The organism is Rhodococcus sp. 21391, assembly GCF_016772255.1.
Classification (GTDB): Bacteria; Actinomycetota; Actinomycetes; order Mycobacteriales; family Mycobacteriaceae; genus Rhodococcus_F; species Rhodococcus_F opacus.
Window position 1 is genome coordinate 6,541,134 of sequence record NZ_CP063781.1, and the last position, 461,373, is coordinate 7,002,506.

General features: G+C 67.4%; 413 protein-coding genes, 3 tRNA genes and 20 pseudogenes (2 of these 436 running past the window's edge). 223 read left to right on the forward strand and 213 right to left on the reverse strand.

Translation table 11 applies throughout. From position 1 onward, the window contains the following. A protein-coding gene (locus tag GO592_RS30275) for an amidohydrolase (RefSeq protein ID WP_007296220.1) crosses the window boundary here: on the reverse strand, nt 1–680 show its beginning. Its footprint begins 934 nt before the window's first position; 680 of the gene's 1,614 nt are visible here — the first part of the coding sequence; its start codon is at nt 678–680; the stop codon falls past the left edge of the window. A gap of 328 nt (nt 681–1,008) precedes the next feature. Here GO592_RS30275 and GO592_RS30280 point away from each other — a divergent pair, with 328 nt between their 5' ends. Genes GO592_RS30280 through GO592_RS30310 form a run of 7 tightly spaced genes read left to right on the forward strand, consistent with a single transcriptional unit; the run spans nt 1,009 to nt 6,891 of the window. Next, on the forward strand, nt 1,009–2,376 hold the full coding sequence (locus tag GO592_RS30280; protein WP_007296221.1) for an MFS transporter: 1,368 nt from the start codon (nt 1,009–1,011) through the stop codon (nt 2,374–2,376). 21 nt (nt 2,377–2,397) lie between these two features. After that, nucleotides 2,398–3,042 carry a GntR family transcriptional regulator gene (locus GO592_RS30285; RefSeq protein WP_007296222.1) on the forward strand — a complete coding sequence of 215 codons (645 nt, stop codon included), beginning with the start codon at nt 2,398–2,400 and terminating at the stop codon, nt 3,040–3,042. Between the two features lie 17 nt (nt 3,043–3,059). Next, nucleotides 3,060–3,872 (forward strand): carbon-nitrogen family hydrolase, encoded by an 813-nt coding sequence (locus GO592_RS30290; protein ID WP_007296223.1) that lies wholly within the window; start codon nt 3,060–3,062, stop codon nt 3,870–3,872. Continuing rightward, on the forward strand, nt 3,869–4,546 hold the full coding sequence (locus tag GO592_RS30295; protein ID WP_007296224.1) for a DUF2848 domain-containing protein: 678 nt from the start codon (nt 3,869–3,871) through the stop codon (nt 4,544–4,546). Before GO592_RS30290 ends, GO592_RS30295 begins: the two co-directional genes overlap by 4 nt. Before the next feature lies 1 nt (nt 4,547). Continuing rightward, a complete protein-coding gene (locus GO592_RS30300) occupies nt 4,548–6,005 on the forward strand; it encodes a pyrrole-2-carboxylate monooxygenase subunit (RefSeq protein WP_007296225.1) in 1,458 nt (485 codons plus the stop codon). 6 nt (nt 6,006–6,011) lie between these two features. Continuing rightward, nucleotides 6,012–6,359 carry a cupin domain-containing protein gene (locus tag GO592_RS30305; protein WP_007296226.1) on the forward strand — a complete coding sequence of 116 codons (348 nt, stop codon included), beginning with the start codon at nt 6,012–6,014 and terminating at the stop codon, nt 6,357–6,359. 7 nt (nt 6,360–6,366) lie between these two features. After that, nucleotides 6,367–6,891 (forward strand): flavin reductase family protein, encoded by a 525-nt coding sequence (locus GO592_RS30310; protein ID WP_039950640.1) that lies wholly within the window; start codon nt 6,367–6,369, stop codon nt 6,889–6,891. Between the two features lie 76 nt (nt 6,892–6,967). On the opposite strand, the gene GO592_RS30315 is transcribed toward GO592_RS30310, so the two are convergent. Then, nucleotides 6,968–7,987, reverse strand: coding sequence for a LacI family DNA-binding transcriptional regulator (locus GO592_RS30315; protein WP_039950641.1), 1,020 nt, complete (start codon nt 7,985–7,987; stop codon nt 6,968–6,970). Nucleotides 7,988–8,151: 164 nt separating this feature from the next. On the opposite strand from GO592_RS30315, the pseudogene GO592_RS30320 reads away from it, so the two are divergent. Then, nucleotides 8,152–9,397: pseudogene (locus GO592_RS30320) on the forward strand (purine-cytosine permease family protein). Between the two features lie 69 nt (nt 9,398–9,466). Here GO592_RS30320 and GO592_RS30325 read toward each other — a convergent pair. Next, nucleotides 9,467–10,609, reverse strand: a complete 1,143-nt coding sequence (locus tag GO592_RS30325; protein WP_039950643.1) for an RNA-guided endonuclease InsQ/TnpB family protein — start codon at nt 10,607–10,609, stop codon at nt 9,467–9,469. Between the two features lie 136 nt (nt 10,610–10,745). On the opposite strand from GO592_RS30325, the gene GO592_RS30330 reads away from it, so the two are divergent. Then, entirely contained in the window at nt 10,746–11,855 is a 1,110-nt protein-coding gene (locus tag GO592_RS30330; RefSeq protein WP_007296230.1) for a C45 family autoproteolytic acyltransferase/hydolase, read from the forward strand. A 67-nt stretch (nt 11,856–11,922) separates the two neighbouring features. On the opposite strand, the gene GO592_RS30335 is transcribed toward GO592_RS30330, so the two are convergent. The 4 genes from GO592_RS30335 to GO592_RS30350 all read right to left on the reverse strand — a co-directional run bounded on the left by GO592_RS30335 (nt 11,923) and on the right by GO592_RS30350 (nt 15,959). Then, nucleotides 11,923–12,573, reverse strand: a complete 651-nt coding sequence (locus GO592_RS30335; protein ID WP_005237856.1) for a GntR family transcriptional regulator — start codon at nt 12,571–12,573, stop codon at nt 11,923–11,925. Between the two features lie 116 nt (nt 12,574–12,689). After that, the gene (locus tag GO592_RS30340) at nt 12,690–13,682 is read right to left on the reverse strand and encodes a transketolase family protein (RefSeq protein WP_007296231.1); all 993 of its coding nucleotides are present in this window, start codon (nt 13,680–13,682) and stop codon (nt 12,690–12,692) included. 1 nt (nt 13,683) lies between these two features. Next, the gene (locus GO592_RS30345; protein ID WP_007296232.1) at nt 13,684–14,571 is read right to left on the reverse strand and encodes a transketolase; all 888 of its coding nucleotides are present in this window, start codon (nt 14,569–14,571) and stop codon (nt 13,684–13,686) included. Next, on the reverse strand, nt 14,568–15,959 hold the full coding sequence (locus tag GO592_RS30350) for an MFS transporter (protein WP_007296233.1): 1,392 nt from the start codon (nt 15,957–15,959) through the stop codon (nt 14,568–14,570). Before GO592_RS30350 ends, GO592_RS30345 begins: the two co-directional genes overlap by 4 nt. A gap of 237 nt (nt 15,960–16,196) precedes the next feature. Between GO592_RS30350 and GO592_RS30355 the strand changes: the two genes are divergently transcribed. The 4 genes from GO592_RS30355 to GO592_RS30370 all read left to right on the forward strand — a co-directional run bounded on the left by GO592_RS30355 (nt 16,197) and on the right by GO592_RS30370 (nt 19,142). Continuing rightward, complete coding sequence (locus tag GO592_RS30355; protein ID WP_007296234.1) at nt 16,197–16,970, forward strand: SDR family NAD(P)-dependent oxidoreductase; 774 nt, start codon at nt 16,197–16,199, stop codon at nt 16,968–16,970. Between the two features lie 18 nt (nt 16,971–16,988). Beyond that, nucleotides 16,989–17,318, forward strand: a complete 330-nt coding sequence (locus GO592_RS30360; protein WP_007296235.1) for a WhiB family transcriptional regulator — start codon at nt 16,989–16,991, stop codon at nt 17,316–17,318. A gap of 103 nt (nt 17,319–17,421) precedes the next feature. Further along, nucleotides 17,422–17,844 (forward strand): YciI family protein, encoded by a 423-nt coding sequence (locus GO592_RS30365; RefSeq protein WP_007296236.1) that lies wholly within the window; start codon nt 17,422–17,424, stop codon nt 17,842–17,844. After that, nucleotides 17,817–19,142 carry an RNA polymerase sigma factor gene (locus GO592_RS30370; protein WP_007296237.1) on the forward strand — a complete coding sequence of 442 codons (1,326 nt, stop codon included), beginning with the start codon at nt 17,817–17,819 and terminating at the stop codon, nt 19,140–19,142. Before GO592_RS30365 ends, GO592_RS30370 begins: the two co-directional genes overlap by 28 nt. Nucleotides 19,143–19,161: 19 nt before the next feature. Here the strand turns inward: GO592_RS30370 and GO592_RS30375 are convergent, their stop codons facing one another. From GO592_RS30375 to GO592_RS30390, 4 genes are all read right to left on the reverse strand, one after another. Continuing rightward, complete coding sequence (locus tag GO592_RS30375; RefSeq protein WP_007296238.1) at nt 19,162–20,355, reverse strand: serine hydrolase domain-containing protein; 1,194 nt, start codon at nt 20,353–20,355, stop codon at nt 19,162–19,164. A 210-nt stretch (nt 20,356–20,565) separates the two neighbouring features. Beyond that, the gene (locus tag GO592_RS30380) at nt 20,566–22,986 is read right to left on the reverse strand and encodes an ATP-binding cassette domain-containing protein (protein ID WP_007296239.1); all 2,421 of its coding nucleotides are present in this window, start codon (nt 22,984–22,986) and stop codon (nt 20,566–20,568) included. A 52-nt stretch (nt 22,987–23,038) separates the two neighbouring features. Further along, nucleotides 23,039–23,452 carry a VOC family protein gene (locus GO592_RS30385; protein ID WP_005260756.1) on the reverse strand — a complete coding sequence of 138 codons (414 nt, stop codon included), beginning with the start codon at nt 23,450–23,452 and terminating at the stop codon, nt 23,039–23,041. A 13-nt stretch (nt 23,453–23,465) separates the two neighbouring features. Next, on the reverse strand, nt 23,466–23,906 hold the full coding sequence (locus GO592_RS30390; protein WP_005260757.1) for a helix-turn-helix transcriptional regulator: 441 nt from the start codon (nt 23,904–23,906) through the stop codon (nt 23,466–23,468). A gap of 432 nt (nt 23,907–24,338) precedes the next feature. Here GO592_RS30390 and GO592_RS30395 point away from each other — a divergent pair, with 432 nt between their 5' ends. The 3 genes from GO592_RS30395 to GO592_RS30405 all read left to right on the forward strand — a co-directional run bounded on the left by GO592_RS30395 (nt 24,339) and on the right by GO592_RS30405 (nt 25,692). Next, a complete protein-coding gene (locus GO592_RS30395) occupies nt 24,339–25,040 on the forward strand; it encodes an RNA polymerase sigma factor (protein ID WP_007296240.1) in 702 nt (233 codons plus the stop codon). A gap of 3 nt (nt 25,041–25,043) precedes the next feature. Continuing rightward, nucleotides 25,044–25,268 (forward strand): anti-sigma factor family protein, encoded by a 225-nt coding sequence (locus GO592_RS30400; RefSeq protein WP_005260758.1) that lies wholly within the window; start codon nt 25,044–25,046, stop codon nt 25,266–25,268. A 118-nt stretch (nt 25,269–25,386) separates the two neighbouring features. Further along, a complete protein-coding gene (locus GO592_RS30405; RefSeq protein WP_007296241.1) occupies nt 25,387–25,692 on the forward strand; it encodes a hypothetical protein in 306 nt (101 codons plus the stop codon). Between the two features lie 180 nt (nt 25,693–25,872). Here GO592_RS30405 and GO592_RS30410 read toward each other — a convergent pair whose 3' ends face one another. The 5 genes from GO592_RS30410 to GO592_RS30430 are packed head-to-tail and all read right to left on the reverse strand — an operon-like array spanning nt 25,873 to nt 30,499. Next, nucleotides 25,873–27,060, reverse strand: a complete 1,188-nt coding sequence (locus GO592_RS30410) for a serine hydrolase domain-containing protein (RefSeq protein WP_007296242.1) — start codon at nt 27,058–27,060, stop codon at nt 25,873–25,875. A 49-nt stretch (nt 27,061–27,109) separates the two neighbouring features. Next, nucleotides 27,110–27,418: a DUF202 domain-containing protein gene (locus GO592_RS30415; protein WP_007296243.1), complete on the reverse strand. Its 309-nt coding sequence runs from the start codon at nt 27,416–27,418 to the stop codon at nt 27,110–27,112. Then, on the reverse strand, nt 27,415–27,753 hold the full coding sequence (locus GO592_RS30420; RefSeq protein WP_007296244.1) for a YidH family protein: 339 nt from the start codon (nt 27,751–27,753) through the stop codon (nt 27,415–27,417). Before GO592_RS30420 ends, GO592_RS30415 begins: the two co-directional genes overlap by 4 nt. After that, a complete protein-coding gene (locus GO592_RS30425) occupies nt 27,750–28,934 on the reverse strand; it encodes an acyl-CoA dehydrogenase family protein (protein WP_007296245.1) in 1,185 nt (394 codons plus the stop codon). Before GO592_RS30425 ends, GO592_RS30420 begins: the two co-directional genes overlap by 4 nt. A gap of 14 nt (nt 28,935–28,948) precedes the next feature. Continuing rightward, nucleotides 28,949–30,499, reverse strand: a complete 1,551-nt coding sequence (locus GO592_RS30430; protein WP_007296246.1) for an acyl-CoA synthetase — start codon at nt 30,497–30,499, stop codon at nt 28,949–28,951. Between the two features lie 119 nt (nt 30,500–30,618). On the opposite strand from GO592_RS30430, the gene GO592_RS30435 reads away from it, so the two are divergent. Continuing rightward, a complete protein-coding gene (locus GO592_RS30435) occupies nt 30,619–31,221 on the forward strand; it encodes a TetR/AcrR family transcriptional regulator (RefSeq protein ID WP_005566148.1) in 603 nt (200 codons plus the stop codon). Here GO592_RS30435 and GO592_RS30440 read toward each other — a convergent pair. After that, nucleotides 31,185–32,531 carry an MFS transporter gene (locus GO592_RS30440; RefSeq protein WP_007296247.1) on the reverse strand — a complete coding sequence of 449 codons (1,347 nt, stop codon included), beginning with the start codon at nt 32,529–32,531 and terminating at the stop codon, nt 31,185–31,187. The genes GO592_RS30435 and GO592_RS30440 overlap by 37 nt on opposite strands. A 321-nt stretch (nt 32,532–32,852) precedes the next feature. Between GO592_RS30440 and GO592_RS30445 the strand changes: the two genes are divergently transcribed. Further along, on the forward strand, nt 32,853–33,533 hold the full coding sequence (locus tag GO592_RS30445; protein WP_005260767.1) for a class I SAM-dependent methyltransferase: 681 nt from the start codon (nt 32,853–32,855) through the stop codon (nt 33,531–33,533). A 3-nt stretch (nt 33,534–33,536) separates the two neighbouring features. On the opposite strand, the gene GO592_RS30450 is transcribed toward GO592_RS30445, so the two are convergent. Continuing rightward, nucleotides 33,537–34,766 carry a cytochrome P450 gene (locus GO592_RS30450; RefSeq protein ID WP_202714997.1) on the reverse strand — a complete coding sequence of 410 codons (1,230 nt, stop codon included), beginning with the start codon at nt 34,764–34,766 and terminating at the stop codon, nt 33,537–33,539. 144 nt (nt 34,767–34,910) lie between these two features. Here GO592_RS30450 and GO592_RS30455 point away from each other — a divergent pair, with 144 nt between their 5' ends. Both GO592_RS30455 and GO592_RS30460 read left to right on the forward strand, forming a co-directional pair. Beyond that, nucleotides 34,911–35,687: a hypothetical protein gene (locus tag GO592_RS30455; protein ID WP_007296249.1), complete on the forward strand. Its 777-nt coding sequence runs from the start codon at nt 34,911–34,913 to the stop codon at nt 35,685–35,687. Between the two features lie 201 nt (nt 35,688–35,888). Beyond that, nucleotides 35,889–37,295: a guanine deaminase gene (locus GO592_RS30460; RefSeq protein ID WP_007296250.1), complete on the forward strand. Its 1,407-nt coding sequence runs from the start codon at nt 35,889–35,891 to the stop codon at nt 37,293–37,295. A gap of 54 nt (nt 37,296–37,349) precedes the next feature. Here the strand turns inward: GO592_RS30460 and GO592_RS30465 are convergent, their stop codons facing one another. The 4 genes from GO592_RS30465 to GO592_RS30480 form a co-directional block, all read right to left on the reverse strand. Next, complete coding sequence (locus GO592_RS30465) at nt 37,350–37,817, reverse strand: DUF4440 domain-containing protein (RefSeq protein ID WP_005260771.1); 468 nt, start codon at nt 37,815–37,817, stop codon at nt 37,350–37,352. An 86-nt stretch (nt 37,818–37,903) separates the two neighbouring features. Next, the gene (locus GO592_RS30470) at nt 37,904–39,067 is read right to left on the reverse strand and encodes a Gfo/Idh/MocA family protein (RefSeq protein WP_007296252.1); all 1,164 of its coding nucleotides are present in this window, start codon (nt 39,065–39,067) and stop codon (nt 37,904–37,906) included. Nucleotides 39,068–39,733: 666 nt separating this feature from the next. Beyond that, the gene (locus GO592_RS30475; protein ID WP_193385473.1) at nt 39,734–40,135 is read right to left on the reverse strand and encodes a LapA family protein; all 402 of its coding nucleotides are present in this window, start codon (nt 40,133–40,135) and stop codon (nt 39,734–39,736) included. 73 nt (nt 40,136–40,208) lie between these two features. Beyond that, nucleotides 40,209–40,997, reverse strand: a complete 789-nt coding sequence (locus tag GO592_RS30480; RefSeq protein WP_005566135.1) for a hypothetical protein — start codon at nt 40,995–40,997, stop codon at nt 40,209–40,211. A gap of 83 nt (nt 40,998–41,080) precedes the next feature. Between GO592_RS30480 and GO592_RS30485 the strand changes: the two genes are divergently transcribed. Beyond that, entirely contained in the window at nt 41,081–42,529 is a 1,449-nt protein-coding gene (locus GO592_RS30485) for a hypothetical protein (RefSeq protein WP_007296254.1), read from the forward strand. Beyond that, complete coding sequence (locus GO592_RS30490; RefSeq protein ID WP_007296255.1) at nt 42,529–43,551, forward strand: glutamate ABC transporter substrate-binding protein; 1,023 nt, start codon at nt 42,529–42,531, stop codon at nt 43,549–43,551. Before GO592_RS30485 ends, GO592_RS30490 begins: the two co-directional genes overlap by 1 nt. A gap of 652 nt (nt 43,552–44,203) precedes the next feature. Here the strand turns inward: GO592_RS30490 and GO592_RS30495 are convergent. The 4 genes from GO592_RS30495 to GO592_RS30510 all read right to left on the reverse strand — a co-directional run bounded on the left by GO592_RS30495 (nt 44,204) and on the right by GO592_RS30510 (nt 47,604). Continuing rightward, nucleotides 44,204–45,451, reverse strand: a complete 1,248-nt coding sequence (locus GO592_RS30495) for a cation:proton antiporter domain-containing protein (RefSeq protein ID WP_039950660.1) — start codon at nt 45,449–45,451, stop codon at nt 44,204–44,206. 152 nt (nt 45,452–45,603) lie between these two features. Beyond that, complete coding sequence (locus GO592_RS30500) at nt 45,604–46,032, reverse strand: DUF7144 family membrane protein (RefSeq protein ID WP_039950662.1); 429 nt, start codon at nt 46,030–46,032, stop codon at nt 45,604–45,606. A gap of 194 nt (nt 46,033–46,226) precedes the next feature. Then, on the reverse strand, nt 46,227–46,889 hold the full coding sequence (locus GO592_RS30505) for a TetR/AcrR family transcriptional regulator (RefSeq protein ID WP_007296258.1): 663 nt from the start codon (nt 46,887–46,889) through the stop codon (nt 46,227–46,229). Nucleotides 46,890–47,016: 127 nt separating this feature from the next. Further along, the gene (locus GO592_RS30510) at nt 47,017–47,604 is read right to left on the reverse strand and encodes a hypothetical protein (RefSeq protein WP_007296259.1); all 588 of its coding nucleotides are present in this window, start codon (nt 47,602–47,604) and stop codon (nt 47,017–47,019) included. A gap of 292 nt (nt 47,605–47,896) precedes the next feature. Between GO592_RS30510 and GO592_RS30515 the strand changes: the two genes are divergently transcribed. The 7 genes from GO592_RS30515 to GO592_RS30545 all read left to right on the forward strand — a co-directional run bounded on the left by GO592_RS30515 (nt 47,897) and on the right by GO592_RS30545 (nt 55,722). Next, the gene (locus GO592_RS30515; protein ID WP_007296260.1) at nt 47,897–49,030 is read left to right on the forward strand and encodes a VOC family protein; all 1,134 of its coding nucleotides are present in this window, start codon (nt 47,897–47,899) and stop codon (nt 49,028–49,030) included. Further along, nucleotides 49,027–49,965 (forward strand): fumarylacetoacetate hydrolase family protein, encoded by a 939-nt coding sequence (locus tag GO592_RS30520; RefSeq protein ID WP_007296261.1) that lies wholly within the window; start codon nt 49,027–49,029, stop codon nt 49,963–49,965. The genes GO592_RS30515 and GO592_RS30520 overlap by 4 nt, the downstream gene beginning before the upstream one ends. Then, nucleotides 49,962–51,851: an acyl-CoA synthetase gene (locus GO592_RS30525; protein WP_007296262.1), complete on the forward strand. Its 1,890-nt coding sequence runs from the start codon at nt 49,962–49,964 to the stop codon at nt 51,849–51,851. Before GO592_RS30520 ends, GO592_RS30525 begins: the two co-directional genes overlap by 4 nt. Beyond that, nucleotides 51,848–52,204, forward strand: a complete 357-nt coding sequence (locus GO592_RS30530; RefSeq protein WP_005567253.1) for a DoxX family protein — start codon at nt 51,848–51,850, stop codon at nt 52,202–52,204. The genes GO592_RS30525 and GO592_RS30530 overlap by 4 nt, the downstream gene beginning before the upstream one ends. Continuing rightward, nucleotides 52,201–53,742, forward strand: coding sequence for a bifunctional 3-(3-hydroxy-phenyl)propionate/3-hydroxycinnamic acid hydroxylase MhpA (mhpA, locus tag GO592_RS30535; protein WP_007296263.1), 1,542 nt, complete (start codon nt 52,201–52,203; stop codon nt 53,740–53,742). The genes GO592_RS30530 and mhpA (GO592_RS30535) overlap by 4 nt, the downstream gene beginning before the upstream one ends. A gap of 147 nt (nt 53,743–53,889) precedes the next feature. Further along, nucleotides 53,890–55,125, forward strand: coding sequence for a fatty acid desaturase family protein (locus GO592_RS30540; protein ID WP_007296264.1), 1,236 nt, complete (start codon nt 53,890–53,892; stop codon nt 55,123–55,125). A gap of 114 nt (nt 55,126–55,239) precedes the next feature. Then, nucleotides 55,240–55,722, forward strand: coding sequence for a carboxymuconolactone decarboxylase family protein (locus tag GO592_RS30545; protein WP_007296265.1), 483 nt, complete (start codon nt 55,240–55,242; stop codon nt 55,720–55,722). 12 nt (nt 55,723–55,734) lie between these two features. On the opposite strand, the gene GO592_RS30550 is transcribed toward GO592_RS30545, so the two are convergent. The 5 genes from GO592_RS30550 to GO592_RS30570 all read right to left on the reverse strand — a co-directional run bounded on the left by GO592_RS30550 (nt 55,735) and on the right by GO592_RS30570 (nt 61,957). Beyond that, the gene (locus GO592_RS30550; RefSeq protein ID WP_007296266.1) at nt 55,735–56,628 is read right to left on the reverse strand and encodes a LysR substrate-binding domain-containing protein; all 894 of its coding nucleotides are present in this window, start codon (nt 56,626–56,628) and stop codon (nt 55,735–55,737) included. 90 nt (nt 56,629–56,718) lie between these two features. Further along, nucleotides 56,719–57,990 carry a glucarate dehydratase family protein gene (locus GO592_RS30555; protein WP_007296267.1) on the reverse strand — a complete coding sequence of 424 codons (1,272 nt, stop codon included), beginning with the start codon at nt 57,988–57,990 and terminating at the stop codon, nt 56,719–56,721. Continuing rightward, nucleotides 57,990–58,925, reverse strand: coding sequence for a 5-dehydro-4-deoxyglucarate dehydratase (locus GO592_RS30560; protein WP_005567248.1), 936 nt, complete (start codon nt 58,923–58,925; stop codon nt 57,990–57,992). Before GO592_RS30560 ends, GO592_RS30555 begins: the two co-directional genes overlap by 1 nt. A gap of 25 nt (nt 58,926–58,950) precedes the next feature. Further along, complete coding sequence (locus tag GO592_RS30565; RefSeq protein ID WP_007296268.1) at nt 58,951–60,546, reverse strand: aldehyde dehydrogenase (NADP(+)); 1,596 nt, start codon at nt 60,544–60,546, stop codon at nt 58,951–58,953. 49 nt (nt 60,547–60,595) lie between these two features. Continuing rightward, nucleotides 60,596–61,957: an MFS transporter gene (locus GO592_RS30570; RefSeq protein ID WP_007296269.1), complete on the reverse strand. Its 1,362-nt coding sequence runs from the start codon at nt 61,955–61,957 to the stop codon at nt 60,596–60,598. Between the two features lie 188 nt (nt 61,958–62,145). On the opposite strand from GO592_RS30570, the gene GO592_RS30575 reads away from it, so the two are divergent. Next, nucleotides 62,146–62,733, forward strand: coding sequence for a GNAT family N-acetyltransferase (locus GO592_RS30575; RefSeq protein ID WP_007296270.1), 588 nt, complete (start codon nt 62,146–62,148; stop codon nt 62,731–62,733). Here the strand turns inward: GO592_RS30575 and GO592_RS30580 are convergent. Next, nucleotides 62,709–63,719, reverse strand: coding sequence for an AraC family transcriptional regulator (locus GO592_RS30580; protein ID WP_007296271.1), 1,011 nt, complete (start codon nt 63,717–63,719; stop codon nt 62,709–62,711). The genes GO592_RS30575 and GO592_RS30580 overlap by 25 nt on opposite strands. A 219-nt stretch (nt 63,720–63,938) precedes the next feature. On the opposite strand from GO592_RS30580, the gene GO592_RS30585 reads away from it, so the two are divergent. The 11 genes from GO592_RS30585 (at nt 63,939) to GO592_RS30635 (ending at nt 75,089) form a co-directional block, all read left to right on the forward strand. Then, nucleotides 63,939–64,913, forward strand: a complete 975-nt coding sequence (locus tag GO592_RS30585; RefSeq protein WP_007296272.1) for a quinone oxidoreductase family protein — start codon at nt 63,939–63,941, stop codon at nt 64,911–64,913. A 38-nt stretch (nt 64,914–64,951) separates the two neighbouring features. Beyond that, on the forward strand, nt 64,952–65,866 hold the full coding sequence (locus GO592_RS30590; protein ID WP_005567241.1) for a TauD/TfdA dioxygenase family protein: 915 nt from the start codon (nt 64,952–64,954) through the stop codon (nt 65,864–65,866). 49 nt (nt 65,867–65,915) lie between these two features. Further along, nucleotides 65,916–66,968, forward strand: coding sequence for a 3-keto-5-aminohexanoate cleavage protein (locus GO592_RS30595; protein WP_005567239.1), 1,053 nt, complete (start codon nt 65,916–65,918; stop codon nt 66,966–66,968). A gap of 120 nt (nt 66,969–67,088) precedes the next feature. Then, the gene (locus tag GO592_RS30600) at nt 67,089–68,420 is read left to right on the forward strand and encodes an MFS transporter (RefSeq protein WP_007296274.1); all 1,332 of its coding nucleotides are present in this window, start codon (nt 67,089–67,091) and stop codon (nt 68,418–68,420) included. Nucleotides 68,421–68,447: 27 nt separating this feature from the next. Continuing rightward, the gene (locus GO592_RS30605) at nt 68,448–69,056 is read left to right on the forward strand and encodes an RBBP9/YdeN family alpha/beta hydrolase (RefSeq protein WP_007296275.1); all 609 of its coding nucleotides are present in this window, start codon (nt 68,448–68,450) and stop codon (nt 69,054–69,056) included. After that, nucleotides 69,053–69,892: a CoA transferase subunit A gene (locus tag GO592_RS30610; RefSeq protein ID WP_007296276.1), complete on the forward strand. Its 840-nt coding sequence runs from the start codon at nt 69,053–69,055 to the stop codon at nt 69,890–69,892. Before GO592_RS30605 ends, GO592_RS30610 begins: the two co-directional genes overlap by 4 nt. Beyond that, complete coding sequence (locus GO592_RS30615; RefSeq protein WP_007296277.1) at nt 69,813–70,460, forward strand: CoA transferase subunit B; 648 nt, start codon at nt 69,813–69,815, stop codon at nt 70,458–70,460. Before GO592_RS30610 ends, GO592_RS30615 begins: the two co-directional genes overlap by 80 nt. A gap of 36 nt (nt 70,461–70,496) precedes the next feature. Next, on the forward strand, nt 70,497–72,068 hold the full coding sequence (locus tag GO592_RS30620) for a long-chain-fatty-acid--CoA ligase (RefSeq protein WP_007296278.1): 1,572 nt from the start codon (nt 70,497–70,499) through the stop codon (nt 72,066–72,068). Between the two features lie 16 nt (nt 72,069–72,084). Beyond that, a complete protein-coding gene (locus GO592_RS30625; protein ID WP_007296279.1) occupies nt 72,085–73,782 on the forward strand; it encodes a PHA/PHB synthase family protein in 1,698 nt (565 codons plus the stop codon). A 33-nt stretch (nt 73,783–73,815) separates the two neighbouring features. After that, nucleotides 73,816–74,262 (forward strand): MaoC family dehydratase, encoded by a 447-nt coding sequence (locus GO592_RS30630; RefSeq protein ID WP_005563138.1) that lies wholly within the window; start codon nt 73,816–73,818, stop codon nt 74,260–74,262. Then, entirely contained in the window at nt 74,259–75,089 is an 831-nt protein-coding gene (locus tag GO592_RS30635; protein WP_005257670.1) for an alpha/beta fold hydrolase, read from the forward strand. The genes GO592_RS30630 and GO592_RS30635 overlap by 4 nt, the downstream gene beginning before the upstream one ends. 21 nt (nt 75,090–75,110) lie before the next feature. Here GO592_RS30635 and GO592_RS30640 read toward each other — a convergent pair whose 3' ends face one another. From GO592_RS30640 to GO592_RS30655, 4 genes and pseudogenes are all read right to left on the reverse strand, one after another. After that, the gene (locus tag GO592_RS30640) at nt 75,111–76,826 is read right to left on the reverse strand and encodes an alpha/beta hydrolase (protein WP_039950655.1); all 1,716 of its coding nucleotides are present in this window, start codon (nt 76,824–76,826) and stop codon (nt 75,111–75,113) included. A gap of 129 nt (nt 76,827–76,955) precedes the next feature. Beyond that, entirely contained in the window at nt 76,956–77,333 is a 378-nt protein-coding gene (locus tag GO592_RS30645; protein WP_007296281.1) for an SHOCT domain-containing protein, read from the reverse strand. Between the two features lie 75 nt (nt 77,334–77,408). Beyond that, nucleotides 77,409–77,495, reverse strand: a pseudogene (locus GO592_RS46640) (DUF6325 family protein); the annotation flags it as partial. Between the two features lie 137 nt (nt 77,496–77,632). Then, a complete protein-coding gene (locus GO592_RS30655) occupies nt 77,633–77,887 on the reverse strand; it encodes a three-helix bundle dimerization domain-containing protein (RefSeq protein ID WP_007296283.1) in 255 nt (84 codons plus the stop codon). Nucleotides 77,888–78,075: 188 nt separating this feature from the next. On the opposite strand from GO592_RS30655, the gene GO592_RS30660 reads away from it, so the two are divergent. From GO592_RS30660 to GO592_RS30680, 5 genes are read left to right on the forward strand one after another with little or no spacing between them, the layout of a single operon-like run. Further along, a complete protein-coding gene (locus GO592_RS30660) occupies nt 78,076–78,474 on the forward strand; it encodes a DUF7144 family membrane protein (RefSeq protein WP_005257663.1) in 399 nt (132 codons plus the stop codon). Nucleotides 78,475–78,497: 23 nt separating this feature from the next. Further along, on the forward strand, nt 78,498–79,352 hold the full coding sequence (ppk2, locus tag GO592_RS30665; protein WP_007296284.1) for a polyphosphate kinase 2: 855 nt from the start codon (nt 78,498–78,500) through the stop codon (nt 79,350–79,352). A gap of 27 nt (nt 79,353–79,379) precedes the next feature. Continuing rightward, entirely contained in the window at nt 79,380–82,139 is a 2,760-nt protein-coding gene (locus GO592_RS30670) for a cation-translocating P-type ATPase (RefSeq protein WP_007296285.1), read from the forward strand. Nucleotides 82,140–82,149: 10 nt separating this feature from the next. Continuing rightward, entirely contained in the window at nt 82,150–83,865 is a 1,716-nt protein-coding gene (locus tag GO592_RS30675) for a SulP family inorganic anion transporter (RefSeq protein ID WP_007296286.1), read from the forward strand. Between the two features lie 26 nt (nt 83,866–83,891). Continuing rightward, on the forward strand, nt 83,892–84,158 hold the full coding sequence (locus tag GO592_RS30680) for a hypothetical protein (RefSeq protein ID WP_007296287.1): 267 nt from the start codon (nt 83,892–83,894) through the stop codon (nt 84,156–84,158). Here the strand turns inward: GO592_RS30680 and GO592_RS30685 are convergent. Then, the gene (locus GO592_RS30685) at nt 84,125–85,474 is read right to left on the reverse strand and encodes a diacylglycerol/lipid kinase family protein (RefSeq protein ID WP_039950657.1); all 1,350 of its coding nucleotides are present in this window, start codon (nt 85,472–85,474) and stop codon (nt 84,125–84,127) included. The genes GO592_RS30680 and GO592_RS30685 overlap by 34 nt on opposite strands. Nucleotides 85,475–85,607: 133 nt before the next feature. Beyond that, entirely contained in the window at nt 85,608–87,638 is a 2,031-nt protein-coding gene (locus GO592_RS30690) for a phage holin family protein (RefSeq protein ID WP_007296289.1), read from the reverse strand. Nucleotides 87,639–87,672: 34 nt separating this feature from the next. Between GO592_RS30690 and GO592_RS30695 the strand changes: the two genes are divergently transcribed. Together GO592_RS30695 and GO592_RS30700 are read left to right on the forward strand one after the other, a co-directional pair. Further along, nucleotides 87,673–88,455 (forward strand): MBL fold metallo-hydrolase, encoded by a 783-nt coding sequence (locus GO592_RS30695; protein WP_039950664.1) that lies wholly within the window; start codon nt 87,673–87,675, stop codon nt 88,453–88,455. Nucleotides 88,456–88,628: 173 nt separating this feature from the next. Then, a complete protein-coding gene (locus tag GO592_RS30700) occupies nt 88,629–89,186 on the forward strand; it encodes a potassium channel family protein (protein ID WP_007296291.1) in 558 nt (185 codons plus the stop codon). Nucleotides 89,187–89,225: 39 nt separating this feature from the next. On the opposite strand, the gene GO592_RS30705 is transcribed toward GO592_RS30700, so the two are convergent. After that, a complete protein-coding gene (locus tag GO592_RS30705; RefSeq protein ID WP_007296292.1) occupies nt 89,226–89,633 on the reverse strand; it encodes a DUF7144 family membrane protein in 408 nt (135 codons plus the stop codon). A 166-nt stretch (nt 89,634–89,799) separates the two neighbouring features. Between GO592_RS30705 and GO592_RS30710 the strand changes: the two genes are divergently transcribed. Beyond that, nucleotides 89,800–90,198 (forward strand): DUF7144 family membrane protein, encoded by a 399-nt coding sequence (locus GO592_RS30710; RefSeq protein ID WP_005257648.1) that lies wholly within the window; start codon nt 89,800–89,802, stop codon nt 90,196–90,198. A 6-nt stretch (nt 90,199–90,204) separates the two neighbouring features. Next, complete coding sequence (locus tag GO592_RS30715; protein ID WP_007296293.1) at nt 90,205–91,623, forward strand: hypothetical protein; 1,419 nt, start codon at nt 90,205–90,207, stop codon at nt 91,621–91,623. On the opposite strand, the gene GO592_RS30720 is transcribed toward GO592_RS30715, so the two are convergent. Further along, a complete protein-coding gene (locus GO592_RS30720) occupies nt 91,601–92,593 on the reverse strand; it encodes a GlxA family transcriptional regulator (RefSeq protein ID WP_007296294.1) in 993 nt (330 codons plus the stop codon). The genes GO592_RS30715 and GO592_RS30720 overlap by 23 nt on opposite strands. A gap of 71 nt (nt 92,594–92,664) precedes the next feature. On the opposite strand from GO592_RS30720, the gene GO592_RS30725 reads away from it, so the two are divergent. The 7 genes from GO592_RS30725 (at nt 92,665) to GO592_RS30755 (ending at nt 101,014) form a co-directional block, all read left to right on the forward strand. Continuing rightward, complete coding sequence (locus GO592_RS30725) at nt 92,665–93,984, forward strand: MFS transporter (protein ID WP_007296295.1); 1,320 nt, start codon at nt 92,665–92,667, stop codon at nt 93,982–93,984. A 50-nt stretch (nt 93,985–94,034) separates the two neighbouring features. Beyond that, nucleotides 94,035–95,885, forward strand: coding sequence for an AMP-dependent synthetase/ligase (locus tag GO592_RS30730; RefSeq protein ID WP_007296296.1), 1,851 nt, complete (start codon nt 94,035–94,037; stop codon nt 95,883–95,885). Between the two features lie 39 nt (nt 95,886–95,924). Continuing rightward, entirely contained in the window at nt 95,925–96,686 is a 762-nt protein-coding gene (locus GO592_RS30735) for a MerR family transcriptional regulator (RefSeq protein ID WP_005573056.1), read from the forward strand. 70 nt (nt 96,687–96,756) lie between these two features. Further along, a complete protein-coding gene (locus GO592_RS30740; RefSeq protein ID WP_005573055.1) occupies nt 96,757–97,146 on the forward strand; it encodes a DUF5313 family protein in 390 nt (129 codons plus the stop codon). A 168-nt stretch (nt 97,147–97,314) separates the two neighbouring features. Continuing rightward, entirely contained in the window at nt 97,315–98,937 is a 1,623-nt protein-coding gene (locus tag GO592_RS30745; RefSeq protein WP_172649577.1) for an acyl-CoA carboxylase subunit beta, read from the forward strand. Beyond that, complete coding sequence (locus GO592_RS30750) at nt 98,934–99,203, forward strand: acyl-CoA carboxylase epsilon subunit (protein WP_172649576.1); 270 nt, start codon at nt 98,934–98,936, stop codon at nt 99,201–99,203. Before GO592_RS30745 ends, GO592_RS30750 begins: the two co-directional genes overlap by 4 nt. A 26-nt stretch (nt 99,204–99,229) precedes the next feature. Continuing rightward, nucleotides 99,230–101,014: an acetyl/propionyl/methylcrotonyl-CoA carboxylase subunit alpha gene (locus GO592_RS30755; protein WP_202714998.1), complete on the forward strand. Its 1,785-nt coding sequence runs from the start codon at nt 99,230–99,232 to the stop codon at nt 101,012–101,014. Nucleotides 101,015–101,053: 39 nt separating this feature from the next. Here GO592_RS30755 and GO592_RS30760 read toward each other — a convergent pair whose 3' ends face one another. After that, nucleotides 101,054–101,959 (reverse strand): IclR family transcriptional regulator, encoded by a 906-nt coding sequence (locus tag GO592_RS30760; RefSeq protein ID WP_007301372.1) that lies wholly within the window; start codon nt 101,957–101,959, stop codon nt 101,054–101,056. Between the two features lie 115 nt (nt 101,960–102,074). Between GO592_RS30760 and GO592_RS30765 the strand changes: the two genes are divergently transcribed. Both GO592_RS30765 and GO592_RS30770 read left to right on the forward strand, forming a co-directional pair. Next, nucleotides 102,075–102,980 carry an oxygenase MpaB family protein gene (locus GO592_RS30765; protein ID WP_007301373.1) on the forward strand — a complete coding sequence of 302 codons (906 nt, stop codon included), beginning with the start codon at nt 102,075–102,077 and terminating at the stop codon, nt 102,978–102,980. A gap of 134 nt (nt 102,981–103,114) precedes the next feature. After that, nucleotides 103,115–103,519, forward strand: a complete 405-nt coding sequence (locus tag GO592_RS30770; protein ID WP_007301374.1) for a hypothetical protein — start codon at nt 103,115–103,117, stop codon at nt 103,517–103,519. Nucleotides 103,520–103,549: 30 nt separating this feature from the next. Here the strand turns inward: GO592_RS30770 and GO592_RS30775 are convergent, their stop codons facing one another. Both GO592_RS30775 and GO592_RS30780 read right to left on the reverse strand, forming a co-directional pair. Beyond that, entirely contained in the window at nt 103,550–104,227 is a 678-nt protein-coding gene (locus tag GO592_RS30775) for a TetR/AcrR family transcriptional regulator (protein ID WP_005263375.1), read from the reverse strand. A 36-nt stretch (nt 104,228–104,263) separates the two neighbouring features. Then, on the reverse strand, nt 104,264–105,109 hold the full coding sequence (locus tag GO592_RS30780) for an SDR family oxidoreductase (protein ID WP_007301375.1): 846 nt from the start codon (nt 105,107–105,109) through the stop codon (nt 104,264–104,266). Between the two features lie 41 nt (nt 105,110–105,150). Between GO592_RS30780 and rraA the strand changes: the two genes are divergently transcribed. From rraA to GO592_RS30800, 4 genes are all read left to right on the forward strand, one after another. Then, nucleotides 105,151–105,621, forward strand: a complete 471-nt coding sequence (rraA, locus tag GO592_RS30785; protein WP_005563989.1) for a ribonuclease E activity regulator RraA — start codon at nt 105,151–105,153, stop codon at nt 105,619–105,621. 288 nt (nt 105,622–105,909) lie between these two features. Further along, a complete protein-coding gene (locus GO592_RS44780; RefSeq protein ID WP_237720652.1) occupies nt 105,910–106,071 on the forward strand; it encodes a hypothetical protein in 162 nt (53 codons plus the stop codon). Continuing rightward, on the forward strand, nt 106,071–106,304 hold the full coding sequence (locus tag GO592_RS30795; protein WP_039953073.1) for a hypothetical protein: 234 nt from the start codon (nt 106,071–106,073) through the stop codon (nt 106,302–106,304). The genes GO592_RS44780 and GO592_RS30795 overlap by 1 nt, the downstream gene beginning before the upstream one ends. 21 nt (nt 106,305–106,325) lie before the next feature. Then, on the forward strand, nt 106,326–107,681 hold the full coding sequence (locus GO592_RS30800; RefSeq protein WP_007301378.1) for a dipeptidase: 1,356 nt from the start codon (nt 106,326–106,328) through the stop codon (nt 107,679–107,681). Here GO592_RS30800 and GO592_RS30805 read toward each other — a convergent pair. Continuing rightward, complete coding sequence (locus GO592_RS30805; protein WP_005263380.1) at nt 107,672–107,899, reverse strand: RNA-binding S4 domain-containing protein; 228 nt, start codon at nt 107,897–107,899, stop codon at nt 107,672–107,674. The two genes, GO592_RS30800 and GO592_RS30805, sit on opposite strands and share 10 nt — an antisense overlap. A gap of 110 nt (nt 107,900–108,009) precedes the next feature. Between GO592_RS30805 and lysX the strand changes: the two genes are divergently transcribed. From lysX to GO592_RS30825, 4 genes are read left to right on the forward strand one after another with little or no spacing between them, the layout of a single operon-like run. Beyond that, the gene (gene lysX, locus GO592_RS30810) at nt 108,010–111,354 is read left to right on the forward strand and encodes a bifunctional lysylphosphatidylglycerol synthetase/lysine--tRNA ligase LysX (RefSeq protein WP_007301379.1); all 3,345 of its coding nucleotides are present in this window, start codon (nt 108,010–108,012) and stop codon (nt 111,352–111,354) included. Next, on the forward strand, nt 111,351–112,031 hold the full coding sequence (locus GO592_RS30815; protein ID WP_007301380.1) for a DUF998 domain-containing protein: 681 nt from the start codon (nt 111,351–111,353) through the stop codon (nt 112,029–112,031). The genes lysX and GO592_RS30815 overlap by 4 nt, the downstream gene beginning before the upstream one ends. 14 nt (nt 112,032–112,045) lie before the next feature. Next, a complete protein-coding gene (locus tag GO592_RS30820; protein WP_007301381.1) occupies nt 112,046–112,864 on the forward strand; it encodes an alpha/beta fold hydrolase in 819 nt (272 codons plus the stop codon). A 5-nt stretch (nt 112,865–112,869) separates the two neighbouring features. Further along, nucleotides 112,870–113,469 (forward strand): histidine phosphatase family protein, encoded by a 600-nt coding sequence (locus tag GO592_RS30825; RefSeq protein WP_007301382.1) that lies wholly within the window; start codon nt 112,870–112,872, stop codon nt 113,467–113,469. On the opposite strand, the gene GO592_RS30830 is transcribed toward GO592_RS30825, so the two are convergent. Together GO592_RS30830 and GO592_RS30835 are read right to left on the reverse strand one after the other, a co-directional pair. Then, the gene (locus tag GO592_RS30830) at nt 113,447–114,271 is read right to left on the reverse strand and encodes an NAD(P)-dependent oxidoreductase (RefSeq protein WP_007301383.1); all 825 of its coding nucleotides are present in this window, start codon (nt 114,269–114,271) and stop codon (nt 113,447–113,449) included. The two genes, GO592_RS30825 and GO592_RS30830, sit on opposite strands and share 23 nt — an antisense overlap. After that, complete coding sequence (locus GO592_RS30835; protein ID WP_039953075.1) at nt 114,268–115,164, reverse strand: NAD(P)-dependent oxidoreductase; 897 nt, start codon at nt 115,162–115,164, stop codon at nt 114,268–114,270. Before GO592_RS30835 ends, GO592_RS30830 begins: the two co-directional genes overlap by 4 nt. 140 nt (nt 115,165–115,304) lie before the next feature. On the opposite strand from GO592_RS30835, the gene GO592_RS30840 reads away from it, so the two are divergent. Continuing rightward, the gene (locus GO592_RS30840; protein ID WP_007301385.1) at nt 115,305–115,682 is read left to right on the forward strand and encodes a winged helix-turn-helix transcriptional regulator; all 378 of its coding nucleotides are present in this window, start codon (nt 115,305–115,307) and stop codon (nt 115,680–115,682) included. Here GO592_RS30840 and GO592_RS30845 read toward each other — a convergent pair. After that, nucleotides 115,679–116,908 (reverse strand): Hsp70 family protein, encoded by a 1,230-nt coding sequence (locus GO592_RS30845; protein WP_202714999.1) that lies wholly within the window; start codon nt 116,906–116,908, stop codon nt 115,679–115,681. The two genes, GO592_RS30840 and GO592_RS30845, sit on opposite strands and share 4 nt — an antisense overlap. 71 nt (nt 116,909–116,979) lie before the next feature. Further along, on the reverse strand, nt 116,980–118,458 hold the full coding sequence (locus tag GO592_RS30850) for an Hsp70 family protein (RefSeq protein ID WP_193385513.1): 1,479 nt from the start codon (nt 118,456–118,458) through the stop codon (nt 116,980–116,982). A 462-nt stretch (nt 118,459–118,920) separates the two neighbouring features. Here GO592_RS30850 and GO592_RS46645 point away from each other — a divergent pair. Further along, nucleotides 118,921–119,492, forward strand: a pseudogene (locus GO592_RS46645) (dihydrofolate reductase family protein). Here the strand turns inward: GO592_RS46645 and GO592_RS30860 are convergent. The 3 genes from GO592_RS30860 to GO592_RS30870 form a co-directional block, all read right to left on the reverse strand. Next, on the reverse strand, nt 119,467–120,168 hold the full coding sequence (locus GO592_RS30860) for a dienelactone hydrolase family protein (protein WP_007301388.1): 702 nt from the start codon (nt 120,166–120,168) through the stop codon (nt 119,467–119,469). The pseudogene GO592_RS46645 and the gene GO592_RS30860 overlap by 26 nt on opposite strands. An 11-nt stretch (nt 120,169–120,179) precedes the next feature. Further along, nucleotides 120,180–120,473: a putative quinol monooxygenase gene (locus GO592_RS30865; protein ID WP_005249047.1), complete on the reverse strand. Its 294-nt coding sequence runs from the start codon at nt 120,471–120,473 to the stop codon at nt 120,180–120,182. Nucleotides 120,474–120,534: 61 nt separating this feature from the next. Continuing rightward, a complete protein-coding gene (locus tag GO592_RS30870; protein ID WP_005263402.1) occupies nt 120,535–121,032 on the reverse strand; it encodes a hypothetical protein in 498 nt (165 codons plus the stop codon). A 31-nt stretch (nt 121,033–121,063) separates the two neighbouring features. On the opposite strand from GO592_RS30870, the gene GO592_RS30875 reads away from it, so the two are divergent. Then, nucleotides 121,064–121,972 carry an SDR family NAD(P)-dependent oxidoreductase gene (locus GO592_RS30875; protein WP_007301389.1) on the forward strand — a complete coding sequence of 303 codons (909 nt, stop codon included), beginning with the start codon at nt 121,064–121,066 and terminating at the stop codon, nt 121,970–121,972. A 9-nt stretch (nt 121,973–121,981) separates the two neighbouring features. Here the strand turns inward: GO592_RS30875 and GO592_RS30880 are convergent, their stop codons facing one another. Both GO592_RS30880 and GO592_RS30885 read right to left on the reverse strand, forming a co-directional pair. Beyond that, on the reverse strand, nt 121,982–122,821 hold the full coding sequence (locus tag GO592_RS30880) for an SDR family oxidoreductase (protein WP_007301390.1): 840 nt from the start codon (nt 122,819–122,821) through the stop codon (nt 121,982–121,984). Between the two features lies 1 nt (nt 122,822). Next, the gene (locus GO592_RS30885) at nt 122,823–123,266 is read right to left on the reverse strand and encodes a hypothetical protein (protein ID WP_039953078.1); all 444 of its coding nucleotides are present in this window, start codon (nt 123,264–123,266) and stop codon (nt 122,823–122,825) included. 116 nt (nt 123,267–123,382) lie between these two features. Between GO592_RS30885 and GO592_RS30890 the strand changes: the two genes are divergently transcribed. Continuing rightward, a complete protein-coding gene (locus GO592_RS30890; protein WP_007301392.1) occupies nt 123,383–124,048 on the forward strand; it encodes a TetR/AcrR family transcriptional regulator in 666 nt (221 codons plus the stop codon). Between the two features lie 32 nt (nt 124,049–124,080). Here GO592_RS30890 and GO592_RS30895 read toward each other — a convergent pair whose 3' ends face one another. The 5 genes from GO592_RS30895 to GO592_RS30915 all read right to left on the reverse strand — a co-directional run bounded on the left by GO592_RS30895 (nt 124,081) and on the right by GO592_RS30915 (nt 132,576). Continuing rightward, complete coding sequence (locus tag GO592_RS30895; protein ID WP_005263407.1) at nt 124,081–124,530, reverse strand: acyl-CoA thioesterase; 450 nt, start codon at nt 124,528–124,530, stop codon at nt 124,081–124,083. A gap of 22 nt (nt 124,531–124,552) precedes the next feature. After that, nucleotides 124,553–125,467: a cutinase family protein gene (locus tag GO592_RS30900; protein ID WP_039953080.1), complete on the reverse strand. Its 915-nt coding sequence runs from the start codon at nt 125,465–125,467 to the stop codon at nt 124,553–124,555. 181 nt (nt 125,468–125,648) lie between these two features. Next, a complete protein-coding gene (locus tag GO592_RS30905) occupies nt 125,649–127,100 on the reverse strand; it encodes a glutamate synthase subunit beta (protein ID WP_007301395.1) in 1,452 nt (483 codons plus the stop codon). Beyond that, nucleotides 127,093–131,721, reverse strand: a complete 4,629-nt coding sequence (gltB, locus tag GO592_RS30910) for a glutamate synthase large subunit (protein WP_005263410.1) — start codon at nt 131,719–131,721, stop codon at nt 127,093–127,095. Before gltB ends, GO592_RS30905 begins: the two co-directional genes overlap by 8 nt. 306 nt (nt 131,722–132,027) lie before the next feature. Then, the gene (locus GO592_RS30915; protein WP_007301396.1) at nt 132,028–132,576 is read right to left on the reverse strand and encodes a TetR/AcrR family transcriptional regulator; all 549 of its coding nucleotides are present in this window, start codon (nt 132,574–132,576) and stop codon (nt 132,028–132,030) included. 54 nt (nt 132,577–132,630) lie between these two features. Here GO592_RS30915 and GO592_RS30920 point away from each other — a divergent pair, with 54 nt between their 5' ends. From GO592_RS30920 to GO592_RS30950, 9 genes are all read left to right on the forward strand, one after another. Beyond that, entirely contained in the window at nt 132,631–133,653 is a 1,023-nt protein-coding gene (locus tag GO592_RS30920) for an FAD-dependent oxidoreductase (protein ID WP_007301397.1), read from the forward strand. A gap of 300 nt (nt 133,654–133,953) precedes the next feature. After that, entirely contained in the window at nt 133,954–134,817 is an 864-nt protein-coding gene (locus tag GO592_RS30925) for a hypothetical protein (RefSeq protein WP_007301398.1), read from the forward strand. 71 nt (nt 134,818–134,888) lie between these two features. Further along, nucleotides 134,889–135,566 carry a hypothetical protein gene (locus GO592_RS30930; protein ID WP_007301399.1) on the forward strand — a complete coding sequence of 226 codons (678 nt, stop codon included), beginning with the start codon at nt 134,889–134,891 and terminating at the stop codon, nt 135,564–135,566. After that, the gene (locus tag GO592_RS30935) at nt 135,563–136,330 is read left to right on the forward strand and encodes a hypothetical protein (protein ID WP_007301400.1); all 768 of its coding nucleotides are present in this window, start codon (nt 135,563–135,565) and stop codon (nt 136,328–136,330) included. The genes GO592_RS30930 and GO592_RS30935 overlap by 4 nt, the downstream gene beginning before the upstream one ends. 59 nt (nt 136,331–136,389) lie before the next feature. Continuing rightward, nucleotides 136,390–136,767, forward strand: a complete 378-nt coding sequence (locus tag GO592_RS30940) for a hypothetical protein (protein ID WP_007301401.1) — start codon at nt 136,390–136,392, stop codon at nt 136,765–136,767. Beyond that, entirely contained in the window at nt 136,767–138,602 is a 1,836-nt protein-coding gene (locus GO592_RS44795) for a DUF6531 domain-containing protein (RefSeq protein WP_237720655.1), read from the forward strand. The genes GO592_RS30940 and GO592_RS44795 overlap by 1 nt, the downstream gene beginning before the upstream one ends. A 152-nt stretch (nt 138,603–138,754) precedes the next feature. Next, entirely contained in the window at nt 138,755–139,540 is a 786-nt protein-coding gene (locus GO592_RS45960) for an RHS repeat protein (RefSeq protein WP_039953082.1), read from the forward strand. Next, nucleotides 139,537–140,349, forward strand: a complete 813-nt coding sequence (locus GO592_RS45965) for an RHS repeat-associated core domain-containing protein (protein ID WP_007301402.1) — start codon at nt 139,537–139,539, stop codon at nt 140,347–140,349. Before GO592_RS45960 ends, GO592_RS45965 begins: the two co-directional genes overlap by 4 nt. Nucleotides 140,350–140,580: 231 nt before the next feature. Further along, nucleotides 140,581–140,934, forward strand: a complete 354-nt coding sequence (locus GO592_RS30950; protein WP_007301403.1) for a hypothetical protein — start codon at nt 140,581–140,583, stop codon at nt 140,932–140,934. 294 nt (nt 140,935–141,228) lie between these two features. Here the strand turns inward: GO592_RS30950 and GO592_RS30955 are convergent, their stop codons facing one another. Then, nucleotides 141,229–141,624, reverse strand: a complete 396-nt coding sequence (locus GO592_RS30955) for an SRPBCC family protein (RefSeq protein ID WP_007301404.1) — start codon at nt 141,622–141,624, stop codon at nt 141,229–141,231. 110 nt (nt 141,625–141,734) lie between these two features. On the opposite strand from GO592_RS30955, the gene GO592_RS30960 reads away from it, so the two are divergent. Next, nucleotides 141,735–142,130, forward strand: coding sequence for a VOC family protein (locus tag GO592_RS30960; RefSeq protein ID WP_007301405.1), 396 nt, complete (start codon nt 141,735–141,737; stop codon nt 142,128–142,130). On the opposite strand, the gene GO592_RS30965 is transcribed toward GO592_RS30960, so the two are convergent. From GO592_RS30965 to GO592_RS30985, 5 genes are all read right to left on the reverse strand, one after another. Beyond that, a complete protein-coding gene (locus tag GO592_RS30965) occupies nt 142,120–142,803 on the reverse strand; it encodes a helix-turn-helix domain-containing protein (RefSeq protein ID WP_007301406.1) in 684 nt (227 codons plus the stop codon). The genes GO592_RS30960 and GO592_RS30965 overlap by 11 nt on opposite strands. A gap of 40 nt (nt 142,804–142,843) precedes the next feature. Next, nucleotides 142,844–143,305, reverse strand: a complete 462-nt coding sequence (locus GO592_RS30970; RefSeq protein ID WP_005565380.1) for an RDD family protein — start codon at nt 143,303–143,305, stop codon at nt 142,844–142,846. Further along, nucleotides 143,302–143,955: a hypothetical protein gene (locus GO592_RS30975; RefSeq protein ID WP_007301407.1), complete on the reverse strand. Its 654-nt coding sequence runs from the start codon at nt 143,953–143,955 to the stop codon at nt 143,302–143,304. The genes GO592_RS30970 and GO592_RS30975 overlap by 4 nt, the downstream gene beginning before the upstream one ends. A gap of 54 nt (nt 143,956–144,009) precedes the next feature. Beyond that, on the reverse strand, nt 144,010–144,405 hold the full coding sequence (locus GO592_RS30980) for a DUF6292 family protein (protein WP_005263438.1): 396 nt from the start codon (nt 144,403–144,405) through the stop codon (nt 144,010–144,012). Nucleotides 144,406–144,686: 281 nt separating this feature from the next. After that, nucleotides 144,687–144,772: transfer RNA gene (locus GO592_RS30985), tRNA-Leu, on the reverse strand. Nucleotides 144,773–145,027: 255 nt separating this feature from the next. Between GO592_RS30985 and GO592_RS30990 the strand changes: the two genes are divergently transcribed. The 7 genes from GO592_RS30990 (at nt 145,028) to pknB (ending at nt 154,758) form a co-directional block, all read left to right on the forward strand. Next, nucleotides 145,028–146,332: a DUF3662 and FHA domain-containing protein gene (locus GO592_RS30990; RefSeq protein ID WP_005263441.1), complete on the forward strand. Its 1,305-nt coding sequence runs from the start codon at nt 145,028–145,030 to the stop codon at nt 146,330–146,332. Nucleotides 146,333–146,588: 256 nt separating this feature from the next. Then, nucleotides 146,589–147,053, forward strand: coding sequence for an FHA domain-containing protein FhaB/FipA (locus GO592_RS30995; protein ID WP_005249074.1), 465 nt, complete (start codon nt 146,589–146,591; stop codon nt 147,051–147,053). After that, nucleotides 147,050–148,519, forward strand: a complete 1,470-nt coding sequence (locus tag GO592_RS31000) for a PP2C family protein-serine/threonine phosphatase (protein ID WP_007301408.1) — start codon at nt 147,050–147,052, stop codon at nt 148,517–148,519. Before GO592_RS30995 ends, GO592_RS31000 begins: the two co-directional genes overlap by 4 nt. Further along, on the forward strand, nt 148,519–149,973 hold the full coding sequence (locus GO592_RS31005; RefSeq protein WP_005249076.1) for an FtsW/RodA/SpoVE family cell cycle protein: 1,455 nt from the start codon (nt 148,519–148,521) through the stop codon (nt 149,971–149,973). Before GO592_RS31000 ends, GO592_RS31005 begins: the two co-directional genes overlap by 1 nt. Continuing rightward, a complete protein-coding gene (locus GO592_RS31010; RefSeq protein WP_005263445.1) occupies nt 149,970–151,457 on the forward strand; it encodes a penicillin-binding transpeptidase domain-containing protein in 1,488 nt (495 codons plus the stop codon). Before GO592_RS31005 ends, GO592_RS31010 begins: the two co-directional genes overlap by 4 nt. Before the next feature lie 2 nt (nt 151,458–151,459). Further along, nucleotides 151,460–152,842: a protein kinase domain-containing protein gene (locus GO592_RS31015; protein WP_007301409.1), complete on the forward strand. Its 1,383-nt coding sequence runs from the start codon at nt 151,460–151,462 to the stop codon at nt 152,840–152,842. Continuing rightward, nucleotides 152,839–154,758 (forward strand): Stk1 family PASTA domain-containing Ser/Thr kinase, encoded by a 1,920-nt coding sequence (pknB, locus tag GO592_RS31020; RefSeq protein WP_007301410.1) that lies wholly within the window; start codon nt 152,839–152,841, stop codon nt 154,756–154,758. Before GO592_RS31015 ends, pknB begins: the two co-directional genes overlap by 4 nt. Nucleotides 154,759–154,818: 60 nt before the next feature. Here the strand turns inward: pknB and GO592_RS31025 are convergent, their stop codons facing one another. Together GO592_RS31025 and GO592_RS31030 are read right to left on the reverse strand one after the other, a co-directional pair. Then, nucleotides 154,819–155,472 (reverse strand): aminodeoxychorismate/anthranilate synthase component II, encoded by a 654-nt coding sequence (locus tag GO592_RS31025; RefSeq protein ID WP_005263451.1) that lies wholly within the window; start codon nt 155,470–155,472, stop codon nt 154,819–154,821. Between the two features lie 54 nt (nt 155,473–155,526). Further along, the gene (locus tag GO592_RS31030; protein ID WP_007301411.1) at nt 155,527–156,228 is read right to left on the reverse strand and encodes a DUF881 domain-containing protein; all 702 of its coding nucleotides are present in this window, start codon (nt 156,226–156,228) and stop codon (nt 155,527–155,529) included. A gap of 119 nt (nt 156,229–156,347) precedes the next feature. Here GO592_RS31030 and crgA point away from each other — a divergent pair, with 119 nt between their 5' ends. Together crgA and GO592_RS31040 are read left to right on the forward strand one after the other, a co-directional pair. Then, nucleotides 156,348–156,611 carry a cell division protein CrgA gene (gene crgA / locus GO592_RS31035; protein WP_007301412.1) on the forward strand — a complete coding sequence of 88 codons (264 nt, stop codon included), beginning with the start codon at nt 156,348–156,350 and terminating at the stop codon, nt 156,609–156,611. 67 nt (nt 156,612–156,678) lie between these two features. After that, nucleotides 156,679–157,137 (forward strand): PH domain-containing protein, encoded by a 459-nt coding sequence (locus tag GO592_RS31040; protein WP_007301413.1) that lies wholly within the window; start codon nt 156,679–156,681, stop codon nt 157,135–157,137. Here GO592_RS31040 and GO592_RS31045 read toward each other — a convergent pair. Both GO592_RS31045 and GO592_RS31050 read right to left on the reverse strand, forming a co-directional pair. Further along, nucleotides 157,131–158,048 carry a rhomboid family intramembrane serine protease gene (locus tag GO592_RS31045; protein ID WP_007301414.1) on the reverse strand — a complete coding sequence of 306 codons (918 nt, stop codon included), beginning with the start codon at nt 158,046–158,048 and terminating at the stop codon, nt 157,131–157,133. The genes GO592_RS31040 and GO592_RS31045 overlap by 7 nt on opposite strands. Nucleotides 158,049–158,061: 13 nt before the next feature. After that, the gene (locus GO592_RS31050; RefSeq protein WP_007301415.1) at nt 158,062–158,589 is read right to left on the reverse strand and encodes a peptidylprolyl isomerase; all 528 of its coding nucleotides are present in this window, start codon (nt 158,587–158,589) and stop codon (nt 158,062–158,064) included. A gap of 100 nt (nt 158,590–158,689) precedes the next feature. Between GO592_RS31050 and GO592_RS31055 the strand changes: the two genes are divergently transcribed. Then, entirely contained in the window at nt 158,690–159,250 is a 561-nt protein-coding gene (locus tag GO592_RS31055) for a hypothetical protein (protein ID WP_007301416.1), read from the forward strand. A gap of 160 nt (nt 159,251–159,410) precedes the next feature. Continuing rightward, nucleotides 159,411–159,875: a hypothetical protein gene (locus GO592_RS31060; protein ID WP_039953083.1), complete on the forward strand. Its 465-nt coding sequence runs from the start codon at nt 159,411–159,413 to the stop codon at nt 159,873–159,875. On the opposite strand, the gene GO592_RS31065 is transcribed toward GO592_RS31060, so the two are convergent. The 21 genes from GO592_RS31065 to dnaA form a co-directional block, all read right to left on the reverse strand. Beyond that, complete coding sequence (locus GO592_RS31065) at nt 159,865–160,836, reverse strand: helix-turn-helix domain-containing protein (protein WP_007301417.1); 972 nt, start codon at nt 160,834–160,836, stop codon at nt 159,865–159,867. The genes GO592_RS31060 and GO592_RS31065 overlap by 11 nt on opposite strands. 50 nt (nt 160,837–160,886) lie before the next feature. Next, the gene (locus GO592_RS31070) at nt 160,887–161,477 is read right to left on the reverse strand and encodes a chorismate mutase (RefSeq protein WP_007301418.1); all 591 of its coding nucleotides are present in this window, start codon (nt 161,475–161,477) and stop codon (nt 160,887–160,889) included. 19 nt (nt 161,478–161,496) lie between these two features. Further along, nucleotides 161,497–162,330, reverse strand: coding sequence for a siderophore-interacting protein (locus tag GO592_RS31075; RefSeq protein ID WP_007301419.1), 834 nt, complete (start codon nt 162,328–162,330; stop codon nt 161,497–161,499). 94 nt (nt 162,331–162,424) lie between these two features. Beyond that, nucleotides 162,425–162,497: transfer RNA gene (locus tag GO592_RS31080), tRNA-Ala, on the reverse strand. A 120-nt stretch (nt 162,498–162,617) separates the two neighbouring features. After that, nucleotides 162,618–162,691, reverse strand: a tRNA-Ile gene (locus GO592_RS31085). A 131-nt stretch (nt 162,692–162,822) separates the two neighbouring features. Beyond that, nucleotides 162,823–164,223 carry a DUF3566 domain-containing protein gene (locus GO592_RS31090; RefSeq protein WP_007301420.1) on the reverse strand — a complete coding sequence of 467 codons (1,401 nt, stop codon included), beginning with the start codon at nt 164,221–164,223 and terminating at the stop codon, nt 162,823–162,825. Then, on the reverse strand, nt 164,223–166,745 hold the full coding sequence (gene gyrA, locus GO592_RS31095) for a DNA gyrase subunit A (protein ID WP_005249092.1): 2,523 nt from the start codon (nt 166,743–166,745) through the stop codon (nt 164,223–164,225). Before gyrA ends, GO592_RS31090 begins: the two co-directional genes overlap by 1 nt. A gap of 151 nt (nt 166,746–166,896) precedes the next feature. Further along, nucleotides 166,897–167,739: an MHYT domain-containing protein gene (locus GO592_RS31100; protein ID WP_007301421.1), complete on the reverse strand. Its 843-nt coding sequence runs from the start codon at nt 167,737–167,739 to the stop codon at nt 166,897–166,899. A gap of 11 nt (nt 167,740–167,750) precedes the next feature. Next, nucleotides 167,751–168,302: a GTP-binding protein gene (locus GO592_RS31105; protein ID WP_005249094.1), complete on the reverse strand. Its 552-nt coding sequence runs from the start codon at nt 168,300–168,302 to the stop codon at nt 167,751–167,753. A 13-nt stretch (nt 168,303–168,315) separates the two neighbouring features. Then, nucleotides 168,316–168,690 (reverse strand): DUF742 domain-containing protein, encoded by a 375-nt coding sequence (locus tag GO592_RS31110; RefSeq protein WP_005249095.1) that lies wholly within the window; start codon nt 168,688–168,690, stop codon nt 168,316–168,318. A gap of 7 nt (nt 168,691–168,697) precedes the next feature. Beyond that, nucleotides 168,698–169,114, reverse strand: coding sequence for a roadblock/LC7 domain-containing protein (locus GO592_RS31115; RefSeq protein WP_005249096.1), 417 nt, complete (start codon nt 169,112–169,114; stop codon nt 168,698–168,700). Further along, on the reverse strand, nt 169,111–171,942 hold the full coding sequence (locus GO592_RS31120) for an ATP-binding protein (protein ID WP_007301422.1): 2,832 nt from the start codon (nt 171,940–171,942) through the stop codon (nt 169,111–169,113). Before GO592_RS31120 ends, GO592_RS31115 begins: the two co-directional genes overlap by 4 nt. A 424-nt stretch (nt 171,943–172,366) precedes the next feature. Further along, on the reverse strand, nt 172,367–174,409 hold the full coding sequence (gene gyrB / locus GO592_RS31125) for a DNA topoisomerase (ATP-hydrolyzing) subunit B (protein WP_007301423.1): 2,043 nt from the start codon (nt 174,407–174,409) through the stop codon (nt 172,367–172,369). 197 nt (nt 174,410–174,606) lie between these two features. Further along, nucleotides 174,607–175,545, reverse strand: a complete 939-nt coding sequence (locus GO592_RS31130) for an alpha/beta fold hydrolase (protein WP_007301424.1) — start codon at nt 175,543–175,545, stop codon at nt 174,607–174,609. Between the two features lie 46 nt (nt 175,546–175,591). Beyond that, on the reverse strand, nt 175,592–176,710 hold the full coding sequence (locus GO592_RS31135) for a PDR/VanB family oxidoreductase (protein ID WP_007301425.1): 1,119 nt from the start codon (nt 176,708–176,710) through the stop codon (nt 175,592–175,594). Next, nucleotides 176,707–177,615, reverse strand: coding sequence for a metal-dependent hydrolase (locus GO592_RS31140; RefSeq protein WP_007301426.1), 909 nt, complete (start codon nt 177,613–177,615; stop codon nt 176,707–176,709). Before GO592_RS31140 ends, GO592_RS31135 begins: the two co-directional genes overlap by 4 nt. 125 nt (nt 177,616–177,740) lie before the next feature. After that, on the reverse strand, nt 177,741–178,304 hold the full coding sequence (locus tag GO592_RS31145; RefSeq protein ID WP_005263477.1) for a DUF721 family protein: 564 nt from the start codon (nt 178,302–178,304) through the stop codon (nt 177,741–177,743). Beyond that, on the reverse strand, nt 178,294–179,526 hold the full coding sequence (gene recF / locus GO592_RS31150) for a DNA replication/repair protein RecF (RefSeq protein ID WP_007301427.1): 1,233 nt from the start codon (nt 179,524–179,526) through the stop codon (nt 178,294–178,296). Before recF ends, GO592_RS31145 begins: the two co-directional genes overlap by 11 nt. After that, nucleotides 179,527–180,498: a phosphogluconate dehydrogenase (NAD(+)-dependent, decarboxylating) gene (gene gnd, locus GO592_RS31155; protein WP_082325082.1), complete on the reverse strand. Its 972-nt coding sequence runs from the start codon at nt 180,496–180,498 to the stop codon at nt 179,527–179,529. A 2-nt stretch (nt 180,499–180,500) separates the two neighbouring features. Further along, nucleotides 180,501–181,685 (reverse strand): DNA polymerase III subunit beta, encoded by a 1,185-nt coding sequence (gene dnaN / locus GO592_RS31160; protein WP_005249107.1) that lies wholly within the window; start codon nt 181,683–181,685, stop codon nt 180,501–180,503. A 649-nt stretch (nt 181,686–182,334) separates the two neighbouring features. Continuing rightward, nucleotides 182,335–183,921: a chromosomal replication initiator protein DnaA gene (gene dnaA / locus GO592_RS31165; RefSeq protein ID WP_005263480.1), complete on the reverse strand. Its 1,587-nt coding sequence runs from the start codon at nt 183,919–183,921 to the stop codon at nt 182,335–182,337. A gap of 738 nt (nt 183,922–184,659) precedes the next feature. Here dnaA and rpmH point away from each other — a divergent pair. The 11 genes and pseudogenes from rpmH to GO592_RS31220 all read left to right on the forward strand — a co-directional run bounded on the left by rpmH (nt 184,660) and on the right by GO592_RS31220 (nt 194,645). Next, nucleotides 184,660–184,803 (forward strand): 50S ribosomal protein L34, encoded by a 144-nt coding sequence (gene rpmH, locus GO592_RS31170; RefSeq protein ID WP_005263481.1) that lies wholly within the window; start codon nt 184,660–184,662, stop codon nt 184,801–184,803. Nucleotides 184,804–184,830: 27 nt separating this feature from the next. After that, a complete protein-coding gene (gene rnpA, locus GO592_RS31175; RefSeq protein WP_007301428.1) occupies nt 184,831–185,208 on the forward strand; it encodes a ribonuclease P protein component in 378 nt (125 codons plus the stop codon). Further along, on the forward strand, nt 185,205–185,567 hold the full coding sequence (yidD, locus tag GO592_RS31180) for a membrane protein insertion efficiency factor YidD (protein WP_007301429.1): 363 nt from the start codon (nt 185,205–185,207) through the stop codon (nt 185,565–185,567). The genes rnpA and yidD overlap by 4 nt, the downstream gene beginning before the upstream one ends. A 4-nt stretch (nt 185,568–185,571) precedes the next feature. Next, nucleotides 185,572–186,684 carry a membrane protein insertase YidC gene (yidC, locus tag GO592_RS31185; RefSeq protein WP_007301430.1) on the forward strand — a complete coding sequence of 371 codons (1,113 nt, stop codon included), beginning with the start codon at nt 185,572–185,574 and terminating at the stop codon, nt 186,682–186,684. 19 nt (nt 186,685–186,703) lie between these two features. After that, nucleotides 186,704–187,258 carry a Jag family protein gene (locus tag GO592_RS31190; protein WP_037206810.1) on the forward strand — a complete coding sequence of 185 codons (555 nt, stop codon included), beginning with the start codon at nt 186,704–186,706 and terminating at the stop codon, nt 187,256–187,258. A 474-nt stretch (nt 187,259–187,732) separates the two neighbouring features. Continuing rightward, a pseudogene (locus GO592_RS31195) lies at nt 187,733–189,006 on the forward strand (IS256 family transposase). 852 nt (nt 189,007–189,858) lie between these two features. Then, a pseudogene (locus GO592_RS31200) lies at nt 189,859–190,262 on the forward strand (nuclear transport factor 2 family protein). A 682-nt stretch (nt 190,263–190,944) separates the two neighbouring features. Beyond that, nucleotides 190,945–191,628 carry a 16S rRNA (guanine(527)-N(7))-methyltransferase RsmG gene (gene rsmG / locus GO592_RS31205; RefSeq protein WP_005249117.1) on the forward strand — a complete coding sequence of 228 codons (684 nt, stop codon included), beginning with the start codon at nt 190,945–190,947 and terminating at the stop codon, nt 191,626–191,628. Between the two features lie 68 nt (nt 191,629–191,696). Beyond that, nucleotides 191,697–192,710, forward strand: a complete 1,014-nt coding sequence (locus GO592_RS31210) for a ParA family protein (RefSeq protein WP_005263491.1) — start codon at nt 191,697–191,699, stop codon at nt 192,708–192,710. Further along, on the forward strand, nt 192,707–193,789 hold the full coding sequence (locus tag GO592_RS31215; protein ID WP_007301431.1) for a ParB/RepB/Spo0J family partition protein: 1,083 nt from the start codon (nt 192,707–192,709) through the stop codon (nt 193,787–193,789). Before GO592_RS31210 ends, GO592_RS31215 begins: the two co-directional genes overlap by 4 nt. A 157-nt stretch (nt 193,790–193,946) precedes the next feature. Then, complete coding sequence (locus GO592_RS31220; protein WP_005249120.1) at nt 193,947–194,645, forward strand: hypothetical protein; 699 nt, start codon at nt 193,947–193,949, stop codon at nt 194,643–194,645. An 18-nt stretch (nt 194,646–194,663) separates the two neighbouring features. Here the strand turns inward: GO592_RS31220 and GO592_RS31225 are convergent, their stop codons facing one another. From GO592_RS31225 to GO592_RS31245, 5 genes are all read right to left on the reverse strand, one after another. Then, nucleotides 194,664–195,863, reverse strand: a complete 1,200-nt coding sequence (locus GO592_RS31225) for an N-acetylmuramoyl-L-alanine amidase (protein ID WP_007301432.1) — start codon at nt 195,861–195,863, stop codon at nt 194,664–194,666. A 165-nt stretch (nt 195,864–196,028) separates the two neighbouring features. Continuing rightward, the gene (gene trxA / locus GO592_RS31230) at nt 196,029–196,352 is read right to left on the reverse strand and encodes a thioredoxin (RefSeq protein WP_005249122.1); all 324 of its coding nucleotides are present in this window, start codon (nt 196,350–196,352) and stop codon (nt 196,029–196,031) included. Between the two features lie 46 nt (nt 196,353–196,398). Next, nucleotides 196,399–197,382: a thioredoxin-disulfide reductase gene (gene trxB, locus GO592_RS31235; protein ID WP_007301433.1), complete on the reverse strand. Its 984-nt coding sequence runs from the start codon at nt 197,380–197,382 to the stop codon at nt 196,399–196,401. A 111-nt stretch (nt 197,383–197,493) separates the two neighbouring features. Continuing rightward, a complete protein-coding gene (gene nox / locus GO592_RS31240) occupies nt 197,494–198,681 on the reverse strand; it encodes a 4,4'-dithiodibutanoate disulfide reductase (RefSeq protein ID WP_007301434.1) in 1,188 nt (395 codons plus the stop codon). 36 nt (nt 198,682–198,717) lie between these two features. Further along, nucleotides 198,718–199,689: an NAD-dependent epimerase/dehydratase family protein gene (locus GO592_RS31245; protein WP_007301435.1), complete on the reverse strand. Its 972-nt coding sequence runs from the start codon at nt 199,687–199,689 to the stop codon at nt 198,718–198,720. Between the two features lie 89 nt (nt 199,690–199,778). On the opposite strand from GO592_RS31245, the gene GO592_RS31250 reads away from it, so the two are divergent. Then, complete coding sequence (locus GO592_RS31250; RefSeq protein ID WP_007301436.1) at nt 199,779–200,351, forward strand: TetR/AcrR family transcriptional regulator; 573 nt, start codon at nt 199,779–199,781, stop codon at nt 200,349–200,351. Nucleotides 200,352–200,354: 3 nt separating this feature from the next. On the opposite strand, the gene GO592_RS31255 is transcribed toward GO592_RS31250, so the two are convergent. From GO592_RS31255 to GO592_RS31275, 5 genes are all read right to left on the reverse strand, one after another. Next, nucleotides 200,355–201,101 carry a hypothetical protein gene (locus GO592_RS31255; RefSeq protein ID WP_007301437.1) on the reverse strand — a complete coding sequence of 249 codons (747 nt, stop codon included), beginning with the start codon at nt 201,099–201,101 and terminating at the stop codon, nt 200,355–200,357. Between the two features lie 78 nt (nt 201,102–201,179). Beyond that, the gene (sigM, locus tag GO592_RS31260; protein ID WP_005263510.1) at nt 201,180–201,761 is read right to left on the reverse strand and encodes an RNA polymerase sigma factor SigM; all 582 of its coding nucleotides are present in this window, start codon (nt 201,759–201,761) and stop codon (nt 201,180–201,182) included. A 47-nt stretch (nt 201,762–201,808) separates the two neighbouring features. After that, a complete protein-coding gene (murJ, locus tag GO592_RS31265) occupies nt 201,809–205,804 on the reverse strand; it encodes a murein biosynthesis integral membrane protein MurJ (protein WP_007301438.1) in 3,996 nt (1,331 codons plus the stop codon). After that, nucleotides 205,801–208,191, reverse strand: a complete 2,391-nt coding sequence (locus GO592_RS31270) for a DUF6049 family protein (protein WP_039953085.1) — start codon at nt 208,189–208,191, stop codon at nt 205,801–205,803. Before GO592_RS31270 ends, murJ begins: the two co-directional genes overlap by 4 nt. 2 nt (nt 208,192–208,193) lie before the next feature. Continuing rightward, nucleotides 208,194–208,769: an NUDIX hydrolase gene (locus GO592_RS31275; RefSeq protein WP_005572816.1), complete on the reverse strand. Its 576-nt coding sequence runs from the start codon at nt 208,767–208,769 to the stop codon at nt 208,194–208,196. Nucleotides 208,770–208,918: 149 nt separating this feature from the next. Here GO592_RS31275 and GO592_RS31280 point away from each other — a divergent pair, with 149 nt between their 5' ends. The 6 genes from GO592_RS31280 (at nt 208,919) to GO592_RS31305 (ending at nt 217,941) form a co-directional block, all read left to right on the forward strand. After that, entirely contained in the window at nt 208,919–210,370 is a 1,452-nt protein-coding gene (locus GO592_RS31280; RefSeq protein ID WP_007301441.1) for a CCA tRNA nucleotidyltransferase, read from the forward strand. A 258-nt stretch (nt 210,371–210,628) separates the two neighbouring features. Further along, nucleotides 210,629–214,765, forward strand: a complete 4,137-nt coding sequence (locus GO592_RS31285) for a bifunctional nitrate reductase/sulfite reductase flavoprotein subunit alpha (protein WP_007301442.1) — start codon at nt 210,629–210,631, stop codon at nt 214,763–214,765. An 86-nt stretch (nt 214,766–214,851) separates the two neighbouring features. Beyond that, on the forward strand, nt 214,852–215,256 hold the full coding sequence (locus GO592_RS31290; protein WP_005263518.1) for a TOBE domain-containing protein: 405 nt from the start codon (nt 214,852–214,854) through the stop codon (nt 215,254–215,256). Then, on the forward strand, nt 215,253–216,062 hold the full coding sequence (gene modA, locus GO592_RS31295) for a molybdate ABC transporter substrate-binding protein (protein WP_007301443.1): 810 nt from the start codon (nt 215,253–215,255) through the stop codon (nt 216,060–216,062). The genes GO592_RS31290 and modA overlap by 4 nt, the downstream gene beginning before the upstream one ends. Further along, the gene (locus tag GO592_RS31300; RefSeq protein ID WP_005263520.1) at nt 216,059–216,865 is read left to right on the forward strand and encodes an ABC transporter permease; all 807 of its coding nucleotides are present in this window, start codon (nt 216,059–216,061) and stop codon (nt 216,863–216,865) included. The genes modA and GO592_RS31300 overlap by 4 nt, the downstream gene beginning before the upstream one ends. Further along, complete coding sequence (locus tag GO592_RS31305) at nt 216,862–217,941, forward strand: sulfate/molybdate ABC transporter ATP-binding protein (protein WP_007301444.1); 1,080 nt, start codon at nt 216,862–216,864, stop codon at nt 217,939–217,941. The genes GO592_RS31300 and GO592_RS31305 overlap by 4 nt, the downstream gene beginning before the upstream one ends. A 21-nt stretch (nt 217,942–217,962) precedes the next feature. On the opposite strand, the gene GO592_RS31310 is transcribed toward GO592_RS31305, so the two are convergent. Then, nucleotides 217,963–219,498: a DUF4185 domain-containing protein gene (locus tag GO592_RS31310; RefSeq protein ID WP_007301445.1), complete on the reverse strand. Its 1,536-nt coding sequence runs from the start codon at nt 219,496–219,498 to the stop codon at nt 217,963–217,965. A 214-nt stretch (nt 219,499–219,712) separates the two neighbouring features. On the opposite strand from GO592_RS31310, the gene GO592_RS46650 reads away from it, so the two are divergent. Continuing rightward, nucleotides 219,713–220,129, forward strand: a complete 417-nt coding sequence (locus GO592_RS46650; protein ID WP_007301446.1) for a hypothetical protein — start codon at nt 219,713–219,715, stop codon at nt 220,127–220,129. Further along, nucleotides 220,126–220,536, forward strand: a complete 411-nt coding sequence (locus tag GO592_RS31320; protein ID WP_005263525.1) for a PaaI family thioesterase — start codon at nt 220,126–220,128, stop codon at nt 220,534–220,536. Before GO592_RS46650 ends, GO592_RS31320 begins: the two co-directional genes overlap by 4 nt. Before the next feature lie 8 nt (nt 220,537–220,544). Here GO592_RS31320 and GO592_RS31325 read toward each other — a convergent pair whose 3' ends face one another. Together GO592_RS31325 and GO592_RS31330 are read right to left on the reverse strand one after the other, a co-directional pair. Beyond that, the gene (locus tag GO592_RS31325; protein ID WP_007301447.1) at nt 220,545–221,843 is read right to left on the reverse strand and encodes an MFS transporter; all 1,299 of its coding nucleotides are present in this window, start codon (nt 221,841–221,843) and stop codon (nt 220,545–220,547) included. Between the two features lie 10 nt (nt 221,844–221,853). Beyond that, nucleotides 221,854–222,795 (reverse strand): NAD-dependent epimerase/dehydratase family protein, encoded by a 942-nt coding sequence (locus tag GO592_RS31330; protein WP_007301448.1) that lies wholly within the window; start codon nt 222,793–222,795, stop codon nt 221,854–221,856. Nucleotides 222,796–222,938: 143 nt separating this feature from the next. Here GO592_RS31330 and GO592_RS31335 point away from each other — a divergent pair, with 143 nt between their 5' ends. From GO592_RS31335 to GO592_RS31345, 3 genes are all read left to right on the forward strand, one after another. Continuing rightward, nucleotides 222,939–223,634 (forward strand): TetR/AcrR family transcriptional regulator, encoded by a 696-nt coding sequence (locus tag GO592_RS31335; RefSeq protein WP_007301449.1) that lies wholly within the window; start codon nt 222,939–222,941, stop codon nt 223,632–223,634. A 67-nt stretch (nt 223,635–223,701) separates the two neighbouring features. Beyond that, nucleotides 223,702–224,307: a YqgE/AlgH family protein gene (locus GO592_RS31340; RefSeq protein ID WP_005249144.1), complete on the forward strand. Its 606-nt coding sequence runs from the start codon at nt 223,702–223,704 to the stop codon at nt 224,305–224,307. Between the two features lie 82 nt (nt 224,308–224,389). Next, nucleotides 224,390–224,566: a hypothetical protein gene (locus GO592_RS31345; protein ID WP_007301450.1), complete on the forward strand. Its 177-nt coding sequence runs from the start codon at nt 224,390–224,392 to the stop codon at nt 224,564–224,566. Here the strand turns inward: GO592_RS31345 and GO592_RS31350 are convergent. From GO592_RS31350 to GO592_RS31360, 3 genes are read right to left on the reverse strand one after another with little or no spacing between them, the layout of a single operon-like run. After that, the gene (locus GO592_RS31350) at nt 224,554–225,336 is read right to left on the reverse strand and encodes a Mut7-C RNAse domain-containing protein (RefSeq protein ID WP_007301451.1); all 783 of its coding nucleotides are present in this window, start codon (nt 225,334–225,336) and stop codon (nt 224,554–224,556) included. The two genes, GO592_RS31345 and GO592_RS31350, sit on opposite strands and share 13 nt — an antisense overlap. A gap of 9 nt (nt 225,337–225,345) precedes the next feature. Beyond that, entirely contained in the window at nt 225,346–226,338 is a 993-nt protein-coding gene (locus GO592_RS31355; protein WP_007301452.1) for a bile acid:sodium symporter family protein, read from the reverse strand. Further along, on the reverse strand, nt 226,335–227,618 hold the full coding sequence (locus GO592_RS31360; RefSeq protein WP_007301453.1) for an MFS transporter: 1,284 nt from the start codon (nt 227,616–227,618) through the stop codon (nt 226,335–226,337). The genes GO592_RS31355 and GO592_RS31360 overlap by 4 nt, the downstream gene beginning before the upstream one ends. A 68-nt stretch (nt 227,619–227,686) precedes the next feature. Between GO592_RS31360 and GO592_RS31365 the strand changes: the two genes are divergently transcribed. After that, the gene (locus tag GO592_RS31365) at nt 227,687–228,364 is read left to right on the forward strand and encodes a FadR/GntR family transcriptional regulator (RefSeq protein WP_005574062.1); all 678 of its coding nucleotides are present in this window, start codon (nt 227,687–227,689) and stop codon (nt 228,362–228,364) included. Nucleotides 228,365–228,396: 32 nt separating this feature from the next. Here GO592_RS31365 and GO592_RS31370 read toward each other — a convergent pair whose 3' ends face one another. Next, entirely contained in the window at nt 228,397–229,368 is a 972-nt protein-coding gene (locus tag GO592_RS31370) for a DUF1648 domain-containing protein (RefSeq protein ID WP_007301454.1), read from the reverse strand. A 22-nt stretch (nt 229,369–229,390) separates the two neighbouring features. Next, nucleotides 229,391–229,792, reverse strand: a complete 402-nt coding sequence (locus tag GO592_RS31375; protein ID WP_005249154.1) for an SdpI family protein — start codon at nt 229,790–229,792, stop codon at nt 229,391–229,393. Between the two features lie 115 nt (nt 229,793–229,907). Here GO592_RS31375 and leuS point away from each other — a divergent pair, with 115 nt between their 5' ends. From leuS to GO592_RS31395, 4 genes are all read left to right on the forward strand, one after another. After that, nucleotides 229,908–232,772 carry a leucine--tRNA ligase gene (gene leuS / locus GO592_RS31380; RefSeq protein WP_007301456.1) on the forward strand — a complete coding sequence of 955 codons (2,865 nt, stop codon included), beginning with the start codon at nt 229,908–229,910 and terminating at the stop codon, nt 232,770–232,772. Between the two features lie 65 nt (nt 232,773–232,837). Next, entirely contained in the window at nt 232,838–233,287 is a 450-nt protein-coding gene (locus GO592_RS31385) for a DUF5990 family protein (protein WP_007301457.1), read from the forward strand. A gap of 124 nt (nt 233,288–233,411) precedes the next feature. After that, a complete protein-coding gene (locus GO592_RS31390; protein ID WP_167332399.1) occupies nt 233,412–233,930 on the forward strand; it encodes a DUF5994 family protein in 519 nt (172 codons plus the stop codon). Then, the gene (locus GO592_RS31395) at nt 233,927–234,385 is read left to right on the forward strand and encodes a DUF5994 family protein (RefSeq protein ID WP_005262412.1); all 459 of its coding nucleotides are present in this window, start codon (nt 233,927–233,929) and stop codon (nt 234,383–234,385) included. Before GO592_RS31390 ends, GO592_RS31395 begins: the two co-directional genes overlap by 4 nt. A 3-nt stretch (nt 234,386–234,388) precedes the next feature. Here GO592_RS31395 and GO592_RS31400 read toward each other — a convergent pair whose 3' ends face one another. Further along, nucleotides 234,389–235,324 carry a DMT family transporter gene (locus GO592_RS31400; protein WP_007301459.1) on the reverse strand — a complete coding sequence of 312 codons (936 nt, stop codon included), beginning with the start codon at nt 235,322–235,324 and terminating at the stop codon, nt 234,389–234,391. A gap of 27 nt (nt 235,325–235,351) precedes the next feature. Beyond that, nucleotides 235,352–235,981 carry a TetR/AcrR family transcriptional regulator gene (locus tag GO592_RS31405; RefSeq protein WP_005249163.1) on the reverse strand — a complete coding sequence of 210 codons (630 nt, stop codon included), beginning with the start codon at nt 235,979–235,981 and terminating at the stop codon, nt 235,352–235,354. Between the two features lie 255 nt (nt 235,982–236,236). Between GO592_RS31405 and GO592_RS31410 the strand changes: the two genes are divergently transcribed. From GO592_RS31410 to GO592_RS31440, 7 genes are all read left to right on the forward strand, one after another. Beyond that, complete coding sequence (locus GO592_RS31410; RefSeq protein WP_007301460.1) at nt 236,237–237,070, forward strand: SDR family oxidoreductase; 834 nt, start codon at nt 236,237–236,239, stop codon at nt 237,068–237,070. Beyond that, complete coding sequence (locus GO592_RS31415) at nt 237,067–239,139, forward strand: acetate--CoA ligase family protein (RefSeq protein ID WP_007301461.1); 2,073 nt, start codon at nt 237,067–237,069, stop codon at nt 239,137–239,139. The genes GO592_RS31410 and GO592_RS31415 overlap by 4 nt, the downstream gene beginning before the upstream one ends. A gap of 20 nt (nt 239,140–239,159) precedes the next feature. Beyond that, on the forward strand, nt 239,160–240,359 hold the full coding sequence (locus GO592_RS31420) for an acyl-CoA dehydrogenase family protein (RefSeq protein ID WP_007301462.1): 1,200 nt from the start codon (nt 239,160–239,162) through the stop codon (nt 240,357–240,359). A 4-nt stretch (nt 240,360–240,363) separates the two neighbouring features. Further along, nucleotides 240,364–241,092 (forward strand): enoyl-CoA hydratase/isomerase family protein, encoded by a 729-nt coding sequence (locus GO592_RS31425; protein ID WP_007301463.1) that lies wholly within the window; start codon nt 240,364–240,366, stop codon nt 241,090–241,092. 74 nt (nt 241,093–241,166) lie between these two features. After that, on the forward strand, nt 241,167–242,576 hold the full coding sequence (locus GO592_RS31430) for an MFS transporter (RefSeq protein WP_007301464.1): 1,410 nt from the start codon (nt 241,167–241,169) through the stop codon (nt 242,574–242,576). Between the two features lie 161 nt (nt 242,577–242,737). Then, nucleotides 242,738–243,112 (forward strand): nuclear transport factor 2 family protein, encoded by a 375-nt coding sequence (locus GO592_RS31435; protein WP_005262400.1) that lies wholly within the window; start codon nt 242,738–242,740, stop codon nt 243,110–243,112. Nucleotides 243,113–243,181: 69 nt separating this feature from the next. Beyond that, nucleotides 243,182–244,267 carry a DUF6777 domain-containing protein gene (locus GO592_RS31440; RefSeq protein ID WP_202715000.1) on the forward strand — a complete coding sequence of 362 codons (1,086 nt, stop codon included), beginning with the start codon at nt 243,182–243,184 and terminating at the stop codon, nt 244,265–244,267. Here GO592_RS31440 and GO592_RS46655 read toward each other — a convergent pair. After that, nucleotides 244,216–245,037: a hypothetical protein gene (locus GO592_RS46655; RefSeq protein WP_443218435.1), complete on the reverse strand. Its 822-nt coding sequence runs from the start codon at nt 245,035–245,037 to the stop codon at nt 244,216–244,218. The genes GO592_RS31440 and GO592_RS46655 overlap by 52 nt on opposite strands. A 134-nt stretch (nt 245,038–245,171) precedes the next feature. Here GO592_RS46655 and GO592_RS31450 point away from each other — a divergent pair, with 134 nt between their 5' ends. After that, nucleotides 245,172–246,317, forward strand: a complete 1,146-nt coding sequence (locus GO592_RS31450; RefSeq protein ID WP_202715001.1) for a TIGR03364 family FAD-dependent oxidoreductase — start codon at nt 245,172–245,174, stop codon at nt 246,315–246,317. Between the two features lie 49 nt (nt 246,318–246,366). Further along, nucleotides 246,367–247,068 carry a phosphonatase-like hydrolase gene (locus GO592_RS31455; RefSeq protein WP_172652157.1) on the forward strand — a complete coding sequence of 234 codons (702 nt, stop codon included), beginning with the start codon at nt 246,367–246,369 and terminating at the stop codon, nt 247,066–247,068. Nucleotides 247,069–247,081: 13 nt separating this feature from the next. Here GO592_RS31455 and GO592_RS31460 read toward each other — a convergent pair whose 3' ends face one another. After that, on the reverse strand, nt 247,082–247,837 hold the full coding sequence (locus GO592_RS31460) for a GntR family transcriptional regulator (protein WP_120660062.1): 756 nt from the start codon (nt 247,835–247,837) through the stop codon (nt 247,082–247,084). A gap of 122 nt (nt 247,838–247,959) precedes the next feature. Here GO592_RS31460 and GO592_RS31465 point away from each other — a divergent pair, with 122 nt between their 5' ends. Next, nucleotides 247,960–248,985 carry an alpha/beta fold hydrolase gene (locus GO592_RS31465; RefSeq protein ID WP_202715002.1) on the forward strand — a complete coding sequence of 342 codons (1,026 nt, stop codon included), beginning with the start codon at nt 247,960–247,962 and terminating at the stop codon, nt 248,983–248,985. Here the strand turns inward: GO592_RS31465 and GO592_RS31470 are convergent. From GO592_RS31470 to GO592_RS31480, 3 genes are read right to left on the reverse strand one after another with little or no spacing between them, the layout of a single operon-like run. Next, nucleotides 248,903–249,232 (reverse strand): hypothetical protein, encoded by a 330-nt coding sequence (locus GO592_RS31470; RefSeq protein ID WP_237737164.1) that lies wholly within the window; start codon nt 249,230–249,232, stop codon nt 248,903–248,905. The genes GO592_RS31465 and GO592_RS31470 overlap by 83 nt on opposite strands. Next, nucleotides 249,229–250,062 (reverse strand): DUF692 domain-containing protein, encoded by an 834-nt coding sequence (locus GO592_RS31475; RefSeq protein ID WP_202715004.1) that lies wholly within the window; start codon nt 250,060–250,062, stop codon nt 249,229–249,231. The genes GO592_RS31470 and GO592_RS31475 overlap by 4 nt, the downstream gene beginning before the upstream one ends. Then, nucleotides 250,059–250,928 (reverse strand): TIGR04222 domain-containing membrane protein, encoded by an 870-nt coding sequence (locus tag GO592_RS31480; RefSeq protein WP_202715005.1) that lies wholly within the window; start codon nt 250,926–250,928, stop codon nt 250,059–250,061. Before GO592_RS31480 ends, GO592_RS31475 begins: the two co-directional genes overlap by 4 nt. 161 nt (nt 250,929–251,089) lie before the next feature. On the opposite strand from GO592_RS31480, the gene GO592_RS31485 reads away from it, so the two are divergent. Continuing rightward, nucleotides 251,090–251,740: a maleylpyruvate isomerase family mycothiol-dependent enzyme gene (locus tag GO592_RS31485; RefSeq protein WP_202715006.1), complete on the forward strand. Its 651-nt coding sequence runs from the start codon at nt 251,090–251,092 to the stop codon at nt 251,738–251,740. A 3-nt stretch (nt 251,741–251,743) separates the two neighbouring features. Here the strand turns inward: GO592_RS31485 and GO592_RS31490 are convergent, their stop codons facing one another. The 5 genes from GO592_RS31490 to GO592_RS31510 all read right to left on the reverse strand — a co-directional run bounded on the left by GO592_RS31490 (nt 251,744) and on the right by GO592_RS31510 (nt 254,627). After that, complete coding sequence (locus tag GO592_RS31490; protein WP_005249180.1) at nt 251,744–252,085, reverse strand: hypothetical protein; 342 nt, start codon at nt 252,083–252,085, stop codon at nt 251,744–251,746. 153 nt (nt 252,086–252,238) lie between these two features. Continuing rightward, a complete protein-coding gene (locus GO592_RS31495) occupies nt 252,239–252,907 on the reverse strand; it encodes an SDR family oxidoreductase (RefSeq protein ID WP_172652153.1) in 669 nt (222 codons plus the stop codon). A 55-nt stretch (nt 252,908–252,962) separates the two neighbouring features. Then, nucleotides 252,963–253,367, reverse strand: a complete 405-nt coding sequence (locus GO592_RS31500) for a TIGR03668 family PPOX class F420-dependent oxidoreductase (RefSeq protein ID WP_202715007.1) — start codon at nt 253,365–253,367, stop codon at nt 252,963–252,965. Next, complete coding sequence (locus GO592_RS31505; protein WP_064080315.1) at nt 253,367–253,948, reverse strand: hypothetical protein; 582 nt, start codon at nt 253,946–253,948, stop codon at nt 253,367–253,369. Before GO592_RS31505 ends, GO592_RS31500 begins: the two co-directional genes overlap by 1 nt. A 58-nt stretch (nt 253,949–254,006) precedes the next feature. Beyond that, nucleotides 254,007–254,627, reverse strand: a complete 621-nt coding sequence (locus GO592_RS31510) for a LysE/ArgO family amino acid transporter (protein WP_172652152.1) — start codon at nt 254,625–254,627, stop codon at nt 254,007–254,009. Nucleotides 254,628–254,699: 72 nt separating this feature from the next. Here GO592_RS31510 and GO592_RS31515 point away from each other — a divergent pair, with 72 nt between their 5' ends. Continuing rightward, on the forward strand, nt 254,700–255,575 hold the full coding sequence (locus GO592_RS31515) for a LysR family transcriptional regulator ArgP (RefSeq protein WP_202715008.1): 876 nt from the start codon (nt 254,700–254,702) through the stop codon (nt 255,573–255,575). A gap of 45 nt (nt 255,576–255,620) precedes the next feature. Next, nucleotides 255,621–256,619 (forward strand): PHP domain-containing protein, encoded by a 999-nt coding sequence (locus tag GO592_RS31520; protein WP_005262376.1) that lies wholly within the window; start codon nt 255,621–255,623, stop codon nt 256,617–256,619. A 56-nt stretch (nt 256,620–256,675) separates the two neighbouring features. On the opposite strand, the gene GO592_RS31525 is transcribed toward GO592_RS31520, so the two are convergent. Both GO592_RS31525 and GO592_RS31530 read right to left on the reverse strand, forming a co-directional pair. Continuing rightward, a complete protein-coding gene (locus tag GO592_RS31525) occupies nt 256,676–257,485 on the reverse strand; it encodes an MBL fold metallo-hydrolase (protein WP_202715009.1) in 810 nt (269 codons plus the stop codon). A 41-nt stretch (nt 257,486–257,526) separates the two neighbouring features. After that, complete coding sequence (locus tag GO592_RS31530) at nt 257,527–258,294, reverse strand: thiazole synthase (protein WP_172652150.1); 768 nt, start codon at nt 258,292–258,294, stop codon at nt 257,527–257,529. Nucleotides 258,295–258,506: 212 nt separating this feature from the next. On the opposite strand from GO592_RS31530, the gene GO592_RS31535 reads away from it, so the two are divergent. Next, the gene (locus GO592_RS31535; protein WP_005564647.1) at nt 258,507–258,722 is read left to right on the forward strand and encodes a hypothetical protein; all 216 of its coding nucleotides are present in this window, start codon (nt 258,507–258,509) and stop codon (nt 258,720–258,722) included. Nucleotides 258,723–258,736: 14 nt separating this feature from the next. Here GO592_RS31535 and GO592_RS31540 read toward each other — a convergent pair whose 3' ends face one another. The 4 genes from GO592_RS31540 to GO592_RS31555 form a co-directional block, all read right to left on the reverse strand. Continuing rightward, nucleotides 258,737–260,905 (reverse strand): serine/threonine-protein kinase, encoded by a 2,169-nt coding sequence (locus GO592_RS31540; RefSeq protein ID WP_172652385.1) that lies wholly within the window; start codon nt 260,903–260,905, stop codon nt 258,737–258,739. A 39-nt stretch (nt 260,906–260,944) separates the two neighbouring features. Then, complete coding sequence (locus GO592_RS31545; protein ID WP_202715010.1) at nt 260,945–261,955, reverse strand: glutamate ABC transporter substrate-binding protein; 1,011 nt, start codon at nt 261,953–261,955, stop codon at nt 260,945–260,947. Further along, nucleotides 261,955–263,301 carry a hypothetical protein gene (locus GO592_RS31550; RefSeq protein WP_172652148.1) on the reverse strand — a complete coding sequence of 449 codons (1,347 nt, stop codon included), beginning with the start codon at nt 263,299–263,301 and terminating at the stop codon, nt 261,955–261,957. The genes GO592_RS31545 and GO592_RS31550 overlap by 1 nt, the downstream gene beginning before the upstream one ends. Before the next feature lie 141 nt (nt 263,302–263,442). Continuing rightward, entirely contained in the window at nt 263,443–264,846 is a 1,404-nt protein-coding gene (locus tag GO592_RS31555; protein ID WP_237737246.1) for an amino acid permease, read from the reverse strand. Nucleotides 264,847–265,495: 649 nt separating this feature from the next. Between GO592_RS31555 and GO592_RS31560 the strand changes: the two genes are divergently transcribed. Next, nucleotides 265,496–267,043 (forward strand): amino acid permease, encoded by a 1,548-nt coding sequence (locus GO592_RS31560; RefSeq protein WP_005564656.1) that lies wholly within the window; start codon nt 265,496–265,498, stop codon nt 267,041–267,043. Then, nucleotides 267,040–267,930 (forward strand): pyridoxal 5'-phosphate synthase lyase subunit PdxS, encoded by an 891-nt coding sequence (pdxS, locus tag GO592_RS31565; RefSeq protein WP_081315467.1) that lies wholly within the window; start codon nt 267,040–267,042, stop codon nt 267,928–267,930. Before GO592_RS31560 ends, pdxS begins: the two co-directional genes overlap by 4 nt. Nucleotides 267,931–268,008: 78 nt before the next feature. Here the strand turns inward: pdxS and GO592_RS31570 are convergent, their stop codons facing one another. The 4 genes from GO592_RS31570 to GO592_RS31585 are packed head-to-tail and all read right to left on the reverse strand — an operon-like array spanning nt 268,009 to nt 272,264. Then, the gene (locus GO592_RS31570) at nt 268,009–268,692 is read right to left on the reverse strand and encodes a phosphonatase-like hydrolase (protein ID WP_007298657.1); all 684 of its coding nucleotides are present in this window, start codon (nt 268,690–268,692) and stop codon (nt 268,009–268,011) included. Nucleotides 268,693–268,734: 42 nt separating this feature from the next. Then, entirely contained in the window at nt 268,735–270,441 is a 1,707-nt protein-coding gene (locus GO592_RS31575) for a cobaltochelatase CobT-related protein (RefSeq protein ID WP_007298658.1), read from the reverse strand. A gap of 10 nt (nt 270,442–270,451) precedes the next feature. Next, nucleotides 270,452–271,420, reverse strand: coding sequence for an AAA family ATPase (locus GO592_RS31580; protein ID WP_039951914.1), 969 nt, complete (start codon nt 271,418–271,420; stop codon nt 270,452–270,454). A gap of 10 nt (nt 271,421–271,430) precedes the next feature. Continuing rightward, nucleotides 271,431–272,264: an IclR family transcriptional regulator gene (locus GO592_RS31585; protein ID WP_005265605.1), complete on the reverse strand. Its 834-nt coding sequence runs from the start codon at nt 272,262–272,264 to the stop codon at nt 271,431–271,433. Nucleotides 272,265–272,463: 199 nt separating this feature from the next. Here GO592_RS31585 and xsc point away from each other — a divergent pair, with 199 nt between their 5' ends. Beyond that, nucleotides 272,464–274,272 carry a sulfoacetaldehyde acetyltransferase gene (xsc, locus tag GO592_RS31590; protein WP_007298660.1) on the forward strand — a complete coding sequence of 603 codons (1,809 nt, stop codon included), beginning with the start codon at nt 272,464–272,466 and terminating at the stop codon, nt 274,270–274,272. Between the two features lie 162 nt (nt 274,273–274,434). Continuing rightward, nucleotides 274,435–275,190, forward strand: coding sequence for a sulfite exporter TauE/SafE family protein (locus GO592_RS31595; protein WP_007298661.1), 756 nt, complete (start codon nt 274,435–274,437; stop codon nt 275,188–275,190). Here GO592_RS31595 and GO592_RS31600 read toward each other — a convergent pair. After that, nucleotides 275,140–276,366: a PucR family transcriptional regulator gene (locus GO592_RS31600; RefSeq protein ID WP_007298662.1), complete on the reverse strand. Its 1,227-nt coding sequence runs from the start codon at nt 276,364–276,366 to the stop codon at nt 275,140–275,142. The two genes, GO592_RS31595 and GO592_RS31600, sit on opposite strands and share 51 nt — an antisense overlap. 179 nt (nt 276,367–276,545) lie before the next feature. On the opposite strand from GO592_RS31600, the gene GO592_RS31605 reads away from it, so the two are divergent. From GO592_RS31605 to GO592_RS31615, 3 genes are read left to right on the forward strand one after another with little or no spacing between them, the layout of a single operon-like run. Continuing rightward, complete coding sequence (locus GO592_RS31605) at nt 276,546–276,803, forward strand: DUF3311 domain-containing protein (protein ID WP_005561835.1); 258 nt, start codon at nt 276,546–276,548, stop codon at nt 276,801–276,803. Continuing rightward, the gene (locus GO592_RS31610) at nt 276,800–278,296 is read left to right on the forward strand and encodes a sodium:solute symporter family protein (RefSeq protein WP_007298663.1); all 1,497 of its coding nucleotides are present in this window, start codon (nt 276,800–276,802) and stop codon (nt 278,294–278,296) included. Before GO592_RS31605 ends, GO592_RS31610 begins: the two co-directional genes overlap by 4 nt. After that, a complete protein-coding gene (locus tag GO592_RS31615) occupies nt 278,296–279,900 on the forward strand; it encodes an amidohydrolase (protein ID WP_007298664.1) in 1,605 nt (534 codons plus the stop codon). Before GO592_RS31610 ends, GO592_RS31615 begins: the two co-directional genes overlap by 1 nt. A gap of 367 nt (nt 279,901–280,267) precedes the next feature. On the opposite strand, the gene GO592_RS31620 is transcribed toward GO592_RS31615, so the two are convergent. The 7 genes and pseudogenes from GO592_RS31620 to GO592_RS31645 all read right to left on the reverse strand — a co-directional run bounded on the left by GO592_RS31620 (nt 280,268) and on the right by GO592_RS31645 (nt 286,098). After that, nucleotides 280,268–280,684 (reverse strand): ATP-binding protein, encoded by a 417-nt coding sequence (locus tag GO592_RS31620; RefSeq protein ID WP_007298665.1) that lies wholly within the window; start codon nt 280,682–280,684, stop codon nt 280,268–280,270. After that, nucleotides 280,674–281,012, reverse strand: a complete 339-nt coding sequence (locus GO592_RS31625; RefSeq protein WP_007298666.1) for an STAS domain-containing protein — start codon at nt 281,010–281,012, stop codon at nt 280,674–280,676. Before GO592_RS31625 ends, GO592_RS31620 begins: the two co-directional genes overlap by 11 nt. Further along, a complete protein-coding gene (locus GO592_RS31630; protein ID WP_007298667.1) occupies nt 281,009–282,778 on the reverse strand; it encodes a glycosyltransferase family 2 protein in 1,770 nt (589 codons plus the stop codon). The genes GO592_RS31625 and GO592_RS31630 overlap by 4 nt, the downstream gene beginning before the upstream one ends. Nucleotides 282,779–283,158: 380 nt before the next feature. Beyond that, the gene (locus tag GO592_RS31635; RefSeq protein ID WP_237720492.1) at nt 283,159–283,761 is read right to left on the reverse strand and encodes a hypothetical protein; all 603 of its coding nucleotides are present in this window, start codon (nt 283,759–283,761) and stop codon (nt 283,159–283,161) included. Nucleotides 283,762–284,542: 781 nt separating this feature from the next. Continuing rightward, complete coding sequence (locus tag GO592_RS31640; RefSeq protein ID WP_007298670.1) at nt 284,543–284,947, reverse strand: J domain-containing protein; 405 nt, start codon at nt 284,945–284,947, stop codon at nt 284,543–284,545. Between the two features lie 350 nt (nt 284,948–285,297). After that, a pseudogene (locus GO592_RS44810) lies at nt 285,298–285,639 on the reverse strand (hypothetical protein); the annotation flags it as partial. 36 nt (nt 285,640–285,675) lie between these two features. Further along, a complete protein-coding gene (locus GO592_RS31645) occupies nt 285,676–286,098 on the reverse strand; it encodes an Hsp20/alpha crystallin family protein (RefSeq protein ID WP_007298672.1) in 423 nt (140 codons plus the stop codon). A 125-nt stretch (nt 286,099–286,223) separates the two neighbouring features. Between GO592_RS31645 and GO592_RS31650 the strand changes: the two genes are divergently transcribed. The 3 genes from GO592_RS31650 (at nt 286,224) to GO592_RS31660 (ending at nt 288,442) form a co-directional block, all read left to right on the forward strand. Further along, on the forward strand, nt 286,224–286,733 hold the full coding sequence (locus tag GO592_RS31650) for a MerR family transcriptional regulator (protein WP_172652140.1): 510 nt from the start codon (nt 286,224–286,226) through the stop codon (nt 286,731–286,733). A 406-nt stretch (nt 286,734–287,139) separates the two neighbouring features. Then, a complete protein-coding gene (locus GO592_RS31655) occupies nt 287,140–287,784 on the forward strand; it encodes a PAS and ANTAR domain-containing protein (protein ID WP_007298675.1) in 645 nt (214 codons plus the stop codon). A 94-nt stretch (nt 287,785–287,878) separates the two neighbouring features. Continuing rightward, a complete protein-coding gene (locus GO592_RS31660) occupies nt 287,879–288,442 on the forward strand; it encodes a dihydrofolate reductase family protein (RefSeq protein WP_007298676.1) in 564 nt (187 codons plus the stop codon). Between the two features lie 152 nt (nt 288,443–288,594). Here GO592_RS31660 and GO592_RS31665 read toward each other — a convergent pair whose 3' ends face one another. From GO592_RS31665 to GO592_RS31685, 5 genes are all read right to left on the reverse strand, one after another. After that, complete coding sequence (locus GO592_RS31665; RefSeq protein ID WP_007298677.1) at nt 288,595–289,692, reverse strand: hypothetical protein; 1,098 nt, start codon at nt 289,690–289,692, stop codon at nt 288,595–288,597. Between the two features lie 730 nt (nt 289,693–290,422). Beyond that, on the reverse strand, nt 290,423–291,622 hold the full coding sequence (locus tag GO592_RS31670; protein ID WP_007298678.1) for a low temperature requirement protein A: 1,200 nt from the start codon (nt 291,620–291,622) through the stop codon (nt 290,423–290,425). 286 nt (nt 291,623–291,908) lie between these two features. After that, entirely contained in the window at nt 291,909–292,322 is a 414-nt protein-coding gene (locus GO592_RS31675) for a GlcG/HbpS family heme-binding protein (protein WP_007298679.1), read from the reverse strand. Then, complete coding sequence (locus GO592_RS31680; protein ID WP_039951921.1) at nt 292,319–292,879, reverse strand: type 1 glutamine amidotransferase domain-containing protein; 561 nt, start codon at nt 292,877–292,879, stop codon at nt 292,319–292,321. The genes GO592_RS31675 and GO592_RS31680 overlap by 4 nt, the downstream gene beginning before the upstream one ends. A 27-nt stretch (nt 292,880–292,906) precedes the next feature. Beyond that, nucleotides 292,907–294,046, reverse strand: a complete 1,140-nt coding sequence (locus GO592_RS31685) for a glutathione-independent formaldehyde dehydrogenase (protein WP_172651930.1) — start codon at nt 294,044–294,046, stop codon at nt 292,907–292,909. 342 nt (nt 294,047–294,388) lie between these two features. Here GO592_RS31685 and GO592_RS31690 point away from each other — a divergent pair, with 342 nt between their 5' ends. Further along, entirely contained in the window at nt 294,389–294,685 is a 297-nt protein-coding gene (locus tag GO592_RS31690; RefSeq protein ID WP_172651931.1) for a putative quinol monooxygenase, read from the forward strand. A gap of 197 nt (nt 294,686–294,882) precedes the next feature. Here the strand turns inward: GO592_RS31690 and GO592_RS31695 are convergent, their stop codons facing one another. From GO592_RS31695 to ald, 4 genes are all read right to left on the reverse strand, one after another. Then, nucleotides 294,883–295,134: a hypothetical protein gene (locus tag GO592_RS31695; protein WP_007301197.1), complete on the reverse strand. Its 252-nt coding sequence runs from the start codon at nt 295,132–295,134 to the stop codon at nt 294,883–294,885. Between the two features lie 540 nt (nt 295,135–295,674). After that, nucleotides 295,675–296,757 (reverse strand): hypothetical protein, encoded by a 1,083-nt coding sequence (locus tag GO592_RS31700; RefSeq protein ID WP_007301198.1) that lies wholly within the window; start codon nt 296,755–296,757, stop codon nt 295,675–295,677. Between the two features lie 192 nt (nt 296,758–296,949). Next, a complete protein-coding gene (pdxR, locus tag GO592_RS31705; RefSeq protein ID WP_007301199.1) occupies nt 296,950–298,419 on the reverse strand; it encodes a MocR-like pyridoxine biosynthesis transcription factor PdxR in 1,470 nt (489 codons plus the stop codon). Between the two features lie 103 nt (nt 298,420–298,522). Further along, complete coding sequence (gene ald, locus GO592_RS31710; RefSeq protein ID WP_005254319.1) at nt 298,523–299,644, reverse strand: alanine dehydrogenase; 1,122 nt, start codon at nt 299,642–299,644, stop codon at nt 298,523–298,525. A 220-nt stretch (nt 299,645–299,864) separates the two neighbouring features. Here ald and GO592_RS31715 point away from each other — a divergent pair, with 220 nt between their 5' ends. From GO592_RS31715 to GO592_RS31725, 3 genes are all read left to right on the forward strand, one after another. Beyond that, nucleotides 299,865–301,235, forward strand: a complete 1,371-nt coding sequence (locus GO592_RS31715) for an aspartate aminotransferase family protein (protein WP_005254320.1) — start codon at nt 299,865–299,867, stop codon at nt 301,233–301,235. Between the two features lie 89 nt (nt 301,236–301,324). Further along, entirely contained in the window at nt 301,325–302,353 is a 1,029-nt protein-coding gene (locus GO592_RS31720; RefSeq protein ID WP_007301200.1) for a phosphotransacetylase, read from the forward strand. Nucleotides 302,354–302,402: 49 nt separating this feature from the next. Further along, nucleotides 302,403–303,134, forward strand: a complete 732-nt coding sequence (locus GO592_RS31725) for a sulfite exporter TauE/SafE family protein (RefSeq protein WP_005254322.1) — start codon at nt 302,403–302,405, stop codon at nt 303,132–303,134. 7 nt (nt 303,135–303,141) lie between these two features. Here the strand turns inward: GO592_RS31725 and GO592_RS31730 are convergent, their stop codons facing one another. Continuing rightward, a complete protein-coding gene (locus GO592_RS31730; protein WP_007301201.1) occupies nt 303,142–304,047 on the reverse strand; it encodes a LysR family transcriptional regulator in 906 nt (301 codons plus the stop codon). Nucleotides 304,048–304,148: 101 nt separating this feature from the next. On the opposite strand from GO592_RS31730, the gene GO592_RS31735 reads away from it, so the two are divergent. Then, nucleotides 304,149–305,201 carry a YeiH family protein gene (locus tag GO592_RS31735; protein ID WP_005561845.1) on the forward strand — a complete coding sequence of 351 codons (1,053 nt, stop codon included), beginning with the start codon at nt 304,149–304,151 and terminating at the stop codon, nt 305,199–305,201. Between the two features lie 136 nt (nt 305,202–305,337). On the opposite strand, the gene map is transcribed toward GO592_RS31735, so the two are convergent. Continuing rightward, complete coding sequence (gene map, locus GO592_RS31740) at nt 305,338–306,126, reverse strand: type I methionyl aminopeptidase (protein WP_007301202.1); 789 nt, start codon at nt 306,124–306,126, stop codon at nt 305,338–305,340. Between the two features lie 96 nt (nt 306,127–306,222). On the opposite strand from map, the gene GO592_RS31745 reads away from it, so the two are divergent. From GO592_RS31745 to GO592_RS31775, 7 genes are all read left to right on the forward strand, one after another. Continuing rightward, nucleotides 306,223–306,489 carry a helix-turn-helix domain-containing protein gene (locus tag GO592_RS31745; protein ID WP_005254325.1) on the forward strand — a complete coding sequence of 89 codons (267 nt, stop codon included), beginning with the start codon at nt 306,223–306,225 and terminating at the stop codon, nt 306,487–306,489. A gap of 111 nt (nt 306,490–306,600) precedes the next feature. Next, the gene (locus GO592_RS31750; protein WP_007301203.1) at nt 306,601–307,116 is read left to right on the forward strand and encodes a putative immunity protein; all 516 of its coding nucleotides are present in this window, start codon (nt 306,601–306,603) and stop codon (nt 307,114–307,116) included. Between the two features lie 125 nt (nt 307,117–307,241). Beyond that, nucleotides 307,242–307,583, forward strand: a complete 342-nt coding sequence (locus GO592_RS31755; RefSeq protein ID WP_007301204.1) for an ArsR/SmtB family transcription factor — start codon at nt 307,242–307,244, stop codon at nt 307,581–307,583. Nucleotides 307,584–307,586: 3 nt separating this feature from the next. After that, nucleotides 307,587–308,072 (forward strand): SRPBCC family protein, encoded by a 486-nt coding sequence (locus tag GO592_RS31760; RefSeq protein ID WP_172652131.1) that lies wholly within the window; start codon nt 307,587–307,589, stop codon nt 308,070–308,072. Nucleotides 308,073–308,278: 206 nt separating this feature from the next. Continuing rightward, nucleotides 308,279–308,854 (forward strand): dihydrofolate reductase family protein, encoded by a 576-nt coding sequence (locus GO592_RS31765; RefSeq protein ID WP_007301205.1) that lies wholly within the window; start codon nt 308,279–308,281, stop codon nt 308,852–308,854. A gap of 279 nt (nt 308,855–309,133) precedes the next feature. After that, complete coding sequence (locus tag GO592_RS31770; RefSeq protein ID WP_005249229.1) at nt 309,134–310,096, forward strand: MBL fold metallo-hydrolase; 963 nt, start codon at nt 309,134–309,136, stop codon at nt 310,094–310,096. 37 nt (nt 310,097–310,133) lie between these two features. Then, complete coding sequence (locus GO592_RS31775; protein ID WP_007301206.1) at nt 310,134–311,798, forward strand: FAD-dependent monooxygenase; 1,665 nt, start codon at nt 310,134–310,136, stop codon at nt 311,796–311,798. Here the strand turns inward: GO592_RS31775 and GO592_RS31780 are convergent. The 5 genes from GO592_RS31780 to GO592_RS31800 are packed head-to-tail and all read right to left on the reverse strand — an operon-like array spanning nt 311,740 to nt 317,603. Further along, a complete protein-coding gene (locus GO592_RS31780) occupies nt 311,740–313,827 on the reverse strand; it encodes a heavy metal translocating P-type ATPase (RefSeq protein WP_007301207.1) in 2,088 nt (695 codons plus the stop codon). The genes GO592_RS31775 and GO592_RS31780 overlap by 59 nt on opposite strands. A 36-nt stretch (nt 313,828–313,863) precedes the next feature. Next, nucleotides 313,864–314,184: a metal-sensitive transcriptional regulator gene (locus GO592_RS31785; RefSeq protein ID WP_007301208.1), complete on the reverse strand. Its 321-nt coding sequence runs from the start codon at nt 314,182–314,184 to the stop codon at nt 313,864–313,866. Continuing rightward, nucleotides 314,181–316,451, reverse strand: coding sequence for a heavy metal translocating P-type ATPase (locus tag GO592_RS31790; RefSeq protein WP_007301209.1), 2,271 nt, complete (start codon nt 316,449–316,451; stop codon nt 314,181–314,183). The genes GO592_RS31785 and GO592_RS31790 overlap by 4 nt, the downstream gene beginning before the upstream one ends. Continuing rightward, nucleotides 316,451–317,341, reverse strand: a complete 891-nt coding sequence (locus tag GO592_RS31795) for a hypothetical protein (protein WP_007301210.1) — start codon at nt 317,339–317,341, stop codon at nt 316,451–316,453. The genes GO592_RS31790 and GO592_RS31795 overlap by 1 nt, the downstream gene beginning before the upstream one ends. A gap of 55 nt (nt 317,342–317,396) precedes the next feature. Then, nucleotides 317,397–317,603 carry a heavy-metal-associated domain-containing protein gene (locus tag GO592_RS31800; RefSeq protein WP_005575029.1) on the reverse strand — a complete coding sequence of 69 codons (207 nt, stop codon included), beginning with the start codon at nt 317,601–317,603 and terminating at the stop codon, nt 317,397–317,399. 174 nt (nt 317,604–317,777) lie between these two features. Here GO592_RS31800 and GO592_RS31805 point away from each other — a divergent pair, with 174 nt between their 5' ends. From GO592_RS31805 to ggh, 3 genes and pseudogenes are all read left to right on the forward strand, one after another. Then, nucleotides 317,778–319,205, forward strand: a complete 1,428-nt coding sequence (locus GO592_RS31805; protein WP_007301211.1) for an amino acid permease — start codon at nt 317,778–317,780, stop codon at nt 319,203–319,205. After that, nucleotides 319,198–319,910, forward strand: a pseudogene (locus GO592_RS46660) (class I SAM-dependent methyltransferase). Before GO592_RS31805 ends, GO592_RS46660 begins: the two are co-directional and overlap by 8 nt. A 46-nt stretch (nt 319,911–319,956) precedes the next feature. Further along, complete coding sequence (gene ggh / locus GO592_RS31815) at nt 319,957–321,294, forward strand: glucosylglycerate hydrolase (protein ID WP_005249245.1); 1,338 nt, start codon at nt 319,957–319,959, stop codon at nt 321,292–321,294. Between the two features lie 59 nt (nt 321,295–321,353). Here ggh and GO592_RS31820 read toward each other — a convergent pair whose 3' ends face one another. From GO592_RS31820 to GO592_RS31835, 4 genes are all read right to left on the reverse strand, one after another. Continuing rightward, nucleotides 321,354–323,042, reverse strand: coding sequence for a flavin monoamine oxidase family protein (locus tag GO592_RS31820; RefSeq protein WP_007301212.1), 1,689 nt, complete (start codon nt 323,040–323,042; stop codon nt 321,354–321,356). Continuing rightward, nucleotides 323,039–323,839: a carbon-nitrogen hydrolase family protein gene (locus GO592_RS31825; RefSeq protein ID WP_007301213.1), complete on the reverse strand. Its 801-nt coding sequence runs from the start codon at nt 323,837–323,839 to the stop codon at nt 323,039–323,041. Before GO592_RS31825 ends, GO592_RS31820 begins: the two co-directional genes overlap by 4 nt. Then, entirely contained in the window at nt 323,836–325,293 is a 1,458-nt protein-coding gene (locus GO592_RS31830) for an amino acid permease (RefSeq protein WP_007301214.1), read from the reverse strand. Before GO592_RS31830 ends, GO592_RS31825 begins: the two co-directional genes overlap by 4 nt. A gap of 93 nt (nt 325,294–325,386) precedes the next feature. Beyond that, on the reverse strand, nt 325,387–326,007 hold the full coding sequence (locus tag GO592_RS31835; protein ID WP_007301215.1) for a helix-turn-helix domain-containing protein: 621 nt from the start codon (nt 326,005–326,007) through the stop codon (nt 325,387–325,389). A 108-nt stretch (nt 326,008–326,115) separates the two neighbouring features. Here GO592_RS31835 and speB point away from each other — a divergent pair, with 108 nt between their 5' ends. Both speB and GO592_RS31845 read left to right on the forward strand, forming a co-directional pair. Beyond that, the gene (speB, locus tag GO592_RS31840; RefSeq protein ID WP_007301216.1) at nt 326,116–327,126 is read left to right on the forward strand and encodes an agmatinase; all 1,011 of its coding nucleotides are present in this window, start codon (nt 326,116–326,118) and stop codon (nt 327,124–327,126) included. Between the two features lie 47 nt (nt 327,127–327,173). Beyond that, nucleotides 327,174–327,920, forward strand: coding sequence for a glycoside hydrolase family 25 protein (locus GO592_RS31845; protein ID WP_007301217.1), 747 nt, complete (start codon nt 327,174–327,176; stop codon nt 327,918–327,920). A gap of 15 nt (nt 327,921–327,935) precedes the next feature. On the opposite strand, the gene GO592_RS31850 is transcribed toward GO592_RS31845, so the two are convergent. The 4 genes and pseudogenes from GO592_RS31850 to GO592_RS31865 form a co-directional block, all read right to left on the reverse strand. After that, nucleotides 327,936–329,201: a hypothetical protein gene (locus GO592_RS31850; RefSeq protein ID WP_039953006.1), complete on the reverse strand. Its 1,266-nt coding sequence runs from the start codon at nt 329,199–329,201 to the stop codon at nt 327,936–327,938. A 113-nt stretch (nt 329,202–329,314) separates the two neighbouring features. Further along, nucleotides 329,315–330,267 (reverse strand): annotated as a pseudogene (locus tag GO592_RS46665) (bile acid:sodium symporter family protein). A 71-nt stretch (nt 330,268–330,338) separates the two neighbouring features. After that, nucleotides 330,339–330,990, reverse strand: a pseudogene (locus tag GO592_RS31860) (DUF1345 domain-containing protein). 31 nt (nt 330,991–331,021) lie between these two features. After that, entirely contained in the window at nt 331,022–331,294 is a 273-nt protein-coding gene (locus tag GO592_RS31865) for a peptidase (RefSeq protein WP_237720639.1), read from the reverse strand. A gap of 376 nt (nt 331,295–331,670) precedes the next feature. Here GO592_RS31865 and GO592_RS31870 point away from each other — a divergent pair, with 376 nt between their 5' ends. Both GO592_RS31870 and helR read left to right on the forward strand, forming a co-directional pair. Continuing rightward, complete coding sequence (locus GO592_RS31870; RefSeq protein ID WP_082325068.1) at nt 331,671–332,900, forward strand: glycosyltransferase; 1,230 nt, start codon at nt 331,671–331,673, stop codon at nt 332,898–332,900. Between the two features lie 4 nt (nt 332,901–332,904). Further along, nucleotides 332,905–335,049 (forward strand): RNA polymerase recycling motor ATPase HelR, encoded by a 2,145-nt coding sequence (gene helR, locus GO592_RS31875; RefSeq protein ID WP_007301223.1) that lies wholly within the window; start codon nt 332,905–332,907, stop codon nt 335,047–335,049. Between the two features lie 28 nt (nt 335,050–335,077). Here helR and pip read toward each other — a convergent pair. Continuing rightward, a pseudogene (gene pip / locus GO592_RS31880) lies at nt 335,078–336,042 on the reverse strand (prolyl aminopeptidase). A 123-nt stretch (nt 336,043–336,165) separates the two neighbouring features. On the opposite strand from pip, the pseudogene GO592_RS31885 reads away from it, so the two are divergent. After that, a pseudogene (locus GO592_RS31885) lies at nt 336,166–336,946 on the forward strand (DUF899 domain-containing protein). A 9-nt stretch (nt 336,947–336,955) separates the two neighbouring features. Here GO592_RS31885 and GO592_RS31890 read toward each other — a convergent pair. The 6 genes from GO592_RS31890 to GO592_RS31915 form a co-directional block, all read right to left on the reverse strand. Continuing rightward, on the reverse strand, nt 336,956–337,378 hold the full coding sequence (locus GO592_RS31890) for a hypothetical protein (protein ID WP_007301226.1): 423 nt from the start codon (nt 337,376–337,378) through the stop codon (nt 336,956–336,958). 93 nt (nt 337,379–337,471) lie between these two features. Next, complete coding sequence (gvpJ, locus tag GO592_RS31895; protein ID WP_005254360.1) at nt 337,472–337,840, reverse strand: gas vesicle protein GvpJ; 369 nt, start codon at nt 337,838–337,840, stop codon at nt 337,472–337,474. Further along, nucleotides 337,837–338,463, reverse strand: coding sequence for a hypothetical protein (locus GO592_RS31900; RefSeq protein ID WP_007301227.1), 627 nt, complete (start codon nt 338,461–338,463; stop codon nt 337,837–337,839). Before GO592_RS31900 ends, gvpJ begins: the two co-directional genes overlap by 4 nt. A 220-nt stretch (nt 338,464–338,683) precedes the next feature. Next, nucleotides 338,684–339,763 (reverse strand): HEAT repeat domain-containing protein, encoded by a 1,080-nt coding sequence (locus GO592_RS31905; protein WP_007301228.1) that lies wholly within the window; start codon nt 339,761–339,763, stop codon nt 338,684–338,686. 14 nt (nt 339,764–339,777) lie between these two features. Continuing rightward, nucleotides 339,778–340,443, reverse strand: a complete 666-nt coding sequence (locus tag GO592_RS31910; protein ID WP_007301229.1) for a HEAT repeat domain-containing protein — start codon at nt 340,441–340,443, stop codon at nt 339,778–339,780. 77 nt (nt 340,444–340,520) lie between these two features. Then, the gene (locus tag GO592_RS31915) at nt 340,521–341,006 is read right to left on the reverse strand and encodes a carboxymuconolactone decarboxylase family protein (protein ID WP_005254364.1); all 486 of its coding nucleotides are present in this window, start codon (nt 341,004–341,006) and stop codon (nt 340,521–340,523) included. Between the two features lie 206 nt (nt 341,007–341,212). Here GO592_RS31915 and GO592_RS31920 point away from each other — a divergent pair, with 206 nt between their 5' ends. Further along, nucleotides 341,213–342,148, forward strand: coding sequence for an RNA polymerase sigma-70 factor (locus GO592_RS31920; protein WP_007301230.1), 936 nt, complete (start codon nt 341,213–341,215; stop codon nt 342,146–342,148). Between the two features lie 43 nt (nt 342,149–342,191). Here GO592_RS31920 and GO592_RS31925 read toward each other — a convergent pair whose 3' ends face one another. Continuing rightward, a complete protein-coding gene (locus GO592_RS31925; RefSeq protein ID WP_237720642.1) occupies nt 342,192–342,479 on the reverse strand; it encodes a DUF2867 domain-containing protein in 288 nt (95 codons plus the stop codon). 46 nt (nt 342,480–342,525) lie between these two features. Here GO592_RS31925 and GO592_RS44840 point away from each other — a divergent pair, with 46 nt between their 5' ends. Continuing rightward, nucleotides 342,526–342,726 (forward strand): hypothetical protein, encoded by a 201-nt coding sequence (locus tag GO592_RS44840; RefSeq protein WP_237737166.1) that lies wholly within the window; start codon nt 342,526–342,528, stop codon nt 342,724–342,726. Next, the gene (locus GO592_RS31930) at nt 342,714–343,028 is read left to right on the forward strand and encodes a hypothetical protein (RefSeq protein WP_237720641.1); all 315 of its coding nucleotides are present in this window, start codon (nt 342,714–342,716) and stop codon (nt 343,026–343,028) included. Before GO592_RS44840 ends, GO592_RS31930 begins: the two co-directional genes overlap by 13 nt. A 17-nt stretch (nt 343,029–343,045) precedes the next feature. Here GO592_RS31930 and GO592_RS31935 read toward each other — a convergent pair whose 3' ends face one another. The 5 genes from GO592_RS31935 to mhpA (GO592_RS31955) all read right to left on the reverse strand — a co-directional run bounded on the left by GO592_RS31935 (nt 343,046) and on the right by mhpA (GO592_RS31955) (nt 348,486). After that, on the reverse strand, nt 343,046–343,708 hold the full coding sequence (locus tag GO592_RS31935) for a class I SAM-dependent methyltransferase (RefSeq protein WP_007301232.1): 663 nt from the start codon (nt 343,706–343,708) through the stop codon (nt 343,046–343,048). Nucleotides 343,709–343,776: 68 nt separating this feature from the next. After that, complete coding sequence (locus tag GO592_RS31940) at nt 343,777–344,688, reverse strand: dioxygenase family protein (protein ID WP_007301233.1); 912 nt, start codon at nt 344,686–344,688, stop codon at nt 343,777–343,779. A gap of 4 nt (nt 344,689–344,692) precedes the next feature. Further along, nucleotides 344,693–345,775 carry a maleylacetate reductase gene (locus tag GO592_RS31945; protein WP_007301234.1) on the reverse strand — a complete coding sequence of 361 codons (1,083 nt, stop codon included), beginning with the start codon at nt 345,773–345,775 and terminating at the stop codon, nt 344,693–344,695. Nucleotides 345,776–345,781: 6 nt separating this feature from the next. Further along, complete coding sequence (locus tag GO592_RS31950) at nt 345,782–346,885, reverse strand: alpha/beta hydrolase family protein (RefSeq protein ID WP_007301235.1); 1,104 nt, start codon at nt 346,883–346,885, stop codon at nt 345,782–345,784. Next, nucleotides 346,882–348,486, reverse strand: coding sequence for a bifunctional 3-(3-hydroxy-phenyl)propionate/3-hydroxycinnamic acid hydroxylase MhpA (gene mhpA, locus GO592_RS31955; protein ID WP_007301236.1), 1,605 nt, complete (start codon nt 348,484–348,486; stop codon nt 346,882–346,884). The genes GO592_RS31950 and mhpA (GO592_RS31955) overlap by 4 nt, the downstream gene beginning before the upstream one ends. A gap of 216 nt (nt 348,487–348,702) precedes the next feature. Here mhpA (GO592_RS31955) and GO592_RS31960 point away from each other — a divergent pair, with 216 nt between their 5' ends. Next, a complete protein-coding gene (locus tag GO592_RS31960) occupies nt 348,703–349,758 on the forward strand; it encodes a helix-turn-helix transcriptional regulator (protein WP_007301237.1) in 1,056 nt (351 codons plus the stop codon). A 194-nt stretch (nt 349,759–349,952) separates the two neighbouring features. On the opposite strand, the gene GO592_RS31965 is transcribed toward GO592_RS31960, so the two are convergent. Continuing rightward, nucleotides 349,953–350,372, reverse strand: coding sequence for a DUF2971 domain-containing protein (locus tag GO592_RS31965; protein WP_007301238.1), 420 nt, complete (start codon nt 350,370–350,372; stop codon nt 349,953–349,955). 633 nt (nt 350,373–351,005) lie between these two features. On the opposite strand from GO592_RS31965, the pseudogene GO592_RS31970 reads away from it, so the two are divergent. Continuing rightward, a pseudogene (locus GO592_RS31970) lies at nt 351,006–351,604 on the forward strand (maleylpyruvate isomerase N-terminal domain-containing protein). Between the two features lie 124 nt (nt 351,605–351,728). Here GO592_RS31970 and GO592_RS31975 read toward each other — a convergent pair. Beyond that, a pseudogene (locus tag GO592_RS31975) lies at nt 351,729–353,765 on the reverse strand (TerD family protein). Nucleotides 353,766–354,506: 741 nt separating this feature from the next. Here GO592_RS31975 and GO592_RS31980 point away from each other — a divergent pair. Further along, nucleotides 354,507–355,343, forward strand: coding sequence for a formate/nitrite transporter family protein (locus tag GO592_RS31980; RefSeq protein WP_007301240.1), 837 nt, complete (start codon nt 354,507–354,509; stop codon nt 355,341–355,343). Between the two features lie 362 nt (nt 355,344–355,705). Here GO592_RS31980 and GO592_RS31985 read toward each other — a convergent pair. Next, nucleotides 355,706–356,375, reverse strand: a pseudogene (locus tag GO592_RS31985) (TetR/AcrR family transcriptional regulator). 283 nt (nt 356,376–356,658) lie between these two features. Beyond that, a complete protein-coding gene (locus GO592_RS31990; protein ID WP_039953008.1) occupies nt 356,659–356,922 on the reverse strand; it encodes a hypothetical protein in 264 nt (87 codons plus the stop codon). Between the two features lie 790 nt (nt 356,923–357,712). Here GO592_RS31990 and GO592_RS31995 point away from each other — a divergent pair. Both GO592_RS31995 and GO592_RS32000 read left to right on the forward strand, forming a co-directional pair. Beyond that, nucleotides 357,713–358,993: pseudogene (locus GO592_RS31995) on the forward strand (ice-binding family protein). After that, complete coding sequence (locus GO592_RS32000; protein WP_202715011.1) at nt 358,990–359,697, forward strand: class F sortase; 708 nt, start codon at nt 358,990–358,992, stop codon at nt 359,695–359,697. Before GO592_RS31995 ends, GO592_RS32000 begins: the two are co-directional and overlap by 4 nt. A gap of 354 nt (nt 359,698–360,051) precedes the next feature. On the opposite strand, the pseudogene GO592_RS32005 reads toward GO592_RS32000, so the two are convergent. Further along, nucleotides 360,052–360,470, reverse strand: a pseudogene (locus GO592_RS32005) (hypothetical protein). Between the two features lie 163 nt (nt 360,471–360,633). On the opposite strand from GO592_RS32005, the pseudogene GO592_RS32010 reads away from it, so the two are divergent. Then, nucleotides 360,634–361,337, forward strand: a pseudogene (locus GO592_RS32010) (M24 family metallopeptidase). A 100-nt stretch (nt 361,338–361,437) separates the two neighbouring features. On the opposite strand, the gene GO592_RS32015 reads toward GO592_RS32010, so the two are convergent. From GO592_RS32015 to GO592_RS32025, 3 genes are all read right to left on the reverse strand, one after another. Further along, nucleotides 361,438–363,042, reverse strand: coding sequence for an MFS transporter (locus GO592_RS32015; protein WP_202715222.1), 1,605 nt, complete (start codon nt 363,040–363,042; stop codon nt 361,438–361,440). Nucleotides 363,043–363,344: 302 nt separating this feature from the next. Then, entirely contained in the window at nt 363,345–364,166 is an 822-nt protein-coding gene (locus tag GO592_RS32020; RefSeq protein ID WP_202715012.1) for a class II glutamine amidotransferase, read from the reverse strand. Between the two features lie 114 nt (nt 364,167–364,280). Next, the gene (locus tag GO592_RS32025) at nt 364,281–364,661 is read right to left on the reverse strand and encodes an SHOCT domain-containing protein (RefSeq protein ID WP_005256028.1); all 381 of its coding nucleotides are present in this window, start codon (nt 364,659–364,661) and stop codon (nt 364,281–364,283) included. Between the two features lie 286 nt (nt 364,662–364,947). Here GO592_RS32025 and proS point away from each other — a divergent pair, with 286 nt between their 5' ends. Further along, entirely contained in the window at nt 364,948–366,387 is a 1,440-nt protein-coding gene (proS, locus tag GO592_RS32030) for a proline--tRNA ligase (protein WP_202715013.1), read from the forward strand. Nucleotides 366,388–366,527: 140 nt separating this feature from the next. Beyond that, nucleotides 366,528–367,373, forward strand: a complete 846-nt coding sequence (locus GO592_RS32035; RefSeq protein ID WP_202715014.1) for a hypothetical protein — start codon at nt 366,528–366,530, stop codon at nt 367,371–367,373. A gap of 48 nt (nt 367,374–367,421) precedes the next feature. Here the strand turns inward: GO592_RS32035 and GO592_RS32040 are convergent. Beyond that, nucleotides 367,422–368,596: pseudogene (locus GO592_RS32040) on the reverse strand (MFS transporter). Nucleotides 368,597–368,738: 142 nt separating this feature from the next. On the opposite strand from GO592_RS32040, the gene GO592_RS32045 reads away from it, so the two are divergent. Continuing rightward, nucleotides 368,739–370,100 carry an amidase gene (locus GO592_RS32045; RefSeq protein ID WP_202715016.1) on the forward strand — a complete coding sequence of 454 codons (1,362 nt, stop codon included), beginning with the start codon at nt 368,739–368,741 and terminating at the stop codon, nt 370,098–370,100. 23 nt (nt 370,101–370,123) lie between these two features. Here GO592_RS32045 and GO592_RS32050 read toward each other — a convergent pair whose 3' ends face one another. After that, complete coding sequence (locus GO592_RS32050; RefSeq protein ID WP_202715017.1) at nt 370,124–371,311, reverse strand: CaiB/BaiF CoA transferase family protein; 1,188 nt, start codon at nt 371,309–371,311, stop codon at nt 370,124–370,126. Between the two features lie 183 nt (nt 371,312–371,494). Here GO592_RS32050 and GO592_RS32055 point away from each other — a divergent pair, with 183 nt between their 5' ends. From GO592_RS32055 to GO592_RS32100, 10 genes are all read left to right on the forward strand, one after another. Continuing rightward, on the forward strand, nt 371,495–372,598 hold the full coding sequence (locus tag GO592_RS32055) for an XdhC family protein (RefSeq protein WP_202715018.1): 1,104 nt from the start codon (nt 371,495–371,497) through the stop codon (nt 372,596–372,598). Nucleotides 372,599–372,689: 91 nt separating this feature from the next. Continuing rightward, the gene (locus GO592_RS32060) at nt 372,690–374,393 is read left to right on the forward strand and encodes a PucR family transcriptional regulator (RefSeq protein ID WP_202715019.1); all 1,704 of its coding nucleotides are present in this window, start codon (nt 372,690–372,692) and stop codon (nt 374,391–374,393) included. A gap of 164 nt (nt 374,394–374,557) precedes the next feature. Continuing rightward, nucleotides 374,558–375,985, forward strand: coding sequence for a uracil-xanthine permease family protein (locus GO592_RS32065; RefSeq protein ID WP_202715020.1), 1,428 nt, complete (start codon nt 374,558–374,560; stop codon nt 375,983–375,985). 76 nt (nt 375,986–376,061) lie between these two features. Further along, nucleotides 376,062–376,973, forward strand: coding sequence for an FAD binding domain-containing protein (locus tag GO592_RS32070; protein ID WP_202715021.1), 912 nt, complete (start codon nt 376,062–376,064; stop codon nt 376,971–376,973). A gap of 2 nt (nt 376,974–376,975) precedes the next feature. Continuing rightward, complete coding sequence (locus GO592_RS32075; RefSeq protein ID WP_037203495.1) at nt 376,976–377,620, forward strand: (2Fe-2S)-binding protein; 645 nt, start codon at nt 376,976–376,978, stop codon at nt 377,618–377,620. Next, nucleotides 377,617–380,115: an aerobic carbon-monoxide dehydrogenase large subunit gene (gene cutA, locus GO592_RS32080; protein ID WP_120660116.1), complete on the forward strand. Its 2,499-nt coding sequence runs from the start codon at nt 377,617–377,619 to the stop codon at nt 380,113–380,115. Before GO592_RS32075 ends, cutA begins: the two co-directional genes overlap by 4 nt. Then, nucleotides 380,112–380,768: an SRPBCC family protein gene (locus GO592_RS32085; protein ID WP_005256040.1), complete on the forward strand. Its 657-nt coding sequence runs from the start codon at nt 380,112–380,114 to the stop codon at nt 380,766–380,768. The genes cutA and GO592_RS32085 overlap by 4 nt, the downstream gene beginning before the upstream one ends. Nucleotides 380,769–380,949: 181 nt before the next feature. Beyond that, the gene (locus GO592_RS32090; protein WP_202715022.1) at nt 380,950–383,052 is read left to right on the forward strand and encodes a hydantoinase/oxoprolinase family protein; all 2,103 of its coding nucleotides are present in this window, start codon (nt 380,950–380,952) and stop codon (nt 383,050–383,052) included. Beyond that, a complete protein-coding gene (locus GO592_RS32095; protein ID WP_202715023.1) occupies nt 383,049–384,998 on the forward strand; it encodes a hydantoinase B/oxoprolinase family protein in 1,950 nt (649 codons plus the stop codon). Before GO592_RS32090 ends, GO592_RS32095 begins: the two co-directional genes overlap by 4 nt. 4 nt (nt 384,999–385,002) lie before the next feature. Continuing rightward, complete coding sequence (locus tag GO592_RS32100; RefSeq protein WP_202715024.1) at nt 385,003–385,815, forward strand: NmrA family NAD(P)-binding protein; 813 nt, start codon at nt 385,003–385,005, stop codon at nt 385,813–385,815. Between the two features lie 41 nt (nt 385,816–385,856). On the opposite strand, the gene GO592_RS32105 is transcribed toward GO592_RS32100, so the two are convergent. Further along, nucleotides 385,857–387,926, reverse strand: coding sequence for a PhoX family protein (locus GO592_RS32105; RefSeq protein WP_202715025.1), 2,070 nt, complete (start codon nt 387,924–387,926; stop codon nt 385,857–385,859). Between the two features lie 157 nt (nt 387,927–388,083). Between GO592_RS32105 and GO592_RS32110 the strand changes: the two genes are divergently transcribed. Both GO592_RS32110 and GO592_RS32115 read left to right on the forward strand, forming a co-directional pair. Then, entirely contained in the window at nt 388,084–389,100 is a 1,017-nt protein-coding gene (locus GO592_RS32110; RefSeq protein ID WP_172652098.1) for a PHP domain-containing protein, read from the forward strand. After that, nucleotides 389,097–389,918 (forward strand): alpha/beta hydrolase, encoded by an 822-nt coding sequence (locus tag GO592_RS32115; RefSeq protein ID WP_202715026.1) that lies wholly within the window; start codon nt 389,097–389,099, stop codon nt 389,916–389,918. The genes GO592_RS32110 and GO592_RS32115 overlap by 4 nt, the downstream gene beginning before the upstream one ends. Nucleotides 389,919–389,962: 44 nt before the next feature. Here the strand turns inward: GO592_RS32115 and GO592_RS32120 are convergent, their stop codons facing one another. The 3 genes and pseudogenes from GO592_RS32120 to GO592_RS32130 all read right to left on the reverse strand — a co-directional run bounded on the left by GO592_RS32120 (nt 389,963) and on the right by GO592_RS32130 (nt 392,806). Continuing rightward, on the reverse strand, nt 389,963–390,574 hold the full coding sequence (locus GO592_RS32120) for a LutC/YkgG family protein (RefSeq protein ID WP_005571240.1): 612 nt from the start codon (nt 390,572–390,574) through the stop codon (nt 389,963–389,965). Then, nucleotides 390,571–392,054: pseudogene (locus GO592_RS32125) on the reverse strand (LutB/LldF family L-lactate oxidation iron-sulfur protein). Before GO592_RS32125 ends, GO592_RS32120 begins: the two are co-directional and overlap by 4 nt. Beyond that, a complete protein-coding gene (locus tag GO592_RS32130; protein ID WP_172652095.1) occupies nt 392,051–392,806 on the reverse strand; it encodes a (Fe-S)-binding protein in 756 nt (251 codons plus the stop codon). Before GO592_RS32130 ends, GO592_RS32125 begins: the two are co-directional and overlap by 4 nt. A gap of 79 nt (nt 392,807–392,885) precedes the next feature. Here GO592_RS32130 and GO592_RS32135 point away from each other — a divergent pair, with 79 nt between their 5' ends. Then, entirely contained in the window at nt 392,886–393,569 is a 684-nt protein-coding gene (locus GO592_RS32135; protein WP_172652094.1) for a FadR/GntR family transcriptional regulator, read from the forward strand. Nucleotides 393,570–393,636: 67 nt separating this feature from the next. Here GO592_RS32135 and GO592_RS32140 read toward each other — a convergent pair whose 3' ends face one another. Continuing rightward, nucleotides 393,637–394,335, reverse strand: coding sequence for a GntR family transcriptional regulator (locus GO592_RS32140; RefSeq protein WP_172652093.1), 699 nt, complete (start codon nt 394,333–394,335; stop codon nt 393,637–393,639). Between the two features lie 168 nt (nt 394,336–394,503). On the opposite strand from GO592_RS32140, the gene GO592_RS32145 reads away from it, so the two are divergent. From GO592_RS32145 to GO592_RS32170, 6 genes are read left to right on the forward strand one after another with little or no spacing between them, the layout of a single operon-like run. Further along, nucleotides 394,504–395,772: an MFS transporter gene (locus GO592_RS32145; RefSeq protein ID WP_172652092.1), complete on the forward strand. Its 1,269-nt coding sequence runs from the start codon at nt 394,504–394,506 to the stop codon at nt 395,770–395,772. Beyond that, nucleotides 395,765–396,553, forward strand: a complete 789-nt coding sequence (locus GO592_RS32150; RefSeq protein WP_172652091.1) for a putative hydro-lyase — start codon at nt 395,765–395,767, stop codon at nt 396,551–396,553. Before GO592_RS32145 ends, GO592_RS32150 begins: the two co-directional genes overlap by 8 nt. Further along, nucleotides 396,543–397,298, forward strand: a complete 756-nt coding sequence (locus GO592_RS32155; RefSeq protein ID WP_172652090.1) for a LamB/YcsF family protein — start codon at nt 396,543–396,545, stop codon at nt 397,296–397,298. The genes GO592_RS32150 and GO592_RS32155 overlap by 11 nt, the downstream gene beginning before the upstream one ends. After that, a complete protein-coding gene (locus tag GO592_RS32160) occupies nt 397,295–397,945 on the forward strand; it encodes a 5-oxoprolinase subunit B family protein (protein ID WP_202715027.1) in 651 nt (216 codons plus the stop codon). The genes GO592_RS32155 and GO592_RS32160 overlap by 4 nt, the downstream gene beginning before the upstream one ends. Continuing rightward, nucleotides 397,942–398,805 carry a biotin-dependent carboxyltransferase family protein gene (locus GO592_RS32165; RefSeq protein WP_065492665.1) on the forward strand — a complete coding sequence of 288 codons (864 nt, stop codon included), beginning with the start codon at nt 397,942–397,944 and terminating at the stop codon, nt 398,803–398,805. The genes GO592_RS32160 and GO592_RS32165 overlap by 4 nt, the downstream gene beginning before the upstream one ends. 43 nt (nt 398,806–398,848) lie before the next feature. Then, nucleotides 398,849–402,241 carry an NAD-glutamate dehydrogenase domain-containing protein gene (locus GO592_RS32170; RefSeq protein ID WP_172652088.1) on the forward strand — a complete coding sequence of 1,131 codons (3,393 nt, stop codon included), beginning with the start codon at nt 398,849–398,851 and terminating at the stop codon, nt 402,239–402,241. Between the two features lie 52 nt (nt 402,242–402,293). Here GO592_RS32170 and GO592_RS32175 read toward each other — a convergent pair whose 3' ends face one another. The 3 genes from GO592_RS32175 to GO592_RS32185 form a co-directional block, all read right to left on the reverse strand. Continuing rightward, complete coding sequence (locus GO592_RS32175; protein WP_202715028.1) at nt 402,294–403,601, reverse strand: ISL3 family transposase; 1,308 nt, start codon at nt 403,599–403,601, stop codon at nt 402,294–402,296. Between the two features lie 141 nt (nt 403,602–403,742). Beyond that, nucleotides 403,743–404,468, reverse strand: coding sequence for an amino acid ABC transporter ATP-binding protein (locus GO592_RS32180; protein WP_005249317.1), 726 nt, complete (start codon nt 404,466–404,468; stop codon nt 403,743–403,745). 4 nt (nt 404,469–404,472) lie between these two features. Continuing rightward, nucleotides 404,473–406,284 (reverse strand): ABC transporter substrate-binding protein/permease, encoded by a 1,812-nt coding sequence (locus GO592_RS32185; RefSeq protein WP_202715029.1) that lies wholly within the window; start codon nt 406,282–406,284, stop codon nt 404,473–404,475. Nucleotides 406,285–406,418: 134 nt separating this feature from the next. Between GO592_RS32185 and GO592_RS32190 the strand changes: the two genes are divergently transcribed. From GO592_RS32190 to GO592_RS32200, 3 genes are read left to right on the forward strand one after another with little or no spacing between them, the layout of a single operon-like run. Further along, nucleotides 406,419–407,054: a TetR/AcrR family transcriptional regulator C-terminal domain-containing protein gene (locus GO592_RS32190; RefSeq protein ID WP_005570377.1), complete on the forward strand. Its 636-nt coding sequence runs from the start codon at nt 406,419–406,421 to the stop codon at nt 407,052–407,054. A 23-nt stretch (nt 407,055–407,077) separates the two neighbouring features. Next, entirely contained in the window at nt 407,078–408,583 is a 1,506-nt protein-coding gene (locus GO592_RS32195) for a class I adenylate-forming enzyme family protein (RefSeq protein WP_202715030.1), read from the forward strand. An 18-nt stretch (nt 408,584–408,601) separates the two neighbouring features. Beyond that, nucleotides 408,602–410,293 carry an acyl-CoA dehydrogenase family protein gene (locus GO592_RS32200; protein ID WP_202715031.1) on the forward strand — a complete coding sequence of 564 codons (1,692 nt, stop codon included), beginning with the start codon at nt 408,602–408,604 and terminating at the stop codon, nt 410,291–410,293. A gap of 68 nt (nt 410,294–410,361) precedes the next feature. Here GO592_RS32200 and GO592_RS32205 read toward each other — a convergent pair whose 3' ends face one another. The 4 genes from GO592_RS32205 to GO592_RS32220 all read right to left on the reverse strand — a co-directional run bounded on the left by GO592_RS32205 (nt 410,362) and on the right by GO592_RS32220 (nt 416,453). Then, nucleotides 410,362–411,675 (reverse strand): PucR family transcriptional regulator, encoded by a 1,314-nt coding sequence (locus GO592_RS32205; RefSeq protein WP_371737015.1) that lies wholly within the window; start codon nt 411,673–411,675, stop codon nt 410,362–410,364. Further along, on the reverse strand, nt 411,672–413,105 hold the full coding sequence (locus GO592_RS32210; RefSeq protein WP_202715032.1) for a phytoene desaturase family protein: 1,434 nt from the start codon (nt 413,103–413,105) through the stop codon (nt 411,672–411,674). The genes GO592_RS32205 and GO592_RS32210 overlap by 4 nt, the downstream gene beginning before the upstream one ends. Continuing rightward, complete coding sequence (locus tag GO592_RS32215; protein WP_202715033.1) at nt 413,102–414,922, reverse strand: DUF3556 domain-containing protein; 1,821 nt, start codon at nt 414,920–414,922, stop codon at nt 413,102–413,104. Before GO592_RS32215 ends, GO592_RS32210 begins: the two co-directional genes overlap by 4 nt. Nucleotides 414,923–414,986: 64 nt before the next feature. After that, nucleotides 414,987–416,453: a class I adenylate-forming enzyme family protein gene (locus GO592_RS32220; protein ID WP_172652082.1), complete on the reverse strand. Its 1,467-nt coding sequence runs from the start codon at nt 416,451–416,453 to the stop codon at nt 414,987–414,989. Nucleotides 416,454–416,708: 255 nt separating this feature from the next. On the opposite strand from GO592_RS32220, the gene GO592_RS32225 reads away from it, so the two are divergent. After that, nucleotides 416,709–417,923, forward strand: coding sequence for an acetyl-CoA C-acetyltransferase (locus GO592_RS32225; protein WP_172652081.1), 1,215 nt, complete (start codon nt 416,709–416,711; stop codon nt 417,921–417,923). 68 nt (nt 417,924–417,991) lie between these two features. Here the strand turns inward: GO592_RS32225 and GO592_RS32230 are convergent, their stop codons facing one another. Further along, nucleotides 417,992–418,786, reverse strand: coding sequence for an LLM class F420-dependent oxidoreductase (locus tag GO592_RS32230; protein WP_172652080.1), 795 nt, complete (start codon nt 418,784–418,786; stop codon nt 417,992–417,994). 237 nt (nt 418,787–419,023) lie between these two features. Between GO592_RS32230 and GO592_RS32235 the strand changes: the two genes are divergently transcribed. Further along, nucleotides 419,024–419,503, forward strand: a complete 480-nt coding sequence (locus tag GO592_RS32235; RefSeq protein ID WP_172652079.1) for a nitroreductase family deazaflavin-dependent oxidoreductase — start codon at nt 419,024–419,026, stop codon at nt 419,501–419,503. 6 nt (nt 419,504–419,509) lie between these two features. Here GO592_RS32235 and GO592_RS32240 read toward each other — a convergent pair whose 3' ends face one another. From GO592_RS32240 to GO592_RS32250, 3 genes are all read right to left on the reverse strand, one after another. Then, on the reverse strand, nt 419,510–420,034 hold the full coding sequence (locus tag GO592_RS32240) for a TIGR04338 family metallohydrolase (RefSeq protein WP_120660123.1): 525 nt from the start codon (nt 420,032–420,034) through the stop codon (nt 419,510–419,512). Next, nucleotides 420,031–420,849, reverse strand: coding sequence for a DUF2786 domain-containing protein (locus GO592_RS32245; RefSeq protein WP_202715034.1), 819 nt, complete (start codon nt 420,847–420,849; stop codon nt 420,031–420,033). Before GO592_RS32245 ends, GO592_RS32240 begins: the two co-directional genes overlap by 4 nt. Before the next feature lie 73 nt (nt 420,850–420,922). After that, on the reverse strand, nt 420,923–421,891 hold the full coding sequence (locus GO592_RS32250; RefSeq protein ID WP_202715035.1) for an ABC transporter substrate-binding protein: 969 nt from the start codon (nt 421,889–421,891) through the stop codon (nt 420,923–420,925). A gap of 70 nt (nt 421,892–421,961) precedes the next feature. Here GO592_RS32250 and GO592_RS32255 point away from each other — a divergent pair, with 70 nt between their 5' ends. From GO592_RS32255 to GO592_RS32285, 7 genes are all read left to right on the forward strand, one after another. Continuing rightward, nucleotides 421,962–422,873 (forward strand): sucrase ferredoxin, encoded by a 912-nt coding sequence (locus tag GO592_RS32255; protein WP_202715223.1) that lies wholly within the window; start codon nt 421,962–421,964, stop codon nt 422,871–422,873. Between the two features lie 335 nt (nt 422,874–423,208). Then, entirely contained in the window at nt 423,209–424,282 is a 1,074-nt protein-coding gene (locus GO592_RS32260; protein ID WP_005264449.1) for an ABC transporter ATP-binding protein, read from the forward strand. Between the two features lie 159 nt (nt 424,283–424,441). Continuing rightward, nucleotides 424,442–425,716 carry an ABC transporter substrate-binding protein gene (locus GO592_RS32265; RefSeq protein ID WP_005264448.1) on the forward strand — a complete coding sequence of 425 codons (1,275 nt, stop codon included), beginning with the start codon at nt 424,442–424,444 and terminating at the stop codon, nt 425,714–425,716. A 15-nt stretch (nt 425,717–425,731) separates the two neighbouring features. Further along, entirely contained in the window at nt 425,732–426,781 is a 1,050-nt protein-coding gene (locus tag GO592_RS32270) for a carbohydrate ABC transporter permease (protein WP_172652077.1), read from the forward strand. Then, nucleotides 426,778–427,671 carry a carbohydrate ABC transporter permease gene (locus tag GO592_RS32275; RefSeq protein WP_005249640.1) on the forward strand — a complete coding sequence of 298 codons (894 nt, stop codon included), beginning with the start codon at nt 426,778–426,780 and terminating at the stop codon, nt 427,669–427,671. The genes GO592_RS32270 and GO592_RS32275 overlap by 4 nt, the downstream gene beginning before the upstream one ends. 118 nt (nt 427,672–427,789) lie before the next feature. Then, entirely contained in the window at nt 427,790–427,981 is a 192-nt protein-coding gene (locus GO592_RS32280; RefSeq protein WP_202715036.1) for a hypothetical protein, read from the forward strand. A gap of 132 nt (nt 427,982–428,113) precedes the next feature. Next, nucleotides 428,114–430,333 (forward strand): transglycosylase domain-containing protein, encoded by a 2,220-nt coding sequence (locus GO592_RS32285; protein ID WP_172652075.1) that lies wholly within the window; start codon nt 428,114–428,116, stop codon nt 430,331–430,333. Here GO592_RS32285 and GO592_RS32290 read toward each other — a convergent pair. The 6 genes from GO592_RS32290 to GO592_RS32315 all read right to left on the reverse strand — a co-directional run bounded on the left by GO592_RS32290 (nt 430,330) and on the right by GO592_RS32315 (nt 436,114). Next, on the reverse strand, nt 430,330–431,580 hold the full coding sequence (locus GO592_RS32290; RefSeq protein WP_172652074.1) for a T3SS (YopN, CesT) and YbjN peptide-binding chaperone 1: 1,251 nt from the start codon (nt 431,578–431,580) through the stop codon (nt 430,330–430,332). The two genes, GO592_RS32285 and GO592_RS32290, sit on opposite strands and share 4 nt — an antisense overlap. A gap of 160 nt (nt 431,581–431,740) precedes the next feature. Further along, nucleotides 431,741–432,823 carry an inositol-3-phosphate synthase gene (locus GO592_RS32295; protein ID WP_005264442.1) on the reverse strand — a complete coding sequence of 361 codons (1,083 nt, stop codon included), beginning with the start codon at nt 432,821–432,823 and terminating at the stop codon, nt 431,741–431,743. Then, nucleotides 432,816–433,373 carry a PadR family transcriptional regulator gene (locus tag GO592_RS32300; RefSeq protein WP_005264441.1) on the reverse strand — a complete coding sequence of 186 codons (558 nt, stop codon included), beginning with the start codon at nt 433,371–433,373 and terminating at the stop codon, nt 432,816–432,818. Before GO592_RS32300 ends, GO592_RS32295 begins: the two co-directional genes overlap by 8 nt. Nucleotides 433,374–433,620: 247 nt before the next feature. Then, nucleotides 433,621–434,412, reverse strand: a complete 792-nt coding sequence (locus tag GO592_RS32305) for a DUF1707 SHOCT-like domain-containing protein (RefSeq protein ID WP_202715037.1) — start codon at nt 434,410–434,412, stop codon at nt 433,621–433,623. 7 nt (nt 434,413–434,419) lie between these two features. Then, a complete protein-coding gene (locus GO592_RS32310) occupies nt 434,420–435,244 on the reverse strand; it encodes a DUF1707 SHOCT-like domain-containing protein (RefSeq protein ID WP_202715038.1) in 825 nt (274 codons plus the stop codon). A gap of 15 nt (nt 435,245–435,259) precedes the next feature. After that, on the reverse strand, nt 435,260–436,114 hold the full coding sequence (locus GO592_RS32315) for a DUF1707 SHOCT-like domain-containing protein (RefSeq protein ID WP_202715039.1): 855 nt from the start codon (nt 436,112–436,114) through the stop codon (nt 435,260–435,262). 88 nt (nt 436,115–436,202) lie between these two features. Here GO592_RS32315 and GO592_RS32320 point away from each other — a divergent pair, with 88 nt between their 5' ends. The 3 genes from GO592_RS32320 (at nt 436,203) to GO592_RS32330 (ending at nt 440,946) form a co-directional block, all read left to right on the forward strand. Then, the gene (locus GO592_RS32320) at nt 436,203–436,634 is read left to right on the forward strand and encodes a DUF5318 domain-containing protein (RefSeq protein WP_172652070.1); all 432 of its coding nucleotides are present in this window, start codon (nt 436,203–436,205) and stop codon (nt 436,632–436,634) included. Between the two features lie 399 nt (nt 436,635–437,033). Further along, nucleotides 437,034–439,304 carry a transglycosylase domain-containing protein gene (locus GO592_RS32325; protein WP_202715040.1) on the forward strand — a complete coding sequence of 757 codons (2,271 nt, stop codon included), beginning with the start codon at nt 437,034–437,036 and terminating at the stop codon, nt 439,302–439,304. A 22-nt stretch (nt 439,305–439,326) separates the two neighbouring features. After that, the gene (locus GO592_RS32330) at nt 439,327–440,946 is read left to right on the forward strand and encodes a glycosyltransferase family 87 protein (protein ID WP_172652068.1); all 1,620 of its coding nucleotides are present in this window, start codon (nt 439,327–439,329) and stop codon (nt 440,944–440,946) included. Here the strand turns inward: GO592_RS32330 and GO592_RS32335 are convergent. Further along, the gene (locus GO592_RS32335) at nt 440,943–441,230 is read right to left on the reverse strand and encodes a CD225/dispanin family protein (protein WP_144288872.1); all 288 of its coding nucleotides are present in this window, start codon (nt 441,228–441,230) and stop codon (nt 440,943–440,945) included. The genes GO592_RS32330 and GO592_RS32335 overlap by 4 nt on opposite strands. A 111-nt stretch (nt 441,231–441,341) precedes the next feature. After that, entirely contained in the window at nt 441,342–443,636 is a 2,295-nt protein-coding gene (locus GO592_RS32340; protein ID WP_172652067.1) for an ATP-binding protein, read from the reverse strand. Between the two features lie 220 nt (nt 443,637–443,856). Here GO592_RS32340 and GO592_RS32345 point away from each other — a divergent pair, with 220 nt between their 5' ends. Both GO592_RS32345 and GO592_RS32350 read left to right on the forward strand, forming a co-directional pair. Further along, nucleotides 443,857–445,503, forward strand: a complete 1,647-nt coding sequence (locus GO592_RS32345) for a flavin-containing monooxygenase (protein WP_202715041.1) — start codon at nt 443,857–443,859, stop codon at nt 445,501–445,503. Nucleotides 445,504–445,533: 30 nt separating this feature from the next. Further along, nucleotides 445,534–446,478, forward strand: a complete 945-nt coding sequence (locus GO592_RS32350) for an alpha/beta hydrolase (RefSeq protein WP_065492646.1) — start codon at nt 445,534–445,536, stop codon at nt 446,476–446,478. Nucleotides 446,479–446,497: 19 nt separating this feature from the next. On the opposite strand, the gene GO592_RS32355 is transcribed toward GO592_RS32350, so the two are convergent. The 3 genes from GO592_RS32355 to GO592_RS32365 all read right to left on the reverse strand — a co-directional run bounded on the left by GO592_RS32355 (nt 446,498) and on the right by GO592_RS32365 (nt 448,723). After that, nucleotides 446,498–447,082: a GNAT family N-acetyltransferase gene (locus GO592_RS32355; protein ID WP_172652065.1), complete on the reverse strand. Its 585-nt coding sequence runs from the start codon at nt 447,080–447,082 to the stop codon at nt 446,498–446,500. Beyond that, complete coding sequence (locus tag GO592_RS32360; protein ID WP_172652064.1) at nt 447,079–448,440, reverse strand: glycosyltransferase family 87 protein; 1,362 nt, start codon at nt 448,438–448,440, stop codon at nt 447,079–447,081. Before GO592_RS32360 ends, GO592_RS32355 begins: the two co-directional genes overlap by 4 nt. A gap of 61 nt (nt 448,441–448,501) precedes the next feature. Then, nucleotides 448,502–448,723: a DUF2945 domain-containing protein gene (locus tag GO592_RS32365; RefSeq protein ID WP_157792784.1), complete on the reverse strand. Its 222-nt coding sequence runs from the start codon at nt 448,721–448,723 to the stop codon at nt 448,502–448,504. Nucleotides 448,724–448,884: 161 nt separating this feature from the next. Here GO592_RS32365 and rpsF point away from each other — a divergent pair, with 161 nt between their 5' ends. The 5 genes from rpsF to dnaB all read left to right on the forward strand — a co-directional run bounded on the left by rpsF (nt 448,885) and on the right by dnaB (nt 453,292). Next, nucleotides 448,885–449,172 carry a 30S ribosomal protein S6 gene (rpsF, locus tag GO592_RS32370; RefSeq protein ID WP_005249677.1) on the forward strand — a complete coding sequence of 96 codons (288 nt, stop codon included), beginning with the start codon at nt 448,885–448,887 and terminating at the stop codon, nt 449,170–449,172. A 65-nt stretch (nt 449,173–449,237) separates the two neighbouring features. After that, nucleotides 449,238–449,759, forward strand: coding sequence for a single-stranded DNA-binding protein (locus GO592_RS32375; RefSeq protein ID WP_005249678.1), 522 nt, complete (start codon nt 449,238–449,240; stop codon nt 449,757–449,759). A gap of 38 nt (nt 449,760–449,797) precedes the next feature. Beyond that, nucleotides 449,798–450,040: a 30S ribosomal protein S18 gene (rpsR, locus tag GO592_RS32380; protein WP_005249686.1), complete on the forward strand. Its 243-nt coding sequence runs from the start codon at nt 449,798–449,800 to the stop codon at nt 450,038–450,040. A gap of 17 nt (nt 450,041–450,057) precedes the next feature. After that, entirely contained in the window at nt 450,058–450,513 is a 456-nt protein-coding gene (rplI, locus tag GO592_RS32385) for a 50S ribosomal protein L9 (RefSeq protein ID WP_005249695.1), read from the forward strand. Between the two features lie 574 nt (nt 450,514–451,087). Continuing rightward, the gene (gene dnaB, locus GO592_RS32390) at nt 451,088–453,292 is read left to right on the forward strand and encodes a replicative DNA helicase (protein ID WP_202715042.1); all 2,205 of its coding nucleotides are present in this window, start codon (nt 451,088–451,090) and stop codon (nt 453,290–453,292) included. 152 nt (nt 453,293–453,444) lie between these two features. Here the strand turns inward: dnaB and GO592_RS46670 are convergent. Continuing rightward, a pseudogene (locus GO592_RS46670) lies at nt 453,445–454,532 on the reverse strand (IS110 family transposase). 1,311 nt (nt 454,533–455,843) lie between these two features. Between GO592_RS46670 and GO592_RS32400 the strand changes: the two are divergent. From GO592_RS32400 to GO592_RS45975, 5 genes are all read left to right on the forward strand, one after another. Further along, nucleotides 455,844–455,996 (forward strand): hypothetical protein, encoded by a 153-nt coding sequence (locus GO592_RS32400; RefSeq protein WP_172652061.1) that lies wholly within the window; start codon nt 455,844–455,846, stop codon nt 455,994–455,996. A gap of 363 nt (nt 455,997–456,359) precedes the next feature. Next, nucleotides 456,360–456,800, forward strand: a complete 441-nt coding sequence (locus GO592_RS32405) for a VOC family protein (protein ID WP_172652060.1) — start codon at nt 456,360–456,362, stop codon at nt 456,798–456,800. A 391-nt stretch (nt 456,801–457,191) separates the two neighbouring features. Then, a complete protein-coding gene (locus tag GO592_RS32410; RefSeq protein ID WP_237737168.1) occupies nt 457,192–457,779 on the forward strand; it encodes a nitroreductase/quinone reductase family protein in 588 nt (195 codons plus the stop codon). Between the two features lie 189 nt (nt 457,780–457,968). Next, complete coding sequence (locus GO592_RS32415) at nt 457,969–458,382, forward strand: zinc-binding dehydrogenase (protein ID WP_283236606.1); 414 nt, start codon at nt 457,969–457,971, stop codon at nt 458,380–458,382. Beyond that, nucleotides 458,286–458,534 (forward strand): zinc-binding dehydrogenase, encoded by a 249-nt coding sequence (locus GO592_RS45975; RefSeq protein WP_257226429.1) that lies wholly within the window; start codon nt 458,286–458,288, stop codon nt 458,532–458,534. Before GO592_RS32415 ends, GO592_RS45975 begins: the two co-directional genes overlap by 97 nt. Nucleotides 458,535–458,735: 201 nt before the next feature. Here the strand turns inward: GO592_RS45975 and GO592_RS32420 are convergent, their stop codons facing one another. Then, a complete protein-coding gene (locus tag GO592_RS32420; protein WP_172651615.1) occupies nt 458,736–459,959 on the reverse strand; it encodes an ISL3 family transposase in 1,224 nt (407 codons plus the stop codon). 189 nt (nt 459,960–460,148) lie between these two features. Here GO592_RS32420 and GO592_RS32425 point away from each other — a divergent pair, with 189 nt between their 5' ends. After that, on the forward strand, nt 460,149–461,373 hold the 5' portion of the coding sequence (locus GO592_RS32425; RefSeq protein ID WP_202715043.1) for an HNH endonuclease signature motif containing protein. 92 nt of this gene lie beyond the right edge of the window; the window shows 1,225 of its 1,317 coding nt (coding positions 1–1,225); its start codon is at nt 460,149–460,151; its stop codon lies off the right edge, out of view.

The following is a 461,373-nucleotide window of genomic DNA, read 5'->3' on the forward strand; positions in this document are numbered from 1 at the left end:
TCGGTCCACGCGTCCTGCACCCACGTGATGCCCGCGGCGGCCAGCATCTTCGACACCGTCGCCAGCGCATCGACCCGATCGTCGAGGGTCACCTCCGGCACCAGCGCGAGAACCGGATTGATCGCTCCCCATTCACGCAGGGTGCCGAGCAGCTCACCGTCGGCGGTCCGCACGATCTCTCCGCCTGCCGGATCCGGGGTGTCCCGGGTCAGTCCGGCACACCGCAGCGCCGCACTGTTGACCCACGCGGTGTGATGGTCCATCGTGCGCAGGACCACCGGCCGGTCCGGCACCACACTGTCGAGCCACCGGGCCTCGAAGCGCCCGCCCTCGGCGAGCGTCGGAGAAACCCCGTCGCCGAATACGCAACCGGCTCCGGGATTCTCGTCCGCCCACCGGCGCACCTCGCGCAGGACCTCGTCGACGCTGCCGCAGTCGCGGATCGAGGCGCCGCGCAGACCGAGCCCGCCCATCAGCGGGTGGACGTGCCCGTCGCCGAACGACGGCAACAACGCGCCCCCACGCAGGTCGATCAACTTGGTGCGGCTCGACTGCATGGCACGAGCCCGCTCCCCCAGCGCGACCACGCGCCCGCCGGCCACGGCGAGCGCGTCGGTGACAGGACTGTCGGGATGACCGGTGCGCACCGTGCCTCCGACGACGAGCAGTTCGGCGTCCACGGCACCTCCTTCAAATAATCGAATATGATTCGATTAAGCTAGGCCGCGCCCGGGCCTGCGTCAAGAGTTGCTTGGTCGCGGGGCGGAAACCCGGAGTTCAGCTGCCCCTCTTGCGAATCGTAGACCGGTCGTATACAACTGGTGCACAGCCTTTTCGTGATCGGCTTCACAGTCGGATGAAGGCAAGAAAAAGCGGGCTCGGCAGCTGTTGGAGCAGCCACCGAGCCCAGGCAGCACCATCTGCGCGACCGTTCGAGTCGCCTACTTGGAGGTAGGCGCAAGGACGTGCAGTTCGTCACGTAGCGACGATTCGACCTAGGAGTCGACTATGGCAACCGCCAACAACAAATCTATCAATCGCAGACCCCACACCAGTCTGCCCGTCATTGCAGGTTCGAGCCTCGCCGGTACCGCAGTCGAGTGGTACGACTTCTTCCTGTACGGAACAGCGGCGGCGCTGGTGTTCAACAAGCTGTTCTTCCCCACCGAAGATCCCCTGGTGGGCACCATGCTCGCGTTCGCCACCTACGCCGTCGGCTTCGTGGCGCGCCCCCTCGGCGCCGCGGTACTCGGGCACTACGGGGACGTCAAAGGCAGGCGGGCCACCCTGATCGCCAGCCTGATGCTGATGGGCGTGTCGACCTTCCTCATCGCCTTCCTGCCCACGTACGCGTCCATCGGCGTCGCCGCACCGTTGATCCTCGTGCTTCTGCGGCTGGTGCAGGGCTTCGCCCTCGGTGGCGAATGGGGTGGCGCAGTCCTGCTGGTCTCCGAACACGGCGATTCGAAGAGGCGGGCGTTCTGGTCCGCCTGGCCCAATCTCGGTCCGCCGCTGGGCAACCTGCTGGCGGCCGGGGTGCTGGCTGTCCTCGGCTCCACGCTGTCGGAAGACGCGTTCCTGTCCTGGGGATGGCGGATCGCCTTCGGGCTGTCTGCACTGCTGGTGATCATCGGTCTGGTGCTGCGGCTGTACGTCGCGGAGACCCCGCTTTTCGAGCAGTCCCGGGACACCGCGACCGCCGAGAAGAAGGGCATGCCGCTCGCCGCGGCCGTCCGGGGACACTGGCGCCAGATCCTCCTCGCGGCCTTCACCCGCTTCGGCGAGAACGCCGGCTTCTACATCTTCTCGCTGTTCGTCATCACCTACATCACCCAGATCCTCGAACTCGAGCGCAGCACCGGATTGAACGCCGTCATGATCGGCATGGTCGTCGCCCTGGTGACGATCCCGATGTTCGCCGTGCTCGCCGACCGGATCGGCCGGCGACCGATCTACATCGGCGCGTCCGCGGCCACCATCGTGTGGGCGTTCGTGTTCTTCGCTCTGCTGGACACGAAGAATCCGGCGGCGATCACCCTCGCGGTGGCGGTGGGACTGCTGATCTTCGCGGCCTACAGCGCCGTGATCGGCGCGTTCTTCTCCGAACTGTTTCCCACCGAGGTCCGGTACTCCGGAGTGTCGCTGGCCTACAACCTCGCGTCCGTCCTTGCCGGCTCGCTGGCCCCGATCATCGCGATCGCGCTCTACACCCGGTTCGGCACCGGATACGCCATCGGTGCCTATCTCGCAGCTATGGGAGTCATCTCCCTGATCGCCTCACTTCTCGCGCGGGAAACGCAGGCCGTGGATCTCGCGGCCGTGGGCGACGAGGCGATCTCCCGGACACTGGAAACGCCGGCGTCCGTCCACCACTGACTCTCCTCGAAGGGGCAAGCCATGACGACATCGAAGACCACCGGGGCAACGGCACCGGAGCTGGCCTACGAGTGGCTGAAGAACACCATCATCACCCTGCCCCGCGACGAGGAGATGTTTCTGTCCGAGGCGCAGGTCGCCGCGTCCTCCGGAATTTCCCGAACCCCGGTGCGCGAGGCGCTGTTACGCCTCGAGGCCGAAGGCTTCATCCGGCGCGTGCCCCACAAGGGCGCCTTCATTCCGGCGTTGTCCGACAGCGACGTCGAAGCCATCATGCAGGCCCGCCGGGTGGTCGAGGAATGGTCGGTCACCGAAGTGGCGCCCCAGCCGGGCCTGGTACCGGATCGGCTCCGGATTCTCCTGGACCTCCAGGAGAACGACACCGACCCGGTCGACTTCATCGCGCACGACCTCGAATTCCACACGGCCATCATCCGTGCGGCCGGCAACCCACTGATGAACAACTTCTACAGCTCACTGCGGGACCGTCAGATGCGGATGGGTATCCGCATCGTCATGGCCGATGAAACCCGCAAGAAGCAGGTTCTCGTCGAGCACCGCGCCATCGCCGACGCGATCGCGGCAGGTGATCCGCAGGCCGCGGTACAGGCGGTGCGGGAACACCTCGACACCACCCTGCGGTCCATGAAACGGCCGAACATCTAACGGCACGAAGGAAACCCATGAAGATAGCCCTGGCTCAACTGGCGAGCCCCGATTCCGAGACCCCCGCGCATCGACTCGAGCGCGTACGCAACCTCCTGACCGGGCTCGCCGAGCGCGTCGACCTGATCGTTCTGCCCGAGCTGTGGCGCGTCGGATACAACCACTTCGACGACTACTCGACAGCTGCGGAAACCCTCGGCGGCGGTACCGTTCAGGTTCTGGCAGCCGTCGCCGTCGAACGGCAGTGCTACATCCACGCCGGCAGCATCGTCGAACAGGGTGAAGAGGGCAGACTGCGCAACACGGCGGTCCTGATCGGCCCGGACGGACAGATCCACCACCACTACAGCAAAGTTCACGTGTTCGGATACGACTCCCTCGAAGCGCAGCTCCTGCAGCCGGGGACGCAGATCCACACCACCGACACGCCCTTCGGCCCGATCGCCGCCACCACCTGCTACGACCTGCGGTTCCCCGGATTGTGGACCGAATTGGTCGCCGCCGGAGCGCAACTCGTCATCGTGCCCGCCGCGTGGCCGAAGGCCCGCAAGGAGCACTGGCGGCTGCTGACCTCCGCCCGCGCCGTCGACAACCAGGTCTTCGTGATCGCGTGCAACGCCACCGGCACCCACAACTCCGTCGAACTCGGCGGGCACAGCCGGATCGTCGACCCGTGGGGGACGGTGATCGCCGAGGCGGATTCGTCCGAGGGCATCACCATCGCCGAGATCGACCCCGCCGTGGTCGACCGCACCCGCGCCGAGTTCCCCGTCCTGAGGGACCGGCTCGACGACTACAGCTTCCTCAACCGCAGAAGGGTCCTTTCATGACCGGCGCCACCACGGAGGTGCTCACCTTCGAAACCCTCGATTCCTCCGAGATCCTGCAATTCGGCGACGGCCGAACCCTGGTCGCCGGGTACACCGGCCGCGACGAAGCAGCGGTGCAACATCACATCGACGAGCTCGCCGCCATCGGAGTCGCACCGCCGGCACAGGTGCCGATGTTCTACCCCGTCGAGATCGCGACGATCACGACCGCGTCGCAGGCCCCCCTCACCGGCGCGCACACCTCCGGCGAGGTCGAGCCGGTGATCCTGCGGCACCGCGGGCGGTACTACCTCGGTGTCGGCTCCGATCACACCGACCGCCAACTCGAGACCGTCGACATCGGTGACTCGAAGCGGGCGTGCCCGAAGCCGGTAGGCCCGGCCGTCGTCGAGATCGCGGACTGGTCGTCGTTCGACTGGGACGCGTGCCGGGCCCGCTCGTGGGTCGACGGGGTCCTGTATCAGGACGGAACCCTGGCCAATCTCCGTACACCGCAAAACCTTCTGCAGATCTTCGCCGACCGGATCGGCGACACCGGCGAGGACCTGCTCTGCTTCGCAGGCACCCTGCCGCTGCTCGACGGCAAGTTCACCCCCGGTCACCGGTGGGACCTCGAACTCACCCTGCCCGACGGCCGAACCCTGACCCACTCCTACACCACCGAAGGACACTGACATGCGCACCGGAGCCGACTACCTGGCCTCCCTGAACGACGGGCGCGTAGTGCTCGTCGACGGGGAGAAGATCGACGACGTCACCACCCATCCGGCTTTCGCGCCAGTGACCCCGACGATTGCCGAGATGTTCGATCTGGCCGCGGACGAGGCCAACGGCATGCAGTACGTCGCACCCGAAACCGGGAACGCGGCCAATCGGGTGTTCTCGATTCCCCGGTCGCGGGAGGAGCTCGCGCAGCGGCGGGAGGCGATCGAGCGGTGGGCGAAGCACACGCACGGCTGGATCGGCCGTAGCCCCGACCATGTGGGGACGTTCCTCGCCGCGTTCGCGGCGCATCCCGAGGTGTTCGCAGCCGAGGGTGGGCACGACTTCGGGGCGAACGTGTCCGAGTTGTACCGGCGGCTGCTCGACGAGAACCTCTACGTCTCGTACGCGATCATCCCGCCACAGGTCTCACGCGCGACGACGGCGTCGGGCTGGGAGGGTGAGTACCTGCAGGCCGGCGTGGTCGAGGAAACCACCGAGGGTCTGGTCATCCGTGGTTCGCAGATGCTCGCCACCGGCGGGGCGATCGCCGACGAAATCTTCGTCTCGTGCATCAAGCCGCTCGGCCCGGACGACAAGGACTTCGCCGTCGGGTTCGTGGTCCCGACCAACGCCCCCGGTCTCAAGCAGTACGTGCGCCGCCCGTACATCCCGGCCGCGACGAGCTCGTTCGACTACCCCCTGACCTGCCGCTACGACGAGCCCGACTCGCTCCTCGTCTTCGACGACGTCCTCGTGCCGTGGGATCGAGTATTCGTCGACCGCGACACCACCGGCGTCCGCCGGCAGTTCTTCGAGACCGGGGCCCACGTTCTCGGCAACTGGCAGGCTCAGATCCGCTTCGCGACGAAGCTGGAATTCATTGCCGGCGTGGCGCGCCGGGTCACGCAGGTCAACGGGGTGGACAAGATCCCCAGCGTTCAGGAGAAGCTCGGCGAACTCGCCGCACTCGTCAGCGGAGTCCGTTCCGCGGTGCTGGCCGCCGAGTACACCGCCGAGCCGGATTCGGCCGGGATGTGGCTGCCGGGCAGGCAGGCGCTGTACGGGTCGATGGGCCTGCAGTCGGAAATCTACCCGCGGGTGATCGCGATCCTGCGCGACCTCGTCGGCGGCGGTGTGCTGCAACTCCCGTCGAGCGTCAAGGATCTCACCAGTCCGCTGACGTCCCGGGACATCGAGCACTACGTCCAGTCCCCCGGTGTGCCGTCCGAGGAGCGCGTCAAGCTCTTCAAGCTGGCCTGGGACATCATCGGATCCGAATTCGCCGGACGACACCAGCAGTACGAGATGTTCTACGCCGGTGCCCCTTTCGTGGTGAAGGGCGCATACACGTACCGCAACTACGACTACGACAGCGCCGTCGCGGCAGTGCAGCAGTTCACCGACGGCTACAAAGCGGAAAGCGAGTAAACCCTCATGGCCAAACCCGAATTCGAATTCTTCCCGGTCACCGACGTCGAGTGGACGGTATGTCCGGGTGACGATCCGAAGATCACCGAACGCATCCTCGCCAAGGACCCGGAAGGAAACGTCGCCACCCGGATCCTGCGCTACGAACCCGGCGCCGACTCGACACCGATGGGCGTGCAGAAACACGACTTCTGGGAGGAGGTCTACATCCTCGCGGGGTCGTTCACCGACCTGACCCTCGGCGAGACGTTCACCGCGGGAATGTACGCCTGCCGGCCGCCCGGCATGCCGCACGGCCCCTGGAGCACGGACGAGGGCGTCGTCACCTTCGAAGTCCGGTACCACAGTAAGTAGGCCCACGATGACCCTTCCGGCATTCCACGCCCCCACCCCGACGGACATGCGACGAAGCATGGGCCGGTTCACCACCGGCGTCGCCGTCGTCAGCGCCAACGACGGCGACGGCAGCCCCAGTGCCATGACGATCAGCTCCCTGACCTCGATCAGCCTGGACCCGGCGATCCTGCTCGTCTCGCTCACCCACGGCTCCCGCACCACCGAGGCCGTGGAAGCCGCGGGCTCGTTCGCCGTCTCCGTCCTCGGCTCCCGTCAGGAAGCTCTCGCCCGCCGCTTCGCCACACGGGGCGGCGCCCGATTCGACGACCTGCCCTGCGATCGCAGCCGCTCGGGTCTGCCGCTGATCAAAGATGCTCTGGCCCAGCTCGAATGCAGGGTCCACAGCGCCCACGACATCGGCGACCACCGCGTGTTCTACGGCGAAGTCACCGACATGCGCTGTCGGGAGGGCACCGGCCTGGTGTTCTACTCGGGGCGGTTCGGCGACTTCCACGACTTCGGTCACGACGAGGTTCCCTGGTTGTTCTGATCCGGCCGAACGTGCTCGCCGGCGCATCACCGACGGTGCGCCGGCGAGCACGTGCATTTCGCCGTCCTCGGCATGACTACCGGGTGGAGCCCCGCACGACGAGGCGTCCGTGGAGGTGTCCCGGGGGGACCGGCCGGTCAGAGTTGTCGAGGCGGTTGACCAGCAGTGTGACGGCTACGCGGGCAAGGTGTTCGGGCTTCAGGTCCACCGAGGTGATGGGGGGAACGGCGGATCGGGTGTGCTCCGAGTCGGAGCCGCCGACGATCTGCACGTCGCCGGGGACGTCGAATCCTCGTTCCCGGACCCGCGCGAGCACCCCCGCCGCGTGCCGGCCGGTGAGGCAGTACACCGCGTCGGGTGGATCGCTCCGGTCGAACAGTTCGTCCGCGGCGTCGCGTCCGCCGGCCTCACCCGTGGTCTCGGGCCGGATGGCGACCTGAGCGTCCTGACCGCGTGTCGCTGCCCACGCTCGGTAGGCGGCCTCGGCGCCCAGGTTCCACGAATTGGGATCGGTTCCGGCAACGAGAGCCACTCGCGTCGCCCCCGCGTCCTCGAGGTGCTGCAGCACTCGGTCGGTCATGAGTTCGGTGTCGGTGTCGAGCCAGGCGTCGTACGCGGCCCTCGCCGGATCCTTGCCGACGGACAGGAACGGCACACCCTCCCCGAGGAGCATCTCGATGAGGGGGTCGTTCGTGACGGGTTCCGTGATCAGGAACCCGTCGCAGGCGAGGGCGGCGGCCGGGGACTCGTCGCGCGTCGGATCGGATACCAGCATGAGGCCGTATCCGAAATCCATCGCGGCCAGGGCCGCCGAACCCGCGAACCGCAGGAAGTAGTCGACCCCCTCGGGGAGAGACGAATCCAGTGTCTCGAGTGGCCGGAGCACGAGGGCGAGCACGCCGAGACGGTTGCTCCGCAGGCTCCTCGCCACCACGTCCGGTCGGTAGCCGAGGGATTTTGCGGCCGAGCGGACACGCTCGCGCGTCGCGGTGGCGACGACGCCCTTGCCGCTGAACGTGTGCGACACCGTCGTGGTCGACACCCCCGCGTGCCGTGCCACGTCGGCGATGGTGGGCCGCGATCGCTTCTCCGTCACGCAGTCAGGCTACCAACAGCGCAACCTGCACCAAATCGATTTGTAAATTCGCTGTCACGCTTCTTGTCCAAATCGATTTGGTTCCGTACGGTGACCGAGGTCACGCCAGATCGGCGATTGCGCCCACCAGCCGCACATCCGTGCTCATCTATCCGGAGGACCCCATGGCATCGACAAAAGCAGACCCGCGCGCGGTGACGCCCGGCGAAACACCGCCGGCCGACCGCGCCGGGCGGGTGGAGACACACGGCATCGACTTCATCCCCGACAGCGAACGGCACGGCCGCGCCCGGGACCTGTTCGCGGTGTGGGCGGCGCCCAACGTGAGCTACCTGGCCCTGGTCGTCGGCGGCGCACTGATCCTGATGGGCCTGTCCTTCTGGCAGGCGCTGGCGGTGATCGTGGCCGGCAACCTGTTCTCGATCCTCACCGGAATCGTCGCCGCCAGCGGACCCGCGTCGGGCACGCCCAGCGAGGTGATCACGCGGGCGATCTTCGGCATCCGCGGCAACCGGGTGAACATTCTCGTGACCAGCTGGTTCATCAGCGTCTGCTACCTGGCGCTGAACTGGGCGGCCGCGTCGTACACGGCCTTCCGGCTCGTCGAACGGTTCGGGATCGACGCGACCACCCCCGTCAAGGTCGTCGTCATCCTGGCGATCGCCACCGTCACGCTGGCCATCGGCGTGTACGGGCACGCCACGATCGTGCGGCTCTACCAGCCGCTGGCCCTGGTGCTGACGTCGATCTTCGTGGTGATGGCCGGATACGTCCTCGGCAACGCCGACTGGGGCTACCAGCCGACGGAGGCACTCCACGGAATCGGACTGTGGGCGACGGTGGCCGCGGGTGTGTCGATCGTGGCGTCGGCCCCGCTGTCCTACACCAACAGCGCGGACTTCGCCCGCTTCGCCGGTGTCGGTCACCGCCTGGACGGCGCTCGGCGCGTTCGTCCCCAGCGTGTTGTTCACCGCGCTCGGCGCACTCGCCGGCACCGGACTCGACATGGCCGACCCGCAGATCGCACTCGAGGCCATCCTCCCCTCCTGGTTCACGCCGATCTTCCTGCTCGCCGTCATCGTCGGCACCATCGCCAACAACGCGATGACCGCATACAGTTCCGGGCTCGCGCTGCAATCGGTCGGGCTGCGCCTGCGACGCTCGCGCAGCGTCCTCCTCGACGGCTCGATGGGCGTCGCCATGACGCTGTACGCCCTGCTCGTCTCCAACTTCCTCGACACCGTCAGCAACATGATGCAGCTCGTCGTGACCGTGATGGGTCCCGTGATGGCCGTCTACGTCGCCGACGTCCTGTGGCGCCGCAACCGCTACGACGGCCTCGGGCTCGGCGACGAAACCAGCAGCAGCCCCTACTGGTACAGCGGTGGGTTGACGTCCTCTCGGCCGTGAACGACCGAGAATCCCCTCGAGACTCGCGTCCCGAGGTTCCTGTTTCACCGACAGTCGCCACCCCGCACGTTATGTGCGAGGTGGTCTCACACCGTCTCCGCAGGCTGCCACCGTCAGTCCGACGGCCAAAATGTTCCTTGCCGCGTTCACGTCGCGGTCGTGGACGACGCCGCATCGGCACGTCCACTCCCGCACGTTCAGCGGCATCGTCGACGCGATCGCCCCACACACCGAGCAGGTCTTCGACGACGGACAGAACCGATCGATCACCACCACCCGCCGCCCGTACCAGTCGGCCTTGTACTCGAGCATCGACCGGAACTCGGACCACCCCGCATCCGAGATCACCCGAGACAACGACCGATTCTTGACCATGTTCCGCACACTCAGATCCTCGATGGCGATCACTTGGTTTTCGCGCACCAGCCGAGTGGAGAGCTTGTGCAGATAATCGCGACGCCGATCGGCGATCCGACCATGAATCTTCGCGACCTTCAGTCGGGCCTTGGCCCGGTTCCGGGATCCCTTCTGCTTCTTGGCCAGCACCCGCTGCGCCTTCGCCAACCGCTCACGATCCGTGCGCTCATGACGCGGGTTTATGGTCTTCTCCCCCGTCGAGAGCGTGTAGAGGCTCGTAATCCCGGCGTCGAGCCCGACCACCCGATCGACCGGCTCGAGCTCGGTGATCGTGTCCTCGACGAGGATCGAAACATGGTACTGGCCACGAGCATTGCGCGACACCGTCACCTGCGACGGCACGGCCCCCTCCGGCAGCGGCCTCGACCACCGAATATCCAGGGGTTCGGACTGCTTGGCCAACCGGAGCTGTCCATCCCTGAAAATGAAGCAGTTCGAGTAGTAGGTCGCCGAATCCTTCGACCGCCCCTTCTTCTTGAACTGCGGGTAGCGGGACTGTTTGCGCCAGAACCTCTCGAACGCGCCCTGCAACTGCCGCAGCGATTCCTGCAACGGCCCCTTCGACGGCTCCGCCAACCACTCCGTCTCGGCATCCCGCTTCCATCCGGTGAGCATCTTCGAGGTATCCGCATAGGTCACCCGCCGCCGCTCCTGCGACCAGGCACGCGACCGCTCCGCCAACGCCCGGTTGTAGACATACCGGGTGCACCCGAACGTCCGAGCAAGCTGTTCCGCCTGCACCGCAGACGGATAGAAGCGAAACTTGAACGCCCGCTTCACCACCCTCCCCGCCATAACCCAGACACTAGCCACACAGTCCGACAAAACCAGATCGGCTATCCCGGACCTGAAGGACAGGGTTTGCGCCGAGAGACTCACGGATCAATTGCTCCACAGCTTTATTCACACAATCTGGATAACGAGGACGATCATGACCGAATCCACCACTGCCCGCCCTCACGTCTGCGTCGACGACACCCGGCCGCACGAACGCGGCATCGCCCGCGGCACGCAGCTGCGCACCGACCTGCCTGCGTCCGTGGAACTGTATCTGCGCCTGTTCGACACGGTCGGCGTCACCGAGTCCCGCACCCGCGACAGCGCGCACCGCCTCGCGGATGTCCTGGCGGCGTGGAGCCCCCGGTACCTCGAGGAGATCGAAGGCATCGCGGCCGGCGCCGGGCTCGAGCCCTGGCACGTGATGGCGCTCAACGGCCGGACGGAGATCCTGTCGCAGGCAACCGCGGCCCGTCCCGGCGAGTGCTCCACCATCGCCTACGCACCCGCGGATCGTCCGTCGGCGCCGTTCGGCGTCCAGACCTGGGACTGGCACGAGGAATTGGACCCGTACTGGCACACCCATCAGGTGCGCGGAACCCGCCACAGTTACGTGGGGCTGACCGAGCACGGCATCCTCGGCAAGATCGGCATGAACAGCGCGGGTCTCGGAATCTTCTTCAACATCCTCGGCCACCGCGACGACGCACCGGCCGGGGTGCCCGTGCACGTCCTGTCGGCGGCGGTCCTCGTTGAAGCCGGAACCGTCGACGAAGCCCTCGAACTGCTGCGCTCGGCACCGATCGCCACCTCGGGCGCATTGACCCTGCTCGACCCGGACACCGTCGCTTGTGCCGAGGTCAGCCCCGTCGGCGTCGCGACGCTCCGCCCGAGCGGCGGATTCCTGACGCACACCAACCACTTCCTCGACCCGGCCAACGCCGCCCGCGAGAAGACCGGTCTGTACGAGCCGGACTCGCAGGACCGCTACGGTCTGATCGCCTCACGGCAGCAGCGGTACGCCGAGCCGGCCGTCGCCGATCACCTCGTCGAGTACCTGTATTCCGATCCGGGGCAGCCCCAGCTGTGCTGCGTCCCCGCCCCGGACGCCGTCTTCGGTCAGCGCTGGGCCACCCTCGCGACAGTGCTGCTCGAACCCGGGCACCGCCGCGCCCGCATCCTCGCCGGCACACCGATCGACGCCCGCCGACGGGCATGGACCACACTCGACGCCACCGAGCCCGCGTGTGTCGTCGGCGGGTGACACGGCGGCCTGTCCCGGGCACGTGAGCGGCAAAGCGTGTGCCCGCACTCTTTCCCACTCACCTGGGTCAGGACACCAGATTCGCTGAGGCCCAGTCCATGTGCGTCTGAATCGCTTTGGCCGCTTCGTCGGCGTCGCCGGTTTCGATGGCGTCGACGATGGCGCTGTGGCGGCCGACGTCCATGTTGCCGACGGCGCGGTCGAGGCCGGCGAACATGATCGACATCCGGATCGATCCTTCGAGGGAGATCCACGAGTGCAGGAGTGTGTCGTTACCGGTCAGGGAGCACATGGTGCGGTGAAAGTTCAGGTCGGCCTCGATGCGGGCTTCGAGGACGGCGGTGTCCATGACGTCGAGGGCGGCGCGCAGTTCCGCGATGACGGTGGTGCGGTCGGCCAGGCCGGCGAGTTCCCGGACGGCCAGCGCCTCGAGTGCGGCGCGGACGGCGAAGATGTCGCGGATCTCCTTGGAATCGAGGTGCCGGACGTACAGCCGGCCCCGCGCGCCGGCGGAGATCAACCCCTCCTGCTGGAGTTGCCGCATCGCCTCGCGGAGCGTGCCGCGGCTGATCTGCAGCATCTCGGACAGTTCGGTCTCCACGAGCGGGCTGCTCGGCGCCAGCTCCCCGCTGGTGATCGCGACCCGCAGGGCGGCGACGGCTTGCTGACGGAGGCTGGTCTTCTCCAGCCCGAGCAGTGCGGCGGGTTGTCCGGCCATGGGTGCCTCCGTGGGGTCAGCGATCAACTGTCAACAGCGGTCTGTTGACAGCAATCTGTTGACAGCCATCGTACGGCCCGCGCCGCCCGGGCTGCGGCGTGGGCCGTACGCGCTGGTCATGCCAGTTCGCCCAGAACCTTGGCGACGATCCGGTCCGTGCTCAGGCCGTACCGCTCGTGCAGGGTGGGCAGGGCACCGGCGTCGAGGAACTGGTCGGGGAGAGCGATCGGCACGATCCGCTTGCCGAGCCCGGCCGTGACGACGGCGGCGGCCACCGTCTCGAAGAGACCGCCGATCACGGTGTGGTTCTCCAGGGTGACCACCAGGCGGTCGGTGTTCACCTCCGCGAGGACGGTCTCGGCGTCGAACGGTTTGATCGTCGGCGTGTGGACGACCGCGACGTCGACGTTGTGCGCGGCGAGTCGGTCGGCGGCCTGCAGCGCGCGCATCGTCATCAGGCCACTGGTGACGAACACGACGTCGTTGCCGCCGCGGAGCACCTTGGCCTTGCCGAGTTCGAACGTGTAGTCGTACTCGTCGAGCACGGTCGCGACCTTCCCCCGCAGCAGCCGCAGGTAGGTGGGACCGTCGGAGGCGGCGAGCTGCGGGACGGCCTGTTCGATGTCGATCGAGTCGCACGGGTCGACGATGGTGAGGTTGGGGATGCCCCGGAAGATGGCCATGTCCTCGGTGGCCTGATGGCTGGGCCCGTAGCCGGTGGTCAGTCCGGGGAGCCCACCGATGATGTTGACGTTGAGGTTCGGTTCGGCGATGTCGAGGCACAGGAAGTCGTAGGCGCGGCGCGCAGCGAACACCGAATACGTGGACGCGAACGGCACCAGGCCGGTCTCGGCCATCCCGGCGGCGGCTCCGAGCAGCAGCTGTTCGGCCATCCCCATCTGGAAGAACCGGTCGGGGAACTCCTGCGCGAAGATGTGCATGTCGGTGTACTTGGCGAGGTCGGCGGACAGGCCGACGATCTTGTCGTTCTCCCGGGCGGCCTTCACCAGGGCGTGTCCGAACGGTGCGGACGTCGTCTTCTGCCCCTCGTCGACGAACGACGCGATCATGGCCGACGTCTTGAGCTTGGGCTTGCTGGCGGTGGTCATGTCAGGCGTCCTTGTGGTCGAAGCCGGCGGTGAGCTGGTCGCGGCAGATCTGCCACTCGTGTTCGTCGATGCGCATGAAGTGCGCCTTCTCCCGGGTCTCGAGCAGGGGCACGCCCTTCCCGACGCGGGTGTCGCAGAGGATGATCGACGGCTTGCCGTCGGATTCGGCGGCGGCGTGGTCGAACGCGCGCACCAGTGCGGTGACGTCGTTGCCGTCGACGCGTTCGACGTGCCACCCGCAGGCCGCCCACTTGTCGTGCACGGGTTCGGTGCTCAGCACCGTCGAGGTCGCACCGTCGGCTTGGAGGGCGTTGATGTCGACCATCGCGGTGAGATTGCCGAGCCGGTGGTGATGGGCGCCCATGGCCGCCTCCCACGTCGAACCCTCGTCGAGTTCGCCGTCGGAGAGGAAGTTGAAGACACGGGCGGTGGAATGCTGGTGACGCAGCCCGAGTGCCATCCCGACCGCGATGGTGAGACCGTGGCCGAGGGAGCCGCCGGAAATTTCCATGCCGGGGGTGTACGTGGACATCGCCGACATCGGGAGCCGGGAGTCGTCGGAGCCGTAGGTTTCCAGTTCGCTGCGGGGGATGATTCCGGCCTCGGCGAGCGCGGCGTAGTGGCCGATGGCGTAGTGGCCGGTGGACAGAAGGAACCGGTCTCGGCCCTCCCATGCGGGATCGTCTGCGCGGTAACGTAGTTGGTCGGCGTAGACGGTGGCGAAGATGTCGGCGGCTCCGAGCGCCTGCCCGACGTATCCCTGGCCCTGTTCCTCACCCATGTCGAGGACGTTGTGCCGCATGCGGTAGGCGAACTGTTCGACGTTCGCGATGCGCGACGCGTCACTGGTCGTGTCTTCGGCCGCGGTGGTGGCGGTTGTGGTGGTCACAGGAGTTCCTTTTCCTTGCGGATCGTGGGCGTGGTGCCGGTGGACGTCGGCGCGTCGACGCTTTTGGAATCGGCGCGCGCCGCAGCCTCGGCGGCGAGGCGCCGTTCGGTGGGTCCCCAGGTCTCCCTGGTGATCAACGCCGCCCACAGTCCGATCAGGGCGTACGTGCTGAACAGCAGCGCCGGCCCCCACCAGCCGAAGGAGACGAACAGCAATGTGGTGACGAAGGGCGTGAAGCCGGAGACCATCGCCGAGATCTGATAGGCGAGGGACGCTCCCGAGGCGCGGCGTGAGGCGTCGAAGAGTTCGGGGAACCACGCACCCTGCGCTCCCGCCATCGAATTCTGGCAGACCGCGTAGGCGATCACGATGGTGGCGATGACCAGGATGAACAGGCCGGTGTTGACCAGAAGGAACATCGGGATTCCGAACAGTGCCGCGAAGGCGCAGGACGCGATGTAGAGGGGGCGTCGTCCGATACGGTCGGTGAGTCGGGCCCAGGCGACGGTGGCGAAGATGCCGATTGCGGACGCGATGCAGAGGGCGACAAGGGTTTCGGACTTCCCGGCGAGACCCTGGTTGTGCAGGTAGGAGATCATGTAGGTGATCGACACCGCGTAACCGGCCGTCTCGGCGACTCGAAGGCCGATGCCGCGCAGAATGTTTCGCCAGTCGTATTTGATGGATTCGAGTACCGGGGACTTGACGATGTCGCCCTCGTTCTTGACGTCCTCGAAGACTGGGGACTCGGGCACCTTCGACCTGATGACCAGGCCGACCATCACCAGGACGATGCTGGCGAGGAACGGCACCCGCCAGGCCCAGTCGCCGCCGAGGTGCACGCTGAACAGGAACACCAGATTCGCCAGCAGCAGTCCGACGGGGAAGCCGGCCTGCACGATGCCGGTGAACTTGCCCTTGGACTTCCAGGGGGCGTGCTCGTAGCTCATCAGGATCGCACCGCCCCACTCGGCGCCGAACGCGAGGCCCTGGACGACGCGGACGAGGACCAGCAGCACCGGCGCGATGAGCCCCACCTGCGAATAGGTGGGCAGCAGGCCGATCGCGAAGGTCGCGAGACCCATCGCGATCAGCGACGCCACCAGCACGGGCTTGCGGCCCAGCTTGTCTCCGAGATGTCCGCCGAGCACCCCGCCGAGCGGGCGCGCCGCAAAGCCGACACCCAGCGTCGCGAACGCGGCGAGTGTTCCGGTGACCGGGTCGGCGCCCGGGAAGAAGGCGGTACCGAAGTACAGCGCGGCGGCCGTGCCGAAGCCGATGAAGTCGTACGTCTCGATGACGGCACCCACCGAGGAGCCGATTGCTACGCGCTTCGCGTCCTTGGTGCCATGGACAGGACCTCGCATCCTGAGTGTTTCGGTACTCATGGGGACTCCTCTTCGAGCTGCCGGTTTCTACGATTGCCGCCGATTTGTTGACTGTCAACAGTGCGGTTCCAACAGTGTGATCCGAGCCACGTCGATATGTCAACCGTTACCCGCCGACGGTTGACTGTTAACAGTTGATCGGCTTACTGTGGTGGCAGTCACCTACCGCGCCGTCGACCTCCCTGTTCTCCACCGCATCGGACGGGACGCGCGATTCCAGCAACACGAGGAGCGATCATGTCGTCCATTCAGCGCACCGCCGTCATCACCGGCGCCACCTCCGAGCACGGGATCGGTCTCGCCACCGCCCGCCGCTACGCCGAAGAGGGCTGGGCGATCGTCGTTCTCGACCTCGACGGGGAGAAGTCCGCGAAGGTCGCCGCCGAGATCGGCAACGAGTTCGGGGTACCGGCCTTCGGTCACGACATCGACGTCGCCGACGAGAACTCGGTCCAGCGGGCGCACGACGGTGTCGCCGCCGAAGTCGCCGGCGGCAACCTCCCCGCTGTGGGTGCGCTCGCGAACATCGCCGGCATCACCTCGCCGGTGCCGTTCCTCGAGACCACGCTGGAACTGTGGAACAAGGTGATGGCGGTCAACGCCACCGGCACCTACCTCGTCACCCGCGCGTTCCTGCCGGCCATGATCGACAACGGCTGGGGGCGTGTGGTGAACATGTCGTCCGTTTCCGCCCAGCGGGGTGGCGGCGTCTTCGGCAAGGTGCCCTACTCGTCCGCCAAAGCCGCGGTTCTCGGTTTCACCAAGTCACTCGCACGGGAACTCGGTGACAGCGGAGTCACCGTCAACGCCGTCACCCCCGGTGCGGTCGACACCAGCATCCGCGTGGGCAGCACCGCCGAACAGGAAGCCGCACTCTGCCGCGACATCCCCCTCGGCCGGGTCGCGACCACCACCGAGGTCGCCGCCGTCATCACCTTCCTGTCCTCGCAGGACGCCGCGTACCTCACCGGCACCACCGTCGACATCAACGGCGGCAGCCACCTGCACTGAGTCGGTGCAGCCACCGCGGTGGACGGTACCCACCGTCCACCGCCCGAATCCCCGGGACACCCGATGATCGACCACACGACAATTCACGACCTACCCACCACCGCAGCCGAACGCTGGGGATGGCGGTACCGCGCCCACTGCCGCACCACCGAGCCCGCCGCCTTCTTCGCTCCGGACGGCGAACGACGCGGCGCCCGGATCCGGCGTGAACGACGCGCCAAACAGATCTGCAACGGGTGCGTCGTCGCCCGGCAATGCCGAGCACACGCAACCGAACACCGCGAAACCCACGGAATATGGGGCGGCACCACCGAAACCGACCGGCGCCGAGCCGGCCGGGCGCGATAGGTTCGAAAAAGATTTCGGCGAGTGTGTCGATCCATGTCACTCCCCGTTCGACCTGAGGATGAGAAGGTCCAAGAGGGACCCCGACATCCAAGGAGACGGAACCATGAAGTACATGCTGATCATGCGCGCCACCGACGAGACCTTCGCGGCGTCCCAGGACGTTGATTTCACCGAGATCATGGAAGCGATGGGCAAGTTCAACGACGAGATGATCCGCGCCGGCGTGCTGCTCGCGGCCGAGGGTCTGGACCCCGACCCCGAATCGGGTGTGGTGGTCGACTACTCCTCGGAAACACCTGTCGTGACCGACGGCCCCTACGGCGAGACGAAGGAGTTGTTCGGCGGCTTCTGGATGCTCAATGTCGCGTCGAAGGAGGAGGCTGTCGAGTGGGCCAAGCGTGCCCCGATGGCTGGTCCCGGTTCCAAAGCAGAGATCCGCCGGGTCGCGACGATCGACGAGTTCCCGCAGGACAACGTGTGGATCCAGAAGGAGCGGGCGTGGCGCGAAGCGACCGGTCAGCTCTGAGCGGATCGACGGGTGACGGCCACACCAACCGTGAGGCCGTCGCCGCCGTCTGGCGGATCGAGTCGGCACGGATCGTCGGTGCGCTCGCGCGGTACACCGGCGATTTCGCGCTGGCCGAGGACCTCGCCCAGGAGGCGCTGGCCGAGGCACTCGTGAGCTGGCCACGCGACGGTATCCCCCACAACCCCGCGGGATGGTTGCTCACCGTCGGCCGGCGCCGCGCGATCGACGCGTTCCGTCGGCGCTCCGCCCTCGACGAGAGGTACGCCGTCCTCGCTCACGACCTGAGCGAGGGCGGCGCCGTCTCGGGCAGCGGGCCCGCCGATCCGGCCCGGGGCACCGGGGACGTGCTGTGGGATCCGGACCAGATCGACGACGACATGCTGGCGTTGATGTTCATCTCCTGCCACCCCGTGCTGTCACGGGAGGCGAGGGTCGCGCTCACCCTGCGGGTGGTCGGCGGTCTGACGAGCGACGAGATCGCGAAGGTGTTCCTCGTGCCGACCGCGACCGTGCAGGCCCGGATCACCCGGGCGAAGAAGACCCTCGGGGCGGCCCGGGTGCCGTTCGAAGTGCCGCCCGCCGCTGAGCGGACCGGGCGACTCGGCTCGGTGCTCAGCGTGATCTACCTGATCTTCACCGAAGGGTCCTCGGCCAGCTCCGGTGACGATCTGATCCGCCTCGACCTCGCGAGCGAGGCGCAGCGCCTCGCTCGGGTGCTGGCTCGGCTGGTACCCGACGAGCCGGAGGTGCACGGTCTGCTGGCGCTGCTCGAACTGACCGCGGCGCGGTTCCCGGCGCGCACCGGGGCGGACGGCGAGCCGGTGCTGCTCGAGGACCAGGACCGCCGCCGCTGGGACCGCACCGCGATCCGCCGGGGACGCGCCGCCCTCGCCCGCGCGGAGCAGGTCGGCCGCGGGCTGGGCGCCTACGGCCTGCAGGCGGCGATCGCCGAATGTCATGCCGTCGCGCCGTCCGTCGACGCGACGAACTGGGAGCGGATCGTCCTCATCTACGAGGCACTCGGTCGGCTCGCGCCGTCACCGGTGATCGACCTCAACCGGGCGGTGGCGGTCTCCATGGCCCAGGGACCGGCCGCGGCGCTGCCGATCGTGGACGAGCTGGTGGCCGCCCAGGCGCTGTCGAATTCGCACCTGCTGCCGAGCGTTCGCGGCGAACTGCTCACCCGCCTGGGACGCACCGACGAGGCGCGCACCGAATTCGAGGCGGCCGTGCGGTTGTGCGGCAACGAACGCGAGCGGACGGTGCTGGGGCGTAAGCTCGCCGACCTCCGCTGACGAGCAACGACCGGTTGACCTAGACGGGTGAGGCAAGCGCGGCGTGACGGTACGCCGTCGTCTCGAAGTCCAGGTAGCCGCCGAACGACACGGGATCGGCGAACGGCAGGACCTGGGTGGCCCAGTACCCGGCGATTCCGTTGCGACGATCGATCCAGTAGTACGAGTTGGCGAGCCCGGCCCACCCGAGCGACCCCCGGGGCCGGCCGGTGGGTGCGTCCTCTTCGTTCACCATGAACGTGTACGCCCACGACTTACGCTGTCCGGGAAAGAATTCGGCGTCGTTGGTGAGGGCGGGTATCACGGCAGGCAGCATCCCGACCTCTTGTCCCTCGAGGCCGTTGCACACGGCGGCCTGCACGGTGTCGGCCCGCAGCACTCGGCCACCGGGGGCGTCTCCGTCGTTCAGCCACATCCGCAGGAACTTCAGGTAGTCGCCCACCGTGGAGTAGAGGCCGTGCCCGCCCATGTCGATCTCGGGAGCCTGCGGCAGCACCAGATCCAAGGGAGTGAGCCGGCCGTCCTCCTCCCGCTGGTGAATGGTCGCGCGCCGGGCCGCCATCGATCCGGTCAGGGTGAAAGCTGTGTCGTGCATGCCGAGGGGCGCGAACACCCGCTCGGCCATCACCTCGCCGAGCCGCTTGCCGCGGATCGCCTCGACCACCTGGCCGGCCCAGTCGATGTTCGTCCCGTACTGCCACTTCTCGCCCGGATCGAAGAGCAACGGCGTGGTCAGCGACGCCCGGGTCGCGGTGATCACGCCGGGCTGGTCGTGCTCCACACCCAACCGGTTGTAGGTCTCGTCGAAGAAGTCGTACCCGAACCCGGCGGTGTGCAACAACAGCATCCGCGTGGTGATGTCCCGCTTCGGCGCCCTCAGCACCGGATCGCCGTGGGCGTCGAATCCCTCGATGACCTGAATGTCACCGAGCTCCGGAACGTATTCGCGGGCCGGCGCGTCGAGGTCGAGCAGACCCTCCTCGGCGCATTGCAGCACAGTGGTCCCGGTGATCGCCTTCGTGGTGGAGAAGATCGCGAAGACGGTGTCGGCGGTCATCGGCTCGCGATCGGCCAGGGACCGCACCCCGGCGGAACCCTCGAACACCGTGCGGTCACGATCGGTCACCATCGCCACCACTCCGGGCACGCGCGGCGCATCATCCTCGGTCACGCTGTCGAGAACCTTGCCGAGCGCGGCGTTGAGATCGGACATCCCACTCTCCTGTCGTGTCTGTGGTCACTGATCGAACGTGACGTTATGACCGGGTGGCGGGTGGCGACGTCTCAGATCGGCACAGCACGTCTCGGTTCGGCACAATCCGGGTGGCGGGCGTCACAGTTGCGCTGCGACCAGGTGTGGCACCGAACGAGGAAACCCCCGGCTGCCGTGGCAACCGGGGGCCGACCTCGACGCTCGCCTCGATCAGGCGCCGACGTAGGCCGCGAGGTGCTCGCCGGTGAGGGTGGAGCGAGCGGACACCAGATCCTCCGGCCTGCCCTCGAACACGATCCGGCCGCCGTCGTGGCCGGCGCCCGGGCCGAGGTCGATGATCCAGTCGGCGTGCGCCATGACCGCCTGGTGATGTTCGATGACGATGACCGATTTACCGGAGTCGACGAGCCGGTCGAGCAGCCCCAGCAGCTGTTCGACGTCGGCGAGGTGCAGGCCGGTGGTCGGCTCGTCGAGGACGTAGGTGTCGCCCTTGTCGGCCATCGCGGTGGCCAGCTTGAGCCGCTGCCGTTCGCCGCCGGACAGCGTGGTCAGCGGCTGTCCGAGGCTGAGGTAGCCGAGCCCGACGTCAGCGAGCCGCTGCAGAATCTTATGTGCCGCCGGGATCCGTGCCTCGCCGGAACCGAAGAACTCCTCGGCCTCGGCCACCGGCATCGCGAGCACTTCGGCGATATTCCGGCCGCCCAGCGTGTACTCGAGCACCTCGGCCTGGAAGCGCTTCCCCTCGCACTCCTCGCACGGGGATTCGACGGTGGCCATCACGCCCAGGTCGGTGTAGATGACACCGGCGCCGTTGCACGTGGGGCAGGCACCCTCGGAATTGGAGCTGAAAAGTGCCGGCTTCACGCCGTTGGCCTTCGCGAACGCCTTGCGGATCGGCTCGAGCAATCCGGTGTAGGTCGCCGGGTTGCTTCGCCGGGAGCCTTTGATCGCGCCCTGGTCGATCGACACCACGCCGTCCCGCCCGGACACCGAACCGTGGATCAGCGAGCTCTTGCCCGAACCCGCCACACCGGTCACGACCACCAGCATGCCGAGTGGAATGTCGACGTCGACGCCGCGCAGGTTGTGGCTGTCTGCGCCTCGCACCTCGAGCGCGCCCGACGGTGTGCGCACCGACTGCTTCAGCGACGCGCGGTCGTCCAGGTGCCGCCCGGTGAGCGTGTCACTGGACCGCAGACCCTCGACGGTGCCCTCGAACACCACCTGGCCACCCTCGGTGCCGGCGCGCGGGCCGAGGTCGACGACGTGGTCGGCGATCGCGATCGCCTCCGGCTTGTGCTCCACGACCAGCACCGTGTTGCCCTTGTCGCGCAACTGCAGCAGCAGGCCGTTCATCCTCTGGATGTCGTGCGGGTGCAGGCCGATGGTCGGCTCGTCGAAGACGTAGGTGACGTCGGTGAGCGACGAACCGAGATGCCGGATCATCTTCGTGCGCTGCGCCTCTCCTCCGGACAGGGTGCCCGACGGCCGGTCGAGTGAGAGGTACCCCAACCCGATCTCCGTGAACGAGTCGAGGAGATGTTGCAGCCCGGTGAGCAGCGGCGCCACCGACGGTTCCTTCAGGTCCCGGACCCAGTCGGCGAGGTCGCTGATCTGCATCGTGCAGACGTCGGCGATGTTCTTCCCCTTGATCTTCGACGATCGCGCCCCCTCGCTGAGTCGGGTGCCGTCGCAGTCGGGGCAGGTGGCGAACGTGATCGCCCGCTCCACGAACGCGCGGATGTGCGGCTGCATGGCGTCGACGTCCTTGGCCAGGAACGACTTCTGGATCTTCGGGATCAGACCCTCGTACGTCACGTTGACGCCCTCGACCTTGATCTTGGTCGGCTCCTTGTAGAGCAGGTCCTGCAACTGCTTCTTGGTGAACTTCGCGATCGGCTTGTCCGGGTCGAAGTAGCCGCAGCCCCGGAAGATGCGGCCGTACCAGCCCTCCATGCTGTAGCCGGGGATCGTCAGCGCCCCCTCGTTCAGCGACTTGCTGTCGTCGTACAGCGCCGTCAGGTCGAAGTCGGTGACCGCGCCCCGGCCCTCGCATCGCGGACACATGCCGCCGGTGATGCTGAAGCTCCGCCGCTCCTTCGTCTGCTGGCCACCGCGCTCGATGGTGACCGCGCCCGCGCCGGAGATCGACGCGACATTGAAGGAGAACGCCTGGGGTGATCCGATGTGCGGCTTCCCGAGCCGGCTGAACAGGATGCGGAGCATCGCGTTGGCGTCGGTGGCGGTGCCGACGGTGGAGCGGGGGTTCGAGCCCATCCGCTCCTGGTCGACGATGATCGCCGTCGTCAGCCCGTCGAGAACGTCGACGTCGGGTCGCGCCAGTGACGGCATGAAGCCCTGCACGAAGGCGCTGTAGGTCTCGTTGATCATCCGCTGCGACTCCGCGGCGATCGTGGCGAACACCAGCGAGCTCTTGCCCGAGCCGGAGACACCGGTGAACACCGTCAGCCGGCGCTTCGGGAGCTCGACACTGATGTCCTTGAGGTTGTTCTCGCGCGCGCCGTGGACGCGGATGAGATCGTGACTGTCGGCAAGGTGCAGATCCGGCGACCCTGAATCTTCCCGTCGCTTCGCTCGCCCCGTCGTGCCCGCCTTCGTGGCCGTGCTCATCGTGTCTCCCTCTGTTGGGCGGAGCCGCCTTCGCGGTCTCCGTCGGCGTCGATCAGCGCAGTTCCTGGATGCGAACCATGTTGCCCGCGGGATCGCGGAAGGCGCAGTCACGGACTCCGTACGGCTGCTCGGTCGGCTCCTGGACGACCTCCGCGGAGTCGCTGGCCTGCAGTTTCTCGAAGACGCCGTCGAGATTCCTGGTGGCCAGGTTGATCGCTGCGTAGGTGCCCTTGGCCATCATCTCGGTGATGGTTCGGCGCTCGTCGTCGGTGATGCCGGGGTCGGCGGCCGGCGGATGCAGGACGATGGACGTGCCGGGCTGGTCGGCCGGGCCGACCGTGATCCAGCGCATCCCGTTGTAGCCGACGTCGTTGCGGACCTCGAAGCCGAGAGTGTCGCGATAGAAGGCCAACGCGGCGTCCGGGTCGTCCTGCGGGAGGTAGGTCTGGTGAATTGTGATGTCCATGGGATCACGATAATTACGAATCAGCGACCTGCGCTTCTCGATTCCTGATCGGTCTGGTGACCTGTTTCGCCACGCACGACGGAATGCCCGCCGTCGCGTCCGCCTCCTGGCGCCGGTAGGTGCTGGGCGGGACTCCGGTCAGCTCGGTGAACCGCGTGCTGAAGGTGCCCAGCGACGAGCAGCCGACCGCGAAGCAGACCTCGGTGACGCTGAGGTCGCCGCGACGCAGCAGCGCCATCGCCCGCTCGATGCGCCGCGTCATCAGGTACGAATACGGAGACTCGCCGTACGCGAGCCGGAACTGGCGGCTGAGGTGCCCGGCCGACATGTTCACGCCACGGGCGAGCGACTCGACGTCCAGCGGTTGCGCGTGCTCTCGATCGATCCGGTCACGGACTCGGCGCAGCAGCGCGAGGTCGCGTAGGCGCTGGTTCTCAGCGGTACTGCTCGTCACACACGAAATCGTGCCACGTCGCACCGGAGTTGCCTAGCGTTTCTCGTCGCACCCACGCTCCTCACGCCGGGTCGGGCGTTGCCCCTCGACAGTGGTCGACGAGCGAGACCTGTTCGTCCGGGGCCGGGAGCCCGTCCCGCTCCGCACCGTCCAGGTGGCGAGCTTCCACCGAACCCAGCTGCTCCCAATAATTCTCCGAACGCGCCAGCGGAGTTCGCCGAAAATCCATGCGTCGCCCTTCCTGGGTTGCCAGGTGCAGTCGTTGACCGGGGCACCCGGGCCGCCGCGACCGTTACCGCGTCGCCGCGGCCCGCCACCCCTCCGCATCGAGTCTTCCCCGCACCGCGAAGCCGAGACAGGGCCGTTCGGCCCTACCACCACGAGATCGGAAGCCGCCTGATCGACGGCTGCCGCCGAGATCAGTAATGTTGGATGGCGTCCGGCCGTCTCACGCGGCCACGCTTCCGGAACGCCTCGATCACCGAGGAGGAGCGGATGACCGAGATCGATACCTCGCACGAGCAGTGCCTCGTCGACGCCTTGCGTGCACGGGACGAGTCGGCATTCGCCGAACTGGTCGACCTGCACACACCGATGATGCTGCGCGTAGCGCGAGGGTACGTGGCCAGCGCCGAAGTCGCGGAGGACGTCGTACAGGAAACCTGGATCGCCGTGCTCCAGGGCATCGACCGATTCGAAGGCCGATCCACGCTCCGTACCTGGCTGTTCCGGATACTCGTCAACATCGCCAAGAAACGGGGAGTGCGGGACCGGCACGATGTCGACGCCGAACTGGCCGCCTACACGGGCAGCGCCTCCGTGGACCCGGCCCGGTTCCTGCCTGCATCCTCCCCGGAGGATCCACACCACTGGGCGACTCCGCCGACCAGCTGGCCGGAGACCCCCGAAGGGTCGGTCCTGGGTGCGGAGGTCCTCGACGTCGCCGGCCGCGAACTCGAGCACCTACCCGACCGCCAGCGGATCGTGGTCGTTCTGCGTGACGTCCTCGGCTACGACGCCGAGGAAGTGTCCGCGATGCTCTCGATCACCCCGGCGAACCAGCGGGTGCTGCTGCATCGGGGTCGCGCACACGTGCGCCAGGCCCTCGAGGACTATCTTGGAACGGGAGCGTGAGATATGGACTGCCAGGACCTCGTCGAACTCGTCACGGCCTACCTCGAGGATGACATGGATCCCGATGCCCGGGTCCGATTCGAAACCCATCTGGGCGAATGCCCGGGCTGCGCCACCTATCTCGAGCAGATCGAGCAGACGGTGCACACCCTCGGCGCGCTCCCGCCGGACGAGCTCGATCCGGCGTTGCGGGACCGCCTGCTCGCCGCGTTCCGCGACTGGCGCTAGCGGCGGAGAACTCACCGCAAAATAATGTCCGGCAGGGTGTAACGTTTCGCGCCCTGGCGGACACCATCCGAGTAGCCGTGAACGTCGGGTTCGCGGCACTCGGACAGGAATTCAGACCATGAACGCCACACATTCGCACCAAGACGACCGACGCACCCACCGCGGCTCGCTGCGGAAGCGGATCGCGACAGTGGTGGTGGCTGCAGCCGCACTCGGCGTCCTTCCCGTCGGCGTCGCGGGCGCGGTTGCCCCGGCCGCGGAACACCCGGTCGCCGCAGTGGCCGCCCCTGACACCGATCGCGACATCCCCGGCGGCAACGACGATCGGACCCGCGATCGGCAGCGCGACCAGCGTCAGGAACGCAGGGCCGAGAACATGCCCACCGATCAGGTCCCGATCATCTGGAACGTCATCCCGTCATAACGGCTGACGCTCTCCGACCACAGTCCAGATGTCATGCCGTGGAAGGGTACTCGGCAGAGTGCCCGTCCGAGGCCGTTGTCCGCCCAGAGTAATTGCGTCCGCCGCCCCGGCACGTCCGTCAGGTGCGCAATCCGTCAGCGGGAGTTGTCGAGGGCGTCGTGGCACGGGTGTTCGTTTACATCAGACACCCGCCATCGACAATTGCGTCCCGAGCCGGGTGAACACCTCCGGGAACGGTGGTGTCGCGACGCACGGGGAGATGATCTGCGATCCGAAATGTGCGACGACGAGGTCGAGTTCGCGGGAGACGAACAACCGCTGGCCGTGGATTCCACTCGCCATGAAGGAGTCGAACGGGTCGTTGAGGATCCACCAGTAGTCCCGGTAGCTCATCGTGGCAGGCGAATTCGCCGACGCTCGCGGCAACCGCACCTGAGCGGTCGCTCCGTCGGGGACGGTGCTGATCGCACGCACCACCGACGCTGGCACGATCTGGCGGTCGCCGAGAGCGCCGCCGCAGCGAAGCATCTCCCCCACCTTGGCGATGTCCCGGAGGGTGGCCGCGTAGCCTCCGCAGGCGGTTTCGACGCCGGCGGCGTCGAGGATGTACCGGGCGTCCTCGTCGGCACCGATCTTCGACCAGATCAACTCGCTCATCAGGTCCGAGACGGTCGCGCCGGTGACGCGGCTGATCAGCGCGCCCATCGCCTCGCAGCTTCCGTTCTCGTAGTGGAAGACCTCGCCGTACGGGCCGGTCGCGCGGGCCGTATTCAATCGGTCGAGCAGGGTGGTCGGGCCGTCGTATCCGTCGGGCCACATCCCGGGAGCCACGACTGCCCACCACCGGTGTGCCTCGACCTCACGATGGAACTTTCGTCCCCCGTAGGCCACCTGTGTCGTCATGTCGAGCAGATGACGAATAGTAGCGTCACCGAACGCCGTTCCCGCCAACTCGGGAACGTATGTGGAGACCTGATCGTCCCGCGTGAACAAGCCCTGGTCCTCGAGCATCCCGGCGAGCAGGCCGATGAACGCCTTGGCCATCGACGCAGTCAGGTGCAGGTCCTGACGACGGAGGCCGTGCAGGTACTGCTCGTAGACGACCGCGCCGCGGTGCAGCACGATCATCCCGTCCGAATGCGAGTCGACGAGGAACTGGTACAGCGTGCTCGCTCCCCCGCCTCCGGACTCGACGGCGAGCCGTGAGAGGTCCTGCAACTGCTCCGGCAGTTCCCGGCGCGGACCGTCGCCGCGCCACACTCGACGCGTGGGACCGGTCTCGCCGACGGCCGTCGCCTGCCGGCGGACTTGCACCGGGTCGGTGAATCCGAGCGTCCATTTCAGTTCTGCGAGTGGCAATTGCGACACAGCGGATCTCCTCTGTCGGATCGGGATACGTGCTGGGGAACATCGAGTTTCAGGCCGGTGCGGCAAGGGCGGCGCCTGCCGTCGCGAAAACGGCGAGGCTGACGACGGCGGGAATCAGGAGGCCGAGTGGGCGGGGGTCGTCGGTGCGCCGGCGGTATCGGCGGTGCCGCGTCACGGCACCCGCTCCCACCGCCGCGGCAGCGCCGCAGGCTCCGGCCACCGCAACGACGTGCGCGAGGTGCGGGTGCACGAGCGCGGAACGGACGACTGCGGCGAGGCACAGGCAGACCGCCGGTAGCGTGCGGCCCCACGCCAGCACCGTACGTTCGGCCTGCAGCCCCTGTGGCGGCGCGGTCACGTCACCGCCCAGACGACGCCGAACGCGGCAGCGAGACACACACCCGCGACCACGGCCGGGGCCAGACGCGATGCCGGTAGCGGCACGGCGCGGCGCATCGCGGACTGCACGGACCGCCACCGCAGCAGCGCACCGACCGCGACGATCGCGGCCAGCAGGATGCAGACCGCACCCAGTGTGTCGTGGAACGCGGATCCGCCTCGCGGCAGGTAGAACTGGCTGACCGCGACCCCGCCCGCCAGAAGAGCGAGCGCGGTACGGATCCAGGCCAGGAAGGTCCGCTCGTTGGCGAGCGTGAATCGGTAGTCGGGCTCCGTCTCCGTGTCGGCGCTCACGGGAGCAGAAGGAATCGGGCGATGCCGTTCTTCTGGATCTCGGAGGATCCGGTGAGGATCCGGAACATCCGCAGACGCTGGAACAGCGATTCCACCTCGCGGCCGCGGACGACACCCGATTTACCGTGGATCTGCACGGCGGCATCGGCGATCGCGAACGCCTTCTCCGCCACGAACAGCTTGCACATGAAGGCTTCGATCCGCGGCCGCTCGCCCCGGTCGAGCGCGGCGAGTGCGTCGTAGGTCATCGACCGAGCCGCGTAGTAGTCGGTTGCCATGTCCGCCAGCCGGTGCTGGATGCTCTGCAGCATGCCGAGCGGCGCGCCCTGCACCTGTCTGGTGCGGGCGTAGCCGACGGACAACTCCAGGGCTCGGCGTGCACCGCCCAGCGCCGTCGGGCAATGCAGGAGCCGGTTGACCGTGACGCGACCGAGCCCGATCTTCAGCCCCTGCCCCACCTCACCGAGCAACTGTTCCGGTCCGACATAGCAGTTGTCGAGAACGATGTCGGCCTCGATGTGCTGGCCCGACATCGGGGTCTCGCCCTGCTGCACCGTGCATCCCGGGGTGTCCAGGTCGACGAGGAACGCGGAGTAACGCGGGCCGCCGTCGCCGTCGTCTGCCATCTTCGCGATGAGGATGGAGAAGTCCGCGAACGGTCCGGCCGTGGAGAACACCTTGTGACCGGTCAGGCGCCACCCGTCGCCGTCCGGGGTGGCGGTGGTGAGCATGCCGCGCACGTCGGAGCCGGCGTCGTTCTCCGTGAGCGAGAAGCAGCACGCGCGCTCGCCGCGCGTGACGGGGAGCAGGTACTTCTCGATCTGGTACTCGGTGGCGTACTGGAAGATGCTGCCCACCCGCAGCGGTCCGCCCATGTCGCCGAGTACCGAGGTCGACAGCACCCGCGGTGACGCGCCCACTTCTTCCTTCAGGGCGGCGAGTTCGGTGAACGACAGTCCCGCGCCGCCGAGGTCCGCGGGCAGGCTGACACCGTAGAAGCCGAGGTCGCGGCTGCGTCGCCACACCGGCTCGAGCGTCTCGCGGGTGTACACGCTCCCGGAGGTGAGGCCGAGTTCGCGTTCGTAGTCGGCGAGTTCGCCGTCCAGGTAGTCACGCAGCCGTGCGACGAGGTCGTGCAGGCGAGGATTGTCGTCGTAAGTGGGGTTCAGGGTGAAGGTCATCGGAGGCTCCGCTTTCAGTTGACGTGGCGGGCGGCCTGCGCCCAGTAGCATTCGCGCACCGACTTGCGGTCGATCTTGCCGTTGCGGTTGACGGGGAGGCTGTCGACGAAGTCGATCGAACGCGGCTTCTTCATTCGCGCGAGGCGTTCGGCGCAGTGCTCGATCAGCTCGTCCTCGGTCACCGGGGTCCGCGTGACCACGACGGCTTTGACTGCCTCCCCCCACTTCTCGTCGGGAACACCGACGACGCACGCGCCGGACACGGCCGGGTGCTCGTACAGCGCTGCTTCCACCTCGCTGCAGTAGATGTTGAACCCGCCCGAGATGATCATGTCCTTCTTGCGGTCGACGATGAACAGATAACCGTCGTGACGGAAGTACCCGACATCCCCGGTGTGGACCCAGCCGTCGACGAACGTCTCCGCGCTCAGATCCGGCTCGTGCCAGTACTCGCGCACACAGTCGGGGCCGCGCGCGACGATCTCGCCGATCCCGCCTGCCGGCAGTTCGTTCCCTGCGTCGTCCACCACGCGAACCTCGGTGTCGAATACCGGTCGCCCGCACGACTTCAGCAGTTCCGGATCGGATTCGACGCCTCGCACGACGTCGTCGTAGGTGAGCACGGTGATGCCACTCGTCGTCTCCCCGAGACCGTATCCCTGCATGACGACGGGGCCGAACATCGCGACGGCGTCGCGTAGCCGTTGCGGTGAGACCGGGGCGCCGCCGACGCCGACGCACCGCAGGCTCGACAGGTCGACGTCGTTCGCGGCCGGATGGTCCATCAGCATGTTCAGCATCGTCGGAACGACGAAGGTGGTGGTGATGCGTTCCTTCTCGATGGTGCGCAGGAACAACTCGGTGTCGAAGGCAGGCAGGACGACGACCGCGCCGCCGCGGGCGAGCACGCCGAGCATCATCATTCCGGAGGCGTGGGTGATCGGTCCCGGGGCGAGATACCGGTCCGTGTCGGTGGGCGCGCCGGTCGGGCTCATCAAGCGTTTGCGCATGTTGGCGAGTCGGTTTCCGTACGTCTGCACGGCGGCCTTGAGTTTTCCGGTGGACCCGGACGTGTAGTTGAGGACGGCGGGCGCGTCTTCGGTGACGTCGACGGCGACGGGATCGCCGAGTCCGTCGGCGAGGAGGTCCGCGTGCCGGTCCGCGCCGGGTGCGCTGTTCCCGTAGTCGTAGACGGCGATGTCGAGGCCCAGATCCGCGACGACCTTCAACGCGACGTCGGCGTGCGCGGGGTCGACGAAGAGCGTCTTGACGTTCGCGTCACGCAGGACGTGGCCGAGTTCGTCGGCTCCCAGGCGCGCGTTGACGGGAACGCGCACGAATCCCGCCTTGCACACGGCCATCTCGGTCACGACGAGTTCTCCGCAGTTGCCGGCGAAAGTGGCCACCGCGTCGCCGATCCCGAGGCCGGTGCGCATCAGCGCGGAGGCGAGACGGTTGGTCGAGTCGTCGAGTTCCCGGTAGGTCAGGCGACTGTCGCCGCACACCACGGCCTCGCTGTCCGGCCGGAACTTCGCACTCCGGGTGAGGTAAGTACCGAGATTCATACAGTCTCCAAGATCGACGTGTTGATCGTTATTGGACATAGTGTCCAGCATCGGGCGCGATGTCAAGGGTGCACTATGCTGACGGGACTGCTGACGTGAGACGAAGGGCGGAAGTCACCGTGGCCACCGAAGACCGGCGTGTGCGACGCACCAAGCGGCTGCTGCGTGACGCACTCGTCTCGCTCGTGCTCGAACGGGGATATTCCGCAGTCACCGTGGAAGACGTCACCGAACGTGCCGACGTCGGCCGCGCGACGTTCTACACGCACTACACGGACAAGGACGAACTGCTCGGCCAGATCGTCGCCGACCTCGGCGAGGACCTGAAGGAGCGGTTGCGGCCCCTCGTGTCCGACTCCTCGGTGGGATTCACCGGCAAGCCGGTGCTCGAAATGTTCCGGCACGCCGCCGAGGAACGCGACGCCTACCGCGTCGTACTGCGCGGCGAGGGCGACGGGCGCGCACTGCGCCGATTCGTCGACGAACGGACTGCCCTTGCCGCCCAGATCTTCTCGGCCCGATCCGACGCGAACGGGGTCACACCCCGCATCGACATGGAAGTGCTGTCGCGGGCGTGGGTGGGCGAACAGGTGACGGTGCTGCAGTGGTGGCTCGAATCCGATCCACCACCGCTCACACCGGAAGCCGTCACCGAAATGTTGCTGGAGCTGTCGCTGCGCGGACGCTACTGGGCATCCGGCTTCGACGGCTCACCCTCGTAGGACGACGGCGCCACCGGAGAGTCGCGCACCGCGGCACTGTCTCGTGCGTACGGCCGGTACAGCAGGCCGGAGCACAACCCGTTGACGACGGTGAGCGCCACGGTCACGAGCAGGAGCGCTCCCTGCAACCCGATCGCTTCGCCCAGATAGCCGACCAGCAGCGCATATCCCGCGTATGCGAGCGCCTCCACCGTCGACACCGACACCGCGAAGGCCAGCGCCCGTTGTTCCGGGCGCACCACAGCCATGATCAGCGGACGGTTGACCACCGGCACCTGCCCTTGCAGGAACCCGACCACCGCGAAGATCGCGACGAAGAATCCGATCGACGACGTCGCCATCTGCAGCTCGACGAATACCGCTGCCGCGAAGGACAACTGACTGGCCTGCAGCATCATCACCCGTCCACTCGCGGGCCACCGGCGGTGCACGGCGTCGTTGAGGCGGCCGCCGACCACGGTTCCGAGCAGGTACCCGATCGCGAACGGCGTAGCGACGATCGCTGCGGTGGCCGTCGAGAATCCCCGCTCCTCCACCAGGAACACGATGCCGAAACTCATGATCACGTTCTGCCCCGAGAACAGCCGCTGCACCAGGATGTAACGGAACGTCTTGATGCGCAGCAGCTCCTGCACACCGGCGACGACGTTCTGCGCCTTCTCCTCCGCTTTCATCGCCGCGCCGCCGGCCCTGTGCTCGCCCGCGCCGGGCCGTGTGTCGTCGAGAAACACGACGACGAGAACACCGATCAGAATGCACATACAGCCGGAGAGGACGTAGCCGTACCGCCAGCCGTCGTCGAACCCCGACAGCTGACCGAACAGCGGGGCGCTCACGCCGGTGATGATGGCGACGCCGCCGTACAGCATCCCGGTGGCCCGGCCGCGCCGTCTGTCGTCGTAGAGATCGCCCATGATCTCGAGAGCGATGGGCCCCGCGCCCGCGAAGCCTGCAGCCGCGATGCCGTACAGGATGACGAACTGGGTGAAACTGCTCGACAGGCCCGCCAGGATCACCCACACACCCCAGAAGCCCGAGCACGTCGCAAGCACGGCCCGGCGCGAGAACCGTTTGGCGAGGAACACCCACGGAACCGCGGCGAAGATGCCCACCGCCTTGGACACCGCCACGATGACGCCGAGCGCCGACGCCGAGAGCCCCAACGCCTCCCGCATCAACGGGAACAACACCGTGGTGATGCTGTTCTCGGCGTTGTCCATCGCGGTCGAGGCCGTGAGCAGACCCAGGTTCTTCCCCCGGGTCCGCCTGCCGGCCGTCAGCGTGTGCGTGGTGGAGACGTCCAGTGCCATCTGCGTCCTCTCGACGAGTCACCCTGCGATGCGTGTGGTCCGGATCACAGGAGCCAATGCTGGCGACAGTATCTATAAATGGACGCTGTGTCTATATTTGGATTTTCGGAGCCCGGAATAGTGACGCGTTTTCCGGATTCACGCTCGCAGGAAAGGACTGCACCGGGACCGACCCCGTCATCACCCCTGATCAGCCTCCTCACGCACGCGGTGATCGTGCAAAACAGACCGCACACCCGTTAATCTCGAATCGAGAACGGGAAGTCGACCCGCACGGGTTCGAGGGCCGTGGGAACCGGGATATCAACGAGGAGCGCGACCATGCCGATGGCACCGTTCGACCCCATCACTGCGATCTACACGCCGGCTCACGCCTGGATGTACGAGACCATCGTGGCCCCGGCCGTCTACCGCTCACGCCACGTCATCGACGAGTACTTTCTGCCGCATCTCCCACCGAACGCCCGCATTCTGGACGTCGGATCGGGCGGGGCACTGTTCACGAACTACATCGCCGACCAGCGCCCCGACGTGCACATTCTCGGCCTCGATCTGTCGGAAGCCCAGATCAAGCGCGCCACCAAACGCATGCGTCACTACGGCCACCGGGTCCGGTTCGACGTCGGCGACGCCACGCGGCTCGACTTCCCCGACCAGACATTCGACGGTGTGATCAGCTACGGCTCCATCAAGCACTGGTCGTCGCGCGAGGCCGGACTCGCCGAGTGCGTGCGTGTCCTCAAACCTGGTGGCCCGCTGCTGATCACCGATGCGGACCGCAGCACGAGTTTCGAGGACGCCGAAAAGTTCGTCGAGAACTACAAGGCGCCGCGCGTCCTCGGCAGCATCAATCTCGCGATCTTCCACACCTGGATCGCCGGTCGCTCCATCAGTCTCGACGAGGCGCGTGATCTCGCGAGCCGACTCGATCTCGTCGACGAGCACGTCTCCCGCATCACCGAGATGCCACTCGTCATGATTTCCGGGCGTCGGCCTGCGTGAACCTCACCGTCCGTCACGTGTCCGGGCCGGCAGTGCGGCGATGCCGCTGATGAACGCGGAGAGCAGCAGCGCCGGTTCACCCACCGCGTGGAGTGCGGGGTGGGCGGTGAAGAGTTCTTCGAGCATGACGCGCAGCTCCAGCCGTGCGAGGTTCATACCCAGGCAGTGGTGAATGTCCTTCGCACCGAAACCGAGATGCTTGCCGGCGTTCGCCCGGGTGATGTCGAACCGGCCCGGACCGTCGAAGATGCGTTCGTCGTGGTTCGCGGACAGGTACCACATGACGACCTTGTCCCCCGCCGCGATGTGGGCGCCGCCGAGCTCGGTGTCGACGGTCGCGGTGCGCCGCATGTAGGGCACCGGGGAGGCGAAGCGGATCACCTCGTCGATCGTGTTGTCGATGTGGCCGGCGAAATCGGCGAGCAGCAATTCTCTCTGGTCGGGGTGCTCGGTGAGCAGATGCAGCGCCCAGGCCAACGCTTGCCGGGTGGTCTCGAAACCGGCCGTGACCAGCAGGATGACGAACGAACCGAACTCGGTCGGTGTGAGGGTCTCGCCGTCGACCACCGTCGACACCAGCCGGGACGTCAGATCCTCGCCGGGATCCGTCTTGCGTCTCTCACCCAGTTCGAGGGCGTACCCGTAGATCTGGCCCAGGCCGGCCGCGCCGCCGGGTGCGGTGACGAACTCCTGATCACCACCTCCGGCGATGACGTCGGCCGCCGCGGCCAGGATCATCGGCCGGTCGCTCTCCGGGATCCCCAGCAACTCGCAGATCACCTGCACCGGCAACCGGGTCGCAACGTCGGGAACGAAGTCGAACTCGGCATCTCGGGGAAGGCCCGCGGCGATCTGCGCAGCGTAGCCGCACACCCGCTCGGCGATGCCCCGCACCGACGCCGCGGTGAACGCCGATTGCACGATGCCGCGCAGACGCCGGTGCCGGGGGTCGTCCATGGCGATCATCGACATGGCGAACTCGAGGATCTCGGCCGGGACGTCGTCGATGGTGAAGCCCTTGGCCGAGGAGAAGACCTCCGGGTTCCGGCTGACCGCGACCACGTCGTCGTATCCGACGACCGACCAGAAGCCCGGACCGGCTGTTTCCGCGTGGAACTCGATCGGCGCTCGCTGACGAAGCTCCTCGAACATCGCGCGACGGCCCGCGAAACTGCGGTCCCAGAACGCGCGTGATGCGGGCGAGACGATTTTTTCGGACGCAGAACCCGTCACCGGTCCCCCTCGGTCGGTCGTATCGATACTGCGACCCTACTGGGGAAGCCGTGGTTACGCTGATGAGGCATCACCGCAGGTCAACAGCTATGATCATAGGATCACCCGGCGGTGCGCCGGAGATGAAACGGGGAGGATCGACCTGTGGCGTCGAGGGTTCGGCTCGGCAACCTGCGAGAGGTGCGCGATCATCCGTGGGGGATGACCGAGACCGGGTTTCGCGCCGACTTGACCCAGCCCGAAGCGTTCGCCAGAGGTCGTGGCCCGTTTCCCGGTGATGCCGACAGCGTCCGGTCCGAGCGTGAACTGTTCGTCACCGCGCCGGACGACGAGGTGCTCGCGGTGGCGACGATCACCGGGGTCCGCGAGTACGACGAACTCGTCGTCGACGGAGACCTGGTTGTCGATCACGAACGGGTGGGGACGCGGCTGCTGATACGAACCCCGGCCGAGAACGTCTTCTCCTGCGCGGACGAGGAATCGGCGTGGGCGGGCTCGATCGAGCGGGCGCGATGGGTCTACGTGCGGGCGCTGGTCGAGGTCGCAACGGTCAAGACGGCGTCCTACGACCGCAGGCTCGCGGGCGCAGATCCCGCCGCCGACCCCGAGGTGACCCTGGCGACTGCCAACGAGACGATGCAGGTGGTTCCGCGGTACGTGATGATCCACCGCAGCGGAAAGCTGCGTCTCGGCGGCCCGTACGCCGACACCGCGGACTGGGACGGCCACGTCGAACCCTGGACGGGTTACGGGTACGTCGACTGCCTGCGCCTCGACGACGTCCTGGGCACCAGCGGCGACCTCGACATCGACGTGCTCCGGCCGCTCACGTCGCGGGCCACCGCCGCGGAACTTCTCGAGTCATTGGGCTGGGACAAGGTCATCCGTCGATTCGTCGACGACCGCACACCCCCGCAGTAGCACCGAGCCGGCAGTGATTGCCGCGGGCGCTTGGCCTGTTCGGCCGCGACCCGGGTCTGATCGGTGGCATTGTGAGTACGGGCTGTTATCTCATCGTGGGTGCGGCACGGCCGCACAGGTGCTACTCGGCTGGGCTTCGTCCAGCCGCCGAAGTTCATTGCAGAAGGCATGATCCGTTACCACTCGACGGGAGTTCATCGCATGGCCACGCACACCCATCTCGGGCACATCTTCCATATCGCCGGCACACCGAAAGTGACCGAAGCCGCGGCCGCCCTGGTATCGATTCCCGACGGCGCCCTGGTGCTGGACGACGGCGGGCGAATCGTGTTCTGCGGTGACCGAGTCGAGATCCCGTCGGAATACGAGTCCGGCACCGTGCACGACCACAGGCCCGGCTTTCTGCTGCCTGGGTTCGTCGACACCCACGTCCACTTCCCGCAGACCTACGCCGGCGACTCCTACGGCGGCGGCCAGCTGCTGGAATGGCTGACCCTGTGCATGTTCCCGTCGGAGACGAAGTTCGCCGACCCGGAGTTCGCGCAGCAGGCGGCCGTCGAGTTCACCAACCGGCGCATCTCCGCGGGCACCACGGCCGCCATGGTGTTCGGGTCGGCGTTCCCACATGCGCAGGACGCGTTGTTCACCGAGACGCAGAAGGCCGGTTTGCGGATCGTCAGCGGCCGCGGAATTCAGACCGTCGGCGGCGAAACCGCTCAGCCGCTGATGACCTCCGAAGAGGACGCGATCCGGCTCACCCGCGAGGAGATCGAGAAATGGCACGGCGCCGACACCGGCGATGTCGCCACGGCGTTGCTGCACGTGGCAATCATCCCGCGGTTCTCGCTATCGGTGACCCCCGAGACCCTGAAGAATCTCGGAGAACTCTACGAAGAGGTCCGGGACCGCGGGGTGTACGTGCACTCGCACCTCAACGAGAACAATCGGCCCGGCACCGGCGAGGTCGACTCGACCAAAGAGACCTATCAGGTGAATTCATACCTGGACACGTACGACGGGAAGTTCCTGCCCGGCTCTGAAGTGGGCGGGAAGAGCCTGCTGGGCCGACGCACCATCCTCGCGCACTGCGTGCACTGTCAGGATGTCGAGCTCGAACGGATGGCCGAGACCGGCACGTCCGTCTCGCACTGCCCGATCTCGCAGCTGTTCCTGGGATCCGGAACGATGCCGTGGAAGCGCACCGTCGCGTCGGGCGTCAACATCTCGGTGGGAACCGATTTCGGCGGCGGCGACGAATGGCTGATTCCCCGGGTGCTCGGCGACGCGTTCAAGGTGCACATCACCGAGGCCGGTGACGACGGGGTGTCGATGCATCCGGCCGAGATGCTGTTCGTCGGCACCCTCGGCGGCGCCCGGGCACTGGACATGGAGAACCGGTTCGGCAATTTCGACGTGGGTAAGGAAGCCGACTTCGTCGTCGTCGACCCGTCCGGCACGCCTGCGCTCGACGGCCTGCTGCGCAACGCCGTTCGCGCCGCCGATCCCGATCTGGCCCGCGATCAGACCCTGTTCGCGTTGCTGATGGGGATACGCGACACGTCCATCTCCGAGGTCTACGTCGCAGGCCGAAAAGCCAAGGCGTCCTAGACGGGTGGTTCCCCGTGACCGCCGGACGACCTCACGGTCGACCGGCGGTCACGGCTAGGGGTTCACCGACGAATGGTGGTTGGCAATCAGCCACTTTCCGTCTTCGTACCGATAGACCCACGTCACCCTGGCCGCCACATCTTGACCGTTGGCGTTGATGACCCAGCGGCCCACGTTGTAGGCGAGGTTGCAATCCGAATACTTGAAACTTTCTTCCATGCGGGCGATGGGATCGGCCTTGATCAGGTTGACGAAATACTCCGTTATCTCCTCCGGAGTGTCGGCGATAGGCACCGACAGGGTCGGCAGCAGCACCGCATCCGGCCGGTACAACGCGGCGACCCTGCTCGCGTCACCGCTTTCCAGTGCGTCATTCCAACTCGTGAAGAGCGCATCCAGTTCACTGTCTGTCGCGCGCACGCAATTGTCCTCGGAGTCAGAGGAACTGACCGAGGAACAGGCGACCGCCGAAATTGCCAACGCGAGAATCGCAAAGCCCAAGCCGAACGGTGTGGTATTCATACCAACCTCCGCGGAGAAAGGCGCCTACGGGAATTGACCCGCTAACCGATAAAGCGTAACTCCGGGACCTGGCTCTGCGGATCGGATCAGCGCACGTCGACCCACGCACGGGATGCGACCGATGCCGTGATGGCGTCGAGAGTTTCGGCCGCGGCCACGGCGTCGGCGATCGTTGCGCCCCGAGGCTTTCCGTCGACGATCGAGGCGATGAAGTTGTTCCCCTCGATGACCTTGAGGTCGTCGTAGCTCATCGAGGACGCGGAACCCGGCTGGAAACGGGCATACGCTCCGGCGTCGGGGCCCACCCACACCGTGGTGATCGACTGGTCCTGGTATTTGCTCCCGAGGCTCGTTCCGAGTTCGTTCATCCGGCGGAAGTCCCAGTACACCGCACCCTTGGTGCCGTGGATTTCGAACCCGTAGTTGTTCTGCTCGCCGACGGCCACGCGACTCGCGTCCAGCGTTACCCGTCCGCCGGACGACAGGCGAACCAGCGCGCTGACGAAGTCGTCGTTCTCCACCGGCCCCAATTTGCCGCCCGTCGCGCGCGCATGTCCGCTGGTGGCACCCGTCGGGACAGCGCGCTGGGGGATGAAGATCGCGGTGTCGGCCACGACTGCGTCGATGTCGCCGAGCAGGTACCGGACCAGGTCGACACCGTGCGAGGCAAGGTCTCCCAGAACGCCCGACCCACCGCGCGCGTTCTCGTAGCGCCAGCTCAGCGCCCCGTCCGGATGCGCGGCGTAGTCGCTGAGGAAGCGGAATCGCGAGTGCGTGATGGTGCCCAGTTCGCCCGACGCGATGAGGTCGTGCGCCATCGCGACGGCGGGTGCGTTGCGGTAGTTGAATCCGACGGCCGACTGGACGCCCGCCTTCTCGACGGCGGCGGCAACTGCCTTCGCATCCTCGGATGACAGCCCGACCGGCTTCTCGATCCAGATGTGCTTGCCCGCCTTGGCCATCGCGACACCGATCTCGCGGTGTAGGAAGTTCGGTGCGGTGATGCTGACTGCGTCGATGTTCTGGTCGGAGGCGATGTCACGCCAGTCGGTCAGCGCTACGCCGAACCCGAATTGGGCGGCGGCCTCCTCGGCGCGGCCGGGTACCTCGTCGGCGACGGCGCCCAGACGGATCGGGGGCGCTTCCGGGAAGTGGTGGCGCTGACGGAGATACGCGTTCGTGTGCACTCGGCCCATCCAGCCGAATCCGGCGACGGCTACTGCGATTTCGGTGGGGTTGACGTTGGTCAAGATCGACTCCGGAACTGATCGGGCGGCGTGTGTCTCTACGACAGTGCTGCGCGCCGGGAGCGAAGTCAATCGTTTGTGCTGACAAAGCGGCTCTCGAGGTGATTTTGATGGCTTTCCGACCTACTCGAACCTCACACCACCCTGCGCGGAGGGGACCGCTGAAAGCCCGACCAGCGGTCCCCTGCCGTGAGCCGGTGACCCTCACCCGGATCAACCAGCGCATTTCCGTCAGCGGCTACGCACCCGCGCGTCGCACCAGTGCCGGTACGCCGGCGTCGACCCGAACCATCCACTGATCCAGCGACTCGAACATCTCGTCCCCCGACGGTCCACCGGGAACAGAGAGTTCATGCAACGCTTGGCCTTCCGAAGGAACAAGCGAAACCTGAGGCGGAACGTCCTCACCCGATGCCGGCCCGACGCCCCGTCCGCACTTCGCAGGACAGCGGCGAGAATGCTGCCCTGCCCAGCGGCGAGAAAAAGCCCGCTGAGGGGTTGTCGACCAAGACATTTCGGTGTCCTTTCGTCGAATCACGAATGCGATACAGGACCGACCGTATGAGGAGATTCGACAGTGGAACCGAGTAGTCGACTACTCGAAATCTCTCGGCCGAGGGCCTGACCGGTCGACGCATCGATCGATGCGAACACGGAAACGAGCAACGGTCAGGTGGTCAGTTTCCGTTGCCGGTTCGCTGCCCGCCGGATCTGAAGGATCCGGACACCGCCGACGAGCGCCATGATCACCGCGCCCGCGATGGCCGCGAACAGCAGAGTGACACCGAGCGGGACCGTGAACTCCCAGACGAACAGTTCCAGGACGACGCTGTCGAGGTTCTGCAGGATGAACACGAGAAGCAGGACCAGGACGAGGATGCCGATGACCAGACCAGTCCAGGTCGCCCCGGTACGGGTGTGCTTGATCCCCTTGCCTCTCGCCACGTCCGACGGCACCCCGGAACCCGCGTCGTGGGGACGCGGGTCGGAGGACTGCACCTCACCACCAGGCGGGTGTCCTGTCGGGAGACCGGATCCGGAGTTCGGTGTTTCGTCCGTTGGCGGCAACATGAGACCCGATTACCCAGGCCGTCACCCCACCAACCGGGTCGGGGCTGTTCCCTCGGGCGCGTCGGGTTGTCGATCATCGTGGTGTAATCGCCGGGGGCAGGTAACGGTCGATCAAATCCTGGATGGGATCTGGCGCCACCTGCGGCGGGGGTGACACCGGGTCCTGCGCGAAGGCACCGAGCACGTCGCTGGTGTGCTGTTCGGCGGTGCCGTACGTGTTGGCCGATACCGAGAAATCAGGCCCGAACGACGCAGAAGCGACAACACTGGGCCCGTAGTCCGACCAGCCCCATTTGGTTCCGGTCACCGACGGCAGCCGCCCGGTGCCCCAGTTCTGATGGGTTCCGTCGGCGGCGGCGGGGGCCGCGGTGGCCATCCACTCCAGAATCTGGCTGTCCGGATCGATGGTCTTCTTCGCCTCGAGAAACGTCACGGTGTCCGCGGTGCTGGTCACCGCGTCGCCCCAGAATCCGGATCCCCGGGTACTGGTGAGCCGATACTCGGCGGCGATCACATCGATCGACTGCGGGTACTTGGCGTACGCCTGCGAGGCGGCGTTGTCGTCGCTGTCACGGATCATCCGCTGCCCGAGCGCGAGCTCCTCGGGCGAGCCGTCGCCGTGCCGGAGCAGGTAGTCGGCTACATACAGTTTCACGATGGACAATCCCGGCCTGGCTTCCCCCTGATTCGCCGTCCCGATGCGGGTTCCGCTCGGGGTGTGCATGAACGACAGCGCGGTCCGCCCCGGCACCTCGTCGATCCTGTCGGGCGTCGGCGCCGAGTGAGCCGTCATTCCGGACGCGAACGCGACGAGCCCGGCTACCAACAGCGACAGCGCGGAGCGACACACCCACCTGTTCATACCGCGCGAGTACCCGGTTCCACCGGGCTCAGCCGTCCCGGTCACCGGAAATCTGGTTCCTACGGTGTCGGTGTCCCGAGTCGGTGCGCCGATCGGCACCGTCGGTGCACACTGAACTCAGCCCCGCGGCCCGGATCGGTGCTCTTACCGGAACCGCGGAGGCGGTGCAGGAGGACCGGATGTTCCACCGCGGCGAACACGCCGTCACCGACGCTCCCACGCTCGACGAGGACCTGCTCGTCGAGCCCGTCGCCCGCCGCCGCCCGTGGGTCGAATTCTTCGCGTCCACGCCCGGACGGCTGTCCATGCTGGGGATCGCGCTCATCGCCGCGGTCATCGCGGCGGGCGCGATCACCTCGGCCGCGGTCGGCGCGCGGCAACAGCGCGTCGAGACACTGCGCACCCACACCGAGCCCCTGGCAAACGCCGCCCAGGCCCTCTACAGCTCGCTGTCGATCGCCGATGCCGCCGCTATCACGTCCTTCATCTCCGGTGGCGGTGGTGTCGAGTCGTCTACCGGCGCGGAGCAGTTCACCCAGGCGATCGGGGACGCGTCGAACGCGCTGGTCACGGCGACCAACGGGGTGTCGTCGCAGGACGCCGAATCGCTGGCGCTGCTGTCGGACGTGGTGCGCGACCTCGCCGAGTACTTCAACCTCGTGGCCACGGCTCAGGCGAACGACCGGGCCGGCAACCCGGTCGGGGTGGCGTATCTGGCCGATGCGTCCGCGCTCATGCAGGACACCATCCTCCCGTTGGCGGAGCGACTCTACGTCCATCAGGCCGAGGCGGTCGCCGAGACCCAGACGCACACCGCCCAGCTGCCCGCGGCCGCCTTCACGGTGACGGCGGCCGCCCTCGTCGCCCTCGTTCTCGCCCAGCTGTACCTCATCTGGAAGAGCAAGCGCCGGTTCAACCCCGGCCTCGCTGTCGCCACCCTGCTGATGGCCGGGCTTCTGTTGTGGCTGATCGCCGGAAGCCTGGTGTCGACATCGGCGAGTGAACACGCGAGAACCGAAGGAACGCAACCCATCAACGCGGTTGCCCGCGCTCGCATCCTGGCGCAGCAGGCCCGCGCCGACGAAACTCTCGCCATCCTGCAACGCGGGTCCGACACCCAGTCGGAAGTCGACTACGCGCGGCACTCCCAGACCTTGTCCGACGAGCTCACCCGGCAGCTGGAGAGCTCGCATGGTCGCGCCGCCGAGCAACACCTCCGCGACGCCGTGACGGCTCGCGACGGCTGGCTGGCCGCGCACCGGGACATCGAGGGCGCCCTCGAGCGCGGTGACTACCCGACAGCTGCGGCGATCGCCGCCGGATCCGGCTCGGGCACATCGTCGACGCAGTTCGCCGCCCTGGACGAGTCCCTCAGGAACGCGATCGAGCGACTCGGCAACGACGAGGCCAGCGCGGTGACGGACGTCTACCGGTCGATGTCGGCACTGGCAGTCGGTAGCATGATTATTGGCGTGTCCTGCGGATTCGCCGTCGGCGGGGGAATTTGGCCGCGATTGAACGAGTACCACTGATGACACAGGTGAGGCTTTCGAGACCGGTGGCAAGACGGTGCGCCCGGCACCTCGTCGGCGTTCTTGCCGTCGCTGTCCTCGCCAGCTGCGCCGCACCCGACCCTCTCACCCCGCCCATCACGGGCACCTACACCGCACGACCGATGACGGAAGGCGCACAGATCATCCCGCCCACGAACAGTCCGCCGCCTGAACCGCCGCTCCCCGAGTCGTGCGGGTCGCTCGCGAGCCTGCGACCCGGCCCGCAGCCCCCGCCCGGGCAGATGCCGCCCGGGGGATCACTCGCCGAGATCGCGGGACGGGGCCGGTTGATCGTCGGCGTCGACCAGAACACCAATCTGTTCAGCTTCCGAGACCCGACCACGGGCACCCTGCAGGGGTTCGACATCGATGTGGCGAAGGAGATCGCTCGGGACATCTTCGGCGATCCGACCAAAATCGAGTTCCGGCTGCTCACCTCCGCCGGCCGGTTCTCCGCACTCGAGAACAATGACGTAGACGTCGTCGTCCATGGCTTTTCGATCACGTGTGAACGTGCACAACTCGTCGGCTTCTCCACCGAGTATGTCCGCGCCTTTCAACGCATTCTGGTCCCTCGGGGTTCCGACATCGCCGGACCGGCGGACCTGGCCGGAAAGCGGGTCTGCACCTTCATCGACACCACGTCGCTTGGCACCGTCCAACGGGTCGCGCCGGACGCCACGATCATCGCGGTCCCCGACTGGGACGACTGCCTGGTCACCATGCAGAAGAAGCAGGCCGACGCGACCAGCACCTCCGACTCGATCCTCGCCGGACTCGCTTCCCAGGACCGGAATCTTCAGATCGTGGGGCCACGGCTGGAGGCAGAAGAGCACTGGGCGATCGGTGTCAACAAGGGCAGGGAAGATCTGGTGCGGTTCGTCAACGGCACCCTCGACCGACTACGTGCAGACGGCACGTGGACGAGCATCTACGACCGGTGGCTAGCGGCCCCGCTCGGACCCGTCGCGGGCCCGCCCCCACCTACCTATCGTGATTGATGCGCATGAAACGTCGGGCGCCGCGACCGCGCTTATCCCTCGTCGAGGACGCCGCGAGCGAGGCAGTCTTCGAGTAGAAATGAAAATGCAGGCCGCCTCTGGTGCGTCAATATTCGCGATGAACGCACGCGAGGTCGCATGCGCATATCCGTGGCGGTCGAATTATTCTGCTTCACGATTCAACAGCACATTTCGGGTCAGCTGTTTCTACCGCTGGGTCACGATGTCGACTCTTCTCGCCCGCCTCTCCGACACGGGGGGTGCCACGGGTTGCGAGCTAGTGCACCCGAGTCCTCGCGACGGCGTGCAGCCGCGGTCGAAGCACATACCTACTGATCAGACCGGCGGCCCGGCTGCCCCCAGGCGAGCCGGGCCACCCCTGTCCCGAATTGCTCCGTCGGTCAGCCCAGGCCGATGCCGCCGCCGAAGGTGACACTCAGCCAATTCAGGAAAATTCACGGGGCTTCTCTTACTCCATTTATCGCGTTCGCGATCGCGGAACGTTTCACCAAACCCGAATGTTCTCACATGATGAAATTTAACAACCGTCCATATTGATCCGAATAATGGATCAATTCGTTCACGTGCATGGTGAGCAATCAGAGGGGCCGCTGGACTACAGGGGACACATCACGCGGCCGCGGTGCGGTAATCACCTTCGAGCGTCTGGGGCGGGTCGGTTCTCCGGGCGGGGGTGGGCCCGGGCCCAGGCGGCGTAGCGGGCGGCGAAGGGGGCGGCGGTGAGTCCGTGCGCCAGGACGGAGAGTGCGATCGTGATCACCGCGGTGGTCAGGAGTAATTCTTCGTGGGGTAGCTCGCCCGGTTCTTCGACGATGAGGATGGCGAAGACGATGGTGGCGAGGCCGCGGGGCCCGAACCAGCCCAGAAAGGCCAGGGTCGGGGCGCGTGGATGGGTGCCGACAAGGGACAGTGCGACGGGGATCATCCGGACGACGGTCAGGCTCACGACGGCGTACCCGAGCACGGCCCAGGAGAGACTCCCGAGTGCGGGACCGAGCAGCACGGCGCCGAAGACGATGAAGGTCACGGCGCTGAACAGGTCACCGGTCTCGTCGATCATGTGCCCGGCGTCGTCGTCGACGTCGGCGCGGCGCCGGAGTGCGCCGAAGGTCAGTCCGCCGACGAAGGCGGCGATGAATCCGGAACCACCCAGCGGCACGGCGGCGGTGTAGGCGAGCAGTGCTGCGGTCACCGGCACGGTGTGCGCCCACAGCGGGTCGAGGGCGTGGCGCCGACCGGCCGTCACCAGGACCGTGGCGGCGAGTACGCCTGCCACGACCCCGGCGACGACCCCGTATCCGATCTGCTCGGTGACCAGACGGGCGGCCGCACCATCGCCGATCGCGCCCGCTTCGGCTTGCGCGATCGCGAGCACGATCAGGAACAATGGCACACAGATACCGTCATTGAGGCCGCTTTCGACGTTCAAGCCCTGGCGTATCCGCATCGGCAGCACGGGGAGGGTGACCACGGCCTGACCGAGCGCGGCGTCGGTGGGGGCGAGGATCACCGCGAGCAGCAACGCCTCGGGCCAGGCGAGATCGCCGAGCACGATCGCGGCGGCACCGAATCCGGCCGCGATGGTCAGCGGCAGACCGATACCGAGAAGTCGCGCAGGTAAGGAAATCTCGGTGCGGAGTTCGGCCAGGTCGACGTGTGCAGCGTCGGAGAACAGCACCAACGCCAGGGTCACCTCGGCGAGCAGTTTGACGATCTCGGCGGTGGCGTGCACGTCGACCACGCCGGCCGCCTCCACGCCGAGCAGGAGCCCGGTGACGGTGAAGACGATCGGGGCGGTGATCGGCGTGCCCGCAACGCGCCGGGAGATCCCCGCGAAGCCGAGCAGGACCACGGCGATCGCGGGCAGCGCCCACGTCATGGCGGCCACGCCTCACACCCGGTCGATATCGCCGTGGCGCGAGGTCGTGTCGTGAGGCCGCAACCCTCGATTCGCATGATGAATCCCCTGTCCCATCGTCGTCCTCATAGGTTGCGGAAATGCCTGTCGCACTGTTCGTTGTCGCTAGCCGTTCATCTCGCCGGTCGATATGGCCGTGCGGCTCGGTCTCTGTCGGGGTGCCAGGTCGAGACGGCCCAGATCACCACGGCGTTGAGGGTGATGATCGTGATCGCCCACATGGGGTAGTAGGGCAACCAGAGGAAGTTGACGATGATCGAGATTGCGCAGATCACCATGGCGCCCCCTCGCGCCCAGGTGGCACCGGTGAACAGGGCGATTCCGGCGGCGGTGACGATCGCGCCGAGAACCAGGTGGGTCCACCCCCATGCGGTGAGGTCGAATTGGTAGGTGTAGTCGACTCCGGTGACGATTACCTCGTCCTTGGAGATCGCGGACAGGCCCTGGAGTAGCTCGAGGACACCGACGGTGACCAGCAGAACCGCCCCACCCATCGCGGACCCTTGCGCCACACCGCGTTTGACCACAGATTCCTCGGACATGACCGTTTCCCTTCCCGGGCAACGCGTGAAGTTTCCGGCGAACTCCATTGTCCTCCGGTCGGGCCGGTGATGGCGGCAATTCGCGGCAGATGTGGTCCCGCCGAGTTGTCTCCAGGACCGGGAGCACGGGGACGACGCCCAAGCGTGATGGATTCGAAGCACGGACCGCCGGATCTCCGGTCATCTCGGAACGTCTATGTAGCGGTTGCGCCTCGGGGTTGATCGTCGGTGTCGGGTAAGGGACGTCGGCAGATTTCGCGGGCTTCGTCGGCCGAGAGGCCGAACATGCGCAAGAGGTCCTCGGTGACCTGGTCGGTGTCCTCCGCGTCGTCACGTTCGGGGTGGTCGTGCAGCAGTTGACCGAGACAGAGTGCGGCCCCCGCTGTGATTGTCAGGGCCAGTTCGGGGTCGCGTACGTTGAACCGGCCCGCGCGGGCAGCTGCCTCGATGTCTCGACGAGCTCTCGGCGCCAGACCTTTGTCCGAGCTGACCAGACTCGGGCCGTCGCGGAGCAGTACTTTGCTCAGTTCGGGATTCCTGCGATGCAGGCGTCCGGTCAGACGGAAGCTCTGCGCAAAGATCTGGGCAGGGTCGTCCAGATCTGCGGTCAGTTCGTCGAGCACCGCGCCGTGGCGGTCGAGGGCCTCCTCCACTGCCGCATGGAAGAGCTCCTCCTTGGTCTGAAAGTGGTTGTAGAACGACCCCATTCCGACATCTGCGGCCTGGGTGATCTCGAGAATCGGGGCGGTCAGCTTCCCCGCCGCCATGAAGGACTGGGCTGCGCGTACGAGTGCGGCGCGGGTACGCGCCTTGCGCCGTTCCAGGCGGTTCGGTGCATCGGCGATCTGCTCGGTCATGCCTGCGTGCCCTTCTCCTGATCCGTCTGACCCTCCCCCCACACTACCCGCGCGTCATCAATATTGACGAATTCCTCAAATTCGGCAACTACTCCACTCCGCGAGCAGTCGCCACATACGGTCCAGCCTAATGGCCGAGGATCTTGATCCCGACCACAAGAACGCCCACACCGACCAAACCTGCGACAGTGAACAGCTGTTGCCACCAACGTAATTGGGCCATTCGCACGGCGAGTAGAGCAATTACGCCAAGTTCGACGACGAGGATCCACATCGCGATCCACATCGCTGTGGATGTGCTCAGTAGTCCGACGGCGGCTGCGACCAATGCCAACAGGGGCAAGACCGCGGCCTCCACGATCTGGCCGGAAGCCTGGAGCATCCGCAGCGCTGCCCGTCCGCGCGGAGCACGGTGGTACGCGCCGAGGTGTGCTACCCAGTCGGCCAGCAGGCTCGCTGCCCAGAGCCCGCCGGTTGCCACCGCGACATCGAGGACCCGCGCCCATGGGCTCGTCTCGGGAGCCGTATAGCGGACGAGGACGGCGAGCGTCGCCAAACACGTCATCGCGCCGTACACACGCTCCCGCAGGAGCGCGACGACATGCGCGACGGGAATCTCTTCCCGATTCGTCTCGCTGGCCCCCCCAGTCACTTCAGTCACCACGCGAATCGGTTGGAATCCGTCTTGTCCGAGCAACCTTTGCACCGATCCCATTCCAGCCATTCGTATCCCGTCGACAAACCGTCTGCCCGTAGCGGTCGAGGGCGTCCTCCACTACCGCGTGAAAGAGCTCCTCCTCGGCCCGGAAGTGGTTCGCGCCGTGCGCGGTTCCAGGCGCTTCGGTGGCTCGGGGACCTGCTCGATCATGCCTGCGCGCTCATCTCCTGATCCGCCTGCCTCGCCCCACCCTAGCGCCCGTCATCAATATTGACGAATTCCTCAAATACTCTTGACTGACGACATGGTCGTAAGTGACGATATCGTCATAAATCGAAGGGAGTGGTCAATGAGTGTCCACCATGACCCGCATACCGGTCTGCACAGTGAGCAGGGCGCCCTGGCGGGCGAACACCGGGGGCGGGCCGCCGAGCCGATCATCAAGGTGCATGACCTCGCGTGGCTGGAGTTCGAGAAGCCCGACCTCGAGCGGGCGGAGGCGTTCGCCCAAGCCTTCGGTTTTACGACGGCGCTCCGCACCGCACACGAACTGCAGTTGCGCGGTACAGACCCCGGCTCGCCCTGCGTGCTCATCCGCCGAGGCCCGCGGTCGCGGTTCGTCGGTCCAGCCTTCCGGGCAGCCGACTCGACCGACGTGCTGCGATTGGCGGACGCGGTCGGAGGTGCGGTCGTGCCCCTCCCCGAGAGCCTGGGCGGGATCACGGTCGATCTCACAGATCCCAGCGCTTTGGGAGTCCGCGTCGTGTCCGACACGTTTGAGTTGCCGGCGCTGTCCGATCAGGCCCCGCTCCCACTGAATTTCGGACACGACCGCGAGCGGGTGAACGCCCCTCAGCGGCCACCCCGCACGCCGGCCACCGTGCAACGGCTCGGTCACGTCGTGCTCCAGACGACGACGTACCTCGAAACACTCAACTGGTACCTCGAGCACCTCGGACTGATCGTCAGCGACTTCCTGTACTACCCCGGTCAACGGGCCCGGGGCCCGATCATGAGCTTCATCCGCTGCGACCGGGGCGCCACGCCCACCGACCATCACACGCTCGCGATGGTTCTCGGCCCGGCCAACCGCTATGTGCATTCGGCATATCAGGTCGCCGACCTCGACTGCCTCGCCGCTGGTGGCGAATACCTGCTCGACCGGGGCTACCGCCGGTCCTGGGGCATCGGCCGGCACATTCAGGGCAGCCAAATCTTCGACTACTGGCGAGATCCTGACGGATTCATGGTCGAGCACTTCAGCGACGGCGATCTTTTCGACAGCACACTCGACGCGGGCTGGGCACCGATGACCGCGTCCGGACTGGCCCAGTGGGGGCCGCCCGCCACCAAAGACTTCCTCGGATTGAACCCCGGTCGGGAATCACTCCAGGAATTGCGCGCCATTGTCAACGCGCTGCGCGCCGACAACGAATTCGACCTCCACCGCCTCCGCGGCCTTCTGAAAGTTGCCAGCTCATGACCATCTCCGTCCTCCGCACCGTCGACGCCTGGTGGGTCATCACACCCACGGGTGCCGCACGGGTAGACACCGAGGCCACCACCACCGCCCAACTGCTCGCCGACCGGCCGGCCGTCGAGGCAGCGGCGTCCAGCGAGGGCACCGTGGCCGTCGAGACTCTCTCGTTGCTCTCCCCGGTCACCGCCCCCTGCCGGGTGGTCGCACAGATGACGAACTTCGCATCTCACGTCGAGGACGCCGGGATGAACCCCGACACCATTCCGTTGACCTTCTTTCGAAAGTCCTCCGGGTCGATCAGCGGCCCCAATGACGACGTGATCCGTCCTGCCCATGTCCGACTGCTGGACTACGAGGTGGAGATCGGGCTCGTCCTCGCCCGCGACATCCCGGTCGGGACGGCGATCACGGCAGACACTCTCGCCGATTACGTTGCCGGGCTGGTCGTCACCAACGACATCTCCGCGCGCGACATTCAGCTTCCGAAAACGCAGTTCTACGAAGGCAAGTCATACCCGACGTTCACCCCGGTCGGCCCCGCCCTCGTCCTGCTGGACGGCGACGAGCTGAAGCGGTTCACCGACCTGCGCCTGCGGCTCTGGGTCAACGGTGAGCCGCGCCAGAACATGACTGTTGCCGACATGATCTACCAGCCGACCGAGACTCTGCAGGCGCTGACCCGGTTCCAACGCCTCGATGCCGGGGACTTACTGCTGACCGGAACACCGGTCGGGACGGCACTGAGCGCGCCACCGAAGCCGATCGCAATCCTCTCCTCCCTGCTGCCGCCGGCAGTCAAATGGAAGCTCTTCTTCGCGGGCCAGGCCAAGAACTCGAACTACCTGCAGGACGGCGACCTCATCGAAGCCACCGTCTTCACGGACGACGGGACCATCGACTTGGGGCGCCAGCGCACGGTGGTGAGGTACGCGCGATGACCACCGACCTGCTGTGGCCGCGTTACGCGGTTCCCACAGATCTGACGACGATCGAGGCCGTGCCGCTGCGAGATCGGGGGCTTCCGGAGTCCACCTATGCGTTGCTCACCCGAGCGGCCCGCATGTGGCCGGATCGCCTCGCGCTCACCGTCCTACCGGACGGTGCACGGTGGCGGGAGCCGTTGCAGCGTAGTTTCTCCGAACTACTCGACGATGTTCATCGTTACGCGAACCTGCTCCATCGTCTGGGCGTACGGCGCCGGGACGCGGTCGCCGTGATGGCGCCCAACTGCGCCGAGTTGATCCCCGCGACTCTCGCCGCACAGCTTGCCGGCATCGCTGCTCCCATCAACGCCGCGCAGTCGCAGCAGCACATCGCTGAATTGCTGCGCCGCTCAGGTGCCCGGGTACTCGTCGCGGCAGGACCGGAACTCGCGCCCGAGACATGGGAGGCCGCGCACCGGATTGCCGTGAGCGGGAAGGTCGACGCCGTGCTGGTCTTGCGGCCCACCGGCGCCACCGGCGCTCCTGCGGACCTGCCCGAGGTCGACGGAGTGCGGATCGGCTATCTCAGTGCGCTGGCGGCCGATATCGATTCCTCCGACTTCGTCGGTGATCCCCCCCGTGGGTTCGACGTGGCCGCACTGTTTCACACCGGTGGTACCACCGGTGTTCCGAAGCTGGCCGCCCACACCCACGACAACGAGGTCGCCGATGCCTGGATGCTGGCCGCGAACTCGTCGTGGGACTCGGACTCCGTCGTTTTCGCCGCCCTGCCGCTGTTCCATGTCAATGCCTTGATGGTCACGCTGCTGGCGCCGCTGTTCAAGGGCCAGGGTGTGGTGTGGGCCGGCCCGCTCGGCTATCGCGACTCGGACTTGTCCAGCGAATTCTGGAAGATCGTCGAGCACTACCGCATCGCGTCGATGAGCGCGGTGCCCACCGTATACGCGGCCCTCGCGCAGCGCCCGGTCGATGCCGACATCAGTAGTCTGCGATTCGCCATGGTGGGAGCATCGCCTCTACCGACCGCGCTCATCGAAAAGTTCCAGGACCACACGAGTGTGCCCCTCCTCGAAGGCTACGGACTGACGGAGGCAACCTGCGCGACTGCACGCAGCTTCACCGACGCGCCACGTCCTGGCTCGGTCGGGGTACGGATGCCCTATCAGCAGGTCAAAGTGGTACGCGTCCGCGAAGACGGCACCTGGGAAGACCTGCCCACCGGAGCGACCGGAGTGCTGGCGATCAGCGGTCCGACGGTGTTCGCCGGTTATGTTTCCGGCCACGACGAACACGGACCCGTTCTCGACGGCATGGGCAAACTGGTCGACGGCTGGCTCGACACCGGCGACCTGGCGCGCGTCGACAGCGACGGCTTCATCTACCTGGTCGGACGCGCGAAGGACGTTATCATCCGGGGCGGGCACAACATCGATCCAGCGGTCATCGAAGACGCTCTTCTGACCCATCCGCAGGTCACCGCAGTCAGCGCGGTGGGACGCCCCGATGCCCATGCCGGCGAAGTGCCCGTTGCCTACGTCACCGTTGTCGCTGACGCCGGTATCACCGCTCACGAGCTACAAGCCTGGGCGGGCGAGCGCGTCCCCGAACGGGCCGCGGCACCCAAGGCGGTCACCATCCTCCCCGCGTTGCCCGTCACGGCGGTAGGCAAGCTCTACAAGCTCGCACTGCGCGCCGACGCGACACGGCGCGAACTCGAGCATGCCCTCGCCGCCGTCGCAGGCATCGACAGCATCCATGCGTCCGTCGAGGACGGTTCGATTCTCGCCACTGTCGAGATAGATGGAACTGCCGGCGAACCGACGGTCAAGGCGATCCTGGACCGATACGCGATCAATTGGAAGGTCACGGTGCGCACATGACCACCGCATCACTAGTTCTGGCACTCTGCCTCGCAGTCTTCTACCTCCTGCTCGGCGTCGGCAAGATAGCGGCGACCTCGCCGATGCGGGAACGGGCAGCCCACGTCGGTATGCCCGTCAGCACGTATCGGGGTATCGGTGCGCTCGAGGTCGCCGGTGCCGTCGGTCTCGTGATCGGCGGACTCGTGCCGGCGCTCGGCGCCGCAGCCGGCATCGGGCTGCTGCTCCTGATGGTGGGCGCCGTCGTGACGCACGTACGGAACGGTGACGGATTGCGAGAGATGGCGCCCGCCATCGTCGTCGGCGTAGCTATCGTGGCCTACCTCGTAGTCCTGTTCGGATCGATCCGATGAGCGAACGGGTCGTCCCGGTCGTCATCGTCGGTGCCGGGCCTACCGGACTGACCGCCGCCACGCTGCTGGCCCAGTACGGTGTCGAGTGCCTGATACTCGAGCGCTGGGAGGGCGTCTATGCGCAGCCGCGGGCGGTCCACCTCGACGGTGAGATCCACCGGATCGTGGCGCACCTCGGGATCGCCGAAGAGTTCGCGACGATCTCCCGGCCGTGCCTCGGGTTGCGGCTTCTCGACCGGAACATGCGCGTTCTCACCGAGTTTCACCGAGACCCTGGCCCGGGCGTACACGGCTACCCCGAGGCCAACATGTTCGACCAGCCGCAGTTCGAGGAGATCCTGCGCGCCAACCTGAAACGGCACCCGAAGGCCTCCGTGCGCGGCAACGTAGCGGTCACCGGGCTGACCGACGACACGCCCGGCACCATTCGCGTCGACTTCACCGACCGAAGCACCGGTATGCAGGAATCGGTGCAGGCCAGATATGTCCTCGGCTGCGACGGCGCCAACAGTCTGGTCAGAGACCAGATTCAGGCAACGATGCGGGACCTGAAGTTCGACCAACGCTGGCTGGTTGTCGACGTCGCGACCACCGCCGACCTCGGCGAGTGGGAGGGCGCCCACCAGGTGTGCGACCCGGTGCGCGCGGCAACATACATGCGGATCGGAAACACTCGCTACCGCTGGGAGTTCCGGCTCGAGCCCGGCGAGACCGCCGACGACTATCGCGACATGGCTCGACTGCAACCCCTCATCTCGCCGTGGACACGGAACACGCCGGTCGAGGACCTGAAGCTTGTCCGCGTGGCCGAGTACACCTTTCGAGCCCAAATCGCGGACCGATGGCGCGACCGGCGCGTGTTCCTTCTCGGCGACGCCGCCCATCTCACACCGCCGTTCATCGGACAGGGGATGGGGGCTGGGATCCGCGACGCGATGAACCTCGCATGGAAACTTGCCGGCGTCCTCACCGGGGATCTGCCGGACAGCGCACTCGACACCTACGAGATCGAACGCAAACCCCACGCGCTCGCACTGATCCGGCGCGCCAAGCTCGTCGGGATGGCCATGACCGAAGGCGGCGAACTCGGTAACCTCATCCGTCGCATCGTCGTACCGCTACTGCACCGTATCCCGGGCCTCGGCGACAAGATCATGGACGGCGAGACCCCGGCCCTTCACCGCTCCACGCTGATAGAACGACCTCGACTACGCAGAAGCCGAGCGGGCCGCCTGATCCCGAATCCGGACCTCGGCCTGGGTCGCCGATTCGCCGAGGTCGTCGCAGGCCGGTTCGCGGTTGTCACCTCCCTCTCCCCGACCCCGACGCAACGCACCGACATCGAACAACGCGGCGGCACAGTCCTGCTGGCTCGACCCGGCACCGATCTGCACCACTGGCTACACCGCGCCCGCGCCCGCGCCGCCGTCATCCGGCCCGACGGCACCGTCCTGAGTAGCGGCAACGACCTGTCCTCCCTCTCCACCACCCTCCCCCGCTTCCACCCCGACCCCGTGCCAACGTTCCTCACCCAGTGACCCGCCCCGGCGGGCGCGAGCACGCGATATTTGCTCGTCCCGAGCACCATTCGACATCGAAAATCGCTGCGTACCAGTCGAAGTGATTCGCGTCATAAAATACTCGCCCGTAACCTACGGGACCGTAACTTACGGTACCGTAGGTGCATGGCGATATCGGACATCAACGAGTACGCGCACCTGACGGACGCCGACGTCGAGGCCATCGGCCGCGACCTGGATGCGATCCGTCGGGACATCGAGGAATCCCGCGGGGCACGCGACGCCCGGTACCTCCGCAACACCATCCGGCTACAACGCGGACTGGAACTCGGCGGCCGGGCGGTGCTCTTCGGCTCCCGCAAGCGTTCGCTGTGGGTGCTGGGCACCGGGATGCTCTCGTTGTCGAAGATCATCGAGAACATGGAACTCGGGCACAACGTGATGCACGGGCAGTGGGACTGGATGAACGACCCCGAAGTGCACTCCGCGAACTGGGAATGGGACAACGCCGATCCGTCGGCGCACTGGAAGATCACCCACAACTACGCGCACCACAAGTACACCAACGTCCTCGGCATGGACGACGACGTGGGATTCGGCCTGCTCCGCGTCACCCGTGACCAGCGCTGGAAGCCGTTCTACCTCGGCAACCTCGCCTACAATGCGATCCTCGCGGCGCTGTTCCAGTACGGCCTCGCCATCCAACTGCTCGAGCTCGGCAAAGTGACCCGGGGCCGGGACGACCGTGAACTCACCAGGAAGCGCGGCAAGGAAGTGCTCGCCAAGCTCGGCAGGCAGACACTCAAGGACTACGTCGTCTACCCGGCACTGACCGGCAAGGCATGGAAGTCCACGGCCAAGGCGAACGCGACCGCCAACCTCGTCCGCAACCTGTGGACCAACGCTGTGATCTTCTGCGGTCACTTCCCGGACGGCGCCGAGAAATTCACCAAGACGGACGTCGACAACGAGACGCACGCCCAGTGGTACCTGCGACAGATGCTCGGCTCCGCGAACATCTCGGGCGGCCCCGTCATGGACTTCATGACCGGCAACTTGAGCTATCAGATCGAGCACCACGTCTTCCCGGACCTGCCGTCCAACCGCTACCACGAGATCTCGATCCGCGTGAAGCAGCTGTGCGAGAAGTACGACCTGCCGTACACGACCGGCCCGCTCGCAGTGCAGTACTGGAAGTCGTGGCGCACCATCGCGAAGCTCTCGCTTCCCGACAAGTACCTCACGGACACCCGCGACGCAGCACCCGAAACCGCGTCCGAAGCCGGGTTCGGCGGTCCCCCCGCCACCGATCCGCTCACCGGCCGCCGTATCGGCCTGGCGACGACGATCGAGAAGAACCGCAAACGCGGTGTCGTCCGCCGAATCCTCGGAATGCGCTGACCAACTCCGGGGGCAATGTGCTGTATTCCGACATCCAACACCTGCCACTGAGTACTCACATAGAACACGTGTCAGATCTATCCCCCGCGACACCTGCCGCTGTAGCATTCGGGGATGAGTCGAGTAGGTAGCTACAGTGACGATGACGTGGCCGGTTGGCTGTCGATCTCACCCGAGCTGGGTGGTGCGCTCGGGGCATTCACGGACGCCGTGTATAACCGGAACCGGTTACCGTTACGGGTCCGGGAGATCGCGCGAATGGCCGTCGCGGAGGCGAACGAGTGTGCCGTGTGCCTCGGCACCCGCGACAGGAGTGGCACCGATGCGGGGATCGACGAGCACTTCTACGATCACGTTCTCGAGTGGGAGTCGTGGCCGGGGTACAGCGCCGAGGAGCGGACGGCGGCGGAGTTCGCCCACCGGTTCGCCACCGATCACACGGCGCTCCGCGACGACGAGGACTTCTGGGCGCGGTGCCACGAGCATTTCTCCGACGAGATCCTGACCGACCTGGCGCTGTCGTGCGCGTTGTGGCTGGGGACGGGCCGGGTGCTGCGGGTGCTCGACATCGGTCAGACGTGCAAGCTCACGCTCTGAGCGCTCCGATTCTCATTCCCACTCCCGTTGTGGGAGGACGTCCTCCATGAACCTGCGCAGCGCGGGATTCCGGTTGTCCGAACGCCAGGCGGCGTTCATCTGGACGGGTCGGTCGCGGACGGCGGAGACGGGGCGGAACACGACCCCTTCCGGGTGCATCGTCTGCGCGGATTCGGGGACGAGGGCCATGCCCAGCCCGGACCGGACGAGCACCAGCATGGTGTGCACCTGCGTGACGTACTGGACGTAGCGCGGGGAGGCACCGACGATCGTGAACGTGCTGATGAGCAGTTCGTGGAAGTACCGGGCATCGACGGGCGAATACATGACGACGGGCTGATCGTCGAAATCCTCCACCGCCAGCTGCTCGGCGTCGGCGAGGGGGTGATCGGCGGGCAGCGCGGCGACGAGGCGTTCGTGATGGATGGGGCGGGTGTCGATGCCGGGGCGGGTGAGGATGGGGCGGATCAGCCCGAGGTCCAGTTCACCGCTGATCAGGGATTCGATCTGCATGGATGTGACCATTTCCCGCAGAACGACTTTCACGTCCGGGAGCCGGTCGCGGGCCGCCTCGAGCAACCTCGGCAGCACCGCGTGCGCGGATGCGCCGGTGAACCCGACGACGACGGTGCCGAGGTCGCCGGCCGGGACGCGCCGCACCGTCAGGGCGGCACTCTCCGACAGACTCAGGATGCGCCGGGCATCGGGGAGGAACGCGGTGCCGGCGGCGGTGAGGGTGACGGATCGGCTGGTGCGGTCGATCAACTGCACGCCGAGTTCGCTTTCGAGCTGCTGGATCTGACGGCTCAGCGGCGGCTGCGTCATGTGCAGGCGCTCCGCGGCGCGACCGAAATGCAGTTCCTCCGCGACCGCGATGAAACACGACAGCCGCGCGAGGGAGAACATTCGATCCACTCCTTTGCCTCGGGGTGGACTCAATGTATCCCACCCGGAAGGCGCGGACCGAGACCGCGGTCGGCGCCTTCCGTGAGACAGCTACCAGCGAGGGCAGGTGTTCTCGAACGTCGGGTCCACCGACTTCATGTACCCGGTGTCGTCGCGGTCGCGCACCCCGCAGTCCAGGTACTGCTGGTGCAGGGCGGCGAGGGCGTCCTCGTCGATCTCGACACCGAGCCCCGGCGTCGTCGGCACCGGGACCGCGCCGTCGACGAACTTCAGCACACCGGGCTTGACGACGTCCTCGGTCTTCCACGGCCAGTGCGTGTCACACGCGTACGTGAGGTTCGGTGTGGCGCCGGCGAGATGCACCATCGCGGCGAGGCTGATGCCCAGGTGCGAGTTGGAGTGCATCGACAGGCCCAGGCCGAAGTTGTCGCAGATACCGGCGAGCAGCCGCGACCGCTGCAGGCCACCCCAGTAGTGGTGATCCGACAGCACGACCTGGACGGAATCCTTCCGCACGGCAGGCTCGAGCTGATCGAACGCGACGACGCACATGTTCGTGGCCAGCGGCATCTTCGCCTCACGTGCGACCTCGGCCATGCCGTCGAGGCCCGGCGTCGGGTCCTCGAGGTATTCGACGATGCCGTCGAGTTCCGACGCAACCCTGATCGCCGTGTCGACGGTCCACGCGGCGTTCGGGTCGAGACGCAGCGGCAGGTCGGGGAACGCGGCGCGCAGCGCCTTGATGCCGGCGATCTCCTCGTCCGGCGAGAACACGCCGCCCTTGACCTTGATGGCCTCGAAGCCGTACTCGCCGATCATCTTCTGCGTCTGACGGACCAGACCGTCGGGGTCGATCGCCTCGCCCCATTCGTCGGGTTGGGCGCCGGGATGCCCGGCCCACTTGTAGAACAGGTAGGCGCTGAACGGGACGGCGTCGCGTACCTTGCCGCCGAGCAGATCGGAGACCGGCCGGCCGAGGGCCTTGCCCTGCACGTCGAGGCACGCCACCTCGAACGGGGAGAACACGCGGTCGGTGGTACTGGCCGTGGTGATCATGCCCGCGACGCCGTCACCGCCCGTGACGGTCAGGGTGGCAATCTTCTCGTCGATCGTCGCGCGGATCGCGTTGAGCGCGAACACGTCCAGACCGACGATCGCTTCGGCGGCCGCCTCGAGCCGGAGGAGGTGGGCGGTGTCGGCGTACGTTTCACCGAGGCCGACGAGCCCGCCGTCCGTGTCGAGCTGAATGATCGCACGCAGCGCGTAGGGCTGGTGCACTCCGACGGTGTTGAGGAGCGGCGGGTCGACGAACGCGACGGGCGTGATCCGTGCGCCGGTGATCCGGATGGGTGCGGCAGTCATCAGACCGCCGCCTGCACGGCGAGTGCGTCGGCGAGAACGGCGCGCCCGGCTGCGGTGATCTGCGCGAGTTCCCGCAGGTGGGCCTCGCTCGTCGGGACGAGCGGCGGCCGCACCGACCCGGCGTCGATACCTTCCATCGCGACCCCCGACTTGATCAGCGACACCGCGTATCCGGGCACCTGGTCACGCAGGCGAACCAAGGGGTGGAAGAAGTCGCGGAGCAGCGCGTCGGTGAGTTCCTCGTTGCCGGATTCGAGCGCCTCGTAGAACCCGAGGGCGAGTTCGGGCGCGAACGCGAACGTCGCGGACGAGTACAGCGTGACACCGATCGCGCGGTACGCCTGCTGGGTGACCTCGGCGGTGGGCATGCCGTTGAAGAACAGGAACGGCTTGCCGGAGGGGGCGAGCGCGTCCTTCACCGCACGGACGATGCGGCCTACCTTGTCGAGATCACCGGTGCCGTCCTTGAACCCGACCACGGTCGGGAACTGCGCCACCTCCACGGCGGCCGCCTCGTCGAACCGGGCGTTGCCGCGGTTGTAGACGACGAGCGGGAGGTCGGTGGTGTCGGCGACCGCGCGGGTGTACTCCACCAGCCCGGCCTGCGGCATCGTCACCAGGTACGGCGGGAGCAGCAGGATACCGTCGGCTCCGTTGGCCTTCGCGCTGGCGGCGAACTCCTTGGCCTGCTGCACCGAGCCGCCGGCCCCGGCGAACACGGGGACGCGTCCGGCGACGACCTCGGTGGCCTTGGCGACGATCTTGCCGAACTCCTCCAGCCCGAGGGCGTGGAATTCGCCGGTGCCGCAGGCGATGAAGACACCTCCGGGGCCCGCGTCGACACCCTTGGCGACGTGCTCGGCGAGCCGGTCGTAGTCGACGTCGCCGGATGCGGTGAACGGGGTGACGGGGAAGAACAGGACGCCGTCGAGCATGGGGAACTCCTTCACGAAGGGAAAATCAGGCTTGGGTGAGTCGGCCGTCGATGCGACGCCACAACTGGTCGGGGTTGCCGTCGGCGATGGCGGCGGGGAGCAGCGAGCTCGGAACATCCTGGTAGGCAACGGGACGCAGGAACCGTTCGATCGCCAGCGAGCCGACGGACGTGGTGCGCGAGTCGGATGTCGCGGGGTGCGGGCCACCGTGCACCATCGCGTGGCCGACCTCGACCCCGGTGGGCCAGCCGTTGAACAGGATCCGGCCGGCCTTGAGCTCGAGGACGGGCAGCAGGCGTCCGGCCTCGTCGAGATCGGTGTCGTCGACGTGGACGGTCGCGGTCAGCTGGCCTTCCAGCTTCGCCGCCACGGCACGCACCTGCTCGGCGTCGCGGCACTTGACGATCAGGCTGGACGAGCCGAATACCTCCTGCTGCAACACCTCCGAGCTCAGGAAGGTGTCGGCGCCGGTGCTGAACAGCGCGGCACGGCACGAATTGGGTGCATCCGATTCGGTGCCGCGGGCCTCCACGGTGGCCTCGCCGGTGAGCGCTGCGACGCCGTCCGCGTAGCAGCCGGCGATGTTCGGGGTGAGCATCGGGGTGGGGGTGCTCCCGGCGACGGCGGCGCTCGCGGACTCGACGAACGAGGTGAGACCGGGGCCGTCGACGGCGATGACGAGTCCGGGGTTGGTGCAGAACTGTCCGGATCCGAGCGTCAGGGATGCGACGAACGCCCGACCGAGCTCGGCGCCGCGGGTGGCGAGTGCGTTCTCGAGCACGAACACCGGGTTGATCGAACTCATCTCCGCGTACACCGGGATGGGTTCCGGACGTGCGGCGGCAGCGGCGACCAGAGCGGTTCCACCGGAACGGGATCCGGTGAATCCGACGGCCTTGATGCGCGGGTCGGTGACGAGCGCGGTGCCGAGCCCGCGGCCCGAGCCGAACAGCAGGGAGAACGTGCCCGCGGGCATGCCGGTGCTCGCGGCGGCGTCGGCGATGGCGCGGCCGACGAGTTCGGAGGTGCCGGGGTGCGCGTCGTGAGCCTTCACGACGACGGGGCAGCCCGCCGCCAGCGCGGACGCCGTGTCTCCGCCGGCGACGGAGAAGGCGAGGGGGAAGTTGCTCGCGCCGAACACCGCGACGGGTCCGAGCGGCACCTTCCGCTGCCGGATGTCGGGACGGGGCAGGGGCGTCCGGTCGGGCATCGCGGGATCGATGCGGGCGCCGTTCCAGCCGCCGTCACGCAGGACGCCGGCGAACAGCCGCAGCTGTCCGGACGTGCGGCCCACCTCACCGGTGATGCGGCCCTGGGGAAGTCCGGATTCGGCGCACGCCCGGGCGATGAGCGTCTCGCCGAGGGCCTCGATGTTGTCGGCGATCGCCTCGAGGAACTGGGCGCGCTTCTCGCTGCTCGTGGCGCGGAACGGCGCGAACGCCTCGGCGGCGGCGGCGCAGGCGGCGTCGACGTCCCGTTCGTCACCGTGCGCGAAGCCGGGTTCCAGCCGGCCGTCGGTGGTGGGGTCGATGCCGTGGATCGTCGTGCCGGAACCCTGGACGGGCTTCCCTGCGATGATCATCTGTCCGGTCACGTCGGTCCGGTTCACCGTTGCTGTCATGATTCAAGTCCTCGGTTCTCGTCTGCGTTTCGTAGGTGCCGGTGAGAGGTCACTTGGCGGCCACGGTGGGCTCGTCGGCGCCCACCTCTGCCAGGTCGGCGACGTCGTCGATGTCTTCCTTGTCTCGCCGGAAGTAGGTCACCGCCGCGGCGGCGGCCAGGGCGAAGAGCGACAACACGACCAGGCCCATCGTCACCGTGCCGGTCTGCTCCTTGATCACTCCGAAGCCGAACGGGGCGACGAAGCCACCCAGGTTGCCCAGCGAGTTGATGATCGCGATCGCCGGTGCCAGCACCATCGGGTGGAGCGTGCGCTGCGGGATCGACCAGAAGAGCGGGCTCGCGCTCTTGAATCCCATCGTCGCGACGCACAGCAGCGGAAGCGCCAGCCAGGGCGTGACGAATGCGGCGGCCATCGTGCCGATACCGCCGATGAGCAGCGCGGCGACGAGGTAGGGCTTGTGCCGTCCGGTGCGGTCGGCGGAGCGGTTGGAGAAGTACATCGCGAAGATCGCGCAGATCCACGGCAGCGAGGAGAGCAGCCCGACGGTGACGTCGGTGGTGCCCGGGATGCGGCGGATGATCGACGGCAACCAGAACGTGTTGGCGTAGATCGCCATGGTGATCGCGAAGAAGATGCCGCAGCACACCAGGATCCGCGGCTGCAGGAGCAGCTTCCAGCGCGAGCCCGACTCGCCACGCTTCGCGGACGCCTCACTGCGCAGCACGTCTTCCTCGGCGATGACAGCCTGCAGGTCGTGCTTCTCCGCTCCGGTGAGCCACTTCGCGTCGTCGATCTTCGAGTCGAGCAGGCGGTAGGCGAAGCAACCGACGACCACCGACAGCAGTCCCTCCAGCGCGAACATCCACTGCCAGCCGTGATGCCCGCCGAGTCCGTCGAGGGACAGCAGCGGTCCGGACAGCGGTCCCGAGATGGCGGCCGCGATGGAGGACCCGGCGATGAACAGTGCCGTGGCGCGGCTGCGGTGGTTGTTCGGCAGCCAGCGGGTGAAGTAGAAGATGATGGCCGGGAAGAAGCCGGCCTCCGCGACACCGAGGAGGAACCGCAGGGCGTAGAACATCTCCGGGCCGTTGACGAACGCCATGGCCGCGGACACCAGGCCCCACGAGATCATGATGCGGGTGAGCCACACCTTGGCGCCGAATTTCTCCATGAGCACGTTCGACGGGAGTTCGAAGATCGCGTAGGCGATGAAGAAGACACCCGCACCGAAGCCGTACGCCGCAGCGCCGATGCCCACGTCCGCCTCGAGATGCGTCTGCGCGTAACCGATGTTGGATCTGTTGAGCTGGTTGCAGATGAGCATGACGATGAACAGCGGGACGACGCGACGGAAGATCTTGGAGACCGCGCTGTCGGCTGCCGGGGAAACGGCGAGGGGGAGGGTCATCGGTGACTCCTCTCTGTGCTGGCGCTGGTGGTGCGGGGAACGTTGGAGGACTCCGATCACGCCCGGCTACCAGGCGTGACCTGAGTCATAGGAATCACGCTAGAGGCATGTTCGATACATGTCCAAGTCAAAGATTCTCGTTATCGATGCCGAAGTTGAATCGACGTGGTTCCTGCTAGTTTCCTACCGTGAGCGCCGACGCAGTCACCTTCGAGTTCGTCCGCACGACCCGCGAATTCTTCCCTCAACTGCAACGATGGCTCCGCGAACCACACGTCGCGCGGTTCTGGAACCACGACACCGCAGACGCCGACATCGAGCGCGACTTCGGCGGCAGCATCGACGGCACCGAGCCCTGCGAGGACTTCCTCGTCCTGCGCGACGGCCTGCCGTTCGGGTTCATTCAGCGGTACCGGATCGCCGACTATCCCGAGGACCTCGCGCTCCTCGCCGCCCTCGTCGAGATCCCACCGGGAAGCATCTCCATCGACTACTACGTCGGCGACCCGCAGCACACCGGCCAGGGGCTGGGAACCGCGATGATCAGCGCGTTCGTCACCAAGTGCCGGGCCGACCTACCCGACGCCACCGCGATCGTCGTCCCCGTCGTCGTCCCCAACCGGGCGTCGTGGCGCGCGCTCGAGAAAGCCGGCTTCCGCCGCGTCGGCGAGGGCTACCTCCCACCGGACAACCCGATCGACGACGGCGCCCACTACATCAGCAGGCTCGATCTGGACGAGGGCCGGCCGATTCACCCGGTGTCGCCCGCACGCTGAGCGCGCCAGCGACTCGGGCTGCACCCGAACCGCCCACTGAACCAGCGGGAGAAGTTGCTCGGCGCCGAGAACGCCAGCACGTCCGCGATCTCGGTGAGACTCAGGCGGGGATTCGCGACCATCCGTTCGGCGAGTTCGACGCGGGTCGCGTCGAGGACGGTCGAGAACGTCTCCCCGCTCTCGGCGAGGCGGCGATGCACCGTTCGCCGGTCGACCCCCAGACTGCGAGCCACTTGCTCGACGGAACAGCGGCCCGTCGGCAACAGTAGTTCGATCAGCTCGCGGACCCGGCTCACGATCGTCACGTCGTCCGACGGCTCCCACGAGTCGAGGAGTTGCTGGGTGTAGCGACGGAGCAGTGGATCGGACATCTTGTTCGGCTCAGCCAGGTCGCCGGCGTCGATGACGATGCCCGCGAACTCGTGGTCGAAGTTCACCACCGGCCCGAACAGACGCCGGTGGGTAGCCGTGTCCGCGGGAGCCGGATGAGGGAAGCAGACGGCGAGCGGTTTCCAGCCGCCCCCGAGGAAGCCGCGCAGCAGCCGGTGCAGCACTCCGACCGCCAGTTCCACCGACTGCCGCGTCTCGGTTGCCTCTCCCACGTCCAGTTCGACGCGCAAGGTCGCGAGACCGTTCGACTCGGACATCCGCGTCTGCAACGCCTCGTTGTACGTGTGCGTGTACCGCGTGAGCACGCGCAGGGCGCTGCGGACGTCGGGTTCCTCGCGCACGACGAGGCTGAGAGGGCCGAGGTTGGAGAACTGCCGGCGCTCGGCGAGGCGCACCCCGAAGTCTTCGTGCCCGGACGCCTCCACCGACTGCTCGAGGAGGCGCGCGATCGCCGCGGCCGGGATCCATCGGTCCTGCAGTGCGAGGCCGGACGGATCGAGGCCGGCGGACCTCATCAACGGCACCGGATCGACACCGAGCGACCGGCACAGCTCGAGGTATCCGTTCAGCGACGCGTAGCGCGCAAGGGGTTTCATGCCACCTCCAATGCCCTGTCCCAAAATGATAGGCCGTCTGTCCCGTCAGGATAAGCAATCGACCGGATGCGCCCGTACTGTTAGGTGCATCACAGAAGCGGTCGGAGAGGTGATCCGCCACACCGGGTCACCCCCGCCCCGCCCCGCCCCGCCCCGCCCGACCGCGACCGGTCCGGCGGCGGCACCGCACCGCTCATCACATCGAAGAGGAGAAATACTGTGGCACAGGCTGTTCGGTTCTACGAGCACGGCGCTCCGGAAGTCATGAAGTGGGAGAACGTCGAGGTCGGGGAGCCCGGTCCCCACGGGGTCCGGATCCGGCACGAGGCCGTCGGACTGAACTTCGCCGACACCTACTTCCGCACCGGCCTGTACCCGGCCGAGTTGCCCGCGGGGATGGGAGTGGAGGCGGCCGGTGTCGTCGAGGAAGTCGGCTCCGGTGTGACCCACGTGCAGGTCGGTGACCGCGTCACCTACACGGGCAGCCCCCTCGGCGCCTACAGCACCGAACGCGTGATGCCGGCCGCACCGTTGATCCCGCTGCCCGAAGCGATCCGCTTCGACACCGCGGCCGCGATGACGATGCGCGGTCTGACCACGGCCTACCTGCTGCGGCGCATCCACCCGCTGAAGGCGGGCGACACCGTGCTCCTGCACGCGGCGGCCGGCGGCGTCGGCCTGATCTTCACGCAGTGGGCAAAGTTGCTGGGCATCAACGTGATCGGCACCGTGTCCACCGACGAGAAGGCCGCGATCGCCCGCGCCCACGGGTGTGAGCACGTGATCGTCTACACCCGGGAGAACGTCGCCGAGCGGGTTCGGGAAATCACCGACGGTGCCGGCGTCCCCGTCGTCTACGACAGCATCGGCGAGTCCACCTTCCAGACCTCGCTCGACTGCCTCGCCCGGCGCGGACTGCTGGTGTGCTTCGGAACCGCCTCCGGACCGATTCCTCCGATCAACGCGATGCAGTTGGCCGTCAAGGGTTCGCTGTTCGTCACCCGACCCGCGCTCGCCGACTACATCGCAGACCCGGCGGAGCGCGCCGAACTCGCCGGTGAACTCTTCGGGCACGTCGAGGCCGGCCGGATCCGGATCGAGATCAACCAGAGCTACGGGCTCGAGGACGCCGTCCAGGCACACCACGATCTCGAATCCGGCCGCAGCATCGGCTCCTCCGTGTTCCGACTCTGACAGCGCGCCACCACATTCACCCCGACGGAGACACCACCATGACCGACACCGCGCAACTGACCTACTCGCCCGAACCGCACACGATCCTCTCCCCTTCCGGATCCTTCCGATTCGCACCGCTCACCTGCTCGATCGGCGCCGAACTGTTCGACGTGAACCTCGGTGACGCCGCCCGCGACGACGCCCTGTTCGCCGAACTGCGGGAACTGCTGCTCGAGTACAAGGTTTTGTTCCTCCGCGACCAGGACATGTCCCGCGCCGAGCACGTGGCGCTGGCCGAGCGGTTCGGCCCGCTCGAGGACCACCCCGCCGTGGGGAGCGACCCCGACCACCCGGGGCTGGTGCAAATCTACAAGGACCTCGACAGCCCGGCCGAGCACTACGAGAACGCCTTTCACTGCGACGCCACCTGGCGGGAGAACCCGCCCATGGGCTGCGTGCTCCGCTGCGTGGAGACGCCCCCGATCGGCGGAGACACCATCTGGGTGAACATGGCCCTGGCCTACGAGAAGCTTCCCGAGCAGGTCAAGAAGCAGATCGACGGACTCCGCGCCCGGCACAGCATCGAGGCGTCGTTCGGTGCCGCGCAGCCGCCGGAACAGCGGCAGGCGCTGCACGAGAGGTTCCCCGACGCCGAGCACCCCGTGGTGCGCACGCACCCCGAGACCGGCGAAAAGATCCTGTTCGTCAACGCTTTCGCGACCCACTTCGTCAACTACCACACCCCCGAGCACATCCGGTACGGCATCGACTACGCGCCCGGCAGCAGCAACCTGCTCAACTACCTGATCAGCCAGGCGTCGATTCCCGAGTACCAGGTGCGGTGGCGCTGGACGAAGAACAGCGTCGCGATCTGGGACAACCGTTCCACCCAGCACTACGCGGTCCAGGACTACTGGCCCGCCGTCCGCAAGATGGAGCGCGCCGGCATCATCGGCGACCGGCCCTTCTGAATTACTCACTGCCCCTTTTCATCAGATCCGATTTCGAACGGAGAACACCATGCACTTCCACGACGACGCCCTCTTCCCCGAGGCCCAGGAGAAGCTGGTCATCACCTGTGCCCCGTACGGTCCCGAGTGGGAGCCGGACGACTTCCGCGAAGACCTGCCGCTGACGATGGACGAGCACGTCCAGAAGGCAGTGGACTGCTACGAGGCCGGCGCCACCGTCCTGCACATCCACGTCCGTGAGCTCGACGGCAAGGGCTCCAAGCGGCTCTCGAAGTTCAACGAGTTGCTCGCCGGACTGCGCCAGGCGGTGCCGGACATGATCCTGCAGGTCGGCGGATCGATCTCCTTCGCACCCGAAGGCGAAGGGGCGGATGCGAAGTGGCTCTCGGACGACACCCGGCACATGCTGGCCGACCTCGATCCCGCACCCGACCAGGTGACGATCGCGATCAACACCTCGCAGATGAACATCATGGAACTCATGACCGCCGACGACATCGCCGGCACCTCGATGGAGCGGCCCGAGCTCGCCGAGGCGTACCGGGAGATGACGGTCCCGGCAGGCCCGGCGTGGGTCGAGGAGCATCTGCGTCGCCTGCAGGCGGCCGGAATTCAGCCGCACTTCCAGCTGTCGAGCATCCCCCAGCTCGAGACCGTCGAGCGGCTCATCCGGCGCGGGATCTACACCGGTCCGCTCAACCTGACCTGGGTCGGCATCGGCGGCGGCTTCGACGGCCCCAACCCGTACAACATCATGAACTTCATCCAGCGAGTCCCGGACGGTGCCTGCCTGACCCTCGAGACCCTGATGCGCAGCGTGCTGCCGGTCAACGCGATGGCGATCGCGATGGGCCTGCACCCCCGTTGCGGTAACGAAGACACCATCTGGGGACGCAAGGGTGAGAAGATGACCTCCGTCCAGCAGGTCGAGCAGTTGGTCCGCGTCGCAGGTGAATTGGGTCGCGAGGTGGCCACCGGCAAGGAGGCCCGCGACATCTACCGGATCGGCCAGACCTACGCCGATGCCGACGAGACCCTCGCCAAGCTCGGCTACGCGCCCAACCGCCGTCCCGGACAGGTCGGCTTCACCCACCACGCCTGATTTTCGGCGCCGGGGGACTTGCATCACGCCGGGGAGAGAGCCGGACAGACCGCCGCTCACACGAGCACGGCCGGCTCTCTCCCCACCCCTTTATCACTCCTGACGGCCATAGGAGGCCTCATGGGACTGCCTGCCACCACCGCCCTGAACACCACCACCCCGAATACCGCCACCGGGAGCACCGCTCCGGCCTCTCGGTCCCGGTTCTATCCGTGGATCGTCTTCGCACTCACCTTCGGTCTGCTGCTGTCGGACTACATGTCCCGGCAGGTACTCAGTGCCGTCTTCCCGCTCCTCAAAACCGAATGGACGCTGACAGATTCCCAGCTGGCGTCGCTCAGCAGCGTCGTCGCGCTGATGGTCGGACTGCTGACCCTCCCGCTGTCGCTGCTCGCCGACCGGTGGGGTCGCGTGAAGAGCCTCGTCCTGATGGCCGTGCTCTGGAGCATCGCCACCCTGCTCTGTGCCGTGGCGAGCAGCTACGAGCAGATGCTCGGGGCCCGCTTCCTGGTCGGCGTGGGTGAAGCCGCCTACGGCAGCGTCGGCATCGCGGTGGTTCTCAGCGTGTTCGCCCCGCGAGTGCACTCCACGCTCAGCGGCGCCTTCATGGGCGGCGGATCGTTCGGGTCCGTGATCGGCGTCGCCCTCGGCGGCGTGATCGCCGTCAACCTCGGCTGGCGCTGGTCGTTCGCCGCGATGGCCGTCTTCGGGCTCATGCTCGTCGCCCTGTTCCGGGCTCTGGTCTCCGAACGCAAACTTGCTCAGCATGCGGCCGACGACGACCCGGCCGACGCACCCGGCCCCGCCGGATTCCGGGCGCCGATCTCGAGCCTGTTCACCACCCCCGCCGTCGTGTTCGCCTACATCGGTGGTGGTCTCCAGATGTTCACCGCAGGTGTGCTTCTGGCGTGGCTGCCGAGCTTCTTCAACCGGTCCTACGGTCTCGCCCTCGACAAGGCCGGTGCGATGGCCTCGATCTTCGTCCTCCTCGTCGGCAGCGGCATGGTGGTGTGCGGCATCATCACAGACCGCGTGAGCCGCAACGATCCCGCTCGGAAATGGACCACCGCGGTGGTCTTCGGAGTGATCTCCCTCGTCTTCCTCGGCGCCGGGTTCCAGTTGCCGACCGGCGCGCCCCAACTGGTCCTGATCGGTATCGGAGCCTTCTTCTCCGCCGGCTCGTCCGGCCCCATCGCCGCGATGGTCGCGAACCTCACCCACTCGTCGGTGCGCGCCTCGGCCTTTGGCACGCTCACCCTGGCCAACAACCTCCTCGGACTGGCACTGGGACCCTTCGTCGTCGGGGTGCTGGCCGACCGCTTCGGCCTGGTCACCGCCTTGCAGATCGCTCCCCTGATCTATGTCGTCGCGATCGTCGCCCTCGTCCTCGGCAAGCGCGCCTACCCGGCCGGACGCCGCAAGCTCGCCGCCCTCACCGCCGCACCCGCCTGATCCACCTCCGAAGAACTGGAGTCGACCGTGACCACCTCCACCTCCACCGCACCGACCGTGGTGATCGTGCCCGGACTGCGCGACCACGTCGCCGACCACTGGCAGACGTTGCTCGCCGAGAGACTCGACACCGTGCGGACGGTGCCGCCGCTCGAACAGGACAAGCTCAGCCTCGCGGCCCGGGTCGCCGCACTCGACGCCGTCGTCGCCGACATCGACGGTCCGGTCGTGCTGGTCGCTCACAGTGCGGGAGTGGCGATCACCGTTCACTGGGCCCAGCAGTCCACCCGCCCGGTCCAGGGCGCCCTGCTGGCCACCCCACCGGACCTCGAGGAACCACTACCCGCGGGGTATCCCACCCCCGAGGAACTCGAGCAGGGTGGCTGGGATCCCGTCCCCCGCCGCCGGCTGGCGTTCCCCAGCGTCGTCGCCGCCAGCACGAATGATCCGATGGCCCGATTCCGCCGGGTCGCCGGGATGGCCGAGTCGTGGGGCAGCAAGCTCGTCGACCTGGGTGCCGTCGGACACCTCAATCCCGCCGCCGGTTACGGGTACTGGCCGTACGCCGAGGAACTGCTCCGGGAACTGATCGAGAGCACGGTCGTTCCCGGGCTGGCGAACGCCGGTGGACGATGACGCGCAAGGTGTACGGTTCGGCAGCCGAAGCGGTCGCGGACATCCCGTCCGGTGCGTCGCTGGCGGTCGGCGGGTTCGGGTTGTGCGGAATCCCGGACGAGCTGATCGCCGCGATCGCCGCCGGTGACGCCACCGACCTGGAGGTGTTTTCCAACAACTGCGGCGTCGACGGTCACGGACTCGGCATCCTGCTCGCCCGCAGTCGGATTCGGCGCGTCACCGCGTCGTATGTCGGGGAGAACAAGGAATTCGCGCGCCAGTACCTGTCGGGTGAGCTCGAGGTCGAACTGACGCCGCAGGGAACCCTGGCCGAGAAGCTGCGTGCCGGCGGTGCGGGGATCCCCGCGTTCTTCACCCCTGCCGGGGTCGGAACGCCCGTGTCCGACGGCGGGCTGCCGTGGCGGTACGCCGCCGACGGATCGGTGGCCGTCGCGTCTCCGCCGAAGGAGGTCCGCGAGTTCGCAGGCCGCCAGTACGTGCTCGAGGAGTCGATCACCGCCGACTTCGCACTCGTCCACGCCCGCATCGGCGACGCCGAAGGCAACCTCGTCTTCGCCAAGGCCGCAGGCAACTTCAACCCGCTCGCCGCGATGGCCGGCCGCATCTGTATCGCACAGGTCGAGCAGCTCGTCGAGCCCGGGGTCCTCGACCCGGCGCGGGTGCACCTGCCGGGGATCTTCGTCGACCGGATCGTTCACACCGGGGCTCAGGACAAGCAGATCGAGAAGCGCACCGTCGCCGCGAGGAAGGACTTACATGACGACCATCGTCGAGACGATCGGCTGGACCCGCGAGGACATGGCGGCCCGTGCGGCCAGGGAACTGTCGCCGGGTGAGTACGTCAACCTCGGTATCGGGTTGCCCACGCTGATCCCGAACTTCCTTCCCGCGGGGTTCGACGTGACGCTGCACAGCGAGAACGGCATCCTCGGCACCGGCCCGTATCCGGACGAGGACGCGGTGGATGCGGATCTGATCAACGCCGGCAAGGAAACGGTCACCGTCAACGCGGGCGCGTCGTTCTTCGATTCGGCGCTCAGCTTCGGGATGATCCGCGGCGCCCACATCGACACCGCCGTCCTCGGGGGAATGCAGGTCTCCGCGGCCGGCGACCTCGCGAACTGGATGGTTCCGGGAAAGATGGTCAAGGGCATGGGCGGTGCGATGGACCTCGTGCACGGCGCCCGCAAAGTCATCGTGGTCATGGAGCACTGCGACAAGTCCGGAGCCCCGAAGATCGTCGAACGCTGCACCCTGCCTCTCACCGGACGCGGTGTCGTGCATCGGATCATCACCAACCTGGCCGTCGTCGACGTCACCGGCACCGGCCTCGTGTTGCGCGAGTGCGCGCCCGGGGTCACCGAAGACCTGGTGCGCGCCGCCACCGCAGCGGCGCTGTCGTAGCGCTCCTCCCACCCTCCCACCACGAGAAAGTCTCCCGTGCTCAACCTTTCCGTCCTTCTCGAAGACTCCGCCCGCCGATTCCCCGACCGTGACGCCTTGATTCTCGGCGACGCACGGATGACCTACGCCGACCTCGACACCCGGTCGAACCAGGTCGCGAACCTGCTGATGTCGTGCGGCATCGAACCCGGTGACAAGGTCGCGCTCTCCTGCCCCAACATCCCCCAGTTCCCCGTCGTCTACTACGGCATCCTCAAGGCCGGCGCCGTGGTCGTACCGCTCAACGTCCTCCTCAAGGACCGTGAGATCGCTTACCACCTCACCGATTCCGACGCCAAGGCGTACTTGTGCTACGACGGCACCCCCGACCTGCCGATGGGCGAGTACGGGCGCTCCGCGTTCACGCAGAGTCCCGACTGCCGCACCATGTTCCGCATCACCGCCGACCCGGACGCTCCCGCCACGATCGACGGCATCGGAACACTCGCGGACGCCGTCGCGGATCGCGACACCGAGGTCGAGACCGTGGTCCGCGAACCCGGGGACACCGCTGTCATCCTCTACACGAGCGGGACCACCGGAAAACCCAAGGGCGCCGAGCTCACCCACGCCAACATGGTGCTGAACGCGCTGACCGCCAATCGTCTCTTCGACAGCACACCGGCCACCCACGACCGGTACCTGGTGACCCTGCCGCTGTTCCACTCGTTCGGCCAGACCGTCACCCTCAACGCCGGAATCTCGGTCGGGGCGACCCTCGTGCTGCTGCCCCGGTTCGAGGCCGCCGCCGCACTCGATCTCATCGAACGGGAGAACATCACCGTCTTCGCCGGGGTGCCCACCATGTACTGGGGTCTGCTCGGCGCCCTCGACGAACACCCCGCCGACATCGACCGCATCGCCGGCAACATGCGACTCGCGATCTCCGGTGGCGCCGCGCTGCCGGTGGAGATCCTCACCCGGTTCGCCGACCGCTTCGGTGTGCAGATCCTCGAGGGATACGGACTGTCCGAGACGTCGCCGCTCGCGACGTTCAGCGATCCCGGCGGCGATCCACGGCCCGGCTCGATCGGTGTCCCCGTGTGGGGAATCGAGGCCCGGCTCGTCGACGAGGACTGGAACACCGTCACCGGCGCCGGTGACATCGGCGAGATCGCGTTGCGCGGCCACAACATCATGAAGGGCTACTACAACCGCCCGGACGCCACGGCAGAAGTGCTGCGGGACGGCTGGTTCCGGACCGGCGACCTCGCCCGCGTCGACGACGACGGCTTCTACTACATCGTCGACCGCGCCAAGGACCTGATCGTGCGCGGCGGATTCAACGTGTACCCCCGTGAGATCGAAGAAGTCCTCCTCGGCCACGATGCCATTTCTCTCGCCGCCGTCGTCGGCGTCCCCGACGACAGCCACGGCGAGGAGATCAAGGCGTACGTCATCCTCGAGCCCGGCGCACAGGTCACCGCGGACGATGTGATCGCCTGGGCCAAGCAGCAGATGGCGAGCTACAAGTACCCCCGCACCGTCGAATTCGTCACCACCCTTCCCATGACCGCCACCGGCAAGATCCTCAAACGCGAACTCGGCCGCGCCGCGGCCGCACTCTGATACCGAAAGCACAAGCGTGAGCGACACTCCCCTCCCCACCATCCCCGACGAGCTCACCGCTCCCCTCGACCTTCTCCTCACCAGCGGAACCCGCGGCGTGGCCGCCCGCATGCTCCCCGACAGCTCCTGGGGCCGTCTCGGGGTCGGCCTCGCCGGCCGGCCGGGTACCGTTGCCCGGCGCGGCGGCGCCCTCGTCCGCGAACTCGGCGCCATCGCCGTCGGCACCTCGGATCGAACTCCCGCGAAGTCGGACAAACGCTTCGGCGACGCCGCGTGGCAGCAGAATCCGGCCCTGCGCCGGGCGATGCAGGCGTATCTCGCGACGTCGCACACCGCTGCGGCCCTGCTCGACGACGCCGAACTCGACTGGCGTGACCACGAACGGATGCGGTTCGTCCTCGACAACCTCGTCGAAGGCCTGTCCCCCACCAACAATCCACTCCTCAGCCCGCTGGGCTGGAAGGCAATGGTGGACACGGGCGGCCTCAGTGCGGCACGCGGAGTCCGCGCGCTCGTCCGCGACATGCTGTCGAAACCTCGCGTGCCTGCCATGGTCGAACCCGACGCGTTCGCCGTCGGGGAGGACGTGGCTGCGACGAAGGGTGCCGTGGTCCTGCAGACCCGCACGTTCGAACTGATCCACTACACGCCGCAGACCGAACAAGTCCACGCCACACCACTGTTGATCGTCCCGCCCGTCATCAACAAGTACTACATTCTCGACATCGCACCGGGCCGCAGTCTTGTCGAGTACCTCCTGCAGCAGGGTCAGCAGGTCTTCGCGATCTCCTGGCGCAACCCCCACGCCCGGCACCGGGACTGGGATGCCGACACCTACGGCGCGGCGATCGTGGAGGCGCTCGATACGGTGCAGTGCATCGCCGGGACCGACAGCGCCCACGTCCTGGGCACCTGCTCGGGTGGGATTCTCGCGGCGATGGTCGCGGCACATCTCGCCGAGATCGGTGACGGCGACCGCATCGCCGGCCTCACCCTGGCCGTCACCGTCCTCGACCAGACCCAGGCCGGCACCGCGGCTGCCGTCATGAGCGAGCGCGCCGCCGCGGCCGCGATCCGCGACTCGGCCGCCAAGGGCTATCTCGACGGCCGCACCCTCGCCGAGATGTTCGCCTGGCTGCGTCCGACCGACCTGGTCTGGCGGTACTGGGTGAACAACTACGTGCAGGGCCGGGCTCCCGCCGCCTTCGACGTGCTGTTCTGGAACTCCGACACCACCCGCATGGCGGCGGCACTGCACCGCGATCTCGTCCTACTCGGACTGCGCAACGCGCTGACGACGCCGGGCGCGGCGACCATGCTCGGCTCACCCGTCGACCTGGCCACCGTGACCGCCGACGCGTACGTCGTCGGCGGCTCCGCCGACCACCTCTGCCCGTGGCAGTCCACCTACCGGAGCGCTCGTCTCCTCGGCAGCAAGGACTCCCGGTTCGTGCTGTCGTCGAACGGTCACATCGCCTCGCTCGTGAACCCCCCGGGCAATCCGCGAGCGTCCTTCCGATTCGGGCAGCCCGCCCCGGAGACTCCGGACGAGTGGCTGGCCGCAGCGGAGACCGCACCGGACTCGTGGTGGCCCGACTACGCCCGGTGGCTCGCCGAGCGCAGCGGACCCGACATCGACGCCCCCGGCGGCCTCGGCGCCCGGCAGTTCCCCCCGCTCGGGCCCGCCCCGGGCACCTACGTCCACCACAGCTGACCCGCTCGACACCACAGAGGGACATTCATACCCATGCATCTCACACAGCCCACCGAACTCCTCGGGCTCGTCGGACAGACCATCGGAACCACCGGCACGCTCAAAATTGCGCAGGATCAGGTGAATCTGTTCGCCGACGCGACCGGGGACCACCAGTGGATCCACACGGATCCCGAGCGCGCGGCCCGTGGCCCCTTCGGCGGCACCATCGCGCACGGCTATCTCACGCTGTCGCTGGCCCCGAGTGTCCTCGCCGAAGTTCTCACCGTCGACGGCGTGCACGCCGCCCTCAATTACGGCCTGAACAAGGTGCGGTTCCCGGCGCCCGTTCCCGTCGGTTCCGCGCTGCGCGTCACCGTGTCCGTGATCGCCGCTCAACGGAAACCGGCCGGCATCGAGGCAGTCTTCGGGTTGACCTACGAGATCGACGGCGGAACGCGTCCGGTGTGCATCGCGGACGTCGTGGTGCTCTACACGTGAGCGTGACCGAATTGTTCGGTGGGCGCGACCGGTTCGACGACAGGGTCGTTCCGGTCGGCGGTCGGCGGATCCGGGTGCGGATCCGCCGCGGGACCGGCGTGCCCCTGGTTCTGTGCAACGGCATCGGAGCCGGCCTGGAAGTGCTGGACCCGCTTGTCGCCGCAATGGATCCGACAGCGACGGTCATCAGTTTCGACGTGCCCGGCACCGGGGGTTCGCCGGCATCCCCGGTCCCGTACGGGATTCCCGCCCTCGCGTGCGGCCTGAGCCGCCTTCTCACCGAGATCGGGGTCGATGTCGTCGACATCCTCGGCTTGTCCTGGGGCGGAGCGCTGGCCCAGCAGTTCGCCCTCCAGAACCCTCGGCGCTGCCGGCGCGTCGTCCTCGTCGCCACCGGGACCGGGGCCCTGATGATTCCGGGCCACCCGCGTGTGCTCGCGAAGATGCTGACTCCGAGGCGGTTCACCGACACCGGCTATGCGGCTGCCATCGCCGGCGACCTGTACGGTGGCACGGCGCGCCTCGGCGGTGAAGCCGTCGCGCGAGTCTTCAGAAAACAGATGCACACGGGCTCCCGCATCGGATATCTCCATCAACTCCTCGCGGGAGCGATGTGGACGAGCCTGCCGGTACTTCCGCTCATCCGGCAGCCCACACTGATCGTCGCGGGCACCGACGACCCGATCATTCCCATCGCCAACGCCCACATCATGAACGCGCTTTTGCCACACGCGACCCTGCACCTGCACCTCGGCGGTCACCTCGACATCGTCACCAACGCAGCCGATCTCGCGCCCGCTGTCAGCTCCTTCCTCGCGGCGCCGTAGCCGTCGGCGCACGGGAGGAGGTCAGCCGTCCTCCCCCATCTCGGCGAGCGCCGTCCGCAGGCGATCGTTGTCTGCCGGGGTCCAGCCGTCGGGCGACAGGATTGCACTCCACGCGTCGGCGATGTCGACGACGTACGTGTGTCCGTGCCCGTCGGGAACACCCGTCGACACCGCCATGTCGGCCGCCACCTGAAGAAAAGTCACGAACGGGAACCACTGCGTGCTGTCGAGGACGTCGTAGCCACGGTCCTCCTTCAGCCAGTCGGGCTCGCTCAGCAGGAGTTCCGGTGACCACCAGACAATCGGGTCCGATGGGTGTTGGAGATAGACCATCCGTGGCCGTCCCCACGGGGCGTCGGGGCGTGGCAGGTCCTCCGGTGCGCGTGCTCCGAAGCGGACGGTCCCGCCCTGCTCGTAGATCGGCAGCCATTCGGGCGAACCCGGATCGCGGTTCGTGGTGACGTCGGTCCATATCTCGTTCGCGTTCGGCGGCCCCGTGAACAGCACACCGTCGGTACGGGCCTCGACATCGTCGACACTGCCGAATGCACTTTCGCCCCCGAAGGATCCGAGACTCTCTCCCATCACGACGAGTTTCGGACGAGTTTCCGGTGGCAATACCTTCCACTTGTCGTACACAGCGTCGAACAATGCCTCCCCGGCCTGGTGGGCGCGCTCCTTGTCCACCAGGAAGGACAGCCAACTCGGCAGATAGGAGTACTGCAATCCGACCATCGCCGTGTCGCCGTTGTACATGTACTCCAGCGATGAGGCGAGACTCTCGTTGATCCACCCCGTACCAGTGGTAGTGGCCACGCCCACCACCGCACGATCGAACCCGCCGGCGCGTTCGAGTTCGTCCGCTGCCAGCTGGGCGTTCCCGCGGATCGAATCACCGCCGCTAGCCAGCCCGGCGTACGTCCGGATCGGCTCCACCGCGGGCCGCCCACCATTGAACGCGGACAATTCTTCGACGGTCGGGCCACGCGACATGAAGGAACGTCCCTGCCGTCCCAGCGAATCCCACGTGACGAGCGAGTCCGGTCCGCCCGAACGCAGCGACGACGTCGGCGGCTCGTCACCGGCCTTGGTCTCCTGGTTGACAGCGGCGAACGAATTGTTCAGCCCCGACATGATCACGCGCACCGCGGCGCCGTTGACGAGTGCGAACAACAGCGCCACCACCAGTACGCCGATGGCCGTCGCCGAGATCCGCCGCGGCACCACCCGGCTGATCTTGCGTTCGACCCACCGCACCGCCCGCAGCAGCACCCGGGCCAGCGCCACCAACCCGACGTAGATCAGCACCGCCACGACCACCATGACGAGATAGCCGAACCACGGGAACGGTGCGGCGCTCATGATCCCCCGCAACTGCGACTGCCAATCCCAGAACCACACCAGTATCGCCACGGTTCCGACGATTCCGATCACCGATGCCACCCGGCGCACCACTGTCTTCACACGAGGCGACGCCTCCCGCTGCACGAGGTAGCGGACCAACTTGGAACCGAGGAATCCGATGGCGTAGCCGAGCGCCGCCGACACGCCGGTGACCAATCCCTGGAAGAAGGGACCGCGCGGCAGCAGTGTCGGCGTCAACGACAGCCACACGAACAGGACCGCGACCACCAGCCCCCCGAAGGCATAGCGGTCCGGAAGCCAGCGGCGATACCCGGGTGGCCGGGCGGGACCGGCTTCGCGCTCGGGTGCACCATCGATTACATCGTTCGGCACCTGGCAAGCGTAGCCGCCACGGAGTCGCTATCGACAGCAATCCGCAATCACACCAAGTCCGGTGAACACCGAAGCCCACCTGGGATGTTCGCATTCGGACGAGTCTGCCCGGCCGACCGCCGGCGGACGCTACGCCAGTGTCTTCGTCTTGATCGCCTGGAACTCGGCGTCGGTGATCGCACCGGAATCGAGCAGCGCCTTGGCATCCGTGATCTGCTGAGCCGGAGACTTTCCGGCAACGTCCCGGATGTAGGTGTCCTGCGCTTGCCTGTGTTGCTCGGCGGCGGCCATCGACCTCTTCGCCATGCTGTCGCCCCGGGCGATCACGTACACCAGTGCAGACAGGAAGGGAATGACGAACAGTAAGAGGATCCAGATCGCCTTCACCCACCCCGACGTCTCGCGGTCCCGGAACAGGTCGGAGATGATCGAGAACAACACGGACAAGTAGGCCGCGAAGGCGAAACAGACGAAGATGAACCAGAAGAACTCCCAGAAGCCTTCCATTTTCGACGCTCCGTCCACTCGGTGTTCCGGTCAGGGGCCAGGACTCTGGCCTGGCATGAGGTGCTCCTCGAAATCTCAACTAGTGGCGTCGAGCGTGTCGAGCGCGGCCAGAATTCCCTGGACGGGGATACGTCCCGAGGCCACGAGCTGTGCGCCCTCGCGCCACTCCACGACGAGATAGTCGATGGGGCCGAGTTCGTCGAAATCGGTGTCGTTCACTGCAGGACCTCTCTTCTGAAGACAGCAGCGACAGCCGCACACGGCGTCGCCCTAGCATTACCCAGCCCACGACGACACCGCTAGAGCACAATGTCACCAACGGCCGGCACCGTACTGTCGGCAAGCTCGCGTCGGGCCCCCTTCTCCACCAGGAGCGGGACGAAGTCCCGGATCCTGCAGTCTGTGAAGCGCTTGTGAACGGTGCGCACGGCGTGCTCGATGTCCACGGGTGAGACGGACGGGTACCGAGTCATCAGGCGCTCGATGACCTGCTCGACCTGAAGCAACTCGTCGTCACCGATCACCGACTCATCGTCGTCCCGCTGCGAAGCCATCGTCAAGACACGAAATGGCCTCTCGAGCAACTCGGTTCGGTGTCGAGACCGTGAATATTCATGACTCTGGGATCAATCCAGTATCCGGAGCACTACCCGGAAATACCGTTTCACAACTAATACCACGCGGAGACGGCGGACAATGGAGCTACCGGGCCGCCCGGCTCGCGGTAGAGAAAGGGACGGTCATGTCCGAGACAACGTCGGTCAAGCAGGGCGTCGCTGCAGGCACGTCGATCGGGGCGGCCATCATCATGGTGACCGTGGGCATCATCCAGTTCTGCCAGGGAATCGCCGCGGTCGCCGAGAACGAAGTATTCGTGGCAGGGGTGAACTACGTCTACAAGTTCGACCTGACCACGTGGGGCTGGATTCACATCGTGCTGGGTGTGCTCGTCGCAGCGGTCGGCCTCGCGCTGCTCACCGGTGCGGGATGGGCGCGGGTGTCCGCGATCGTGATCGCAGCAGTCTCCATACTCGCCAACTTCCTGTGGCTTCCGTACTACCCGTGGTGGTCGGTACTCATCATCGCGCTCGACGTCGTGGTGATCTGGGCCGTGTCGACCTGGAATCCGTCCCGGGTCTGAGCGTCGGCGGACGGGGTCGAACCGTGGGAAAGAAGGCGAAACACGACAGGTCCGGGCTCGACCTGCCCCGGCCGGACGGTGCCGAGCCCGCCGTGCCGATGAAGAACAAGATGAAGAACAAGGAGTACAGCCGCCTGCTCCGCCCACTTCACGGCGAACTCGTCGCATTACAGGAGTGGGTGAAATCGTCGGGCGCGAGAATCTGCATCGTGTTCGAGGGTCGCGACACCGCCGGGAAGGGCGGCGTCATCAAGGCGATCACCGAGCGGGTCAGTCCACGCGTGTTCCGTGTCGTCGCCCTGCCGGCCCCGACCGATCGCGAGAAGACGCAGATGTACGTGCAGCGGTACCTGCCTCATCTCCCGGCCGGCGGGGAGGTCGTCATCTTCGACCGCAGTTGGTACAACCGCGCGGGCGTCGAACGGGTGATGGGATTCTGCACCGAGGAGCAAGCGCAGCAGTTCCTCCAACTCGTCCCGGTGGTCGAACGCGCGATCGTCGACGCGGGCGTCATCCTGCTGAAGTACTGGCTGGAGGTGAGCGAGGACCAGCAGACGCTGCGCCTGCAGAGCCGGATCGACGATCCGCGGAAGATCTGGAAGCTGTCGGACCTGGACCTGAAGTCGTACACCCATTGGTACGACTACTCGCGGGCACGGGACGAAATGTTCCACTTCACCGACACCGGTTGGGCGCCCTGGTACGTCGCGGTCAACGACGACAAGAAACGCGGTCGGCTCAACATCATCAGCCATCTGCTGAGCCAGATCCCCTACGAACCCCTCGAACGCCCCGACATCACCTTGCCGGAGCGGCGGGGCCCGCACGGCTACGAGGCGCCGAGGCAACCACTGCACTGGATTCCCACCCCCTACTGAGGATCCGAGCCGAAAGGACGAGCGGTCATGGTCTCGACGGAACCCACGCAAGCGCAGACGGCCTGGCATGCCCAGGACGCCGACGCCGTCGTGTCCGCACTGGCCTCCGATCGGCAGGCGGGGCTGACGACCGGCGAAGTAGACGAACGTCGCCGACGGCACGGTCCGAACGAGATCGCCTCCGAGCCGCCGCCTTCGACGTGGTCGATCGCGTTGCTGCAGTTGAAGGACCCCATGAACCTGATGCTGGTCGCGGTGGCCGTGGTCAGCATCGTCATCGGCGAAATCCCGACGGCGATCGTGGTCGCGGTTCTCGTCGGGCTCAACATCGTGCTGGGCACACGGCAGGAAGTGAAGGCGCGCGCCAGCGTCGACGCACTGGCGAAGATGCAGACACCGCAGGCGCGGGTGGTCCGCGACGGCGCTCTGACCCAGCTCGACGCCACCGAGCTCGTGCCGGGCGACGTCGTGCAGCTCGAGGCGGGCGACATCGTCCCCGCGGACGGCCGCCTTCTCACGACGGCCACCTTGGAGACCCAGGAGGCGGCACTGACGGGTGAGAGTGCACCCGTCGCGAAGGACCCCCAGACGCTCGGCACCATCGACGTTTCTCTCGGCGACCGCAGCAACATGGGCTTCCAGAACACCTCGGTCACCCGCGGCACCGCCACCATGGTGGTCACGGAGACCGGCATGCACACCCAGATGGGTCAGATCGCGTCGATGCTCTCTGCGGTCGCGCCCAGCAAGTCTCCGCTGCAGCGCGAACTGGACTCGCTCACGAAAGTGCTCGGCGTCATCGCGTGGACTTCGGTGGCGATCATCGTGATCATCGGGGTGATTCGCGGACAGGACGTGACGACGCTGCTGCTGCTCGGCATTTCCATGGGGGTCTCCGCGATCCCGACCGGTCTGCCGACGTTCGTCCAGGCGATGCTGGCCTACGGCGCACGGCAGCTGGCCGACGCCAAAGCCATCGTGAAGAACCTCACGGACGTCGAGACGCTCGGCGCGACCAGCGTAATCAACTCGGACAAGACCGGCACGCTGACGATGAACCAGATGACCGTGCGGTCGCTGTACTTCCACTGCCGGTGGTACACCGTCGACGGTGAGGGCTACGCCAAGTCGGGGAAGATCACCCACGTCGCGGGCGAGGCGGTCCCGGATTTCACGCTGCTCGCGTACGGGTTGTGCCTCGACAGCGACGCCACGGTCTCCGGCACCGGAGAGGTCGTCGGCGACCCGACGGAGGCCGCGCTGGTGGTGCTCGCGGCGAAGATCGGTGTCGACGCCCCACTGACCCGGCGGACGTATCCGCGCGTCGCCGCCGTGCCGTTCGACTCCGCGTACAAGTTCATGGCGACGTTCCACCATCTCGAGGTCGATGGCAGAACCCAATTCGTGGAACTGGTCAAGGGCGGGCCCGACGTGGTCCTGGCGCGGTGCACGACCGCCTTCCGGCCGGGCAGGCAGGAGGTGCCGCTCGACGAGGTCCGGGAGGAACTGACGGCAGCGAACCGGACCATGTCCGAGAAGGGGCTTCGCGTGCTGGCCTTCGCGGTCCGCCGCCTCGACGGGCAGGAGGAGGCCGCGGTGGCCGACCCCATGTCCTACGTCGCGGACCTCACGTTCGTCGGCATGGTCGGGATCATCGACCCGCTTCGGCCGGAGGCGATCGAATCGGTGCGCACCGCCCACGAGGCGGGCATCGACGTCCGCATGATCACCGGCGACCACGCGATCACGGCATCCGCGATCGGCGCCGAACTCGGGCTCGGACCAGGCGCGATCGGTGGTGCGGAACTGCAGGCCATGACCGATGAGGAACTGTCGGCCGCACTCCCGCATCTGCACGTGTTCGGCCGCGTCACCCCCCAGGACAAACTGCGCCTGGCCGACATCATGCAGAAGAACGGCGCCGTCGTGGCGATGACCGGGGACGCCGTCAACGACGCGGCCGCACTGAAGAAGGCCGATATCGGCGTAGCCATGGGCTCGGGCAGCGAAGTCACCAAACAGGCGGGCAAGATGGTGCTCACCGACGACAATTTCGGGACCCTGATCACCGCGATCCGGTTGGGCCGCAACATCTACGACAAGATCGTGTCCTACATCCGGTACCAGATGTCGAAGCTGTTCTCGCTGGTGCTGCTATTTCTCGTCGCGAGCATTTTCGACATCAACGACGGGGTCGCGCTCACCCCGCTGATGGTGCTGTTCCAGCACTTCTTCATCACGCTGTTCCCGGTCGCCGTCATCATGCTCGACCCGCCTGCACCGGATCTGATGAACAAGCCGCCCCGCGACCCGCAGATGCCGATCGCCAACCGGAGGGCGTTGGTGCAGTGGCTGGCATACGGCGTCCTGCAGTTCGCCGTCACGCTCGCCGCGATGCTCCTCGCGCCGGGCGAGATGAGCACGACCGAGGCGAACGTTCCCATGACGACGGCGTTCGTGGTGCTGTCGTTCGGTTCCATCCTCGCCGGGCTCGTCATGCGACGCGACCCGGAATCCGGGCTCACCCCACCGATCCTCGGCGCACTGAAGATCCTCTCGATCCCGACCATCGTGACGGTGTTCGCGGTCGAGGCCGGGTTCCTCCAGGACCTCCTCATGACCACGTCGCTGACCGGCGGCCAGTGGCTCGCCTGCCTCGGGTGGTCACTGATCATCCCGATCGTCGTCGAAGCGGAGAAGGCGTTCCGGCGCCGGCGCCACCTCCACTCGGAGCCGCCCGCACCGATGACCGCCCCCGCCGCCGTCGACCCCCAGCGCGCACGCTGAGGACCGGGCCATGTCCTGGACAGGTAGCCTCGCGCAGCTGCCGGGCATCGCGACGGCGCGGGCGTACCACCGCGAATGGCTGCGCCCCGACATCACCGCCGGGCTCGTCCTCACCGCCCTGCTCATCCCCGCCGGGATGGGGTACGCGGAGGCCGCCGGGTTGCCCGCCTACGCCGGCCTCTACGCCACGATCATCCCGCTCCTCGCGTACGCCGTGGTGGGGCCGTCGAAAATCCTCGTGCTCGGCCCGGACTCGTCGCTCGCGCCGCTCATCGCCGCGGCGGTACTGCCTCTCGCCGTGGCCGACGACCCGGAGAGCGCGCTCGCGCTCGCCGGAATCCTCGGCGTCCTCGTCGGCCTCATTCTCCTCGTCGGCGGATTCCTGCATCTCGGCTTCGTGACCGAACTGCTGTCGAAGCCCATCCGGCTCGGCTATCTCAATGCGATCGCGCTCATCGTCGTCGTCGGCCAACTGCCCAAGCTGCTCGGATTCTCCGTCGACGCGTCCGGCCTCATCGGAGAGATCGGGGAGATCGGAAAGTCCGTGGTACAGGGCAACATCGACCCCGTCACCGCCGCAGTGGGCATCGGCTCCCTCGCCGTCATCATCGGGTTCCGCATTTGGGTACCCCGCATCCCCGGCGTCCTCGTGGCCGTGGTCGGCGCGATCATCCTGTCCGCCGCACTCGGACTCACCGACGACATCGGGATGGTCGGCGCCCTGCCCGCCGGCCTGCCGCTGCCGTCGTTCGGCGGTGTCGACTGGGGGGACGTGGGGAACCTCGTCGGCCCCGCGGCCGGTATCGCCCTGATCGCGTTCGCCGACACAGGGGTGCTGTCCCGCACGTTCGCCGCCCGGCACGGTGAAGACGTGAACGGCAGCACGGAGATGAAGGCGGTCGGCGTGGCCAACATCGCCGGTGGACTGTTCGGCGGGTTCCCCATCTCCGCCAGCGGGTCGCGCACCCCGGTGGCCGAACAGAGCGGCGCCCGCACCCAACTCGCCTGCGTCGTCGGAGCACTCGCCGTCCTGGTCTTCGTTCTCGTCGCCCCCGGGGTCACCACGTACCTCCCCGACGCGACACTCGGGGCCGTGGTGATCGTCGCCGCCACGGCGCTGGTCGATGTGAGTGGAATGATCCGGATGTGGCGCATGAGCACCGTGGAGTTCGGCCTCGCCGTCGCGGCATTCCTCGGGGTCGCTTTGGTGGGCGTGCTGCAGGGTATCCTCGTCGCGATCGGGCTGTCCTTCGTCGCGGTGGTCGCGCAGGCCTGGCAGCCGTACCGCACGGAACTCGTCCGGACGACCGACCGCCCCGGCTTCCATGACGTCGAACGCCACCCCGGCGGCCTCCGCATCCCCGGACTGGTGCTGGTGCGCTTCGACGCTCCCCTCTTCTTCGCCAACGGCGAGATCTTCGACGACTACGTGCGCTCGGTGGTGGCGACAGCGCCGAGCCCGGTCGAGTGGGTGATCGTGGCAGCCGAGCCGATCACCGGTCTCGACACCACCGCTGTCGACGAACTCGTCGACCTCGACACGTATCTCGAAGGGAAACAGATCCGGTTGGCGTTCGCGGAGATGAAGGGCCCGATCAAGGATCGGCTCATCCGGTTCGGGGTGGGCGACAGGTTCGACGCGACACACTTCTATCCCACCATCGACGCCGCCGTGGCCGCATTCCACAGTCGAGCCGATCACACCGCCGATCCGACCGACGACTGAACCGACCACAGGACGGGGCGCGGCGCATGGATTCCTTCTGGACGATCTTCTGGCTCGGTGCCATCGCCTTCGCGTTCCTGGCGTATCTCCTGCTGCTGTTCGCGATCAGCGCCGACCTGTTCCGCGACCAAGGGACCTCGGGGTGGATGAAGGCGTTCTGGGTGTGCTTCCTGCTCCTCGTTCCGTTCGTGTCGGCACTGATCTACGTGATCCTGAAGAGCGACGGCATTGCCGAACGATCGAGAACCAGCTCCCGAGTTCAGTCTCGGGGCGCCGACCCGGACGGGGGATGAGGTCGGAACGCCGTCCGCCACAGTCGAACCCAATCGAACGCCGGTGCAGCGGGACGCACCCCGGGCCTCGTCCTGGGCACCCGCACCCGCAAGGCGTCCGGTTCGATGGTGCACCGCACCGGAGTGCGGAGCAGGAGGGATTCGCCGTCGACTCCCACGGGGATCTCCGGTGTGTCGGCGTCTACGACCACCTCCATCGACGTTTCCTGCGTCAGGCCGCGCACGTTGGTGCGGCGCAGCAGACCGACCGCCTGCCGGGTGTTCGCCACCGACAGGGTGACCGCGCCGAGGACGCCGCGATCGAGACGGTCCCGGCGACTCAGACCCGCCAGATCACTGTTGCCGTAGGGATTGTTGCTCACCAGGACCGCCTGCGGTCCCTCCACGGCAGTCTCACCGATCCGCGCGACCAATCGAGGGCCGGCGTGCCCGGTGAGCAGATCGGGGAGCAGCGTCAGCACTGTCGCGGCCTTGTCGTCGCGGTATGCGGGACTGCGCACGATCTCGGCGTAGACCCCGAACGAGGCATTGTTGACGAATGTTCGACCGTTGATGGTGCCGAGGTCGACGCGCAGCTCGACACCGTCCCGGAGTGCGTCCAGCGATCGGGTCGGATCGGCGCGGTCGAGTCCGAGATCCATCGCGAAGTGGTTGCGGGTACCGGCACTGATCACGAGGAACGGCAGGTGGTGTTCGGCCGCGACCGCCGCTACGAGCGCCTGGGTCCCGTCTCCGCCCGCCACCCCCAGCAGATCGGCCCCTTTCGCGACCGCCTGCCGGGCCAGTGCGGTGACGTCGACGGTGGCCGGCCCTTCGAGCAGCACGACGTCGGCGCCCAACTCTTCGGCTCTGCGCTTCAGGTCGAATTTCGCGACCTTCCCGCCACCGGAATGCGGATTCATGATCAGGAACGGGTGCTGCGCGGGCGGGGCAACGTATTCGGGCATGGTCATCTCCGCACGTCTGCCACGCAAAGCGGCGCGGGCGCAGACGACGGCCAGCAGAGCGAGCACGTACGCGAGCAGCACCACCCACAGCAGGTGCGCGCGGATGAACAGCGTCAGCACGACGATCGGCGCGACGATCGCCACCCCCAGCGAGATCCACCTGAGCACCCCGCGCCGGGTGAGGAACCAGTACAACGCTGCCACCGTGACCACGACGCCACCGGCCCCCACGATGAGCAACGCCACGGTGCCGAGCAACCCGGCGAACAGCACGGGCACCGCCGCCGCACCGACGGCGAACACGAACGCCACACGGGCCCACCACCGCCGGCCACGGTCGCCGGTATCGGGGATGCCTGATCTGTTCACGTGACCTACCCCCTCGACGGCGGCGCGTACTTACTCACAACGGTCCGACTTCCCGTCGTAATTCCATCTTCCGCCGTGCCCGGAGGCGATCGCAGCACATTGCACGTCTTGGGCTGCGGGTCTTCGCCAGCCGTCAAGGGCCGGTGCCCGATAGGTCGCGTGCGCGCGGTCCCGCCGAAAGATCCCGCCAGCCGGCGAGCACCGTGTGCACGGCCTCGGCCCCGCGCAGCGGGTCGGGCGGTGCGGGCAGGTCGGCGGGGTAGATGAGAAACGGAGTACTCTGCGGTCCGCCCATTCCACCGTGCGACCCGACCTGCTCCTCGAACGCCGCGACCTCGTCGGTCTCGGGCCAGTACGCGCCACCGACCATGATGTCGGCAACGTTGTCGAAGGTGTCGGTGCGTCGCACCTTTGCCAGCGCGTCAGGGCCCATCACCGCGAGCGGGTTCTCGCCGGTGACCTCGCCGGTCGTCACGTCGACCTGGCCGCGGGGCCCGAAAACCACGGACCCGCCCGGGGCGGCAACGAGCAGGAAGCCGACCCCGGGATGCTCACGCAGCCCGGTGAGCAGCCCGGGATGGGCAGCCTCGATCGCATTTACATCGGCGCGGCCGGGCAGGTGCGGGAAGTAGACCAGACCGAGATTGCCGGAGCCGAGCACGATCGGCTCGCCCGCGGAGGCGTGCGCCTCCTCACCGGCCGTCGGCGAGTGCACGCTCGCTGCGGCGTAGCCGCGCCCCTCAGCCCCGGGCTGGTGGGAGACGCCGGATTCGCGCTCGTACCAGTGGCGCTTCACCGCGACCAGTTCGCGCTGTGCGGCGAGCCGGATGACCAACTGCCCCAAGGTTTCCCCGTACCGTTGCAGGAAGGTCGCACCCTGACTCTGCCCGTGATCGGACAGCACGACGACGCGGTAGGGCCGATCGGCCTGCTCCACCACGGCGAGCACCATCTCGACGACGTCGTCGAGTTTGGTCAGCACCGCAAGGGTCTCCGGCCGGGAAATGCCCGAGTGATGCGACACCTCGTCATAGCCGATCAGGTCGACGTAGACCACACTGCGTCCCTTGATCAGATCGCCGACCACCGCGGCGACGGCGACGTCGGTGGCGAGCACGGTCGCGAACGCCCGCACGAACGGATAGACCCCGCCCCGCGGCACCCGAGGCTGGATGTCCTTTCGCTTCTGCCGCAGTGACTGGCGTAATTCCCGTTGCAGTTCCGCGAACATCCGGATGAACGTGCGCAGCGCGCTCGCCGGGTCGGCGAAATAGTCGCTGTAGCCGGCACCGCCGCCGAGGCGGGCGCCGCGCATGCGACTGACGACGAGCACGTTGTCGTGCGCGCCGCCGGTGAACAGGTTGCCGCGGCTCGCACCGTCGCGCGCCAGCAGGCCGGGAATGTCCGTTCGTTCGAGTTCGCGCTGCTCGTTGTCGGCCGGGTTGCTGAACACCGAAATACGCTCGGTCGTCTTGTCGTACCAGCGAAACGCCGGCACGTTGTGGTTGGAACCGTGCAGCACGCCCAGCTGGGTCGCACCCGTCTGGCTGCTCCAGTCGGTGTGCCACTGCACCAGCCGGTGGGTCTCGCGCACCAACTTCGCCAGCCCGGGCGTCACGCCGTCGGCGATCGCACGACGCAGCACGTCGTAACCGAGGCCGTCGATCTGGATACACAAAAGCCCCGGGGTCGCGTCCACGAGGGCAGCGTTGCGACGCAACCGGAACCGCTGTCGACGCACCTGCATCAGTCGGTACGCGGTATCGGAGCGGGACGCGATCGCGCCCGACACCACGGAAGTGAACAGCGAGAGCAACGCCGCGAGGACGAATGCATCGCTCAGCTGGTCCACCGACGCGACCGGTACCAGGTACAGCGTCAACAGCATGATCAGTCCGCCGGCGAGGAATACCCCGACGAACAGCAGCACCGGGCCGATCCACGACATGAACCGCATGATCACCGGCCACAGCGCGGCGTTGAGCAGGCCGAACACCAACGCGAGCACCAGCGCGGCCGGGAGTGCCGGTAGCGGAGCGAAGCTCGACCGGTCCAGGGCGATGCCGCCGAGGATGCGGTCGAGCACGATGAGCGCGAGCGCCGACGACCCCCAGAGCACGAAGAACTCGACGAGGACCCGCACCACGCCGCCCACCGTGCGCATCGCACCGCCTTTCGTCATCTGGAATCGTAAGGGTGTGAGCGCAACGCCGTGGCCGGATGCCGCCGCAGCCGGTGTGCGCTGGCTCGGACATGCCAGCGCGCTGATCGTGGACCGCGGGACGGTCGTCCTGACCGATCCGGTGCTGACCGACCGCGTCGCGCACCTACGCCGCCGACGAGGCCCCGCGCCGACCGGACCGCACGTGCGTAACCCGGACGCCGTCCTGCTCTCGCACCTGCACGCCGACCATGCCCATCTGCCGTCGCTGCGGCTGCTCGATCCGGACGTTCCGATCGTGGCCCCGTGGCGGGCGGTCGACGGCCTGCCCGCGCTGCGCCAGTTCGCCGACCGCCTGGTGCTGCTGCGGCCCGGCGACGAGACGAGGATCGGCAAGGTCACCGTGCGCGCCGTGCCCGCCCGACACGACGGACGGCGCTGGCGGCGCGGCCCGGAGCTCGCGCCCGCGATCGGGTACGTCGTCGAGGGGGACCGGCGGACCTATTTTGCCGGTGACACCGACCTGTACCCGGATCTCGCCGACCACGTCGGCCCCGTGGACCTCGCGCTGCTACCCGTCGGGGGCTGGGGTCCGACACTCGGCAAGGGTCACCTCGACCCGTCTCGGGCCGCGGTCGTCGCGCGTCTGGTGGAGGCGGAACTGGCGGTGCCGATCCACTACGGCACGCTGTGGCCGGTCGGCCTCGACGCCGTGCGCCCCCGGCTGTTCTTCGGTCCGGGCGCCGAGTTCGTCCACCACGCCGAGCGGGCGGGTGTTGTTGCGGTGGAGTTGCATCCGGGTGACGAACTCGGCGTGTGAACTCGGTTGCCCTGAAACCCTGACGATCGACGAGTCTTTGCGCTCCGGAGTACAAAGACGGCCAATGTGCTCTGGTCGGCTCCGCGATCGGCGGAAACTGGAGGGTGGTGATCCGGCGGTCTCGACCTGGGATCCGAACGGATCAGAGCGCAGCCGACGACGAGAAACGGGCGGTGACGGTGGCCGAGGACGGTGTGCGAAGTCTCTCCCGACGTGCGCGGGTGCGTGTGCTGGTGCCGGCGGTGCTGCGCCCGGTGTGCGCCACGGTGGTGCTGGTGAGCGCATATTTCCTGCTGCCCTTCACCACGGTGGACAACCTGCGCACCGTATCCCTGGTGATCGGTGGTCTCGCTGTGGTCTGCGCGGTGTACGTCTGGCAGATCCGCAGGGTGCTGCGGGCCGAGTACCCGGTCGCGCAGGCCGTGGAGGCGTTGGCCGTCACCGTGGGGGTCTACCTCGTCGCCTACGCCACGACGTACTTTCTGCTCTCGTACTCGGGGCCGGACAACTTCAACGAAGCGCTGACCCGCCTCGACGCCCTCTATTTCACCTTGACGGTGTTCGCCACGGTCGGGTTCGGTGACATCGTGGCCTCCACGGAGGCCGCGCGGGCGGTGGTGTCGGCACAGATCATCGGCAATCTGATCCTCATCTCGTTGGGCATCCGTGTGCTGACGGCCTCGGTTCGCTGGCGGCGGAACCCCGGGATCGCCCGTGACTCGTCGGCGTAGTGACAACGGAACGCGAGCCGGCACTCTACGGGTTGCGACCTAGAGCCGCTCCTCGTAGCCCGGCCTCCATGTCGCGACAGCCCAGATCACGAACACGTCCAGCACGATCATCACGACCGACCACCACGGGTAGTGGGGCAGCCACAGGAAATTGGCGAGGATCGAGAGAGCACAAATCACCATGGCGCCGACACGGGCCCACGTCGCCCCGGTGAACAACATGACACCGACGGCCGCAACGATCACACCGAGCACCAGGTGAATCCAGCCCCATGCGGTCGTGTCGAACTGGTAAATGTACTCGGGGCCGGCGACGACGAGGTCGTCCTGCATGAGCGCCGAGATGCCCGAGAGCACATGGAGAATTCCGATAGTGAGCAAAACTATCGCCGCCACCATAGACGTCGCGGCCGCGACCCCCTGCTTGACCAACGACTCGTCGGTCATCGCGATCCCCCTTCCCAGACATACATTGGCCTGCAAATATTTTCCGTCGCCGCGTAGAGCGAGGTCAATACACGTACGTCCGGGCATCTTCCAGACAAAGGGCGAACCGACGGAGGATACTTACTTACGCCAGTTCATTTCGTACGGTGACGAAAGAGGAACGGTCATGTCCGATGAATCGCTGGTCAAGCAAGGTGTGGCAAAGGGAACGTCGATGGGCGGGGCGGTTCTTCTCGTCACCGTCGGCGTACTCGAGTTCTTCCAGGGGATCTCCGCGATAGCCAAGGACGATGTGATCGTCGTCGGCATCGAGTACACCTACCAATTCGATGTCACTACCTGGGGATGGATTCATCTCGTGCTCGGCGTGATCGTTGCGGCCGTCGGTGTCGCACTGTTCACCGGGGCGACCTGGGCACGTGTCGGCGCGATGGTGCTGTGCGCCTTGTCGATCTTCGTCAACTTCCTGTGGCTGCCCTACTACCCAGTGTGGGCGATCACGATCATCGCGCTGAACGCCGTCGTGATCTGGGCGGTCGCCACCTGGAACCCCGAAGTGATCTGATCCGCAATGGAAGACGGCACGAGTACCGGCCCACTCGACAAGGACGAACGCACCGAACTCCTCCGGTTGCGCGAAGAGGTGGCGACGCTGCGCGGACAGGCCGCGGGCGCCGCCGCCGGTGTTCCGACCGAACCGGTCGCCCGCCCACCCCGGAACGGACTGCGCTGGACGGCCGTCACGATTCTGCTGGTCCTGGTCGCCGTTCTCGCACTCGCGTCGGTCACCGCACGCTTCACGAGAAGTCAGATCCTCGACACCGACCGCTACGTGAGCACGGTCGCCCCCCTCGGCGCGAATCCGGCCCTCCAGGCGGACATCACGAACCAGATCACCGACGAGATCTTCACCCGAGTCGACGTCGAGGGGCTCACCAAGGACGCACTCGAGGCACTGACCGACGTCTCGAATCTCGCAGCGAACGCTCCCCGGCTGGACGCGGCCGTGGTCGGCCTCGCACCGGTGATCACCAGCCAGGCAAAGAACTTCGTCCACGACACCGTCAGCTCGCTCGTGCAGTCCCAACAGTTCGAGGACCTCTGGATCCAGGCGAACCGTTCGGCGCACAACGCGCTGGTGGCGGTGATGACCGGGAACTACGGTCTCAGCTCGGTGGAGGTCGACCAGAGCGGCACCGTCAGCATCTCTCTGGGCACCGTCATCGACAATGTGAAGGCCGCGCTGACCGAGCGAGGTTTCGCGTTCGCCGACAAGATCCCCGCGGTCGACAAACAATTCGTGCTGTTCCAGTCCCCCGAACTGGTGAAGGCGCAGCGCGCAGTCAATGCTCTCGACAAGGCGTCGGCCATCCTGCCGTGGCTGGGAATCGCCTGCGCCGCCGCCGCGGTCGCCGTCGCCCCCAGTGGCCGACGGCTGCGCGCGCTCTCCCTCGCCGGCCTCTCCATCGCCCTGGGAATGCTCGTCCTCGCGATCGGGATTCTCGTCGGACGCGCCATCTACCTCGACAGCGTCCCACCCGACATCCTGTCGCCCGACGCGGCGGCAGCGGTCATCGATACCGTCCTGGTACCGCTGCGGACGAGCCTGCGTGCGGTCGCCGTCCTCGGTCTGGTGATCGCGATCGGCGCCTTCCTCGTCGGCGGCTCGGCGTCCGCGACCGCCGTGCGTCGCGGCTATGGGCAGGCACTGGACTTCGCCCGCAAGTCCGGCGCCGCCCGACCGCCGAACGAGGTGGAACGGTGGGCGTACCAACTCCGAATTCCGCTGCGCTGCGCCATCATCGGCGTCGCGGCTCTGCTGCTGATGTTCTGGCGCTACCCCACCGGACTGGTCGTGTTGTGGATCGTGTTCGTTGCCCTCCTCGCGCTGGCGGCACTCGAACTGCTCATCCGCCCGGCCCGCACGGCCACCGCGCAGGACGACGGGACGAAGGAGGACTCGGGATCTACGCCGGTGCCTTCGTCTTGAGCGCCCGGACCCGAAACGTTCTGCGATACGCCGACGGTGGGACGCCGAGCACGGCGCCCATGTGCTGGCGCAGTGACACCGCCGTCCCGAAACCGACCTCGCGTGCGATGACGTCGACGGACAGGTCGGTGGTCTCGAGGAGTTGCCGCGCGCGGTCGACCCGGTGAGTGATCAGCCAGCGGTTCGGGGTGGTGCCGACCTCTTCACCGAACCGCCGCGTGAAAGTGCGGACACTCATGTTCGAGTGCGCGGCCATTCGGCTCAGCGTCAGTGACTCACCCAGCCGATCCAGCGCCCACTCCCGGGTGGCCGCGGTGGACTCGGCCGTGGTCTCCGGGATCGGCCGCTCGATGTACTGCGCCTGCCCGCCGTCGCGCCACGGTGGGACGACACATCGGCGCGCCACCTGATTGGCGACCTCGGAGCCGTGGTCGCGGCGCACGATGTGGAGGCAGAGGTCGAGTCCGGCCGCGACGCCTGCCGACGTGAGGATGTGCCCCTCGTCGACGAACAGCACGTCGGGATCGACGCGGACCTGCGGATAGGTGCGCTGGAAATGTTCGGCGTTGCGCCAGTGTGTGGTGGCACGCAGTCCGTCGAGGAGCCCCGCGGCGGCGAGGATGTAGGAGCCGGTGCAGATGGAGACGTAGCGCGTGCCGGGCCGAACGAAGGAGAGAGCCGCCTCCAGGTTCGGGGGCAGATGCCCGTCGTCGTAGGCCGGGCCGAGTTCGTAGGACGCGGGGATCACCACCGTGTCCGCCTCGGCCAGCAATTCGGGCCCGTGATCGACGGACACCGAGAAATCGGCGTCCGAACGCACGGGCCGTCCGTCGGCCGTGCAGGTCTGCACGTCGTACAGCGGGTTCCCGTCGGCGTCGTGCGCTCGGCCGAAGACCCGCGACGGAATGCCGAGTTCGAACGGGATCACACCGTCCAGGGCGAGCACGACCACCCGATGGCGTTCGACCATGGCCAGATTCTTTCGCATGTTGTCATTCTGGCAGCTTTCCCAGGGCAGGGCACACCCACCAGACTTGCCTGGTGACTTCCGAGATCGCGCCGCCCGGCCCGCCCGCGCCGCTCACCGACACGCGCCCGCCGCGCCTCCACTACGCCTGGCTGGTCGCCGCCGTCGCGTTCCTCGCCCTCGTGGGGGCCGCCAGCTTCAGGGCGGCGCCCTCGATCCTGATCGACCCCCTGCACGAGAACTTCGGCTGGTCGCGGGCGAGCATTTCCGCCGCGGTGTCCATCAACCTGGTGCTGTACGGGCTGACCTCGCCGTTCGCGGCGGCGCTCATGGAACGCTTCGGCATGCGGCGGGTGGTGACCGCGGCGCTGGTCTTGGTGTCCGCCGGCAGCGGACTGACCGTCTTCATGACCGCCACCTGGCAACTCGTGCTGCTGTGGGGCGTGCTCGTGGGGCTGGGTACCGGGTCGATGGCACTCGCCTTCGTGGCCACCGTCGTCGACCGCTGGTTCGTCGCCCGCCGCGGCCTCGTGACCGGCATCCTCACCGCGGGCAGCGCCGCCGGACAGTTGGTGTTCCTGCCGATTCTCGCAATGGTCGCCGAGCACTACAACTGGCAGACCGTGGCGCTGACGGTGTCGTTCGCGGCCCTCGCCGTCGTGCCGCTGGTCCTCGTATTCCTGCGCAACCGGCCGTCCGACGTCGGGACGGTGCCGTACGGCGCCGGACCCGACTACGTCGCGGCCCCACCCGCCCCGACCGGGCGCGGCGGCGCCGCGGGCCGGGCCGTGACGGTGCTGGTGTCGGCGGCGCGGACCCGGGTGTTCTGGCTGCTGGCCGGCACGTTCGCCATCTGCGGGGCGAGCACCAACGGACTCGTCGGAACCCACTTCGTCCCGGCCGCGCACGACCACGGCATGCCGGTGACGGCGGCGGCGAGCCTGCTGGCGGTGATCGGGATCTTCGACGTGATCGGCACCATCGCGTCGGGGTGGTTCACCGACCGGTTCGATTCACGCAAGCTCCTCGGCATCTACTACCTACTGCGCGGGATCTCGCTGATGCTGCTGCCGATCCTGTTCGCGAACACCGTGCACCCGCCGATGATCGCGTTCGTCATCTTCTACGGACTCGACTGGGTGGCGACCGTACCCCCGACGGTCGCACTGTGCCGCAGACACTTCGGCGGCGACGCACCCATCGTGTTCGGCTGGGTGCTGGCGTCGCACCAGATCGGCGCCGGCATCGTGGCGTTCCTCGCGGGACTGGTGCGCGACCAGTTCGGCGGCTACGACTCCGCGTTCTACGTCGCGGGCGGACTGTGCGCGATCGCCGCCGTCATGTCTCTGGCCATCGCCGCGAGACCCCGCACAATGGCGGCCGAGCACGGTTGACCTGCCCCGAAACCACTCCCCCGAGCGGTCCCGGTTCCTAAGATCGATACATGGCAGCTCAGCGCGCATCGGACGAGGTCATTGACCGCTCCAAAATCGAGAATCGGGCTCCGTCGGTAGCCGCATTGTTCGTGGATCGGGTGGCCCACTCACCCAACCGCGAAGCGTTCCGACACGTCGACGCGGCGGACCCGAAGAAGTGGTCCAGCGTCACCTGGTCCGAGGCGGGCGACCGTGTACGCAACCTCGCGGCCGGACTCATCGTCCTCGGCGTGCAGGCCGAGCAGCGGGTGGCGCTGGCTTCCGCCACCCGCTACGAGTGGGTGCTCGCCGACCTGGCCGTCATGTGCGCCGGCGCGGCCACCACCACGGTGTATCCCACCACCACCGCAGGCGACGTCGCCTACATCGTCGCCAACTCCGGCAGCCGCATCGTTTTCGCCGAGGACCACGCGCAGCTCGCCAAACTGCGCGAGGAGCGCAGCGAACTCGGTGCCGTCGAGAAGGTCGTCCTGATCGACGGCGACCCCGGAGACGACGACTGGGTGATCACGTTCGACCAGTTACACGACCTCGGCGAAGAACTGCTCGCCGAAACACCCGACGCCGTGCACGACCGGATCGAGGCGATCGGCCCCGACGACCTCGCCACCCTGATCTACACGTCCGGCACCACCGGCAGGCCGAAAGGTGTGCGGCTGTCGCACTCCGCATGGACGTACGTGGCGGCCGCCATCGACGCCACCGGCATCCTCGACGCCGACGACCTGCAATACCTCTGGCTCCCGCTGTCCCACGTGTTCGGGAAGGTCTTGCTCACCCTGCCCCTGCAGATCGGCTTCGCGACGGCGGTCGACGGGCGCGTCGACAAGATCGTCGAGAACCTCGCGGTGGTCAAACCGACGTTCATGGGCGCGGCACCCCGCATCTTCGAGAAAGCGCACGCGCGGATCGTCTCCACGGTGCGCGAGGAAGGTGGGGTGAAGGAGAAGATCTTCGACTGGGCCATCGGCGTCGGGCTGAGGGTGTCGAAGGCCAAGCAGGCGGGCAAGAGTCCGTCGCTACTCGACTCGGTCCAGCACGCCGTCGCGGATCGGCTGGTGTACAGCACGATTCGCGAACGGTTCGGTGGACGCCTGAAGTTCTTCATCTCCGGTTCCGCAGCACTCAATCGTGATGTCGCGCAATGGTTCGACGCCGTCGGCATCGTCGTCCTCGAAGGGTACGGACTGTCCGAGACCAGTGCCGCATCGTTCGTCAACCGCCCGTCGGCCTACCGGTTCGGTACCGTCGGCTGGGCCATCCCGGGCACCGAGACCAGGATCGGCGACGACGGCGAAATCCTCATCAAGGGTCCCGGCGTCATGAGCGGATACCACGAGAACCCCGAAGCCACGGCCGAAGCGCTCACCGATGACGGCTGGTTCCGCACCGGCGACATCGGCGAAATGGACGAGGACGGCTACCTACGGATCACCGACCGCAAGAAGGACATGTTCAAGACGTCCAACGGCAAATACGTCGCACCCTCCGCCGTGGCGGCCACGTTCAAGGGCATCTGCCCCTACGTCGGTGAACTCATCGTCGACGGCGAAGGGAAGTCGTACTGCGTCGCCCTGATCTCCCTCGACGCGGAATCGATCGGCGAATGGGCAGAGAATCACGGGCTGGGCGGCAAATCGTTCGCCGAGATCGCGAACGCCCAGGAAACCCGCAACCTGATCGGCGGTTACGTCGAAGAACTCAACGCCGGACTGAACCGGTGGGAGCAGATCAAGAAGTTCCGCATCCTCGACCGGGAACTCACCGTCGAGAACGGCGAGATCACACCGAGCATGAAACTCAAGCGCAAGGTCGTGATGACCAATTTCTCCGACGAACTCGAAGATCTCTACAACTGAGTTGACCCTCACGCGACGTAAGGCTGCACGGTAGAGGACGTGAGCGAGAAACACACGGTCGGCGTGGTCGCCAGGCTGGTCGGAGTGAGCGTGCGCACTCTGCACCACTACGACGAGATCGGCCTGGTCGCACCGTCCGACCGCACAACCGGCGGGTACCGCAGCTATTCGGACGCCGACGTGGAACGTCTGCACCGCGTGCTGACGTACCGCGAACTGGGCTTCCCCCTCGAGGAGATCGCAGCCCTCCTCGACGACCCGGACGTCGATGCCCTCGCGCATCTACGGCGACAGCACGCGTTGCTGAGCGAACGGATCGATCGCTTACACGATATGGCTGCTGCCGTGGAGAAGATGATGGAGGCGAAAAGCATGGGCATTCAGCTCACCCCCGAAGAGCAGAATGAAATCTTCGGCGACAACTGGCCGGGCGAGGAGTACGCCGCCGAGGCCGAAGAGCGCTGGGGCGACACCGACGCGTGGAAGCAGTCCCAGCAGCGGTCCGCGAAGATGAGCAAGGAAGACTGGAAGCGAATCAAGGCCGAGGGAGACGCATTCGAGGCGTCGCTCGCGCAAGCGATGGCCGACGGTGTCGAACCCGGGTCCGATCGGGCCAACGCACTCGCCGAGGAACACCGCGCCGGCATCGAACGGTTCTACGACTGCGATCACGCAATGCAGGTGAACCTCGCCGAGATGTACCTCGCCGACGACCGCTTTCGCCGGCACTACGACGACGTCGCCCCCGGTCTGGCGCAGTACGTCCGGGACGTCATCGTCGCGAATGCGGAGCAGCAGTAGCGGGAACGGAGCGAACTCGACCACGCACCGTCGTCGAGTTCGCTCCGTTTGTCAGCACTATCCTGAAACCATGTCCGATGCGCAGCGTCCCAGCCCCAGTCAGTACGTCGGGTATCTCTTCGGTCGCACGCTGCCCGATTCGATGCAGGACTGGGTCCGCAACGACCTCGTCGGGCCGGGAGCCTCGGTGCGGTACGTCCTCCGTTTCATGCTTCCCGTCGTCGCGGTGCTGGCGTTGTTCCTCCTCATCCCCGGTCCGATCTGGATTCCGCTGGCGATGATGGCCCTCCTGCTGCTCCCGCTGCTCTACTTTGCGGTCGCGCTGATGAACATCTACCGTCGCCACCGTCTGCTCAGTCACGGCCTCGATCCGGACCTCCTGGGCGCGAAGGCGCAGCGTCGCGCCGACCGCACGCGCGAGGACTACGAGCGCCGCCACGGCCGCACCGAGGACCAGTAGCAGCAGCGTGATGCATCACACTCTCGCTTCGAGGGTGACGCAGCGCACGTGAACGATCGATAAGTAATGCGTTAAAGTGGCGGCGTCCGAGTGGGTAATCCCACGAACCGCGTACCCCACAGGGTGCAGCGCTGGTTCCGACAGCCTCGACGGGAAGAGCAGTCATAGATGACAGTCACAGATTCGGCGGTCACGCCCGATATTCACACGACGGCGGGAAAGCTCGCCGACCTGCGTAATCGTCAGGCCGAGGCGCAGCACCCGAGCGGTGAAGCCGCGGTCGAGAAGGTCCACGCCAAGGGCAAGCTCACCGCCCGCGAACGCATCACCGCCCTGCTCGACGACGGCAGCTTCGTCGAACTCGACGCCCTCGCCCGGCACCGCTCGGTGAACTTCGGCCTCGCCGACAACCGCCCCGTCGGCGACGGCGTCGTCACCGGCTACGGCACCGTCGACGGCCGCGACGTCTGCGTGTTCTCCCAGGACGCCACCGTCTTCGGCGGCTCCCTCGGCGAAATCTACGGCGAAAAAATCGTCAAGGTCATGGACCTCGCCCTCAAAACCGGGCGCCCCCTGATCGGCATCAACGAAGGCGCCGGCGCCCGCATCCAGGAAGGCGTCGTCTCCCTCGGCCTCTACGGCGAAATCTTCCACCGCAACGTCCAGGCCTCCGGCGTCATCCCGCAGATCTCCCTGATCATGGGCCCCGCCGCCGGCGGCCACGTCTACTCCCCCGCCCTGACCGACTTCGTCGTCATGGTCGACCAGACCTCCCAGATGTTCGTCACCGGCCCCGACGTCATCAAAACCGTCACCGGCGAAGACGTCACCATGGAAGACCTGGGCGGGGCGCACACCCACATGGTCAAATCCGGCGTCGCCCACTACGTCGCCTCCGGCGAACAAGACGCCCTCGACTACGTCAAGGACCTGCTGTCCTACCTGCCCAGCAACAATCAGGCCGCGGCCCCCCGGATGCTGCCCACCGACCCGATCACCGGATCGATCGACGACTCCCTCACCGCCGAGGACCTCGAACTCGACACCCTCATCCCGGACTCGGCGAACCAGCCCTACGACATGCACGAGGTCATCCGCCGCATCCTCGACGACGACGAATTCCTCGAGGTCCAGGCCGAACGCGCCGGCAACATCGTCGTCGGCTTCGGCCGCGTCGACGGCCGCTCCGTCGGGATCGTCGCGAACCAGCCCACCGTGTTCGCCGGCTGCCTCGACATCGACGCCTCCGAAAAAGCCGCCCGCTTCGTGCGCACCTGCGACGCGTTCAACGTCCCCATCATCACCCTCGTCGACGTCCCCGGCTTCCTGCCCGGCACCGACCAGGAATACAACGGCATCATCCGCCGCGGCGCGAAACTCCTGTACGCCTACGGGGAGGCCACCGTCGGGAAGATCACCGTCATCACCCGCAAGGCCTACGGCGGCGCCTACGACGTGATGGGCTCCAAGCACATGGGCGCCGACGTCAACCTGGCCTGGCCCACCGCCCAGATCGCCGTCATGGGCGCCTCCGGCGCCGTCGGCTTCGTCTACCGCAAACGCCTCCTCGAAGCCGCCAAGAACGGCGACGACGTCGACGCGCTGCGCCTGAAACTGCAACAGGAATACGAGGACACCCTCGTCAACCCGTACGTCGCCGCCGAACGCGGCTACGTCGACGCCGTCATCCCCCCGTCCCACACCCGCGGACAGATCGTGGCCGCCCTGCGCCTGCTCGAACGCAAAATGGTCACCCTCCCGCCCAAGAAGCATGGGAACATCCCCCTATGACCGCGGCGGAATTGGTTGTCGACGAGGTGCTCGACGAGCTGGGCGCCGGCATCGCCGAAGAGCCGCCGGCGGCGCCGGCCGTGACGTTCACGGGCAACCCGAGCGACACGGACATCGCCGCGGTGCTGGCAGTGTTCGCTGCGATCGCCTCGTCCGGTTCCGCGGCGGAAGCGCCCGCGTTCGATAACGATTCGTGGGGCACTCCCGCCCTCATTCTGCGTCGGCAAGTAGCCGCCGCTGCCGTCCTGGTCAACGCAGGCTACTGAAACTGTAGAAAAGGGAAGACATTTCGATGAGTAGTGCACGTATTTCCAAGGTGCTCGTCGCGAACCGCGGTGAGATTGCAGTGCGGGTGATCCGGGCCGCAGCCGATGCCGGCCTGGCCAGCGTCGCCGTCTACGCCGAACCCGACGCCGACGCCCCGTTCGTGCGCCTGGCCGACGAAGCATTCGCCCTCGGCGGGCAGACCTCCGCCGAGTCCTACCTGGTGTTCGACAAAATCCTCGACGCCGCCCGCAAGTCCGGCGCCGACGCCATCCACCCCGGCTACGGCTTCCTCTCCGAAAACGCCGACTTCGCCCAGGCCGTGATCGACGCCGGCCTGATCTGGATCGGCCCCTCCCCGCAATCGATCCGCGACCTCGGCGACAAGGTCACCGCCCGGCACATCGCCGAAAAAGCCAAGGCCCCGATGGCCGCCGGCACCAAGGACCCGGTCCGCAACGCCGACGAGGTCGTCGCCTTCGCCAAGGAATACGGTGTCCCCGTCGCCATCAAGGCCGCGTTCGGCGGCGGCGGCCGCGGCATGAAGGTCGCCCACACCATCGAGGAAATCCCCGAACTGTTCGACTCCGCCACCCGCGAGGCCGTCGCCGCGTTCGGCCGCGGCGAATGCTTCGTCGAACAGTATCTGGACAAGGCCCGCCACGTCGAAGCCCAGGTCATCGCCGACCAGCACGGCAACGTCATCGTCGCCGGCACCCGCGACTGCTCCCTGCAACGCCGCTTCCAGAAACTCGTCGAGGAGGCCCCCGCCCCGTTCCTCACCGACGACCAACGCAACCGCATCCACACCTCCGCCAAGGCCATCTGCAAAGAGGCCGGCTACTACGGCGCCGGCACCGTCGAATACCTGGTCCAGGGCGACACCGTCTCCTTCCTCGAGGTCAACACCCGCCTGCAGGTCGAACACCCCGTCACCGAGGAAACCGCCGGCCTCGACCTGGTCCTGCAACAGTTCAAGATCGCCAACGGCGAACACCTCGACCTCACCGAGGACCCCACCCCCCGCGGGCACTCCTTCGAATTCCGCATCAACGGCGAGGACGCCGGCCGCGGCTTCCTGCCCGCCCCCGGCCCGGTCACCAAGTTCGTCCCGCCCACCGGCCCCGGCGTGCGGATGGACTCCGGCGTCGAAACCGGCAGCGTGATCGGCGGCCAGTTCGACTCCATGCTCGCCAAGCTCATCGTCACCGGCGCCACCCGCGACGAGGCCCTGGCCCGCGCCCGCCGCGCCCTCGCCGAATTCCAGGTCGAAGGACTGGCCACGGTCATCCCGTTCCACCGGGCCATCGTCTCCGACCCCGCCTTCATCGGCGACGGCACCACCTTCGACGTCTACACCAAGTGGATCGAAACCGAATGGGACAACCAGATCGAACCGTTCACCGGTAACCAGCCGATCGACGAGGACGAGTCCGGGCCCCGGCAGAACGTCGTCGTCGAGGTCGGCGGCCGCCGCGTCGAGGTGTCCCTGCCCGGACAGTTCACCCTCGGCACCGGCGGTGGCGGTGCCGCGGCCGGGGCGGTCCGCAAGAAGCCCAAGGCCCGCACCCGCGGCGGCGCCCACGGCGGCGCCGCCTCCGGTGACGCCGTCACCGCCCCCATGCAGGGCACCGTCGTCAAGGTCGCCGTCGAAGAAGGACAACAAGTCGCCGAGGGCGACCTCATCGCCGTCCTCGAGGCCATGAAAATGGAAAACCCCGTCAACGCCCACAAGGCCGGCACCGTCACCGGCCTCGCCGTCGAACCCGGCGCCGCCATCACCCAGGGCACCGTCCTCGCCGAACTGAAATAGCGTGTGAGTACTTGTCAACCGTCCGCGGTTGACAAGTACTCACGGGTGGCGGCCGTGCATGGCGGCCGTCACCCGCGCCGCGGCGTCGCGGACCAATTCACCGATCTCCGCCGTGCGCACACCCGACATCGGCCGGGACGCGTCGGCGACACACAGTACGACTGCGGGTTCACCGTCACGGTCGAATGCCGCGGCATTGATCGACAGCGGCTGGTAACTGCCCTCCGGGTCGATGTCACCGACCACGGCATCCGCCGACAACAGTGTGCGGGCCTCTCGCAGCGCGACGGTCGAGCGATGCCCGCCCACACCGCGACCGCGGAGTTCCGACACGGCATCCGCAAGCGAATGCTGTTGCTGCTCCATGCATTCCATCGCGTATCCGCGCTCCCGGACGAGCGCGAGGGCCGGCTCGTACGTCGCCCGCAGCACGTCCACCTCGACACCCAGATTCTGCCCGCCGAGGGCGTACCATTCCTCGCGCTGCTCCGGCGGATACCAGGCCGCGATCCCCGAACCGATGGGCGGCGCGAGCAGCACCTTGTCGCCGAGCCGCAGGCCCAGCGTTCCGCGGCGTCCCCCGACCGGTTGCACCACCTCGGCGACCACCACGTCGCTTCCCGATTGCACGAACGCGATGGACGCCATGTCCGACGCGTCGGCCAGTTCGTGCATCACCGACCGCGCGAGGTCGACGACGTCCGTGGCCGTCGTCGCTGCACGTCCGATGGGGATGAGCGCGGGACCGAGACGGTAGGTCTTGCGAGTGGGGTGCCGGATGAGCCAGCCGGCCTCGGTCAGGGCCACGACCATCGGGTAGCAGGTCGCCTTCGCAACACCCAGGTGCCGGGCGATGTCGGCGAGGCTGCGGGGCGTCTCCGGTTCGTCAGCGAGGAGTTCCGTCAGCATCACGATCCGGTCGGTCTGTGGTGAATTTCGCGCCATGTGTTTGCATAATGCCACTCTGGCGTCGCACTGTGAACGGCGTTACAGTCGAGTCGTCTGAACGATCGCTAAATCACGTGGACCTCCGTCACAGCCGCTGCAGGAAGTGAAACCCATGAAACGCTTCGATCTACGTCACCGGACCGACCGACTCGATCCCGAGACGCAGTACGAAGAGATCGCTCGCATTCTCGCCACGCAGGAATTTCCCTGGGACATCAACCAGGCCCTCAGCTTCGCGCTGTTCCGGACGTACGCCGTGCCGAGCATCGGGCGGTTGCTGTTCGAGACGGGTGAATTCACCGAACGCGTGCAGAAGCGCTACGACGACACCGGCCTGATCCTCGACGCCGTCCTCGAACACGGCCTCACCAGCGATCCCGGTCGCGCCGGGATCCGCCGGATGAACCAGATGCACGGCTCCTACGACATCTCCAACGACGACATGCGGTACGTGCTGTCGACGTTCGTGGTGACCCCGGTGCGTTGGATCGACGACTTCGGTTGGCGGAAACTCAGCCGCAACGAGATCGTCGGATCCACCAACTACTACCGTGCGCTCGGCAAGTACATGGGCATCAAGCAGATTCCCGAGACGTTCGAGGCGTTCGAGAGATTCCTCGACGACTACGAGCGTGAACACTTCCTCTTCGACGAGGGTGGCCGCGCCGTCGCCGACTCGACGCTCGCACTCCTCTGCACGTTCCCGCCGAACAACCTCGCGCCCGCCGCCCTGATCAAGCGCTTCTCCTGGGCGCTCATGGACGATCCGCTTCTCGACGCGTTCGCCTACCGTCGGCCGTCCCGCCTCGCGCGAACTCTGTCGCGGGCTGCATTGAAGGCCCGCGCCCGCCTCGTCCGGTTCTACCCCGTGCGCACGGAGCCCAAGTTCGCCCGCGACCTCCCCAACATCCGCAGCTACCCGACCGGGTACGAAGTGGAGAAACTGGGCACCTTCCCCAGAACCTGCCCCGTGCAGCACACCAACGGTACGGTCGCGCGGGAAAACACCGCATCCTGAACCGCTTTGGACGCCTGATCGACGGAATGCCGTGTGTTCGAACTATTCTCGGACACACGGCGAATGAGGGTGGGCAACTCCCGGTTCTGCCGTAACGTGGCTGCGCGTAGAGACCGTCGACAGGAAGGGATTTTGTGCACTTCTCGCGAGGGACCCTGACCATTGCCGCACTGGCCGGAGCGGCCTCACTCGCTCTGGCGCCCACAGCAACCGCCGCAACCACCTATCAGATCTCCGTCGTTCCGCCGCTCGGGACCGTCTACGCCAACAATCTGGTGACGCTCGGCGCGCTGGTCACGCCCACCCCGACCGGCACCGACGGATCCACTCCGGTCGAACTCGAGATCACCGAGCCCGACGGCGACGTGAACACGCGAACCATCCCACTCACCCTCGGTGCCGGGACGGCAGCGATCCGGACGCACGAGGCCGGCCGCTACACCGCCGTGTTCACCTACGCCCCACCGAACGGCACACCCGCCGAGAAGACGACGCAGTTCGACGCCGTCGCGTCACCGGGGCTGGGCCTGGGTAGCTGACCACCGGAACCTGCCGAGGCGCATCGCCGGTCAGACGCCGGCGGTGCGCCTCTTCTTCGGTTTGACGGGAGCCTCGGTGGATCCCACCGTCTTCATCGCGATCTCGACGTACTTGCGGGCCACCGCGTCCGGGGTCAGCTTGCCCTCGGCGTGATACCAGCGCGGAATCGACTGGCACATACCGAGAAGTGCCCGCGTCGTCTCCGCGGCATCCGACACGTCGAAGAGCTCCCTCTTCTTGCCTTCCTTGACGATCTCGAGGACCAGTTCCTCCACACCCTTGCGGACGGTGCGGTAACGCTGCCGGTTCTCCGGGCTCAGGTAGCGCACCTCGCTCTCGAGGGCCGCCAGACGGGATCGCATGGTCATCCGCAACACGATCGCCTCGATGACGTTCGCGAGTCGCTGCACCGGATCGTCGCCGCCGTCGGCGCTCGCGGCATGGGCGCGCTCGAGAACGTCGCTGGTGGAGAGTTCCAGGAGCGCCAGGAGAACGGCCTCCTTGTTCTCGTGGTGGTAATAGAGGGCGGGTACCGTGACACCGACTCGGCGGGCGATGTCGCGCACCGACGTGCCGTGGAAACCGTGTTCGTAGAACGCGTCGAGGGAGGCGCTGAGGATCGGCGTCAACTTCGTGGGTTCGAGCCGGCGCCAGTCCGCTGCGTTGCCGACCTCGGTGGGCGTCGCACCCTTGGATGAGCTGACCATCAAAGACCTATCTACCGCTCGCTATGCCAGGACGGGTCAAGTGTAGCTGTTCAGATAGTCGGCGAAGGTCTGCGGCGGCCGCCCGGTGAGCGCCTCGACGTCCCCCGTCACCACTGCCAACTCACCGGCCGCGATCGCTGCGTACGAGGTCACCCACCCTGCGACCTCGAAGTCCGGCGCCCCGAAGTGGGCGCGGGACGCGTACGCCTCATCCAGCGTCTCGTTCTCGAAACGCACCGAACGTCCGGTCACCCTCGTGATCGTCTCGGCGGCCTCCGTGAGGGTGAACGCCTCCGGCCCGGTCAGCCGGTAGGTGACACCGTCGTGGTCGCCGTTGCCGGTGGTGAGGACCGCCGTCACCGCATCGGCGACGTCGTCGGGCGCCACCGCGCTGACCCGGCCGTCCCCGGCGGGACCCCGGATGACGCCCTGATCGTCGGCCATCAGCGGGATCATCGACTGATACCAGCTGTCCTGCAGGAACGTGTACTTCAGCCCGCTCTCCCGGATGTGCTGCTCCGTGACGTAGTGGTCGCGGCCGAACGTGAACGTGCACTCGGGCGCCGCGCCGAGAAACGACAGGTAGACGATCCGCTCCACCCCGGCGGCACGGGCGGCGTCCACCACGGTGCGGTGCTCCTCACGGCGGGTGGCGCTCTCGTGACCCGAGACCAGGAACAGCAGCCGGACGCCGTCCAGCGCGGCGGTCATCGCCGGACCGTCGGCGTACGTGGCCACCGCGAACGCGGAGTCGAAATGCTCGGCCAGCGGCTCGAGCCGCTCGGCGTTCCGCCCGATCAGCCGGACCCCGGCGCCGCCGCCGAGCCGCTCGAGCACCTTGCCGCCGATCGACCCCGTGGCTCCTGTCACTGCAATGGTCATGGCCCGCATTCTCCCAGCGCCGGCCCTCTATCCTGACGCGTATGACTGAACCCGTGGCAACCGCTGACCTGGCAGACGAGATCGGACCCGACATCCGGAGCTGCGACACGCAGTTCATCCAGTTCGGCGGCCGTGAAGTGTTCTCCGGCCCCATCACCACCATCAAGTGCTTCCAGGACAACCTGCTGGTCAAGCAGACCCTCGGCGAGCCCGGCAACGGCGGCGTCCTGGTGGTCGACGGTGACGCCAGCATCCACACCGCCCTGGTCGGCGACATCATCGCCGGACGCGGCGTCGACAACGGCTGGGCAGGCGTAATCGTCAACGGTGCGGTCCGCGACTCGGCGATCCTGAAGACCCTCGACATCGGCGTCAAGGCGCTGGGCACCAATCCCCGCAAGAGCACCCAGACCGGCTCCGGTGAGAAGAACGTCCCGATCGAGATCGGCGGCGTCACGTTCAATCCCGGCGAGACCGTCTACAGCGATCAGGACGGCGTCGTCGTCCGCTGATCCGGCGAGAACCGAGCGGCGGTTCGGTATCTCTCGATGCCGAACCGCTGCGAGGCTCCGAGCGCCGACGCAATAATCCGGAGGATTCAGCGGTCGTTCGCACGACTCGCTCCTACGGAGGGCGAACTCGATGGCCGTGTACGGGCCGGCCTGCGTGTTCCTGTATGTCGTCCCCACCATCGCCAGTCTCGTGCTGATCGTCAACAACTTCCTGTCCTACTTCGGGCATGGATATGAACGCCGTGCGTCTCCAGCCTGTGGCGACCGGCGAGCGAATTCCCTCGCGCGATGTTCGTCGCCATGGGGCTGGCCCTCGGAATCTTCGCGTACTGGATTCTCTCCGCCATCACCACGCAGGTGTATCTCGTGGTGCACGGGCTGATGTTCCCGCTGCGCACACCGTCCTGGAAACAGGACCTGGCGGCCGACCCGCTCGCGGGGGAGGCGTGATGACCACATCCGGTCGTATGGGCCCCGACGACCAGTCCGTGAACACCGCCCCGGTCGACGACCTGCACAGGAGACCCGAAAACACCCACTGGATCCTGTATTCCGTCCTCGCCGCCGCGTTCGTCGGACTCCATCGTCGAAGTGAGCGACTGGTGATCGCCGTGCACTGCCCGGACAGGTCGGCGGAATTCGAGTCCGCCGTCGCCGATCCGAAACTCGTGGACGAGAATTAGGGGAACCCCGAGGAGGCGTTGATGTCCGACGAAATCCGTTCCACAGTAGCCGCGCTGATACCCACGGCGCGTGACGAACTCGCCGAACTGGTGGCCATGCGGTCGGTGGCCGATCCGCGGCAGTTCCCACCGGAGGAATGCGTTCGCGCCGCCGAGTGGGTCAGGGACGCCTTCATCGGAGCCGGGATCGGACATGTCGAACTGCTCGAGACGTCCGACGGTTCACACGCCGTCGTCGGACACCAGCCAGCGCCGGACGGGGCCCCGACGGTACTGCTCTACTGCCACTATGACGTTCAACCGCCCGGTGACGAGAAGCTCTGGCACACCGACCCCTTCACCCTCACCGAGCGGGACGGCCGCTGGTACGGGCGCGGCGCAGCCGACTGCAAGGGCAACATCGTCATGCACCTGCTGGCGCTGCGCGCACTCGGCACCCCGTTCCCCGTCGGCATCAGAATCGTCGCCGAAGGATCCGAGGAAATGGGCACCGGCGGGCTCGAGAACCTCGTCGAGGCCAGGCCCGAACTCTTCGACGCCGACATGATCCTCGTCGTCGACACCGGAAACGCCGCGGTCGGCAGCCCGACCGTCACCACAACGCTGCGCGGCATCGCGAACGTCGTGGTCCACGTCGAGACCCTGGCCGGGGAGGTGCATTCGGGCATGTTCGGCGGGCCCGCCCCCGACGCGCTGGCCGCCCTCGTCCAGATGCTCGCCACCCTGCGCGACGCGGACGGCAACACCGTCGTCGACGGGCTCGAGTCGGACCAGAAGTGGACGGGCGTCGACTATTCCGAGGCGCAGTTCCGCACCGACGCCGGCGTGCTCGACGGTGTGCGTCTCGCCGGTTCGAGTTCCGTCGCCGACGCCGTGTGGGCCCGGCCGGCCCTGACGATCCTCGGCATCGACTGCCCGCCGGTGGTCGGCTCGGCCGCCGCCATCCAGCCGCGCGCATCGGCCCGCCTCAACCTGCGGGTGCCACCCGGTATGGACCCGCAGAAGGCGCAGGATGCGCTCGCCGCGCACCTCGAGAACGCCGCCCCGTGGAATGCGCGGGTGACGGTGGAACGCGAAGCGGTGGGCTCCCCGTTCCGTGCGACCACCGACGGCCCCGGATACGCGGCCCTCGGCGCTGCGATGGAGGAGGCGTTCGGGAAGGAACTCGGAACCGTCGGGCAGGGCGGCTCCATCCCGCTGTGCAACGTCTTCTCCGCCGTCGTCCCGACAGCGGAGATCGCCCTGATCGGGGTGGAGGAACCGCGCTGCCTCATCCACGCCCCCAACGAAAGTGTGGATCCCGGCGAAATCGAGAATCTCGCCGTCGCCGAGGCGCTGTTCCTGCAGAGGTTCGCGACCGCCGACCGTCAGGACTGAGAACTCACCCGAGCCGTCATCCCACCGATCTCCACGACATCCCCGTCCCGCAACTGCCGCCCCCGCCGCACCTCGACCTCACCGTTCACCGACACGAGTCCGTCGGCGATCACTTCCTTCGCCTCCGCACCCGACTCGATGAGGTTGGCGAGCTTGAGGAATTGGCCGAGACGGATGGATTCGTCGCGGATCGGGACGGCGTCGTGGATGTCGGACATGCCTCTATCTTCCCTCTTGACCCAAATCGCGGCCCGACGGCTCACACTGAACACTGGAACACCTGTCTCCCGTGATCGGTACGTATCTCTCGCCGGGAAGGAAACGCTCGATGTCAGCTAGCACCGAGACACACCACGCGTCCGAGGCGGCCGTCCGCACCGCACCACGGCCCCGACCCGCACTCGGCTCGAAGAACGGGCGCCTGCACCAGGTTCCCCACATCGCGGGACTGATCCTGGGCGTCTTCTCGGTGCTCGTGTTCCTGTGGAGCATCTCGCCGGTACTGCGCTACTACGTGCACGTGCCGCGGGAATACGTCGACGCCTACTATTTCGACGCTCCGGACACCAGCCTGTCGTGGGCTCTGGTGGTCGCGCTGCTCGCGGCGGCGCTGGCGAGCCGCAAACGCATCGCCTGGTGGCTGCTGACGATCTATCTGGTTCTGATCCTGATCACCAACGTGATCGTGAGCATCACCGACCGGAACGTGAACGCGATGGTCGCCGCCGTGGTCCAGGTGGTGCTGATCGGCATTCTCATCGCGGCCCGGCCCGAGTTCTACACGCGGGTCCGGCGCGGGGCGGGCTGGAAAGCCCTCGGCGTGCTCATCGTCGGTCTCGCGATCGGCACCCTCGTGGGCTGGGCGCTCGTCGAACTCTTCCCCGGCACGCTGCCGCAGGGTGAACGTTTCCTGTGGGCGCTCAACCGCGTGACCGCCCTCGCCGCGGCCGACAACGAACAATTCAGTGGGCGCCCGCACGGATTCGTCAACACCCTCCTCGGCCTGTTCGGCGCAATGGCGCTGCTGGCCGCCGTCATCACCTTGTTCCGCGCCCAGCGCTCCCACAACGCGCTCACCGGCAACGACGAATCGGCGCTGCGCGGGCTGCTGCTGCAGTACGGCGCGGACGACTCCCTCGGCTACTTCGCCACCCGCCGCGACAAGGCCGTCGTGTTCGCGCCCAGCGGGAAGGCGGCCATCACCTACCGCGTCGAGCTCGGCGTGTGCCTGGCAAGTGGCGATCCGATCGGCGACCCGGAGGCGTGGCCCCACGCGATCGAGGAGTGGCAGGCACTCGCGTCCCAATACGGTTGGGCCACCGCCGTGATGGGCGCCAGCGAAACCGGCGCCACCGCCTACAACAAGGCCGGTCTCACCGTGCTCCAGCTCGGCGACGAAGCCATCCTCCGCACACGCGAATTCAACCTCAGCGGACGCGACATGCGGCAGGTCCGCCAAGCCGTCACCCGCGTCCGGCGTCAGGGCGTCACCGTCCGGATCCGCAGACACCGGGACGTCCCCGCGGAGGAGATGGCCGAAGCCATCCGGCTCGCGGACGCGTGGCGCGACACAGAGACCGAGCGCGGTTTCTCCATGGCCCTCGGCCGGCTGGGTGACCGCCTCGACGGCGACTGCCTGCTGGTGGAGGCGGTCGCCGAGGACGGCGAGATCGACGGCATCCTGTCGCTGGTGCCGTGGGGACCGACCGGTGTCTCGCTCGATCTGATGCGCCGCAAGCCGACCTCCCCCAACGGGGTGGTGGAGCTGATGGTGTCCGAACTGGCCACCACCTCGGACCAATTCGGCATCACCAAGGTGTCACTGAACTTCGCGGTGTTCCGCTCCGTCTTCGAGGAGGGCTCCCGCATCGGGGCCGGACCCATCCTGCGGATCTGGCGCTCGATCCTCGTCTTCTTCTCCCGCTGGTGGCAGCTCGAGGCGCTCTACCGCTCCAACGTGAAGTACCAGCCGGAATGGGTGCCGCGGTTCCTCTGCTTCGAGGACAACCGGGAATTGCTGCGCGTCGGATTCGCGTCGGCCGTCGCGGAAGGATTCGTGACCCTGCCCCGGTTCGGCCGCTCCGGAACCCGGGACGCCCTCGAGCACACCGGCACCCACGCCGCGGTCCCCGCCGCACTCGTCGCCGCCGAAGGACTGCACTCCGACGGCAGCGCACCCGGCGAAGGCGTCGCGCCGACCGCGACCGGACCTAAACGTCCCGAGCAGGTCCGCGTCCGGCTCGACAAACTGCCCGACCTCGCCGAACAGGGTACCGACCCCTACCCGGTCGCGTATCCGCCCACGCACACGGTGACCGAGGCCGTGGAGTCGCCGGAGGGAACGACGGTCCGAATCGCAGGACGCCTGCTCCGGATCCGCGACTACGGGGGCGTCGTGTTCGCGGTGGTCCGGGACTGGTCCGGCGACATCCAGATCCTCGTCGACGAGGCCCGGGTCGGCACCGATCGCATCCGGGCGTTCGCCGCCGAGTTCGACCTCGGTGACCTCGTCGAGGTCGCCGGCGTCATCGGATACAGCCGCCGCGGAGCGCTGTCGCTGCTCGCGAACGAGTGGCGCATGACCGGCAAGTGCCTGCACCCCCTGCCGGACAAGTGGAAGGGCCTGTCCGACCCGGAGACCCGCGTCCGGCAGCGGTACGTCGACCTCGCCATCAACTCCGATGCCCGCCGCCTGCTCGAGGCCCGCAGCGCCGTCGTGAAATCGCTGCGCGATTCGCTCGGCGGCCGCGGCTTCCTCGAGGTGGAGACCCCGATCCTGCAGCAGGTGCACGGCGGCGCCAACGCGGCCCCGTTCCTGACCCACATCAACGCCTACAACCTGGACCTGTACCTGCGGATCGCACCGGAGCTGTACCTCAAGCGGTTGTGCGTCGCAGGAATGGAGAAGGTGTTCGAGATCGGCCGCGTCTTCCGCAACGAGGGCGTTGATTTCAAACACAACCCGGAGTTCACGATCCTCGAGGCGTACGAGGCGCACAGCGACTACGAGAAGATGATGGTGCTGTCCCGGGAGCTCATCCAGACCGCGGCGACGGCGGCGTACGGACGCGAGATCATCATGCGGCCCGGCCCCGACGGCACGCTGGTGGAGGTCGACATCTCCGGCGAATGGCCCGTCAAGACGATGCACCAGGCGGTCGCCGAGAAGCTCGGCGTCGACGTCTCACCCGAGACGCCCCTCGCGGAACTGCAACGGCTGTGCGACGAGCACGAGATCCCGTACCAGTCCACCTGGGACGCCGGCGCCGTCGCGCAGGAGATGTACGAGCACCTGGTGGAGGACTACACCGAATTCCCCACCTTCTACACCAATTTCCCGACGTCGATGTCACCGCTCACCCGGCCGCACCCCACGATTCCGGGGGTCGCCGCGAAGTGGGACCTCGTCGCGTGGGGGATCGAACTCGGCACCGCGTACAGCGAACTCACCGACCCCGTGGATCAGCGGAACCGGCTCACCGAGCAGTCGATGCTCGCCGCCGGCGGTGACGAGGAGGCGATGGAACTCGACGAGGACTTCCTGCAGGCCCTCGAACACGCCATGCCCCCGACCGGTGGGCTCGGCATGGGCGTCGACCGGGTGGTCATGCTCATCACCGGCGGCAGCATCCGTGAAACCCTCGCGTTCCCCTTGGCCAAGCCGAGGCAATGACCTCCCGTGGCCGGGTCGCCGTCGCTGCGCTGCTGATCCTCGGCGCCGTCGGCTACGCGTCGTGGCTGCTCGAATTCGTCCTCGACACCGGAATCGATCCGCTACGGGGGTTCGCGAGCGAACTCGCCGCGGCGGACCAGCCGTACGGATTCTGGTTCCGCAGCGGCGACCTGCTGACCGGATGCTTCGTCGCCGTGGCCGGGGTACTGGGACTGTCGCGGTACTCGCAGGGCTGGATGACGGCGGTCGGGTGGATCGCGCTGATCGTGTTCGCGCTCGCGACCATCGCCGATTCGCGCCTGCCGATGAGTTGCGCGGCCACCAACGACCATGTCTGCGCTGCGCGTGAGGCCGCCGGACACCTGCCGCTCACCCACGACCTGCACGCCGTGACCAGCGCGTCCGCCTCGACGGGAGGCGTGGTGTCTTCCCTCGCGTTCCTGTTGGCCGCGTTCCGCTACCAGTGGCCGACCTGGTTGAAAGTTACCGGCGTGGCCGTGGCGACGGTGTTCGTCGGCGGCACGGTATGGACGCTGACAGCCGCGGGACTCCGCGGCGAACAGGACGCCTGGCTCGGACTCGGCCAGCGCGTCCAGCTGCTCGCCTTCTGCGGATGGCTGATCTTCGTGGCGCTCAGCGTGATTCACGTCACCCCGGAAAGGGCTGGTTCCACGTGAAACGTCCTGGGGAAATGGTCGCGGGAGTGCACGTGGTCGTGGACGGCGAGGGCCCACCCGTCGTCCTCTACGGCGGCCTGGGCGGGAACTGGTTCGACTGGGACGAGGTGGTCGAACTGCTGTCCGAGACCTGCCTCGTGGTGCGGATCGATCGTCCCGGGTACGGACTCAGTCCCCCGTCCGCCGAGCACCCGTCCGCCCGTGGCGAGGCGGCGAGAATCGCCGACGTTCTCGACGCGCTTTCCGTGACCACCCCCGCGGTGCTCGTCGGCCACTCGCTCGGCGGCATCTACGTCGAGGCCTTCGCCCGGCTGTACCCCGACCGAACCGGCGGCGTGATCCTGCTGGACGCCACCGTCACGGCCCACCCGCACCGCGTGATCCCGACCCGATGGCGTGTCACGATGGGCAGACGAGCGGCCCGAACGGCAAGCAGGGTGGGGCTGCAACGCCTCCTGGGCCCCACGGTCCGCCGGATCCTGAACCACTCGACACCCCCCGGCGGGATCGCGCCGGGCACCCGTCGATGGGTCGAGCGGATCTACCGCGAGCCCGCGTACCTCGAGTCCTCGATCGTCGAGAACGCGTCGTACCCGGCGCTGGCCCAGGAGCTGGCCGCGCTGCGCGAGACCACGGCGATGACGGCGGCCGTCGTCGTGGCCGCCGCCCACACCGGACGCCCGACGCCCTGGGGGTCGGCGTGGATCCGCATGCAGAGGCAGTTCGCGGAATTCCTCGGCGCCGCGTTCCGCGTCGTGCGTCCCGCGCACCACCACGCCATGATCGATCAGCCCGGCCAGATCGCGGCACTGGTGCGGGAGCTGGCAAGCTGATCGACGTGCAACTGCTACTGATCCGCCACGCGCTGCCCGCGCTCGTCACCGCGTCCGACGGGCGCGCGGACCCCGCACTGACCGAGGAAGGTCACGCCCAGGCCAAGCGGCTGCCTCCTGCGCTGGCCCCGTACCGCATCGCCCGGATCGTGAGCAGCCCGCAGCGCCGCGCACTCGAGACGGCGGCGCCGGTCGCCGAGGCCCTCAACCTTGCCGTCACCGAGTACGTCGGCCTCGCGGAGTACGACTACGACCTCGACCACTACATCCCGTTCCACGAGGCGGAGGCGCGGGCGCCGGAGGCCTTCGCCCGGATTCGGGCCGGCGAGTTCCCGAAGTCCGTCGACGCCGACGCGTTCCGCACGCGGGTGTTCGAGTCCCTCGGCCGCATCGTCGACGAGTCCGGCCACGAGGACACCGTCGCGGTATTCGCCCATGGCGGCGTCATCAACGTGTTCCTGCAGCAACTGCTCGGGCTCGACCGACCCCTCGTGTTCCCGATCGAGTACGTGTCCGTGACCCGGGTGCTCGTCTCCCGCAGCGGCGAGCGACGGGTGGCGTCGGTCAACGAGACCGGTCACGTCAGGGACATGCTGCGTCGATAGAACCCGCGAGAACCGCACGCACGGCGATCGGCAGAGCGGTCGGCACGCCCGCTTCGGCGCCCGCACGTGCGACCGTGTCGATTGCCGCCGCGGTGAATTCCGCGCTCTGCACCGGCTCGTACTGCGCGGGAGTGTCGATTCCGACCGCGAACTCCGCGAAGCTTCCGGTCATCGCCTGAAGGAACGGCGCCGCCATTGCGGCGAGTTCCCCGGCGGTGCCGCCGGCGCCGCGGACCATCGCGGCGCCCTGCTCGAACCCGGCGAACATGGCGTACATCGCGCCGAGCAGCGCGAGGTCGTACATCGCAGCAGCGCCGGCGTCGTCGCCGACGAATACCGCACGACCGAACAGTTCCAGCACCGGCCGATTCCTGTCGAACGCCTCCGCCGCGCCGCTGTAGAGCACGAACGCGTCGCCGCCCCCGATCATGTCGGGTACCGCCATGATGCCGCCGTCGACGTACTCCACTCGCGCCGCGCCGGCCCACCGCGACATCGCACGCGCCTGCTCGGGCGTGGTCGTCGTCAGGTTCACGAGCGTTCGTCCACGCAGGTCGCCGGCGACGGGCTCGATCAGCTCGCGCACCGTCTCGTCGTCGACCACACAGACGAGCACCAGCGGCGAGACCTGCACCGCCGCGGACACCGACTCGGCCGGATGCGCACCGGAGTTCGCCAGCGTGTCCGTTTTCTCGGGCGTGCGGTTCCAGACGGTGACCGTGCGCCCTGCTCGCAGCAGCGCGACCACAAGAGCCCGTCCCATGGCGCCGAGCCCGAGAACCGTGACGTCGGTGCCGGTCATGCGACACCCCGGGCGGACTGCGACGGCGCGACGATCGCCTCGTACACGCTGCCCGAACCGTGCCTGCCGAAACCCAGGTCGAGGGCACGCCGGTACAGCTCCCTGACCGCCGCCGGAAGTCGCGAATCGATTTGCGCGTCCTCGCTGGTGACTGTGATGTGATCGATTCCAGCGGCCATCATCGCAAGGCTCGCGCCGACGTCGGGGTACTCCCGTCGGTCGATCTCCTCGGCCGCGCCCTCGAGGAAGAACGGCATCTGCGCGAGCAGGTCGGAGGCATAGGGCAGGAACGTCCCTGCCTGCACCCCGGCAGATTTCATCAGTGCCGCCGCATGACTCGCGCCGACCAGCGTGGTCATGAACAGATCGAGCAGCGCCTGGTACCAGAGCAGGGCCAGACTCGGATCGGCGCCGACGTACTCCGGCCGCGCTAGGAGCCCGAGCGTGTCGGACCACCGGTCGAGCACCGCGCGCGGTCCGCTGTAGAACGCGTACGCCGTGTCGTCGCCGACCAGCGTGGCCGGAACCATGATGCCTCCGGTGAGGAACTCGGCGCCGTGCCGGGCGGCCCACGCGGCAGCACGCTCGGCCTCGCGGGGAGTGTCGGAGCTGAGGTTGACCAGGACCCTGCCTGCGAGCCGGTCGGCGGCGGGTTCGAGCAGGTCGTACATCGCCCGGTAGTGGGTGAGGCTGACGATCACCAGATCGGCGGCGTCGAGCGCGTCCTCCGCGCTGGTCGCGCGGCGGGCACCTGCCGCGACGACGGCGTCGGCGCGTGACGCGGTGCGGTTGAACACCGTGACCGGCACGGCGTGATCGAGGAGCGTTCCGGCCATGGCGCGGCCCATCGGCCCGAGCCCGACGACGGTGACGGAAGGCAGTTGTGCAGGCATGATTCGCTTTCGGAAGTCCGTGCCCGAGTGACCGGGCAACGCTGCGGAGCAACGCCTTCTCCAGTCTCAGCGCGCGCACTACACTCGACAAGTACCCACTTCAAAGTCAGGTACTTACCAAAAAGTCAGTGAGGAGCGTTATGCGCCGACAGCAACGTCCCTACTCCTGCGGAATCGATGCGGCGATCGACGTCATCGGCGGCAAATGGAAGGTGCTGATCCTGTGGGCCCTTCACACCGGTGAGCAGCGGTTCGGCGACCTCAAGCGCCTGGTACCCGGCATATCGGAGAAGATGCTGATCCAGCAATTGCGGGAACTCGAAGCCGACGCCATCGTGCATCGCGAGGTCTACCACCAGGTTCCGCCGAAGGTCGAATACTCGCTGACCGAACTCGGAGTCTCCCTCAACCGCTCCCTCGAACCGCTCGGCGCCTGGGGCGCCGAGCACATGGACCACATCGTGGCGGTCCGGGAGGTCGAGGCGAACGGGGACAGCCTCGACCCGTCGAGCCGCTAGAGGCCCGGAATCCGCGGCAGCGGAGGGAGCGGCGGGGGCGGCGGAAGTGTCGGCAGCTGAATCTGCGGCAGACCGGGAATGAGTGGGCGCGGGGCGGGGGCAGGCGCGGGAGCGGGCTCCGGCACGCTTGCCTCCTCCTCGGCCGGGCCCGGAACCGACACCGCGGCGGACGGCGGTGGCGTCGACACCGGTGCGGGTGCGGGAGACGGAGACATCTGCGCGTCACTCGGCTGAGTGGCGACCGGACGTGCGTCGCCGTTGGAGCTCTGCAGGTGGCTGCCGCCGACGCCGAGGCCGAGTCCGATCACGGCGACGACAGCCAGCGCACCGCCCGCCAGCGCGCCACCGCGGATCACCGGTTTGGCGAATCCCCCGGCGCCGATGCGGTGCGACGTGCCCGAGTGCTCCTGTGCCAGCAGCGCAGCGCCCTCCGCGGCCACCAGTTCCGGCTGCGCCGGCACGATCACCGGGAGCGCGAGCCACGACTCCATCAGAGACGCGACCAGCGGAATATGCGCGCCGCCCCCGATCAGAACCACCGCGTCGGCAGCCCGCCCGGACGATTCGATCACCTCGCGGGCCAGGCGCGCCGACGCCTCGACGTGGCGCACGATCAGCGAGTCGAGGATGTCCTGCGAGAGCAGGAGCAGGCCGCCGTCGCCGGGCACGCAGACCGCGGTGTTGGTGGACAGCTCTTCCTTGGCGCGGCGGCAACGGGCGTCGAGCGCCGACTCCGCGGCCGCATCGGCCGGTGGCGCAATGCGCTTCTCGTCGAGCTGGTGGTCGCGGATCAACCGGTCGACGACGTCGCCGCTGATCTCGTCGGTGCGAGCCGTCCCGAGCACCGTGCCGGTGAGTCGGTCGACCACGGTGACGGTGAGGCCGGAGCTGCCGAGGTCGTAGAACACGAGCGTCGAATGGTCGCCGAGCTGTCCCGACGCCTCGAGCTTGCGGAGCGCAGCCGCCACTTCCGGGACCAGCCGGCAGTCGATCGCGGCCTGCACGGCAGTGGCCTGCGCCTCGTCCCGGTACGCGACACCGAAGACCTGCACGTCGTCGGCGGCGCGCTCGGCCATCACCGTTCCGATGGCGTCGGCTACCACCACGTGCTCCGGGTGCTCGCTCGCGGCGTCCACCGGGAATGACCGGAAGACGGCCCCCTCGTCGTCCGGATACGCCACGCGCACAGCGCTGGCACCCACCGATACACCGAGAACTGAAACCATGGAACGACTATAACGGTTTGATCACGGAACGCGTGTCGGGGCCTCGCGGCCTCCACCTTCGTTATATGCGCTCAGAGTCCGGGTATCCGGGGAAACTCCGGCATCGGGAGCGGCGCGGGCGGCGGAATCGTCGGGAGCTGAAACTGCGGCAGACCTGGAACGAGCGGAGCGGGTTCCGGCGTGGTCGGCGGAGCCGACGACGCGTCGGACGGCACGACACCCTGTGCCTCGGGAGCCGCCGGCGCCCGAGTCGGGCTCTGCGTCTGCGGCTGCTGCTGCTGGTACGTGGTGCGCACCTCGGTCTGCGGCGGGATCACCGGCTGCTCGTCGACCACCGACGGGGCGGCTTCCGAAGGCGGGGCCACTTCCGCGGTCGTCGTGGGCTGCGGCGGTATCACTTGCCGCGCTGCCGGCGCCTGCGTGTTCGACTGCGTGGCGGCCGGTTGCGCGTCCTCCTCCGCACCCTGCAGGAGGTCGGTGCCGACGCCGAGTCCGAGACCCACCGCGGCGACCACGGCCACGACACCTCCGGCGAGGACGAGGCCACGACGCTTCCAGATCGGTGCCGACTGCGACTCGGGCTCCGGCTCCCTCTCGGATTCGAGCTCCAGCTCGGACTCGGGCTCGAACTCCGGCTCGGGCTCGAACTCCGGCTCGAACGGGTGGTCCGGCGCCACCGCCGCGACGAACTCGTCGGACGCCGGGCGCGCGAGCAGGGCCGCACCCTCCGCCGCCACCAGTTCCGGCTGCGCGGGGACGATCACCGGAAGGTCGAGCCAGGACTCCATCACCGATGTGACCAACGGAATATGTGCGCCACCGCCGATCAGCACGGCGGCGTCGGGGAGGCGTCCCGAGCGGCGAATGACCTCCCGGGTCAGGCGCGCCGACGTCTCGACCGGGCCGACGATGAGCGAATCGAAACTGTCCTGCGACAGGAGAAGAAGACCGCCCTCGCCCGGCATGCACACCGCGCCGTTGGTGGACAGCTGTTCCTTCGCATCGCGGCACCGCGCGGCGAGCGCGAGCGCGGATGCCGCGTCGGCGGGGTGCGCGAAGCGGTGCAGTTCGAGTTGATTGTCACAGATGAGCCTGTCGACGAGATCGCCGCTGATCTGGTCCGAACGCGCACTGCTCAGCACCATGCCGGTGTCCCGGTCGACGACGGTGACGGTGAGACCCGAACTGCCGAGGTCGTAGAACACGAGCGTCGAGTGGTCGCCGAGTTCTCCGGACATCTCGAGCATCTGGAGTGCGGCCGTCACCTCGGGGACCATCTGGAAGTTGCCGATCTGGAGCCGGGCCATCGCGGCCTGCACGGCACCGGCCTGCGCCTCGTCCTGGTACGCGACACCGATGGCCTGCACCTCGTCGGTCTCGTCGCGCTCGGCGAGCACCGTCCCGATGGACTCGGCGGCCAGTTCCTCCGGCCGTTCGAGTGTTGCGGTCACCGACCGCGATTGGAAGATCGGCGTTTCGAGAGTCACGGCGTCGTGGCACGCGAAGCGCACCGCGCTGGCGCCTACCGATACACCGAGAACTGAAGTCATGACGCAGACTATAACGGTTCGGTCACGGGTCTCGCGCATGAAGCAGACCGGACGGCACGTCAGGCGCTTTTCGGCCGTACCCCAGTGACGCACATCGGGTTCCCGTTCGTGACATCCACGTCGAAACCCGCGGAAACCAGAGCCCGCGTGGCGGTATCCGCAACACGCCGCGACTTGTCACGGTCATGTACGGACACCGCTCCGCCGTACACGAGGTGCAGGATTCCGCCCGGTCGGAGCGCCTCCCACAGGACGCGTATCTCAGCGGTCGCGTCACGCACCCAGAACACGTTGACGTTGACCGCAAACGCCTTGTCGAAGGAGGTCCTGATCGCAACGAAATCCGGCGAGGTCGGTGTTCCGGAGCACCACCGTCCCCGTCGAGACGTGGGCGTCGTTGCGCCGCGCCGCCCGCAGGCCTCACGGCATACCACCTATCCGAAGCGCCCCAGTAAGGACACCATGCGGGACCTCACCTACTTCGTCGGCATCACCATCGACGGCTTCATCGCCGGCCCGGACGGCGACATCGGTTTCTTCCCGATGCACGACGACATCCTCGGATTCGTGGCGCAGGAATACCCGGAGACGATTCCGACACACCTGCGGGAGAAGTTCGGCGTCGACGGCGCCAACAAGCAGTTCGACACCGTGATCCAGGGCCGCGCAACGTACGAGCCCGCCCTGGCTGTCGGCATCACGAGCCCGTACGCGCACCTGCGCAATACGTCGCTTCCCGCACTCTGACCGAAAGCCCCGATCCCGCCGTCGAGATCGTCGCCGACCCGCTCGAGAAGGTCCGGAAGCTCAAGGCCGAGGACAGCGCGCTGGGCGTCTTGGTGGCGGGCGGTGGCGAGCTCGCGGGCACCCTCCTGCCGGAGATCGACGAACTGGTCGTCAAGCACTATCCGGTGGTGGCCGGCCGCGGAACTCCGATGTTCGGCGGCGACTTTCGGCCCACCCACTTCGATGTCGTCCACCGGGAGGCCTACCCGAGCGGGGCCGCGGTCAGTCGGTTCCGGCGGCGCGTGTGACGTCGACGTGGGTGCCGAACCACTGCAGCGTTCGTGCCCAACCGTCCCGGGCGGCCTCCTCGTTGTACACGGCGGGACGGTCGTCGCAGTGGAAGCCGTGTTCGGCGTCTGCGTAGCGGACGATGTCGGTGTCCACCGGCGCGTGGGCGACCGCGGCGCGCAGCTCCTCGACTTCCTCGGTCGGAATCCCCTTGTCGCGGTCGCCGAACAGGCCGAGCCACGGCGTACTCAGCTGCCCGGCGACGTCGAGTTGCGATGGATACCCGAAGCGTCCGTTCGCGACGCCTCCGCCGTAGAAACTCACTGCGGCCCCCAGGTCGAGGCGCGTCGCCGTGTGGAACGCGACCGTTCCGCCCATGCAGAATCCGACGATCGCGGTGTTCCGCGGGTCGATCGAGGCCGCCGACAGGGCCGCGACGGCCCCGTCGACGTCCTCGTCGATGTGCGCGGCGGTGAGCTCACCGATCAACGACATCGCCGACTTCATGTCGTCGTACTCCAGCACCGGATCGCCGCTCCGGTGGAACAGGTGCGGCGCGACCGCGTGGTACCCGGCGGCGGCGAAACGGCGGCAGACGTCGACGATGTGCCCGGTGACGCCGAACGCCTCCTGGATGACGACGACACCGCCGCGGACGGGACCTTCAGGGGTGATGCTGGTGAGTGGTGTGGTCACGAACTACGACTCTAGGAAACCGGCTTCAGCGGGTGGATCGCCGGTGCCCCGGCGAGGTGCTCACCGAACGTCCCGAGCGCGGCCTGGAAGTGCGGCGACTTCATGTGCGCGTCGACCGCCTCCTGACCGGTCCACACCTCGACGGTGACGAAGGTTCCCGCGACCGCGGCTGATTCGAACACCTCGTACGAGATGCAGCCCTCTTCCTTGCGGCTCTCCGCGGCCAGCGCGGACAGTCCGTCGCGGACGGTGTCCTCGGAACCGGGCTTGGCAGGAATGGTCGCTACGACATGCAGATCGGACATCGACTCCCTTTCGTGAACGCCACCTCGTGTGGCCCGTCTCACGTAAGCACAGTTGGGTCGGCTAGGAAACCCGAAGTCGCGTCAAATAATCGGTGACCTTCGGTTCGTCCCAGCCGTGCGCTTCACGGAGACCGTCCGCGATGGTCGCGAGATAGGCGGGTGCCGGTGCGTTCCTGGCGACGACGTCGCCGCGGGCCCGGGTGGTGAACGTGCACATGGGAACATCGTGGCGGGCTCCGAGAGTGACCAGGCGGTCGTAGCAGGCGGGTTCCTGCGCGTGGATGTCCTCGAACTGCTCCTGTGTCACCAGGAATGCGCGGGCCGCGACGGTGCCGGGCGCGTCGGGGTCGTAGAACGCGCGGCCGCCGCCCCAGATCCGTGACTCTCCCGCGAAGAACACCGAGCCGGGTATCACCACCGGTACCGACTCGCGGGGGGCGCTCGCGTCACGGGCGCCCGTGTGCACGAGGTTGCCCCCCGCCGGGCAACCACCACGCAGGTAGCAGGTCAGACGCGTCGTCGCCATGTTCGATCCATAGCTGACGTACCAGATCAGCACACACACGACCGTACTCGGACAAGATGGTCACATGAGTCTTCTCGGCGAAGTAAGAGGCTGGCGCAGCGGTACTCGGAAGCATCACCGCCTGCGGGACCTCGACGGCACTCTCGTCGTCGTCACCGGTGGCGGCAGCGGGATCGGCCGCGAGACCGCGCTGGCGTTCGCGTCCGAAGGCGCTGTCGTGGTGGTCGCCGACCGCGACCTCGAATCCGCGCAGCTGACCTCCGATCTCATCAACTCCGCCCAGATGAAGGGCGGCGGTGCGGTGGCCATCTTCGGGGGCGGCTCCCACGCGTATCAGGTGGACGTCGCGGTGGAGGACGAGGTGCAACGCTTCGCGGAGAAGGTGCAGGCCGAGCACGGCACCCCCGACATCGTGGTCAACAACGCCGGAATCGGATATTCGGGCACGTTCACGAAGACCCCGCAGAAGGATTTCGAGCGGGTGATGGACGTGAACTTCTGGGGTGTCGTCTACGGCTCCCGCGCGTTCTCCCAGCAGATGATCGACCGCGGAACCGGTGGGCACATCGTCAACCTGTCGTCCGCCGCGGCTTTCACGCCGCAGAAGCGACTCACCGCGTACGCGACGAGCAAGGCCGCGGTTTTCATGCTGTCGGATTGTCTCCGTGCGGAATTGGTGAACCACGGCATCGGTGTCAGCGCCATCTGTCCCGGACTGGTCCACACCAACATCGTCAAGGCCACCGACTTCGCCGGCGCCACACCGGAGGAGCAGACGAAGATGCGGGACCGGGCCGACAAGCTCTACCGCAGACGCGGTTTCACCCCGGACCGGGTGGCGACGCAGATCGTGAGGGCCGTCAAGCACAACAAGGCCGTCGTCCCCGTCACGCCCGAGGCCAAGTTCGGGCGTGCGCTGAGCCGCCTGGCCCCGGGCGGCATGCGGCTCGGCGCACGCTTCGACCTCGGCTGATCCGAAACGTCAGGGGGTCGGTGCCTGCACCCGACCGGTGTAGGCGTCCATGCTGTGGTACACACCGAGCCGGTCGGCCAGACGGTCCCAGGCACGCACCGGCAGCACGGCTTTCGCCACCCGCGACAGATACAGCGACCGCGGCAGCATCAGCAGAGGCTTCCCCTGCTTCATCGCCCGCCACGACCGGGCCGTGACGTCCTCCGGGCTCAGGATCGGGGCGAACAGGGGGTTCTTCACACCGTCGAACATGCCGGTGGAGATGTAGCTCGGGCACACGGTGGTGACCTTGACGTGCCCGTGGCCGGCCTGGGCCAGTTCGAGTCGCAGCGAATCGCTCCAGCCCAGAGCAGCCCACTTCGACGCCGCGTACACGGCCATTCTCGGTGTCGCCACGGTCCCGGCGGCGGAGGCGATGTTCACGATGCGGCAGTCCCGGCCGCGGTCCTCGATCATGGCGGGCAGGAACTCGTTCGTGATGTACATCGGTGCGAGCGTGTTGACGTCCATCACGAATCTGGTGTCCGACTCGCGGTCGTGATCCCAGAAGTACTTGCCACGCACCACCCCGGCGTTGTTGACGAGCACGTCGGGACGACCGACCGCGTCCCGCACCTCGGCGGCCGCCGTGCGGACGGATTCGAGGTCGGCGACGTCGACGACGTGTGCGCTGACGGTGCACCCCGATTCGCGCAGTTCGTGCGCCGTGCGTTCGAGCGCGGCGGCGTCGATGTCCCACAACACCACCGTTCCGGCGTGATCGGCGGCGGCGAGCCGGGCGAACAGACGCCCCATCCCCATGGCCGCCCCGGTGATCAGGACCGTCTTGCCCGCTACCGAGAATCCCACGTCATGCTCTCCTGCGGTCGATACCGGCCGGGCCGGCCGGCTCGTGGTAAAGGGTTTCGATCCGATCCTTCAACGTGGCCTGTGCACGTCGCAGTGCCTGCCACACCACGGGTGCGGCGACACCGCCGAGCAGTTGTCCGGCCGGTCTGCCGGGAGAGTGGTAGCGGAAGGCGACGGTGAGCTCCGTTTCGTCCGGGCTGACCGCGTCGAACGTCCAGACCGATCCGTGCACGCCGTGATCGGCCTCGACGACGAGCCGGCGACCCGGGTCCGATTCGACGACCCGGGCGCGGGACGGCAGCGTGATCGCACCGGGCACGGTCGCCGGATCCGCAAGGTACTCGAAGGCCATCGCGGGCGGAACGACGATCACCGTGGTGCTGCGTAAGCCGATCATCGAACGCCCGGAACTGCGGGGGCCGGACAGGCAGAGCTGAATGGACAAGACGGATATCCCAACGTGTCGACGTCCGAGGCAGAAAATGTGTGGTACATCGATGTACCGCATACTGCCGACGGTATACGGAAACGCAGCGACAGGGAAGACTACGATTCGATTCGATGACGAAACCCCAGCAAGACGCCGGTGACGGGCGCGCTGCCCGGTGGCGCGGCCAACGCGAGAAGCGGCGCTCGGAGTTCGTCGAACGGGCACTCGTCGCCATCGACGCAGAAGGTCCCGACGTGTCGGTCGCGACGATGGCCGTCTACGCCGGGGTCGCGCGAACCCGCATCTACCGGCACTTCGACGACAGCACCGACCTCAAGAACGCCGTCGCCCGGCGGGTCGCGGCGATGATGCTCCTCGAATACGCCCCCGTGATCACCGTCGACGGCGCACCGCACGCCATCCTCACCCGCGCCGCCCGCACCCACCTCGACTGGGTCACCGAGCACGCCAACCTGTACCGCTACCTGATGTCGTTCTCCCCCGCGGCCGGAGAGGTGCGGCGGGCCATCAGCACCGCGGTCGCCGACATGCTCCACCCCTACCTGGATGCTCTCGGCGCGCCCGCCACCGCGACACCGCTGGCCAATGCGCTGATCGGGATGGTCGAGTCGGTGTCCGCGGAGTGGATCGATCGGCCGGGCGGCACCGACGTCGGCGCGCTGACCGAACAGCTGGCCGCGTGGGCGTGGGCGCTGGTCGACACCACGATGCGCAGCCGCGGCGCGGTCCTCGACCCGGACAGTCCCCTACCGGCCCCGGACGACCTCCGCACGTGAGTGGGAAAGCGTGCCGGAACACACATTCCCACTCACGTGCGGGACCAGCGGGTCAGGTACTCGCGCTCGGTGGCGGTGATGCGGCGTAGCCGCTGGGCATCCACGTCCGCGACGGCCATCTGAGTGGTGGCGGTGACGGCGGGCCGGTCGGTGATCGGGGTACGGGCGCCCCGGACCTCGTAGCCGATGGTGAAATCCACCGCCCGGTGCTTGGCGATCCACATGGTGATCCGCAGGGGACTGTCGGAGTGCCGCAACTGTCCCCGGTACTTCACGTGGATGTCGGCGATGAACGCGCTCGTGATGAGCGACGAATTCTCGCTGCCCTCGCTGAGCAGCCAGTCGATCCGGGCCTCTTCGAGCAACGTCACCATCCGCGCATGGTTGATGTGCTGAAAGGCGTCCATGTCGGACCACCGGACGGTCACGAAGGCGTCGTAGCCGACGACGGCGGCAGGGGTGTCAGTCACGTTGGACATCATCCCCTGCCGCCGTCGGCCGAACTCACGCGATGTCGCGCAACCAGTTCCTCAGCCACGTCGTGGCGGGCGTACCCGATCCGTCGACCGCGTACCTGGTGTAGTCCTGGTGAGCCTGCGACTTGTAGAACTGCTCCAGCTCGTCGATGCGCTTCTCGTTGGACTGCTCGTCCAGCTGAGCCATCAGGGCCGGCACACCGCCCACAGCGAGGATGTCGTTCCAGATCGCGAGCGCTTCCTGCTGGTAGCGCCCGAACAGCGTCGGCGTCGGATCCGACGTCTGCGCGAGGAATCCGGCGAGCCGCGTCACGAAGTCTTCCTTCGGCGTGGAGCAGTACAGGTCGCCGTACGCGCAGAAGGTGCGCGTGTTCTGGCTGACCCAGCCGAACCCGCCGATGCGGGGACCACCGGCGCCGCTGCCTGCGACGGCAGGGCCGACGAGCGCGTCGGTCGGCGACCGCCGCGGATCGGACACGAGTCCGACGGCCGCGATCTTGTCCGCGGGCACCACACCGAGGCCGGTGCCGATCTCCGCAGCGAGATCACCTGCGGCGTCGGCGCCCTGGCTGTAACCGATGATCGACAGCTTCGTGTCGGGGCACTGCTGCGACATCGACGACAGCATGCCCTTGGCATTGCTGACCGCCTGCGCCTTCGAGCGCCCGTACACCTCGGACTCCCACGGGAAGGCCGTGGCGGCGTACGTGACGTAGTCGGTGCGGATCGACGACGGCAGACCGTTCGTCACCGCGGACAGCAGACCCGGCGTGGGCCTGACGTTGTCCTTGGTGGACGTTTCCCACGTCCCCGGAATCGCGACCACGTACAGACTCGGGCAGGGGTCCGCGTTCGCCACTGCGCTCGTGCCCGCTACTCCCGATACCACCGGGATGGCTGCCGCAGCAGCCACTGCGGTCAGAAATGCGACAACCCGTTTCATTGCCATGGCCTCAACCTGTTCTCCCCTTCGCCGTCCTGCAGACGGGATGCTGCCAGGACAACGTGACCTAAAGATGCACGATCGGTAAATGAACGTTACCGACCGAACGTGACCCCCGCACGATAAACCGACACCCCGGTAGGAAAACCTACCGGGGTGCGGATTGTACGAGCAGTTACATCTACCGCTGCGGGGCGGTGGTGGTCTCGATCGGAGACGGCAGCGCCGACTCGCCCTCGAGGTACGCATCGACCGCGGCGGCCGCCGAGCGACCCTCGGCGATGGCCCACACGATCAGCGACTGACCGCGTCCCATGTCGCCGGCCACGAAGACGCCGTCGACGTTGGTGGCCCACTTCGCGGAGCGGGCGACGTTGCCGCGCTCGTTGAGGTCGACGCCGAGATCGGTGAGCAGGCCCGGCTTCTCGGGTCCGACGAAGCCCATCGCCAGCAGCACGAGGTCGGCCTCGAGCTCGAAGTCCGAACCCTCGACCTTCTCGAAACGACCCGACTTCATCTCGACCTCGTGGGCCTTCAGTGCGGTCACCTTGCCGTCGGCACCGACGAACCGTTCCGTGTTCACGGAGAAGAGGCGTTCGCCGCCCTCCTCGTGCGCGGACGCCACCCGGTACATCAGCGGGTACGTCGGCCACGGGGTGTGCTCGGCGCGGGTCTCGGGCGGTCTCGGCATGATCTCGAACTGGTGAACGCTCTCGGCGCCCTGACGGTGCGAGGTGCCCAGGCAGTCCGCGCCGGTGTCGCCGCCGCCGATGATGACGACCTTCTTGCCCTCCGCGGTGATGGTCGGCTTCTCCAGGTCGCCGAGCTGCACACGGTTGGCGATCGGCAGGAACTCCATCGCCTGATGGATGCCGTCCAGCTCGCGGCCGGGGATCGGCAAGTCGCGGGCCTCGGTGGCACCGCCGGCCAGGACCACGGCGTCGAACTGCGCGCGCAGTTCGTCCGCGGTGATGTCGACGCCGACGTTGACACCCGTCTTGAAGACGGTGCCCTCGGAGTTCATCTGATCGAGACGGCGGTCGATGTGCCGCTTCTCCATCTTGAACTCGGGGATGCCGTACCGGAGGAGCCCGCCGATGCGGTCGGCCCGCTCGAACACGGTGACCATGTGGCCTGCGCGCGTCAGCTGCTGCGCTGCAGCGAGACCCGCGGGACCGGAACCGACGACGGCGACCTTCTTGCCCGTCGACCGGGTCGGGTGCACCGGCTTGACCCAGCCCTCGTCGAAGGCGCGGTCGATGAGCTCGACCTCGACCTGCTTGATGGTGACGGGGTCCTGGTTGATGCCCAGGACGCACGACGCCTCACAGGGTGCGGGGCACAGCCGCCCGGTGAACTCCGGGAAGTTGTTGGTCGCGTGCAGACGCTCGATGCCGTCGTGCCACCGGTCCTTGTAGACCAGGTCGTTCCACTCGGGAATCAGGTTCCCCAGCGGACAGCCGTTGTGGCAGAACGGGATACCGCAGTCCATGCACCGGCTGGCCTGAGTCTTCAGGGTGTCCGGCGAGAACTCCTCGTAGACCTCGTTCCAGTCGAGCAGGCGCAACGGCACCGGCCGGCGAACCGGAAGTTCGCGTGACGTGTGCTTCAGGAAGCCGCTTGGATCACCCACGAGCTGCCTCCATCACTGCCTCGTCCACGTTCTTTCCATCCTTCTTCGCGGCCTCGATGGCCAAGAGCACCTTCTTGTAATCGCGGGGCATCACCTTCGCGAAATGATTGACCTGCTGCGACCAGTCGGACAGGATGCGCGCGGCAACCTCCGAGCCCGTCTCGTCGCGGTGACGCTCGATGGCGGACTTCAGCCAGGTGAAGTCGTCACCCGTCAGGTCCTCGAGATCCACCAGTTCCGTGTTGAGGTTGTCCTCGAACACCTTGTCCGGGTTGTAGACGTACGCAACGCCACCGGACATGCCGGCACCGAAGTTACGTCCCGTCGCACCGAGGATGACGACCTTTCCACCGGTCATGTACTCGCAGCCGTGGTCGCCGACTCCCTCGACCACCGCGGTGGCGCCGGAGTTACGGACCGCGAATCGCTCGCCCACAACACCGCGGAGCAGAGCCTCACCGCTCGTGGCACCGAACAGGATCACGTTGCCGCCGATGATGTTGTCCTCGGCGACGAAGCCGGGCGCGGTCTCCAGCGGCGGGCGCACGACGAGGCGTCCACCGGACAGGCCCTTGCCGACGAAGTCGTTGGCGTCGCCGTGCAGGCGCAGGGTCATGCCCTTGGGGACGAACGCACCGAAGCTGTTCCCGGCCGAACCGGTGAACGTGATGTCGATCGTGTTGTCCGGCAGGCCCTCGCCGCCGTACGCCTTCGTCACCTCGTGGCCGAGCATGGTGCCGACCGTGCGGTTGACGTTGGTGATCGGCGACTCGAACGTGACCTTCTGGCCCTTGTCGAGAGCGTTGCGGCTCTGAACGATCAGCTGCTGGTCGAGTGCCTTGTCGAGGCCGTGGTCCTGGGTGCCCGTGCAGTACAGGTCCTGGTCCATGAACGCCGACTCGGTCTCGTGCAGGATCGGCGACAGGTCGAGGTTGCCTGCCTTGCTGCCCTTCCAGTGCTCGAGCGCCTTCGTGGTGTCGAGGACGTCGACCTGGCCGACGGCCTCGTCGAGGGTGCGGAAGCCGAGCTCGGCGAGGAGTTCGCGCACCTCTTCGGCGATGAAGAGGAAGAAGTTCTCCACGAACTCCGGCTTGCCGTTGAACCGCTTGCGCAGAACGGGGTTCTGCGTGGCGACACCCACGGGGCAGGTGTCGAGGTGGCAGACCCGCATCATGATGCAGCCCGACACCACCAGCGGGGCGGTCGCGAAACCGAACTCCTCGCCACCGAGCAGCGCGGCGACCATGACGTCGCGGCCGGTCTTGAGCTGGCCGTCCACCTGCACGACGATGCGGTCGCGCAGACCGTTGAGCAGCAGCGTCTGCTGGGTCTCGGCGAGGCCGAGCTCCCACGGGGCGCCCGCGTGCTTCATCGACGTCAGCGGGGTGGCACCGGTGCCACCGTCGTGACCGGAGATCAGCACGACGTCCGCGTGTGCCTTGGACACACCGGCGGCGACGGTGCCGACACCGACCTCGGACACCAGCTTCACGTGGATCCGGGCCTGCGGGTTGGCGTTCTTCAGGTCGTGGATCAGCTGCGCGAGATCCTCGATCGAGTAGATGTCGTGGTGCGGCGGCGGCGAGATCAGCCCGACGCCGGGCGTGGAGTGCCGGACCTCGGCCACCCACGGGTACACCTTGTGCGCCGGCAGCTGGCCGCCCTCACCGGGCTTCGCTCCCTGCGCCATCTTGATCTGGATGTCGGTGCAGTTGGTCAGGTAGTGCGACGTGACACCGAAGCGTCCCGACGCGACCTGCTTGATCGCGGACCGCCGCCAGTCACCGTTCTCGTCCGGGGTGAAGCGGGCCGGGCTCTCGCCGCCCTCACCGGAGTTGGACCGGCCGCCGAGGCGGTTCATGGCGATGGCGAGGGTCTCGTGCGCCTCGGCGGAGATGGAGCCGTAGCTCATCGCACCCGTCGAGAAGCGCTTGACGATCTCGGTGGCGGGCTCGACCTCGTCCAGCGGGACGGGCTCGCGCACGCCCTTCTTGAACTCGAAGAGGCCGCGCAACGCCGCGAGGCGCTCGGACTGGTCGTCGACCAGCTTCGTGTACTCCTTGAACACCTCGTACTGCCCGGTGCGCGTGGAGTGCTGCAGCTTGAACACCGTGTCCGGGTTGAACAGGTGGTACTCGCCCTCACGACGCCACTGGTACTCGCCGCCCACCTCGAGCTCGCGGTGCGCGCGCTCCTCGGGACGGTCCAGGTACGCGTTGGAGTGCCGGACCGCGACGTCGGCGGCGATCTCGTCGAGACCGATGCCGCCGAGGCTGGACTGCAAGCCGGTGAAGTACTCGTCGACCAGTTCCTGCGACAGGCCGATGACCTGGAACAGCTGGGCGCCGGTGTAGGACGCCAGGGTGGAGATGCCCATCTTGGACATCACCTTGAGCACGCCCTTGCCCGCGGCCTTGATGTAGTTCTGGATGGCCTTGTCGAGGCTGACGCCCTGCAGTTCGTTGTTCTGCACCGCCTCGTCGACGGTCTCGAACGCCATGTACGGGTTGACCGCTGCCGCACCGAACCCGATGAGGAGCGCCATGTGGTGCACCTCGCGGGCGTCGCCGGCCTCGACGATGAGGCCGACCTTCGTGCGGGTCTTCTCGCGCACCAGGTGGTGGTGCACGGCCGACGTCAGCAGCAGCGACGGGATGGGCGCGTACGTCTCGTTCGACTCACGGTCGGACAGGACGACGAGGCGCGCACCGCCGGCGATGGCCTCCGACACCTGGTAGCGGACGTCGTCTAGGGCCTTGCGCAGACCCGCTCCGCCCTCGGCCACCGGGTACAGACCGCGGACGATGACGCTGCGGAAGTTCGGGAATTCACCGTCGTCGTTGACGTGAATGAGCTTCGACAGGTCGTCGTTGTGCAGGATCGGCTGCGGCAGGAAGATCTGCCGGCAGGACTCCGCGGTGGGGTGCAGCAAGTCGTGCTCGGGGCCGATGGTGCCGCCGAGGCTGGTGACGACCTCCTCGCGGATGGCGTCGAGCGGCGGGTTCGTGACCTGCGCGAACAGCTGCGAGAAGTAGTCGAACAGCATCCGCGACCGCGAGGACAGCACGGCGATCGGGGTGTCGGTACCCATGGAGCCGAGAGCCTCGGCGCCGGAGAGCGCCATCGGCTTGACGAGGAGGTTGACCTCTTCGTTGGTGTACCCGAACATCTGCTGACGCAGCACGACGCGCTCGTGCGACATGTAGGTGTACGGGCGGTCCGGCAGGTCGTCCATGTGGGTCAGACCCTGGTCGAGCCACTCCTGGTAGGGGTGCTCGGCGGCCAGTTCCGACTTGATCTCGTCGTCGCTGATGATGCGACCCTCGGCGGTGTCGACGAGGAACATGCGGCCGGGCTGCAGCCGGATCTTCTTCACGACGGTGGCGGGGTCGATCGGCAGGACGCCGACCTCGGAGGCCATGACGACGAGGCCGTCGTCGGTCACCCAGAGACGCGAGGGGCGCAGGCCGTTGCGGTCCAGGACGGCGCCGATGACGGTGCCGTCGGTGAAGCACACCGACGCCGGTCCGTCCCACGGCTCCATGAGCGACGAGTGGTACTGGTAGAACGCCCGGCGTGCGGGGTCCATGCTCTCGTGCCGCTCCCAGGCCTCCGGGATCATCATCAGCACGGCGTGCGGCAGGCTGCGGCCACCGAGGTGCAGCATCTCGAGCACCTCGTCGAACCGCGCGGTGTCGCTGGCGCCGTTCGTGCAGACCGGGAAGATCTTCTCCAGCTGGCTGCGCCGATCCTTGCCGGGCCCAACCTCTCCTGACCCACCGAAGATGTCGCTGTCGATGAGCGCCTCACGGGCACGCATCCAGTTCTCGTTGCCGGTGACGGTGTTGATCTCACCGTTGTGGGCCACGCGCCGGAACGGGTGGGCCAGCGGCCACGACGGGAAGGTGTTGGTCGAGAAGCGCGAGTGCACGAGGCCGAGGGCCGACTCGACGCGCTCGTCCTGCAGGTCCAGGTAGAAACCCTTGAGCTGCGGAGTGGTCAGCATGCCCTTGTAGACGAACGTCTGGCTCGACAGGCTCGGGAAGTACACGGTCTCGCGACCGGGGCCGTCCTTGCCGGCGCCTTCGCTGCCCAGCTCGTGCTCGGTGCGCTTACGGACCACGTAGGCGCGGCGCTCGAGGTCGAGTCCGGTGAGGGCGTCGTTCTCGCTGCCGATGAAGATCTGCCGGAACGTCGGCATGGCGTCGCGGGCCAGGGCGCCGAGCGACGAGTCGTCGGTCGCGACCTCACGCCAGCCGAGGACCTTCAGGCCCTCGCTCTCGACGATCTTCTCGACGGCGTCGGCTGCGCGCTGCGCGTCGGCCTTGCTCTGCGGCAGGAACGCGATGCCGGTGGCGTACGTGCCTTCCGCGGGCAGCGGGAAGTCGACCACGGCGCGGAAGAACTTGTCCGGGACCTGGAGGAGGATGCCGGCGCCGTCACCCGTGTTGGGTTCGGAGCCCGCGGCACCACGGTGCTCGAGGTTCACCAGCGCGGTGATCGCCTTCTCGACGATGTCCCTGCTGCGGCGGCCCTTCATGTCCACGACGAACGCGACACCACAGGAATCGTGCTCGTTCGACGGGTGATACAGCCCCTGGGGGCCTGGAAGTTGCTTCATACCTAGCCTTCGTATGCCAAAAGATGCACCGACGACCAGCAGCGCTGATGGCCATCAACTTGCAATGCAGGTGCCGTCACGACGTGATCGGCACCACCGATCGGCTATCGCCCTTTTGCAGCACGCTGGGTGTGGTCCTCGCACCGGGCGACGTGGCTTTTCGGTCGGGTCGGACTTTCGTGGGTCCAACGTGTAACGAAAACGATAATTCAGAACCCCCGACGAAACACAACTTAGGTTGGCCTATTTACCCTCTGAACTGGGCATTGTCGAGGGCGGACCTCGTCCGACTGCACTGAGTACATGTTAAGTGAGAGCGCCGAGCACCGCTGTAATTCCCGCAGTCGGATCGAAATCGAGATGCGGGACGGTGAGTTGATGAAGGATCACACCGTCCAGGTAGTCGGTGACCACCACTGCGTCGGAAGCCGGGTTCCTCGATCCCACGAGTTCCAGCATCTCCGCACCCCACTCTACGAGCGCGCGGCGCGCCGATCCGATCTTCGCGTCCAGTCCCGGCGTCACGGAGGCCTCGACGAAGAGTGCGTAGCGGGCACTCGTGCGCACGCGGTCCGGACCAGTGGAGAAGCTCACGAACGCAACCAGGGCCTCGACCAGGGCGTCCGTGCCGGCCGGCCGGAGTTGCGCGAACTTCTGCCAGTCCTCCCGGTCACGTTCGACGAGCCGTGTGACGATCCCCTCGAGCAGCGCGCCCCGGCTGCGGAAGTAGTTGGACGTGGACCCCTGGGGCATCCCGGCCAGCTCGTCGACGCCCCGGTGCGTGAGGGCCCGGACCCCTTTCGTGCCGAGAAGCGTGATGGCGGCGTCGAGCACCTGCTCCCGTTTGTCTGCCATACCCCGACACTACAACGGTAGTAAACCCACTACACCCGTAGTAGCGTGGTGGTCATGACCCACTCCGCAGCAGTCCTCGGCGGCGGCATCGGCGGACTCGCCGTCGCCCGCTACCTGTCCCGCGCCGGCTGGCACGTCGAGGTCTTCGAGCGTGCCGACACCCTGCCCACGTCGGGCACCGCGCTCGGCATGTGGCCACAGGCGCTCGACGCGCTGGACGCGATCGGCGCAGGTGACCGAGTGCGCACGCTGGGATCACCCCAGCACCGCGGTTCGCTCCTGCGCCCCGACGGATCCGTGATCGGCACCATCGACAACCGCGACCGCACCGCCTACCTGCTGTCGCGGCCCGCCCTCCTGGCCACACTGGCCGAGACCCTGCCCGACGGAATGATCTCGTTCGGCACACCGGCCCCGGCCGTCGACGCGCTGACGGACCACGACGTGGTGATCGGCGCGGACGGTCTGCGCAGCCCGACCCGCCGACAACTGTTCGGCGAGAAGTTCGAGCCGCGGTACACAGGAGCGACCGCCTGGCGCGGGTGGGTGCCCGGCCATCGCGACACCGTCAGCGAAACCTGGGATGCGGACGCGCTTTTCGGTATCACCCCGCGCGACGGTGATCTCGTCAACTGGTTCGCGTGCGTCCGCACCGGCGCCGGGCACCCCGGCGGCCTCGACTACCTCCGCTCGCGGTTCGGGAACTGGCACGCCGACGTCCGGGCAGTGCTGGATGCCGCCACCCCCGACGCGATGCTCCACCACGACCTGTACGAGTCCCCCGCGCTGCCGTCGTACGTGTCGGGCAACACGGCCCTGCTCGGCGACGCGGCCCACGCGATGGCACCGAACCTCGGCCGGGGCGCCTGCGAGGCCCTCGTCGACGCCGTCGCGCTCGGCCGATTCCTCACCGCCGACACCGACATTCACACCGCGCTACACCGTTACGACCGCACGCGGCGGCCCGCGACGCGGCGGCTCGTGCGTGGATCGCGCGTCATGTCCTCCCTCGCGATGACCGGCCGTCTCCGTCCGCTGCGCGATCTGACGGTGAAGCTGGCCGCGGGCCTGGCCTGACCGGAATGCGGGGGCGCGGGAACGCTTGCCCGTCTGGTACTTTGCCGCGGTAGGGGGACGAGAAAGAACCGGGGGCGGTCATGGGGGCGGTGGACGACGGCTGCGGCAGTGCGCCGGCAGCACGGACGTATCTCATCGGGGAAACAACACATCCACCTCGTCGGTGGAGGCATTCTGCTGTGCTCGCTTCCCTCTTTCGGTGCCTCTGAACTGCACCACTCTTGCGTTTGCTTCGTCAGCACCAGTCCGTTCGATCACCATGTCCGTTCGAATTCAGGAGTCAAAGACTTGAGAATCCGCATGCACGCTCTGGCAGCCGCGATTTCGGTGTCCGCCGCCACACTGCTCGGTGCCGCGACGGCACACGCCGCTCCGACCACCCCGCCGTCCACGTCGCAGCCGGGCGTCACCGACCCCCAGGATGCGGCGCCTACCACGTCGCAGCCCGGCGTGACGGACCCGACGACGCAACCCACCACGTCGCAGCCCGGCGTCACCGACCCGGCGGCTCCGGCCGCGACGACGCCCGCTCCCCCGCAGGCTCCGCTGGCGGTGCCGGGTGCCGAGACGGTTGTGCCCGCTGCTCCTGACCTGGCAGCGCCCACCGCCGAGGGAGTCGTCGACGAGAGAGTGGTCGACGAGGCACCGGCCGCCCAGCCGGCGACCGTGTGGATCGACCCCGACGACATGCCGAAGGCGCACCAGGCACCCGTCGCCCCCGCCCTTCCCGTGCCGAAGCCGGTGGTCGAGGTCAATGCGGCCGTCGACACACTGGTCGGCGCGGTGCCGGTTGCCGCCAACGGACGCCAGTACGGCAACCCCGAGGGATACGTCGGCACCATCGGCTGGCGCATCGGTGACGCCACCGGCACCGCGGGCATCGCCGTCGACCCGTCCTCGCCGACCGCGGCCACCGTCTCCGCGTTCTCGGCCGATTCCAACGCCGAGCACCCCACCAACTGGTCCGCGCCCGTCGACGTCACACCCGCCGCCGCCGCGATCGCGGATGCGGCCCACCGGTACCCGGCCTTCGGGGAACTGGTCCAGACGATCGCGTCCCTGCCCGCACCGCAACTGCCGCAGCTGCAGTCCACCGACTGCGGTCCGGCCACCACGACGATCGGCGGCGTGAACGTGCGCAGCCAGGCGACGCTGCACGTGTGATCCGATTCCCTCGCGTGGAGCCCGCCAGGGGGCGGCTCCGCGCGAGGGAATGAGGTGTGGAGGATTCAACTGTGACAGAACCGCCGAACAGGGCACCCCTCGACCGCTTCTCGCACTGGTTCCCGCCTTTCGCGTCGGCCTCGGCACCGCGGTCGACGGCCCCTGCCGCGGAAACCGAGCAGCAGCCCCCCGCTCCGACGTGGCTGGCCCCGGGCGACGAGCCCGATCCCACCCCACCTGTTCGCAGCGGTCGCGGCAAGCAGACACTCGCGGTCGCCGGAGCCGCGGCAGCGGTGATCGCCGGGATCGCCGGTGTGGTCGCCGTGTTCAACTCGACGTCCGGTGATGCGAGCGGAACCCCCGTCGCCGCTGCCGATTCGGGCTGGTGCGTCGAATCCCGCGACGGCTCGACGGTGACCGGCAACGGCCCGGGCGGGACCTCCGACGGCGTCGCCGCGATCCTGGGCTTCGACCACGCGTACTACGTCGCACGGAGCGGCGCGAAGGCTCGCGAGGTGGTCGCACCCGACGCGCCGGTGGGGTCCGCCGAGACCATCCAGGGCGGCATCGATTCGGTGCCCGAGGGCACCGAGCACTGCCTCGCCATCACCGAGACCGAACCCGGCCGCTACGCCGTGACGCTGTCGGAGCTGCGTCCGGACGGGTCGGCGAAGAAGTACGAGCAGGTCGTGACCACCGCGGACCGCGACGGTCGCACGTACATCACATCCATTGGAGACGCGAAGTGACCGACCAACTGCTGCAAGCACTTCCGGTGTCAACCCTCGTCCTCGGGGCGTGTGGAGGAGCCGGCGCCACCACGACGACGCTCGGGCTCGCCAACACCGCCGCAGCTCGCGGCGGCGCGGTCGTGGCCGTCGACGCGACACCCGCGGGCGGCGATGTCGCCGAACGCGGCGCCGACGCCGTGCTCTCCGTGAGCGGCCTCGAGCAACTGGTGGCCGCCGGCCCCGTCGCGGACGACGTGTTCGACGGGTACTTCTCCCGCGCGAGCGCCGGGACCCGCATCCTGAACCGCATCGGGAATCAGACCGCATCAGAACGTGAATTCCATACTGTCACAGGGTCACTCCGCGCTCGCGGTGTGAGTGCCGTTCACGACCTCGGTCACCGGTTGCGTGCCGCGTACCTCGCGCCGCTGCTGGCCCCTCCGTCGCCCATCGTCCTCGTCGTGCCGTGCCGGGCGGACGCGTTCAACCGTCTCCGCTCTGCGTTGCAGTCGATCGGTGACACGCTCGGCGAACCCGGGCTCGCCCGCACCGTCGTCACCGTGTCGAATCAGGACGCCACCGGCTGGCAGGTGGACGTCGACCTCCTCCGCGAGTACCTGGGCGGACAGGTGTGGGGCATCGAGACCATCCCCTACGATGAACATCTGGGCATGGGGATCGTCATCGAACACAGCAAGCTGGCACCGGAGACCCGGGCCGCGTACGAGCGGGTGTCCGCGGCAGCGTCGGCGGTAGCCGAAGGTCGGCCGGAACGGGTCTGAGCGGGGCGCCGTCCAGTACCCTCCCGGGCGGGGAGGACATTCGACATCAGGGGGCTGTCATGCGGGAATCCGTCGGCGACTGCAGCGCGTTGCTCGCCGAAATGGACGCGTTCCGTCAGGGTTTCGGCCAGCCGGCGCTGCTGACCGGCGCCCTCCGTTCGGCGCTGCGTCTCATTCCGCTGACCGGTGACGACCGGCTGCTGACCAGCACGTTCGGCGGACTGAATTGGGTGTGCGCCTTCACCAGCAAGCAGGAATACGCCCGGTATCTGCTCGCCCGCGACGAACAGGGCGGGCCGTGCCGCTTCCACACCGTGTTCGGGTGGCGGTTGCTCGACATCCTCGTCCCGTCAGTTCCCGGCCCGACCGGGGTCGTCATCGACGTCGCCGGTGCCACACCGATGGCCTTCCCGCCGGCAGTCGAGGAGGTGGCCTGATGGGTGACCACCTCGAAGTCGACCCGTCGGTGCTGATCCAGGCGGCGCAGGGCATCACGGCGATCACCGAATCACTGTCCGGGCTCGGGACCGGCGAAACGGCATCCGTGGGGCGCGGGTTCTCCCTCCTCGCCCTGTCGCCGATGGAAGCCGGGAAGCAGGAGGTCCAGACGAGTCTCGAGGAGTTCGCGGAACGGTGGTCCTGGGGCGTCCGTCATCTCGTGCAGTCGGCCAACGAGATCGCCCGCGTCCTCGATCTGGCTGCGGACAGCTACTACACCACCGAACAGGTCTACTCGGATGCGCTGAAAACGGTGTGGACCAACAGCGTCGGCAACCCCCACCTCAGCGGCGACGAGATCAGCGACCGCACGTGGGGCGAAACGCTCGCGGACAATCCGATCAACCAGACGCTCAACTCCTGGGGTCATACCGTCGAAGCCGCCCAGGCCCGCGCCGCCGACGCGGTGGCGCGATGGAAGCAGGCCGAGGCGGAGGAGAGGGCAACGAAGTCCGCCTACAACGCACTCACCGGTGAGCAACAGGCAGACCACCCACTCGTCGACACCTGGACCGCGATGCGCGAGGAGGCCCGCGAAATCCTGCGCGGCGCCCGAGCGGACCGCGACGGCGTCGCCGGCCAGGTCTCCGGTGCACTGACCAGCGCCACCGCGACAGCCCCCACGGAGCCGCCCTTCACCGAACGGTGGATGAACAACCTCACCGACGCCACCGACGGCGTGCACCTGGGCGTCGCCAACTTCTACTCCGGTCTGCTCACCGGACTCAGCGGAATCGTCCAGTTCGTCCGGCAGATCAACCCGACCGACACATACAACATGACGCATCCGGCCGAATACCAGGCCGGCCTGTCCAACCTCGCGACGGGAATCGTGGTCGCGGCCGCCGACCCCGGCACCATGGTCTCGACGATGGTCAGCGACATCCGGAAGAACCCACTCGAGTTCGCCGGAAGCCTCACCGGCGACGCAGTGCTCACCGCCGCCACCGGCGGTGCGGGCGCAGGAGTCGCAGGCGCTCGCACCGCGGTCCGCATGCTCGACACCGCCGGCGACCTCGGCAACGGTGCCCGACTCCTCGACGACGTCGCGGACGTCAGCCACATCCCGAAGTCCGACACCCCGCACGTCGACTCGCCCACTCCGCACGCGGACACGCATCCGACGAGCACCGACCCGGCACCGACTCCCGAACCGCGCAGTCCCGAACCTGCCCATCCCGGCCCCGCCGAGCATGCCGGTGCGGATTCGGGCGCGAACGACGCCGCTCACGACGCCGGCCCCGAAACCGATCGCACGAGCAACCAGAACTGCGAAGGCCGCGACCCCGTCGACGTCGCGACCGGTGAATTCCTGCTCCCCGAAACCGATCTGACACTTCCCGGTGTGCTGCCACTGGTGTTCGGCCGGCGGCATCGTTCCGGCTATCGGTTCGGTCGCTGGTTCGGTCCGAGCTGGTCGGCCACCGTGGACATGCGCGTGGTGGTCGAGGAACCGGGGGTGACGCTGCTCGCCGAAGACGGTGTCATGCTCACGTATCCGCACCCCGAGGTGGGGACGCCGGTGATGCCGGATTCCGGGCAGCGCTGGCCGCCGGCAGAACGGCACCGGCGGCATCCTCGACTCCGAGTTCGACTACCGCACCAACGCGGAGTCCATGGGCTCCGTCACCGTCGTCACCGACTCGACCGGCGCGGCGACGGTCCACGGTTTCGACTCCGACCTGCGGCTGCGGGACCTCGTCGACGCCGCAGGGTCACGCACCCACACCGACTACAACGCGCGGCGAGAACCGTTGCGAGTCGCCGGACCTGACGGCGCGACGACGAGCTACCTCTACACCGCCGACGGAGACGTCTGCCGGATCACCCGACCCGACGGACACGCCGTCGCCATCGACTACGCCGGCCCCCGCCAACCGGCGACGATCCACCATCCCGACGGCACGATGTCGCGGCAAGAATGGGATGAGCCGGGAAACCTCGTCGCCGTCGTCGATGCGGCCGGTGCACGCACCCGGTACGGGTTCGACGCGTCGGGAAGCCTCACCTCGATCACCGACGCGGCCGGGGGGTCGCACATTCGTCGAGTCCGACCGGGCCGGACTGCCGGCCGCCGTCACGGATGCGAACGGCGCCGTCACCCGCATCACCCGGGACGGGTTCGGCCGACCCACCACCGTCACCGATCCCACCGGGGAGTCCACCACCTACCGATGGTCGGCGGACGGTCAGCTCGTCGCGCGCACTCACCCCGACGGCGCTGTCGAGACCTGGGCGTACGACGGGGAGGGCAACCTCCTGGTCCACACGGACGCGGTCGGCGCCACCACCCTCTACGAGTACGGCGCGTTCGACCTCCTCGCCGCCCGCACCGATCCCGACGGCAGCACCACCACGTACGGCTGGGACACGGAGCGAAGACTGACCTCCGTCACCAGTTCGCTGGGCGCCACGTGGTCGTACCGATACGATGCGGTCGGCCGGCTCGCCGCGGAAACCGATTTCATCGGCGCCACAACTACTTACACGTACGACACCGCGGGTCGCATCGCATCGGTCACCCCGCCACCGGCATCACCCGCCGGCACACGTACGACATTCTCGGCAGCGTCACCGACGTTCGCGCCGACACCGGCGAACATCTCCACTACGAGCACGACCTCGCGGGACGCGTCACCACCGCCGTCTCCGGCACCCGCCAGTGGGAAGTCCATTCCCTCGAGTTCACGTACGGCCCGACCGGGCAGTTGATCAGCGAGACGGTCGACGACAACCCGGCGTTGCGGTTCGAATACGACGCGGTCGGTCGGCACACGACGAGGCACAGCCCCACCGGAAGCGATACGAGTTGGCAGTGGGATCCCACCGGGCATCTCCTCGGACTCACCACCGACCGCCACCACCTGGCCTTCGGCCACGACTCCGCCGGCCGATTGACCGACTGGCGCGTCGGAGAACTCGCCGTGCGACGAAACCACACCCCGCGCGGCCAGCTCGCCAACCAGGACGTGGTCGCCCATCCAGCGTCGACCCTGAATCTCGGACTCGAGCCGAGCGTCCAGCCCCGGGCGCTGAGACAGGACAGTTACGCATACCGGCCGGACGGATATCAGCGGGCCGTCGACACCGAGTTCTACGCCATCGTCACCGACCTCGTCGGAACACCCGTCGAACTCGTCGACCCCCGCACCGCCGACCGCGTCGCCGACGCCACCACCGACCTGTGGGGAAACACCACCTGGCACGGCGCCACCGACACACCCCTCCGCTTCCCCGGCCAATACCACGACCCGGAAACCGGACTCCACTACAACCCCGACACCGCCCGCTACCTCACCCAGGACCCGCTCGGACTCGCCCCCTCACCCAACCCGAACACCTACCCCCACAACCCCACCGGATGGACCGACCCACTCGGCCTGGTGCCGGCGGCGTGTGATGAGACAGCGCGCTCTGTCACTATCGACGACGGAAAGTACGACTACCTCTTCGGGCACGTGATTCAAACGCGCACAACGCCGACCGGTCAGCTCAGAACTTCGCACAATTGGCAAGAATAGGGATTCACGACACCCCCGGTGGCCGTGCGTTGCTGCAGGAACACTTTGAGAGCTCCGTAGCAACGGACGCCAATATTTCGAGATCGTTCTCGACAGAGTCCGGCGATTTCCAGCTCCGCGAGTCCCTTTTCGCTGGTCCTGGGGGATTCCTCAAGCTAGAGACCTCGTGGCAAGTGTCTCCGGAGGGGCTACGACTAGTGACCGCAATTCCAAGAGGAGGAGGATGAGTACGTGTACCACCAATTCGAAATACCCGCTCCTGACGAACTGGCGAGATTCCACCAGATAACGTCAGAGCCGTTGCCTGATACACCGGGCGGCTACATCCTCCGCGCATCAACTGATCGCAATGAAGATATCGAACTCGCCGTCGATCCTCTGGGCCGGTCCATCAGGCTCAGATTTTCGGTTCTCTCGCACCTTGCCTTCGACGTGTTCCGCGAAGGCGCAACCACACTCCGACTAGCCGAAACCGATGGTTCACTGGTCATTGCAATAGAATTCGAAGCCAGCGAGATTGCCGGGACCTTGAACATCAGCGTCGGCAGCACAATTAACGTCAAGGATTCGCTCCTGTTTCGCTAAGGACACCACCTGCCGCTCGAGACATCCGCACACGGTTTAGCTGTTTGCACCCGCAAGTGCGTCCGCATTTGGCTAATCGGTGTGCAAATGTGCGGGCAGGAGGGCTCAACCCAGGCATTGACATGGGCGGGTTTCCCCGGGGTAGCCAAGCGATTCACGGTGCAGATCTTCCGTCGACGCCGAGCGGCAATAGCTGAGCGCAGTCACGACATCCGCACACTTATTGGTCAGCTTCACACGCAATTGCATGCGCGTTTGACCAATCGGTATGCAAACGCGAGGTCCCGCACCTCCTCACGCCTCCAGCAACCCCTTCAACCTCTGTAGGTCGGCGTTGACGGCTGCTGCGTCCTCCGCGAATTCGTATCCGGTGACGCCGTCGCGTCGCCGGATGGTGAAGACGACTTCGCTGTGGTCGCCGTCGGGGATGACGCGCACGGGGTTGTAGACGGTGTCGCCGCTGGAAAGGGTGACGTCGTGGTCGAGGATGCCGTAGTCGTTGGCGGGTGCGAAGGTCACGGCGACCTGTCCCATCGGGGAGTCGGCGAGCCAGCGGTCGCCGTCCCGGGTGATGTTGGTGCTCAGGCCCGCCGCCCAGGCGGGGAGGTTGGCGGGGTCGCTCGCGTAGGCGTACACGTCGGCGGCGGTCCGAGCGATGAACACACTGATGTGGGTTGATTCGGTGGTCATGGCTCCCAGCATCCCCGCTACACGGCACAGGTGATTGAAGAAATCGGACTCCGGTGCTCATGTGCGAAACCTTCAATGCGGGTCCGCCTGAGGTCGTTAGCGTTCTCGGTATGACCGCAACATTCAGTGCCATCGAACTGGTCGTCCACGACCTACCCGCGTCGCTCGCGTTCTATCGGCGGCTCGGACTCGCCATTCCCGCCGACGCCGATCAGGCACCGCACGTCGAATTCGAGTTTCCCGGTGGTGTCCGCCTGCTGTGGGACACGGTCGAGACCATCCGCTCGTTCACACCCGACTGGACCGAACCGGCCGGCGGGCATCGCATCGGACTCGCCTTCGACTGCGGAACGGGCGCCGACGTCGACACGCTCTTCGACGAGTTCACGGGCGGCGGCTACACCGGTCGGAAGAAGCCGTGGGATGCACCGTGGGGCCAGCGTTACGCCACCGTCGACGATCCCGACGGCAACCCCGTCGACCTGTTCGCCGCGCTCACACCGTGACCAGCTGACCGAACGTGCGGCCGGTCAACTCGTGCGCCTCGCGGATCAGGTGGGCCTGATCGGCGAACCCCGCCATGCCGGCGGCCTGAGCTGCGGGAATGGACGAACCCGCCAGACCCAGCGCCGACTGCAACCGAAGGATCCGGGCCAGCATCTTCGGCCCGTAACCGAATTGCCGTCGGCACAGGCGGTGCAGTTGGCGCTCGCCGACACCGATCCGGTCCGCGACCTCACGGACGGACTTCTGCTGCTCCAGAAGTCGCGCGATAGCGGGGATCCTGCCGTCCGGCGGAGGCCCAAGGAGCCTGCGAGATCTCGCGAACTCCTCGAGCGCCCGGCCCGGATCGGCGTCGTCGGCGATCCTGCCCAGGAACTCCGTGGTGACGCGGTCTGTCAGCACCTCGGCGAGCGGCACCCGCAGATTGGTCAGCTCCTCCGCCGGCGTCCCCAGGAGATCCGGCAGAGTGCCTGGGGAACAACGTAATCCGACGTAACGGTCGCCGTCGCGGCTCCGGGTGAGATACGGCCGGGAGTCGGGGCCGGCCACGACGACGTCACCGTTCATCCAGATGAGGTCCATACAGCCGTCGGGCAGGATGGCCGCCTCACCCCCGGCTGCGGTCTTCTGCCACACCACAGCGCCGGGGAACACCGACCGCCGCTCCGTGTACATGACCCCATGCTAGGCAGCTGCTACGACACTCTGCATGGCGTCAGATCTCCGGCTCGCCGACATGCAGATCGGGCTCCCAGTCGTAGATGACGGCGGTCCGCAGCAGAATGTCCTGCAGTGACCGGCGGCGGCCGTCGACTGCCGCCCACAGCAATCCGAACCCGAACATCACGCACAGCACCGCCCGGAGAAGGGCCCGCAGCCAGCCGATCAGTTCACCGTTGCGGCTGACCACCCGCAGCCCCATCGTCACGGCACCGACGGTGCGGCCGCTCACCGACCAGCATGCCGTCAGGTACAGCACCGCCACGCCGATGAACAAGGTCGCGGAGAGCACGGCATTGGCATCGGGGAACGAGAACTCCTGCGGCGAGAACAGCAACCGCAGGAACAACACTCCGACATAGATGCCGCCCATCATGGCCAGGACGACCGCCAGGTCGATACCTGCGGCCAGTCCGCGGGTCACGATCCCGGCCGCACGATGCGCCGGCGTGCTCATGCATCGTCCGGTTCGTGCCCGCGCCCGAACCACTTGCCCACGAACCCGGCGACGGCGTCGTCGGCCTGCATGCCCTGGGTTCGCACGCCGCGAACCGCCTCGTTCGACATCGAGTCCGTCGACTCACGGATGATGCGCGGCAGGTCCACGCCCTCGATCACGGTGTCGGCCAGAACCACCAGGTCGACCCGCCCTATGACGGAGTCCACGTCGACGCGATCGACGATCGCATCCACGTCGATCCGTGCGGCGACGGCGTCGATATCCACTCGATCGAGGATCTGCGGGATGTCCACCCGGGCGGCGATGGCATCAACGTCCACCCGGTCGATGATCCGCTGGATGTCGATGCCCTCGGCGACGACGTCCAGGTCGACGTGATCACGCACGATCGCGGTGAGGTCAACCTCCTGAAGAGCGACCTGCACGATTCTCCGGAGTACCGCGTGCAGCAACCGATCCGCGAGTTCGTCCGCGCTGCGGAGTGTCTGGGTGCCGCGTTCCTCGAGGGTGACCAGCAGCGGATCGACGCCCGGCAGGAGTCGCGCCGTGTCGACGCCGAATCCGATCACACGTTGCAGCGCACCGCCGGCAGTCGCGGCGACGCCGGCCGCGAGGCGCAGCGGATCGGGGGCTTTCCTGCCGTCCATACTCGTAATCCAAGCCGGTCTACGCCGGAGATGCAGGGGTTCCCGGAATCTGAGTCACCCGCGGGGTGCGCCGGGGCCGTGCACGATACGTGGGGCGGGCTGTCCGGACGCCGGCCGAGGGGCCCAGTCGGCGAGTTCGGCGATCAACTCGGCGACCCGATCCGAGCAGTGCGCGGGATCCGGTGCCGGTCCCAACCCGAGTCCCTCGACCACCAGCACGTTCCCCTGGGTGAGTCCGTGTACCCCGAGCGACCACCCGAAGTGGCGGTTCCAGGCCAGAACGGCCTTCCGGCCGCGGTAGTAGGGGATCTCGCAGGACAGGGTCACGACCGCGTCGAAAGCGGGGGTGCACCACCAGTCGACCGACAGGGCGCCCACCGTCGTCGCGACGGAACCGACGTACTCACCGACATTCGCCGAGCTGGTGGCCCGGACCTGGCTGATGCTCATACACAACCCACTCTCGACGTTCGCAGAAACCCAGCGGAAAGAGCCGGACGGCAGGTTCACACTCGAGTCATTCGTCACGGACCGCCGAGAGGACGGGTTCGGGTCCGTGAGGGCCGGAGGTTCGCGACGAAGCTTCTACTCCATCGTCGGGCGGCGACGGGGCGCCCGGTAGCCACCCTGGGGTGGGGATACACCACCCCCCGCCCCTTGCGGGGAAAACACAAAGGCCACGAACTCGTGGAGTTCGTGGCCTCGATGTCGCGATTCCGGAGAATCGCTTGTGGTGGGCGAAGGGGGACTTGAACCCCCACGTCCCGAAGGACACTGGCACCTGAAGCCAGCGCGTCTGCCATTCCGCCACTCGCCCGAGCGACCCGGAAACATTAACACGAGGTCGCCAGAAATTACGATTCGTACAGGTCAGGACCCGAAAAGGCCACAAAAACACCCGTCCAGGCAAAGACCGATATCATGCAATGGCGTAGACCCGTGTCGTGGCCCGAGGCAATGACAGTACCGTGGGATACACGCACGGCTGTGCCGCGACACGGACATGTCTCGTCACAGCCACCGCGTACCGAGGACAGAAGGCCCGACTGCCAGGCACCGTGAGGAGGTTCCGATGGGGATAGTTCAACGTTTCGAGCGGAAGCTCCAGGGAGCCGTGGGTGACGCGTTCGCCCGGGTCTTCGGCGGCGGCGTGGTGCCACAGGAGGTGGAGGCCGCGCTTCAGCAGGAAGCCTCCGACCGAATCCAGCAGTTGGACGGTGGGCACCTGCTCGCGCCGAACAGCTATGTCATCGCCATCAACAACTCGGACCACGAAGAACTTGCCGCCGACAGAGACTTGACGGTCAAGGCCTTCGCCCGACACCTCGAAGACTTCATTCGCGACCAGGGCTGGCAGACGTATGGTCCCATTCATGTCGCGTTCGAACCGTCGCCTTCACTGCACACCGGGCAGTTCCGCACCCGGGGTTCGGTGGATCCGGATGCCGGCCGCCCAGGGGCGGCCACGCCGGGGCGACCCGAACCGCCAGGCGGTCCCGCACCGCGACCACAGGCACCGTTTGTACCCGTCACGTCGAATCCAGGAGCTGGCCCCATGACGCAGAACTCAGGCTACGACCCCAGCCGCGAACCAGCGGGCAACCGCAATCCCGATCCCCAGTACGCGCGCAACGGTCATGCCCATGCAGGTCAGGATCAGCGGTACCCGCAGGGCTACCAGAACGGTTACGACCGCGGCAGCTACCAGCAGGGCGGCTACGACCAGCAGCAGTACCCCGACGACCAGCGCGGCGGGTACCCCCAGGATGCGGCGTACGGCCAGGCGTACGACCAGGGCGCGCAGGCTCCCGGCTACGACCAGCCCGCGGACGCCGGCTACGACTACCAGCAGGGCGGCTACCAGCAGGGCTACGACCCGCAGGCGTACGACCAGCAGGCGGCTCCGGCCCGCTACCCGGACGGTTCCTACGCCGACGCCGGCTACCAGCAGCCGCAGGGCTACGACCAGGGTTACGACCGCGGCGGGTACCAGCAGGGCGGTTACGACCAGCAGGCGTACGACCAGCAGGGCTACGCCGACTACGACCAGGGCGGTTACGGCCAGCAGGCCTACGCGACCGACGGCCACACGTTCACGGCGACGCTGCAGCTCGAGGACGGCAGCGGACGCCACTTCCAGCTGCGTGAGGGCAACAACATCATCGGCCGCGGCCAGGAGGCACAGTTCCGCCTGCCCGACACCGGTGTGTCGCGCCGCCACATCGACATTCGCTGGGACGGACAGGTCGCGATGCTGTCCGACCTCGGCTCCACCAACGGAACCACCGTCAACGGTGCCCCCGTGCAGGATTGGCAGCTGGCCGACGGAGACATCATCCGGGCAGGTCATTCGGAGATCCTGGTCCGAATCCTCTGAGGCTCCACCGAATCAGGTCCCCCAGTAGACACCGCCGATACCCGATCCCGAACTCCCTCACCGAGACACAACCGAGACGGCTTCGATACTGGACCGACACCGCGTCGGAGCCCGTGTCGGACGTAACAGGGTGGGGACTCCGTATCGTTGTGGGCTGTCCGTATCCTGATCGCAGGGTGCGGGTTGCCCCTATGATGCTGCCAGAAAAAGACGCTGGAACCTCGAACGTTCCGGCCACAGAAGGAGGTGGACTGCCGTGCAAGGTCTGATTCTGCAACTCACACGAGCAGGGTTCCTGCTCCTGCTGTGGCTGTTCGTCTGGACCGTTCTGCGGGCGTTGCGCGGCGACATCTACGCCGGCTCCGGCGTCCGTGTGCCGCCCCGATATTCGCGCAGCGGCAATGTGCTGCCGTCGCTGGGAAAGACCAAGACGGCCAAGTATCTGGTGGTGACGCAGGGCGGCCTCGCCGGCACGCGCATCACCCTCGGCACCCAGCCCGTCCTCATCGGCCGGGCCGACGACTCCACCCTCGTTCTCACCGATGACTACGCCTCCACCCGCCACGCTCGGCTCTCCCCGCGAGGCGCCGACTGGTACGTCGAAGACCTCGGCTCGACCAACGGCACGTATCTGGATCGCGCCAAGGTCACCACATCTGTCCGCGTGCCGCTCGGTACCCCCGTACGGGTCGGCAAAACGGTAATCGAGTTGCGCCCGTGACCCTCGTACTCCGCTATGCCGCCCGCAGCGACCGTGGCCTTGTCCGTTCCAACAACGAAGATTCCGTGTACGCCGGGGCCCGCCTGCTGGCGCTCGCGGACGGCATGGGCGGGCACGCGGCCGGTGAGGTCGCGTCGCAGTTGATGATCGCGGCCCTCGCGCATCTCGACGACGACGAGCCTGGCGAAGACCTTCTCGGCAAGCTCGAGGCCGCCACCCGGGAGGGCAACGACTCCATCGCCGACCACGTCGAGGAGGACCCCGAACTCGACGGCATGGGCACCACGCTCACCGCAATCCTGTTCTCCGGCAACAAGCTCGGGCTCGTCCACATCGGTGACTCCCGCGCCTACCTGCTCCGCGACGACTCCCTCGCGCAGATCACCCGGGACGACACGTTCGTGCAGTCCCTCGTCGACGAGGGACGGATCACCGCCGAGCAGGCTCACACCCACCCGCAGCGGTCGCTCATCATGCGCGCCCTTACCGGCAACGAGATCGAGCCGACGCTGACGGTCCGCGAGGCGCGTGCGGGCGACCGCTACCTGCTGTGCTCCGACGGACTGTCGGACGTGGTCAGCGACGAGACCATCGAGAACACGATGCGGGAGGGCTCGCAGGACGAGTGCGCCGACCGGCTCATCGAACTCGCCCTGCGCAGCGGCGGCCCGGACAACGTGACGGTCGTCGTCGCGGACGTCATCGACCTCGACTACGGGCAGAGCCACCCCATCGTCGCCGGTGCCGCCTCCGCCGACGACGAAGAGGACACCCCGCCGCCCAACACGGCCGCGGGGCGTGCCGCCGCGATGCGTCCGCCGCGGGCCACCCCGAAGCGGGTCGTCCCGCAGGTCGAGGAACCGCCGACGAAGAAGAAGCGTCACCGCATGTGGTGGGCTGCACTCGCGCTCGGTCTGATCGTCGTGGTCGCCGTCGCTGCCTTCGTGGGGCGGGCTCTGGTCCGCAACAACTACTACGTCGGCGCCGACGGCGAACGCGTCACCGTGCTGCGCGGAGTCCCCGGCTCGGTGCTGGGTTACTCGCTGCAGGAAGCGAATCTCGTCGGCTGTGTCAGCGATGCCGGCGACCTGACGTTGATGTCGCCGACCGAATCGCCGAACGGGTGCACCATCCTCGAGGTCGACGACCTCCAGCCGTCCGCCCGCGAGCAGGTGCGTGCCGGGCTGCCCTCGGGCAAGCTCGACGACGTCCGCAACCAGATGACGCGGCTCGCCCAGAACGATCTGCTTCCGGTCTGCGAGTCGGAGTCGTCCACCACCACGACGACCACGCCGGCACCGACGCCGGCTCCCGTCCCGGAGACCACGCCGCCGCCCGCGCCTGCACCTGTTCCCCCGGCCGAGGTACCGCCCGCTCCGGGGCCGACCGCACCCCCGACTCCGACATCCACCCCGGCGCCGACCGTGACCCAGGTTCCCGGTCAGAACTGCAGGACGGCTAGCTGATGTCGGTCGCAAGTGCATCACCGGGGGCGCAGTTTCCCAGTCCACCCGGCGGGTTCGCGCCAGCCCCCGTCCAGTCGACGCGTCGGGGCACCGAGCTGATCCTGATCGGTTTCGCGATCCTGATCACGACTATCTCGCTGGTGCTGGTCGAGGCCAGCCAGGAACAGAGCATCACCTGGGATCTCGCCAAGTACGCCGCCGCCTATTCGGCGCTGTTCCTGATCGCGCATCTCGCGGTGCGCCGGTTCGCTCCGTACGCCGACCCGCTGATCCTGCCGATCGTCGCGCTGCTCAACGGCCTCGGACTGGTGCTGATCCACCGACTCGACCTCGCCGACGCACAGTCCGCCGCCTACTTCGGGTTGCCCGTGCCGTCGCCGGACGCCAACCAGCAGGTGCTGTGGACGACGCTGGCCATCGCCGGTTTCGTGGCGGTGCTGGTGCTGCTCAAGGACTACCGCCTCCTGGCCCGCTACAGCTACACGCTGGGCCTCGCCGGACTGGTGTTCCTCGCCATCCCGGCGATCCTGCCGTCCAGCTTCTCCGAGGTGAACGGCGCGAAGATCTGGATCCGCCTCCCCGGCTTCAGCATTCAGCCCGGCGAGTTCGCGAAGATCCTTCTGATCATCTTCTTCGCGTCGGTGCTGGTCGCGAAGCGCGACCTGTTCACCACCGCAGGCAAGCACGTGTTCGGCATCGACCTCCCCCGCGCCCGCGACCTCGGACCCATCCTGCTCGCATGGATGGTGTCGGTGGGTGTGCTCGTGCTGGAGAAGGACCTCGGCACGTCGCTGCTGCTGTTCAGCACCGTGCTCGTGATGCTGTACATCGCCACCGAGCGCGTCGGATGGCTGCTGATCGGCGCCGGACTGCTCGGTATCGGCTTCTTCTTCGCCTACCAGCTGTTCGGCCACGTCCGGGTCCGCGTCAGCACCTGGCTCGACCCGCTGGCCGACTACAACAACACCGGCTACCAGATCTCGCAGTCGCTGTTCGGGCTCGCGACCGGTGGCGTCGCCGGAACGGGACTCGGCAGCGGACGGCCCGCCCAGGTGCCGTTCGCGAAGACCGACTTCATCGTCGCCACGATCGGTGAGGAGCTCGGTCTCATCGGTCTCGCCGCCGTCCTGATGCTGTTCCTGATCCTCGTCATCCGCGGTCTGCGCACCGCGCTGGCCGTCCGGGACAGCTTCGGCAAGCTGCTCGCGGCCGGTTTGTCGTTCACGATCGCGGTGCAGGTGTTCGTGGTGGTCGGCGGCGTCACCAAGCTGATCCCCCTCACCGGGCTGACCACGCCGTTCATGTCGTACGGTGGGTCGTCGCTGCTCGCCAACTATCTCCTCCTCGCGATCCTGATCAAGATCTCCGACGCCGCCCGTGAGCCGGCCGTCCCGAAGAAGAAGGGCCCCGCACCCATCGCCGACGCCCCGACCGAGATGGTGCCGCGCTCATGAACACACCTCTGCGCCGCGTCGCGATCGCCGTCATGGTGATGGTGGTCGCCCTCCTCGCCAACGCCACCTACGTCCAGGTCATCAAGGCGGACAACCTGCGGGCCGATCCGCGGAACTCGCGCGTGCTTCTCGACGAGTACTCGCGTCAGCGCGGTCAGATCTCGGCGGCCGGCCAGGTGCTCGCGGCGTCCGTCCCGACCGACGACCGCTACAAGTACCTGCGCACCTACCCGCCCAACCCGGCGGCACCGTCCAGCCCCCTGGCCAACGCACCGGTCACCGGTTTCTACTCGATGCAATACGGCAGCACCGGTCTCGAGCGGACCGAGGACCCGGTCCTCAACGGTTCCGACAACCGGCTGTTCGGACGACGCTTCTTCGACCTCGTGTCCGGGCGCGACCCCCGCGGCGGCAACGTGGTGACCACCATCAACCCGGTCATGCAGCAGGTTGCGTACGACGAGCTGACGGCGAAGGGTTACACCGGTTCGGTCGTGGCGATCGAGCCGAGCACCGGACGCATCCTCACGATGGTCAGCACCCCGAGCTACGACCCCAACTCGCTCGCCAGTCATGACGGCACCGAGACCACCGCGGCGTGGGAGGCCCTGAACGCCGACCCGGAGAAGCCGCTGATCAACCGTGCGGTGTCGCAGACGTACCCGCCCGGTTCCACGTTCAAGGTGGTGGTGACCGCCGCCGCGCTCGCCGCCGGAACCACCCCCGACACCCAGCTGACCGCGGCCCCGCAGATCACCCTTCCCGGCACCTCCACGACGCTCGAGAACTACAACGGCTCCACGTGTGGCGGTGCCCCCACCGCGTCGTTGCGTGAGGCGTTCGCGCGGTCGTGCAACACGGCGTTCGTCGAACTCGGAGTCAAGACCGGCACCGACGCCGTCAGCGACCAGTCCAGCGCGCTCGGCATCGGTGGGCAGATGCCCGGCGTCCCGTTCCCCGTCGCGGACAGCACGATCGGATCGATCCCCGACGACGCCGCACTCGGCCAGAGCAGCATCGGCCAGCGAGACGTCGCGCTCACTCCGCTGCAGAACGCGATGATCGCGGCTACCGTCGCCAACGGTGGCGTGCGGATGCAACCGCAGTTGGTATCCGAATTGCAGGGCCCGGACCTGTCCAACCTCGCGACCACCAACCCGGTCTCCGAAGGCCAGGCGATGTCGTCCCAGGTGGCGGCCACCCTGACCGACCTGATGATCGGTTCCGAGAACAACACCAGCGGCGAAGGCAAGATCCCGGGCGTCCAGATCGCGTCCAAGACGGGCACCGCCGAGCACGGGACCGACCCTCGGAACACCCCGCCCCACGCCTGGTACATCGGATTCGCACCCGCCCAGAACCCGACCGTCGCCATCGCGGTCATCGTCGAGGACGGCGGAGATCGTGCACTGGCCGCAACCGGCGGCTCGGTGGCTGCACCTATCGGCCGTGCCGTCATCGCAGCCGGACTACAAGGGGGCTGATTGTGGCACTGAACAACGGCGCGCTGATCGCCAATCGATACCGCCTGATCCGGCTCATCGCCACGGGCGGAATGGGACAGGTCTGGGAAGCGACGGACAACCGGCTCAACCGTCGTGTCGCGGTGAAGGTGCTGAAGTCCGAGTTCTCGTCCGACCCGGAGTTCGTCGAACGATTCCGCTTCGAGGCGCGCACCACCGCGCAGCTGAACCATTCCGGCATCGCCGGGATCTACGACTACGGCGAGGTCCGCGACGCCACCGGCGATTCCACCGCCTACCTGGTGATGGAACTCGTCAACGGTGAGCCGCTCAACGCCGTCCTCTCGCGGGTGGGCCGTCTCGCGGTGCCGCACGCCCTGGACATGCTCGAGCAGACCGGCCGGGCGCTGCAGGTGGCGCACGACGCCGGCGTGGTGCACCGCGACGTGAAGCCCGGCAACATCCTGATCACCCCCACCGGCCAGGTGAAGATCACCGACTTCGGCATCGCGAAGGCCGTGGAGAACTCGCCGATCACGCGGACCGGCATGGTGATGGGCACCGCGCAGTACATCGCCCCCGAGCAGGCGCTCGGACAGGACGCGACCGCGGCGAGCGACGTGTACTCCCTCGGCATCGTCGGCTACGAGGCGCTGTCCGGACGTCGCCCGTTCGTCGGCGACGGCGCCATCACCGTCGCGATGAAGCACGTGCAGGAGGCGCCGGCACCGTTGCCGAGCGACCTGCCGCCCAACATCCGCGAACTCATCGACATCACGATCGCGAAGGATCCGAGCACCCGTTACGCCAGTGGCGGAGAGTTCGCCGACGCCGTCGCGGCGGTCCGGGCGGGCAGGCGTCCCCCGCCGCCCGGCGTGTCGGGTACCGGGGCGGCGCGGGTGCTGCCCCCGCCGATGACCGGTGCAACCCAGATGATGCCGCCCTCGCAGACCGCATACGCGGGACCGGTCACCGGGCAGGTGCCGCCGGACGACTCGAACGGTGACGGCAAGAAGGGCGGACTGACCAGCGGCCAGAAGGCCGTGGCCTGGGGTGCGGGTGGTCTGCTCCTGCTGGCGGCGATCATCGGGCTCGCGCTCGTCCTGTTCGACGGTGGTGACACGAAGGAACCGACGTCGCCGGCGATTACGTCGTCGCTGCGGACGATCACGACGACACCGCGGCCGACGACCACCACGACGACCGAGGAACAGACGTACACCACCGAGCCGACGTACACGACGACCACCACCCAGCCGTTCACGACGACCACCACCCAGCCGCCGACCACGACGACGACAGAGCCGACGACGACTACCACCACGACCACCACCGCACCCACGACGACGACCACGACGACCACGTCGGAGGAGTCAACTACTCCGACCCCACAAGGACTGCCATGACGACACCGCGCAACCTCTCCTCACGCTACGAGCTGGGTGAGATTCTCGGCTTCGGTGGCATGTCCGAGGTCCACCTCGCCCGCGACGTCCGGCTCAGCCGTGACGTCGCGATCAAGGTCCTGCGCGCCGACCTGGCCCGCGACCCCACGTTCTACCTGCGGTTCCGCCGCGAGGCGCAGAACGCGGCGGCGCTGAACCATCCGGCGATCGTGGCCGTCTACGACACCGGCGAGGCGGAAACCGAAGCGGGACCGCTGCCGTACATCGTGATGGAGTACGTCGACGGCGACACGTTGCGGGACATCGTGCGCAGCGAGGGCCCGATGGCACCGCGCCGGGCGATGGAAATCATCTCGGACGTGTGCGCGGCGCTCGACTTCAGCCACCGCAACGGCATCGTGCACCGCGACGTGAAACCCGCCAACGTGATGATCAACCGTGCGGGTGCGGTGAAGGTGATGGACTTCGGCATCGCGCGAGCGATCTCTGACGCGTCCAGCCCCATGACGCAGACGGCCGCCGTCATCGGCACCGCCCAGTACCTGTCGCCCGAGCAGGCCCGCGGCGAGCAGGTCGACGCCCGCTCCGACGTGTACTCCCTCGGGTGCGTGCTGTTCGAGATCCTCACCGGCGAACCCCCGTTCAAGGGTGACTCCCCGGTCGCGGTCGCGTACCAGCACGTGCGGGAGGACCCGCAGACCCCGTCCGCGGTCAACCCGGACATTCCGCGTGAGCTCGACTCGGTGATCCTCAAGGCGATGAGCAAGAACCCCGCCAACCGCTACCAGACCGCCGCGGACATGCGCAGCGACCTGGTCCGGGTGCTCGGCGGGCAGCGCCCCAGCGCGCCGATGGTCATGAGCGACGAGGACCGCACCACGATCCTCGGTGCCGTCGACACCGGTGCGGGGAACTACCGGCGCCAGCAGTCACCCACCCCGGCCACCGCGTCGAAGACGGACGGCGGCGAGCCCGACAAGAAGAAGAACCCGATGCGGGTGGCGCTGATGGCGCTGGGCGCCCTCATCGTCGTCGGCATCGTCGGCGCGTTCCTGTGGTCCGTGGGACCGGGTTCGAAGGCCGATCAGGTGACCATGCCGGACGTCACGAACCAGGCCGCGGACGACGCCGAGACAACACTGCAGAACCTCGGTTTCCGCGTCGCCCGGCAACAGAAACCGGACGCCGTCGTGGCGACCGGCAACGTCATCACCACCCGGCCCGTCGGCGGGGTGCAGGTGGACGAGGGCAGCACGATCACCCTCGAGGTGTCGTCCGGACCCGAACAGGTGAAGGTCCCGCGGCTCGCCGGCCTCACCCAGCAGGAAGCGCAGCAGGAGCTGAACGCGGTGGGTCTGCGGCTCGACACCGCCGTCGCCCGCGCACCGTCCGACGTGTCCGACGTCGACAAGGTGATCGAGCAGAACCCGTCCTCCGGGGCGAGCATCTCCCTCGACTCCGAGGTCGCCGTCACGCTGGGCACCGGGCCGGAGCAGATCCGCATCCCCGACGTGACCGGCCAGAAGGTCGAGGTCGCGCAGGCCAACATCGAGGGTGCCGGATTCAAGGTGCAGATCCAGAACATCGATTCCGGTGTGCCGAAGGGCCAGGTCGTCTCCACCGACCCCGTCGGCGGCTCCACCGCAGCGAAGGGCGACACCATCCAGATCCGGGTGTCGAACGGCAACAACATCGAGATGCCGGACCTGACCGGCAAGACGGTGTCGCAGGCGCTCGCCGAGCTGCGCAGCGCCGGCTGGAGTGGGTCGTCGAGTTCGATCAATCAGACGCAGACGTCCACCCTGGACCCGGAGATGGTCGGCAAGATCATCAGCCAGGAACAGCCGCCGGGATCGGAGATCACCAAGAACGGTGTCGTCTCGGTCAGTGTCGGCGCGCTGGGCATCCCGCGGTAGGCGGCTCCGCCGCCTGTGCGCCTTTCTGGTTGCGGTAGCTACCACAAAGGCGCACGGGCGCTAGGCGCCCAGCGCCTGCGCGACCTCGGTCTCGAGGGTGGCGACGAGGGATTCCTTCGGGGCTTCGCCGCAGACGGTGAGCCAATTTGCGAGCATGCGGTGCCCACCCTCGGTGAGCACGGACTCCGGGTGGAACTGGACGCCGTGGATCGGCAGTTCCCGGTGCCGCATCGCCATGACGATGCCGCTGTCGGTGTGGGCGGTGACCTCGAGTTCGTCCGGGATGGTGTCTTCCAGGACGGTCAGCGAGTGGTAGCGCGTGGCGGTGAACGGGTCGGGCAGACCCGCGAGAACGCCCTCGCCGGTGTGGTGGACGACGCTGGTCTTGCCGTGCAGGAGTTCGGGTGCCCGGTCGACGGTCGCGCCGAACGCGGCCCCGATCGCCTGGTGTCCGAGGCACACCCCGAGAAGCGGTGTCTCGGCGGCGGCGCATGCCGTGACCAGGTCCATCGTCGCGCCTGCCCGCTGCGGTGTGCCGGGGCCGGGGCTCAGCAGGATGCCGTCGAACTCGGCCGCGGCCGCCGCGACGGCATCGGGCCCGGTGAGGTTCGGGTCGTCGTTGCGCCAGACCACGGCCCGGGTTCCCAGCTGTCCGAGGTACTGGACCAGGTTGAACACGAAGCTGTCGTAGTTGTCGACGACGAGAATCCTCATGGAAGCAGGGTATTCTGCCCGCCTCGTGCGCTGCACGGCCGGGGACCGTTCAGGTCAGTGCCCCGCGTAACCGGGCACGGTGAGTTGGCCGGACGCCGCCTCCGAATAGCCGAGGCCGAACCGCGACGCGTATTGCTTGAACACCCGGATTCCGGGTTCGTTCGCGAGCGCCGCCTCCAGTCGCGTGGGGTCCCCGATCGCTGACATCACGTACGGCGGGCTGTAGGTGCGGCCGTGCAGCAGCAGGGTGTTGCCGATGCAGCGCGGCGCCGACGTGTTCACGATCCGCTGGTCCTGCATGCTGATCGCCTCGGCGCCACCCACCCACAGCGCGTTCAGCACGCTCTGGACGTCCTGCTGGTGGACGACGAGATCGTCCGGGGACGCATCGACGGGGTATTTGCCGTCCGCGTCGCGGGGGGCGTCGGTGAGGGTGACGGTGACGCCGGGACCGGTCATCGGCGTGAGTCCGGCATCCGTGGCGAGCGCCTTGGTGTCGGCGAGCGCCTGCGCGACACCGCTGTCGGACGCGGCGGCGTCCTGCTGCAGCGACTCGACCTGCGCCGCGAGCCGGTCGCGGGTCTCGGCCACCTGGTCGGTCTCGGACTGCGCGTTCCGCACGAGGTCGGACAGCCGGGTGGAATCGCCGGCGCGGATCTCGTTGCCGTGCGACACCTGACGGGTGGTGGCCACCAGCAGACCGGCCACGAGACACACCACCAGCACCGCGATCCGCCAGAAGATCGACCTGGTCACCGGTGTTTCCGTCCCCTCGTCCTCGCCGCGCGAATCGCGGCTACGTTAGCGTGTATACACGCAGGTATTTCCGAATCTACCTGCCCACATTCCCGTAGAGCCGCACGAACGAGGACGTCATGCCGAAGTCGAAGGTCCGAAAGAAGACCGATTACACGATCAACCCTGCGAGCCGCACCCCGGTGAAGGTGAAGGCCGGCCCCTCGAGCACCCTGTACGTCTCGGTGATGCTCGGGTTCATGCTGGTCGGGCTGGTGTGGCTGCTCGTCTACTACCTGGCCGCCGACCAGCTCGACTGGATGAACAACCTCGGTGCGTACAACTTCCTCATCGGATTCGGCTTCATGGTGGTCGGTCTGATCATGACGATGCGCTGGCGTTGACGATCACAATTACACCGATGTCATTCATCCCCAATGTGGACAACCCCTGTGGATAGCCGCAGGTCGAGTGCTGATGTCTGCTGACGAGGCGCCGTTGGAGTGGTCGACGCCCCTCGGCGCGGTGATAGCGCTCGCTGCGGGCGGAGTCGCGTTGGGGGTCGCGGGACTTGCCGTGTCGACCGAGCCGGCGGGCCGTGTTCTCGTGTGCGTCGCCGCCCTCGGGCTGCTGCTGACCGCCGCGTCGGCGCTCCGGCAACGCCCCCGTCTCGCCGTCGACAAGGAGGGCGGCGGGATCGTGGTGAACCGGCTGAGAGGCCGCCACAGGTATGCCCGCTCGGAGATCGACCGCGCGCGGCTCGTGCGCTACCCCCGGCTGGGTCGCCGGGTGCCGATGCTCGAGATCGACGTTCGCACCGAGGACGGCACCGAACGCCTCCTGATTTTCGGCCGCTGGGATCTCGGCACCAATCCGGAGGACGTGTTCGATGCCCTCGCGGTGCATCGTCTGGTGGGCCGGGGTCAGTAGCCGAAGCTCGCGCGGAGCTGCAGGGTGCGGACCGCGATGACGGCCAGTGGCACCAGCACCACGACGCCGAGGCAGATCCAGCCGACGGTGATTGCCTTCTCCCGGTTGTTCCCCGCACCCAGCAGCTGGGGTCCGTAGAGGATTCCCGCGGTGGCCGCGGCTCCGGCGACCAGGCCGCCGAGATGCCCCCACAGTGAGATGCCGGGGATCGTGATGCTGATGATCACGTTGACGGCGATCACCGAGATCACCGGTGCGGGGCTGCGTCGCAGCCGCAGGAGGATGACGGCCTGAGCGCCCATCAGTCCGAAGACGGCGCCCGACGCCCCCGCGGTGACCGCGCCGAGCTGGAACAGCATCACTGCGGCGGAACCGCCGAGCAGGGACACGAAGTACACGCAGGCGTAGCGGGCGCGGCCGAGGACCAGTTCGGTGTCGCGGCCGATCACCCACAGCGCGAACATGTTGACGGCCAGGTGAATGATGCCGAAGTGGAGGAATCCGCTGCCGAGCACGCGGACGATCTGCCCGTCCACGACAGCGGGTGGGAACAGCGCCCAGTCCGCGAAGAGCTTCGATCCCGCCTGGTTCTGCATGATGCTGCGGGACTGCGCCGCGGTGATCAGGAAGATGCCGACGTTCACGGCCATCAGGATGTACGTCACGAGCGGCACCGCACGCTGCGTGGTCACGGCGCCGGCGACGTTGCGAACCTGAGGGACATCACGCTGCCCGGCGGCCACACAGTCGACACACTGGTAACCGACGGCTGCTTCGCGCAGGCATTCGGGGCACGCGGGACGACCGCACCGATTGCACGACAGTGCAGTGGGCCGATCGGGGTGGCGGACGCACCGCGGCTGGGGCGGAGTGCCCTCGTTCGCGGCACCGCCCCAGCCGGGGTTGGTCATGTGCTGCGGTTCCCTACGCGATGGTGACGCTGTTGATCACGACCGGCTCGAGCGGACGGTCCGCGCGATCGGTGGCGGTGGTCGAGATGGCGTCGACGACCTTCTTCGATTCCTCGTCGACGACCTCACCGAAGATGGTGTGGCGACGGTTGAGGTGCGGGGTCGGGCCGGTGGTGATGAAGAACTGCGAACCGTTGGTTCCCGGGCCGGCATTCGCCATGGCCAGGATGTACGCGCGGTCGAACTGCAGTTCCGGGTGGAACTCGTCGCCGAATTTGTAGCCCGGGCCGCCGGCGCCGGTGCCCGTGGGGTCGCCGCCCTGGATCATGAATCCGTCGATGACGCGGTGGAAGATGGCGCCGTCATAGAACGGTCCGGAGTCGGTGCCACCGGCGTTGGTGGTGCTGTAGTCCTTCGAACCGTCGGCGAGGCCGACGAAGTTCTCGACGGTCTTGGGCGCGTGGTTGCCGAACAGCGCGATCTTGATGTCGCCGCGGTTGGTGTGGAGCGTTGCGGTTGCGGTCTGATTAGGTGAAGTCACACCACCATGTTGCCATTGTGGGGTTCCGTGTGGTTCCGCCGCGGTGACTCGAGTCCTTCGGATCGGTTCGTGCTCCCGGTTCTTGTGACAAAGTGGGGACATGACACGAGCGACGGAGTCCCTCACGAATCTGCTTCCGACCGAACGCGCCGAGACCCTGCAGGAGCAGGTCTCCGAACGAGTCGAGACCGCTCTGGCCCACGTCGAGGATTCGGCTTCCCGCGTCAAGGAATCCGAGGCTGTCGATCAGGCGCGGCGCTACGCAAGCTCGGCGGCACTCGCCACGGCTCGCGGTGCCGGCCAGCTCAGTCTGTTCCTCGGCCGTCAGGGTGCCTCGCTGGCCAAGAAGGGCTACGAACGCGCCCGGACCGTGCCGGTGAAGAAGGTCGCCCGGGATGTCGTTCGTCCCCTGACCTCGGCCGTGGCGCCGGTCGAGGAGAAGAAGTCGCGGAAGGACCGTCGCATCGCGATCATCGTCCTCGTGGGTGCCTCTGTGGCCGGGGGGGCGGTGTTCTTCAAGAGCCGCCGCCGCGAGCAGCCGCGGGTCGCGTCCGCTCCCCCGAACCTGCGCGACCTCGACAGCACGAACACGCAGGAGCCCACGCCGCCCACGGCGACGAAGCCCCTCACCGCAACTGACCCGTCACTCCCCGGCCAGTAGGGCGCGCGCTCGCTCGGTGTTGTCCGGCGCCAGCCGGGCGGCTGCAGGATCGGTCGGCACGGTCTCCGGCATCTGCGAATCCTTTCGTTTCACGGCTTGTACCAGGGGTATCCCGCAGGCAGATGCGCACCAGCGCGAGGATCCGTTCCGAGGAGCAGACATGACCGCCAGACGTATCGTCCACCGTATCGCCGCCGTCGCGTTTCCGATCGCCGCCACCGCGGCTGTGCTGACGGCCGGCCCCGCCGGCGCCGACCCGCCCCACCCGTTCGGCGGACCGGCTCTGACCATCGGATGTCCGAACCAGGGCAGCCTGATGTCGTTGACGGCGCTCACCGGACAGTCCGGGCCGGAGGCGTCACCGCCCATCGCCGACGGCGACATCCGCTTCGAGTCACGCCCCGCCGCACCACCGATTCCGGCAGCCGCGCAGGTCACCGTGGCCTGGGTCAACACCGACAGCGGACGGTCGGGGATCGTGAACCTCGGCGGCGTCTACCCCTTCCTGTACGCGACGGTGAACACCGGCGTCGGGAACGTGGTGGCGACGGCGTTCGGATCGATCAACTTCGGCAGTAGCCCGATCTGCCAGGCGAACCCGGCCATCGGCACGTTCATTGCCTGAGTTCGGCCGCGTTGCAGCCGAACCGGCGCCGATAGTCGGCCGGTGCGACGCCGACCACCCGGTTGAAGTGGTGACGTAGAAGCGCACCGGACCCGAATCCGCTGCGTCTCGAGATCGCCTCGAGACCGAGGTCGGTGCCCTCGAGTAGCTGCCGCGCGTAGAGGACCCGCTGCGTCGTCAGCCACTTCACGGGGGTGGTGCCCGTCTCGGCCGCGAACTTGCGTGCGAAGGTGCGCGTCGACATGGACGAGCGCGCCGCGAGCTCGTCGACCGTGTGCGGCAGCTCGAGATTCTCGCTCATCCACGCCATGGTCTCGCTCAGACTGTCCGACGTGCACGCGACCACCGGCTGTTCGATGAACTGCCGCTGTCCCCCGTCACGTTGCGGCGGCACGACCATCCTGCGGGCGATCGTGTTGGCGACGGTGGAACCGAGCTCCCGGCGGACCACGTGCAGGCAGGCGTCGATGCCTGCCGCGGTGCCCGCACTGGTGACGAGGTTGCCCTCGTCGACGAACAGGACGTCGGGGTCGACGGTTGCCGTCGGGAACCGGGTGGCCAGTTCGTCGACGTACTCCCAGTGGGTGGTGCACTTGCGCCCGTCCAGCAGTCCCGCCTCGCCGAGCAGGAATACACCCGAGCACAGGCTGAGGACGATGGCACCGGCATTCGCGGCCGCACGCACCGCGTCGAGCGCCTCCACCGGGAAGTCGGACTGCGCCCCCGGCGGCGGGACGACGACGAGATCTGCGTCGCGCAGGAAGTCCAGCCCGAAGTCGGCGGAGAGCGTCAGTCCCGGTGTGATCGACGCGAGCGGTTCGCCGGGACGGATCCCGCAGATCCGGAAGTCGAACGGCGGAACCCCGTGTTCGGTGCGGTCGATTCCGAACACTTCACAGACCACCCCGAACTCGAACATCGAGACACGGTCGAGGAGGAGCGTCGCGACCTTGGAGATCATGACCCCAGTCTAATTGGCGACATCTTGTCGGACCATGTCGGAACGGCCAGTCATTCGCGGACCGGCCCACAGATCGACACGAGCGCACGCGCCAGCGTGGCCTGATGCAGCGGGTCGAGGCGTTGTTCGGCCACCACCGCGACCGTGGCGTCGACGAGCGCGGGCACGCACCCCGGACCGGCGAGCACGGCCTCTTGTTCGCGCAGCTGCAGGAGTATGTCCGAGTTCTGGCGGTCGATCACCGGACGAACCTGTGTCAGGTCGGGCCGGACAATCGGCGCCGCACCGGGCGCGACGCTCCACCAGGCGAAGAGGGCCCGCTGCACCTCCTTGTTGGCCTCGATCTGGTCCCGGAAGACCTGCTGCACCCGCCCCGCGCTCAGGCCCTCGTCGGCGGCCTGCGTGGCGACCGCATTCAGAACCTGCGCGTCGCGCGCGGGATCGTCGATCGGTGACGGGGTGCCCCACTTGGCCGCCGCCACCGCGTCGGCCGTGGCGAGGCGCAGCGAGACCGCCCGGGCGATCGGTTCCAGTGGTCGGGTCTGCGCACCCGCGGGCGCGGTACCGCCTGCCGTCAGTAGCCCGAGCATCACCGCGGCGACGGCCGCGCGGCGGGCGAGTGCTGGCCGGACCGTGGTCATGGTGCGAGTGTAGGGCCGGTCAGTCGTCCAGCCCGGCGACTCCGCGTTTCCAGTACCCGGTGAACAGCGAATCCATCCGGTCCCGGCTCCACGCGCGCAGAGGCTTGATGTCGGTCGCCTCGCCTGCCGCGAACAGGAAGGAGCGGCCGTCGGGCAGATCGAGCGACTGCACCGTCGACGCCAGGGCGGACTCGCTGCCGTCGTGCACGAGCCACGTCACGTCCACGTTCTCGCGCACGGCCAGCGGGTAACCGTGCTCGATGTCGTCGTCGGTCTCGATCACGACGTGCGCCGAGACGTCGGCCGGGGATTCGTCGAGCCACCGCGCGACCGCCGGAAGCGCGGTGGAATCGACCGCGAAGACGTAGTGGTCGAAGTTGTGGGCGAATGTCTTCGCGCCGGGCGGTCCGGCGATGGTCACGTCGTCACCGATCGCGACCGTCCTTACCCAGGAGGACGCGAGCCCGCCCTCGTGCAGCACGAAGTCGAGGTCGAGTTCGCGGGCGTCGGCGTCGTAGCGGCGGACGGTGTATTTCCGCGTGGTCGGGAGCGGTCGCGGCCAGTCGAGCATCATCGCGTCGTTCACCACCGGGACGCGGCGGGTGCCGTCCGGATCGGGGAACACGATCTTGACGTGATCGTCGGCCTGGTAGGTGTGGAATCCGTCGAGGCCGGGGCCCCCGAGCGTCAGACGCACCATGCGGGGTGTGACGTACTCGCGTGCACGGACCGTGACCGTGCGGACTCCGATCGGGTATCCGATGCGTGCGGTTCCCTCACCGGTCCGGTGGTGGGATGCGACGCGGCCGCGCGGGTCGAGACGTTCACGGGCTCCGGGATCGAGGGCAGTCATGAAGTAAGGGTAACCTCACCCGTTTCTGGTCCACACAGCAGCGTGCCCCGGACTCTTCCGAATCCGGGGCACGCTACTTCTGTATTTGTCCTTGTGGAGCCTAGGAGATTCGAACTCCTGACATCTGCCTTGCAAAGGCAGCGCTCTACCAACTGAGCTAAGGCCCCGTTACCTCGTGCCACACCTCATTGCCGCGAAGCAACTTGGACAGTCCGATCGCCACCAGCACTCCGGCTCCCACAAACAGGAGGACCTTCATGCGAATGACCTTTCACCGGCACCAGGGGTGGGCCTAGGAGGACTTGAACCTCCGACCTCTTCGTTATCAGCGAAGCGCTCTAACCGCCTGAGCTATAGGCCCCTGAAGTCTGGAAACTCATCTCGCGCAGTTCCCTGAACCGAGTCGGAAGATTACCCCACCGGACCGGCAACTACCAAAACCGGTCCGGCGAGACGCTCTTTTCCCAGCTCAGCCCTCGTCGTTTTCCGCGTTCAGTCCCGGTCGGCGAGCGTCACTTCGACGCCCCCGACGAGGTCGGAACACAGGTTGTAGATGAAGGCGCCGATCGTCGCCAGTGCGGTGAACAACACCATGTTCGCGAGACCGATGACGGCGGCGTATCCGAAGACCTGCCCGGCCGTCACGAGCCCGTCAGAGCTCGACTCCGCGACGATATCGGTGAACGCGTTGTTCAGCCGGTCCCACACGCCCATCCCGTCCAGGACGACGTACAGCAGGCCGACGGCCACCATCCACACGAAGAACAGCGACACCGAAATGACGGACGAGATCTTCAGCGTCGACCACGGATCGATCTTGCGGACCTGCACCGTCGCCCGGAGAGCCTCGCCCTCCTCGACCCGCTGCGGGGCCACGGCGACCTTCGGCTGCTGACCCGCGGCCGCTGCCCCGGGCAACGGGTGCTTGGCCTCGGACAGGTCCGGCATGTCCTTGGGGAGCACGTCCCGGTTGATGTGCCGGGTGGGTCCGTCGATCGCGGACGCCTTCGCCTTCGCGGCCTCCCGCTGAGTCACGGCACCGGCCGCGGCGGCACCGGACACCGCGCCGACCGCTGCCGTGGCCGCGGTCGAGGACGGTGTGCGATCGGGCTGCTTGGGCGCGGGCTGACCCTTCGCCGGCGCCGACGGGTTCTGCGTGGGCGCCTTCTGGGTGGGCACGGCCTGGGTGGGAGCACCCGAGTTCTGCGTGCCCGGGGGGCGCTGACCCTGCGCGGGAGCGCCCTGGGGCTGTGTCTTCTGCGTCGGAGCGGTCTGCGGTTTCTGGACGTCCTGACCGGCGGGAGCCTTCGCTGCCGCGGCACCCGCCGCAGTGGCTGCGGTCGCACCGTTGGACGGGTTCGGCTGACCCTCCCGGCGCGGGGCACCGGCCCCACCCTGCACGGGCCGCTTCAGGTTGGTCTGCGGCTCACGCTGCATTCCCCGCTGCCACGGCGGAGCCTGATTTCCCCGGATGGACTCGGTGGGAGCACCGCCCGCGGGAGCCCGGTTGCCGGACGCCTGCTGCGGCGGGTCCTGATGCCCGGGAGCCTGCTGATTCGGAGCGTGACCCTGCTGCGACGGCGGCACGGGCCTGCCCTGCGGGGTCTGCGTGCGCGGACCCTGATGCTGGGGCGTCGACGGCGACCGGGCCGGATCGGCCGGAGCCTGCCGATCCGGTCGCCCGTCGGGAGCACCACCCGGCCGGGCAGCCGGCCCCGCCTGAGCGGGGCCACGACCGGCTGACGCCAGCGGCCCCTGCGGCGCGGAACCCTGCTGCGGGTTCGGTCGCGCCGACCCGTTCTGGGGAGTGCGGGAGGCCTGCTGCTCGGATGGCGCCTGATTGGCGGAACCCGGGTTCTGCCGGTCACTGCCTGGCTGGTTGGGAGTGCTCACTAGGACTCCTTAGCTCCTTTGCCGCTGCTCTCGGCGTTGTCGTCGGGTTCGTCCGGTTCGTCGGCATTGCGCGCGATCGCGAGCAGGGTGTCGCCTTCCCCGAGGTTCATCAAACGAACCCCCTTGGTCTGCCGACCGGCCTTGCGGACCTGCTTGGCGGCGGTGCGGATGACACCACCGCCCGACGTGATCGCGTAGAGCTCGTCGTCGTCGTTCACGATGAGCGCTCCGACCAGGGTGCCACGTTTCCGGTCGTACTGGATCGTGAGTACACCCTTTCCGCCGCGACCCTGGACCGGGTAGTCCTCCATGCCGGTGCGCTTCGAGTAGCCACCCGACGTCGCCACCAGCAGATAGGTGCCTTCGCGCACCACGTTCAGCGACAGCAGTTCGTCGTCACCGTTGAATCGCATGCCCTGGACGCCGGACGTGGCGCGGCCCATCGGTCGCAGCGCCTCGTCGGTGGCGGAGAAGCGGATCGACTGTCCCTGTGCGGAGACGAGCAGCAGGTCGTCGTCGGAGGAGCAGAGGACCGCGCCGACCAGTTCGTCCTCACCGCGCAGGTTGATGGCGACGATGCCGCCGCTGCGGTTCGAGTCGAAGTCGGTGAGCTTGGACTTCTTCACCAGACCGTTGCGTGTGGCGAGAACCAGGTAGGGGGCGTCCTCGTACGTCTTGATCTGGATGACGCTCTGGATGCGCTCGTCGGGCTGGAACGCGAGCAGATTGGCCACATGCTGCCCGCGGGCCGTGCGGCTCGCCTCCGGCAGCTCGTACGCCTTGGCCCGGTACACGCGGCCCTTCGTGGTGAAGAACAGCAGCCAGTCGTGCGTGGAGCTGACGAAGAAGTGCGAGACGATGTCGTCCTGCTTCAGCCCGGCGCCCTGCACACCCTTGCCGCCGCGCTTCTGCGAGCGGTACAGGTCGGTCTTGGTGCGCTTGGCGTAGCCGGTCTCGGTGATCGTGACGACGACGTCCTCGCGGGCGATCAGATCCTCGTCGGCCACGTCGCCGTCGGCCGCGATGATGCGGGTCCGGCGGTCGTCGCCGTGCTTGTCGACGATCTCCTTGAGCTCGTCACGGACGATCCGGCGCTGACGCTCGGGCTTCTCGAGGATGTCCTTGAGGTCGGCGATCTCCCGCTCGATCTCGGCGAGTTCGTCGATGATCTTCTGACGCTCGAGGGCGGCGAGGCGGCGCAGCTGCATCGCGAGGATCGCGTCGGCCTGGATCTCGTCGACGGTGAGGAGCTCGATCAGGCCTGCCCGCGCGATGTCGACGGTCTGCGACGCCCGGATCAGCGCGATGACCTCGTCGAGGGCGTCGAGCGCCTTCACCAGTCCGCGCAGGATGTGAGCGCGTTCCTCGGCCTTGCGGAGCAGGTACTCGGTGCGCCTGCGGATGACCTCGACCTGGTGGGCGACGTAGAGCCGGATCATCTGGTCGAGGCGCAGGGTGCGCGGCACGCCGTCGACGATGGACAGCATGTTGCAGCCGAAGCTGGTCTGCAGCTGGGTGTGCTTGTACAGGTTGTTGAGCACGACCTTCGCGACCGCGTCACGCTTGACGGTGACGACGATGCGCATACCCGCGCGGTCCGAGGACTCGTCGTGGATGTCGGAGATGCCGGCGATCTTCGCGTCGCGCACCTGCTCGGCGATCGACGTGATCAGGTTGTCCGGGTTCACCTGGTACGGCAGCTCGGTGATGACGATCGTGGTGCGCCCCTTGGCGTCCTCCTCGATCTCCACCACACCGCGCATGCGGACCGAACCGCGTCCGGTGGTGTAGGCGTCGTGGATGCCCTGGCCGCCGACGATCAGGCCGTGCGTCGGGAAGTCGGGTCCCTTCACGCGTTCCATGACCGCGGTGAGGGTGGACTCCTCGTCGGCTTCCCAGTTCTCGAGCGCCCAGTAGATGGCCTCGGCGACCTCCCGCAGGTTGTGCGGCGGGATGTTGGTGGCCATACCGACGGCGATGCCGCCGGAACCATTGATCAACAGGTTGGGGATACGGCTGGGGAGAACTGACGGTTCCTGTGTACGACCGTCGTAATTCGGGGTGAAATCGACCGTCTCGTGGTCGATCTCACGCAGCATTTCCATGGCCAGCGGAGTGAGCCGGCACTCGGTGTATCGCATCGCGGCGGCGCCGTCGTTGCCGCGGGAACCGAAGTTGCCCTGGCCGTCGACGAGCGGGTACCGCAGCGACCACGGCTGGGCCATGCGGACGAGCGTGTCGTAGATCGAGGCGTCGCCGTGGGGGTGGTAGTTACCCATCGTCTCGGCGACCGGTCGCGCAGACTTCACATAACCGCGATCGGGCCGGTAACCGTTGTCGTACATCGCGTACAGAACGCGGCGGTGCACCGGCTTGAGGCCGTCTCGCACGTCGGGCAGCGCACGACCCACGATCACGCTCATCGCGTAATCGATGTAGCTGCTCTGCATCTCCTGCTGAATGTCGACGGGCTCGATGCGGTCGTGCCCCGGTCCCTCCGGCGGCAACGTTGTGTCAGTCATGAGCTCCTTCTTCTACTCGGCTTGACGTCTCCTCGCGGACTCGCGGTCCTGCACGACGTCGCGCAACCACCCGAGTCTATAGGTGCAGGTCAGCTGTGAGGGTGAAGGACTCGGGTGCGCTCATGAATCGGTGCCGCCGGAGTCGTCCGATCTACTGGAGTTCGAGCTCCCGGCCCTGGGTTTCGGCGGCGAGGGATTCGGCGGCGAGCATGTCGGCCTCGAGTTCGAGCTCGGCGGCGACGCGGTCGGGCGCCATCAGCAGGGCGGTGATCGGGATCGTGACCACGAGCATGCCCAGCACGAAGACGGGGAACAGGATCGAGAACACCTCGAGTCCGTCCGGGCGCGCCACGGCCGGGTCGACGGTGGCGCTCAGCCCGAACACGCCGGTGTAGTGCATGGCCACCAGTCCGGCGGCTACGACCACCGACGCCACGAGTCGCAGCGTGCGGGACTCGAGGGCCGAGATCGACCACATGATTCCGGCGCCGACGACCAGGCCGATCACGGCCGACGCTGCCGTCAGCAGGATGTCGGAGTGCACGGAACCCTGGATCTCGAGGGAGGCGACGATCGCGAGGTCCATTCCGGTGAAGCCGACGCCGAGGAGCACCGCACCGCCGGCGAGACGGCCGATCTCCACCGACGCGCTCGGCAGCCGGTGTTTCGTCGGCGGCGGGCTGATGATCAGCAACGCCACCGCGGCGGCCGCGACGGGCACCACGAACGAGACCGCGATCCACAGGACGTCGTAGCGCACTACGCTGCCGTAGACCTCGAACCCGACCATCGCGATGTAGTGCGGCAGCCAGGCGCCGATGCCGCCGATGGACAGCGCACCCCAGGCCAGCCAGAGGTACCGCTGCCTCGGGTTCGGCGCGGTCACCGCCTTGCGGGCGCTGGCGATCCCGACGAAGACGCCGATGAACGCCGTGACCGCGGCGAGGGCGACGATCCACGTGCCCATGGAGAAGTGCTGCAAGTCGTCCGACATGTTTCGAATCCTCAGTACGCGGCCGTGTGAAGCTTGGTCAGTGCGTATTCGGTGATCGCGACCAGAGCGCGTTTCGCCGATTCCCGGTCACGCGCGTCGATCGGGATGATCGGCACGTCCTCGGAGATCGCGAGGGCCGCGCGGATGTCCTCGATGGGGTAGCGCGGGGCGTCGTCGAATTCGTTGATCGCGACGAGGAACGGCAGTTGCCGGGCCTCGAAGAAGTCGACGGCCGCGAAACTCTCGTCCAGCCGGCGGGTGTCGATCAGGACGATCGCACCGATCGCACCGCGGATCAGGTCGTCCCACATGAACCAGAACCGGTGCTGACCGGGGGTACCGAACAGGTACAGCACCAGGTCGTCGGCCAGGCTGATGCGACCGAAGTCCATGGCGACGGTGGTCGTGCCCTTCTGCGGTGTCGCAGCCAGGTTGTCGACGCCGTCGCTGGCGTTGGTCACGAGCGCCTCGGTGCGCAGCGGGACGATCTCGGAGACAGCCCCCACCAGCGTGGTCTTACCGACGCCGAACCCGCCGGCGATCACGATCTTGGTCGAGGTCACCCGATTGCGGGGATCAGATTTCGCGAAGTCCACTGAGGACCCTTTCGATGAGTTCACGACGTTCGGAGTCGGTCGAGTCTTCCTTCAGGGTGGCCAGGATCTGCAGATGACCGGCCTCGACCAGGTCGGCGACCAGGACGCGTGCCACTCCGAGGGGTACGCCCACCCGGGCGGCGATCTCGGCGACCGAAGGCGACTGCTGACACAACGCGACGATCGCGGCGTTGACGTCGTCGAGTTCCCACTGCCGGTCCACCGACTGCGGCAGTGCCTGAATCAACGCTTCGAGCGCGAGCTCGACCGCAGGCCGGGTCCGGCCCGACGTCAGCGAGTACGGGCGCACGATGTTCGGGCCCGGCTGCTCCGAGTGGTGGTCGTTCATGGGCATGGGCTGGTCAGAGACCCTGCGGGGTGCGGGCCGTGGCCTGCACCGATGCGCCGACGCGGTCGACCAGGATCGCCATCTCGTAGCCGACCTGTCCGATGTCGCACTCGGCGTCCGTGAGGGTCGCGAGGTGCGAGCCGTCGCCGACGCTCATGAGCAGCAGGTACCCGTGCTGCATTTCGACCACCGACTGCAGCACTCCGCCGCCTTCGAACAACCGGGACACACCGGCCGACAGGCTGGCCAGCCCCGAGGTGACCGCGGCCAGCTGCTCGGCCCGGTCGATCGGGAGATGGGCGCTGGCTGCCATCAGGAGACCGTCCGCCGACACGAGCACGGCGTGGGAGACACCGGGCACGTCACTGGCGAAGTTCGACACCAACCAGTCGAGCGGTCGCGTGACGTCGGATCCATGAGCGGTGTTCATCGGTCTCCTTCAATGCTGTTACGTTCCGCGAGCCTCGTGGCCCTGCCGTTTCGGACGCCCTGCTGGTGACGACTGAGATTGGCGCGAATTGTCTCAGGGTCACGCACCCGGCGCAGTGTCCCCGTATTGTGCGCGCCTTCGACCGTGCCGGGAACCAGTCGGTCGCCGGGACGCCGCTTCGGCAGTCCGATCTCCGGGTCGACCTCGACGGGAGTCTCGCTGATCCGTTCGGCGGCGGACCATCCGGCGTCGCCGGCGGAATGCCAGACGCCGGGTGCGCCCTCGGCGCCGGTCGGATCGGTCAGCCAGTCGGACACCATGTCGGAGAAGATCGGGGTACCGCCGCCGGGCCGGGGTGTGGCCTCGGCCGACGGCGGATCGATCCGCGACTGGAAGAACGACGCGGTCTTCGCCGAGTTGGTGCGGTAGCGGTGCCGGACCGGTGCCTGATCGTCGCCGTTCGACGACGTGGGCGCCGGCTGTTCCGAGGTCCGCGCCGCGATGCGGTTCTCGCTTCGTGGTGCGTGCGGTGCGTGCTGCGGCTGCGATTCCGCCGGTGCCGTCTCCGGGGTCGCCGCCTGCGGACGCCGCACGGGCAGCTTCGGCATCGCCCCGGATCCGCGGACGTTGACGGTGTCCTGGGACTGCGCGGCCGGGGCACCGGCCGACGATCCCGCGCCGGCCGCGATGCCACTGGCACCGGGCTGACGTCGGGGCAGGCTCGTGCCCGACGCCGTCGTCACCGCGCCCGCAGGTGCCGGGCTCGGCGGGGGCGTGGACGGGGTGCGGGTCGGCAGTCCGTTTCGGGTTGTCGGCTTCTGCTGTCCGTTGTCCGTGCGCGGTGCTGGGGCCGCGGGTGCCGGAATGGCGGTGCGGACCGGCGCCGCGGGAATCCTCCGCTGCGGTCCGGTGTCCTGCCGGGCAGCCTGCGACACGATCAGCGCATTCGGGATGTGGATGCTCACGGTCACACCCGGGTTGCGGGCGGTGTCGAACGTCGACCGCAGGCGCACGGTCAGGCCGTGACGCTTCGCGAGGCGGCTCACGACGAACAGACCCATGTGGCGGGCGGTCTCGGGACCGACCTCACCACCCGACGCCAGACGCTCGTTGACGGCGCGCATGTCGTCGGCCGGGATACCGATACCGCGGTCCGCGATCTCGAGCAGCACCCCGCCGTCCACGGCGCGAGCGAAGCTGAACGTCACCGAAGTGTCGGGCGGCGAGGCGCGCAGCGAGTTGTCGACGAGTTCGGCGAGCAGGTGCACGACGTCCGTGACGACGGTGCCGCTGAGCGCGCCTTCGGGGGTCGCACCCATCTGCACACGCTGGTAGTCCTCGACCTCGGAGATAGCGGCACGCAGCACGTCGCCGAGCGGGATCGGCGCCGCCTGCGAACGACGCACGCGGGTGCCGGCCAGAATCAGCAGGTTCTCACCGTTCCGGCGCATACGCGCCGCCAGGTGGTCGAGCCGGAACAAACTCTCGAGTCGCTTCGGATCCTTTTCCTCGAACTCGAGATTCTCGATCAGGCCGAGCTGCTGGTCGACGAGCGACTTGCTTCGGCGCGCGAGGGTTTCGAACATGTCGTTGATCTGCAGGCGCAGTTGCGCCTGCTCACCGGCGAGCTTGAGTGCCTGCCCGTGGATGTCGTCCACGGCGCGGGCGAGCTGGCCGATCTCCTCGGAGGAGTGCACGGCCACCGGCTCGAACGACAGTGCCCGCGGATCGTCACTGGCCTTGATCTGCTCGATCGCCTCCGGAAGGTCGCGGCGCGCGGCCTTCAGCGCGCCGTACCGCAGGCGGCGGATCGGACCGATCAGCGACCGCGACACGAGGAGCGCGAGGACGAGGGCGGCGAGCAGGGTTCCGAGGACGATCGCCGTGTCACGCAGCGCGGCGGACCGGGTCTCGGCCGCGCGGACCTGCACGGTGGACGCGATGTCGTTCGCCGCTTCGCTGGTCAGCTCCTGGTAGACGTCACGGCTCGCGATGAGCGAGGAGCGCAGCTGCAGGATGGGCAGCATTCCGCCGCGCGCCGCGTCCGCCAGGCCCTGGTCGATGAGGGCGTTGCGGTCGTTGATGTTGTTTCGCAGCGTCTCGAGACGGGCATCACCCTTGGGGTAGTACCGGTCGAGGACGTCGAGCAGGCTCGATTCGGCGCCGGCGGCCGCGACGACGGCCGAGGTGGGAATGTCGCCCGTGCGGGCCTTCTCCCGTCCGTCGGGACCGGCGTAGACGTCCTTCACGATCACGAGGCCCATGGCCTGTTCGAACAGACGACGCTGCGCCTGCCACGCGTTGGTCAGCTGGTAGCCCTTGTCGACGACTTCGCTGTCCTCGATGGGACGGACGATGTCGTCCACTTCGCGGATGAAGTCCGCGGCGAACGCGCGCTGGCGTTCCGCGAGCAGGTCGGTGGCGACGCCCGGGGAATCCATCAGATTCAGGAGGGCGCGGCCGTCCGAGACGGTCTGGTTGATGGAACTCGCGACGGCGGGATCCAGCTCGGGGTTCCGGGCCTCCTCGGACACGTCATTCATCAAGGATTCCGCGTCCTCGCGGTCCTGCTTGGTGAGGGTGCCCGAGGCGTAACCACTGGTCACGGTACCCATCGAGGCCTCGAGGGCCACGATGTCCGGTACGACGACGATCTGGTCGGCCGCCTCGGTGAAGTGGACGGCGTTACTCAGCTCGCCCTGCACACGGAGCCCGCCGAGCACCATGGCGACGGTGACGGGAACTGCGAGAACCGCGGTGACCTTCCACCGCAGGCCCCAACCCTCGATATCCCAGAACTTTGCCCGGGGCGGCGAATCGTCGCTCATCCCACGCTTCCTTTCCAACCACTCATAGCTTGTCGCTCTGTGCTCGTGACCGCGCCTGCGGCAGGACAGTCGTACCGGCCCGGACGACACGCGTCGACAGAGGAAAGTGATCGATCAGTTGCGCTGTGCGCAGCGCTGCCCGACGCACCGATTTCCGAATGTAACGAGTTCATCACATGCCCATGGGGAACGTTCTTACCACAGAAATTCCCCGATCCTTACTTCCAAGTAACATGCGCACCACCGATCCCAGACGTTGCCGTCGCGGGGGGATCAGCGGACCAGGCTACACAGAATCGCGGTTCACAGTCGAGGACGGATTTCCGCGTCACCCGGTCCCGCAACCGGCCCAGACGGGTGCAGCCACCGGGGTCTTCCGACCGCCGGTGGCTGCACGATATCCGTAATCTCTTGTGCCGGATACCTAGACGTCGAGGAAGCGGACGTCCTTGGCGTTACGGGTGATGAAGCTACGCCGGGCCTCGACGTCCTCACCCATGAGAACGCTGAACAGCTCGTCGGCTGCGGCCGCGTCGTCGAGCGTCACCAGACGCAGAACGCGCACCGTCGGATCCATTGTGGTCTCCCACAGTTCCTTGGCATTCATCTCGCCGAGACCCTTGTAACGCTGGATGCCGTCGTCCTTGTTGATCTTCTTGCCGGACTCGAGACCGGCCTTGACCAGGACGTCCCGCTCGCGGTCGGAGTATGCGAACTCCGGGTCGCTGCGCTGCCACTTCAGCTTGTACAGCGGGGGCTGTGCCAGGTAGACGTGACCGTGCTCGACGAGCGGGCGCATGAAGCGGAACAGCAGCGTGAGCAGCAGCGTTGCGATGTGCTGGCCGTCGACGTCGGCGTCGGCCATCAGCACGATCTTGTGGTACCGCAGCTTCGCGATGTCGAATTCGTCGTGGATGCCCGTGCCGAACGCAGTGATGATCGACTGGACTTCCGTGTTCTTCAGCACACGGTCGATGCGTGCCTTCTCGACGTTGATGATCTTTCCGCGCAGCGGCAGGATCGCCTGGTACATCGAGTCGCGGCCGGACTTGGCCGAGCCGCCTGCGGAGTCGCCCTCCACGATGTAGATCTCGGACTTGCTCGGATCGTTGGACCGGCAGTCGGCGAGCTTGCCCGGCAGACCGCCGAGGTCGGTCGCGCTCTTGCGGCGCACCAGTTCGCGGGCCTTGCGGGCGGCGACGCGGGCCTGCGCCGACGACACCGCTTTGTTCACGATGGTCTTCGCGTCGGCCGGGTTCGCCTCGAACCAGTGCGACAGGTGCTCGTTGCTCGCCTTCTGGACGAACGACCGGACCTCGGTGTTACCGAGCTTCGTCTTCGTCTGACCCTCGAACTGCGGTTCACCGACCTTCACGGAGATGATCGCCGCGAGGCCCTCACGGATGTCGTCACCGGTGAGCTTCGGGTCCTTCTCCTTGAGGAGCTTCTTGTCGAGCGCGTACTTGTTGACCGTCGCCGTCAGAGCGGAACGGAAGCCCTCTTCGTGGGTGCCGCCCTCGTGGGTGTTGATGGTGTTCGCGAACGTGTGGACCGACTCCGAGTAACCGGAGTTCCACTGCATCGCGATCTCGAGTTCGTGGCCGGTGCCCTTCGCGGTGAAACCGACGACGGAGTTGTGGATCGGCTGCTTCGTGCGGTTGATGTGCCGCACGTAGTCCTCGAGGCCGCCCGGGTAGTGGTAGACGCGGGTCTTCACCTTGTGCACGGCAGGCGCATCCGCCTCGGCGGACTCGTCCTCGGCGGTTTTCGGCGCGTCCGCGACCTGACTGACGACCTCTTCGGTGACCTCGGCGTCGCTGACGCGCTCGTCGGTGAGGGTGATCGTCAGGCCCTTGTTGAGGAAGGCCATCTCCTGGAGGCGGCGCGCGACCGTCTCGAAGCTGTAGACCGTGGTCTCGAAGATGTTCGGGTCGGCCCAGAACGTGACCGTGGTGCCCGTCTCCTTGGTGGCCTCGCCCTTGACGAGTTCACCCGGCTTCGAGTCGGTGTAGGTCTGGTTCCATTGGTAGCCGTCGCGCTTGATGTCGACGTCGAGCCTGGTGGACAGCGCGTTGACGACGGAGATACCGACACCGTGCAGACCGCCGGACACGGCGTAGGAGTCGGAGTCGAACTTGCCGCCGGCGTGGAGCTGGGTGAGGACGACCTCGACGGTGGGGACACCGGAGGCGTGCATCCCGACGGGGATGCCTCGACCGTCGTCGACGACCCGGACGCCACCGTCTTCGAGAAGGGTGATCTCGACCTTGCTGGCGTGGCCGGCCATGGCCTCGTCGACGGAGTTGTCGACGACTTCCCAGATCAAATGGTGGAGACCGCGTTCACCGGTGGAACCGATGTACATACCCGGTCGCTTACGAACGGCTTCGAGTCCCTCGAGGACGGTGATGGAAGAAGCGCCGTAGTCCTTGCTGGAGGTGCTTTTGTCTGACTTCTGGGCAGCCACGGGTGGGTAGCTCTCCTTCTCCGTCCAATGCCCGACGCAGGCGCCCACCGCCCTGGTCGGGCACGCGGGAGACGAGAATCGGGAATCTTGCCGCTAGTTACCTCGGCCATCTTACTGGTACGTCAGCGCCAGGAGCGTGCTATGACACCCCTGAGCGCCCCGTAGACGAATTTTCAGGGCGCCTCGGGAGTGAAAACCTAGGCCGATGCGCTCTCGGACGGGCCGTCCGAGAGATCCGCCCACTGCCGGTCCTCGACGTCCAGCACGAACTCCGCGGCGAGTTGCGCGATGTCCTCGGCGTGGGAGATCGGCGACCAGTGCCCGGCGTCGACCTCTCGGCGGCGCAGGTCGGGTGCCCATTTCTCGGTGTCCTCGTAGCCGACGGGCCGCACCGCCTTGTCGTTCTTGTTGAGGATCAGTTGGACGGGGACGTCGGTGTACCGCTCGCGCGGCCTCAGCAGACTCGTGCGGATGTTGGCGCGGTACAGCTTGAGACCGTTGACCATGTCGTTCGCCAGCGTCGGCGCCGGACGCACCAGCGTGGGATCGAGGCGGTCGAAGAACTTCAGGAACGTCGGCCAGTGCCGGGCGAACCAGAGCCGCAGCGGCAGCGTCGCCAGGCCCGGAATCTGGAACAGGACGGTGTAGCCCGACGCGACGGCCTGCGCGAGCGGCCCGCCGAAGCTGCGGTCCGAGATGCGGCGGCGCATCCACTTGCCGAGGTGATCGAGGTTGGGGCCCGAGACCGAGGTGAACGACGCGATCCGCGCGCGGGCTTCCGGTTCGCAGACCGCCTCCCATGCCTCCACCGATCCCCAGTCGTGGGCCATCACGTGCACCGGCCGGCCCGGGCTCACGGCATCGATCACCGCGAACAGGTCACCGGCCAGGGCGGGCAGCCGGTAGTCCTCGACCCGGGTGGGCACGGTGCTCCGGCCTGCGCCGCGGCTGTCGTAGCTGACCACCCGGAACCGCTCCGTCAGGAACGGCACCACCCGGCTCCACAGGTCGTGGGTGTCGGGCCAGCCGTGCACCAGCACGATCGTCTCGCCGTCGGGGTTGCCCTGCTCGAACACGGCGAGTTCGACGGAACCGTTGGTGATCCGCCGGGCGGTACCGGATGTGGATGGAGTCATGGTGGGTCCTCTGGTCGTCGTGCGGGTTCGGGTTTGACGGTGGGAACTACAGATCGAGAACGAGACGGCCCCGGTCGGCGCGGGACACGCAGATCAGCATCTCGTTCTCCTGCTCGGCGTCGGTGAGCCGCGTCTCGCGGTGATCCGGGGTGCCGGAGAGTACCTTCACCCTGCAGGTGCCACAGAAGCCCTGCTGGCACGAATATCCCACTCCGGGCATCGTCTTCTTGATCACCGTCAGTGCGGATTCGTCGGCGGGCACGGTGAGCACCTCACCCGTGCTGACGAGCTGCACTTCGAATTCGGTGCCGTCGAGCACCGGCGGCGCCCCGAACCGCTCGAAATGCAATGCGGTGGCCGGGCTTCCGGGGAACGCACGGCGCACCGACTCCAGCATCGGCGTCGGACCGCAGCAGTAGACGGCACCGCCCGGCGCGGCGCGGCACAGCAACTCCTCGGCGGTCGGCAGTCCGAACTCGTCGTCCGGACGGATGAAAACCCGTGACCGGTCGAACGTTTCGATCTCGTCGAGGAACGGCATCGACTCCCGTGACCGGCCGGAGTACACGAACTGCCAGTCCATTCCGAGTTCGCGCGCCGCCCGGACCATCGCGAGGATCGGCGTGATGCCGATGCCGCCTGCGACGAAGAGCGCGCTCCCTTCGCCGACGAAGGGAAACCCGTTGCGGGGGCCGCGAACCGTCACCGGGGCACCCGGTTCGAGCGCGTGCATCTCGAGGGAGCCGCCACCGCCGTCGGGGATCCGGCGAACGGCGACACTGTAACCCGTGCGGTCCGCCGGGTCCCCGCACAGCGAGTACTGACGTCGCAGCCCGGACGGCAGGTGAAAATCGAGATGCGAACCCGGCTGCCACGCAGGGAGTTCCGCGTCGTCCTCGGCTTCGAACCGCAACTGGACGACGTTCTCGTCCCGTGCGACGACATCACGCTGGGAGACAAACATTTTCATCGCCACGTCCGGGTTGTGACCGGCGACGCCCGGGTTGTACTCGTACGCGGTGAGAACACCGAGGTACTTGGCAGCGACGGCCTCGGTGATCCGCATCGCGCGGTCAGGGCGCGGTCGCCCCTTGATGTCCGGGGGAGCGTCGTAGCGGGGCAGGCCCTGCCCGGTGAGCACCTCCCGCACCTGCGACAGCTTCATCGCTCGGCCGCCTGAGCCGCCGGCGAGGACGCCAGGTACTTCACGGCCTGCGCCGTCGAACCCTCGTTGCTCGGGTGGTACGAACGCGTGAAGTACGTCGACATCCGCTTGCCGAGTTCCCGGGCCGTCGGGAGGGTGCCACGCTTGCCTGCCGCGAAGAAATCGGTCAGGTGCGGCTTGCGCCGGTGCGCCGACCACTGGGCGAGCTCCGGATCGTTGCGCATGAGGAAACGGGTGCCGCGCACCCACAGCCACACGATGACCGGGGTGACGATCACCTGGGTGCGGATCCGCCGGGACTCACGCTTGTCGAAGTACCGCATGACGTCGTAGGCCACGGAGCGGTGCTCCACCTCCTCGGCACCGTGCCAGCGCAGCAGGTCGAGCATCGTCGGATGCATGCCGGAGCGGTCGAGTCCCTCGGCGTTGAGTACCCAGTCGCCGAGGAACGCGGTGATGTGCTCGATGGCGGCGATGACCGCCAGCCGCTCGATCAGGTAGTTCTTCTCCCGCAGACCGGTCAGCGGTCGGGGTCCGAGGATCTTGGAGAAGGTCCATTCCATCTGCTCGGTGAAGGGCGTCGGGTCGAGACCCTTCTCCTTCAGGTGCGCCAGCACGCCGGTGTGGGCGTTGGCGTGCATCGCCTCCTGGCCGATGAACCCGACGACGTCGTCGCGGAGCCGCTCGTCCTCGATCAACGGAAGTGCCTCTTTGAACGTCTCGACGAACCACTCCTCACCAGCTGGCAGCAGAAGGTGCAGGACGTTGAGGACGTGCGTGCCGAACGGGTCGCCCGGGATCCAGTGCATGGGGAGGTTCGACCAGTCGAACTCCACGTTCCTGGCCTGCAACAGGATGTGGTCCGGTTCGGGGATAGCGTTCCGGGGTGCAGTCGGGGCGGACATCTCGTTACTCCTTCGTGCCGGCGGCTGCGCCACGACGAAGGCTTGTGGCGCAGTTCACTCGAAAACCTGGAGTAACTGTAACACCGGGTAATAGACAAAACCAGGAACCGAACGTCCGCTCCGGCCTATCCGTAGGTGTCCCGAGGGCCACGCCCCCGGATGTGCCGTTCGCCTTTTCGCCAGCTCGGAGCGGTCGGACCGGTGATTCGCAACGACTTCACGACGCCGTCGCCGACGGCCGCAGCAATCTTCGCGAGAATCTGCGACTGCATCATCCGAAGCTGCGTCGCCCAGGCCGTCGACTCCGCGGAGACGCTGAGAATCCCGTCCCGCAGCCCCGTCGGTTCGGCGTGCGCGGCGATGTCCTCACCGACCACCTGTACCCACCGACCGAGGACCGTCCCCTCCGACACCTTGGGCGACCAGCCGCGTTGTTTCGCGATCGCGTTGGTCAGCGCACCGAACGGCTGCGGGTCGCGGTCGTCCGGTCCGGGACCCGACCATCCGCGTCGACGCCGGGCGCGCAGGGCCCGGACACCGGTTCCGGATCGGCGGCCCTGCCCGACGGATTTTCCGCTGGCCTTCGCCGCGGCACGCGCCTCCTCCAGGGCACGGCGCGCGAGGTCGATTCCCTTCACCTCCGGTTCGGGGGCCGCAGCCGGTGCGGTGGGTTCGACGTCATCCGTCACGGCGGTCCTCCGTCTCTTCCACAATGTGCGATATTCGTCCACGATCGGTGTCGCGGGCCTCCACACCGAATCGGACGGCGTCGAGTTCCTCCGGAACATCTTCCGGCACGGCCGCCGTGATCAGCACCTGTTCCGCATCCAACGCGACCTTGGCGAGTGCGCGCCGTCGACGACGATCGAGTTCGGCGAACACGTCGTCGAGCATGAGGACGGGATCGCTGCCCTCCGAACGCAGCAGTGCGAATCCCGCCAACCGCAACGACAACGCGAACGACCACGATTCACCGTGACTCGCGAATCCCTTCGCCGGGGTGTCGCCGAGCTGCAATTCGAGATCGTCACGATGCGGGCCGACGAGACACACCCCCCGCTCGATCTCCTTGGAGCGCATCACGGACAGCTCCTGGAGAAACCGCTCCTCGAGAAACGCGATATCGCCCGCCTCGGGCGCTCGAGCCGGTTCGGTGAACTCCGGCGGCAACGAGGACCCCAGACTCGAGCGGTAACGGATGCTCGCGGGCCTCGACTCCGGCGCCAGCGATTGGTACGACTCGGCCAGGTGCGGCGCGAGATCGTGGACGAGGTGAAGCCTTCCGGCGAGCAGCTGCGCGCCGTGTGCAGCGAGATGTCCGTCCCAGACCTCCAGCGTGGCAAGGGCACTCGCGCCGTCCTCGCTCGGCTGGCCGCCGCCGCGCGACACCCGTCGCAACGCGCCGCCTGCCGTCTTGAGCAGCGCCGACCGCTGCCGCAGCACCCGGTCGTAATCGGCGCGCACCGCCGCCATCCGCGGGATACGGGACGTGAGGAGCTCGTCGAGGTAGCGTCGCCGATCACCCGGATCGCCGCGGACCAGCGACAGATCCTCCGGCGCGAACAGCACCGTCTGCAGAATCCCGAGAATCTCCCGCGGCCGCCGGGTTGGCGACTGGTTGATCCGCGCCCGGTTGGACTTGCCCTCGTTCAACTCGAGATCGACGGTCAGTTCCCGGCCGGTGTTGACGACCGTGGCCCCGGCGAATGCCTGACCGGTGCCCGTCCTGATCAGCGGGGCGTCCGAGCTGACCCGATGAGACGAGAGGGTCGACAGGTAGCCGAGCGCCTCGAGCACGTTCGTCTTGCCGTGACCGTTGGGTCCGACGAAGACGGTGCAGCCCGGACGCAGGGTGAGACCGAGGGCGTCCCAGGAACGGAAGTCTCTGAGCGAGAGTGCGCGAACGAACACCTACGTTCCAGAACCGGCTTCTGCCTCGCCTGCCGCCTTCTTCACGGCGTGACCACCGAACTGGTTGCGCAGCGCCGAGACGGCCTTCATCGCGGGGGAATCGTCCTGACGGGACGCGAACCGCGCGAACAACGCGGCCGAGATCACCGGCGCGGGCACCGCGTGGTCGATCGCCTCGAGCACCGTCCAGCGTCCCTCACCGGAATCGTCTGTGTAACCGGAGATCTCGGCGAAATCGGGATCCTCACCCAATGCCTTGACGAGCAGCTCCAGCAGCCACGACCGGACGACCGTGCCCTTGGTCCAGGCGCGCAGCACACCGTGGACGTCCGTGACGAGGTCTTCCGCCTCGAGCAGCTCGTAGCCCTCGGCGTACGCCTGCATCAGTCCGTATTCGATGCCGTTGTGGACCATCTTCGCGTAGTGGCCGGCGCCGACCGGGCCTGCGTGGACGAAGCCGTCCGCACGCTCACCCTCGGGACGGAGAGCGTCGAAGACCGGCAGCGCCCGCTCGACGTCCGCGTCCGATCCGCCGACCATCAGCCCGTAGCCGTTCTCGAGTCCCCACACCCCGCCGGACACACCGCAGTCGAGGTAGCCGATGCCACGGGAACCCAGCAGCTCGCCGTGGATTTTGTCGTCGGTGTATCTCGAGTTGCCGCCGTCGATCACCAGGTCGCCGGTCTCGAGCACCGACGACAGTTCGGTCACCGTGTCCTGGGTGATCTTCCCCGCCGGAACCATCACCCAGACGACTCGCGGAGACTCGAGTCGCTGAGCGAGCTCCGCCAGCGACGCCACATCCGTAACCTCGGGGCGGGGGTCGTAGCCGACCACCTCGTGCCCGTGCGCGCGCAACCGCTCGCGCATGTTGAATCCCATTTTTCCGAGCCCGACCAACCCGATCTGCATCGTGATCTCCGTCCACTCGTGAGATTTCTTTCGGCAGTACTGGTTTCGCTTCTGCGAAATCGTCAGCCCGGGAGACGCACCGGCATCAGCAGGTACGTGTACGCGCTCTCCGGCGCCGCGAAGTTGCCGGAATCGTCAGGTTCGATCTCGTCCTCGGTGGCCGGACGCAGCACCGCGGGGCGGCTGGGGGTCGTGAAACCGAACAGCACCTGCTCGCTGTGCAGCGAAGACAGTCCGTCGATCAGGTAGCCGGGGTTGAAGGCGATGGTGAGCGGCTCACCCTGGAACACCGCGTTCAAGCCTTCCTCGGCGCGACCTGCGTCGTCGCCACCGGCGGAGAGGAGCAGCCCCTCGGTGGAGAACTGCAGTCGGACCTGCGCGCCGCGCTCGGCGACGAGGGCCACACGCTTGATCGCCTCGACGAGCGGAGCGATCTCGACGGTGGCCAGCGCGGTGTGCTCGGACGGCAGCAGCTGCCGGAACTTCGGGAACTCGGCGTCCAGCAGGCGGGTGGTGGTGCGGCGGCCGTCGTTGACGATGCCGAGGAGACCGTCGTTGCCGACCGCGGATCCCGAACCGAGCGCCAGCTCGACCGGCGAAGTGGCATCTCCTGCAAGAGTTTTCGCCGACTCGGAGAGCGTCTTCGCGGGGATGAGGACGGCCGCGGTGGTGTCGGGGTTCGCCGGCGACCACTCGAGTTCGCGGACTGCGAGACGGAACCGGTCGGTGGCGGCGAGCACGATCGCGTTGCGTTCGATCTCGACCCGGATTCCGGTGAGCATCGGCAAGGTGTCGTCCTTGCCCGCCGCGACAGCCACCTGACTGATCGCTTCGGAGAAGACGTCGGCGGGAATCGAGCCGGTCTGCTGCGGCAACTGCGGAAGCTGGGGATAGTCCTCGACCGGCATGGTGGGCAGGGAGAACTTGGCGCTTCCGCACGTGATCAGCACGCGGGTGCCTTCGAGGGTCACGTCGACCGGCTTGTTGGGAAGCGACTTCGTGATGTCGGCGAGAAGCTTGCCGGAGACGAGGACCTGACCGGCGCTACCGACCTCGGCTGCCACCCTGACCTGGGCCGATACCTCGTAGTCGAATCCGGAAACCGTCAACCCTTGCTCGGTCGCGTCCAGGAGAACACCGCCGAGAACGGGGACAGGAGGCCGCGACGGCAGACTGCGAGCGACCCATGCCACTGAATCAGCGAATTCTTCCCGGGAGACACGAAACTTCAGGCTTCCAAGCTCCATCGCCGGGTTGTTCCTCTCGGTAGGCACGGTTGTTCGCCACGGTCGGCCCGTGACCACAGCACTGCAGTCTTTCACAGAGCGGCGATGCATAACCGTATGCCCTCGAGGACGAACTTGAAAGCGGAACGGTTGCGTCCTCGAGTCTCCGCCAGAGGCCTGTGAACCGAGGCTGTCCCCAACCCTGTTTTCAAAGAGGTTTTTAGAAGAATTAATGAGAAGTACTATTAGGTCCTGTGGAATCTGTGGACGAAGGCGTGTAGACGCTGGTCCGTCCGCGTCGCCGTATGGGGAATTCTCGAGGACAAACTCGAGGACCGATCCGGCACCCATGTGGACTACTCGAGGTTGTTCAAAGTTCTGCACGTTCTGTCCACAGAGATTCCACCTCATCCCCACACTTATCCACAGGTGTGCATGCTTTATCCCAGGTCCTGGCGTCGGCGTGTTGCACCGGCGTGTCGTGTCGCCGGGGGTTCGCGCGAGCCTCGAGTAGACCCTCGAGCGGTACCTCGAGGACCCGCTCGAGCCAACCCTCGAGGACCGGCTCGAGGAGCCCCTCGAGTTGCCCGTGGGACGGTGTTTCCCCCGAAACGGCCTGTGCCCCCGGCAGGCGAGCTACCAGGGGCACACGAGAGGGAGGTGTCGGTGACTACCTCTTGGAACGCTGCTTGATCCGGGCGGTCAGCTCCTGGACCTGGTCGTAGACCTTCCGACGCTCCGTCATCTCCTTGCGAATCTTCTTGTCCGCGTACATGACGGTGGTGTGGTCACGGCCGAACGTCTGCCCGATCTTCGGCAGGGACAGATCGGTGAGCTCACGGCACAGGTACATGGAGATCTGCCGGGCGGACGCCAGCGGACGCGCCTTGCCGGGGCCGCAGAGGTCGTCGATGGACATGTTGAAGTACTCCGCGGTGACCGCCATGATCGTCGCCGCATTGATCTCGAGACTCGACGAGTCCGGCATCAGGTCACGCAGCACCACCTCGGCGAGCGTGAGGTCCAGGGGTTGCCTGTTCAGGGACGCAAACGCCGTCACACGGATGAGGGCGCCCTCGAGTTCCCGGATGTTGCGTTCGATTCGGGAGGCGATCAACTCGAGGACGTCGTCGGGCACCTCGAGCCGGTCCATTCGGGCCTTCTTGCTGAGGATCGCGATGCGCGTCTCGAGTTCGGGCGGCTGAACGTCGGTGATCAGGCCCCATTCGAACCTGGTGCGCAGTCGTTCCTCGAGTGTTGCCAGCTGCTTCGGCGGCCGGTCAGACGAGACGACGATCTGCTTGTTCGCGTTGTGCAGGGTGTTGAAGGTGTGGAAGAACTCCTCCTGGATACCTTCCTTGCCCTCGATGAACTGGATGTCGTCCACCAGCAGCACGTCGGTCTCGCGGTAGCGGCGCTTGAACGCCACCTTGCGGTCGTCGCGGAGGCTGTTGATGAAGTCGTTGGTGAACTCTTCCGTGGAGACGTATTTCACCCGCATCCCGGGAAACAGCCGCTGGGCGTAGTGGCCGGCGGCGTGCAGGAGGTGCGTCTTACCGAGGCCGGACGCTCCCCACACGAACAACGGGTTGTACGCGCGCGCCGGCGCCTCGGCGATGGCGACGGCCGCCGCGTGGGCGAATCGGTTGGACGAGCCGATCACGAACGTGTCGAACGTGTACTTCGCGTTGAGGCTGTTACCCCCGGTCGCCGAGGGTGCCGGGCCCGAGGGCGGCTTCGTGAAGTACGACGGCCAGGATTCGTGGACGCTGGCGAGGGCCTCGCGGTCGTCGTCGACTTCCTCGAAGTCCGTCGTGTCCGAGTAGGGCTGATCCTCACCGGAGCCGAACCGGCGCCTGCGGAACGAACCGGAACTGGTGACGGAAGGCTCGAGGTGGCGAGGAGTGTGGATAGGTTCCGGCTCGGGCCGGTGGTCCCGGCTCGGAGGCTCGGATTCGGGTTCGTCGTCGACCGGGGCCGCGATACGCACACCGAGGCCTTCGACCTGCTCACCGAGATGCCGGCCGAGGGCGTGGAGGATCGGCTCACGGAGATCCCGCTCGATCGCCTCCTGCGCGAAGGGCGACGGTACGGACAGGAGCGCGAAGCCCTGTGCGAGCGTCAGCGGTTTGACGAGCGCCAACCACGCCTTCTGTCCCCTCGTCAACGGCGGCAGATCGCCGCCGGGCGAATCGGATGTGAGGTCTGCGACGACGTCGATCCAGATCCGTGCGAGCGCATTCGGATCGTCGTTCACGTGGTTCCTCCCCAGTGTGTTCGCGGACTCGGCGCCAGCGGTGCCGAGTCGAGTGTCGGTGCCGTCGTCGAGGTGGAATTGGGAGCTTCCCCGACCTGAGGATGGACCCCGTACGGACCTACGAATATGCCATCTGAACTGTGTTTCCACACAATTATCCACAGATGTGGACAAACCGCAGACGCCTCTCGTCGAGATGCCGTTGCATGGTGAGGAGTCCAGATTGAACGCACTGACCTGCGCTTATGCATGCGAAACCTGGATGAGCGGGTTCGAGGACCCGGGAAGGGAAGGGTGTCAATAACCCTCGTGGTGATCCGAAGCGGCACACCATCTGTGCCCTGTGGATGAATTGTGGTGAATATGCAGATGAGAACGCTGAAGTCGAGAGCTCGGCACTCGATCAGGGTTCATCGGCGAGACCATGCATAGACGCTAGCAACAGTGTCGGCAACCTCACAGCGGTTTGGCACATTGGAAGTTGGGGTGCAAGCATTTGTCGATCCTCGGCGTGTCGGTCAACCGATTCGCGGGGGAATCGCAGGTGAGCGAGTTTGACCTGACCGTGAGTGGTAAGTACTCTCGAACAGTCACCCTGTGGTGAGGTGGCGGTTTCGTGCTGGCTTGAGTCCAGTTTCGAAGGCGTTTCATCCCCACCTGTGGATGAACACCTGAGTTTTCGCCAATGTTAGATCCATGACGCCGGGAGGCGTCGATGAACTTCGAGGAGTGTTGACCGTGGCCAAGGGCAAGCGGACGTTCCAGCCGAACAACCGACGCCGCGCGCGCGTTCACGGCTTCCGTCTTCGTATGCGGACCCGTGCGGGTCGTGCAATCGTTTCGGCGCGTCGCCGTAAGGGCCGCGAATCTCTCACCGCCTGATCCCGACACTGGGTTCGGGAGCTCGGGGTGTTGCCTGAGCCGCACCGATTGCGTCGTCATTCAGATTTTTCGTTGACTGTGCGACGTGGTCGTCGGATGGGAAGACGCGACCTGGTTGTGCACGCATTCGACCGTGCGCAGGCAGATGAGCTGGTGAGTAGCGGCGGTCCGCGATTCGGACTGGTTGTGAGTAAGGCTGTCGGGCCGGCGGTGATTCGACATCGAGTCGCACGCCGGCTTCGTCATATCTGCATCGACCTCGTGGACGTGGTTCCACAGGGAACCGATGTAGTGATTCGGGCTCTTCCGGGAGCTGCGACTGCAAGTAGCCGGGACCTGGAGAAGCAACTCCGTGCAGGTCTCCTTCGATTGGACCTTCTTGCGCCTGTGAGTAACTCCGCATGAAAAGCGCACTCCACGAGTCGCGCGCCCACACGGCCGAGGCCACCTCCTCGGTCTCTTCCGCGTGGAAGTCGGTCCGTGCGTTACCGGCGCGCACTCTCGTATTCTTCATCGAGCTCTACCGGACGTATGTGTCGCCCCTGAGGATGCCGACCTGCCGGTTCATGCCGACCTGTAGCGAGTACGCGGTGGAATCCCTGCGTACCCACGGGGCTATCAAAGGCCTTTTCTTGACGGTGGTTCGGTTGGCGAAGTGTGCCCCCTGGCACCCTGGTGGGTGGGACCCGGTCCCTGCCCGTCACGACCGTCATGCGGGTGGCCGTTGCTGTCCGGCGAACGTGGACGAACAGAGGAGTACATAGAGCCGTGCTCGACTTCATTTACTATCCGGTGTCCGGGATCCTGTGGGTCTGGCACAAGGTTTTCGGTGCCATTCCCTTTCTGGGGCCGGACAGCGGTATCACGTGGGCGCTCTCTGTGGTGTTCCTCGTGTTCACGCTGCGTGCCGTGCTGTACAAGCCGTTCGTCAAGCAGGTTCGGACGACGCGCCAGATGCAGGAACTTCAGCCGCAGATCAAGGCCCTGCAGAAGAAGTACTCGGGTGACCGTCAGCGCCAGGCCACCGAGATGCAGAAGCTCCAGAAGGAGCACGGGTTCAACCCCATCATGGGCTGCCTCCCGGTGCTCGCGCAGGCGCCGGTCTTCATCGGCCTGTTTCACGTGCTTCGTTCGTTCAACCGCACCGGCACCGGTATCGGTCAGCTCGGCATGTCGGTCGAGGCCAACGCGAACACGCCGAACTACTTCTTCAGCGTCGAGGACGTGCAGTCCTTCCTGAGTGCCCGACTGTTCGGTGCTCCCATCTCGGCCTGGATCACCATGCCGAAAGCGCAGCTCGACGCGTTCGCTGCGTACGGTCCCATTCCCACGGTCTTGAACATTGCCGTCGTCGCGGTCCCGCTCATGGTGATAGCCAGCATCGCAACCCACTTCAACTCGCGTGCCTCCGTCGCGCGGCAGAGCCCCGAGGCCGCTGCCAACCCGCAGTCGGCGATCATGAACAAGCTTGCACTGTGGGTCTTCCCGCTCGGTGTGCTCGTCGGTGGTCCGTTCCTCCCCATCGCGATCCTCTTGTACTGGGTGAGTAACAACATCTGGACCTACGGTCAGCAGCACATCGTCTTCCGTCGAATCGACGCTGAAGAGGAAGAGAAGAAGCAAGCTGCCATCGCACGCCGGGCGGACAACGCTCCGAAGCCCGGTGCACGTCCGGATCTCACCAAGAAAAAGAAGAAGTCCGCGACCGCAACGGACGGCTCTTCCTCGGCGGACGAGCCGGAGATCGTCGAGGGTGTCGTCGAAGACAGCGCCTCCGATCAGGTGAGTGGTGATGGTTCAGCGACGGGTACGTCGAAGCCGAAGCCCGGTGCCCGCCCCCAGTCCAACCGCGGAAAGTCCCCCAAGCGCAAGCGGCGCTGATTCAGAAAAGAGAACGAGCATGGCTAGTGAGCCTGACATCGCAGTGGACGGAGATGAGACAGACGTGACTGCAACGACGCAGAACCCGGACACCGAGGTGGATTCCGATTCTGACGACTACCTGATCGAGGAAGGGGAAATCGCCGGCGATTACCTGGAGCAGCTGCTCGACGTACTCGACTTCGACGGCGATATCGACCTGGACGTCGAGGGCGACCGTGCTGTTGTCAGCATCGACGGTGGAGACGATCTCACCAAGTTGGTCGGACGCAAGGGTGAGGTGCTCGACGCACTCCAGGAACTGACTCGCCTCGCCGTGCAGCAGGCGACGGGCGAACGTAGTCGCCTGATGCTCGACATCGCCGGGTGGCGTGCCGGCCGTCGCACCGAATTGACCGAGCTGGGTTCCTCGGCTGCTCGCCGCGTACTCGAGAGCGGCGAACGCGAGGAGCTCGCTCCGATGACGCCGTTCGAGCGCAAGATCGTTCACGACGCAGTCGCGAAGGTCGATGGCGTTTCCAGCGAGAGCGAAGGCGCCGAGCCTTCACGTCGCGTGGTCGTCATCAAGGACTGATCCACACAAGCATCACCAAGGCGGGGCTCCCGGATTCATCTCCGGGAGCCCCGCCTCTTCTCTATCCGTATGTCGCTATCCGTCACTTTGGATTCGTCTCGTTTCACGTGAAACACGCACCCCTCCCCTCCCCCACCGAGGGGGCGGGTGTCCGCAGCGAGATTCGGATGCTTTCTCCGCTCACTGCGCTGTCTCAGGACTTCGTGGACAGTGTGTTGTCGACGAAGACGCGGACCGTGCCCGCTCGATCTCGGAGAGAGTTTGATGTTTCGCGCACGCCCGCCGGTGGTCGGCGACCAGGGTGTGCGGCGGGTGTTCGCGGCCGCAACGACGCTGCGAGTTCAATGGTTGCGTCCACGACGATGGTGTACGAGCCGGATCAGGACGTCACCGGCGTGTCGTAGCCGGAAAGTAGGCGGTCACCGCGTGATTCTTCGAGAGAGCTACCAGCTCGACTCGACGAAAGAGCACGCGATGACCACTGCCCACGATATCGACCTGTACCAATTCCTGACCGACCGCGTCACCGACGCCAGCCCAGACCTGCTGCGCAGCCTGCTGTCGACCTTCATCGACGCGCTCATGGGCGCCGAGGCTGACACCTTGTGCGGTGCCGGTTTCGGTGCACGCTCCGACGACCGCATCAACAGCCGGAACGGCTATCGGCACCGCGACTTCGACACCCGCGCCGGCACACTCGACATCGCGATCCCGAAGCTGCGGTCCGGCTCGTACTTCCCGGACTGGTTGCTGCAGCGCCGCAAGCGTGCCGAACGTGCCCTGACGTCGGTGGTGGCCACCTGCTACCTGCTCGGCGTCTCCACTCGCCGGATGGAGGAACTCGTCGACTCGTTGGGCATCACCAGCCTGGGGGTACCTCCCTGCACGAAGTGCTTGGGGGAGCCAAGTCGCAGGTCAGCGTCATGGCCAAGGACCTCGACACCCAGGTCGAAGCATTCCGCAGCCGACCCTTGGACGCCGGCCCGTACACCTTTGTCGCCGCCGACGCCCTCGTCCTCAAGGTCCGCGAGAACGGTCGGGTGGTCAACGTGCACGCCCTGGTCGCGGTCGGAGTGAACGCCGAGGGTTACCGGGAAATCCTGGGAATCGAGGTGACCTCCGCCGAGGACGGGGCCGGTTGGTTGGCGTTCTTCCGATCGCTGGTTACCCGCGGTCTGACCGGGGTGCGGTTGGTGACCTCCGACGCCCACGCCGGCCTCGTGTCGGCGATCGGCGCGACCTTGCCCGGGGCCGCCTGACAGAGGTGCCGGACGCATTATTCGACCAATCTCATGTCCCAGACCCCGAAGAATTCGTGGCCCTGGGTGCGTGCGCTCCTGCACTCCGTCTACGACCAACCGGACGCCGATTCTGTTCATGCTCAATATGATCGGGTGATCGACGCCTTGTCGGCGAAGCTGCCGAGGGTCGCCGATCATCTCGACGCCGCGCGGGCCGACCTCCTCGCCTTCACGGCCTTCCCGAAGCAGATCTGGCGGCAGATCTGGTCCAACAATCTCCAGGAGAGACTGAACAAGGATATCCGCCGAAGGACTGATGTCGTCGGGATCTTCCCCGATCGGACCGCGTTGATCCGGCTCGTCGGAGCCGTCCTCGCCGAGCAGCACGACGAGTGGATCGAAGGGCGCCGCTATCTCGGCCTCGACGTGCTCGCCCGTTCCCGCGGCGACCACACCACCACTACCGAACCACAGCAGGAGGTGACACCCGCGGAGCTAACCGCATAACCCCCGACGAAGAATCACGCGACCACCTCGTACACCACGCCCGGGACTTGACCAGTTCAATGCCCGGGGCACATCGCCGAGCGCCTTGAGGAGGGGCCACCAGTCCGCCAACAGGTCCACCACTCCGCGGGCACCAGCACCGCACACAACCCAGTGCGGGCATCCACAGTTCATGGTCAAGACTGGGAGCTTCGTTGTCGTTCGGATTTGGCCCTGGTTGATCGGGCGGGTGATCGGCGGGAACCGGAAATCACACGAACGATCCCCAGCGAGGGAGGTGGCGCATGAGGAAGGATTCGGCGGCAGGAAGAGCGGGCACAGTTCGGCGACGTGGATGCTGAGGATCCGGAGTGCGTGGTCCCAGCCGATCCGTTCGGCCATCACGGTTGCCGGCATCTCGAGATCTCAGTGCGACCTCGGCCGCTCACGCCGAGCGGACGGGTTCGCGGGGAAATCCCCATCGCTCATCTGATCGGCTTGATAGGCAACTGCTCGAGCCGGGATCGATGGATAGGGGTCAAAATTGGCATGCCGTACCCCGCTCAGTTTCAGCGCCCGCCTACATGTGAACCCGCCTACATGTGAATCCGTGGGCGCGCCTTGTGGGCGAACCGATCGACCAACTCCTCCTGCACCGTGCCGCCGGCGAGTGCGAGATCGTGGAGACGAGTACTGGATCCATCAAACCTCTGCTTCGCTCATCCGGCGATGGTCACCGGACACGATCCGAGAGTGTTCGCGAACTCCTGAGACATACGGCTCCGGGGTATTGGTTCCGCGATGAGTTTCGCCGCTTCTCGAAGTCCACATCATTGAAGCAACCGAACCAGTGCCGTCGATTGGGTGGAGTAAGTGATGACCGAGGACGAACGACAAATCCGGAATCTGATCGACCGTTGGGCCGAGGCTGTGCACAGCGGCGACATGGCTGGGGTGCTCGCGGACCACTCCGACGACATCGTGATGTTCGACCGCCACCGCCATATGAGGGTGCTCGCGGAATCGATGCGTATCGCGAGACGAGGCCGCCGTTCTTCGAATGGCAGTCGAAGGGTGCCCGCTTCGAGATGGTGGCCTTGGATGTGACAGCCGGCGAGGACGTCGCCTTCGCCCATGCACTCCTCCGCTGCGGTATGGAAGCGGAGCTCGCCGACAATCCGGAGAACCGGCTCCGCCTCACAGTGGGGTTGCGGAAGGAAAACGGGCGTTGGCTCGACGCTCACGAACACCACTCCTTTCCGGACACCACTGTCTGACGCATGGCGGATAGGGGGTCCGGGACCGTCGTTTTCACACCTTTTCGAAGCAATTTAGGTTGTAGTTTCACCCACCCAACCACACCCGGAAGTTTCGTCACTGTGATGATTGAGAAACCGGGATTCGTTGGGGTGGAGTTGCCGAGAGGTAGCGTCGAGTAGGCGTGGACGGCTGCTCTCAGTTGGAGAGGGCCCGACTCGATTGTCGTTCACCGAACCCCGCGTGCGTCCGCTTGGGAAGGTCGCGGGGTGACGCGCGAACTTGGCCAGTGTCCGCCGTCTGTTCCACGTGAAACACGAGTCATGAAACACGAGTCGGTTGTTCCACGTGAAACCGCCGCTCGGGGCTCGGTCTGGTTGTGTCGCGGCCGTGGACGGGGTCGTCTGTTCCACGTGAAACATGAGTGCCGCGATCTGCAGTCCCAAATCTGCGTAACCCTCTGGCGGCGGTGTGCGCGAGATCGACCGTCCGAGATGGTTCGCCGGCGAGGCGACGGCCGGATTCGCGGGATCGCCAGGGTGCATCACCGACAGAGACGACCGAACCCCTCCCCTCCCCCACCGGAAGGGGTGCGGCTCGACACTGCTCCGGCGTTGCGCGTCCGAGTTAAGGGACATAGTCGCGAGAGAGGGCGGATAATGAAGAAGCTGTGTTTGTTGATTTCGCGATATTCGCGGGAGGATGTTTCACGTGGAACCGAATGGTGGAGAGCCGGCCGAATGGGACGAACAAGCGGCGGCACGCCAGGTGTTCGGTGAACGATTCGATATTGCGGAGCGCTACTACAAGTCGTTGGCGACCGACGGTGTCGAGCGGGGGTTGATCGGACCGCGTGAGGTTCCGCGGCTCTGGGAACGTCACCTCCTCAACTGTGCCGTCGTTGGTGAACTGATCGCCGAGGGTGAGTCCGTCGTCGATGTCGGAAGCGGTGCCGGGTTGCCCGGTATCCCCCTCGCGATTGCCCGCCCCGATCTCCGGATCACGTTGGTGGAGCCGTTGCTGCGGCGGTCGGTGTACCTCGCCGAGTTCGTCGAGTCGAACGGCCTGGACGTGCTCGTGGTCCGGGGCCGCGCCGAGGAGTCGGGTGTGGTGAAGGAAGCCGGTGGTGCAGACGTCGTGACTTCCCGAGCTGTGGCACCGTTGGAGAAGTTGGCCAAGTGGTCGCTGCCGCTTATCCACGAGCATGGGAGAATGCTCGCGTTGAAAGGTTCGAGCGCCGCCGAAGAGATTTCCCGTGATCGCGCTTCCCTGACTCGGTTGGGTGCTGGGAAGCTGGATATCGTGGAATGCGGAGTGGGCCTGCTTCCTGTCCCCACCGTTGTCGTTCGGGCAGAACGTGTACCGAAACGCCGTCAGCGTCGATGACGATGTGCACGGTGACTAGGGAGTGAGTATGTCGAGTAACGAGCGATTCCCAATCGAAGGAGTAGTCAATGTCGGGTGGGCCTGAATCCGCCGTTTCACGTGAAACAGCTTCACGTGAAACCGACCATCAATCCGACCAGGCGACGAGCTCCGGGAACGGAGACGACGGATTCACGGCCCCCTACAACGGAATCTCCGTCGAGGAGACTCCGATCGGTGCGGCAGCGCACCGCGCAAGCCAGGTGCTGCACCCCCATTCGGTGACCCTGCCGAAGCCGCCCGAACGGCGGATCCTCACGATCGCCAACCAGAAGGGCGGCGTCGGCAAGACGACGAGTGCCGTCAACCTCGCATCTGCCCTCGCGGTTCAGGGACTCACCGTTCTGGTGATCGACCTGGACCCGCAGGGCAACGCCAGCACTGCGTTGGGCGTCGCCCACCACTCCGGTGTGCCGTCCAGCTATGAGCTTCTCCTCGGTGAGGTGACGGCCGCGGAAGCAATCCAGAAGAGCCCGCACAATGACCGGCTTTTCTGCATTCCTGCCACGATCGACCTCGCCGGTGCCGAGATCGAATTGGTGTCCATGGTCGCCCGCGAGGGGCGGCTGAAGGGCGCACTGTCGGAGAAGGCTCTCGGCGAGGTGGATGCCGACTTCATCCTGATCGACTGCCCGCCCTCGCTCGGACTGCTCACGGTGAACGCGATGGTCGCGGCCAAGGAAGTCCTGATTCCGATCCAGTGCGAGTACTACGCCCTCGAGGGTGTGGGACAGCTGCTGCGGAATATCGAACTGGTGCAGGCGCACCTCAACCCGGACCTCCACGTGTCGACGGTCCTTCTCACGATGTACGACGGGCGCACCAAGTTGGCGGACCAGGTGGCCGAAGAGGTTCGCACCCACTTCGGCGATGCGGTCCTCCGCGCCGTCATTCCCCGAAGCGTGAAGGTGTCCGAAGCCCCCGGGTACGGCATGACCGTGCTTGATTACGACCCCGGTTCGCGGGGCGCCATGAGTTACCTCGACGCGGGACGTGAACTCGCAGCACGCACCGCACACATCACGAAGCAGGAGCAGCGATGAGTCAGACGCGTAAGGGTGGACTTGGCCGTGGACTGGCTGCGCTCATTCCTACGGGACCGACCACGACGGGACCGGGGCTGGGCAACGCCGCCGCTGACGTCGTGATCGGGGCGGACCGGCGCAGCGTACTGACCGCTCCCGCACCGAACTCGTCGGACGCTGCGACCGACAAGAAGACTGCTCCCGCGTCCACGGGAAACAACGGAGACAGCAACGGCGCCGACGGCACCTCAGGGAACGGTGCTCAACCCCTCCCCTCCCCCACCGGAGCGGTGTACCGGGAGATCGCTCCCGACCTGATCGAGCGGAACCCCAAGCAGCCGCGTCAGGTGTTCGACGATGACGCCCTCGCCGAACTCGTCCACTCGATCCGCGAGTTCGGGCTGATGCAGCCGATCGTGGTCCGTCCACTCGACGACGGCAAGTTCCAGCTCGTCATGGGCGAGCGTCGGTGGCGTGCCAGCCAGGAGGCCGAGCTGGAGACGATCCCGGCGATCGTCCGCGAGACCGGCGACGACGCAATGCTCCGCGACGCGCTCCTGGAAAACATCCACCGCGTGCAGCTGAACCCGCTCGAAGAGGCGGCGGCGTATCAGCAGTTGCTCGAAGAGTTCGAGGTGACCCACGAGGAACTGGCGGCGAAGATCGGCCGCTCGCGTCCCGTCGTGACGAACATGATCCGACTGCTGAAGTTGCCGATCCCCGTGCAACGACGCGTCGCGGCGGGCGTGCTGTCCGCCGGTCACGCTCGCGCCCTGCTGTCACTCGAGGCAGGCGCCGACGCGCAAGAAGTGATGGCGGCCCGCATCGTCGCGGAGGGCATGTCTGTTCGCGCGACGGAGGAGGCGGTGACGCTCGCCAACCGCAGCGACGACCAGGCGGCCCAGCCCGCCCAGCGCCGTAAGCCGATCCAGATGCCGGGACTGCAGGACGTCGCAGAGCGGCTGTCGGATTCATTCGACACGAGGGTCACGGTCAGCCTCGGCAAGCGCAAGGGCAAGATTGTGGTCGAGTTCGGTTCGGTGGACGATCTTCAGAGGATCGTTGGGATGATGGAGGCACAAAAGGCCGATTCATGAGCGCCTGACAGAGGTAGAAGTACCCGCGGATGATCCATCACTGTGACAGTGGCCGCTGACGGACCGGGTCCAGCAGAACTATCGGGGGCGAAAAACGTTGAATACCAGAGGATGTCGAATGATCTGCGGTAGTGACATATGGAGGCTGAGCTAGCCAGTGTCGACTCACGTCACATCGCTCACTCTCGACGGCTTGGACAAGCTCTCCGCCCACGCTCGTCGCTGTGTCTTCTGGGAAATGGATCCGGCGGCCATCCACAGTTCGCGCGGGTTCTGCGACCAGGAGTTCGAGAAGGAAGCATGGCTCTCCATGGTCATGCTCGAATGGGGATCGTGCGGTCAGGTTGCCGTCATGGACGGGAAGCCGGTCGGCAGCGCCCTCTACGCTCCCCCGCGGACCGTGCCGCGCGCGCAGCTACTCCCGACCGCTCCGGTCGGTGCCGACGCCGTCCTCCTCACGAGCCTCCGGCTCGAGCCTGCCGGCGAAGAACAGAATCTGGGAACCACGTTGATCCAAGCCGTGGTGGCCGATCTGGTGCGCCGCGGTGTGCGTGCCCTCGAGGCGTTCGGTATCCGTAATACCGACGGAACCGGGCCGATCGACACACACGGGATGGCGTCAGCCACCGCGGCCCGCGAGTGCTCCCCCGAGGAGTGCATGATCCCGGCCGATTTCCTCGAGGACAACGGCTTCGAAATCGTCGCGCCCCATCACCGGTTCCCGCGCCTGCGGCTCGAGCTGAACCGGGATCACGGATGGAAGGAAGACGTGGAGGCCGCCCTGGAGCGTCTGATCCACACCGCGTCGGTGAGCATGGTCGACATCGGGGAGCGCACACCCGTCGGTGCGCACTGAGCGCTCGGGAACGAGAAGTCAGGAACGTTCGGAAGAAGACAGCTCTTCGGCGAGCAACTCGGCGAACGTGAACGTTCCGGTCGGCTGATCGTCCTGACCGAGCAGGTACAGACGCTTCACGGAGATGAGGATCGCTTCGGCGATGGCGTCGCGCGCCCGCGGGTTGGAGAGCACCGCGGCATCGAGGTCGTTGGTGAGGTACCCGAGGTCGATCTGCACGGTCGGCATGTTCGTCAGACGCAGCAGGTCCCAAGTGCGGCCGTGGGTCCGGCAGTCCTGCAAAGGCGTACGGGCCACGATCTCCCGCTGGATGAATCCGGTGAGAACCTGACCGATCATCGACGTCGAACCGTGCGAGTTGCCGAAGTGGAAGCTCGCGACACCGTTGGCGGCCGGGCTGGTGTTTCCATCGCAGCGCAACGAGATCATCAGGTCGGCGTCGAAGGCGTTCGACGTGGATGCGCGTTCGATGTCTGTGGGGTTCGCGTGGTGCGGGCGGGACAGGAACGTTTCCATGCCCGTCGCGGCCATGCGGCCCTCGAGGCGGCTGGCGAGGTCCCACAGGATGTCGGACTCCGAGATCGTGCCGTACGGGGACCGCACGATGGTGCCGTAGGTGTCGCCGCCGAGGCCCGGATCGATGACGATCCGCTTGCCGCTCAGCTGTGGTCCGGAGCTGCGAACCATTTCTTCTTCGCTCATCGCATGCGGTGAACCACCGGTGACGCGGGTGCCGAGCAACTCGAGCGACCGCAGGGTGGCCGGACCGCAGATGCCGTCGGCGGCGATCCCGATCTCCCGCTGGAACGAGGACAGCGAGTCGTGGGTCTGCGGGCCGAAGAAGCCGTCGACGCGTCCGACGTAGAAGCCGAGATCCTGCAGGCGGGTCTGCAGGGTGGCGACGTCGTCGCCGTAGAGCGGTGCGGACAGCTGGTAGATCAGCGTGCGCGCGCCCAGACGGTACGACGCCTCTTTCATGGACCGGTAGGTGGCAGGACCCACGATTCCGTCGACGAGAAGCCCACGCTGCTGCTGGAAGGCCCGTACGGCGCTGTCCAGGTGATGATCGAACACGGCGTCGGGAGCGATCCAGTGCGAACCGTTGGTGCCCTCGCGCCGGCTGTCGGCGACTCCGTTGTGCAGGAAACCGAGACCGGCCAGTGTGCCCCGAATCTCAGCGACGGCCGGACCATGGTCGCCGTGACGGAGTCGGTGCATGTTTCAGGGCCTCTCAGTCCGAATCAACGAGTACTTACGAGTCTCGGTACAAACAAGACGATCGATGTGTTCCGGTCGGTCTAGCTGATGCGACTGGAGCACATCGATCGATTGTCTCAGAGATTCCCACAAAATCGGGAATCGCGCCGGGTGTTCGGGTGTCGATCAGAGAACGTCGGCGAGCTCTTTCAGCAGCGCAGCCTTGCCCTTGGTGCCGACGATCGTGTTGATCGGCTTGCCGTCCTTGAACAGGATCAGCGTGGGGATCGACATGACCTGGAAGTCGCGGGCAGCGCCCGGGTTGGCGTCGATGTCGAGCTTCGCGATGGTCAGCTTGTCGCTGTGCTCACCGGCGATCTCCTCCAGGACGGGGGCGATCATCTTGCACGGGCCGCACCAGGTGGCCCAGAAGTCGACGAGGACGGGCTTGTCGCTGGAAATGACGTCCTGCTGGAACGAATCATCGGTGATGGTGACGGTATTCGACACGGGGGTTTCCCTTACTCGAGGTGGTCGGTGGGTGTTTGTGGTGAGCTCAGGCGTCGACCGGCGAGCCGGCGGCGGCGACGGTGTTGGCCGTGATGTCGCCGCGCTCTGCGAGCCAGCGCTCGGCATCCATGGCCGCTGAACATCCGGTGCCCGCGGCGGTGATCGCCTGCTGGTAGATGTGATCGACCAGGTCGCCGGCGGCGAAGACTCCGTCCACGGAGGTCGCGGTGGTCGGCGTCTTGACGATCACGTATCCGGCGTCGTCGAGGTCGACCTGTCCCTTGACGAGTTCGCTGCGCGGGTCGTGACCAATGGCGACGAACATGCCGGTCACGTCCAGCGTGGACGTCTCACCGGTGACGGTGTCGCGGATCACGAGGCCTGTGACGCTGTTCTCGCCCAGGACCTCGACGGGTGCCGCGTTGGTCACGAACCGGATCTTCGCGTTCGCCTTGGCGCGCTCGAGCATGATGCGGGACGCGCGGAACTCCTCGCGGCGGTGCACCACGGTGACGCTGCGGGCGAAGCGAGTGAGGAAGGTGGCCTCCTCCATGGCGGAGTCGCCGCCGCCGACCACGACGATGTCCTGATCCTTGAAGAAGAATCCGTCGCACGTGGCGCAGGCGCTGACGCCGCGGCCGAGCAACTTCTCTTCACCGGGAATCCCCAGGTAACGGGCTGCGGCGCCCATTGCCAGCACGACTGCGTGCGCCTGGTAGGTCTCGCCGTTCACGACGACCTTCTTGATCGGGCCGGTGAGGTCGAGTTCCTCGACGTCCTCGGTGCGGATGTCGGTGCCGAAGCGCTTGGCCTGCTCGCGCATCTGGTCCATCAGGTCGGGGCCCATGATTCCCTCACGGAATCCGGGGAAGTTCTCGACCTCGGTGGTGGTCATGAGGGCGCCACCGAACTGGGTCCCCTCGAACTGCAGCGGTTCGAGTTCCGCGCGCGCCGCGTAGACGGCAGCGGTGTATCCGGCAGGTCCCGAACCAACGATGATGAGTTCATGAACCGTCGATGGAGTGGTCATGCGGGCCTTCCAGTAGTGAGGGGTGCTCAGTCGTATGGATCAACACAAGACTAAAGGGTGTTGTTCCCCGACTGCAGGTGATACCGGTCGCTCCCCTCGCAGGCGCCCTGATCAGCGCAGAGTCTCCCGGATGACGCAGCGGGTGCCCGTGTAGATGGTGGGCATGCATTTGTTGCAGTGGATGCAGAGTCCCTCGGGCACGTGCCGGTCGCGGAACTTGTTGACGAGGTCCGGGTCGCGGAGAAGGGCGCGCGCCATCGCGACGAACTCGAACCCTTCGCCGAGTGCGTTCTCGATGGTGTCCAGCCTGTTGACGCCGCCGAGGAGGATCAGCGGCATCGACAGTGCCTCGCGGAACTGCCGGGCCATCGGGAGGAAGAAGGCTTCCTCGAACGGGTAGGTCGGAAAGATGCGCGGCCCGTAGACCTTCAGGCCCCAGCCCACCAGCTTGGGCTGTGAGGCAACGAATTCCGCCATCGGGACCTCGCCGCGGAAGAAGTACATCCCGTTGAGCAACGAGCTGCCGCCGGTGAGCTGCAGTGCGTCGAGGTGCCCGTCGGCTTCGAGCAGCTGCGCGATGCGGAGACTGTCGTCGAGCCACAGCCCTTTCGGGACACCGTCCGTCATGTTGAATTTGGCCGTGAGGGCCACCGAGTCGCCGGCGGCGTGGCGCACTCGCTCGATCACCCGCCGGGGGAACGCCGCCCGCCGCTCCAGGCTGCCCCCGTACTCGTCGGTGCGCTTGTTGAGGTTGGGACTCATGAACGAGCTGAGAAGGTAGTTGTGACCGAGGTGGACCTCGATTGCGTCGAATCCGGCCTCGACGGCATTGCGGGCCGCGTCCTCGAAGTCGCGGGTGACCTGGTCGAGTTCTTCCCGCGTGGCACCCTTCACCAGACCCATGGCGGGCGGGCTGAGCCGCGTGGACGGCGCGAGGGTCTTGGTGCGGTTGGACAGCGTGTTCGCGACGAGACCGGCATGACCGATCTGCGCCGCGGCCAACCCCCCTTCGGCGTGGACGGCGTCGGTGAGCCGGCGCAGATCGGGGACGTGGGCACGGTCGAGCACGAGGGTGTTCGCGTGGACGCGTCCGCCGGGTGAGACGGCGCAGTACGCGACGGTCGTCAGTGCGGCACCGCCGCGAGCGACCTCGGCGTGGAAGTCGACGAGCTGGTCGGTGACCCGGCCGCGCGGCATGACGCCCTCGAACGTGGCTGCCTTCACGATGCGGTTGTGCAGCGTCAGGGGTCCGAGGCGGGCCGGCTCCCAGATGCCGGGGTGTGGTGGTGGAACGGTCATGGTGGTCTGCCTTCGGGGATGGGGGTGTGAGGGCGTTCAGGAGAAGGTCGCGGCCAGCGCCGCGCGGGCGGGTCGCCACGTGAGCCCGAGCTCGTCGCGGGTTCGCGAGTCGTCGGTGGGGGTCGCGGAGGTGAGCAGCCAAGCGGCCTCGTAACTGAGCCCGGCGCTGAGGGGTGTGAACTTGCCGATCACGTCGGCGATCCGCCCGATCGTGCGAAAAGTGCTGCCCGACAGCGGGATGCGCCGGAGTCGACGGCCCGAGGAGTGTTCGAGGACGTCGATGAGCTGGTTGAACTCGACGAGTTCGCCGCCGCAGACGTATCGCCGGGGACCGCGGCCGGGGTGCATCGCGGCGGCGTGGACCGCGGCCACGTCGCGGACGTCGATCATCTGCATGCCGCCGTCGAATCGGGGCGCCACCCCGCCGCTGACGATCGCGCCCCATCCCTGTTCGGTGACGCCCTGTGTGGATCCGAGCCCGGGACCGATGACGCTCGTCGGGTAGGTGATGACCACGGGGGCGCCCGCGTCCTGGAGCGCGCGGGCGATGCGGTCGGCGGCGGCCTTGGTGCGGCCGTACGCGCTGCGGCCCGACGCCGTCGGACTGTCCGGTCCGATGACGGCGTCGGGCGATGGAAACAGGGCACTGAAACTTGCGACGTGGATGATGGGGTCGAGACCGAGGAACGTCGCCCGGGTGAGGATCGCGGCGGTGGCCTGCGTGTTGATCTCCCACATCAGTTGTTCGCGACGGTCGTCGGTGCCCACTACCCCGGCGGCGTGGAGGAGGGCGTCGCAGCCCTCGAGGAGGCGTCCGACGGCCTGGGTGTCGCGGATGTCGCCGACCACCTGCTCGATCCGCGCGGCATCGTTCCCCGCTGCCGCCAGCAGTGCGTCGGGAGATTCGGCGGGAAGCACCAGCAGTCGAACCGTGTGGCCGGCGGAGAGGAGCGCCAGCGTGGTGTGGGCGCCGACGTATCCGGTGCCGCCGGTGACCGCGATCTTCATGTGTCCGCCCTGTTCGAATTACGGTGCCACTGGACTCGTAATAGGTACGATATAGCGCGGAAGGCACTTCTGTCCCACAATTCGAACCAATGAATGCAACTGGAACGGGCCGCCCCCGCGACCCGCGGATCGACACCGACGTCCTCGCGGTCACCCGGGCGATGCTCGTGGAATCGGGCTGGGAACAACTCAGCATGCGGGCCATCGCGACCCGCTCCGGGGTGAGCAGGGCGTCCATCACCAGACGGTGGCCGTCGAAGGCACACCTCGTTCTCGACGCCATCCTCGGCGCGACACCCGACCTGACACCATTCGAGGGCACCGATCGCGAAGGCTGGGTCCGCTGGGTGGTGACCGGCAGCGCCGAATTGTTCTCACGACCGGAGGTGCGAGCGGCCACGCCGGGTCTGCTGGCCGCGATCCGGGACCACGACGATCTCCGCACCGCGCTCTGGCGGGGGTTCAGCGGGCCGAGTACTCAGCTGTTCGAGCGCGAGGAGGGCCCGGGTGAGTCCAGCACCGCGACGGCCGTACTCGTCCTCGCCGCCGGCGCCGCACTGTTCACGAGCCTGATCGCCGTCGAGGACGACACTCCGGAACTGCGCGCGAAGATCCTCGAGCTGCTCATGCCGGTCGCCCGTTCGGAGCGGGAAAAATCCTGAGAATCAACCGATCTCGGTGACAGCGATCGTCGCCGGATCTCCCGCGCCGCACTCGCTGCCCACCACCAGGGCCGTGATCTGCGGCGGACGCGGCGCAGCCACCAGCAGCAGTACCCCGGGAACACCGTCGAGGCGAACCTCACTGGACCCCAGAAGGGGGCGGGACGGTTCGATGCCGTTGGCGCGCAGGCATTCTGCGAGTTGCGCGGGATCCCCGAGTGGTCCGAGCTGCCGCGAACCGATCACGGTGAGGAGGCGTCCGGAATCGAGATCGGTACCCAGATCGAGAACGGCCGATGCCGGTGAGGTTTCGGAACTGGGCAGGGCAACGGCCGGCTCGGATTCCCGGCTGTCCGGCATGACGACCGCGACGGCCACCACGACCGCTGCCGCCGCCGCGAAGGTCCCCGCGGCCGCCGCAGCCCACTTCCGTCGCCGGGCGAGCGGCACCACGGTGGCCTCTGCAGGTGTGTCCCGTTCCGCAGCGAGAGCGCGGTTGATGCGGTCGGCGACGTCGGCGGGAATCGGGGTCGAGACCGAATGATCACGTCCGAGCGCGCCCAGCTGATCGGTGACCCGGTCGAGTGCGTCGATCACGGCCATGGCCTGCGGGTCGTTCCGGACGAGCGGCCACAGGCGATCGCTGACCGACTCCGGCAACACCCCGGCGTGGAGATCGGCCAGCAGGTCCTCGGAGTACGGCGGTGCGGGCAGCGCGGCATCGGACGGTTCGGGTTCACGGTCGGCCATGGCACCTCCTCGCCGGTTCATCGTGGTCCGGGACGTCAGGACAGTTTCCCGCTCCCACTAGGTTTTGACGCCCCGGAGTCATGATCGGTTCCCCTCCACCCGAAAATATTCGAGAGAGGCGGCCAGCTTCTTCCGGCCGCGGGCGCAGCGGCTCTTCACGGTGCCTTCCGGAACCCCGAGAAGCGCGGCCGCCTCACTCGTCGAACGGCCCTCGAGGTCGACGGCCACGATCGCGGTCCGCTGATCCGGCGGGAGCTGTGCCAGTGCGCGCTCGACCACCAGGCTGAGCTCCACCTCGGAAACGTAGTCGCGGGTATCGCGCGGTTCGTCGTCCTCGTCGGCGGACAGGGACACCGCAGGACGAGCCTTGTTCCGGCGGATGCGGTCGAGGCAGGCGTTGACCACGATCGTGTGCAGCCAGCTCCGGACCGCGGCGTCCCGGCGGAACGAGCCCGCGTTGCGGTGCGCGGACAGCAGCGCCTCCTGCAGGGCGTCCGCCGCGTCCTCGGTGGTGTAGCTGGTGCGTTTGGCGACGTGCCACAGATGGTCGTAGTGCCGTCCGAGCAGTGTCTCGAATGCGTGCCGATCGCCGGCGACGTGCGCAGCCAACAGGTCGACGTCCGAGGGCTCACCCTCGGAATCCCCCCGGAAGATTCGCACCGGCGGATGTTAGCTCAGTTCGCCGATCCGCGAGCACCGGGTGCCGACTACGTCGCGGCGTTGAAACCGATGTCGGCGATGGACGATTGGTTCTTGCCACCGGAATTACTCAGGCCAGTGATCCACACCAGGACGTTCTTGGTGGGTCCCTCCGACTTCACCGGGATATCGGTGACACCGTTGCCGAGGACCTTCGAGCCGAGCACCTGCGTCTGGTCGAGGGTCGGGTTCTCCGACGGGGCGCTGCGAATCTCGACGTTGGTGCCCGGTGTCGGCGAGTTGATCCACACGCTCGACAGTGTCGCCGGCTCGTCCAGCGTGACCATCAGGCCCACACCGTTCTTCAGCGCGGGGAACGGCTGGAAGTACGAGTCGGTGCTCCACACGGTGGACGTGTTGCCGTCGACCGCCAGCCGGGCGTTCGCGGCGGAGTCGGGGGTGCCCTGCGGCGAGAACACCGTCGCCCCCGAGGGGCTGACCGGTGCGACATTCGCCGCCGGGGCGGGCGCGGGGGCGGGCGACTCGGGGTTGGGCGGCGCCTCGGCCGACGTGGTGAGCCCGAAGTCCTGTTCGGTGAGCGGCGCGTCGGAACTACTGCCCGTGAGGAATGTCGCGAGCCAGAAGCCCAGCAGCGCCAGCACGATGATCGTGACGACCGCGAGGCCCACGAGCGCCGCGATCATCCGGTTGGACTTCTTCTTCTCCGCCTCCAGTGCTTCCGGGTCGGCGAGAGCGTGACCGGTCGTGCCGGGGCCCCGCTGCCCGAGCCGCAGCACGGGGATGAATTCGGTCTTGTCGTTGACGACGGACGCCTGGTCGAGAATGTGCTGCACGGTGGCCGCCGTGCGGATTCCCCCGTTCGGCTCGAGTGAGCGCAGCGCCACCGCGGAAATCTCGAACGGGACCTCAGGGCGAATCACCCGCGGTCCGATGGGCTGCCCGCTCGAGTCGCGGTCGGCCAGCCGCATACCGCCGACGGTGCCCGGACGGTGCGAACCCGACGGGTCCCCCGCGGGAGCGGACGGGTCGCCCAGCGGCCAGCGCGCGGTGATGAGGGCGTAGAGCATGGCCCCCAGTCCGCGCACGTCGGAACTCGAGTCGGAGTCGGCGAGCGTTGCCGGGAACGCCAGCACGGCATCGCCGTTGATGCTGATACGGACGCGGTCGGGGTGGTCGATGGACAGTGCCCCGCCGGCGCGGTGCGCGGTCTCGGCGGCCGCGGCGAGCGCGCGGATGGCACTGGCGGCGCCGATCGGAGACGGCTTGGTGTCGGCCATCTCCCGCAGCGAGCGGCCCGGGGTCCACTCGGCGACGACGATGCCGCCCGAGCTACCGCGGACCACGTCGAGCACACGGGCGAGTCCGGGCGAGTTGATCCGGCCCAGTCGCAGGGTGCGCGACAGAATGGCTTGCGGGCCTTCGGGACCGGCCGAGGTGGAGCGCTGTTCGGCATCCACGAACGTCAGAGCCACCTCGCGGTCGAGCTTGACGTCCAGCGCCTGCCAGAACTGCAGTCCCCGCGAACCGCCGTGCGGTGTCAGAAGGCGGTACCGACCGCCCGCGACGGACGCGCCGGGAATGAGCTTGGGGCCACGCGGAGTACGACGAGGACCTGCGCCGGGCTCACGTCCGGGTGCCGGTGTGATCGGGATCACGCCGGTGTCGTAACTGAGATCCCGTGCGGGGGCCGCGCCCATGTGACGTGTGTCTCTGGGCGATTCGCCTGCGTCGTCGGCGGGAGTCTTCGGCGCAGCCTTCGTCTGCGCATCCGCAGGATCGCCGGTCTCCTTGCTCTGCCCCGTTTTCGGAGTGTCTGCGGAGCCCGAGGACGTGCCCGCGTCCTTCTTCTGCGGTGCGTCGGTGACGGCCTGCTTGTCGGACTTCGCGGCGTCGGTGGAGACCGACTCGGACGAGATCCGGGTGGTCGGGGCGTCGACGCCGTTGGGGGCGGCGGCCGAATCGCGTTCGGACGCTTGCACCGTAGAACCTCCGGCTCTCTTGCTGCCGGCCACGTCGTCGTCGCTCACCCTCACTCCTTCATTCTCGAATGCCCAACTCCGACCAGTACCGGGCGGCGATCCGACCCGCTCGTGTCCAGGGTACGGGAGTCCACCGGGTCGTTCGATACCACGCGGCTGTCCCCCGAAGTCGTGCGGTGTGGCGCGGACCACGGGAATCAGTTCTGTTTCGGCCTCTGTGAGCGGGTCGGCCTCCGGTTCCGGTGCGGCGCCGCGACCGCGCAGGGCGCGAACCTTGCGGGCGACGGCGACGGTGATGGACACGATTTCGGGGATCTTCGCGAACCAGAGGATCACGAAGGTGACGACGAGCATGAGGACACCGCTGATCATGACCCGGACCATCGAGCCCGGACCGCCGAACAGACTGGTGAGGCGGTCGAGCCCGAGGAGGCGGTCGGCGCCGAGCATGACGAGCGCACCCGCCATCGACGCGAGCACCACCACCCACACCGTCTTGCCGACGTTCGCCATCTGCAGGTTGCCGAGACTGCGGTGCAGCAGCCAGCCCCCGACGAGCGCGCCGGTGATGTAGCCGAGGCCGTTGGCCACACCGAGCAGGATCACCACCTGGTCGTCGCTGGAGGCGATCATCGGGGTGAGCGCCGACAGCGCGATCTTCACCGTGGTGATGCCCAGGACGATCCACGTGGGGGTCCAGGCCTGCTCGCGGGCGTAGAACACGCGGAGCTGGATCAGCACCAGGGAATAGGGAATGAGCGTGAAGGCTGACCAGCTGACGGCCTGGCCGAGGCGTTCGGCGTCACCGGTCCCGAAGTTGCCGTACCCGTAGAGCGCCTGCCCGATCTCGGGGCCGGCGAACGTGAGGAACGTGATGATCGGGATGAGAGAGATCATCGTCAGCCGGGTGGCGACGGACAGGTCGTCGACCACGGCGGGGGTGTCGTCGGCGGCAGCGTTGCGGCTGAGTCGCGGCATGATCGCCGTCAGCACCGTCACGCCGAGCACGCCGTAGGGCAGCTGCAGCAGGAGCCACGCGTTGTTGTAGATCGCGGGACCCGACGCGTCCGCGTGTGACGAGATGCGGGTGGCGACGATCATGCCCGCCTGGCTGATCAGCACGTACAGGATGATCGCGACGGCCATGCCGCCGAACTGCTTGAGCCGGTCGTCGAGGCCCCACAGCGGTTTCAGCGAGATGCCCTCGCGCCGGATCGCAGGCACCAGGCTCATCGCCTGCACCACGACACCGAGCGTGACGCCCACACCGAGGACCAGCAGTTTCGGGTCGCTCATCCGCACCGGATCGAGGGTGATCTCCCCCGGTGTCGCGTAGTAGATCACCAGCACGGTGAGCATCACGACGTTGTTCAGCACCGGCGCCCAGGCACCGGGTTTGAACACCTGCCGGGTGTTGAGAATGGCCGTGAGCAGCGCCGACAGTCCGTAGAACAGGATCGCGGGCAGGAGGAGATAGGACAGAGCCGTGGTGAGGGACGTGTTCACCTTGCCGTCGGCCGACAGGAAGACATGCGTGGTGAGCACGGGCGCGGCCGCGGTCGCCAGCAACGCCGCAGTTCCGAGCAGCACGCACGTGGCGGTGAACAGGCGTCGCACGAACGCGGCACCCTGGTCCGGGTCCTCGCGTTCGGCGCGCACCAGGACGGGCACCACGATCGCGGTGAGCACCGCTCCCAGCACGAGCTCGGAGATCATGTTCGGGATCTGGCTGGCGACGGTGAACGAGCTGGCCACCGACCCACCCAGCAGCGTCAGGACGAGGAGCTGCTTGGCGAATCCGGTGATGCGGCTGACGAGCGTCGCCACCGCGATCGAACCGGTGGACGCCAGCAGTCGGGAGTTGCCCTGCTTCTGCGGCGCGGTCGACGGCCCGGGGTCCCGGACCGGAGGCGGCGAGGGGTCGACGCGGATGGCCGCGAACTGGACCGTCGGCGCCTCGTCCGGCCGGATTTCCCGAGCCCAGTGGTCCCGCTCCCACGGCGCGACCCGGGGATGGGAGCGATCGGGAAGCCTCTGGCCCCTACTGGGCAAGTTCCCGGTCATGAACGTTCGTACCCTTCGTCAGCTGGATCCGGCTGGCCGCGGAATCGATGCCACAGCCGGCGGCCGGCGAGGAACAGCAGCAGAGCACCCGCGCATGCTGTCAGTATCGCCAACGCCTGCCCGTACGCGTTGGACCGTACCGTCACGCTGGTCGGCTCTCCCAGTTGCTGTCCATCGGCGGTGGTCAGAGAGAATGTGACGACGAGCTTGCGGGAGTCGTTGGCTTCGGTGGGAACGGTGAGGGTGCGGCTGCCACGTGGGGGCAGTGTGGTGGGGCCGATGTCGGTGATGGTCATCCCCGACGGCGCGTCCACCTGGAGACGGACGGTGATTCCGACCGGCAGGTCGTTCCTGGCCACCAGCAGCAGCGGGCTCTGTTCCGACGCCAGCGTGTAGACACCGCCCGGCGACACGACGGTGACGGCCCCGAACAGGTCGTCCATGGTTTCGGCCACCTCGTCCGCGCGCGTGTCGGACGCCTCTTCCGCGGACCGTCGTTCGTCGTCGCGGCGATGCGCGAGGCTCATCGAGCGCAGCAGGTCCTCGCGCAGCGGTGCGGTGAAGCGTTCCGGGGTGAGCGGGGCCTGCGGGTCGTCGACCAGTGCCTTGTTCAGTGCCTCGATGCGGGGCGTCTGTGTGGCGGCGGCGTCGCGGATATGGGCGGGGACGCCGTCCTCGGCGGCCTGATCCGGGTACTCCAGCGTCGCGACCTCGGGTGATCCGGGCTGACGTCCCAGCAGCGTGGGCAACGGGCGGGGGGTCGCGAGCCCGGAGCGCATCAGCGAGGACACCGTGGACAGCAGCGTCTTCGCGTCCTCGGCGCCGGCCGTCCACAGCTGCGGCGGCACCGCCATCAGCGAGCGGGGGGTGCCTGCGGCGCGCGCGGCCTCGGGTTCGAGGGCAGACCACGACACCGCACCGAGTGCGTCCTGCAATCGGGCGGTCCGGGAATCGTCCGAGAGGTCGTACCGGGCGCGCTTCGGGGTGTACGAGGGGGTCTGCGGTGTCGTTCCCATGGCCGCGAGCGCCGTCCCGACGGACGGATCGAACAGCAGCGCGTCGACGCTTCCGGTGGCCGCAGGCGTCTCGGTTGCCGCCGGGGTCGTCTCCCCGTTCGCGGGCACGGGGGCGGGGGGCGGGGTCGCCTCGATGACGTGGGCGCTGTCGCGGGGTGTCGTCGTGTCGACGGAATTGGCGGCCACGAGCGTGGTGGTCGCCTCGTCTCTGCGCAGCATCTGCGCCGTCGCGTCGTCCAGCACGCCGGCGTCGCTCCACACGAAATTGCGCAGCGACGTGACACCCAGCACGTTGTCGACGATGTCCGCGGGGGCTTCGACGGCGGTTGCGGTGAGGTCCGGGTTCGCGACCTCGGTGATCGCGGACAGGTCGGCCTGCGCGAACGGAACCGACGTGGTGCACATGGACGCGGCCAGCGACCGGGCGCGGTCGAGCCACGCCGACGCGGCATCCTTACCGGTGCCTTCGTGCGCGGAACCGGTGGGATCGGACGGGTCGTCCACCACCAGATATCCGCGCGTCATGTTCTCGACGGTGATCAGCAGGTCGGGGTCGACGGCCAGGCACAGACTGTCCCGGAGGGTGTGGTCACGGTCGACGCTCTCCCGGGTGGCGAACTCCGCCGCGCCCAGCAGTTCGTCGAGCCGGCCGCCGTCCGCGAGCGACGTCGCGAGGTCGTCGTCGACGAGACGGACCGGTTCGGTGACGGAACCGGGCACCCCCGCCGCGAGCCTGGGCCGGTCGGCGAGCGGCCAGAGCATGGTGACGGCGACGGGACTGGAGATGTCCGGGGGCACGGCCGGAGTGCCGGGGACCCCGAACACGGGGAGCAGGAATCGGGCGTCGTCGAGGCGCGCGGCCCCGCCGTACTCGGGGGTGCCGTTCACGTTCACCATCAGCGGGTACACGCCGGGTTCGGTGATGTCGAGAGAGATGTCGGTGTCGGACCGTAGTGGCAGCGACAGCGTGAACTGCTTGCTCTGCCCCTCGTCGAGGCGGCCCGCGACCGTGTCGAACATGCCGACCGTGTCATACCGCGACTGATCGAGGATGAGGGACGTGCGGAGGCCCTCGCTGCTCGCGACGGCGGGGGCGCGCTGCAGTCGCACGCTGACGTCGCGGACCGTGCGGTCGCCGATGTTCTTCACCGAGCCCGTGACGGTGACGAACGGGTCGCTGGTGGTGGTGACCGTGGACGGTGTGACGTTGTCGATGTGCAGTTCGAGGAACTCGGGGTCCTCGTCGACCGTCTGGGTCCCGGCGCTCTCGGGCGGCACGGGGTCCTGGGCCGCCGCCACCACGGTGCTGGTGGGAGCCAGAACGACCGCGAGTGCGGTCAACGTCACGGCACCGACCCGACGCAAAGCCATCCTCATCCGGCGTCTGGCCCCTTCTGGAGCTTCAGGTCGGGGGCGGTCGGGGTGGTAGTCATCTTCGAGATCAAGTCACCGGCGATTTCTGCGAGTTTCCGTTCGTCTGCGTAGGCCAGGCGTGATCCCAGCTCGGCGAGCGGCACCCACGCTACCTCGGTGACTTCCACGTCTTCGTCCGACAGTTCCCCACCGAGGCATCTCAGCAGATAGTGGTGGACGGTCTTGTGGACCCGCCGGCCCTCGGTGACGAACCAGTAGTCGATGCTGCCGAGCGACGCGAGGACGGTGCCCTGGATGCCGGTCTCTTCCTCGACCTCACGCATCGCGGTCTGTTCGGCGGTCTCGCCCTGCTCGATGTGTCCCTTGGGCAGCGACCACAGCAGCCGCCCGCGTCGGTCGGTGCGTCCGATCAGCGCGGCGCACAGATTCTCCCGCGGTCCGCCGAGACCGTTGACGACGAGCCCGCCCGCCGAGGTTTCGCGAACCGTCCTCATGTGGGGTTTCGCGGGTTTGCCGACGGCGCCGCGCCGCCGCGAGTTGCGGCGACTCCTGTTCGCACGTTCGGCAGCAGACACCCCATCGATAGTAGTTGGCTTTGCCGTCTCCACCGGAACGCCGCACCCGAACCGAGACGCTTCGTGACAGACCTGTGGTGAACCGAACGGCGAGGTGACAGCGTGTATGCGTATCTCGCTATTTGCGCACCTCGGTAAGCTTCCTGGACGTGACTGCCCCTTCTCTCGACGACGAGCGCCGTACGCGACTGCTTGCCGGCGCCGCGGTGACGCTGCGCGAGCTGTCCGAAGTCCTGACGCCGCTCGGTGAGAGGTTCGCTGCCGCCGGTCACGAGTTGTACCTGGTGGGGGGTACTGTCCGGGACGCGATCCTGGGCCGCCTCGGCACCGACCTCGACTTCACCACCGACGCTCACCCGGAGCGGGTGCAGAAACTGCTGTCCGGCTGGGCCGACAACCAGTGGGACACGGGCATCGAGTTCGGGACGATCAGCGCCACCAAGGCGGGTCAGCAGGTCGAGATCACGACGTATCGGGCCGACGCCTACGACCGGGTGTCGCGCAATCCGGTCGTCCAGTTCGGGACGAAGCTCGAGGACGACCTGGTGCGGCGCGATTTCACGGTCAACGCGATGGCCGTGCGGATCGGTGCGGACGGCTCGCAGGACTTCGTCGACCCCCTGGGCGGCATGGACGCGCTGCTGGCCGGGGTGCTGGACACGCCGTCGGCGCCGGAGAACTCCTTCAACGACGACCCGCTGCGCATGTTGCGGGCCGCCCGGTTCGTGTCCCAGCTGGGATTCACCCTGCACGAGCGCGTGCATCAGGCCATCGTCGACATGGCGCCGCAGATCGAGCGGATCACGGCCGAACGCGTGCGGGCCGAACTCGACAAGCTGATCCTCGGCGAATTCCCGATCGACGGCATGAACGTGATGTGCGAGACGGGTCTCGCCGACTTCGTGCTGCCCGAGGTGCCGCAGATGAAGCTCGAGATCGACGAGCACCACCAGCACAAGGACGTGTACTGGCACTCGCTGACCGTGCTGAAGCAGGCCGTCGACCTCGAGGACGGCGACCTCGACCTGGTGTTGCGGTGGGCGGCGCTGCTGCACGACATCGGCAAACCGGACACGAAGCGCAACGAGCCGGGCGGCGGCGTGAGCTTCCACCACCACGAGGTGGTCGGCGCGAAGATGGTCCGCAAGCGGATGCGGGCGCTGAAGTATTCGAAGCAGATGGTCGACGACGTCTCGCAGCTGGTGTTCCTCCACCTGCGGTTCCACGGCTACGGCAAGGGGCAGTGGACCGATTCCGCCGTGCGCCGGTACGTGACGGATGCCGGCCCGCTGCTGCCGCGGCTGCACAAGCTGGTCCGCGCCGATTGCACCACCCGCAACAAGCGGCGGGCGGCCGCCCTGCAGGCGACGTACGACGACATCGAGGAGCGGATCGCCCGGCTCGCCGAGCAGGAAGACCTCGCACGGGTGCGCCCCGACCTCGACGGCAACGCGATCATGGAGTTGCTCGGCATTCCCGCAGGCCCCGACGTCGGGAGGGCCTGGAAGTACCTGAAGGAGCTCCGGCTCGATCGTGGTCCGCTCAGCCGCGACGAGGCCGAGGCCGAACTGCTGTCGTGGTGGGCCACGCAGCAGGGCTGACCGATCGCCGATCCGCTCGGGTCGACGTCGTCTTCTCCTTACTCCGCTTTCGGGCGGCCACGCAACCTGAAGTGACGACAGTCACATAATCTGGTGATTCTGCCGTGCCGACATCACCACCGTGCCCGCGCCCGGGTGCGAGAGACGTCACCGAACGCTCACGGGGGTTAATCCCGACGAAACACGGTTCACGGCAGCATTGATACAGGTCGTGAGCCGGGTGGACAGGCGGCGACCGTGCAGGTGAGGAGCTAGTCGATGCAGCAGCAGAAAGCCGGGACTTCCACAGTGAAGACCGCCTGCTCGTACTGCGGTGTCGGCTGCGGCATGGTGCTCGAGGTCGGGACCGATCCCGGGACCGGTGCGCGCCGCGTGCTCAAGGCGTCCGGCGACAAGGACCATCCCACCAACTTCGGGCGGCTGTGCACCAAGGGTGCGACGAGCGCCGAGATGCTGGTGGCCGGTGGCCGGATGGAAACGGGATACGTCCGCGACGAGCGCGGGGAGGCACCCACCTCGATCGACGTCGGCGCCGCCATCAGCGAGACCGCGCGCCGGCTGAAGGAACAACTCGACGAGCACGGACCGGACGCCCTGTCGTTCTACGTCTCCGGTCAGATGTCCATCGAGGCGCAATACCTGATCACCAAGCTCGCGAAGGGCTTCGTCGGCACCAACCAGATCGAGTCCAACTCGCGGCTGTGCATGGCCAGCGCCGGCACCGGCTACAAGCAGTCGCTGGGCGCGGACGGCCCGCCCGGCTCGTATCAGGACTTCGACTCGGCCGACGTGTTCTTCGTGATCGGCGCGAACATGGCGGATTGTCACCCGATCCTGTTCCTGCGGATGATGGACCGCGTCAAGGCCGGGGCCAAGCTGATCGTCGTCGATCCGCGTCGCAACGCGACCGCCGACAAGTCGAACCTGTTCATGCAGATCGCGCCGGGCACCGACCTCGCGCTGCTCAACGGTCTGCTGCACCTGCTCGTGAAGAACGGGCACACCGATCCCGAGTTCATCGCCGAGTTCACCGAGGGCTGGGAGGTGATCCCGGAGTTCCTCGAGGAGTACACCCCCGAGAAGGTCGCGGACATCACCGGCATCCCCGAATCCGACATCCGTCAGGCCGCCCAGTGGATCGGTGAGGCCGAGAACTGGATGAGCTGCTGGACGATGGGCCTCAACCAGAGCACCCACGGCACCTGGAACACCAACGCGATCTGCAACCTGCACCTGGCCACCGGTGCGATCTGCCGGCCGGGCAGCGGCCCGTTCTCCCTCACCGGTCAGCCCAACGCGATGGGTGGCCGCGAGATGGGGTACATGGGTCCCGGCCTGCCGGGGCAGCGGTCGGTGCTCGCCGCCGACGACCGGGCGTTCATCGAGGATCTGTGGGAGCTGCCGGAGGGCAGCATCCGCACGGAGGTCGGCACCGGAACCGTCGACATGTTCGAGCGGATGGTCGCGGGTGACATCAAGGCCTGCTGGATCATCTGCACCAATCCCGTTGCCACCGTGGCGAACCGGCGGACGGTGATCGAGGGTCTCGAGGCCGCCGAGCTCGTGATCACGCAGGACGTCTTCCTCGACACCGAGACCAACGGTTACGCCGACATCCTGCTGCCGGGGGCGCTGTGGGCGGAGTCGGATTCGGTGATGATCAACTCCGAGCGCAACCTCACCCTGTTGCAGCAGGCCGTCGATCCGGTCGGCCAGGCGCTGCCCGACTGGCAGATCATCGCGCGCGTCGCCTGCGAGATGGGATACGCGGACGCGTTCACCTACGACTCCTCGGAGGACGTGTTCGAGGAGATCAAACGCACCTGGAATCCGAAGACCGGTTACGACCTTCGCGGCATCTCCTACGACCGTCTGCGGGAGACGCCGGTGCAGTGGCCGAGCCCGCCCGGCAACCGCACCGACCGCAACCCCCTCCGCTACGTCAACGACGGCGTCAGCCAGAAGCTGCTGTCCGCTCCCGACGGTTCACTCCCCCGGCTCGCGTTCGCCACCGCGAGCGGCAAGGCCGCCTTCTTCCCGCGCCCGCACATGCTGCCCGCCGAGATGCCCGACGACGACTACCCGTTCGTCCTCAACACCGGTCGCCTGCAGCACCAGTGGCACACGATGACGAAGACGGGCAAGGTGGCGAAGCTCAACAAGCTGAACTCCGGCCCGTTCGTCGAGATCAATCCGGCTGATGCGCAGAAGCTTTCGATCGCCGAAGGCGACAAGGTGGAGGTGGCGTCCCGGCGCGGTCGCGCGGTGCTTCCCGCCGTCGTCAGCGACCGTGTCCTCCCCGGCGGGTGTTTCGCCCCGTTCCACTGGAACGATTCGTTCGGCGAGTACCTCAGCATCAACGCCGTCACCAACGACGCCGTCGATCCCACGTCCTTCCAGCCGGAGTTCAAGGCGTGCGCCGTCTCCCTGACCCGGGTGGCCCCGGTGGCGGCACCGGAGGTCCCGGAGTCCGGCGGGGCGCTCACCCTCGCGCAGGGTTCGCCCGCCGCGGAGATGAGCCGCATCCTGGGCCTAGACGACTCCGCCTCCCCCACTTTCGACGAACACGAACGCATGTACCTCGCCGGGCTGCTGTCGGGGCTGCAGTCCACCGAGATCCAGGGCGTTCCGGTTCTTCCGCGAAGCGCACCGATCTCCGGGTCCAAGCGCGTGTGGCTGGACGGTCTGATGGCGGGGCTGTTCTCCCGTTCCGACGTTCCGCAGAGTGCCGTGGTTCCGGACGCGAACACTGGATCGGTCCAGCACCCGGTGGTGGTGGTGTGGGCGTCGCAAACCGGCAACGCCGAGGAGTTCGCCGCCGAATGTGCCGAACAACTCGAAGCGGCGGGCCACGGCACCCGCCTGATGAGCATGGACGACTACGACGTCGCGGGTCTCGCCGACGTCCGCGACCTCCTGATCATCACCAGCACGTTCGGGGACGGCGACGCTCCCGACAACGGCAGCAGCTTCTGGTCCGCGCTCAGCAGCGACGAGGCCCCGAAGCTGTCGCAGACCCGGTATGCCGTGCTGGCTTTCGGCGATTCCAACTACGACGACTTCTGCGGGCACGGCAAGCGGATCGACGCCCGGCTGGAGCAGCTGGAGGCGAAGCGTCTCACCGAGCGGGTCGACTGCGAACCCGACTACGAGGAGCAGGCACGTCAGTGGCTGACCCAGGTCCAGAAGCTGGTCCGGGAGCGTGCGGCGGCCGACGGTGCGACCGTGGTGGCGTCCGCACCCGCGCCGGCCCGGCCCGCAGCGAAGAAGGCGGCGACGTTCACACGGAAGACGCCGTTGGTCACGCGATTGACGAAGAACATTCCGCTCAGCGCCGCCGGATCGTCGAAGGACGTGCGGCAGTTCGGTTTCGAAGCGAGCGATCCGGAGTTCTCCTACGAGGCGGGCGACGCTCTCGGTGTCTGGCCGACCAACAGCGACGCCGTTGTCGACGAGTGGCTGAAGGTCACCCGGTCGATCCCGGACACGCCTGTCACGTTGCCGGACCTGCCGGAGATGACGCTGCGCGAGGCGCTGCGCACGAAGCTCGAGATCACGAAGGTGACCCCCGAGCTGCTGCGGTTCGTGCAGAGCCGCACCCAGGACACCGAGCTGGCGCGGCTGCTCCGCCCGCAGAACAAGATCGCGCTCCAGCAGTGGCTGTGGGGACGGCAGTCGATGGACGTGCTGGCGGAGTACGGGGTCGACGCCGACGCGGACGAGTGGCTGAGCGTCCTCAAGCGCCTCCAGCCGCGGTTGTACTCGATCTCGTCGAGCCCCAAGGTCGACCCGGGTGAGGTGCAGTTGACCGTCTCCGCGGTGCGCTACAACCACGAGGGCAAGAACCGCGCCGGGGTCTGCTCGACGTTCCTCGCCGATCACTGCGACGAGGCCGACGTGCCGATCTTCGTGCAGAAGTCGGCGCACTTCCGTCCCCCGCAGGCTGCCGACGCACCGATGATCATGGTCGGTCCCGGCACCGGTATCGCTCCGTTCCGCGGATTCCTGCACGAACGCCGCGAATTGGGTCACACGGGTAAGAACTGGATGTTCTTCGGTGAGCAGCACGAGGCTACCGACTTCTACTACCGCGAGGAGATGGAAGCTATGCACCGCGACGGATTTCTCACCCACCTCGATGCGGCGTTCTCCCGGGACCAGCGGCAGAAAATCTATGTGCAGGACCGCATTCGCGAGCACGGCGCCAAGCTGTGGGGCTGGATGCAGGAGGGTGCGTCCCTGTACGTGTGCGGCGACGCGAGCCGCATGGCGAAGGACGTGGACGAGACGATCCGTGAGGTCGTCCGCACCCACGGGCGCCTGGACGAGGAAGACACCGAGCTGTACATGAAGCAGCTCGCGACCGACAAGCGATACGTGCGCGACGTGTACTGATCCGCATCTGCGGAAAGGTGCACTTGATCGGTCCGTATTTGCCGACATAGGATGTCGGTCATGACGCATGCGCGGACAATTCTCGGATGACGGGAATCCGGATACGACAAGCCGCAGAACTGCTCGGCGTCAGCGACGACACAGTCCGGCGGTGGATCGACAACGGCAGCCTCGCGGCGGAGAAGGACGAGTCGGGCCGCAAGGTCGTCGACGGCCCCGCACTCGCCGAGTTCGCGCGCGCCAACGCCTCGAAGTCGCCCGATCTGCTCGGATCGGAGTCCTCGGCACGTAACCGATTCACCGGCATCGTGACCGCGGTGGTGATGGACACGGTGATGGCCCAGGTCGAGATGCAGTGCGGGCCTTTCCGCGTCGTCTCCCTGATGAGCAGTGAAGCCGTGCGCGACCTCGGGCTCGAGCCCGGCAAGGTCGCGGTAGCCGTCGTCAAGTCGACCACGGTGATCGTCGAAACACCTGGAGAAGTTTCATGAAGTCGTCCTGGCGGCGGGCCACGACGGGGATTGCTGCGGCCGCACTCGGTCTCGGCCTTCTCACCGGCTGCGGTTCGAACGACGACGGCGGCGCTTCGGGTTCCGCCGAGGCGACGTCCGCGTCCGCAGCGGGTGGCGACATCACGGTGTTCGCCGCGGCGTCGCTGAAGAGTACGTTCACGGAACTCGGCCAGATGTACGAGACCGCGAACCCCGGATCCCACGTGGAGTTCAGCTTCGCGGGTTCCTCCGACCTCGCCGCTCAACTCGACCAGGGCGCCTCGGCCGACGTGTTCGCGTCCGCCGATACCACCAACATGACGAAGGTGGTCGACGCCGGGCTCGTCGAGGGCAGTCCCGTCGACTTCGCCACCAACACGCTGACCATCGTGACGGCACCCGGAAACCCCAAGGGCATCACGTCCTTCGCGGATCTGAACCGTGAGGGGACGCTGGTGGTCACGTGTGCCCCGCAGGTTCCGTGCGGTTCCGCGACGCAGAAGGTCGAGACCGCGTCGGGTGTCGACCTCAGCCCGGTCAGCGAGGAGTCGTCGGTGACGGATGTGCTGAACAAGGTGACAGCCGGTCAGGCCGACGCCGGCCTCGTGTATGTCACGGACGCGGCGAGCGCCGGCGACAAGATGACAGCCGTGGCATTCCCCGAGGCCGCGCAGGCAGTGAACACCTATCCCATTGCGATGCTGTCCGCTTCGAAGGCACCGGACGCGGCGCAGGGCTTCATCGACCTCGTCACGGGACCTGACGGTCAGGCTGTGCTCGCGAAGGCCGGATTCGCCCAGCCGTGATCCGGGCGGCGCGCGTCAGGGTCCCGTCCGGGCTTCCGGGCTGGATCTTCGTCCCGGCGGCACTGGGCGGACTGTTCGTCGTCCTGCCGCTGTTCGCGATGCTGGCGAGCGTCGACTGGTCGCGGTTCTTCCAGCTGGTCACGTCGGAATCCTCACTCGCGGCGCTGGAACTGAGCCTGCGGACCGCAGCGCTGAGCACCGTGCTGTGCGTCCTGCTGGGGGTTCCGATGGCGGCAGTGCTGTCGCGCAGCAGTTTTCGCGGACTGCACGTGCTGCGGTCGCTGGTGCTCCTGCCGCTGGTGCTTCCACCGGTGGTCGGGGGTATCGCCCTGCTGTACACGTTCGGCCGGAAGGGCCTGATCGGGCAGCACCTCGAGGTCGCGGGCATCCACATCGCGTTCACCACCACGGCCGTGGTGCTCGCGCAGACGTTCGTCGCGCTGCCGTTCCTCGTGGTGAGCCTCGAGGGTTCACTCCGGACCGCAGGCAGCCGGTACGAGCACGCCGCCGCGACACTCGGTGCGAGCCCCACCACCGTCTTCCGGCGGGTGACACTGCCGCTGGTGCTGCCCGGGCTGGTGTCGGGGGCGGTGTTGTCGTTCGCGCGGGCGCTCGGCGAGTTCGGGGCCACGCTGACATTCGCGGGCAGCCTGCAGGGTGTCACGCGAACGCTGCCGCTCGAAATCTACCTGCAGCGGGAGACCGACGCCGATGCGGCCGTGGCGTTGTCGCTGGTGCTGGTCGTGGTTGCGGTGCTCATCGTGGTGGGTTCGCGGGGCTGGGCGTCGAGGGCCGCGCTGTGACCGGCCTGAGCGTCGAGGCGCGGGTGGATGCGCGTGGCGTCGACGTGGGATTCGACCTCGGCGAGGGTGAGGTGCTGGCCGTCCTCGGACCGAACGGCGCCGGGAAATCGACGGCGCTCTCGGTGGTCGCCGGCCTGGTGCGCCCCGACGTCGGACGCGTCGAACTGAACGGTCGCGTGCTCACCGACACCACCCGGGGCGTCGCAGTGCCCCCGCACCGGCGCGGGGTCGCGCTGCTCGCACAGCAGGCGCTGTTGTTCCCGCATCTGACGGTGGCCGCCAACGTGGCGTTCGCCCCGCGCAGTGCCGGCCGGGGACGTCGGGAGGCGCGCGCGATCGCCGAGAAATGGCTGGACGCAGTGGATGCGACGCAGTTCGCCGACCGCCGACCGCACGAGCTGTCCGGGGGGCAGGCTCAGCGGGTCGCGGTGGCCCGGGCCCTCGCGGCCGAGCCCCAGGCCCTCCTGCTCGACGAACCCATGGCAGCCCTCGACGTGGCCGCGGCGCCCGCCCTGCGCGTACTGCTCCGGCGGGTGCTGCGGGAAGGGAACCGGACCGCGGTCGTGGTCACCCACGACATCCTCGACGCGCTGGCGCTGGCCGACCGCGTGATCGTCGTCGAGGGCGGTCAGGTGGTCGAATTCGGCTCCGTGCGAGACGTGCTGACGCGGCCCCGCAGCGCGTTCGCCGCGCGAATCGCCGGGCTCAACCTGGTTCCGGTGTTCGGGGCGCAGGACGGCTTCGAGACCGAGACCGGTGTTCGGCTGCACGGTCTGCCCGACGCGGATTTCGTGCCGGGCGCGCCGGCGGTCGCGGTGTTCGCTCCCCATTCGGTGGCCGTCCACCGACGCTCTCCGGAAGGCAGTCCGCGCAACGTCTTCCGGGTGTCCATCTCGGAGATCGAGGTGCGTGGGCCGACGGTCCGGGTGCGGGCCGCCGAAGCCGGAAGCCGGTTCGAACTCAGCGCCGACGTGACGGCGGCGTCCGTCGCGGAGCTCGATCTGGTGCCGGGCCTGGACGTGTTCTTCGTCGTCAAGGCCACCGAGGTCGCCCTCCATGCCGTGCGTACTTGTTAACCGCGGGCGGTTAATAAGTACTCACGGGTGCAGAGACGCGTGCATCAGGTAGACGTTGTAGCTGTCCCACTCGGAGATCGTGAAATACAGATCCTTGTCCGTCGACCACGGATGCATGAAGCCGCCGTAGGCCATCGGGTAGTCGGCCGTGTCGACGAGCGTCGCGCCGGCCGACCACGCACCCTGCGGGCTCGACGACCGCCGCAGGATGATCGAGCCGCCGACGGGTTCGAGGTAGCTCATCAACCAGGTGCCCGCGGTCGCGTCGTAGCGGACGGACAGTTCGCTGGCAACCCCACCGACGATGGGGGTCGCGAGGTGCTGGGACACCGGGGTCCACGTGCCGTCCGACCAGTACTGGTACGACGTGGTGTTGAGGACCTGATCGACCGGCACCCGGGCCAGGCCGATGGTGCCGATCCGCCCGTTGGGGGTGCCGAACATGTACACGTAGTCGCCCTGCGGCACCATCGCGGACACCTGGAATCGGGCGCCGAAGATGTTGTCCCACTTGGCGTGCTGGTCCTTGGTCCAGGTCTGCCCGTTGTCGTCGGAGTAGGCGATGCCGCCGTAGTTCGTGTACCACATGCCGGGGACCATGCTCCAGCGCTTCACCGACATGTAGCTGAGGTACTGACGGTCACCGATCGCGAACCCCGACGTGGGGATGGTGGTGGTCTCGAAGTTGTTGATGTGCCTGCTGTCGATGATCTCGGCGGCATGGCACCGGCTGTCTTGGACCATGCTGTCGATGGTCATGCCGTCCGACAGGTCGGTGTCGGTGCTGTGGCCGAGAACGTTGCTCCGCCAGTCCTCGCCGAACGCGCCGGGCGGAGCCCAGTCCTTGCCGAACGTGTCGCCGAACGCGACCGCGACCTCGCCCGGCTTCGTCTCCCAGGTGATGCCGAGGTCGGTGCCGTCGACCTGCCAGCGCTTGTCCGTGCGGTTTTCCGAACCGCGGCCCGTCAGTTGCGACACCAGCCGGACATCGCCGACCTCCGGCTTCGCCACGGGTGCGGTGAGGAAACCCCGTTCGGCCGGGTTGATCTGGACGGGCGGCGCCGGCTGCGGTTCGGGTCCGGGGCCGCCGGGAACGGGGATGGGAATGGTTTCGGGACGCGGATCGATGGAGATCTTCGGTATGGGCAGCGCACTCGAGCCGGACGAACCCGACGACCCCGCGGAGCCGGAAGAGCCTGCGGAACCGGAGGACCCGGGATCGGTCTCCGGTTCGTCGACCGGATCGGTGAGGTCGGGGCACGGGTCTGCGCATGGGTCGGCGGGAAGGTCCTGGGCGACACGCGTCTGGTCGGCGGTCGGTCCGGGGACCGGCACGGGCACGAAGTCGGGGTACGGGATCGGGATGCTCACGGCCGGGGGAATGGGCGGAAGCAGTGGGCCGCCGCCCGGACTCGGCGGTTCCTTCGCCGGGTTGAAACCGGTCTCGCCGCACGCGTTCACGGGCAGCCACGGAGTGGTTTCGGCCGAGGCGGGGGCAGCGGTGAAGCCGATCGTCGCGGCCACGACGGCGGCGACGCACAGCGGCACTCCGGCCACAGACCATGACTTCTCGACCACGGGACCCCTCCAGATCGGTGGTCGGAGTGATGGCGGACCGACCTGCACGTTCGAGTTGAAGATAACACCCGGCGACGGCATCCTCAGCGCACGAGCCCGGCCCGTCCGGTCACAGTGCGGTCTCACTGTCGCGAGGGAAACTTCTTCAGGTGCGGGTGGAACCGGATCCGATTCCGCTGCGTCATACCTTCATATGGATCCTCTCGAGTATTCGTTCGGAACCGGTGCCGACGCCCCGACGGCGTGGACGTCACCCGCCGATCTCGACCTGGGGTCGTCCGGCGGTGTCGACGCCGTGCGCTTGGATTTCGACGGTGACGGCCTTCTCGACGACGCGATGTGGGATTCGGACGGCGACGGCGTGGCCGATCGGTCGGTGCTCGACTACGACGCCGACGACGGGGCCCGCTATTTCACCGACCCGTCCGGCAACGGGACGTGGAATGTGGAGATGACGATGGCCGAGCCACCGGTGATCGCGGCGGTACACACGTGGCGCCCCGATCCGATGATCGGCGCCGCCGGGACCATTGACGTCAGGGCCGACGCCGGGCAAGGTGGGTTGGGATTTCAAACTAACCGAGTGTCCGATGAGGGGAACACACCATGACCGATCTGACGCGGGAGGCGGCGAGCGCCTTCGTCGCCGCTGCCGGCCTGGAACTCGACGAGGTGTCCGGGACGAAGGTCGTCGGCCACATCGACCTGTCCACCGACCACCACACACCCTGGGGCGTGGTGCATGGCGGCGTCTACACGACGGCGGTCGAATCGGCCGCGAGCATCGGCGCGAGTACCGCGGTCGCCGACCGTGGTGAGTTCGCGGTGGGCGTGCACAACGGCACCGACTTCCTGCGGGCCCGCACCGAGGGGCGGGTCGACGTGGTCGCGGTGCCCATCCAGCAGGGCCGGGTGCAGCAGTTGTGGTCGGTGGTGATCACCGCGACCGACACCGGGAAGGAGGTGGCTCGCGGTCAGGTCCGATTGCAGAACGTGCCCATGCCGGGGTCGAAATAGCCCGGTTCTCAGGCAGGTTCGCGCCGGGAGTTGAGCAGGATGCCGAGCAGTCCGAGGCCGTAGGCCGCGCCACCCGCGAGTACCAGTCCGAGTGATCGGCCGTCGGGGGCGATCACGAGGGAGGCCGCGGCGATCGACGCGATGAAGGCCACGTTGAACACCGTGTCCTGCAGCGCGAACACCTGTCCCCGGCGGTCGTCCTCGATCTCGATCTGCATCGCCGCGTCCCCGGTGAGTTTGATGGACTGCCCGGCGAATCCGAGGAGGAGCGCGCCGCACAGCAGCGACGCCTGCGTGAGGATCGCGACGAGCGTGCACTGCACGAGGAGGGCGAGAATCAGGCCGCCGACGATGGTGCGGGACCGTCCGACGCGCGGGATCAGGAACGGTGTCGAGATCGCCGCCAGCAGCATGCCCGCGGCGGTGGCGCCGACCGCGACACCGAACCCGGCCAGACCGCCGGGCAGGGCGCTGACGGTGGCGGTGTCGCGGAGCACCAGAACCATGATCAGCGTGTTGACACCGAAAACGATCCGGTGCGTGCCTATTCCGATCATCGCGGTCGTGACGCCCGGTGACCGCCACACCGCGACCGCTCCGGTGCGCAGTCCGGCGGCGACGGCGCGGACCGCCCCGTGTGCGGGCTTCTCGTCGGCGTGCGGACCGAGGAGCCGATGGTGGAAGCGCGACGCAGCGAACGCGGCCACCGCGGAACCGCAGGCGGCTGCCGCGACGGCGATTCCCGAGCCGCGGTCGCCGGCGCCCACGAGGGAGATGATGGCGACCGATGTCGCGGCTCCGAGTGCGGCGAGGACGGAGCCCGTGGTGGCGAGCACCGAATTGGTGGCCACGAGCCAGGACCGGTGCACCACTCGCGGCAGCGCCGCCGAGACTCCCGCGAGAACGAACCGGCTCACGCCGATGGCGGCGAGGGCGAGGAGGAGGAGCGCGGACTCACCGGTCCCGGTCTCCAGCAATACGGCCGTCACCAGAATCAGCAGTCCGCGCAGAACATTCGCCCACAGCAGCACGGCGCGGCGATCCCAGCGGTCGAGGAGCGCGCCCGCGTACGGTCCGATCACCGAGTACGGGAGCAGCAGTACCGCGAAACCGGCGGCGATCGTGACGGGATCCGTAGCGCGCTCCGGGTTGAACAGAATCGCGCCGCCGAGCGCGGTCTGGAACATGCCGTCGCCCAGCTGACTGGCGAATCGCACCGTCGCGAGACGGGCCAGCCCGGGCGACCGCCGGAGGGTGTACGCCGTTCTGCGCCACGCCTCGCGCCGGTCGCCGAGCTGTTTCGCCATTCACAGGAGCCTATCCGGCGGCCGCGACCGACCTGTCCTGCCACCACCGGACGGTCTCCTCGGCGGCCCGGTCCAGTGGCGTCGGGGTCAGTCCGAGCCGGGCCTCGCTCTCGGACGAGTCCATCACGAACGGCTCCTCGAACTGGTACAGCATCTCGGCCAGCTCGCGGCTGCCCTGGTGCACGAGCCCGCCGCCGCGGATCACCCAGCCGGGCAGGGTGCCCACCTTCGGGACGGGAACCCCGCCGGCCTTCGCGTAGGCCTCGACCATCTGCCGCTGGGTGACGGCCGGGACGGTCGGTGCGTGCAGCACCGAGTTCCACAGCGCACGGTCGTGGGCGGCGACGATCATCGCGGCCGCGAAGTCGGGAACGTACGTGAACGAGTGGGGCAGGTCGGCGGAACCGAGGACGCGCATTGTCTTGCCCGCGAGGACGACGGGCACCATGCGCTCGCCGGCGTGTGCGTTCAGCACCTGCGGTCCGAAGAAGTCGGACGCGACGACGCTCACGGTGGGGGTCGAGGACTCGGCGCGGGCCTTCAGCAGCCGGGTCCGGACGCCGCGCTTACCGGAGTCGGCCGACCGCGGGGTGTGCTCGGTCATCGGCTGCTGCGACGTGTCGTACGAGTAGAGGCTCTCGGGGAACACGACGACGGCGCCCACGTGGCCGGCGGCCTCGAGCACGGTCTGCTCGGCGGCGGGGAGTTCGCGCTCCCACGCGTCGGCGCTGTAGGCGGCGTGGATGCAGTGGTAGACGGCGACTGCTCCGTCGAATGCCTCACGCAGCGCGTGGGCGTCGGAGACGTCGACCTTCCGCCGCTCGATCAGGGGATGGTCCGGGCCGCTGCCCGAGCGGGTGAGGACCCGCACCTGCCGTCCCTGTTCGGCGAGCTGCAGGGCGACGGTCAAGCCGACGGGTCCCGCTCCGGTGACGATCTCGATGTTCGACATGTCCGCTCCTGCTGTGAGTCGATTTCGGCGATTCGAGAGCACTGCTCTCTGTCTGATTCGAGAATGCTCCCGTTCGACCGCATTGTCAAGAGCAATGCTCTCGTTTGTTGACACCGCTCTCGGAAATTGCCACGCTGAACCCCATGCCAGGAACACCACGAGAACGCGCCCGCGAGCAGACGCTGCAGGACATCACGAGGATCGGACGCGAACAGCTGGCCGCGGTCGGCGCCGCTGCCCTGTCGCTGCGGGCCGTCGCACGGGACCTCGGCGTCGTGTCGTCCGCCGTCTACCGGTACGTCAAGAGCCGCGACGAACTGCTGACGCTGCTCGTCGTCGACGGATACAACGAACTCGGCGACGCCGCGGAGGCGGCCGTGGCCTCCGCAGCCCAACCGCGGGAACAGTTCCTGGCGCTCGGCCGTGCGGTGCGCGAGTGGGCGCTGCGCGAGCCCGCCCGCTACGGATTGCTGTTCGGCAGCCCGGTTCCCGGCTACCACGCGCCCGGCGAGCAGACCACGACCCCGGGGACACGGGTGATCTACGCACTCGTCGGGATCTTCGACAACGCGTTCCGGGCGGGCAAGCTCGAGGCGGCCGCGGCGGCGCCCATCGACGACGAGCTCGCGGCAGACCTCGACCGCATCCGCGCCGAACTCGGACTCACCACCCCCGACCATCTGCTCGCCCGCGGCGTGCTGGTCTGGTCGGCGCTGTTCGGGGCTGTGAACTTCGAGGTGTTCGGGCAGTACGGCGCCGACACGTTCACCACACCGGGGGCACTGTTCGAGCACCACCTCGCGGTCCTGGCCGAGACGGCGGGGCTGCCGGCGGCGTAAAGCGGCGAACCGGACGCAGGTCGCGTCCTCCGTCACATCGCGTCCGCCGCGGTGGGATGATGTTCAGGTGGCGCACGCAGAAGAACCCGAAGATCGAACGGCGTCGACGGAACCGGTGGTCCGGCCCGGCAGCCTGTTGGTCTCGTCCACAGATCTCGTCGAACCCGCATTCCGTCGCACCGTGATCTATGTCATCGAGCACAACGACGCCGGCAGCCTCGGCGTGGTCATCAACCGTCCCAGCGAAACCGCGGTGCACGACGTGCTGCCACAGTGGGCGCCGCTCGCCGCGCGCCCGTCCGCGTTGTACGTCGGCGGTCCCGTCAAACGGGACGCCGCACTGTGCCTGGCGACACTGCGCACCGGCGCGCAGCCCGACGGTGTCGCGGGTCTGCGCCGGGTCCACGGCCGCGTGGTGATGGTGGATCTCGACTCCGACCCCGAGGTCATCGCCCCGCTGGTGGAGGGTGTCCGGATCTTCGCCGGCTACTCGGGATGGACGTACGGTCAGCTCGACTCGGAACTCCAGCGCGACGACTGGATCGTCATCTCGGCGCTCGCGTCGGACGTGGTCGCTCCCGCCCGGGTCGACGTGTGGGCGCAGGTGCTGCGCCGGCAGCCGCTCCCCCTCGCCCTGCTCGCCACCCACCCGATCGACGTCGAGCGCAACTAGACACACCCCGCGCACGTCCCTGGACTGTCGGGGACGGGTGGTATCAACAGAGGTGGGGAACGAAGTGAGGAGGACAGCACACGTGATCGACACCTGTCACGGAACATTGATCGTGCACACGCTCTACGGAGCAGAATGCACGGACGAGTCGTGCGTCGAGTTGTCCGAGGGCCGGCACGCACTGATCATCGACTGCGACGAATTCGGCGACTGCGTGTGCTCGGCGGAGTTCGCCGAGCAGCTGCGTCACGCATCCTGAGAACCCACCTCGAGCGTCACCCCGACCTCCGACAGGCGTCGGCGCAGCTTCGGAAGATGGCTGCCCGGCCAGTACAGCTGCGCACAGTCCCGGCACCGGCTGAACTCGTGTTCGTTGCCCGCGACGCCCGGTGGTGCCTCGGCGAGCGCCTCGGCACGGGGAACCGGCGCGAGAAGCCCGTTGCAGCGCGCGCACCGGGTGAACGGCGAGATCCGCGACCGAAGGTCGAAGCGGTCCAGCACTTCCCGCAACTGCCGGCGTGGGTCCGTTTCGTGCAGGAACGCGCCGTGGGTGAGCGCCGACCTCTTGAGTAGGCCGGTGTCCCGGGTCAGGACGATGCGATGCTCGGACAGGGAGATGTCCACCAGTTCCGGGTCGGCGAAGTCGTTGCGGTAACGGGTGTCGAAGCCCAGCAGGCGGAGGTAGCGGGCGAGGCGGCCGAGATGCACGTCGAGCACGAACGTCGGGTCCCGCAGCGGTCGGGGACGCAGTTTCGTGACTCCGGTCAGATCGAGTCGCTCGAACATCGGGTACACCGCGACGCGTTCGCCGCCGCGCAGCAGGTGGGCGAAATCGACGGACACCTCGTCGACGAGGATCAGATCCACCTCGGTGTGCGGGACGCCCAGCGCCTCGATCCGGTCCTTCACCGACGGGGTGCCGTCGAACTCGTGCTCGAAAGTGTGCTTGCGCCGCACCGGCGGCAGAAAGTCGTTCAGCTCCTCGTAGAAGCGGAATTCGCAGTGACGAAGTGGCTCGGGCATCGGCATTTCACGTCCTCATGCCACAGTACTGGCCGACTCCTCGCGGCTGCGCTTCGAATACTGCTGCGCGAGCGCGGCGCAGACGATCAGCTGGATCTGGTGGAAGATCATCAGCGGCAGCACGATCAGCCCCACCGGCTGTCCCACGAACAGGACCGAGGCCATCGGCAGACCCGTCGCGAGACTCTTCTTCGATCCGCAGAAGACGATGACGATCCGGTCGGGAACGGAGAATCCCAGCTTCCGGCCGGCCAGGGCCGTGACGGCGAGCACGACCGCGAGGACGACGCAGCACACCAGCACGACACCGATCACCTGCCAGACCGTCACGGTGTGCCAGATTCCCTCGTTCATGCTCGCGCTGAACGCCGAGAAGACCACGAGGAAGATCGAGCCGCGATCCACGATCCGGGTGGGCTCGGAGTGCTTCTGCAACCAGTCGATGACGAGCGGCCGGATCAGCTGGCCGACGAAGAACGGCAGGAGAAGCTGCAGCACGATGTCGAGGATCGACGAGAAATCGACGTGGGCGTCGCCGGTGGTGTTCATCAGCAGGATCACCAGCGCCGGTGTCACGAACACACCGATGAGATTGGAGAACGACGCGCTCACGATCGCCCCGGCCACGTTGCCCTTCGCGATGGACGTGAACGCGATCGACGACTGGACCGTCGACGGAACCAGGCACAGGTACAGGATGCCGGTGTACAGGTCCTCGCTGAGCACCCCCGGCACGAGGATGCGCAGCGCGAGCCCGATCAGCGGGAAGAGCACGAACGTCGCGGCGAACACGACCGAATGCAGCCGCCAGTGTTTCAGCCCCTTCAGCGCCTCCTGCGGCGACAGCCGCGCGCCGTACAGCAGGAACAGGATGCCGATCGCGATCCGGGTGGCCCAGTCGAGCACCGTCTGACCGGTCCCCGACACCGGGAACACGCTCCCCAGGATCGCCACGGCGACGATGCCGAGGACGAACCCGTCGAGGTGGAACCGGCTGAGAAATTTCACTGCGCCAAGGGTAGAGCGGCGTCGTCACGACCCTTCGTGCGGACGCTCAGCACCGCGAGGACGCCGCACAGGACGGCGCCGATGATCGCGAGTTCGATGATGGCCACGTGCATGCCCTGGACGGTGATGGCGATGCCCGCGCAGATGGACGGCACGGCGAGACCGACGTAGCCGACGGTGAAGAACGCGGCGAGCGTCCCGCCCTGGGCGTCGGGGGCGTGCTCCGCGGCGGCGGCACCCACGGCCCGCATCGCTCCGGCGAACGAGAGACCGTGTCCCACACCGACGATGACGGTCACGGCGCACAGCAGGGCGAGGGACGGCACGAAGTCGACGACGAGCAACCCGATCATGCCTGCGCCGACGGCGCCGATGCCCAGGGTTCGGCAGAGTACGGTTCCGAGCCGATTGGCCACGAGTTGCGCTGTCACCGAGCAGATCATGACCAGTGCGGCGGCACCGCCGGCGACCACGAGGTTGCTCACGCCGAGCAGGCCGATGATCCACGTCGGGACCACCGACTGGAACAGGCCGACGGCGCCCCACGCCAGCGCGACGCCGAGGGAGGACAGCCAGAACACCTGACGGATGGGTGCGGGGACGTGCGGGACCTGGAACACCTGGGTGGGTCGTGACTGCCCGCCGGTGGGTGCGGGGAGCAGCAGCACCATGATCAGCGCGGGCAGGAGTGCCAGCGCGAACAGCACGTACGGCAGGACCAGGGCGTGCGGCAGGTACTGCGCGACGGCCCCGCCGAACAGCGGGCCCAGCGACGCACCGAGCGCGGTGGTGAGGGTGGCGGCGAGACCCGCCCGGCGCAGGTTCCGGGCCGGTTCGTGCTCGATGAGGGCGGCGGACCCGGCGGCCGAGCACGCGCCGACGGCGATGCCCTGGGCGATTCGGCCGAAGAACAGCCAGAGGGTCGAGTCGGCGAACGCGAGGACCACGGCGCCCAGCGCGCTGAAGGAGATGGCGGCCAGCAACACGAAACGGCGTCCCAGGGCGTCGGACAGCGGGCCGAAGAACAGCAGCGAGGGAAGCAGTCCGGCGACGTAGACGGCGAAGATCAGCGTCTGGACCAGCGGGGTGAATCCGAACTCGTGGCGGTAGAGCGCGTACAGCGCCGTGGGGATGTTGGCACCGAGGAGCAGCACGACGAGGAGGTAGTTCAGGCCGTGGAAGTGGCGGCTGGTGGTGCGGGCGGTGACGATCGGGACGGTGTCGGCGTGAGCGGTTGACGTGGACGTGTGGGGTCGCCTCCTCAGGCTGTCCGAATACATGGGACGTCCTACGTAGTTTAGGCGGGCCGGTCGTCAGTCGCGAGCCGGCGAGGTGTGAGGATGAGTACATGGCAGTGGTTCGGCGCGAGTCCGCGTATCAGCAGTCCCTGGACTGGATGCGTGGCCGGATCGCCCAGGGCGACTGGACGGTGGGCGAGCGGATCCCGACGGAACCCGAGCTGATGACGCTGCTCGGGGTCGGGCGCAACACCGTGCGCGAGGCCATCAAGACCCTCACGTCGACGGGCATCCTCGAGATCCGGCGCGGGTCCGGGACGTTCGTGCGGGCCCGCACCGACATCGGCGGGCTGCTCGGGCGGCAGGTCGCGGTCGCCGAGATGCTGAACGTCTTCGAAGTCCGGCGAGCGCTCGAGACCGAGGCCGTCCGCCTGGCATGCGGTCGCCGCACGGACGACGATCTGCGGTCCCTGTCCGCGCTACTCGACGAGCGGCAGCGAACGACGGATCAGCCGTCCCGGTTCGCGGACGCCGACCTCGCGTTCCACCTCGGGGTCGTGGAGGCCGCGCACAATCCGGTGCTGTCCGACCTGTTCGCCGGCATCCTCGAACCCACCCGCGCCACGTACGACTTCACCGAGGGCGTCCACCCCCCGTCGCTGACCACCGACGACCATCGTGCCGTCGTCGACGCGATCGCCGCCCGCGACGAGGACGCCGCGGTCCGGGCCGCCCTCGGCTACCTCGACCGCGTGCTCGACGCGGTGCACCAGGCCTCCCGCCCGTGAGTGGTTGACGAGTCCCTGCACTCCCGGGCCACTCACGGGCGGCGGAGCCGCCTGTCGGCGAACGTGTTGAGCGCCCCGGCCATGTCCTCGGCCCGTGCGCTGGTGACGGTCAGCCGGTCGCCGCAAGCGGTCGTGACGATGACGGCGGGACCGGTCCTCGTCACGACGCCGTAGTTCCGTCGGCCCTTCACCTTGAGTCCCCAGCCGCCGAAGTCGTCGAACGGCTTGATCACGTCGACGCGGGCGCCCTCGATCTCGTCGACGTCGTACTGCAGGGCGGTCATGCCCATGTTCACCACCCGGATACCGGACGGATCGACGATCACCCGGAAGCGAAGCAGGCTCACGATCAGCAGCCCGACCGGCACGAACACCGCGAGGGGCCACCACCCGTCGACGAGCAGGCAGACGGCGACAGCGGGCGCGACACCGAGCAGCAGGAGCAACACCAGCGAGCCGACGGTGCCGAAACCGACCGTGTCCGCGACCGTCGCCGGGTCGTCGGCGCGCGGCAACCGGGGGTCGGGTGGACTCGTGGCGGACACCCGGGGCCGGTAGTCGCGCAGCAGGGCGGCGCCGAGCAGGCCGACGACCGCGCCGATCACGACGCCGAGGCCGAGCGACCACAACGGAAGTTCGGTATTCGAGACGTCAGTGACGTCGAGTTGGACGTAGAGCAGCACCACCTGCACCGTCAGGATCAGACCGACCACGGACAATCCGACGACGAGCATCGTGCGACGCATCATCAGCATCGCCTGGGCCAGGGTGGCGATCGCGGCGCATCCGCCACCGAACAGCACCGTCACCAGGGCAAACGTCCAGGCGCTGGACATCGGGGTGGCGAAGCCGTCGGGCGAGGTGGTGGTCCAGTGGGTGGCGATCTCCGCCGGGAGCCGCGGTTCCCAGACCTTCGTGAGGATCACCCCGCACAGGGCGGCGACCACCGGCAGCAGGAGACCGAACACTGCGCCTGCGGGGTCGACGACGCGCGAGGACTTCACCGGACGGGCCGTCGCCAGCCGGTCAGGACGGCTGGCAGGCGCCCTTCAGCGAGCACGCGCCGCAGGAACTGCCGCACCCGCCGGTGTCGGCAGCGGGCACCGCCGCGGCGGCACGGGCACCGAGCGATCCGCCCGTCGCCGCGGTGAGAGCGGCAGCCACGACGCTGACGAGGACGGCGCCGATTCCGAAGACTCCGCCGATCAGGATTCCGGCGATTCCGCCGATGACGAGGAGCCCGGCAGCGGCAAGCAGGGTGGGCCCTGCGACCTTGTTGGCCAGCGCGAACGTCTGATCGTCGCGCATCGTCTCGGGGGTGCGGACACCCGCCCACCGGTTGCGCGGGAGGCGCTCGGCGAGGCCTGCAACGGCGACACCGGAGACAGCGACGGCGAGCACGAACAGCACGACGGAGGCAATCAACACGTGACCAGGATACGGCGGACCCGGATGCGCAGGTGAGCCCGGGTGGGGTGAGGCTCTACCCTGGTTGACGGTATCCCCCTAATTCAGAATGTCAGCCAAGTAGATAGCGACCACAGTGACCGAGCACGTGCAGCCCGCCAACCCGTCCGACGCGACCCCGCAGCACCGCTACACCGCGGAACTCGCCGGCCAGATCGAGCAGCGCTGGCAGGACCGGTGGAGCGAGGAGGGCACGTTCAACGCGCCCAACCCGGTCGGTCCCCTCGCCGGCGACGTTCCCGCGGACAAGTTGTTCGTGCAGGACATGTTCCCGTACCCGTCGGGGACGGGTCTGCACGTGGGCCACCCGCTCGGCTACATCGCCACCGACGTGTTCGCCCGCTATCACCGCATGCAGGGCCACAACGTGCTGCACACCCTCGGCTACGACGCGTTCGGTCTGCCTGCCGAGCAGTACGCGGTGCAGACGGGCACGCACCCGCGGACCACCACCGAGGCCAACATCGGCAACATGAAGCGGCAGCTGCGCCGCCTCGGGCTCGGCCACGACGAACGCCGCACGTTCGCGACCACCGACACCGACTTTTACCACTGGACGCAGTGGATCTTCCTGCAGATCCACGACGCGTGGTTCGACAAGGAGGCGGGCAAGGCCCGGCGCATCTCGGAGCTCGAGGCCGAGTTCGTGTCGGGTGCGCGGTCGCTGGAGGACGGACGGGACTGGGCGTCGCTGTCCGTGTCCGAGAAGGAGGCGGTCCTCGACTCCTACCGCCTCGTCTACCACTCCGATTCGATGGTCAACTGGTGTCCCGGTCTGGGCACGGTGCTGGCGAACGAAGAGGTCACCGCGGACGGTCGCAGCGACCGTGGCAACTTCCCCGTGTTCCGTAAGCACCTGCAGCAGTGGATGATGCGCATCACCGCGTACTCGGACCGTCTGGTGGACGACCTGGAGTACCTGGACTGGCCCGAGAAGGTCAAGACCATGCAGCGCAACTGGATCGGGCGCTCGCACGGTGCGCAGGTGAAGTTCGCCGTCGGGGTCGAGCGGAGCGAGGGTGAATCCGCTGTCCACGACATCGAGGTGTTCACGACGCGTCCGGACACGCTGTTCGGCGCGACGTACGTGACGCTGGCGCCGGAGCACGAACTGGTGGACGACATCGTCGCGGCCGAGTGGCCCGAGGGTGTCGATTCGCGCTGGACGGGTGGTGCCGCGACTCCCGCTGAAGCGGTTGCGGCGTACCGGAAGTCGATCGCGTCGAAGTCGGATCTCGAGCGTCAGGAGTACAAGGAGAAGACGGGTGTCTTCCTCGGCACCTACGCCGTGAACCCGGTGAACGGGCACAACCTGCCGGTGTTCATCGCCGACTACGTCCTCACCGGCTACGGCACGGGCGCCATCATGGCCGTCCCGGGTCACGACCACCGCGACTACGAGTTCGCGACCGAGTTCGGCCTCGACATCGTCGAGGTGATCTCCGGCGGCGACCTCACCAAGGACGCGTACACCGGCGACGGCACCATCGTGAACTCCGATTTCCTGAACGGGATGAGCGTCGCCGACGCCAAGAAGGCGATCACCGACCGCCTGGAAGCGGACGGCACCGGCAAGGGCACCATCCAGTACAAGCTGCGCGACTGGCTGTTCGCGCGTCAGCGGTACTGGGGCGAGCCGTTCCCGATCGTGTACGACGCCGAGGGCAACGCGCACGCCCTGCCGGAATCGTCTCTGCCGGTGGAGCTCCCGGAGGTCGAGGACTACGCACCCGTGTCGTTCGATCCCGACGACGCGTCCTCGGAGCCCTCTCCCCCGCTGGCGAAGGCCGTCGACTGGGTCGACGTCGAACTCGACCTCGGTGACGGACTGCAGACGTACCGCCGCGATACCAACGTGATGCCGCAGTGGGCGGGCAGCTCGTGGTATCAGCTGCGGTACATCGACCCCACCAACCCGGACGTGTTCTGCGACAAGGAGAACGAACGGTACTGGACGGGTCCGCGGCCGGAGATCCACGGACCGAACGATCCCGGCGGCGTCGACCTGTACGTCGGTGGTGTCGAGCACGCGGTGCTGCACCTGCTGTACTCGCGGTTCTGGCACAAGGTGCTGTTCGACCTAGGCTATGTCAGCTCGAGTGAGCCGTACCGCCGGCTGTACAACCAGGGCTACATCCAGGCGTACGCGTACACCGACGCGCGTGGCGTGTACGTGCCCGCCGACGAGGTGGAGGAGAAGGACGGCAAGTTCTTCCACCAGGGCGTCGAGGTCAACCGCGAGTACGGGAAGATGGGCAAGAGCCTCAAGAATTCCGTGTCGCCGGACGAGATCTGCGAGGAGTACGGCGCCGACACGCTCCGCGTGTACGAGATGTCGATGGGCCCGCTGGACACGTCCCGTCCGTGGGCGACCAAGGACGTCGTGGGTGCGCAGCGCTTCCTGCAGCGCGCCTGGCGTGTGGTGGTCGACGAGGAGTCCGGTGCACTGCGCGTCACCGACGACGCCCCGACGGAGGACACGCTGCGCGCGCTGAACAAGGCGATCGCCGGTGTCAGCGAGGACTACACGGCCCTGCGGGACAACACGGCGGCGGCCAAGCTGATCGAGTACACCAACCACCTCACCAAGGCGTACCCCGGCGGTGCCCCCCGCTCGGTGGTGGAGCCGCTGGTGCTGATGCTGGCACCGCTGGCCCCGCACCTCGCGGAGGAACTGTGGTCGCGGCTCGGGCACGAGAAGTCCCTGGCCCACGGACCGTTCCCGGTGGCCGAGGAGAAGTGGCTGGTGGAAGACACCGTCGAGTACCCGATCCAGGTCAACGGCAAGGTCCGCAGCCGCGTGACCGTCGCCGCCGACGCCCCGCGCGAGGAGATCGAGAAGATCGCGCTGGCCGACGACAAGATCGTGGCGCTCCTCGACGGCCAGGATCCCCGCAAGGTGATCGTCGTCCCCGGCAAGATGGTCAACATAGTGCGCTGACGCGCCCGTGAGTACTTGTTAACCACGGGCGGTTGATAAGTACTCACGGGTGGTTTGATACATGGGTGCAACTCGTGATCGAGGCAACCGACCTTCCCGGATCGTCGTGCCCGCCGGGGGCCAATTTTCCCGGCTACGACAACATCCACGTGGCGGTGCAACGCCGTGGGGCCCATGCCGGCCTGCTCGGTCTGCATCCGGGAGACGCGACCACCGCGCGCTGGGTTCTCGACTGCACGGCGACCCCGACGCCGACGGGTCTCGACATCACCGGACCGTACGTGCAGGGCCGTCCGGGCGCGCGGTTCGTCTACCTGTCGTGGGGGGCGGTCGATGCCGACGGCGGATTCGACATGTTCCGCCGGACGAAGTTGATGTGGGACGCGGTGGATCCGGCGACTGCGGAGGCCGCGTCGGCTGCCGGTCGCATCACGGCGCGGCTCGGGCTCACCGACGCCCGCGGAAATCCGCTGTGCGCTGCGGTGCGTCCGCCGTCGATCGAGTGGTCGCTGTAGCCGATCGCCGTATCCCCTGCGCGTAGGGTGAGGGTATCGGCGGCACTTCGCATGCGAACGCCCAAGATCGCGTCGCCGCCGACAGAGATATCGGCTGCCTCGCGGCCGAGGCGGGAGCGTCGTCATGACGCTACAACAGGATCGCAACTTTCCGGGTCGTCTTCACGGTGCCCATACTCGTGGCGGCCCGGCGCAGTCGCCGCGCCTGCGGTTGAAGCCCGAAGCGCCCGGTGCGGGCACCGTGGACGGCGCCTGGTGGCCCCGGTCCCGCGACCTCACCGTGGAGATTCCGGATCTGGTTGCGCTGGTGGCAATTCGAGTGGGTGTCGTCGATCGGGTCGTGTACGACATCAAGGCCTGGCTTCCTGCTCCGCGCCGCATCATGGTTGCGGGGCGATCGGTGCATCTCGACGGCTACGAGTACCAGCCGATCAACACCCTGTACGTGAGCGGTGTGAAGCGGACGAGGCTGACGCTTCTGGTGGTGCCCCCCGAGGCCGATGCCCGCTATGCCGATTCGACGATGCACAGGGCGGCCAACCCCAACAGTGCCCTGACCGCCGACGAGCTGCTGATGTCGGGCATCAGGGGCATCAGGGATGGCTTCGACCGCACCTCGAGCGCGAAGGGACGTGAACGATGACGCACGACGAAAACATCACGCATTCCGGTCGTGGGCTGGGACTCTCTCGGCCGACGGCCGACGGTGGGCAGCCTTTCGACGCACCCACCCGGACCCCGAGACTGCTCCTGCGCGCTCGTGGCGAGGTCTCGGAGGGTGTCGACGGGGCGTGGTGGCCCCGGACCACCAACCTGACCACCGAATTGCACGACCTGATCAGCGCACTGACGGATCGAGTGGGAACGACCGAACGCGTCGCCTTCGACTGGAACTCGTTGAGCATCTCGCAACGCGGCATCGACCGGCAGGACGGAATCGAGGTGTCCGGCCCGGATCCGGACCAGCCGCCCGACATCATGCACGTCTTCGGTACCGACGGACGTCGGCTCGACATCCTGATCGTCGGACCCAACACGGACGCCGACAATGCTTTCGAGGCGATGCAGAGGGCGGTGGGTCTCGCTCCGGACCGATAGACGCTATCGGTTCTCGGACCCGTGCAGGGCCGGCGGCCGTTCGACGTGACGGGGACGTTTCTCCCGCATCCACGGCAGCGCTGCGGACGCGATCAGGACGATGACCATTCCCCCCCACTGCGGCGGGGACAGTTGCTCGCCCAGTAGAATCTGCGCGGCCAGCACCCCGACCACCGGCTCGAGCAGTCCGAGGAGGCTGACCGACGACGATCCGAGCGCTCGCACGGCGATGAAGGAGCAGCCGATCCCGATGGGCATCAGCAGGAGCCCCTGGAACAGGATGGACCCCCACCCGCTGGGTGCGAACGTCCAGGACTGTCCGTCGACGACGGCGATCGTGCCGGTGGCGATTCCGGCGCCGAGTGACGCCAGTCCGCCGGCGGCGAGGGGGCTGACCTGGTGTACCCATCGTTCCCCGACCACCAGATACAGGGCGTACCCGGCCGCGCTGAGGAGGGCGAGTATGGCCCCGTTCAGGGCGACGGTGGAGCTGCCCGCGCCGGCGACGAGTGCGATGCCGCCGGACATCGCGAGGGCCAGCACCAACTGACCGCGGTGGATCCTGTTCCGGGTGAGCACCCAGACCAGCGCCATCACGAACAGTGGGTAGATGTGGACGATCACGACCGCGATCTGGGCACCGGTAACGCGCACTGCCGCAAAGAAACACAGCAGCTGGATTCCGAACAGTGGGCCGCAGACGACGCACAGCCCGACAGCGGACTTCCAGGTCACGCCCGTCAGTCTTCCGGTCGACCAGGCCAGGAGTAGCAGGAGTGCGGCACCGACGAGGCTGCGGAGGCAGACGAGGACGGCCGGGGACACGCCACCGGCGTAGCCGATCGCGGCGAACGTCGGGGTGAGTCCGTAGGCGACCGCGGAGGCCGCACCGCATCCCCAGGCGACGGCACTGCGGCCGCGGGTGGTGCTAACGCCCATGGACTCGAACGCGCCGAGCGGTCTGCTTCACCATGTCCGCGGCGCGACGAGTTCGTCGTGAACGAACTGCACGAGAACCTCTTTCATGGCGGCGACGGTCATGTTCGGTGCGCCGGTGAGCACCTGGATGGCGGTCCCGTCGGTGAGCGCGGTCAGCCGCTGCGCGATGGTTTCCGGGTCGACGTCGGTGCGGAAGATCTCCTGGCGTTGTCCGCGCCGGACGATCTTGACGACGGTTTCGTGCCAGCGCGCGTAGTACGTGTTGTGGAAGGGGCGGAGTTCGGGTCGAAGCGTGGCCTCGGCCCAGAACTGCAGCCAGATGGACCACTCGTCGCGCAGCGGTCCGACGCGGGGCAACTGCATGTCGATCAGGCGGAGCAGTCGCTCGTGGGCGTTGTCGATCGCCTTGAGTTCGCGACTCTGCCGGTCGAACGCGTTGTCGATGGCGTGGCGGAGGGCCGCCGTGAGGACGTCGCTCTTGCCGGGGAAGTAGTAGTGCACCGCCCCGGTGCTGGTGCCGACGACCTGTGCGATGTCGGAGATGCGGACCGAGTGGTATCCGCGCTCGGCGATCAGCTGAGCCGCGGCATCGAGTATCGCCGTTCGGCGCGCGTCCTCGGTGAGTTGAGCGGTCACTGTCCCTCCTTCGATGGTCATCTGACTGATCCATCAAATCATACGCCTCAAACTGACGCATCAGTCAGACGATGCATCCTTTGAGGGAAGAGTGCCGAATCCCGACTTTCTCCTACATAACAGCAGCTCATACCGCCTGAAAGAGCAGAGGAAGCATCCGGACGGTGAGTCAGTTTCCGGAAAAAACCTTGACATCTGTGGGCTGCATCACGGTATAACTGATGCATCAGTCAGACCCTGGTGGTCGGAACGGTAGCGACGAGAGGCGAACGTTCGATGGAATGTGAGAACCCAGGCGGAGGCGCCGGGCAGGTGCTGCGCCCCGACGTCCATCGGGGGCGGGTGGCACTGATCACCGGTGGAGGCACCGGGATCGGACGCGCGATCGCACTGGACATGGCGAGGTGTGGAGCCGACGTCGTCATCAGCGGCCGCCGGTCCGAGCCCCTCGAGAAGACCGCAGCCGAGATCGAGGCGCTGGGTGCCCGTGTGCTCGCAGTGCCCGCAGACATTCGTGAAGAACAGCAGGTGACCGATCTGGTCGACCGCGCCCTCGACACGTTCGGCCGGATCGACATCCTGGTCAACAACGCGGGCGGCCAGTTCGCGGCGCCGGCCGAGGACATCACGAGCAAAGGATGGCGCGCCGTTCACCGCCTCGCCGTCGACGCCACCTGGGCGGTCACCCGGGAGGTCGCCGTTCGCGCGATGATTCCGCAGCGGTCGGGATGCATCTTCTTCATGGCGTTCTCCCCGCGTCGCGGAATCGCATCGATGGTCCATGCCACGTCGGCCCGCGCCGCCCTCGAGAACCTGGCTTCCGGACTGTCGCTGGAGTGGAGCCGGTACGGAATCCGGTCGATCTGCATCGCCCCCGGCACCATCGCGACGGAGGGCATGGAGGGCAACTACACCGAAGAGGCCCGGGCACAATGGACGTCCGCGGTGCCGCTCGGACGGCTGGGTACGGTCGAGGACGTTTCCGGAGTCGTCACGTTCCTTGCCTCCCCCGCAGGCAGTTACGTCACCGGGACCACTCTGGTGATCGACGGCGGCGCCGACGCCTGGGGTACTGGTCACCCCGCTCCGAAGGTCGAGGAGACGCGATGAGCGCGATCGTCGACCGCGACCTCACGGCGCTGTTCGATCCCCGGTCGGTCGCCGTCCTCGGTGCCAGCAACGACGAGACGAAGTACGGCAACTGGATCAGCGTCCAGGCTCTCCGCATGACGGGCAGCCGGTCGGTCCACCTCGTCAACCGGCGCGGCGAGCGCATCCTGGGACACCCCTCGCTCCGGAGCCTGTCGGAACTCGACGAACGAGTCGATCTCGTCGTCATCACCGTCCCGGCGCAGGGTTTCGAGGAGGCCGTGGACGACGCCCTCGCGGCAGGCGCCACCGCGATCGTCGGCGTCACCGCCGGTTTCGCCGAACTCGGTGCTGCCGGAAAGGCTGTGCAGGATCGGGTCGTGGAGCGGGTGCGGGCAGCCGGAGCCGTCCTCCTCGGGCCGAACTGCCTGGGTGTGCTGGATTCGAGCACGGCGCTGACGCTGGCCTCGAACCCGCTTCCCGCCGGCCGGGTCGCGCTGCTCTCCCAGAGCGGCAACATGGCACTCGAACTCAGCCAGTTCCTCGAGGCCCGCGGACACGGGTTCTCCCGGTTCGCCTCGCTCGGGAACCAGGCAGACCTCGGCGCCGCCGACCTCATCCGCTCCTGCGTCGTGCACGACGACACCGATCTCATCGCCGTGTACTGCGAGGACTTCGGTGACGGGCGGGCGTTCGTCGACGCCGCCGCCCAGGCGTCCCGGGCCGGGAAGCCGGTCCTGCTGCTGACGGTGGGTGGCAGCGAGGCATCCATCCGCGGGGCACAGTCGCACACGGGATCGCTGACGTCCGACAGCGCGGTCATCGACGCGGCCTGCCGGGCCGCCGGGGTGTACCGGGTGTCGAGTCCACGGCAGCTCGCGGACGTGGCGGCCACACTCCTCGGGTACGGACCTGCGGAGGTACGCCGGGTCGGCGTCATCGCGGACGGCGGCGGGCATGCGGGTGTCGCATCCGACGTCGTCGAGGCAGCCGGACTCGCGGTGCCGGAGTTCACCGCCGACATCAGCAGCGCACTGCGTGCCCTGTTGCCGCCGTCGGCCGGGGTGACGAATCCCGTCGACCTCGCCGGCGCCGGGGAACAGGACATCACCTCGTTCGTCTCGGTCCTCGACACCATCCTGCAGAGTCCGGCCGTCGACTCCGTCCTGCTCACCGGCTACTTCGGCGGCTACGGAAGTTACGGCGAGAAGCTCGCGCGAGCGGAGGTCGACACCGCCCGTGCGATGGCGGAGACGGCGCGCACCCACGGGAAGCCGGTCGTCGTGCACACGATGCATCCCGACAGCGCCGCGGCCCGGGTCCTGGCCGACAGCGGAGTCCCGGTCTTCCGGGCGGTCGAGGATGCCGCGGGTGCGCTCGGGGTCATCGCCGAAACCGCTGCGCCGCAGCATCCTGCGGGCGGGGAGAGCGAGCCGGCCGAGCCGGTCACCAGCGACGCCTACTGGGACGCCCGCGAACTCTTCCGCGGTGCGGGCGTCGAGTTCCCGGACGCGCAACTGGTGCGGACCTGCGCCGAAGCGGTGGCAGCGGCAGACAGCGTGGGATACCCCGTGGTTCTGAAGGCGATGGGGCTGCTGCACAAGTCCGACTCCGGTGGGGTCGCACTGGGTTTGGAAACCGCGCAGCAACTCACCGACGCGTTCACGCGTATGGACGGCTCGCTCGCCGCGCCCGCCTACTGCGTGGAGAGCATGGCCGACCTGAGTGCGGGAGTCGAACTCATCGTGGGCGTCCAGACCGACCCGCGATTCGGACCCGTGGCGATGGTGGGCCTCGGCGGCATCTTCACCGAGGTCCTCGCCGACGTCGCCTTCGCACTGGCGCCCGTCGATGCGGAGACCGCCCGTGGTCTGCTCGACAACCTGCGGGCGTCCGCTCTGCTCCGAGGGGTTCGCGGCAGGCCCCCGATCAACCTCGACGCGGCCGCGGACGCCATCGCCGCCGTCACGGCCGTGGCCACCGCGCACCCCGAGATCGCGGAACTCGAGATCAACCCGCTGTTCGTCACTCCGAAGGAAGCCCTCGGACTCGACGCACGCATCGTCCTCGACACATCGAACACCAACTGACACAAGGAAGTTCTGACACCATGGAATTCGCATACAACCCCCGCCTCGCCGACCTCAAGGAGCGCGCACGCGCCCTGACCGACACGATCATGCAATTCGAGGACGAGTGCGAAAGAAACAACGGAATTTCCGACGAATCCCACGCCACCATCAAAGCGGCCGTCCTCGCATCGGGACTCCAGGCGATCAACACCCCCGTCGAATACGGCGGTGCCGGACTGACGGTGCTCGAGCAGGCCGTCGTGCAGGACGAACTCGGCAAGCTCACCAACGCGCTGTGGGACACGGTGTGGCGGCCCGCGAACCCGCTGACCCATGCGACCCCCGAACAGCGGGAGCGCTACCTGATTCCCGGTGCCCGCGGCGACCGCCGCGACGCCGTCGCGATCTCCGAGGCCAATGCAGGCTCGGACTTCTCCGCGGCGAGCACCACCGCGACACCCGACGGCAACGGCGGGTACATCATCAACGGCGAGAAGTGGTTCGTGACGGTCGGTGACGTCGCCGACTACCTCATCGTGCTGGCCAACGTCGAACCCGAGCACGCCGCAACGATCTTCCTGATCGACGTCGACACCCCGGGTGTGAAGATCAAGCACATCCCCCGCTACACGCACACCTTCGTCTACGAGCACCCCGAGTTCACGTTCGAGAACGTGCGCGTCGGAGCGGAAGCCGTGCTCGGTGGCATCGGACAGGGCCACGACCTCACCCGCGACTGGTTCACTGAGGAGCGGCTGATGATCGGTGCACGCACGATCGGTGCCGCCGAGCGGGCGCTGACCCTGGCCGTCGACTGGGCGCGGGAGCGGGTGCAGGGCGGCGAGCCGCTGATCAACCGTCAGCTGATCCAGGGCATGATCGCCGACTCCGTTGTAGACATCACCACCAATCGGGCGCTCACCCACCAGGTGGCGTGGGAGTTCGACCAGGCCGACCCCAACGATGCCGACCTGCGAAAGACGCTGCACGCCAAGGCCGCAACCGTGAAGCTGGCCGCCTCCGAGGCGTCGAACCGGGTGGTGGACCGGGCCGTCCAGATCTTCGGTGGGCGCGGCTACATCCGCGACTACCCCGTCGAGCGGCTGTGGCGCGAACTGCGCGTCGACCGCATCTGGGAGGGCACGTCCGAGATCCAGCGCCTGGTCATCGCGAACGAGGCCAACAAGCGGGGTCTCGACAACCTGCTGTCCTTCCGCTATGAGGCCGGGGAGAAGTAGCACGATGCCGACCGAGAACGCCGGGACCGTCGATGTGCGCCGCGACGGCGACGTCGCCGTCGTCACCCTGAAGCGGGAACAGAAGCGGAACGCGTTGTCCACGCACATGGAAGCCGAACTGCTCGGCGCACTGGGGTCACCCGAGGTGAAGTCCAGTCGTGCGGTGGTCCTCACCGGGGGCGACTCGGTGTTCTCGGCCGGCGCGGACGTCACCGAACTGCGGGAGATGACCCCGGAGGCGATCGCCGAGTACTACCGCACGTCGGGTTCGGTGTACGAGGCGCTCGCGGCTCTCCCGCAACCCACCGTGTCCGCGATCACCGGCTACTGCCTCGGCGGCGGGCTCGAACTGGCTCTCGCCACCGACATTCGCGTCGCCGATCCGGCCGCGGTCTTCGGATTCCCGGAGATCGGAATCGGGATCCTCCCCAGTTCCGGTGGCGTCACCCGCATCACCCGGATCGTCGGGGCCGGCCGTGCCCGCGACCTCGTCCTGCGCGGGCGGCGCTTCGATCACACGGACGCCGAACGCTGGGGCGTCGTCAGTGAGATCGCCCCTCCCGCGGAGCACGTGAAGCAGGCGCTGAGCATCGCGCACGAACTCGCGGCGTATTCGCCGCTGGCGTTGAGCGTCACGAAGCAGGTGCTGGACGTCAGCGCCGACTCCCCACACCATGCCTCGCTGCTGCTCGAGCAGCTCGCCTACTCGGCCCTGAACAAGACAACCCCTTAGCGGTACCGGCCGAGTGCGGCCGACTCGACCGCCACCCCCAGGGTGACGGCACCAATCTACGTAGTGGAGACGACATGAGTTCCTTCGACGTGATGGACAGACCCGCCAAACGCGGGTTCCACACCAAGCTCCTGATCGCGTGCTGTGGCGGACCATTCCTGGACGGGTACGTCATGAGCATCATCGGCGTGGCCCTGCTCGGGGTGACCGAGCAACTTCACCCGACGACAGCCGAGGCAGGGTTGATCGGCGCGGCCTCGCTGATCGGTATCTTCTTCGGCGCCACCGTGTTCGGCTTCCTCACCGACCGGATCGGCCGGGAGAAGATGTACGCCCTCGACCTGGTGGTACTGGTCGTCGCGTGTGTTCTGTCGGTGTTCGTCCAGTTACCCTGGCAGCTCATCGTTCTGCGCTTCGTCATCGGCGCGGCCATCGGTGCCGACTACCCCATCGCCACCTCGCTGCTCACCGAGTTCACTCCCACCAAGAAGCGCGGCGCCATGGTCGGGATGTCGGCCGTCGCGTGGTCGGCGGGCGCGGTTGCCGCATACGTGGTCGGTGCGCTCGTGGTCGGCATCTCCGGCGGCAACGACCACTGGCGACTGCTCCTCGCGTCCAGTGCGGTTCTGGGTCTGATCGTGATCCTGGTGCGCCGCGGAATCCCGGAGTCGCCGCGCTGGCTCCTGAAGAACGGCCGCGTGGCCGACGCCGAGGCCGTGGTCGAGAAGATCTACGGGGAGAAACTCGACCTGAGCAAGGTCACGGTCGAGGACACGGCGGACAAGCCGAAGGCCGACATCCGGATCTACTTCCGGGGCCAGTACCTTGCCCGGCTGATCATGTGCAGCGCCTTGTATCTGGCGGTCGTCACCCCGCTCTACGCACTGCTGACCTTTCTGCCCACGATCCTGTCGGGCTTCTCGATCTCCGGCGACGGTTCCGCGGGGCTCATCGTCGAAACCGTCATCATCGGGCTCATCGTTGCCGGATCCATTCCCGCGCTGTTACTGGTCGAAAAGTGGGGCCGGCGTCCGATCGCCGTGATCCCGCTGGCCCTGATGGTGATTCCGCTGGCAGGGCTGTGGTTGTGGGCGGACGGGCCCCTCTGGTTCATCGTCGCCGCCTTCTGCGCGTACGCGTTCATCTCCGGCGGTCCGAGCATCCTGGTGTGGATCTACCCCAACGAACTCTTTCCCACCGAGTTCAGGGCGACTGCGGTGGGAATCGCCACCGCGGTGAGCCGGTTCGGTGCCGCGACGGGCACGTACCTGCTGCCGCTGAGTATCTCGGCGCTGGGAACCGGCACCACGATGCTCTTCGGTGCAGTGCTGACGGCGGTCGCGTTCGTGATCTGCTTCTTCATGTCTCCGGAGACGAAGGGGAAGTCGCTGGAAGAAGTGTCCTCCGTAATCGCTGCTCCGGCCATGGGGGCGAGCGCTCCCCGGTTGGAGAAGTTGGAGGAGGCCTCCGCGCCGCGAACCTGACGAATCGTTCCCGTCCGCCCCTGCCGACTTCCGCGACGTCGGCAGGGGCGGACCCCTGTGCAGACATGTCCCGCTGCCTGGGAGAAGGGGCTCCCCACCGCACCGGTGCTGCGTTACTCTCACCACTAGAACACGTTCTATCCGACTGAGGAGTTCGCATCATGGCACCGTCCGCAGAAGACATCCGCAAGACCGTCGAGAGGTACATCGAGGCGGTGGCCACCGGGACCGCCGACGACGTCGTCGCGCTGTACGCCGAGGGCGCCACCGTGGAGGATCCGGTGGGTACCGAGCCCCGGACCACGGTGGAATCGCTGCGGGAGTTCTACGGGGTGATCGAACCGCTGAAGCAGACCGGCGAGCTCCTGACGCTGAAGATCGCCGGCAACTCGGCCGCGTTCCACTTCTCCCTCGTCACCGACCTGGGTGAGCAGAAGCTCGAGATCGCGCCGATCGACGTGATGACGTTCGACGACGACGGCAAGATCACGTCCATGCGCGCCTTCTGGTCGCAGGAAGACATGATCACGAGCTGACCGACTGCCGGGGCCCGGCAACCACACCGCAATTCGGCCCGGCTGATCAGCGTCTGTGCTTACCATGGCGTGGTGGCCACCGACGTCGCCGGGCAGGCCGCACGGCGTGCCCGACGCAGAGCAGTCGTTCGAGCCGGTACGCGCCCCGGGCGCGCACCGCGTAGCTGGCTGGCGGTCGCCGGGGCCCTGACCGTCACGGTGCTCGTGGCGTGTTCCTCGGGTTCCGGGTCCAACCCCGATCCGGTCGACCTGGACCGGGCCACCGACAACGGGCAGCTTCCGTGGACGGAAGTGCTGCTTCCGCCGCAGACGCCGACGACGGTTCCGTTCGGTCCGCCGGGCACCGACCTGCCGAGCGAGCCCCGCCCTGCCGGGATCCGGGTGATCGGCGACCGTGCCGGCCTTTACGGCGGAAGTCCCGACAGGGTGCTCTGCGATCGGCAGCGTCTCGTCGACGACCTCGAGCAGGATCCGGCGAGGCTGCAGGCCTGGTCGAGTGTGTTCCAGGTCGACGACGTGCGGAACTACGTCCGGACCCTGACTCCAGTGCTGCTCCGTGCGGACACCCGTGTCACCAATCACGGCTTCGACGACGGGCATGCGAGCGCGTTCCAGTCCGTCCTCGAGGCGGGAACCATCGTGCTGATCGACGACCACGGCGTTCCCCGCGTCCGATGTGTGCGCGGAAGCCCACTGCTGTCCCCGGTGGTGAACGAGAACGCGGACGTGCAGGGTGATCCGTGGCCGGGTTTCCAGCAGGACAGGTTGTACGTCGTGCAGCCCTCCAACCTGGCGATGACCGAAGTGACCGTGGTGGATCTGATGACCGGTGGACTGTCGTCGGTGCCGATCGGTTCCGGCCCGCAGCAGCCGGCGGAGCGCCCGAATCCGGTGGCACCCGTGGAAGCCCAGGCGCCGGTGGCGGATTCGCCGCCTGCGGTGGTGCAGCAAGCCGCTCCCCGTCCCGCGCCGGCTCCCTCCCCGGAACCTGCGCCTCCGCCCGCTCCGGCTCCGCCCCCGCCACCTCCCCCGCCGCCCGCACCCGAACCGCCGGTGAATTACCCGCCTCCCCCCGCGCCGGCGCCCGCACCGCCGCAGCAGATTCAGGTCCAGATACCGGGTCTGCCACCCATCGTCATCCCCATCCCCAACTGAGGGCCGGTCGCGGAGTACTCGGCTACAGGGTGACGAGGGCGGTGTTGATCACGATCGCCTGGGTGAAGAGCGTCCAGTCGTTGATGATGTGCGCGCCCGACGAGACCCACAGATTCTTGGTGCGGATGTAGGCGAGTGTGAGGATCAGTCGGGCCCCGCCGATCACGATGAAGGCCTGAGCGAAGTTCCAGTCGTAGGTTGGTAGATGGGCGGCGCCGAACCACACCGCACTGAGCAGCCAGCAGGACGATCGCGGTCTTACGGGACAGCTTCGCCTTGGCGAACAGGAAGTACATCAACGCGAGGAACGGGACGATGGTGAAGACTTCTTCGCCGACCAACTGGATCCCGGTTCCGACGTAGAACGCGGCGGTGTCGAGCGCACCACCCTCGCCCGCACCGTCGACGGCCTTGTTGGACGCCACCCCGAACAGGGCCCGCACGATCAACGCCAGCACCGACGTGACAACGAGGTTGAGCACGGCGACGCCGATCATCGTGAGGACGTCCCGGCCGTGCACCTTCCGGAACAACGCTGTCCAGTGCTCGCGCGTCACCATCGCCAGCACGACGAGCGGGATACCGACGAACAGGATGCGCGGAATCAGCGCAACGAAGTTGTCGGTCTGCGGGAGGAGGACCAAGGCCGCGAAGCCGACTGCGACCGAGGCCCATGCCAGGGCCCACTTCCGCACCGACAGCGCGGTCGGCGTCCCGTTGTAGAAGCCCCTCTGCAGGTGGGTGGACTCAGGAGGAAATCGTCGCAGCAACCTCCGACCGCGACCACCTGACGCGCCCGTCGGGCGGCTCAACGGGCGGTTAACGAAGAAAACTTATATATACCTGTGGTGAATTTCAAGAACTTGTATTGACATGTTGAGGAGGTGGGGTCACAGTGGGATTCATGACAAATCAACGTCGCTACGACGTGGTGGTCGTCGGTGCCGGAATCGTCGGCCTCGCGCACGCGTATCACGCGCGCAATCGAGGCCTGTCCGTGGCGGTGATCGATCATGCCGACCGAGTGGCGGGCGCGTCCGTCCAGAACTTCGGCCACGCCTGCATCACCGCCCAGTCGGGCGTCGCCCGCGACTACGCCCGAGCGGGCCGGGAGCACTGGCTCGACCTTGCACGCAAGGCCGGGTTCTGGTCCGCCGAATCCGGAACATACTGCGTGGCAAGGCATGACGACGAGCTGGCCGTCATGACCGAGTTCGCGGACGTACGTGGACCGGCCGAAGTGGAACTGCTGTCCCGCGACCGGATCCTCGGCGCGTTACCCATCGTCGGCGAACGCGTCGTCGGGGGCATGTACATGGCCGACGACCTTCAGGTGAACCCGCGGGAAGCGACCCCCGCCATCGCGCAGTGGCTCGAAGCGTCGGGTGTCGACTTCTTCTGGCGAACCGCCGCAACCGGTTTCGGGACCGGAATCGTTCACACCTCGCGGGGCGATCTGCGCGCGGGGACGGTGTTCGTCACCGTCAATTACGACATCGACCGCCTGTTCCCGGAGCCGGCCGAGCGCGGCGGGCTCCTGCGGTGCCGGCTCCACATGATGCGCGCGAGGATGTCGCTGTCCGCACCGTTACCCGCGCCACTGTTCACGGGCTGGTCGCTCATGCGGTACAGCGGTTTCGAGAATCTTCCCGCGACCGCGGCGCTCGTGGCACGGCTCCGCGACGAGTACCCCGACTACGTCGACCTCGGCCTCCACCAGATGTACACACCACAGCCCGATGGATCGATCCTGCTGGGCGACACCCACATCCGCGAGATCTCGGCCGAGCCGTTCCAGTCGGAGAAGGGGTTCGAGGTGCTGATCCGTGAAGCCGCCGCCCTCTTCGGCGTCCCGGACGTCACCGTCACCGAACGCTGGCAGGGCGTGTACAGCTCGGCCCCCGATTCGGAATTCCTGATCGAGGAGCCGATCGACGGCGTGCACATCGTCACCGTGACCACCGGGATCGGCATGACCACCAGCATGGGCCTGGCGAAGGACCGCATCGACCACGTCTTCGGCCGCGAGACCGCGTCCGCTTTCGCGTAGCAGCACTATCCCGCAAGCACATTCACCGAACACCGAGAGGGACACGACAATGGGAACACATCACCGCGACATCAGCCTCGTCGTCTTCGACATGGCAGGCACCACCGTGGAGGACAGCGGGCTGGTCCAGCAGTCCTTCCTCGCCGCGGACGCGCATGCCGGACTGTCGAAGACGGAGGAGGACCGCCTGCGGATGCTCGACTACGTCTCCGACACCATGGGCCAGTCCAAGATCGTCGTCTTCCGCCATCTCAGCGGCGGAAACGAGGAGCAGGCGCAGGCCGCGAACAAGGAATTCGAACGCTGCTACTCGCAACTCGTCGACGACGGCCGGTGCAGCGCCGTCCCCGGCGCCGAGGAACTCTTCGGCTCGCTGCGTGAGCAGGGCATCAAGACGGCGCTCACCACCGGGTTCGCGCGCGAAACGCAGATGTCGATCATCCGCGCGCTCGGCTGGGAGGACGTCGCCGACGTCGTGTTGTGCCCCGGAGACGGCGTCCGCGGCCGCCCCTTCCCGGACCTGGCGCTGACCGCGTTGATGCGCACCGGAGCCCCGTCCGTGCAGTCCATGGTGGTGCTCGGCGACACCACCTCGGACGTCACCACCGGCCTCCGCGCCGGAGCACTCGCCTCCGTGGGCGTGCTCACCGGCGCCCACGACGCCACCCAGCTGGCCGGGGCCGGGGCCACCCACGTGCTCGACAGTGTCGCGGACCTGCCCGGTCTGCTCGCCGAACTGCGCAACGCCTGATGCCGGCGGCCGGCTAACTTCCGTTGCCGTCGTCCGACGGTAGGCGGGGGTCGATGGTGCGGGCGTTCACGATGCTGAAGGCGACGAGGTCGGGACGGTACCGATCGTCCGCGTACTCGAACGTGTCGCCGTTCTGATCCCGCGACGTCCGACGTTCCCGAAGCAACGGGCTGCCGGGGTCGATGCCGAGATTCTCGGCGTCGACCCCGGTCGCGGCGACGGCGTCGAGCACGTGCTCCATCGATTCGAAGCGGACGCCGCGCGAGGTGAGGTAGTCGGTGATCGATCCGGTGTCGATGTCGAACTCGAACAGCAGGGAGCCGACGCGCTCGGTGAACGTGCTCCGCTCGATCATCGTCGGTTCGCCGTCCAGCAGCCGGACGCGGAGCACCTCGACGACGAAGTCGTCCGTGGTCAATCCCAATGCGCCGGCGGCGGGTTCGGACACGCGGCGACGTGAGATCTCGAGCGTGTGGCTCCCCGCGGCGCGGCCGGTGCGACGCGCCCATTGGGAGAACGGTGTGAACGTGTCCAGGGTCTGCGTGATGTCGTGGCTTCGCACCACGGCCGGCTTCCCCTGGGACAGCAGGATCAGCCCCTCGTTCTTCAATGTCGCCAGCGCTTGGCGCACGGGACCGCGGGACACCTCGAACTCCGCGCACAGCATGCTCTCGCTGGGCAGCGACTCACCCACCGCGTACTGCCGCTGCATGATGCGCTGCCGGAGCTGGAGTGCGACGAACTCATGGCGGGAGCGTGCCTCCACCATTGCACATCACTCCACTTCCCCGGTCGGTCGACGATCGCCACTGCGAGTCAGGTGCATTCTAATGGCGTCGTCGCTACGCTACATTGCGAGAACACGTTCCAGCCGGTGGAGGGATGCGGAGAATGGCGTCGTCGACGGAGCGGATCGTCACGGTCGACGGATTCCGTTGGCAGATTACCGAACTGGGTGACGGCCCACCCGTCGTCCTGTGCCACGGATTCCCGGGCCTCGGCTACAGTTACCGACATCAGATGCGGGCCCTCGCGGCGTCCGGGTACCGCGCGATAGCCCCGGACATGCCCGGCTACGGCGGCACCGACGTGCCCCGCGACATAGACGACTACACGAACGAGCGGGTGTCGGACGCGCTGATCGGTCTTCTCGACAGTCTCGGTCACGAGCGTGCCGTGATCGTCGGCCACGACTTCGGCGCGCCGGTCGCATGGACCGTCGCACTGCGCCACCGCGCACGCGTGTCCGGGCTGGTGCTACTGGCCGTCCCCTACGCACCCGACCGGTTCCCGCTGCGACCGTCGGAGCTCTATGCGTCGATGGCGCGCAAGCACTTCCTGCACATCCACTACTTCCAGGAACCGGGTGTCGCCGACCGCGAACTCGACGCCGATCCCCGCGGATTCCTGCACCGGCTGTTCTACGCGTTGTCGGGCGCCTACCGCTATCTGGACATCTGGCAGCACCCCTCGGACGGCAACGGTTACCTGGACGTGTTGCCCGAAGCCCCACCCCTGCCTTGGTCGTGGCTGACGGAGGACGAGTTCGACCATTATGTGGAGGTCTTCACCCGGACGGGATTCACCGGCGGACTGAACTGGTACCGGGCGTACGACGCCAATTGGGAACGCTCCAGGAATCTCGCCGGAGCCGACATCGAGGTGCCGACGCTGTTCGTAGCCGGTGCGCACGATCCCGTCCTCACGATGAGTGGTGCGCAGGCCCTCGACCGGATGCGCGACACCGTCCCCGACTTGCGCGGACTCCATCTCGTCGAGGGCGCCGGGCACTTCGTCCAGCAGGAAAGACCAGAAGAAGTGAACGAGTTGCTGCTCACGTTCGTCGCGGGCCGACCAGGCGACGACGACGGCGACTCGGCTCGGGCAGGTGACCGATCGACTCGAGGTGCGCGGTGAACGCCTCCGCGTCCGCATGAGTGCTCCCCTTCGGCCTGCCCTCGGCCCAGTCGGCGAACAGCGCGAAGAATCGGTCGCCGACGGCTGCGCGGACGTGGGGAAGGTGAGCGCCCACTTCCCCGGACCGCTTGCGGAGCAGGGCCTTCGATGCGGTGTCGATCGCGTCGCGGTCGAATCCCTCCGGCAGCTCTCCCTCTGCGACGAGAGCCCGGACCAATGCCGCCTGCCGCCCCGCCAGCCCGGTCACGGCGGACTCCACACAGCGCTGCAGGTGACCCGGCCGAACCCGGCCGCATCCGCGATCGCATCCAACTCGGCGAACAACTCCCGGGCGGGCGGGTAGTTCCCGTCGCGCTCGAGCATCATCGCGGGAGCGCCCCCGGATGACCACTGCCGGACCAGATCCAGCACCTCGCCGGGCACCGGGTCGGTGTGGGTGTCGTGATACGTGCCGCCTCGTTCGGATCCCCCGGCGACGTGGCAGTACGCCACGCGTTCGAGGGGAAGCCGCCGGAGTTCCTCACCGGCGTGGCGGCCGCGGTTGCGGGCGTTCGCGTAGACGTTGGCGATGTCCAGCAGCAGGTAGACGCCGGTGCGTTCGACCAGTTCGGCCAGGAACTCACCCTCGGAGTATTCGTCGTCCGGCCAGTCGAACAGGGCCGCGATGTTCTCCACGGCCAGGGGTACCGGCAGGCACTCCTGCGTGCGCCGGACGTTGCGCACCAGCACGTTCGGGGCTTCCGCCGAGCGCGGCACCGGCAGCAGGTGCCCGGCGTCGAGACCGCCCGCCCGCACGAACGCGACGTGCTCACTGACGAGCGGCGCACCGAGGGCGTCGGCGCACCGAGCGAGATGGTCGATCCGGTGCTGCTCGACGCCGTCCGCGCCACCCAGCGACAGCGAGATGCCGTGCGGGACGAGGGGAACCCCCAGCGACCGCAGTTCGTCCGGAACGCCGACTCCACGCAGCGATTCGGCGATCACCTCGCAGAACCGCAGCCCGTCGAGCCGGTCGATGATCCCGCAGATCTCCGGCCCCCAGCCGATGCCGACGCCGGGCCCGATCAGGGCGGTCATCCCCCGCACCCCCCACCGCCGCCGCAGCCTCCACCACCGCCGCCGCCGCCGCAAGAGCTGTCGCCGCCGCTGCTGCCACCGTCACTGCTGCCGCTGTCGGAGATACCGGCCGCGCTCGCGAAACCGGGGGAGAACAGGCCGACGGTTCCCATCCCGAACAGTGCAGTCGATAGCGCGATCGGCGTCGGTCCATACGCGGTGAGCGACGGGCGCATCCGCGGCGCCAGGTACGAATGTGTGCGGCGCAGGCGCTGCAGTTCCGCAGTGCCCTGGGGCGTCCTGCGGCCGGTCCGGCGAACGAGCTCCCGCGAGGCCGAGAGCAGAACCACCGCGACCAGCAGGAAGCCGATCGGCTTGCCGCCGGCGAACCCGGCGACGAGGCGTGCGACGCCGATGGCCACGACGACGAGGATCGGGAGGGTCGCGCGGCGATTCCAGGCCTTCTGTTCGGGTCCGGTGAGCAGCCCCTGCGCGATCAGGGTGGCCCGCAGCTGGTCGAGCGGGGCCTGCAACCGGCCCGGGAGCCGAACGTTGCCGAGGGCGCTGCGGCCGGAGGCGAGTTCGTCGTAGACGGCCCGCGTGAACGATCCGAGGCCGTTGTCCGCGACTCCCCACCCCCGCAGGATCGTCCCGTCGGTGGAGATGAAGTCAGCTCCCCGCAGCAGCGTCAGGGAGGCGGCGATGGCCCGATCGTCGCTGGTCAGCATCCCGGCCTGCACCGGATCGAGACGAATACCGGCGGTCGGGGCGGGCTTGTGCCGTGGGACCGGAGGAACCGCCAGCCCGACCGCGAGCACAGCGGCGGTGACGTAGATCACCAGAAAGGTCTCGCTCGGTATCCCCCATGTAGCGGATTCGTTGTACATCACACACCACCTTTCAATCACGTTGTCCGACAGTCGATCTCAGTATCGGTACGAATGGCCCCTCTGCACCCGCCGGGTACCGATCGTCACCGTTCCGTTATCGGGATCCTGGGGATTCGTCGTGGGGTGGGCTGTGGGTGGCATCGCCTAGCATCGTCTGCATGACATCGCCGCGTGCCGCACTGTCGTATGCCGAACTGCTCGAGGCGGTTGCCGAATCGCACAGGACGGTGGAGGCGACGCTGGAGGGGTTGACCGACGAGCAGGCGCGGGAGCCGTCGCTGCTGCCGGGGTGGAGCCGGGGGCACGTCGTCACGCACCTCGCAAGGAACGCGGACGCGCTCAACCGGTTCGCCGTCGGGGTGATCACCGGCGAGGCCGCACCCGAGATGTACCCGGGAGGTCCGGCCGCGCGGGCCGCGGCGATCGAGGAGGGGGCCGGACGTCCGGCCGAACTGCTGGTGGCCGATTTCCGCTTCGCGGGACGGCGGGTGATCGAGTCGCTACTCCGGATCACCGAGGATCTGTACGAGACGCCGGTGAACTGGCGTCAGCGGGTGCCTGCGCGGCAGGTGCCGGTGCTGCGGTGGCGCGAGCTCGAGATCCACCACGTCGACCTGGGGCTCGACTACTCGGCGACCGACTGGCCGGGGGCCTTCGTGGAGCACACGCTGGAATCGGAGCTGCCCGCGCTGGCGGCCCGGTATCCGGACGTCGGGGTGCCGGAACTTCCGCGCACCGAACTGCTGGCGTGGGTTATCGGGCGCCCCACGCGGGAGGGGCTGCCGCCCGTGCCCGCGTGGCCGTTCTGATCGTCAGGCGTACTCGACGTTCTCGAACGTGTCGGCGTCGTCGAGCGCGTCCCAGATGATCGCGTAGCGCTTGTGGGTCATCTCGTCGGCATCGACGAGCAGAGCGTCGAACAAGGTCTTCGGGTTGTCCTGCCACGTCTGAACCAGGCTTGCGACCGCCTGGGGCGTGAAGAGACCCGACCGCGCTGCCGCCTCGATCCACTCGTCGAAGTCGCCGGCGTAAATCCGCTCGACTGCTTCGCGATCGACCTCGCCGTCACCGAGATCGAGAGTGAACATCGTCGCGAAGACGTCGCCGTCGACGGCGACGACGGTGTCGCTGTGCATACGCTGGTCGGTGTTCATCGTGGGGATACCTCCTGGGAGTCAGCTCGTTCATCCTGACTCACGTTTGCGGCCTCTGCTGATGAGAAGAACTGTAGGGCGACTAATTGTGAGCAGCTTAAAGCCTTTCTGTGAGATCAATCTGTGATCTATCTCACGCAGGTTTCTTCGCTGTCAGCGCACCCTCAACACGACTTCTGTGGGGTGCGCGTCACCCGGTGTCTCCACCGCGTTGCGCACGGCTTTTGCGACCGTCGACGGCTGCAGATACTTTTCCGGCCGGTAGTCGTCGCCCTCGCCGGCCACGATGGCGCGCTGCATATCGGTGTCGATCCGCCCGGGGTGAATTGACGTGACGCGCAGTAACGGTTCCTCGAGCCGCAGTGCGTCACCGAACGCCCGCAGGGCGAATTTGCTCGCCGCATACGACGCCCAGCCGGCGTTCGCGCGGAGCCCGGCGCCCGAGTTGATCAGGACGACGTGCCCACCCGCGGCGCGGAGGGCGGGCAGCAGCAGCCGGGTCAGTTCGGCTACCGCGATGACGTTCGCCTCGAGCGTGTGTCGCCACTGTTCGACGGTCGACTCCCCCACGGTCGCGAGATCGGCGACGCCGGCGTTGTGGACGAGCACGTCGAGCCGTTCGATCGGGGCGCACGCAGCCGCCAGCGCGTCGTAATCGGTCAGCTCGACCGGCCAGGGCGTGGCGCCCGGCAGTTCGTCGAGGATGCCGGTCAGCGACTCCGGCGACCGGGCGCCGAGCAGGAGGTCGTGGGTCGGTGCGAGTTCGCGGGCGATGGCGGCTCCGAGGCCGCGGCTCGCGCCGGTGATCAGGGCTGTGGGCATGCTGTCGAGGCTAGCGCCCGTGAGTACTTATCAACCGCGGGCGGTTAATAAGTACTCACAGGGCGGACCAGTGGTGCCACGCCAGGTCGTGGATCGCGATCACCGGTCCGTCCGGGCGGCGGTCGACGTACTGCGGGTACTTCGCGGCGAGGACGTCGATCGCGGCGCCGCCCTCCGGGGAGTCGGCGGTGAGGACTTCGGCCCGACCGTCTACCCGCACCCACCACAGGTGGTCCCAGTTCTCGTCGTAGTGGTCCACGAGCAGGGTGACGGCGGGGTTGGCCGCGATGTTCGTCAGGCGCCGTAATACCTTGCTGCGCTTCGGTTTATGGTCGACGCAGGAATAGATCGTGTCGGAGTCGAGCGCGAAGACGAGCGGGACGAGGTGCGGCACCCCGTCCGCCCCGACCGTGGCGAGCCGTGCGATGCGGGCGGCCGCGAATCGCGCGACGGCGTCCATCACGGTTCCATCAGGTAGTCGCCGCTCACCGGTTCCGGGAGAGCGGGAATGCCCAACGGGCGCTTGAAGTATGCCCACGGGAACCACAGCGTCCCGACCTTCTGCCAGCCGTCGGCCTCGAGTTTCTGACGGCTCGCCGGCGCCGACACGCGGGTGTGCTCCCACTGCTCCTCGGACTTGCGGACGGTGTGGAACAGGGTGCCGAACCCGACGGAGTGCCAGCCGTACGAGCCGGCGTGGTTGAGGATGCGCATCTCGTTGAACGCGGTGAGCGGGGTGAGCCGGCGGGTCCGGCCGTCCGGGTCGGTGTCGGGGGCGTCGCCGATCCGCTTGCCGAAGCGTTGTTGCGCCGCCTGGCGCGACATGCCGAGTGCGGCGCCGACCGTGTCCCAGCTGTGCCCGGCGGAGCGCGCGGCGGCGATCGCGGAGACCAGCAGTTCGTCGACCGACTCCCGTGCCTGCGAGGTGAGCCGGACGAGCGCCAGGTAGGCGGCGGGGTCGTGGTCCAGCCCCGGGTCGATCTCGGGGTCCGCCTTGGCGATCGCGTCCGACAGCAGTTGGGTGAGCGCGGCATCCGGCATGTGTCAAGTATTGGTTGACAAGGTTCGCCTTGTCAACCAAATGTTGACTAGGTGGTGACTAACTCGTGACGAGGGTGATGCCGAGGGTGAGCATCAATGCGGCGATCCCGGCGTCGAGTACGCGCCACGCGCCGGGTCGGGCGAACACGCGGTGCAGGAACTGGGCACCGTACCCGAGCGCGAGGAACCAGACGACGCTCGAGGTGGCGGCACCGAGGCCGAACAGCCACCGGCCCGAATCGCCCTGGTTGTTGGCCACCGAGCCGAGCATCAGCACCGTGTCGAGGTACACGTGCGGGTTGAGCCACGTGAGTGCCAGGCAGGTGAGGATCGACGTCGCGAGGGTAGCCGATCCGATTTCCTGTGTGGCATCGAGCGTTCCGGGGCGCAGGGCGCGGCGAGCGGCGAGCACCGCGTAGGAGACGAGGAATGCCGCACCCGCCCACCGGATCACGGTGATGGCGGCCGGAGCGTGCGCGAGAACGGCGCCGATCCCGCTGATCCCGACGGCAATGAGCACGGCGTCCGATACCGCGCACAGCACGACCACCGGCAGGACGTGCCTGCGCGCGATCCCCTGTCGCAGGACGAACGCGTTCTGCGCGCCGATCGCGACGATCAGCGACAGGCCGGTACCGAAGCCGGCCGCCGCCGTGAGCAAGGCAGGGGTGAGATCCATGAGAACCACGCTACGAAGCCCGAGGCCATCAATCCAGCTAATTATCCTTCATTGCCATTAGCATCGCTTCATATGGACCTGGACCTGGCTTCGCTCCGCACGTTCGCCGCCGTGATCGACGAGGGCACCTTCGACGCCGCGGCGCGGGTACTGCACATCACGCCGTCCGCCGTGAGCCAGCGGATCAAGGCACTCGAGCAGCAGGTGGGACGCGTCCTGGTGCAGCGGGCCAAGCCGGTCCGGGCCACCGAGTCCGGTCACGTCGTGCTCACGCTCGCCCGCCGGATGGCCCACCTCGAGCGCGAGGCCATGTCGTCCCTCAATCCCGACGAGGCGACGACGAGCACGCTGTCGCTGGTCGTCAACGCGGATTCGCTGTCCACGTGGATGATTCCGGCCCTGGCCCGCCTGGCGCCGGAGCATCGGGCACTGTTCGACCTGCATCGGGAAGACGAATTCCACTCGACCACCCTGCTGAAGGAGGGCACGGTGATGGCCGCGGTGACGTCCGTCCCGGAGGCGGCGCAGGGCTGCACCGTGGAGAAGCTGGGGTCGATGCGGTACCGGGCGCTCTGCAGCCGCGACTACGCCGAACGCTGGCTCCCGGACGGCCCGACACCGGACGCCCTCGCGGTGGCACCGATGCTCGACTTCGACCGCAAGGACGAACTGCAGGCCCGGTTCCTGCGCGGATTCACCCGGCGCCGACTGCAGCCGCCGCGGCACTTCGTTCCCGGGTCTTCGGCGTTCTCCGACGCCGTCCGCCACGGACTGGGCTGGGGACTGCTACCGGAATTACACACCGGCGACGACCACGGGCTCGTCGAACTCGACCCGTCCCGCCCGGTCGACGTCCCGCTGTACTGGCAGCGGTGGAAACTGGATTCGCCGATCCTCGCGGCGCTCACCACCGCGGTCCGGGACGGGGCGCGCGAAGCGTTGCGGTGACGTCCGGGTGGGCGCAACACTGGAGGCATGGACGCCGACAGCCCGATGGACCCGGTGCAGGCCTTGCGAGAGACAGCGTTCTGGCTCGAGCGGTCGCGTGCGGAGACACACCGTGTGAAGGCGTACCGCCGCGCGGCCGACGTGGTGGCCGAACTGTCCGAGGAGCAGCGGGACGTCCGTCAGCGCACCGACAGCTGGAAGGACCTGCCGGGCATCGGACCCAAGACGGCGACCGTGATCCGGGAGGCGCTCGACGGCGTGCCCGTCTATCTCGCGGAATTACGGGAGAACGCGGAGCCGATCGGCGGCGGTGCGCTGCGGGAGGCGCTGAAAGGCGACCTGCACACGCATTCGGACTGGTCGGACGGCGGCAGCCCCATCGACGAGATGATGCGCAGCGCGGCCGCTCTGGGGCACGAATACTGTGCTCTGACAGACCATTCGCCACGTCTGACGGTCGCGAACGGGCTGTCGGCGGAGCGGTTGCGTTCTCAGCTGGAGGTGATCGCCGAACTGAACGAGGAACTGGCACCGTTCCGCATCCTCACCGGCATCGAGGTCGACATCCTCGACGACGGTTCACTCGACCAGGATCCGGATCTGCTCGATGAACTCGACATCGTCGTCGCCAGCGTGCACTCCAAGTTGCGGGCGGAGCGCGGGGCGATGACCCGCCGGATGGTCCGGGCGGTGGAGAATCCGCTGGTGGACGTGCTGGGGCACTGCACCGGCCGACTCGTCGAAGGTGGGCGCGGGACCCGGCCTGAGTCGACGTTCGACGCGGAGCAGGTGTTCACCGCCTGCCGCGACAACGGCACCGCCGTCGAGATCAACAGCCGTCCCGAACGCCGCGACCCGCCGAGCCGTCTCATCGATCTGGCCATCGACGTGGGGTGCCTGTTCTCGATCGACACCGACGCGCACGCCCCCGGGCAACTCGCCTGGCAGGGGTACGGATGCGAGCGGGCAATGCGGTGCGGTGTCGAGGCCGACCGCGTCGTGAACACGTGGTCCGCCGACGACCTGCTGGAATGGGCCAAGTAACGCCCGTGCGTGGCTGACGAGTGCAGGGACTCGTCAACCACGCACGGGCCGAAGGCCTAGCCCCGCTCTCCGGCCAGTTCCTCGAACAGTGTCGGGTCGTGGGCGGAGAAGACGCGCACCCGCGGCGCCACCTGATTGTTCAGTTCCCGGAGCCGGCGATGATTGCCGCGGATCTTCGAACGATCCACCGCGATCAGCTCTTCCATCACCCGCAGGGCGCGACCCTCGGTTCCCGGCGACACCTGTGCGGGGGCGGCGACGGTGCTGCGGTGGTAGAACGCGTCGCCCGCGTGTAGCAGCCAGCCCTTCTCGCCGGTGTCGACGGCCACCGCCGCGTGACCGCGGGTGTGGCCGGGCATCGGGACGAGCACGATGCGGTCGCCGACACCGGCGATCGGGTAGGTGTCGGAGAACCCGAGCAGGGATTCGCCCGGCCCCGAATAGGTGTGCAGCGTGGGTTCGGGGGTGAGCTGGGCGGGACGGTAGCGGACCTTCTCCCGGAACGACGAACGTCCCTCCGACGCCGTTCGTTCCGCGGCGGTGGTGTGCAGGGTGGCGGTCGGGAAGTCGGCGACGCCGCCGATGTGGTCGAAGTCGAGATGGGTCGCGACGATGTGGGTCACGTCCGCAGGATTCAGGCCCAGCTTCTCGAGCCGGCGGACCGCCGTCTCCGACTCCCGGAACCGGGCGCCCATCAGGTTCGCGTACCGGCCGACGCGTCCGGTGGGATCGGCGACGTCCGCCAGCCCGAAGCCGGAGTCGACCAGCACGATGCCCGCGTCGGTTTCACACGCCAGCACATGGCACACCAACCGCCCGATGAGCGCCGAGGAGAACGAGCCGCAATTGAGGTGGTGTACCCGCATGGGGGCTCACGCTAGCCGAGTCGGTGTTCGCGGGGCGCCGATTACACCGCGACCGGTGACGACGCCTGCGCCCAGAACCGTTTCGGTATTCGTCCGGCATTGCGGGCGCGGCGCCCGGCCGTGACTGCACCGGCCATCGCCGCGGCCATCAGCGGAGGGTCCGCGGCTCTCGTCACCGCCGTGGCGAGCAGTACGGCGTCGCAGCCGAGTTCCATCGCCAGTGCTGCGTCGCTCGCGGTGCCGATCCCGGCGTCGAGAATGACCGGGACGTCGGTGCGCGCGACGATCATCTCGATGTTGCGGGGGTTCGAGATGCCGAGCCCGGTGCCGATCGGCGACCCGAGTGGCATCACGGCGGCGCACCCGGCATCGACAAGGCGCTGCGCGAGGACGGGGTCGTCGTTGGTGTACGGCAGCACGACGAAGCCGTCGTCCACGAGTTGTTCGGCCGCCGCGACGAGTTCGATCCCGTCGGGCAGGAGCGTGCGCTCGTCGGCGATCACTTCGAGCTTGACCCAGTTGGTACCCAGGGCCTCGCGGGCCAGGCGCGCGGTCAGCACGGCCTCCGTGGCGCCCCGGCAGCCGGCTGTGTTCGGCAACAACGCGATACCCAGTCGGTTCAGCAGTTCGAGCAGCCCGGTCCTCCCTACGGCGTCCACTCGGCGCATCGCCACCGTCGTCAGTTCGGTGCCGGAGGCGACGAGTGCGTCTTCCAGCACCGAGAGGTTGGCCGCGCCGCCTGTGCCCATGACGAGGCGGGACGAGAAGTCCCGGCCCGCGATCGTGAGTGCGTCGGTGTCAATGCTCATGGGTACCTCTCCGGTCGAGATTTCAGCGAGCACTCGAACCCTACGATCGAATCGCCTCCGACGTCAGAACCACTTGTGCGCTACGTCATAGGTCCAGATTGGACCCCTGTCCCACCGTCTTTCTGGACCTTCTGGACCCCTACCAGATGCCCCAGAGTTGTCAGTGCGTTGAGCCCCGTGGACAACGCCACGGCGTCACGATCGGAGTAGAGATGAACACCATGGTCGCGAGCAGGAACCGCACCGCGAGGTCGAGGGAGGAGGAGCGCCTGGCAACGGAACTGGAGGACGCTCGGCGCCGCATCATCGAACTCATGGGCCAGTTGGCGGAAACGGTCCGCAGCCGTGACGCTTTGAGCGACCGCATGCAGGTGATGGCATGGAACGCCCGGTGGGGGCGCGAGCACAACGGATTCGGGGTGCTGTGACCCGAGTTCGGGTGTCACAGCCACGTGGTCGGGCGGATCAGATTGGCGAGATCCACCAGCGTGTACCGGTGCCGGCGTTCGGGTGCCTTGCGGGCGAGGGCCCGGAGCGCCGACTCCGCCCCGGTGCGCAGACCGCGTTCGGTGAACGGCACGCTGAGGATCCTCGTCGTCTCGGGGATGCCGCCGGCGTGCAGCCAGTCCACGGCCACGCCGAGGACGAGCACCCGGGTCTGGAGTGCCCGACGCTCGTCGTGGGCGAGCAGTTCGACTCGCCGGGCGGCCTCCTGCAGATCCCGTTCACTCACCTCGGCGAGGGGCCGATCGTGGACGAGCATCAGCACACTCGTCAACCGGGCCTCGGCATAGTGCCGTGATGTCGGCGGCACCTCGTCGAGCGCCTCCACAGCGGCCGCCCGGTCGTCGCGGTGCTCGAGTTGTCGCGACAGTCCGAACGCCGCACTGACCGCGCCGTGATCCGTGCGCCACACTGTGCAGTAATACTTTTCGGCGGTCCGGCGCCACCGCTCGATGTCCTCGCCGGAGCGGTATTCGCACCACATCTCGGCCGTCGCGGCGAGGGCGAGCTTCGGAGCCTCCTCGCCCGGTAGCGCGGTCAGGACGGAATCGAATCGGGTGAACGCCGCCTCGAAGTCGCCGCCCACCAGCGCACACAGTCCCGTGTGCCAGTCGACGCGCCACGTGTCCTCGCGTTGGTGGTCGAGGGATTCGAGAATGGTGGCGGCATCACGGGGCTGCCCGAGATCGAGGTGTGCGCGCACTTCGGCGAGCGGGATCTCGATGCTCGTGGACGCCACGCCGTCGTCCGCCGCCTCCTTCGCCCGGTGCAGTGAATCGAGGAGTTCCCTCGGCCGGCTGTGGACGACGGAGAGCAGCGGGGCCGCCGGATCGTCCGGGTCCACCAACGGAATCGGCAGCGCCCGAACGATACTCATCGCGCTGATCCGCTCGTCCCGGCGATGCCCGTCGACGTAGACGTCGGTGCGGCTGATCGTGAGGTCGGTCCCGAACGTCGTGCGCTGCGGGCTGAACCGGTGGGACAGCCCCGGATGCGGGTGGCCGGTCTGCTGGGCCCGCACCTCGCGCAGAACACCCTCGAGTTGCGTCGACATCTCCTCGGCCGACGCGAAGCGCCGGGCCGGATCGGGGTGGATGGCGCGGAGCAGCAGCCGGTGATAGAACTCGTACTCCGCCAGCAGCGGCGCCTCCTCGGGTGTCGGCAGGCCGTCGACGTAACAGCCCCCGGCGGTCGGCATGTCGAGGGTCAGCACGGCCAGTGTGCGCCCGACGGTGTAGATGTCGGAGGCGACGGTGGGACCGGTGGTGGCGATCTCGGGAGCTTGGTAACCCTGTGTGCCGTAGATGTATCCGTGATCGCCGATCCTGGCGACCGCGCCCATGTCGATGAGCTTGAGTTGGTCGTAGTCGTCGCCGATCATGATGTTCTCGGGTTTGAGGTCGTTGTACACCAACCCGATCGAGTGCAGGTATCCGAGCGCGGGCGTGACCTCGAGGAGGTAGCGGATGGCGTGCTCCACCGGCAGCATCGGCTTCGGGTAGTCGGGTCCGGCGTCCTCCTTCAGTTCGGTGAGCACGTCGCGCAGGGTTCTGCCCCGGACGTACTCCATGACGATGTAGCCGATGGGATTGCCGTCCATCCCGGGGTGTTCGACGAAGTTGTAGATCTTGACGATGCTCGGATGCGTCACCTCGGCGAGGAACCGGCGCTCGGCGAGTGCCACCTCCTGGGCCACGGGGTCGCCCGAGTGCAGCAGGCCCTTGAGGACCACCCAGCGGTCGCTGACGTTGTGGTCGAGCGCGAGGTAGATCCAGCCGACTCCCCCGTGGGCGAGGCACCCCAGGACCTCATACTGACCCGCGACCAGTTCACCCGCCTCGAGTTGCGGCGCGAACGAGAAGACGGTGCCGCAGTGGGTGCACACCCCCTCCGTGTCGCCCGGTCGCGCGGCGGTGGAACGTCCGACGGGACGCTTGCATCGGTCGCAGTAGCGTTTGTGCTCCGCCAGAACGGGATTGGTCAGGAGCATCGACAGGTCGGAGGTGTGGACGGCGTCCGGCACCGTGCGTGACGAGGGGACGTCCTCATCCTCGTCGTCCGCGAACGGATCGAACCGCACACCCCGGGTGGATTCCGGCTCGTCCATCGGTGTTCGCCTGGTTTCGTCGCTCACGTCGGTGTCACCTCAGTCCCGGTACGTGGGGGCAGGGGGTCCGGCGGCGGGCCCGAGAACCGTCAGCCAGTTGTCGTAGAGCCTCGTCCAGGTTCCGTCCGCACGCATCCGATCCAGTGTGCCGTTCACGAAGCGCACCAGATCGTCGTTGCTCTTGTTGACCCCGATGCCGTACGGCTCCGACTCGAGCGGCGGGCCGACGATCTCCAGATTCGGATCCTGGGCGGCGAGCCCGGCGAGGATGGAGTCGTCGGTGCTCGCGGCATCGGCCTGCCGCTGCTGGAGGACCACGAGGCAGTCGTCCCAGTCGGGTACCGCCACGATCGTGGCCTCGGGCTGCACCCGGCGAACCGTGTCCAGCGAGGTGGTGTCGCCGGCGGTGCAGACGCGCTTGCCCGCCAGATCCTCCGGGCCGGAGATACCGGAGCCCTTCGGCACCAGCAGACGCTGATAGGCCTGGAAGTACACGGTGGAGAAGGCGACCCGCTCGGACCGTTCACACGTGATCGACGTGCTCTTGACCACGAGATCCACGTCCTCGTTCTCGAGTGCCTCGAAACGGTCGCCGGACGTGAGCAGGCGGAATTCGACCCTGGAGGGGTCGCCGAACAGGTCTCGCGCGACTTCTCCCGCGACGTCGACGTCGAATCCCATCAGCATGCCGGTGGTCGGATCCCGGAAGCTGAAGAGGTTGGTGTTCTGATCGATTCCGACGACCAGCCGGCCGCGGGCGGTGATCTCGGCCAGCGAGCTTCCCGGCGCCCGGACGTCCGGTGTGGCGGCGGGGCGGAGACTCGCGAGCGCGCCGCAGGAGTCGGGTGCGGGTGGCTCCTCGGGCACGTCGCCGGTCGGCAGAAGGATCTGCGACCCACTCGTCAGCGGCACTTCCGAGTAGTCGCCCTGGACAGTGGGAGTGAGGGGCTGCGGGGTTGCGCATCCGGCCGCGAGGACGGCGACCACGGCAGCGGAGAGTAGGAGGGCGCGCGGCCGCGTCCGCCGTCTCGGTCGACTCACCCGCGTCATCAGTGGTACTCGTTCAGTCTGGGCCAGATCCCCCCACCGACGGCGAACCCGCAGAGCACGCCGATCACCATGCTACCCACCGCGAGCAGCGACAACGAGCGATATGCGTCGGCCATCCCGTGGAGTTCCTCGCTGCGGAATCGGTCGATGCCGTCCTGCAGCGACTCGTCGAGCGCCGCGAAGGTGGCGGGGGACGCCGAGTCCGCGGGGCCGATCGCGATGGCCTTCGCCCCCGGGTAGTCCCCCATGTCGAGCTTCTCCTGCAGCATGGTGTGCGCGCGCCGCCAGTCGGCGAGTGCGGTCACGGCGGCGTCGATCGGCGGTGTCGTCGCCGGACCGTGATCGTCGTCCTGCAGCCCCCCGAGGATGTCGGCGAGTTCGGCCGACCGCCGGGCGTAATCGACCTCGGACTGTTCGTCGGAGCCGCGCTGCAGCAGCGCGAGGGTCTCGTCCGCCCGGGCCTGCTGGGCGAGGATCCGCGCCTGGGTGATGGTGCCGAGTGGTTGCGCCCCTTCGGTTCTGGCCCGGTCCGTGGCTGCGGTGGAGACCAGGGTGGCGGCGGCCAGCCAGATCAGGAGGGAGGCGGCGAGGAAGGACGCGAGGACGAGTCCGGGATTGACGCGGCGTTTGCTCTTGCGCGCCAGATACACCTGAGCGACGACGAGCGCGACGAGCAGGGCGACGGCGACGGCGAACGCGGCTCTCGGGAGCCGCCCGGTGAGGACCTGGGTGTCGGCGACGGACCTCGACTGCTCCGAGTAGAGACTCTCGGCTGCGGGCAGGATCGTGTCCTGCATCATCGTGGAGGCGTCGCTGAGATAGGCGACGCCGACCGGGTTGCCCGACCGATTGTTGGCGCGGGCGGTGGCGATCAGGCTGGTGTAGTCGGCGAGGTTCCGCGACACCTCGGACAGCAGCGCGAGGGCCGCGGCGTCTGTCGAGGCGACGCCGTTCGACGCGGTGACCAGCGCGTTCGACGCGTCCCCGATCGCCTGGTTGTACCGATTACGGACGGCGATCGGCTCGACACCGCCCGAGATGAAGGACGTGGCGGCCGCGGCGTCGGCGATGGACAGGGAACTGTAGAGCCGTTCGGCCGCGTAGGTGAGGGGTTCGGTGTGCGTCCGCAGGGTCTCGATGCGCTGTTGCCGGGCACCGATCGCCGCCGACGTGATCGCCCCGGTCATGAGCGCGGCGGTCACGAGGGCGATCCCCAGCACGGACAGTCGTCCCGGGGTCGAGACGAGGAATTCCCGCCACGGCCGGCGCCGGGATTCGGGCTCGACGAGCAGGGACTCGTCCAGCGAGTGTTCTTCGGTGACGGCGTCGTCTCCGCGGTGGAACACGGTGTCCTCCTCCGCCGAGGTCTTCTGCAAGTGTGCCCCGATTGCCGGCGGGTCGTGCCGGAAAAGCCGATGTCGCATCGGACGCACAGAGAAGGACAGGGACCGCTGGTGCGGTCCCTGTCCTTCGGTACGGCGGGTGCGTCAGGGTTGCTCGTGGGTGACGACCCCGACGAGCTGTTCCGCGTCGGCACCGTCGGCAGGCGATTCCGCGGGCGGGGTGCCGGTGTCGAGGCGTTCGGCGCTGGTGCGACTGCGCCGGCGGAACTCGTACCCGATCAGGATGAAGGCGAGAGTCACCACACTCAGCCAGAACTGCGAACGGGTGGTGGGGAGCACGGCCATGGCGGCGATCACGGCTCCCATCAGGGCGATGGTCGCGTAGCTGAGCCAGGGGAACAGCCACATCTTCAGGCTGAGGGCCTCGGGATCTCGAGCCTCCAGTTTCCTGCGGAGCGCGACCTGGGAGATCGCGATCATGAGGTAGACGAAGAGCGCCACGGCGCCGTACGAGTTGACCAGGAACGAGAACACGAGGTCCGGGGAGACGAACGCCGCGATCACCGACGCGTAGCCGATCACCGTTCCGGCGAGGATCGCGCGCCTCGGCACGCCACCGCCGGACAGGCGGGTGAACATGTGCGGGGCGTCGCCGTTGCGGGTGAGGGCGAAGAGCATCCGCGAGGAGGTGTACAGCGCCGAGTTCAGGCAGGACAGCACCGCGGTGAGGATGACGACGTTCATGATCGTGGCGACACCGGGAATGTGCAGGGCGGAGAGCGCTGCCGCGTAGGGGCTGACTCCGACGGCCTCCGTGCTCCACGGCACCACCGCGACGACCACGAAGATGGAACCGACGTAGAAGGTGATGATCCGGACCACGATGGAGCGCATCGCCCGGGCGACCGCTTTCTTGGGTTCTGCGGACTCGGCGGCCGCGATGGTCACGATCTCGGCACCGGTGAAGAAGGCCACGCAGGGGACGACCGCGGCGAGCACCGCGCCCCAGCCGAGCGGAGCGAATCCGCCGTGGCTGACGAGGTTCGCCACTCCGGGGGTCGAATCCGGCCACAGTCCGGTGATCCACAGTGCGCCCAACCCGAGGAAGAGGACGATCGCGATCACCTTGATCGACGAGAACCAGTACTCGAATTCTCCGAACGAACGCGCTGATACGAGATTGGTGCAGGTCAGGATCACGAGAAGGCCGAGGCTGAGAATCCACAGCGGCGCGGACGGGAGGTAGAGCTGGAGTATTCGGCCGCCGGCGATGGCTTCGACCGCGACGACGATGACGAAGAAGTACCAGTACATCCAGCCGACCGAGAAGCCGGCGCGATTGCCGAGCGCTTCCCTGGCGTACACGTAGAACGATCCGACCACCGGCCGGGCCACCGCCATCTCCGCCAGCATCCGCATGATCAGGAGTGTGATGACCCCCGCGATGAGAAACGACACGATCGCCGCCGGGCCTGCGCTCTCGATGACGACGCCGCTGCCGACGAACAATCCGGCACCGATCACGCCGCCCAGGGCGATGAGGTTCATGTGCCGTTTCTTCAGGCCCTTTCCGAGGCCGGAGTCCTGGGATTGGACCGGGGGTGGTGTTGAAGTCACGTTTTCCTCCACTGTGCGCTGACCGGAATCGTCAGGTCGCCATCGCGATCCGGGGTCGGATCGTCGGCGGTTGGAACGGAGAACAGTGCCGGCGGAGATACGGGAGACGATCCACCGCGAACTGAACTGTTGATGTGATGCACAACACTGTATGGAGGGTCCGGTGGGCAGCACAGTGCCAGTTCCACGGCACGTCTGGGGACCAGTTCGTTACCACTGGTCACAGGGTAGGGGTGTTCGCACGGCCTCGTGGGTGCGCACCGGCGCCGGGGGATCCAGATGTGCCGCGAACCTGTGCCGCCGGGCCATGTGAACACGCTCCTTCCGGTGACGATCGCTGTCCTCCCAGTTCAGAGGCTTTCCCGGTCGGCGGTTCCGCGGTCGAACTGGTCCCATCGCTTGCGAGGCAACTGGCTCTGGGCGAGATCTGGCACCAGTCGTAGTGTGAGGTGAACACCGAAATAAGTGATGTGGATCACACATACGATTGAGTCGCTGAACCGGTGGGTGCCCGGCATCGACGTACGACCGACGAGGTCGGGTCAGGTGAGGGCCACGGCAGCGTCTTCTGGAGGAAAATGTGGACAGTACCGTTCCCGGACACACCGACAGTTCAGGTCTCGGCAAGGGCCTGAAGCGCAGGCACATGAATCTCATCGCCCTGGGCGGGGTGATCGGCGCCGGTCTCTTCGTGGGCAGCGGTGTCGTCATCGGCGGTGCCGGTCCAGGCGCCATCATCTCCTTCCTCATCGCAGGCATCATCACCTTGCTGATCATGCGGATGCTGGCGGAGATGGCGGTGGCCCGGCCGGTGGTCGGATCGTTCTACGTCTACGCTCGCCAGGCCCTGGGGCGTCGCGCCGGGTTCGCGACGGGCTGGATGTACTGGTACTTCTTCGTCATCGTGGTCGCGGTCGAGGCCATCGCCGGCGGCCGGATCCTGCAGCTCTGGCTGCCGATGATTCCGCTGTGGCTCCTGAGCCTGGGGCTGATGCTCCTGCTGACGGCCACCAACATGGTGTCCGCCCGCTCCTACGGCGAGTTCGAATACTGGTTCTCGTCGATCAAGGTGGTGGCGATCGTTCTGTTTCTCGGGATGGGCGCCCTCTGGATCACCGGACTGTGGCCCGATTCGACGCCCGGGCTCGGCAACCTTGTGAACCACGGCGGCTTCACCCCGCTCGGCTGGGGTGCGGTGCTCGCCGCGGTGGTCCCCTGCGTCGCCTTCTACACGGGAGCCGAGATCGTGACGATCGCCGCTGCCGAGTCGGAGGAGCCGAAGCGTGCTGTCGCCCATGCCATGCGGTCGATCGTGGTGCGGATCGTGACGTTCTACGTCGGTTCGATTCTCGTGGTCGTCACGATCCAGCCGTGGAACACCGAGAGTGTCGGTGTGAGTCCGTACGCCGCGGTGCTCGAGGTCCTGGGAATTCCCGGTGTCGCGACGATCATGAACTTCATCGTCCTCACCGCGGTCCTCTCCTGCCTGAACTCGGCGCTGTACACCACGTCCCGCATGCTGTTCGCGCTCACCCGCAACGGCGACGCCCCGAAGTTCTTCACGACGCTGTCCCGCAACGGCGTGCCGCGTCGTGCGATCCTGCTCGGCACCACCGTCGGATACGTGTCCGTCGCCTGCACCTACGTGTGGGGCGACGTCGTCTTCGGCTTCCTCGTCAACTCGTACGGCGCCGTCGCGCTGTTCGTGTACCTCCTGATCGCCATCTCCCAGGTGGTGCTCCGACGTCGACTCGAGCGCGAAGACCCTGAGGCACTGCAACTCCGGATGTGGCTGTTCCCGTGGCTGAGCTACGCCACCATCGCCCTGATGGCCACCGTCATCCTCGCGATGGCGTTCCTGCCGTCCACCCGCTCCCAGTTCCTCATGAGCGGTCTGACGTTGATCGTCATCCTGATCAGCTACCAGGTACGGAAGTTGCTCGGCAAGGGCGGTCACGACGACGAATCACTGTCCGGTGCTCCCCCGATCGGTTCCGCGGACGAGTCGGTCGCGGAGGCCGAGAAGCGCATCGAGTCCGTGGAGACGCTCGGCGGCTCGGACATCGAACTGCTGGCGGCTGCGCAACAGAAGCCGCACACCCATCGTCACCAGAGGAGACAGTCGTGAACAGTTCCGCCGTCGGTACGGCGCGCGTCAAGCGTGGCATGGCCGAGATGTTGAAGGGCGGGGTCATCATGGACGTCGTCACCCCCGATCAGGCGAAGATCGCCGAGGACGCCGGTGCGGTGGCGGTCATGGCGCTCGAGCGGGTGCCCGCGGACATCCGGGCGCAGGGTGGGGTGTCCCGGATGAGTGATCCGGACATGATCGACGGCATCATCTCCGCGGTGTCGATCCCGGTGATGGCCAAGGCCCGGATCGGGCACTTCGTTGAGGCGCAGATCCTGCAGTCCCTCGGGGTCGACTACGTCGACGAGTCCGAGGTGCTGACCCCGGCCGACTACGCCAACCACATCGACAAGTGGAAGTTCACCGTCCCGTTCGTGTGTGGTGCCACCAATCTGGGTGAGGCGTTGCGGCGGATCACCGAGGGTGCGGCGATGATCCGGTCCAAGGGTGAGGCCGGTACCGGTGACGTGTCGAACGCGACCACGCACATGCGGACGATCGGTGGGGAGATCCGCCGGTTGACCTCGCTGAGCGAGGACGAGCTGTATGTGGCGGCGAAGGAGCTGCAGGCGCCGTACGACCTGGTCGTCGAGGTCGCCAAGGCCGGGAAGTTGCCGGTGACGATGTTCACCGCCGGTGGTATCGCCACCCCGGCGGATGCGGCGATGATGATGCAGCTCGGTGCGGAGGGTGTGTTCGTCGGGTCGGGCATCTTCAAATCCGGTAATCCGGCGGAGCGGGCCGCGGCGATCGTGAAGGCGACCACGTTCTTCGACGACCCGGACGTGCTGGCGAAGGTCTCCCGCGGGCTGGGTGAGGCGATGGTCGGCATCAACGTCGACGACATCCCGGTCCCGCACCGGCTCGCCGAACGCGGCTGGTGACGTAGGTAATCCCGCTCCTCCGAAACCACTGTGGGCCGGTTCTGCTGTCGTGCAGCAGAACCGGCCCACAGTCGTCGTTCAGCCCAGCAGTTCGGGAAGCTTCGCTGCGCTCTCCAGGATGTGCGTGTGGGGCTCCGGACGCAGCGCCGCCGCGTCGTGGGCGCCGGTCAGAACACCCACCACGTAGCGCGCCCCGGCGTTCGTCCCGGCCCGGAGATCGTTCGGGGTGTCGCCACCCACCAGCACCTCGTCGACGCTCTGCGCTCCGGCGAGTTCCATGGCGCGGAAGATGAGATAGGGCGACGGCCTGCTCATCCGCACCTGGTCGCTCGTGATCACACCGTCGATGTCCCGTCCGATCTCCCACCCGACCTGCTCCAGCAGCGGTTCCGCGATCTGGCGTGAATAGCCGGTCTGGAGAACGATCTTGATGCCGCGCTGCCGCAACGCACCGAAGGCGTCGTGAACCCCGGGCAGTGCGGTGGGCGGCGTCTTGCGGTACGCAGCCAGAAGCATTGCGGTGAAATCGGATTCGACGGCGTCCAAAACATTCTTCTCGACCGGCACGCCGCTCTCCCGCAGCAGTCCCTCGATGGCCTGCCTCTTGCCCGTGCCCTTCCACCGGTCGAACCGATCGTCCGGAATCGGTTCGCCGAGGTGCTCCTCGACGGTGTCGCGTAACGCGACGTACACGGCGCCGCCTTCGTCGACGCTCGTTCCGGCAATGTCCAAGGTGACCAGGGAAACCCCGTGTTCGGTCATGGGTGTGACTCCTCACTGTTGAGCCACTGGCAGGTGATGCTGTCAGTGGGCGATCATCGACAGCACGTCGGCAATGACGTCGCTGTTGGTACCGCACGACAGATCGAGCGTCCGGCAGCGGTCGTAGTACGGGCTCAGATCCAGCCCGACTCCCAGTCCGTACACCTCGACGGCCCGCTCGTCCTCGTGTCGCTCGACCACGTCCTGCAGGTGGTGGTCCAGGTAGAACTCGTCGTTGGCCAGCGCGGTGGCGCCGTCCAGGGGGCTTCCGTCCGAGATCACGAACAGGAGCCTCCGGCCCTGGGTGCCCCGCATCCGGGAGCACGCCCAGTCGACGGCCTCACCGTCGACGCCTTCTTTGAACAGGTCGTTCTTCAGCAGTCCCGCGATCGCGGGACGGGCTCGGCGCCAGGAAGTTTCGGCGTCCTTGAACACCAGCTGCCGGACCTCGTTGAGGCGTCCCGGGTTGTGCGGACGGCCGGACCGGAGCCAGTCTCGGCGGGCCCGTCCCCCGTTCCATGCGGTGGTCGTGAAACCCAGGATCTCGCAGCGGGCGTCGGCCAGTTCGAGTGCCCGGGCGAACACGTCGACCAGGATCGCAACCGGTTCGCTGAACTCCTTCATCGAACCGGAGCAGTCGATGAGGAAGGTCACGGTCGTGTCGGTCTGCGGCTCGGTGCGTTCGGCCCGGAAGAGTCTGCGATCGGTGGGCGAGGTGACCAGCTGGGCGAGCCGGCGACCGTCGAGGTATCCCTCTTCCCGGCCGCCTTCCCATCCGTCGGTGACCGGTTTCGAGAGCAGGGCCTTCAGTTGCCGTCCGAGCTTCCGGACGTTGAGGTGCTGCAGGTCGATGCCGAGGTCGAGCCGCCGGCGGTACTCCTGCAGCAGTTCGGGCCGGACGAGGGACGCGATCTGTCGTGTCTCGTCGTAGGCGCGGGTGAACACGCGGTACCCGTCTCCGTCCTCCCCCAGCGCGCGACTGCGCCCCGACTCCGCGGTCCGGAAGGCCTCGCCGTCGTCGGGTTCGAAGTCGAACAGGAGGGAGAACGCCACCCGGCCGGCGCTCCGGTCGTCGGCCGAGACGTCCGTGTCGGTGAGTGACTCCAGGTGACGGCCGATCAGCTCGGCGACTGCCTGTGCGTGGACCCCGAAGTCGTTTTGCGAGAAACGGGTTCGACGCAGCCACGGGAGGTGGCCGCCGAGAACGGAGGCGAGAGCGAACCGGGTCGATTCGATCAGGTCCTCGATGGCCTCGGGTATCGGCTCGGCGGTGATCCGGGCCCGGCACATCTGCGTCACCGTGAACAGCAGCATTCCGTGCACGGTCTCGGTCGGCCCGGACGCCACGTAGTCCTGTGACCATTGCGTGAAGCGGTGGGAGAGGTTGGCGCACACGCCACCCCACGCGTCGGCGGCCAGCGATTCGACACGGAACTGTTCCAGGATCTCGAAGATCAGCCGATCCGCGGTGCCGTCCGGGCACAGGCTGCGATGCAGGACGGGGTCGGTGTGGAGGAGACGCGACGCCATGCCGTCCGCCGCGCCGCGGAAGGACGCGAAGTCGGCGCCGTCGAAGGACGGGTGCAGATGTGGGGCGGGCATCGGCACGCGCCGATGTCCGCGGTGGAGTTCCGGTCCGCGAAAGTGCAACTCACTCTGCCCCGCGAGAGCACGGATCGTGCCGGCACAGAGTTCGTGAACCTCCTGCTGACGGCGGACCGACGCGGGGCGCACGGGCAGTTCTGTCATGACTGCCCGCTCAGGCCGTGCTCGTCGCGAGCATCGCCGACCGCTCCAGTTCCGAATCGAAGCATCGCTGGAAGTACTCGGCGACGACGGGCCGCTCGGCCTCGTCGCACTTGTTGACGAACGACAACCGGAATGCCAGTGCCGGGTCGTGGAAGATCTCGATGTTCTCGGCCCAGGTGATCACCGTGCGCGGCGACATCAGCGTCGACAGGTCGCCGACTCGAAAACCGCTCCGGGTCAGGTTGGCCACGGCCACCATCGACCCGATCAGGTCCCGGCTCAGTGACGGCACCCGCGCGGACACGATCTCGATTTCCTGTTCCGCGGGGAGGTGATCGAGCGTCGCGACGATGTTCCAGCGATCGATCTGCGCGTGATTGAGCCGCTGCACGCCGTGATACAACCCGTTGAGATTGCCCAGGCCGACGGTGTTGGCCGTGGCGAACAACCGGAAGGCCGGATGCGGAGTCAGGACCCTGTTCTGGTCGAGCAGGGTGAGTTTCCCGTCGCGTTCGAGGAGACGCTGGATCACGAACATGACATCGGGGCGGCCGGCGTCGTATTCGTCGAGGATGAGGGCAACGGGTCGCTGCAGTGCCCAGGGCAGGATGCCCTCCTGGAATTCGGTGACCTGCTTACCGTCTCGCAGGACCACCGCGTCCCGGCCTATCAGGTCCAGCCGGCTGAGATGCCCGTCGAGGTTGACCCGCACACACGGCCAGTTGAGCCGCGCCGCGACCTGCTCGATGTGCGTGGACTTGCCGGTGCCGTGCAGACCCTGCACCATCACCCGGCGGTTGCGGCCGAACCCGGCGAGCAGGGCCGTCGTCACCGCGTGGTCGAACCGGTACGCGGGGTCGATGTCGGGGACGTGGTCGACGGGTTCGCGGAAGGCGCGAACCGTCAGGTCGGTGTCGATTCCGAACAGCTCGCGTGCGGACAGCACGTGGCTGGGTGCCGCAGTGGTCATTTCGGGCATACGCCCTCCTTCAGTTCAGGTCTGGCGAACCGTCGTCCGTGACCTCGTTCTCGATCTCACCGATGGCGTCGGCTGCCCGCCGCAACGCGGGCAGAAGCTTGAGCGCCTTGTCGGGGGTGAGTCGCATGACCGGGGCCTGGACTGCGATGCAGAGGTTGGAATTGCCTGTGGCACAGGGGACGAGTACCGCAGCGCACACGAGGCCGGGAAGGAACTCTTCGTCGTCGATGGCGTAACCGTCACGGCGGACCTGCTTGAGTTCGGTCTCGATCAGCTCGACGTCGGTGACCGTCTTGGTGGTATACCTCTCGAGCGGCATTCGCGCGAGAAGTCGCCGTCGCTGGGCAGGGCTGAGCTGCGACAGGATCATCTTGCCGCTGGCCGAGCAGTGTGCGGGCACCCGCGATCCCGCATGGAGTGTAAAGCGAAGGGGCTCGGAGGTTTCCACGCGGTCGAGATACACCACTTCGCTACCCGACAGGGTGGTCACGTTGCAGCTCTCGCCGAGTTCCGCGACGAGGTTCCGGAGGATGGCGTGTCGTGCGCCGTGGTGGGTGTCGTTGAGCAGCAGATTTTCGGCGAAGCGTCGCAGGCGCACGCCGGTGCCGTAATGCCTGCCGTTGTTCTGCCGGGTGAGGAGTCCGGCGCCCTCGAGTTGCTGGAGCATGCGGTGCAGGGTCGGCTTGGCCATGCCCGTCTCCTCGACGAGCCCCTGCAACGTGAACAGCTGGTCCTTGGAGGCGATCATCTCGAGCAGTGCGAACAGGCGGAGCGTCGGTGTGTCTCCGGGTAGCTCCGTAGTCGGGTGTCCGTTCGACTCGTCGATCCGGTGAATCTCACCCACGGTTCCTCCTTGGCCGAAACGGCGACGCATTCGCATCGTGTATCGAAAAATCATACATCTCGTTCCAGTTTTAGGAACATTTATTGACGAAGTGTGTGACGTGGCCTACTGTCGTTCCAGATCACAAAATCACGAACGAAACGTTCCGATTTTTGACATTCTCTGCCGGTTCCGGCGCGCCCCTGAAGGAGGATCACACATGAGCAAGAAGAAGAACGGTGCCGATCGCACCGCTGTCTCCGGTGTACAGAAGATGACACCGTCGGAGGCGTTCGTCGAGACGATGGTCGCCAACGGCGTCACCGACATGTTCGGCATCATGGGATCCGCCTTCATGGATGCGATGGACATCTTCGCTCCCGCCGGGATTCGGCTCGTCCCGGTCGTGCACGAGCAGGGCGCGGGACACATGGCCGACGGGTATGCCCGGGTCAGTGGGCGGCACGGCATGGTGATCGGGCAGAACGGTCCGGGTATCAGCAACTGCGTCACCGCGATTGCCGCCGCGTTCTGGGCGCACAGCCCCGTCGTCATCGTCACTCCCGAGGCCGGCACCATGGGAACGGGCCTGGGCGGCTTCCAGGAAGCCAACCAGCTGCCGATGTTCCAGGAGTTCACGAAGTACCAGGGGCACGTCAACAACCCGAAGCGCATGGCCGAGTTCACCGGCCGCTGTTTCGACCGCGCGATGTCCGAGATGGGCCCGACGCAGCTCAACATTCCGCGCGACTACTTCTACGGTGAGATCGAGACGGAGATCCCGCAGCCCACCCGCCTCGACCGCGGTCCCGGTGGCGAGACGAGCCTGAACGAGGCGGCGGAACTGCTGGCGCAGGCCGAGTTCCCGGTCATCGTGTCCGGCGGCGGCGTGGTGATGGCCGACGGTGTCGAGGAGTGCAAGGCACTCGCCGAGCGTCTCGGCGCCCCCGTCGTCAACAGCTACCTGCACAACGACTCGTTCCCCGCCAGCCACCCGCTGTGGACCGGACCGCTCGGCTACCAGGGTTCCAAGGCCGCGATGAAGCTGATCAGCCAGGCGGACGTGGTGCTTGCCCTCGGTACTCGCCTCGGCCCCTTCGGAACGCTGCCGCAGCACGGCATGGACTACTGGCCGAAGAATGCCAAGATCATCCAGATCGACGCCGACCACAAGATGCTCGGTCTGGTCAAGAAGATCTCCGTCGGAATCTGCGGCGACGCGAAGGCCGCTGCCGTCGCGCTCACCGAGCGGCTCGAGGGCAAGGCCCTCGTCTGCGACGCCAACCGCGCGGCACGCGGCGAGAAGATCGACGCCGAGAAGGCCGCGTGGGAGAAGGAACTCGACGAATGGACGCATGAGCGCGATCCGTTCAGCCTCGACATGATCGCCGAACAGGAAGGCGAGGAGGGCAACTGGCTGCACCCGCGTCAGGTGCTGCGCGAGCTGGAGAAGGCGATGCCGGAAGACGTGATGGTGTCCACGGACATCGGCAACATCAACTCCGTCGCCAACAGCTACCTGCGGTTCGAGAAGCCGCGCAGCTTCCTCGCCCCGATGAGCTTCGGTAACTGCGGTTACGCGCTGCCGACCGTAATCGGCGCGAAGGCGGCGGCACCGGAACGGCCCGCCATCGCCTACGCAGGTGACGGCGCCTGGGGCATGAGCCTGGGCGAGATCATGACGGCTGTCCGGCACGACATCCCGGTCACCGCCGTCGTCTTCCACAACCGGCAGTGGGGTGCGGAGAAGAAGAACCAGGTCGACTTCTACAACCGCCGCTTCGTCGCCGGTGAGCTCGAGAGCGAGTCCTTCGCCGGGATCGCACAGGCGATGGGCGCCGAGGGCATCGTCGTGGACAAGCTCGAGGAGGTCGGTCCCGCACTGCAGCGCGCGGTCGCCGCACAGATGAACGAGGGCAAGACGACGGTCATCGAGATCATGTGCACCCGCGAACTCGGCGACCCTTTCCGCCGCGACGCGCTGTCGAAGCCGGTTCGCCTGCTCGACAAGTACAAGGACTACGTGTAGTCCGCTCCCTGCGAGCACGTGGCCCCCGGCGCAGACGCCGGGGGCCACGTCCCGTGCCGTCCTGGTACCGACGATTCGACGTCGTCTGGACCTGTCGCTTCGCCGCCGCTACCCCCACACTTCTGACGGAGACAACGGCGAACGAAAGCGGTGCAACAGGATATGGCGGCAACGGTGTGGGATCTGTCGTTGCCTGCCCTCCTCTTCGCGCTCGGCGTGGTGGTGGCAGGCGGTGTCGTCCGTGGTTTCGGTGGTTTCGGTGGCGCGATGGTGTGGGTCGCGGGACTCGTCGTCCTGCTCCCGCCGACGTCGGTGATCCCGACCGTGTTCGTCGTCGAGGTCGTCGCGAGCGCAGCGATGCTGCCCCAGGTGTGGCGGCAGGTGCACTGGAAGTCGTTGCGCTGGTTGTTCGCCGGCACCCTGATCGGTATGCCGCTGGGGATGTGGGCGCTCACGCAGCTGTCCGGTGACCTGGTGCGCGTGCTGCTGGGTGTCGCGATCATCGGCTCCGCCGTCGCCATGGCCGCCGTCCCCGACCGGCAGTCGCTGCCCGGCCCCGGGGTGACCACGGTGACGGGCGTGGCGTCCGGTCTCCTCAACGGCGGCTTCGCGCTCGGTGGCCCGCCCGCCGTCCTGATGTACTTCTCCGCGTCCACCCACGTGGCGGCCGGACGCGCCTCGCTCGTCGTGTTCTTCCTCGTCATCGACGCGTTCGGCGCCGCGGGGTCGGCCGCCGGTGGTCTTCTCACCGTGCCCGTCCTCGCGCAGATCGTCCTGTTCACGCCGCTCTGCATGTTCGGCGCCGCCGCGGGGAAATGGCTGTTCGACCGCACCACCGCCCAGCAGGTCCGTCAACGGGTGCTGTGGCTACTCGGCTTCCTCGGCGCCGCCGTCCTCGTGCAGGTGGCGTTGCGCTGACCGTGTTTCCCGGGAACTCGAATCCCCCGAATCGCGCTGGAACAGACTCAAACTCGACACCGACCGTTGCAGGCCGTCGAGAGTCCGGGGATCCCAGCCGGTCAGCTGCTGCCAACGGTCGAGCCGGTAGGTGATCGAGTTCGCGTGCAGGTGGATGTCCCGTCCGGCCGCGCTGATGGAGAACTCGTTGCGGGCGAACGCCAATACCGCCTCGACGAGGTGCGGATGGTCCGCGGCGACGGCGACACCCGGCTCCAGCAGTGTGGCGAGCTCGTCGCGATGGTCCGCCAGGGTGGCGGCAACCCACTCGTCGGCGAAACGGACCACCTCACCGGTAGGCGAGGCCAGATGCAGGACCCGGCGCGCGTCCGTGATGCTCATCGCCGCGCCGGCCAGGCCGGGGCGGCCCAATCCGACTCCGACCGTGGTGCCCGGGTGACCGAGCCGGACCTCGCGGATGATGTCGTCGACCGGTGCGCGCTGGCTCAGGGCGATGATGACGGTGTCGTGCCCGCTGCATTGAGTGGTGCCCGGGATCGTGTCCAGGGTGCGTTGCAGCCGTTCGAGCTGCGCTTCCGACCACTCCTCCGCGGCGACGCACACCGCTTGGAACTCGTGCTGCGCGGTGAAACCCAGCGCCTCTGCCAGCTCGCGCACATCGCGGTGGTCGCCGTCGACCGACCTCGCGAGGGCCTCGAAGAACCGGTATCGCACCCCCGCGCGGATGGCCTGTTCGCTTCGGGTCGCATCGGTGTGTCCGACGGCGACCGCGCTGGTGGCGGTGTGGACGAGGTCCCACATCATGCCGCCTGCGCGCAGCAGGTCGGTTGTCGGCTCGGCGGCTGTGGCCACCATCGTGTTCCACAATTCGCGGGACGCGATGTGGTACGTCTCGATGACGTCGGACAGTGGCAATCCCTGCATTGCCCGGCGCCGCCCGAGCTGACGCGAACGCTCGAGGACGTCGTCGGCGAGAGGCTCGCTCTCCGCGAGGGCGCGCAATGTCGCCGCGAGCTGCCGCCTGATGTATCCGCGCTGCTCCTCGATCGGTACGGCGGCGTACGACTGCAACTCGGCGCGGATCTGACCCACCGCTCGGTCGGTTACCGATTCGATCTCCTCCGAGACCTGCCGGCACAGCCGTTGGATCGTGTCTTCACCCACGGACTCGGGCACCCTCTCCCTCGCATTCCGCACTCCCGTGAAATTCACGAACCACCGCGACGTTTTCCGGGATTCGCCCATGGCCCGAGGGGAGTGATTCAGCACACACTAGTGCCAGAGTGCACGTCGACCGGCACCGGACCCAACCCGCGACGCCGGTGGACGCAGTCGGAATAGGAGACAAAACAATCATGTCCAACGAGGCAAAAAGCGCCTTACTCGCGATAGGTGTCCCGTTCGCCGGGGTTCTGGGCGGCATCGTCGCCCTAGCCGGATCCACGGCCACGGTCTTCGGAGTCCCCATCCTGTTCGCGTGGTTGTTCCTGTGGATGCCGCTCACCTCGCTGTGCCTCCATCTCGCCTGGAAGTTATTCGACCGCAAGGACTTCGAAGCTGCCGAGCGCGCCGAATCGGCCGCTACGAGCGCTCGGACGGGAGACCAGTCATGACCGCGGCCTTCTTCACCCTCGTGCTCGTCCTCGCACTCGGGGCAGGCGTGCTGTCGCGGCGCGGCAGCAAGAAGGAGATCTCCGACTACCTGGTGGGTGGCCGGTCGTTCGGTCCGCTGCTGGTCTTCATCCTGGGAGCGGGCGAGGCGTACAGCATCGGCACCCTGATCGGTTTTCCCGGCGGCGTGTACGCGCACGGGGCGAGCTACGGCGTCTGGTTCATCGGGTACATCCTGCTGGCCTACCCGATCGGATACTTCTTCGCGCCCTATCTCTGGCGGGCGGGCAAGAGATACGGCGCCATGACCCTGCCCGATGTGGCCGGGCGCCACTTCCGGTCGCGTGGGCTGGAATTGACGATCGCCATCGCTTCGGTCGTATTCCTCATCCCGTGGGGCCAGCTTCAGCTCGCCGGACTGCAGATCGCGCTGACCGGTCTGGGTATCTCCCTCGACCCCACCGTCGCGGTCTTCGCCGGCGCAGCCCTTGCGCTGCTGTTCCTCATGTTGTCCGGGGTGCGCGCCCCCGCATTCGTGTCGTACGTCAAGGACACCGCCCTGTTGCTCGGCGCCGTCCTGATCGGACTCGCGGCGGTGATCGAGACCGGTGGCACCGAGAAACTGTTCGCCGCGGCGGCAGCCAGTGGTGGCGGCTCGGCCTCACACTCCACGGTCACCGGGTCGTCACTGACGTTCGTCCTGACGACGATCGTGTTCCAATCGGTCGGGTTCTTCATCTTCCCGATCATCGTGCAGGCCGTGCTCGCGGCGAAGTCCGAGGCGACGATCAAGCGGGTCGCCAAGTTCAATCCGCTGTACATGCTCATGTACCCGTTCCTCGTCGCCGCCGCCTTCGGGGCGATCACGCTGCTGCCGACGAAGCTCGAGGGCACGGAATCCGACCAGGTGCTCTTGCAGTTGTCGCGACAACTGTTGCCCGACTGGCTGACCGGCGTCGTCGCAGGCGGCGCGGCCCTCTGTGCGATCGTGGTGCTGTGCGGAGCGGCCCTCGGAATCGGCGCGATCGTGTCGCGCAACATCATTCCCGGGATCCCGGAGTCTCGCCAACGGGTCTGGGTGCGCGGAGTCGTCGTGGCGTACCTCGGGATCTCGCTCCTGCTCACCCTCGCGACACCTCAGCTCCTGCTCACCCTGGTCAACACGGCGTACTACGGCGTCACCCAGGCCGCGGTGGTCTTCGCGACGATGGTCTTCGGATGGAAACTGCGACCCGCTGCCCTCGCCATGGGCGTGGTGCTCGGCGACGTCGTGGTGCTGTGGCTGTATCTCGACAAGCACGGCCCGGTGTCCGCCTGGCTCGCCGAGCACGGTGTAAATCTCGGCGCGGCCGCCCTGGTCCTCAACGTCCTCTTCGTGGTGTCGACGCGGGTGTTCTGGCCACCCACCGATCCCGTCCGCGGCCTTCGCGCCGACGGCCGAACGTCCGGCACCGCCGCGGGATCCGTGGCCGCACGCAGCGAAGTGGGTGCCTGATGTCCCGGACACTGCTCACGGCCGATTCGATCCACACCCAGGACCCGTCGTCGCCGACGGTCGAGGCGCTGGTCATCGACGGAGCCGACGTGATCGCCACCGGCACCGCGAAGGACATGGCGGATCGCGCCGGAGTCGGCGCCCGCCGACTCGACCTGCCCGGGGCCACGGTGATCCCGGGTCTCATCGAATCGCACATCCACCCCACCTACGCCGGCCTCACCGACGGCTGGGCGGACTGCCGGACACCACCGTGCCGGTCGATCGCCGACATCCAGCAGGCGTTGCGTGCCGCGGCCACCGGCAGCGGATGGATCAGGGGATGGGGTTACGACGACACCCAGATCGCCGAGGGGCGGCATCCGACCCGGACGGATCTCGACGCCGTCAGCACCGATCGTCCGGTCATCGTCCTGCACATCTGCGGGCACTTCGCCGTCGCCAACACCGCCGCACTCGCGGCCGCAGGCATCGACGAATCCACGGTGCCGGTGGACGACCCGCTCTTCCCTCGCGGCGCCGACGGCCGTCTGACCGGGATGGCGTGGGAAATCGATGCGGTCGCGAGGCTCACCGCGGCGGTTCCCGCGCTGACCGAGCAGGAGGTCAACGGCGCCCTGCTTCGCAGCCTGCTGTCGGCGCGGTCGCGGGGTATCACCACGATCCACGATCTCGGGGTGGGTCTCTCGGCCGGCGAGCAGGAGCTGACCGCCTACCGCTCGCTGGACGCGTCGGGTGAGCTGCCGGTGCACGTCGTCGGGTTCCTGCGCGGTGACATGGCGCTCGAGGCCCTCGACGACCGGGGAGTCACGTTCGAACACGCACCCGCGGCCGGAGCACGCTTCCGGCTGGCCGGCGCGAAGTTCTGGGCCGACGGGTCGATCCAGGGGCTGTCCGCCGCACTCCGCACGCCGTACGCGTGCGACCCCAACCATCACGGCGACCTGCTCTACCCGCAGGCGCAACTCGACGAGATGATCCTGCGGGTGCATCGCGCGGGCGGTCAGGTCGCCGTGCACGCCAACGGCGACGCGGCGGTCGGCGCCGCGATCACCTCGCTGAGGAGGGCGCAAGCCACCGACGGCCGGGTGGGACGGCACCGCATCGAGCACTGCCAGGTGAGCGCACCGAGCGACCTGGCCGCGATCCGGGAATCCGAACTCGGGGTGAGTTTCTTCGTCAACCACGTCTTCTACTGGGGCGATCGTCACCGCGACCGGTTTCTCGGTGCCGAGCGCGCCGCCGAGATGGATCCCCTCGCCTGCGCCGACGAACTGGGGCTGCGATTCGGACTGCATTCGGACTGCCCGATCACCCCGATGGACCCGCTCGCGACCATCAGGACAGCGGTCACCAGGATGACGAGGGGCGGCACCGTGCTCGGCGGGAACCAGCGGATCGGAGTGGATCGCGCGATCCGGGCCATGACCATCGACAGCGCGTACCTGGTGCACGACGAGACCCGTGTCGGAACCTTGACAGCGGGGCGTCGTGCGGACCTGGTGGCGCTGGGCGGCAGTCTCGGGGATCTCGCGGACGGCACCACCGAAATACCCCGTCCCACAATGGTCATGATCGACGGAGAAGCGGCGGATATGCGGTAGTCCGAACGTAAGTGCCTCAGCTGAAACGGAACTTGTCCCCGCCGATCAGGCGAGGGCGGGTTCCGGCTACCGGCGGAAACTCCGGGTGAGCTCCCGGAGACACTGAACGGCGGCTGGGCGGCGAAATGAAGTACGACGGGTGCCCCGGCGTGGCTGCGGTCGGCGACGGTCACGGGCCGGTGTTGTGGACCCGCAACCGATTCGATGGCGGCGCCGTATCCGGAGCCGGGCGGTCCAGCCCCTCAGCAGGTAACCCGCCCCAGCGGCCGCCGACAACTGCTGAGCATGCTCGCCCCCTCCCGAACGAGTCCGGTGAGGATCGCTGTGCCCTCGGTGGAAGATCTGGCTGACCGTTGTCGGTTTCGCGTCAACCCACCCGGTTGCGGCCCAGAATCCAGGTGTTGACGGTGCCGTCCCGTTGGTAGTCGAGGCGGTCGAGAACCGTGGTGGCGATGACGAGGCCGCGGCCGCGTTCGGCGAGGTCGTCTGGGAGTTCGATGGTTGTGAGGTCGACCGACACGGGATCGCCGTCGTCCTCGAACCGGGCTTCGATCCGGTCCGGCAGGGCACGGACTTCGAGTGTCATGGTCACACTGTCACCGGAAGTGTGCTCGATGATGTTCGCGGCGATTTCAGCGACAGCGGACTCGAACTCGATGCGCCGTGGCACGTCCAGCGGGTCGTGCGCCCACAGGTCCGCGAGGAGTTCGTGGACCTCGTCCAGGCTTTCCGGGCGGGCGGTGGTGCGAAGCCGCCGGGAGAAGGAGCCGAGTTCAGCGGCCATCGAATGCGGCATCGACCGAATCGTGTGTTCGAAGTACACGATTGAGATTGGTCAGCGCGAGTACGGTCTCGACTTGCTCGGTGGGCTGGGCGATGCGGAGGTCGCCACCGGCCTGTCGGGCGGCCTTGAGGCCGGCGATGAGTGCCCCGAGCCCCGAGGAGTCGATGAAGTCGGTGGCGCTGAGATCGACTACCACGCGGGTCGTTCCGCCGTCGACGACGTCGCGCAACAGCTCTCGCAAGCGCGGCGCTGCGACCATGTTCAGCCTGCCGGCCGGACGTACCACCGCCACACCCTCGTCCGTGGTACGGCTCTCGAACTCGATCATGCAGTTTCCTCCTGTCGGAATCCGCGATATCGGACCGCGGGGATGACGACACTCAAGATGACCAGGTCGAACGCGACCCAGAACAGGTTCACACCGACACCGAGGACGGAGATGTTCCCGAGCGCCAGATGAATCACGCCGATCACCGACGCGAGGACGAGTGCTGCCATCGCGATCAGCTGGTATCGCACCAAATACCACGGGGTCGCACCGTGTTCCTGCCGGGTCTTGGGCGTTACCGCGAAGCCCAGCGGCCGCGCTGCGTACACGTTGAGGACAGCGGTCCAGCACGCCTTGATCCAGACCGGGAAGAGGGCGAGGCTGTACTGCTGGCCACGCCAGGTGGGTGTGCCGCGGCTGACCACGAAGAACACCAGCTGGTTGAGGACGAGGAACGGGACGAGACGGCCGAAGAACTCCCAGCTGTATGCCTGCACGGGCATGACGCCGAAGACGAGATATATCACGGGTGCGGCGATGTAGACGACGGCGGCGAAGCCGGAGAGATAACTCCACATCGTCGCCCAGTACATCAGCCGCTGCGCGAGGGTGAGACCACGCTGCAGCAGCGGGTTCTCCCGGAACATCACCTGGATGGTGCCCTGCGCCCACCGCAGTCGCTGAGTCAGCATCGTGCCGGCGTCTTCCGGTGCCAGACCGTGGGCAAGGTTCTCGTGGTGGTAGGCGGTGCGCCAACCGAGTTCGTGCAGTTTCATGCACGTCGCCATGTCCTCGGTGACCGAGATGGTGGCCATCGGCAACACCGGCTGCGCCTCGTCGTCGCGGCCGACGTCAACCGCTCGGATCAGGGTGCGGACGGACTCGATCGCGCCGAGCGGCGACCATTCGCGTTCGGCCAGCCGTGCCAACGCGGCGTCGTCGAGTACCGCGACGGGAGTGTCGGTATCGTGCAGATCCGATTCCAGTGCGGCAATGGCCGCCAGGTCCTCGCGCATCGACCCGACGTCGGTGTCGACGATCCGGCGCGCGGCGGCGTCGACCCGCTGCTGGAAGTCATAAGTAACGTCGGCGAGTGGTCGGTTGCCGCGGAGGGCTTCCCGTGCCGAGTGGACGGCCTCGGTGACATCATCGAGGGCGTCGGCGATCTCTTCCTGGTCCCCGTTCAGCTCGGCCCGAGCTTTCGTGACCACCTTCGCGGCGGTCCGCAGTGCCCGATGTACGTCGCGTTCGACGGCTTCGACATATCCGGCGATGCCGAGCTGCATCAGGGCGTCGCGGCGCAGAACGGCGTTGGACCCGCAGAAGAACGCGGCGTTCCAGCCGTCTTTGCCCTGTTGGATGGGACCGTAGAAGAGGGGGGCCTGGCTGCCGAGAGGATCGCTCGCGGTCACGTTCACGAAGTACTGCGGTGTCTGGACGATGGCCATCTTCTCGTCCCTGAAGTATCCGAGAGTGCGGTCGAGGATTGCTGGATCGGGTACCTGGTCGGCGTCGAGGACGAGAATGTACTCGCCCTCGGTGAGCAGGAGTGCGTTGTTCAGGTTGCCGGCCTTGGCGTGCCGGGGTTTGTTCGTCCAGGACGCCGCGCGGGTCATGTAGCGCACGCCGAGTTCGTCGGCGGCGTGGGCCAGTTCGGGGCGGTCACCGTCGTCGAGAATCCATGTGGTGTGTGGGTACCGGATCCGGTGTGCCGCGGCTGCGGTCGCGAGCACGAGGTCCTCGGGTTCGTTGTACGTGGTGATGAAGACATCGACGGTGAGGTCGGGCGGCGGCGGTGATGGCGTGGGCCGCTCGGTCGCAGTCACCAGAGGCGAGGCGCCGGTCTACCCGTCCTCCGATCGCGTCGCTCCGCAGGCGCACAATCCGCTGCGGGGCTGGAAGTCGTGCAATTGGGCCTGGAGGGCGGCGCGGGCTCGTTGGACACGGGAGTTCTTGCCTGGCCAACGAGATTCCCGTCTTGCCGGACCCCCGGGATCCTGTCCGTCAGCGGAAGATCGTCCACACCGCGGCGGCGGCGAGCGCCACCACGACCACGCACATCACGACCGTGAGGAAGTGTTCGTTGTCCGCGAGGAGTTGCTGCATGAGACGATGTGTGCGGTTTCGGCGCCGGTCGGAGCGAATCGACGAGCATCGACAACCCGGCGCTGATCAATGAGTGCCGGGGCCCCAACGGGTGAGGAGGCTAGTGCGCCTTGGCCGTTCCCTTCCTGCGTGCGGTCGTGTCAGGTCGTGCTTCCTGTGCGGATTCGTCGCCGGACTCCCCCGCCGAATCAGTGGGCGTCGTGATCCGACGTTTGCGCAGTCTGTGCGGCTTCGCCTGTTGTTCTTCTTCGACCGCGGGAGACGAACGTTCGTCCACGTCTTTTCCGTGGTCCAGCGCCTCGTCGACGGTGGAATCTTCAGGGTCCCGCGGGTGGGCGTGCTCGCGACGGCCGATCCTCTTCACCCCGGCGACCAGGTGCCCGCCGCCGGCCACGACGTGCGCACCGCCCGACCGGAGGCGGTCGCGGAACGAATCGACGTGCTCGCTGCTGGCATCGGCCGTGGCGGCCGCCGTGTCGAGTAGCTCGCCGCGAACCGAATCGCCGAGGTCCGCGATCTCCGGAGACGAGGCGAGGAACCCGGATCCCTGTGCGAGCAGATCCTCAGGCCCCTTGGGGGACCGCCCGCCCGCTCCAGCGATCTTCACGGCCATCTTCAACTGGTGTGTGCGCCCCAGTAGATATCCGGCGCCGACCGCTGTGGCCACCTCTACTTTGGTTTTGGTCTTCCTTATTTTCACCATCGAACCCACCTGCTGTGTGTCGTCGCCACGCGCTGCGTCGGGCGTCGGGAGCATGTGGAACTACGGCGCGTCGGTGCGCGCGAGGCGTATACCGTGATTACCCCGTGTGCCCGGTTCCCAATCGCCCGTCGAGGGCGCTGCGGTGCGCTGCCCGAGCGTGAGGCGGACGTGTCCTGCTGACTACGCGAAGCCGCTCATGCCGGCCGGATCCCGATCAGACGGCGCACCGCCGCGAGTCTCGCGGGCGTTCCTGGCCAGTGCTCCTCGAGTGCCGCCGGTCCTGCGCGGCAGGCCACTGACCGCAGTGCGAGCGCGACGATCACTGGATCGTCGGCATAGTATTCCGGCCCATCCCTGACAGGGCGCGGCGCCGCGCACACTCGGGAGATCTCGCATCAGAATCGGCCCGCATCACGGTCACCGACCAGCTGCATCATCCAACCCCCGAGAGCCGCCGCCGATGAATTGGTAGGGAGATGTCCGTTCGATTCCGTATTCGAGAGTGCCCGGACTCGTGACCACCACGCCGACCAATCGACGCGGCACCTTCCGGAAATGCTCGGACCACCGATGCCTCGGATTATCCCCAGCAAGATTATCCCCAGCAAAAGGTATAGATTCACTCTTGTGATCGATGCAGATCAGGCGTGAATCGGACTGGGAAACTTCGGAGGTTCCGATGTCCGCGGATTCGGTCGGCCCCTCGACGCGATCCCGTCGAGGGCTGAACGGCATCTCTGTGGCCGCGGAGCTGTCCGGGTTCGGGATCCAGGCGCTGCGGTCAGCGGTGCCATCGCGCCGGTCCGATCCACAGGCCGGTTGCGGGTGGTCGTTGCGAGGGGGTGTCGATCACGAGGACAGGGATCCGGATCGGGGTGGTAGATGGGGTCGGGACCCGCGGGGGCCTCCGATACCGCCCCTGGGGTTCGGCCGCTGCCCGTTGCACATCCATCCGCCACGTGGCTGACTTGCCATGGGCCACGCGGTATTCGGGGTTGCGTAGCAGGGCGTAGGCGGTCAGGACCTGCTGAAGGCGCTCGTCCGCCGACGAGTCGGCCGGCCGGCCGGGTACACGGGTGTCGGGGTGGTGTTCGCGCAACAGTCGCCGGTAGGCGCTGGTGATCTCGGCCGGGGACGCCGCCGGGGACAGCCCCAGTACCAGATATGGATCCTGCTCGGTGGCCATCACCGCTTCCCTTTCGTGCGGTGCGGACGAAGAGGTGGTATCGGGCTCGGGGTGCCGGAACCACCAGGGTGGGACGGGCCCGACTCGCACGAAGGGCCCGCCCCGGCTTGTGCCGATGCGGGGGGGCACTGCCCGCCCGAGACGGCCGACAGATTTCCGGATGCCAGTCAATGGCGGTGCGCCTCGATCCGACCATGACGATCATCGGATTCGTGGTCGGCGCAGTTCTCATCGGGTGGTCGGCGGCCGGGCGGGTTGCCCGGGTTCGCCGCGCCGCGTGGGAAGGAGATGACAGGTGAAGGAAGGCGGCAACGGCGAACCCTGACACGTGCTCTCGTGTGGTTGATCACCCCCTTTCGCGACTGTTCATCGGTGAGAGCGCATCGTTGCGGTCGGTCTTTCTCCGGCCTCGGTGGTGAGCGCTGCGTGGCCCGGATCTCGGGGGCCGGTGGGTCCGACACCGTCCACCCCGGCGATGCGGGAGGGGATGGCCGCGGCGGACCGGCCGGTGCGGTGGCCACCTGGTGGAGCAGGACCACGGCCTGCGGCGTGAGCGCGTCGGCGAGGAGGCGGTCCGAATCGGCCACGAGCAGTGCATATTCGAGTTCGTGCCACGGCCATACCACCTCGCGTTCGGTACGCTCCCCAATCTCGGTGGCGTCCACCTCCGCGACCATGTTCGCCAATGTCATCTTCTGCTCACCCCCTCCCGAACCTTGACGCCGCGGTCAGGCGCTGACGGCCTTCCTCTCGGAATGCCCACTGCTGATCTCGATCTTGCGGGGCTTGGCCTTCTCCGCGACCGGGATCGTCAACCGCAGCACCCCGGCGTCGTAGTTCGCCTCGATCTTGTCGGCATCGAGATTCTCACCCAGGAACAACTGCCGGCTGAACACCCCGCGCGGCCGCTCGGCCGCAACCATCTCTCGGTTCTCGTCGAGCGCGGGCCGTTCGGCGCGCACCGTCAGCGTGTTCTTGTCGACGTCCAGATCCAGCGAGTCGGCATTCACACCGGGTAGATCGAACTCCACCACGAACCGGTCCTCTTCGCGCCACGCGTCCATCGGCATCACCGCCGGACGAGCCGCGGTACCGAGGATCTGTTGCGTCAGACGGTCGAGATCACGGAACGGATCCGTCCGCATCAACATCGTGTCCACCTCCTGAAACCATCTCATTCCATCAGGTAAACTCCAGCAGATGCTGTAGATTTGGTATAGCATCTTCAGTAGGCAATGACAAGGGCCTGCGCGAGAAAATTCCCGATCGGAGCGACATGGCCGCAGAATCCGGGCGTGATGCCGACTTGCCCTCGGTACGTGGCGTTTACAGCATCTCGGTGGCCGCCGAGCTGTCCGGGTTCGGAGTCGCGGCGCTGCGCCTGTACGAGGAGTACGGGCTGATCACCCCCCTCCGTACCGGCGGGGGCACCCGCCGCTACAGCGACCACGACCTGGCCCGGCTCGAACGCGTCGCCGAACTCATCGACGCCGGAGTCAACCTCGTCGGCATCGGCCGCGTCCTCGACCTCGAACACCGCACCGGCGAACTCGAACGCGACAACCGGCGCCTGGCCGCAGACAACGCCCAGCTCCGCGCCGAACAAACCCCCGCCACCGAGACCGACCCAGACGCCACCCACCTCGGAGCCGACCCAGACCCGCCCGCGAGCCCGGCATCGGAGACCACCCGAACCAATCACCCACGACGTCAGGCCGGGCAGCGTCCGCGCCGGCGGGAGAGCTCACCCCAGGCACGGGCCACCGGCGAACGCGGACATCACTGACACCGTCGGACCAGGTCCGGACAGTTCTGTCTCGACGATCGCGGCACTGCGGACGTCGCTCTCGCACTGGCTCGAGCGCCCCGGCGATCTGCGCCACCGTCTGCCGACAGCTTCGGAAACCGAACCCCATCCACGATCAGTGCCGAGAGCGGGACTGCTCGTCGGTCCGCATAGCCGGCACGGCAGCGAACGCGGTGATCAGCAAACCCAGCAGAAGCAGCACATTCATCTTGTCCCCCTGTTTGTGTCAGCGCGGACCTATCTGGTGGACCGGTCGGCGGTCGTCGGCGTACATGGCCTCGATCCTCGCTTTGATCTCCGCGGTGCTCATGCCGCCGTTGCGCCGCACCGGCGGCCGCGAGGTGGGGCAACTCTGCGGCTACCGCGATGCGCTAGAAATTAGGACGTGAACTCAGAGCAGGTGTTCGATGGGGATCCGCAGCGGGTGGGCAGCTTCCGCTTCTTCCTGGACGGGCAGCGGTGGGAATGGTCCGATGCCGTCGCCCGGATGCACGGCTACCAGCCCGGTGAGGTCACACCGACCACGAAACTGCTGCTCTCCCACAAGCACCCCGAGGACCACCCGCACGTGGCGCGGGTCCTGGACCGGATGATCAGCGCCGCCGAACCGTTCAGCAGCAGACACCGCATCCTCGACACCGCCGGCGAGATCCACCAGGTCGTCGTCGTCGGGGACCGCCTGTGCGACGAGACCGGTGCGGTGATCGGGACGACCGGGTTCTACATCGACCTCACCGACTCCTACCGCGACGAGGTGAACGAGTCGGTCGACGAGGCGGTCGCCGAGCTCGAGCAATCGCGGGCGGTGATCGAGCAGGCAAAGGGTGCGTTGATGCTGGTTTATGGCATTCCCGCCGACCGGGCGTTCGATGTCCTCGTCTGGCGGTCGCAGGAGACCAACACCCGGCTACGTATCCTCGCGGAACGGATCGTCGCCGGGTTCAGTCAGTGTGAGACCGGTGCGGGTCTGCGCACCCAGTTCGATCGTCTGCTCCTCACCGCCCACGAAGGCGCCCCACGCCCGGTGTAGACGGCCGTCGCGGCAGGGTGGTCGGCCTGACCGATGATTTTTCCGCGCCGTGCTGGTCTGTACACCGAATACCGACTCGCGGGAGGCTGACACCATGCGGAAACTGACCTTCGCCATGAACGTGAGCCTGGACGGTTATATCGTCGCGCCCGGCGACGACCTCGGCTGGAGTGTGCCGAGCGACGAGCTGTTCCAGTGGTGGTCCGACCGGGTGGGGGCGACAGGCACGGCGCTGTACGGCCGCAAACTGTGGGAGACGATGAGCTCCCACTGGCCGACCGCCGACCAGCAGCCGGGTGCCTCACCGGCGGAGATCGAGTTCGCCCGCCGCTGGCGGGACATGCCGAAGGTGGTGTTCTCCTCGACGACCAGCACGGTCGACTGGAACACCCGCCTGGTCACGGGCGACGCGGTCCCCGAGATCACCCGCCTCAAGGCCGAGGACGGCGGCCCCATGGACATCGGCGGCGCAACACTCGCCGCAGTGGCCATGCGGGAAGGGCTGATCGACGAGTACGCGATCGTCACCCATCCGGTCCTGGTAGGTGGCGGCACCCCGTTCTTTGCGGACCTGGACAACTGGGTGAACCTGACCCTGGTGGAGACCGGGACGTTCCCTGACGGCGTGGTACTGACCAGGTACGAGACCAGGCGCTGAGTACCCAAACTCGGATCGGCCCGGGCCGCCCAAGGATCTCGTGGCGCTGTGTTTCGAGGCGATCGTGATACCACTTGACGACCAGGAGCCGAGCCCTTGCGAGTCTTCGTAGAAGGCGTCGTCGCTGGGTCGCACGCTTCCCGGGCGATCATTCATTCCGCCTCGTTCGTTCGACTCTGGGTCTCCTCGATGCGCTGGCGCTGCCGGACCCCGTACGCCGCCTCCTTGACGGCGGCGTCGTCCTCGAGACCCGACCCGAGCGCCCCACCGATGGTGGCGATGGACGCCAGCAGCCAGGTGAGCGTGAGGTAGTCGGAGAAGTTCACCCCGTGCCCGAGAATGCGGGACAGCAGTTCCGGGGGAAGAGTGAGACACGCGGTGAACAGGAGCAGGCAGAACAGGGCCACGTGGAGGACGATCACACCGATGACCAAGGTGGCGACGGTCGCGGTGTTGTACAACACAGATCGATCGCGCTCTTCCGGCGACTTCGGCCGCTCCCACAGTTCGTGATCGAGGATCAGCCAGAGAATCATCGCCACGATCGACAGGATCGTCGCCGCACTCATACGCCATGGGCCCATCGTGTCGGCGAACAACCAGATCGTGTTGGTGGCCAGTGCGATCGCACCCGTGGCGAACGCGCCGACGAGCACCTTCGACAGTCCGGTGACCAGTCGCCACGGCCGGTTCGCCCGCACCATCCCCGACAGCAGTCGCAGCCGTCTCAGTCCCGAGGGCGCGAAGTACCGGATGCCGTCCTCGATCTGCACACACGGGAAGCGTCGTGCCGCGCCGGGGGGCATGAGTTCCGGTTCCCCGAGGATGTGGGCGATCGCGAGTTCGGTGACGGTGCGGACGCGGCGCTCGATGTGGACGCCGCCCACCCCGGCGACGGAGATGAGCGCGAAGAGGTGGTCGGCGCTGACGTCGGCCACCACCGGCAGGGTGTTCTCGCGGCGTGGTAGATCGGTGAGGTACACGACGATGTCCTCCCCTTCGGAGGACGGATCGACCGCGTCGATCACATCTGCGAAATCCGCTTGCTCGTCGGAGAGGTAGGGCTTGCAGCGCACGCATGTAGTCCACCGGCGCTCGAGGCGGTCACGGCTTCGCAGGCGTTGCGGCAGGTGCTCCGCGATACGTTCCGCGAGAGCCACAGGTTTGCCCGGATCCGCGATGAACAGCACCGAGGCCTGCTCACCCGCGGCACCGGATTGCCCTCCCTGGAGGTGTTCGTTCGCCTTCACCGTCTTCGCGTACCCGCCCGGTCTGCCCCCAAACTCCCAGGCAGTGGGTGCGAGTCGATCACGGCGCCGCCGCGCTGTCCGTGTCCGGTTGACAGGTCCACCTGGGTCCGCCGAGGCATCGTCGACAAGAGCGGGAATCGGTGGGGTCTTTATGCTGGCCGGTGTGCCGGGGCTGATCGACCGATCCGGCGCGGCTGGTCATGACCACTCCCGACGGCTGCGCCGAAGAGGCCGCCGACTGGTGCGACCGACCACCACAGCAGTACCCAGGGTGGGGACGGTGGCTCGGCCGAAAATCTGGCAATCGCCGGTATCGGGCCCGGCGGCCCGAATGTCGGCGGTCCGACCCACCTCCACGCCACGACGCGAGCATTCCCAGGACGGCGCGATAGAGCGCCAACGCCGGAACCAACTCGAGCTATCGGCAGAACGGCTACGTGCAGTCACCTCGGTAGTTCACCAGACCGAGGCTCACGCCTGTACCCCGTTCGCCGATCCGCTTACGGCGTCCCGGCCCTGAATCCAGCATCAGATGGAAGGATATTCGGTCATCGGATCCTTGCCGAGTACATGCTGGCGGACTCGCGCGTCGCGGCGCGCATTTCGGGACGGTTCCGACTCGGCGGACACGCCGGTTGGTGCGGACGTCGAATTGGAGGGAAGTCAATCGCCCACTCACTGCAACGCCCTGAAGTCTAGCTAGACGGTGCCTACGTCAGCGGAGTCGTTCTCACCGTAGGGCTCCCCCTATGCCGGTGCCTATCTGCGGGCGCCGCCACAGCTCCCATGCGAGTCGCAGGACTCCGATCGCGGTAAGAACGGTCAGCGACAAGACGGCGGGTACGGAAATCGCTACCGGAAAAACTAGGAGGGCCGCGGCGGCGGTGAGGAGCCGATCGACGGTGAGCTGATGGTGGTCACGCCAACGGTAGGCCACCTCGGCGGCGTAGAACAGTGCCACCCCACCGGTGAGGGCGAGGGCGGCCAGCGGCGCCAGCGGCTCGTCGATGTGTTCCACCGAAACCCGAGCCCCGAGGGCGAAGTAGACAATCCCCGCGACGAGCGGCAGGTGCAGGTAGCTGTAGGCGTCGCGCGCCAACCGTGCCCGATCGACACCGAGTGTTCCCTGCATACGTTTTTCGGCGCCGGCGGTGAGGCCGAAGTAGGTCCACCACAGGGTGGCCGAGATCAGCACCCCGAGAACCACAGCGCCGAGGACACCGGGACGGCGCAGGTTTTCGGTTGCCCCCGCCCCCAGCTCGATGATCGTCTCGCCCAGCGCGATGATGATGACCGAACCGTGGCGCTCGATGAAATACGAAGGTACGACCCGAAGTCCGCTGATTCCCGCTATCAGGGGACTGCCGAAGTCGACCGCCGCCGCCGCGACCCACAGCAACTCACGGTAGGGGGAGGCCACAAAAGCAGCGGCAACGATCAAGGCCGGCCCGACGAGCAGGCCCGGCGCCAGTCGGCGGATCGCCGACGCCAATCCATCCTCGTCGTGGGATGACGAGGCTAGGAACATACCGACGTTGATGACGCGGACGGCGAGCAATGCGAGCCCGAAAACGAGGGCCCCGGTGGTGAATGCGGTCGGCAGTGCGATGGCCGCGATGAGCATCGCCGCCATCGCGACGATGATCAAAGTCGTGTGCATCACCCGCGCCGTGTCGAATGTGTTGGTCAGCCAGGCGTAGCACACCCACGCCCACCACAGGGCGAGCAGCGCGAGCACACCCCGGCCGAAAGCCTGCCAGGAGATGTCACTGAGCATCAGGTGTGTGACCTGCGACATCGCATACACGAAGGTGAGGTCGAAGAACAACTCCAGGTTGCCCACCGACCGCCCATTCGACTCCTGCGATCCGTCGGTGTCAGGCTCGCGGCCGGCGGATCCCCCGGCGGCGTTGCCGTCGTCGACCGTCATCGTCGACCAGTGGTCATGATCATCGCCCGTTGCTGTTCACCAGTAATGTTGTTCTCCGATATCAGCTTCTCGGGGGTGATCCGCACCAGCAGCATCCCCTCGCCCGCATTGAGCCGGCCTACTCCTCTGCCCCGATGTCGGTCGCTCGCTGTGCCACCGCAGCTGCTGCCGACCCGGTTGTACAGATCCCGTGGCCGGGGGCGTGCGCCTCCATTCCGACCGCTTCGACGCTCACATTCGCGACGTCGCCCTGTCGACGCGGTTCCCTGACGACGCAGTTCGCGGCTCACAGCGCCGCCACGGCCGCCTCGGCGACGGTCTTGTCCTGCTCCCCGATGCCGCCGCTGACGTCGACCGCCCCGACGACCTGGCCGTTGTGCCGCAGCGGCACACCGCCGGTGAAGATCATGGTGCGCCCACCGTTGGACACGTGTATCCCGTAGAACTGCCCGCCCGGACCCGCGTTGGCCGCGAGGTCCTCGGTCGAGATGTCCAGCGCTCGCGCGGTGAACGCCTTGCTGATCGAGATGTCGATGCTGGCGATCCAGGCACCGTCCATCCGCACGTGAGCCACGAGGTTGCCGCCGGCATCGACCACCGCAATGTTCGTCGGCGACTCGATCTCGTCAGCTTTGGCCCGCCCGGCGGCGATCACCCGCTGCGCATCGTCGAGGGACACCGAGGTCTGGTTCACTGTCATGACGCACCCGCCCGGGGCTTCGCGAACTGCGCGACGATGGCCTGACAGAACGCGGGGAGGTCGTCGGGCGAGCGGCTCGAGATCAGGTTCCCGTCGATCGCGACCTCTTCGTCGACGACGTCGGCCACGGCGTTGCGCAGGTCGGTCCGCAGACTCGGGTATGAGATGAGCGTTCTGCCTTTGGCCACACCGGCCTCGACGAGGGTCCAGGGACCGTGGCAGATTACCCCGACCGGCTTTCCCGAGCCGACGAAGTCGCGCACGAACGACACCGCCGCCTCCTCGATTCGCAGCTTGTCGGGGTTCACCGTGCCGCCCGGCAGCAGCAAGGCATCGTAATCGTCGACCGCAACATCGGACACGGCCCGATCTACGGTGAACGTGCCGGCCGCGTCGAGGTCGTTGTTGCGTGCCTGGATTTCACCGGTCTTCGGCGACAGCAGCTCCGTGTGCCCACCGGCTTGGTGCACCGCGTCGCGGGGTCGCTCGAGTTCGACTCTTTCGACCCCGTCGGCAGCAAGTATCGCGATCCGCTTGCCCTGCAGTGTCATTGCCATCATTGTGCTCTCTCGGTCCGGGCCGCCTCACGGATGCAGTACGACCTTGGTCCATCCGTCGTCGCGGGCATCGAAATGCTGGTAACCGGACTCGGCCTCGGCGAGTGGCAGTTCGTGGGAGACGATCCAGGACGGCTTGGCACGGCCCTGGTGGATCAGGTCGCGCAGCTGCCGGTTGTAGTGCTTGACGTTGGCCTGCCCGGTCCCGACCTTCTGCCCCTTGAACCAGAATTTGCCCATGTCGAAGGCGATCTTGCCGTTGCGTTCGAGTTCGTCGGGGCCGTTTCGGTCCTGGGGCAGGAAGATGCCGACCACGCCGATGTGGCCGGTGAAGCGCACCGAGTCGACGAGCCGGTTCATCGTCATCGCGGCGTCCTCGTGACCCTGCGGGTCGTGCGCCTGATAGCCGACGCACTCACAACCCTTGTCGGCACCCTGCCCGCGGGTCTGTTCCAGGACCTGCTCGACCGGGTCGCCCTTCGAATCGTCGATCGGAATGACGCCGATCTGCTCGGCGAGCTCGAGCCGGTCCGGATGCCGGTCGACGATCATCACCTTGCTCGCGCCCTGGATCATCGCCGAGTACGCCGCCATCAACCCGACCGGCCCGGCCCCGTACACCACCATCGAATCGCCGGGCTGCATGTCCGCGAGGCGGGTGCAGTGCCAGCCGGTGGGAAAGATGTCGGAGAGCATCACGTAGTCGGTTTCCTTGTCCTGGGCATCCTCGGGCAACCGCAGGCAGTTGAAGTCGCCGAACGGCACCCGCAGATATTCCGCCTGCCCGCCCCAGAACGGGCCCATCCCGGCGAACCCGTATGCGGCGCCGGCCATCTTCGGATCCGGGTGCACCGTCAGGCAGAACGCGGTCAACCCTTCCTCGCAGTTGCGGCAGAAACCGCAGCCGATGTTGAACGGCAGGCACACCCGATCCCCGGGTGAGACCTTGACCACCGCATTGCCGACCTCGGCGACGATCCCCAGGTTTTCGTGACCGAGGACCATCCCGGGCTCCAGATCGGTGCGGCCCTCATACATGTGCAGATCCGACCCGCAAATATTGGTGCTGGTGATCTTTACCAGCACATCGGTCGGCTGCTCAATCCTGGCATCGGGCATGTCCTTCACATGAACCTCACGTGGCCCGTCGTACACAAGCGCTTTCATCTCGACTCCCTGATGCTGCGTTTCCGGTTGATCCCGGCCCGGCGGCCACAGGCGATGACATGTGAGCGGCCGAATGAATCGTGCCGCTGGGCAGACGCGACAGCGCACGGAACTGAAAACAACACCAAAACGTTGGCACACCACCATGTTTCGCGTCACAGCCGACAACAGCGGGCGCATTCAGGGCGTCGCATTCCATCCACCATGGAGTCTCCTCTTTCGGCTCCACGATTGCTAGGGGTGAGATCGGTTTCCTTGATTCGTGGGCTCGGGGCTCCTTCCCTTCACCGGTCGATGGTGTGATGCTGGACCATGTCCACCACCTCGAACAGGAGACCCGACATGGCCACCAAGGCGCTGCTGGTCCGACTCGAAGCCAAACCCGGCAAGGAAAGCGCGGTCGAGGAATTCCTCCGATCGGCGCTGCCACTCGTCGAACAGGAGCCCGGCACGAAGCCCTGGTTGGCGGTACGGTTCGGCCCCTCGACGTTCGGCATCATCGACGCATTCCCCGACGAGGCCGCCCGCGACACACATCTCAATGGGCCGGTCGGCAAGGCCCTCGGCGAACGCGCCGACGAACTCTTCGCTGCGCCGCCCGAAATCAGCAACCTCGACGTGCTCGCCGACAAGCTCTGAGCCGCCGAGTCCGCCGAACCTGTCGAATCTTGGTACACAACGACGAGGCGAGCGCGCAGCCTGACACGTCACCGGGCCCCCACCACACTCCACCGAACTCGGGACATCCTCCGCGACCACCATGCTCACCTAGGTCAAAGAAACTCAATCGGCGACGGCGCCCAACGGCCGGCCGTGGCGCGTCCGGTGACCGATCCCTATTCAGGGACGAGCGCGAGCGCCCACCGCTGGGGCACGTGCTGGGCGCCGAACCGTTGCCGCTCGCCACCGGACAGGCGGATCCCGTGCTCACCGATCTGCGGGTGCAAACCCGCGGTTTCGGTGTCGATCCGGTCGCGCAGGTTGACGGTGTCCAGGGCCGCCCAGCACTGCTCGTCCGTCACCTCCGGGGCGGCGAGGGTGAGGTTCTCCCGGACGGTGCCCGAGATCGCGGGCGCGTTCTGTTCCACGTAGCGCGTGCGACGGTGAAGCTCACCGAGTCGAGGACGGGATGGTCGGGGCGGTACCCGAACCGGGCGTCGCGGAATTGGACCATCCACTACTCGATCGGGGATTTCCCCCGTCGCATCTTCAGCGGCTGAGCGTTCGACGATCCGCTCCACCGGATCCAGACGGGAGCTTGCCGACAGAGTCATGGATGGTGCTCACGGCCACCGCAGCCGCAGATGCACGCAGCGTGACCGGGAGCACGCTTGACGAGTTCGATGCTCCAATAGCCGAGGACGGATTCATCGTCGCGTTGAGGAAGTGCACTTGTCCCAACTGGCGATGAGTTCAGTCGGAAATTCGCCGAGCTGACATTCGGTGGTCCACAGCATCGGACCGAGCGCCCAATCCGCCGACACCGCCGCTGAAAGTGAAGCGAGAGCGACCCACCCGAGACGCATCAGCACCGGCATCCCCCAATCATGCCGGACTGAGTGTCGCGTGCCGCCTGTCCGCCGGCATCGCGTTCGCGGATCCGCTTGCGGCACAGGGGCCAGCAGTCCTCAGCGGTGCGCTTCTTCGACCCAGGAAGGATGTCTTCCACTGGTGTCGCACACCCAGGTTCGGGAGTCGTTGCTGTCGAGGTCGACGGTGTCGGTGAGCCAGTAGGTATCGTCGGGCGCCCATCCCGCGATGACACTCGCGGTGTCGGCGTCGACGGTGATCGCGGTGTCGGCGTCGACGGTGATCGCGGTGCCCGCCGCGGCGAGGTATCCCGCCACGGTGAGATGTACGCCCTCGTACCGTTCGGAGAGCCGCGGCCAGTCCGGAAAGACCCATCGTCCTGAACGTCCGGTGGTGCGGTACCAATCGTGTCGTTTCTGCGCGGTGACCTCGACGGAGAACTGTCTGCACAGTTCTGCCCACGCCTGCGCACCGTCGACCTCGTACACGCGAGCGCTGGCGGGAATGTTCATTCGTCGCGTGACGGCGCGCTCCCATCCCATGCTGTCCTCGACGAACCACAAGCCGGCCGGGGTCCCGTCGAACAGCGGCTGGGACGAACACCGTGGAGGTGGAGTCGACCACCACCAGCCGGACCAGTTCGCCGACGGATCCGCCGGACGATCGCGTTCTGCTCGCACTTCCTCCGCGGCAGTCCGATCACGGTAGTCATGCAACAGTTCTGCGGTAGTGGAGTCAACGGGATCCGTACCGTCCTCACTCCAGCCCACCGACCACTGATCGGTCGCAGCGGGCGTCGTCCACCACTGCGTATGCGGGGATCGTGCGATGTGCTCGGCGACCCGTCGAAGCTCACGGCGCACCGGCTCGGCGGCGACGAGGATGTCTTCGCCGTCCGGCTCCTGCCAGTAGCGCGCCGCGTCCACCGCGTCGGCGAGGGCCGAACGGAGTGCAACCGCCGTCACCTCGGGCAGCGGCACCTGGGACAGGCGGTGCGCCACATCGTCTGCAGTGAGGACGGTCCGCCGAGCCTTTTCAGCGCCGGGCCCGAACAGCACGCGTGCACCTTCCCGACCGGACTCGAGGTGATACGACGCCAGAAATACGGCGTGATCGACCAAGTCACCGCGGAACTCGGAGTGCAGAGTTCGTTCGGCGTCTCTCGCGTAGGCGAGGAGCATCCGACGCCCACGTGGGCCGGCCAACACTGCTTCTGCGGTAGTCATGTGCTGACCACCCTAGAGTCCCCGAGCCGACGCGCCTCCGCATACGTTCTCACCGGGGGCCGTGGGCCACTGCGGCTGCGAGGAAGCCGGCCGAACAGGCCGCCGTCTGGGCGGCAGTGTGTGCGCAGCCGCGGGTGTTGTCGGGGTCTACCTGCCAAAGCGGAAACTCGCCTGGCACGCCTGGCCGAGCAGTGCGATGCCTTCTTCGATGGAGCGCAGTGGGATCGCGCCGTAGCCGATGCGGAAGTGGTTGCGGGGCGGGACCGGTTGTGTGAAGAAGATGTCGCCCCGTTCGATGAGCACACCGCGGGCTTCCGCCTCGCGCACGAGTACCCGGCAGTCGAGGTTCTCCGGGCCGGTCATCCACAAGCTGACGCCACCGGGCGGATAGGGTTCCTGCGGCCACGGGAGATATTTGTCGACGGCCGCACACAGACGCTCCCATTTGTGTTTCATCTGGGTGCGGTGATGGCGCAGCGCGCGGTGGTACTCCCCGCTGTCGATGAGCATGGCCAGGGCCCGTTGCTGGTGACCCGGGGGATGACGGAGCATGTACCGTCGGGCCTTCCGCAGTTCGCGCACCAGGTCCGCAGGTCCGACGAGGTAGCCCAGACGCAAACCGGGGGCCAGGAACTTCGAGAACGTACCGAGGTACACGGCGTCGCCGCTGGAATCGAGCGCCTTGAGCGCCGGGCTGGGGCTGCCGTGGTAGCGGAACTCGCTGTCGTAGTCGTCCTCCACGATCACGGTGCCGGACTCCGCGGCGAGCTGCAGCAGACGCTGACGACGGTCGATGCCGAGCGTCGCGTTGGTCGGATGGTGATGGCTCGGTGTCAGATACATCAGATCCGTGCCGCGCAGCGTCTCCGGCGGGCGCAGGCCGTGGTCGTCGACGTCGATGCCGTACACCTGGGCACCGGTGCGCAGGAAGATGTGTCGCGCATCGAGATAGCCGGGATTCTCGATGGCAACCCGATGTTCGGGTCCGAGCAGCACCCGGCCGACGAGATCCAGGCCCTGCTGGGAACCGACGGTCACCAGAACCTCGTCCGCGCTCGCCTCGATGCCGCGCGAGGGCAGCAGATGCTGGCGGATCATGTCGATCAGCATCGGGTCGTCCGCACCGACGCTGTCCTGGAGGCTCGCGTAGGCGTGGGGTTGATACAGCGCGTCGCGGAGACAGCGCACCCACGCGCGGGCGGGGAAGCTGCGGATGTCGATCTGCCCGGCCAGGAACGGGTACGGGTAGCTGTGCCAGTCGACGTTCTTCTCGATGTGCGGGACGTCGGCGTCGGGGTAGCGCCGGATGCGGGACGACCAGTCGATGCGCGGGATGGTCGCGCGGGCATCCGTTGCGAGCGTCTCGATCATGTCGGGATTCACGAACATGCCCGAGCGCTGGTGGCTTTGGACGAGACCCTCGGCGATCAGTTCCTGATACGCCAGGTTGATCGTGTTCCGGGAGATCGCGAGATCGACGGCGAGTTCACGCGAACTCGGAAGGCGGTGTCGTGGATCGAACAGCCCGTTGGCGATGCCGTGCTCGATCGCCCGTCGAACCTGGCGGTAGAGCGGTTCGGCGGAATTGCGGTCGACCTCGATCAGTGTTCTCGGCACGCATCGCCTCCTGTGGATCCAAGAGTGGCCAGAGGTAGGCCGACCCGGCACGCCGAGAAGTTCTCGAACGAGCACTTCTCAGTATGCCGGGCCGGCGGCGAAATCAAACCAGGTTGAGCGCGTCGTCGACGCTGACCGACTCGATCCCGAGTGCCTCACCGACGGCATCGTTCGTCAGGCGCCCGGCGACGGTGCTGACACCGGCGCGGAGCGCGGCATTCTCCCTGGCCGCGCGGGCGAGGCCCTTCTCGGCGATCTGCAGGGTGTACGGCAAGGTCACGTTGGTGAGTGCGTACGTCGACGTGTGGGGCACCGCTCCCGGCATGTTCGCCACGCAGTAGAACACCGAGTCGTGAACCTTGAACGTGGGCTCCGCGTGGGTGGTGGGACGCGAATCCTCGAAGCAACCGCCCTGGTCGATCGCGATGTCGACGAGGACGCTGCCCGGCTTCATCCGTGAGACCAGCGAGTTCGAGATGATCTTCGGTGCCTTGGCGCCCGGGACGAGCACGGCACCGATGACGAGGTCGGCCTGCATGACTTCCTGCTCGATCGAGTAGGAGTTCGCGGCGAGGGTGCGGATCCGGCCCTGGTACATCCGGTCGGCGGCGCGCAGCTTGTCGACGTTCTTGTCGAACAGGACGACGTCGGCCCAGGTGCCTGCGGCGACGGCGACGGCGTTCATGCCCGATACGCCTGCACCGATCACGACGACGCGAGCCGGGGACACACCGGACACGCCGCCGATCAGTACGCCGCGGCCACCCTCCGGTCGCATGAGCGCCTGCGCACCGACGAGCGGTGCGAGCCGGCCGGCGACCTCACTCATCGGGAACAGCAGGGGCAGCGAACCGTCGGGAAGCTGAACGGTCTCGTACGCAACGGAATTGGTGCCGGCGGCGAGCAGTGCCCGGGTGCACTCTTCACCCGCAGCCAGGTGCAGGTAGGTGAACAACGTGAGGTCCGAACGCATCCGGTGGTATTCCTCGGCGATGGGCTCCTTGACCTTGAGCAGCAGTTCCGCGCTCTGCCACACCGCGTCGGCGGAGTCGAGGATCTTCGCGCCGGCGGCACCGTAGGCGTCGTCACCGATCGACGAGCCTTCCCCCGCACCGCGTTCTACGAACACGTCGTGCCCGTGGGCGACCATTTCGTGGACACCGGCGGGAGTGGCCGCCACCCGGTACTCGTGGTTCTTGACTTCCTTGGGGATACCGATCCTCATCTGAGACCTCCGTTAGCTGGGGCTGTTCGCCGCTCCGACCACATGTCGTGGTGCCCGAGCGATACCGAAGTCTGGATCACTCTGGCATGGGACCAGAAGGACCAGTTGAGCGCCGTCTACGGGGACCAGACTGGACCCATCGAATACCGCTCTTCTGGCCCTGACCTGCGGTCTGCCCCGTCGGTATGGTGTGGATCACAGCCATTCGACAACGAAGGAGATGGTCGTGGACGTCACCGAATTGCGAGCACGGGCCCGCCGGCACCTCGGACCTCATTTCACCCGTAAGGACACCTGGGAAAGCGACTTCCCGGTGTTCGTTCGTGGCGAGGGAAGCTATCTGATCGACACCGAGGGGGACCGTTTCCTGGACGGTCTGGCAGGCCTGTTCTGCGTGAACATCGGTCACGGCCGCGACGACATCGCCAAGGCGGCGAGCGAGCAGATCGGGACGCTGGCGTACGCCTCCAACTGGGGCAGCGCCCACATCCCCGCGATCGAGGCGTCCGCGCTCATCGCCGACCTGGCGCCCGGTGATCTCGGGACGACCTTCTTCGTCAACTCGGGTTCGGAGGCCGTGGAGACGGCCGTCAAGTTCGCCCGGCAGTACCACCGCAGCCAGGGCAACCCGCAGCGCACCAAGATCATCAGCCGCGAGATGGCGTATCACGGAACCACTCTCGGCGCCCTCTCGGTGACACAGCTGCCCAAGATCAAAGACCCGTTCGGACCGCTGCTGCCCGGGGTCCGCTCCGTACCCAACACCCTCGGTTACCTCGGCGACTGCGGCCCGGCGAACGAGCTCGACTGCATCGCCGCGATCGAAGCCGTCATCGAGGAAGAGGGCGCCGAGACCATCGCCGCCGTGTTCGCCGAGCCGGTTCAGAACGGGCGCGGCGCCCTCGTCCCGCCGGACGGATACTGGGCCGCGCTGCGCGCGCTGTGCGACAAGCACGGGATCCTGCTGGTCTCCGACGAGGTGATCTGCTCGTTCGGCCGCCTCGGACACTGGTTCGGGCACGGGCTCACCGGTGTGGTTCCCGACATGATCACGTTCGCGAAGGGCTCCACGTCCGGATACGCGCCGCTCGGCGGCCTGATCGTGCGTGAGCAGCTGGTTCGCGAGCTCTACGACTCGCCCAAGGGCGGCGTGTTCACGCATGGCGCGACGTGGGGCGGACACCCGGTGTCGACTGCGGTGGCGGTCGCGAACATCACCGCGATGCGCGACGAGAACGTGCTGGGCAACGTCTCCGCGCGCGGCCCGAAGTTGCGGTCGGCACTCGACTCGCTGATGAGCTCGCACCGCTGCGTCAAGGACGTGCGCGGCACCGGCTTCTTCTACGCGATCGAATTGATGGCCGACAGCGACAGCGGCCGGGAGTTCACCGAGCAGGAGTCGCTGACGGTGTTGCGCAAGGTGCTGCCGGAGGCGTTCGCCCGCACCAAGGTGATCCTCCGCGGCGACGACCGCGGTGCCACGATGCTGATGATCTCGCCGCCACTCGTCGCCGACGACGAGGTGCTCTCGGAACTGCTCCACGGAATCGACAGCATGCTCACCGACATCGAAAAGGCAATCCAGCCGTAGGGAACGATACGTTCCCCGATTTCCAGCGGGTGGCGGTCGTCGAGATCGACGACCGCCACCCCTCTTCGTAGTGATGGGAGAGCGAGGCCATGGCCCCGGGCGTCACCGCTGTACCACCCACCGACGGTGTACGACTGAATGATTCGTCGCTGGTCGACCACTGGATCGCCACGTTGCGTGGGGCGAATCGCGTCGTCGGTCTCGCGGACGGAGAAGACGAACGCGCGATCCGTGCCGCCCACCATCTGCACCACAAATGTGTCGTTTCCCCGCGGCTGTTCGGGCGGCGGGAAGTCATCCGGCGAATCGCCGAGGCCGCGGATATCCCCCTGGCCGAGGAACTCGTCGTTGACCTCGCCGAGGCGGCTGCCGACCCCGCGATCCGCGACGCCGTCGAATCGGGATTCGCCAGATACCCCGACCGGATCGAGTCGGCGCTGTCCGACCCGGTGTGCCTCGCCGCGGCGGCGCTGCGCGCCGGAGTGGTCGACGCCTGCGTCGCGGGCGCGAGCAGGCCGACGTCCGACGTGCTGCGGGCCGGGCTGCGCATCGTCGGTCTCGCGCCGGGTTCGAGCATCCTGTCGAGCTCGTTTCTGATGTTGCTGTCGGACGGCAGGCAGTTGACGTTCTCCGACTGCGCCGTCGTACCCGACCCCACGGTCGAGGAACTGGTCGACATCGCGCTGGCTGCCAGCGCCACCCACTTCCAGCTCACCGAGCAGACTCCGATCGCGGCGATGCTGTCGTTCAGCACCCAGGGCAGCGCCAGCCACCCGCGAGTGGAGAAGGTCCGCGAGGCCGCGGACCTGGTGCGCGTCCGGGACCCGCAGTTGCACGTGGACGGTGACCTGCAATTCGATGCCGCGCTGGTCGCCGAGATCGGCGCGTCCAAGGCGCCCGGTTCGCGGGTCGCCGGCCGGGCCAATGTCCTAGTCTTCCCCAATCTCGATGCCGGCAACATCGGGTACAAGATTGCCCAGCGGCTCGGGGGTGCAATAGCCTTGGGTCCCATCCTGCAAGGCTTGGCCGCACCGTGGAACGACCTGTCCCGAGGATGCACCGGCAGCGACATCGAACTGATGGCTCTGGTGAGCGCAGTCCAATCCCTGGCCACCTGAACTTCACATCGGCACGGGAACGTGCCGCCGGATCGAGAAGGGAGTCGCGATGACGATGCTCCTCATCGGTGCCCTGTGCATCGGCATCGCGTCCGTCATCGGCGGCGCCACCGGGTTCGGGACGGCGCTGATCGCGACACCGGTGATGCTGATGGTCGGATTCGCCGTTCCCGAAGTGGTATTCGTCAATCTGGTGGCAGGACTGATCACGCGGATCGGCGCGGCATATCAGTTGCGGGAACACATCAGTTGGGGACGGGTGGCACTGCTCGGTGGCGGGAGCCTGCCCGGCGCCTGGCTGGGCGCGGTCACTCTCGGTCTGATGCCGGAGCAGTATCTGAAGCCGGCCGCGGGAGCCGTGGTGATGCTGTGCGGGCTCGCGATGGCACTGCCCACCCGCGCGGACGCCACGCGTGTGCCCTCCACGACCGCGCACGTTCTCACCGGATCGGTGGGTGGCTACCTCGGAACGACGACGTCGCTCAACGGACCGCCACCGGTCCTGTTGCTCATGCGAGCGCGGTTGCCACCGCTGGCTTTCATTGCCGATCTCGCAGGCTATTTCATCGTCGCGAACGTCATGGCTCTCGCTGTCCTGTGGTTCCACGACGAGATCACGGAGTCGATGTTCTGGCCGCGCCTCCCGGTGTTCGTCATCGCCGCGCTGATCGGCAACGTCACCGGACTGGCGATCGCCCGCCGACTTCCGCCGGGGGTGTTTCGTTCCGCGGTCATCGTGCTGGTGATCGCGGCCGGTGCGGCGACCTGCCTTCTCGGATGACGGCCGCTCAGGGCTCGGCACCGACCCGTCGGACCAGACGCACCAGTTCTCCCGCGGGACCGTCGAGCTGACGCGCGCCCCGCCACACGGCGCGCAGCACCCTGTCGAGCTCGAGGCCGTCGACGTCGATCACCTTCAGTTCTCCGGCGCCGACCTGCTCCGCCACCGCGAGGGTACTCATCACCGCGGGGCCGACTCCGGCCAGCACGCTGGTGCGAATTGCGGCGGCGCTGCCCAGCTCGAGAAGTGGTGCCGCCCGGTCGTATTCCTGTAATGCCACGTCGAGGGTGGTTCGCGTGCCGGACCCCGGCTCGCGAACCAAGAGCGGTGTCAGCGCCAACTCGGCGACGGTCAGCGCCTTCCGTCGCCGGGCCCACGGGTGGGTGGGATGAACGACGACGACCAACCGGTCACGCGCCACCGTGAGACTCTTCAACGGTCGCGGCACCGTCGGCGATTCGACGAACCCGACGTCGCAGATCCGGCTGTTGATCCGCTCGAACACCTGAGTTGAGTTGTGCACCTGCAGGTGAATTGTCACGTCGGAGTGCAAGCGGCGAAACTGCCCCAGCCATCCCGGCATCAGGTGTTCCGCGACCGTCATGCTCGCACCCACCGTCAACTCGGCGGCGCGTTCCGCGCGCAGTCCCTCGGCCACGTCGAGCAGCCGGCGCGTGTCGGAGAGCACCCGGCGCGCCCAGTGCGCGATCACGGTTCCCTGAGGTGTCAGTATCGAGCCCATCGGGCTGCGCTGCAGCAGCGTCATGCCGAACTGACGCTCGAGTTGCTTGATAGCGCGACTGGCATTCGGCTGCGCCATTCCGGCGAGTCTTGCGGCAGCACTGAGGCTTCCGTGGTCGTCGACGCCGACGAGCAACTCGAGAACGGGGAACTCGGGCCATCTGCGGGACATGCATCGAGTATATGACCCTGGCGCAAGACATATCACGCTGATATGCGTTCATGTCGAGATGACGGCTACCGGAGACGGCCGCGGTGACGGACCGTGGATCCATGAGTAGTCAACTGAGCGAGAAGTCCGAGGAACAGCGCGTCGAGAGCCCGGCAACGCTGCCGCGACTGCAGACCGCCACGGCCACTCTCCTGCCGGGTCTGGCGCTGTGCGCCGTCGCCACCGCCGTCGCCATGGGTGTCGGCCGGTTCCTTCCGACGGTGAGCCCGCTGCTCATCGCCATCGTGCTCGGCGCCGTGCTGTCGAACGTCGTGCACCTGCCCGAACGCCTGCGCCCCGGCCTGCAGTTCTCCGCCAAGAAGCTGCTGCGGGTGGGGATTGCCCTCCTCGGACTCCAATTGATGCTGAGCGACATCCTCGGACTGGGCTGGGGCGTCATCGTCGTGGTGGTGTCGATCGTCTGTCTGGGCATCGTGGGAACGATGTTCGCGGGCAAGCTGCTCGGCCTCAGCTGGACTCAGCGGCTGCTCATCGCCTGCGGATTCTCGATCTGCGGCGCGGCCGCGGTGGCGGCGGTGGACGGTGTCGTGGACGCCGACGAGGAAGAGGTGATCACCGCGGTCGCGCTCGTCGTCATCTTCGGCACGCTCATGATCCCCGCGATCCCACTGCTGTCGCGGGCGCTGGGACTCTCCGACACCGACGCCGGCCTGTGGGCGGGCGGATCCATCCACGAGGTCGCCCAGGTGGTCGCCGCGGGCGGCGCCATCGGTGGTGCCGCATTGGGCGTGGCCGCGGTGGTCAAACTCGCCCGCGTCCTCATGCTCGCCCCGGTCATGGCCGTCCTCAGCGTGCGCCAGCGCAGGCTCGCCGGCACCGACGCCGACGTGAAGCGGCCGCCGCTCGTCCCGCTCTTCGTCCTTGCCTTCCTCGCCTGCGTCGGCCTGCGGTCGTCCGGCCTGCTGCCCACGGGCCTGCTCGCCGAGGCCAAGATCGTGCAGACCGCCCTCCTCACTGCCGCGATGTTCGCCCTCGGCGCCGGCGTCCAGATCGCCACTATCAAGAAGGTCGGCGCACGACCCTTCGTGCTCGCAGGCATCTCCACCGTCTGGGTCGCGTCGATCGCCCTGGTCGGTGTCCTGCTCGCGGGGTGATACCGCTACCCACCCCCTTCGCCCCGTCGCCTCCCCCGCCGCGACGAACGGGACGCTCGTTGCGTCAGATCGAACGAGCGTCCCGTTCGTTCCGTCCCGTTCGTTCGGCGGGGGCCGCCGTCCGGGGGCCTGACAATCACAGTGCAGTTGCAGCGACCTGTTCCCGGCGCGTCAACACGAGCGGCGCGCCGTCGGTGATCGCGATGGTGTGTTCACTGTGCGAGGTGCGCGATCCATCCGCCGAGCGGATGGTCCACCCGTCGGGGTCGTAGACGATCTTGTCCGTGCCGGCGGCGAACCACGGTTCGAGGGCGAGGGTCAGCCCCGGGCGCAGTGTGAGGCCTCGGCCCGCACGTCCTGTGTTCGATACGTGCGGATCTTCGTGCATGGTCCGCCCGAGCCCGTGGCCACCGAACTCGGTGTTGACCGGGTACCCGTACTCGGCGGCGACCGCGCCGATCGCCGCAGACACATCGCCCAGCCGGTTGCCGGGTAACGCGGCGGCGATTCCGGCTGTCAGGGCCTTTTCGGTGGCTGCGATGAGGCGCGCGTCCTCGGGTCGTGGATTGCCGACGATGATGCTGCGGGCACAATCGGCGACCCACCCGTCGATGGACACTGCGATGTCCATGCTCAGCAGGTCCCCGTCCTGCAGCACGTAGTCGTGCGGAAGGCCGTGTAGTACCGCGTCGTTGACCGACAGGCAGATGACGTTGCGGAACGGTCCGCGCCCGAAGGACGGCGCATAGTCCCAGTAGCACGACGTGGCGCCGCGCTGGGCGATCAACTGGCGGGCTCGGTCTTCGAGCTCGAGCAGATTCACGCCCGGTTCGGCCCGGTGTTCGAGATCGTCGAGCAACTCGGCGATGAATGTGCCGGTGACGTCCATCGCGGCGACCTCGCGGGGTGTTTTCAGTTCCAGCACCAACTACTCCTCTTCGTACGCACAACTCCGGTATTAAAATACCACCCTAGACTGCGGGCTGGGATTTTCATACCGCTGCAGGGTTAGACTGCTCGCATGGTGCGTCTCCCCCTGACCCCGGAACAGCTGGCCGCAGGCAAGCGCCTCGGTCATCAGCTACGGCAGGCGCGGGGTGATCGCACCCTCGCCGAGGTCGCGCAGGAGGCCGGGATCTCTCCGGAGACTCTTCGGAAGATCGAGACCGGGCGGATGGCGACACCCGCCTTCACGACTGTCGCGGCCCTCGCCCGGGTGCTTCCCCTGTCGCTCGACGAGCTCGCCGACATCTGCCTTGCCCACACCGGCCTCCGGCAAACCGGGTAACAATTCTTCAGCTCGACCAGCGCTGCCCGCACACAGGATTCAGATCCGAGGCGGGTGGCATGCGCAGCCCTCGGGTGCTGTGGCCGGATGCAAGTGATAGAAGTTCTAGCCATGATCCTCCCGAAGGTCCGAGACCCTCGTTTCGTCACGATCCGCCGCGGTGGGACGCTCACCGACTCGGAGCATCAGCTTCTGGCCCTATGGGCGGCATCGTGCGCGGAGCACGTCCTCAACCTGTTCGAGTCGGCTCGGCCGGAGGACACACGACCGCGTGAGGCGATCGAGCATGCCCGCGCGTGGGTGCGTGGCGAGGTCAAGATGATGCAGGCCCGCGCGGCGGGCGGCCATGCGATGGGCGCGGCCAGGGACCTGCGCGGAGCGGGACGGCACGCTGCATACGCTGCCGGGCAGGCCGGAGCCGTCGCGCATGTCGCAGCGCACGAACTCGGTGCTGCCGCCTATGCGATCAAAGCCGCACGCGCTGCCGCGCCGGAGGGTGAGGGCGAGGCCGCCGGACGACGTGAGTGCCGGTGGCAGCGTGACCAGCTCCCTGAGGCGATTCGCGAGCTCGTACTCGACGACCAGCGGTTGCGGAACGACATCTGCTGGTCGGTGTTCGACTGCTGAGGGCGCGTCGCGGCGCCGGCACCGCCCGCAAGTCCGCATCGTCGAAGGTGCCATCCGCTGCCCACTCGCATCCTGAAAGTCGAAGCAGCCTTGCACATACAACCAATCGGTTGTATGTTCTGAGTGTGTCAGAAACAGATGAGGACCAGGCCGATGCCCTGTTCCACGCGCTGTCCGACCGGACGAGGCGCGACATCATGCGTCGCGTGCTGGCCGGCGAGCATTCCGTCTCGGCACTGGCAGCGAAGTACGACATGAGTTTCGCTGCGGTACAGAAGCACGTCGCCGTCCTCCAGAAGTCCGGCCTACTCGTCAAACGACGCAGCGGCCGTGAACAACTCGCCACGGGCGATGTGGAAGCAGTTCGCGCGGTGTCGTCCATGCTGGCCGCGCTGGAACAGGTCTGGCGTGGGCGTATCGCACGCATCGACGAACTGATCGCAACGCAACCCCAACGGAAGGAATGAACGATGCCTGTCACCCATGTCAGCCACGACATCGATGCATTGACCCTGACCATCACTGCCGAGTTCGCCGCCCCCCGAGCGCGGATCTGGCAGATCTATGCCGATCCTCGTCAGCTCGAAAAGATCTGGGGTCCACCGACGTACCCGGCGACAGTGGTCGACCATGAGTTCGCCCCCGGCGGGCGGGTCACCTACTACATGACCGGTCCCGAGGGCGACAAGCATGCGGGTTACTGGAACATCATCTCCGTCGACGAGCCGACCGGCTTCACCTTCACCGACGGATTCGCCGATGCGGATTTCACCCCGATCGAATCGATGCCAGTGTCCACCAACGAGTTCTCCTTCCAGGACAAGGGCGGCAGCACCATCGCCACCTACGTCAGCACCTACGCAACCGCCGAAGGCCTCCAGCAGGTGCTCGACATGGGCGTGGTGGAGGGCGCCTCGCAGGCGATCGGCCAGATTGACGACCTCATCAAGGCGTGAGCCTGTCGGTTCACCGCACAGGGCGATCTCGCCGCCTCGCCCTCCACGGGCGCTAGGCGGCGAGCAGGCACGAAGGTCGCGACACTTCTGTTGCGACCACGCGTCGTAGGCCTGCACAACGCTGTGGTCAATCCGGCGCCGATGAGTTTCGCGGTGGTGCACAGTCTGTACCTACACCGATCGACACCGCACTCGAGGAGAACGACATGACCGCGACCTACACCTTCGACGTCTTTTCCAGCCTCGACGGCTACGGCGCCGCCGGCGGCGACTGGACCGGCTACTGGGGCAAGCAAGGCCCCGAGTTGCTCGACCATCGTCTCGACCTGTACGGCGCGGAGCAGCGGATGGTCTTCGGAGCCAACACGTATCGGGTGTTCGCGCAGATGCTGGCCGCGAGCACCGAGGAGTCCGACGTGCGCGATCCCTGGGTCACTCGGATGAGGAGCCTGCCGGCAACGGTGGTGTCGACGACACTGGAAGGACCCCTCGACTGGCCGGACGCGACCGTCGTGAGCGGTGACGCCGTCGACGTCGTCGCCCGGCTCAAGGAGGAGTCCGAGGTGCCGTTGCGCTCGCACGGCAGCCTGTCGATGAATCGGGCGCTGATGGCCGCCGGCCTGGTGGATCGCGTGCAGGTGACGCTCTTCCCTGTCATCACCGCTCAGACCGGGCTGGACCCGATCTTCCGGGGTGGGGGCGACTTCGACCTGGAGCTGCTCGAGAACCGGACGCTCGACGGTCACATCCAAGAGCTCATCTACCGGCCCACCCTCCATTGACCTGCACTCACCTGCCCGCGGCAGGATAACCGCGCCACACCGTCATCCCCCGGTCCGCTCGGCTCGGGCGTCGCCGGGCGTGTTCACCTTCCGTCGTGGCGCGACGCTCATGCCTCGCGGCGAACGGGACGCTCGTTACGTCAGATCGAACGAGCGTCCCGTTCGGTCGGCCGGGTCGCAGGGTGCCCAGGCCAACTTTTGATCAAGGCTTTCATTATTTTGTGATCCGGGTTACTGTGGCCACCATCAATCAAACCTTTGATTAGTTAGGTGGATCGCATGAGCCCCACAAGCTTCGCTTCGTCGGCCGACCTCGGTGAGAAGGAGCAGACCCTCGAGGTCCTCGCCGACGGCGTGTACGCCCTCACCGCCGAGGGGGATCCCAACATCGGTGCCATCGAGGGTGAGGACTTCGTCGTCTGCTTCGAGGCGCTCGCCACCCCGGTGGCCGCCCAGGACTGGTTGCGCAAGCTGCGCGAGCACACCGACAAGCCGGTCCGGTACCTGGTGCTCTCGCACTACCACGCCGTCCGCGTGCTCGGCGCGTCCGCGTTCGACGCCGAGACCATCGTGTCGCACGAGACCACCCGCGCCCTCATCGAGGAGCGTGGAAAAGAAGACTGGGCAAGCGAATTCGGACGCATGCCGAGGCTGGCCAAGGCCGCCGACTCCGTGCCCGGACTGACGTGGCCCACCCTGACGTTCGCGGACAAACTCACCATCGACCTCGGCGGCGGACGCGGCGACCTCGTGCTCCAGCACTTCGGCCGCGGACACACCGAAGGCGACATCACCGCGTGGCTGCCGAAGCAGAAGATCCTCTTCGCCGGCGACCTCGTCGAGGCGCAGGCCGCGCTCTACACCGGCGACGCCTTCCACCGCGACTGGTCCACCGGCACCCTCGACCGGATCAAGGCGCTCGGCGCGGAGGTCCTGATCGGCGGACGCGGCGCCGTCTCCCACGGGCGGGAGGCCGTCGACGCCGCCATTGAGCAGACCCGCCACTTCATCGAGGTCATGCTGGCCGAGGTCGGGGCGGTGCAGCAGCGCGGCGGCACCCTGAAGGAAGCGTTCGAAGCCACCCACGCCGCACTGAACGAGCAGTACGGGCACTGGCCGATCTTCGAACACTGCCTCCCGTTCGACGTCTCCCGCGTGTGGGACGAGCTGTCGGGCATCGAACGGCCCGTCATCTGGACCGCCGAGCGTGACCGCGAGGTCTGGGACCAGTTGCAGGGCTGAAGTCCGTCACCGTTTCACCACTGACAAGGCGAGGATCATGGGAAGACGACACACCCGCGGCGGCACGGTCACCGTCGTGGGCAACGGCCCGGTGGGGCAGACGACGGCGTTGCTGCTGGCACGCTGGGGCATCCCGGTCACGTTGCTCGACGCACGGGCCGAACGCGACCCGATCGGATCGAAGGCCATCTGCCAGCAGCGGGACGTCCTCGAGGTGTGGGACGCGATCGGCGTCGGCAGGCAGCTGGCCGACGAGGGCGTGACGTGGGGGTGCGCCCGCACGTTCCACCGCGACCACGAACTGTTCGCGCAGACGTTCGTCGACCGCGGCATCTCGTCGTTCCCGCCGTTCGTCAACATCTCCCAGGCGCGGACCGAGGAACTGCTCGACGAGCGGATCGCGGCCACGTCGTCGATCGACGTCCGGTGGGGATACGAGGCCACGTCGGTGGATCAGGACGAGACCGGCGTGACCATCACCTGCCGCACCGGCTCCGGCGAGGAGACCGTCACCTCGGACTACGCGGTGGTGGCCGTGGGGTCGCGGGGCAGTGCGATCCGCCGGCAGCTGGGTGTCACGTTCGACGGTCGCTCGTTCGACGACAAGTTCCTGATCTGCGACATCGCCGCCGACATCCCGGGCTGGGCCGACGAACGCCGCTTCTACTTCGACCCCGAGTGGAACCCGGGCAGGCAGGTGCTCATCCACCCGTGCCCGGACTCGACGTTCCGCATCGACTGGCAGGTGCCCGGCGAGTACGACCTCGAGGCCGAGGAGAAGTCGGATGCACTGGACGTGCGGATCCGGAAGATCATCGGCGACACCGACTACCGGATCGTGTGGAAATCGGTGTACCGCTTCCACTCCCGGGTCGCGAATCGGATGCGCGTCGACCGGGTGCTGCTGGCCGGCGACGCCGCACATATCGTGTCGCCGTTCGGGGCACGCGGCCTGAATTCCGGTGTCGCCGACGCCGAGAACGCGGCGTGGAAGCTCGCATTCGTCCTACGCGGCTGGGCCGACGAGTCGCTGCTCGAGACGTACCACACCGAGCGGCACGCGGCGGCAGTCGAGAACATCGCGGTCACCACGGCGACAATGGATTTCCTCGTCCCGCAGTCCGAGGACCAGCACCGGCACCGGTGCGACGTGCTCACCGCGGCGGTCACCGATCCGCAGGCCCGGGCACAGGTCGACAGCGGTCGCCTCGCCGAGCCGTTCTGGTACGTCGAATCACCGTTGACCACAATCGATCCGGAACGGCCGTTCGCCGGGCGCCCCGAGCGTGGCTGCACCCCGGCCGCGGCGCCGGGAATCCTCGTGCCCGACACCCCGGTGACGCTGTGCGGTGGTGCCGGTACCCGGCTCCGCGACATCGCCCGGCACGGAATCCTGCTCCTCGTGGGTGACGGTGTGGACGTCGACGAGATCCGCAGCGCGGCCCTCGCAGCGGTGCACACACCGATCCGCCTCGTCCGGCTGTCGGAGATCGACAGCACCGGCGTCCTCACCGCGGCGGTGGACGCGAAGCCCGGCGAGGTGTGGGTCATCCGCCCCGACGCCTACATCGCGGCCGTCACCCACACGGTTGACGGGCTGGTGTCCGCGCTGCACCGGATCACAGGACCCGTCGTCTCCGCGATCACTTCCGCGCCAGCCGTTCCGGATCCAGATCGAGCCGCCGCAGCAGCTGCGCGTTGAGGGCGACGACGATGGTGGAAACGGACATCAGGATCGCCGCGACCGCGGGCGAGATCGCGACCCCGGCGAACGCGAGGACACCGGCGGCCAAGGGGACGGCAATGACGTTGTATCCGGTGGCCCATACCAGGTTCTGCCACATCTTGCGGTAGCTCGCCTGCGACAGGTCGATGATCGAGAGGACGGCACGGGGGTCGTCGGCGGCGAGGACGACACCGGCCGATTCGATGGCGACGTCGGTGCCGGCGCCGATCGCGACGCCGACGTCCGCGCGGGCGAGTGCGGGCGCGTCGTTGACGCCGTCGCCGACCATCGCCACCCGGTGACCGCGCGCCTGGAGTGCGGCCACCTCGGCGTCCTTGTTCTCCGGGAGCACGTCGGCGAACGCTTCGTCGATGCCGAGATCGGCGGCGACGGCGTCGGCCACCTGACGGGCGTCTCCGGTGATCATCGCGACCTTCACGCCCCGCTCGTGCAGGGCGTCGATCGCCTGCCGCGACTCCTCGCGGACGGCGTCCTCGAGCGCCACTGCGCCGAGCACCCGCCCGTCGCGGACCAGGTGGAGGACGGAGGCGCCGCGCTCGACCCACCGTTTCGTCTGCGCCGCAACGTCACCGGGAATCGTCACGTTCAGTTCGGCGAGCATCGCCGGGCCGCCGACGGCCACTTCCGTGCCGTCGACGTTCGCGCGTACCCCGCGTCCGGGCAGTGACCGGAAGTCGGACGCGGTGCGCCGCTCGTCCGCGGGCACGTTCGCGGCCGCCTCGGCGACGATGGCCCGCGCGACCGGGTGCTCGCTGTCGGCCTCCACGGCGGCGGCGAGCGCGAGCAGTTCGGTTTCGGTGACACCCGCGGTGGTGACCACCCCGGTGACGGCGTGCCTGCCCTGGGTCAGGGTGCCGGTCTTGTCGAACAGGACGACGTCGATGTTGCGCATGCGTTCGAGGGCCAGCCGGTCCTTCACCAGGACACCGGCCTTCGCAGCACGCTCGGTGGAAATGGCGATCACGAGGGGTATCGCCAGGCCGAGGGCGTGCGGGCAGGCGATCACCAGAACGGTGACGGTCCGCACCACAGCCTCGTCCACGTTGCCGAGCAGCGACCACACCACGAACGTGAGAAGCCCTGCGATCGAGGCGAAGTAGAACAGGAACGCCGCGGCGCGGTCGGCGAGGGCCTGGGCCCGGGACGAGGACGACTGCGCGTCGGCGACCAGTCGCTGGATGCCGGCGAGGGCGGTGTCCTCCCCCACGGCGCCTACCTGGATGCGCAGCGCGCTGTCGGTGGCGACGGTGCCGGCGACCACGGTGTCGCCGACCGACCGTGGGACGGGATTGGACTCGCCGGTGATCATCGATTCGTCGACCTCCGCACGGCCGTCGTCGACGGTGCCGTCGGCGGGGATGCGGCCTCCGGCCCGCACCAGCACCAGGTCGCCGGTGGCGAGTTCGGAGACGGGCACTTCGGTGACGCCGTCGTCGGTGACCCTGTCGGCGGTGTCGGGAAGCAGCGCGGCGAGCGCGTCGAGGGCACCGGACGCCGACCCCAGTGCCCGCATCTCCAACCAGTGTCCGAGCAGCATGATGACGATGAGAAGCGCCAGCTCCCACCAGAAGTCGAGGTTGAATCCGCCGATCTGCAGGGTCGTCACCCACGACGCGAGGAACGCAACCGTGATCGCCATGCCGATCAGCAGCATCATGCCGGGCCGCCGCGACTTCAGCTCACTCCACGCGCCGGTGAGGAACGGTGCGCCGCCGTAGAAGAAGATCGCGGTGCCGACCACCGGCGGAATCCACGACGCACCGGGGAAGTCGGGGACGGTGTAGCCGAGGAGGTCGGCGAACATGTGGCTGAACACCACCACCGGCACCGACAGCGCGAGGCTGATCCAGAATTTCTGCCGGAACACCTCACCGTGCGCCCCGTGACCGGCGTGCCGATCCGCGTGGTCACCGTGTGCGTCGTGCCCAGCGTGTCCGGTGTTCCGGACCTGTTCCACTTCCTGCTGCTGATGATCGTGAGACATGCCTGCTCCCTCGGAAGCTGCTCTCGTGGTCTGGTGTCAGGAACGCACCAGTCGTGCGATGGCGTCGGTGGCTTCCTTGATCTTCGCGTCGGCCTCGGTGCCGCCGGCGACGGCAGCGTCGACGACGCAGTGGCTGATGTGGTCTTCGAGCAGCCCCAGCGCCACGGCCTGCAGCGCCTTGGTCATCGCGGAGACCTGGGTGAGGATGTCGATGCAGTACTTCTCGTCCTCGACCATCCGCTGGAGGCCCCGCGCCTGGCCTTCGATGCGGCGCAGGCGCTTGAGGTAGTCGTCCTTGGCGCTGATGTATCCGTGGCCGGCCGCGTGGTCGTGCTCGGTGGTCGGTTGCTCGGTCATTGTGATTCCCCTCGGGTGGGAGTGGTCAGGGGCTGGAAGCGGCGCAGTCGCAGGCTGTTGCTCACGACGAACACCGATGAGAATGCCATGGCGGCACCGGCCAGCATGGGGTTGAGCAGGCCCGCCGCCGCCAGTGGCAACGCCGCGACGTTGTAGGCGAAGGCCCAGAACAGGTTGCCCTTGATCGTGCTCAACGTCTTGCGCGACAACCGGATTGCGTCGGCCGCGGCCCGGAGGTCGCCGCGTACCAGCGTGAGGTCGCTGGCCTCGATGGCCACGTCCGTGCCGGTTCCCATGGCGAGACCGAGGTCGGCCTGAGCGAGGGCGGCGGCGTCGTTGACCCCGTCGCCGACCATCGCGACCACCTTGCCCTCGGCCTGTAGACGCTTGATCACGTCGACCTTGTCCTGAGGCAGCACCTCGGCGACGACGTCGCCGATGCCGACCTGGGCGGCGATCGCCCGGGCCGCGGAATTGTTGTCGCCGGTGAGCATGATCGGGGTGAGGCCCAGGTCACGGAACTGCGACACTGCCTCGCGCGACGTCGGCTTCACGGTGTCGGCGACCACGAGCACGCCGCGCGCCTGGCCGTCCCAGCCGATACCGACGGCGGTCTTGCCCTCCGACTCCGCCGCGTCGACGGCGCGCTGGAGTTCCGTGGTGAGCTGCAGCGACCAGTCGCGGAGCAGTTTCGCGCGGCCGATTACCACCGCGTGTCCGTCGATCATGCCCTGGACGCCGAGTCCGGCGAGGTTGGTGAACTGTTCGACGTCGGGCAGCGTCGTCAACCGGTCCCGTGCCGCGCGGGTGATCGCCCGTGCGATGGGATGCTCGGACGCGTCCTCGAGGGCGCCGGCGAACCGCAGAACCTGCTCCGCGTCCTGGCCGTCCGCGGCGACCACGTCGTGCAGCGACATCGTGCCGGTGGTGACGGTGCCGGTCTTGTCGACGACCACGGTGTCGACCCGCCGCGTCGATTCCAGAACTTCGGGCCCCTTGATCAGGATGCCCAGCTGGGCCCCGCGTCCCGTGCCCACCATGAGGGCGGTCGGGGTGGCGAGTCCGAGCGCACACGGGCACGCGATGATCAGGACGGCGACCGCGGCGGTGAACGCGGCGGCGACCGAACCGCCGGTGCCGATCCAGAAACCGAGGGTCGCGACCGACAACGCGATCACGATCGGGACGAAGATGCCGGAGATCCGATCGGCCAGGCGTTGCACCTCGGCCTTGCCGGTCTGCGCGTCCTCGACCATCCACGCCATCTGCGCGAGCTGCGTGTCGGCTCCGATCCGGCTGGCGCGAACCACGATTCGGCCGCCGACGTTGACCGTCGCACCCGCCACCTCGGCGTCGGGTGACACCTCGACCGGCATGGATTCACCGGTCAGCATCGACGCGTCCACCGCCGACGAACCTTCGACGACGACGCCGTCGGTGGCGATCTTCTCGCCCGGACGGACCACGAACAGGTCGCCGACCTCGAGCTGGTCGATGCCGATCAGCTGTTCGGTGCCGTTATGCAGCACCGAAACCTCTTTGGCACCCAGTTCGAGCAGCGCCCGCAGTGCCGCTCCCGCCCGGCGTTTGGCGCGGGCCTCGAAGAAACGGCCGGCGAGGATGAACGTGGTGACGCCGGCGGCGGCCTCCAGATAGATGTTGCCGGTGCCGTCGACCCGCGCGATCGTGAGCTCGAACGGGTGCGTCATGCCCGGCATACCGGCGGTGCCCCAGAACAGGGCGTACAGCGACCAGCCGAACGCGGCCAGCGTGCCCATCGACACCAGGGTGTCCATGGTCGCGGTGCCGTGCCGCAGGTTCGTCCAGGCAGCCTTGTGGAACGGCCACGCACCCCAGACCACGACCGGGGCCGCGAGGGTGAGCGAGAGCCACTGCCAGTTCGTGAATTGCAGCGCCGGGACCATCGCCATCGCGATGACGGGAACCGTCAGCACCGCCGACACGAGCAGCCGCTGCCGCAGTTCCGCCGCCGGGTCCTCTTCCTCCGGGGCCGGGGGCTTCACCTCGGGCAGTCGCGCCGTGTACCCGGCCTGCTCGACCGTGGCGACGAGGTCTTCGGGCGAGACGTCGGCGGCGTCGTAATGGACGCGGGCCTTCTCCGTCGCATAGTTGACGGTCGCGGTGACGCCGTCCAGTTTGTTCAGCTTGCGTTCGATGCGGTTGGCGCACGACGCGCAGGTCATTCCGCCGATGGCCAGTTCGATCTGGGAATCGGGCGGTGCCGCGATGTCGGTCGAGCGGGTCATCACTTGTCCTCCGGTCCGGCGGTGGCCGTGAATTCCGCGGTGTGGACGGCGCCGGCGTGCTGGAAGTCCAGGAACAGCCGGTAGTCGCCCGCGCTGGGCGCGGTGACGGCGAAGTCGATCCCGGGTCCCGCCGCGGTGACGCCGTCGCCGGGATGCCCGTCCGGGTGCACGTGCAGGTATCCGAGGTCGGTGGTGCGCAGCGCCACCAGGTGTCCGTATGCACCGAGGTACGGCTGCAGATCGGTGACGGGCTGACCGTCGCGGCTCACCGAGAGGGTCACGTTCGACGTCTCTCCCGGTCGCAGCGCGCCGTCGAGCGTGACGGTGTACCCGTCCACGGTGGCGGTCGCTGCGGGAGCGGGCAGTTCCTGCGGGTCGTAGGTGCCCGCGACGCGCAGGTCCGTGCCCAGGGTGACGCCTTCGCCGTCCGCCGGGGTGAAGTCCGCGAACACGCGGTAGTCGCCGCCGCGGGCGAGGTCGAGGGGGACGCTCCACGTTCCGGTCGCGTCGAGCGTCGGGTGGACGTGCTGGAACCCGGCGAGGTCCCGGCGGACGACGATCAGGTGCAGCAGTTTCTCGTGCTCCACGGTGTAGTCCGTCACGGGTACCCCCGAGGGGTTCGTGATCCGGAACTGCACCGGGACCGCGGCACCGGCGGTGACCTGGTCGGATGCGAGTTCGAGGGTGTAGCCGTCGGCGGTGGGCGTCAGTCCGCCCGGGGTCGGGTCGGCGGCGGCGTCGTGGCCTCCCGCTCCGTGTCCGTCGTCCTCGGCCGTATGTGTGGCGGGCTCGGCGACGTCCGGGCCGGCAACCGACCCGAGAGCGAGCGCGGCGCCGAAGATCACGACGAGGCCGACGGTGAATCCGGCGAACTTGCCGGTTGCGTTCATGATGGGGCTCCTGTGGTGGAGTGGCCGGCTCGGCCGGCGTGTTCGAGTGCCCGGCTCAGCCGGCGACTGAATATCCGGCTTCTTCGACGGCGCCCGCGACGGCGCTCGGATCGAGGTCGGTGGTGCTGTCGATGACGACCTTGCCGGTGGCCAGATCGACGTTCACGGAGGTGACGCCGGGGAGTGCGCTGATCTCCTCGGTAACCGAGGACACGCAGTGGTTGCAGGTCATGCCGGTGACGGTGACGCTCGAGGTGCTCACGGGTCTGCCTCTCTTCGGGGTATCGATGCCGTGTCTGAGAGCTACCATACCCCCCTACCGTATTTGCGCAAGGGTGACGGCGGCCACCGAGTCCGTGTTCCTGTCCCACGCGGGCCCGGGAAGGTGATTGAGTGAGATACCGCATCTCACCCCACTGGGAAACGGGGCCCGGCAATGTCGATGGACAAGTTGCGCACCCAAATGCTGCGCCGCAAACCCCTCACCGAGGTCGAGGAGGACACTCCGCCCGACGAGCGTCTGACCAAATCGCTCGGCCTGTGGCAACTCACCGCGATCGGCGTCGGTGGCATCATCGGCGCAGGCGTCTTCTCACTCGCCGGCTCGGTCGCGCATTCCGTCGCCGGTCCGGCCGTGCTGATCTCCTTCCTGATCGCGGGTGTCGCCAGTGCCGCGGCCGCACTGTGTTACGCCGAGTTCGCCGGAATGATCCCCAAGGCCGGATCGGCCTACACCTACGGTTACGTGGCGCTCGGCGAGATCGTCGGCTGGTTCATCGGCTGGGACCTGCTGCTCGAATACATCGCGGTGGCGGCCGTAGTCGCCATCGGTGTGTCCGGGTACTTCCGCTTTCTCCTCGAACAGGTCGGCATAAGCCTGCCCGACTGGATGATGGGCGCGCTGGGCACCGGTGACGGGCACGTGTTCGACGTCTTCGCGGCCCTGTTCTGCCTCGGCACCGCCTGGGTGCTCTCGCGCGGAATCCGCAGTGTCGGTCGATTCGAGACGATCGCGGTGGCGATCAAGGTCGCATTGGTCGTCCTCATCATCGCGCTGGGCGTCTTCCACATCGACAGCGCCAACTACACCCCCTACTTCCCGTTCGGCACCGCCGCCGTCTTCACCGGCGCGGCCACAGTGTTCTTCGCGGTGTTCGGATACGACGCGATGAGCACCGCCGCCGAGGAATCGAAGGACGCCACCAAGCACCTGCCGAAGGCAATCCTGTATTCCCTCGGCATCGCGATGACGCTGTACGTCCTGGTCACCCTCGTGCTGACCGGAATGCAGAAGTACACCGAGATCAGCCCCGAGAGCGGCTTCTCCACCGCTTTCGAGTCGGTCGGCATGCCCGGGGTCGCGAACATCATCGCGGTCGGGGCCATCGTCGGCATCATCACCGTCGTGCTCACCTTCATGCTCGGTGTGACCCGCGTGTGGTACGCGATGAGCCGGGACGGCCTGCTCCCGGAATGGTTCGCGAAGACGCACCCGGTCCGCAAGGTGCCGACGCGGGTGACGTGGATCGTGGGGATCGGTTCGGCGCTGCTGGCCGGGTTCTTCCCGATCAACACCGTCGCGGAACTCACCAACATCGGAATCCTGTCGGCGTTCATCGTCGTCTGCGTCGCGGTCGCGGTGCTCCGGCGGACCCGCCCCGAGGTCCCCCGCACGTTCACGCTTCCGTTCATGCCGGTCATCCCGATCATCGGCGTCGTGTTCTCCGGCTGGCTCATCCTGTCGCTGCCGTGGGAGACCTGGCTGCGGTTCGGGATCTGGCTGATCCTCGGCCTGATCGTGTACTTCGTCTACTCGCGCAAGCACTCCAAGCTCGAAGTGGCAGAGCCGGTGCCGCGTGGCTGACGAAAACCGGAAACGGGTGGACGCGACCACCCTGACCGGTGTTCCCGCGACGATGATGTGGACCCTCCGTAACCGTGCCGTCGAGGCGTCGCGTCGCGACGGCACGCTGGTCGACCCGCTCGCCGTGACGCTCTACGAGACCCTCGACTATCCGTACGAGAACTTCGGGAAGCCGAGCCAATCCCACGCTCCGCGCGCTCGGGCCTTCGACGACGAGATATGGGCGTTCCTCGCCGATCACCCCGGCGGAACGGTCGTCGCTCTCGGTGAAGGATTGCAGACCAGCTACTGGCGGATCGGTGATCCCGACGTCCGGTGGGTGTCGATCGGGCCGTGTTCGTGTCGGCGGAGGGCTTGCTGATGTATCTGCCCGCCGACGAGTCGCTGTCCCTGATCAGCGACTGCGCCCGGCGTTTCCCCGGCGGCCGGATGATGTTCGACTCGGTACCGAAATGGTTGAGCCGCAAGACGCAGAAAGGAATGCGAATTCACGGCGACTACTCCGTCCCGCCGATGCCGTTCCACCTCTCCGCCGGCGATGCAGCGGACCTGCCCGGACAGGTGCCGGACCTTGCGTTCACCCGCGAGGTGACGCTGCCTCTCGGCCGGGGCCTGTGGGGGTCGACCCTGCTCCGCAAGGTGTCGGAACTGCGACCGCTGCGCAACTCGCGTCCGACGCTGACCCTCTGCGGATTCGCCGGCTGAACCCGTCCGACGAGCGATGTGGGCCGGCCCGCAGCAGAATGGTGCAATGGCGGACCGCGGATTCACCCCGACACAGCTCGCGGCACGTGCCGCGTACCTGCTTCGCGGCAACGACCTCGGCACGATGACGAGTGCCGCGCCGCGCCTGTACCCGCACATGTGGAGTTGGGACGCGGCGTTCGTCGCGGTCGGCCTGGCGCCCCTGAGCGTGGAGCGGGCCGTCGTCGAACTCGACACCCTGCTGTCGGCGCAGTGGAAGAACGGGATGATCCCGCACATCGTGTTCGCGAACGGCGTCGACGGATACTTTCCCGGCCCCGGGCGCTGGGAGTGCGGGACCCTCGCGGCGCACGCGCCGAGCGGCACGCAGACGTCGGGGATCACCCAGCCGCCCGTGCACGCCATCGCGGTGCAGCGCATCCTCGACCACTCGCGCAGGCACGGTCGCAGCACCCGCGCCGTCGCCGAGGAGTTCCTCGACCGGCGCTGGCCCGACCTCGTGCGCTGGCACCGCTGGCTGGCCAACGCCCGCGACCTCGACGGCAACGGCCGGATCGCGCTGTACCACGGCTGGGAGTCCGGCATGGACAACTCGCCGCGCTGGGACCACTCGTACGCCAACGTCGTGGCCGGGGTGATGCCCACATATCTGCGCGAGGATCTGTCCCACGTCGCCGACACCGGACAGCGGCCGTCCAACGGCGAATACGACCGCTACCTGTGGCTGCTCGAGGAGATGAAGACCGTCCGCTACGACGACGCGGAGCTGGCGACCGCCATGAGCTTCGCGGTGGAGGACGTGTTCGTCAGCGCCGTGTTCTCGATGGCGTGCGAGGTGCTCGCGACCATCGGCGAGGAACATTCGATGCCGAACTCCGACGTCCGGGAACTGCACGGGTGGGCGGCCCGGTTCCGGCAGGGTGTCCTCACGACCACCGACCAACGGTCCGGGGCGGCGCGCGATTTCGATCTGCGCAGCGGCCGGTGGATTTCCACCGAAACCCTCGCGATGTTCTCTCCCCTGCTGTGCGGCGGCCTGAGCCGTGACGCCGAACGCGCCCTGCTCCGCACGTTCGAGGGACCGAAATTCTGCGGCCACCCCGACCTCCGGTACGCCGTGCCGCCGTCGACGTCACCGGTGTCGGGCGACTTCCGGCCGCGCGAGTACTGGCGCGGTCCGGTGTGGCCGGTGATGACGTGGCTGTTCTCCTGGGCGTTCGCCCGGCGCGGGTGGGCCGAGCGCGCCCACCTGCTGCGGTCCGAGGGACTGCGGCAGGCGAGCGACGGCAGCTTCGCCGAATACTACGAACCATTCACCGGTCAGCCCCTCGGCAGCATGCAGCAGTCGTGGACGGCCGCCGCGGTGCTGGACTGGTTGGGCTAGCGCCCCCGTGAGTACTTATTAACCGCGGGACGTTAATAAGTACTCACGGGCCGAAGGCACTAGTCGCAGAGCCGGATCGGGCCGAGTTCGGCATACCGGTCGCCCGGGCCGGGGTTGTCGGCCGGGGTGGCGCCGCCCAGATGGTGCATCACGCCCCAGACGGCGTTGAGCGCGGTCTGCACGGCGCCCTCCGCCCAGCCCGCGGTCCACGAGATGTCGTCGCCGGCAAGGAAGATACCGCGGTGCCGCGGGTCGAGTTCGTCCTGGACGAAATGGCTGAACAGCCGTTCCTGGTACCGGTAGTGGCCGGGGAGGTTCGCCTTGAACGCACCCATGAAGTCGCGTTCGGTCTCCCAGGACAGCGTGACCGGAGTCGAGATGATGTGACTGCGGAAGTCGACTCCCGGGTAGATCTCCTCGAGCGACTTGATCATGAGGTTCATCCGCTCCGTCGCGTCGAGCGGCAGCAGCTTGAGCGAATCGTCGGACCACGTGTAGGACAGGCAGATCAGGCCGGGCTTGTCGTCGCCGTGGTCGAGGAGGTAGGTGCCGCGGCTCATCCGGTCCGTCAGGGTCATGCTGACGAGGTCGCGGCCGGTGACCGGATCCTTGTCCTTCCAGAACGGACGATCCACGAGGGCGAACACCTTCGTCGACCCCATGTAGTGGGTGCGCTCGATCGCGGTCCAGTGGTCGATCGGGAACAGGTCGTCGTCGCAGTGAATGTTGTTGAGCAGCATCCAGCTCTGCGCAGTGAAGACCGCGGCCGGGTACGTGCGGATCTCCCCGGACGAGTCGGTGACCGTCACCTGGTGCGGTGCGGTCCTCCGGACCTCGGTGACCCGGGGACGGGTGGCTCCGCCGTTCAGCGCGCGCACCGACGTGCCGTCCGGCCAGTGCGCCATCCCCGACGGGGCGTCGGTCCACAGCCGCAGGGGCAGCTGCTGCGACCCGCCGACGATGCCGCGGTGGTGGTCGTCGGCGGCGGTGATGACGACGCGCAGGATCTCGAGGATCGAGTTGGGGAAGTCGGTGTCCCAGCCGCCCGTTCCGAAACCGACCTGCCCGAACACTTCCCGATGCCGGAACGACGCGAAGTGCTTGGACGAGGCGAGGAAGCCGTAGAACGTCTGATCGTCCAGCCGGACCACCAGGTCGTTCCAGATGCGCTTGAGTTCGGCGGTGTCACGGTCGCGGATCGCTTGCTGGAGCGGAATCAGCTCGGCGTGGTCCTCGAGCGTGCGCTGCCACGCATCCGACACCTCCCGGAACACGGGCGGCAGGTCGTCGAGGTGCTGCGCGTAGTAGCTTTCGCCCTTGAGGTCGATGACCGTGCTGGGGGTGCTGTCGGCGAGCGGGTTCGGGAACGCCTCGGTCCGCAGTCCCATGGTGTCGAGGTAATGGAACAGGGTGGTCGACGACGGTGGGAACCGCATCGCGCCCATCTCGGCGACCACCTCGGGGTGCCCGTCGAACGGTTGCGACCGCATCCGGCCACCGATCTGATCGGCCTCGTAGACAATCGGTTTCAGTCCGAGTTTCATCAGCTCGTACGCCGTGACCATCCCCGACAGGCCGCCACCGATGACCGCCACCTCGGTGCCGTGGCGGTCGGGGGGCACCGCGCCGAGACCCGAGCGGTGCGTGACGTAGTCGTCGTAGGAGAACGGGAAGTCGGGACCGAACATGGTGAGCGGCCGGGGATCGGTGTCCGCGGCGGTGCTGTCCGGGGTGACGGGGATCGTCATGAAGTCTTCTCCTGCATGAAGGGGTAGAGGTCGACGCGTCGGTCGTCGAGATGGGTGTTCTCACGGCGGGAACGGTGGAGGACGTCGAGTTCGAGGTCGACGATCGCCAGCTCTTCGTGGCGGCCTGCGCGGGCGAGTTCGGTGCCGTCGGGCGCGATCGCACAACTGGACCCGCAGTAGTCGAGGTCGGCCTCGGTGCCGCACCGGTTGACGTACGTGACGAACAGCTGACTCTCGTACGCACGGGTCGGGACGACGCTCTCCGCGATGAATTCGTACGGGCTCATCAGGCCGGTGGGGACGACGAGCCACTGTGTTCCCCGGTCGGCATGCGCGCGAACGGCTTCCGGGAACTCGACGTCATAGCAGATCAGAAGTCCGCACCGGATTCCGGCGTGGTCGAACTGGACCACCAGTTCGTCGCCCGCGGCGAAGTGCGACCGGTCGAGCTCGCCGAACAGGTGGGTCTTGCGGTAGTTCGCGAGCGGCGTCCCGGACGGGTCGCACACCTGCACGCTGTTGTAGACGACGCCTGCGTCCGCCTCGGGGTATCCGTAGACGACGGCGATCCCGGACTCGCGTGCGATCTCTGCGATCCGGGCCGCGATCGGTCCGTCGGCGGGTTCGGCCCGCTCCGCGATCAGGGATCCGATGTTGTAGCCGGTGGCCGCCATCTCCGGGCAGACCAGGATCGATGCCCCGGAAGCCGCCGCCGTCTGCGCGGCCGACGCGATAGCGGAGAGGTTCGCGGCGACGTCGAAGGAGAGTTCGGGACCTTGGAACAGCGCTGCCCTCATGGTGCCGTCACCGTTTCCGGGCTGTTGCGGAGTGCGGACTTGCGGACTCCGTAGGCGAAGTAGATCGCGAGCCCGACTGCCATCCACAGAGCGAACGCCACCCACGTCGAGACGCCGAGACCGAACAGCAGCAGCGCGCAGAACACTACGCCGAGGACCGGCATCAGCGGGAAGAGCGGGGTCCGGAAGCTGCGGTGCAGGTCGGGATGGCGTCGGCGCAGGATGATCACGGCGATGTTGACGAGCATGAACGCGAACAGCGAGCCGATGCTCGTCGCATCCGCCAGTTCGCCCAGCGGCACGAATCCCGCGAGCGCGGAGACGACACCCCCGACGACGACGATGTTGACGACGGGCACCCGGGTGCGCGGGTTGACGCGGGAGAAGACCCGCGGAACGAGACCGTCGAGCGACATCGCGTACAGGATCCGGGTCTGCCCGTACATCACGGCGAGGACGACGCTGGCGATGGCGATCACCGCGCCCGCCGACAGGAGGATGGCGGGCCAGGTGCTGGTGGTCGCGGCATTCAGGATGGTCGCGAGTGCGGCGCCCTCACCCGCGATGTCCTGCCAGGGCATCGCGCCGACGGCGGCGATCGCGACCAGGCAGTAGAGGATCGTGACGATCAGGAGCGAGAGGATGATCGCGCGGGGAAGATCGCGTTTCGCGTTCTTCGCCTCGTCGCCTGCGGTCGAGGCGGCGTCGAACCCGATGTAGGCGAAGAACACCTGGGATGCCGCGGCGGTCACGCCTGCCGCGCCGAGGGGGATGAACGGCGTGAAGTTTCCGGCGCGGAACGCGGTGAACGCGACAGCGCAGAAGAACACGAGCACGAGGATCTTCAGTGCGACCATGACCGTGTTCACCAGGGCGCTCTCGGACGCTCCCCGAGTCAGCAGTGCCACCGCGACGAGCACGATGACGATGGCGGGCACGTTGACGATGCCGCCCGCGCCCGGTGATTCGCTGATCGCGGCGGGTAGTGCGATGCCGAACATGCCGTGGAGTAGTTCGTTGATGTACTCGCCCCAGCCGACGGCGACGGCCGCGACCGAGACGCCGTACTCGAGCATCAGGCACCAGCCGCAGATCCACGCGAAGAGTTCGCCCATCGTCGCGTAGGTGTACGAGTAGGAGCTACCGGAGACGGGGATGCTGCCTGCCAGTTCCGCGTAGGAGAGAGCGGAGAAGAGGGCGGTGAACGCCGCGAGCACGAAGGCGAGGACGACGGCGGGGCCGGCCTTGGGTGTCGCCTCGCCGAGGATGACGAAGATGCCCGTTCCCAGCGACGCACCGATGCTCAGTGCGGTGAGGTGCACCAGGCCCATCGACCGCTTGAGGCCGTGACCGGGTTCCTGGTCGTTGCGCGCCACGATCGCCTCGACCGATTTGCGGGCGCGGAGTGCGCCGGCCAGTCCCGGCGGGCGCGGAGAAATCTTGGTGATGTCCAACGTTGAGCTCCTGAGCGGTGGAGTGATGTGGACAACAATGAACGGGCGAGCCGTGACTGTCAACACATGTTTCCTAAACCGCTTGACGGTTTCCTAGCGGGCGGTGGGCCGGACGTCGTCCGGTAGTGCGGGGGCCAGAATCCACAGAACGGTCGCGGTGTCGTCGCCGAGCGCGCGGAAGCTGTGCGGCAACTGGGGCGAGAAGGTGAACGCGTCCCCGGTCGCGAGCGACACGTCCTCCCCGGCCCCCGGACCGTTGAAGGAAATGCGGATCCGGCCCGAGACGACGTAGACGAAGGCGACGTCGACCGGCAGTTCGTACGTTTCCGAGCCGCTCCCGCCGCCGGGTTCGATCCGGCTCAGGAGCGACTGGATGCGGCGCTCGCCGAACGGTGTCAGCAGGAACTCGGCCATGCGCTCCCCGCCGAAACTGATCGGCGGGTAGTTGTCGGCGCGTACCACCTCACCTGCGGCGGCGCTCTCGAACAGCGACCCGACGGGAATGTTCAGAGCGGCGCAGATCCGCACCAGCGTGGCGACGGATGCGCTCGCGTGGTCCCGTTCGATCTTCGACAGGTAGCCCTTGGTGATGCCGCAGCTCGCGGCGAGGTCGTCGAGGGTGAGGCGCTGGGCCTGCCGGGCCGCCTTGAGCCGGGGGCCGATCCTGGGCGCGTCGACGCCCGACGCACCTTCGGTTGCGAGCTCGTTCGCCATGCATCGATCCTTCGTTGTGTCTCGTATAGGAAACAGGTGTTGACAAGAATGCGTTCCAAGGAAACGATACGACGACGCCACGTCTCCGGCACACACCGAAGGATTCCGATGAGTACAGACGACATAAAGGGCCCCGTCGACGCCACCCGCACGCCGCGCTACGCCGAACCCAGCACGTTCGCCCGCCTCCCCCGGCTCGACGAGGTGTCCCGCGCCGACGTCACCGTGATGGGCGTCCCGTTCGACTCCGGCGTGAGCTACCGTCCGGGCGCACGCTTCGGCCCCGGCCACATCCGCGCCGCGTCGAAGCTCCTGCGTCCGTACAACCCCGCACTCGACGTGCACCCCTTCGCGGCGCAGCAGGTCGCCGACTTCGGCGACATCGGCGTCAACCCGTTCGACATCCAGGAGGCCCTCGCCACCGTCGACGGCGCCGTCACCGACCTGCGCAAGGACGGCTCGACCGTGCTGACGCTCGGCGGCGACCACACCATCGCCCTGCCGATCCTGCGGTCCCTCGCCCGCGATCACGGTCCCATCGCCGTGCTGCACTTCGACGCGCACCTCGACACGTGGGACACCTACTTCGGCGCCCCCTACACGCACGGCACCCCGTTCCGGCGGGCCAGCGAGGAGGGGCTCATCGACCTCGAGCGTTCGCAGCACATCGGCATCCGTGGCCCGCTGTACAGCAAGAAGGACCTCGAGGACGACGCCGTTCTCGGTTTCCAGGTCATCCGCTCCGACGACTACGAGGTGGACGGCGTCGCCAGCATCGTCGAACGGATGCGTCGACGGCTCGACGGCGGACCGGTCTACGTGTCCGTGGACATCGACGTCCTCGATCCCGCGCACGCGCCGGGCACCGGAACACCCGAGGCGGGCGGCATGACGTCCCGCGAGTTGCTGAACACGCTGCGCGGACTCGTCGGCCTGAACGTGGTCGGAGCCGACATCGTGGAGGTGGCGCCCGCCTACGACCACGCCGAGATCACCGGCATCGCGGCAGCGCACGTCGCGTACGAGTTGCTGTCGGTGCTCGCGATCAACGCGTCGTCGGCCCCGGGCCGGGCTGCGCGCGGCGAGGCGCTCCGGCAGGCGGCGTTCGTGACGAAGTAACGTCCGTTGCCACGTGCGGGCAGCGCGAAGACGTTACCCTCGGGCGCATGGCTATCGGGGTGAAGGTCCGAAGGTTCTCCAAGATCGCACCACTACTGCTCGCCGGTGCGCTCGCGGCCGCGGTGCCGGGGCATGCCGCCGCCGAACCTGTCAGAGGTCCGGACGTGGCCTCATGGCAACACCCGGGCGGGTCACCGATCGACTGGTTCGCCGTCCGCAACGCCGGCCACGACTTTTCGATGGTCAAGGCCACCGAGAGTCTCAACTACGTCAATCCGTTCTTCGTCCAGGACTGCCTCGCCATGCGCGTGGCCGGCGTTGCCCGCGGCGCGTACCACTACGCCGACCCCACCCAGTCGCCGGAAGCGCAGGCCGCGTTCTACTCGACGGTGGTGCTGGGCATCAACGGTCCGGGTGACATGCCTCCGGTCCTCGACCTCGAGCAATCCGGTGGGCTGCCGCCCGCGGCGTTGATCGACTGGACGCACCGCTACCTCAACACGGTCCAATCGCTCACGGGACGTCAGCCAATCATCTACACGTACCCGAACTTCTGGCGGACGGCGATGGCGAACACCAACGAGTTCACCGGATACCCGCTGTGGATCGCCGACTACAACGGTCAGAACACGCCCGGCCCCCTCCCCGGTGGCTGGAGCAACTGGACGTTCTGGCAGTACACCAGCACCGGTCGCATCCCCGGAGTCAACGGCGACGTCGACCTCAACGTCTACAGCGGGGCGCAGGGCGACTTCGCCCGGTACTCCAACAGCGCATCCCCCTTCGGCAGCTGACGCCGACGGGCACGATCAATCCCGGCACGCCGGGTTTCCGGGGAACGCCGGGACGCCGACCCGGCAGCCGACGTCGGTGACGGCGTTCAGTCGCTCGACCGGCTCCCGAATCTCGAGCGCCGGCACGAGGCCGTCGGTCAGGAGTGCATTCTTGGTCGTCGGCGTCGTGGCGCGCTCGTCCAGCGTTCCGCGCACCCGCGCGAAGTTGACGAGTTCGTCGTACACCATCGACAGGGCCGCCTCGGTGGTCCGGTCTTCCGGGTGCAGCCCGGCGAAATCCACGCCCGTCTCGTATTCGTGGCGGACGGCATGCGGACCCTGGTCGCAGGTGGGCTGGTTCAGATCGATCCGAAAGTCCGGCCCGGCCGGTCCCGGCGGAGTGATCGTGCCGGCGTCGGTGCAGACATGGTGCGAGATGCGATCGCCGAGTGCGTGAATGTAGATACCGGTCCGTGCATTCCAGGAATTCTCGCCGATCCAGGAGTCGAACTGTGACGAGAGGACCGTGTCGGAGATCACCTGCTGCCCGGTCATGTTGGTGAACGGGATGGCGGCCGGAGTCTCCAGGCTATAGGTGCCGTTGATCTGCACGGGATTCGCATCGCCGTAACACGTTGCACCCGTGGCATAGTCGCCGTCCTCCGAGGGGTTCGTGAAACCTCCCGTGCACAACGGTGCGCCACTTCCCGGCCCGGCCAGGGCCCAAGTCCGCAGGTGCGTGAGCATGACCTCGTGCCGGGGATCGTCGACATCCGGTTGCAAGCCGTTGGGCAGGGGATCTGCCGGTCCGCGCAGCGTGGGCAGGAAGTGGAAGAGGAACCCGCCGGTGGCGAAGTGGGTGCGCACCAGTCCGCTGATGTCCTTGGTGGTCAATGCGCCGGCGTCGGGGACGAGTCGGCCGAAGATGTCGCGTGGGGCGAACGTGCCGAGGTCGGTCGCTTCGTCGTACGCCGCGATCCAGTAGGCATCCTGCTCGGAGAAGCCGACGGTGCGGGCGATGATATACGTCGAATCCGAATGCACGAGACTCCGTCCGCCGAGCGGGCGGCGCAACGTGAACCCGTAACGGAGGAACGCCTCGGCGCCGCAGATCGGCGAGTTGGGATCGTCGAGTAGGCATTCGGGTGGCAGCGGAGCGCAGTTGTGCGGTGGCGCACCGTCCTCGGTGTAGCAAATATCCTCGGCGAATCCGTACACCGGTGGCGGTGACACGACGAACGCGGCGGCGGTAAGCGTCAGCGCCACGATGGTTCCACCGACTCTTCGAGTGAATCTTCTCATCGAGGTGCACCTTTCGGTGGGGCCGAGTGGATCAACATTAACACCGGGGAACAGGCAGGATGCGCGGTTCTGGCGAGCCCCGAAATCCGCGCCCGTCGGTCGGTGTGCGGGCATCACGCGACACGGTGCCGGTATCGATTCGCCAGCCATGCACACATCGTGAGCTGAACCTGATGAAACACCATCAGCGGCAGGATGATCTGCCCGACGGGCTGCCCGGCGAACAGGACAGCCGCCATCGGCAGCCCGGTCACGAGAGCCTTCTTCGTTCCACAGAACCTGATGGCCCGCACGTCTGCGCGTTCGAACCGCATCAGGTCGGCGGTGAATCGCGTGAGCCAGAGGATGGCCGTCACGAGCACCGTGGACAGCAGGACCAGTCGGAGTAACGCGGTGGACGGGACCGAGTGCCACACCTCCGTCACGTTCGCCCGCCGAGAATGCCGAATACACGATGAGCACGACGGATTCGCGGCCGACGTACCTCAGTGCGGAACCGTGGCGTGCCACCCAGTCGCCGATCAACCGGCGGAGGATCTGACCCAGCACGAACGGCAGGAACAGTTGCAGTCCGATTCCCAGTGCGGCGGCACCGGGCGCACCCATCTGTCCTGAAGTCGACATCATCGTGAACGCGAGCGCGGGCGTCAGGAACATGCCGAAGAGGTTGGATGCGGATGCGCTGGCGATGACACCGGGAACGTTCCCTCCGGAAACCGCGGTGAATCCGATCAACGCTTGGACGGTCGAGGGAACGAGGCACGTGAACAGCAGTCCGGCGGTACAAGCTGGGATCCAGCACAGAGCTCGGGAGCAGTCGCAGTGCCAATCCGCTGAGCGGGAAGACCACGAAGGTGAAGGACAGCACGGTCAGGTGCAGGCGCCAGTGCGTCAGTCCGGCGAGCGCATCCAGCGGTGCGATGCGCAGGCCGTAGAGGAAGAACAGAACGCCGATGGCGACGCGATCCGCACCGTCCACCCATGGCACAGCCGGGCCCGAGGCCGGCAGCACCAGCGCGACCGGCACCGCTGCGTGAACCCGTGCCGTCGATCGTGTCTCGTGCATCGCGATTCGATACACGGCGGCCTTACTCGTGCGGCTGTCGGTCAGTCGGATCCGCGAGCGAATCCGGATCCTCACCTGGTGAGGATCCCGGCGACCAGGTTGATCGTCGTCGCGAGGATGACTGCACCGAAAACGTAGGACAACAGGCAATGCCGGAGCGCCACGGCCCGAATCTCCGGGCTCGAGACGTCGGTATCGGATACCTGGTAGGTCATCCCGAGGTTGTAACTGAAGTAGAAGAAGTCGCGAAACGCGGGCGGGGCAGTGGAGTTGAAATCGATACCGCCCGTCGTTGTTTCAGGACCTGATTCCTCGTAGTAGAGGAAGGCGTATCGAGCCGCATACATCGGATGTAGGGCGGCCCACGCCAGGAAGACCCCGATCAGGGCCACGGCGGCGTGCAGGGTTCCCGCCGAGGATCCGCCGGCCACCTGCAGTGCGATGATTGCTCCGAGACCTCCTGAAGCCGCTGTCACCACGACCAATTCGTCGACTATCGGACGGAAATCCTCGCGTCCCACGTTGCGGCGAGTTGCCGCCGCATCCATCGGCCACAACACTGCCCAACCGGATACGACGAACACGGCGGCCGCGGCCGGCGATACCGATGAGAGACCCCAACGCGGCTGTGGTCGACACGCCGCCGAGGACACCTGCAGCGACACCGACCACCACCGCCGCGGCCACTCTCGGGATGGCGGAAGTCGGGAGAGGCACGTGCAATGCCTACCCCTCTCCGGGAGGCGCCGCGCCGTCACCTGCGGCGCTCCCGACACCGATCGACAAGCCGGCGAGATGGTGCGCCGCAGCGGCCGGGCACCGAATTCGGGTTCGTACCTCGCGCGGCGAGGTAGTCCTCGGCTGCCGTGGTCACGTCCAACCCGATGTCCTGCGCCTTCAGCAGCCGGCGTGTGCCGTCGAGGATCAACTCGACGATCTGCCGCATCTCGTCAACCCCTATTCGTTCGCATGCCGGCAGTGCAGGTTCTCGGTTGTCGAGCGACGTGAGTGTGACGAGCGTGGACATCGCCGCGGCCTCCTGAGTGTTGAGACGCAACATGATTCGCACGCCGCACCACGGCGCACCCGGCGAGGGGCTGGTCCCGAGAGGGCAGACGGCAGGCCAGGGCGTACCAGCGGCGTATGCCGAGAAGTCTATCCCGGCATCCCCTGCGGCCGGGCCGCGTTACCGTGATCGGTGAGCTGGACTGTGTGCGAACGCATTCGATCGATGACGCGCCGACGCTGCCTGGAATGTGTCCGGATCGGACGAGGAAGCGGAGAGGAGTACCAACCCCTTTCCACTTTCAATTTATAGCGCACCGGGGGGCTTGCGGCAAGGCCCGGGTGGTGCCGCACAATTACCGGCCGAAGCCAGAACCTGCGGAAATGGGGGTCGCGAATTGCGTGTGTTGTTGTCGACGTACGGGTCACGTGGGGATGTCGAACCGTTGGTGGGACTCGTGGTGCGGTTGCGGGAACTCGGCGCGGAGGTGCGGGTGTGCGCGCCGCCGGACGAGGACTTCGCGCAGCGGCTGGCCGGGATCGGTGTGTCGATGGTGCCCGTCGGCCGGTCGGCGCGCGCGCTGACGACGGCGGCGCCGTCGGCGGCGGACCTGCTCCGGCGCGCGGCCGAGTTGATCGCTGGCCAGTTCGAGGCGGTCACCGCGGCCGCCGAGGGATGCGACGCGTTGGTGGCGACCGGTGTGATGCCGGCCGCGGCCGGTGCACTGTCGGTCGCCGAGAAGCTGGGCATCCGTTCCGTGTCCGTGACGTTCCAGCAGCTCACCCTGCCGTCGCCGCATCGGCGGCCGCTGGCATACCCGGGCCGGGCGTTCCCTCCGGACGTGACGGACAACCGGATGCTGTGGGACTTGGACGCTCAGAGCGTCGATGCGCTGTTCGGTGAGGCGCTCGACACCAACCGGGCGTCGATCGGTCTGCCCCCGGTGGGCAACGTTCGCGACTACGTCATCGGCGACCGGCCGTGGCTGGCGACGGACCCGACCCTGGACCCGTGGCAGGAGACGCCGGACCTCGACGTCGTGCAGACCGGCGCGTGGATCCTGGCCGACGACCGCCCACTCCCGGCCGAGTTGGAGGCGTTCCTGGACGCAGGCACACCACCGGTGTTCGTGGGCTTCGGCAGCATGACCTTGCACGCGGCGACGGACGCCGCACAGGTGGCCATCGAGGCGATCCGCGCGCAGGGCCGCCGCGCACTCGTCGGGCGCGGCTGGGCCGATCTGGCCCTGATCGACGATCTGGACGACTGCTTCGTCGTCGGCGAGGTCAACCAGCAGGCATTGTTCGGCCGGGTGGCCGCCGTCGTGCACCACGGCGGCGCGGGGACGACGACGACGGCGACCCGGGCCGGCGCACCTCAGGTGGTGGTGCCGCAGGCGGCGGACCAGCCGTACTGGGCCGGCCGGGTGGCCGACTTGGGCATCGGCGCGGCGCACGACGGTCCGGTTCCGACCGTCGAGTCCCTGTCGGCCGCGCTCACGGCGGCCCTGACCCCCGAGCCCGGAGCACGAGCGGCTGCCGTGGCGGGCACGATCCGTACCGACGGGGCGGCCGTCGCCGCGACGTTGCTGCTCGACACGATCGCCCGAACCGCAGATCGGAGCTGATGACATGAAAAATCTGACTACCAGTGCGTTCGACCTTCCCGACCACCTCGCACCCAAGGCCGACCCGGCGCTGATCGCCGACGACGAGCTGCATTTCGCGGCCATCGCGGAAAGCCTCGAGCAGTCGATTGCCGACCTCGACCACCGCATCGACACCGAACGCAAGGCGCCCCGCCGGCTGGGCCAGGAGGCGATGGAGCGGGACATGATGGTCCACCGGCTGAACGCCGAGTTGCGTGCCCTGCGCCGCTACGGGTTGGACCTGTGCCTCGGGCACTTCGTCAGCGCGGACAACCCCGAGCCCGTGTACATCGGACGACTCGGCCTGATGGACCGGGCGGGCAATCAGCTGCTCGTCGACTGGCGCTCCCCCGTGGCCGAGCCGTTCTTCGGTGCGACCCACGGCAATCCGATGGGCCTGGCCCGCCGGCGCAGGTATCGCTGGACCCGCGGCCGCATCAGCGACTATTGGGACGAGGTGTTCACCCCGGACGGGTTCGCGGGGAACGCAGCGCTCGACGACCAGTCCGCGTTCATCGCCAGCCTGGGCACCAACCGGTCGGCCCGGATGCGGGACGTGCTCGGCACCATCCAGGCCGACCAGGATGCCATCATCCGCGCGGGATCCCGTGGCGCCCTCGTCGTCGACGGCGGCCCGGGTACGGGCAAGACCGTCGTCGCGCTGCACCGTGCCGCGTACCTGCTCTACTCCGACCCCCGACTCCGTCACGGCGTGCTGTTCGTCGGTCCGCACGAGCCCTACCTGGCCTACGTCGCCGATGTCCTGCCCAGCCTCGGAGAAGAGGGCGTGCAGCTCTGCACGCTGCGGGACCTCGTCGCCGAGGGCGCCACCGCGAAGGTCGAAACCGACCCCGACGTGGCCCGCCTGAAGTCGTCCGCGGATCTGGTGAAGGCCATCGACGCGGCGGTCGCGTTCTACGAGGAGCCGCCCACCGAGGGCATGACGGTCGCGACCGAGTGGTCCGACATCTGGCTGAGCGCCGACGACTGGGCCGAGGCATTCGAAGCGCCGGAACCCGGTACCCCGCACAACGAGGCGCGCGAGCAGATCTGGGAGCTGCTGCTCACGATCCTGATCGACAAGTACGACGGTGACATTCCGGTGGCCCAGCTCCGGAAGTCGTTGCAGCAGAACGACGAATTACGCACGACCCTCGACAACGCGTGGACCCTGATCGAGGCGGCCGACCTCGTCGCCGACCTGTGGTCAGTACCCGCCTACCTGCGCAAGTGCGCTCCCTGGCTCAGCCCCGACGACATTCGGAAGCTGCAACGCCCGGACGCCCAACGCTGGACGGTGTCCGACCTGCCGCTCCTCGACGCAGCACGGCAGCGGCTCGGCGACCCAGAGGAATCACGACGCCGGCGTCGCCACGACGCCGCCGTCGCCGCCGAACGCGAGCAGCGGTCCAAGGTCATCGACGACCTCATCGCAGCGGATGCCTACGACGACGGCGAAAGTTTGATGACGCAGCTGCGGCAGAAGGACCTGCAGGAAATGCTGGTGGACGAAGCTGCGATGTCCAGCACCGACCCCGACCTGCTCGACCGCACGTTCGCGCACGTCGTCGTGGACGAAGCGCAGGAGCTGACGGACGCCGAGTGGCAGATGTTGTTGCTGCGCTGCCCGTCTCGGAGCTTCACCATCGTCGGCGACCGGGCCCAGGCCCGGCACGGGTTCACGGAGTCGTGGCAGGAACGGCTCGAGCGGATCGGGCTCGACCGGATCGAACTGGCCTCGCTGACCGTCAACTACCGGACACCGAAAGAGGTCATGGCGGAAGCCGAGCCGGTCATCCGAGCCGTCCTCCCGGACGCCAACGTGCCGACCTCCATCCGCAGCAACGACATCCCCGTCGCACACGGATCTGCTTCCGATCTGCACTCGATCCTCGACACCTGGCTCGACTCGAACTCCGACGGGATCGCTTGCGTCATAGGCGATCCGACGTTCCGGGCAACATCCCGCGTCCGGTCGCTGACCCCGGAGCTGTCGAAGGGGCTCGAATTCGACCTGGTCGTCCTCGTCGACCCGGACACCTTCGGCACGGGGATCGAAGGGGCCGTCGACCGCTACGTCGCCATGACCCGGGCGACCCAGCAACTCGTCATCCTCACGAGTACCTGACGTGGACCGACGCTCTCGGAGGCCGCGATCATGGCCCGCTGAAGGAGTCCAAGGCGGCCACCAGCGCGGAGTCGAACCCACCTCCGCCGTGGCCTGCATCGTCAACCACGACGAGTCGACTCTCTGGCCAGGCCCGCGAGAGCTTCCAGGCCGTGTCCAACGGTCCCGAGACATCGAAGCGGCCGTGGACCAGAAGTGCCGGGATACCTGCCAGACGGCTCATTCCGTCCAGTATCTGGTTCGGGACGAGGAAGCACTCGTGGCTCCAGTAGTGCGTCACCAATCTGGCGAAGATCATCCGGAACGTCGCGTCCTCGTATCGGGGGCTCGGTGTCCATCCCGGCATCAACGACACGTGGGTGTCCTCCCACGCACACCACCTCCTCGCCAGCTCCTCGCGCACTGCCGCGTCGGGGTCGGCGACGAGGCGCGCATACGCGACCGCCAGATCCCCGTGCCGTTCGCCGACCGGCACGGGAGCTGTGAACTCCTCCCACTCCCTGGGGAAGATCCGACCCATGTCACGGGTGATCCAGTCGATCTCGGTTCGGGTGCCCGACGTGATCGCTCCGAGCGCCATCGCGAGAACACGCTCCGGATGTCGTTGGGCGTAGACCAAACCCAAGGTCACCCCCCACGACACCCCGGCCACTACCCAACACCTGATCCCCAGATACTCACGCAGACGTTCGATGTCCTCCGTCAAATGTGTTGTCGTGTTGGTCGATAGGTCGATAGGTCGGTGTCGGGGCCGGTGGCCAGTGGGCGGCTCCGCCCGCATCCGCGTAGGTCGAACAACACCGCACGAAAAGCATTCGGGTCGAAGAAGCGACGTGCCCCGGGAGTGTATCCAGATCCCGGCCCCCCGTGCAGATACAGCACCGGCGTTCCCTCGAGGTTTCCGACGGTCTCCCAGTACAGGGCATGGCCGTCGGAGACATCCAGAAACCCGGATTCGTACGGTTCCGCCGCCGGATAAAGTGCGCCACTCACATACTCAGCTTCGCATCCTGCACCGAACGGCGAACCGCGAATCAGTTGTTCCCGGCCTTCGTGGTAGCCATCGCCGAGTGTCGCCTGAGACGATTGCAGGTGCCCTTCGAGAGGAGACGAACGATGACAGCGTCCGATCCACAGGTCACCACCCGCGAGGAATGGCTCATCGCGCGGCGCGAGTTACTCGCACAGGAGAAGGAGCTGACCCGCCACCGCGATCGGGTGAACGCCACCCGGCGCGCGCTACCGATGGGTCGAAATTACCAAGAACTACGAGTTCGACGGCCCCGACGGCAGGACCGGACTCGCAGACCTGTTCGACGGCCGCAGTCAACTCCTGATCTACCACTTCATGTTCGAACCCGCCGCCGACGAAGGATGCCCCTCCTGCTCGTTCACGATGGACAACGTCGGCAACCTCGATCACCTGTACGCCCGGGACACCTCGTTCGCGGCCGTGTCCCGCGCACCGCTGAACAAACTCGAGCAGTACCGCCAGCGCATGGGCTGGACCTTCCCCTGGTACTCCTCGCACGGCAGCGACTTCAATTACGACTTCCACGTCACCCTCGACGCGTCGGTCGCACCGGTCGAATACAACTACAAGGACGAGGCCGAGCTCGTGCGGTTGGACCCCGCATGGAAGGGCTGGTGCGGCGAAGAGCACGGCGTCAGTGCTTTCCTCCGCCAGGGTGAGCACATCTTCCACACCTACTCCGGTTACGCGCGCTCCACCGAGATTCTCCTCGGCACCTACCACTGGCTCGACCTCACCGCGCGCGGCCGCCAGGAAGACTGGGAACCAGAACCCCGCCGCGGTGACGACGCCTTCATGAGTTGGCTGCGCCGCCACGACGAATACGAACCAGACGCCATTTCAGGAGCGAAGATCCCCGACTGACCGTCCGGGTTACATCAGTTCGAGTCCCGTTGCCTGCAATTCGAGATAGTCGCGCACCAACAGGTGGGAACACGGCGTGGATACCGCGGTCCAGGGCGTGTGTTTGGGTAATTGCAGCCCCAACGATTCGGGTACCGCTTCGCGACACCTGATGACAGCCCGGAGTTGCGGCGTCAGGGAATTCCACCACGCGTCCAGCACACACCTGCACTGGGAGAGGTATTCGGAGAGTGGCCCTTGGAGAACCGCCATCTGCGGTACCGAATCAACTCCACCACTGATCCCCGCGACGCAGGAGTGCCCACACACGGCCATCACCTGCCCGATGAACTGCGGCGGCATGATGCCTTCGGGGTTTCGCAGCAGAGCGAGGCGCGCGCCGGCAGAAAGGGCTTCATATGCCACTTCGGGGTCGATTGCCTCGTCACCCATGCCACGAACGTACCCGGCTGTGGGCGTCTCCTATCAGGAACAGCAATATGTATTCGGCCTGAGCGCCGGCGCGGCCACGTCAGTGTCGTCGGATCACTTTCGCCTCCGGCGCGGCTCGGGTTCGCGTTCGGCTTCCGATCCGCCGAGGAGCTCACCGAGCGTTTCTCCCACGGCCTCGAGCGCACCCTTGGTCTTGGACTTCGTGCTGCCGCTGCCCTTCACATCGGAAACGAGGTCGGTCAGGCCCTTCGGTTCGCTGCCGATTTCCAGTCGGTTCACCGCCTCGGCGAAGCGCAGGTAGGTGTCGACACTGGCGACCACGACGCGGGCGTCGATGGTGAGCAGTTCGATACCGACCAGTGAGACCCGCACGTAGGCGTCGATGACCAGGCCCTTGTCCAAGATGGTGTCGATGACATCGGCCAGGCTGCTGGAACTCGGGCCGCCACCTGCTGTGGTCATCGCTGTGCTCCTCGCTTTCGACTGCCGGAGGTCCTCGGCGGGGTGCTCCGCTTGCGGGGCGGTCGCCGCGCCGGTCGTTCCTCGTCCTCGGCCTCCTCCTCGTTCTCGGCCTCCACTGCCGTCTCGTCGTCGACGTCGTCCGACGGCGGTGCCTTCTTCGGTCGTTTCCTGCGTCCCAGCGCGCCGACCATGCCCGGGGCGTCGTCGGCGAGCTTGTGCACTGTGCCCACGGTGTCGTCGGCGGCTTCGTCCACCGTGTCCACCGTGTCGTCGGTGACGTCTCCGGCTATGTCCGCGGTGTCCTCGACCAGGTCTTCGGCGGTCTCCAGGACCGCATCGCTGCCGGAGAGCAGCCGATTGTTGAGTGCGTCGACTCGGGCGGTGGCGGCGGTCATGGCCGCCACTTTCACGGCGTCGAGGAGTTGGCCACGCACCGATTCACTGAGCTCGGCGAATTCGGGCGAGGTTCGCAGCAGTTTCGAGGCCCGGTCCACCATTTCCTGGGGTCCGCCGGCGAGGCGGCCGGCACCCGCCGCCGCGAGCAGCAGTCCCAGTTTCTTCCGGTGCCCTCGGCCCAGCCAATAGCCCACGACCACCGCTGCCGCGATTTGCAGTCGGGTCATCATCGTCGACTCCCTTCACCCGCATCGGCCGTCATCGGTCGACGCCGAGCGCCCGGAGCCGACCGCCCGGCGTACCCCGGATCGGGAGTCCGGTGCGAACCAACCCCGAACCCGACTACCCGCAACGGATGGCCGTCAATCGGTCGAAGGCCGCAATGGGGCTGGGAAAATTCGGTCACCGCCACGACCATCACCGACTCGGGGTCGGCTACGAATGCTGTCATGCTCCAGTAACTTTGGGTGACCGTGTGTCGTTCACCATCACTCCCGTCCCGATGCCCGATCGGCGGCGCCGGCTTCGTCCGCGGTCCAGCGTGTTCAGGATCGCGGCCGCGGTGGACGCGATCGTCCGGTCGCCGTCGTGGGCCAGCCGGTCGAGTGCCCGCCGCGCCGCGGGCCCGGGAATCTCGGCAAGGGCCTGCGTGATCCGCAACCGCGTGGGCGCGTCCTCGGTGTTGTCGAGCGTGTCTTGCATGACCTCGACGATGGCGTCGGCCGAGGCCGAGACCGTCGTCAGCAGGCCCAGCACTTCGGCAGCCTCGACATCGCGCCGCCCCTCGACGACCAACTCGATCAGGGAGGGGATCGCGTCGACGTTTCCGCGAGAGCCGAGAGCGAGTGCCGCGTACCCGCGGACCGTGGCCTCCGGATCATCGAGAGCTCGTCTCAGATGTGCCGTTGCCTCCGCGGTGTGGATTGCCGCTATCGCGGCGGTGGCGCGACGCCGGACGTCGGCATCCTCCGCGTCGAGACCGTCGGCCAGAACCTCGAGTCCCGGGCCGGCGACCCGCGCCAACGACCACTGCAGCGCTCCGGCCACATTCGGGTCGTCCTCCGACAGAATGGCCTCGACCAGCGCTTCGACGGGCAGCGCCGCAGTTCCGTCCTGAGACAGGATCGCTTGTTGACGACGGGCCGCGGATTCCGACTCGAGCGCACGCAGCAGACCGACGATGCGCAGGACATCCTCCCACTCCGCCGGCGAGGCGGCGTCGACGCGTTCGAGTTTGCCGAGCAGTTCCTCCTCGGCAGCGATCCGCCGGCGCGTGTGTCGGATGAGGTCTCCCACCAGGTGGGCCGGTGCGAAATCGGGCTCGTCCAGTGCCCGCTTGGCCTCGTTCAACGACAGCCCCAAGGTCCTGAGGCTCTCGACGTGGAAGAGCCGTCGGATGTCGTCGGCGGAGTACTCGCGGTAGCCGCCGGACGTGCGGCCCGTGGGCTTCACCAGCCCCAACGTGTCGTAGTGCCGCAACATCCGTGTGCTGACACCACACCACCGGGAGACCTCACCGATCAACATCCCATCTCCTCCTGCTACGTGTCCGGACCGGCGACCGCGACGCGCTTCGCCGTCTCGACCGCGAGGGTGAACCCACTGTCGGGATCGTGGCAGAGTCGCCTCGTCGCATCCGCGTGCGCACGAATGTGCGGGTCGGGACTGGTCCCGGCCGCGGCGAGGACCGGGAGGACAGCGTCCCCGAGTCCCACCAGCGCACGGCTCAGACTGAGCTGCAGGTGCTGGTCACCCCGTCCGAGTTCGATCGCCAGATCGGCCGCGAGTGCAGCCTCGTTGCCGGGCGGCACGAGTGCCACGGCCGCCCGCCACGCACTGCGCGCGACCTCGTCGTGCTCGTCGTGCAGCAGTGCCGACACCGCGGGCCAGGCGAGCCGGTCTCCGATCTTGGACAGGGTGTGCAGCGACTGACTGCGGGCCTGCGCGGAGTCGGCCCCGAGCTCTCGGACCAGTCGCGGCACCGTGAGCTCGCTCGGCAGGCGGCACAACGCCCAGGTCAGCATGTCGCGGACGAAGAAATCCGGTTCGACGGCACACCGCTTGACGAGAGTGTCCGTGAGACGGGGATCGGGGTGCGTGCCTGCAGAGAGCGCCGCCCGCAGCCGACCCGACGGGTCGGCTGCGGCCAGAGCGTCGACGAGGTGGGCATTCGGCCCACCGTGGTTGGTTGTGTTCACGACAACCACCTCCTTCGTCGACCATTCGAGTCCTTGTCACTGTGTCAGGGTCAAGTACTCGTTGTCAGGGGGCTGTCGTCTGCCGGTCAGCTCGTCATGCTGGCGAACATGCCGGGCTCGTAGGAACCTGCCGGGTTGCGCACGATCACGTTGATCCGGTTGGCGGCGTTGATCAGGGCGACCAGGGAGACCAGTGCGGCGATCTGGTCGTCGTCGTAGTGCTTGCGCACCTGGGCCCAGGTCTCGTCGGACACACCGTCGTGGGCGTCGGCGAGCCGGGTACCTTCCTCGCTGAGCGCCAGCGCGGCCCGCTCGGCCTCGGTGAACACGGTGGCCTCACGCCAGGCCGCGACGAGGTTGAGCCGGACCGGGGTTTCGCCGGCGGCCGTGGCGTCCTTGGTGTGCATGTCGGTGCAGAAGCCGCAGCCGTTGATCTGGCTGGCCCGGATCTCGACCAGGTGCTGGGTGGCCTTCGGCAGCGGCGATTGGTCGATCACCAGGGCGGCATTGGCGAACCGCTTGCCGAACTTCATGGCGATCTCGTTGTCGAACAGGTTGAATCGGGCGTCCATGACTTCGTCCTCACTCGTGGTGTTGTGTTGCTCTGGACGAACATGAGATGCCGGCGACCCGATCCTTGTGACAATCGCTCACGCCGCGACTTCGAAGTCACGTAATTTGGCAGCGGGCAACACGGGTCGGCTGCCGTCTGGTGTCACAAAACGGCGAGGCCCGGTGTCTGGTGTGTGACACAGTCGAGAGTGAGAAGGAGCCACCCATGGCCGGCACGTCGCAGACCACACCCGACGATCGCGGCGGGAGCCAGGACGATCGTTCGGATCCCGCCACCGAGGCGTTCGTCGCCCACCGCAACCTGCTGTTCACCGTTGCCTACGAGATGCTCGGATCGGCCGCCGACGCGGAAGACATCCTCCAGGAGACCTGGCTGCGATGGGCGGGCGTCGATCTCGACACGGTCCGCAATCAGCGTGCGTACCTGGTCCGGATCACCACCCGCCAGGCGCTCGTCCGGCTGCGGACACTCAGCAGGCGCAAGGAGTCCTATGTCGGTCCCTGGTTGCCCGAGCCGCTGCTGACCGCGCCCGACGTGGCCGAGGATGTCGAGTTGGCCGACAGCGTCTCGATGGCGATGTTGCTGGTGCTGGAGACGCTCGCGCCGACCGAGCGGGCCGTGTTCGTGCTGCGCGAGGTGTTCGCTCTGGAGTACGGCGAGATCGCGGACGCCGTCGGCAAGAGCCCGGACGCGGTCCGCCAGATCGCGCACCGGGCGCGGGGCCATGTCGCGGCGCGCCGGCCGCGCGGCGTCGTATCCCCGGCCGAGTCCCGAGACGCACTCGAGGCGTTCCAGCGGGCGCTCGAGACGGGCGATCTGCAGAGCCTGCTCGACCTGCTCGCACCGGATGTCGTCCTCCTGGGTGACGGTGGCGGAGTCAAGCAGGCCGTGCTGCGGCCCATCGTGGGGGCCGACAAGGTGGGTCGCCTGCTGGCGGCCGGCCTGCCCCGGATCGACGGCACGGTGTCGGTCGAGCCGGTGCAGATGAATGGCTCCCCCGCGCTGATCGTCCGGCTGGACGGGGAGATCGACGACGTCGTGGCGGTGCGGATGGACGACGGCAAGATCACCGGGCTCTACATCGTGCGCAACCCCGAGAAGCTGTCGCGCGTCGAGCGGGAAACCGCGGTGAGCCGCTGAGGTCGCAAGCCTCCTACCTTGCCTCGGCATGGTGGCGGTCGCGTCAGACTCGTTCCCATTGCCGGGTCAGGGCCGGGTACACGATGAGGTACCGGAAAGGCGCGATGGCGCTCATGTAGAGCCGCCCGAACCATCCGTTGAGTTTGACGAGAACGGTCATCTGCAGTTCGTAATCGCCGTTCGCTCCTCTCGCCCAGCCGAGATGCATCACGGTGTGCACGGTCTTGTTCGCCAGCTCGCGGGCGGACTCCGTGTCGAGCTCGTACACCGCGGTGAGGGGCATGCCTTCGTCGTCCTGGCCGCGCGGAGCGGCGCGGAGGTCGCTGGGCAGGCGGTCGCGGAGCGAGGCAACCCGCTCACCGACACCAGTTGACGGATTGTCTCAGCCGAAGAGTGCCCCGAGTTTCCATCGAGCGGCGAACAGGAACCTCACCAGCCGGGGCTACTTCGACGGCCGTCCCGCATTGCTCACCGAAATGCTCGACGAGTGGGAACGCCGTTGCACCAAAGCCGTTATCGCCCAGGCCGATGCCGAAGGCGGCACCCTGCCGACAGAATCCGGCGCGTGGGGCAACTGACCTACTCGGAGGACATTCAACGGATCGATCTCGCGATCCGGGCCTGGGCCCACCACGACCGGTCCGTCGCGACGCGCCTGCACGCCATCGACAACGAGCGAATGAACTTTCTGCGAAAGATGTTCGGCACCTTCGTCACCGACCCCGACGAAATCGAGGCACGCAGCACCCTCATGTTCGGACTTGCGATCGGCCGCCACTTCATCGTCGCGGACCACCCCGGGTACACCAAACGCGAAGCCATCCAACTTGCCGGAGAATTCCTCCTGCGCCCGTCCGGTACGAATAGTTCTGTCGGGTAGGGGTTTCCGCCGGGCGATCAGTCGAGGTGAGCCGACAGCAGCCACGCCGGCAGCATGGACCGCCCCTTCTCGTCGTGCTCCCAGTTCGCGGCCTGCTCCGGGCCGAGCAGCGCGTGGATGAAGGCCGGGCGAATGTCGTCGATGGTCCAGAACTCGGCGACCGCCTCGCGCAGCTCGTCGTCGGTCACCGGGTTCGGTCCTTCGCCCTCGGGGAAGGCGCCCTTCGCGAACACCAGGATGTAGTAGGACGCGCCGGGCGCGGCCGCCCGAGCGACCGCGCGCAGGTAGTCCCGCCGCCGGTCGACGGGAAGGGAATGGAACAGGGTGCTGTCGACGATCGTGGAGAACCGGCCGTCGAAACCGGTGAACGAACTGATGTCCGCCACCTGATACGTGGCCGTCGTCAGTCCACGATCGGCGGCGGCCGCCTGCGCCACTGCGATGGCCGTCGGCGACAGGTCCAGGCCCACCACCGTGTACCCCTGCGCCGCCAGGTGGAGGGACGTCTCGGCATGCCCGCAGCCCGCGTCCAGCACGTCGCTACGGAACCTGCCCTCCGCGATCAACCCGGCGATCTCGGGTTGCGGCTCACCGATGTTCCATGGCACCGGTCCCGAAAATACCTCCGCGTCGCCTCGGTAGATGTCGTCCCACGGCGCTACCTGGTTCTCCTCGGTCATGCCATCGACGGTACGCCCGCACTACCGTGCCGATGTGGATCTTTTCTCACGCTCGTGGTCGACGCTGCTCAGGTACCCGCTGGTGCCAGAACGATGTCGAAGTGGACTCGCGACCAGGAACGGTCGCCGGGATCGCGACCGTCAGGAGTGGGGGTACCGGGAGCCTGCTCGAGGAAGTCTTGCACCAGCGAGTCCTTGACTCCGAAAACGCTGTCAGAGGTCAACAGGTCGTCTCCGGAGACGAAGATGTGAGTGACCAGGGTCCGGAGGTTGTCTGCGGTGACCATGAAGTGCAAGTGCGATGCGCGCATCGGCGAGCGATTGACAGCTTCGAGCATCGTGCCGACCGGGCCGTCGTGCGGAATCGGGTATGGGGTGGGGGTCAGTCCCCAGAACCGGTAGGAGCCGTTGTCGTCGGTAAAGAAATGAGCGCGGCCGGAGACCCGGCCGTCGGGGTATTGCACGTCGTACAGGCCGTCCTCGTCCGCCTCCCAGACCTCGACCTTGGCGCCGGGGACGGGGCGGCCGTCGGTGTCGGTGACGGTGCCCTCGATCCAACACGGCTGCCCCGGGGCGCCGCCGCCGATATCCCCGCCGAGCGGGATCTGCGGGGAGTCGGCGACGAAGAACGGGCCGAACACCGTTGCCTCGGTGGCGTTCGCGTGCGCCTGGTTGTTGACTGCGATCGTCTGCATGGAGGCACCGAGCACATCGGAGAGCAGAACGAATTCCTGGCGTTTGTCGTCGGTGATGTTCCCGACGGCGGTGAGAAACTCGATGGCCCTGTTCCACTCCTGCTCGGTAAGCCGCACCTCGCGGATGAAGGCATGCAGGTGCCGGACCACGGCCTGCATCAGTTGCTTCAGGCGCGGATCGGGAGTGTCGTCGAACGAGGTGACGACAGTGGCCACGAGGTCGTCCTCGACGGCCAGCTGGTCTGCGGTGATGTGCGCCGCGTCCGTCCTGTGCTCGGTCATCATGTCGTCATTTCTCCGTGTTGCTGGTGATCGTCTTCGGCTCGGCGCCTCGCCACGCCGCATGGAGTAGGCGGCGTAGTTCGTCGGCCGTGACCGGACGTGGATTGTTCGCCGGGACCGCCGGCAAGATCGCGTCCACCGCACTGTCGATGTCCGACTCGTCGAAGCCGTAGTCGCGCAGGGCGCGTGGCGCATCGAGCTGATCACGCAGTTTCTGTAGGCCGTCGAGTGCGGTGCTCGCGTCGAGTGCGGTCGCGATGCGGTGTTCGGCTTCCGGTGCCGCGGGGGCGTTGAATGCGAGCACATACGGCAACACGACCGCGTGGGTCTGGGCATGCGGCAGGTCGTATGCCCCGCCGAGGACATGGCAGATCTTGTGGTGCAGTCCCGAGCCCGCCGAGGAGAACGCCACCGCGGACAGGTACGCCGCATACAAGACGGGTTCCCGGCCGATCAGGCTGGTCGGATCGGCCACCACCGACGGCAGCCCCGTCCGTAGTGCCCGGATCCCTTCCTGCGCCAACGCCCGATCGATGGGATCCGAGCGCGGACCCCACATCGAATCGACGCAGTGCGCCAACGCGTTCAACCCGGACGCGACACTCATCGGAGCGGGCAGTGACAGCGTCAACTCCGGGTCGTAGATCACCGCCCGCGGCAGCACCCGTGCGTCGACTCCGGTGGTCTTGCGGGCTCCCTCGGTCAGACCCCAGACGTTTGTGGCCTCCGATCCCGCATAGGTCGTCGGCACCGCGACAATCGGCAGCCCGGTCGTGAGCGCGATCGCCTTCGCCAGTCCGGTGGTGGAACCACCGCCGACACTGACTATGGCATCGACCTCGTGGCGGGCCGCAGCGGTGCGGGCTCGCTCGGCCACCTCGACGGGCACGTGCATCGCTATCTCGTTGTGGTGCACTACGACCGGCAGGTCGGCGGTGAGCTGCTCCGAGCGCTCGGCCTCCGACTGCGATGCGAGCACCATCACCCGGGATGCGCCCAGTCGCTGGATTTCCCCGGCGAGCATTGCCGCCGCCTGCCCGGAGGCGAAACACACGCGCTGCGGCAGACTCTCGTGCTCGAAACGCAACATTCTTCGCTACCTTTCCCGGTCCGCTAGCTCCATGGTTCCCATACCGTCACGCGACGATGTGGTCAGCCGATCGGCGAACCAATCGGCGACGAGATCGTTCCGCTCGTCGGCGTGGTTGTAGATCGTGTGCTCGCCGTCGTCCCACACCTGCAGCATTGCATCATCCGCGCCGTCGAGGAACGGTTGCTGGTCCTCGAGGCTGACGAGGGGATCGGCCCCGCCGTGCAGCACCAGCAGCGGACACCGAATCTGCTCCTTCACCGGGTCGAACGCAAGACGTCGAAAGTTCCGTTCGATGGCCGTCTCGTCGCTGGTGCCCAGCATCGCCGCCGCCTGCTCCCGGAAGGTGCGGAACGACAGCAGACGCGGTGCCGCGAAGGCGCCGTTGACACAGCAGGCGTCGATGTCGTCGTTGCGGGCCGCGGTCAGGGCGGCGAACAAACCACCGACACTGTTACCCCAGATCCCCACCGGAGCCCCGGATTCTGCGGCGTAGCCGACGAATTCGCCATACGCGGCGGCAACATCGACGTCGAGGTGGACCCTGTAGCGCAATCGGGTTTCACCTTGTCCGGGTCCCTCGGCCAGGATCGTCGCCAGACCTCGTGCTGCAAGGGCGTCCGCGTAGCGAAGGTAGGTGGCACCCCAGCCGCTCTGTCCGCCGAACACGATCACGGTCCCGAGGACGGTTGATCGATCGGGTATGACGTGCCAGCCCACCAGTCGGCCGCCGGCGAACGGCAACTCGATCTTGTGCATCGACGCCGGTGACAATGCTGCCGCCGCACCGACCGCCGCGCTGAACCCCTCGTAGAGGTCCCGCTTGCGCTCGGTATCCGCGTTGATCGCCATCTGGGCGAACACGAAGTCGGCGGCCGCGGCCCGGAATGCATTGCGCGCAGTCACGGTGTGCCCGCCTTTCCGGGCGGCCTCCGCCACCTCGAGCCGGAGGTTTCCCAGTCGTTCGGCGGCCACATCCCACGCAACGCCATCCCGGGTCGCGCGTTCGAGCAACACGATGTCGGCGTAGTCCATGCCTCCGTCGAGCAGCCTTGTCGCCGGCATCGCCCGCCAGTGTGCCGCGGTCTCTACGGTGATTTCCTCGGTCACAGTGCTGCCCGCTCCACTCGGGGTGCCTGCGCGTCCTGGTACGAGAGCGCCGCGCGGAGGGCGTCGACGAGGAGCGGTAGCTCGCTCATCGAACCGGCCCCGAAGAGATGGAAGTCGGGGCGGGCGAGGTAGACCTCGATTCCGTGGTCCCGGAAGAAGTCGGCGTAGGTTCCGTCGCTGTCGGTGAACGATCCGGGACGTCCGGGCTCAGTGGTGGCCACGATGACGTCGAGGTCGTCGAGGAACGACAGTTGGCCGGGATCGAGCACCGAGCGGGGATCCTGTACCGCGACGATCGAGAATCCCCATCCGAGGAGGTCGTCGAAACGGCCGACCCGGTCGCCGACGGTGACGACGCCCTGCGGGGACAGCGACCCCGCCAGCCGTGCGGGTAACCGGTCCGCGTTCGTAGCGATGACGCCGGCACCCAGCGTGGGGAACGGCGGACGCGGCGGGACCTCTCCGCGGAGGAACGCCGCATCGCGGGTGGCAGCGGCCGCCGGGTCCTCGAGGTTGGCGATCTCGCCGAGCGCAATCGCGCACTGCTGGATGGCCTGGGCGTGGGGCCGGCGCTCGAGTTCGTAGGTGTCGAGCAGCTCATCGCTCGCGCGACCGGAGAGCACCAGGTGCAGCTTCCATGCGAGTGTGATGCCGTCGCGCATCCCCGAGCAGGCGCCCTGGCCCATGTAGGGCGGCATGGTGTGCGCGGCATCGCCGGCCAGGAGTACTCGTCCACTTCGCCAGGTTTCCGCATTCCGGGCGGAGAAGGTGTAGATGATCTGCCGAAGGATCCGGACATCCTCCGGCCCCAAGTCGTGTCGTTCGCGGAACCACTGCCAGGCGTACTCCTCGGACTCCATGAATGCGGCGTCGTCTCCCGGGAGAACCGCAACTTCGAAGCGCTGACGACTCACGCCGATCGGCATGAACATGTTGGGGTGCGCGGGATCGCAGAACTGTCGCGCCACACCGAAGTCCGGACCGAGTGGACGCACGCACTCGGTATCGATGTTCAGCCAGCGGTCGTTCACGCCCAGATCGGTGGCCTCGATGCCCAGCGCGGTCCGCACGAAGCTGTTGGCCCCATCGGCTCCCACCACATATCGCGCGGTCACCACCCGATCCGTCCCGCTGGACCACTGCTCGTCCCGGTCGCGGGACCAGGGCCGCACGTGGAGCGCGACGTGGTCGTGCTCTTGTTCGACGGCTACCACCGCGAAACCTTGATTTACCTCCACGTTAGGGTAGCTCCCGATGCGCTGGTGAATCGCCGACTCGATGTCCGGCTGATACATCGAGTAGTGGGCGGCGAACCCGCTCGACTTTCCCGCCCAGTCGATCTCGAGGAGGACATCTCCGGAGCCGTTGCACCATTGGTAGGTGTCCTTCGGTGAGGCGTCCCGGAGGGCGAACTCGATATCGCCGGCCGCCTGGATGATGCGTGCGGTCTCGCCGTCGATGTGGGTCAGCCGGGGCAGACCGTACAGATCGGGCCAGCGTTCGAGCACCACCACACGGTGGCCGGCACGGCCCAGAAGGGATGCGAGAACGAGCCCGGTCGGCCCGTATCCGACCACGGCGACATCGAAATCTGAAGACACAGCCAACTCCTTGCTACCAGGGGCGTTCGCCCGATGCTCACACGGTAAAGAGGGTGTGACCTGCATCGCTATCCGCAATGCGACAAGATCAGCCGCATCCCGCCACGGGTTTCGCGCCGACTTCTGGCGGTCGCCCCGGCGCCTGGCTACGCTGGGGCGACAAGTCCGAGGACGGGCCGCAACAGCGGCCGAGATTGATTGAGTGATCGTGATTCTGTGGGTGAGCATCGACGGCACACCGTCGGCGACGACGCGGAATGGGTGCGTGCGACGATGACGGGGCCGCTGGCCCGGCACCGTCTGCTCAGCACGGCGGACGTCGACGAATTCTGTTCCCGAGCCTCGCAGATCCTCAGCGTGCACGACATCCATCGAACCAACGCCCTCGATACGGCCCCGTTCCGCGGGCAGGTACGGGCAACATCGGTCGGAGATGTCCAGTTCGTCTACCTGGAGCAAGGGGTGGACTTGGACGTCGACATCCTCGAACGACTCGATTACTACGACGTGATGCTGGCGTACTCCGGCACCAACGAGATCACCTGCTCGGATCGGCTCTCGAAGGTCGGCGACGCGCACGGCGCTCTACTGTCTCCCCGAATGCGTGCCCGTATGCGGATGGACGCCGACTACCGGCAGATGCACTTGCGCATAGACCAACACGTCCTCAATCAACGTCTGGAGAACCTGCTCGGACGTCCACCTCACGACCCCGTCATCTTCGACCTCACGATGGATCTGTCCTCGCCACGACTGTCCACCTGGATGTCATCGCTCCGATTGCTGATTCACGACCTCGACAAGGAAGACGGACTCACCCGACACCTCCTCGCCGCGACGAGTTGGCAGGACATGCTGCTCACCGGCCTACTCGTGTCGCACCCACACAGTTACTCGGCAGCCCTGCACGAACAGGACCACCCGCGGGTTCATCGGCGAACGTTCAAGCAGGCACTGGATTTCTGCGAAGAACACCTTGCCGATCCGGTGACCGTCGGTGACATCGCCCGGCACGTCGGAATCAGTGCTCGCTCCCTGCAACGGGCCTTCCAGGAAGAACTCGGCACCTCCCCGACCCGCTACCTCCAATCCTTGCGACTGGCGCAGGCGCGGCAAGATCTGCTCGAAATGGACCCGGCATCACCGGAATCGGTGACCCAGATCGCCCACCGATGGGGATTCGTGCACCTCTCACGCTTCGCCGCGGCTTACCGCAAACGCTACGGCGAGGCACCGTCCGCCACCGCAATGCGGGTCGTAGCGGGCGGCTAGAGGGCCCACTCGTGGTTGTCTCCTGTCGACGAGGTCGGCGACACTTTCTCTCGAACCGCTACTGGTGGCAGCAGTTGTAACGAATCTAGCCTTAGATAACGGCGGGCCGGACCGACGTGGACGGCATGGTGTTCGTGCTCGTATCACGTCGACCAACACCGACTGAAACCTGGACCGGATAGTCGGGATCCGGATCAGCCGCGGTACGGAGTTGGCGAGTGTGTGACGCGAACGTCGCCGAAAGACAGCTGGTTAAGCATCCTTGTACCTGACTCGACTCGAAGTTCCTGTTCGGGGCTTCGCCCTACCCAAATCGACTCGACCAACTTTCCGGGGTACGCAGTTTCCCGCGCCGGGTCGTGCAGATGGAAAGGGGTAAGGCGCAACTGAAGGTACGGAATCAACATCCCCGTCGGCGACGGCCGAAAGTCGCACGCGGTGTAATTGTGTCCTGCAGAGTAGATCAGGCGCCATTCTTGCTCTTCTTCGAAAGCGTCGTGCTTGAACTGTGCCAGACATTCCACCGCATTCTGTACGGCGCTGCTGTAGCTCGTGGGGTGAACGATCTCCTCTGCCGCGGCTTCGATGATTGACTTGTCGAGCTCGTAATGCACTGGGAAGAGTCGGCTTCCACCAAGAAATCCGATGGACTCATTCCCTGCCCGAAATGCAGGTACCAAGAATTGTTTGATATGTCGACGGGAAACTCGATAGAGTATCCGTTCGCGCCGTACCCGCGCCACTGACTGAGCAGGTCGGCCCTGCTGCAGAAGCTGGTGACATAAGCGGTGCGGGCTGTCTGACCGGTGCTGGGATTGGGATCAGTAAAGTCCCCGGCACGAATCCGCTTGGCGAGGCCCGCGATCCGGGCTTTGTGAGCGGCATCGTGGTGCACAACGCAGTCGAGCATCGCGTCCGCTAAAGCGTCGGCGGCAAAGCTCAACTCTTGCGAGTCGTTCAGGTACCGAGCATCGCTCGCCCACAGTGTTAGTGAACGCTCCGATGGAACGTTTGGAAAGCCCTGATCGGCTTCGGCGCGAGAATCCCCTGTAGGCCGCTTGCCGTTGTGTAGTGGTGCAGAGTCGCGGGAATTTCAGTCACACGGGAATCGTAGGCGGAGTGGCCGACATTTCGCCTCTGCGAGAACGCACCGAACCCGCTGACAGACGAAGTCTCAGTGGCGCGATTCGAAACTGCTCGGTCAGGCCGAGCCCAATGACCCGCCCGCCGCGAGGAGGAGTCAGCCGATACGGTCGAGGAGGTTCGCACGGCACCGAAGTGCCCCTTGGCTGTGCGAGTCTGTGTGCCACCCGATCATCGACGCGCAGGACGTCCTGATCACCCTCGTGACCCATGCCGACACGGAACCACGCGCGACGCCGTGACCTACTGGGACCTCGCCGACACACCCCCGACCGGCGACGACCCGCTCGACGCGCTGATCGTCCGACTGGCCGCCGCGTACCAGGAGCGACGGCTGCTCAAACACCACTTCGACGACATCGGCTCCGCTGCCGGCCGCGCCGGCGAACTCGCCGACCCGGACCTGCGGGTCAGCACCAGCGACGAGGTCCTTACCGCACGCGACTACCTCTCCGCGTATGTCCTGGAGTCGACGCTGCACCACCTCGACCTGATCGCCCACCTCCGGGGTGCGGCGGAACCGCCCGCAGACGGCCTCGCCCGGTCCCGCGACTTGCTGGAGAAGATCGCCGGGGCCGCCTTCCCCGCCTCGTTCTCCGACAAAGACGCACTGCTGGTCGGCACCGGACGGCGAGCCCCGACCGACGCGGAGAAGGACCAACTGGGTGAGCTGGCGACGAAACTCCCGCTCATCCTCGGATGATCGTCCAGCCGACTGGGACCTTCCGCGTGGGCAAGCCTGAGCAGCAGATACGCGTTCGAGGGCTCTAGGCCAGCAACCCGGGAACGCCGTGCGACTGTCTGACACTGGCACCGACTCGATCCACTTACTCGCCTTCGGATTGTGCGGTGTCGGACCTCGGCGGTTCATTCTGTTTCGGCGCGGCCGGAACCCATTCCCGCAGTTGTTGAACCACTGTGCCGTAGAATGCGTCGGTCGATGACGTCACGCTGGTGATGAAGCTCGCCGCGGTGCCCGACCGCCGGCCGCCCATCGGGAAGGTTTGTTCGAGGGAGAAGGAGACGATGTCTCCGGAGCGCCCATTGGTCAGTACTTTCGGGTCCGCTCGCACCGTGTCGAGGTGCTCGCAGGCTTCGTTGCCGCGCTCGGAGAACACCGCTTCGACCTGAACGTCGCCGGGTACGTCCTTGAGTTGCTTGAGTAGCCACGACAGCCGGCGACCGGAGGTTCCCTCGTTCGGTGCCTCCACGGTGGTGCGGCAGCGGATCTTGTTGGTCCGCACATCCGCGATCACCACCAAATCCCCGGCGGTCTCCGGGATCCGCAGCACCGCTTCGAACACCCAGTCTGTAGCCAACCTTTCGGCTACCGCCGCATTGCGGGCTGCCGGGTCGCTGCCGTGACGGCGGGGCAGAGTGTGTTTGACGGTGACACCGAGTTCGGCGGTCAGCCGCAGCGCGAGATGACGTGAGAGGGACACCCAGGTGTCGGCCACGGCGGCGGCTTTCTGGTCGCCGCCGCGGAGGGTGCCGGCGGTGACCGCGTCGCGGACGGTCACCCAGTGCCGGCCCATGTCGACGAACTCGGCCGCCCCGGAGCGGGGGGTGATCGAGGTAGCGCAGGAACTCGGCCAGGATCCAGGCCTGCAGGGCATCGTCGATACCGCCGTGCGAGAGCAACATCCGTGCCTCGTGCGCCACCTCCGCCCACGACAAATGGCGCAGCGCGACCTTGGCAAGCTTGCGACGGTCGACCTCCACCGGCAACTCCCCGGCACTGGCGGGGACGTCGTTCGACAGGCTGACCACCACGTCGTACTTCTTCTTCCGCGCCACGTCGAGATAGTTCTCGAGTTGCTCCTTCTCGAGCTTGCCGTTGCCGGTCTTGACCTCGAGCAGGCCGGTCCACACCCTGGTGCCGCGGGAGACCTTCAGCACCGCGTCGGGGATCACCTTCGTCTCACCCCGCTCGTACGCGACCTCGACATAGCCTTCGAAGACACCGACCGGGCCCCCATCCGGGCGCACACCGCGCGTGCGAAGGGGCGCACGGCCTGCATGGTGGCGATCAAGGCCGAGGTAGCGCGCCGCTCCTGTTCCTCACCGGTCCCGACACCGATGACCGAGAACAACCGCGCCGGCTGCCACGTGTCCTGTTCGGCGAGGGTGAATTCGACCGGCTTCGACTTGCGCACCACCCGCTTGGCGGTGCGGACGCCCTGCGCTCTCGCCTTCGGTGGAGTCGCCGGTGTGGTGGGTGTGGTGGGCAGTTCGGGCACCAGTTGCGGGGCGTCGCCGGCGGACCCGTGCGACGCCGGCACGGCGGGTTCGGCAAGGTCGGACGAGGTATCGGGGGCACTTGTGGGTTCGGGTTCCGGCTCGTTGTCGATGTCGACACCGAAATCCGTGGCCAAACCTGCCAGTCCGGACTCCCAGCCCTGCCCGACCGCCCGGATCTTCCACTCGGCATTGCGGCGGTACACCTCACCGAACACGAACGCCGACTCGGTCGTGGCATCGGCGGTGACATACTCCGCCAACGTGTACCCGGCCCCATCGACGGCACGCAGAGCGAGCTTTCCGAGGTCACCGAACCTGCCCTCGGCGACACTGCCGACCAAGGCCACGGTGTGCACGTCCTCCGGCACAGTGGACAGGTCGATCGCGATCCGTGCCTGCGCACCTTCCTCGGTACCGCTCGTACCCAGGAACCGGATCGACCCGTCCGTCGACTCGGGCTGGTTGTAGAACACGAAATCGTCGTCGGAGCGAACCTTGCCGCAAGAGTCCAGCAGCAAAGCCGACGCATCGACCTCGACCTCCGACTCGGTCCACCCGAGCACCACGTCGATCTGCTCCACATCAGAGCCGACTATCGACGTCCGTCGCATCAATTTGCGCATACTAATCGGTTCGTTTCAGTTGCGGACACCACCTGGCAAACATTTCGTCGCCGCGTGTCCGCGCAGCGCCAGCGTGCCCGGCTGTGCAATGTCATTTACGCGAATGACATTGCACACAAACCAAAGTGAGCACGCGTGACGATAATCCTGGAACGCGCAGGCTCGGCGCCTACGGCAGGCGACCAGCCCCGGTCCAGCAGAGTCGCCCGCTGTGGCTATCGGGAGGTCTCCGTCCCAGGTCGCCGCCTCAGGCGCCGAGCAACAAGATCCCGGTCATCAGTAACGCACCGACCAGCGGACTTCGGTTGCACCGATGTCCTCGGTGACGACCCCGCCAAGGTTGCCCTCCGCGACGCTCTCGAGCCGGTGTGGGAGCGCGGCTGCAACTACCTTCATGCACATCCCGACGTCACCAGGGTGGAGCTCTACCACTCTCGTCGACCGGGACCGAGGGATCGGTGGGTTTTTCGAGCAGCTCCTGGATCTGCGCCGGTGAGCACACCCGACATAGAGACCGACAATGCGGTCCTGTCGTACTCCTACGGCACGCTGCGTCGGCGTGATGCAGGGCCACCGGCAGTGCGCCTTCGAGCCTGGTTCATCACACATATGTCCCGGTCCCCGTGAGCGGATCGTTACTGCCCGGACCATCGTCGGGTTCAGAGCGGTAACGCGTGCTTCCTACGGTCGCTCGAAAGGCCGAATCATCCGGTTCGGCACTGTCCCGCAAGGAGAGCCACGTTGTCCTACGTCAAGCCACCCGACCTGGTCACGGCGATGATCGACGCCGGTGCGTCCAAGGTGTTGATGTCCACACGCGACACCGTGATTCGCGCCTACATGGGCGGTGCGATACTCGCACTCGGCGCGGTGTTCGCGGTCACGGTCGGAGTGCAGACAGGTCAACCGCTCATTGGTGCGTTGCTCTTTCCGGTCGGGTTCTGCATTCTGTATCTGCTCGGCTACGACCTTCTCACCGGTGTATTCGTGCTCGCCCCGATGGCCTGGTTCGGCAAGCGGCCGGGAGTGACCGGGTTCGGGGTTCTCCGGAACTGGGGTCTGGTGTTCCTCGCCAACTTCCTCGGCGCATTCACCGTCGCTGTGATGATGGCGATCGTCTTCACCTACGGATTTGCGGCCGACCCCAACCAGATCGGCGAGGCCATCGGACATATCGGTGAGTCGCGCACACTCGGTTACGCCGAGTACGGTGCCTCGGGCATGTTGACGCTCTTCGTCCGCGGCGTGCTGTGTAATTGGATGGTCTCCACCGGGGTTGCCGGGGCGATGATCGCCACCGACGTCCCGGGCAAAGTGGTCGCGATGTGGATGCCCGTCATGCTGTTCTTCGCGATGGCATTCGAACATTCCGTCGTCAACATGTTCCTGTTCCCCTCAGGCCTGCTGCTCGGTGGCGACTTCACACTCCTCGATTACCTGATCTGGAACGAAATCCCTACCGTGCTCGGCAACATGATCGGCGGACTGGTATTCACCGGCCTGGCTCTGTACCTCGCGCACCGGCACACCTCCGGCACCCCTGTTGCCGACAGGGAAGCAGAGCTCGAGACACTCTGAAGAGGCTTCGACACGTGCCGACGGGGCATCCACTGCGTCGGCACTTGTCTCGCTTTGTGCCGGGTCGCGATCACCTACCGATCCTGGCACGGCGAGCGTTTCAGGAACGCATCACCGCCTCCTCGCTTCGTCGAGGCGGCGGTGAACCCTCGCGAACAGCGTGGCAGAGCCACGGGGGCTCACCGTGCGCCCGGGCGCACAGTTGAGGGGTCTCATTCGGGCTGGTGCACCCGCAGATGCACGGCAGCTGCTCGTCGTGGTCTGACTGCTCTCACGGAGAACCCGGTCCGGCTGCGAGGAAGCAGAATTGAACCGACCGCGCGACGGTATCCGAATTCGACGGCTCAGCGGTTGCCGTCCGGTTATAAGGGGTCGCCTGCTGTTTCGAGATGGTGATCAATCCTGGCGGGCCTTCGTGGCGATGATCTGGACCAGGTCGTCGAGTGCGGTGAGGGCGGCGCCGCTGTCACGGTCGACGAGCCAGCGCAGCACCACTCCGTCGAGCGCAGCCAGGGCGAAGCGTGCGATCTGGTCGACCGGAGTGCTCTAGGTGACGCCGGCCCGGTGTGCACATAGGTCGAGGAACGCGACGGCCTCGGTGTCCATGGTGCGGTACTGGTGGGCCGCGATTGCTCCGGCGGAGTCATTGCCGGCCTCGCGTTGGCGCAGGGCTTGCGCGGTGATCTCGTAGGTCAGCAACTGATGGTCGGGACTGGATTCGATGATCGGCCACAGGCCGCGAATTCCGGCACCCAGGAGTTCCCGAAGACCCGCAATACCGCGCAGTTCCAGGGGACCGACCAGCTGACTGAAGGCGAGGCGCATCGCCTCACTGATCTCGAGGTTCAGGCACTGTCCCATCTCGGTGAGAAGTTCTTCCTTGTGCTCGAAGTATTGCACCACCCCGAGCGACACCCCGGCGGCCTCGGCCACATTACGGATGGTCAGCGCAGCGACACCCTGTTGCGCGGTGACCGCGAGCGCCGCCTCGATGAGCTGTCCACGGCGAACATCAGCGGGAAGCCTTTGCATTCCCGGATCGTATGCGTTCGATCCTCTCGAGGAGACGAATCGGACAGCCACCGTGTCCCACGTCACGGTGTGCCCAGTCGGACCGTAGGGTCAGCTGCGGCTCCAGCGGCCAGCGTGTTGTGGCGTCCCTCCCGGTGTCCCATTGGCGGTGCCGCCGAGCAACAGTGCACGGTCGCCGGGGCTCGAAAATACTCGAGATTGCCCTGCCGGCGTCGAGACGACCCGTGCCGATGAAATCTGTGCGGCTCGGGGCCGGAGACGAGATCGGACGTCTCGGTCGGGGCTACTTCGACGACAGCCACAGCCTGAATGCTTCGGCCGTCGCCGCCTGCAAGGTCGTCCCGCGGGTGGCGACTTCGATCTTCACCTGCCGCAGCAACTCCGGGTCCACGCGCGCGGAGAACTGCGGGAGTTTCGTTGCACCGACGGAGACTGGAGCGGCCTCGGCTGTAGTCCTCGGTAAGAGCGGATCCGAATCACAATCCGGCACCGCGATCTGCAGAACGGTGTCGGATGCTCCTGCGGAGTGCTCGTTGCCCATCTTCATCTCCTTGACGTACCGATGAGGTAGCTGTTCGACGAGATCGGCGGCCTCGGTGCCGCACCCTCGCGTGTTCAGTCCGGGAGGGCTGACTTTGTAGGCACATGTTGAGCGTTACGCGAAGTATCAGAAAAATTCTGTTGCCCAAATTTACGACCAGAGCGGACGGAACTTGAAGCTGACACATTGAAAGATAGCACGAGTGATCGCAATGTAAATTGGTACCAGAAAAATAGACAAATACGAGAATGGTGACATCGGTCCGAAAAACGCGAGGAATTACCGTCCTTGTAATTGTTTGTCGCCGAATACCGTACCGCCGGTATGAAATGGCATGCGATGTAGCTTGGTAACAATATTTCAATCTTACTTATCGAACGTCCAACCAGTATAAATTAGCGAACCTTGCTGTACGTCCAGCCAACATGAAGAAGCGCACCTTGCTGTACGTCCAACCGAATGCAAAACGCGCACTGCCAGGCATGATTCGGGGTTCTCCTGCTCAGGCGCGTGCTTCTGGTACTTGTGAAGAACAATTACTTTCCGCCGTGACGGCGGCGGTCACGCCTCTTCGGCCTACAGTTCTAAATCGACGAATTCCCGCAAAGCGCGGATTCGCCATTCGGGCGTAAATTAATTGATAACCGACACACCGCGCCGGTCGTTGACACATACCGGGTGGTTTGCGAATGATTCCTGCCATCAACCGCTCCACGGTGAGGGGAAATTCGTGACATCGGTGCATACTTCGATCCAGGCGCGTTCTCGGCGTCGCTGGTTTGTTGCGGGGGTGGCCATGGCGACCGCCGCGGCTGTGATCGTCTTCGGTGGAGTCGCGTCAGCGGCTCATCCTCCGGTCGGACTGGGGACAGCCACCTCCTTCGCGATATTGGCGGGCCAAACGGTCACCAACACCGGCCCTTCGATCATCTCCGGGGACCTGGGTGTCAGTCCGGGCAGCGCGGTCACCGGTTTTCCGCCGGGGACGGTGATCAACGGCACGCAACACGTTGCCGATGCCGTTGCGCTGCAGGCTTAATCCGACCTGACGACGGCATACAACGATGCGGCAGGACGGACGCCCGCCACCGCGGCGCCCCCCGATCTCGGTGGCCTGACTCTGGTGGACGGCACCTACAACACGGCCGGCCCGATGGGACTGACCGGCACCGTCACCCTCGATGCGCAGGGTGATCCCAACTCGGTGTTCATTTTTCAGGCCGGATCCACGTTGATCACCGCGTCGAACAGCACGGTCGCTCTCATCAACGGAGCCTCACCTTGCAACGTGTTCTGGCAGGTGGGTAGCTCAGCGACCCTGGGGACCAACACCACCTTCGTCGGAACCATCATGGCGTTGACCTCGATCTCGGTGCAGACCGGCACCACCGTGAACGGACGCGTATTGGCACGTAACGGCGCAGTCACTCTGGACACCAACACCATCACCCGACCCGACTGCGGCACGCTGCCGCCGACGTCCACGACGACACCACCGCCGACCACGACAACTACGACCACGGCACCGCCGACCACGACAACCACGACCACGGCACCGCCGACCACCACTACGACCGTCACCAACGGTCCCATCATTCCGATTCCCATTCCGATCCCCATCCCCATTCCGATCCCCCCCGGCGGAGGCATCCCCGGCATCCCCGGCATCCCCGGCCCTCCCGGCCCGCCGGCACCCCCCGGCCCTCCCGCTCCTCCGGGCCCGCCGGCTCCTCCGGCTCCCCCCGCTCCTCCGGCTCCCCCCGCTCCGCCCGCTCCCCCCGCTCCTCCGGCTCCCCCCGGCGGTCCTCGTGGACCTGGTGAACAGGGCGGACCCGGCGAAGGTGGCTCGGGTGAGCAGGGCGGACCCGGCGAACAAGGCGGACCCGGCGGCGGAGGCAAGGGCGGCCCTGGCGGCAACGGATACATCATCCCCAAGGGGCATCCGGAAACGGGGGCCGGCGGCACCACTCCACACTCCCGTGACAGCGTGCTTCTCCGATCCCTTACAGTGCTTGCTCTGGCCGGATCGGGCATAGCGGCAGGCCAGGGGGCGCGACTGCGCAGGAGGCAGCGATGAGCGGCCCGAGCCCCGAATGGTCGGACCCCGTCCCAGGCCCCGAGTGGCCAGGGCCCGAGGGGGCGATGGGCAGAGTGAAACGCTGGTGGGTGGTGGCAGCGGTCCTGATACTCATCGCGACCGCTGTCCTCGCCCTGCGCAGCTATCAGGAGTCGGGAGATCCCCAGCTCGGACAGCCATCCGTCACCGACACCGTGCCGGCACCCTCCGACGGGGCGTCCGGCCCGGCACCGGTCGCGCTGCGGATCCCTGCGCTGGGGGTGGACGAAACACTCATCACTCTTGGACTCAATCCCGACGAAACAGTCGAAGCGCCCACCGATTTCGACAAGCCGGGGTGGTACAAGTTCGGGCCGGCTCCGGGCCAGCTGGGTTCGGCCGTGATCCTGGGGCACGTCGATTCCTATGAGGGTCCGGCGGTGTTCTACCGATTGAAAGACCTCGAGGCGGGAGACTCGATCGAGGTGAGCTTGGCCGACGGCACCATCGCTCATTTCGCGGTCGACAAGGTGGAGACGTATCCGAAGACGGAGTTCCCGGCCGAGGAGGTTTACGGCTCGCACGGTGATGAAACGCTGCAACTGGTCACCTGTGGGGGAGAGTACGACGCGGACGCCCGTAGCTACCTGTCCAACATCGTGGCCTACACCTCTCTGGTTGATACCGACAGCGGGGAAGCTCCGGCCGCTGCCGGCCAGAAATGATCTGGCAACCGGGAAGTCCACGGGAGGTGAGCATTCGGCCACCGTGGTCGGTTGTGGAGGCACGCTGTGGACTCGACGCGACTGTGGGGTACGACCCCGCGCAGGTTCTCGGCACGCCAAGATGTAGTCGATCAATCTTGTCGCCGCAGCCCGGACGTCCGGAGTTGGGTGCGCCAGAACCGGCCGTGGCACGCGCCTCCCTAGCAGGCGAATGTCATTGAACAAGAACCAAAGTGAGCACGCGTGACGATAATCCTGGAACGCGCATGCTCAGTACATGCGGCGCGCGGCCATCCAAGTCGGGTGGATACGCCAGCTGTAGCTATCGGGAGGTCTCCGCCACAGGTCGCCGCCTCAGGTGCCGAGCAACAAGATCCCGGTCACCAGTAACGCACCGACCTTGACAACTTCCAGGCCGATATAGACGTAGTGCGCGTGAGAACGTCTTCACCGGCGAGGACGCGGTCGGATCGACGTGTCAACCGGGGTCGGACACCGACCAGTTGCACCAGAAGCACCGCGACGGCCGTCGCTCCCGCCACCACCACCCGGGCAGGTGGTCCGTCTATGAGGAGTCCGGCAATGAGCAGTGCCGCCCACACCATCTCGGTGATGTTCAGCGCACGGAACACGAGCCGGCCGATCCCCAGCCCGAACCGCACCGTCACTCCGGGTGCGCGGAACTTCAGCGGCGCTTCGAGGAACGAGATGGCAACAACCATCCCCAGCCAGGTGAAGGTCACCGCGATCGAAACGGCATGCGCTGCGGTCATTGGCTCCTCCACTCCTGGTCCCGCCGGTCCGGCGAGCGTGATCTCAGACAGTCTGCACCAGGTCCGAGCCAAGTGGACAGCGCTGGATCGTCCGGCTTGACCAGGCAAGACGATCGGTGTCAACGGTGCTGGCAATTCTGGGCGCCGACTAGGATCGGTTCTCGTGCCTTCCTCCGCTGTCTCCGAACAGGAACGCGTCTCTTCGTTGCTCGATGCGCAAGACAAGGCGATCGCGCTGTTCGACGCATTGTCGCGCGCGATCTCATCGCCCCCGGCGCGTCCGAGTCGGCGGTCAGCGACGCTATTCGGGATCTCGCGGACGAGATGTTCGGTACCCGCAGGTTCTGGCACAAGCGGATCGTGCGCACCGGGATCAACACGCTCGAGCCGTACAGGTCGAATCCGCCGGACCTCACCATCGCCGCCGACGACATCACCTTCCTCGACTTCGGCCCGATCTTCGAGGCGTGGGAAGCGGACTTCGGTCGCACCTACGTCCTCGGTGACGACCCCGCCAAGATCGCACTCCGCGACGCTCTCGAGCCGGTGTGGCAGCGCGGCGGCGATTACTTTCATGCACATCCCGACGTCACCGGGGCGGAGCTCTATGCCCATGTCGTCGACCTTGCCCGGCAGAGTGGATGGGAGTTCGGTTCCTCGATCGCCGGGCATTTGGTCGGCGAGTTCCCGCACGAGAAGATCGCCGGTCACAAGACCGACTCCTACATCAAACTGGGATCGGTCGGGCCGATGCGTCGGCTCGATGCCGCCGGTCGGCCGTGCCACTGGATCCTCGAGATCCACCTCGTCGACCGTGCCCGGGGAATCGGTGGTTTCTTCGAGCAGCTCCTGGACCTGAGCCGATGAGCACACCCGGCACCGAGACCGACGGTGATCCTCTTGTTCTCCTGTCAGGGAGCGGGGAAGCCTGCGGCGGCGAGAATCTGTCCAGGTGGGGAGATGCGCGTCAGTCCCCGGCTGGCCCTTGGCCGGAAGGCGGTGCTGCGGGCTCCGGTATGCGCCTCATGCGGAACGAGTTGAACAGCCCGATGAGACCGGCGAGGATGGGGATGAGCAAAGCGATTTGCAGGGCGAGCGGGCGTGCGTCGGTGTTGATGCGGATGATCTCGTCCTGAATGTCCGGGGGTTGGTCCACGAGCAGCTGTTCGAGCTGGGTGTTGCTCATGACTTCGGCGTCGTCCTCGAGCACCTGCGCCACCTGCTGCTGCTCTGCCGGCGGGAGCACGGTGCTCGATTCCGCCATCGAGGTGAAGGTGAGGGACAGCGTTGCCAGCATGATGGCGCCGGCGAACGCCAGCCCGAACGAGAGCCCGAATGATCCTGCCGCGGAATTGACACTGGCGGCCTCGCTGATCCGCTCTTCCTCGATCGGTGCCAGTGTGTAGTTGTTGAGCTGGGACACCAGCAACCCCAACCCGGATCCGGCGATCACCAACGGGATTACCAGACCCCAGCCGAACTCGGCCCGCGGCACGATCGGGATCAGCGCCGCGATCCCGATCGTCAGAAGCACGAATCCCCAGCGGATGATGCTGCTCGGGCGTCGGTCGCCCGCCTTCTTGCCCGCGAGCAACGCCACTGCGAACATGCTGAGCGAGAGGGGTGCGAGGGACAATCCCGCCTGCATCGCGTTGTATTCGAGCACCATCTGCAGGTAGATCGGCAGCGCGATCATCGTGCCGCCCAGGGCGATCTGCTGGAGCATCTGCCCGGTGATGCCCAGTCGGAAGACCTTGGAGTGGAACAGATCCGGGTCCAGCAGTGTCGGTTTCCCCTGACGTTTGCGCCGCACGAGCCAGTACGCCAGCCCGGCCATCGCGATCGCACCGAGTATCAGGAGCGCACCGACGGATTCGCCGCCCTCCTGCCATACCAGGATTCCGAGCACGATCCCGCCCATGCCCAGAACGGAGAGGGCCGCACCCACCAGATCGATGACTCGAGGTCCCGTGTAGGGCACATCGCGGACCAGTTTGATGCCGGAGAGCACAACCGCGATGATGACGACCTCGAGCACGAACCCGACGCGCCACGAGAGGTAGGTGGTGATGAAACCGCCGAGCAGCGGTCCGACGGCGGCGGCGATTGCGGCCGCCGCCCCGACCAGGGCGTAGACCTTCTTTTGGGCCGCTCCTTCGAAATTGCCGTGGATGAGGGACTGCATGGCGGGCAGCAGAAGTGACGCGCCGATTCCACCGAGGACGGCCCAGAAGATGATGATCGCGGTCAGGCTCTGCGCGAGCGCCATCGCCGACGCACCGACTGCGTAGCCGAGCAGGCCCAGCACGTACGCCCGTTTGCGTCCGATGAGATCGCCGACCTTGCCACCGATCAGGATGAACGCGGCAGATACCAGCGCCTCGAGCGCAATCGCCGCCTGGACGCCGCTGACGGTGGTGTCGAGGTCGCGAACCACCGACGAGATCGACACGTTCATCAGCGATGTGTCGACGACGAGCACGAACATCGCCATCGCCAGCAGGAGTCCGAGCAGGCGGGAAGGGCCCACTGCCTTCTCGGAGGGATCGCTGGTCGTCGGTTCTTCGGTCATCACGGACCCATCGTCCCGGCTGTCGTGTAGGGCGGCAATCCGCGACGAGCTACCCAAGACGTCACGGCCACCTCCTGGGCGCACACCCGCCCAGGTCCTCGGGCCCGGGTGGGAATGGGGTAGACGCGATCGCAACGTCCATCCCGCAACACCGAGTGTCTCATGTGTGGGGGCGCCCTACCTAGAGAACAAAGAACCCGGCGGGGCACCGGCCACGCAACTCGGAGGCGCCATTGTCGATGTCCGCCGGTCGGCTCAACGGATATCGTGCAATCAGGTGGTCGTCTCGGCGCTGCGCGAACTCATGTCGGTGCGATCGGTTCGAACGGCCGGATTTCGTCGTCGCCGGGCCGGACCACCCCGGCCGAGGATTCCGGCACTTCGTTCCACGCACCTTCGAGGTCGCGGAGTGGCTCGGAGACCACGAAACGGGTCTCCTCGCCCAGGTGGTGCAGTACCTCGACCTCCGGGTGGAGGGCGCGCAGCTTCGCGATGCCGGTGGAGAAGAACAGTGACCTCGACTGCCGCTCACTCGAATAGCGGAAGATCCACAGCGATGCACCGTCGGTGGTCGCGACGGTCATCTGCACCGGATCCTCGACCCCGTGCGTGCGGCCCACCTCTTCGACGAAGCCGACCGCGCGGGCAACGGCATCGAAGGGGTCGTCGACGAGACCGAACGTCAGGGCGAGGAAGAACAAGGTTTCGGAGTCCGTGGACCCCTCGATGTCGGGAAACAGGGCCGGGGCGACGGCCATCACCAACTCGCGTCTGATCTCGTGGAAACCGCGCAGCGCGCCGTTGTGCATCCACAACCACTGCCCGTGCCGGAACGGGTGACAGTTGCTGCGTTGCACCGGCGTCCCGGTCGAGGCCCGCACGTGGGCGAGCAGCATCGGCGTTCGCACCTGACCGGTGATCTCCCGCAGATTGCTGTCGTTCCAGGCCGGTTCGATGCTCTTGTACACCGCGGGTTCGGTGCCCTCGCCGTACCAGCCGACCCCGAACCCGTCACCATTCGTGGTCGTCGCTCCGAGACGCGAGTGCAGACTCTGATCGATCAGCGAATGTTCAGGGCGGAACAACAGGTCTTCCGCGAGGATCGGCTCACCCGAGTACGCCATCCACCGGCACATACATCAATTCAAGCAGAGCCGACGCTGTCTGCGACAGCCCCGACGGGCACCGGTTCTCGCCGCACCGGATCGTCGCCTGCCTGCCGTTTTCCGCCGCGCGTGTCAGGTGAGCGCCTTTGCCTTGAGGGTGTCGAACTCGGCCTGGGTGATGGTGCCGGCGTCGAGCAGTGCTTTCGCGTCGGCGATCTGTTCGGCAGCCGACTTCCCGGCCACCTCCCTGATGTAGTGGTCGGTCGCCTGCTTCGCCGCGCTCTGCGCCTCGAGGTGCCGCTCCGCCATGCCGCGGCCCCGGGCGATGAGGTAGACGAACACACTCAGGTACGGCAGCACGATCAGGAAGATGATCCACAGCGTCTTGCCGAGACCGGACATGCCGCGGTCGCGGAACAGATCACCGAGGACCTGAAACAGGATCATCAGGTAGGCCACGAACGCGAACACCATCAGCGTGTACCAGAACAGGTCCCAGAATGAATCCAACATGGTGTGACTCCTTCGAGTGCGGCGGCCGCGCATATGGGCTGCCTGGGTGCGGAGCAGAAATCAAACGTGCACGTTCACGAAGCAAGCATCCACCTCCCGGGCGCCTTTGGTTGGTGGTTTTGCGCAGATCACGGCCGCCGGGGCAAGCGAGGGGTCGATCCAGCCCGCGCGCGGTGACCACTGGACGACGCCGACCGGAATCTCGGCGAAGTACTCCGGGCATCTCGCTATCGGACTCGGCCGCGGACGGTGAAACGGCTGATCCGCCCGAGTAGTCTGTGCTGGCATGGCACGGGATGAGCGCGGTGTGACAGCCCAGAGTGAGGACTTCGCTGCCTGGTACAACGAGGTGGTGTTCAAGGCCGGCCTTGTGGATCGAGGTCCGGCCAAGGGCACCATGGTGATCCGACCGTACGGGTACCGGCTGTGGGAACTGTTGCAGTCCGAACTCGACCGCCGCATCAAGGACACCGGTCACGAGAATGCGTACTTCCCGTTGCTGATTCCGGAAAGCTACCTCGGCCGGGAAGCCGAACACGTCGAAGGGTTTTCCCCGGAACTGGCGGTGGTCACCCATGCCGGCGGGAAGGAACTCGAAGAACCGCTGGTGGTGCGGCCGACGTCGGAGACGATCATCGGCGAGATGATGGCCAAGTGGATCAGCTCGCACCGCGACCTGCCGCTGCTGTTGAACCAGTGGGCGAACGTGGTGCGGTGGGAGTTGCGTCCGCGAATGTTTCTGCGCACCACAGAATTTCTGTGGCAGGAGGGCCACACCGCGCACGTCGACGAGGCTGCCGCCCGCCGTGAGACGATGCTGGCGCTCGACATCTATCGCGAGGTGGCACGTGAGCTGGCCGCGATCCCGGTCGTTCCGGGCGAGAAGACGCCCGGTGAACGGTTCGCCGGTGCCGTGGCGACGTACACGATCGAGGGCATGATGCGTGACGGCCGTGCGTTGCAGTCCGGCACCTCGCATTACATGGGCACCAAGTTCGCGTCGGCTTTCGACATCCGTTTCACCAGCGAATCGGGGCGAGAGGAGTTGTGTCACACCACATCGTGGGGTATGAGCACCCGGATGATCGGTGGCATCGTCATGACTCACGGCGACGACACGGGCCTGGTGTTCCCGCCGCGGTTGGCGCCCCACCAGGTGGTGATCGTGCCGATCACCCGTGGCGGCAACGTTGCGGTCGAGGAAGCGGCCGACGGGCTTGCCCGCCGCCTGCGGTCGGTTGGGGTGCGGGCCCATGTCGATGCCCGCCCCCAGCTCACCCCGGGGTTCAAGTACAACGAGTGGGAGTTGCGCGGCGTCCCGGTCCGGCTCGAGCTCGGGCCGCGAGATCTGGAGGCCGGCACCGTGATGATGGTGAAACGGCTCGGCGACGACGGCAAGCAGTCCGTGCCGATCGACTCCCTGCCCGAGACCATGCCCGGGGTCCTGGACGACTTTCAGGCCTTCCTGCTCGCTCGTGCGACCGCGTTCCGCGACAGCCACACTCGGACCGTCGACAACTGGGAGGGTTTCGCGGACGCGGTCTCGACCGGGTGGGCACTGGCACTGCACTGCGGGATCGCCGCGTGCGAGGAGGAGATCAAGTCCCTCACCGCTGCCACCCCGCGATGTGTTCCCCTCGGCGGCGAGCCGGAGACAGGTGTGTGCGTGCGATGTGGCGCGGCGTCGGTGTACGGCAGGCGGGTGATCTTCGGGCGCGCCTACTGACGGGGCGTCCACGGTGTGTGCAGGGGTGGCTTTCACCACCCCTCGGGGGACTATTCGCATGCCGGGTACTCGACGGACGCTGGGGATCTCGAAACCGACCACTCGGAGAGAGACGGCCCTCGACCGAAAGGAACCCCGCTATGCCCCGCATCCTCGGCACCACCGTCCCCGACGTTCACGAACACGATCCGCCGGGCGCCGCCATGCCCGCTGTCGAATCCGTCCACAAAGAGGTCCGGCACCACTGGGCCTTCGCCCGGATCGGCCTGTACCTGCTGCTCGCTTCCCTACCACTGCTCGCGATCTCGGCGCAGGTGTTCGGCGTCGTGCCGATGAATGCCACCGGTGCGCTGGTGATCATTCCGCTCGCCGCCACCCTCGCCGTGTTGTGCGTGTTCGCTCCGCACCCGATCGACCGCATCGTCGGCCATGGCCTCGGCTGGGGGATGTTCGCGTGTCTGGCCTACGACGTCTTCCGCCTCGACACCGTGTATCTGCTCGGGATGTGGGGCGACTTCATTCCGAAAATGGGTACGTGGCTACACTCGGGAACCGACACCCGGACCGGCGCGATCGTCGGCTACCTGTGGCGGTACCTCGGCGACGGCGGCGGCATCGGAATCGCCTTTTTCCTCATCGCCCTCGCACTCGGCCTCCAGCATCGGTCGCGCCGTGTCGTCCTCCTCGCGTTCGTCACCTTCGCGGTGTTCCCGGTGTGGGCCGGGCTCATCGGAACGGTCGCCCTGTCGCCGCACGGACAGCACGACATGTTTCCGCTCACGCCGACGACGATCACGTTGTCGCTGATCGGGCACCTGATCTTCGGGCTCGTGCTCGGCCTCGGCTTCCTGCGCGCCCGGGGCCGCCTCGGCCGGCACTGGCCGTGGCCGCCGCTGCTCCCGGTGCGGTCGCGGGCCGGTGCGCCATGGCCGCGCAGTGAGGCGCTGGTGCCCGCGTGCGGCGAGTGCGGCGCGACCGAACGGTAGGACCCTCGCTAGGTGAGTGGCAAAGCGTGCTTGGGCACGCTTCGCCGCTCACGTGTGGGTGAGGTGCCGGTCCTTCACCTTCCGGCCCACTGCCACGGACAGCAGCATCAGCAGTGCCGCCCCCACGAAGCAGGTGGCGTAGCCGAGGTGCGGGGCGAGGAGTGAGATGACGAACGGGACTGCGAAGCCGATGTAGATCAGGCAGTAGAACACCGCGACGGTCTGCGCGAGTTCGTCTGCCGGTGCCAATTTTTCGACGGACGCGAGACCGGAACCGAGCAGGATGCCGTAGCAGGATCCGAGGAGGAACGCCGCGACGACGATCGCGGCGACGGACAGCGCGCCGTCCGTGTATGCGACCACGGTCGCGGCGCCGAAGCCCAGCACTCCGAGGGCGATGCCGACCCGGACCCCGGAGGCGGCGTCGTCCTGCTGCGACCACCGTTTGGCCCACGGCTGGATGACCGCCCCGGTGATCAGGGTCAGCGCCGCGACGAGCCCGGTGAACGCCACCGACGTGGAGCGCAGCGACTCGGAGACGAGCGGCGGAAGGGTCGCGAACGACACGGTCGCCACACCGAACACCCACGGCGCCCAGGGGGCGATGCCCCACCGGAACTGGGGTGTCGCCAGCATCGACAGGGGTTTGGCGGTGAGGTCGGTGGCCCGGACCCGCACGTCGGGCACAGCCCACACCAGCGCCAGGGCACCGACCATCAACGCGATGTGCACCAGGTACGGGAGCAGTTCGGGGGCGGGGAGCCACTGCGCGATCACGCCGGCGAACAGGGCCCCGCAGCCGAATCCCGCGGACAACGACACGGCGGCGCGGCGTGCACCCGCCCCGGCGGGCGCGGTGGAGCTGAGTTCCTTCATCCAGGCGGTTCCGGCGCCGAACGCCATGCCGGAGGCGAGCCCGGCCAGCACCCGGCCCAGATAGAGCAGGTCGGGGACGGCGGCGCCCGCGATGAGCACGAGCGAGGAGACGATGCCGACGGGGATCATCGGGCGGATCACCGCGCGCCGGCCGAACCGGTCGGACACGCGGCCGAAGTACAGCAGGGCGGGCACCAGCCCGACGACGTACGACGCGAGCATCGCGGTGAAGGCGCCGTTTCCGAGACCGAGATGTTCGCGGTAGACGAGCTGCATCGGGGCGAACTGGTTGGCACCCCAGCTGACCGCGAACAGCGCGGCGGCGAGCGGACCCAGGGCGAGAGCATCACCTGATCCTCCCAGAGCCCGTAGCGCGGCGAAGTATCAACTCTTCACAGCTCGGGCGACGGTTTCCTGTGCACACTGGCCGTGTGCGGCGGGTTCGGGGATGTCTAGCGTCGACCCCTGAGCACGAGCCGAGGAGGACATGTGTGGGGTAGCGACGGCAGCTGGGTCGGCTCGGACGCGCAGACGATCGCCCGCGCGGTGACGAACCGGGAAGTCTCCGCGAGTCAGGTGCTCGACGACCACCTGGCGCATATCAAGGCCCGGAACCCGGAGCTGAACGCCGTCGTCACCGTCGCCGAGGATCAGGCGATCCGGGCCGCCGACGACCTCGACACCCGGATCGGCCGTGGGGAGGACGTCGGTCCGCTGGCCGGGGTCCCGTTCACCGTGAAGGACCTGATCGCGACCGCGGGTGTCCGGACGACGGCGGGGTCGCGCGCGCTCGAGCGCAACGTGCCTTCTGTCGACGCGCCCGCGGTGGCCGCGATGAGGACGGCCGGCGCGATTCTCGTCGGGAAGACGAACACCCCGGAGTTCGGGGCGAGCGGGCTCACCCACAACGACCTGTTCGGGTACACAGTGAATCCGCTCCGACCCGACGGTGTCGCCCGGTCCCCCGGCGGTTCGAGCGGCGGCGAGGCGGCGGCGGTCGCGTCCGGGATGAGCGTGGTCGGTCTCGGCACCGACTTCGGCGGCTCGGTGCGCTGGCCCGCCCACTGCACGGGGCTGCGCTCGGTGCGCCCGACGATCGGCCGGGTAGACCCCGACGGACAGTATCCCGGCGTCCCGTCGGGCGATCACCTGCTGACCAATCCGGCGACCATGCACGGCACGCTGCAGACGATCGGCCCGATGGCGCGGACGCTGGACGACGCGGCGCTGGTGCTGCGGGTGCTGTCGTCCCCGCAGTACCGCTGGACCGACCCGGGTTCGGTGGACCTCTCACGCCTCGACATCACGTGGGCGCCCGGTGAGGGCACCGTGCCCGTCGGCGAGGAGATCGCCGCGGTCGCTGCCGGTGCTGCCCGACATCTCGGTGCCCGCCCGTACGAGGGCGGGGCGCTGTCGGAGGGCAACGATCTGTTCGGCAGGTTGCGTGCGGTCGAAACCCACACCGACATCACCGAACTCGGCACAGACTTCGGAAACAACATCGCCACGATGCTCGCCGCCGCGCGGGACGTGGACCGGCGCCTGGTCGAGCGACTGTGGGCGCAGCGAGCGGAACTCGTGCACCGACTGCTCGGCGAGATGGGCGACGTCCTCGTCCTTCCCGTCGCCTCGATCCCGGCGCCGCCGCTCGGCGACGAAGTGTTCGACGTCGGTGGGCAGTCGCTCACGTGGTCTCAGGCCCTGGCGAGTTGCCGCGCGATCAGCGTGACGGGTCTGCCGTCCGTCGTCGTTCCGGTGGGAATCACCCGGTCCGGGTTGCCGATCGGCGTGCAGGTCGTCGCGCGGCCGTGGTGCGAGCACGTGGCGTTGGCCGTGGCCGCCCGGTTGTGAGGCGACCACGGCCGACGCGGGTGTCAGATCACCCGGTCGCGCCGGAGGCCCTCGATGTCTTCGTCGCTCAGCCCGAATTCACCGAGCACCTCGGCCGTGTCCTGCCCCAGCACCATCGGCGGCGCATTCCGGATCGGCAGGGTCTCGGCGTCCACCCAGAACGGACCCCGGACCAGTGGCACTTCACCGCCGTCCGGCGTGGTTACCGGCTGCACCATCTTCAGCGCCTGCACCTGGGGGTCGGCGAAGGCCTGATCGATCGTGTGGACGGGACCGCAGGGGATGCCCGCCGCGCGAATCGACGTCACCCATTCGGCGGCCGGCCGCACCGACAGCAGTTCGAGAAGTTCCTTGGTGAGCCGATCGCGGTGTGCGAGTCGTGATTGGCCGGTGCGGTATTCGGGGCGGTCGGCGAGTTCGGGATCCCCGAGAACCTGGCACAGCGACACCCAGTGCCGGTCCGAGCCGGTCGCGATGATGATGGGGAAATCGGCCGTGGCGAACGTGCCGTACGGCGTGATGGTGGGATGTGTGTTTCCGTTCGGTTCCGCGACGCGTCCGGTGCTCAGGTAGTTCTGCGCCTGGAACGACATGATCGACAGGGCCGATTCGAGCAGCGACGTCTGCACGTGATGACCGGCGCCGTCATTGCCCCGGGACACGAGTGCCGCCGTGATGCCCAGCGCCGCATAGATACCGGACACCGTGTCGATGATCGGGACGCCGACGCGCATCGGCGTGTGGTCGCCGGCGCCGGTCACCGACATCAGACCCGACATGCCCTGCGCCACCTGATCGAGTCCCGGTGAGAACTGCTCGGGTCCGGTCGGGCCGAAACCGCTGACACTCATGACGATCACCCCGGGATTGTCCTCGGCGAGCGACTCCTGGTCGAGTCCCATGTCGGCGAGGACGCCGGGACGGAAATTCTCCACGATGACGTCCACGTCGACGGCCATGCGGCGCAGCAGTTTCCGGCCCTGCGCGCTGCGCATGTCGAGTGCGACGGAGCGTTTGCCGCGGTTGACGGACGCGAAGTACAGGCTGTCGTTGCCGTCGAACGGCGGCCACTGCCGGGAACTGTCGCCACCGGAACGGGTCTCGACCTTGATGATGTCGGCGCCGAAATCCGACAGCAGTGCCGTGCACAGCGGACCGGCGAGGGCCCGCGTGAGGTCGAGGACCCGGATCCCGCTGAGCAACTGATTCATGGTGGATCCTCGGTTCTCTGTGAAGGAAGGGGGACCGTCCGAGAATTGCGGAGACGCCGAACGATAGCGATGGCGAGAATGCACAAGCGGCCGCTGGGAATTTCGGCGCATTGTGTGCCGCGGCGGCCGGTCGTCGCCGGTTAGCGTGAGGTTCCCGACGAATCACCCGAGGAGTACGAGACGATGCGCGACATCCTGACGGGCTTGGAAGCGTGGTTCGACCGCGGCGAGAATTTCGTCCTCGCCACGGTGGTGCGCACCTGGAAGTCGTCTCCGCGGGCACCGGGTGCGGCGATGGCCGTGTCGGAATCCGGTGAGGTGCTCGGAAGTGTGTCCGGTGGGTGTGTCGAGAGCGCGCTGTACGAGACGGCGCGGGACGTGCTGGCCGACGGGCGCAGCCGGACGGAAGTGTTCTGCGTGGCGGACGACGACGCGATCGGTGTCGGTCTGACGTGCGGCGGCACCATCGAGGTGTTCGTTCAGCGCATCGGGAGCAGCGACTTCCCGGACTTCGCGGACGTGGCGCGAAGGATCCGTGGTGGTGAGTCGATCGCCGTCGTGACGGAGACCGGTGACGGTTCACGGACCCGGCGCAGCGTGATCACCGGGGACGCACTCGCGGGCGACCTCGACCTGCCCGAGACCGGTGTCGAGGATGTTCGCCGTCGTCTCGACGCCGGTGAGTCGCTGGTGTATCAACTGCAGTCCGAGACGGTGTGCATGGTCGAGATCTTCGCGCCCCCACCGCGGATGTACATCTTCGGGGCCATCGACTTCGCCGCGGCCATGTGCTCGCTGGGCGCATTCGCCGGCTACCACGTCACGGTGATCGACGCCCGCGCCGTGTTCGCGACGCGCGCCCGGTTCCCGGACGCCGACGACGTCGTCGTGATGTGGCCGCACCGGTTCCTCGAGACCGCGCCGGTCGACCACCGGACGGTCCTCGCGGTGCTCACCCACGACGAGAAATTCGACATCCCGCTGCTGGGCCTGGCCCTCCGATCGGACGCCGCGTACATCGGAGCGATGGGCAGCCGGGCCACGCACGAACGCCGGGTCTCCTTGCTGCGCGAACAGGGAACCACCGCGGCGGAGCTGGCGCGGCTGCATTCACCGATCGGCCTCGACCTGGGTGCCCGCACCCCGGAGGAGACCGCGGTGTCGATCCTCGCCGAGATGATGAAGACGACCCGGGGCACGTCGGGGCGGGGGCTCCAGCAGCTGAGCGGTCCGATTCACCGTGATGCGCCGGCCGGGACCGGCCAGCCGCTCGAGTGCACCGCGTGACCATCGTTTGACGGGTATTCGGGTCGCGACTTAAGGTCACACTTTCGCGCCGTCCGGGGCGAGTGTCGTATCAGGTGAGCAGGGTGTTGCAGTGACGACGAGGGATGTCGGTAGTTCCGCTCCCGGGTTCCGCGCAGCCGCCGACACCGGCGACGGGCCTGGTCCGGGCGTTGCGCCGCAATCGTTCGCCGACGTGCTGGTGTCCGATCTCCTCGTCTCCCCGACCCTGGTCGCCGGCGCGACCGGCACCTCGCGTGAGGTGTCGAACGTCGCCGTGATGGCGGTGCCGGACATCGGACCGTGGCTCCGGACCGGACAGTTGCTGCTCACCACGTCTGCGGTTCTCGGCCGGCTGGTCGAGCCGATCGACGCGTTTCTCGCCCGGCTCGACAGGCGGGGCGTCTCCGGGCTCGCCGTCCGGCTCGACGACCCCACCGCGACGCTGCCGGCCGAGATGTCCGACGCGGCCGACGAACTCGGGCTTTCCGTCGTCGTGGTCGCGGACCTGTACTCGCAGGCACACCCGCTGGCGGGTGCGCTCGCGGAGTTGTCGGCCCGGCAGGTCGACGCCGTGTTCGAGGCGGACCGGTTGCGGAGAGTGCTCGTCGACGTCGTGATGGCCGGCGGTGGATTCGCCGAACTCGCCGTCGCCGTCCACGGTGAACTGGGCGGGGCCGTGCTGATCACGACACCCGACGGACGTCAGCTGTGCCGCGCCGGGGACGAGTCCGAGCTGAACCGGCTGGCGTCGAGTGCGGCGCTCGACTCCACCGGCCGGGTCCGCACCGATTCGACGGAGGGCGGGCTCGGCCTGCACCGGCTGGGTGACGAGTTCATCGCGGTGTCAGCGATTTCGGCCAACGGCATCGATCACGGGCGGTTGGTGCACTTCAGCACCGGGCACCCGCTGCGCAGCGAAGACCTGTATCTCGTCGAGCAGGCTGCGGCGGTGTGCGCCCTGGTGGTCGCCCGCGAACTCGTCGTGTCCTCGGTGGAGGAGAAGCACCGCGCGAACTTCGTGCGGGACCTGCTGCTCGGCCGCGGCGGCGAACACGAGCACGTGGTCGCGCACGCCAAGACGTTCGGCTGGGACCTGGACCGTCCCGTGGTCGTCGTGGTGATCGAACCCGATCCGGTCGGTGAGGACGAGCCGTCGATGCCCACCCGGATGCCGCTTGTCGAGCGACAGGCGCGGGCATTCACGAGCGCCGTCGCTGGCCGGGACACGGGCGCCGCCGTCACCGCACTGGCGACGGAGACGGTGATCCTGATGGGTGTCGGCACCGACACGATGAACCTCGTCCACGAACTGGTCGCGTACGTGCGCGGCGACGGCGGCGGTGGGCGCAGGCCCTTCGGGGTGGGGGTGTCCCGGCGGACGGATTCGGTGGACGGCATCCCGGCCCTCTACGGCCAGGCCCGGACCGCGCTGAAGGTGGGACGGCAGATCACCGGCGCCTGGGCAGTGACGCATTTCGACGACCTCGGCGTCTACCGGCTGCTGAGCCTCGTCGAGGACGACCGGGAACTCGAGTCGTTCGCCTCCGAGACCCTCCGCGAACTGACCGCCGACACACCCGAGGCGCAGGACATGCGGCGCACCCTCGAGGTGCTGCTCGCCACCAACATCAACATCGCCGAAACCGCACGTCAACTCCACTTTCACTACAACACCCTGCGGTACCGGGTGGTGAAGCTGGAGAAGATGCTCGGGTCGTTCACCGATCATCCGGAATTGCGCCTCGACCTGTCGCTCGCCCTCAAGATCATGGCGATGCGCGGCATCAATTCCTAAAGTTGCCAATTTCGCCGGGCACGCACTGGCAGATTCTTCTCACGCCGGGTGGCTGACGCTGTAATAACGTTTCCCTCCTATCGAGGTGCAACTGTGACATGCGGCACATCATCGAAGCTGGCCGCCGGCACCCCTGCACCGTCACCTGTCTGAAAGGTCCCCCTATGCCTATCTGGACACTGCACGGAGATGGCAAGACCATCGCGCCCGGGGAGGTCGTGGCTCCGAGCGAACGGCTCAGCTGGGGTCGCACGATCGGGCTCGGCGGCCAGCACGTGGTCTCGATGTTCGGGGCCACGTTCGTCTTCCCGATCATCATGGGTCTCAATCCTCAACTGGCCGTAATGTTGTCGGGTTTCTGCACCCTCTTCTTCCTGCTGGTCGTCAAGGGTCGGATTCCCAGCTACCTGGGGACGTCGGCCGCGTTCGTCGGCGGCATCGCCGCCATCCGCGCACAGGGCGGCACCTCCGCGCAGGTGACCGGGGCGATCCTGGTGTCGGGTCTCGTGCTCGCCGGGATCGGCGTGCTGATCCACTTCCTCGGCGGCGGGGTGGTGTTCAAGATCCTGCCGCCCGTGGTCACCGGCGCCGTCGTCATGTTGATCGGGTTCAACCTGGCCCCGGTCGTGGCCGGAACGTACTGGCCGCAGGACCAGTGGGTCGCGTTGACGGTGATGGTGGTGCTGGTGGTGGCGAGCGTCGCGCTCCGCGGATTCCTCGGGCGGGTCGCGATCTTCCTGACGCTGCTCTTCGGATACGTGCTGTCGTGGGTGCTCGACCTGACGACCGGCATGATCATGTCGTACGACCCGGTCGCCGGCGGGGTCACCGAACACTTCCGGGTCAACTGGGACAGCGTCTCCTCGGCGTCGTGGATCGGGCTGCCGCCGTTCTCCGACGAGGCGAACGGCATCGTCGGCATCCACGCGCCGTCGTTCAGTCTCACGTTCATCGTCCTCGTGCTGCCCGGTGTGATCGCCCTGATCGCGGAGAACGCCGGACACGTCAAGGCCGTCGCCGAGATCACCAAGACCGACCTCGACCCGATGATGGGACGCGCCCTGATCGGCGACGGCCTGGCCACCACCATCGCGACCAGCGTCGGCGGATCCCCGACGACCACGTACGCCGAGAACATCGGCGTCATGGCCGCGACGAAGGTGTATTCGACGGCTGCGTACGCCGCGGCAGGCGTCATTGCGATGCTGCTGGGCTTCTCCCCCAAGTTCGGTGCCGTCATCTCCGCGACCCCCGGCGGTGTGCTCGGCGGAATCACGGTGGTGCTCTACGGGATCATCGGCCTGCTCGGCGCGAAGATCTGGAAGGAGAACGGCGTCGACTTCGGCAACCCGCTCAACCTGATGCCCATCGCCGCCGGCCTGATCATCGCGATCGGTGACACGGAGCTGACGTTCACGGACAGCTTCTCCCTCAGCGGCATCGCGCTCGGCACGATCGTGGTGATCGGGATGTACCACCTGTGCCGCGTCATCGCCCCGAAAGACGCCGACGACGTGGGGGCAGGCGGTCACACCCCGAAGCCGACCGCGGACGACGGAACGGCCCCGGATCGGGTCGGTCAGCTCACGTGATCTGCCATCGGTGGGACGTGAGTTTTGTCACTAGTTCACGAAACGTCGAGCGTACGATACGGGCAGGATCTGAGGAATGAAACCGTCGCCACTGATTTATCACCGACCTCGGTCGATCGACGAGGCCTGTCAGATCCTCGCGGACGTGGCTCACGAGGGAAAGGTGCTCGCGGGCGGGCAGTCGCTGATCCCGTTGCTGTCCATGCGGCTGGCCGCGCCGGCGCACCTCGTCGACATCGGATCCATCCCCCGGCTGGACGCGGTGTCGTCGTCACATGAGCTCGGTGTCACGTTCGACGCACTGACCACCCACTCGGTGCTCGAGGCCGACCGCGGTGCCGCGCAGGTGCAGCCGCTGATCGGCCGCGGGCTGCGTCTCGTCGCACACCCGACAATCCGCAACCGCGGCACGACGGTCGGCTCGATCGTCCACGCCGACCCGTCCGCCGAGATGCCGGCCGTGCTCGCGCTGCTCGGTGGCTCGGTCAGCGTGCGTTCGGTGCGCGGGGTCCGGGAGATCCGCTCGACCGACCTGTTCGCCGGGCCGCTCGAAACCACGCTCGAGGCGGACGAGATCGCCACGAGCGTCACCGTCCCGGCCGCCGAGCCCGGTGTCGGGACGGCGATCGACGAGATCGCCCGCAGGCACGGCGACTACGCGCTCGTCGGGGTCGCGGCGCAGGTGCGGGTCGAAGGCGGTGCGGTCGCGGAGGCCCGGATGACGTACGTGTCGGCCGGCGAACTCGGTGAGGTCGTCGACTACACGGATGTGCTGCGGGGTGCGTCCGCGACGGACGACCGGGACCCGTTGTGGCGGACTCTGTCCGAGTTCGCGCGGGAGCGGATCGACACCGAGCCCGACATTCACGCCACCGCGCGGTACCGGTCGCAGCTGGTGGCGGCGCTGACCGCCCGGGTCGGGTTCGCGGCCGCGCAGGATGCAGTGCTCGACGGTGCCGCCGTGCACGCGTCGGCGGGAGGAAGGTGACCATGGCAAAGGCAACGGGCAGCATCGACGAGCAACTCGCCGAACTGCAGGAGGAGACGGGCGAACAGCACGTCGCGGTGACGTTCACGCTCAACGCGGTGACGCAGACGGTGGTGCTGCCGTCGCGCACGCTCGCGTCCGACGCGATCCGGCACCATCTGCGCCAGACGGGGACACACGTCGGCTGCGAGCACGGGGTCTGCGGCGCATGCACCGTGCTGCTCGACGGCAAACCCGTGCGGTCCTGTCTGGTGCTCGCGGCGAGCCTCGAGGGCAGGGCGGTCACCACCGTCGAGGGTCTCGTCGAGCCCGACGGCACCCTGCATCCGGTGCAGCAGGCGTTCATCGACTGCCACGGCCTGCAATGCGGATTCTGCACTCCCGGCTTCGTCACCACCATCGCCGCGTTCCTCGAGGAGAACGACTCGCCCACCCGCGAGGAGGCCACCGACGCGATCGCGGGAAACCTCTGCCGGTGCACCGGATACCAGAACATCAGGGCGGCCGTGCTGCGTGCCGCGGAGATCAAGCGCGAACGTTCGGGCGAGTTCCCGCTCGGCCAGGACGACGAGTCGTCGCGGGCCTCACTCGATCCGAAGGTCCGCGGCACGACCAACCCGGTCGGTGGAAGGGCAGGGCGAGCATGAGCGTCACGAAACCCCGCACCGAGCCCGCGCCCACCAAGGGTGCCGACGCGCCCGCCGCGTCGGAGAAGTTGTTCGGCAAGCCGATTCCCCGCACGGAGGACGCCCGGCTCCTGTCCGGCAACGGCCGCTACCTCGACGATCTGGGCCACAACGCGCTCATCGCCGCGTTCGTCCGGTCACCGCACGCGCATGCCCGCATCACGGGGATCGACATCGACGCCGCGCTCGATCTGCCCGGTGTGCACGCGATCTACACGTACGACGACCTCGTGGACGACTCCCCGGAGATGGCGGAGAACCTGCCCCTCCTGATCCCGCACCCGGCGATCACCGCCCCGCGCAACGGTTATCCGCTCGCCAAGGACGAGGTCAACCATGTCGGTGAGGCGATCGCGATGGTGGTCGCCGACAACCGGTACATCGCCGAGGACGCGTGCGCCAAGATCGACGTCACGTACGAGATGCTCCCACCGGTCGTGGGCATCGACGTGGCGCGGCAGGCGGACAACGCGGTGCACGCGGACGTCCCCGACAACGTCGCGGCGCACCTGCAGCACGGATTCGGCGACGTGGACGCGGAACTGGCGAACGCACCGCACCGGCTGACCCTGAACCTCGAGATCGAGCGGTCGGCGTCGATGCCGATGGAGGGCAAGGGCGTCTACGCGCGCTGGGACACCGACGAGCAGGCGCTCACGTTCTGGACGTCCACGCAGACGTCCACGTCGGCCCGCGCGGCGATCGCGGCACGACTGAAGATGGCGCACAACAAGGTCCACTGCATCGCACCCGACGTCGGTGGCGGCTTCGGAGTCAAGATCGTGCACCCGTGGCCGGAGGAGGTCATGGTCACCTGGGCCGCGCGGCGGCTCGGGACGGCGGGCATCTCGAGCGAGGTCAAATGGGTCGAGGACCGGCGCGAGCACTTCGTGTCGAGCGCACACGAGCGCGGCCAGATCCAGGAAGTGACGGTCGGATTCGACGACGACGGCACACTCCTCGCGTTCGACTTCACGTTCTGGCACGACAACGGCGCCTACCTGCCGTACGGCATCATCGTCATGCTGAACACGTCGACGCAGGTGCTCGGGCCGTACAAGCCGAAATCGTTCCGGGTGGACGCGTACTCGCTGTACACGAACACGGTCATCGTCACGCCCTACCGCGGCGCCGGCCGCCCGCAGGCCGTGTTCGCGATGGAACGGGCGATGGACGCGATCGCGAAATATCTCGGCAAGGACGTCATCGAGGTCCGCGAACACAACTTCATCCGGCCCGAGGAGATGCCGTACGACTTCCACCTCACGTTCCAGGACGGCCGCCCGCTGATCTACGACACGGGCAACTACCAGGCCGGGATCGACAAGCTGAAGAAGCTCATCGACTGGGACGGGTTCGCCGAGTACAAGAAGCAGGCGAAGGCGGAAGGCCGGGCCGTGGGCATCGGGATCGGCGCCTACGTGGAGGGCACCGGGCCGGGACCGTACGAGGGTGCCCACGTTCTCGTCGAGACGTCCGGAAAGGTCAAGGCCGCAACGGGTCTGACCACCCAGGGTCAGGGCCATCAGACGGCGTTCGCGCAGATCGTCGCGGACGATCTCGGCGTGCCGGTCACCGACGTGGAGATCGTCACCGGCGACACCCGCCGATTCGGCTATGCCGTCGGAACGTTCGCGTCCCGCGGCGCCGTGATGTCGGGTTCGGCGTTCCACGTGGCCGCGCAGATGGTGGCGGAGAAGGCCCGCACGATCGCCGGTGAGGCGCTGAACCTCGATCCCGCCGAACTGGAACTGCGCGGTGGGCACGTGTGCAAGATCGGCACGCTGCCCGGCGCCGAGGGCACGTCCATCTCGCTGGGTGTGGTCGCCGTGCTGTCGAACCCGCTGCGCTACGCGTTCGACGACGCGTCGAGGCAGGCCACCGGATTCGCGAAAGCCGACACGGACATGACGATTCCGCCGGTCCGGGAGGGTGAACAACCCGGGCTCGAGGCAACCGGCTACTACTCGCCGCCGACGTCGACGTTCGCATCCGGCGTGCACGCGGCGATCGTCGAAACCGACCCGGTGACGGCGGAGATCCACGTGCGGCGGTACGCCGTGATCCACGACTGCGGCAACGTCATCAACCCGCGGATCGTCGAGGGCCAGGTCATGGGCGCCGTCGCGCAGGGTGTCGGCGGCGCGCTGTACGAGAAGATCGTCTACGACGAGCACGGCCAGATGCTCAACGCGTCGTACATGGATTTCCTGATGCCGTTCGTCACCGAGATGCCCGACTCGCTCGAGATGGACCACACCGTCACCCCGTCCGGCCTCAATCCCCTCGGGATGAAGGGCGCAGGCGAGGCGGGCGTGATCCCGACGTCCGCCGTCATCGCGGCAGCGATCGAGGACGCCGAAGGCATCCCGATCACCTCCATGCCGATATCCCCGTCAGAGTTGTTCGAGCTTCGCCTCGCGCACGCGTCGTCACAGAGCAAGGAGAACGAATGAGAATCGCCGGCACCGCCCTACTGACGGCCCCACCGGAGGCCGTGTACGACAACCTGCAGGACGGACGGGTCCTCGCGGCGACCATCCCCGGGGTGCAGGCCCTCGAGCAGCTCAGCGACAACCATTACAAGTTGTCCATCACGGCGGGTGTCGCGTCCATCAAGGGCACCTATGACGGCGAAGTGATTCTGTCGCAACAGAATCGGCCCGAGTCGTTCGTGATGACGGCGTCGGGAGCCGGTGCCCCCGGCACCGTCAAGGCCGACGTGACGGTGCGGCTCGAGGAACGCGACGGCGGCACCCTGCTCAGCTACGACGCGGACGCCGTCGTCGGCGGCATGGTCGGCGGCGTCGGGCAGCGGATGATCACCGGCGTCGCGAAGAAGATGGCCGGGGTGTTCTTCAAGGGCATCGACGGCGTGATCGCCAACGGGATCCCGGCGGCCGAGGTCGCGGCGGCGCCGGGCGAGGTTCCGGCGGTCGCCGGCGTCGCGGGGGCGGCCCCGGTTCCCGCGGCAGCCGCAGCGCGGGTGCGGGTGCCCGAGGGTACTTCCACGGCAACCGTTCTCGCGTCGGCCGCACTCGGCGCGGGCATAGCCCTCGCCGGTGTTCTCGTCGGCGGCATCCTCGTGCGGGGCACCTGCTCGAAGTAGCGCCGCGAACACCTCGTCACAGCACCCCGAACCGTCCGGTTCGGGGTGCTGTCGTCTGTCCGGGGGCCTCCGGTCGCGGGCAGCGCCGAACGAGGACCGATGAGTTCGGCGATATGTGACAAAGAAACCGGGCGGCGGACGCGGTGCAATTGCTGTACGCGAGACGAGCCCAGGAGGAATCGTGGAATCCAGAAAGATTCGGGTCGGTATCGACACCGGCGGAACATTCACCGACGTCGTGGCTGTGGACGAGGAGTCCGGAGCCGTCGTCACCACCAAGACACCCTCGACGCCTGCCGACCCGGCGCAGGGATTCCTCACCGGAATCGAGAAGGTGCTCGCCAAGCTCGGCGAGACCGGCGACGCGATCGGTGCCGTCAGCCACGGCACCACCGTCGCCACCAACAAGCTCCTCGAAGGCAAGGTCGAGAACCTCGGGTTCATCACCACCGAGGGCTACGAGCACGTCCTCGAGATCGCCCGCCAGTCCGTCCCCGACGGTTACGGCAACTCCTACTTCTGGGTCAAGCCCGACCGCATCGTCCCCGCCGACCGCGTCCGCACCATCGGCGGCCGGCTGGCGTTCGACGGCAGCGAGATCCGCCCCCTCGTCGAGGACGACGTCCGCAACGCCGCCCGGTTCTTCGCCGAGCGCGGCATCCGCACCATCGGCGTGTGCCTCATGCACTCCTACGCAAACCCGAGCCACGAGAACCGCGTCCGGGATCTTCTGCTCGAGGAATACCCCGAGGCCACGGTGAGCATCTCCAGCCAGGTGCTGCGCGAGTACCGCGAATACGAGCGGTCCATCACCACGCTGGTCGACGCGGCCGTGAAGCCGAACATCCGCAACTACGTGAACAACATCGCGAACCGGCTGCGTGAGTTCTCCTCCGACGAGGGCGAAGCACGTGACATCCCGTTCTACGTGATGAAGTCGAACGGCGGCGTGCTCTCCGCCAAGGAGGTCGTGCACCAGCCGATCACGACGGTGCTGTCCGGCCCCGCGGCCGGCGCGCTCGGTGCGGCGCTCATCGCGAGTGTCGCGGGTGTCGAGCAGGTCCTCACGTGCGACGGAGGCGGCACGTCGACCGACGTCACCGTCGTGGTCCGCGGTGAGCCCGCGCTCACCACCGAGGGCCGGGTGGGGGCGTACCCGTCGAAGATCCCGATGATCGACGTCGTCACCGTCGGCGCCGGCGGCGGCTCCATCGCCTGGCAGACTCCCGAGGGCACGCTCCGCGTCGGACCGCAGTCGGCGGGCGCCGACCCCGGCCCGCTCTGCTACGGCAAGGGCGGCAGCGAGCCCACGATCACCGACGCCCACGTGCTGCTCGGCCGCATCCCACCCCACCTGCTCGGCGGCGAGATCCCCCTCGACACCGAACTGGCCCGCAAGGGCGTCGAGCAGCTCGCCCACCAGCTGAAGCTCGACTTCGAGGCGTGCGCCACCGGCATCCTCGAGGTGTCGGCGTGGAACCAGGCCAACGCGCTGCGGCAGATCACGGTCAAGCGCGGTCTCGACGTCCGCGACTTCACGCTGGTGACGTTCGGCGGATCCGGTTCGCTGCTCGCCTGCCGACTCGTCGACATCCTCGGGCTCAAGGACGTCCTCGTTCCGTTGAACCCGGGCAACGTGTCCGCATTCGGTCTGCTCACGGTCGACGTTCGCAACGACTACGTGCAGACCCACGTCTGCAGGCACGACCGGTTGGAGATCGAGGAACTGCAGTCCGGGCTGGATGCGCTCGCCGCCGAGGCGGAACGCGCACTCGCCGACGAAGGCTTCGGCGAGGCGGAGCGCAAGTACGCGCGCTCGGCGGACCTGCGCTACCTCGGCCAGGCCTTCGAGGTCCGGGTGCCCGTCGGTGAAGGCCCCGTCACGCAGGAGTTGATGGACGAGGCCGCCGAACGGTTCCACCAGGCACACCAGGAGCTGTACGGCTACGACTTCCGCGGCGACCCGCACCAGCACGTCGAGTGGGTCAACCTCCGCGTCAGCGGCATCGGCCCGATCAAGCGCCCCACGCTGAACGAGATCGCGCCGGGGACCGGAGCCGAATCCGCCGTGACCGGCACCCGTCCGGCGTACTTCGACGAGTGGGTCACCACCCAGGTCTACGACCGGGCTCGGCTCGGCGCCGGCGACGTCCTCGAAGGTCCCGCGGTGATCGAGGAATTCAGCTCCACCATCCCCGTGCACCCCGGTTTCCGGGCGCGGATCGACACCTTCGGAAACATCCGCATCACCAAGATCGCCGACTCGAACGGAGCGAACCGATGACCGTCACCACCGAACCCGTTGCAGTGCAGGCGGTCAAGCCCTACCGGCTGACACCGGTCGACGGCACGACGCCCGACCCGGTGCTGGTGGAGATCGTCGCCGGCTACCTCGCCAGCGTCGAGATGGAGGTCGAGACGTCGATCTCACGGACCTCCCGCTCCCCCATGATCCGCGACGCGCACGACTTCCGTGCCGGCATCCACGACCGCAACCTCCGGAAGCTCACGGGCCGTTCGTATTCGGCCCTGGTGCATCCGGTGGCGCGGGACTTCCCGCTCGACACGATGAAGCCCGGCGACGTCTACTTCCACAACGACGTCTACCTGTCCGAAGGCGGCATCGGCCACCTCCCCGACCTCTGCGTCACCGTCCCGGTGTTCGCCACCCGGCCGGGCGATACGGAACCGTCCGTCGTCGCGTTCGTGCAGGCGTTCGGCCACCACGACGACATCGGCGGCTGCTGCCCGGGATCGATGCCCTCGGGTGCGACCACGGTGTACGAGGAGGGCCTGATGGTCCCGCCGATCAAGCTGTGGGATCAGGGGGTGCCCAACGAGGCGGCGCTGCGCATCATGACCCGCAACTCGCGGATGCCCGACGCGCTGGCCGCCGACCTCGACGCCGAGTGCTCGGCGTGCCTCATGGGTGCCCGTCGCCTCACCGAGCTGTTCGAGCGGTACGGCTGCGACACCGTCGAGGCCTGCTTCGACGCGATGATGGACGCGACCACCGAGACGTACCGGCGGGAGATCCTCAGCAAAATCCCCAAGGGGGAGTACACGTGGGAGGACTACGCCGAACACGACGGCGTCGACGAGCCCATGCTGCACCGGCAGCGGATCACGCTCACCAAGACCGGCCCCGAGGACGAGGGCGGCGAACGCCTCATCCTCGATTTCAACGGCACCGGCCCGCAGGCCAAGGGTCCCATCAACCACTGCGGTGACTACGCCGACGGCAACTTCCTCATCAAGTGGCTCGCGCCGATCCTCCGCAACCTCGCCGACAGTCCCGAGCGAATGGCGGAACTCGACGTCAACGAGGGTGTCGTGCCGTTGATCGAGATGAAGTTCCCGGAGAAGGGCACGCTGATCACCCCGATCTTCCCGGCGCCCACCAACGCCCGGACGTTCGTGATCCTGCGGCTGCTCGGCGTGCTCGCCGGCGTCGTCGCGAAGGCCGTCGACGGGAACATGCCCGCCGACCAGGAGACCATCCGCTATACGGGGGTGTACGGCGAGGACTTCGACGGGCACTCGTACCTGATGCGGGAGGTGCTCGGCGGCGGGTCCGGCGGCAGGCACTACGCGGACGGTGAGGACACCATCCACGTCGTCCCCGACTCGCGGAACCTGCCGACCGAATTCACCGAGAGCCGGTTCCCGTTCATCGTCGAGAAGCTCGGCCTGGCGAAGGACTCCGGCGGCGCCGGACGCTACCGCGGCGGCCTCGGCTACGAGAAGCACATCCGGATGCTCAAGGACGCGAACTTCATGTCCATCGCCGACCGCTCGATCCTCTCCTGCTGGGGAGTCAAGGGCGGCAAGGCCGGACGCCCCTTCTCGGTGGTCCTCGACCCGGGCGGCCCGAACGAGCGCGAGTTCGACGCTCTGACCGACGCCGAACCGATCAAGGCCGGCGAAGTGGTGCGCATCCGCACCACCGGTGGCGGCGGCTGGGGCGACCCGCTCGACCGTCCGGTCGGGGAAGTCGTCCGGGACGTGCTGTGGGGCAAGGTGTCCGCGGAGGGCGCACGCGTCGACTACGGTGTGGTGCTCGCGTCGTCGGCCGGGGAACCGGTTCCGGACGTCGACGCCACCGAGGCGCTGCGCGAGCAGATGCGCGCGGACCGCGGTCTGGACGAGCCGTTCTTCGACCGCGGTCCCGGCTACGAACGCCTCTCCGGCGGTGCGAAATTCGCCGAGTTCGACTTCATCGACCGGTGATCCGATGACCGAGTCACTCTCCCGCGGCGCCGAGATCGCCGTCATCGGCGCCGCGGGGAAGACCGGAGCCGCCGTCGTGGCGGCGCTCGAGGGGCTCGCCGACGTACGCCGGGTGGTGCACACCGCCCGGCGTCCCGGCGACTTCGCCGTCGACCTCGACACGGGTGCGGGACTGGACGAGGCGCTGTCGGGTTGCCGCGGCGTGTACTTCATCGCCCCCAACGTGCACCCCGACGAGCCGGCGCTGCTGCGGAACGCGATGGGCGCCGCAGCGTCGGTGGGCGTCGAGCATCTCGTCTACCACTCCGTGGCCTGGCCGTACACCCCGCTCATGCCCCACCACGTCGACAAGGCGCGGTGTGAGGACGCGCTCCGGACGTTCGGCGGGCTCCGGTGGACCGTCCTGCAGCCGTGCGCCTACGCCGAGAATTTCGCGGCCGTGCTGGCGGGCACGGCGACCACCGTCGAACTGCCCTACAGTCCCGACGCGGCGTTCTCGTTCGTCGCACTCGCGGACGTCGCGGAGGTGGCGGCCCGCATCCTCGCCGAGGGCGCGGACATCCACCACGGCGCCACCTACGAACTCGGCGGCCCGGAGGCCCTCAGCGTCCGGGATCTGTGCGACCGGTCGGGTGGGCCGGTGTCGGTGAAGCAGGTGTCCGTCGACGAATGGATGTCGCGGCACGGGCGGAACCTGACGGACGACGGTCGCGCCCGGTTGGCCGCGATGTTCGAGTTCTACGACCGGTACGGGTTCCTCGCGGGCGGCGCGCTGCTCGAGTCGCTGCTCGGGCGTCCGCCCACCCCCGCCATGTGAGTGGCAAAGCGTGCTGGGGCACACTTTGCCACTCACATGGGTCAGACGCCGATCCGGCCACCCGACTTCCACACCGCCACGACGGCGGGACGCGGCTGCGCGTCGCCGCCGTCGGGCCAGTGCGACGCCGGGTTGTCGGCGCTCGCGTCGTCCAGTTCCCCCGGGTGCTGCACGCACACCGTGACCCGCTCGTCGCCGACGATCGGACCGCACGTCTCGGCGCCCTTGGGCACGGTGAGGAACTGCTTGGTCTCCCCCCGGTTCGGGCCCTCGAGAACGACGCTGAACAGGCCGTCGTTGGACTTCAGCGCGTTGCCGTCGGTGGAGATCCACAGGTTGCCGTGCGGATCGAACGCCAGGTTGTCGGGGCAGGAGATCGGGCTGACGCTTTCCTTGTCGAACCCGCCGAAGTAGGTGTCGGCCTCCTTCGGGTCACCGCAGACGAGCAGTAGGTTCCACGTGAACGCGGTGCCGGCGTGGTCGTCGGTGAGTTCGAGGACCTGGCCGTTCTTGTTGGTGTTCCGCGGGTTGGCCTCGTCGGCCGCCGCCGCGCCGTCGACGCCGCGCTTGGTGTTGTTGGTCAGCGCCACGTACACCTTGCCGGTCGTCGGGCTGGGTTCGAAGTCCTCGGGACGGTCCATCTTGGTGGCACCGACCTTGTCGCCGGCCTGACGGGTGAACACCGCCACCTCTTCGGCGCTCATGCCGTCGACGAGCGACTCACCCCGGCCGTCCTCACCGGTGCGCAGCAGCGGGATCCACTCGCCGGTGCCGTCGAACGTGCCGCTCGCCGGCAGCGTGCCCGACCCGTCGATCTCGTCCGCCGAGTTTCCACTGAACTTCGCGACGTACAGGGTGCCCGCGTCGAGCAGCGTCATGTTGTGGCGCACGGCGGCCTGACTCCTGCCGTCCATCACCTTGCGGCTGGAGACGAACTTGTACATGTAGTCGAAGCGCTCGTCGTCGCCGCTGTACGCCACGACGGTGCCGTCGTCGGTGACGTGGATGGTGGCGGCCTCGTGCTTGAACCGGCCCAGGGCCGTGTGCTTGACGGGTGCGGACGCCGCGTCCCACGGGTCGACCTCGACGACGTAGCCGAAGCGGTTGACCTCGTTCGGCTCCTGGATGAGGTCGAAACGCTTGTCGAACCGTTCCCACTTGCGCTCGGACGCAGCGCCTTCCACGCCGTACCGCTTCAACCGTGCGGCAACGGCCGGATCGGTGACCAGTTCGGCGTTCGCGAAGTACTGGTTGAAGTTCTCCTCCCCCGACAGCACCGTGCCCCACGGTGTCACGCCACCCGAACAGTTGTTCAGTGTGCCGAGCACCTTCGTGCCCGTCGGGTCCGCGGACGTCTTCAGGAAGTCGCTGCCCGCGGCGGGACCGGTGACGACGAATTCCGTCGTCGCTGTGATGCGCCGGTTGTACGGTCCGAAGTCGGGAGTGAGCGTGCCCGAGGCGGATTCGCCCTTCACCTGCACCACGGACAGTCCGTGGGCGGCGAGCGCGGTCTGGAACTGCTCCGGTGACGGGTTCTCGGCGTCGTAGCCCTTGAACATGAACGGCTCGGTGGTGTACTCGTGGTTGACCACCAGCAGGAAGGTGTTCGGCTGGCCCTCGACAGGCAGGAGTCCGGCGAAGTCGTTGTTGAACCCGAACTGCTGCGCCTGCGCCTGCGCCGTCTGGTTGTCGAAGTCGAACGCGGGAGCCCCGGGCAGCACCGGGTCGCCCCAGCGGATCACCACGGCCTGCTCGTACCCTTCGGGGACGACGAGGGCGTCCTCGGTGTTGGGGGCGACGGCGTCGAAGTTCGTCCCGGCGGGCGCGGAACCGTCCGAACCGCCCGTGCCGGAGACGCTTCCGCTGCCGGAGTCGTCCGAGCAGGCCACCAGCGCACTGCCCGCGCCGACGGCGAGGACGGCCATCCCCGTCCCGCGCAGCATCCCGCGCCGCGACAGCGCGGTACGGGCGATGTCACGGAAGTACTCGCCGTGCGAGGTGTTGGGCACGTCGTGGGAGCACGCGTTTCCGCACTTGTACTGACAGGTGACGGATGCGCGCGAGGACACGCCGTCGTGATTGACGAACAGTGCGAGGGGTTTCAAGCTCACCGTGGCTCCCGATTCGAATGTGGACAACTCCGGCACCGTAGAAGTCGTAAGCGAGACGAAGGGAACGGCTGCATGAACGTGCGGACAACGAGGTGACCCTAAGTTCTGGCAGAAATTGCTCCTAGCCAGCAGCCCGGCAGCCGTGCACCATTGAAAGATGGACCCCGTCGAAGCGCTGCGGGAAATTGCGTTCTGGCTCGAGCGCTCGCGTGACGAGGCACCGAGGATCGCCGCATTCAGGCGGGCGGCCGACGTGCTGACGTACGCGGACGAGGACGCGCTGGCCGATCTCGAGGAGCGCGGCTGGGTGTCGCCACCCGACATCGGGTCCGAGGCCGCCGCGATCATCCGTGAGTGTGCCGAGTCGGTGCCGCTGTACCTGATGTACCTGCGCAATGCGGCCGAGCCGATCGGCCTCGGCGGGACGGAGCTGCTCGACGCGCTCCGCGGCGACCTGCACACCCATTCCGACTGGTCGGACGGCCGGTGCCCGATCCGGGAAATGATGCGCCGCGCGGCCGCCCTGGGCCACGAGTACTGCGCGATCACCGACCACTCGCCGCGACTGACGGTCGCGAACGGGATGTCGTCGGAGCAGCTGCTCTCCCAGCTGAGCGTCGTCGCCGAACTGAACGCGGAGCTCGCGCCGTTCCGCGTGCTGACCGGCATCGAGGTCGACATCCTCGTCGACGGCTCCCTCGACCAGGACGACGACCTGCTCGCCGACCTGGACATCGTGGTGGCCAGCGTGCACTCGCACCTGGACACCGACCGGGCGACGACGACCAAGCGGATGCTGCAGGCCGTGAAGTCCCCGCACGTCGACGTCCTCGGGCACTGCACCGGCCGGCTCGTCGAGGGTGCGCGGGGGCCGCGGCCCGAATCGAAGTTCGACGCGGAACGGGTATTCGAGGCGTGCCGCGAGTACGGCACCGCGGTCGAGATCAACTCCCGCCCCGAGCGCCGCGACCCGCCGGGACGCCTGATCGACCTCGCGCTGAACAGCGGGTGCAAGTTCTCCATCGACACCGACGCGCACACCACCGGTCAGCTCGCCTGGCAGGGCTACGCCTGCGAGCGCGCCGCCGAACGCGGAGTCGAGCCGTCGGACGTGATCAACACCCTGCCCGTCGCCGAGTTGCTGGAGTGGGCCGGAACACCGATTCGGCAATGATCCGCGCCGGCGTTGGGGCGCTCGTCGTCGTGGCTCTGCTGGTCGCCGCCGTGTGGGTGTTGCAGCGACGACTGATCTATTACCCCGACCCCTCCCCGGTGCCGCCCGCGGACCGGCTGATCGCCGGGGCCGAGGACGTCACGCTGACCACGTCGGACGGCCTCGAACTCGGCGCCTGGTACGTCCCACCCGCGAGCGGGGATCCGCTGATGACCGTGCTCGTGGCCGCCGGGAACGCCGGCAACAGGGCCGACCGGGCGCTGCTGGCGTCGGACCTCGCCGCCGCCGGGTTCGCCTCGCTGCTCTTCGACTACCGCGGGTACGGCGGCAACCCCGGGCACCCCAGCGAGGACGGGCTGGCACTCGACGTCCGGGCGGCCCGACGGTACCTCGTCGACGAGCGTCGCGTGCCGCCGGAGCGGTTGCTCTACTTCGGGGAAAGCCTCGGCACCGGCGTCGTCACCGAACTCGCCACCGAGCATCCACCGGCGGGCCTGCTGCTCCGGTCGCCGTTCGTCGACCTCGCGTCCGTCGGCGCAGCGCACTACCCGTTCCTGCCGGTCCGGCTGCTGCTGCGCGATCGATTCCCCGTCGCGGAGTACGTCGCACGCATCGATGTGCCCACCACCGTCGTCTACGGCACCGCCGACATCGTCGTCCCACCGGAGCAGAGTGCACGCGTGGCCGATGCGGCGCTCGGCCCGGTGGAAACGGTGGTGCTGGCCGGGGCGGGACACAACGACGACGTGATGTTCGGCGGCGCGGAGATCGTCCGCGCCATCGCCGATCTGGCCGCGAGGGCGCTCCGCGCCCCGTGAGCCGTTTTGGTACCCGGGGACTACCAAAAGGGCGCACAGGCGCGTCAGCGCACTATGACGACGTCCAACGTCCGCGGACCGTGGACGCCCTCGACGCGGTTGAGTTCGATGTCGCTGGTGGCGCTGGGACCGCTGATGAACGTCAGCGGCTTGGTCGCGTCGAGGGTCTGGAAGGCCTGCGGCACGGTGTCGACGATCTGATCGGTGCGCACGATGCAGATGTGGTGATCCGGGACCAGGGTCAGCGCCCGCCGCCCCTGACCGGCGCCGCCGTCGAGCACGATCGTCCCGGTGGCGGCGATCCCGAGGGTGCAGCCGGTGACGACCACGTCGAGCGCGTCGAGTTCGAGCGTCGACAGTTCGGCGGGTTCCCCGTCGACGACGACGTCACGTCGCGGCCGCCACGACAGCGGCAGGTCCGGCGGGACGACGGCGCGCGCCCCCTCCGCGATCAGCCCGGTGACGACCTCGGCGACCGTCCCCTCCTCGGCGCGGTGGACCTGCGCGCGGTAGTCGTCGACGGTGTGGGCGAAGAACTCGACGTCCCCGGGGCCCGACGCGGGCTGCCGGTGGTAGTCGCGGGGAACGGGTTCGGGGGCGGGCGCTTCGGCGAGCGCCGACCGGATCCGGGTCAGGATCTCTTCGCGTGCGGTCATCGTGTCGTGTCCTCGTGAGTGCGTGCCCACCATTGTCGGAAGGTTTCCTTCGGCGGTGAGGGGAGGTCGCGGCTCGCGGTCCACTTCGACCCCGGGTACGGGAGCGCCGTGATGCGTCCCTTCTTGCCGCCCAGCACCCGGCCGATCTTGGACGCCGTCTCGGCGGCGGCGAACCGCTTTTCCGACCCCATCACGAAGCCCGCGGCCTTCATCGCGAGGTCCTGGCCGCCCGGAAGTCCGTGCCGCTCGGAGTCGACCTGTTCCGCGCGCAGGTGCACCAGGATGCTGGGGATGTCGATGCGCACCGGGCAGGCATCGAAGCAGGCGCCGCACAGCGTCGACGCGAACGGCAGCGAGGCATTCGGGTCGTCGTGACCGGTGGTCCCGGTGAGTTGCGGGCTGAGGATCGCGCCGATCGGGCCGGGGTACACCGACCCGTACGCGTGACCGCCCGCCCGCTCGTAGACGGGGCACACGTTCAGGCAGGCGCTGCAGCGGATGCAGTGGAGCGCCGAACGCCCGACGTCGTCGGCGAGCACGTTGGTGCGACCGTTGTCGAGGAGGACGACGTGGAAGTTCTGCGGGCCGTCGCCGGGATGCACCCCGGTCCACATGGAGGTGTACGGGTTCATCCGCTCGGCGGTGGACGACCGCGGCAGCAGTTGCATGAACACCTCCAGGTCGGTGAACGTCGGGACCAGTTTCTCGATGCCCATGAGGGTGATGAGGGTGTCGGGGAGGGTGAGGCACATCCGCCCGTTGCCCTCCGACTCCACCACCGCGAGGGTCCCGGTTTCCGCGACCCCGTGAAGTTCGCGCCGCTGATCGCCACCTTCGCGGAGAGGAACTTTCGCCGAAGATGTGCCCGCGCGGCCATCGCCAGCGCCCGCGGGTCGTCGGTGATGTCCTTGTCGATGCCGGGCATCGATTTCAGGAAGATCTCGCGGATCTCGGCACGGTTGCGGTGGATGGCGGGAACGAGGATGTGGCTCGGCTTGTCCTCGCCGAGTTGGACGATGAGTTCGGCGAGGTCGGTTTCGATCGCCGCGATCCCGTTCTCCTCGAGGTGCTCGTTGAGGCCCGTCTCCTGGGTGGCCATCGACTTGACCTTCACGACCTCGTCGGAGCCGGTGGCCCGCACGAGGTCGGTGATGATCCGGTTCGCCTCCTCCGAGTCGCGCGCCCAGTGGACGGTGCCGCCGCGGGCGGTGACGTTCTCCTCGAACTGCACGAGCAGTTCGGGGAGCCGCGCCATCACGTCCGCCTTCAGGGCGCTGCCTGCCCGGCGCAGTTCCTCCCAGTCGTCGACCTCGGCGACCGCGGCGATGCGCTTGTTGCGGATGGTGGTGGTGGCCGCGCCGAGATTGGCGCGCAGCTGGGTGTCGGCGAGCGATTTCCGCGCCGCGTCGGGGAAAGATTTTGTGCCCCGGATGTTTCCGGTGCCCGCATGGAAGGTGGGTGAGCCGAGGAACGTGGTCATGCGTTGCTCCCGATCTTCTCGGTGCTCGCCAGGATCTCGGCGAGATGGACGGTGCGGACTCCGCTGCGCAGCCGGGACAGTCCGCCGCCGATGTGCATCAGGCAGGACGAGTCGCCGGCGCTGCACACCTCGGCGCCCGTGCTCAGGACGTTGCCCATCTTGTCGGCGAGCATCGCGGTCGACGTCTCGGAGTTCTTCAGCGCGAACGTTCCGCCGAAACCGCAACAGGATTCGGCCGCGGGGAGCTCGATCAGGGTCATCCCCCGCACCGCGCGAAGCAGCTGCAGCGGCTTGTCGGCGACGCGCAGCAGCCGCAGCGAGTGGCACGTCGGGTGGTACGTCACCCGGTGTGGGTAGTAGGCGCCGACGTCGGTGACGTCGAGGACGTCGACGAGTAGTTCCGACAGTTCGTACGTCCGGGACGCGACCTCCTCGGCGCGCGTCGCGAGCGATTCGTCGCCGTACCGGCGGGCGACCATCGCATGCTGGTGCCGGACCGATCCGACGCAGGAACCGGACGGCGCCACCGCGACGTCCCAGGACGGTCCGCTCTCGAACGCCTCCACGTGGTGACGGACGAGCGGCAGCGCCTCGGCCTGGTAGCCGGTGTTGACGTGCATCTGCCCGCAGCACGTCTGCTTCGGCGGGAACACGACCTCGTGGCCGAGCCGCTCGAGGAGGCGGACCGTCGACTCAGCGGATTCGGGGAACAGGGCATCCGCCAGGCACGTGGCGAACAGGGCGATTCTCATCGGGTACTCCAACCGGGCTGGGCTGTGGTCTGACCACAGTAGCGCACTGTGGTCAGACCACACCAGGTAAACTTTCTTCGTGCGTACACACGAGGTCGTCCTGCACCGCATCGAGCAGGATCTGGCGGCCGGCAAACTCACCGTCGGCGGTCGCCTGCCGGCCGAACGCGCACTCGCGGAGGAACTCGGCGTCGGACGCTCGTCCGTCCGCGAGGCCATGCGCGTGCTCGAGGCGATGGGCATCGTCCGCACCGCCGTCGGGTCCGGACCGGACGCAGGCGCGATCGTGGCCGCCGACCCGGCCGCGTCCATCGGCGCGGCCCTCCGACTGCACATGGCGACGCGCACGCTGCCGATCCGCGACGTGGTCCAGACGCGCACGCTGCTCGAGTCGTGGGCGGTGCAGGAAGCCGCCGGACAGGCCCGCGACCTCGACTTCTCGGCCATCGACACACTGCTCGACGCAATGGACGACGAGGAACTCTCACCCGAGGCGTTCCACCGGCTCGACGCCGACCTGCACGTCGCGATGGCCGGACTCGCGGGCAACGTCCTCGTCGAGGCGATGATGGTTTCGCTCCGCGACTCCATTCACGGCTACGTCATGCAGGCCGTTCCGCTCCTCGACGACTGGCCTGCGGTCGCGACCCACCTTCGCTGCGAGCACCGCGGCATCGTCGCCGCCCTTCGTGACGGACACGGCGCCGAGGCCGCCGGCCTGGTGCGGGAGCACATCGAGGGCTTCTACGGGCTGATCCGCTAGGTGCTTCGCACCCGTGCGCCTTTGTGGTTGCTCCAGCTACCAGAAAGGCGCACGAGCGCGAAGCGCCTCAGTACGCCTCGAGGATCTGCGCCTCGGCGTCTTCGAGGTAGGTCTTGAGTAGCTGACCTGCGGCTTCGGTGTTGCCCGCGACCAGTGCGTCGTAGATCTCGTGATTGCGGGTGAGGTACGGGCCGTGGAATCGGTGGGCGTCGTCCATGACGTGGAAGACGAGCCGCGCCTCGTTCCACACGCTGCGCATGAGTTCGTCGATGCGATTGCTGTTGTTGAGGCTCGCGAGGGCGCTGTGGAAGTGGATGTCGGCGGTGCCGACTCCGGTCCAGTCCTCGACGGCGTACCGCTCGTCGGCCAGGTCCAGGGCCTCGGCCACGCGCGACAGGTCGCCTGTGGCGGGGTCGAATCCGTTGACGCCCGCGCATTCGACGACGCGGCGGCAGATGTACAACTCGGTGATGTCCTCGGCCGTGGGCACGCGGACGAAGACGCCGCGGTTGAGTTCGTGCGCGACCAGTCGGTCTTCGATCAGGATCTGGAAGGCCTCGCGCACCGTATTGCGGGAGACGTCGAGGGCGGCGCAGATGTCGGGTTCGGAGAGACGCGCCCCTGGTCGGAACGTTCCGTCGATGATCGCGTCCCGCAGAATGCCGGCCACCCGGGTGGTCCTGCTGGTGCGATCGAGCAGGCCGCGGTGAGCGGCCAGGCGGGAATGCGCATCGCCGCGAAGGGCATTCGAGCTGGTCAAGTCCACTCCTCAGGTTTCGATCTCGACCGCAATCATAGTTGTGAGCTCGGTTCCGCGATGACTTCCATGTTAACGATCCTCTCAGGGTATTGCAGGATCGTTGAACGATTTGTAACGTGATGGGAGTTACACCGCTTCTTCCGGCAGTTACATCCCTTCTTCAGGCGAGGTGCCATGACCACAGATACACAGACCGAGGTCGCGCAGGCGCGCCCCTTCGACTGGTTCCGCACCCTCGGGCCGAAGGGAAAGAGAGCCTTCATCGGCGCGTTCGGCGGGTACGGACTCGACTCCTACGACTTCCAGGTCCTCCCGCTAGGCCTCGCGGCCATCGCCGCCTATTTCGGCCTCACTACCGGACAGGCCGGCCTGCTGACGACGGTGACGCTGGTCGTGTCTGCGCTCGGCGGTGCCCTCGCCGGCATCCTCGTCGACAAGATCGGCCGGGTCCGCACCCTCCAGGTCACCGTCGCGACGTACACGATCTTCACGGTGCTGTGCGGCTTCGCACAGAACTTCGAGACGCTACTCGTCTTCCGCGCCTTCCAGGGCCTCGGCTTCGGCGGCGAGTGGGCGGCGGGTGCGATTCTGGTGGCCGAGTACGCCCGGGCCGAGTACCGGGGCCGGGCCGTGGCGTTCGTTCAGAGCGCGTGGGCAGTGGGCTGGGCGCTGGCGGTGATCGTCTACACGGTCGTCTTCCAGCTGTTCGATCCCGACGTCGCGTGGCGAGTGCTGTTCTTTACCGGTGTCCTGCCCGCGTTCCTCATCATCTGGGTTCGCCGGAATCTGAAGGATCCCGAGGTTGTCACGAAACGTCGTGAGTCCGCGGGCAAGGAGACCGGCTCGTTCGCCGCGATCTTCCACGGCGGACTGCTCAAGACCACCGTGCTCGCGTCGCTGCTCGCCACCGGCGTGCAGGGCGGCTACTACACGCTGGCGTCCTGGCTGCCCACCTTCCTGAAGACCTCACGCGGACTCGACGTCGTCGGCACCGGCGGCTACCTCGCCATCCTGATCTCGGGTGCGTTCCTCGGCTACGTCAGCGGCGGCATCCTCACCGACAAGCTGGGACGCAAGCGGACCATGCAGCTGTTCGCGGCACTGTCGGCCGTCTTCATGGTGGGCTACACCCAGGTGCCCGAGGGCGCGAACACGTTGATCCTCATCCTGGGCTTCCCCCTCGGCTTCTGCACGTCGGCGATCTTCAGTGGATTCGGATCGTTCCTGTCCGAGCTGTACCCGACGCAGTCCCGCGGCACGGGCCAGGGCTTCACGTACAACTTCGGCCGCGCGGTCGGCGCCGTGTTCCCGGCGGTCGTCGGTTTCCTGGCGGCCACCCAGCTGGGTATCGGCGGCGCGATGATCTTCGGTGCGCTCGGATACGCCATCGCCGTCTTCGCCCTGTTCTTCCTCCCCGAGACCCGCGGGATCCAACTTGACTGACTCACCGGCCGACCTCCGCTCCGCGTTCCGTTCGGGACGTGTCACCCCGACCGCCGGTCTGGCGCCCGGATTCACCCAGACGAATCTCATCGCCGTACCGGAGGACTGGGCCTACGATGTTCTGCTGTTCACGCAGCGGAACCCCAAGCCGTGCCCCGTCCTCGACGTCGGCGACGTCGGCTCCCGCACGACGATGCTCGCCCCCGGCGCCGACATCACCACGGACCTGCCGCTGTACCGGGTGTGGAAGGACGGCGAACTGGCCGACGAGACCGCGGACGTGTCGGGGTTGTGGCGGGACGACCTCGTGGCCTTCCACATCGGGTGCAGCTTCACGTTCGAGCACCCGGTGGCCGCTGCCGGGGTGCCGCTGCGACACGTCGAGCAGGGCACCAACGTCCCGATGTTCGTGACCAACCGTGAGTGCAGGTCCGCAGGCCGGATGAGCGGACCGATGGTGGTGTCGATGCGACCCGTTCCCGAACATCAGGTGGCCCTCGCCGCGGCGATCTCGGCGCGGATGCCTGCCGTCCACGGCGGGCCCGTGCACATCGGTGATCCTGCGGAACTCGGCATCGCCGATGTCGCGTCCCCCGACTTCGGCGATCCGGTGAACTTCGAGCCCGGCGACGTGCCGATGTTCTGGGCCTGCGGGGTCACCCCGCAGGCGGCGGTGATGGCGTCCCGGTTGCCGTTCGCGATCACCCATGCGCCCGGGTACATGCTGATCACCGACACCCCGGACAGCGAGTACCTTCTGGAGGTTCCCGATGCGCGTTGATCTGAACTGCGACCTCGGTGAGGGTTTCGGGCAGTGGGCCCTGGCGGACGACGAGGCCCTCCTCGACATCGTCACCAGCGCGAACATCGCGTGCGGTTTTCACGCGGGGGACCCGATGATCATCCGCCGGGCCTGCGAGGGTGCGGCCGAGCGCAACGTCGCGATCGGTGCGCACGTGGGTTTCCGGGATCTCGCCGGATTCGGCCGTCGGGAACTTTCGGTGTCGCCGGCGGATCTGCGCGACGAGACGCTGTACCAGATCGGCGCGCTCGCCGGGTTCGCACGTGCCGCCGGGTCCCGTGTGTCGTACGTCAAACCGCATGGTGCGCTATACAATTCCGCCGCGCTCGACTATGGGCGGGCCGAGGCGATCGCGTCGGCCATCGACCGGTTCACCGAACCGCTCGCGCTGATGGGCCCACCCGGCTCGCAGTTGCAGCGCGCGGCGGAAACCCACGGCATCGAATTCGTCGCCGAGGGTTTCGCCGACCGCCGCTACACCGCCGCGGGCACGTTGACCCCGCGCTCGGTGACCGGCGCCGTCATCGACGATCCCGACGTCGCCGCCGCCCAGGCCGTGCGCATGGTGTCGAGCGGAACGGTGGAGTCGATCGACGGTGACGACGTCGCGGTGTCGGTGCACAGCATCTGCGTGCACGGTGACTCGCCCGGATCCGTGCGCACGGCCCGCCAGGTCCGGCACGCCCTGGAGAGTGCCGCCGTCACGCTCGGGGCCTTCGCATGACCACCCCGAGCGCCGGCACTCGAATCCTTCCGGCGGGCAACCGGGCCCTCCTCGTCGAACTGGAGTCGGAACCGTTCGTGGTGTCGCTGACCGAACGCCTCCGCCGCACCCCGGTCCCGGGTGTGGAGGACGTGCTTCCCGCGGCGCGGACGGTGCTCGTGACCACGACACAGCGGACCGACCTCGACGAGGTGCGCCGCGCGCTGCGGACGATGACCGTCGACCTCGAGGTCCACGAGGACAGCCGCGCATCCGAATCCGAGCCGGTCACCATCCCGGTCCGCTACGACGGCGCCGATCTCGCCGACGTCGCCGGCCATCTGCGGGTGAGCCGCGAGGACGTGATCGCTGCCCACACGGCGGCCACCTGGCGCTGTGTGTTCATCGGGTTCGCACCGGGTTTCGCCTACCTGAGTTGCGGCGACGATCGGCTCACGGTGCCACGGCGGGCCCAGTCCCGCACCGTGGTGCCCGCCGGGTCCGTGGCGCTCGCGGGTGGCTACGGCGCGGTGTATCCCCGGTCCTCACCCGGCGGGTGGCAGATCATCGGAACCACGGACTCCCCGATGTGGAACCTCGACGCGAACCCTCCGGCGCTGCTGCAGCCGGGGCGTCGCGTCCGATTCGTCGACGAGGAAACACTGTGAGTGAACTCGAAGTACTCGAAACGGGTCCGCTCAGCCTGATCCAGGATCTGGGCCGCCCCGGCTACCTGAGTTCGGGTGTGGGCGTGTCCGGTGCCGCCGACCGCGGGTCCGCGAAGCTGGCCAATCGGCTGGTCGGGAACGACGAGAACAGCGCGTGCATCGAGGTGTTGATGGGCGGCCTCGCCCTCCGGGCGCCGCAGGTGACCATCGTCGCCGTCACCGGTGCACCCGCGACGGCGCTGCTCGACGGAATCCCGATGGGGCACGCGAGCGTCATCGTGATGCAGCCGGGGCAGACGCTGCGCCTGCAGTACGCGCAGGTCGGCCTGCGCAGCTACGTCGGCGTCCGCGGTGGCGTCGCGGTGCCGGACGTGCTCGGCTCCCGCAGCACCGACACCCTCTCCGGAATCGGCCCGGAAGCGTTGAAACCCAACGATGTTCTGCCCGTCGGGACCGCGGCGACGAACTTTCCGAACGTCGACGTCGCGCCCGTCCCCCCGATGGACGCGGGAACGCTGTCGGTGCGGGTCATCGGCGGCCCCCGCGACGACTGGTTCACCAACCCCGAAGCGTTGACCACGGGGGTGTGGGCCGTGTCCCCGGACACCGATCGCATCGGGGCGCGCCTGAACCGGCACGGCGACTCGCCGGCACTGGTGCGGACGTCCGAGGCCGAACTCCCGACCGAAGGTGTCGCGCTCGGCTCCATCCAGGTTCCGCCGAGCGGGCAGCCGGTCGTCTTCCTCGCGGACCATCCCATCTCGGGCGGGTATCCCGTCATCGGCGTCGTCGCGGACGAGGACATCGACCGGATCGCCCAGGCTCGACCCGGGCAACTGATTCGCTTCACCACTGCGTGATCGGCCTCGCTCCGATCCCACTACAGGAGATCACCCCATCGTCATGAACAGCATCGGCACGGAACTCGACAACCCCTGGTCCCACGAGCTGTGGCGCAGCACGCTGCTCACGGAACCGCATTGTCTCGACACCGCGGTCGCGCGCCACTACGCGTCCGCGCTGCCGATCAGCTACGCCACCGAAACCGATCCGGCACAGGCGAACCGCGACGTCGCCGAAGTGGAGCGCCTCGACGTCGACAGTGTGGCGCTGACGTTCACCACCACCGAGGCGTCCGCGCCGTACGAGAACCTCAAGATCTATGCGGTCGGGAAACCCGCGCCGCTCAACGAGGTTCTGCCGATCCTGTCCAGCCTCGGCGTCAACGCGCTCGACGAACGACCGGCCGCGCTGACCCGCCCGGACGGGCACCGTGCCTGGATCTACGACCTCACCGTCGATCTGGTCGCCGTGACGGACGGTCACGGGGTGACCCGGGACAGCCGGATCGCGGACGCGTTCCGGGCCGCGTGGACGGGTGAGACCGAGGTCGACGGATTCAACGCGCTCGTCCTGCACGCCGGGCTCGGGTGGCGTCAGGTGACCGTCCTCCGCGCGTACGCCGCCTACCTGCGTCAGGCCGGGCTTCCGTACAGCCGCAGCAACGTCGAACGAGTCCTGCTGAGCAACAGCGCAATCACGCAACTCCTCGTCGAGTTCCACGCGCTCCGCCTCGACCCGGGCATCGAACGCGACGCCGCCGCGGAAGACGCGCTCGAGGGCCGCATCGTCGACGCGATCGACGCCGTCGCCGGGATCGACGCCGACCGGATCCTGCGGGCACTGCTCTCGCTGATCCGCGCCACCACCCGGACGACGTATTACGCCGGCGACCGTCGGCCCGCGCGCGCTCTCGCGTTCAAGTTCGATTCCTCGTCGATCGACGAATTGCCGCTGCCCCGGCCGAAATACGAGGCCTACGTGTACTCGCCCCGGGTGGAGGGTGTGCACCTGCGATTCGACGACGTCGCCCGCGGCGGCATCCGGTGGTCGGATCGCCGCGACGACTTCCGCACCGAGATCCTCGGACTCGTCAAGGCGCAGGCTGTCAAGAACGCCGTCATCGTCCCCGCGGGAGCGAAAGGCGGCTTCGTCGTCAAGAACCCGCCCGTGCCCACCGGGGACGCCGCCGCCGACCGGGAGGCGATGTACTCGGCGGGCATCTCCTGCTACCGCGAATTCATCTCGAGCCTCCTCGACATGACGGACAACCTCGACATCACGACCCGGCAGGTGATCGCGCCGGAGGGCATCGTCCGGCGCGACGGCGACGACACGTACCTCGTGGTCGCCGCAGACAAAGGGACAGCGGCATTCTCGGACGTCGCCAACGCGATCGCACTCGAGCGCGGGTACTGGCTCGGCGACGGATTCGCGTCCGGCGGTTCCGTCGGTTACGACCACAAGGCCATGGGCATCACCGCCCGCGGCGCGTGGGAAAGCGTCATGCAGCACTTCCGCGAGATGGGCGTCGACACCCGCACCGACGACTTCACCGTCGTCGGCATCGGCGACATGAGCGGCGACGTCTTCGGAAACGGGATGCTGCTGAGCCCCCACATCCGCCTGCTCGCGGCATTCGACCATCGGCACGTCTTCATCGACCCCGATCCCGACCCGCAGCGGTCGTGGGACGAGCGGGCACGGCTCTTCGGGCTCGGCAGGTCGAGCTGGAAGGACTACGACAAGGCAGTCCTCAGCGACGGCGCGATGATCGTCGACCGGTCGGCGAAGTCCGTTCGGCTGACACCGCAGGCCCGGCGCGTTCTCGGGATCGACGACGATCCGGTCCTCACCACCGTCGAACTCGTGCGTGCCGTCCTCGGTGCGCCCGCGGACCTGCTGTGGAACGGCGGGGTCGGCACGTACGTGAAGGCGACGACGGAGAGCCACGCCGACGTCGGCGACAAGTCGAACGACGCGGTCCGGCTCGACGCGCCCCAACTGCGCGTCCGGGTGGTCGGCGAAGGCGGCAACCTCGGTCTGACCCAGCTCGGGCGGATCGAATACGCGCGCAACGGCGGTCGCGTGAACACCGACGCGCTCGACAACTCGGCCGGAGTCGACTGCTCGGATCACGAGGTCAACATCAAGATCGCCCTGGCAGGCGCCACCGCCGACAACACCCTCGCCGCGCAGGACCGGCGAGAGTTGCTGTCCGACATGACCGACGACGTCAGCAGGCTCGTCCTCGCCGACAACCGCAGCCAGAACGAGATGATGAGCCTGAACCGGGCACAGGCCGGCACTCTCGTCAGCTTCCACTCCCGCATGGTCGACGACCTGGAACGGCGCGGCCACGTGGACCGCGCGATCGACGTGCTCCCGACGTCCGCGCAGTTCGGCGCGCTCGAACGTGAGCAGAAGGGACTGACGAGCCCGGAGCTGGCGCAGCTCACCGCGCAGGTCAAGCGTTTCATCAAGAGCGAAGTGTCGGGCACGACCCTCCCCGACAACGGGGTCTACGCCGGCCGGCTGCACAACTACTTCCCGCCGCGCCTCGGCCGGGAGTTCGCGCACACGGTCGCCGCGCATCCGCTGCGCCGGGAGATCGTCACGACGTCGGTCGTCAACGACATGGTCGACCGAGCGGGGATGACGTACGCCTTCCGGCTGCGGGAGGAAACGGGCGCCGACTCCGCGGAGGCGGTGAACGCCTTCACCGCGGTCACCGAGATCTTCGACCTCGGAGCGACTTTCGAGCGGATCCGGGCGACGGCCGACGCGACGCCGACGGCCGGGACGAACGCGCTGACGGTGCAGACCCAGCGACTGATCGACCGCGCGTCGCGGTGGCTGACCACGCACCGGCCGCAACCGCTGCCGCTCGAGGCCACCATCGCCCGCTACCGGCCGGTCGTCCGCGACCTCGGCCCGCGGGTCCGGGAATGGCTGCGCGGCGACGAGATCACCGCGGTGGAGCGGCGCACCGAGGCCCTCACATCGCGCGGGGCGGAGGCCGGGCTCGCCGCCGACGTGGCGGACCTGCTGCACACGTACTGCCTCCTCGACATCGTGGACATCGCGGAGATCTCACAGCACCGCCCCGAGGACGTCGCCGAACTGTACTTCGCGCTGTCGGCGCACCTGCACATCAACACCGCGCTGACCGCCGTCACGGCGCTCCCCCGGCTGGACCGGTGGCACGCCCTTGCACGTCTCGCCCTGCGCGACGACCTCTATAGTTCGCTGCGCGCCATCACCCTCGACGCGCTGTCCGTGAGTGAACCCGGCGAGGACGCGTCCGACAAGGTCGACCAGTGGGAACAGCACAACGCCGCCCGGCTCGCCCGCGCGCGGGCACTGCTGACGGAAATCGAGTCGGAGGTCGCCACCGAACCCACGCTGGCGCTGATCTCCGTCGCGGCCAGGCGGATCCGGGCGATGACGCGGTAGGCGCTTCGCGCCCGTGCGCCTTTCTGGTTGTTCCAGCTACCAAAAAGGGGCTCTACTGACTCATTCGTGGGTGGGTTCGGCCGGGTAGTTGTGGTCGAGCGCCTCCGAGGCTGAGCATCGCGAGTGCGATGACGGCCTCGGGGGTGTGGAACCCGAATCCACGTCGGGTGATGAGGCGGATTTTGGTGTTGACCGATTCGATCCGCCCGTTGGACAGGCCGTGTTCGATGGCGGCGAGGATGGCGGGTTTGTGGGCGCGGATGCTTTTCTGCAACGCGACAAAGGCCGGGATCCGGGACCGTCTCGCCCAGCCGATCCATCGATCGAGTTCGGTGGCGGCCTGCTCGGCCGGGAGTTGGAAGATCAACCGCAAGGTTTCCTTGAGTAGGTAGGCGCGGTGCAGCACGGGATCGTGCAGTTCGATCCACCGCAGCGTCGCCCGCTGCTGCGCATTGAGCGTGTCCGGGTTCTTCAGCAACGCCCACCGACTGCGTTTCACCGTTTGAGCTGGCCCGGCCTTCGGGCGACGCCGTGGTTTCCAACCGCCGCCGCGGGCGGCGGTTTCGGTGGCCCGGGCCCGGTTCCACGCGGCCCGCCGCACCGCGTCGAGGGCTTCGGTGGCCCAGGCGACCACGTGGAACGGGTCCGCGCACCGGATCGCATCCGGGCAGTACCGGGCCACCACCGATCCGATCCACCCTGCCGCGTCCGAGGTGACGTGGGTGATTTTCGCGCAGCGTTCGGGCCCGAGCCGGTCGAAGAACCCGGACAGGGTGGCCGCGTCCCGGCCGGGGGCGGCCCACACCAGCCGACCGGAGTCGTGGTCGACGACGACCGTCAGATACTTGTGGCCCTTCTTATAGGAGATCTCGTCGATCCCGATCCGACGCAGCCCGGCCAGCGGGTCCCGGGCGGGTGCGGTGTCGGCCCACACCCGGTCCACGATCGCCCCGACCGTGCGCCACGCGGTGCGCATCACCTCGCACGTCGCGGCCTTCGAGGTGTGCGTGGCCAGCCACGCCACCGTCTGGTCGAACGAGTAGGTGTGCCCGGCGCGGTGCCGGGCCCAGGGCACAGCGGCCACCGTGACCCCGTGTTCGCGGCAGGACACCCGTGGGGCGTCGGCCTCGATAAAGGTGCGGACCAGGCCGCAATCCGGGCCGCGCCATCGCCGCCGCCCGGTGCCGCCGTCGTAGCCGGGGCTACGACGACCGCACACCCCGCACCGGGACCGGGACCGGGCCCGGGCCTGCGGCCGGACCGCGACAATCACCGCCACGGCCGTGGCATCGAAATCGACACCCTCGATCACCGTCTTTTCGACACCCAACACCTGACGCCATATCCTGGCTTCACGCACGCCGTTCCCCACACATGTAGCCGACTGACCCTAGACAAGCCAGAACGCTACTGGGACAACGGCGTGCGCCCTCACCAGGACCGGAATTCACCCACGATCACAGCAATAGAGCCCAAAAAGGCGCACAGGCCGCGGAGCGGCCTACAGTACCTGGGACAGGAACTGCTGCAGCCGTTCGGTTTCGGGCTTGTCGAACAGCTGGTCCGGCTTCCCAGTCTCGACGACGGCGCCGTGGTCCATGAACAGCACGGTGTCGGACACCTCGCGGGCGAAGCCCATCTCGTGGGTGACGACGACCATCGTCATGCCGCCCTTGGCGAGGTCGGCCATCAGCGCGAGGACGCCCTTGACCAGTTCGGGGTCGAGTGCCGAGGTGGCCTCGTCGAAGAACATCACCTCGGGCTTCATCGCCAGGGCGCGGGCGATCGCGACGCGCTGCTGCTGCCCGCCCGACAGGTTGCCGGGCCGCGAGTCGGCCTTGTTGGCGAGCCCGACGAGTTCGAGCTGTTCGAGCGCCAGCGACCGCGCCTCGTCCTTGGACATCCCCTTGAGCTTGCGGGGCCCGAGGGCGATGTTGTCGACGACGGTCTTGTGCGGGAACAGGTTGAAGTGCTGGAACACCATGCCGATGCGCTGCCGCAGCTTGTCCGGGTTGTCCTTCAGCACCGACTTCCCGTCGAGCAGGACGTCGCCCTGATCGGGTTCGTGCAGCCGGTTGAGGACCCGCAGCAGGGTGGACTTGCCGGAGCCGGACGGTCCGATCACGGTGACGGTGTCGCCGGCGTCGACGTGGAGGTCGACGCCGCGGAGCACCTTGTTGGTGCCGAACGCGAGGTGCAGGTCGGTGCCAGTGAGAGAGACGGCCATCGCCTTATCCCCTTTCCACGACGATGGATTGTTCCACCGGGTCGAGCGTGCCGGACGTGTCGGCGCGGCCGGTGCGCAAGCGGTTGTCGATGTAGTTGACGAGGTGGGTCAGCGGAATCGTCATCGCCAGGTAGAACAGGCCGGCGGCGACGAGCGGCGACAGGTTGCCGGTCTGCGCGTTGAGGTCGCGGCCCACGGCGAACAGTTCCCGCTGGCTGACGAGCAGGCCGAGGAAGTAGATCAGCGACGAGTCCTTGATCAGGGAGATGAACTGGTTCATCAGCGCGGGCAGCACCCGTCGCACACCCTGCGGAACCACGACGAGCGACATCGACTTCCGGTAGCTGAAACCGAGCGCCCGGGACGCCTCGAGTTGTCCGGGTTCGACGCTCTGGATGCCGGACCGGAAGATCTCACCGATGTAGGCGGACGCGAGCAGTGACAGCGCGGCCGCACCGAGCCAGTACGGGTTGTTGCCGGTGAGTCCCTTGACGATGGGGCCGGCGCCGAGACCGACGATGAGGATGATGACGACGGCGGGCAGTCCGCGGAACACGTCCGTGTAGACGCGGGCGGGCCAGCGGAGCCAGCGGGTGCGGGAAATCCCGGCCATCGCGAGCAGCATGCCGAGGACGGTGCCGACGATGCCCGACGCCAACGCCAGGATCAGCGTGTTCGGCAGACCGGTCTTGAGCAGATCCGGGAACGCCCGCGTGTAGAGGTCCCAGTTGAAGAACGTGTCTTTCAGCTGCTGGAGTGTCGACTTGGGTTCCGCGACCGGGGTTTCGGTCGTGTTCTGCGAGTTCTGGGCGGCCAGCGCGGCGAAGTCCGGCAGGTCGGGCACCGGTGCCGCCTTGCTGCCGGGCTTCCAGCCCTCGGGCAGTTCGCGGGGCACCCAGTCGGAGTACAGCTGCGCCCAGGTGCCGTCTGCGATGACGGCGTCGAGCCCGGAGTTGAGGGCGTCGATGAGCGGCTGGTTCTCCTTGTTGACGGCCCAGCCCACGAAGTTGTTGACGCTGAAGGTGTTCTCGACGATCGACGTGGGATCGCCCGGCGCGATGGCGCCCTCGGCCTGCTGCGACGGCGCCACCCAGGCGTCGATCTGCCCGGACTTCAGGTTCGCGTACGCGGTGGCGTAGTCGGGGAACTTCACCGGGTTCAGCTTCAGCGTGTTCACGACGTAGTCGTCCTGAACGGTGCCCTGGACGACACCGATACGGGTCGTCGCGGTCAGGTCGTCGAAGCCCTGGATCGGACCGCCGTTGGGCACGACGAGGGAGAAGTAGCCGAAGTCGTAGCCGTTGGTGAAGCCGACGGTGTTGCGGCGCTCGTCCGTTGTCGTGATGGACGAGGATCCGACGTCGAAGCGGCGCCCGGCGACCTGGGCGAGCAGTCCGGCGAACTCGGTGCCGACGAAGTCGACGCGCAGGCCCAGCTTGTCGGCGACGGCCTTCAGCAGTTCGTTGTCATAGCCGGTGAACTCGTTCTCGGAGTTCACGCAGATGCTCGGCGGTGCGTCGGACAGCGTGCCGACGGTGAGCACGCCGGGGGTGATGAGGTTCAGTTTCGACGCGTCGATCTGGTCGATCGGGGTGGTCGAGGGCGTCGTGTAGCGGTCCTCGGCCGCGGCGCCGGAGGCGGCGAGATTGGTCGGGGCGGCAGTGGCCGCGCCCACGCCGGGTGGCGAACACAGATCCTGCGGTGCCGCCCCCGACGTCTCCCCGTCACTCGAACACGACGACAGGGTCAGCGCCAGCAGGGCGGTGAGCAGTAGCGCCACCACCACACGGATCTTCGCTCCGACGGAAGAAAACATGGTGAGCAGCGTAACCCTGGCGGTCGGTATTTCCGGGGTCGGAGGACGTGCGGGGCGACGCCCGTCACTCTCCTTGTTTGTCATACAAACAAAATCAAGTTATTGTTTGTCATACAAACAAGCGAGAGGCAGTCATGGTGTCGCAGACGGGCCGAGCAGCGCGTGCCACTCGGGAGTCCGGTCGCCAGACTCGCGACGCCCTGTTCACCGCCGCCACCGAACTCTTTCTCGAGCACGGCGAGGGCGTCCCCATCACGCAGATCTGCGCCGCCGCGGGGGCCCACCCCAACCAGGTGACCTATTACTACGGTTCCAAGGAGCGGCTCTTCGTCGAGGTCGCGTGCGCTGCCGTCCTGCGTGCCGGCAAACGGGCCGAGGACGACGCGGCCACCGCGGAGACCGTCGGCGACTACACGGAGAAGCTCGTCGGCTCCCTGCTCGGGCCCGGCGCGCCCAGCGTCGAACTGTTCACCTCGGCGATGCTGATGACGGGACGCCGCGGCGAACTGCGCGACCTCATCACCGACACCCTCCGCACCTTGCACTCCTCAGGCGAGGACGCGCTGATCCGTACCCTGATACGCACCGGCTGGAAACTGCGCGCCGGCATCGACGTCGAATCGAAGGCGTTCTGGTCGGCGATCTTCGGCCTCGTGATCCAGAAGACCGCCACCGGTGAGAGCTTCGGCTACTCGCTCGAGGAGGCCGTCGCCGTCATCTTCGCGAACCTGCAGATCCCCGAGACCGTCCGCAACACCTCCATCGACTGACCTTCTCTCCTCCAAGGAGCGCGATGAACATCGTTCGCGTATTCGACAGCAACGTCCGGAAGACGCCCGACAAGGCCTTTCTCCATTTTCAGGGTCGCGACCATACGTATGGTTCCGTGCAGGACGGCAGCCGCCACGCCGCCGCCCTGCTACGGAAACTGGGGGTCGGGCACGGCGACCGCGTCGCTCTGATGTGTTTCAACACCCCCGGCTTCGTTTACGCGATGCTCGGCGCCTGGCGCATCGGCGCGGTGGTGGTGCCGGTCAACCACAAGATGCAGGCACCCGAGGTCGACTACATCCTGCGGCACGCGCAGGTGAAGGTATGCGTCTTCGACGGCGACCTCGCACCCGTCATCGAGCGACTCGAGACGCCGGTGCAGCTGCTGTCCACCGACACCGCCGTGGAGAGCCACACCTTCTTCGACGACGCGATCGCGGACCTGGACGGCATCGACGGCATCGAGCCGGACGAGAACGACCCCGCGGAAATCCTCTACACGTCCGGCACCACCGGCGCGCCCAAGGGTTGCGTGCACAGTCATCGCAACGTCGTGCTCGTGGCGACCACGGCCGCCCTCGGTCTGTCGATCACCCGCGACGAGCGACTGCTGATGGCCGTCCCGATCTGGCACGGGTCACCGCTCAACAACTGGCTGATGGCGACGCTGTACATGGGCGGCACCGTCGTGCTCATCCGCGAATACCATCCCGTCCACTTCCTGGAAGCGATACAGCAGCAACGCATCACGCTGTGCTTCGGGCCGCCGGTCATCTACACCACGGCGCTGAATGCGGTACGAAATTTCGCCGACTACGACCTGTCCAGCGTCCGGGCCTGGCTCTACGGCGGCGGACCTATCGGCGCCGATGTGGCGCGCCGACTCGTCGAGTCGTACCGGACCACCCGCTTCTACCAGGTGTACGGGATGACGGAGACCGGTCCCGTCGGGACCGTCCTCTACCCGGAGGAACAGCTCGCGAAGGCCGGCTCGATCGGCCGGGCGGCGCTCGCCGGCGTCGACATGCGCCTGGCCGGGCCCGACGGCGTCGACGTGCCCGCCGGGGAGATCGGCGAGATCTGGCTGCGTACCGAGACCGTGATGCAGGGGTACCTCGACGATCCCGACGCCACCGCAGCCGTGTTCGCCGACGGCGGCTGGTACCGCACAGGCGATCTCGCACGCCAGGACGACGACGGCTACCTCTTCATCGTCGACCGGGCGAAAGACATGATCATCACCGGCGGCGAGAACGTCTATTCCAAGGAAGTGGAGGACGCCATCTCCGGCCATCCCGACGTCGTGGATGTCGCGGTGGTGGGTCGGCCGCACCCCGAGTGGGGCGAGACCGTCGTCGCGCACGTCGTGTGGCGTGAACCGGACGTCGTGGGTGCCGACGACATCCGCGACTACCTGTCGGACAAGCTGGCGCGCTACAAGATTCCCCGCGACTACGTGTTCGCCACCGTGTTGCCCCGCACCCCCACCGGCAAGATCCAGAAGCACCTGATCCGCTCCGCGAGCTGACTCACGAAAGACACTGTCATGACTACTTTCTCCGAAGCGAATATCACCCATCCCGCACCCCACCGGACGCACACCGTGCTCAACCAGTCGGTGCCCCGCACCGACGTCAACGAGTTCACCCTCGACACGGTGCTGGCCGAGGGCGTGCGCCGCCACGACGCCGACTGGGCCACCGGCGAACTCACCGACATCGGCGCACTCGTCGGCAGCGCCACGTTCCAGCACGACGCCGAACTCGCCAACACGATCATCCCCGAACTGAAGACGTTCGACCGCTGGGGCAACCGGATCGACGAGGTCGAATACCACCCCGCGTACCACCGGATCATCTCCGCGGCCGTCGCGCACGGGGCGCACACGTCGGCGTGGGCCGACCCGCAGCCCGGCGCGAATGTCGCTCGCGCAGCGGCATTCATGATGTTCGCACAGATCGAACCCGGACACTCCTGCCCGATCTCGATGACCAACGCCGTCATCCCCTCCCTCGACCTGCAACCCGACGTCGCCGCGATCTGGAAGCCGCGCGCGCTGTCCCGCAGCTACACCCCCGAACTCGACGCACCCGGCAAGGCGTCCGCGATCTTCGGCATGTCCATGACGGAGAAGCAGGGCGGCTCCGACGTCCGGGCCAACACCACCGTCGCGACACCCGCCGGACGCGGCGGTCCCGGCGCCGACTACCTGCTGACCGGGCACAAGTGGTTCTGCTCCGCGCCGATGTCCGACGCGTTTCTCGTGCTCGCGCAGGCGGAAGGCGCGGGCGGCGACGGCCTCTCGTGCTTCCTGCTGCCCCGCATACTCCCGGACGGCACCCGCAACGTCTTCCGCATCCAGCGGTTGAAGAACAAGCTGGGCAACAAGTCCAACGCGTCGTCCGAGATCGAACTCGACGGCACCGTCGGCGTCATGGTCGGTGAACCGGGACGCGGCGTCCGCACCATCATCGAGATGGTCGCGCGCACCCGCCTCGACTGCGTGCTCGGCAGCACCGCGGGCATGCGGCAGTCCGTCGCCGAGGCGGTGTGGCACGCCCGCCACCGCTCGGCGTTCGGGAAGGTCCTGGCCGATCAGCCGGCCATGACGTCGGTGCTGGCCGACCTGGCGCTGGAGTCGGAGGCGGCCACCGTCACCGCGCTGCGCCTCGCCCGGGCACACGACGACGACGCGAACGAGCAGGAACGCAGCTTCCGCCGGCTCGCGACCGCGGTCGCGAAGTACTGGATCTGCAAGCGCGGCCCGCACCACGCCTACGAGGCGCTGGAATGCCTGGGCGGCAACGGGTACACCGAGGACTTCCCGCTCGCCCGCCGCTACCGGGAGCAGCCTGTCATGGCCGTGTGGGAGGGGTCTGGCAACGTCATCGCCCTCGACGTCCTGCGCGCGATGACCCGCGAACCCGACAGCGTCGCCGCATTCGACGCGGAGGTGAACCTGGCCCGGGGCAGCAGCGTGGTGCTCGACGAGCACCTCGACCGGGTCCGTCGTCAGCTCGGCGAACTCGCCGGACTCGACCCTGCGGCCGCCCAGTTGCGCGCCCGCACCGTCGTCGAATCGATGGCCCTCGCACTGCAGGCGTCGCTGCTGACCCGGTTCTCGCCCGCCGCCGTCGCAGATGCATTCGTCGACACCCGCCTCGGCCCCGACCGCACCCACGACTACGGCACCCTGTCCCCGGCCGCCGATCTCGGGTCCATCCTCAGTCGGGCGTAGGCGGCTCCGCCGCCCGTGCGCCTTTTTGGTAGCCAGAACAACCAGAAAGGCGCACAAGCCCGGAAGGCCTACCGCAGCACCGTCGGACCCAGGAACTCGCACACCTGCAGGGCGAGAGCGAGATCCAGCTTGCTGTGGGTGCCGGTGGCGGGCTCGCCGAGGGCTTTGGTGATGCGGTATTTGACGGTGTTGCGGTGCAGGTTCATCTGCTGGGCGGTGTGGAGGTGGCTCTCGCCGGTCGCGAAGTAGGTGCTCAGCGTGGTCCGCAGTGTCGCGGCCTGGTCGGTGTTCTCCGCGAGCGGGCCGAGGACCTCCCACACCCACGCACGGGTGGAGTCCAGGTTCTCGGCGAGGAGCGAGACGACGGCGACGCCGCGGTCGCCGAAGCCGACGATCGGCCGGGCCGGGGTGTTGGGCACGGTGGCGACGGAGTAGGCGGCGCGGGCCTGTTCGTGTGACCGCCGGAATCCCGCGACTCCGGTTGCGGGCAGTCCGATCGCGGTCCGGATGCCCGGGTTCGCGGGCAGGGTTGCGGCGAGTTCGGTGGTGTCGAGGACGGGTTTCCGGCGGCCGAAAGGGAGCCAGGCCCAAAGGGTTCGGCGGTCGATGGCGGTGACGATGGGTGCGGAGTCGGTGGCGAGGTGGCGGGCGAGGTCCCGCACGTAGTGGTCGAGGGTGTTGAGGCTCGCCTCGGTGTCGGGACCGGTGGACCACAGGATCATCGCGACGTGCGTCTGCTCGAGCCGGTAGTGCGTTTCGGCCTCGAACGCGGACCCGTCGTTGCCCGTTCCGGTGAGGAGGGTGTGAATGGTCGACGAGTGGACGTTGCCGCGGGCGCCCAGCCACCGCCGGCGTTCCTGCTCGTAGGCGTCGAACACGTACAGGGTGATCCAGTCGATGTAGCTGTACACGACCTCCGAAATGTGTTTGAGCACAGCGAGGGTCAGCGGCCCGGACAGTTGGAGGGCGCTGACCTCGTCGTAGCAGATCTTGATCAGGTCGTCCTGGCCCATGTGGTACGCGCGGACCAGCGAGTTCGACGACACGTCGCGTTGCGCCAGTCGCAGCGCGTACTCCACGGCGGCGGTGGTGGGCTGCAGATGGTCGACGGGAATGTCGTTGGCGAGGACGTGCACGATCGTGGAGACGTTGCCGTGCACGCTCGCCTCGAGCAGTTCGACGAGCTGCGGGTCTTCGTCGAGTTGATCGATCTCGTGCGCGAGTAGCGCGCTCATCGTGCGGGTGATCTCCGCCTGCCGCGCATCGAGTTTCCGGGCGATACCGGCGACGATGTCGAGGACCTCGGCTTCCGCCATCGCGGGCACCCGCGCCATGCGGCGTCTGGCACCGGCGCCGCGGTCGCCGGGGGCGGGGCTGCTCACAACACGTCCCCTCCTCCTTTTCGCAGATAGCGCAGGGCGGATTGCGCCGCGTTGTACCCGCACATCCCGTGGGCGCCTGCACCGGGCGGTGTCGAGGCCGAGCACAGGTAGGTTCCCGGTACGCCGGTGCTGTACGGGTCGAGGGCGATGCGCGGGCGCAGCACCATCTGGGTTTCGGTGTTGGCGCCGCCGATGATGTCGCCACCGACGTAGTTGGGATTCGACGCGGCCAGACGTGCCGGTCCGCTGCTGACCGTGGCGATGATGCGGTCCCGGAAGCCGGGGGCGAATCGTTCGATCTGCGCGGTGATCGCCTCCGTTGCGTCGCCCGTGTAGCCTTGCGGGACATGGGCGTACGCGTACAGCGGATGCAGATCGCCGTTCGACCGACCGGGGTCGGCGAGGTACTGCTGACCGACGAGGACGAAGGGCCGCTGCGGCATCCGTCCGGCCGCGACGTCGCGCTCGGCGGCCGCGATCTCGGCGAAAGTGCCACCCAGGTGGACGGTCCCGGCGCGTCCGCATTCGGGATCGGCCCACGGCACCCCGCCCTGGATTGCGAAGTCGACCTTGAAGGCGGCGGGCGCGTGCTTGAACCGCCGGTACGCACGGGCCACCCGGTCGGGCAGGCGAGCACCCAGGATGCCGAGCGCGGCGGACGGCGCGACGTCCAGCAGGACGACGTCGGCGGGCGGAAGTTCGTTCCAATCGCGGACGTGGACACCGGTGGTGATCTTGCCGCCCCGGTCGGTGAGCAGGGCGGCGAGTGCGCCGGTGATCGACTGCGATCCGCCCTCGGCGACCGGCCAGCCGTAGCGGTGCCCGGCGGCGACGATCATCATCCCGACCGCGGACGTCGCGGGCCGGTCCAGGCGGTAGTAGGCGTGCGCGGCGGCGCCGCCGAACAGTGCGCGGGCCTTGTCGGTGCGCCACCAGCGGGCCGTCACCGCGGCCGGCAGCAGGGCCCGGGGTCCGAAGCTGGCGAGCCGCAGCGGGTGCCGGGGCACGTTCGCGATCGGACGCATGAGGTCGGCGGCCAGGTCGTCGAATCCGTCGGCGAGTCCGCCGAACATGCGCTGCCAGCGGGCGCCGTCCTCGCCGAGTCCGGCGGCGGTGGCCGCGATCGACCGGTGCAGCAACCCCGCCTCACCGGAGTCGAGGGGGTGGGCGCAGTCGATCTCCGGCCACTTCCACGTCAACCCGTACCGGCCGAGGTCGAGGGTCTGCAGATACGGCGACCCGGCACCCATCGGGTGGAACGCCGAGCACTCGTCGTGCAGCAGTCCCGGGACGGTGAGTTCGCCGGAGCGGGTGCCGCCGCCGATGGTGTCGGCGGCCTCGAGGACCTGGACGTCGACGCCGTGCCGGGCGAGGTGGACCGCGGCGGCGAGCCCGTTGGGCCCGCTGCCGACCACGACTGCGGTGGTCACGGCCGCGCCACCAGATCTGTCTCCTGCATCCTCGCCTCCCGCGTCCGCACGTTCGAGCCGTCTCCGTCCAGTGTCCACTGCACGTAGAACGGAATGGGACCGTTCGGCAGCCACGGCTGCTCGTTGATAGCGTCGGACACCTTGTAGGTTCCCCGCTCGATGACGCCGAGGGCGGCGTCGATCACCTTGTACTGCTGAGTGCCCCTGTGGATGGGCTGCGATTCGATCCACGCGACGACGAATTCGCCAGGAGCGAAGTTGCAGCGCCGCTGGAGTGCCGCGATCAGGAACTCGTTGTGCAGGTGACCGTCACCGAAGTTGAATGCCACCAGCGAGTTGCAGCTGAACTCCGCCTCGCGCAGCGAGTAGGTGTCGATGTCGTCGCCGAGGTGGCGCATCATCAGCGAGAACAACGCCCGCCCCTGGCTATGCATCGACCGCCAGCCGAGCAGTTGGTGCATCACCACGTCCGCGACCTCCGGCGGGTAGGTGGCGAGCAGCTGGGTGCGCGTGTTCTTGGTGGGACGGATGATGTGCTCGTCGAGCTTCTCCTCGGCGCCCGGTGCGAAGGCCCAGGTGGCGGACGCCCAGTTGCCGGCGTACTGACGCATCGACGGCAGGAACGAGACGAGGTCGGGGCGCAGGTTGCCGAGGATCGGGAAGAACACCAGGGCGGCGACGATCACCGCGGTCAGCCACACCGAGGACATGTCGGCCACGCCGTACCCGTCCCAGGCGGGAAATCCGAGGAACAGGAAGATCGACGCGTAGGCGAAAAGCAGGTTCCACTCGAGCGGCACCGCCAGCGGGAACGTGGACAGGATGAACAGGTGGAACGCGACCATCAGCGCGACTGCGAGCAGCGTCAGCGTGCGGTTGGTGGAGAACAGCAGCACCAGCGGGGTCACCACCTCCACGACCGTCCCGAGCACATGGGCGACACCACCGGCGACGATCGACGGCCGCAGGTCCTCGGGGAAGTTGCGGTAGTGCGCGCGCTTGATCTTCATGAACGGCATCCACGGGGTGTTGCTCAGCATCGGCGGCACCACCATCGAGAAGTGGTGCCCGAGCTTGGAGACGCCCGCCCCGACCCACACCGAGACGATCAGCAGCTTCAGCGCAATGATCATGTCAACGAAGGGCAGGACCCCGAAGAAGACGATCGCGGGCAGGTACTGCTCGCTGCGAGCCGCGATGAAGATGACCTTGTCGCGCAGACCGATCAGCACCAGCAGCGCGATCAGGGGAAACAGCACCGCGGGGCGGACGAGTCCGGAGTTGTCGGTGATAGCCGTGTCGATCGACGACGTGTGTACTCCCGGAAGTATCAGCGCCACAATGATGTTGAGCAGCAAAGCCGCGTAGATCAGGACGTCGCCGACGGTGCGGGTGTCGCCCGAGGTGAACGGCACCTTGCCCGGCCACGGTGGGAGCCGGATGGTCCCGGGGCGCAGCCAGTACAGGATGCCGCCGGTCATCGGCTTGAAGTGCCCGGCGAGCGGACCCCACGAACCGGCGAGCCCCACCGCTTCGAGTAGCACCGTCCACAGGATCAGCTTCTGGTAGATGATCGGCTCGTTCCACCAGGCGCCGACGTCGAGGACGTTCAGGCCGGACGTGAACGTCGCCAGCGTCAGTCCGATGCCGAGGTAGAGGACGAGCAGTTTCAGAATGTAGATGGTGTGCACCATCTTCGGGGTTCCGAAGCCGTAATCGACCCAGTGGGTCGACATGGCGCGCAGCCGGTCGCGGAACGGAAGGTCGAGGAAGGTTGCGGGGTCGACTTCGGGGAAGTTCCCGGTCTTGAATCCCATGGGAGGCTCCTGAGGGTAGGGGGCATCGCCTCGGGTGCGTCCCGAGGTGTGGAGTGTTACTGGATCAGTTGACGGCGGCAGGCCGATGGCGACTCCGCAGTCCCGGTTTGTCGATCTTGCCGACGGGGTTGCGGGGCAGCGCGTCGACGATGTGAATGGCCACCGGCAGTTTGACTTTCGTGAGTCGGCTGCCGAGGTGTTCGGCCAGGAGGACGTCGGTGACGGCGGTCTCCGGATACGTGACGACGTATGCCACCGGTACCTCGCCGTACACGTCGTGCGGGGCTCCGATCACGGCCGCCTCGAGGACGTCGTCGTGAGTGGTGAGAGCGTTCTCGATCTCCTTGGGGTAGATGTTCTCCCCACCGCGGATGATCATGTCCTTGATGCGATCGACGAGAGTGAGGTAACCGTCCTCGTCGAGTCGGCCGACGTCGCCGGTGTGCAACCAGCCGTCGACGATGGTGCGTTCCGTTTCCTCGGGGCGGCCGAGGTAGCCACGCATCACGTTCGCGCCCCGGATCACCACCTCGCCGACCGCCCCCGCCGGCACCGGTGCCCCGGACTCGTCGACGATCGCGATGGTCTGCCCCGGCAGCGCGGGGCCGACGGTGCCCGGCTTGCGAAGGCCCTCCGGCGGATTGCACGCGGACGCGCACGTGCCCTCCGTCAGCCCGTAGCCCTCGACGATGACGAGTCCGAAACGCTGTTCGGCGTGGTCGAGGAGTTCCTTGGAGATCGGTGCGGCCCCGCAGACCGCGAACCGCAGCGAGGAGGTGTCGCCGACGGTGTCCTGGGAGACCAGGAGGGCGTAGATGGTCGGGACCGCGGAGAAGTACGTCGGCCGCAGGCGGGCGACGTCGTCGAAGAACCGGGCCGGTGAGAAGCGCCCGGTGACGCTCAGCTGACCGCCGGCGAGCATCGGGGTCAGGAAGCTGACGCAGATCGCGTTGACGTGGAACAGCGGGAGGATCAGGAGGCAGTGGTCGTCGGCGGTCAACGAGAAATGCTGCACCATCGAGGAGCTCATGAACTGCAGGTTGTCGTGGGTGAGCATCACGCCCTTGGGGCGTCCGGTCGACCCGGACGTGTAGATCAGCAGGGCGAGGTCGTCTCCGCCGGCGGTGGTGCCGGGTGCCCAGGCGGGGTCGGGGGTGGTCGCCATGTCGCCGACGGCGATCGCCGGACGGCCACCGGTCGGTGCGTCAGGACCCTCGTTGACGACGAGAACCGCTGTGGCGTCGTCGATCTGGTACTCCGCCTCGCTTGCGGTGAACGTGGGATTGACCGGGGTGGCGGCCGCACCGATCCGCCAGGAGGCCATCAGGGCGATGAGCAGTTCCGCCCGGTTCGGCAGCATGATCGCGACGACGTCGCCACGTCCGACACCGTTCTCGGACAACTGTGCGGCGAAGGCGTCGACCCGCTCCGCGAACTGGCGGTACGTCAGTTCGAGTCGGTCGTCGCGCAGGCACGGCGCGTCAGCACGCTGTGTGGCGAGGTCCCAAGCGAAATAGCCGATGTGCGACACGATTTCGTCCGCCCTTTCGTTGTGGTGTGATCCACAACACTATCGAGGGGTTTTCGTGCAAGAAACGGCCTCTGGGGCTCGAGTTCGGGCGGTTCGTTGTCGGTTGAGCACAATCGCGACCGTCCGGGGGTTGACACCGTGCCGCGGGCGTGGTCAATATATGCAAACGCTTAGAAAATAAGCAGATGCTTAGAACTGAGGGGCTGCAGGTCCGCACCGACTGCCGTCCACCACGTCAATCGGTAGGAGTTACTCATGCCCGAGGCCGTCATCGTCTCCATCGCCCGTTCCCCGATCGGTCGCGCCATGAAGGGATCGCTCAAGGGCATGCGCCCCGACGACCTCGCCGCGCAGATGGTCCAGGCAGCACTCGACAAGGTGCCCGCGCTCGACCCCACCGACATCAACGACCTCATCCTGGGCTGCGGCCTGCCCGGCGGCGAGCAGGGTTTCAACATGGGCCGCAACGTCGCGGTCCAGCTCGGCTACGACTTCATCCCCGGCACCACCATCACCCGGTACTGTTCGTCGTCGCTGCAGACCACCCGCATGGCACTGCACGCGATCAAAGCCGGTGAGGGCGACGTCTTCATCTCCGCCGGCGTCGAGACCGTCTCCCGGTTCGTCAAGGGCAACTCCGACTCGCTGCCCGACACCCAAAACCCGCTGTACGCCGACGCGCAGACCCGCACCGAGAAGCTGGCCCAGGGCGGCCAGCAGTGGGTCGACCCGCGTGAGGAGGGCCTGGTCCCCGACACCTACATCGCGATGGGCCAGACCGCCGAGAACGTCGCGCAGATCACCGGCATCACCCGCGAAGAGCAGGACCGGTGGGCGGTGCGCTCGCAGAACCGCGCTGAGGAGGCCATCAACGCCGGCTTCTTCGAGCGGGAGATCACCCCGGTGACCCTGCCCGACGGCACCGTCGTGTCGAAGGACGACGGTCCCCGCGCCGGCACCACCTACGAGGCCGTGAGTCAGCTCAAGCCCGTGTTCCGCCCGGACGGGACCGTCACCGCCGGCAACGCGTGCCCGCTCAACGACGGCGCCGCCGCCCTGGTGATCATGTCCGACACCAAGGCCAAGGAGCTGGGGCTGACCCCGCTCGCCCGGATCGTGTCCACCGGGGTGTCCGGGCTGTCGCCGGAGATCATGGGACTCGGCCCGATCGAGGCGTCCAAGCGGGCCCTCGCGATCGCGGGACTGGGCATCTCCGACATCGACCTCGTCGAGATCAACGAGGCGTTCGCCGTGCAGGTGATCGGGTCGGCGCGGGAGCTGAACATCGACGAGGACAAGCTGAACGTCTCCGGCGGCGCGATCGCCCTCGGCCACCCCTTCGGCATGACCGGTGCCCGCATCACCGCGACGCTGCTCAACAACCTGACCACCCACGACAAGCAGTTCGGCCTCGAAACCATGTGCGTCGGAGGCGGACAGGGCATGGCGATGGTCCTCGAGCGGCTGTAGGCGGCTCCGCCGCCCGTGCGCCTTTTTGGTAGCCAGAACAACCACAAAGGCGCACGGGTGCGAAGCGCCTACGCCAGGCCCGACAGCGGCGGCGGAGTGTTCTCGTCACGCCAGGCGATGGCCTCCTTCAGAGTGCCGAGGTCGTAGTCGGGACCACCCACGCCCACGGTGAACAGGGTGACGCCGGCGTCGACATGGGCTGCCGCGTCGTCGACACCCGGCCACGACGTGGAGTGCTGGATGCTGTCGGGGCTGCGTCCGGCATCCCGTGCGTATCCGGCGAGGATCCCCGACTTACGTTTGTACGTGTCCATGTCGCTGAAGCTGTGCCAGATGTCGCCGTACTGCCCGACCAGCGGCAGCGTCTTCTTCTCGCCGCCGCCGCCGATAAGGATCGGAATGTGCCGGGTGGGTGCGGGTTCCAGCTTGGCGAACCGGCCGGTGATCCGCGGAAGGTACTCGGCGAGCAGGTTCAGCCGCGACCCCGCGGTGCCGAATTCGTAGCCGTACTCGTCGTAGTCGCGCTCGAACCAGCCCGAGCCGATGCCCAGGATCAGCCGTCCGCCGCTGATGTGGTCGACGGTCCGGGCCATGTCGGCGAGCAGATCCGGGTTCCGGTAGCCGGCACACGTGACGAGCGCACCGATCTCCACCCGCTCCGTCTGCTCGGCGAACGCCCCGAGCATCGTCCAGCACTCGAAGTGGGCGCCGGCCGGATCGCCGTACAGCGGATAGAAGTGGTCCCAGTTGAAGACGATGTCGACGCCGGCGTCCTCGGCCCGCAGCACCGCGTCGCGGATCAGCCCGTAGTCGGGCGCGTGCTGCGGCTGAAGCTGGACACCGATGCGAACTGGACGAGTCATTCATGGCTCCTCGGAGTAGACGTTGGGCCTTCCCGATCCATAGTGCTCGCGCGACGGTCGGGCGCACAACGAACCCGCCGAGCGGGCGATTTGAGCGGGCGAATGTACCGTCCGGCGCCCCAGATACGCCAAGCGGTACATTCACCCGGTTGTCGGCGCGTCGTCCGCCCATCGTCTCCGAAACGGATGAGGACGCATCACCGCCCGACCACACGGCGGACGTGGAAGACTGGGTGTGTGAAGGTCACGCAGAGGCCTGACCCGCCGACCGGGATCCGGCGGGCGTTCTTCCGCGCGCCGATCTACCTTTACCGCGTCCACCTCGGCTTTCTCCTCGGTGGCCGATTCCTGCTCCTCGAACACGTGGGGCGCAAGACCGGCGTCAGGCGGCGGGTCGTGCTCGAGGTGGTCAACCACGACGCCGTCGGCGACGGGTACGTGCTGGCCGCCGGGTTCGGTCCCAAGTCCGATTGGTACCGGAACCTGCGTGCACAACCGAACGCGAAGATTCAGGTGGGCCGCCGGCGACTCTCGGTGACAGCCGAATTCCTCGATTCCGAGACCGGTGCGGACTTCATGGCGCATTACGCGGCGGAGCATCCGAAACTCGGACTGCGGATCGCCAATGGCATGGGCTTCGACGTCGACGGCAGCGCGGCCGACTTCCGGGCGGCGGGCCGTGAAATCCGTTTCGTTCGGCTGCGCCCCCGCGCCTGAGGCACCTCAGTTCAGCCGCACCCCGCCCGCGAGGAGCATGGTGCGCAGGACGAATGCCGCCTCGGGGCCGATGATCTCCCCGACCAGGGTGAGGTAGCGGTCCACGTACTCCGGTCCGTGCGGGGCGACCGTCGGGTAGTCGGGGTCGGACGGATCGAGGTGATGGGCGACCTCGTGGAGCACCACCAGTTCGCGGAACGCCCAGGCGTTGCCGTTCCGATGCTCGGGTACCGCGATTGTCGCGCAATCGCTTTCGTAGTGGGCGGCCTTGTTGCCCGACCGCGCGCGGACGTGAACCGGGGTGGCCGCCCGCGTCCACGTCGACCGCACCCAGTTCAGGGCGAGCACCCGGTCCACGTAATCCTGCACCGAATCGATCGACGCGAACTTGCGTTCCACCGGCAGCGTCACCTGCGACCCCATCACGTCCACGACGCGCAGCCCGCGCTCGTCGGCGCGGTCGAACATGGTGCGCACGAGGGCTTCCGCGTCGTACACGGCGGTCCGCTGTGTGTCGCGGGGTCGCTTCACGACGGGATCTGCTTGCGCGCGGTCGACAGTTCGGGTGAGTTGCTCAGGCGGGCGGTCCGGGCGGCGCGGTCGCCGGCCCGGCGGGCGTTCGACGAATGTCCGGCGGATGCCCGTCCTCCTCGCCACGTGCCGCGGGCCTGCGAGTTCTCCGAGTAGTAGTCCTTCAGCTCGAGCTGCTTGTCGCGCAGAACCAGTGCCGTCTCCGCCGAGGACTCCGGCACGGACACCGCCTGCTCCTCGGCCTCCTGCTTGGCGTCGGCGAGGCGCTGCCCGATCCGCGCGGCGTAGGCGAGCTGAAAGTTCAACCGGGCGGTCACACCGGCGACGGGCCGTCGCACCCGTGTCGCGACGCGGCGGCGTCCACGCTTCTCGACCTGCGTCCGTACCGTCGTCTCGCTGCGGTACTCGCCCGACCTGATGTAGGCGTCGGATGCCCGGACCATCTGGATCAGCAGGCTCGCGTACAGGGCTTCGCAGACGTCGATGTCGCCGGCGAACCCGTACGCGTAGATGACGGCCGACGTCTGGGCGATGTCGCACTGGACGTCGTTGGCGGCGGCGATCACCAGGAACAGCTGCGCGTACGTGCGGAGACCCTTCTTGCCCGCTTCACCGATCGTGATCAGGCGCTGCGTGGGAGTGGCGCGCTTCTCCCGGCCTGCCGCGTGGGCGCGCGCCACGGCGAGGTCGATCGAGGAGGCAGTGGCGAGGCGCTGGGCGGCGGCCATGAAGGCCTCACCCTCGTGCGGGTTGTCGGTGGATTCCGCCTGCCGGAGGAGCCCACCGATGCGGGTCAGCATCTTGTCGGAACTCACCCAGGCAGGCTAGCCCCCGTGCGCCTTTCTGGTCGTCGGCGCTACCAAAAAGGCGCACGGGCGGCGGAGCCGCCTACAGCCGCTCGAGGTCGTCGAGGATCAGGTTTGCGCCGGTGAGGCCGATGCCGGTGATCCACACCCGGTAGTCGGTCTGGCGGACGCCGTCGCGTCGTGACGGCCCCATCTGCCCGATGAGTACGGGGTCGATCCCCAATTCTCCCGGTGCGGACGTGTTGGCGACGAACGCGATGTCGGAGTCGATCTGGGCGACGTTCTCGAGCGAGATCTCGGACATGTCGTTCTTCGCGTCCCACGGCTGCCCGGTGATGGTGTAGCCGGCCGCGGTCAGCACGGAACCGGAGAACGTGCCGGGCCCGTGCAGGCGCAGGCCGTCGTCCATCACGCGGATGACGTGCGCGGTGCGGCCCCGGCTGGTTTCGGTCAACGCGGCGGCGCGGGCGTGGAACGCCGACAGCTTCTGCTCGGCTGCGTCCGTCTCACCCATGGCCTCGGCGAACAGTCGCAGCGTCCCCTGCCAGTCGACTGCCGGCGACACGGAGAACACGGTCGGCGCGATCGCGGACAGCGCTTCGTACAGGTCGCCGTGCCGCTGCTTGCTGCTGAGGATGAGGTCGGGCTGCAACGCGGCGATCGCCTCGAGGTTCGGTTCGGCGATCGACCCGACGACGGTGGTGCTGTCCAGTCCGCCGCCCAGGTAGGCGGGCAGCGCGTCGGCGGAACCGGCCTGAGCAGCGCCTACCGGGGTCTTCCCGAGCGTGACGACGGTGTCGATGGGCAGGCTGTCGAGGGCGACGATGCGACTCGCCCGGTTGCTCACCGTCGTCGTGCCCATGGCGTGGGTGACGATGCGCTGGGCGCCGCTGTCGCTGCCCGTTGCCGCGTCGGGTCGCGCGCAGGCGGCGGTGAGCGCGGCCAGTGCGGCTGCTCCCAGCCCGGCTCCGAATTCTCGTCGCGTGAGGGCGTCGACGATCTCCTGCCACTGGACGTCGGTGACATTCGGTGAGCACGTAGCAGAACGCATCCTGGACCTCGATCTCGAAGGGAGTAGAAGATAGGTGAACCTAACCTTATACAGTCTGTTGTGGACGACGATGTCGCCCGAGGGGTGGACGCCACCGGCCTGCGCGGCGCTCTCCCGGTCACTCCAAGAGCCGCTGTGCGGCACCGCGCCCCGGGTGCGCGGCTGGCTGCTGATCGAGCAACCCGGACCCTGGGGACGCGATCGGCTCCGGCAGAGTCGACTCGACCCGGTCCTCGGCGACGCACTCGCCGCCCGGTGCGCCGACGCGGGGGTGCGTCCGGTGCTGATCCGCACCCGGGAGCGCCGCGACGTCGCCGCGAGACGTCATGTCTACCTCGTGCGTCCCGGACGAGCCGACGGCTGGGCGGAGCGACTGCTGGTGCGTGACGACCGGGAGCTGCTCGACCTCGACCTCGATCTCTCACCCGGAGTGGGGGAACGTCTCGACCCCACCGAATCGCTGTTTCTCGTCTGCACTCACGGCAAGAAGGACGCGTGCTGCGCGTCGTTCGGACGCCCCGTCGTCACCGGCCTCGGCCACCGCGACGGACGGGTGTGGGAATCGACGCACGTCGGCGGCGACCGGTTCGCCGCGACCATGGTGTGCCTGCCGTCGGGCATCTACTACGGCCGGGTCACCGCGGAGGCGGCGGAACACATTGTCGCCGAACATGATCACGGACGCGTGGTGCTCGAACACTACCGCGGCCGGTGCACCGACGTCCCGGTGCTGCAGTTCGCCGAGCACACCGTCCGGGTCGAGCGGTCGCTGCTCGGACTCGACGACGTGATCCCGCTGTCGGCGACCCCGCGGCCGGACGGCGACACCGACGTCCTGGTCCGGCACCCGGCCGGGACCGACCTGGTCCGGGTTCGTACGACCAGCGCCGAACCCCGCCTGACCGCCTGCAGCGCGGGTGTCGTGGACAGCCCGGACCGGTTCGAGGCGGCTCCGCCACTCGTGCGCCGTTCTGGTAGCTAGGGCAACCAATAAGGCGCACGGGCGCGAAGCGCCCCCTGCGGCAGGAGGTCTCGCTGCGGTTGCGTCGGCGACTCGTGGTGTTCACACGGTATTCACCGCCCCGATTCATCGACACATCCATCCCCAGCTGTGGAGAAACCTGTACATGAATGCCGCCAACATGATTCGGACCGAGCGTAATTCGGCCGAATCGGCAGCGGTGGCGGCGCGCGGAGGCCTGACGGCGGTTGCGCGAGCCGATCATCCACCGACCCAGCGGTGAGTGAGAAAGTGCGTCAACAGGTACATTTTCACGCACCTGTGCGCGGCGCCGGGTAGAAGGGACTTCGACGTTCATGGCCACAGTGACCTATGACGGTGCCACCTGCCTGTTCCCCGGCTCGGACAAACCGGCCGTCGACACGCTCGACCTGAAGATCGAGGACGGTGAGTTCCTGGTCCTCGTCGGCCCGTCCGGCTGCGGCAAGTCGACGTCGCTGCGGATGCTGGCCGGGCTCGAGGACGTCCACAGCGGCCGGATCCTCATCGGCGACCGCGACGTCACCACCCAGGAACCCAAGGAACGCGACATCGCGATGGTGTTCCAGAACTATGCGCTGTACCCGCACATGTCGGTGGCCGAGAACATGGGTTTCGCGCTCAAGCTCGCCGGCGCCGCGAAGGACGACATCCGCAAGCGCGTCGAGGAGACGGCGAAACTCCTCGACCTCGAGCCGTATCTGGACCGCAAGCCGAAGGCGCTGTCCGGCGGTCAGCGGCAGCGTGTCGCGATGGGACGTGCCATCGTCCGGCAGCCGCAGGTGTTCCTGATGGACGAGCCGCTGTCCAACCTCGACGCCAAGCTCCGCGTGCAGACGCGCACCCAGATCGCGCAGCTGCAGCGTCGCCTCGAGACGACGATGGTGTATGTGACACACGACCAGGTCGAGGCCATGACGATGGGCGACCGGGTGGCGGTGCTGAAGGACGGGGTGCTGCAGCAGTGCGCGTCGCCCCGCGACCTCTACAACAGGCCGGCCAACGTGTTCGTCGCCGGCTTCATGGGGTCGCCGTCGATGAACCTCTTCACGTTGCCGATCACCCCCGACGGGGTCCTGCTCGGCGACGCGACCATTCCGCTGCCCCGGCAGCTGCGCGCTGATACCGACGAACGCGAGGTCGTCGTCGGGATCCGCCCCGAACACCTGGAACTGTCGACCACCGGCATCCCGATGGAGGTCGCGGTGGTGGAGGAACTCGGATCCGACGCCTACATCTACGGCCGCAGCACCGTCAACGGGGAGACCCAGCAGTTGGTGGCCCGCGCCGACTGGCGGAACCCGCCCCGCAAGGGTGACCTGGTGAAATTGCACGTCGACCCGTCCCAGGTGCACCTGTTCTCGGCGTCCGAGGGCTACCGGCTGAGCTGACCCGGCGGTGGCCGGAGCGGTTCCTGACCGATTCAGGTCGGGGGTAATGCCGGACTTCTGCGGTGTTCCATGCCACAGTATGTTCCGACACCGCGCCGGTGCCGCGAGTTCTGTCGTGCCGGTAACGGGTTCATCCACATCTACCTACGGGGAGACTCCATGGTTCAGATTTCGAGAGCGGTCCGGCGCGCCGCGGTGTTTGCCACCGCTGCCTCGCTGGTCACGCTCACCGCTTGCTCGAGCGACAGCGGCAGCGACTCCACGTCGGAGAACCTCGACGGTCGCGGACCCATCACGTACGTCGAGGGCAAGGACACCACCGAGACCGGTGTCGTCCGCCAGATCATCGACGCGTGGAACGCCGAGCACCCGGACGAGCAGGTGACGTTCAAGGAGCAGTCGAACGACGCCGATCAGGCGCACGACGACCTGGTCCAGCACCTGCAGGCCAAGCAGTCCGACTACGACGTCGTCGCACTTGACGTCCCCTGGACCGCGGAGTTCGCGGCCAAGGGCTGGCTGCAGCCGCTGACCGGCGAGTTCGCGGTGGACAACACCGGAATCCTCCCCGCCACGGTCGACAGCGCCACCTACAACGGCACCCAGTACGCGGCGCCGAAGAACACCAACGGCGGCCTGCTGTACTACCGCAGCGACCTGCTGCCCGCCGCACCGAAGACGTGGGCCGAGCTGGCTGCCGCGTGTGAGGTCGCGAAGACCAACAACATCGACTGCTACGCCGGTCAGTTCGCACCGTACGAGGGCCTGACGGTGAACACCGCCGAGGTCATCAACGCGTACGGCGGCTCGTTCGTCGGCGAGGACGGCAAGACGCCGACCGTCGACAGCCCCGAGGCCCGCGCCGGCCTGCAGGTGCTGGTCGACAACTTCAAGAACGGTGACATCCCGGCCCAGGACACCACGTTCAAGGAGCCCGAGAGCCAGAAGGCGTTCGAGGACGGCAAGGCGCTGTTCCTGCGCAACTGGCCCTATGTGTACGGCACCGCCGACAAGGACTCGTCCGCGGTCAAGGGCAAGTTCGCGGTCGCCCCGCTGCCCGGCAAGGACGGCATCGGCGCCTCGACCCTCGGTGGCTACAACGCCGCCATCAGCGCGTACTCCGAGAACAAGGCCACGGCCCGCGACTTCCTCACCTTCCTGCAGGGTGAGCAGGCGCAGCGGATCATCGCCATGGGCTCGCTGCCGCCGGTCCGCGCCGCACTGTACGACGACCCGGAGATCATCGCGGCCTACCCGTTCATGCCGACGCTGAAGGTGTCGATCGAGAACGCCGTCCCCCGTCCGGTCACGCCGTTCTACCCCGCTGTGTCGAAGGCCGTGCAGGACAACGCCTACGCTGCCATCAAGGGTGAGAAGTCGGTGGATCAGGCGATCACGGACATGCAGTCCGGCATCCAGTCCGCAGGCTCGTAGAGCACAGGAGTGAACATGGCCGTTCCGACTGGGACCACCAGTGGAGCGCCGGCCCGTCCCGCGGCCGGGGATAACGACCCCGGCCGCGGTTCGCGTGAGAAGAGCGAGAACAGGCGACGCTTTGGGCTGAGCAGTCGCCGCGCGTGGCTGTTCGTCGTGCCGACGCTGGTCGTGCTGGCCGTCGTCATCGGCTACCCGGTGATCCGGGCAGTGGTGATGTCGTTCCAGAAGGACGCGGGACTCGATCCGTCGACCGGCATGTTCGTCGAGGGCGGCTGGGCCGGATTCACCAACTACACGCACTGGATTCTGCAGCAGTGCACCTCCCCGAGCGGGGTGGCCGTGGCGTGCCCGCCCGGCACGCTCGGCTCCCAGTTCTGGTCGGCCGTCGGGAACACCGCGTTCTTCACCGTCGTCACGGTGGGCCTCGAGGTCGCGATCGGCCTGTGGATGGCGATCATCATGGGCAAGACGTTCAAGGGCCGCGCCCTGCTGCGTGCGGCGGTCCTGATCCCGTGGGCCATCCCGACCGCGGTCACCGCCAAGCTCTGGTACTTCATCTTCGCCTACGACGGCATCGCCAACCGCCTCCTCGGCACCGAGATCCTGTGGACGTCGGACGCGTGGCCCGCCCGATTCGCGGTGATCATCTCGGACGTCTGGAAGACCACCCCGTTCATGGCCCTGCTGATCCTCGCCGGACTGCAGATGATCCCGCAGGACGTGTACGAGGCGGCGCGGGTCGACGGCGCCTCGGCGTGGCAGCGGTTCCGGCAGATCACGCTCCCGCTGGTGAAGCCGGCGCTGATGGTCGCGATCCTGTTCCGCACGATGGACGCCCTGCGCATGTACGACCTGCCCGCCATCCTGACCGGCGGCAACCCGGCCACCACGACGGTGTCGATCCTCGTCGTGGACCAGGTGCGGCAAGGGTTCAACAGCGCGTCCGCGCTCTCCACCATCACGTTCCTCCTGATCTTCGCGGTGGCGTTCGTCCTCGTGAAATTCCTCGGCGCCAACGCCGTCGAGACTCAGGAAGCCCAGCGAAAGGGGCCGAAGCCGTGACCCATCGCGCCCCGGAGCTCGAACTCCCGAGCAGGCCCGTCCGCCGCAACCGTCCGAAGCGGTTCGCTTTCAAGAACTCTCGCATCTACATCGGTGTCGCGATCATCCTCGTCTGGGGGCTCGCGCCGTTCTATTGGATGATGGTGACGGCGTTCCGCGACCCCGACTACACGTTCGACACCACACCCTGGCCCACGCACGTCACGCTCGAGAACTTCCAGAATGCCCTGTCGACGAGCAGCGGCAACAACTTCACCCGGGCCGTCGTCAACAGCATGATCATCGGCGGAATCACCACCGTCGTCGCCCTCGCCGTCGGCATCTTCACCGCCTACGCGCTGGCTCGCATCGAGTTCCGGTTCAAGTACGTGGTGGTCGGCATCGTGCTCGGCGCGTCGATGTTCCCCGTCGTCGCCCTCGTCACCCCGCTGTTCCAGCTGTTCACGAACATCGGCTGGATCGGTACCTACCAGGCGATGATCATCCCGAACATCTCGTTCGTCCTGCCGCTCACCATCTACACGCTGACGTCGTTCTTCAAGGAACTTCCCTGGGAGCTCGAGGAGGCGGCGCGGATCGACGGCGCCAGCCGCGGTCAGGCGTTCCGGCTGGTGATGTTGCCGCTGGCGGCGCCCGCGCTGTTCACCACCGCCATCCTCGCGTTCATCGCGACCGTCAACGAGTACCTGCTCGCCAGCCAGCTCTCCAGCGACGCCACCGAACCGGTCACGGTCGCGATCGCCCGGTTCTCCGGCAACGACCCGCACGTGGTGCCGTACGCGGCGATCATGGCGGCGGGCACGATCGTCACCATTCCGCTGGTGATCATGGTGCTGCTGTTCCAGCGTCGCATCGTGTCGGGCCTGACGGCCGGCGGCGTGAAGAGTTAACGGTCGAGCGGAGCGAGGGGAAAGGTGCCGGTCGAGCGGAGCGAGGGGAAAGGTGCCGGTCGAGCGGAGCGAGGGGAAAGGTACCGGTCGAGCGGAGCGAGGGGAATAGGGTTCGGTCATGCATCCGGTGGCGAAGCGGCAGCGGCTCGAGGTTCTGATCGGCGTCCTCGGGTTCTTCACGGTGATGGCGTTCATCGCCGCGGTCGTCGAGGTCGTCCGCGGCGACCCCGGCGTCATCCCTGCGCTGGTGTTGCTCGGATGCCTGGTGCTGTCGGGGCTGGCGGTCGTCGCCCGGAATCGGGTGCGCTGAAACAGTACGGTCGGTATGGATATTTGCTGAGCGTTAGCGCGGCGCGCGTCACACTCGAGGCCATTCACATAACATACGTACGGGTGGGTGCGATGATCCTCCGTGACCGGATAACTGACCGGGAGTGTGGAAGTGAGTTCTGGCAACGACGCGACGGGCAACCATGCCTCCGATCCGGGGGGCACACCGCCCGTGGACGACGGTTCGGCTGACACGACCACTCCACCACCGGACGGGAAGAAGAAACGCAACCGGTGGCGCACGGTCCGCCGGGTCAGCCTGGTTGTGATCGCGTTGCTGCTGGTCGTCCCGCTCGTCGGGTTCCTGGTCAGTTACGTCCGCGCCGAGGTCCCGCGCCCGTCGGACATGAAGACCAATCAGGTCGCCACCGTCTTCGCCGCCGACGGCACCACCGAGCTGACCAAGGTGATCCCGCCGGAGGGCAACCGTACCGAGATCGCGCTCGACGCCATTCCCCAGCACGTCCGCGACGCCGTCCTGTCGGCGGAGGACCGCAACTTCTACTCCAACCCCGGCTTCTCCGTCACCGGGTTCATGCGTGCCGCCCGCGACAACGTCCTCGGCAAGGAAAGCGCAGGCGGCGGGTCGACGATCACGCAGCAGTACGTCAAGAACGTGCTGGTCGGCGCGGACCGCAACGTGTACCGCAAGATGCGGGAACTCGTGATCTCCACCAAGATGGCCCGCGAGTGGTCCAAGGACGAAATTCTCGCCGCCTACCTGAACACCATCTACTTCGGGCGCGGCGCGTACGGCATCGAGGCGGCGTCGCGCGCCTACTTCGACAAGCCGGTCGGCGACCTGTCGGTGGCCGAGGGCGCGGTGCTCGCCTCCGTGATCCAGAGCCCGTCCTACCTCGACCCCGAGGCCAACCTCGACCAGCTGCAGGCGCGCTGGAACTACGTGCTCGACGGCATGGTCGCGATGAGTGTGCTCAGTCAGCAGGACCGCAGTGCGGCCGAATTCCCGGTCACCGCCCCGTCCAACCGGCCCACCGACGCCAACTCCGCGCCCGGCCCCGACGGCCTGATCCGCAACCAGGTGCTGCACGAGTTGTCGGATGCGGGAATCTCCGAGCAGACCCTCAACACCGAGGGACTGCAGATCACCACCACGATCGACCCGAGGGCGCAGCAATCCGCGATCGACGCCGTCCACGACAACCTCGAAGGGGAGGACCCGGGGCTGCGGACCGCGGTCGTGTCGATCGATCCCCGCACCGGCGGTGTGCGCGCCTACTACGGCGGCGAGGACGGCGCCGGCTTCGACTACGCCCAGGCGCCGCTGCAGACCGGGTCGTCGTTCAAGGTGTTCGGCCTGGCCGCGGCGCTGGAGCAGGGTATCCCCCTCTCCGCTCGGTTCAGCAGTGCACCGCTGACAGTCGGCAGCGTCCAGATCGGCAACGTGGAGGGCGAGTCCTGCGGCACGTGCACCATCGCCGAGGCGACGAAGCGGTCGCTGAACACGAGCTTCTACCGGTTGATGATGTCGCTGGACAACGGTCCGCAGGCCATCGCCGACGCCGCCCACAAGGCGGGGATCCCGGAGTTCATTCCCGGGGTGCAGGGTAAGACGCTCAGCGAGAACGGCGGCGAACCCGAGGGCGGCATCGTCCTCGGCCAGTACCTGTCGCGGCCGATCGACATGGCGTCCGCGTACGCGACGCTCGCGGCGTCGGGCATCTACCACCAGCCGTATTTCGTGCAGCGGGTGGTGACCGCCGACGGCGTCGTGCTCCTGGACCGTGCGCCCAGTCCGGGTGAGCGCCGGCTCGATGCCGCGGTGGCCGACAACATCAGTCAGGCACTGATGCCCATCGCCTCGTACTCGCGGGGCCACGCGCTGGCGGGGGGACGCCCGTCCGCGGCGAAGACCGGCACGGCGCAGCTCGGCGACACCGGCGAGAACAAGGACGCCTGGATGGTCGGCTACACGCCGTCGCTGGCGACGGCGGTGTGGATCGGCAAGGCCGACGCCACCGCCATCAACAACAGCTGGGGCGGCCTGATCTACGGTTCGGGTCTGCCGTCCGACATCTGGAAAGACACGATGGACGGCGCCCTCGAAGACACCGATTGGGAAGACTTCCCGTGGCCCGACCCGATCGGCGGCCAAGCCGGTGTGCCCACGTGGACCGGTCAAACCAGCGGCGACGGAACGGGAACCGGCACCAGCGGGGTTGTCCCGCCGCCCGGTGCCCCCACTCCGGCACCCGTCGAGGTTCCGCCTCCGGCCGTCCCGGTCCCGCCCGTCCCGCCGGTGCCCGCACCCGTCCCGGCGCCGACCCAGATCGAAATCCTGCCGGGCGTCATCATCCCGCTGCCGGGTTAGCCGAGGTTCTGAAACCCGCCGCGCGGCGGAGTCCTGTTCGGCAGCACCACAACCCGCAGCGCGGCGCGGAGGCTTTCCGTCGTCTTGGCCCAGGCGCTTGCCTCGTCCTCGCACATGTCGGCCTCTTCGGGCTCTTCCTCGCGGGCGAGTTCCGCGTTGTGGCGCCACTCGATCTCCTGCTCGGTGCAGAGCCGGAGGAACTCGAGGATGGTGTCGCGGTCGCGTCCGCAGATCTCCGCGACGTCGTCCGGGTCGAGCCCGCTCTCGGAGTCGAGGTGGATCAGGGTCACGAGGGCGGCGGGGAACTCGTCCTCGCATTCGTGCTCGGCGTACGAGGACGTGGCGCCGGGTGTGGAATTGAGTTTGCCGCCGAGCTTTTCGGCGAACGCGTCGTCGACGGTGTCCACGAAATGCTCGAACATCCGGAACACCGACACCAGGTGATCCGCGACGAACGGTGATCCGTCGACGCGCATGACGGCGACCACGTTGTCGACGATGAGCAGGAACTTGATGTCGGGCCACTGGCGGTTGAGGTCGGCGAGCGCCTCCGCGGTGCGCGTGCGATCGCTGATCGTGTGGACCACGCGGGCGAACACCTCGACGCGGGCGTCCTCCTCGATCACCCGCACATACGTGGGGAGGTCGCCGACCCAGACGAGGATGTCGCCGTCCGCGTCCTTGCCCGGTGCCTGCTCGAGCATGGATTCGACCGCGGCATCGACACGGTCGCGCAGCCCGGCGCCGTCGCGCAGCTGGGCCGGGACATCGGCCGTACCGAACTCCGGGGTCTCGCCCCGGCCACCGGTGATCGCCTTCAGGAACGAGGGATGCAGAAGGTCCCAGATCTCCCGGAACACGGTGACCGTCATCGACGCCAGCAGGTGGGCGTCCTCCCGGCCGGCGTCGAGGTAGTACGACGCGGAACCGTTGCCCTCGTCGACGTGCTCGCACAGGTCGGGGCGATTCCAGCCGAGCTCGATCAGCCGATCGTGTTCCTCCTCGGTGAGTGCCCGCGCCGGGTGCAGGAAGCGGTTGGACGGCACCTCGCACCGCACCTTGTCGCCGGCCCACGCGAAGAACCGCACACACGCGGCGGTCTCGACGAGACCGTCGTCGACGCTGTCGTACTGCGACTGCAGCACCAGCTCGTCGTCGTCCTCCATCACGTGCACGTACCCGGTCAGACGGTCCTGGAGTTCGGTCCAGGCGTCGTCGATCTCTCGATCGAAAGTGTTGTCGGACATCACGCCTCCCTCGATGAATCCTGGGTATCACCGTAGAGGGAGGGTCTGACAAGAAATCGAACACAAAGGCGAATGCACCTTTCGTCGCCGTGAAGACGACGAAAGGTGCATTCGCCGGGAGCTGAGCGACCTATGGGCTCAGATGCTGCTGCGTGGTGAACTACGCGTCGATGATGAACGCCTCGAGCTCGGTACGAGCCTTGTCGTCCGCCATCTGGACCGGCGGGGACTTCATCAGGTACGCGGACGCCGGGTAGACGGGTCCGCCGATGCCGCGGTCCTTGGCGATCTTGGCTGCGCGGACGGCGTCGATGATGATGCCGGCCGAGTTCGGGGAGTCCCAGACCTCGAGCTTGTACTCCAGGTTCAGCGGAACGTCACCGAAGGCGCGACCCTCGAGGCGGACGTACGCCCACTTGCGGTCGTCGAGCCAGCCGACGTGATCCGACGGGCCGATGTGCACGTTGCCCGGACCGAGGTCGCGGGTCAGGTTCGACGTCACGGCCTGCGTCTTGGAGATCTTCTTCGACTCCAGGCGATCACGCTCGAGCATGTTCTTGAAGTCCATGTTGCCGCCGACGTTCAGCTGCATGGTGCGGTCGAGCTGCACGCCGCGGTCCTCGAAGAGCTTCGCCATCACGCGGTGGGTGATGGTGGCGCCGACCTGCGACTTGATGTCGTCACCGACGATCGGGACGCCGGCGTCCTTGAACTTCGCGGCCCACTCGGGGTCGGAGGCGATGAACACGGGCAGGGCGTTGACGAACGCGACACCCGCGTCGATGGCGCACTGGGCGTAGAACTTGTCGGCGTCCTCGGAACCCACGGGCAGGTACGAGACCAGCACGTCGACCTTGGCGTCCTTCAGGGCCTTGACGACGTCGACGGGCTCGGCCTCGGAGATCTCGATGGTCTCGGCGTAGTACTTGCCGATGCCGTCGAGGGTGGGGCCGCGCAGCACCGGAACGTCGGCCGGCGGGACGTCGGCGATCTTGATGGTGTTGTTCTCGCTGGCGAAGATGGCCTCGGACAGGTCGAATCCGACCTTCTTGGCGTCGACGTCGAACGCGGCGACGAACTGGACGTCGCGCACGTGGTACTTGCCGAACTTGACGTGCATGAGGCCGGGAACGGTCGCCGTCTCGTCGGCGTCCTTGTAGTACTGCACGCCCTGAACCAAGGACGAGGCACAGTTCCCCACGCCCACAATGGCCACGCGCACCGCGGTGCTGTTCTCACCCATGGTCGGGTTCTCCTTTTTTCTTAGGTGTTGCTGTCGATTGCTCGGCGGCGATCAGCTCGTTGAGCCAGCGCACTTCACGCTCACTGGATTCGAGACCGAGCTGGTGGAGCTGCTTGGTGTAGCGATCCAGCGTGCCGCTCGCTTTTCCGATCGCGTCGCGAAGCGCCTCACGGCGCTCCTCGACCTGGCGTCGTCTGCCTTCGAGAATCCGCATCCGCGCCTCTGCGGGAGTGCGGCTGAAGAAGGCGAGATGAACGCCGAATCCGTCATCGGTGTAGTTCTGCGGACCCGTGTCGGCGACCAGTTCCTTGAACCGCTCCTTGCCGATCGGCGTGAGCTGGTAGACGCGGCGGGCGCGACGCTTGACGGTCCCCGGAGGGCCTGCGTCCTCGGCGATCAAACCGTCTGCCTGCATGCGTCGAAGCGTCGGGTAGAGGGAACCGTACGAAAAGGCGCGAAATGCACCCAGCAGTCCCGTCAACCGTTTGCGCAGCTCGTATCCGTGCATGGGTGACTCGTGGAGCAGCCCGAGAATTGCCAATTCGAGCACGTCCACCCCCTGAGTCGCCCGACCTAACCGCGTGATGCGATTCAAAACTATATCGCACCGATATATAGGAGGATACGCGCGCTCGATACACGGGACAAGCCGTCACAGGTTGTCAACCCAGGTCCGGGTGTCCGGCTGCGTCGCCGAATGTCACACCGGTGCGGTCTGACTGAACGAATGTCACGTCGGGCGACCAACCGCGGCCGACGGCACCCGACGGCGGCTGGTGGGCAACGACCCTGGACGCTCAGTCCTCGTAGGGGTAGATGTCGAACGGTTCGCCGTCGAATCCGACGACCATATGTCCGGTGTGGCCGGCAGCGTTCTTCACGTGGATGGAGATGGTCGGCGGTCCGTCGTCGGACCCGGGTTCGTACCGGAAGGAGACGATCTCCACCGCGCCGTCGGGGACGCGCAGGGTTTCGGGTGCCCCGGCGAGCAGGCGGGCGATCGCGACCTGGTCGACGGTGCCGAGGTCGAAGGACTTCTCGTCGTCGGATCGGGTGGACGAGCTGCCCCAGTCGTCGAATTCGCCGTCGTAGAGGTAGGAGTCGGATTGCCGGGCGTTGCCGGAGGACGGCCGGTCGAAGACGGCGTGAGCCGGGTAGAGGCCGAGTTCGTCGGCGACGGTGTCGCCGTACTCGGCGCGGTACTCGTCGAGGAAGAAGTGCAGCCCGGCGCCGGTGGTGAGGTTCGGCACCGATTTCGACGGGCCGAGGTCGCTGTTCGCGACGGCTCCGGCGATGCCGCCCGCGGCAGCTGCTGCGACGACGAGGACCGCGGCGTACACCCACCGTCGCGACGATCGGCGGCGTCGCGGCGACACGACGGGGCTGGCCGCGAGCCGGCTGGGGATCTGGAGGTCCCCGATGAAGCGGTCGAGTTCGTCGAACGTTTTCGCCCGCATCGCCGTGGAAGTGCGGGAGGCGTGTTCCTCCGCGGACAGTTGCCCGTCGGCGAGTGCGGCGTCGAGCATCCCGCAGGCGTCGGCGCGGTCGGAGTCGCGGGCGCGGATTCCCGCGAGTGTGGTCCTGGGCATCTACGTCCTATCGGCCGAAGGGGTAGACGCTCAGTGGTGCACCGGACGGGTCGAGTTCCATGTGTCCGCTCTCGCTGAACTCGTTGGTCACGTAGATCGACACGGTGGGGCCGTCCTCGTCGGCTTCGAACGAGATGTGGCTGACTTCTCCGTCGGGGACGCCCAGGCTCACCGGGGCGCCTACGACCGTTCCGCCGATCCGGTCGAGGTTCAGCGTCGACAGGTCGAACACGGGGGTGTCGACCTTCCGGGTGGTCAGGGTTCGCGACGGCGTGAACCCGCCGCGGTAGTCGTAGCTCACCATCCGGTTCGGTTCGAGGGGAAGCGCGCGTTCGAGGCTGGCGTGGCCGCCCTCGTAGAGCGTGAGGTCGTCGACGATCAGATCGCCGAACTTGGCGCGGTACCGGTCGAGGAACACCTTCATGCCCTCGGGTGTGACGGGATTCGGCGTCGCGACGACCAGCGGTTCGACGGAATCGAAATCGACCTGCTGCGCGACGGGTGTCACGGTGGCCTGTGCGTCGTCGCTGTCGACGAGAGTGAAGGCGCCGACTGCCGCCACGATTGCGGCGACGGTGACGGCGGCCGGGAACCAGTGCTTGGCGGTGTCGCGTGGGGGACGTGCGTCCGGTGGTGCGTCTGAGGGTCGCTGCAGGTCGCTGACCAGGACCTCGAGGTCGGCGAGGGTGCGAGCTTCCGCGGCGAGGTCGGACATCGCACGGTGTTCCGACTCGTTGATCTGGCCGTCGCCGAATGCGGCGTCGAGCAGTGCGGACGTGTTGGCTCGATCGACGTCGCGTGCCCGCGTGTTCGGTGGGTATCGGCTGGCCACGGGTGGATCTTAGAGCTAGTTCGCGGGGTTCACCTGCCATACGTCTCCGCCGAGCGTCGCCCGCAGATAGCCTCCGCCGGTCTGGTCCCTGTCGTAGACGTACACATTGATCGTCGGCCCCTTGCCGCCGTCGGCGAGGAGAACGTGCCCGATGGTGCCGTCGGGGACTCCGACCAGCCGGGGTGCGTCGGCGATCAGCGCGACGAGTGCCGGCACATTTACCAGCGCGAGGTCGACCTCACCGGTTCCGGGGAGGCGCTGCGTGCGGATGCCCGACGGCTTGAACCCGCCGCGGAAGTCGTACCGGTCGACCTTGTCGGGCGCGTCCGGGGCCGTCCGCGACAAGATCGCGTATTCGTCGTACAACCCCAGTTCGTGGACGGTGAGATCGCCGAACCTCTGCCGGTACTGCTCGAAGAGGGCGTGGATCCCGTCCTGGGTGAGGGGCTGCGCCTGGCCCACGATGATCGGTTCCACCGCGGGCACCTCGACCTCCGGCTGGGCCAGCGGTTTCTCGACCTGCGCCGGGACGGGTGCGGTGACGGGATCCGGGCCGTCCTGTTCGGTGAGTGCGAGACCGATCGCGCCGACCGCGATCACCGCCCCGCACGCGACCGCGATCCGCAGCGCCCGGCGGGGTGCACCCGATGTCCGGACAGGTGCCTGGGCGGTGATCGACGACGGCAGCTGCAGGTCGCTGATCAGCAGGTTCAGCTCGGCGAGAGTCTTCGCCGACATGGCCTGGACGGTGCGGTCGTGGTACTCGCCGGCGCCGAGCTGTCCATCGGCGTAGGCGGCGTCGAGCTGGCTGCATGCGTGGACCCGATCGAGGTCACGTGCGCGAGTCTGCGAGGACGGTCCTGAGGCCACACCGGCATCGTAGTGCGGCAACCGTGTTTGACCAGCGTCACTCGACCGACCCCTTCTCTCCGGACGCGACGCACGTACTCTGGTCTCCGTGCGGATACAGCGGCAGGTGGTGGACTATGCGCTTCAGCGCCGGTCACTCCTGGCCGAGGTCTACTCGGGCAGGACGGGTGTCACGGAGGTCTGTGACGCCAGCCCCTACCTGCTTCGTGCCGCAAAGTTCCACGGCAAGGGCAGTGATGTGGTGTGCCCGATCTGCCGTAAGGAGCAGTTGACTCTGGTCTCCTGGGTCTTCGGTGACAAGTTGGGCCCGGTGTCGGGTTCGGCTCGTACGACCGAGGAGCTGGTGCGTCTCGCGTCCACTCAGGAGGAGTTCTCGGTTCACGTGGTCGAGGTGTGCCGGACATGCAGCTGGAACCATTTGGTCCAGTCCTATGTTCTCGGTACCGTGCCCGAACCGAAACGGCCCAGGCGTTCGTCGCCACGGCCGCGGCCTCCGAGCCGTCGAACCGCGAGCGAGTAGACACGCCCGAACACGGACGCGGGCAGAAGAGTGCCCACAGACGTAACGCAGGACTGAAGCCGGTCCACAACCACTGGAGATTTGTACGTGAGTTCCCCCCGCAGCAACGCCCCGGGTGATCGACCGAACGGACCGAGACGACCGAGTGGCCCCCCGCCACAGGGACGCCCCGGAGGTCCACCACCCCGCGGCGGACAGCCTGCGGGTGGGCCCCCGCCGGGCCGATCGGGCGGCTCGCCGCCGCGACGGATGCCGCCTCCGCCCCCGCAGGGTGGTGGCCGTCCCCCCGGCCCGCCGCCTCGTCGTCCCGGTCCGCCGCCACAGGGTGGTGGCCGTCCGCCGGGTCCCCCGCCGCGTCGTCCGGGCCCGCCGCCCGGACGTCCCGCAGGCGCTCCCCCGGTGGCGCGTAACCAGTCGGGCCCCGGTGGGCGCCCGCCGGGACCTCCGCCGTCGAACGGTCGCAAGACCGGCGGCGGCCGCGGTGGTGAACCGCCGAAGGGTGGAAAGAAGACGGCTGTGAAGAAGTCGCGGTGGAAGATCGTTCGCCGGACGGCGTACGCGTGCGTCGCGATGGGTCTGATCATCCCGATCCTGCTGTTCATGGCGGCGTACGTCGTCCAGGACGTCCCGCGGCCCGGCGATCTCAAGACCAACCAGGTGGCCACGATCTACGCGTCCGATGGAACGTCGGTGCTCAGCAAGGTCGTGCCGCCGGAGGGCAACCGCACCGAGGTGACGCTGGACCAGATCCCGAAGCACACCCGTGACGCCGTGCTCGCTGCCGAGGACCGGGACTTCTACTCGAATCCCGGCTTCTCGATCGGTGGTTTCGCGCGTGCCGCCCGCGACAACGTCCTGGGTAAGGACAGTGCCGGCGGTGGCTCGACCATCACGCAGCAGTACGTGAAGAAGACGATGGTCGGTTCCGAGCGTTCGCTGACGCGAAAGATGAAGGAACTCGTCATCTCGTCGAAGATGGCCCGCGAGTGGTCCAAGGACGACATCCTCGCCGCGTACCTGAACACCATCTACTTCGGGCGTGGTGCGTACGGCATCGCGGCCGCGTCGAAGGCGTATTTCAACAAGCCCGTCGACCAGTTGACGGTCGAGGAGAGCGCGGTGCTGGCGTCGTCGATCCAGCTGCCGTCGCTGCTCGATCCGGAGACCAACCCGGAGGGTGCGCAGGCGCGCTGGAATTACGTGCTCGACGGCATGGTGTCGGCGGGAACGCTCGAGCAGTCCGCCCGGTCCGTGATGCAGTACCCGCCGTACGTGCCGATCGCGCAGGTCGACAACGGCAACCAGGATTCCGGACCGGAGGGCCTGATCAAGAACCAGGTTCTGCGTGAGCTGGGTGAGGCGGGGATCAGCGAACAGCTGCTCAACACCGAGGGCCTCGAGATCACCACGACGATCGACCCGGTCGCCCAGGCGGCGGCGGTGGATTCGGCGCGCTCCAACATGGAGGGTGAGCCGGAGAATCTGCGTACCGGTGTCGTGTCGGTCGACCCGAAGACCGGCGCGGTGCGCGCGTACTACGGCGGCGAGGACGGCGGTGGTTACGACTTCGCGAACGCGGGACTGCAGACCGGTTCGTCGTTCAAGGTGTTCGGTCTGGCCGCGGCCCTGGATCAGGGCATCCCGCTGTCGCAGATGTACGACAGCTCGGAGCTGACGGTCAACGGCATCACCATCAGCAACGTCGAGGGCGAGGGCTGCGGCACCTGCACCATCGCCGAGGCGCTGAAGCGGTCGCTGAACACCAGCTTCTACCGTCAGGAACTCGAGCTCGACGGTGGACCGCAGGCGATCGCCGACATGGCCCACAAGGCTGGCATCCCGAAGGAGATCCCCGGCGTCGGGCCGTCGCTGACCGAGCCGGACGGCAGTGGTCCGAACAACGGCATCGTGCTCGGCCAGTACCAGTCGCGGGTTCTCGACATGGCGTCGTCGTATGCCACGCTGGCCGCCTCGGGTACGTACCACGCCCCGCACTTCGTGCAGAAGGTCGTGAGCGCGGACGGAACGGTCCTGCTCGACCGCGGCGGCGACACCGGTGAGGACCGCATCGACAAGGACGTCGCCGACAACGTGACGTCGGCGATGGAGCCCATCGCCGGGTACTCGCGCGGCCACAACCTGGCGGGCGGACGCCCGTCGGCGGCTAAGACGGGTACTGCGCAGCTCGGTGACACCGGAAAGAACAAGGACGCCTGGATGGTCGGGTACACCCCGTCTCTGTCCACGGCGGTCTGGGTGGGTACCACCGACGGTCAGGCGCTGGAGAACAGCAGCGGCGCCATGATCTACGGTTCCGGTCTGCCTTCCGACATCTGGAAGGACACGATGGACGGCGCCCTCGAGGGCACCGACGTCGAGAAGTTCCCGAAGCCGGGTGCGATCGGTGGCCAGTCGGGTATCCCGGCCTATTCGGCGCCGGCACCGACCAAGACGTCGGCGCCGCCGGCGAGCACGTTCCAGTTGCCGACGGAGCTCGTGCCGCCGGTGGTCGTGACACCGTCGCCGGTGGAGATCCTGCCCGGGATCACCATTCCGATTCCGGGTCTGGCCCCGAGGCCGACCACGGCGGCCCCGGCCGTTCCGGCGGAACCGGAGACGACGACGCCGCCGAACGCCGGCAACGGCCAGCAGCAGGTTCCGGCCCGTTAACGGCGACCGGTAACCTCGCGGAGTGGCCGACAACCCTGACGCGCACGCCGTCCGCGACGCGGACGAGACGGGATTCGTCTCGCCCGCGCCGCTGGCTGAGGATCGGCGTTCCGCGGATTGGCGGGACCTTCCCGGGCGCACCGACCCGCTGACCGCCGACCTCTCCGGGGTGATCGGCGGTCCGGTCGGACGGCATGCGGTCGTCGGGCGCAGCCGGTTCTTCACGCCGATGCGCGCCATTCTGTTGCTGGCGATCGTGTTTCTCGCGCTCGGCTGGTTCGCGAAGGCGCCGTGCATCCAGCAGGCGCCGGTCGACGAGAACGGCGCGCTCGGGCTCGACTGGAGTGGCAGCCGGCAGTACGTCGCCATGTGCTATTCGGACACGGTGCCCCTGTACGGGGCGGAACGGTTGAACGAGGGCGCCTTCCCCTACAAGAAGTGGTGGGAGGAAGACGCCGGCAACGGCCAGATTCAGCGCCGCTACATGGAGTACCCGGTGATCTCCGGGCTCTACCAGTACGGTGCGATGACGATCGCGAAGTCGTGGGATGCGGTGCACTGGCTGCCCGGTGCGCTGCAGGTCGCGATCTATTTCAACGTCGTCGCGCTCGGTCTGGCGCTGGCGTGGCTGGTCACCGTCTGGGCGAGTGCGCTGCTGGCCGGACGCCGCATCTGGGACGCCGCGCTGATCGCCGGTTCCCCGCTGGTGATCGTGCACGCGTTCACGAATTTTGATCCCCTCGCAACGGCTTTCGCGGCGGGTGGGCTGCTGGCGTGGTCGCGGAAACGTCCGCTGCTCGCCGGGATCCTGCTCGGGCTCGGTGGTGCCGCCAAGCTGTATCCGCTGCTGCTCCTCGGACCTCTGCTGGTGCTGTGCCTGCGCACGGGCAAGGTCCGCGAGTGGTCGGTGACGGCACTGACCGGTATCGGCGCGTGGCTGGCGGTCAATCTGCCCATCGCCCTGCTGTTCCCACACGGCTGGGCCGAATTCTTCCGGCTCAACTCCGAACGCGGCGCCGACCCGGACTCCGTCTACAACGTGATCTCGTCGTTCACCGGCTGGACCGGATTCGACGGCATCCTGTCGGCCGGTCAGGCGCCCACCGTGCTCAACGCCGTGTCGTTCCTGCTGTTCGCCATCGTGTGCGTCGGGATCGGGTATATCGCGCTGACGGCACCGAGACGGCCGCGACTGACCCAACTGTGTTTCCTGCTGGTCGCGGGTTTCCTCCTCACCAACAAGGTGTGGAGCCCGCAATATTCGCTGTGGCTGGTGCCGCTGGCCGTGCTCGCGTTCCCGCACCGGCGGATCCTGCTGGCCTGGATGACGATCGACGCGCTGGTGTGGGTGCCACGGATGCTCTACTACCTCGGCGTGTCCAACAAGGGACTCCCCGAGCAGTGGTTCACCGCCGCGGTGGTGGTCCGCGACGTCGCGGTCGTGGTCATCTGCGCGCTCATCATCCGCCAGATCTACCGGCCCGACGAGGACCTCGTGCGGTACGGCCTCATCGACGATCCGGCGGGCGGCGTGCTCGACCAGGCGACCGATGCACAGCCACGGTGGCTGCCCGCCTGGCTACGGCCGCGGCAGCCGGTAGAAGCGGCTCCCGCTCACAGCGTTTCGCCGGCGACCGGTTAGGGCTTCGACAGCACCAGAGCCGCCCCGACCGCGAACACCGCGATCGACAGACCGAGGGCGATCGCGCGGATCGACCACTGACGGGCGTCGGCGGCGGCGCGCACCGAAAGGTCGTACTCGCCCCGCTCCCACAGTCGGTGGACCGTGAGCGAGCGCAGCAGTGCGACGACGCCGAACGGCACGAACGCGATGATCGCAAGAATGGCGAGCGGCAGACTGCTGGCGGGCGGCGGTGCCAGCGGCCCGCCGAGGTCCGCCGAGGTGTCCTGCTGCTGCGACGTCATGCGTTGCCTCCCCGTGGTGGAGCCCACGACAGTGGGCGACGAGGTGGAGTATAGGCCGTCGAGATTCCCGACTGTGCAGGGCCTTTCGCGCTGTCGGCGGTTACGCCCCGGCTATCGGCCGGTCTCCACTACGGGTGGATGTGCCCGGGCCGCGACCCACGCCGCCACCTGGGTGCGGGAGCTGACAGCCAGCTTGTCGAAGATGTGCTCGACGTGTCCGTCGACGGTGCGCCGCGAGATCACCAACGACTCGGCTATCTGCCGATTGCTGAGGCCCTGGGCGAGCAGGCCGGCGATCTCCTGTTCCCGTTTGGTGAGCGGCGACGCCTCGGCGCGGGGTGGCGCCCTGTGCTCGGTGGGGGTTCCCAGCGCGAGATCGACGGCCTCCTCGATCGTGAGCCGGACCGCAGGCGTTGCGAGTTGGGCGAACTCGTCGGGTCCCACGATGCGGGCAGCGTCGCGCTCCGACGACAGCGAGTCGTCGGTGATGTGCGGGCCGAACGCCGCGACGGACGTGCCGAGCCGATGCCACACACCTTTCGCGGCGCCGCACAGCCTCGCCGCCGCGTTCGCGTCGCCGCTCGACGTGGCCACCCACGACAGCACCTCGATCGACAGGGCTGTGCAGATCTTGTCCTTGAAGTCGCGTTGGATCCGCAATGCTTGCTGGGCGGCATCGACGGCGTCGTCGCCCCGGCCAAGGTGAAAGTACGCGACGCTCGAAACCCACAGGGCGTAGGCCTTGTTCCACTTCTCACCGTGCGCGTCCGCCACCGCGATCACGTCACGGCACGTCTCGAGGGCATCGTCGAGCCGGCCGTCGTAGGTCTGCGCCATGCCCATCTCGAACGACGCGGTCAGCACCGAGGCGGTGTCGCCGACGGCGCGGTGGACGGCGATGGCGTCACGGAACAGCCGGATGGCGTCGTCGGGGTGGCCGGAGAACACGGCGTGGATCCCCGCCCAGTGGTCGGCGTGCGCGCGCAGTCGTTCGTCACCGAGCGCGGTCGCGATCGCCGTGCATTCGTCGAGGTGTTCGCGCGCGGCGTCGCGGTCGCCCTGGATGAGTGCGGTCCACGCGGTCACCCACAGCACGTCGCCCCGCTCCCGGGTGGGTTCGGTGAGCCGTAGCAGTATCCGCTCGAGCCGAATCCGCCCGTCGGACAGGTTGCCGCCTGCGATCCAGTGGTACCGCAGGGCGACGGCCAGTTCCGCGGCCGCCGCCCGCTGTGAGTCGTCGTGCAGGGCCCAGTCAAGGGCAGCCACGAGATTGGGGTGGTCGATCCGCAGTCCCGCGAGGATCTCGGATTGTCCTGGCCCGCACCAGTCGAGCGACGACCGGCGGGCGCGCTCCGAATAGTGCTCGAGATGTCGCCGGTACAGCTCGTCGTGCTCCCCGCTCAGCTCGAGGAGCTCGTGCCCGTACTCCCGTACCGTCATCAGCTGCGAGTAGCGGAGTCGCTCGGTCGAACGGTCCACGGTGACAAGACATTTTCCGACCAGCCGATCGAGAACGTCGATGACCGGCGTGTCCGTCAGCGCGCCGAACCCACTGATCGCCTCCGCGGCTTCGAGATCGAAGCTTCCGGGGAACACGGCGAGCCGGGACCACAGCAGCCGCTCGGTGTCCGAGCACAGTTCGTAACTCCAGTCGATGAGGGCGCGCAGCGTCTGCTGCCGGGGCATCGCCGCCCGGTCGCCACCGGTGAGGAGCGCGAAACGCTGGTCGAGGCGTTCGACGAGCTGCGAGGCGGACAGCGACCGCAGCCGGGCCGCGGCGAGTTCGATGGCGAGCGGGATCCCGTCGAGCTGATTGCACAGCTGCGCGACGGCCGGGGCGTTCGCGTCGGTGAGGCGGAAGTCGGCGACGACGCCCTGCGCGCGTTCCACGAGCAACGACACCGATTCGAACGGGGCGATGTCCGCGGCGCGGCAGTCCTCGATGTCACCCGGAGTGTTCAGCGGTGGAAGGACGTACGTGAATTCGCCGGCGATCCCGAGCGGTTCGCGACTCGTGGTGAGGATCCGGACCTCCGGCGCCGAGGCGAGGACGGCACCGACGAATTCGCTTGCCGCGGAAAGTAGGTGCTCGCAGTTGTCGAGGACGATCAGCAGGTGCCGGGACTGCAGCTGGTCGATCACCTTGTCCATCACCGCACGGCTCGACTGGTCGGTGACGCCGAGGGCGGCCGCGGCCGCGGAGGGCAGCGCGGCGGGATCGCGGACGGGCGCGAGGTCGATCCACCGGACGGAGTCGCGGAAGGCGCGCGCGGACCGGACCGCGAGTTCCTCGGCCAGCCGTGTCTTGCCCACGCCGCCGGCACCGAGCAGCGACACGAGCCGGGACTGTTGCAGTCGTGCGCGGGCTTCCTCGATCTCGCGGCGCCGGCCGACGAAGCTGGTCATCGACCTCGTGAGTTCTCTCGAGTGAGTCAGTGGATCTCTCCCGTGTCCGGTTGGCCAGGTGGCACGAACCTACCCCCACTGGATGTGACGGACAACACAGGTAACCGAGGGGGTGATTTACCCGGTGTGGGGGTGATGTGACGTGGGTCATTGTCGTTGGCATACCCCGGTTGCCCGCTCGACTCCAGCCGGAACCCATCGCCCCGAGGAGCTCAACACCATGTCAAAGACCCTTTCTTCCGCCGACGTCGATGTCGTCGTCGTGGGTGCCGGATTCGCCGGCCTCTACGCGCTGCGCAAGTTGCGCGACACGATGAAGCTGTCGACGCGGGTGTTCGAGGCCGGCTCGGACGTGGGCGGCACCTGGTTCTGGAACCGGTACCCCGGTGCCCGCTGCGACATCGAGAGCGTTCACTACTCGTACTCGTTCGACGAGGATCTGCAGCAGGAATGGCAGTGGAGTGAGAAGTTCGCCGGACAGCCGGAGATCCTCCGCTACCTCGAACACGTCGCCGACCGCTTCGACCTGCGTAAGGACATCACGTTCGACACCCGCGTGGTCGGCGTGCATTGGGACGACGAGAACTCGGTGTGGACGGTCCGCACCGACGACGGCGCCGTCGTGCGTAGCCGGTATTTCATCTCAGGGGCGGGCAACCTGTCCGTACCGAAGACGCCGGAGTTCGGCGGCATCGACAACTTCCGCGGGGAGGTGCTGCTCACCGGCAACTGGCCGCGTGAGGGCGCTGACTTCACCGGCAAGCGGGTGGCCGTGATCGGGACCGGGGCCAGCGGCATCCAGGCCATCCCGTTCATCGCCGAGGACGCGGCCGAACTGGTGGTCTTCCAGCGCACCCCCAACTTCGCGACCCCCCTCGGCAACGGTCCGATCGACCCGAACGAGGTGGCGGACATCAAGAGCAACTACGCGGACGTGAGGAACGCGGCCCGCAACCACTTCCTCGGCGTGCCGTTCACTCAGGTGCAGCCGTCCGCGCTCGCCGTCGACGCCGAGGAGCGCCGCCGCACGTTCGACGAGCGCTGGAACGCCGGCGGGTTCCGGTTGTTCATCGACTCCTACCAGGACATCCTGTTCGACAAGGCGGCCAACGACACGATCGCCGACTACATCCGCGACCGGATCCACGAGCGTGTGCAGGATCCGGAGAAGGCCGCGACGCTGGCGCCGACGGGCTACGCGTACGGCACCAAGCGTCCCCCGCTCGAGACCAACTACTACGAGGCCTTCAACCGCGACTCGGTGAGCGTCGTCGACGTGAAGACCACGCCGATCGACGAGATCACCGAAACCGGAGTTCGGGTCGGCGACCGCGTCTACGAGGTCGACACCATTGTCCTCGCAACCGGATTCGACGCGATGACCGGTCCGCTGATGGCCATGGACATCCGCGGTCGGGGCGGTCTGCCGCTGGCCGAGAAGTGGGAACACGGTCCCAAGACCTACCTCGGCATCATGGTCAACGAGTTCCCGAACCTGTTCCTCATCACCGGACCGCAGTCGCCGTCGGTGCTCTACAACATGCCCCTCGCCATCGAGGACCACGTCGACTTCGCGACCGACGCGATCGACTACCTGGACCGCCGCAACCTCGACGTCATCGAGCCCACCGCGCAGGCCGAAAGCGATTGGGGTGCCTTGACCAACGACATCGCCAACCAGACCCTGCTGCCGGAGACGAACTCGTGGTACATGGGCGCGAACATTCCCGGCAAGCCTCGTGCCTGCATGGTCTACCTCGGCGGCGCACCCACCTACCGGGCGACGTGCGACGAGGTGGTGGCCGGCGGCTACTCCGGATTCGCGCTCACCCGGGCGGAGGCCCGCGTGACCTCCACCGTGTCCTGAACCCCGACCCCCCCAACCAAGGAGACCGACATGGCACTCGACGCACACGCAGCAGAACTGATCGCCGGACTACAAGCGCAGGGGCTGAAGGCTTTCGAGCACAGCACCGTGGAGGAGGTGCGGGCGGTCGTGGCGACGTTCGCCGGACTGCAGGCGCCGCCCGAACCCGTCGCCCGGGTGGCGGACGCACACTACGAGAGCGGCGGAGCGCAGATCGCGCTGCGGGTCTACGTGCCGGAGGGCGAGGCTCCACACCCGGTGGTCCTGTACTTCCACGGCGGTGGGTTCGTCGCCGGTGACCTCGATGTCATCGACGAACCGGCCCGCGCGGTCGCGAACGGCGCCGGCGCGATCGTCGTCGCCGCGACGTACCGCCGCGCACCGGAACACCGGTTCCCGGCCGCCGCCGACGACGCGTCCGCTGCCCTGCAGTGGGTGGCCGACCACGTCGGAAGCTACGGCGGTGACGCCGGCAACGTCGTCGTCATGGGCGACAGCGCCGGCGGCAACCTGGCCGCCGTCACCGCGCTGCGGGCCCGGGACGAGGACGGGCCGCGCCTGCGGGGACAGGTGCTGATCTACCCGGTGATCGATCCGAACGCCGACCTCCCGTCCCGGCAGGAGTTCGCCGAGGGCTACGTGATCGGCGACGGGGACCTCGACTGGTTCTGGAGCAACTACCTCTCCTCGCCCGAGGACGCGGAACATCCGTATGCGGTACCGAGTCGCGCCGCCGGCCTCGAGGGGTTGCCGCCGGCCCTCGTGCTCACCACCGAGAACGAGGTGGCCCGCGACGAGGCGGAGGCGTACGCCGAGTCGTTGCGACAGGCCGGGGTCGACACCGAGGCGATCCGCTTCGACGGGCTGATTCACGGCGCGTTCTGGATGTCCGGGGCGGTTCCGCGCAGTGCCGAGATGCGCTCGGCGGTCGTCGAGTTCGTGAAGAGGGTGACGGCCACCGCGCCCGTCGCGTGACGTGACGTGACCGACCGTGTCAGCCCTCGACTCGTGCCTCGAGTCGGGGGCAGACACGTGGCCACTCCTCGTCGATCATCGAGAACAGTGCGGTGTTGCGCCAGGTCCCGTCGCGGCGACGCCGATGCTTGCGCAGGATTCCCTCGAACTCGGCCCCCAGTTTCGCGATGGCGCCGCGGGAGTGGGCGTTGCGCTCGTCGGTGTGCCATTCGACGCGGACCGCGCCGAGATCCTCGAACGCCCGCCGCAGCAACAGCAATTTCGCGTCAGGATTGATGAGCGTGCCCTGCGCGGAACGGGACAACCAGGTGTGCCCGATCGCGAGGCTGCGGTTCTTCGGGTCGATCAGATACAGCGACGTCGAGCCGACGATCCTCTCGGTGGTGATGTCGATCTGCGCGTACGCGAGGCGGGTCGGATCTTCGTCGGCGGTGCGGACGAACGCCACCGCGTCGTCGCGGTCGGCGATCGCTGCGGACGTCCAGTGGAAGATGCGGGGGTCGTCGACGGCGTCCAGCAGGCCGTCGACGTGGTCCTCGCCCAGTGGTTCGAGTCGTACGTGCCGTCCGGTCAGCGTGGGGTGCGCGAACCAGGATTCGCTCATCGCACCGGCTCGGGAGATTTCAGCACCGGCCGCCTGCCGGATTCGGGACCGGTGCGCCCACGGACGGGCGGATGCCGTTGGGCGGCGCGCAGGAACACGAAGAACAGCACCACCAGCAGTCCCGCGCGGCCCCAGACCCCGAACTTCACCAGAACCTCGAACGTCGACGCGTCGGTCTGGGCGGCGAGGGCGCCGAAGTATTTGAAGACGCCGATCCCCATCGACAGGTCGGCCACGAGATACGCCGCGACGAGCCCCCACGGGACGCGCAGTAGGACGAAGAACGGGATGAGCCACAACGTGTACTGCGGCGAATGCACCTTGTGCAGCAGCAGGAATCCGCAGAGCATGGCGGCGCTGACAGCAATCCACGGGTAGGCGCCGTCGCGTTGGAACCGCAGCCAGCCGAGCCGCAGGGCGATCGCGAACGCGGCGCAGACGAGGAGTGGCGACAGCAGGCTCACCGTCTGGTCGTACGCGGGGAGCGGGACGTCGTCGGCGACCGGACCGAACAGCGGCCGCAGGCCCCAGTACCAGATGGAGTTGGTCGTGAGGTCGGCCTGTCGGTTCTCCTGGAACGTGAACGACGCCCGCCATCCACTGTAGGAGATGAGGGCGAACGGCAGGTTCACTGCCACGACTGTGGTGATCGCGGCCACCGCGACCATCACCGCGCCGCGCACGTCGTAGCGCCGCCCGGCGATGCCGTTCCGGGTGAGGACGTAGGCGATCAGCGGCAGCACGAACGCACCCGGATACACCTTCAGGCAGAACCCGACGGCGAGGAGCACCGCCGCGAGGACGGCCCGGCCGCGGAGCGGGACCCGTTCGAGTGTCATGACGAAGATCGCGGCCACCGACGTCGCGACCACCGGCAGTTCCCAGTTGTGGAACGCGTACAGCACCAGCGGCGGAGTGGCCGACCACAGCAGCGCCCACCAGCCGGCCAGCCGTCCCAGCATCCACGCCGTGAGCAGGCCGAACGGAGCGAGGATCAGCGCCGAGTGCAGCAGGAAGTCGGCGTCGGTGTGTGAACCGATGCCGCCGAGCCACATCAGCACACCGCTCAGCACCGGGTACTCCACGGTGCCGCCGGTGAGGATGCCGTCGGCGTTGATTCCCCCGGTGACGTACGGAAAGACGTGCAGGTTGACGTCGCGCCCGAGCCACAGGAACTGGATGTCGGAGTAGCAGACCTGTGTGTCCTTGATGCGGTCGAAGATCAGGCTTCGCCCGACGCCGTCGAACGGCGCCCCGGCGCACCGCGCCTTCTGCAGGTAGCCGGCGAGCATGGAGAGGCCCGCCAACCCGACGACGAGCGCCGTGATCGGCGACCGCTGCCGAGCTCCGATATGCATGAATCCACATTAGGGTGCGCGGGCCTCCGCGTGCGAAGCGGAAACGGCGCGGGTGCGTACGTCAGTCGCTCGGCCGGCGCAGGGCGTCGGGTTTGTGGACGGCGTCCCGCCCGCTCTTGTCGCTGACGACGCGGTACTGCGGGTCGTCCTCGGACGCCCGCACCGTGCGGCCTGCCGCCTCGGTGTCCTCGGTGATCTTCTCCTCGACCGTCCCCGACGTGGTGGTGCCGTGGGTCTTCCACTCCACCTCGTCGCCCTGTCGGAATTTCTTCTCTTCTGCCATCGTGTCGGCGTACCCCGCGGTTCCCGGCGTCACACCGGTCGGCCTGATTTCGCTGGTCAGGGGCTCGTCGTGTAACCTGCAAAGGTTGCTGACGCAACGACCCTCCTGCCACGGACAGTCCGTGGCCGTTTTCACTAGTCCATAGGAGGTGATGAGGTCTTATGCGTCATTACGAATTGATGGTCATCCTTGACCCCAGCCTGGACGAGCGCACTGTTGCTCCTTCGCTGGATACGTTCCTCAATGTTGTTCGCCAGGACGGCGGCAAGATCGACAAGGTCGATGTCTGGGGTAAGCGTCGTCTCGCCTACGAGATCCTGAAGCACAGCGAAGGCATCTACGCGGTGATCGACATCAGCGCTACTCCCGCCACCGTCGCAGAGCTCGACCGTCAGCTCGGTCTGAACGAGTCGGTGCTGCGTACGAAGGTTCTGCGCCACAACAAGTGATTTCTGTCGGTCACCAGCCCTAGGCTCGTGCCCAACCGAACTCCACATTCTGCAGGAGGAACCATATGGCAGGCGACACCGTCATCACCGTCATCGGAAACTTGACGGCTGATCCGGAGCTTCGATTCACCCCCGCGGGTGCCGCGGTCGCGAACTTCACTGTCGCGTCCACGCCCCGCACCTTCGACCGTCAGACCAATGAATGGAAAGACGGCGAAGCGCTGTTTCTGCGTTGCAACATCTGGCGCGAGGCAGCCGAGAACGTCGCGGAGAGCTTGACCCGTGGCTCGCGAGTGATCGTGAGCGGCCGGCTCAAGCAGCGTTCGTACGAAACTCGTGAAGGTGAAAAGCGCACTGTCGTCGAGCTCGAGGTCGACGAGATCGGCCCCTCGCTGAGGTACGCCACGGCCAAGGTCAACAAGGCCAACCGTGGTGGCGGCAGCGGCGGTGGCTTCGGTTCCTCCGGCGGATCGGGCGGCGGACGTCCGCAATCCAACACCGGCGGAGATGATCCGTGGGGCAGTGCGCCGCAGGCGTCCGGCTCCTTCGGAGGCTCTGGTGGCGGGAGCGACGAACCCCCGTTCTGATCCGTACCTGATCGGAACATCCAGAAAAGAGCAAACTAATGCCGAAGCCGCCCTTGCGCGACAAGGTAATGAAGAAGAAGATCTGCATCTTCTGCAAAGAGAAGAACACGCAGATCAACTACAAGGACACGACGCTTCTGCGTAAGTACGTCAGCGACCGCGGCAAGATCCGCGCGCGCCGTGTCACCGGCAACTGCGTCCAGCACCAACGCGACGTTGCCATTGCCGTCAAGAACTCACGTGAGGTGGCGTTGCTGCCTTACGCCACCGTGGCTCGCTAAGGAAAGGGAGGAAAGACATGAAGCTCATCCTCACCGCTGACGTGGACAACCTCGGTGCGCCTGGCGACACCGTCGAGGTCAAGGACGGCTACGGCCGCAACTACCTGCTGCCCCGCGGCCTGGCCATCGTCGCCACCCGTGGCGCCGAGAAGCAGGTCGAAGGCATCCGTCGTGCGCAGGAAGCCCGCGCCGTGCGCGGACTCGACCACGCCAAGGAGCTGAAGGACGCCATCGAGGGCCTCGAGAACGTCTCGCTGTCGGTCAAGACCGCCGGTGACTCGGGCAAGCTCTTCGGTTCGGTTACCGCCGCCGACGTCGCCGGTGCCATCAAGGCCGCCGGTGGACCCGTCGTCGACAAGCGCAGCCTGGAGCTGCCGAAGGCTCACATCAAGGCGACCGGCAAGCACGCCATCGTCGTGAACCTGCACCCCGACGTGGTTGCGAAGTTCCACCTGAACGTCGTCGGCGCCTAGTCGACTCGTTTACTCACAGGCCCCCCGGACGCCTCGGCGTGTGGGGGGTCTGTGCTTGTCGATTCCGGCTTGCAGCCGCCCTCTCGAGCCCGGTTTTCACCGGTGTGAAGCACGCAGAGGAGCGGCTTCCAGCTGTGTCTGGAAGTTAGCCGCCCCGCCGACGATCTGTGAGGTGAATCATATTGCCACGCAGGGGCGACCAACTCAACACGCCCGAGTCGTCAACGCGAAAGACACGCCGAACGGGTTTTCATCCACAGTGGTGAGAATCTAAAAAACGGCCCTGATCTGGGTCTTTGGGATTGTGAAATGCACTTATCCTCAGGTTATCCCCATGGGGTTAACAAACGTACCCAGCAGTTTCCACAATTTGTCCCCAACTGTGTACACAGGCTGGTTTGAACGGCGGGTAGCTAATCCCTAACGTCGTCCCGGCGTGTCTCGCGATCACGACGCCGGCTGCCGCGAAGAGCCTGCGAAGGTTGTCGGTAGGGGCGAGTACAAAGAGTTCGGGGCACCAACACCGGGAAGCATTTTCCGGGGTGGCGCAACAGTGATGGGGAAGGTCGGTCGAGTGGCTGTAGTAGACGATCGGGGCCGTTCCGAATACCCGGGTCCGCCTGACGCGGAGCCCGGCGAAGAGTTCGGCCGGCAGCCACCTCAGGACATGGCGGCGGAGCAGTCGGTGCTCGGCGGCATGCTCCTCAGCAAGGACGCCATCGCGGACGTGCTCGAGGTGCTCCGTCCCGGCGACTTCTACCGTCCCGCGCATCAGTCGGTGTACGACGTGATCCTGGACCTCTACAGCCGCGGTGAGCCCGCCGACCCGGTCACGGTGTCCGCGGAACTGGACCGTCGTGGCGAGCTCCGCCGCATCGGTGGAGCGCCCTATCTGGTGACGCTCACCCAGACGGTGCCCACCGCCGCCAACGCCGGTTACTACGCCGAGATCGTGGCGGAGAAAGCCATCCTGCGTCGCCTCGTCGACGCCGGCACCCGCATCGTCCAGTACGGCTACACCGGCGCCGACGGTCAGGACGTCGCCGAGGTCGTCGATCGCGCGCAGGCCGAGATCTTCGAGGTCACCGAACGCCGCACCACCGAGGACTTCGTCCCCCTCGAAGAGCTCCTGCAGCCCACGATGGACGAGATCGACTCCATCGCCAGCCGCGGCGGCATCTCCCTCGGTGTGCCCACCGGCTTCGTCGAACTCGACGAGATCACCAACGGCCTCCACCCCGGCCAGATGATCATCGTCGCGGCCCGACCCGGTGTGGGCAAGGCGCTGGCCCTCGACACTCCCCTCGCCACGCCCACCGGCTGGACCACCATGGGTGATGTCCAGGTCGGCGATCACCTCATCGACGCCGACGGCAAGCCCACCCGAGTCGTCGCTGCCACCGACGTCATGGTCGGCAGGCCCTGTTACGAGGTGGAATTCTCGGACGGCACCGTCCTCGTCGCCGACGAGCAGCATCAGTGGTTGACGGACGTCGACGGCCAGGCTGCCGTCCGCACCACAGCTCACATCGCCGGTTCGGTAGATCGCGGGCATCAGGTCGCGCATACCCGTGCGCTGCAGTTGCCGACGTCGACTGTGCGCGTCGACCCCTACGCGCTGGGTGCTTCGCTCACCGTCCAGGGCATCCCCGATCCTGAAGTGCCGGTCGGTGCGGAGGAACTCACCGTTCCGGCTGGTGCCAAGCGGATCCCGGCGGAACTGTTGCGCGGTTCGGAGTCGGAGCGTCGCGAGTTGCTGGCCGGCCTGCTCGATGTGGCGGGGTCGGTTGTCGACGACGGCTCGGTGCGGTTCGAGACCGCAAACCTTCCGTTGTCGGAGGATGTCGCCGAACTTGTCGTCGGGTTGGGATACGACTGCCGTCGTGTTGACGGTGATGTCACCTTCTGCGCAGATGGAGACGTGTTCCAGCTTCATCGGAAGGCGATCCGGCACAAGGAGCTTCGCGGCGAGGTCAGCGGTTCGCGCCTCATCGTCGCGGTGCGCCCGATCACGAGTGTCCCCGTGCGGTGCGTCGAGGTCGACAACGCCGACCACATGTACCTCGCGGGCCGTTCTATGGTGCCGACCCACAACTCCACGCTCGGCATGGACTTCCTGCGCTCCTGCTCCGTGAAGCACGGCATGGCCAGCGTCATGTTCTCGCTCGAGATGAGCAAGACCGAGATCGTCATGCGTCTGCTGTCGGCGGAGGCGAAGATCAAGCTCGGCGACATGCGCTCCGGAAAGATGACCGACGACGACTGGACGAAGCTCGCCCGCCGTATGAGCGAGATCAGTGAGGCGCCGCTGTTCATCGACGATTCCCCCAACCTCACGATGATGGAGATCCGCGCAAAAGCCCGGCGGCTCAAGCAGAAACACGACATCAAGCTCATCGTGATCGACTACCTGCAGCTGATGAGCTCGGGTAAGAAGGTCGAGTCACGTCAGCAGGAAGTCTCCGAGTTCTCCCGTAGCCTCAAGCTTTTGGCGAAGGAACTCGAAGTGCCCGTGGTCGCGATCTGCCAGTTGAACCGTGGTCCCGAGCAGCGACAGGATAAGCGCCCCCAGGTCGCCGACCTTCGTGAGTCGGGATCGCTCGAGCAGGATGCCGACATGGTCATCCTTCTCTACCGTCCCGACGCCACCGAACGCGACGACCCCCGCGGCGGCGAGGCCGACCTCATCCTCGGTAAGCACCGTAACGGACCCACAGCGACAATCACTGTGGCGCACCAGCTTCACCTGTCCAAGTTCGTCGACATGGCGCGGGGTTAGGCTGCTGCTGGGTGCTGCTGTAGGGTCTCGAGACTCGTGGCCAAATCTCGGATGCGATGGCCACTCGGTGGCCAGTTGGCCAAATGGGTGAGATTGCATTCGATGTGGCTGCGCGGCGGGTCTCGAGAACCGTGGCGGTGCCTCTCTATCTGTCAAGCCGCACTTGCGGTATCCGCCTCGTTTCGTCGGTATCGGCGTTTCTCGTCGGCGAGCATGATGCGCCAGACGTGATCGGATAGGTGCCGTTTGAGGGCGCGCCTCGCCGCTGCGGGCGGTTTGCCTTCATCGATTTTCTTGTCGTAGTACGTTCGGCCGGCGCTGGCGGGCATTCGGGTCTGAACCATGGCGACGGTGTGGAGCGCGCTGTTGAGTTGCCGGTCGCCGTAGCGGGAGAGGCGGTGGCGGTCGGTGTCGGCGCTGGCGATCTGGACCGGTGCCGAACCGTTGTAGTTGGCGTAGGCCGCGGCGGTCGGGAATCTGCTGGCGCGTCCCGTGCGACCGATCAGCCGGGCCGCGGTCACCGCACCGATCCCGTCCACCTCCCGCAGACGGGTGCCGTGCTCGTCGAGCGTATGGGCCATCTGCTTCTCGTTCGCCGCGAGCTGGTCATCGAGGCGGCGGATGTCGGCGATCAGATCCCGGCACAGACCGACGCGAGTTCGGTCGACGCCGCTTCGGGCACGGAAGCCCCGCAGCAGGGTGGTGGCCGAGGCCGCGGTCAGCGAGGTCGGCGCTCCGCCGGCGAACAGCTGTCGCAGCAACGCGTGCAACTGATTGACGAGGCGAGTCCGACTGTTAGACATATTCGTTCGATGTTCGTCGAGCAGCGCCAGGATATCGGTCGGGCCCTCGGGGTCCACCGGGCGGGCGTCGCCCTGCAGGACGGCGACACAGGCCGCTGCGGCGGCGTCGATGCGGTCGTTCTTCCGTCGGCCACCGCGGGAGAGTTGCCGGATCCGGGCGGTGGAGGTGGTCGGGACGTCGAGAACGAGTTCGCCGAGGACCAGTAGCCACTGGGCGAGGTCAGTCCGGCCAGACCCGCGGACACCATGTGGCCGAGTCCCTCGGCGTTCTCGACCGCCCATTTGCGGGTCGGCCAGGTCTTGGCCCAGTCGATCAGCGTCTTGTAACCGGTGCGGGTGGCGTCGATGCGGATCGAGCCGAGGTCGGTGTTGGTGGCCGGGTCGACCGCGGTGGCAGTGTGGCTGGACTTGTGGGGATCGATGCCGATGACGATCATGGAAGGCGGTTCCCTTCTCTGCTGGATTGGGGGAATCCGCGGAGGACAATCCGACTTCAAGTACCTCTCACAGCAGCTTGGGGTCACGCCTCCCTTAAGTCACTCCGCGAACGCAGGCCGGAAGGGGCCGACACACCGCCACGAAGTCAACCCGCAGGATGGGGTGACAGGAATCTCACGAGTCAACCCTTCCGGTCTGCTACGGCACATTACAAGCAGCTAACCCGGACCACGGACCGCTGACACGACCATAAGTCGGAATCTCACGGCGGGTGGCGAGCCGTGGCGGATCTCCGCCATCGTGCTGCGGCACGCCATTTCAATCGGCTCACCGAATCGCCACTAACCGCCGCGGCGGCGTGATTCTGATCGTTCGGGGTCCCGATTGGCGCCCCGAAAGCGTCTCGGTCAACGACCCCGCTTCCGGAGACGTGCCGATCAACGTTCCCCAACCGGGAGTCCCGAGGCAGGCGACGATCGCAGTGCTCGATCGAAACCGCCTGAGGACTTGGTGACACGAAGGAGTTGACGTGCAAAACCCAGAGGGTCACGAGCCGTCTCGCCGCATTGGGCACAGTTTTGTGGGCGATAGCCAACCGTCACGAGCTGGATGACCTCGCTCTTGCATCAGCGAACGGGGCGGAGCTAGTCGCTGAACTACAGCGCCTCCATGGTTTCACTGACGAACGGTGTGGCTTCGTCGTCACCTCGTCTGCCAGAGTTCTGACTCAGCAGTATCGGAACAAGATCGCGGCGGAGCGCGAAGAAGTGCTGAAAGACCTGCGCGACTAGGGAGACAACCGTGCGGCCCGAGCGCCCGAGCTGACGAGCCCCTGCCGGGCGAGGCGTTATCGGGTAGGCGTCGGGCAAATCGGTGGGGGCCATTTGATCGTCGACCCCTTGCGGAGCGGTACCTAACCAGTGTTGCGCCGCGCGGTGACATGGCGTTGCCCGAGATCTCTCCGCTAACGGATCCCTCACCGGTTGTCGATCCGCTTACGGGATCGCCACCACTCCTGACGTGGTTGGGGCGTCCTGATCGCCCGTCGCGGCAGGGCACCGGTACAGCCAGTTCGCTCCGTAACGGCTGAGGAAATGCCAGGGAGTTGAGGCGGATTGCTGTGGCCTTCCCGTGAGACACAGGCAAAGCCGCAGGTCGCAACTTCTGGAAATGTCACCGGCAGCGAGACCCTATAGCTGCTGCGCTGCTGCTGTAGGTTCCGGAGCTAGATGAGAAGCGGACGAGCGACTTCGGCGGCACTGAGTGCCGAACTGCGATTCGAGCGCGGGTAGATCGAGATCTGACTTCTCGTGCCCGCGTATCTCGGGAAGGTCAAGGAAACCCGGGCCGTACGACAGTGGGCCGACGGCACACGCGCCATCAACAACGAAACCGGCGACCTCAGCGACGTCGGTCCGAAGGTCCTCGCGGCGGCACGTCAGTTCGTCGGCGCTGCAGGGTGACTCGGCAATACTAGAGTTGGCAATGCTGTGTACCTTCTCGCGTGGTGGCGGACCGTCGCCGATGGAGAATGGGCATCGTTCCCACCTCAGCAGAACGGCCCAGCGGAGGCCAGTTCCTCGCCGCTCGGGGATCCACCACCGGGGACTCACCCTTCTGCTCCGGCGGTACGGCCAGCGACACGCACGGGTACTGGCACAGCAACATGCCCAGACGCGGCCGCTACTCGAGCCATCTCGTTGTCGTCCCGCACGATCTTTCGAAACCCGGGTTTGACCGCAGCTTTGCGGCATAGCATGTCGAGATCCCAGCCCCGGCTCCGTCCCAGCATCGAATCGGCAAGGCGACAATTGGAGGATGGATCCATGGCACATGTACAACGTTTCGACCACATCGGCATTACCGTCGCGGACCTCGAGTCGGTAGCGGCGTTCTTCGTCGGACTAGGTCTCGAGGTCGAGGGCACCGGATCCGTGGAGGGCGAGTTCGTGGAGACCGTCTGCGGCATCCCCGGCGCGCACTGTGAGATCGTGATGCTGCGGCCACCCGACGGAGGGTCCCGGCTGGAGCTCGCGGCCTTCGTCACGCCCGACCACGTGCCCGGATCGCCCACGGCGATGGCCAATGAGCTTGGGCTGCGCAACGTGTCCTTCGAGGTCGGCGACCTCCAGTCGGCCGTCGACGCGGTGGCTGCGGATGGGTACGGGCTCATCGGCGGCATCGGCGAGTACGAGAACAGCGTGCGAATGGCCTACGTGCGTGGGCCCGAAGGGATCATCGTGTCCCTGTTCGAGCAGATCGGCTGACGCGCGAGCGTTACCCAATCCGTCGCCATGGACGCGGCGTGGCTCGACAACGTTACAGAATGCCCGTCTGTAGCCGTCCCGTGCGCCGATGTCGCCCGAGACGCCCGGTGGTTGCTGGACACCTCGACGACGATCCTGACCACAAGGCTCACCGGATTCCGCCGGGGGTTTCGCCTGAGGAGCACTTACGCCCATTGTGCCCTGACGACTGAGAGGGCCGATCAACCGATTGTGCCCTGACGACTGAGAGGGCCGATCAACCGATCCGCAGCGGACGTCCAGGCCTGTTCACAGACAGCGAGTCGCCCACCCGTGCGGACATCGGCTGAGAGGGGCAACGACGATCTGCGATGCTGATCAGACAACAGCGGAACACTTGAAGAGGCTGGAGATGACCGAAGCCCCGAGCAACGGCTCCACATCAGGTGACGAAGCGGTGACTGTTCGTGCCGAAGCGATCCGGACCGCGGCAATCAGCGCGGCACCGAAGCACAGACGGCTGCTGCAATCGGCCAGTGGTGGTCCGCATCCTCAGCGCAATCATGCTCCGGGTCTTCGCTATCTTCACACCCCCTGGGCACGGGTGCTCACGACGACCGGACGCAAGACCGGCCAGCAGCGCCGGAACTACGTTCGTGCGATCCGGCGCCACGACAAGGTGTACGTCGTAATGCTCCGCCCTCCCGCATTGGCAATCGAGAGACCCCTGGCCGTCTCGTCCTGGGTGTGGAACATGCGAGGCAACCCGAACATTCGCCTGCGACTGCGGCGCCGAACCTGTGCCGGTGTCGCGCGAGAGATCAGTGACCCGACCGAGCTGCAACAGGCACCAGAGGCAATCTGCGAGACAGTGCACCTCATCGACTACGGCGAGTGCCGTCTTCATCTGCGCGGCCGCCCTTCCCGGACCAAGATCAAGGATCTGCACCGCTACTGGTTCGACACCGGCATCCCACTCGTAATCGAACTCGCGGAGTAGGTGAGGTATCGGTGGCAGGGGCGCCCGCACGCTGCCGCCGATACCTCGTGAAGTACGGGGCACGAACCAGGACCCGGGACGAATCGGACGGACGTCGAGCCTCCAGGTGGTCCGCAAGAGGTTCTGTCACCGTCCGAACCCGCTGCGCGACAGGGGATCGAAGTACACCCTGGTCGCGTGACTTCGGGGATGCCGACGACACGAGGTCGGCCAGTAGCCGGGCGTCGCGGTCTACGGCCCAGACGTGGGCACCTTCGTCGGCGAGTCTTTCAGCGGTGGCGATCTGTCGATCATCGCCGGTCAGGCGTCTACACCGCTGTTGCCGCAACCGCGTCCGGTTCCAACCGGGAGTACGTGAACTCGCTCGGCGCTGACGAGTTCGTCGACTACCGCGAGCAGAGGTTCGAGACGTCGGTGGCGCCGGTGCATGCCGTGATCGACACGGTCGGCGGCACCGTCCAACAGCGGTCCCTCGACGTGTTGAGCCAGACGGGGTTCTCGTCGCTCTGCCAGCGGAGGTCCCGGACGAGGTCAAGGCCGAAGCCGAGCGACGCGGTATACGGATGCGATACTTCAGCGTCGAACCGAACGCTGACACGCTGACCAAGATCTCCCGGCTCGTCGCTGACGGCAGAGTGCGGCCCATGGTCAGCTCGGTGTATCCCCTCGCCGAGGCTCGAGCTGCCCACAAAGAGGGCCGGGCAGGACACGTCCGAGGGAAGCTGGTCCTCGACGCGACCACGGTTGCTTCCTGACCAGCGTGCTTCGGGACGGGTGCCGACTGCTTCCCGAAATGCGCTGGGCGCCTATCTCGCCCGGTTGAAGTTCGGCTTCCGGACGTAGGTGAGCGCCGGATTCTGTCGGCTGCGCCCGACGGCGGCTTACGGTGCGGAAGCCACCTGTTGGACGATCCTGTCGTCGGCTCGAACCATTGACTCGAAAGTGTGTGGCGCTCCTCACCTTTGTGTGGGTAGTTTTGGATTAATTCCTCCGAGCGTCAGGTAGATCATCGAGGTCAGCGATTCAGCGGAATGGTGTCCGTAGCCGCGAGCGTTGATGAGTCTGATCTTTGAGTTGATACCTTCGATGAGGCCGTTTGAGATGCCGAGTTCTACTGCTGCGATGATTCCGTCGTAGTGCTTGTGGATCTGTTGGGCGAGCATTGTGAATGCCGGGATTCCGCTGTGTGCGGCGTCGTCGATCCATGCGCGTAGATGTCGTTTGGCACGTGAGGGTTTGACGGTGCGGAACAAGTCCCGCATTTGCTCTTTCAGTCGCCATGCGTGCCCGACCTGCTGATCCTGACCTGTGAGCGTGTCGACCAGGGCGCGGCGCTGGTCGGTGAGTCGTTCGGCGCCGGTTCGCAACGCGATGCGGACTTTGCGCCAGCTACCGCTCGAGAGCTCTATTCTGCGGCGGTTGGCCGAGGAAGCCTCGGAGAACACTCGGTCCAACGCCCGGTTTACCCACTGCATGACATGGAATGGGTCGAAACAGATACGGGCGTTTGGTACGTGCTCCTCGGTGGCGACGCGATATGCCTTCGATCCGTCCATCGATACCGACTCGATCGAGTCGAGATCTGACTCCTGTTGCTGCTCATAAAAGGCCGCGAGTGATTCGGTGCTCCGCCCGGGTTCGATATGCACCACGGTCTTGGTGTCGTGGTCGCCGATAACAGTCAAATACTTGTGCGGGTGTCGGTAGCAGATTTCGTCGACGCCGATGCGGTAGATCGCCCCGAGTCGGCGACTGTCGATCAGTTCGTCGACGGTGCGGTTGATGATTGCGGTGACCGTTTCCCACGCGCAGCGCATCAACGTCGCGACGGAGGTGCGGTCGGTGCGGGCGGCGAGCCACAGGATGGTGTCTTCGAAGTCTCGGGTGTGCCGGGCGGTGGGCCGCGCCCACGGCACCTGTTCGGTGCGCACCCCGCAGTCGGGGCAGTCGATGCGGCGGATCTCGTAGACCAACCACAGGCGGTGGGTGCCGAGGTCAAGGTGTCGCCAACGGCGAGTGGACCGGTCATATGTTGCCGACGAGATATACCCGCAGGGACACTGGAGTCGGCGGGCGCGCAGGCGGACTTCGACCTTGACATCGCTGTCTGTGATCGACACCGCGGACACCGATGCACCGGGGATCTTCAAGAGACGGTTAAATGCAGTACTGACGCGCACGTGTAGCGGGCCTCCGGGTTGAGGTAGGTGTGGTAACCCCGAAACCTAGAGGTGCTGCACGTGCGCGTCCCTCATCTCACCGGTGAAACGCCGAACAGTGCGGCCAACAACACAACCCACCCTGAACAGCAGAAATGGCGCCCACAGAAACCCGAGGAGCGCCAAGTGTGTTCGAACTAGAATTCAAGGATGGGGCTCGGGGGAGATATCCAGGGGGCGTTGTCGGACGAGATTCTGGCGACCGCGGTCGGTGATGCGTGGCGTCTGGCCGAGGTGGAGTTGCTCGATTCGGTCGTTCGTATCTCGGAGGAGATTCAGCGGCTCGAAGCCTTGCGCGTCAAGCTCGTCGGGGCCGTCGACCACCGCTGCAAGGTCGATGTGCTGGGGTTTCCGAACGCCAAGATGTGGCTGGCTTCCAAGACGTTGCTCGAGGTGGGCGCGGCGGGGCGAATCGTGCTGTTGGGCCGAGGTTTGCGTCTCCAACCGGAGATCGCGGACGAGTACTTCGACACCAACATTTCGGCGGAGCACGCAGCGCTGATCGTGAAGTTCTGCGAACGGCCACCCAAGGGTATGCCGCTCGAAGCGTTGGATGACTGCCGAAATGCGTTGCTGTTCGCCGCAACCGGTCCCACCGCGAACACGGACGCGGTGCGCGCCGTCATTGCCAGGTTGGAGCGCGCCTTCGAGTCCGACGATCCGCCGCCCAGTGAAGACACCGACCTCAACGAGTTCCACGCATCCAAGACGCTCAACGGCCGTGTCGCCGTCAGGGGCGACCTGGATGCCGTGACCGGTGAGATGCTGCTGTCGGCGCTCTCCGGATTGTCCAAGCCACGGCCCGCGCAGGACGGAACCAAGGACCCCCGCACTCCCGGGCAGCGGCGGGCCGATGGGTTCACCGAACTCCTGCGCCGCTATCTCGACTCCGGGGTCGCGGGCGAAGAAGGCGGCGAACGACCGCACGTCTCCGTCCACGTCAATGCCACGGATCTCGCCGTCCACACCGACTGCAGTGCACGAGCACAGCAGGATGCCGCTTCGTCCGACGACTCGCTCTTCGCCGTCGATGGGGTGGCGTGGACCGAGTGGATGGGGCCGCTGAGTCTCAGGGCAGCCCGGCTTCTCAGCTGCGATTCGATCTACACGCCGATCGTGCTCGACGACAACGGAGCGCCACTCGACCTCGGCATCTCCACCCGGACAGTCACGAAGAGGCAGCGAAAAGCGTTGGTGGCGCGGGATCGAGGATGCGCGTTCCCCGGGTGTGGTGCGCCGCCGTCCTGGTGCGAAGGTCACCACATCATCCACTGGTCCGCGGGCGGGCCGTCCGACATGGGCAACCTGGTGCTGCTCTGCGGATTCCACCACCGGCTGCTGCACCACAGTGACTGGGAGATAGAGATGGGAGCCG

Coding starts and splice junctions, on each gene's coding strand:
- GO592_RS30295 (WP_007296224.1), top strand. CDS start 3,869: ATGACCGGCGCCACCACGGAGGTGCTCACCTTCGAAACCCTCGATTCC.
- GO592_RS31615 (WP_007298664.1), top strand. CDS start 278,296: ATGTCCCGGACACTGCTCACGGCCGATTCGATCCACACCCAGGACCCG.
- GO592_RS31005 (WP_005249076.1), top strand. CDS start 148,519: ATGTCGGTCGCAAGTGCATCACCGGGGGCGCAGTTTCCCAGTCCACCC.
- GO592_RS32270 (WP_172652077.1), top strand. CDS start 425,732: ATGGCCGTTCCGACTGGGACCACCAGTGGAGCGCCGGCCCGTCCCGCG.
- GO592_RS30680 (WP_007296287.1), top strand. CDS start 83,892: ATGGATTCCTTCTGGACGATCTTCTGGCTCGGTGCCATCGCCTTCGCG.
- GO592_RS32185 (WP_202715029.1), bottom strand. CDS start 406,284: ATGTTTTCTTCCGTCGGAGCGAAGATCCGTGTGGTGGTGGCGCTACTG.
- GO592_RS32200 (WP_202715031.1), top strand. CDS start 408,602: ATGACTACTTTCTCCGAAGCGAATATCACCCATCCCGCACCCCACCGG.
- GO592_RS30820 (WP_007301381.1), top strand. CDS start 112,046: ATGGTCGCGGGAGTGCACGTGGTCGTGGACGGCGAGGGCCCACCCGTC.
- GO592_RS30990 (WP_005263441.1), top strand. CDS start 145,028: ATGGGGATAGTTCAACGTTTCGAGCGGAAGCTCCAGGGAGCCGTGGGT.
- GO592_RS30525 (WP_007296262.1), top strand. CDS start 49,962: ATGACCACCGACCTGCTGTGGCCGCGTTACGCGGTTCCCACAGATCTG.
- GO592_RS31075 (WP_007301419.1), bottom strand. CDS start 162,330: ATGACTGCCCTCGATCCCGGAGCCCGTGAACGTCTCGACCCGCGCGGC.
- GO592_RS30615 (WP_007296277.1), top strand. CDS start 69,813: ATGACGACCATCGTCGAGACGATCGGCTGGACCCGCGAGGACATGGCG.
- GO592_RS31725 (WP_005254322.1), top strand. CDS start 302,403: ATGACGATGCTCCTCATCGGTGCCCTGTGCATCGGCATCGCGTCCGTC.
- GO592_RS30955 (WP_007301404.1), bottom strand. CDS start 141,624: ATGACCACCGAATCAACCCACATCAGTGTGTTCATCGCTCGGACCGCC.
- GO592_RS30425 (WP_007296245.1), bottom strand. CDS start 28,934: ATGACCTTCACCCTGAACCCCACTTACGACGACAATCCTCGCCTGCAC.
- GO592_RS30385 (WP_005260756.1), bottom strand. CDS start 23,452: ATGGACATCACAATTCACCAGACCTACCTCCCGCAGGACGACCCGGAC.
- GO592_RS30780 (WP_007301375.1), bottom strand. CDS start 105,109: ATGACCATTGCAGTGACAGGAGCCACGGGGTCGATCGGCGGCAAGGTG.
- GO592_RS30760 (WP_007301372.1), bottom strand. CDS start 101,959: ATGGCGCGAAATTCACCACAGACCGACCGGATCGTGATGCTGACGGAA.
- GO592_RS32095 (WP_202715023.1), top strand. CDS start 383,049: ATGACCGTCACCACCGAACCCGTTGCAGTGCAGGCGGTCAAGCCCTAC.
- GO592_RS31460 (WP_120660062.1), bottom strand. CDS start 247,837: ATGGTGGAGGCACGCTCCCGCCATGAGTTCGTCGCACTCCAGCTCCGG.
- GO592_RS32085 (WP_005256040.1), top strand. CDS start 380,112: ATGAGAATCGCCGGCACCGCCCTACTGACGGCCCCACCGGAGGCCGTG.
- GO592_RS30555 (WP_007296267.1), bottom strand. CDS start 57,990: ATGACTGCCGCACCCATCCGGATCACCGGCGCACGGATCACGCCCGTC.
- GO592_RS31530 (WP_172652150.1), bottom strand. CDS start 258,294: ATGAGCATTGACACCGACGCACTCACGATCGCGGGCCGGGACTTCTCG.
- GO592_RS30675 (WP_007296286.1), top strand. CDS start 82,150: ATGTCCTGGACAGGTAGCCTCGCGCAGCTGCCGGGCATCGCGACGGCG.
- GO592_RS30590 (WP_005567241.1), top strand. CDS start 64,952: ATGACCGACACCGCGCAACTGACCTACTCGCCCGAACCGCACACGATC.
- GO592_RS32075 (WP_037203495.1), top strand. CDS start 376,976: ATGGCAAAGGCAACGGGCAGCATCGACGAGCAACTCGCCGAACTGCAG.
- GO592_RS31420 (WP_007301462.1), top strand. CDS start 239,160: ATGGAATTCGCATACAACCCCCGCCTCGCCGACCTCAAGGAGCGCGCA.
- GO592_RS31130 (WP_007301424.1), bottom strand. CDS start 175,545: ATGACTCCATCCACATCCGGTACCGCCCGGCGGATCACCAACGGTTCC.
- GO592_RS31215 (WP_007301431.1), top strand. CDS start 192,707: ATGAGTCAGACGCGTAAGGGTGGACTTGGCCGTGGACTGGCTGCGCTC.
- GO592_RS31610 (WP_007298663.1), top strand. CDS start 276,800: ATGACCGCGGCCTTCTTCACCCTCGTGCTCGTCCTCGCACTCGGGGCA.
- GO592_RS30490 (WP_007296255.1), top strand. CDS start 42,529: ATGACACAGGTGAGGCTTTCGAGACCGGTGGCAAGACGGTGCGCCCGG.
- GO592_RS30550 (WP_007296266.1), bottom strand. CDS start 56,628: ATGTTCTCCCTCGCGCGGCTGTCGTGTTTCATCGCGGTCGCGGAGGAA.
- lysX (WP_007301379.1), top strand. CDS start 108,010: ATGTCAGCTAGCACCGAGACACACCACGCGTCCGAGGCGGCCGTCCGC.
- GO592_RS31190 (WP_037206810.1), top strand. CDS start 186,704: ATGGCTAGTGAGCCTGACATCGCAGTGGACGGAGATGAGACAGACGTG.
- GO592_RS32295 (WP_005264442.1), bottom strand. CDS start 432,823: ATGGGTGAGAACAGCACCGCGGTGCGCGTGGCCATTGTGGGCGTGGGG.
- GO592_RS32065 (WP_202715020.1), top strand. CDS start 374,558: ATGCCTATCTGGACACTGCACGGAGATGGCAAGACCATCGCGCCCGGG.
- GO592_RS31335 (WP_007301449.1), top strand. CDS start 222,939: ATGCCAGGAACACCACGAGAACGCGCCCGCGAGCAGACGCTGCAGGAC.
- GO592_RS31390 (WP_167332399.1), top strand. CDS start 233,412: ATGACGCTACAACAGGATCGCAACTTTCCGGGTCGTCTTCACGGTGCC.
- GO592_RS30560 (WP_005567248.1), bottom strand. CDS start 58,925: ATGCTCGACGGCGTCCTGTTCTTCCCCGTCACCCCGTTCACCGCATCC.
- GO592_RS30310 (WP_039950640.1), top strand. CDS start 6,367: ATGACCCTTCCGGCATTCCACGCCCCCACCCCGACGGACATGCGACGA.
- GO592_RS30705 (WP_007296292.1), bottom strand. CDS start 89,633: ATGACCGACGAGTCGTTGGTCAAGCAGGGGGTCGCGGCCGCGACGTCT.
- GO592_RS30805 (WP_005263380.1), bottom strand. CDS start 107,899: ATGTCCGACATCCACGACGCCGTCCCGATCCGCGACGAATCCATCCGT.
- GO592_RS30465 (WP_005260771.1), bottom strand. CDS start 37,817: ATGAATACCACACCGTTCGGCTTGGGCTTTGCGATTCTCGCGTTGGCA.
- GO592_RS31745 (WP_005254325.1), top strand. CDS start 306,223: ATGGTGCGTCTCCCCCTGACCCCGGAACAGCTGGCCGCAGGCAAGCGC.
- GO592_RS31905 (WP_007301228.1), bottom strand. CDS start 339,763: ATGTTGATCGGTGAGGTCTCCCGGTGGTGTGGTGTCAGCACACGGATG.
- GO592_RS31540 (WP_172652385.1), bottom strand. CDS start 260,905: ATGGACGAGCCGGAATCCACCCGGGGTGTGCGGTTCGATCCGTTCGCG.
- GO592_RS32035 (WP_202715014.1), top strand. CDS start 366,528: ATGCCCCGCATCCTCGGCACCACCGTCCCCGACGTTCACGAACACGAT.
- GO592_RS32365 (WP_157792784.1), bottom strand. CDS start 448,723: ATGGCAGAAGAGAAGAAATTCCGACAGGGCGACGAGGTGGAGTGGAAG.
- GO592_RS31730 (WP_007301201.1), bottom strand. CDS start 304,047: ATGTCCCGCAGATGGCCCGAGTTCCCCGTTCTCGAGTTGCTCGTCGGC.
- GO592_RS30830 (WP_007301383.1), bottom strand. CDS start 114,271: ATGACCGGCACCGACGTCACGGTTCTCGGGCTCGGCGCCATGGGACGG.
- GO592_RS31605 (WP_005561835.1), top strand. CDS start 276,546: ATGTCCAACGAGGCAAAAAGCGCCTTACTCGCGATAGGTGTCCCGTTC.
- GO592_RS31845 (WP_007301217.1), top strand. CDS start 327,174: ATGGCTATCGGGGTGAAGGTCCGAAGGTTCTCCAAGATCGCACCACTA.
- GO592_RS31555 (WP_237737246.1), bottom strand. CDS start 264,846: ATGAACCTCATCGCCCTGGGCGGCGTGATCGGTGCCGGATTGTTCGTC.
- GO592_RS30350 (WP_007296233.1), bottom strand. CDS start 15,959: ATGAGTACCGAAACACTCAGGATGCGAGGTCCTGTCCATGGCACCAAG.
- GO592_RS32260 (WP_005264449.1), top strand. CDS start 423,209: ATGGCCACAGTGACCTATGACGGTGCCACCTGCCTGTTCCCCGGCTCG.
- GO592_RS32250 (WP_202715035.1), bottom strand. CDS start 421,891: ATGCGTTCTGCTACGTGCTCACCGAATGTCACCGACGTCCAGTGGCAG.
- GO592_RS31450 (WP_202715001.1), top strand. CDS start 245,172: ATGACAAATCAACGTCGCTACGACGTGGTGGTCGTCGGTGCCGGAATC.
- GO592_RS32410 (WP_237737168.1), top strand. CDS start 457,192: ATGACCGAAGCCCCGAGCAACGGCTCCACATCAGGTGACGAAGCGGTG.
- GO592_RS30840 (WP_007301385.1), top strand. CDS start 115,305: ATGCGCCGACAGCAACGTCCCTACTCCTGCGGAATCGATGCGGCGATC.
- GO592_RS31620 (WP_007298665.1), bottom strand. CDS start 280,684: ATGGCCGCTGAACTCGGCTCCTTCTCCCGGCGGCTTCGCACCACCGCC.
- modA (WP_007301443.1), top strand. CDS start 215,253: ATGAAGTCGTCCTGGCGGCGGGCCACGACGGGGATTGCTGCGGCCGCA.
- GO592_RS30395 (WP_007296240.1), top strand. CDS start 24,339: ATGGCGTCCGGCCGTCTCACGCGGCCACGCTTCCGGAACGCCTCGATC.
- GO592_RS31635 (WP_237720492.1), bottom strand. CDS start 283,761: ATGGTGAAAATAAGGAAGACCAAAACCAAAGTAGAGGTGGCCACAGCG.
- GO592_RS31330 (WP_007301448.1), bottom strand. CDS start 222,795: ATGTCGAACATCGAGATCGTCACCGGAGCGGGACCCGTCGGCTTGACC.
- nox (WP_007301434.1), bottom strand. CDS start 198,681: ATGACCGTTCCACCACCACACCCCGGCATCTGGGAGCCGGCCCGCCTC.
- GO592_RS30500 (WP_039950662.1), bottom strand. CDS start 46,032: ATGTCCGAGGAATCTGTGGTCAAACGCGGTGTGGCGCAAGGGTCCGCG.
- GO592_RS31140 (WP_007301426.1), bottom strand. CDS start 177,615: ATGTCCGCCCCGACTGCACCCCGGAACGCTATCCCCGAACCGGACCAC.
- GO592_RS32360 (WP_172652064.1), bottom strand. CDS start 448,440: ATGCATATCGGAGCTCGGCAGCGGTCGCCGATCACGGCGCTCGTCGTC.
- GO592_RS31435 (WP_005262400.1), top strand. CDS start 242,738: ATGGCACCGTCCGCAGAAGACATCCGCAAGACCGTCGAGAGGTACATC.
- GO592_RS31120 (WP_007301422.1), bottom strand. CDS start 171,942: ATGAGCGACGATTCGCCGCCCCGGGCAAAGTTCTGGGATATCGAGGGT.
- pknB (WP_007301410.1), top strand. CDS start 152,839: ATGACGACACCGCGCAACCTCTCCTCACGCTACGAGCTGGGTGAGATT.
- GO592_RS31405 (WP_005249163.1), bottom strand. CDS start 235,981: ATGACCATCGAAGGAGGGACAGTGACCGCTCAACTCACCGAGGACGCG.
- GO592_RS31270 (WP_039953085.1), bottom strand. CDS start 208,191: ATGGCTTTGCGTCGGGTCGGTGCCGTGACGTTGACCGCACTCGCGGTC.
- GO592_RS30570 (WP_007296269.1), bottom strand. CDS start 61,957: ATGACCCTCCCCCTCGCCGTTTCCCCGGCAGCCGACAGCGCGGTCTCC.
- GO592_RS30800 (WP_007301378.1), top strand. CDS start 106,326: ATGTCCGACGAAATCCGTTCCACAGTAGCCGCGCTGATACCCACGGCG.
- GO592_RS31645 (WP_007298672.1), bottom strand. CDS start 286,098: ATGTTGATGCGGACGGATCCGTTCCGTGATCTCGACCGTCTGACGCAA.
- GO592_RS46650 (WP_007301446.1), top strand. CDS start 219,713: ATGGATCCTCTCGAGTATTCGTTCGGAACCGGTGCCGACGCCCCGACG.
- GO592_RS31045 (WP_007301414.1), bottom strand. CDS start 158,048: ATGACCAACCCCGGCTGGGGCGGTGCCGCGAACGAGGGCACTCCGCCC.
- rpsR (WP_005249686.1), top strand. CDS start 449,798: ATGCCGAAGCCGCCCTTGCGCGACAAGGTAATGAAGAAGAAGATCTGC.
- GO592_RS31490 (WP_005249180.1), bottom strand. CDS start 252,085: ATGAACACCGACCAGCGTATGCACAGCGACACCGTCGTCGCCGTCGAC.
- GO592_RS31865 (WP_237720639.1), bottom strand. CDS start 331,294: ATGTCCACGCTCGTCACACTCACGTCGCTCGACAACCGAGAACCTGCA.
- GO592_RS30545 (WP_007296265.1), top strand. CDS start 55,240: ATGAGTCGAGTAGGTAGCTACAGTGACGATGACGTGGCCGGTTGGCTG.
- GO592_RS31640 (WP_007298670.1), bottom strand. CDS start 284,947: ATGGCCACCGAGCAGGATCCATATCTGGTACTGGGGCTGTCCCCGGCG.
- GO592_RS32160 (WP_202715027.1), top strand. CDS start 397,295: ATGACCACCCCGAGCGCCGGCACTCGAATCCTTCCGGCGGGCAACCGG.
- GO592_RS31485 (WP_202715006.1), top strand. CDS start 251,090: ATGACATCGCCGCGTGCCGCACTGTCGTATGCCGAACTGCTCGAGGCG.
- GO592_RS31760 (WP_172652131.1), top strand. CDS start 307,587: ATGCCTGTCACCCATGTCAGCCACGACATCGATGCATTGACCCTGACC.
- GO592_RS30290 (WP_007296223.1), top strand. CDS start 3,060: ATGAAGATAGCCCTGGCTCAACTGGCGAGCCCCGATTCCGAGACCCCC.
- GO592_RS31320 (WP_005263525.1), top strand. CDS start 220,126: ATGACCGATCTGACGCGGGAGGCGGCGAGCGCCTTCGTCGCCGCTGCC.
- GO592_RS31135 (WP_007301425.1), bottom strand. CDS start 176,710: ATGAAGCTGTCGCAGGTGCGGGAGGTGCTCACCGGGCAGGGCCTGCCC.
- GO592_RS30915 (WP_007301396.1), bottom strand. CDS start 132,576: ATGGCAGACAAACGGGAGCAGGTGCTCGACGCCGCCATCACGCTTCTC.
- GO592_RS30710 (WP_005257648.1), top strand. CDS start 89,800: ATGTCCGATGAATCGCTGGTCAAGCAAGGTGTGGCAAAGGGAACGTCG.
- GO592_RS31825 (WP_007301213.1), bottom strand. CDS start 323,839: ATGAGGGCAGCGCTGTTCCAAGGTCCCGAACTCTCCTTCGACGTCGCC.
- GO592_RS32025 (WP_005256028.1), bottom strand. CDS start 364,661: ATGTTGGATTCATTCTGGGACCTGTTCTGGTACACGCTGATGGTGTTC.
- GO592_RS31210 (WP_005263491.1), top strand. CDS start 191,697: ATGTCGGGTGGGCCTGAATCCGCCGTTTCACGTGAAACAGCTTCACGT.
- GO592_RS31430 (WP_007301464.1), top strand. CDS start 241,167: ATGAGTTCCTTCGACGTGATGGACAGACCCGCCAAACGCGGGTTCCAC.
- helR (WP_007301223.1), top strand. CDS start 332,905: ATGAAAAATCTGACTACCAGTGCGTTCGACCTTCCCGACCACCTCGCA.
- GO592_RS32180 (WP_005249317.1), bottom strand. CDS start 404,468: ATGGCCGTCTCTCTCACTGGCACCGACCTGCACCTCGCGTTCGGCACC.
- GO592_RS32355 (WP_172652065.1), bottom strand. CDS start 447,082: ATGAGCGAATCCTGGTTCGCGCACCCCACGCTGACCGGACGGCACGTA.
- rpsF (WP_005249677.1), top strand. CDS start 448,885: ATGCGTCATTACGAATTGATGGTCATCCTTGACCCCAGCCTGGACGAG.
- GO592_RS30380 (WP_007296239.1), bottom strand. CDS start 22,986: ATGAGCACGGCCACGAAGGCGGGCACGACGGGGCGAGCGAAGCGACGG.
- GO592_RS30440 (WP_007296247.1), bottom strand. CDS start 32,531: ATGGCACTGGACGTCTCCACCACGCACACGCTGACGGCCGGCAGGCGG.
- GO592_RS31580 (WP_039951914.1), bottom strand. CDS start 271,420: ATGCCCGAAATGACCACTGCGGCACCCAGCCACGTGCTGTCCGCACGC.
- GO592_RS30330 (WP_007296230.1), top strand. CDS start 10,746: ATGACCGAATCCACCACTGCCCGCCCTCACGTCTGCGTCGACGACACC.
- GO592_RS32155 (WP_172652090.1), top strand. CDS start 396,543: ATGCGCGTTGATCTGAACTGCGACCTCGGTGAGGGTTTCGGGCAGTGG.
- GO592_RS30285 (WP_007296222.1), top strand. CDS start 2,398: ATGACGACATCGAAGACCACCGGGGCAACGGCACCGGAGCTGGCCTAC.
- GO592_RS31650 (WP_172652140.1), top strand. CDS start 286,224: ATGGCCGCAGAATCCGGGCGTGATGCCGACTTGCCCTCGGTACGTGGC.
- GO592_RS31575 (WP_007298658.1), bottom strand. CDS start 270,441: ATGACAGAACTGCCCGTGCGCCCCGCGTCGGTCCGCCGTCAGCAGGAG.
- GO592_RS32345 (WP_202715041.1), top strand. CDS start 443,857: ATGTCAAAGACCCTTTCTTCCGCCGACGTCGATGTCGTCGTCGTGGGT.
- GO592_RS31790 (WP_007301209.1), bottom strand. CDS start 316,451: ATGACCCGCTCGACCGACATCGCGGCACCGCCCGATTCCCAGATCGAA.
- GO592_RS30335 (WP_005237856.1), bottom strand. CDS start 12,573: ATGGCCGGACAACCCGCCGCACTGCTCGGGCTGGAGAAGACCAGCCTC.
- GO592_RS31735 (WP_005561845.1), top strand. CDS start 304,149: ATGAGTAGTCAACTGAGCGAGAAGTCCGAGGAACAGCGCGTCGAGAGC.
- GO592_RS31500 (WP_202715007.1), bottom strand. CDS start 253,367: ATGGACGCCGTCGCGCGATTCGCGGCCGCCCGCATCGCACGGCTCGCC.
- GO592_RS30660 (WP_005257663.1), top strand. CDS start 78,076: ATGTCCGAGACAACGTCGGTCAAGCAGGGCGTCGCTGCAGGCACGTCG.
- GO592_RS30745 (WP_172649577.1), top strand. CDS start 97,315: ATGACAGTCACAGATTCGGCGGTCACGCCCGATATTCACACGACGGCG.
- GO592_RS32120 (WP_005571240.1), bottom strand. CDS start 390,574: ATGACCGCACGCGAAGAGATCCTGACCCGGATCCGGTCGGCGCTCGCC.
- GO592_RS30925 (WP_007301398.1), top strand. CDS start 133,954: ATGCACGCTCTGGCAGCCGCGATTTCGGTGTCCGCCGCCACACTGCTC.
- GO592_RS31805 (WP_007301211.1), top strand. CDS start 317,778: ATGTCGATGGACAAGTTGCGCACCCAAATGCTGCGCCGCAAACCCCTC.
- GO592_RS30740 (WP_005573055.1), top strand. CDS start 96,757: ATGTCCGATGCGCAGCGTCCCAGCCCCAGTCAGTACGTCGGGTATCTC.
- GO592_RS30970 (WP_005565380.1), bottom strand. CDS start 143,305: ATGAGCACGCCGGCGCATCGTGCGGCCGGGATCGTGACCCGCGGACTG.
- GO592_RS32115 (WP_202715026.1), top strand. CDS start 389,097: ATGATCCGCGCCGGCGTTGGGGCGCTCGTCGTCGTGGCTCTGCTGGTC.
- GO592_RS31680 (WP_039951921.1), bottom strand. CDS start 292,879: ATGGCAATGACACTGCAGGGCAAGCGGATCGCGATACTTGCTGCCGAC.
- GO592_RS30305 (WP_007296226.1), top strand. CDS start 6,012: ATGGCCAAACCCGAATTCGAATTCTTCCCGGTCACCGACGTCGAGTGG.
- GO592_RS32305 (WP_202715037.1), bottom strand. CDS start 434,412: ATGCCCAGGACCACACTCGCGGGAATCCGCGCCCGCGACTCCGACCGC.
- GO592_RS32195 (WP_202715030.1), top strand. CDS start 407,078: ATGAACATCGTTCGCGTATTCGACAGCAACGTCCGGAAGACGCCCGAC.
- GO592_RS31455 (WP_172652157.1), top strand. CDS start 246,367: ATGGGAACACATCACCGCGACATCAGCCTCGTCGTCTTCGACATGGCA.
- GO592_RS31465 (WP_202715002.1), top strand. CDS start 247,960: ATGGCGTCGTCGACGGAGCGGATCGTCACGGTCGACGGATTCCGTTGG.
- GO592_RS31535 (WP_005564647.1), top strand. CDS start 258,507: ATGAACACCATGGTCGCGAGCAGGAACCGCACCGCGAGGTCGAGGGAG.
- GO592_RS32130 (WP_172652095.1), bottom strand. CDS start 392,806: ATGAGAATCGCCCTGTTCGCCACGTGCCTGGCGGATGCCCTGTTCCCC.
- GO592_RS32335 (WP_144288872.1), bottom strand. CDS start 441,230: ATGACGTCGCAGCAGCAGGACACCTCGGCGGACCTCGGCGGGCCGCTG.
- gyrA (WP_005249092.1), bottom strand. CDS start 166,745: ATGACTGACACAACGTTGCCGCCGGAGGGACCGGGGCACGACCGCATC.
- GO592_RS30720 (WP_007296294.1), bottom strand. CDS start 92,593: ATGGTCGAACGCCATCGGGTGGTCGTGCTCGCCCTGGACGGTGTGATC.
- GO592_RS44780 (WP_237720652.1), top strand. CDS start 105,910: ATGTTCGTCGCCATGGGGCTGGCCCTCGGAATCTTCGCGTACTGGATT.
- GO592_RS31675 (WP_007298679.1), bottom strand. CDS start 292,322: ATGACAGTGAACCAGACCTCGGTGTCCCTCGACGATGCGCAGCGGGTG.
- GO592_RS31110 (WP_005249095.1), bottom strand. CDS start 168,690: ATGCCCATGAACGACCACCACTCGGAGCAGCCGGGCCCGAACATCGTG.
- GO592_RS31245 (WP_007301435.1), bottom strand. CDS start 199,689: ATGAAGATCGCGGTCACCGGCGGCACCGGATACGTCGGCGCCCACACC.
- GO592_RS31225 (WP_007301432.1), bottom strand. CDS start 195,863: ATGCACCGACTCCGTCACGGCGACCATGGTCCGGCCGTCGCTGAGATT.
- GO592_RS31690 (WP_172651931.1), top strand. CDS start 294,389: ATGGCCACCAAGGCGCTGCTGGTCCGACTCGAAGCCAAACCCGGCAAG.
- ald (WP_005254319.1), bottom strand. CDS start 299,644: ATGAGGATCGGTATCCCCAAGGAAGTCAAGAACCACGAGTACCGGGTG.
- GO592_RS31325 (WP_007301447.1), bottom strand. CDS start 221,843: ATGGCGAAACAGCTCGGCGACCGGCGCGAGGCGTGGCGCAGAACGGCG.
- GO592_RS31765 (WP_007301205.1), top strand. CDS start 308,279: ATGACCGCGACCTACACCTTCGACGTCTTTTCCAGCCTCGACGGCTAC.
- GO592_RS32145 (WP_172652092.1), top strand. CDS start 394,504: ATGACCACAGATACACAGACCGAGGTCGCGCAGGCGCGCCCCTTCGAC.
- GO592_RS32415 (WP_283236606.1), top strand. CDS start 457,969: ATGCCGACGACACGAGGTCGGCCAGTAGCCGGGCGTCGCGGTCTACGG.
- GO592_RS30540 (WP_007296264.1), top strand. CDS start 53,890: ATGGCGATATCGGACATCAACGAGTACGCGCACCTGACGGACGCCGAC.
- GO592_RS31915 (WP_005254364.1), bottom strand. CDS start 341,006: ATGGACGCCCGATTCAACCTGTTCGACAACGAGATCGCCATGAAGTTC.
- GO592_RS30280 (WP_007296221.1), top strand. CDS start 1,009: ATGGCAACCGCCAACAACAAATCTATCAATCGCAGACCCCACACCAGT.
- GO592_RS31360 (WP_007301453.1), bottom strand. CDS start 227,618: ATGTATTCGGACAGCCTGAGGAGGCGACCCCACACGTCCACGTCAACC.
- GO592_RS30765 (WP_007301373.1), top strand. CDS start 102,075: ATGAAACGCTTCGATCTACGTCACCGGACCGACCGACTCGATCCCGAG.
- GO592_RS31545 (WP_202715010.1), bottom strand. CDS start 261,955: ATGACGCGGGTGAGTCGACCGAGACGGCGGACGCGGCCGCGCGCCCTC.
- GO592_RS30430 (WP_007296246.1), bottom strand. CDS start 30,499: ATGAATCTCGGTACTTACCTCACCCGGAGTGCGAAGTTCCGGCCGGAC.
- GO592_RS32000 (WP_202715011.1), top strand. CDS start 358,990: ATGAGCGGCCCGAGCCCCGAATGGTCGGACCCCGTCCCAGGCCCCGAG.
- GO592_RS31750 (WP_007301203.1), top strand. CDS start 306,601: ATGATCCTCCCGAAGGTCCGAGACCCTCGTTTCGTCACGATCCGCCGC.
- trxB (WP_007301433.1), bottom strand. CDS start 197,382: ATGACCACTCCATCGACGGTTCATGAACTCATCATCGTTGGTTCGGGA.
- GO592_RS31255 (WP_007301437.1), bottom strand. CDS start 201,101: ATGGCCGACCGTGAACCCGAACCGTCCGATGCCGCGCTGCCCGCACCG.
- GO592_RS31670 (WP_007298678.1), bottom strand. CDS start 291,622: ATGACGGTCGACGACGGCAACGCCGCCGGGGGATCCGCCGGCCGCGAG.
- yidD (WP_007301429.1), top strand. CDS start 185,205: ATGAAAAGCGCACTCCACGAGTCGCGCGCCCACACGGCCGAGGCCACC.
- GO592_RS30460 (WP_007296250.1), top strand. CDS start 35,889: ATGGCCACGCACACCCATCTCGGGCACATCTTCCATATCGCCGGCACA.
- GO592_RS32110 (WP_172652098.1), top strand. CDS start 388,084: ATGGACCCCGTCGAAGCGCTGCGGGAAATTGCGTTCTGGCTCGAGCGC.
- GO592_RS30875 (WP_007301389.1), top strand. CDS start 121,064: ATGAGTCTTCTCGGCGAAGTAAGAGGCTGGCGCAGCGGTACTCGGAAG.
- GO592_RS32405 (WP_172652060.1), top strand. CDS start 456,360: ATGGCACATGTACAACGTTTCGACCACATCGGCATTACCGTCGCGGAC.
- GO592_RS31065 (WP_007301417.1), bottom strand. CDS start 160,836: ATGATCTCCAAGGTCGCGACGCTCCTCCTCGACCGTGTCTCGATGTTC.
- crgA (WP_007301412.1), top strand. CDS start 156,348: ATGCCGAAGTCGAAGGTCCGAAAGAAGACCGATTACACGATCAACCCT.
- GO592_RS30865 (WP_005249047.1), bottom strand. CDS start 120,473: ATGTCCGATCTGCATGTCGTAGCGACCATTCCTGCCAAGCCCGGTTCC.
- rraA (WP_005563989.1), top strand. CDS start 105,151: ATGACTGAACCCGTGGCAACCGCTGACCTGGCAGACGAGATCGGACCC.
- GO592_RS31785 (WP_007301208.1), bottom strand. CDS start 314,184: ATGACCGAGCAACCGACCACCGAGCACGACCACGCGGCCGGCCACGGA.
- GO592_RS30530 (WP_005567253.1), top strand. CDS start 51,848: ATGACCACCGCATCACTAGTTCTGGCACTCTGCCTCGCAGTCTTCTAC.
- ggh (WP_005249245.1), top strand. CDS start 319,957: ATGGCGGACCGCGGATTCACCCCGACACAGCTCGCGGCACGTGCCGCG.
- GO592_RS32375 (WP_005249678.1), top strand. CDS start 449,238: ATGGCAGGCGACACCGTCATCACCGTCATCGGAAACTTGACGGCTGAT.
- GO592_RS30595 (WP_005567239.1), top strand. CDS start 65,916: ATGCACTTCCACGACGACGCCCTCTTCCCCGAGGCCCAGGAGAAGCTG.
- GO592_RS30750 (WP_172649576.1), top strand. CDS start 98,934: ATGACCGCGGCGGAATTGGTTGTCGACGAGGTGCTCGACGAGCTGGGC.
- GO592_RS30400 (WP_005260758.1), top strand. CDS start 25,044: ATGGACTGCCAGGACCTCGTCGAACTCGTCACGGCCTACCTCGAGGAT.
- gvpJ (WP_005254360.1), bottom strand. CDS start 337,840: ATGACCACAGCAGGTGGCGGCCCGAGTTCCAGCAGCCTGGCCGATGTC.
- GO592_RS30565 (WP_007296268.1), bottom strand. CDS start 60,546: ATGACAGCAACGGTGAACCGGACCGACGTGACCGGACAGATGATCATC.
- GO592_RS31115 (WP_005249096.1), bottom strand. CDS start 169,114: ATGAACACCGCTCATGGATCCGACGTCACGCGACCGCTCGACTGGTTG.
- GO592_RS31835 (WP_007301215.1), bottom strand. CDS start 326,007: ATGGCGAACGAGCTCGCAACCGAAGGTGCGTCGGGCGTCGACGCGCCC.
- GO592_RS30340 (WP_007296231.1), bottom strand. CDS start 13,682: ATGACCACCGCCAGCAAGCCCAAGCTCAAGACGTCGGCCATGATCGCG.
- GO592_RS31055 (WP_007301416.1), top strand. CDS start 158,690: ATGACACGAGCGACGGAGTCCCTCACGAATCTGCTTCCGACCGAACGC.
- GO592_RS32350 (WP_065492646.1), top strand. CDS start 445,534: ATGGCACTCGACGCACACGCAGCAGAACTGATCGCCGGACTACAAGCG.
- speB (WP_007301216.1), top strand. CDS start 326,116: ATGAGTACAGACGACATAAAGGGCCCCGTCGACGCCACCCGCACGCCG.
- GO592_RS30510 (WP_007296259.1), bottom strand. CDS start 47,604: ATGGGATCGGTGCAAAGGTTGCTCGGACAAGACGGATTCCAACCGATT.
- GO592_RS31395 (WP_005262412.1), top strand. CDS start 233,927: ATGACGCACGACGAAAACATCACGCATTCCGGTCGTGGGCTGGGACTC.
- GO592_RS30495 (WP_039950660.1), bottom strand. CDS start 45,451: ATGACGTGGGCGCTGCCCGCGATCGCCGTGGTCCTGCTCGGCTTCGCG.
- GO592_RS30980 (WP_005263438.1), bottom strand. CDS start 144,405: ATGAGCATCAGCCAGGTCCGGGCCACCAGCTCGGCGAATGTCGGTGAG.
- GO592_RS32070 (WP_202715021.1), top strand. CDS start 376,062: ATGAAACCGTCGCCACTGATTTATCACCGACCTCGGTCGATCGACGAG.
- GO592_RS30645 (WP_007296281.1), bottom strand. CDS start 77,333: ATGGAAGGCTTCTGGGAGTTCTTCTGGTTCATCTTCGTCTGTTTCGCC.
- GO592_RS30775 (WP_005263375.1), bottom strand. CDS start 104,227: ATGGTCAGCTCATCCAAGGGTGCGACGCCCACCGAGGTCGGCAACGCA.
- GO592_RS31770 (WP_005249229.1), top strand. CDS start 309,134: ATGAGCCCCACAAGCTTCGCTTCGTCGGCCGACCTCGGTGAGAAGGAG.
- GO592_RS45960 (WP_039953082.1), top strand. CDS start 138,755: ATGAGCCGGGAAACCTCGTCGCCGTCGTCGATGCGGCCGGTGCACGCA.
- GO592_RS30835 (WP_039953075.1), bottom strand. CDS start 115,164: ATGCCTGCACAACTGCCTTCCGTCACCGTCGTCGGGCTCGGGCCGATG.
- GO592_RS30850 (WP_193385513.1), bottom strand. CDS start 118,458: ATGACTTCAGTTCTCGGTGTATCGGTAGGCGCCAGCGCGGTGCGCTTC.
- GO592_RS31660 (WP_007298676.1), top strand. CDS start 287,879: ATGCGGAAACTGACCTTCGCCATGAACGTGAGCCTGGACGGTTATATC.
- GO592_RS31715 (WP_005254320.1), top strand. CDS start 299,865: ATGGTCGTGGACGTCACCGAATTGCGAGCACGGGCCCGCCGGCACCTC.
- GO592_RS30325 (WP_039950643.1), bottom strand. CDS start 10,609: ATGGCGGGGAGGGTGGTGAAGCGGGCGTTCAAGTTTCGCTTCTATCCG.
- GO592_RS31060 (WP_039953083.1), top strand. CDS start 159,411: ATGACCGCCAGACGTATCGTCCACCGTATCGCCGCCGTCGCGTTTCCG.
- rplI (WP_005249695.1), top strand. CDS start 450,058: ATGAAGCTCATCCTCACCGCTGACGTGGACAACCTCGGTGCGCCTGGC.
- GO592_RS32290 (WP_172652074.1), bottom strand. CDS start 431,580: ATGTCCGACAACACTTTCGATCGAGAGATCGACGACGCCTGGACCGAA.
- GO592_RS30895 (WP_005263407.1), bottom strand. CDS start 124,530: ATGATGTCCAACGTGACTGACACCCCTGCCGCCGTCGTCGGCTACGAC.
- GO592_RS30960 (WP_007301405.1), top strand. CDS start 141,735: ATGACCGCAACATTCAGTGCCATCGAACTGGTCGTCCACGACCTACCC.
- xsc (WP_007298660.1), top strand. CDS start 272,464: ATGAGCAAGAAGAAGAACGGTGCCGATCGCACCGCTGTCTCCGGTGTA.
- GO592_RS31415 (WP_007301461.1), top strand. CDS start 237,067: ATGAGCGCGATCGTCGACCGCGACCTCACGGCGCTGTTCGATCCCCGG.
- GO592_RS30630 (WP_005563138.1), top strand. CDS start 73,816: ATGCATCTCACACAGCCCACCGAACTCCTCGGGCTCGTCGGACAGACC.
- GO592_RS32190 (WP_005570377.1), top strand. CDS start 406,419: ATGGTGTCGCAGACGGGCCGAGCAGCGCGTGCCACTCGGGAGTCCGGT.
- GO592_RS30610 (WP_007296276.1), top strand. CDS start 69,053: ATGACGCGCAAGGTGTACGGTTCGGCAGCCGAAGCGGTCGCGGACATC.
- GO592_RS31900 (WP_007301227.1), bottom strand. CDS start 338,463: ATGACCCGACTGCAAATCGCGGCAGCGGTGGTCGTGGGCTATTGGCTG.
- GO592_RS31920 (WP_007301230.1), top strand. CDS start 341,213: ATGGCCGGCACGTCGCAGACCACACCCGACGATCGCGGCGGGAGCCAG.
- GO592_RS31595 (WP_007298661.1), top strand. CDS start 274,435: ATGGCGGCAACGGTGTGGGATCTGTCGTTGCCTGCCCTCCTCTTCGCG.
- GO592_RS31850 (WP_039953006.1), bottom strand. CDS start 329,201: ATGAGAAGATTCACTCGAAGAGTCGGTGGAACCATCGTGGCGCTGACG.
- GO592_RS30795 (WP_039953073.1), top strand. CDS start 106,071: ATGACCACATCCGGTCGTATGGGCCCCGACGACCAGTCCGTGAACACC.
- GO592_RS30670 (WP_007296285.1), top strand. CDS start 79,380: ATGGTCTCGACGGAACCCACGCAAGCGCAGACGGCCTGGCATGCCCAG.
- dnaN (WP_005249107.1), bottom strand. CDS start 181,685: ATGGAGCTTGGAAGCCTGAAGTTTCGTGTCTCCCGGGAAGAATTCGCT.
- GO592_RS30355 (WP_007296234.1), top strand. CDS start 16,197: ATGTCGTCCATTCAGCGCACCGCCGTCATCACCGGCGCCACCTCCGAG.
- GO592_RS31505 (WP_064080315.1), bottom strand. CDS start 253,948: ATGCCGGATGCCGCGCTCACCCAACTGCTGTCGGACGCGATCGCCAAG.
- murJ (WP_007301438.1), bottom strand. CDS start 205,804: ATGACCGGGAACTTGCCCAGTAGGGGCCAGAGGCTTCCCGATCGCTCC.
- GO592_RS30755 (WP_202714998.1), top strand. CDS start 99,230: ATGAGTAGTGCACGTATTTCCAAGGTGCTCGTCGCGAACCGCGGTGAG.
- GO592_RS44795 (WP_237720655.1), top strand. CDS start 136,767: ATGGGTGACCACCTCGAAGTCGACCCGTCGGTGCTGATCCAGGCGGCG.
- GO592_RS31945 (WP_007301234.1), bottom strand. CDS start 345,775: ATGTTGCGTTTCGAGCACGAGAGTCTGCCGCAGCGCGTGTGTTTCGCC.
- GO592_RS31820 (WP_007301212.1), bottom strand. CDS start 323,042: ATGACGATCCCCGTCACCCCGGACAGCACCGCCGCGGACACCGATCCC.
- GO592_RS30480 (WP_005566135.1), bottom strand. CDS start 40,997: ATGAACAGGTGGGTGTGTCGCTCCGCGCTGTCGCTGTTGGTAGCCGGG.
- GO592_RS30515 (WP_007296260.1), top strand. CDS start 47,897: ATGAGTGTCCACCATGACCCGCATACCGGTCTGCACAGTGAGCAGGGC.
- GO592_RS31250 (WP_007301436.1), top strand. CDS start 199,779: ATGAATGCAACTGGAACGGGCCGCCCCCGCGACCCGCGGATCGACACC.
- GO592_RS31510 (WP_172652152.1), bottom strand. CDS start 254,627: ATGGATCTCACCCCTGCCTTGCTCACGGCGGCGGCCGGCTTCGGTACC.
- GO592_RS30730 (WP_007296296.1), top strand. CDS start 94,035: ATGGCAGCTCAGCGCGCATCGGACGAGGTCATTGACCGCTCCAAAATC.
- GO592_RS30715 (WP_007296293.1), top strand. CDS start 90,205: ATGGAAGACGGCACGAGTACCGGCCCACTCGACAAGGACGAACGCACC.
- GO592_RS31525 (WP_202715009.1), bottom strand. CDS start 257,485: ATGCGGGTACACCACCTCAATTGCGGCTCGTTCTCCTCGGCGCTCATC.
- GO592_RS30975 (WP_007301407.1), bottom strand. CDS start 143,955: ATGGACGGCAGGAAAGCCCCCGATCCGCTGCGCCTCGCGGCCGGCGTC.
- GO592_RS32015 (WP_202715222.1), bottom strand. CDS start 363,042: ATGACCGAAGAACCGACGACCAGCGATCCCTCCGAGAAGGCAGTGGGC.
- GO592_RS31935 (WP_007301232.1), bottom strand. CDS start 343,708: ATGACCGAGGAGAACCAGGTAGCGCCGTGGGACGACATCTACCGAGGC.
- GO592_RS31475 (WP_202715004.1), bottom strand. CDS start 250,062: ATGACCGCCCTGATCGGGCCCGGCGTCGGCATCGGCTGGGGGCCGGAG.
- GO592_RS31625 (WP_007298666.1), bottom strand. CDS start 281,012: ATGATCGAGTTCGAGAGCCGTACCACGGACGAGGGTGTGGCGGTGGTA.
- GO592_RS31700 (WP_007301198.1), bottom strand. CDS start 296,757: ATGCTCCTCGCCTACGCGAGAGACGCCGAACGAACTCTGCACTCCGAG.
- GO592_RS31285 (WP_007301442.1), top strand. CDS start 210,629: ATGCAGCAGCAGAAAGCCGGGACTTCCACAGTGAAGACCGCCTGCTCG.
- GO592_RS31010 (WP_005263445.1), top strand. CDS start 149,970: ATGAACACACCTCTGCGCCGCGTCGCGATCGCCGTCATGGTGATGGTG.
- GO592_RS30600 (WP_007296274.1), top strand. CDS start 67,089: ATGGGACTGCCTGCCACCACCGCCCTGAACACCACCACCCCGAATACC.
- GO592_RS31780 (WP_007301207.1), bottom strand. CDS start 313,827: ATGTCTCACGATCATCAGCAGCAGGAAGTGGAACAGGTCCGGAACACC.
- GO592_RS30300 (WP_007296225.1), top strand. CDS start 4,548: ATGCGCACCGGAGCCGACTACCTGGCCTCCCTGAACGACGGGCGCGTA.
- GO592_RS30445 (WP_005260767.1), top strand. CDS start 32,853: ATGCCGATGGCACCGTTCGACCCCATCACTGCGATCTACACGCCGGCT.
- GO592_RS32020 (WP_202715012.1), bottom strand. CDS start 364,166: ATGGCGTACTCGGGTGAGCCGATCCTCGCGGAAGACCTGTTGTTCCGC.
- GO592_RS31685 (WP_172651930.1), bottom strand. CDS start 294,046: ATGAAAGCGCTTGTGTACGACGGGCCACGTGAGGTTCATGTGAAGGAC.
- GO592_RS30920 (WP_007301397.1), top strand. CDS start 132,631: ATGACCCACTCCGCAGCAGTCCTCGGCGGCGGCATCGGCGGACTCGCC.
- GO592_RS32225 (WP_172652081.1), top strand. CDS start 416,709: ATGCCCGAGGCCGTCATCGTCTCCATCGCCCGTTCCCCGATCGGTCGC.
- GO592_RS31890 (WP_007301226.1), bottom strand. CDS start 337,378: ATGGGTGACGAGGCAATCGACCCCGAAGTGGCATATGAAGCCCTTTCT.
- GO592_RS31795 (WP_007301210.1), bottom strand. CDS start 317,341: ATGAACGCAACCGGCAAGTTCGCCGGATTCACCGTCGGCCTCGTCGTG.
- GO592_RS31100 (WP_007301421.1), bottom strand. CDS start 167,739: ATGTCGGACGACTTGCAGCACTTCTCCATGGGCACGTGGATCGTCGCC.
- GO592_RS31720 (WP_007301200.1), top strand. CDS start 301,325: ATGGCCCCGGGCGTCACCGCTGTACCACCCACCGACGGTGTACGACTG.
- GO592_RS31520 (WP_005262376.1), top strand. CDS start 255,621: ATGGACCCGGTGCAGGCCTTGCGAGAGACAGCGTTCTGGCTCGAGCGG.
- GO592_RS31400 (WP_007301459.1), bottom strand. CDS start 235,324: ATGGGCGTTAGCACCACCCGCGGCCGCAGTGCCGTCGCCTGGGGATGC.
- GO592_RS31480 (WP_202715005.1), bottom strand. CDS start 250,928: ATGTACAACGAATCCGCTACATGGGGGATACCGAGCGAGACCTTTCTG.
- GO592_RS32255 (WP_202715223.1), top strand. CDS start 421,962: ATGTCGCCCGAGGGGTGGACGCCACCGGCCTGCGCGGCGCTCTCCCGG.
- GO592_RS32280 (WP_202715036.1), top strand. CDS start 427,790: ATGCATCCGGTGGCGAAGCGGCAGCGGCTCGAGGTTCTGATCGGCGTC.
- GO592_RS30890 (WP_007301392.1), top strand. CDS start 123,383: ATGACGAAACCCCAGCAAGACGCCGGTGACGGGCGCGCTGCCCGGTGG.
- proS (WP_202715013.1), top strand. CDS start 364,948: ATGGCACGGGATGAGCGCGGTGTGACAGCCCAGAGTGAGGACTTCGCT.
- GO592_RS30965 (WP_007301406.1), bottom strand. CDS start 142,803: ATGTACACGGAGCGGCGGTCGGTGTTCCCCGGCGCTGTGGTGTGGCAG.
- GO592_RS30940 (WP_007301401.1), top strand. CDS start 136,390: ATGCGGGAATCCGTCGGCGACTGCAGCGCGTTGCTCGCCGAAATGGAC.
- GO592_RS30375 (WP_007296238.1), bottom strand. CDS start 20,355: ATGTCCGATCTCAACGCCGCGCTCGGCAAGGTTCTCGACAGCGTGACC.
- GO592_RS32055 (WP_202715018.1), top strand. CDS start 371,495: ATGCGCGACATCCTGACGGGCTTGGAAGCGTGGTTCGACCGCGGCGAG.
- gltB (WP_005263410.1), bottom strand. CDS start 131,721: ATGAAGCAACTTCCAGGCCCCCAGGGGCTGTATCACCCGTCGAACGAG.
- GO592_RS31025 (WP_005263451.1), bottom strand. CDS start 155,472: ATGAGGATTCTCGTCGTCGACAACTACGACAGCTTCGTGTTCAACCTG.
- GO592_RS30845 (WP_202714999.1), bottom strand. CDS start 116,908: ATGGTTTCAGTTCTCGGTGTATCGGTGGGTGCCAGCGCTGTGCGCGTG.
- GO592_RS30580 (WP_007296271.1), bottom strand. CDS start 63,719: ATGAAACCCCTTGCGCGCTACGCGTCGCTGAACGGATACCTCGAGCTG.
- GO592_RS30655 (WP_007296283.1), bottom strand. CDS start 77,887: ATGGCTTCGCAGCGGGACGACGATGAGTCGGTGATCGGTGACGACGAG.
- GO592_RS32050 (WP_202715017.1), bottom strand. CDS start 371,311: ATGAATCAGTTGCTCAGCGGGATCCGGGTCCTCGACCTCACGCGGGCC.
- mhpA (WP_007296263.1), top strand. CDS start 52,201: ATGAGCGAACGGGTCGTCCCGGTCGTCATCGTCGGTGCCGGGCCTACC.
- GO592_RS31940 (WP_007301233.1), bottom strand. CDS start 344,688: ATGATGACCGAGCACAGGACGGACGCGGCGCACATCACCGCAGACCAG.
- GO592_RS32340 (WP_172652067.1), bottom strand. CDS start 443,636: ATGACCAGCTTCGTCGGCCGGCGCCGCGAGATCGAGGAAGCCCGCGCA.
- cutA (WP_120660116.1), top strand. CDS start 377,617: ATGAGCGTCACGAAACCCCGCACCGAGCCCGCGCCCACCAAGGGTGCC.
- GO592_RS31570 (WP_007298657.1), bottom strand. CDS start 268,692: ATGACCGAACACGGGGTTTCCCTGGTCACCTTGGACATTGCCGGAACG.
- GO592_RS31775 (WP_007301206.1), top strand. CDS start 310,134: ATGGGAAGACGACACACCCGCGGCGGCACGGTCACCGTCGTGGGCAAC.
- GO592_RS30690 (WP_007296289.1), bottom strand. CDS start 87,638: ATGCGCACGGTGGGCGGCGTGGTGCGGGTCCTCGTCGAGTTCTTCGTG.
- GO592_RS32265 (WP_005264448.1), top strand. CDS start 424,442: ATGGTTCAGATTTCGAGAGCGGTCCGGCGCGCCGCGGTGTTTGCCACC.
- GO592_RS31070 (WP_007301418.1), bottom strand. CDS start 161,477: ATGACCACGGTCCGGCCAGCACTCGCCCGCCGCGCGGCCGTCGCCGCG.
- GO592_RS31365 (WP_005574062.1), top strand. CDS start 227,687: ATGGCAGTGGTTCGGCGCGAGTCCGCGTATCAGCAGTCCCTGGACTGG.
- GO592_RS30815 (WP_007301380.1), top strand. CDS start 111,351: ATGACCTCCCGTGGCCGGGTCGCCGTCGCTGCGCTGCTGATCCTCGGC.
- GO592_RS30405 (WP_007296241.1), top strand. CDS start 25,387: ATGAACGCCACACATTCGCACCAAGACGACCGACGCACCCACCGCGGC.
- GO592_RS32230 (WP_172652080.1), bottom strand. CDS start 418,786: ATGACTCGTCCAGTTCGCATCGGTGTCCAGCTTCAGCCGCAGCACGCG.
- GO592_RS30900 (WP_039953080.1), bottom strand. CDS start 125,467: ATGAAACGGGTTGTCGCATTTCTGACCGCAGTGGCTGCTGCGGCAGCC.
- GO592_RS32170 (WP_172652088.1), top strand. CDS start 398,849: ATGAACAGCATCGGCACGGAACTCGACAACCCCTGGTCCCACGAGCTG.
- GO592_RS31350 (WP_007301451.1), bottom strand. CDS start 225,336: ATGCCGATGCCCGAGCCACTTCGTCACTGCGAATTCCGCTTCTACGAG.
- GO592_RS31990 (WP_039953008.1), bottom strand. CDS start 356,922: ATGAAGATGGGCAACGAGCACTCCGCAGGAGCATCCGACACCGTTCTG.
- rsmG (WP_005249117.1), top strand. CDS start 190,945: ATGTTTCACGTGGAACCGAATGGTGGAGAGCCGGCCGAATGGGACGAA.
- GO592_RS31515 (WP_202715008.1), top strand. CDS start 254,700: ATGGACCTGGACCTGGCTTCGCTCCGCACGTTCGCCGCCGTGATCGAC.
- GO592_RS31425 (WP_007301463.1), top strand. CDS start 240,364: ATGCCGACCGAGAACGCCGGGACCGTCGATGTGCGCCGCGACGGCGAC.
- GO592_RS32215 (WP_202715033.1), bottom strand. CDS start 414,922: ATGGGATTCAAGACCGGGAACTTCCCCGAAGTCGACCCCGCAACCTTC.
- GO592_RS30505 (WP_007296258.1), bottom strand. CDS start 46,889: ATGACCGAGCAGATCGCCGATGCACCGAACCGCCTGGAACGGCGCAAG.
- GO592_RS31290 (WP_005263518.1), top strand. CDS start 214,852: ATGACGGGAATCCGGATACGACAAGCCGCAGAACTGCTCGGCGTCAGC.
- GO592_RS30520 (WP_007296261.1), top strand. CDS start 49,027: ATGACCATCTCCGTCCTCCGCACCGTCGACGCCTGGTGGGTCATCACA.
- GO592_RS32100 (WP_202715024.1), top strand. CDS start 385,003: ATGACCGAGTCACTCTCCCGCGGCGCCGAGATCGCCGTCATCGGCGCC.
- GO592_RS30475 (WP_193385473.1), bottom strand. CDS start 40,135: ATGTTGCCGCCAACGGACGAAACACCGAACTCCGGATCCGGTCTCCCG.
- GO592_RS31495 (WP_172652153.1), bottom strand. CDS start 252,907: ATGCCCACAGCCCTGATCACCGGCGCGAGCCGCGGCCTCGGAGCCGCC.
- GO592_RS30365 (WP_007296236.1), top strand. CDS start 17,422: ATGAAGTACATGCTGATCATGCGCGCCACCGACGAGACCTTCGCGGCG.
- GO592_RS31410 (WP_007301460.1), top strand. CDS start 236,237: ATGGAATGTGAGAACCCAGGCGGAGGCGCCGGGCAGGTGCTGCGCCCC.